Source organism: Marivita sp. S6314 (genome assembly GCF_023015985.1).
In the GTDB taxonomy this organism is placed as follows: domain Bacteria; phylum Pseudomonadota; class Alphaproteobacteria; order Rhodobacterales; family Rhodobacteraceae; genus Marivita.
Map to the genome: position 1 here is coordinate 397,664 of NZ_JALKAO010000001.1, position 453,292 is coordinate 850,955.

Annotated in this window: 447 protein-coding genes, 8 tRNA genes, 2 other RNA genes and 2 riboswitches (2 of these 459 cut by a window edge); of the genes, 189 read left to right on the forward strand and 268 right to left on the reverse strand. The window is 61.4% G+C overall.

Going from position 1 to position 453,292, the window contains the following annotated elements; all coding sequences use genetic code 11:
* The 5 genes in view from MWU54_RS01980 to MWU54_RS02000 are tightly spaced (at most 4 nt apart) and all read right to left on the reverse strand, a layout consistent with a single transcriptional unit that may run on beyond the window.
* Positions 1-1,300: the 5' portion of a carboxyl transferase domain-containing protein gene (locus MWU54_RS01980; protein ID WP_247080411.1), read on the reverse strand. 305 nt of this gene lie to the left of the window's left edge; 1,300 of the gene's 1,605 nt are visible here — the first part of the coding sequence; the start codon lies at positions 1,298-1,300; the stop codon falls past the left edge of the window.
* Between the two features lies 1 nt (position 1,301).
* Positions 1,302-1,790: a lysozyme inhibitor LprI family protein gene (locus tag MWU54_RS01985; RefSeq protein WP_247080413.1), complete on the reverse strand. Its 489-nt coding sequence runs from the start codon at positions 1,788-1,790 to the stop codon at positions 1,302-1,304.
* A complete protein-coding gene (locus MWU54_RS01990; protein ID WP_247080415.1) occupies positions 1,787-3,349 on the reverse strand; it encodes an AMP-binding protein in 1,563 nt (520 codons plus the stop codon). The genes MWU54_RS01985 and MWU54_RS01990 overlap by 4 nt, the downstream gene beginning before the upstream one ends.
* Complete coding sequence (locus tag MWU54_RS01995) at positions 3,346-3,645, reverse strand: hypothetical protein (RefSeq protein ID WP_247080417.1); 300 nt, start codon at positions 3,643-3,645, stop codon at positions 3,346-3,348. The genes MWU54_RS01990 and MWU54_RS01995 overlap by 4 nt, the downstream gene beginning before the upstream one ends.
* Positions 3,646-3,649: 4 nt before the next feature.
* Complete coding sequence (locus tag MWU54_RS02000) at positions 3,650-4,813, reverse strand: isovaleryl-CoA dehydrogenase (RefSeq protein WP_247080419.1); 1,164 nt, start codon at positions 4,811-4,813, stop codon at positions 3,650-3,652.
* A 126-nt stretch (positions 4,814-4,939) separates the two neighbouring features.
* On the opposite strand from MWU54_RS02000, the gene MWU54_RS02005 reads away from it, so the two are divergent.
* A complete protein-coding gene (locus tag MWU54_RS02005) occupies positions 4,940-5,395 on the forward strand; it encodes a CreA family protein (RefSeq protein WP_247080421.1) in 456 nt (151 codons plus the stop codon).
* Here MWU54_RS02005 and MWU54_RS02010 read toward each other — a convergent pair.
* The gene (locus MWU54_RS02010; protein WP_247080423.1) at positions 5,383-6,054 is read right to left on the reverse strand and encodes an HAD-IA family hydrolase; all 672 of its coding nucleotides are present in this window, start codon (positions 6,052-6,054) and stop codon (positions 5,383-5,385) included. The genes MWU54_RS02005 and MWU54_RS02010 overlap by 13 nt on opposite strands.
* A 105-nt stretch (positions 6,055-6,159) precedes the next feature.
* Between MWU54_RS02010 and glmU the strand changes: the two genes are divergently transcribed.
* Genes glmU through MWU54_RS02025 form a run of 3 tightly spaced genes read left to right on the forward strand, consistent with a single transcriptional unit; the run spans position 6,160 to position 10,036 of the window.
* Entirely contained in the window at positions 6,160-7,509 is a 1,350-nt protein-coding gene (gene glmU / locus MWU54_RS02015; RefSeq protein WP_247080425.1) for a bifunctional UDP-N-acetylglucosamine diphosphorylase/glucosamine-1-phosphate N-acetyltransferase GlmU, read from the forward strand.
* A 3-nt stretch (positions 7,510-7,512) separates the two neighbouring features.
* Complete coding sequence (gene glmS / locus MWU54_RS02020) at positions 7,513-9,330, forward strand: glutamine--fructose-6-phosphate transaminase (isomerizing) (RefSeq protein ID WP_247080427.1); 1,818 nt, start codon at positions 7,513-7,515, stop codon at positions 9,328-9,330.
* Between the two features lie 22 nt (positions 9,331-9,352).
* Entirely contained in the window at positions 9,353-10,036 is a 684-nt protein-coding gene (locus tag MWU54_RS02025; protein WP_247080429.1) for a DNA alkylation repair protein, read from the forward strand.
* Here MWU54_RS02025 and MWU54_RS02030 read toward each other — a convergent pair.
* Positions 10,025-10,495: a hypothetical protein gene (locus MWU54_RS02030; protein ID WP_348647589.1), complete on the reverse strand. Its 471-nt coding sequence runs from the start codon at positions 10,493-10,495 to the stop codon at positions 10,025-10,027. The two genes, MWU54_RS02025 and MWU54_RS02030, sit on opposite strands and share 12 nt — an antisense overlap.
* 101 nt (positions 10,496-10,596) lie before the next feature.
* Between MWU54_RS02030 and moaA the strand changes: the two genes are divergently transcribed.
* Positions 10,597-11,601, forward strand: coding sequence for a GTP 3',8-cyclase MoaA (moaA, locus tag MWU54_RS02035; protein ID WP_247080430.1), 1,005 nt, complete (start codon positions 10,597-10,599; stop codon positions 11,599-11,601).
* A gap of 185 nt (positions 11,602-11,786) precedes the next feature.
* Here moaA and MWU54_RS02040 read toward each other — a convergent pair whose 3' ends face one another.
* Positions 11,787-12,842, reverse strand: coding sequence for an anhydro-N-acetylmuramic acid kinase (locus tag MWU54_RS02040; protein ID WP_247081022.1), 1,056 nt, complete (start codon positions 12,840-12,842; stop codon positions 11,787-11,789).
* Between the two features lie 95 nt (positions 12,843-12,937).
* Here MWU54_RS02040 and tyrS point away from each other — a divergent pair, with 95 nt between their 5' ends.
* Positions 12,938-14,227 (forward strand): tyrosine--tRNA ligase, encoded by a 1,290-nt coding sequence (gene tyrS / locus MWU54_RS02045; protein WP_247080431.1) that lies wholly within the window; start codon positions 12,938-12,940, stop codon positions 14,225-14,227.
* 77 nt (positions 14,228-14,304) lie between these two features.
* Positions 14,305-15,177 (forward strand): GNAT family N-acetyltransferase, encoded by an 873-nt coding sequence (locus MWU54_RS02050; RefSeq protein WP_247080432.1) that lies wholly within the window; start codon positions 14,305-14,307, stop codon positions 15,175-15,177.
* Here MWU54_RS02050 and MWU54_RS02055 read toward each other — a convergent pair.
* The 3 genes from MWU54_RS02055 to MWU54_RS02065 all read right to left on the reverse strand — a co-directional run bounded on the left by MWU54_RS02055 (position 15,135) and on the right by MWU54_RS02065 (position 17,382).
* Positions 15,135-16,100 (reverse strand): DUF3179 domain-containing protein, encoded by a 966-nt coding sequence (locus MWU54_RS02055; RefSeq protein ID WP_247080433.1) that lies wholly within the window; start codon positions 16,098-16,100, stop codon positions 15,135-15,137. The genes MWU54_RS02050 and MWU54_RS02055 overlap by 43 nt on opposite strands.
* 234 nt (positions 16,101-16,334) lie before the next feature.
* On the reverse strand, positions 16,335-16,883 hold the full coding sequence (locus MWU54_RS02060) for a peptidylprolyl isomerase (RefSeq protein ID WP_247080434.1): 549 nt from the start codon (positions 16,881-16,883) through the stop codon (positions 16,335-16,337).
* Positions 16,876-17,382: a peptidylprolyl isomerase gene (locus MWU54_RS02065; protein ID WP_247080435.1), complete on the reverse strand. Its 507-nt coding sequence runs from the start codon at positions 17,380-17,382 to the stop codon at positions 16,876-16,878. The genes MWU54_RS02060 and MWU54_RS02065 overlap by 8 nt, the downstream gene beginning before the upstream one ends.
* A 127-nt stretch (positions 17,383-17,509) precedes the next feature.
* Between MWU54_RS02065 and MWU54_RS02070 the strand changes: the two genes are divergently transcribed.
* Together MWU54_RS02070 and MWU54_RS02075 are read left to right on the forward strand one after the other, a co-directional pair.
* Positions 17,510-18,685, forward strand: coding sequence for a phosphoglycerate kinase (locus MWU54_RS02070; RefSeq protein ID WP_247080436.1), 1,176 nt, complete (start codon positions 17,510-17,512; stop codon positions 18,683-18,685).
* Between the two features lie 150 nt (positions 18,686-18,835).
* Positions 18,836-19,138, forward strand: a complete 303-nt coding sequence (locus tag MWU54_RS02075; protein ID WP_247080437.1) for a septum formation initiator family protein — start codon at positions 18,836-18,838, stop codon at positions 19,136-19,138.
* Between the two features lie 235 nt (positions 19,139-19,373).
* Here MWU54_RS02075 and MWU54_RS02080 read toward each other — a convergent pair whose 3' ends face one another.
* Positions 19,374-21,140, reverse strand: a complete 1,767-nt coding sequence (locus tag MWU54_RS02080; RefSeq protein WP_247080438.1) for a type I secretion protein — start codon at positions 21,138-21,140, stop codon at positions 19,374-19,376.
* A 284-nt stretch (positions 21,141-21,424) separates the two neighbouring features.
* On the opposite strand from MWU54_RS02080, the gene pdhA reads away from it, so the two are divergent.
* The 5 genes from pdhA to MWU54_RS02105 are packed head-to-tail and all read left to right on the forward strand — an operon-like array spanning position 21,425 to position 25,748.
* Positions 21,425-22,438 carry a pyruvate dehydrogenase (acetyl-transferring) E1 component subunit alpha gene (gene pdhA, locus MWU54_RS02085; protein ID WP_247080439.1) on the forward strand — a complete coding sequence of 338 codons (1,014 nt, stop codon included), beginning with the start codon at positions 21,425-21,427 and terminating at the stop codon, positions 22,436-22,438.
* Positions 22,438-22,827 carry a VOC family protein gene (locus tag MWU54_RS02090; RefSeq protein ID WP_247080440.1) on the forward strand — a complete coding sequence of 130 codons (390 nt, stop codon included), beginning with the start codon at positions 22,438-22,440 and terminating at the stop codon, positions 22,825-22,827. The genes pdhA and MWU54_RS02090 overlap by 1 nt, the downstream gene beginning before the upstream one ends.
* A 2-nt stretch (positions 22,828-22,829) precedes the next feature.
* Positions 22,830-24,212, forward strand: coding sequence for a pyruvate dehydrogenase complex E1 component subunit beta (locus MWU54_RS02095; protein WP_247080441.1), 1,383 nt, complete (start codon positions 22,830-22,832; stop codon positions 24,210-24,212).
* Positions 24,209-24,466 (forward strand): hypothetical protein, encoded by a 258-nt coding sequence (locus MWU54_RS02100; protein ID WP_247080442.1) that lies wholly within the window; start codon positions 24,209-24,211, stop codon positions 24,464-24,466. The genes MWU54_RS02095 and MWU54_RS02100 overlap by 4 nt, the downstream gene beginning before the upstream one ends.
* Position 24,467: 1 nt before the next feature.
* Positions 24,468-25,748, forward strand: coding sequence for a pyruvate dehydrogenase complex dihydrolipoamide acetyltransferase (locus tag MWU54_RS02105; protein WP_247080444.1), 1,281 nt, complete (start codon positions 24,468-24,470; stop codon positions 25,746-25,748).
* 121 nt (positions 25,749-25,869) lie between these two features.
* On the opposite strand, the gene cysE is transcribed toward MWU54_RS02105, so the two are convergent.
* Positions 25,870-26,679 (reverse strand): serine O-acetyltransferase, encoded by an 810-nt coding sequence (gene cysE, locus MWU54_RS02110; RefSeq protein ID WP_247080446.1) that lies wholly within the window; start codon positions 26,677-26,679, stop codon positions 25,870-25,872.
* 83 nt (positions 26,680-26,762) lie between these two features.
* On the opposite strand from cysE, the gene MWU54_RS02115 reads away from it, so the two are divergent.
* Positions 26,763-27,101, forward strand: a complete 339-nt coding sequence (locus tag MWU54_RS02115) for a TraR/DksA family transcriptional regulator (protein ID WP_247080447.1) — start codon at positions 26,763-26,765, stop codon at positions 27,099-27,101.
* Between the two features lie 274 nt (positions 27,102-27,375).
* On the opposite strand, the gene MWU54_RS02120 is transcribed toward MWU54_RS02115, so the two are convergent.
* The 21 genes from MWU54_RS02120 to MWU54_RS02220 all read right to left on the reverse strand — a co-directional run bounded on the left by MWU54_RS02120 (position 27,376) and on the right by MWU54_RS02220 (position 45,840).
* Entirely contained in the window at positions 27,376-31,284 is a 3,909-nt protein-coding gene (locus MWU54_RS02120) for a glycoside hydrolase/phage tail family protein (protein WP_247080448.1), read from the reverse strand.
* Positions 31,285-31,289: 5 nt separating this feature from the next.
* Positions 31,290-31,733: a peptidase gene (locus MWU54_RS02125; RefSeq protein ID WP_247080449.1), complete on the reverse strand. Its 444-nt coding sequence runs from the start codon at positions 31,731-31,733 to the stop codon at positions 31,290-31,292.
* Positions 31,730-32,617, reverse strand: a complete 888-nt coding sequence (locus tag MWU54_RS02130; protein WP_247080450.1) for a DUF2163 domain-containing protein — start codon at positions 32,615-32,617, stop codon at positions 31,730-31,732. Before MWU54_RS02130 ends, MWU54_RS02125 begins: the two co-directional genes overlap by 4 nt.
* Complete coding sequence (locus MWU54_RS02135) at positions 32,617-33,237, reverse strand: DUF2460 domain-containing protein (RefSeq protein WP_247080451.1); 621 nt, start codon at positions 33,235-33,237, stop codon at positions 32,617-32,619. The genes MWU54_RS02130 and MWU54_RS02135 overlap by 1 nt, the downstream gene beginning before the upstream one ends.
* A 12-nt stretch (positions 33,238-33,249) precedes the next feature.
* A complete protein-coding gene (locus MWU54_RS02140; RefSeq protein ID WP_247080452.1) occupies positions 33,250-33,900 on the reverse strand; it encodes a phage tail tape measure protein in 651 nt (216 codons plus the stop codon).
* Positions 33,887-34,096, reverse strand: a complete 210-nt coding sequence (locus tag MWU54_RS02145) for a rcc01693 family protein (protein WP_247080453.1) — start codon at positions 34,094-34,096, stop codon at positions 33,887-33,889. Before MWU54_RS02145 ends, MWU54_RS02140 begins: the two co-directional genes overlap by 14 nt.
* A complete protein-coding gene (locus tag MWU54_RS02150; protein ID WP_247080454.1) occupies positions 34,093-34,413 on the reverse strand; it encodes a gene transfer agent family protein in 321 nt (106 codons plus the stop codon). The genes MWU54_RS02145 and MWU54_RS02150 overlap by 4 nt, the downstream gene beginning before the upstream one ends.
* 3 nt (positions 34,414-34,416) lie before the next feature.
* Positions 34,417-34,833 carry a phage major tail protein, TP901-1 family gene (locus tag MWU54_RS02155; RefSeq protein ID WP_247080455.1) on the reverse strand — a complete coding sequence of 139 codons (417 nt, stop codon included), beginning with the start codon at positions 34,831-34,833 and terminating at the stop codon, positions 34,417-34,419.
* Positions 34,834-34,869: 36 nt separating this feature from the next.
* Positions 34,870-35,280: a DUF3168 domain-containing protein gene (locus MWU54_RS02160; RefSeq protein WP_247080457.1), complete on the reverse strand. Its 411-nt coding sequence runs from the start codon at positions 35,278-35,280 to the stop codon at positions 34,870-34,872.
* Positions 35,277-35,612 carry a head-tail adaptor protein gene (locus MWU54_RS02165; RefSeq protein ID WP_247080458.1) on the reverse strand — a complete coding sequence of 112 codons (336 nt, stop codon included), beginning with the start codon at positions 35,610-35,612 and terminating at the stop codon, positions 35,277-35,279. The genes MWU54_RS02160 and MWU54_RS02165 overlap by 4 nt, the downstream gene beginning before the upstream one ends.
* A complete protein-coding gene (locus MWU54_RS02170) occupies positions 35,609-36,202 on the reverse strand; it encodes a hypothetical protein (protein WP_247080459.1) in 594 nt (197 codons plus the stop codon). The genes MWU54_RS02165 and MWU54_RS02170 overlap by 4 nt, the downstream gene beginning before the upstream one ends.
* 168 nt (positions 36,203-36,370) lie before the next feature.
* Positions 36,371-37,552 carry a phage major capsid protein gene (locus MWU54_RS02175; protein WP_247080460.1) on the reverse strand — a complete coding sequence of 394 codons (1,182 nt, stop codon included), beginning with the start codon at positions 37,550-37,552 and terminating at the stop codon, positions 36,371-36,373.
* 28 nt (positions 37,553-37,580) lie between these two features.
* Positions 37,581-38,123: an HK97 family phage prohead protease gene (locus MWU54_RS02180; RefSeq protein WP_247080461.1), complete on the reverse strand. Its 543-nt coding sequence runs from the start codon at positions 38,121-38,123 to the stop codon at positions 37,581-37,583.
* 14 nt (positions 38,124-38,137) lie between these two features.
* On the reverse strand, positions 38,138-38,365 hold the full coding sequence (locus tag MWU54_RS02185) for a hypothetical protein (RefSeq protein WP_247080462.1): 228 nt from the start codon (positions 38,363-38,365) through the stop codon (positions 38,138-38,140).
* Complete coding sequence (locus MWU54_RS02190; RefSeq protein ID WP_247080463.1) at positions 38,358-39,530, reverse strand: phage portal protein; 1,173 nt, start codon at positions 39,528-39,530, stop codon at positions 38,358-38,360. Before MWU54_RS02190 ends, MWU54_RS02185 begins: the two co-directional genes overlap by 8 nt.
* 270 nt (positions 39,531-39,800) lie before the next feature.
* On the reverse strand, positions 39,801-41,156 hold the full coding sequence (locus MWU54_RS02195) for a terminase family protein (protein WP_247081023.1): 1,356 nt from the start codon (positions 41,154-41,156) through the stop codon (positions 39,801-39,803).
* Complete coding sequence (locus MWU54_RS02200; protein WP_247081039.1) at positions 41,092-41,433, reverse strand: hypothetical protein; 342 nt, start codon at positions 41,431-41,433, stop codon at positions 41,092-41,094. The genes MWU54_RS02195 and MWU54_RS02200 overlap by 65 nt, the downstream gene beginning before the upstream one ends.
* A gap of 246 nt (positions 41,434-41,679) precedes the next feature.
* Complete coding sequence (locus MWU54_RS02205) at positions 41,680-42,423, reverse strand: sulfite exporter TauE/SafE family protein (RefSeq protein WP_247080465.1); 744 nt, start codon at positions 42,421-42,423, stop codon at positions 41,680-41,682.
* A gap of 27 nt (positions 42,424-42,450) precedes the next feature.
* Positions 42,451-43,611: an endolytic transglycosylase MltG gene (gene mltG, locus MWU54_RS02210; protein ID WP_247080466.1), complete on the reverse strand. Its 1,161-nt coding sequence runs from the start codon at positions 43,609-43,611 to the stop codon at positions 42,451-42,453.
* A 3-nt stretch (positions 43,612-43,614) separates the two neighbouring features.
* Positions 43,615-44,877, reverse strand: a complete 1,263-nt coding sequence (gene fabF / locus MWU54_RS02215; RefSeq protein ID WP_247080467.1) for a beta-ketoacyl-ACP synthase II — start codon at positions 44,875-44,877, stop codon at positions 43,615-43,617.
* Positions 44,878-45,033: 156 nt separating this feature from the next.
* Complete coding sequence (locus MWU54_RS02220) at positions 45,034-45,840, reverse strand: glycosyl transferase (RefSeq protein WP_247080468.1); 807 nt, start codon at positions 45,838-45,840, stop codon at positions 45,034-45,036.
* Positions 45,841-46,051: 211 nt separating this feature from the next.
* Between MWU54_RS02220 and rsgA the strand changes: the two genes are divergently transcribed.
* Complete coding sequence (gene rsgA, locus MWU54_RS02225) at positions 46,052-47,074, forward strand: ribosome small subunit-dependent GTPase A (RefSeq protein WP_247080469.1); 1,023 nt, start codon at positions 46,052-46,054, stop codon at positions 47,072-47,074.
* Between the two features lie 50 nt (positions 47,075-47,124).
* Here the strand turns inward: rsgA and MWU54_RS02230 are convergent, their stop codons facing one another.
* From MWU54_RS02230 to MWU54_RS02250, 5 genes are all read right to left on the reverse strand, one after another.
* Positions 47,125-48,288 (reverse strand): M20 aminoacylase family protein, encoded by a 1,164-nt coding sequence (locus MWU54_RS02230; RefSeq protein WP_247080470.1) that lies wholly within the window; start codon positions 48,286-48,288, stop codon positions 47,125-47,127.
* Between the two features lie 26 nt (positions 48,289-48,314).
* A complete protein-coding gene (locus MWU54_RS02235) occupies positions 48,315-49,484 on the reverse strand; it encodes a M20 aminoacylase family protein (RefSeq protein ID WP_247080471.1) in 1,170 nt (389 codons plus the stop codon).
* Between the two features lie 66 nt (positions 49,485-49,550).
* Positions 49,551-50,900: an FAD-binding oxidoreductase gene (locus tag MWU54_RS02240; protein ID WP_247080473.1), complete on the reverse strand. Its 1,350-nt coding sequence runs from the start codon at positions 50,898-50,900 to the stop codon at positions 49,551-49,553.
* Positions 50,897-52,063 (reverse strand): acetylornithine deacetylase, encoded by a 1,167-nt coding sequence (argE, locus tag MWU54_RS02245; protein ID WP_247080475.1) that lies wholly within the window; start codon positions 52,061-52,063, stop codon positions 50,897-50,899. Before argE ends, MWU54_RS02240 begins: the two co-directional genes overlap by 4 nt.
* A gap of 122 nt (positions 52,064-52,185) precedes the next feature.
* Positions 52,186-54,006 (reverse strand): ABC transporter ATP-binding protein, encoded by a 1,821-nt coding sequence (locus MWU54_RS02250; protein WP_247080477.1) that lies wholly within the window; start codon positions 54,004-54,006, stop codon positions 52,186-52,188.
* Positions 54,007-54,273: 267 nt separating this feature from the next.
* Between MWU54_RS02250 and MWU54_RS02255 the strand changes: the two genes are divergently transcribed.
* From MWU54_RS02255 to MWU54_RS02270, 4 genes are all read left to right on the forward strand, one after another.
* A complete protein-coding gene (locus tag MWU54_RS02255) occupies positions 54,274-55,980 on the forward strand; it encodes a peptide ABC transporter substrate-binding protein (protein WP_247080479.1) in 1,707 nt (568 codons plus the stop codon).
* Positions 55,981-56,087: 107 nt separating this feature from the next.
* The gene (locus tag MWU54_RS02260; RefSeq protein WP_247080481.1) at positions 56,088-57,125 is read left to right on the forward strand and encodes an ABC transporter permease; all 1,038 of its coding nucleotides are present in this window, start codon (positions 56,088-56,090) and stop codon (positions 57,123-57,125) included.
* Complete coding sequence (locus MWU54_RS02265) at positions 57,118-58,098, forward strand: ABC transporter permease (protein ID WP_247080483.1); 981 nt, start codon at positions 57,118-57,120, stop codon at positions 58,096-58,098. The genes MWU54_RS02260 and MWU54_RS02265 overlap by 8 nt, the downstream gene beginning before the upstream one ends.
* 241 nt (positions 58,099-58,339) lie before the next feature.
* Positions 58,340-59,398, forward strand: coding sequence for a YeeE/YedE family protein (locus tag MWU54_RS02270; RefSeq protein WP_247080484.1), 1,059 nt, complete (start codon positions 58,340-58,342; stop codon positions 59,396-59,398).
* 2 nt (positions 59,399-59,400) lie between these two features.
* Here MWU54_RS02270 and MWU54_RS02275 read toward each other — a convergent pair whose 3' ends face one another.
* The 7 genes from MWU54_RS02275 to MWU54_RS02305 form a co-directional block, all read right to left on the reverse strand.
* Positions 59,401-59,730: a hypothetical protein gene (locus tag MWU54_RS02275; RefSeq protein ID WP_247080485.1), complete on the reverse strand. Its 330-nt coding sequence runs from the start codon at positions 59,728-59,730 to the stop codon at positions 59,401-59,403.
* A gap of 61 nt (positions 59,731-59,791) precedes the next feature.
* Positions 59,792-60,826, reverse strand: coding sequence for an endonuclease/exonuclease/phosphatase family protein (locus MWU54_RS02280; RefSeq protein WP_247081024.1), 1,035 nt, complete (start codon positions 60,824-60,826; stop codon positions 59,792-59,794).
* The gene (locus tag MWU54_RS02285) at positions 60,826-61,509 is read right to left on the reverse strand and encodes a molecular chaperone DjiA (protein WP_247080486.1); all 684 of its coding nucleotides are present in this window, start codon (positions 61,507-61,509) and stop codon (positions 60,826-60,828) included. Before MWU54_RS02285 ends, MWU54_RS02280 begins: the two co-directional genes overlap by 1 nt.
* Before the next feature lie 43 nt (positions 61,510-61,552).
* A complete protein-coding gene (locus MWU54_RS02290; protein ID WP_247080487.1) occupies positions 61,553-62,032 on the reverse strand; it encodes a GNAT family N-acetyltransferase in 480 nt (159 codons plus the stop codon).
* Positions 62,029-62,643 (reverse strand): VOC family protein, encoded by a 615-nt coding sequence (locus MWU54_RS02295; protein ID WP_247080488.1) that lies wholly within the window; start codon positions 62,641-62,643, stop codon positions 62,029-62,031. Before MWU54_RS02295 ends, MWU54_RS02290 begins: the two co-directional genes overlap by 4 nt.
* A gap of 81 nt (positions 62,644-62,724) precedes the next feature.
* Positions 62,725-64,854, reverse strand: coding sequence for a methylmalonyl-CoA mutase (gene scpA / locus MWU54_RS02300; RefSeq protein ID WP_247080489.1), 2,130 nt, complete (start codon positions 64,852-64,854; stop codon positions 62,725-62,727).
* Positions 64,817-65,746 (reverse strand): hypothetical protein, encoded by a 930-nt coding sequence (locus MWU54_RS02305; RefSeq protein WP_247080490.1) that lies wholly within the window; start codon positions 65,744-65,746, stop codon positions 64,817-64,819. Before MWU54_RS02305 ends, scpA begins: the two co-directional genes overlap by 38 nt.
* A 166-nt stretch (positions 65,747-65,912) precedes the next feature.
* Here MWU54_RS02305 and MWU54_RS02310 point away from each other — a divergent pair, with 166 nt between their 5' ends.
* On the forward strand, positions 65,913-66,380 hold the full coding sequence (locus MWU54_RS02310; RefSeq protein ID WP_247080491.1) for a DUF4174 domain-containing protein: 468 nt from the start codon (positions 65,913-65,915) through the stop codon (positions 66,378-66,380).
* Positions 66,381-66,495: 115 nt separating this feature from the next.
* Here MWU54_RS02310 and MWU54_RS02315 read toward each other — a convergent pair whose 3' ends face one another.
* The 8 genes from MWU54_RS02315 to MWU54_RS02350 all read right to left on the reverse strand — a co-directional run bounded on the left by MWU54_RS02315 (position 66,496) and on the right by MWU54_RS02350 (position 72,850).
* The gene (locus MWU54_RS02315; protein ID WP_247080493.1) at positions 66,496-67,080 is read right to left on the reverse strand and encodes a hypothetical protein; all 585 of its coding nucleotides are present in this window, start codon (positions 67,078-67,080) and stop codon (positions 66,496-66,498) included.
* A gap of 5 nt (positions 67,081-67,085) precedes the next feature.
* Positions 67,086-69,086: an acetyl/propionyl/methylcrotonyl-CoA carboxylase subunit alpha gene (locus MWU54_RS02320; protein ID WP_247080495.1), complete on the reverse strand. Its 2,001-nt coding sequence runs from the start codon at positions 69,084-69,086 to the stop codon at positions 67,086-67,088.
* A gap of 123 nt (positions 69,087-69,209) precedes the next feature.
* Entirely contained in the window at positions 69,210-69,425 is a 216-nt protein-coding gene (locus MWU54_RS02325; protein ID WP_247080497.1) for a hypothetical protein, read from the reverse strand.
* Positions 69,426-69,762: 337 nt separating this feature from the next.
* The gene (locus MWU54_RS02330; protein WP_247080499.1) at positions 69,763-70,122 is read right to left on the reverse strand and encodes a hypothetical protein; all 360 of its coding nucleotides are present in this window, start codon (positions 70,120-70,122) and stop codon (positions 69,763-69,765) included.
* Between the two features lie 60 nt (positions 70,123-70,182).
* The gene (locus tag MWU54_RS02335; protein ID WP_247080501.1) at positions 70,183-70,329 is read right to left on the reverse strand and encodes a hypothetical protein; all 147 of its coding nucleotides are present in this window, start codon (positions 70,327-70,329) and stop codon (positions 70,183-70,185) included.
* 214 nt (positions 70,330-70,543) lie between these two features.
* The gene (locus MWU54_RS02340) at positions 70,544-70,927 is read right to left on the reverse strand and encodes a DUF6497 family protein (protein ID WP_247080502.1); all 384 of its coding nucleotides are present in this window, start codon (positions 70,925-70,927) and stop codon (positions 70,544-70,546) included.
* Entirely contained in the window at positions 70,927-71,277 is a 351-nt protein-coding gene (locus MWU54_RS02345; protein WP_247080503.1) for a hypothetical protein, read from the reverse strand. Before MWU54_RS02345 ends, MWU54_RS02340 begins: the two co-directional genes overlap by 1 nt.
* Before the next feature lie 40 nt (positions 71,278-71,317).
* On the reverse strand, positions 71,318-72,850 hold the full coding sequence (locus MWU54_RS02350; RefSeq protein ID WP_247080504.1) for an acyl-CoA carboxylase subunit beta: 1,533 nt from the start codon (positions 72,848-72,850) through the stop codon (positions 71,318-71,320).
* A 176-nt stretch (positions 72,851-73,026) separates the two neighbouring features.
* Between MWU54_RS02350 and MWU54_RS02355 the strand changes: the two genes are divergently transcribed.
* Together MWU54_RS02355 and MWU54_RS02360 are read left to right on the forward strand one after the other, a co-directional pair.
* Positions 73,027-74,256 (forward strand): multidrug effflux MFS transporter, encoded by a 1,230-nt coding sequence (locus MWU54_RS02355; protein WP_247080505.1) that lies wholly within the window; start codon positions 73,027-73,029, stop codon positions 74,254-74,256.
* Positions 74,257-74,302: 46 nt separating this feature from the next.
* Complete coding sequence (locus tag MWU54_RS02360) at positions 74,303-75,700, forward strand: helix-turn-helix transcriptional regulator (protein WP_247080506.1); 1,398 nt, start codon at positions 74,303-74,305, stop codon at positions 75,698-75,700.
* Between the two features lie 95 nt (positions 75,701-75,795).
* Here MWU54_RS02360 and MWU54_RS02365 read toward each other — a convergent pair whose 3' ends face one another.
* The 4 genes from MWU54_RS02365 to gatC are packed head-to-tail and all read right to left on the reverse strand — an operon-like array spanning position 75,796 to position 78,962.
* Positions 75,796-76,491 carry an N-acetylmuramoyl-L-alanine amidase gene (locus tag MWU54_RS02365; RefSeq protein WP_247081025.1) on the reverse strand — a complete coding sequence of 232 codons (696 nt, stop codon included), beginning with the start codon at positions 76,489-76,491 and terminating at the stop codon, positions 75,796-75,798.
* Positions 76,455-77,168 carry a hypothetical protein gene (locus MWU54_RS02370; protein WP_247080507.1) on the reverse strand — a complete coding sequence of 238 codons (714 nt, stop codon included), beginning with the start codon at positions 77,166-77,168 and terminating at the stop codon, positions 76,455-76,457. Before MWU54_RS02370 ends, MWU54_RS02365 begins: the two co-directional genes overlap by 37 nt.
* Before the next feature lie 22 nt (positions 77,169-77,190).
* Positions 77,191-78,675 (reverse strand): Asp-tRNA(Asn)/Glu-tRNA(Gln) amidotransferase subunit GatA, encoded by a 1,485-nt coding sequence (gene gatA / locus MWU54_RS02375; RefSeq protein WP_247080509.1) that lies wholly within the window; start codon positions 78,673-78,675, stop codon positions 77,191-77,193.
* Positions 78,675-78,962 carry an Asp-tRNA(Asn)/Glu-tRNA(Gln) amidotransferase subunit GatC gene (gatC, locus tag MWU54_RS02380; protein WP_247080511.1) on the reverse strand — a complete coding sequence of 96 codons (288 nt, stop codon included), beginning with the start codon at positions 78,960-78,962 and terminating at the stop codon, positions 78,675-78,677. Before gatC ends, gatA begins: the two co-directional genes overlap by 1 nt.
* A gap of 184 nt (positions 78,963-79,146) precedes the next feature.
* Here gatC and MWU54_RS02385 point away from each other — a divergent pair, with 184 nt between their 5' ends.
* Positions 79,147-80,445, forward strand: coding sequence for a Hint domain-containing protein (locus tag MWU54_RS02385; protein ID WP_247080513.1), 1,299 nt, complete (start codon positions 79,147-79,149; stop codon positions 80,443-80,445).
* On the opposite strand, the gene bchJ is transcribed toward MWU54_RS02385, so the two are convergent.
* A complete protein-coding gene (gene bchJ, locus MWU54_RS02390; protein WP_247080515.1) occupies positions 80,340-80,927 on the reverse strand; it encodes a bacteriochlorophyll 4-vinyl reductase in 588 nt (195 codons plus the stop codon). The genes MWU54_RS02385 and bchJ overlap by 106 nt on opposite strands.
* A 4-nt stretch (positions 80,928-80,931) precedes the next feature.
* Positions 80,932-82,596, reverse strand: coding sequence for a magnesium-protoporphyrin IX monomethyl ester anaerobic oxidative cyclase (gene bchE / locus MWU54_RS02395; RefSeq protein ID WP_247080516.1), 1,665 nt, complete (start codon positions 82,594-82,596; stop codon positions 80,932-80,934).
* A 144-nt stretch (positions 82,597-82,740) separates the two neighbouring features.
* On the opposite strand from bchE, the gene MWU54_RS02400 reads away from it, so the two are divergent.
* Positions 82,741-83,433: a metal-dependent hydrolase gene (locus MWU54_RS02400; protein ID WP_247080517.1), complete on the forward strand. Its 693-nt coding sequence runs from the start codon at positions 82,741-82,743 to the stop codon at positions 83,431-83,433.
* A 122-nt stretch (positions 83,434-83,555) separates the two neighbouring features.
* On the opposite strand, the gene MWU54_RS02405 is transcribed toward MWU54_RS02400, so the two are convergent.
* Positions 83,556-84,842 (reverse strand): O-acetylhomoserine aminocarboxypropyltransferase/cysteine synthase family protein, encoded by a 1,287-nt coding sequence (locus MWU54_RS02405; RefSeq protein ID WP_247080518.1) that lies wholly within the window; start codon positions 84,840-84,842, stop codon positions 83,556-83,558.
* Between the two features lie 230 nt (positions 84,843-85,072).
* On the opposite strand from MWU54_RS02405, the gene MWU54_RS02410 reads away from it, so the two are divergent.
* On the forward strand, positions 85,073-86,065 hold the full coding sequence (locus MWU54_RS02410) for an NAD(P)H-quinone oxidoreductase (RefSeq protein WP_247080519.1): 993 nt from the start codon (positions 85,073-85,075) through the stop codon (positions 86,063-86,065).
* A gap of 72 nt (positions 86,066-86,137) precedes the next feature.
* On the opposite strand, the gene MWU54_RS02415 is transcribed toward MWU54_RS02410, so the two are convergent.
* Positions 86,138-87,586, reverse strand: a complete 1,449-nt coding sequence (locus MWU54_RS02415; RefSeq protein ID WP_247081026.1) for a cobyric acid synthase — start codon at positions 87,584-87,586, stop codon at positions 86,138-86,140.
* Positions 87,587-87,690: 104 nt separating this feature from the next.
* Entirely contained in the window at positions 87,691-88,713 is a 1,023-nt protein-coding gene (locus MWU54_RS02420; RefSeq protein ID WP_247080520.1) for a LacI family DNA-binding transcriptional regulator, read from the reverse strand.
* Between the two features lie 146 nt (positions 88,714-88,859).
* Here MWU54_RS02420 and MWU54_RS02425 point away from each other — a divergent pair, with 146 nt between their 5' ends.
* The 10 genes from MWU54_RS02425 to MWU54_RS02470 all read left to right on the forward strand — a co-directional run bounded on the left by MWU54_RS02425 (position 88,860) and on the right by MWU54_RS02470 (position 97,451).
* Positions 88,860-89,045, forward strand: a complete 186-nt coding sequence (locus MWU54_RS02425; RefSeq protein ID WP_247080521.1) for a hypothetical protein — start codon at positions 88,860-88,862, stop codon at positions 89,043-89,045.
* A 22-nt stretch (positions 89,046-89,067) separates the two neighbouring features.
* A complete protein-coding gene (locus MWU54_RS02430; protein WP_247080522.1) occupies positions 89,068-90,216 on the forward strand; it encodes a TRAP transporter substrate-binding protein in 1,149 nt (382 codons plus the stop codon).
* A gap of 116 nt (positions 90,217-90,332) precedes the next feature.
* A complete protein-coding gene (locus MWU54_RS02435; protein ID WP_247080524.1) occupies positions 90,333-90,845 on the forward strand; it encodes a TRAP transporter small permease in 513 nt (170 codons plus the stop codon).
* Positions 90,846-90,857: 12 nt separating this feature from the next.
* Entirely contained in the window at positions 90,858-92,186 is a 1,329-nt protein-coding gene (locus tag MWU54_RS02440) for a TRAP transporter large permease (protein ID WP_247080526.1), read from the forward strand.
* Positions 92,187-92,198: 12 nt separating this feature from the next.
* The gene (gene hisD / locus MWU54_RS02445; RefSeq protein WP_247080528.1) at positions 92,199-93,506 is read left to right on the forward strand and encodes a histidinol dehydrogenase; all 1,308 of its coding nucleotides are present in this window, start codon (positions 92,199-92,201) and stop codon (positions 93,504-93,506) included.
* Positions 93,499-94,260, forward strand: coding sequence for an SDR family oxidoreductase (locus MWU54_RS02450; protein ID WP_247080529.1), 762 nt, complete (start codon positions 93,499-93,501; stop codon positions 94,258-94,260). Before hisD (MWU54_RS02445) ends, MWU54_RS02450 begins: the two co-directional genes overlap by 8 nt.
* A complete protein-coding gene (locus tag MWU54_RS02455) occupies positions 94,257-95,237 on the forward strand; it encodes an alcohol dehydrogenase catalytic domain-containing protein (RefSeq protein ID WP_247080530.1) in 981 nt (326 codons plus the stop codon). The genes MWU54_RS02450 and MWU54_RS02455 overlap by 4 nt, the downstream gene beginning before the upstream one ends.
* A gap of 30 nt (positions 95,238-95,267) precedes the next feature.
* Positions 95,268-95,681: a universal stress protein gene (locus MWU54_RS02460; protein ID WP_247080531.1), complete on the forward strand. Its 414-nt coding sequence runs from the start codon at positions 95,268-95,270 to the stop codon at positions 95,679-95,681.
* Between the two features lie 42 nt (positions 95,682-95,723).
* The gene (locus MWU54_RS02465; RefSeq protein ID WP_247080532.1) at positions 95,724-96,827 is read left to right on the forward strand and encodes an alpha-hydroxy acid oxidase; all 1,104 of its coding nucleotides are present in this window, start codon (positions 95,724-95,726) and stop codon (positions 96,825-96,827) included.
* Positions 96,828-96,875: 48 nt separating this feature from the next.
* The gene (locus MWU54_RS02470) at positions 96,876-97,451 is read left to right on the forward strand and encodes a peroxidase-related enzyme (RefSeq protein WP_247080533.1); all 576 of its coding nucleotides are present in this window, start codon (positions 96,876-96,878) and stop codon (positions 97,449-97,451) included.
* On the opposite strand, the gene MWU54_RS02475 is transcribed toward MWU54_RS02470, so the two are convergent.
* Positions 97,439-98,503, reverse strand: coding sequence for a succinylglutamate desuccinylase/aspartoacylase family protein (locus tag MWU54_RS02475; RefSeq protein ID WP_247080534.1), 1,065 nt, complete (start codon positions 98,501-98,503; stop codon positions 97,439-97,441). The two genes, MWU54_RS02470 and MWU54_RS02475, sit on opposite strands and share 13 nt — an antisense overlap.
* A gap of 158 nt (positions 98,504-98,661) precedes the next feature.
* Between MWU54_RS02475 and MWU54_RS02480 the strand changes: the two genes are divergently transcribed.
* From MWU54_RS02480 to MWU54_RS02495, 4 genes are read left to right on the forward strand one after another with little or no spacing between them, the layout of a single operon-like run.
* Positions 98,662-99,408 carry an amino acid ABC transporter ATP-binding protein gene (locus MWU54_RS02480; protein WP_247080536.1) on the forward strand — a complete coding sequence of 249 codons (747 nt, stop codon included), beginning with the start codon at positions 98,662-98,664 and terminating at the stop codon, positions 99,406-99,408.
* Positions 99,409-100,254 carry an amino acid ABC transporter permease gene (locus MWU54_RS02485; RefSeq protein ID WP_247080538.1) on the forward strand — a complete coding sequence of 282 codons (846 nt, stop codon included), beginning with the start codon at positions 99,409-99,411 and terminating at the stop codon, positions 100,252-100,254.
* A gap of 46 nt (positions 100,255-100,300) precedes the next feature.
* Entirely contained in the window at positions 100,301-101,134 is an 834-nt protein-coding gene (locus MWU54_RS02490; protein ID WP_247080540.1) for a transporter substrate-binding domain-containing protein, read from the forward strand.
* Positions 101,135-101,188: 54 nt separating this feature from the next.
* Entirely contained in the window at positions 101,189-102,064 is an 876-nt protein-coding gene (locus MWU54_RS02495; RefSeq protein ID WP_247080541.1) for an amino acid ABC transporter permease, read from the forward strand.
* Here MWU54_RS02495 and MWU54_RS02500 read toward each other — a convergent pair.
* A complete protein-coding gene (locus tag MWU54_RS02500) occupies positions 102,061-103,176 on the reverse strand; it encodes a hypothetical protein (protein WP_247080542.1) in 1,116 nt (371 codons plus the stop codon). The genes MWU54_RS02495 and MWU54_RS02500 overlap by 4 nt on opposite strands.
* A gap of 90 nt (positions 103,177-103,266) precedes the next feature.
* On the opposite strand from MWU54_RS02500, the gene MWU54_RS02505 reads away from it, so the two are divergent.
* The gene (locus tag MWU54_RS02505; RefSeq protein ID WP_247080543.1) at positions 103,267-104,181 is read left to right on the forward strand and encodes a LysR substrate-binding domain-containing protein; all 915 of its coding nucleotides are present in this window, start codon (positions 103,267-103,269) and stop codon (positions 104,179-104,181) included.
* A 122-nt stretch (positions 104,182-104,303) separates the two neighbouring features.
* Complete coding sequence (locus tag MWU54_RS02510) at positions 104,304-105,341, forward strand: aromatic ring-hydroxylating dioxygenase subunit alpha (protein WP_247080544.1); 1,038 nt, start codon at positions 104,304-104,306, stop codon at positions 105,339-105,341.
* 6 nt (positions 105,342-105,347) lie between these two features.
* On the opposite strand, the gene MWU54_RS02515 is transcribed toward MWU54_RS02510, so the two are convergent.
* The 18 genes from MWU54_RS02515 to MWU54_RS02600 form a co-directional block, all read right to left on the reverse strand.
* The gene (locus MWU54_RS02515) at positions 105,348-105,668 is read right to left on the reverse strand and encodes a non-heme iron oxygenase ferredoxin subunit (RefSeq protein ID WP_247080545.1); all 321 of its coding nucleotides are present in this window, start codon (positions 105,666-105,668) and stop codon (positions 105,348-105,350) included.
* Positions 105,665-106,630, reverse strand: a complete 966-nt coding sequence (locus MWU54_RS02520) for a fatty acid desaturase family protein (protein WP_247080546.1) — start codon at positions 106,628-106,630, stop codon at positions 105,665-105,667. Before MWU54_RS02520 ends, MWU54_RS02515 begins: the two co-directional genes overlap by 4 nt.
* Positions 106,631-106,855: 225 nt before the next feature.
* Positions 106,856-106,945: transfer RNA gene (locus tag MWU54_RS02525), tRNA-Ser, on the reverse strand.
* 68 nt (positions 106,946-107,013) lie between these two features.
* Positions 107,014-107,388 (reverse strand): hypothetical protein, encoded by a 375-nt coding sequence (locus MWU54_RS02530; RefSeq protein ID WP_247080547.1) that lies wholly within the window; start codon positions 107,386-107,388, stop codon positions 107,014-107,016.
* On the reverse strand, positions 107,388-108,125 hold the full coding sequence (locus tag MWU54_RS02535; RefSeq protein WP_247080548.1) for an alanyl-tRNA editing protein: 738 nt from the start codon (positions 108,123-108,125) through the stop codon (positions 107,388-107,390). The genes MWU54_RS02530 and MWU54_RS02535 overlap by 1 nt, the downstream gene beginning before the upstream one ends.
* Positions 108,122-110,491 carry a DUF3772 domain-containing protein gene (locus MWU54_RS02540; RefSeq protein ID WP_247080550.1) on the reverse strand — a complete coding sequence of 790 codons (2,370 nt, stop codon included), beginning with the start codon at positions 110,489-110,491 and terminating at the stop codon, positions 108,122-108,124. Before MWU54_RS02540 ends, MWU54_RS02535 begins: the two co-directional genes overlap by 4 nt.
* Positions 110,488-111,522, reverse strand: a complete 1,035-nt coding sequence (locus MWU54_RS02545; protein ID WP_247081027.1) for a cysteine synthase A — start codon at positions 111,520-111,522, stop codon at positions 110,488-110,490. The genes MWU54_RS02540 and MWU54_RS02545 overlap by 4 nt, the downstream gene beginning before the upstream one ends.
* Before the next feature lie 53 nt (positions 111,523-111,575).
* Positions 111,576-112,712 (reverse strand): NUDIX domain-containing protein, encoded by a 1,137-nt coding sequence (locus MWU54_RS02550; RefSeq protein WP_247080552.1) that lies wholly within the window; start codon positions 112,710-112,712, stop codon positions 111,576-111,578.
* A 6-nt stretch (positions 112,713-112,718) separates the two neighbouring features.
* Positions 112,719-113,159 (reverse strand): TrgA family protein, encoded by a 441-nt coding sequence (locus MWU54_RS02555; protein WP_247080554.1) that lies wholly within the window; start codon positions 113,157-113,159, stop codon positions 112,719-112,721.
* Position 113,160: 1 nt separating this feature from the next.
* Positions 113,161-114,369 carry a cyclopropane-fatty-acyl-phospholipid synthase family protein gene (locus MWU54_RS02560; RefSeq protein WP_247080556.1) on the reverse strand — a complete coding sequence of 403 codons (1,209 nt, stop codon included), beginning with the start codon at positions 114,367-114,369 and terminating at the stop codon, positions 113,161-113,163.
* A gap of 174 nt (positions 114,370-114,543) precedes the next feature.
* Positions 114,544-115,959, reverse strand: a complete 1,416-nt coding sequence (locus tag MWU54_RS02565) for a deoxyribodipyrimidine photo-lyase (RefSeq protein ID WP_247080558.1) — start codon at positions 115,957-115,959, stop codon at positions 114,544-114,546.
* A 123-nt stretch (positions 115,960-116,082) separates the two neighbouring features.
* Positions 116,083-117,282: an aminotransferase class V-fold PLP-dependent enzyme gene (locus MWU54_RS02570; protein ID WP_247080560.1), complete on the reverse strand. Its 1,200-nt coding sequence runs from the start codon at positions 117,280-117,282 to the stop codon at positions 116,083-116,085.
* Positions 117,283-117,409: 127 nt separating this feature from the next.
* On the reverse strand, positions 117,410-119,266 hold the full coding sequence (locus MWU54_RS02575) for a BCCT family transporter (protein WP_247080562.1): 1,857 nt from the start codon (positions 119,264-119,266) through the stop codon (positions 117,410-117,412).
* A gap of 183 nt (positions 119,267-119,449) precedes the next feature.
* Entirely contained in the window at positions 119,450-120,439 is a 990-nt protein-coding gene (acuI, locus tag MWU54_RS02580) for an acryloyl-CoA reductase (protein ID WP_247080564.1), read from the reverse strand.
* A 69-nt stretch (positions 120,440-120,508) separates the two neighbouring features.
* A complete protein-coding gene (locus MWU54_RS02585) occupies positions 120,509-121,612 on the reverse strand; it encodes a dimethylsulfoniopropionate demethylase (RefSeq protein WP_247080566.1) in 1,104 nt (367 codons plus the stop codon).
* An 82-nt stretch (positions 121,613-121,694) separates the two neighbouring features.
* Positions 121,695-122,204, reverse strand: a complete 510-nt coding sequence (locus tag MWU54_RS02590; RefSeq protein WP_247080568.1) for a DinB family protein — start codon at positions 122,202-122,204, stop codon at positions 121,695-121,697.
* 1 nt (position 122,205) lies between these two features.
* Complete coding sequence (locus MWU54_RS02595) at positions 122,206-122,910, reverse strand: DUF1326 domain-containing protein (RefSeq protein WP_247080569.1); 705 nt, start codon at positions 122,908-122,910, stop codon at positions 122,206-122,208.
* Position 122,911: 1 nt separating this feature from the next.
* A complete protein-coding gene (locus tag MWU54_RS02600; RefSeq protein WP_247080571.1) occupies positions 122,912-123,700 on the reverse strand; it encodes a DUF2182 domain-containing protein in 789 nt (262 codons plus the stop codon).
* Positions 123,701-123,761: 61 nt separating this feature from the next.
* On the opposite strand from MWU54_RS02600, the gene MWU54_RS02605 reads away from it, so the two are divergent.
* On the forward strand, positions 123,762-124,514 hold the full coding sequence (locus tag MWU54_RS02605) for a GntR family transcriptional regulator (protein WP_247080573.1): 753 nt from the start codon (positions 123,762-123,764) through the stop codon (positions 124,512-124,514).
* Positions 124,515-124,621: 107 nt separating this feature from the next.
* On the opposite strand, the gene MWU54_RS02610 is transcribed toward MWU54_RS02605, so the two are convergent.
* Positions 124,622-125,374, reverse strand: a complete 753-nt coding sequence (locus MWU54_RS02610) for a cytochrome c biogenesis protein CcdA (protein WP_247080575.1) — start codon at positions 125,372-125,374, stop codon at positions 124,622-124,624.
* A 104-nt stretch (positions 125,375-125,478) separates the two neighbouring features.
* Between MWU54_RS02610 and MWU54_RS02615 the strand changes: the two genes are divergently transcribed.
* Complete coding sequence (locus MWU54_RS02615) at positions 125,479-125,700, forward strand: sulfurtransferase TusA family protein (RefSeq protein ID WP_247080576.1); 222 nt, start codon at positions 125,479-125,481, stop codon at positions 125,698-125,700.
* A 53-nt stretch (positions 125,701-125,753) separates the two neighbouring features.
* Here the strand turns inward: MWU54_RS02615 and MWU54_RS02620 are convergent, their stop codons facing one another.
* The gene (locus MWU54_RS02620; protein WP_247080577.1) at positions 125,754-128,687 is read right to left on the reverse strand and encodes a ribonuclease E/G; all 2,934 of its coding nucleotides are present in this window, start codon (positions 128,685-128,687) and stop codon (positions 125,754-125,756) included.
* A 455-nt stretch (positions 128,688-129,142) separates the two neighbouring features.
* On the opposite strand from MWU54_RS02620, the gene MWU54_RS02625 reads away from it, so the two are divergent.
* The 3 genes from MWU54_RS02625 (at position 129,143) to MWU54_RS02635 (ending at position 130,661) form a co-directional block, all read left to right on the forward strand.
* Positions 129,143-129,613 (forward strand): YbaK/EbsC family protein, encoded by a 471-nt coding sequence (locus MWU54_RS02625; protein ID WP_247080578.1) that lies wholly within the window; start codon positions 129,143-129,145, stop codon positions 129,611-129,613.
* 105 nt (positions 129,614-129,718) lie between these two features.
* Positions 129,719-130,138 (forward strand): DUF2852 domain-containing protein, encoded by a 420-nt coding sequence (locus MWU54_RS02630; protein WP_247080579.1) that lies wholly within the window; start codon positions 129,719-129,721, stop codon positions 130,136-130,138.
* Between the two features lie 73 nt (positions 130,139-130,211).
* Positions 130,212-130,661, forward strand: a complete 450-nt coding sequence (locus MWU54_RS02635; RefSeq protein WP_247080580.1) for an RDD family protein — start codon at positions 130,212-130,214, stop codon at positions 130,659-130,661.
* An 82-nt stretch (positions 130,662-130,743) separates the two neighbouring features.
* On the opposite strand, the gene MWU54_RS02640 is transcribed toward MWU54_RS02635, so the two are convergent.
* The 6 genes from MWU54_RS02640 to MWU54_RS02665 form a co-directional block, all read right to left on the reverse strand.
* Entirely contained in the window at positions 130,744-130,980 is a 237-nt protein-coding gene (locus MWU54_RS02640) for a ribbon-helix-helix domain-containing protein (protein WP_247080581.1), read from the reverse strand.
* Positions 130,977-131,150, reverse strand: coding sequence for a DUF4169 family protein (locus tag MWU54_RS02645; RefSeq protein ID WP_247080582.1), 174 nt, complete (start codon positions 131,148-131,150; stop codon positions 130,977-130,979). Before MWU54_RS02645 ends, MWU54_RS02640 begins: the two co-directional genes overlap by 4 nt.
* Before the next feature lie 58 nt (positions 131,151-131,208).
* Positions 131,209-131,976, reverse strand: a complete 768-nt coding sequence (locus MWU54_RS02650) for a class I SAM-dependent methyltransferase (RefSeq protein ID WP_247080583.1) — start codon at positions 131,974-131,976, stop codon at positions 131,209-131,211.
* Between the two features lie 108 nt (positions 131,977-132,084).
* Entirely contained in the window at positions 132,085-133,479 is a 1,395-nt protein-coding gene (gene fumC / locus MWU54_RS02655; protein WP_247080585.1) for a class II fumarate hydratase, read from the reverse strand.
* Between the two features lie 77 nt (positions 133,480-133,556).
* The gene (locus tag MWU54_RS02660) at positions 133,557-134,051 is read right to left on the reverse strand and encodes a ClpXP protease specificity-enhancing factor SspB (protein ID WP_247080587.1); all 495 of its coding nucleotides are present in this window, start codon (positions 134,049-134,051) and stop codon (positions 133,557-133,559) included.
* Between the two features lie 94 nt (positions 134,052-134,145).
* Positions 134,146-134,799, reverse strand: a complete 654-nt coding sequence (locus tag MWU54_RS02665; RefSeq protein WP_348647592.1) for a DUF1194 domain-containing protein — start codon at positions 134,797-134,799, stop codon at positions 134,146-134,148.
* Positions 134,800-134,940: 141 nt separating this feature from the next.
* Between MWU54_RS02665 and MWU54_RS02670 the strand changes: the two genes are divergently transcribed.
* On the forward strand, positions 134,941-136,455 hold the full coding sequence (locus MWU54_RS02670) for a winged helix-turn-helix domain-containing protein (protein ID WP_247080588.1): 1,515 nt from the start codon (positions 134,941-134,943) through the stop codon (positions 136,453-136,455).
* Between the two features lie 45 nt (positions 136,456-136,500).
* Here MWU54_RS02670 and ssrA read toward each other — a convergent pair.
* Positions 136,501-136,854: a transfer-messenger RNA gene (ssrA, locus tag MWU54_RS02675) on the reverse strand.
* Positions 136,855-136,932: 78 nt separating this feature from the next.
* On the opposite strand from ssrA, the gene MWU54_RS02680 reads away from it, so the two are divergent.
* Both MWU54_RS02680 and MWU54_RS02685 read left to right on the forward strand, forming a co-directional pair.
* On the forward strand, positions 136,933-137,535 hold the full coding sequence (locus tag MWU54_RS02680) for an HD domain-containing protein (protein ID WP_247080589.1): 603 nt from the start codon (positions 136,933-136,935) through the stop codon (positions 137,533-137,535).
* A gap of 172 nt (positions 137,536-137,707) precedes the next feature.
* A complete protein-coding gene (locus tag MWU54_RS02685) occupies positions 137,708-138,124 on the forward strand; it encodes a universal stress protein (RefSeq protein WP_247080590.1) in 417 nt (138 codons plus the stop codon).
* Positions 138,125-138,128: 4 nt separating this feature from the next.
* Here MWU54_RS02685 and MWU54_RS02690 read toward each other — a convergent pair whose 3' ends face one another.
* Positions 138,129-138,479, reverse strand: coding sequence for a DUF4345 family protein (locus MWU54_RS02690; protein WP_247080591.1), 351 nt, complete (start codon positions 138,477-138,479; stop codon positions 138,129-138,131).
* A gap of 121 nt (positions 138,480-138,600) precedes the next feature.
* Between MWU54_RS02690 and MWU54_RS02695 the strand changes: the two genes are divergently transcribed.
* From MWU54_RS02695 to MWU54_RS02705, 3 genes are all read left to right on the forward strand, one after another.
* A complete protein-coding gene (locus MWU54_RS02695; RefSeq protein WP_247080592.1) occupies positions 138,601-139,857 on the forward strand; it encodes a hypothetical protein in 1,257 nt (418 codons plus the stop codon).
* Entirely contained in the window at positions 139,854-141,203 is a 1,350-nt protein-coding gene (locus MWU54_RS02700) for a cytochrome P450 (RefSeq protein WP_247080593.1), read from the forward strand. Before MWU54_RS02695 ends, MWU54_RS02700 begins: the two co-directional genes overlap by 4 nt.
* 86 nt (positions 141,204-141,289) lie before the next feature.
* Positions 141,290-142,177 (forward strand): fructose bisphosphate aldolase, encoded by an 888-nt coding sequence (locus MWU54_RS02705; RefSeq protein ID WP_247080594.1) that lies wholly within the window; start codon positions 141,290-141,292, stop codon positions 142,175-142,177.
* Positions 142,178-142,185: 8 nt separating this feature from the next.
* Here MWU54_RS02705 and MWU54_RS02710 read toward each other — a convergent pair whose 3' ends face one another.
* From MWU54_RS02710 to MWU54_RS02730, 5 genes are all read right to left on the reverse strand, one after another.
* Positions 142,186-143,313 (reverse strand): DUF418 domain-containing protein, encoded by a 1,128-nt coding sequence (locus MWU54_RS02710; RefSeq protein ID WP_247080596.1) that lies wholly within the window; start codon positions 143,311-143,313, stop codon positions 142,186-142,188.
* 29 nt (positions 143,314-143,342) lie between these two features.
* Positions 143,343-143,921 (reverse strand): DUF924 family protein, encoded by a 579-nt coding sequence (locus tag MWU54_RS02715; RefSeq protein ID WP_247080598.1) that lies wholly within the window; start codon positions 143,919-143,921, stop codon positions 143,343-143,345.
* A 129-nt stretch (positions 143,922-144,050) separates the two neighbouring features.
* A complete protein-coding gene (locus tag MWU54_RS02720; protein WP_247080599.1) occupies positions 144,051-145,343 on the reverse strand; it encodes an MFS transporter in 1,293 nt (430 codons plus the stop codon).
* A gap of 132 nt (positions 145,344-145,475) precedes the next feature.
* A complete protein-coding gene (gene queA / locus MWU54_RS02725) occupies positions 145,476-146,522 on the reverse strand; it encodes a tRNA preQ1(34) S-adenosylmethionine ribosyltransferase-isomerase QueA (RefSeq protein WP_247080600.1) in 1,047 nt (348 codons plus the stop codon).
* A 96-nt stretch (positions 146,523-146,618) separates the two neighbouring features.
* Positions 146,619-149,912 carry a DUF3971 domain-containing protein gene (locus tag MWU54_RS02730; RefSeq protein ID WP_247080602.1) on the reverse strand — a complete coding sequence of 1,098 codons (3,294 nt, stop codon included), beginning with the start codon at positions 149,910-149,912 and terminating at the stop codon, positions 146,619-146,621.
* Between the two features lie 82 nt (positions 149,913-149,994).
* Between MWU54_RS02730 and MWU54_RS02735 the strand changes: the two genes are divergently transcribed.
* The 4 genes from MWU54_RS02735 (at position 149,995) to MWU54_RS02750 (ending at position 153,384) form a co-directional block, all read left to right on the forward strand.
* On the forward strand, positions 149,995-150,462 hold the full coding sequence (locus tag MWU54_RS02735; RefSeq protein ID WP_247080603.1) for a peroxiredoxin: 468 nt from the start codon (positions 149,995-149,997) through the stop codon (positions 150,460-150,462).
* Positions 150,463-150,554: 92 nt separating this feature from the next.
* On the forward strand, positions 150,555-151,364 hold the full coding sequence (locus tag MWU54_RS02740; protein WP_247080604.1) for a ferritin-like domain-containing protein: 810 nt from the start codon (positions 150,555-150,557) through the stop codon (positions 151,362-151,364).
* Positions 151,365-151,577: 213 nt separating this feature from the next.
* Positions 151,578-152,891 carry a M23 family metallopeptidase gene (locus MWU54_RS02745; protein WP_247080605.1) on the forward strand — a complete coding sequence of 438 codons (1,314 nt, stop codon included), beginning with the start codon at positions 151,578-151,580 and terminating at the stop codon, positions 152,889-152,891.
* The gene (locus tag MWU54_RS02750; protein WP_247080606.1) at positions 152,881-153,384 is read left to right on the forward strand and encodes a polymer-forming cytoskeletal protein; all 504 of its coding nucleotides are present in this window, start codon (positions 152,881-152,883) and stop codon (positions 153,382-153,384) included. Before MWU54_RS02745 ends, MWU54_RS02750 begins: the two co-directional genes overlap by 11 nt.
* Positions 153,385-153,483: 99 nt before the next feature.
* On the opposite strand, the gene MWU54_RS02755 is transcribed toward MWU54_RS02750, so the two are convergent.
* Both MWU54_RS02755 and MWU54_RS02760 read right to left on the reverse strand, forming a co-directional pair.
* The gene (locus MWU54_RS02755) at positions 153,484-153,747 is read right to left on the reverse strand and encodes a hypothetical protein (protein WP_247080607.1); all 264 of its coding nucleotides are present in this window, start codon (positions 153,745-153,747) and stop codon (positions 153,484-153,486) included.
* Between the two features lie 3 nt (positions 153,748-153,750).
* Entirely contained in the window at positions 153,751-156,543 is a 2,793-nt protein-coding gene (locus MWU54_RS02760) for a bifunctional [glutamine synthetase] adenylyltransferase/[glutamine synthetase]-adenylyl-L-tyrosine phosphorylase (RefSeq protein WP_247080609.1), read from the reverse strand.
* A 469-nt stretch (positions 156,544-157,012) separates the two neighbouring features.
* Here MWU54_RS02760 and MWU54_RS02765 point away from each other — a divergent pair, with 469 nt between their 5' ends.
* A complete protein-coding gene (locus MWU54_RS02765) occupies positions 157,013-157,429 on the forward strand; it encodes a VOC family protein (protein ID WP_247080611.1) in 417 nt (138 codons plus the stop codon).
* A 50-nt stretch (positions 157,430-157,479) separates the two neighbouring features.
* On the opposite strand, the gene MWU54_RS02770 is transcribed toward MWU54_RS02765, so the two are convergent.
* The 4 genes from MWU54_RS02770 to MWU54_RS02785 are packed head-to-tail and all read right to left on the reverse strand — an operon-like array spanning position 157,480 to position 161,724.
* Entirely contained in the window at positions 157,480-158,688 is a 1,209-nt protein-coding gene (locus MWU54_RS02770; protein ID WP_247080613.1) for a beta-ketoacyl-[acyl-carrier-protein] synthase family protein, read from the reverse strand.
* 4 nt (positions 158,689-158,692) lie between these two features.
* Positions 158,693-158,953 carry a phosphopantetheine-binding protein gene (locus tag MWU54_RS02775; RefSeq protein ID WP_247080615.1) on the reverse strand — a complete coding sequence of 87 codons (261 nt, stop codon included), beginning with the start codon at positions 158,951-158,953 and terminating at the stop codon, positions 158,693-158,695.
* Between the two features lie 39 nt (positions 158,954-158,992).
* Positions 158,993-160,084 (reverse strand): UDP-3-O-(3-hydroxymyristoyl)glucosamine N-acyltransferase, encoded by a 1,092-nt coding sequence (gene lpxD, locus MWU54_RS02780; protein ID WP_247080616.1) that lies wholly within the window; start codon positions 160,082-160,084, stop codon positions 158,993-158,995.
* 29 nt (positions 160,085-160,113) lie between these two features.
* A complete protein-coding gene (locus tag MWU54_RS02785; RefSeq protein ID WP_247080617.1) occupies positions 160,114-161,724 on the reverse strand; it encodes a L,D-transpeptidase family protein in 1,611 nt (536 codons plus the stop codon).
* A 345-nt stretch (positions 161,725-162,069) separates the two neighbouring features.
* On the opposite strand from MWU54_RS02785, the gene MWU54_RS02790 reads away from it, so the two are divergent.
* A complete protein-coding gene (locus MWU54_RS02790; RefSeq protein ID WP_247080618.1) occupies positions 162,070-162,639 on the forward strand; it encodes a DUF882 domain-containing protein in 570 nt (189 codons plus the stop codon).
* A 97-nt stretch (positions 162,640-162,736) separates the two neighbouring features.
* On the opposite strand, the gene MWU54_RS02795 is transcribed toward MWU54_RS02790, so the two are convergent.
* The 5 genes from MWU54_RS02795 to MWU54_RS02815 all read right to left on the reverse strand — a co-directional run bounded on the left by MWU54_RS02795 (position 162,737) and on the right by MWU54_RS02815 (position 169,033).
* A complete protein-coding gene (locus tag MWU54_RS02795; RefSeq protein WP_247080619.1) occupies positions 162,737-164,692 on the reverse strand; it encodes an autotransporter domain-containing protein in 1,956 nt (651 codons plus the stop codon).
* A 175-nt stretch (positions 164,693-164,867) separates the two neighbouring features.
* Positions 164,868-164,944 (reverse strand) — tRNA-Arg (locus MWU54_RS02800).
* Between the two features lie 121 nt (positions 164,945-165,065).
* Positions 165,066-167,213 carry a malate synthase G gene (locus MWU54_RS02805; protein ID WP_247080620.1) on the reverse strand — a complete coding sequence of 716 codons (2,148 nt, stop codon included), beginning with the start codon at positions 167,211-167,213 and terminating at the stop codon, positions 165,066-165,068.
* Between the two features lie 108 nt (positions 167,214-167,321).
* Positions 167,322-167,516 carry a DUF2256 domain-containing protein gene (locus MWU54_RS02810; RefSeq protein ID WP_247080621.1) on the reverse strand — a complete coding sequence of 65 codons (195 nt, stop codon included), beginning with the start codon at positions 167,514-167,516 and terminating at the stop codon, positions 167,322-167,324.
* Complete coding sequence (locus MWU54_RS02815; RefSeq protein WP_247080622.1) at positions 167,516-169,033, reverse strand: FAD-binding domain-containing protein; 1,518 nt, start codon at positions 169,031-169,033, stop codon at positions 167,516-167,518. Before MWU54_RS02815 ends, MWU54_RS02810 begins: the two co-directional genes overlap by 1 nt.
* A gap of 143 nt (positions 169,034-169,176) precedes the next feature.
* On the opposite strand from MWU54_RS02815, the gene pepN reads away from it, so the two are divergent.
* The 4 genes from pepN to MWU54_RS02835 all read left to right on the forward strand — a co-directional run bounded on the left by pepN (position 169,177) and on the right by MWU54_RS02835 (position 173,901).
* Positions 169,177-171,726, forward strand: a complete 2,550-nt coding sequence (gene pepN, locus MWU54_RS02820) for an aminopeptidase N (protein WP_247080624.1) — start codon at positions 169,177-169,179, stop codon at positions 171,724-171,726.
* A gap of 4 nt (positions 171,727-171,730) precedes the next feature.
* Positions 171,731-172,468, forward strand: coding sequence for an SDR family oxidoreductase (locus MWU54_RS02825; protein ID WP_247080626.1), 738 nt, complete (start codon positions 171,731-171,733; stop codon positions 172,466-172,468).
* The gene (locus MWU54_RS02830; protein WP_247080628.1) at positions 172,465-172,890 is read left to right on the forward strand and encodes a hypothetical protein; all 426 of its coding nucleotides are present in this window, start codon (positions 172,465-172,467) and stop codon (positions 172,888-172,890) included. Before MWU54_RS02825 ends, MWU54_RS02830 begins: the two co-directional genes overlap by 4 nt.
* Before the next feature lie 141 nt (positions 172,891-173,031).
* Positions 173,032-173,901 (forward strand): lysophospholipid acyltransferase family protein, encoded by an 870-nt coding sequence (locus MWU54_RS02835; protein WP_247080630.1) that lies wholly within the window; start codon positions 173,032-173,034, stop codon positions 173,899-173,901.
* 3 nt (positions 173,902-173,904) lie between these two features.
* Here MWU54_RS02835 and MWU54_RS02840 read toward each other — a convergent pair whose 3' ends face one another.
* Together MWU54_RS02840 and MWU54_RS02845 are read right to left on the reverse strand one after the other, a co-directional pair.
* Positions 173,905-175,488, reverse strand: coding sequence for an asparagine synthase-related protein (locus tag MWU54_RS02840; protein WP_247080631.1), 1,584 nt, complete (start codon positions 175,486-175,488; stop codon positions 173,905-173,907).
* 141 nt (positions 175,489-175,629) lie between these two features.
* A complete protein-coding gene (locus MWU54_RS02845; RefSeq protein WP_247080632.1) occupies positions 175,630-176,334 on the reverse strand; it encodes a transglycosylase SLT domain-containing protein in 705 nt (234 codons plus the stop codon).
* A 266-nt stretch (positions 176,335-176,600) separates the two neighbouring features.
* Between MWU54_RS02845 and MWU54_RS02850 the strand changes: the two genes are divergently transcribed.
* The 3 genes from MWU54_RS02850 (at position 176,601) to MWU54_RS02860 (ending at position 180,382) form a co-directional block, all read left to right on the forward strand.
* A complete protein-coding gene (locus MWU54_RS02850; protein ID WP_247080633.1) occupies positions 176,601-177,812 on the forward strand; it encodes a hypothetical protein in 1,212 nt (403 codons plus the stop codon).
* A 72-nt stretch (positions 177,813-177,884) separates the two neighbouring features.
* Positions 177,885-179,399: an Asp-tRNA(Asn)/Glu-tRNA(Gln) amidotransferase subunit GatB gene (gene gatB / locus MWU54_RS02855; RefSeq protein WP_247080634.1), complete on the forward strand. Its 1,515-nt coding sequence runs from the start codon at positions 177,885-177,887 to the stop codon at positions 179,397-179,399.
* Positions 179,400-179,965: 566 nt separating this feature from the next.
* Positions 179,966-180,382: a DUF4177 domain-containing protein gene (locus tag MWU54_RS02860; protein ID WP_247080635.1), complete on the forward strand. Its 417-nt coding sequence runs from the start codon at positions 179,966-179,968 to the stop codon at positions 180,380-180,382.
* 169 nt (positions 180,383-180,551) lie between these two features.
* Here the strand turns inward: MWU54_RS02860 and MWU54_RS02865 are convergent, their stop codons facing one another.
* Positions 180,552-180,809: a BolA family protein gene (locus MWU54_RS02865; RefSeq protein WP_247080636.1), complete on the reverse strand. Its 258-nt coding sequence runs from the start codon at positions 180,807-180,809 to the stop codon at positions 180,552-180,554.
* 74 nt (positions 180,810-180,883) lie between these two features.
* Here MWU54_RS02865 and MWU54_RS02870 point away from each other — a divergent pair, with 74 nt between their 5' ends.
* Complete coding sequence (locus MWU54_RS02870; RefSeq protein ID WP_247080637.1) at positions 180,884-181,516, forward strand: J domain-containing protein; 633 nt, start codon at positions 180,884-180,886, stop codon at positions 181,514-181,516.
* Between the two features lie 116 nt (positions 181,517-181,632).
* Here the strand turns inward: MWU54_RS02870 and MWU54_RS02875 are convergent, their stop codons facing one another.
* Positions 181,633-182,757, reverse strand: a complete 1,125-nt coding sequence (locus tag MWU54_RS02875; protein WP_247080638.1) for an aminotransferase class V-fold PLP-dependent enzyme — start codon at positions 182,755-182,757, stop codon at positions 181,633-181,635.
* Positions 182,758-182,997: 240 nt separating this feature from the next.
* Here MWU54_RS02875 and MWU54_RS02880 point away from each other — a divergent pair, with 240 nt between their 5' ends.
* On the forward strand, positions 182,998-184,095 hold the full coding sequence (locus MWU54_RS02880) for a Hint domain-containing protein (RefSeq protein ID WP_247080639.1): 1,098 nt from the start codon (positions 182,998-183,000) through the stop codon (positions 184,093-184,095).
* Positions 184,096-184,123: 28 nt separating this feature from the next.
* Here MWU54_RS02880 and MWU54_RS02885 read toward each other — a convergent pair whose 3' ends face one another.
* Positions 184,124-184,582 carry an Lrp/AsnC family transcriptional regulator gene (locus MWU54_RS02885; protein ID WP_247080641.1) on the reverse strand — a complete coding sequence of 153 codons (459 nt, stop codon included), beginning with the start codon at positions 184,580-184,582 and terminating at the stop codon, positions 184,124-184,126.
* 7 nt (positions 184,583-184,589) lie between these two features.
* Positions 184,590-185,045, reverse strand: coding sequence for an Lrp/AsnC family transcriptional regulator (locus MWU54_RS02890; protein ID WP_247080643.1), 456 nt, complete (start codon positions 185,043-185,045; stop codon positions 184,590-184,592).
* 133 nt (positions 185,046-185,178) lie between these two features.
* Here MWU54_RS02890 and ilvC point away from each other — a divergent pair, with 133 nt between their 5' ends.
* A complete protein-coding gene (gene ilvC / locus MWU54_RS02895) occupies positions 185,179-186,201 on the forward strand; it encodes a ketol-acid reductoisomerase (RefSeq protein WP_247080644.1) in 1,023 nt (340 codons plus the stop codon).
* Between the two features lie 430 nt (positions 186,202-186,631).
* Positions 186,632-187,561, forward strand: coding sequence for a DMT family transporter (locus MWU54_RS02900; protein ID WP_247080645.1), 930 nt, complete (start codon positions 186,632-186,634; stop codon positions 187,559-187,561).
* Here the strand turns inward: MWU54_RS02900 and MWU54_RS02905 are convergent.
* Positions 187,545-189,242: a serine protease gene (locus tag MWU54_RS02905; RefSeq protein ID WP_247080646.1), complete on the reverse strand. Its 1,698-nt coding sequence runs from the start codon at positions 189,240-189,242 to the stop codon at positions 187,545-187,547. The two genes, MWU54_RS02900 and MWU54_RS02905, sit on opposite strands and share 17 nt — an antisense overlap.
* Positions 189,243-189,427: 185 nt before the next feature.
* Here MWU54_RS02905 and MWU54_RS02910 point away from each other — a divergent pair, with 185 nt between their 5' ends.
* From MWU54_RS02910 to glmM, 9 genes are all read left to right on the forward strand, one after another.
* Positions 189,428-190,357 (forward strand): glycine--tRNA ligase subunit alpha, encoded by a 930-nt coding sequence (locus tag MWU54_RS02910; protein ID WP_247080647.1) that lies wholly within the window; start codon positions 189,428-189,430, stop codon positions 190,355-190,357.
* On the forward strand, positions 190,357-191,058 hold the full coding sequence (locus tag MWU54_RS02915) for an FkbM family methyltransferase (protein WP_247080648.1): 702 nt from the start codon (positions 190,357-190,359) through the stop codon (positions 191,056-191,058). The genes MWU54_RS02910 and MWU54_RS02915 overlap by 1 nt, the downstream gene beginning before the upstream one ends.
* Positions 191,059-191,060: 2 nt before the next feature.
* Positions 191,061-191,588 (forward strand): DUF6446 family protein, encoded by a 528-nt coding sequence (locus tag MWU54_RS02920; RefSeq protein WP_247080650.1) that lies wholly within the window; start codon positions 191,061-191,063, stop codon positions 191,586-191,588.
* The gene (gene glyS, locus MWU54_RS02925) at positions 191,588-193,810 is read left to right on the forward strand and encodes a glycine--tRNA ligase subunit beta (protein ID WP_247080652.1); all 2,223 of its coding nucleotides are present in this window, start codon (positions 191,588-191,590) and stop codon (positions 193,808-193,810) included. Before MWU54_RS02920 ends, glyS begins: the two co-directional genes overlap by 1 nt.
* Positions 193,811-193,854: 44 nt before the next feature.
* On the forward strand, positions 193,855-196,446 hold the full coding sequence (gene ppdK, locus MWU54_RS02930; protein WP_247080654.1) for a pyruvate, phosphate dikinase: 2,592 nt from the start codon (positions 193,855-193,857) through the stop codon (positions 196,444-196,446).
* Positions 196,447-196,619: 173 nt separating this feature from the next.
* Positions 196,620-197,255, forward strand: a complete 636-nt coding sequence (locus MWU54_RS02935; RefSeq protein ID WP_247080656.1) for a cell wall hydrolase — start codon at positions 196,620-196,622, stop codon at positions 197,253-197,255.
* A 119-nt stretch (positions 197,256-197,374) separates the two neighbouring features.
* Positions 197,375-198,301, forward strand: a complete 927-nt coding sequence (locus MWU54_RS02940; protein WP_247080657.1) for a dihydroneopterin aldolase — start codon at positions 197,375-197,377, stop codon at positions 198,299-198,301.
* Between the two features lie 39 nt (positions 198,302-198,340).
* A complete protein-coding gene (folP, locus tag MWU54_RS02945) occupies positions 198,341-199,351 on the forward strand; it encodes a dihydropteroate synthase (protein WP_247080658.1) in 1,011 nt (336 codons plus the stop codon).
* The gene (gene glmM / locus MWU54_RS02950; protein WP_247080659.1) at positions 199,351-200,694 is read left to right on the forward strand and encodes a phosphoglucosamine mutase; all 1,344 of its coding nucleotides are present in this window, start codon (positions 199,351-199,353) and stop codon (positions 200,692-200,694) included. Before folP ends, glmM begins: the two co-directional genes overlap by 1 nt.
* 53 nt (positions 200,695-200,747) lie before the next feature.
* On the opposite strand, the gene MWU54_RS02955 is transcribed toward glmM, so the two are convergent.
* The 3 genes from MWU54_RS02955 to MWU54_RS02965 form a co-directional block, all read right to left on the reverse strand.
* Complete coding sequence (locus MWU54_RS02955) at positions 200,748-201,683, reverse strand: serine hydrolase domain-containing protein (RefSeq protein ID WP_247080660.1); 936 nt, start codon at positions 201,681-201,683, stop codon at positions 200,748-200,750.
* Positions 201,680-203,023 (reverse strand): proline--tRNA ligase, encoded by a 1,344-nt coding sequence (gene proS / locus MWU54_RS02960; protein WP_247080661.1) that lies wholly within the window; start codon positions 203,021-203,023, stop codon positions 201,680-201,682. The genes MWU54_RS02955 and proS overlap by 4 nt, the downstream gene beginning before the upstream one ends.
* Before the next feature lie 68 nt (positions 203,024-203,091).
* On the reverse strand, positions 203,092-203,604 hold the full coding sequence (locus MWU54_RS02965) for a hypothetical protein (protein WP_247080662.1): 513 nt from the start codon (positions 203,602-203,604) through the stop codon (positions 203,092-203,094).
* Between the two features lie 174 nt (positions 203,605-203,778).
* Between MWU54_RS02965 and MWU54_RS02970 the strand changes: the two genes are divergently transcribed.
* The 5 genes from MWU54_RS02970 (at position 203,779) to MWU54_RS02990 (ending at position 211,069) form a co-directional block, all read left to right on the forward strand.
* Entirely contained in the window at positions 203,779-205,281 is a 1,503-nt protein-coding gene (locus tag MWU54_RS02970; protein ID WP_247080669.1) for a histidine kinase dimerization/phosphoacceptor domain -containing protein, read from the forward strand.
* Between the two features lie 121 nt (positions 205,282-205,402).
* Positions 205,403-206,470 carry an AI-2E family transporter gene (locus MWU54_RS02975; protein WP_247080670.1) on the forward strand — a complete coding sequence of 356 codons (1,068 nt, stop codon included), beginning with the start codon at positions 205,403-205,405 and terminating at the stop codon, positions 206,468-206,470.
* A gap of 12 nt (positions 206,471-206,482) precedes the next feature.
* Complete coding sequence (locus MWU54_RS02980; RefSeq protein ID WP_348647594.1) at positions 206,483-207,166, forward strand: chromosomal replication initiator DnaA; 684 nt, start codon at positions 206,483-206,485, stop codon at positions 207,164-207,166.
* A gap of 54 nt (positions 207,167-207,220) precedes the next feature.
* Positions 207,221-209,395, forward strand: a complete 2,175-nt coding sequence (locus MWU54_RS02985; protein WP_247080673.1) for an RNA degradosome polyphosphate kinase — start codon at positions 207,221-207,223, stop codon at positions 209,393-209,395.
* Between the two features lie 114 nt (positions 209,396-209,509).
* The gene (locus MWU54_RS02990) at positions 209,510-211,069 is read left to right on the forward strand and encodes a Ppx/GppA family phosphatase (RefSeq protein WP_247080675.1); all 1,560 of its coding nucleotides are present in this window, start codon (positions 209,510-209,512) and stop codon (positions 211,067-211,069) included.
* Positions 211,070-211,104: 35 nt separating this feature from the next.
* Here MWU54_RS02990 and MWU54_RS02995 read toward each other — a convergent pair whose 3' ends face one another.
* Entirely contained in the window at positions 211,105-212,403 is a 1,299-nt protein-coding gene (locus tag MWU54_RS02995) for a DUF3422 domain-containing protein (RefSeq protein WP_247080677.1), read from the reverse strand.
* A 290-nt stretch (positions 212,404-212,693) separates the two neighbouring features.
* Between MWU54_RS02995 and MWU54_RS03000 the strand changes: the two genes are divergently transcribed.
* Both MWU54_RS03000 and MWU54_RS03005 read left to right on the forward strand, forming a co-directional pair.
* A complete protein-coding gene (locus tag MWU54_RS03000; protein ID WP_247080678.1) occupies positions 212,694-213,230 on the forward strand; it encodes a flavodoxin domain-containing protein in 537 nt (178 codons plus the stop codon).
* Between the two features lie 22 nt (positions 213,231-213,252).
* Entirely contained in the window at positions 213,253-213,513 is a 261-nt protein-coding gene (locus tag MWU54_RS03005; protein ID WP_247080679.1) for a YdeI/OmpD-associated family protein, read from the forward strand.
* Positions 213,514-213,620: 107 nt separating this feature from the next.
* On the opposite strand, the gene MWU54_RS03010 is transcribed toward MWU54_RS03005, so the two are convergent.
* The 7 genes from MWU54_RS03010 to purD all read right to left on the reverse strand — a co-directional run bounded on the left by MWU54_RS03010 (position 213,621) and on the right by purD (position 220,582).
* The gene (locus MWU54_RS03010; RefSeq protein WP_247080680.1) at positions 213,621-215,141 is read right to left on the reverse strand and encodes an NAD(P)(+) transhydrogenase (Re/Si-specific) subunit beta; all 1,521 of its coding nucleotides are present in this window, start codon (positions 215,139-215,141) and stop codon (positions 213,621-213,623) included.
* Positions 215,142-215,153: 12 nt separating this feature from the next.
* Positions 215,154-216,755, reverse strand: coding sequence for a Re/Si-specific NAD(P)(+) transhydrogenase subunit alpha (locus tag MWU54_RS03015; RefSeq protein ID WP_247080681.1), 1,602 nt, complete (start codon positions 216,753-216,755; stop codon positions 215,154-215,156).
* A gap of 139 nt (positions 216,756-216,894) precedes the next feature.
* Positions 216,895-217,347, reverse strand: a complete 453-nt coding sequence (locus MWU54_RS03020) for an isoprenylcysteine carboxylmethyltransferase family protein (RefSeq protein WP_247081031.1) — start codon at positions 217,345-217,347, stop codon at positions 216,895-216,897.
* 82 nt (positions 217,348-217,429) lie between these two features.
* Complete coding sequence (locus MWU54_RS03025) at positions 217,430-217,627, reverse strand: hypothetical protein (protein ID WP_247080682.1); 198 nt, start codon at positions 217,625-217,627, stop codon at positions 217,430-217,432.
* Positions 217,628-217,774: 147 nt separating this feature from the next.
* Complete coding sequence (locus tag MWU54_RS03030; RefSeq protein ID WP_247080683.1) at positions 217,775-218,677, reverse strand: DMT family transporter; 903 nt, start codon at positions 218,675-218,677, stop codon at positions 217,775-217,777.
* A 49-nt stretch (positions 218,678-218,726) separates the two neighbouring features.
* Entirely contained in the window at positions 218,727-219,320 is a 594-nt protein-coding gene (locus MWU54_RS03035) for a LysE/ArgO family amino acid transporter (RefSeq protein WP_247081032.1), read from the reverse strand.
* Positions 219,320-220,582, reverse strand: a complete 1,263-nt coding sequence (purD, locus tag MWU54_RS03040; RefSeq protein ID WP_247080684.1) for a phosphoribosylamine--glycine ligase — start codon at positions 220,580-220,582, stop codon at positions 219,320-219,322. Before purD ends, MWU54_RS03035 begins: the two co-directional genes overlap by 1 nt.
* 76 nt (positions 220,583-220,658) lie before the next feature.
* Between purD and xseA the strand changes: the two genes are divergently transcribed.
* From xseA to MWU54_RS03060, 4 genes are all read left to right on the forward strand, one after another.
* On the forward strand, positions 220,659-222,209 hold the full coding sequence (xseA, locus tag MWU54_RS03045) for an exodeoxyribonuclease VII large subunit (protein ID WP_247080686.1): 1,551 nt from the start codon (positions 220,659-220,661) through the stop codon (positions 222,207-222,209).
* Positions 222,210-222,350: 141 nt separating this feature from the next.
* Entirely contained in the window at positions 222,351-223,163 is an 813-nt protein-coding gene (locus MWU54_RS03050; protein WP_247080688.1) for a TIGR00282 family metallophosphoesterase, read from the forward strand.
* Positions 223,163-224,113 carry a DMT family transporter gene (locus MWU54_RS03055; RefSeq protein WP_247080690.1) on the forward strand — a complete coding sequence of 317 codons (951 nt, stop codon included), beginning with the start codon at positions 223,163-223,165 and terminating at the stop codon, positions 224,111-224,113. Before MWU54_RS03050 ends, MWU54_RS03055 begins: the two co-directional genes overlap by 1 nt.
* Before the next feature lie 38 nt (positions 224,114-224,151).
* Positions 224,152-225,891: an SLC13 family permease gene (locus MWU54_RS03060; RefSeq protein ID WP_247081033.1), complete on the forward strand. Its 1,740-nt coding sequence runs from the start codon at positions 224,152-224,154 to the stop codon at positions 225,889-225,891.
* Between the two features lie 53 nt (positions 225,892-225,944).
* Here the strand turns inward: MWU54_RS03060 and MWU54_RS03065 are convergent, their stop codons facing one another.
* The gene (locus MWU54_RS03065) at positions 225,945-226,670 is read right to left on the reverse strand and encodes a glutamine amidotransferase (RefSeq protein ID WP_247080691.1); all 726 of its coding nucleotides are present in this window, start codon (positions 226,668-226,670) and stop codon (positions 225,945-225,947) included.
* 126 nt (positions 226,671-226,796) lie between these two features.
* Between MWU54_RS03065 and MWU54_RS03070 the strand changes: the two genes are divergently transcribed.
* Together MWU54_RS03070 and MWU54_RS03075 are read left to right on the forward strand one after the other, a co-directional pair.
* On the forward strand, positions 226,797-227,537 hold the full coding sequence (locus tag MWU54_RS03070; protein ID WP_247080693.1) for a YebC/PmpR family DNA-binding transcriptional regulator: 741 nt from the start codon (positions 226,797-226,799) through the stop codon (positions 227,535-227,537).
* A 177-nt stretch (positions 227,538-227,714) separates the two neighbouring features.
* Positions 227,715-228,746: a fatty acid desaturase gene (locus MWU54_RS03075; RefSeq protein WP_247080695.1), complete on the forward strand. Its 1,032-nt coding sequence runs from the start codon at positions 227,715-227,717 to the stop codon at positions 228,744-228,746.
* 8 nt (positions 228,747-228,754) lie between these two features.
* Here MWU54_RS03075 and MWU54_RS03080 read toward each other — a convergent pair whose 3' ends face one another.
* The 4 genes from MWU54_RS03080 to MWU54_RS03095 form a co-directional block, all read right to left on the reverse strand.
* On the reverse strand, positions 228,755-229,477 hold the full coding sequence (locus tag MWU54_RS03080; RefSeq protein WP_247080697.1) for a VCBS repeat-containing protein: 723 nt from the start codon (positions 229,475-229,477) through the stop codon (positions 228,755-228,757).
* Between the two features lie 36 nt (positions 229,478-229,513).
* Positions 229,514-229,837, reverse strand: a complete 324-nt coding sequence (locus MWU54_RS03085; RefSeq protein ID WP_247080698.1) for a 2Fe-2S iron-sulfur cluster-binding protein — start codon at positions 229,835-229,837, stop codon at positions 229,514-229,516.
* Positions 229,838-229,924: 87 nt separating this feature from the next.
* A complete protein-coding gene (locus MWU54_RS18815; protein ID WP_247080699.1) occupies positions 229,925-230,653 on the reverse strand; it encodes a helix-turn-helix transcriptional regulator in 729 nt (242 codons plus the stop codon).
* Positions 230,590-230,958: a hypothetical protein gene (locus MWU54_RS03095; protein WP_247080700.1), complete on the reverse strand. Its 369-nt coding sequence runs from the start codon at positions 230,956-230,958 to the stop codon at positions 230,590-230,592. The genes MWU54_RS18815 and MWU54_RS03095 overlap by 64 nt, the downstream gene beginning before the upstream one ends.
* A 136-nt stretch (positions 230,959-231,094) precedes the next feature.
* On the opposite strand from MWU54_RS03095, the gene MWU54_RS03100 reads away from it, so the two are divergent.
* Together MWU54_RS03100 and MWU54_RS03105 are read left to right on the forward strand one after the other, a co-directional pair.
* The gene (locus MWU54_RS03100) at positions 231,095-232,129 is read left to right on the forward strand and encodes an alpha/beta fold hydrolase (protein ID WP_247080701.1); all 1,035 of its coding nucleotides are present in this window, start codon (positions 231,095-231,097) and stop codon (positions 232,127-232,129) included.
* 86 nt (positions 232,130-232,215) lie between these two features.
* Positions 232,216-233,727 (forward strand): winged helix-turn-helix domain-containing protein, encoded by a 1,512-nt coding sequence (locus MWU54_RS03105; protein ID WP_247080702.1) that lies wholly within the window; start codon positions 232,216-232,218, stop codon positions 233,725-233,727.
* On the opposite strand, the gene MWU54_RS03110 is transcribed toward MWU54_RS03105, so the two are convergent.
* On the reverse strand, positions 233,724-233,930 hold the full coding sequence (locus MWU54_RS03110; RefSeq protein WP_247080703.1) for a hypothetical protein: 207 nt from the start codon (positions 233,928-233,930) through the stop codon (positions 233,724-233,726). The genes MWU54_RS03105 and MWU54_RS03110 overlap by 4 nt on opposite strands.
* 170 nt (positions 233,931-234,100) lie before the next feature.
* On the opposite strand from MWU54_RS03110, the gene MWU54_RS03115 reads away from it, so the two are divergent.
* The 4 genes from MWU54_RS03115 (at position 234,101) to prpE (ending at position 238,221) form a co-directional block, all read left to right on the forward strand.
* Positions 234,101-235,054: a serine hydrolase domain-containing protein gene (locus MWU54_RS03115; protein WP_247080705.1), complete on the forward strand. Its 954-nt coding sequence runs from the start codon at positions 234,101-234,103 to the stop codon at positions 235,052-235,054.
* Between the two features lie 49 nt (positions 235,055-235,103).
* Complete coding sequence (locus tag MWU54_RS03120) at positions 235,104-235,499, forward strand: OB-fold nucleic acid binding domain-containing protein (protein ID WP_247080707.1); 396 nt, start codon at positions 235,104-235,106, stop codon at positions 235,497-235,499.
* Between the two features lie 54 nt (positions 235,500-235,553).
* Complete coding sequence (locus MWU54_RS03125) at positions 235,554-236,093, forward strand: peptidoglycan-binding domain-containing protein (RefSeq protein ID WP_247080709.1); 540 nt, start codon at positions 235,554-235,556, stop codon at positions 236,091-236,093.
* Positions 236,094-236,328: 235 nt separating this feature from the next.
* Entirely contained in the window at positions 236,329-238,221 is a 1,893-nt protein-coding gene (prpE, locus tag MWU54_RS03130; protein WP_247080711.1) for a propionate-CoA ligase PrpE, read from the forward strand.
* A 200-nt stretch (positions 238,222-238,421) separates the two neighbouring features.
* On the opposite strand, the gene MWU54_RS03135 is transcribed toward prpE, so the two are convergent.
* From MWU54_RS03135 to MWU54_RS03155, 5 genes are all read right to left on the reverse strand, one after another.
* On the reverse strand, positions 238,422-239,885 hold the full coding sequence (locus tag MWU54_RS03135) for a DegQ family serine endoprotease (RefSeq protein ID WP_247080712.1): 1,464 nt from the start codon (positions 239,883-239,885) through the stop codon (positions 238,422-238,424).
* 155 nt (positions 239,886-240,040) lie between these two features.
* Positions 240,041-240,232, reverse strand: a complete 192-nt coding sequence (locus MWU54_RS03140) for a DUF2065 family protein (protein WP_247080713.1) — start codon at positions 240,230-240,232, stop codon at positions 240,041-240,043.
* Positions 240,229-241,218, reverse strand: coding sequence for a protease modulator HflC (locus MWU54_RS03145; RefSeq protein ID WP_247080714.1), 990 nt, complete (start codon positions 241,216-241,218; stop codon positions 240,229-240,231). Before MWU54_RS03145 ends, MWU54_RS03140 begins: the two co-directional genes overlap by 4 nt.
* Positions 241,218-242,381 carry an FtsH protease activity modulator HflK gene (hflK, locus tag MWU54_RS03150; RefSeq protein WP_247080715.1) on the reverse strand — a complete coding sequence of 388 codons (1,164 nt, stop codon included), beginning with the start codon at positions 242,379-242,381 and terminating at the stop codon, positions 241,218-241,220. Before hflK ends, MWU54_RS03145 begins: the two co-directional genes overlap by 1 nt.
* Before the next feature lie 70 nt (positions 242,382-242,451).
* Positions 242,452-243,897 carry an FAD-dependent oxidoreductase gene (locus MWU54_RS03155; RefSeq protein ID WP_247080716.1) on the reverse strand — a complete coding sequence of 482 codons (1,446 nt, stop codon included), beginning with the start codon at positions 243,895-243,897 and terminating at the stop codon, positions 242,452-242,454.
* 143 nt (positions 243,898-244,040) lie between these two features.
* Between MWU54_RS03155 and MWU54_RS03160 the strand changes: the two genes are divergently transcribed.
* Positions 244,041-245,324, forward strand: coding sequence for a tetratricopeptide repeat protein (locus tag MWU54_RS03160; protein ID WP_247080717.1), 1,284 nt, complete (start codon positions 244,041-244,043; stop codon positions 245,322-245,324).
* A 10-nt stretch (positions 245,325-245,334) separates the two neighbouring features.
* Positions 245,335-245,790, forward strand: coding sequence for a GNAT family N-acetyltransferase (locus MWU54_RS03165; RefSeq protein ID WP_247080719.1), 456 nt, complete (start codon positions 245,335-245,337; stop codon positions 245,788-245,790).
* 13 nt (positions 245,791-245,803) lie between these two features.
* Here MWU54_RS03165 and rpiA read toward each other — a convergent pair whose 3' ends face one another.
* Together rpiA and MWU54_RS03175 are read right to left on the reverse strand one after the other, a co-directional pair.
* Positions 245,804-246,586 carry a ribose-5-phosphate isomerase RpiA gene (gene rpiA, locus MWU54_RS03170; protein WP_247080720.1) on the reverse strand — a complete coding sequence of 261 codons (783 nt, stop codon included), beginning with the start codon at positions 246,584-246,586 and terminating at the stop codon, positions 245,804-245,806.
* Between the two features lie 131 nt (positions 246,587-246,717).
* Positions 246,718-246,903, reverse strand: coding sequence for a hypothetical protein (locus MWU54_RS03175; RefSeq protein WP_247080721.1), 186 nt, complete (start codon positions 246,901-246,903; stop codon positions 246,718-246,720).
* Between the two features lie 136 nt (positions 246,904-247,039).
* Here MWU54_RS03175 and MWU54_RS03180 point away from each other — a divergent pair, with 136 nt between their 5' ends.
* The 3 genes from MWU54_RS03180 (at position 247,040) to MWU54_RS03190 (ending at position 250,161) form a co-directional block, all read left to right on the forward strand.
* A complete protein-coding gene (locus tag MWU54_RS03180) occupies positions 247,040-247,750 on the forward strand; it encodes a glutathione S-transferase family protein (protein ID WP_247080722.1) in 711 nt (236 codons plus the stop codon).
* A 2-nt stretch (positions 247,751-247,752) separates the two neighbouring features.
* The gene (locus MWU54_RS03185) at positions 247,753-249,126 is read left to right on the forward strand and encodes an L-serine ammonia-lyase (RefSeq protein ID WP_247080723.1); all 1,374 of its coding nucleotides are present in this window, start codon (positions 247,753-247,755) and stop codon (positions 249,124-249,126) included.
* A 90-nt stretch (positions 249,127-249,216) separates the two neighbouring features.
* A complete protein-coding gene (locus MWU54_RS03190; protein ID WP_247080724.1) occupies positions 249,217-250,161 on the forward strand; it encodes a DMT family transporter in 945 nt (314 codons plus the stop codon).
* Here MWU54_RS03190 and MWU54_RS03195 read toward each other — a convergent pair.
* Positions 250,085-250,768, reverse strand: a complete 684-nt coding sequence (locus MWU54_RS03195) for a thiamine diphosphokinase (protein WP_247080726.1) — start codon at positions 250,766-250,768, stop codon at positions 250,085-250,087. The genes MWU54_RS03190 and MWU54_RS03195 overlap by 77 nt on opposite strands.
* 222 nt (positions 250,769-250,990) lie before the next feature.
* Here MWU54_RS03195 and MWU54_RS03200 point away from each other — a divergent pair, with 222 nt between their 5' ends.
* Both MWU54_RS03200 and MWU54_RS03205 read left to right on the forward strand, forming a co-directional pair.
* Complete coding sequence (locus tag MWU54_RS03200) at positions 250,991-253,279, forward strand: hypothetical protein (RefSeq protein WP_247080727.1); 2,289 nt, start codon at positions 250,991-250,993, stop codon at positions 253,277-253,279.
* A 118-nt stretch (positions 253,280-253,397) separates the two neighbouring features.
* Positions 253,398-254,066, forward strand: a complete 669-nt coding sequence (locus tag MWU54_RS03205; protein ID WP_247080728.1) for a cupin domain-containing protein — start codon at positions 253,398-253,400, stop codon at positions 254,064-254,066.
* Positions 254,067-254,103: 37 nt separating this feature from the next.
* Here the strand turns inward: MWU54_RS03205 and MWU54_RS03210 are convergent, their stop codons facing one another.
* Together MWU54_RS03210 and MWU54_RS03215 are read right to left on the reverse strand one after the other, a co-directional pair.
* The gene (locus tag MWU54_RS03210; protein ID WP_247080729.1) at positions 254,104-254,325 is read right to left on the reverse strand and encodes a DUF2842 domain-containing protein; all 222 of its coding nucleotides are present in this window, start codon (positions 254,323-254,325) and stop codon (positions 254,104-254,106) included.
* A gap of 19 nt (positions 254,326-254,344) precedes the next feature.
* A complete protein-coding gene (locus MWU54_RS03215; protein WP_247080730.1) occupies positions 254,345-255,640 on the reverse strand; it encodes an adenylosuccinate synthase in 1,296 nt (431 codons plus the stop codon).
* Positions 255,641-255,795: 155 nt separating this feature from the next.
* Here MWU54_RS03215 and MWU54_RS03220 point away from each other — a divergent pair, with 155 nt between their 5' ends.
* From MWU54_RS03220 to MWU54_RS03280, 13 genes are all read left to right on the forward strand, one after another.
* On the forward strand, positions 255,796-256,191 hold the full coding sequence (locus MWU54_RS03220) for a DUF6524 family protein (protein ID WP_247080731.1): 396 nt from the start codon (positions 255,796-255,798) through the stop codon (positions 256,189-256,191).
* A 227-nt stretch (positions 256,192-256,418) separates the two neighbouring features.
* Positions 256,419-256,799 carry a preprotein translocase subunit SecG gene (secG, locus tag MWU54_RS03225; RefSeq protein WP_247080732.1) on the forward strand — a complete coding sequence of 127 codons (381 nt, stop codon included), beginning with the start codon at positions 256,419-256,421 and terminating at the stop codon, positions 256,797-256,799.
* 226 nt (positions 256,800-257,025) lie between these two features.
* Positions 257,026-258,669 carry a CTP synthase gene (locus MWU54_RS03230; RefSeq protein ID WP_247080733.1) on the forward strand — a complete coding sequence of 548 codons (1,644 nt, stop codon included), beginning with the start codon at positions 257,026-257,028 and terminating at the stop codon, positions 258,667-258,669.
* Positions 258,670-258,711: 42 nt separating this feature from the next.
* Positions 258,712-259,338 carry a DUF433 domain-containing protein gene (locus tag MWU54_RS03235; RefSeq protein WP_247080734.1) on the forward strand — a complete coding sequence of 209 codons (627 nt, stop codon included), beginning with the start codon at positions 258,712-258,714 and terminating at the stop codon, positions 259,336-259,338.
* A 14-nt stretch (positions 259,339-259,352) separates the two neighbouring features.
* The gene (locus tag MWU54_RS03240; protein ID WP_247080736.1) at positions 259,353-259,739 is read left to right on the forward strand and encodes a DUF5615 family PIN-like protein; all 387 of its coding nucleotides are present in this window, start codon (positions 259,353-259,355) and stop codon (positions 259,737-259,739) included.
* Positions 259,740-260,090: 351 nt separating this feature from the next.
* The gene (gene rlmJ, locus MWU54_RS03245; RefSeq protein ID WP_247080738.1) at positions 260,091-260,855 is read left to right on the forward strand and encodes a 23S rRNA (adenine(2030)-N(6))-methyltransferase RlmJ; all 765 of its coding nucleotides are present in this window, start codon (positions 260,091-260,093) and stop codon (positions 260,853-260,855) included.
* On the forward strand, positions 260,852-261,538 hold the full coding sequence (locus MWU54_RS03250) for a hypothetical protein (protein ID WP_247080740.1): 687 nt from the start codon (positions 260,852-260,854) through the stop codon (positions 261,536-261,538). Before rlmJ ends, MWU54_RS03250 begins: the two co-directional genes overlap by 4 nt.
* Before the next feature lie 41 nt (positions 261,539-261,579).
* The gene (locus MWU54_RS03255) at positions 261,580-262,020 is read left to right on the forward strand and encodes a TerB family tellurite resistance protein (protein WP_247080742.1); all 441 of its coding nucleotides are present in this window, start codon (positions 261,580-261,582) and stop codon (positions 262,018-262,020) included.
* 14 nt (positions 262,021-262,034) lie between these two features.
* A complete protein-coding gene (locus tag MWU54_RS03260) occupies positions 262,035-262,742 on the forward strand; it encodes a PhnD/SsuA/transferrin family substrate-binding protein (protein WP_247080744.1) in 708 nt (235 codons plus the stop codon).
* Positions 262,743-262,895: 153 nt separating this feature from the next.
* Complete coding sequence (locus tag MWU54_RS03265) at positions 262,896-264,242, forward strand: glutamine synthetase family protein (RefSeq protein ID WP_247080746.1); 1,347 nt, start codon at positions 262,896-262,898, stop codon at positions 264,240-264,242.
* 33 nt (positions 264,243-264,275) lie between these two features.
* Complete coding sequence (locus MWU54_RS03270; RefSeq protein WP_247080748.1) at positions 264,276-264,959, forward strand: type 1 glutamine amidotransferase; 684 nt, start codon at positions 264,276-264,278, stop codon at positions 264,957-264,959.
* Entirely contained in the window at positions 264,956-266,320 is a 1,365-nt protein-coding gene (locus MWU54_RS03275) for a glutamine synthetase family protein (RefSeq protein WP_247080749.1), read from the forward strand. Before MWU54_RS03270 ends, MWU54_RS03275 begins: the two co-directional genes overlap by 4 nt.
* Positions 266,321-266,362: 42 nt before the next feature.
* Positions 266,363-267,667 carry an FAD-binding oxidoreductase gene (locus MWU54_RS03280; RefSeq protein ID WP_247080750.1) on the forward strand — a complete coding sequence of 435 codons (1,305 nt, stop codon included), beginning with the start codon at positions 266,363-266,365 and terminating at the stop codon, positions 267,665-267,667.
* A 1-nt stretch (position 267,668) separates the two neighbouring features.
* On the opposite strand, the gene phaR is transcribed toward MWU54_RS03280, so the two are convergent.
* From phaR to phaC, 3 genes are all read right to left on the reverse strand, one after another.
* Positions 267,669-268,244, reverse strand: a complete 576-nt coding sequence (phaR, locus tag MWU54_RS03285) for a polyhydroxyalkanoate synthesis repressor PhaR (RefSeq protein ID WP_247080751.1) — start codon at positions 268,242-268,244, stop codon at positions 267,669-267,671.
* Positions 268,245-268,441: 197 nt separating this feature from the next.
* A complete protein-coding gene (locus MWU54_RS03290) occupies positions 268,442-268,891 on the reverse strand; it encodes a phasin family protein (RefSeq protein ID WP_247080752.1) in 450 nt (149 codons plus the stop codon).
* A gap of 123 nt (positions 268,892-269,014) precedes the next feature.
* Positions 269,015-270,808 (reverse strand): class I poly(R)-hydroxyalkanoic acid synthase, encoded by a 1,794-nt coding sequence (gene phaC / locus MWU54_RS03295; protein ID WP_247080753.1) that lies wholly within the window; start codon positions 270,806-270,808, stop codon positions 269,015-269,017.
* Positions 270,809-270,919: 111 nt separating this feature from the next.
* Between phaC and phaZ the strand changes: the two genes are divergently transcribed.
* Both phaZ and MWU54_RS03305 read left to right on the forward strand, forming a co-directional pair.
* Positions 270,920-272,203, forward strand: coding sequence for a polyhydroxyalkanoate depolymerase (gene phaZ, locus MWU54_RS03300; RefSeq protein WP_247080754.1), 1,284 nt, complete (start codon positions 270,920-270,922; stop codon positions 272,201-272,203).
* Positions 272,204-272,461: 258 nt separating this feature from the next.
* Positions 272,462-272,974 carry a hypothetical protein gene (locus MWU54_RS03305; RefSeq protein WP_247080756.1) on the forward strand — a complete coding sequence of 171 codons (513 nt, stop codon included), beginning with the start codon at positions 272,462-272,464 and terminating at the stop codon, positions 272,972-272,974.
* A 276-nt stretch (positions 272,975-273,250) separates the two neighbouring features.
* Here MWU54_RS03305 and MWU54_RS03310 read toward each other — a convergent pair whose 3' ends face one another.
* The 3 genes from MWU54_RS03310 to MWU54_RS03320 all read right to left on the reverse strand — a co-directional run bounded on the left by MWU54_RS03310 (position 273,251) and on the right by MWU54_RS03320 (position 276,389).
* A complete protein-coding gene (locus MWU54_RS03310; protein ID WP_247080758.1) occupies positions 273,251-274,219 on the reverse strand; it encodes a Gfo/Idh/MocA family oxidoreductase in 969 nt (322 codons plus the stop codon).
* Positions 274,220-274,308: 89 nt separating this feature from the next.
* Entirely contained in the window at positions 274,309-275,205 is an 897-nt protein-coding gene (rpoH, locus tag MWU54_RS03315; RefSeq protein ID WP_247080760.1) for an RNA polymerase sigma factor RpoH, read from the reverse strand.
* Between the two features lie 158 nt (positions 275,206-275,363).
* Positions 275,364-276,389, reverse strand: a complete 1,026-nt coding sequence (locus tag MWU54_RS03320; protein WP_247080761.1) for an RluA family pseudouridine synthase — start codon at positions 276,387-276,389, stop codon at positions 275,364-275,366.
* Here MWU54_RS03320 and MWU54_RS03325 point away from each other — a divergent pair.
* Complete coding sequence (locus tag MWU54_RS03325) at positions 276,388-276,693, forward strand: DUF6476 family protein (RefSeq protein ID WP_247080762.1); 306 nt, start codon at positions 276,388-276,390, stop codon at positions 276,691-276,693. The two genes, MWU54_RS03320 and MWU54_RS03325, sit on opposite strands and share 2 nt — an antisense overlap.
* A 3-nt stretch (positions 276,694-276,696) precedes the next feature.
* On the opposite strand, the gene MWU54_RS03330 is transcribed toward MWU54_RS03325, so the two are convergent.
* Positions 276,697-276,773 (reverse strand) — tRNA-His (locus MWU54_RS03330).
* 52 nt (positions 276,774-276,825) lie between these two features.
* Positions 276,826-277,311 carry a GNAT family N-acetyltransferase gene (locus MWU54_RS03335; RefSeq protein WP_247080763.1) on the reverse strand — a complete coding sequence of 162 codons (486 nt, stop codon included), beginning with the start codon at positions 277,309-277,311 and terminating at the stop codon, positions 276,826-276,828.
* A gap of 87 nt (positions 277,312-277,398) precedes the next feature.
* Between MWU54_RS03335 and MWU54_RS03340 the strand changes: the two genes are divergently transcribed.
* Positions 277,399-277,593: a DUF6324 family protein gene (locus tag MWU54_RS03340; RefSeq protein ID WP_247080764.1), complete on the forward strand. Its 195-nt coding sequence runs from the start codon at positions 277,399-277,401 to the stop codon at positions 277,591-277,593.
* On the opposite strand, the gene MWU54_RS03345 is transcribed toward MWU54_RS03340, so the two are convergent.
* From MWU54_RS03345 to rlmB, 7 genes are all read right to left on the reverse strand, one after another.
* Positions 277,577-278,026 carry an MmcB family DNA repair protein gene (locus MWU54_RS03345; RefSeq protein ID WP_247080765.1) on the reverse strand — a complete coding sequence of 150 codons (450 nt, stop codon included), beginning with the start codon at positions 278,024-278,026 and terminating at the stop codon, positions 277,577-277,579. The genes MWU54_RS03340 and MWU54_RS03345 overlap by 17 nt on opposite strands.
* Positions 278,027-278,289: 263 nt before the next feature.
* Positions 278,290-278,622, reverse strand: coding sequence for a hypothetical protein (locus MWU54_RS03350; RefSeq protein ID WP_247080766.1), 333 nt, complete (start codon positions 278,620-278,622; stop codon positions 278,290-278,292).
* Between the two features lie 76 nt (positions 278,623-278,698).
* On the reverse strand, positions 278,699-279,184 hold the full coding sequence (gene nusB / locus MWU54_RS03355; RefSeq protein WP_247080767.1) for a transcription antitermination factor NusB: 486 nt from the start codon (positions 279,182-279,184) through the stop codon (positions 278,699-278,701).
* The gene (locus tag MWU54_RS03360; RefSeq protein ID WP_247080768.1) at positions 279,181-279,732 is read right to left on the reverse strand and encodes a 6,7-dimethyl-8-ribityllumazine synthase; all 552 of its coding nucleotides are present in this window, start codon (positions 279,730-279,732) and stop codon (positions 279,181-279,183) included. The genes nusB and MWU54_RS03360 overlap by 4 nt, the downstream gene beginning before the upstream one ends.
* The gene (gene ribB / locus MWU54_RS03365; protein ID WP_247080769.1) at positions 279,732-280,859 is read right to left on the reverse strand and encodes a 3,4-dihydroxy-2-butanone-4-phosphate synthase; all 1,128 of its coding nucleotides are present in this window, start codon (positions 280,857-280,859) and stop codon (positions 279,732-279,734) included. The genes MWU54_RS03360 and ribB overlap by 1 nt, the downstream gene beginning before the upstream one ends.
* Before the next feature lie 102 nt (positions 280,860-280,961).
* Positions 280,962-281,294 (reverse strand): hypothetical protein, encoded by a 333-nt coding sequence (locus tag MWU54_RS03370; RefSeq protein ID WP_247080770.1) that lies wholly within the window; start codon positions 281,292-281,294, stop codon positions 280,962-280,964.
* A gap of 49 nt (positions 281,295-281,343) precedes the next feature.
* The gene (rlmB, locus tag MWU54_RS03375) at positions 281,344-282,123 is read right to left on the reverse strand and encodes a 23S rRNA (guanosine(2251)-2'-O)-methyltransferase RlmB (protein WP_247080772.1); all 780 of its coding nucleotides are present in this window, start codon (positions 282,121-282,123) and stop codon (positions 281,344-281,346) included.
* A 121-nt stretch (positions 282,124-282,244) separates the two neighbouring features.
* Between rlmB and MWU54_RS03380 the strand changes: the two genes are divergently transcribed.
* Positions 282,245-282,328 (forward strand) — tRNA-Tyr (locus tag MWU54_RS03380).
* Positions 282,329-282,390: 62 nt separating this feature from the next.
* Positions 282,391-283,656 carry a DUF4147 domain-containing protein gene (locus MWU54_RS03385; protein ID WP_247080773.1) on the forward strand — a complete coding sequence of 422 codons (1,266 nt, stop codon included), beginning with the start codon at positions 282,391-282,393 and terminating at the stop codon, positions 283,654-283,656.
* On the opposite strand, the gene MWU54_RS03390 is transcribed toward MWU54_RS03385, so the two are convergent.
* From MWU54_RS03390 to mraZ, 20 genes are all read right to left on the reverse strand, one after another.
* Positions 283,632-284,414 carry a 5-oxoprolinase subunit PxpA gene (locus MWU54_RS03390; protein WP_247080774.1) on the reverse strand — a complete coding sequence of 261 codons (783 nt, stop codon included), beginning with the start codon at positions 284,412-284,414 and terminating at the stop codon, positions 283,632-283,634. The genes MWU54_RS03385 and MWU54_RS03390 overlap by 25 nt on opposite strands.
* Before the next feature lie 2 nt (positions 284,415-284,416).
* Positions 284,417-285,439 carry an urea amidolyase gene (locus MWU54_RS03395; protein WP_247080775.1) on the reverse strand — a complete coding sequence of 341 codons (1,023 nt, stop codon included), beginning with the start codon at positions 285,437-285,439 and terminating at the stop codon, positions 284,417-284,419.
* Positions 285,436-286,182 carry an allophanate hydrolase subunit 1 gene (locus MWU54_RS03400; RefSeq protein WP_247080776.1) on the reverse strand — a complete coding sequence of 249 codons (747 nt, stop codon included), beginning with the start codon at positions 286,180-286,182 and terminating at the stop codon, positions 285,436-285,438. The genes MWU54_RS03395 and MWU54_RS03400 overlap by 4 nt, the downstream gene beginning before the upstream one ends.
* Positions 286,183-286,221: 39 nt before the next feature.
* The gene (gene yacG / locus MWU54_RS03405) at positions 286,222-286,413 is read right to left on the reverse strand and encodes a DNA gyrase inhibitor YacG (RefSeq protein WP_247080777.1); all 192 of its coding nucleotides are present in this window, start codon (positions 286,411-286,413) and stop codon (positions 286,222-286,224) included.
* Complete coding sequence (locus MWU54_RS03410) at positions 286,410-287,432, reverse strand: ribonuclease E/G (protein WP_247080778.1); 1,023 nt, start codon at positions 287,430-287,432, stop codon at positions 286,410-286,412. The genes yacG and MWU54_RS03410 overlap by 4 nt, the downstream gene beginning before the upstream one ends.
* A complete protein-coding gene (locus MWU54_RS03415; RefSeq protein WP_247080780.1) occupies positions 287,429-288,007 on the reverse strand; it encodes a Maf family protein in 579 nt (192 codons plus the stop codon). The genes MWU54_RS03410 and MWU54_RS03415 overlap by 4 nt, the downstream gene beginning before the upstream one ends.
* 7 nt (positions 288,008-288,014) lie before the next feature.
* Complete coding sequence (infA, locus tag MWU54_RS03420; protein ID WP_005978431.1) at positions 288,015-288,233, reverse strand: translation initiation factor IF-1; 219 nt, start codon at positions 288,231-288,233, stop codon at positions 288,015-288,017.
* Between the two features lie 82 nt (positions 288,234-288,315).
* Positions 288,316-289,200 carry a carbon-nitrogen hydrolase family protein gene (locus tag MWU54_RS03425; RefSeq protein ID WP_247080782.1) on the reverse strand — a complete coding sequence of 295 codons (885 nt, stop codon included), beginning with the start codon at positions 289,198-289,200 and terminating at the stop codon, positions 288,316-288,318.
* Positions 289,197-289,793 (reverse strand): GNAT family N-acetyltransferase, encoded by a 597-nt coding sequence (locus MWU54_RS03430; RefSeq protein ID WP_247080784.1) that lies wholly within the window; start codon positions 289,791-289,793, stop codon positions 289,197-289,199. The genes MWU54_RS03425 and MWU54_RS03430 overlap by 4 nt, the downstream gene beginning before the upstream one ends.
* Positions 289,793-290,188 carry a ketosteroid isomerase-related protein gene (locus MWU54_RS03435; protein WP_247080786.1) on the reverse strand — a complete coding sequence of 132 codons (396 nt, stop codon included), beginning with the start codon at positions 290,186-290,188 and terminating at the stop codon, positions 289,793-289,795. Before MWU54_RS03435 ends, MWU54_RS03430 begins: the two co-directional genes overlap by 1 nt.
* Positions 290,185-290,634 (reverse strand): low molecular weight phosphatase family protein, encoded by a 450-nt coding sequence (locus MWU54_RS03440; protein ID WP_247080788.1) that lies wholly within the window; start codon positions 290,632-290,634, stop codon positions 290,185-290,187. Before MWU54_RS03440 ends, MWU54_RS03435 begins: the two co-directional genes overlap by 4 nt.
* A gap of 2 nt (positions 290,635-290,636) precedes the next feature.
* A complete protein-coding gene (locus MWU54_RS03445) occupies positions 290,637-291,116 on the reverse strand; it encodes a UPF0262 family protein (protein WP_247080790.1) in 480 nt (159 codons plus the stop codon).
* Positions 291,117-291,178: 62 nt separating this feature from the next.
* Positions 291,179-292,405 carry a Coenzyme F420 hydrogenase/dehydrogenase, beta subunit C-terminal domain gene (locus MWU54_RS03450; RefSeq protein ID WP_247080791.1) on the reverse strand — a complete coding sequence of 409 codons (1,227 nt, stop codon included), beginning with the start codon at positions 292,403-292,405 and terminating at the stop codon, positions 291,179-291,181.
* 165 nt (positions 292,406-292,570) lie between these two features.
* Positions 292,571-293,653 carry a phospho-N-acetylmuramoyl-pentapeptide-transferase gene (mraY, locus tag MWU54_RS03455; protein ID WP_247080792.1) on the reverse strand — a complete coding sequence of 361 codons (1,083 nt, stop codon included), beginning with the start codon at positions 293,651-293,653 and terminating at the stop codon, positions 292,571-292,573.
* Positions 293,654-293,657: 4 nt separating this feature from the next.
* Positions 293,658-295,103: a UDP-N-acetylmuramoyl-tripeptide--D-alanyl-D-alanine ligase gene (murF, locus tag MWU54_RS03460; protein ID WP_247080793.1), complete on the reverse strand. Its 1,446-nt coding sequence runs from the start codon at positions 295,101-295,103 to the stop codon at positions 293,658-293,660.
* Positions 295,100-296,584, reverse strand: a complete 1,485-nt coding sequence (locus tag MWU54_RS03465; protein WP_247080794.1) for a UDP-N-acetylmuramoyl-L-alanyl-D-glutamate--2,6-diaminopimelate ligase — start codon at positions 296,582-296,584, stop codon at positions 295,100-295,102. Before MWU54_RS03465 ends, murF begins: the two co-directional genes overlap by 4 nt.
* A gap of 43 nt (positions 296,585-296,627) precedes the next feature.
* Positions 296,628-298,415: a penicillin-binding protein 2 gene (locus tag MWU54_RS03470; protein WP_247080795.1), complete on the reverse strand. Its 1,788-nt coding sequence runs from the start codon at positions 298,413-298,415 to the stop codon at positions 296,628-296,630.
* Entirely contained in the window at positions 298,412-298,756 is a 345-nt protein-coding gene (locus MWU54_RS03475; protein ID WP_247080796.1) for a cell division protein FtsL, read from the reverse strand. Before MWU54_RS03475 ends, MWU54_RS03470 begins: the two co-directional genes overlap by 4 nt.
* Complete coding sequence (gene rsmH / locus MWU54_RS03480) at positions 298,756-299,748, reverse strand: 16S rRNA (cytosine(1402)-N(4))-methyltransferase RsmH (protein WP_247080797.1); 993 nt, start codon at positions 299,746-299,748, stop codon at positions 298,756-298,758. Before rsmH ends, MWU54_RS03475 begins: the two co-directional genes overlap by 1 nt.
* Positions 299,749-299,751: 3 nt before the next feature.
* The gene (gene mraZ / locus MWU54_RS03485) at positions 299,752-300,261 is read right to left on the reverse strand and encodes a division/cell wall cluster transcriptional repressor MraZ (protein WP_247080799.1); all 510 of its coding nucleotides are present in this window, start codon (positions 300,259-300,261) and stop codon (positions 299,752-299,754) included.
* A 680-nt stretch (positions 300,262-300,941) separates the two neighbouring features.
* Positions 300,942-301,124: riboswitch (cobalamin riboswitch) on the forward strand.
* Positions 301,125-301,227: 103 nt separating this feature from the next.
* On the opposite strand from mraZ, the gene MWU54_RS03490 reads away from it, so the two are divergent.
* The 6 genes from MWU54_RS03490 (at position 301,228) to MWU54_RS03515 (ending at position 305,408) form a co-directional block, all read left to right on the forward strand.
* Complete coding sequence (locus MWU54_RS03490; protein ID WP_247080800.1) at positions 301,228-302,208, forward strand: iron ABC transporter permease; 981 nt, start codon at positions 301,228-301,230, stop codon at positions 302,206-302,208.
* On the forward strand, positions 302,205-302,963 hold the full coding sequence (locus tag MWU54_RS03495; RefSeq protein ID WP_247080801.1) for an ABC transporter ATP-binding protein: 759 nt from the start codon (positions 302,205-302,207) through the stop codon (positions 302,961-302,963). The genes MWU54_RS03490 and MWU54_RS03495 overlap by 4 nt, the downstream gene beginning before the upstream one ends.
* Positions 302,964-303,033: 70 nt before the next feature.
* Positions 303,034-303,663 (forward strand): MotA/TolQ/ExbB proton channel family protein, encoded by a 630-nt coding sequence (locus tag MWU54_RS03500; RefSeq protein WP_247080802.1) that lies wholly within the window; start codon positions 303,034-303,036, stop codon positions 303,661-303,663.
* Entirely contained in the window at positions 303,656-304,030 is a 375-nt protein-coding gene (locus tag MWU54_RS03505; RefSeq protein ID WP_247080803.1) for a biopolymer transporter ExbD, read from the forward strand. The genes MWU54_RS03500 and MWU54_RS03505 overlap by 8 nt, the downstream gene beginning before the upstream one ends.
* Positions 304,027-304,416, forward strand: coding sequence for a biopolymer transporter ExbD (locus MWU54_RS03510; protein ID WP_247080804.1), 390 nt, complete (start codon positions 304,027-304,029; stop codon positions 304,414-304,416). The genes MWU54_RS03505 and MWU54_RS03510 overlap by 4 nt, the downstream gene beginning before the upstream one ends.
* Positions 304,416-305,408 carry a TonB family protein gene (locus MWU54_RS03515; protein WP_247080805.1) on the forward strand — a complete coding sequence of 331 codons (993 nt, stop codon included), beginning with the start codon at positions 304,416-304,418 and terminating at the stop codon, positions 305,406-305,408. Before MWU54_RS03510 ends, MWU54_RS03515 begins: the two co-directional genes overlap by 1 nt.
* A gap of 8 nt (positions 305,409-305,416) precedes the next feature.
* Here MWU54_RS03515 and MWU54_RS03520 read toward each other — a convergent pair whose 3' ends face one another.
* Positions 305,417-306,484 (reverse strand): Mrp/NBP35 family ATP-binding protein, encoded by a 1,068-nt coding sequence (locus MWU54_RS03520; protein WP_247080806.1) that lies wholly within the window; start codon positions 306,482-306,484, stop codon positions 305,417-305,419.
* A 223-nt stretch (positions 306,485-306,707) separates the two neighbouring features.
* Here MWU54_RS03520 and MWU54_RS03525 point away from each other — a divergent pair, with 223 nt between their 5' ends.
* On the forward strand, positions 306,708-306,926 hold the full coding sequence (locus MWU54_RS03525) for a DUF1127 domain-containing protein (RefSeq protein ID WP_247080807.1): 219 nt from the start codon (positions 306,708-306,710) through the stop codon (positions 306,924-306,926).
* 412 nt (positions 306,927-307,338) lie between these two features.
* Complete coding sequence (locus MWU54_RS03530; RefSeq protein ID WP_247080810.1) at positions 307,339-310,527, forward strand: valine--tRNA ligase; 3,189 nt, start codon at positions 307,339-307,341, stop codon at positions 310,525-310,527.
* A 349-nt stretch (positions 310,528-310,876) separates the two neighbouring features.
* On the opposite strand, the gene MWU54_RS03535 is transcribed toward MWU54_RS03530, so the two are convergent.
* From MWU54_RS03535 to MWU54_RS03560, 6 genes are all read right to left on the reverse strand, one after another.
* Positions 310,877-312,472, reverse strand: coding sequence for a 5-guanidino-2-oxopentanoate decarboxylase (locus MWU54_RS03535; RefSeq protein WP_247080811.1), 1,596 nt, complete (start codon positions 312,470-312,472; stop codon positions 310,877-310,879).
* Positions 312,472-313,923 (reverse strand): TrkH family potassium uptake protein, encoded by a 1,452-nt coding sequence (locus MWU54_RS03540; RefSeq protein ID WP_247080812.1) that lies wholly within the window; start codon positions 313,921-313,923, stop codon positions 312,472-312,474. The genes MWU54_RS03535 and MWU54_RS03540 overlap by 1 nt, the downstream gene beginning before the upstream one ends.
* Before the next feature lie 58 nt (positions 313,924-313,981).
* Positions 313,982-315,151: a benzoate/H(+) symporter BenE family transporter gene (locus tag MWU54_RS03545; protein WP_348647596.1), complete on the reverse strand. Its 1,170-nt coding sequence runs from the start codon at positions 315,149-315,151 to the stop codon at positions 313,982-313,984.
* Between the two features lie 94 nt (positions 315,152-315,245).
* On the reverse strand, positions 315,246-316,343 hold the full coding sequence (gene folE2, locus MWU54_RS03550; RefSeq protein ID WP_247080814.1) for a GTP cyclohydrolase FolE2: 1,098 nt from the start codon (positions 316,341-316,343) through the stop codon (positions 315,246-315,248).
* A 117-nt stretch (positions 316,344-316,460) separates the two neighbouring features.
* Positions 316,461-317,642, reverse strand: a complete 1,182-nt coding sequence (gene metZ, locus MWU54_RS03555) for an O-succinylhomoserine sulfhydrylase (protein WP_247080815.1) — start codon at positions 317,640-317,642, stop codon at positions 316,461-316,463.
* A 56-nt stretch (positions 317,643-317,698) separates the two neighbouring features.
* A riboswitch (SAM riboswitch) is annotated at positions 317,699-317,775 on the reverse strand.
* 82 nt (positions 317,776-317,857) lie between these two features.
* Positions 317,858-320,227 (reverse strand): UvrD-helicase domain-containing protein, encoded by a 2,370-nt coding sequence (locus tag MWU54_RS03560; RefSeq protein WP_247080816.1) that lies wholly within the window; start codon positions 320,225-320,227, stop codon positions 317,858-317,860.
* Positions 320,228-320,369: 142 nt separating this feature from the next.
* On the opposite strand from MWU54_RS03560, the gene MWU54_RS03565 reads away from it, so the two are divergent.
* The gene (locus tag MWU54_RS03565; protein WP_247080818.1) at positions 320,370-321,551 is read left to right on the forward strand and encodes an alpha-hydroxy acid oxidase; all 1,182 of its coding nucleotides are present in this window, start codon (positions 320,370-320,372) and stop codon (positions 321,549-321,551) included.
* A 57-nt stretch (positions 321,552-321,608) separates the two neighbouring features.
* Positions 321,609-325,052, forward strand: a complete 3,444-nt coding sequence (locus MWU54_RS03570) for a pyruvate carboxylase (protein WP_247080819.1) — start codon at positions 321,609-321,611, stop codon at positions 325,050-325,052.
* Between the two features lie 178 nt (positions 325,053-325,230).
* Here the strand turns inward: MWU54_RS03570 and MWU54_RS03575 are convergent, their stop codons facing one another.
* Positions 325,231-326,127 (reverse strand): sulfotransferase domain-containing protein, encoded by an 897-nt coding sequence (locus tag MWU54_RS03575; RefSeq protein WP_247080820.1) that lies wholly within the window; start codon positions 326,125-326,127, stop codon positions 325,231-325,233.
* A gap of 330 nt (positions 326,128-326,457) precedes the next feature.
* Between MWU54_RS03575 and MWU54_RS03580 the strand changes: the two genes are divergently transcribed.
* Together MWU54_RS03580 and MWU54_RS03585 are read left to right on the forward strand one after the other, a co-directional pair.
* A tRNA-Gly gene (locus tag MWU54_RS03580) sits at positions 326,458-326,532 on the forward strand.
* 23 nt (positions 326,533-326,555) lie between these two features.
* Positions 326,556-326,630, forward strand: a tRNA-Gly gene (locus MWU54_RS03585).
* Here the strand turns inward: MWU54_RS03585 and MWU54_RS03590 are convergent.
* A complete protein-coding gene (locus MWU54_RS03590; protein WP_247080821.1) occupies positions 326,631-327,101 on the reverse strand; it encodes a GNAT family N-acetyltransferase in 471 nt (156 codons plus the stop codon).
* Between the two features lie 108 nt (positions 327,102-327,209).
* Here MWU54_RS03590 and hisB point away from each other — a divergent pair, with 108 nt between their 5' ends.
* Positions 327,210-327,797, forward strand: a complete 588-nt coding sequence (hisB, locus tag MWU54_RS03595) for an imidazoleglycerol-phosphate dehydratase HisB (RefSeq protein WP_247081034.1) — start codon at positions 327,210-327,212, stop codon at positions 327,795-327,797.
* Entirely contained in the window at positions 327,798-328,433 is a 636-nt protein-coding gene (gene hisH / locus MWU54_RS03600) for an imidazole glycerol phosphate synthase subunit HisH (protein WP_247080822.1), read from the forward strand.
* A gap of 100 nt (positions 328,434-328,533) precedes the next feature.
* Here hisH and MWU54_RS03605 read toward each other — a convergent pair whose 3' ends face one another.
* On the reverse strand, positions 328,534-328,920 hold the full coding sequence (locus MWU54_RS03605) for a DUF2147 domain-containing protein (protein ID WP_247080823.1): 387 nt from the start codon (positions 328,918-328,920) through the stop codon (positions 328,534-328,536).
* A 136-nt stretch (positions 328,921-329,056) separates the two neighbouring features.
* On the opposite strand from MWU54_RS03605, the gene hisA reads away from it, so the two are divergent.
* The gene (gene hisA, locus MWU54_RS03610) at positions 329,057-329,785 is read left to right on the forward strand and encodes a 1-(5-phosphoribosyl)-5-[(5-phosphoribosylamino)methylideneamino]imidazole-4-carboxamide isomerase (RefSeq protein WP_247080824.1); all 729 of its coding nucleotides are present in this window, start codon (positions 329,057-329,059) and stop codon (positions 329,783-329,785) included.
* Here the strand turns inward: hisA and MWU54_RS03615 are convergent.
* On the reverse strand, positions 329,782-330,246 hold the full coding sequence (locus MWU54_RS03615) for a papain-like cysteine protease family protein (protein WP_247080825.1): 465 nt from the start codon (positions 330,244-330,246) through the stop codon (positions 329,782-329,784). The genes hisA and MWU54_RS03615 overlap by 4 nt on opposite strands.
* A gap of 299 nt (positions 330,247-330,545) precedes the next feature.
* Between MWU54_RS03615 and hisF the strand changes: the two genes are divergently transcribed.
* The 4 genes from hisF to MWU54_RS03635 all read left to right on the forward strand — a co-directional run bounded on the left by hisF (position 330,546) and on the right by MWU54_RS03635 (position 333,646).
* A complete protein-coding gene (gene hisF, locus MWU54_RS03620; RefSeq protein ID WP_247080827.1) occupies positions 330,546-331,304 on the forward strand; it encodes an imidazole glycerol phosphate synthase subunit HisF in 759 nt (252 codons plus the stop codon).
* Positions 331,301-331,609, forward strand: coding sequence for a phosphoribosyl-ATP diphosphatase (locus MWU54_RS03625; protein WP_247080828.1), 309 nt, complete (start codon positions 331,301-331,303; stop codon positions 331,607-331,609). The genes hisF and MWU54_RS03625 overlap by 4 nt, the downstream gene beginning before the upstream one ends.
* A 177-nt stretch (positions 331,610-331,786) precedes the next feature.
* Entirely contained in the window at positions 331,787-332,209 is a 423-nt protein-coding gene (locus MWU54_RS03630; protein ID WP_247080830.1) for a hypothetical protein, read from the forward strand.
* Complete coding sequence (locus MWU54_RS03635) at positions 332,210-333,646, forward strand: DUF692 family multinuclear iron-containing protein (protein WP_247080832.1); 1,437 nt, start codon at positions 332,210-332,212, stop codon at positions 333,644-333,646. It abuts the gene before it with no gap.
* Between the two features lies 1 nt (position 333,647).
* Here the strand turns inward: MWU54_RS03635 and MWU54_RS03640 are convergent, their stop codons facing one another.
* The 4 genes from MWU54_RS03640 to MWU54_RS03655 form a co-directional block, all read right to left on the reverse strand.
* A complete protein-coding gene (locus MWU54_RS03640; protein ID WP_247080833.1) occupies positions 333,648-334,115 on the reverse strand; it encodes a CoA-binding protein in 468 nt (155 codons plus the stop codon).
* Between the two features lie 187 nt (positions 334,116-334,302).
* Complete coding sequence (locus MWU54_RS03645) at positions 334,303-335,361, reverse strand: DUF2235 domain-containing protein (RefSeq protein WP_247080835.1); 1,059 nt, start codon at positions 335,359-335,361, stop codon at positions 334,303-334,305.
* Positions 335,339-337,636, reverse strand: coding sequence for a xanthine dehydrogenase family protein molybdopterin-binding subunit (locus MWU54_RS03650; RefSeq protein ID WP_247081035.1), 2,298 nt, complete (start codon positions 337,634-337,636; stop codon positions 335,339-335,341). Before MWU54_RS03650 ends, MWU54_RS03645 begins: the two co-directional genes overlap by 23 nt.
* A gap of 40 nt (positions 337,637-337,676) precedes the next feature.
* Complete coding sequence (locus MWU54_RS03655; protein WP_247080837.1) at positions 337,677-338,870, reverse strand: type III PLP-dependent enzyme; 1,194 nt, start codon at positions 338,868-338,870, stop codon at positions 337,677-337,679.
* 106 nt (positions 338,871-338,976) lie between these two features.
* On the opposite strand from MWU54_RS03655, the gene MWU54_RS03660 reads away from it, so the two are divergent.
* Positions 338,977-339,417, forward strand: coding sequence for an Lrp/AsnC family transcriptional regulator (locus tag MWU54_RS03660; protein WP_247080839.1), 441 nt, complete (start codon positions 338,977-338,979; stop codon positions 339,415-339,417).
* On the opposite strand, the gene MWU54_RS03665 is transcribed toward MWU54_RS03660, so the two are convergent.
* The 3 genes from MWU54_RS03665 to ftsY all read right to left on the reverse strand — a co-directional run bounded on the left by MWU54_RS03665 (position 339,414) and on the right by ftsY (position 342,394).
* Entirely contained in the window at positions 339,414-340,013 is a 600-nt protein-coding gene (locus MWU54_RS03665) for an inner membrane-spanning protein YciB (RefSeq protein WP_247080840.1), read from the reverse strand. The genes MWU54_RS03660 and MWU54_RS03665 overlap by 4 nt on opposite strands.
* A 1-nt stretch (position 340,014) precedes the next feature.
* Positions 340,015-340,917, reverse strand: coding sequence for an EamA family transporter (locus MWU54_RS03670; RefSeq protein WP_247081037.1), 903 nt, complete (start codon positions 340,915-340,917; stop codon positions 340,015-340,017).
* A gap of 97 nt (positions 340,918-341,014) precedes the next feature.
* Entirely contained in the window at positions 341,015-342,394 is a 1,380-nt protein-coding gene (gene ftsY, locus MWU54_RS03675) for a signal recognition particle-docking protein FtsY (protein WP_247080841.1), read from the reverse strand.
* A 196-nt stretch (positions 342,395-342,590) separates the two neighbouring features.
* Between ftsY and MWU54_RS03680 the strand changes: the two genes are divergently transcribed.
* Entirely contained in the window at positions 342,591-342,992 is a 402-nt protein-coding gene (locus MWU54_RS03680; protein ID WP_247080842.1) for a hypothetical protein, read from the forward strand.
* A gap of 193 nt (positions 342,993-343,185) precedes the next feature.
* Here the strand turns inward: MWU54_RS03680 and MWU54_RS03685 are convergent, their stop codons facing one another.
* Together MWU54_RS03685 and MWU54_RS03690 are read right to left on the reverse strand one after the other, a co-directional pair.
* Positions 343,186-343,929 carry a Bax inhibitor-1/YccA family protein gene (locus MWU54_RS03685; RefSeq protein WP_247080843.1) on the reverse strand — a complete coding sequence of 248 codons (744 nt, stop codon included), beginning with the start codon at positions 343,927-343,929 and terminating at the stop codon, positions 343,186-343,188.
* Positions 343,930-344,095: 166 nt separating this feature from the next.
* Positions 344,096-344,317: a DUF1127 domain-containing protein gene (locus MWU54_RS03690; RefSeq protein ID WP_247080844.1), complete on the reverse strand. Its 222-nt coding sequence runs from the start codon at positions 344,315-344,317 to the stop codon at positions 344,096-344,098.
* A 125-nt stretch (positions 344,318-344,442) separates the two neighbouring features.
* Between MWU54_RS03690 and MWU54_RS03695 the strand changes: the two genes are divergently transcribed.
* Positions 344,443-345,321, forward strand: coding sequence for a LysR family transcriptional regulator (locus MWU54_RS03695; protein WP_247080845.1), 879 nt, complete (start codon positions 344,443-344,445; stop codon positions 345,319-345,321).
* A gap of 3 nt (positions 345,322-345,324) precedes the next feature.
* Here the strand turns inward: MWU54_RS03695 and MWU54_RS03700 are convergent, their stop codons facing one another.
* Positions 345,325-346,290: an NADPH:quinone oxidoreductase family protein gene (locus tag MWU54_RS03700; protein WP_247080846.1), complete on the reverse strand. Its 966-nt coding sequence runs from the start codon at positions 346,288-346,290 to the stop codon at positions 345,325-345,327.
* 293 nt (positions 346,291-346,583) lie between these two features.
* Between MWU54_RS03700 and MWU54_RS03705 the strand changes: the two genes are divergently transcribed.
* From MWU54_RS03705 to MWU54_RS03745, 9 genes are all read left to right on the forward strand, one after another.
* Positions 346,584-346,967 (forward strand): helix-turn-helix transcriptional regulator, encoded by a 384-nt coding sequence (locus MWU54_RS03705; protein ID WP_247080848.1) that lies wholly within the window; start codon positions 346,584-346,586, stop codon positions 346,965-346,967.
* A 56-nt stretch (positions 346,968-347,023) separates the two neighbouring features.
* Positions 347,024-347,833, forward strand: coding sequence for a histidinol-phosphatase (gene hisN, locus MWU54_RS03710; RefSeq protein WP_247080850.1), 810 nt, complete (start codon positions 347,024-347,026; stop codon positions 347,831-347,833).
* Positions 347,830-349,161: an 8-oxoguanine deaminase gene (locus MWU54_RS03715; RefSeq protein WP_247080851.1), complete on the forward strand. Its 1,332-nt coding sequence runs from the start codon at positions 347,830-347,832 to the stop codon at positions 349,159-349,161. Before hisN ends, MWU54_RS03715 begins: the two co-directional genes overlap by 4 nt.
* A 110-nt stretch (positions 349,162-349,271) precedes the next feature.
* A complete protein-coding gene (locus MWU54_RS03720; protein ID WP_247080852.1) occupies positions 349,272-350,405 on the forward strand; it encodes a cobalamin-independent methionine synthase II family protein in 1,134 nt (377 codons plus the stop codon).
* 3 nt (positions 350,406-350,408) lie between these two features.
* Positions 350,409-351,119: an alpha/beta hydrolase gene (locus MWU54_RS03725; protein WP_247080853.1), complete on the forward strand. Its 711-nt coding sequence runs from the start codon at positions 350,409-350,411 to the stop codon at positions 351,117-351,119.
* A gap of 83 nt (positions 351,120-351,202) precedes the next feature.
* Positions 351,203-351,502: an SCP2 sterol-binding domain-containing protein gene (locus MWU54_RS03730; protein WP_247080854.1), complete on the forward strand. Its 300-nt coding sequence runs from the start codon at positions 351,203-351,205 to the stop codon at positions 351,500-351,502.
* Positions 351,503-351,560: 58 nt separating this feature from the next.
* Positions 351,561-351,925, forward strand: an RNA gene (rnpB, locus tag MWU54_RS03735) — RNase P RNA component class A.
* A 132-nt stretch (positions 351,926-352,057) separates the two neighbouring features.
* Entirely contained in the window at positions 352,058-352,225 is a 168-nt protein-coding gene (gene rpmG, locus MWU54_RS03740) for a 50S ribosomal protein L33 (protein WP_008885060.1), read from the forward strand.
* Between the two features lie 171 nt (positions 352,226-352,396).
* The gene (locus MWU54_RS03745; protein WP_247080855.1) at positions 352,397-353,212 is read left to right on the forward strand and encodes a hypothetical protein; all 816 of its coding nucleotides are present in this window, start codon (positions 352,397-352,399) and stop codon (positions 353,210-353,212) included.
* A 49-nt stretch (positions 353,213-353,261) separates the two neighbouring features.
* On the opposite strand, the gene guaD is transcribed toward MWU54_RS03745, so the two are convergent.
* Complete coding sequence (gene guaD, locus MWU54_RS03750; protein WP_247080856.1) at positions 353,262-354,551, reverse strand: guanine deaminase; 1,290 nt, start codon at positions 354,549-354,551, stop codon at positions 353,262-353,264.
* Positions 354,552-354,681: 130 nt separating this feature from the next.
* Here guaD and mgtE point away from each other — a divergent pair, with 130 nt between their 5' ends.
* Positions 354,682-356,076: a magnesium transporter gene (mgtE, locus tag MWU54_RS03755; RefSeq protein ID WP_247080857.1), complete on the forward strand. Its 1,395-nt coding sequence runs from the start codon at positions 354,682-354,684 to the stop codon at positions 356,074-356,076.
* A complete protein-coding gene (locus MWU54_RS03760; protein ID WP_247080859.1) occupies positions 356,073-356,633 on the forward strand; it encodes a 5-formyltetrahydrofolate cyclo-ligase in 561 nt (186 codons plus the stop codon). The genes mgtE and MWU54_RS03760 overlap by 4 nt, the downstream gene beginning before the upstream one ends.
* Positions 356,634-356,650: 17 nt before the next feature.
* Here MWU54_RS03760 and MWU54_RS03765 read toward each other — a convergent pair whose 3' ends face one another.
* The 13 genes from MWU54_RS03765 to MWU54_RS03825 all read right to left on the reverse strand — a co-directional run bounded on the left by MWU54_RS03765 (position 356,651) and on the right by MWU54_RS03825 (position 367,625).
* Complete coding sequence (locus tag MWU54_RS03765) at positions 356,651-356,965, reverse strand: DUF1272 domain-containing protein (protein WP_247080861.1); 315 nt, start codon at positions 356,963-356,965, stop codon at positions 356,651-356,653.
* Positions 356,966-357,040: 75 nt separating this feature from the next.
* Complete coding sequence (locus MWU54_RS03770; RefSeq protein ID WP_247080863.1) at positions 357,041-357,406, reverse strand: STAS/SEC14 domain-containing protein; 366 nt, start codon at positions 357,404-357,406, stop codon at positions 357,041-357,043.
* Positions 357,407-357,482: 76 nt separating this feature from the next.
* Positions 357,483-357,989 (reverse strand): GNAT family N-acetyltransferase, encoded by a 507-nt coding sequence (locus tag MWU54_RS03775; RefSeq protein WP_247080865.1) that lies wholly within the window; start codon positions 357,987-357,989, stop codon positions 357,483-357,485.
* Between the two features lie 59 nt (positions 357,990-358,048).
* Positions 358,049-359,011, reverse strand: a complete 963-nt coding sequence (locus tag MWU54_RS03780) for a cupin domain-containing protein (protein ID WP_247080867.1) — start codon at positions 359,009-359,011, stop codon at positions 358,049-358,051.
* Positions 359,012-359,238: 227 nt separating this feature from the next.
* Positions 359,239-360,201, reverse strand: a complete 963-nt coding sequence (locus tag MWU54_RS03785) for an ester cyclase (RefSeq protein WP_247080868.1) — start codon at positions 360,199-360,201, stop codon at positions 359,239-359,241.
* Positions 360,198-361,211 carry a LacI family DNA-binding transcriptional regulator gene (locus MWU54_RS03790; RefSeq protein WP_247080869.1) on the reverse strand — a complete coding sequence of 338 codons (1,014 nt, stop codon included), beginning with the start codon at positions 361,209-361,211 and terminating at the stop codon, positions 360,198-360,200. Before MWU54_RS03790 ends, MWU54_RS03785 begins: the two co-directional genes overlap by 4 nt.
* Positions 361,208-361,966 (reverse strand): glucose 1-dehydrogenase, encoded by a 759-nt coding sequence (locus tag MWU54_RS03795; protein WP_247080870.1) that lies wholly within the window; start codon positions 361,964-361,966, stop codon positions 361,208-361,210. Before MWU54_RS03795 ends, MWU54_RS03790 begins: the two co-directional genes overlap by 4 nt.
* 74 nt (positions 361,967-362,040) lie before the next feature.
* On the reverse strand, positions 362,041-362,652 hold the full coding sequence (locus tag MWU54_RS03800) for a hypothetical protein (RefSeq protein ID WP_247080871.1): 612 nt from the start codon (positions 362,650-362,652) through the stop codon (positions 362,041-362,043).
* Between the two features lie 14 nt (positions 362,653-362,666).
* Positions 362,667-363,095: a VOC family protein gene (locus MWU54_RS03805; RefSeq protein ID WP_247080872.1), complete on the reverse strand. Its 429-nt coding sequence runs from the start codon at positions 363,093-363,095 to the stop codon at positions 362,667-362,669.
* Positions 363,074-364,075, reverse strand: a complete 1,002-nt coding sequence (locus MWU54_RS03810) for an ester cyclase (protein WP_247080873.1) — start codon at positions 364,073-364,075, stop codon at positions 363,074-363,076. The genes MWU54_RS03805 and MWU54_RS03810 overlap by 22 nt, the downstream gene beginning before the upstream one ends.
* A 74-nt stretch (positions 364,076-364,149) precedes the next feature.
* Complete coding sequence (gene hisD / locus MWU54_RS03815; protein WP_247080874.1) at positions 364,150-365,475, reverse strand: histidinol dehydrogenase; 1,326 nt, start codon at positions 365,473-365,475, stop codon at positions 364,150-364,152.
* Between the two features lie 92 nt (positions 365,476-365,567).
* Entirely contained in the window at positions 365,568-366,308 is a 741-nt protein-coding gene (locus tag MWU54_RS03820; protein WP_247080876.1) for an alpha/beta hydrolase, read from the reverse strand.
* Between the two features lie 66 nt (positions 366,309-366,374).
* On the reverse strand, positions 366,375-367,625 hold the full coding sequence (locus MWU54_RS03825; RefSeq protein ID WP_247080878.1) for an MFS transporter: 1,251 nt from the start codon (positions 367,623-367,625) through the stop codon (positions 366,375-366,377).
* A 166-nt stretch (positions 367,626-367,791) separates the two neighbouring features.
* Between MWU54_RS03825 and MWU54_RS03830 the strand changes: the two genes are divergently transcribed.
* Positions 367,792-368,535 carry a metalloregulator ArsR/SmtB family transcription factor gene (locus MWU54_RS03830; RefSeq protein WP_247080880.1) on the forward strand — a complete coding sequence of 248 codons (744 nt, stop codon included), beginning with the start codon at positions 367,792-367,794 and terminating at the stop codon, positions 368,533-368,535.
* Positions 368,535-368,954: an MAPEG family protein gene (locus MWU54_RS03835; RefSeq protein ID WP_247080881.1), complete on the forward strand. Its 420-nt coding sequence runs from the start codon at positions 368,535-368,537 to the stop codon at positions 368,952-368,954. Before MWU54_RS03830 ends, MWU54_RS03835 begins: the two co-directional genes overlap by 1 nt.
* A 51-nt stretch (positions 368,955-369,005) precedes the next feature.
* On the opposite strand, the gene MWU54_RS03840 is transcribed toward MWU54_RS03835, so the two are convergent.
* On the reverse strand, positions 369,006-369,251 hold the full coding sequence (locus tag MWU54_RS03840) for a hypothetical protein (protein ID WP_247080882.1): 246 nt from the start codon (positions 369,249-369,251) through the stop codon (positions 369,006-369,008).
* Between the two features lie 306 nt (positions 369,252-369,557).
* On the opposite strand from MWU54_RS03840, the gene thrS reads away from it, so the two are divergent.
* From thrS to MWU54_RS03870, 6 genes are all read left to right on the forward strand, one after another.
* Positions 369,558-371,504: a threonine--tRNA ligase gene (gene thrS / locus MWU54_RS03845; protein ID WP_247080883.1), complete on the forward strand. Its 1,947-nt coding sequence runs from the start codon at positions 369,558-369,560 to the stop codon at positions 371,502-371,504.
* Between the two features lie 231 nt (positions 371,505-371,735).
* Entirely contained in the window at positions 371,736-372,038 is a 303-nt protein-coding gene (locus MWU54_RS03850; RefSeq protein WP_247080884.1) for a DUF2282 domain-containing protein, read from the forward strand.
* A gap of 82 nt (positions 372,039-372,120) precedes the next feature.
* On the forward strand, positions 372,121-372,978 hold the full coding sequence (locus MWU54_RS03855; protein ID WP_247080885.1) for a DUF692 domain-containing protein: 858 nt from the start codon (positions 372,121-372,123) through the stop codon (positions 372,976-372,978).
* Positions 372,975-373,706, forward strand: coding sequence for a DNA-binding domain-containing protein (locus MWU54_RS03860; protein WP_247080886.1), 732 nt, complete (start codon positions 372,975-372,977; stop codon positions 373,704-373,706). Before MWU54_RS03855 ends, MWU54_RS03860 begins: the two co-directional genes overlap by 4 nt.
* 12 nt (positions 373,707-373,718) lie before the next feature.
* Entirely contained in the window at positions 373,719-374,291 is a 573-nt protein-coding gene (locus MWU54_RS03865) for a DoxX family protein (protein WP_247080888.1), read from the forward strand.
* A gap of 60 nt (positions 374,292-374,351) precedes the next feature.
* Positions 374,352-375,098: a folate-binding protein gene (locus MWU54_RS03870; RefSeq protein WP_247080890.1), complete on the forward strand. Its 747-nt coding sequence runs from the start codon at positions 374,352-374,354 to the stop codon at positions 375,096-375,098.
* 426 nt (positions 375,099-375,524) lie between these two features.
* On the opposite strand, the gene efp is transcribed toward MWU54_RS03870, so the two are convergent.
* Entirely contained in the window at positions 375,525-376,088 is a 564-nt protein-coding gene (gene efp, locus MWU54_RS03875; RefSeq protein WP_247080891.1) for an elongation factor P, read from the reverse strand.
* 214 nt (positions 376,089-376,302) lie between these two features.
* Here efp and MWU54_RS03880 point away from each other — a divergent pair, with 214 nt between their 5' ends.
* Positions 376,303-376,626 carry a DUF6280 family protein gene (locus MWU54_RS03880; protein ID WP_247080892.1) on the forward strand — a complete coding sequence of 108 codons (324 nt, stop codon included), beginning with the start codon at positions 376,303-376,305 and terminating at the stop codon, positions 376,624-376,626.
* Positions 376,627-376,720: 94 nt separating this feature from the next.
* Here the strand turns inward: MWU54_RS03880 and MWU54_RS03885 are convergent, their stop codons facing one another.
* From MWU54_RS03885 to MWU54_RS03895, 3 genes are all read right to left on the reverse strand, one after another.
* Positions 376,721-377,887, reverse strand: a complete 1,167-nt coding sequence (locus tag MWU54_RS03885) for a hypothetical protein (protein WP_247080893.1) — start codon at positions 377,885-377,887, stop codon at positions 376,721-376,723.
* A 69-nt stretch (positions 377,888-377,956) separates the two neighbouring features.
* On the reverse strand, positions 377,957-379,366 hold the full coding sequence (locus MWU54_RS03890) for a TolC family outer membrane protein (RefSeq protein WP_247080894.1): 1,410 nt from the start codon (positions 379,364-379,366) through the stop codon (positions 377,957-377,959).
* Positions 379,367-379,418: 52 nt separating this feature from the next.
* Complete coding sequence (locus MWU54_RS03895; protein WP_247080895.1) at positions 379,419-380,072, reverse strand: rRNA adenine N-6-methyltransferase family protein; 654 nt, start codon at positions 380,070-380,072, stop codon at positions 379,419-379,421.
* 162 nt (positions 380,073-380,234) lie between these two features.
* Here MWU54_RS03895 and MWU54_RS03900 point away from each other — a divergent pair.
* A tRNA-Cys gene (locus MWU54_RS03900) sits at positions 380,235-380,308 on the forward strand.
* 86 nt (positions 380,309-380,394) lie between these two features.
* On the opposite strand, the gene MWU54_RS03905 is transcribed toward MWU54_RS03900, so the two are convergent.
* Together MWU54_RS03905 and MWU54_RS03910 are read right to left on the reverse strand one after the other, a co-directional pair.
* Positions 380,395-381,429, reverse strand: coding sequence for a tyrosine-type recombinase/integrase (locus tag MWU54_RS03905; RefSeq protein WP_247080896.1), 1,035 nt, complete (start codon positions 381,427-381,429; stop codon positions 380,395-380,397).
* 184 nt (positions 381,430-381,613) lie between these two features.
* Positions 381,614-381,847, reverse strand: coding sequence for a hypothetical protein (locus MWU54_RS03910; RefSeq protein ID WP_247080897.1), 234 nt, complete (start codon positions 381,845-381,847; stop codon positions 381,614-381,616).
* A 110-nt stretch (positions 381,848-381,957) separates the two neighbouring features.
* Between MWU54_RS03910 and MWU54_RS03915 the strand changes: the two genes are divergently transcribed.
* Together MWU54_RS03915 and MWU54_RS03920 are read left to right on the forward strand one after the other, a co-directional pair.
* Positions 381,958-382,362, forward strand: a complete 405-nt coding sequence (locus MWU54_RS03915; protein WP_281495940.1) for a helix-turn-helix transcriptional regulator — start codon at positions 381,958-381,960, stop codon at positions 382,360-382,362.
* A 14-nt stretch (positions 382,363-382,376) separates the two neighbouring features.
* Complete coding sequence (locus tag MWU54_RS03920; RefSeq protein WP_247080901.1) at positions 382,377-382,661, forward strand: hypothetical protein; 285 nt, start codon at positions 382,377-382,379, stop codon at positions 382,659-382,661.
* Positions 382,662-382,730: 69 nt separating this feature from the next.
* On the opposite strand, the gene MWU54_RS03925 is transcribed toward MWU54_RS03920, so the two are convergent.
* From MWU54_RS03925 to MWU54_RS04010, 18 genes are all read right to left on the reverse strand, one after another.
* A complete protein-coding gene (locus MWU54_RS03925) occupies positions 382,731-383,375 on the reverse strand; it encodes a non-canonical purine NTP pyrophosphatase (protein WP_247080902.1) in 645 nt (214 codons plus the stop codon).
* Positions 383,375-384,133 (reverse strand): SIR2 family protein, encoded by a 759-nt coding sequence (locus MWU54_RS03930; protein ID WP_247080904.1) that lies wholly within the window; start codon positions 384,131-384,133, stop codon positions 383,375-383,377. Before MWU54_RS03930 ends, MWU54_RS03925 begins: the two co-directional genes overlap by 1 nt.
* A 74-nt stretch (positions 384,134-384,207) precedes the next feature.
* Complete coding sequence (locus MWU54_RS03935) at positions 384,208-384,747, reverse strand: class I SAM-dependent methyltransferase (protein WP_247080905.1); 540 nt, start codon at positions 384,745-384,747, stop codon at positions 384,208-384,210.
* An 85-nt stretch (positions 384,748-384,832) separates the two neighbouring features.
* Complete coding sequence (locus tag MWU54_RS03940; RefSeq protein ID WP_281495942.1) at positions 384,833-386,434, reverse strand: HTH domain-containing protein; 1,602 nt, start codon at positions 386,432-386,434, stop codon at positions 384,833-384,835.
* 60 nt (positions 386,435-386,494) lie between these two features.
* Positions 386,495-386,824, reverse strand: coding sequence for a transcriptional regulator (locus MWU54_RS03945; protein ID WP_247080907.1), 330 nt, complete (start codon positions 386,822-386,824; stop codon positions 386,495-386,497).
* A gap of 1 nt (position 386,825) precedes the next feature.
* Complete coding sequence (locus tag MWU54_RS03950; protein WP_247080908.1) at positions 386,826-387,155, reverse strand: type II toxin-antitoxin system RelE/ParE family toxin; 330 nt, start codon at positions 387,153-387,155, stop codon at positions 386,826-386,828.
* A gap of 212 nt (positions 387,156-387,367) precedes the next feature.
* Positions 387,368-387,937, reverse strand: coding sequence for a hypothetical protein (locus tag MWU54_RS03955; protein WP_247080909.1), 570 nt, complete (start codon positions 387,935-387,937; stop codon positions 387,368-387,370).
* A 169-nt stretch (positions 387,938-388,106) separates the two neighbouring features.
* Positions 388,107-389,630 carry a relaxase/mobilization nuclease domain-containing protein gene (locus MWU54_RS03960; protein ID WP_247080910.1) on the reverse strand — a complete coding sequence of 508 codons (1,524 nt, stop codon included), beginning with the start codon at positions 389,628-389,630 and terminating at the stop codon, positions 388,107-388,109.
* Positions 389,624-390,052, reverse strand: coding sequence for a plasmid mobilization relaxosome protein MobC (mobC, locus tag MWU54_RS03965; protein ID WP_247080911.1), 429 nt, complete (start codon positions 390,050-390,052; stop codon positions 389,624-389,626). The genes MWU54_RS03960 and mobC overlap by 7 nt, the downstream gene beginning before the upstream one ends.
* A gap of 41 nt (positions 390,053-390,093) precedes the next feature.
* Positions 390,094-390,966 carry a helix-turn-helix domain-containing protein gene (locus tag MWU54_RS03970; protein WP_247080912.1) on the reverse strand — a complete coding sequence of 291 codons (873 nt, stop codon included), beginning with the start codon at positions 390,964-390,966 and terminating at the stop codon, positions 390,094-390,096.
* 196 nt (positions 390,967-391,162) lie between these two features.
* Positions 391,163-392,020: a YihY/virulence factor BrkB family protein gene (locus tag MWU54_RS03975; protein ID WP_247080913.1), complete on the reverse strand. Its 858-nt coding sequence runs from the start codon at positions 392,018-392,020 to the stop codon at positions 391,163-391,165.
* 108 nt (positions 392,021-392,128) lie between these two features.
* The gene (locus MWU54_RS03980; protein ID WP_247080914.1) at positions 392,129-395,206 is read right to left on the reverse strand and encodes a glycoside hydrolase family 38 C-terminal domain-containing protein; all 3,078 of its coding nucleotides are present in this window, start codon (positions 395,204-395,206) and stop codon (positions 392,129-392,131) included.
* A gap of 5 nt (positions 395,207-395,211) precedes the next feature.
* Positions 395,212-396,942: an ABC transporter ATP-binding protein gene (locus MWU54_RS03985; protein ID WP_247080915.1), complete on the reverse strand. Its 1,731-nt coding sequence runs from the start codon at positions 396,940-396,942 to the stop codon at positions 395,212-395,214.
* Positions 396,943-397,093: 151 nt separating this feature from the next.
* Positions 397,094-398,026: an ABC transporter permease gene (locus MWU54_RS03990; RefSeq protein WP_247080916.1), complete on the reverse strand. Its 933-nt coding sequence runs from the start codon at positions 398,024-398,026 to the stop codon at positions 397,094-397,096.
* Between the two features lie 96 nt (positions 398,027-398,122).
* Complete coding sequence (locus MWU54_RS03995) at positions 398,123-399,133, reverse strand: ABC transporter permease (RefSeq protein ID WP_247080917.1); 1,011 nt, start codon at positions 399,131-399,133, stop codon at positions 398,123-398,125.
* 91 nt (positions 399,134-399,224) lie between these two features.
* Positions 399,225-400,955: an ABC transporter substrate-binding protein gene (locus tag MWU54_RS04000; RefSeq protein ID WP_247080918.1), complete on the reverse strand. Its 1,731-nt coding sequence runs from the start codon at positions 400,953-400,955 to the stop codon at positions 399,225-399,227.
* A 60-nt stretch (positions 400,956-401,015) separates the two neighbouring features.
* On the reverse strand, positions 401,016-401,696 hold the full coding sequence (locus MWU54_RS04005) for an MBL fold metallo-hydrolase (RefSeq protein ID WP_247080920.1): 681 nt from the start codon (positions 401,694-401,696) through the stop codon (positions 401,016-401,018).
* Positions 401,696-402,520: a phytanoyl-CoA dioxygenase family protein gene (locus tag MWU54_RS04010; protein ID WP_247080921.1), complete on the reverse strand. Its 825-nt coding sequence runs from the start codon at positions 402,518-402,520 to the stop codon at positions 401,696-401,698. The genes MWU54_RS04005 and MWU54_RS04010 overlap by 1 nt, the downstream gene beginning before the upstream one ends.
* A gap of 141 nt (positions 402,521-402,661) precedes the next feature.
* Between MWU54_RS04010 and MWU54_RS04015 the strand changes: the two genes are divergently transcribed.
* The gene (locus tag MWU54_RS04015) at positions 402,662-403,522 is read left to right on the forward strand and encodes an AraC family transcriptional regulator (protein ID WP_247080922.1); all 861 of its coding nucleotides are present in this window, start codon (positions 402,662-402,664) and stop codon (positions 403,520-403,522) included.
* Positions 403,523-403,603: 81 nt separating this feature from the next.
* Here MWU54_RS04015 and MWU54_RS04020 read toward each other — a convergent pair whose 3' ends face one another.
* From MWU54_RS04020 to MWU54_RS04040, 5 genes are all read right to left on the reverse strand, one after another.
* Positions 403,604-404,026, reverse strand: a complete 423-nt coding sequence (locus MWU54_RS04020; protein WP_247080923.1) for a c-type cytochrome — start codon at positions 404,024-404,026, stop codon at positions 403,604-403,606.
* 96 nt (positions 404,027-404,122) lie between these two features.
* Positions 404,123-404,764 carry a DUF3047 domain-containing protein gene (locus MWU54_RS04025; protein WP_247080924.1) on the reverse strand — a complete coding sequence of 214 codons (642 nt, stop codon included), beginning with the start codon at positions 404,762-404,764 and terminating at the stop codon, positions 404,123-404,125.
* Positions 404,765-404,842: 78 nt separating this feature from the next.
* Positions 404,843-405,823, reverse strand: coding sequence for an Ldh family oxidoreductase (locus MWU54_RS04030; RefSeq protein ID WP_247080925.1), 981 nt, complete (start codon positions 405,821-405,823; stop codon positions 404,843-404,845).
* Positions 405,824-405,871: 48 nt separating this feature from the next.
* The gene (locus tag MWU54_RS04035) at positions 405,872-406,555 is read right to left on the reverse strand and encodes an ABC transporter ATP-binding protein (protein WP_247080926.1); all 684 of its coding nucleotides are present in this window, start codon (positions 406,553-406,555) and stop codon (positions 405,872-405,874) included.
* Positions 406,548-407,834: a lipoprotein-releasing ABC transporter permease subunit gene (locus MWU54_RS04040; protein ID WP_247080927.1), complete on the reverse strand. Its 1,287-nt coding sequence runs from the start codon at positions 407,832-407,834 to the stop codon at positions 406,548-406,550. Before MWU54_RS04040 ends, MWU54_RS04035 begins: the two co-directional genes overlap by 8 nt.
* A gap of 331 nt (positions 407,835-408,165) precedes the next feature.
* Between MWU54_RS04040 and MWU54_RS04045 the strand changes: the two genes are divergently transcribed.
* Together MWU54_RS04045 and MWU54_RS04050 are read left to right on the forward strand one after the other, a co-directional pair.
* Positions 408,166-409,272, forward strand: a complete 1,107-nt coding sequence (locus MWU54_RS04045) for a pyridoxal phosphate-dependent aminotransferase (protein WP_247080929.1) — start codon at positions 408,166-408,168, stop codon at positions 409,270-409,272.
* A gap of 112 nt (positions 409,273-409,384) precedes the next feature.
* Positions 409,385-409,597, forward strand: a complete 213-nt coding sequence (locus tag MWU54_RS04050; RefSeq protein WP_247080930.1) for a histidinol phosphate aminotransferase — start codon at positions 409,385-409,387, stop codon at positions 409,595-409,597.
* On the opposite strand, the gene MWU54_RS04055 is transcribed toward MWU54_RS04050, so the two are convergent.
* A complete protein-coding gene (locus MWU54_RS04055; RefSeq protein WP_247080931.1) occupies positions 409,586-410,782 on the reverse strand; it encodes an aminotransferase class V-fold PLP-dependent enzyme in 1,197 nt (398 codons plus the stop codon). The two genes, MWU54_RS04050 and MWU54_RS04055, sit on opposite strands and share 12 nt — an antisense overlap.
* 146 nt (positions 410,783-410,928) lie before the next feature.
* On the opposite strand from MWU54_RS04055, the gene MWU54_RS04060 reads away from it, so the two are divergent.
* Positions 410,929-411,645: a tyrosine-protein phosphatase gene (locus tag MWU54_RS04060; protein WP_247080932.1), complete on the forward strand. Its 717-nt coding sequence runs from the start codon at positions 410,929-410,931 to the stop codon at positions 411,643-411,645.
* The gene (locus MWU54_RS04065) at positions 411,642-413,387 is read left to right on the forward strand and encodes an ABC transporter ATP-binding protein (RefSeq protein ID WP_247080933.1); all 1,746 of its coding nucleotides are present in this window, start codon (positions 411,642-411,644) and stop codon (positions 413,385-413,387) included. The genes MWU54_RS04060 and MWU54_RS04065 overlap by 4 nt, the downstream gene beginning before the upstream one ends.
* Here the strand turns inward: MWU54_RS04065 and MWU54_RS04070 are convergent.
* A complete protein-coding gene (locus tag MWU54_RS04070; RefSeq protein ID WP_247080934.1) occupies positions 413,384-413,698 on the reverse strand; it encodes an ArsC/Spx/MgsR family protein in 315 nt (104 codons plus the stop codon). The two genes, MWU54_RS04065 and MWU54_RS04070, sit on opposite strands and share 4 nt — an antisense overlap.
* 186 nt (positions 413,699-413,884) lie before the next feature.
* On the opposite strand from MWU54_RS04070, the gene MWU54_RS04075 reads away from it, so the two are divergent.
* Positions 413,885-414,091, forward strand: coding sequence for a cold-shock protein (locus MWU54_RS04075; protein ID WP_247080935.1), 207 nt, complete (start codon positions 413,885-413,887; stop codon positions 414,089-414,091).
* Positions 414,092-414,093: 2 nt separating this feature from the next.
* Here the strand turns inward: MWU54_RS04075 and MWU54_RS04080 are convergent, their stop codons facing one another.
* A complete protein-coding gene (locus MWU54_RS04080) occupies positions 414,094-414,999 on the reverse strand; it encodes a LysR family transcriptional regulator (protein ID WP_247080937.1) in 906 nt (301 codons plus the stop codon).
* Between the two features lie 93 nt (positions 415,000-415,092).
* On the opposite strand from MWU54_RS04080, the gene metF reads away from it, so the two are divergent.
* Complete coding sequence (gene metF, locus MWU54_RS04085; RefSeq protein ID WP_247080938.1) at positions 415,093-415,959, forward strand: methylenetetrahydrofolate reductase [NAD(P)H]; 867 nt, start codon at positions 415,093-415,095, stop codon at positions 415,957-415,959.
* Here the strand turns inward: metF and bhcR are convergent.
* Positions 415,956-416,783 carry an HTH-type transcriptional regulator BhcR gene (bhcR, locus tag MWU54_RS04090; protein ID WP_247080939.1) on the reverse strand — a complete coding sequence of 276 codons (828 nt, stop codon included), beginning with the start codon at positions 416,781-416,783 and terminating at the stop codon, positions 415,956-415,958. The genes metF and bhcR overlap by 4 nt on opposite strands.
* 100 nt (positions 416,784-416,883) lie before the next feature.
* On the opposite strand from bhcR, the gene MWU54_RS04095 reads away from it, so the two are divergent.
* Both MWU54_RS04095 and MWU54_RS04100 read left to right on the forward strand, forming a co-directional pair.
* Complete coding sequence (locus MWU54_RS04095) at positions 416,884-417,870, forward strand: glyceraldehyde 3-phosphate dehydrogenase NAD-binding domain-containing protein (RefSeq protein WP_247080940.1); 987 nt, start codon at positions 416,884-416,886, stop codon at positions 417,868-417,870.
* Positions 417,871-417,960: 90 nt separating this feature from the next.
* A complete protein-coding gene (locus tag MWU54_RS04100) occupies positions 417,961-419,937 on the forward strand; it encodes an enoyl-CoA hydratase/isomerase family protein (RefSeq protein ID WP_247080941.1) in 1,977 nt (658 codons plus the stop codon).
* A gap of 3 nt (positions 419,938-419,940) precedes the next feature.
* Here MWU54_RS04100 and MWU54_RS04105 read toward each other — a convergent pair whose 3' ends face one another.
* Complete coding sequence (locus MWU54_RS04105) at positions 419,941-420,156, reverse strand: hypothetical protein (RefSeq protein WP_247080942.1); 216 nt, start codon at positions 420,154-420,156, stop codon at positions 419,941-419,943.
* Between the two features lie 123 nt (positions 420,157-420,279).
* Between MWU54_RS04105 and MWU54_RS04110 the strand changes: the two genes are divergently transcribed.
* On the forward strand, positions 420,280-420,540 hold the full coding sequence (locus MWU54_RS04110; RefSeq protein WP_247080943.1) for a DUF2312 domain-containing protein: 261 nt from the start codon (positions 420,280-420,282) through the stop codon (positions 420,538-420,540).
* A 3-nt stretch (positions 420,541-420,543) separates the two neighbouring features.
* Here MWU54_RS04110 and MWU54_RS04115 read toward each other — a convergent pair whose 3' ends face one another.
* Positions 420,544-421,425, reverse strand: a complete 882-nt coding sequence (locus MWU54_RS04115; RefSeq protein ID WP_247080945.1) for a hypothetical protein — start codon at positions 421,423-421,425, stop codon at positions 420,544-420,546.
* On the opposite strand from MWU54_RS04115, the gene MWU54_RS18695 reads away from it, so the two are divergent.
* Positions 421,424-421,555 carry a hypothetical protein gene (locus MWU54_RS18695; RefSeq protein ID WP_281495945.1) on the forward strand — a complete coding sequence of 44 codons (132 nt, stop codon included), beginning with the start codon at positions 421,424-421,426 and terminating at the stop codon, positions 421,553-421,555. The two genes, MWU54_RS04115 and MWU54_RS18695, sit on opposite strands and share 2 nt — an antisense overlap.
* 19 nt (positions 421,556-421,574) lie before the next feature.
* A tRNA-Thr gene (locus MWU54_RS04120) sits at positions 421,575-421,650 on the forward strand.
* 68 nt (positions 421,651-421,718) lie between these two features.
* Here the strand turns inward: MWU54_RS04120 and MWU54_RS04125 are convergent.
* Positions 421,719-422,135 carry a hypothetical protein gene (locus MWU54_RS04125; protein ID WP_247080946.1) on the reverse strand — a complete coding sequence of 139 codons (417 nt, stop codon included), beginning with the start codon at positions 422,133-422,135 and terminating at the stop codon, positions 421,719-421,721.
* A 189-nt stretch (positions 422,136-422,324) separates the two neighbouring features.
* On the opposite strand from MWU54_RS04125, the gene ggt reads away from it, so the two are divergent.
* Positions 422,325-424,118 carry a gamma-glutamyltransferase gene (gene ggt, locus MWU54_RS04130; protein ID WP_247080947.1) on the forward strand — a complete coding sequence of 598 codons (1,794 nt, stop codon included), beginning with the start codon at positions 422,325-422,327 and terminating at the stop codon, positions 424,116-424,118.
* 50 nt (positions 424,119-424,168) lie between these two features.
* Here ggt and MWU54_RS04135 read toward each other — a convergent pair whose 3' ends face one another.
* The 8 genes from MWU54_RS04135 to ugpC form a co-directional block, all read right to left on the reverse strand.
* Positions 424,169-425,335: a M20 aminoacylase family protein gene (locus MWU54_RS04135; RefSeq protein ID WP_247080948.1), complete on the reverse strand. Its 1,167-nt coding sequence runs from the start codon at positions 425,333-425,335 to the stop codon at positions 424,169-424,171.
* 84 nt (positions 425,336-425,419) lie between these two features.
* Positions 425,420-427,201 (reverse strand): gamma-glutamyltransferase family protein, encoded by a 1,782-nt coding sequence (locus tag MWU54_RS04140; RefSeq protein WP_247080949.1) that lies wholly within the window; start codon positions 427,199-427,201, stop codon positions 425,420-425,422.
* 95 nt (positions 427,202-427,296) lie between these two features.
* Complete coding sequence (locus MWU54_RS04145) at positions 427,297-427,962, reverse strand: class II aldolase/adducin family protein (RefSeq protein ID WP_247080950.1); 666 nt, start codon at positions 427,960-427,962, stop codon at positions 427,297-427,299.
* Position 427,963: 1 nt separating this feature from the next.
* Positions 427,964-429,091, reverse strand: coding sequence for a Tm-1-like ATP-binding domain-containing protein (locus tag MWU54_RS04150; protein ID WP_247080951.1), 1,128 nt, complete (start codon positions 429,089-429,091; stop codon positions 427,964-427,966).
* Positions 429,091-429,972 carry a carbohydrate ABC transporter permease gene (locus tag MWU54_RS04155; RefSeq protein ID WP_247080952.1) on the reverse strand — a complete coding sequence of 294 codons (882 nt, stop codon included), beginning with the start codon at positions 429,970-429,972 and terminating at the stop codon, positions 429,091-429,093. The genes MWU54_RS04150 and MWU54_RS04155 overlap by 1 nt, the downstream gene beginning before the upstream one ends.
* Complete coding sequence (locus tag MWU54_RS04160; protein ID WP_247080953.1) at positions 429,969-430,883, reverse strand: sugar ABC transporter permease; 915 nt, start codon at positions 430,881-430,883, stop codon at positions 429,969-429,971. Before MWU54_RS04160 ends, MWU54_RS04155 begins: the two co-directional genes overlap by 4 nt.
* A 60-nt stretch (positions 430,884-430,943) precedes the next feature.
* Positions 430,944-432,278 (reverse strand): extracellular solute-binding protein, encoded by a 1,335-nt coding sequence (locus tag MWU54_RS04165; protein WP_247080954.1) that lies wholly within the window; start codon positions 432,276-432,278, stop codon positions 430,944-430,946.
* 54 nt (positions 432,279-432,332) lie between these two features.
* The gene (gene ugpC / locus MWU54_RS04170) at positions 432,333-433,406 is read right to left on the reverse strand and encodes a sn-glycerol-3-phosphate ABC transporter ATP-binding protein UgpC (protein WP_247080955.1); all 1,074 of its coding nucleotides are present in this window, start codon (positions 433,404-433,406) and stop codon (positions 432,333-432,335) included.
* A 147-nt stretch (positions 433,407-433,553) separates the two neighbouring features.
* Here ugpC and MWU54_RS04175 point away from each other — a divergent pair, with 147 nt between their 5' ends.
* The 5 genes from MWU54_RS04175 (at position 433,554) to MWU54_RS04195 (ending at position 438,269) form a co-directional block, all read left to right on the forward strand.
* Complete coding sequence (locus tag MWU54_RS04175) at positions 433,554-434,210, forward strand: GntR family transcriptional regulator (protein ID WP_247080956.1); 657 nt, start codon at positions 433,554-433,556, stop codon at positions 434,208-434,210.
* Positions 434,211-434,300: 90 nt separating this feature from the next.
* Positions 434,301-435,233, forward strand: a complete 933-nt coding sequence (locus tag MWU54_RS04180; protein ID WP_247080957.1) for an N-acyl homoserine lactonase family protein — start codon at positions 434,301-434,303, stop codon at positions 435,231-435,233.
* A gap of 2 nt (positions 435,234-435,235) precedes the next feature.
* Complete coding sequence (locus MWU54_RS04185) at positions 435,236-436,045, forward strand: TIGR01459 family HAD-type hydrolase (RefSeq protein WP_247080958.1); 810 nt, start codon at positions 435,236-435,238, stop codon at positions 436,043-436,045.
* A complete protein-coding gene (locus tag MWU54_RS04190) occupies positions 436,042-437,004 on the forward strand; it encodes a class II aldolase/adducin family protein (protein WP_247080959.1) in 963 nt (320 codons plus the stop codon). The genes MWU54_RS04185 and MWU54_RS04190 overlap by 4 nt, the downstream gene beginning before the upstream one ends.
* On the forward strand, positions 437,001-438,269 hold the full coding sequence (locus MWU54_RS04195) for an FGGY-family carbohydrate kinase (protein ID WP_247080960.1): 1,269 nt from the start codon (positions 437,001-437,003) through the stop codon (positions 438,267-438,269). The genes MWU54_RS04190 and MWU54_RS04195 overlap by 4 nt, the downstream gene beginning before the upstream one ends.
* Here MWU54_RS04195 and MWU54_RS04200 read toward each other — a convergent pair.
* Complete coding sequence (locus MWU54_RS04200) at positions 438,266-441,301, reverse strand: efflux RND transporter permease subunit (protein WP_247080961.1); 3,036 nt, start codon at positions 441,299-441,301, stop codon at positions 438,266-438,268. The two genes, MWU54_RS04195 and MWU54_RS04200, sit on opposite strands and share 4 nt — an antisense overlap.
* A gap of 8 nt (positions 441,302-441,309) precedes the next feature.
* Positions 441,310-442,341, reverse strand: coding sequence for an efflux RND transporter periplasmic adaptor subunit (locus MWU54_RS04205; RefSeq protein WP_247080962.1), 1,032 nt, complete (start codon positions 442,339-442,341; stop codon positions 441,310-441,312).
* Positions 442,342-442,548: 207 nt separating this feature from the next.
* On the opposite strand from MWU54_RS04205, the gene MWU54_RS04210 reads away from it, so the two are divergent.
* The gene (locus MWU54_RS04210) at positions 442,549-443,382 is read left to right on the forward strand and encodes a MaoC family dehydratase N-terminal domain-containing protein (protein WP_247080963.1); all 834 of its coding nucleotides are present in this window, start codon (positions 442,549-442,551) and stop codon (positions 443,380-443,382) included.
* On the opposite strand, the gene MWU54_RS04215 is transcribed toward MWU54_RS04210, so the two are convergent.
* The 5 genes from MWU54_RS04215 to MWU54_RS04235 form a co-directional block, all read right to left on the reverse strand.
* The gene (locus MWU54_RS04215; RefSeq protein ID WP_247080964.1) at positions 443,379-444,875 is read right to left on the reverse strand and encodes a TRAP transporter large permease; all 1,497 of its coding nucleotides are present in this window, start codon (positions 444,873-444,875) and stop codon (positions 443,379-443,381) included. The genes MWU54_RS04210 and MWU54_RS04215 overlap by 4 nt on opposite strands.
* Positions 444,875-445,423 (reverse strand): TRAP transporter small permease subunit, encoded by a 549-nt coding sequence (locus MWU54_RS04220; RefSeq protein ID WP_247080965.1) that lies wholly within the window; start codon positions 445,421-445,423, stop codon positions 444,875-444,877. The genes MWU54_RS04215 and MWU54_RS04220 overlap by 1 nt, the downstream gene beginning before the upstream one ends.
* 97 nt (positions 445,424-445,520) lie before the next feature.
* Positions 445,521-446,555 carry a TRAP transporter substrate-binding protein gene (locus MWU54_RS04225; RefSeq protein WP_247080966.1) on the reverse strand — a complete coding sequence of 345 codons (1,035 nt, stop codon included), beginning with the start codon at positions 446,553-446,555 and terminating at the stop codon, positions 445,521-445,523.
* Positions 446,556-446,622: 67 nt separating this feature from the next.
* Entirely contained in the window at positions 446,623-447,354 is a 732-nt protein-coding gene (locus tag MWU54_RS04230; protein ID WP_247080967.1) for an SDR family NAD(P)-dependent oxidoreductase, read from the reverse strand.
* Positions 447,355-447,437: 83 nt separating this feature from the next.
* Positions 447,438-449,219 carry an IlvD/Edd family dehydratase gene (locus tag MWU54_RS04235; protein WP_247080968.1) on the reverse strand — a complete coding sequence of 594 codons (1,782 nt, stop codon included), beginning with the start codon at positions 449,217-449,219 and terminating at the stop codon, positions 447,438-447,440.
* 90 nt (positions 449,220-449,309) lie between these two features.
* On the opposite strand from MWU54_RS04235, the gene MWU54_RS04240 reads away from it, so the two are divergent.
* Entirely contained in the window at positions 449,310-449,651 is a 342-nt protein-coding gene (locus tag MWU54_RS04240; protein WP_247080969.1) for a RidA family protein, read from the forward strand.
* On the opposite strand, the gene MWU54_RS04245 is transcribed toward MWU54_RS04240, so the two are convergent.
* From MWU54_RS04245 to MWU54_RS04255, 3 genes are all read right to left on the reverse strand, one after another.
* Positions 449,642-450,622 carry a 2-dehydropantoate 2-reductase gene (locus tag MWU54_RS04245; RefSeq protein ID WP_247080970.1) on the reverse strand — a complete coding sequence of 327 codons (981 nt, stop codon included), beginning with the start codon at positions 450,620-450,622 and terminating at the stop codon, positions 449,642-449,644. The genes MWU54_RS04240 and MWU54_RS04245 overlap by 10 nt on opposite strands.
* A 112-nt stretch (positions 450,623-450,734) precedes the next feature.
* The gene (locus tag MWU54_RS04250) at positions 450,735-452,264 is read right to left on the reverse strand and encodes an acyl--CoA ligase (RefSeq protein ID WP_247080971.1); all 1,530 of its coding nucleotides are present in this window, start codon (positions 452,262-452,264) and stop codon (positions 450,735-450,737) included.
* A gap of 31 nt (positions 452,265-452,295) precedes the next feature.
* Positions 452,296-453,292 carry the 3' portion of a tripartite tricarboxylate transporter permease gene (locus tag MWU54_RS04255; protein WP_247080972.1) on the reverse strand. The gene runs 521 nt beyond the window's last position, so the window shows 997 of its 1,518 coding nt (coding positions 522-1,518); its start codon lies off the right edge, out of view; it ends in the stop codon at positions 452,296-452,298.

The following is a 453,292-nucleotide window of genomic DNA, read 5'->3' on the forward strand; positions in this document are numbered from 1 at the left end:
ACAGGAACCGGGGCTGGTAGGCCCGCCCGGCCATGCCGTAATTGCCCGCGCCGAAGGACCCGCCCACCAGCATGGTGATCTTGGGCACGGACGTGCAGGCCACAGCGGTGACCATCTTCGCCCCGTGCCGCGCGATGCCTTCGTTTTCGTATTTCCGACCCACCATGAACCCGGTGATGTTCTGCAGGAACACCAGCGGGATCTTGCGTTGCGAACACAGCTCGACGAAATGCGCGCCCTTCTGGGCCGCCTCGGAAAACAACACGCCATTGTTGGCGACAATCCCGACGGGCCAGCCATCGACATGGGCAAACCCGGTGACCAGCGTTTCCCCGAAACGCGGTTTGAATTCGTCAAAGCGCGATCCGTCCACCACCCGCGCGATCACCTCGCGGATGTCATAGGGCGTGCGCAGATCCCCCGGCACCACGCCGAATATCTCGTCCGGATCATAAGCCGGATCTTCCGAGGTCTGCCGTAGGCCGGGCTTCAGCCCGGCACCCCCCAACGATCCCACCGCGCGCCGCGCCAAAGCCAGCGCATGGGCGTCATCTTCGGCCAGATAATCCGCCACACCCGAAAGCCGTGTGTGCACATCGCCACCGCCCAGATCTTCGGCGGTCACAACTTCGCCCGTTGCCGCCTTGACCAAAGGCGGACCGGCCAGAAAGATCGTGCCTTGCTCTTTCACGATGATCGCCACGTCCGACATGGCCGGCACATAGGCCCCACCGGCGGTACACGACCCCATGACGACAGCGATCTGCGCGATCCCCTTCGCGCTCATCCGGGCCTGATTGTAGAAAATCCGGCCAAAGTGATCGCGGTCGGGGAAGACCTCGTCCTGATTGGGCAGGTTCGCGCCGCCGCTGTCGACCAGATACACGCAGGGCAGATGGTTTTCCTCGGCGATCTCCTGCGCGCGCAAGTGCTTTTTGACCGTCATCGGATAATAGGTGCCGCCCTTCACCGTGGCGTCGTTACACACCACCATGACCTGCCGCCCATGGACCAGCCCGATCCCGGCAATTGCCCCGGCACAGGGCGCGGCCCCGTCATACATGCCGTGTGCCGCAACGGCGCCGACCTCCAGAAACGGACTGCCCGGATCCAGCAGGTTGGCCACCCGGTCCCGTGGCAACATCTTGCCACGCGACACGTGTCGGTCGCGCGACCGTTCACCGCCGCCCGCCGCAGCCAAAGCCGCCGCGTCCTGCACCACCTTCAACGCCTCCAGATGCGCCGCTTGGTTGGTTTTGAACTGGTCCGACGATGGGATCGCCTGAGAGTGCAATTTCATCTTAAAATCCCCGCATATCCCGCAGTTGAACGGCGCGTGACGCCGTCATGGTCAAATGGCAATTGGCCCCGACAATGGTGCGGATGGTTCCGTCCTGCCAGATCGCGTAGCGCGCCGCACAATCGGCATCCCGAAACGCGATCCATGCCCGCTGCGCGTCCCGCAGGGCCTCGGTCCGGTCAAGGATCGACGACCGCCCCTCGGCATCCTGCGCCGCGTTCATCGCCTGGGTTGCCTTGTATTCTTCGTTCAGAATGGCATCCCATTCTGCTGTTTCCGCCGCAATGCAATCGGCCATGCCCACCGTCGTCGATCCTCCGGGCTGGTCCTGACACTGCCCGGCGGCCTGCCCCAGACAGGGTGGGTACAAAGCGCCGACCTCTGTGGCCTCGAAACACGCCCGCACGCGATCCGGATCAACGGTCAGGGTTTGCGCTCCGGCCATCACCGGACCACAGGCGAAGATCATTGCAAGAAGACCCTGTTTCACGACGTCCCATCCTGCGGCGACCGCGCCTTCAACTCCTTGCGGATCACCTTGCCCGTCACGGTCATCGGCAGCGTATCAAGAAATTCGATTTCCCTTGGATAGGAATAGCTTGCAAGCCGCTCTTTCACCCAGTTCTGAAGGTCCTCTTCGGTGACCTCAGCACCGTCCTTGCGCACCACATAGGCTTTCACGATCTCGGTCCGCAGCGGGTCGGGCTTGCCCACCACGCCGCAGGTAGCGACGCCCGGATGCGTCAGAAGGCAATCCTCGATCTCGGCCGGGCCGATGCGATAACCCGAAGACGTGATGACATCATCCTCGCGCCCGACAAAGCGGATCGTGTCGCCGTCCATGACCCCACGATCCCCGGTCAGCATCCAATCGCCCCGGAACTTCTCGGCGGTCTGGGCGGGCCTGCGCCAATACTCCAGAAACATCGACGCCGACCCGCGCCGCACGGCGATGTCGCCTTCGCCGTCGCGGGGCTGTCCGTCATCGCCGATCACCGCCACCTGATGGCCCGGCACCGCGCGCCCCATCGCGCCGGGCAACGGGTCAAACGACGCGGCACAGGACGACACGATCATGTTGCATTCGGTCTGGCCGTAAAATTCGTTGATGGTGCAGCCAAACGCGTCCCGCCCCCAGGCCAGCATCTCGGCCCCCAAAGGCTCTCCTCCGCTGGCGACGGACCGCAATCCGGGGATATGCGCGTCCTCAGCCTTGAGCATGCGCAGCGCGGTGGGCGGGAAAAACACGTTGCGCACCCCGGCGCGGTCGATCAGCGTCCGGCATTCGGCCACGTTGAACTTTGGCATCCGCGCCGCAACAACCGGCACCCCAAGCGCGAGCCCCGGCATCAGCACATCGAACAAGCCGCCGATCCAGGCCCAATCCGCAGGCGTCCAGATCACGTCGCCGTCCTGGCCCAGGAAATCATGGCTCATCTCGACACCCGGCAAATGCCCGGTCAAAACGCGATGCCCGTGCAGCGCGCCTTTCGGTTTGCCGGTGGTGCCAGAGGTATAGATCAGCGTCGCCGCGTCCTCTGGCCCGGTTTCGACCATCGCGCGCGTGCCGCCAGAGGCCCCCAGATCGCTGCGAGTGATCGTTGCCACCCCCAGCCCGGCCAGTTGCACGACGCCTTCCAGATCGGTCACAACCACACCCAGATCCGCATCTTCGATCCGGGTCTTCAGCGCCTCTTCCCGAAACAATTTGAACAGCGGAACCGAGATCGCACCCAGCCGCCACGCCGCGATATGCGCCGCCGCGCAGAGGGGCGATTGCGACAGCAGCACGCCAACCCGGTCGCCCTTCATCACGCCGCGTTCGATCAGGGCGGTTTCAACCTGCCGCGACCGGTACCACAGATCGCCATAGGAAATTCGCCGGATGTGATCCGGTGTCACCTCGATGATTGCCAGCCGGTCCGGTTCGGTCACTGCCCAGCCGTCACAGACCTGTTGCGCCATGTTCAGAACCGGCGGCAGATCCCAGTCAAACCGTTTCCGCAGGGCCTCGTACGCGGCCGGGCGCAGCATGGGACGGCCCGTCATATCGACGGCCTCACAACCACCGGGTCGGTCGAGATCACGCTGCCAAACTGGTTCACGTGATACAGCAGCGCCCCGCATTGCACGGTGATCCACGCCCCCGCGATCTGCCCCGGCACCCCCACGCAATCACTGGCGCGCGCATCCGCACCCCCGTCTTGCGTGATGTATCGTTGGGCAACAGCGTTGATCACATCCGTCTCCGTTAGTGTTACGGCGATCCATCCGTAGCGAAAGGCCATTAACGCACCAACAAGGGTGACAAGGCCCAGCGGAACGAACCACCCCCAGCGTGGCACGCCTTTATCCCATCGCCGCCATCATTTCGCGGCCCACCAGCATGCGTCGGATCTCGGACGTGCCCGCGCCGATTTCCATCAGCTTGGCATCGCGGAAGATACGCGCCACCGGCGCGTCCGACAGGAACCCGGCCCCGCCCATCGCCTGAACCGCCTGATGCGCCTGCACCATCGCCTGTTCGCTGGCATACAGACAGCACGCCGCCGCATCCTGACGGGTCACGTCGCCCCGGTCACAGGCCTTGGCGACCTCGTACACATAGGCCCGCGCCGAATTCATCGCGGTATACATATCGGCCATCTTGCCTTGCATCAGCTGGAAGCTGCCAATCGGTTGACCGAACTGCTTGCGCTCGGCCATATACGGCATGATTTCGTCCAGACAGGCGGCCATGATGCCCAATCCGATCCCGGCCAGCACCACGCGTTCGAAGTCGAGGCCCGACATCAGCACACGCACGCCCTTGCCCTCTTCGCCCAGCACGTTTTCGAACGGCACTTCCACATCGTCAAAGATCAGTTCTGCCGTGTTCGATCCGCGCATTCCCAGCTTGTCGAAATGCGGGCTGGTCGAGAACCCGGTCATGGATTTTTCAATCAGGAACGCCGTGATCCCTTTTGACCCGGCATCCGGATCAGTCTTGGCATAAACGACCAACGTGTCCGCATCCGGCCCGTTGGTGATCCAGTACTTGTTCCCGTTCAGGCGGTAATGGTCGTTCCGCTTTTCCGCACGCAGCTTCATGGACACCACGTCCGACCCAGCACCGGGCTCCGACATGGCCAGCGCGCCGACATGTTCACCGGTGATCAGTTTCGGCAGGTACTTGGCTTTCTGCTCGGCGGTCCCGTTCAGCTTGATCTGGTTCACACATAGGTTCGAATGCGCGCCATAGGACAGCGACACAGACGCAGACGCCCGCGCCACCTCTTCCACCGCCACGGTATGCGCCAAGTAGGACATGCCCGCCCCACCGTATTCTTCATCGACCGTGATGCCGTGCAGGCCCAGTTCACCCATCTCGGTCCAAAGCTGTGGCGGGAAATTGTTTGAGCTGTCGATCTCAGCCGCCATCGGCTTCACGCGCTCCTGCGCCCAGCGATGCACCATCTCGCGCAGGCTGTTGACGTCTTCCCCAAGATCAAACTGCATGGTGGCGTTGAACATGCGCCTCTCCCCCAAAGCGAATTTATTGAACACTCGTTCAAATCTTAATGGCAACCTATCGCTTCGGTCAAGCGTTGCGATACAGTTGCCCTGTGCAGCCCCGTGTTCACCGATCAGGAGATTCCCATGCGATCCACACTTTCCGCACTCGCCGCCCTTGTCACGTTTTCGTCTGTTGCTATTGCCGAACAGGTTGGCGAAGTGGGCGTCGATTGGGTTGGCAATGACATCATCATCGAAGCCATCGCAGACCCGGATGTCGACGGGGTGACCTGCCACATTGCCTATTTCGAACGCGGGCTGATTGATCGGCTCAGCAAGGGCAACTGGTTCGAAGACCCGTCAAACGCGTCGATTTCGTGCCGCCAGACCGGCCCCATCACAATCGGTGACATTGACCGCGACGAAAACGGCGAAGACGTGTTCCGCGCCTCGCGGTCGATTATCCTCAAATCGCTGCGCGTGAAACGCATCTTTGACGAGGCCAACCAGACATTGATCTACATCGCGCACGCGGCAGAACTGACGGATGGGTCCGCCAAGGTCTCCATGTCGACCGTGCCGTTGTATCAGGCCGACTGAGGCAGGATCCGGTTCGCAACGCCCGGCAATTCGTCAAAGTGATGGATGATCGCGTCCGGCTCCAGCGCCGCCATGTCGCCGCCGGCCGGACCGAATCCCACCAGCACGCACGCCACACCCGCCGCACGGGCCGTATCGCGGTCGGTGACGGTGTCACCGATCAGGCAACTTTGCGCCACAGCCCCACCTGCCCGCTCAACCGCCGCCACATAGGGCGCGGCATCCGGTTTGCGCGTGGTCAGGGTATCGGCCCCGATCAACGATCCAAACGCGTCCCGCACGCCCAGACGCGTCATCAGGGATTGCGCCAGACCTTCGGGCTTATTGGTGCAGATGCCAACGCGAATCCCGTCCAGTTTCAGCGTCTCAACCGCGTCCATCGCGCCGGGATACATCACCGTGTGGACATCCAGCGCGTCGCCATAGGCCGACAAAAGTTCGGGATACCAGCGCTCCACCAGATCGGCGGAATACTGCTCAGCCCGCTCCAGCCCAAGCGTCAGCATCGCCTTTCCGCCGCGTAACGCCGTGCCCGCATCGGTCGCCGGGTCAAGGCGCGTGGCGATCCCCATGCGATCAAAACAATGGTTGGCCGCCGCGATCAGGTCGCCGCTTGTGTCGGCCAGCGTGCCGTCCAGATCGAAAATCACCGTTCGCACTGCATCTCTCCTGTCACAACCCGCAACCTTGTGTGAAATCACGCGGCTTGCGGCACTGGGTCAGACGGATAAAAGGAGCACAAGAAAAACACAAAGAGAAACCTGATGAGCATAGCACTGGTCCTACTGGCAGCGGGCAAAGGCACTCGCATGGAGTCCGACCGTCCCAAGGTCCTGCACAAGATCGGCGGCGCGCCGCTGCTGCACCATGCGATGCTTTCGGCCTCGGCGCTGGAGCCCGAGCGTACGGTCGTCGTGACCGGTCACGGCACGGATCTGGTCGAGGCCGCCGCCAAGGCGTTTGACGCCGACGCAACCACCGTCTTGCAAGCCGAACAATTGGGCACCGCCCATGCCGTGGCCCAGGCCAAAGACGCGTTGGACGGGTTCGACGGAGACGTCATCGTGCTCTATGGCGACACCCCCTTTATTTCGACCGAAACGCTGGACGACATGATCAAGGCGCGTGCCGACCACGATGTTGTGGTTTTGGGCTTTGACGCGGCCGACCCCGGCCGGTACGGGCGCCTGATCATGGACGATACCGCGCTGTCGAAAATCGTGGAATACAAGGATGCCTCACCTGAAGAACGGGCGGTAACACTCTGTAACTCTGGCGTTGTCTGTGCAAAGAGAACCGTGCTGTTTGACCTGATTGATGCGGTCGACAACAACAACGCATCCGGCGAATACTACCTGACCGACATCGTCGAAATCGCCAACACGCGCGGGCTGAAAGCCACCGCCGTAACGTGTGACGAGGCCGAAACACTGGGCATCAATTCCCGCGCGGAACTCGCCGCTGCGGAAGCCGCGTTCCAGCGCACCACCCGCGCCGCGATGATGAAGAGCGGCGTTCAGATGCAAGCCCCCGACACCGTCTTTTTCTCGTATGACACCGTCATCGGACGTGACGCCGAAATCGAACCCAACGTGGTCTTCGCCCCCGGCGTCACCGTCGAATCCAACGCCCGCATCCGCGCCTTCAGCCATCTGGAAGGCGCCCATGTCAGCCAGGGCGCCACCGTCGGTCCCTTCGCCCGTCTGCGCCCCGGTGCGGAACTGGCGGAGAACGTGCATATCGGCAACTTTGTCGAGATCAAGAACGCCACAGTCGATGAGGGCGCAAAGGTGAATCACCTAACCTATATCGGCGACGCAGAGATCGGCGCGCGCAGCAATATCGGCGCGGGCACCATCACCTGCAATTATGACGGGGTGATGAAGCACAAAACGACCATCGGTCAGGATGTCTTTATCGGCTCCAACACCATGCTGGTGGCCCCGGTCACCGTGGGCGATGAGGCCATGACTGCAACCTCCACCACCGTCACCAAAAACGTGCCGCACGGCGCGATGGCAATTGGCCGTGTGGACCAGACGAACAAAAATGGCATGGCGCGCAAGCTCTTTTCAATGCTGCGCGCGAAAAAAGCCAAACAGGCAAAGGATTGATTTATGTGCGGAATTGTCGGCGTTCTGGGACAACACGAAGCCGCCCCGCTTTTGGTCGAAGCGCTCAAGCGGCTTGAATATCGCGGATACGACAGCGCCGGGATTGCCACAATCAACAAAGGAACACTCGACCGCCGCCGCGCCGTGGGCAAGCTGGTCAACCTGTCGGATATGCTGGTGCACAACCCATTGCCCGGCAAATCCGGCATCGGCCACACCCGTTGGGCCACCCATGGCGCACCAAACGCCACCAACGCCCACCCGCATCAATCCGGGCCGGTCGCCGTGGTGCACAACGGGATCATCGAAAACTTCAAGGAATTGCGCGTTGAACTGGCCGATCACCAGATCACCCCGGAAACCGACACCGACACCGAAACCATCGCCCTGCTGACGCATCACTTCATGCAGCAGGGCCTCAGCCATGTCGAAGCCGCCCGCAAATGCCTGTCCCGTCTGGAAGGCGCGTTTGCTCTGGCCTTCCTGTTTGACGGCGAAGACGACCTGATCGTCGCCGCGCGCAAGGGCAGCCCGCTGGCCATCGGCCATGGCGACGAGGAAATGTTTGTCGGCTCCGACGCCATTGCGCTGGCCCCGCTGACCGACCGGATCACCTATCTCGAAGAAGGCGATTGCGCGATCCTCACACGGCATACCCTTGATATCTTTGATGAAAGCGGCGCAAATGTGATCCGCGAATTGCGTCAGATCAGCATGGATGCCGCCCGCGTCGACAAGGGCGGGTACAAGCATTTCATGGCCAAGGAAATCGCCGAGCAACCCACTGTTCTGGCCGACGCATTGCGCGCCTATCTGGATGGCGACACGATCGTTCTGCCCGACACCCTTCCGGATTTCTCCAAGATCGACCGCCTGACCATGGTGGCCTGCGGCACTGCGTTCTACGCCTGTCTGACGGCGAAATACTGGTTCGAACAACTGGCGCAGCTTCCCGTCGAAGTCGATATCGCTTCTGAGTTCCGCTATCGCGAACCGCCCATCACCAGCGGCACCGTGGCGCTGTTCGTCTCGCAATCCGGCGAAACAGCCGACACGCTGGCCGCCCTGCGCTATTGCAAAGGCAAGGCTGAAAAAATCCTGTCCGTGGTCAATGTCGACGAAAGCTCCATCGCCCGCGAAAGCGATGTTGCCCTGCCGATCCATGCCGGTGTCGAAGTTGGCGTGGCCTCCACCAAAGCCTTCACCTGCCAGTTGAACGCCCTGCTCCTGCTGGCACTCAAGGCCGCCCACCAGCGCGGCAAGATGAGTGATGAAAAGCTCTCTGAAACACTGACCAACCTGCGCGCATTGCCGGGCCTGTTCAACGCAACGCTCGACCGCGACCCCACATTGGCCAAAGCCGCGCAAAAGATCGCCGAAGCCCGGGACGTTCTGTTTCTGGGGCGTGGGCTGATGTATCCACTTGCACTAGAAGGCGCATTGAAGCTGAAAGAAATCAGCTATATACATGCCGAGGCTTATGCTTCAGGTGAACTTAAGCACGGCCCAATCGCCCTGATCGACAAAGCCGTGCCAGTGGTCGTCATGGCGCCGCGCGACACGCTCTTCGACAAGACCGTCTCGAACATGCACGAGGTGATGGCCCGGGGCGGCAAGGTCTGCCTCATCACCGACGCCTCCGGGGCAGAAGCCGCCGGGTCAGACGTCTGGCGCACCATTGTTCTGCCCGAAGTGGACCCGATCCTGTCGCCGCTGCTTTACGCCCTGCCCGCGCAATTGCTGGCCTACCATGCCGCCATCGCCAAAGGCACCGATGTCGACCAGCCCCGCAACTTGGCGAAATCGGTGACCGTGGAATGACGCAGCACGCAGCAGCACCAACATGACCCTGGACGACGCCCTTGCTGCGCTGAAAGCCAAGGCTCAACCCGGTCGCGCGGAGCAAATGGCGGCCTATCACAAGGCCCCGCGCACCTATCTGGGCGTCGCCAATCCGGACACCGACATTCTGGTCCGGGCCTGGCGCAAAGACCTCGACCTTCCGACGCGCCTGACGCTGGCAGGCGATTTGTGGCAAACGGATATCTTCGAAGCCCGTGTTGCGGCGGCAAAATTGCTGACCCAAGCCCGGATCAAACCAACGGACGACGCGGCGTGGACCTTGATCCAATCCTGGGTGCCGGAGTTTGACAGTTGGGCCATCGCCGATCACGCCTGCATGGCCGGACAACGCCGACTTACCGCCGACCCCACCCGCCTTGAAACGATCGAAACCTGGACCAACAGCGATCACATATGGACGCGCCGCGCCGCTTTGGTGATCACCCTGCCCTGGACCAAGCAAAACCACCCGTCAGAGGCGGAACAGGCCGCCCGCGACCGGATTCTGGGATGGGCCGCAGGCTATGTCTCCGACCCGGAGTGGTTCATTCAGAAAGCCGTCGCCTGGTGGCTCCGCGATCTGTCCCGCCACGATCCGGACCGCACCCGCGCCTTTCTTGCCGCGCATGGTGACCGGATGAAACCTTTTGCCCGCAAAGAGGCCGCGCGCCTGTTACCCGCCTGAAAACACCTGCACCTCGACCAACCCGGTCAGTGGCACACCAACAAGACGCATGGCGGGCAAGGACATGCGGCTCCCGGCGGTGGCGGGTCCGTCAATCGGAATCAACTCGACCTGCGAGGACTGCCCGGTTGCCGGGTAGAGCACGCGGCCCTGTCCCGGCGCCGAAACCAACGGCGTTTCGATCCAGAACCCCGGACGCGCCGGATCCCCCAGCGACACGATGGTTGTGCCCAAAGACCGCTCCCCGCCCACATCCACCGATGCCGCTGCCGCACGCTCTTCTTCCGTCGTCGTGTCGAACTCTTCCACGGTCCGTGCCGTGGGCGGCGGTGTGCGCACCGTCACATCCAGCGCATCGGGCCGCGCCTGCGGGCGCATCTGGCCGTCTGACAGGCCCTCCGGCGACGGGCGCTCCAGCGAAAACTGGCCGCACCCGGCCAACAGCGCGAAAACACTCAAAATTCCTGCTTTTCTAATCACTTGCGCCTCCGACCTTTGTCCTGCCGTGGATTGCTGTCACATACTTGCCCACCTCTTGCTGAAAGGCTAGGGTCATCAGCATGACACCGCTTATTGACCCGTTCCAGCGCGCGATCAATTACCTTCGCGTCTCCGTCACGGACCGCTGCGATTTTCGCTGCGTGTACTGCATGTCCGAGAACATGACCTTCCTGCCCAAGAAGGAATTGCTGACGCTCGAAGAACTGGATCGCATGTGCTCCACCTTCATTGGCATGGGGGTCGAAAAGCTGCGCATCACCGGCGGCGAACCCCTTGTGCGGCGCGACATCATGACCTTCTTCCGCGCCATGACGCGCCATCTTGAGGCCGGCACGCTCAAGGAACTGACCCTGACGACAAACGGCTCACAACTGGAACGCTTTGCCGACGCGCTTTATGACGCCGGTGTGCGCCGGGTGAATATCTCGCTCGACACGCTGGACGAACAGAAATTCGCCGACATCACCCGCTGGGGCCGCCTGCCACAGGTGCTCAAGGGGATCGACGCCGCCCAGAACGCCGGGCTGCGGGTCAAGATCAACGCGGTTGCGCTCAAGGGCTTTAACGAAGATGAACTGTTCACCATGACAGACTGGTGCGCCAGCCGCGATATGGACCTGACCTTCATCGAAGTGATGCCCATGGGCGATATCGGCAACGAAGACCGTCTGGGCCAATACTGGAAACTCAGCGAATTGCGCGACGAGTTGCGCAAGCAATTCACCCTGACCGATCTGCCCGAACGCACCGGCGGTCCCGCGCGCTACGTCCGGATCGAGGAAACCGGCCAGAAAATCGGCTTCATCACGCCGCTGACCCACAATTTCTGCGAAAGCTGCAACCGCGTGCGCCTGACCTGCACCGGAGAACTGTTCATGTGCCTTGGACAGGAAGACAACGCCGATTTACGCAGCGCCTTGCGCAACCACCCCGACAGCAATGCGCCGCTTGAACAGGCCATTCGGGATGCGATCCTGCGCAAACCCAAAGGGCACGACTTTGACTATTCCCGACAAACCGTCGATGGCCGCGTATCGCGCCACATGAGCCATACCGGCGGCTGAACCGTCCGCACAGCGAGGGGCCAGCCCCTCGCGCTCCCCGAGGTATTTCCAAACCGAAGAAGCAGCAGGACACGCCCTGATCTTCTCTGTTTCACAAATACCTTGGGGTTTGGGGCAACGCCCCAACTCGCGGGATGACCCGCAGGGTCAGCGCGCCAGAGCAGCGCGCCGCAGGCGCACATTCTTCAGACCCGTGTGATCTGTCCACCGCCCACCGGGGCACGCACCCCGGTTGTGCCGGGGGCCGAGGTCGGCAGGCCGCGCATCACGCGCACCGCCAGATAGGCAAACGCCTGCGCCTCCAGCATATCGCCATCCAGCCCCACCTCTTCCACCGGCGCAACCGGGCAATCCAGCGCGGTTTGCAGCATCGCCATCATCACCGGGTTGCGCCGCCCGCCGCCGGTCACCAGCACGCGCTCCGGCGGGCTGGGACAATGCTCCATCCCCTGCATCACCGCCGCCGCCGCCATTGCGGTCATGGTGGCTGCGGCATCGGCATCGTCCAATTCGCGCACCAGGTCCAGCATCAGTGAAAAATCGTTCCGATCCAGAGACTTCGGTGGCATCTTTCGGAAATACCCTTCCTCTAGAAACAGCTCCAGCGCCCCGTCAACCACCTGCCCCTGACCGGCCAGCGCGCCATCGGCATCAAAATCGAGACCGCGCCGCTGCATCATCAGATCATTGATCGGCGCATTCGCCGGCCCGGTGTCAAAGGCCAGCAAAGCCCCCGGTGCATCAGGCGCGTCGGAGGTCGGATCAACCCAGGTCAGATTGCCCACCCCGCCAAGGTTCAGAAACGCAACCGACCGCTGCGCGCCGATCCACTTGGCACAGGCCCAATGGAAAAACGGTGCAAGCGGCGCGCCCTCGCCCCCAAGCTCCACATCCGACGACCGGAAATCCCACACCACAGAACAGTTCAAAGCTGCGGCCAAAGCCATGCCGTCGCCAACCTGTAGCGTGCCACGCCCGCGCGGCTCATGCGCCAGCGTCTGGCCGTGAAACCCGATCAGCGCCGCGTCGTCAAATCCCTGCAAAGCGGCGATATGGGCGTCGGTCACGACCTGCGCCGCCGCTTCTACGGCGTCGCCAGACCACTGGCCCAAACCCGCGCGCAAACACGCCTGCTCTGCGGTGCTGTAGGCCCGGTACGCCGTGGGTCCAAAGCCGGAAATCGTCACCCCGTCGGTCCGCAACATGGCCGCGTCCACCCCGTCCAAAGACGTGCCCGACATCGCCCCCAATGCCCAGATTGGTTCTGCCAACTTGCCCTTCACCTTTTGCCCCGCCCTGCGTATAGCTGCCGGACCAAACTTTAAGAGGCATTCCCATGACCTACCATCCCAAATCGGATTTCATGCGCGTCATGATCGAGCGCGGCTTTCTGGCTGATTGCACCGATTATCAGGGCCTTGACGAGGCGCTGACCAAAGGGGTGGTCCCGGGCTATATCGGCTTTGATGCGACGGCCAAGTCGTTGCATGTGGGCAGCCTGATCCAGATCATGATGCTGCGCTGGTTGCAGAAAACCGGGCACAAACCGATCACCCTGATGGGTGGCGGCACCACCAAGGTGGGCGACCCAAGCTTTCGCGCAGACGAACGCCCGTTGCTGACGCCGGAACAGATCGACGACAACATCAGCGGCATCCAGCAGGTCTTTGCCAAGTACATCTCCTATGATGCTGGTTCGCCTGTGCCCTCAAGCAGCGAAGCGGTCGGGCAAGACAATGTCGCGTTGATGCTGAACAACGCCGAATGGCTCGACGGTCTGAACTATCTCGACTTCCTGCGCGATATCGGGCGGCACTTCAGCGTCAACCGCATGCTGTCGTTTGAATCCGTGAAATCCCGGCTGGACCGCGAACAAAGCCTGAGCTTTCTTGAATTCAACTACATGATCCTGCAAGCCTATGATTTCCTTGAATTGAACCGCCGCTACGGCTGCCTTGTTCAGTTCGGCGGCTCGGACCAATGGGGCAATATCGTCAACGGGATCGACCTGACCCGCCGCGTGCTGGATCACGAGATCTACGGCCTGACCTCGCCGTTGCTGACCACCAGCGACGGCAAGAAAATGGGCAAGACCGCCGATGGCGCGATCTGGCTCAATGCCGATATGCGCAGCCCCTATGAATTCTGGCAATTCTGGCGCAACACCACCGACGCGGATGTGGGCCGGTTCCTCAAGCTCTACACCGAGCTGCCGCTGGACGAATGCGACCGCCTTGGCGCGCTGGCCGGGTCCGAGATCAACGACGCCAAGATCGTTCTGGCCAACGCCGTCACCACGCTGTGCCACGGAGCCGAGGCCGCAAAAACCGCCGAAGCAACCGCACGCGAAGTGTTCGAAAAAGGCGGGGTTGGCGATGATCTGCCCACGGTCTCGCTCAGCGCTCAGGATATCGGAGACGGCATTTCCGTGGTTCAGCTGATTGTCAAAACCGGCCTTGCGAAATCGGGCAAGGAGGCCAAGCGCCTGATCGCGGAAAACGGTGCGAAACTGGACGACGCGCCCTTGACCGATGCGGGGTTGATCATCGACAGCGCAACACTTGCCACGCCGATCAAGCTCAGCGCTGGCAAAAAACGCCACGCGCTGGTCAAACTGGCGGGATAACGCCGCGCATCCGGTCTTTTGCGAGATCGGATGCGGCTCTTTACCCGGTGGTAAGGCCCATCTGACACGGTGCGGCAATGCTGCCCTGCCCGCTCCAGCAATCCGACGCCTTCGCGCGCACCCTGACCGCCCTTGGGACACAGGTGTCGTGGCTGACGACTACACCTGACACGCGGTGTCTTGTGCAAACCCGGCACATCCGCTGGATCGGCCCTGTCCACCTGATCTCGCGCGGGCCGGTGGCCAGGCCGGGTTTTGACACGGCGGCGGCGCTTGACCGTTTCGACATGCCCGGGCCTCTGGTGGTCAATGCCGACCAACCTGCAGACCACCTGCCGGGCTTCCTGCGCCTGGCCAAATCCAAAAGGGTCGCACTTCTGCCCCTTGGAACACCTGCAAAAATGCGGTCCGCCCTGCATGGAAAATGGCGCAATGCCCTGCGGCGCGCGGAACGGGCCGGCGTGACCACGGACATCCACACATTCGACCCGCAACAACATATGTGGATCATCACCGCCGATCTGGAACAGCAGGCCCAACGCGGGTATCGCGGCTGGCCGACGCAGTTTCTCAGCACATTTGCGGATCAAAACCCCGGCGCGGCGCAGGTGGTCACCGCCCGCTTGGAGGGTCAACCAATCGCGGCAATGATCCTGCTCTGCCACGCGCCCTGGGCCACCTACCATATCGGCACCACCACAACGGCGGGCCGCGCCACCTCGGCACATGCGCTCACGCTCTGGCGCGCGATGACCTGGCTATCGGCCCAAGGCTACAACACGCTCGATCTTGGCACCTTGAACGGCCCGCCAGGTCTGACCCGGTTCAAACTGCGCAGCGGGGCACAGCCACAGGCCTTAGGCGGCACATGGCTGCGTCTGCCCGGACCCATGCGAACCCTGTCGCGCTACTGGCCCAGCATCCAATCCCCGTCCGGCCAGAACGCGTGATAGGCAAAGGCAAACATCACGTCATGCGGCACATCCCGGCCCTGCGCGTCACGCACCCGGATCGACCCCACATCGCGCCCCGCACCAATCCGCGCCGTATCCAGCGCAGAGGCCTGACCGGCCCGCCAGGAAATGACCACCCCGGCCTCCGCAATCTCTCCGGCTGTGCGCAAGCGCTCCATCGGCCACGCCCGGTCACCGACCCGCACCACCCGCGCCAGCGCATCAATCCCATGCGGCGGCATTTCGCCAGAGTACAGGAACGGCTTGGTTGACGTGTCATAGCCGCGATACGGGTTGCGGCCATAGTCCCGCTTGTACCCCGGTTCGGCCATCACAACGCCCTCCGGATTGCGCGTCGAAAACTCCGCCCAGCTTTCCATCCAGCTTGGCACACTTACCAATTCCGTGCCCGTATAGGTGCCGACAATGCCGGTCCCCACCGCCTGTTGCCACCAGCTTTCGGTCTGCCGGTCATACATGACCATATCCGAATGGCGCAGCTTGCCCGACACGCCAAAGCTCAACACCTGCCCCGCTACGCGCCGATCAAAGGTCAGCGCCGAATTGCACAATGGACAAAAGGTCACCGCAACCGGAACCCCCGCCACCGTATCGTTCACAATTTCATGCCAGGTCAGATACCGGATCGGATAGGCCCGCGCCTCATCCCCCAATTCCAGCGTGATCACAGGTTCGGTTGGCGCGATCCGGGTCTCGTCCACAACCGGAATAAAATCCGGGCCGTCAATGGCCGGGATCCCGTCCTTCGGCGGACCACCCGACAGAATCTCGACCCAGTTCTCCACCGACGTGGTCTCGAAATCCGTGTTGGGCCACTCGTGCTGCCAGAACTCCGGGCTGGCCACAGCCGCGCCCCCCAGAAACGACGACACCACCGCCGCCCATATCACCTGTCGCATCAGACCCTCCCGGCATTGCGCCAAGACAGTCTGCGTCAAAGCGCCCACGGCTGCATAGCCCCGCACACGCAGCTGTGACCGCGTGACAGGGATTTCTTCTTTTTGAAAATATGCCAATCGACCGTGGAAAACCGGGACTCGCCGGGGTGACTGCGGACCCGTGCCAGGCTGTGCCAATCGCTGGCATCGCCAGCTAAAACAGGGCGTGGCCTGCACAGGCCACGCTCAATTTCGTTATTCGATGACGGTCACATCCGCCATGACATCGGGCTGGCCGATCACCGCGCCATTGCGGCCTTCACCGCGTTTGATCGCATCCACGACGTCCATGCCTTCGGTCACCTGCCCCACAACGGTATATTGACCGTTCAGGAAATACCCCTTCTGGAACATGATGAAGAACTGCGAATTGGCCGAATTCGGGTCTTGCGACCGCGCCATGCCAACCACACCGCGGTCAAACGGCAGGTCCGAAAACTCCGCAGGCAGATCCGGGCGATCCGACGCGCCGCGTCCGGCCATACCCATGTCACCGCCGTCAAGCTTGCCGAACTCCACATCGCCGGTTTGCGCCATGAAACCGTCAATCACGCGATGAAACACCACACCGTCATAGGCCCCATCTTCGGCCAGCGCGGTGATCTGGGCCACGTGCTGGGGGGCCACGTCTTCGAACAGGTCGATGGTGACAACACCCGACGCTTCACCGGCAATATCGATCTGCAGCCCGGTCGCCCAGACCGGCGACGCAAGCAGTGCAAAAGCGGCGGCAAGCTTATGCATCGGCGGCCACCTTGACCGAAATCATCCGGTCCGGCGCCGCAGGCGGCTCGCCCCGTGTGATCGCATCGACATGTTCCATGCCCGACACAACGCGGCCATAGACCGTGTACTGACCATTCAGGAAATGGTTGTCGGTGAAGTTGATAAAGAACTGCGAATTGGCCGAATTGGGGTTCTGCGACCGCGCCGCGCCCAGGGTGCCCCGGTCATGCGGCAGCTTTGAAAACTCTGCAGGCAGATCCGGAAGCGCGGATCCCCCCGTGCCCGCACGGCGCAGATCGAAGCCGTCTTCCATATCGCCATGCTCGACATCGCCGGTTTGCGCCATAAAGCCGTCAATCACCCGGTGGAAACACACATTGTCATAGGCCCCGGCCCGCGCCAGTTCCTTCATGCGCTCGGCGTGCTTGGGTGCCACATCCGGCAGCAATTCGATTGTGACGGTCCCGTCTTTCAACTCGACGAGGATGGTGTTTTCGGGGTCTTTGATGTCGGCCATGCCGCGCTCCTTTACATGTCTGGTTGCGCCATGACTTAAGGCGACACACGCGGAAAGCCAAGGACCGCATTGACCTCTGCGCTTTGGCCCGCCATCACAGCGTCACATGCAAGGATTGGAGGGACCGATGGCCTGGAAAACACTCGATGACATGGATCTGGCGGGCAAGCGCGTGTTGACGCGGGTCGATATCAACGTGCCGGTCAAGGATGGACAGGTGACCGACGCCACCCGGATCACCCGGATCGTGCCCACCATCACCGACATTCTGGCCAAGGGCGGCACGCCAATCCTGCTTGCGCATTTTGGCCGTCCGAAAGGACAACCCAACCCGGAGATGAGCCTGCGCATCACCCTGCCTGCGCTGGAAGACGCGTTGGGCCGCGCCGTGACCTTTGTGGAACGCCCCTCGCGCGAAGACATCGACGCGCTGCCGATGGATGCGGTCGTGCTGGTGGAAAACACCCGGTTTTCCCCGATGGAAGAGGCCAACGACCCCAAGATGGCGCAGTTTCTGGCGACCCTCGGTGATGTCTTTTGCAATGACGCGTTCTCTGCCGCGCACCGCGCGCATGCCTCGACAACGGGCGTGGCGCACCTGCTGCCGTCCTGTGCCGGACGTCTGATGGAAGCGGAACTGCGCGCCCTGGAAAGCGCCTTGGGTCAGCCGAAACGCCCCGTGGTCGCGGTTGTGGGCGGGGCCAAGGTGTCCACCAAGCTGGACCTGCTGTCCAACCTGATCGAAAAGGTCGACATGCTTGTGATCGGCGGCGGCATGGCCAACACCTTTCTCGCAGCCCAGGGCGTCAACGTCGGCACGTCGCTGTGCGAACACGATCTGGCCGACACGGCGCGCGAGATCGCGGCCAAGGCCGCAGACGCCGGATGCGATATCCTGCTTCCCCGCGATGTGGTTGTCGCAAACGAGTTCAAGGCAGGAGCGGCATCGCAAACCGTGATGACGGAAAACTGTCCCGACGACGCGATGATCCTGGATGCCGGACCTGAAAGCGTTGCACATATCTGTGCCGCCTTTGACCGGGCCGAAACGCTGATCTGGAACGGACCTTTGGGGGCGTTCGAAATCCCGCCCTTTGATGCAGCGACAAATGCGGCGGCGGCCCACGCGGCCAAGCTGAGCCGCGCCGGATCTCTGATTTCGGTGGCGGGCGGTGGCGACACCGTGGCGGCACTGAACAAGGCCGGGGCTGCGGACAGCTTCACCTATATCTCGACCGCTGGCGGCGCGTTTCTGGAATGGATGGAAGGCAAGGATTTGCCGGGCGTGGCCGCGTTGGGCTGATCCGCGCCTGAGCGACAGAGTCCGGAAAGCCACACCTGGCAACGAACCGGCAAGAAATGACCGGAATCGGCAAAAGGGGAATTCCATCGCGGATTTCCCTGTGCCACCTTCGCACCATGCGTTCGCAAAGAAACGCGACCGAGGCAATTGATGACACAAAACCGCACCCGCCCGGCCCTTGGGGGCCTTGTTTTCTTCGCAGGCTCGTTCTGCGTCGGGGCGTATTTTGTGTTTGCCGCGGTGCAGGGCGATTACGGCGTGTTCCGCCGCGCCGAGATCGTGGTGGAAACCCGCGCGCTTGAGGCGGAACTCAAGGACCTGCAGATCGAAGTCGCGCGGATGGAAAACCTCACCCGGCGGTTGTCTGACACCTATCTTGATCTTGACCTGCTCGACGAACGCACGCGGGACATGCTGGGCATGGTGCGCACCGACGAAATCGTCGTGCGTTAATTCTTAACAAGAATTAACGGTTACCCATGGGTAACCCCGCTTTTGACCAACCTTCAGCTGATCCCAATCGTCCGTCCGGCGCGGCGCGACCAGCCCACGGCCGCACCCGACCCTCACAGGGCGCATGGCAAAGCGACAAAATGACAAACTATTTCAATGATTTGCGCCATAAAGCACCCCTCGGCGCGTTACCTGTTCGTCAGGAAAAACAGCATTCGTAGCCCGCAGACCGAGTCTACATGAACAACGCCATCAGCCCCAGCAGCGGAATCGCAGCCATCAGATCCGCAAGCCCGCCCATGCCGTCATCGTCGCTGTCCTCTCCACCCTCCTCCGCCGCCGCGGCCTCTTCTGCCGCCAGATAGGTCGCGTCGGCCTCGCTAAACGGCACGGTTGGGAACAGCTGATCAAGATCGGTTGACGCGTCGCTGTCTGCGCCGTCTTCGACAAAGGGATCAATCATCGGCTCTGGCAGCGCGTCTGGCGCTTCTTCGGAAATCACCGCCTGAAAGTCGCGGGACGGCACGAAATCAAACATCCGCACCTGCATGATTTCGCCTTCGTTCATGTCGACCGATAGGTTCGTGCCGGCCATCACCGACGCAGGGTCGATTTCATCGACCATCGCGTCCGAGCTGCTGGACCCTGCCGCATCGCCTTCGGCCACGCCCAGCACCGAGATTTCAACCCGGCCCGCATCCGACACGAGCCCAGAGAAATCCACCGTGGTTGTGGCCCCCGTGTCACCGGTGGCGGCGACGTAGAACAGCAATTCGTTTGGTTCCCAGAACCCGTGGACCGAGACGCCATCTTCCTCCACCTCGGTGTCGGCGCCGCGTTCCGGTGTCAGATCAATCGCCGTTTTGCCGGGCAACGCGTCCTGCATCATTGCAAACATCGCGCCGCCGGGGGACAGATCGGCTTGGCCGTCATCGACGCTCAGCGTGTTGGGGGTGTTCTGGATCAGCGGCCAGACATGGGCCTGTTCCACGTCGAAGCGCAGAAACTCTTCCATGACGTTGATCATTTCCTGCGACTGGTGCAGGCCGTAATCACTGTCACGGTCCAGCGACCCGGTGTTGCCCGCGGTGTTCCATTCGGTGACCGCGATCCGCGCGTCCGGGATGTCTTCACCCCAGGTTTCATCGGTGCTGTTGAGGAAAAAACTGCGCTGGCCTTCGTTCACCTGACCGCGGGAATAGACATGCACCGCCACCTGATCGACCGCGAGTTGTTCGGCCTGCGTGTCAAACTCGGACAGGATCATTTCATTGGCGACATGGGTCCAGTTGACCTGGCCGGAGCTGAACAGGCTGTCTTCGCCCAGATTGAGGCCATAGCTGTCGTTCAGATCGGCAAGGATCGCAGCGCTCGACATGTCGTCACTGTACTCTTCGGACATCCGCGCAAAGTTGAAGTTGGTTCCCGACTGGACAACGATATCGGCATCGGCGTTCTGCAGGTCGAGTTCGTCATTTATGATCACGGCCATTTCGCTGGCCAGACGACCATATTCGATCGAGGACATCTGGCCGCTGCCCCAGTATTCATTGCCCAGTTCGAACGCCTCAACCTCGGCCGACCCGTATACGCCATTGACCGTGTCACGCACGAACCCGCGCAGCGCGTCTTCGTCGATGTTGGCGAAGCGGTCGCCATTGGCGTCGACCGAGTCTGTCAGAAGGTTGTGCGTCGGGATTACGATGGTGACGGACAGGCCCTCCTCTGCCGCGTAGGCCATCGCTTCGTTCAGCGGGATGAAATCCCGCATGTCGCCGGTGTCGCGATCCGACACCACGGTTGCATTGGGATTGGTGATGTCAAAGTAGCGTTCGGTCAGCGATCCACCGGGATAGCGGAACGACCCGACACCCAGATCTTCGATCACGCGGTCGTAATCGCCGCCCTGCGCAAGCGTTGACCGCGTGGCCAGCACATTGGCCCCGAACAGCCCCTGAGTGGCTTGTGATCCCATAAATCCATAGGCGGCGATTTCTGGCATAAATGTGGTCCCGTGCAGCGAACGAGCCTTAATCTCTCCTTATTTGCGCCATGAAGTCTGTAGATTTGCTTAATTACGCCCAAATTAGGCCATAATTGTCCGCGGGCGAAAAACAGTCCCGGTACGGGGGCTGCCATTGTTTTGCCACAACTGCCCCGGCGTCATTCGACCGGCGCGAATCAGCCGATGGCCAAGTGCGATCCGGTCTTGCTTTTCGTCGGAGGATGATCGTAGGCTTTGAAAAAAGGTTTAACACTAAACCAGTTTCCAGGGGGGAGGCACGCATGGCGGCACGCAAAACGACGTCCAAGGCGGCAAAGCAACCAAACGTATCTGCCGAAGAGCTGACGGCCTATTACAAGGACATGTTGTTGATCCGCCGGTTCGAGGAAAAGGCAGGGCAGCTTTACGGAATGGGCCTCATTGGCGGGTTTTGCCACCTCTATATAGGACAAGAGGCCGTTGTTGTCGGATTGGAGGCGGCCGCCCGCGACGGTGACAAGCGCATCACCTCGTATCGCGATCACGGGCATATGCTGGCCTGTGGCATGGACCCGAATGGCGTCATGGCCGAACTGACGGGCCGCGAAGGCGGGTATTCCAAGGGCAAGGGCGGCTCCATGCACATGTTCTCGAAAGAGAAGGACTTTTATGGCGGGCACGGCATCGTGGCCGCGCAGGTGCCGCTGGGGGCCGGGCTGGCCTTTGCCGACAAGTACAGGGGCAACGACAACGTCACCTTTACCTATTTTGGCGATGGCGCGGCCAACCAGGGTCAGGTCTACGAGACCTTCAACATGGCCGCCCTGTGGCAATTGCCGGTGATATTTGTCATTGAAAACAACCAGTACGCCATGGGCACCGCGATGCAGCGGTCCACATCGACGCCGGATCTGCACACCCGCGGGGCGGCCTTTGGCATTCCCGGTGAGGCCGTGGACGGCATGGATGTGCTTGCGGTCAAGGCCGCAGGCGACAAGGCGGTAGCGCATTGCCGCTCTGGCAAGGGGCCGTACATCCTTGAGGTCAAGACCTACCGCTACCGGGGCCATTCCATGTCGGACCCGGCCAAGTACCGCACCCGCGAAGAGGTCCAGAAGATGCGCGAAGAACGCGATGCCATCGACCACGTGCGCGACATGCTTTTGCAGGGCAATCATGCCAGCGAAGACGACCTCAAGGCGATCGACAAGGAGATCAAGTCGGTGGTGAACGCGAGCGCCGATTTCGCCCGCGAAAGCCCGGAACCCGCGCTGGACGAATTGTGGACGGATATCTACGCAGAGGAGGCCGTGTGATGCCGCATTTCGAAATTCATGCCAGCGACGTGTCCGCTGCCAAAGCCTTCTATAACGGCCTGTTCGGATGGGGTTTCATACCGATGGAAGGCGCGGAGGACGTGGAGTATCATCTGATCGAGGGCGATCAGATCGGGACAGACAAACCGCTGAGCGGTGGGATTATGGCGCGCATCGGGGACGCACCCCAGCCCGGATCCCCCATCCGGGGCGGAACCATGACATTCGATGTTGCCGATTGCGACGAACTCTACGCCTGGGCGCTTGCCAATGGCGGCAGTGAAGCGTTGCCGCCCATGGATTACGATGGGGTGGGCCGCAGTGCCTGTGTGGAAGACGGACAAGGCAACGTGGTGTGCTTCCTGACACCTGCCGTAGGAGGGATCTGACCATGGCGACAGAAGTTCTCATGCCCGCGCTTTCGCCCACGATGGAAGAAGGCACACTGTCCAAGTGGCTGGTCAAGGAAGGCGACACCGTCACTGCCGGTGACATCATGGCCGAGATCGAAACCGACAAGGCGACGATGGAGTTCGAGGCAGTGGATGAAGGGATTGTCGGCAAGATCCTTGTGGCCGAAGGCACCGAGGGTGTCCGGGTGAACACGCCCATCGCGGTTCTGGTCGAAGACGGCGAAAGCGTGGAGGATGCCGCCCCCACCGCCCCGGCGCAACAGCTGGCCCCGGCGGACAAGGCGCAAAGTTCCGAAGATCAGCCCGCCGCTGGTATGGCGCATCCCGACCCGGTCGAGATCGTGTCCAAGGCCGAAGCGCCGTGGCCCGAGGGCACCAAGACAAAACAGCAAACCGTGCGCGAAGCGCTGCGCGATGCCATGGCCGAGGAAATGCGCCGCGATGAGGACGTGTTCCTGATGGGCGAGGAGGTCGGCGAATACCAGGGCGCCTACAAGATCAGCCAGGGATTGCTGGACGAATTCGGCGCGCGCCGGGTGATGGACACACCGATCACCGAACACGGGTTCACGGGTATCGCGGTTGGTGCGGCCTTTGGTGGATTGCGCCCCATTGTGGAGTTCATGACGTTCAACTTCGCCATGCAAGCCATTGATCAGATTATCAACTCTGCCGCCAAGACGCTTTATATGTCGGGCGGACAGATGGGTGCACCGATGGTATTCCGAGGCCCGAACGGCGCGGCCGCGCGGGTTGCCGCGCAGCACTCTCAGGATTACGCAGCGTGGTATGCGCATATTCCCGGCCTCAAGGTGGTGATGCCTTATTCCGCGTCAGATGCCAAAGGCCTGCTGAAAACCGCGATCCGGGATCCCAACCCGATCATCTTTCTTGAGAACGAGATCCTCTACGGCAAAACCTTCGAGGTGCCCGAGATCGAGGATTATACTGTGCCGTTCGGCAAGGCGCGCATCTGGCGCGAAGGGTCGGATGTCACAATCGTCAGCTTTGGCATCGGCATGACCTATGCGCTGGACGCCGCCGAAAAGCTGGCCGCAGAGGGGATCGAGGCCGAGGTGATTGACCTGCGCACCCTGCGCCCGCTGGATTATGACACGGTTCTGGCCTCTGTGCAGAAAACCAACCGCTGCATCACGGTCGAGGAAGGCTGGCCCGTGGGGGCCATTGGCAACCACCTGTCTTCGGTCATCATGGAGCGTGCGTTCGACTATCTGGATGCGCCGGTGCTGAACCTGACGGGCAAGGATGTACCGATGCCCTATGCCGCGAACCTTGAGAAACACGCGCTGGTCACCACGGCCGAGGTTGTCGAGGCGGCAAAGAAGGTTTGCTACCGATGACCGAGAAACTGATCGTGAAATCCCGCAACGTCGCGCTTGAGGCCTACCGGGTCGAGAGCGCCAAAGGGGCAGCCTACGTGCCGGAATGCCTGATGGACCGTCTGCGCACAGAGGCGCGCCCGTCCCATCAAAGCGCCTATGAATGGATCGGTGCGCATCAGCGCGATATTTCCAGGGCCATCGCGGCGCTGGCGGACGGACGCACCCCGCGCGCGCCCTATGATCTCGTCACATTGATTGAAGAGGCGACCTGACATGCCCATCAACATTCTGATGCCCGCCCTGAGCCCGACCATGGAAGACGGCACATTGGCGAAATGGATGGTCAATGAGGGCGACACCGTGTCCTCGGGCGACATCCTGGCCGAGATCGAAACCGACAAGGCGACGATGGAGTTCGAAGCGGTCGACGAAGGTGTGATCGGCAAGATCCTCGTGGCCGAAGGCACCGAAGCTGTGAAGGTCAACGATCCCATTGCGATTTTGCTGGAAGACGGCGAAAGCACCGATGATATCGGCAGCGCCCCTGAGGCCACCCCGGAGGCGGTGGCCGAACCCGAAGCCGCATCCCCTGCCCCGGAACCTGCCGCCCCTGCCCCGGTCGCCAAATCCGGGGATCGTATCTTTGCCTCCCCTCTGGCCCGACGGATCGCAGCGGAGAAAGGGCTTGACCTGTCACAGATCACCGGCTCGGGCCCGCGTGGCCGCATTGTCAAAGCCGATGTGGAAAATGCCTCGCCACAGGCCGCCGCCCCGACCGAGGCAGCCCGCCCGGCGGTTCCTGCGGCAGCCCCCGCCCCGGCGCAGACCGATCCGAATGTGATCGCCCGTATGTACGAGGGCCGCGCCTATACCGAGGTGCCGCTGGACGGCATGCGCAAGACGATTGCCGCGCGGCTGACAGAGGCCAAACAGACCATCCCGCATTTCTACCTGCGCCGATCCGTGCAGATCGACGATCTGCTCGCCTTCCGGTCGCAGCTTAACAAACAGCTTGAAGCGCGCGGTGTGAAGCTCAGCGTCAATGATTTCATCATCAAGGCCTGTGCCAACGCGCTGCAACAGGTGCCCACCGCAAACGCCGTCTGGGCCGGCGACCGCATCCTGCAACTCGAACCCTCGGATGTGGCGGTGGCCGTGGCCATCGAAGGCGGGCTCTTTACGCCGGTTCTGAAGGATGCCCACCAGAAGTCGCTGTCAACGCTGTCCGCCGAAATGAAAGACCTTGCGGCGCGCGCGCGTGACCGCAAACTCGCCCCGCATGAATACCAGGGCGGCAGCTTTGCGATCTCCAATCTTGGCATGTTCGGGATCGAAAACTTCGACGCGGTGATCAACCCACCCCATGGCGCAATCCTGGCCGTCGGCGCAGGCGCGAAAAAACCGGTGGTCGGACCGGACGGAGACATCACCGTGGCCACGATGATGTCGATGACCTTGTCCGTGGACCACCGCGTCATAGACGGAGCGCTGGGGGCCGAGGTGTTGCAGGCCATCGTCGACGGGTTGGAAAACCCGATGGCCTTACTGGCCTGAGCATCTTCTTTTTCCAAATATGCAAAAAGGGCGGTGCATCGCATCGCCCCAACCGCATCGCCGCCAAAGGCGGCGACTGCTTTTAGAGCGCGGCACATCTGTGCCGCACCTTTTAAAAACCTCAGTCGCCAGAATGCAGAATCTGGTCCATGCTGATCGACGGCTGCTCACAGCCTGCCTCTCCGACAATGCGCGCAGGCACACCTGCCACGGTCTTGCAGGGCGGCACCTCTGACAGAACCACCGACCCCGCCGCGACGCGCGAACAGTTGCCAACCCGGATATTGCCCAGCACCTTGGCGCCTGCCCCGATCAGAACACCATCGCCGATCTTGGGATGCCGGTCCTCTTCTTCCTTGCCGGTCCCACCCAGCGTCACCGAATGCAGCATCGACACGTTGTCACCGACAACCGCGGTTTCCCCGATCACGATGGAATGCGCATGGTCGATCATGATGCCTTTGCCAATCTTCGCCGCCGGGTGAATATCGACCCCAAACGCTTCCGAACAGCGCATCTGCACGAAATAGGACAGGTCGTGCCGCCCCTGTCGCCACAGCCAGTTGCCCAACCGGTAACACTGGATGGCCTGAAATCCCTTGAAGAACAGCAAGGGTTGCAGGAACCGGTGACAGGCCGGATCGCGTTCATAGACGGCCATGATGTCAGCCCGCGCGGCCATCGCAAGGTTGGGATCGGCGTCAAACGCCTCGTCGCAAATCTCGCGCAGGATCTGCTCTGTCATTTCGCCATTCGCCAGCTTGAGCGAAATGCGATAGCTCAGCGCGCGTTCAAGACTGGCGTGATGCAGGATTGAATAATGCACCATGCCGCCCAGAAGCGGCTCTTTGGCCACCGCCTCGTCGGCTTCTTTCACAATCCGCGCCCAAACCGGGTCTACCGACGCAAGCTTTGCTCGGGTTTCTGCCATGCCGTCTCTCCTTTGACGCATTGGTTATACCAAATAGGGTACAAAGGGAAAAACGCAAAGATGTGATGCCGGGGATCAACACCATGGATGAAACGCAACGGGCGCTGTTTCTTGACGTGATTGGGCGGAAACTTGCAGAGCTGGATCAAGACGACATGCTGGGCAAAGACAGTCAGGCGGTTGTGTCACTGGATCAGCAGGCGGTCGGGCGTTTGTCCCGGCAAGATGCCTTGCTCAGTCAATCCATGGCCAAGGCGACGCAGGCCAGTCGCGACGCGATGCGCGTGTCACTCAAGCGCGCATTGCAGCGCCTTGACGACGGCGAGTTTGGCTATTGTGACGATTGCGGAGACGAGATCGCCCAAAAGCGGCTTGAGCTGGATCCCACCGCGTCCCGCTGTATCAGCTGTGCGTCGGGCTGACACATCCACCCTTTCAGCGCCTTCAACATTGTAAGCCACGCATCGAGTTCTTCGACCGACTGAAACCCGGCAGCGCTGCGCCGGTCGCGCTGCAATGCGACCGCCAAGAGGCTCCCGTCACCCAGTGTTGGATGCGCGTGACCATGGGTGGTCTGGTACCGCGCCGCGCAGGTCGCCGCGCGCAACAGGTCGCGCGCGACACGCGGTTGATCCGCCACTGGCGTTGCCGCCACAACAGCCACGGACGCCAACATATCGTTGTAAATCACCGGCTTCACGGCACAACACTCACCGCCGCAAACGGTCCCGGACCAAACCGGGCAGAGCGTTGTGCAACCTCGCACGTCCCACCCCCGGAAAACCCGTCTTCGACCTGCATCGCGGCGGTGTAGGTCCAGCCGGATGTGCCCACGTCCAGCGTGCGCAAAAGGGTTCCGCCGCTGTCCCTGACCCGAATGACATAGGCCTCGCTGTCCTCTGCCAACGGGATATCGGCCAGGTCCCACGCATCCGCGTCCCGCCGCGACCGCCGGATCCATGTCAGGTTCAGATCAGGCCCGCTCCATACAGCGCGCAGATGCACCGGGCTGTAGGGGCGCAGGCCATTGCCCGCGAACGCATGCACTTGATGCACATAGGACGCGTGATCGTAAGCCTTGCTTGCAGGACCAATCCGGTAATGGCGGTTTTGCCCGCGCAGCGCCGACGCAAGGGTCAATTGCTGAGGCCCGGCATCAAGCAAGACAAAATACGCCCCGGCCGGCAAAACCATTGGTGCAATCGCATCCGTGCCGAGTTGCCCACGCAGCAGATACGACAACCGCCACGTATCGGGATCAATAAGTGTAGCATCCCGAAACTGGATCACCTCCCAACCATCAACCGACCCGCCCCCGATTGCCGCAAGGTTGCCACCGGCAAGAAACGCAACGTCTCCAATCGATGACAGCGCGCCGCTTGTCAGCTTGACATCCAGCACCGATCCACGATCCGGCACCCCCGAAGGCGCACTTCGGATATCAGACACAGTGACACCAATGGTCGACGCGGTCGGCACGAGCCCGTTCAACCCGTATCCCGCATCTTCTGCCGCGTCATAAACGGCGACTTCTCCGGGCCACGGGTCCGCCGTGAGTGCCAGATACGGCGCATGTGGCACCTCATCCCCGGTGATCAACGGCAGGTCGAGAAACAGGGGAAGCACAGGGCCAGTGGCCTGAAACCGGCTGGACGGCGTTGGATCGTCAGGAAAATCCGACGGACGATAGACATCAGGCTCAATGCGCACAGCCTCCACCAGTTGATGCGTCGTCAACTCGACCCGATCAATGCGCGCGGTTACTGCCCCCTGCGGATCGGGCAGCTTCACCACATCCCCGGCCCCCAGCGTATCCTTCGACAAAGGCAGTGCAAAGCGCACCGCATCCCGCGACACACGCGCTTCGGCCAGCCACCGTTCGACCGATTGTCGCCCCTCCGGACGCGTCAGCAACAACGGCACTTCGCTTTCGGCCACGGCATGGGTTTGCTCGTCCGGCAAAACGGCTTCTTCGGCAATGTTCCGGTAATCACCGTCGGCCTCGACAAAGTTCAGACGCACCCGGCCCGACATCTCGGCTTCGGAACTCCGGGACTGAACCGCCTCGGACCCAAGGTCGTCATGCAAGGCCAGGTCTTCCGGTATCAGCGTCGTCACCTGCGCCGCGGTTCTGTTTCGAAACAGCAGCACGCCGTCGCGTTCGATCGCGTCAAACCCGTAGGCCATCATCAAGGGCTGCAACGCACGCCGCGCATCCGAAACATCGGGCGCAAGGTAGCCCCGCACAAACCCGTAAAGCGCACTGACATCGAAGGCTGACAGGCCAGAGCGTTCGCAAATCTCGGTCACAACCGACGCTAGTGTGCGCCCCGACACGCGCCCGTTGATCCAGTGACCGCGCCTGAAATTCGGCCCGTCCGACCACATCTCGTCTACATTCGGAAACCACGGATACGGCCGCGCGTCCCAGGCCCAGACAAACACCCGCCCCATGTCGATCATCGGGGCATTGTACACCGTCGACACCGGGTTGTGCGCGGGATTGCTCCAGTACCGCGTCAGGGCACGGAGGTATTGCCGTTGGATCAGCTCATCGCGCATGCCGTTCGAATGCACAGGCAACGTGCTTTCCGAGCTCTTGGGATCAATGAACTTGTTGGGCTCATTCGTGCCTTTATCGACGGCGGCACACCCGATTTCGGTAAACCAGATCGGTTTGGATTGCGGCACCCAGTCCGTCGCCACGGCGTCGCGTTGACCGTTGATACGATTGTGGTGCGGCTGGGACCACCAGTTCAGGATATCCTTGTAGCGATAGACCCACGGCTCATTGTGCGCCCCATCGGTGATCGCAACGCGGTTCTGCGCGTCCCGGTCTTCGCGCGACGGATAATACCAATCATACCCCTCGCCGCCCGCAACATTGGCTTCCAGATAATCCAGGTTATAGATCGACCCCCAATCGGCATCCGCGTGATCATCCCCGTCGCGCCAATCCGACAATCGCATGTAATTGTCGATCCCGATGAAATCGATATTCGGGTCGGCCCAGAGCGGATCAAGATGGAAATACACATCCCCGCTGCCATCAGTTGGCTGATAGCCGAAATATTCCGACCAATCGGCAGCATACCCAATCTGAACATCCGAGCCGAGGATCGCCCGGCACTCCGCCGCCAGCGTCCGCAACGCGTCGACTGCCGGGAACCCCGCGGCGCCGCGCAACTGCGTCAGGCTGCGCATTTCCGACCCGATGCAAAACGCCGTCACCCCGCCGGCCAGCGCGCACAGATGGGCCTGATGCAGAATGAACCGGCGATAGCTCCATTCAGTCGGGCCGGAATAGACAATCTCGTCCTCTTCGATGGCGAAGTCCTCCACCGACACCGATCCGAAAAACGCGGCAACCTGATCATCTATGTCGGAGGTTCCAGTCACGTCGCCCGGTTGCCCCGGCGCGACCGACGCCGTAATCCGTCCCCGCCACGGCAGTTTCGGTTGATCGCTGTTCCCTGACCACGGATCCGGCAATCCGTTATCCGGCATCTGCTCCATCAGGATGAACGGATAGTAAACCACGTCCAGCCCCTTGGCCTGCATGTCGCGGATCGATTGGACCACCGACGCGTCACAAGGCGTGCCACCATAGACCGGACGTCCCTCTTCAACCGGAACCAGACCGGCATCCGACCGCACCAGACCGTTGACCACCCACGGCATGTCCGTGCTGTCGACTTCGGTCTGCTCGACCTTGGGCTGGATCTCACAGGAGCCACACCGCAGATCAGAGCCAAACCAGCTCACAACCAAAGACACTGCACCGCAATCGGGCACTTCATCCTGCAAATGCTTGAGCGATGTGACAAAATCCGGCCGATCAGACGGGCTGTTCACGTTCACAACCTGCGACCGCCCCGCCCCGGCATCAAGGCTCACGGGCTCCGTGGCCAGCGAATACTCCCCGGTTCCCGGGATCAGGGCCACCGCTCGAAGATTGAACGGCACATCTTCGGGGTCCTCCTGAACCGGTCGGGTGACTTCGAAACTGAATTGCGGCACGCGGTTTCCGAACCGCGCCAGATCCAGATCTTCAAAGACAACATAGGCCGTTCCGCGATAGGCCGGGACCAATCCGATCCCTTCAACCGCTTCCATCTTTGGATCCGGTAATTGATCGCGCGAGCCCGGATAGACCCGCATATTCAGATCAAAGATCGAAATCTCGGCACCGTCAGCCCAAAGACGATTCACCGATGTGATTTCGCCCTCGCACAACGCAACCGCCAAGCTGACCGAATAGGTATATTCCTTGATCGTCGGCTGCCGTGACGCGCCTTTGCCGCCACCACCAGACTTGGACACGTTCTCTTTGAACTGCGTCGCCCAGATAATGTGCCCGCCAACCCGCATCCGACCATAGGCCTGCGGCACGGGCTGTCCTTCGCCGGCCGTGCTCAACCGCAACCGATCCAACCGCCCGGTCTCAATCGTCTGCGCGCCGGCACCAAGAATGCGCTGATCAATCGCCCGACCAAGCGTTGCACCCGCAAACCGCCCAACCGCACTCATCGACAGCCCAAGCACCGACCCGCCAATGCTGCTGCCCAGCGCAGCTCCGGCGGCTGAAAGAACCAAAGTCGCCATATGCGCTATTCCTTATGTTCAACTGGAAAGGCAAACCGCGCCACACAGCGCCGTTGCCAGGGAAGGCTCATGGAGGTTTCCACAACCCCATGTCCCGAATACGCATGAACAAATCTGGCCTGCGGACCGATCACGGTCTGGATGCCCAGATGCTTGGCCACCGACGCGTCCCGCATGCGAAACAGCACAACGTCTCCAACGGCCTCGTCGTAAAGATCCTTGCCCGGCATGTGCCGCGACACCGCCGTTAACAGGATTTCCTGTCCCTGCGGTTCCGCCCAATCCTCGGTATAGACCGGCACATCCGACGGCTCACAGCCGAACAGATCGCGCCACACGCCCCGCAAAACCCCAAGACAATCCGCACCGGCCCCCTTCACGCTGGCCTGGTGCACATACGGCGTCCCAACCCAGCTGCGCGCGCAGTCCGCGACATCCACTCCGGTCATCTCAGGCTGCCTCCGGTCCGGGATCGCGCCATGGTCGGGTGAATAAGGATCCATTCTTCCTGCGGGATGTCAGGAAACCCTTGAAAATTCAGCGCATTGTCGAACTTTTCCCGGCAGGTCTGAAACCGCTTGTCGCACCCGGCGATCAACGTCACTGCGTCTCCGGCAGCGATGGCCGCGCGCAACGGCTCCCACAGATCAATTTGCCGCGTTCCGTTCTCAAACAGAATGTCGCGCTTGATCGTCCCCCAAAGCCCTGCCGCCTGCCCGGTCGTGACCGACACCCGCCCGCGTTGAAACCATCCGGCGTCAAACCCATCCGTGCCAGACAGGATCAGCGATCCGCCGTCGGTGACATCATCAACACGCACATCAACGGAATAGCGCGGGTCACTGGTGTCAACGCCACAGGCCGCATCCCCAAGCACGGACAGACACGGCGCTTGAAACACACGGCCCACGGGCCGGTTCAGCCACTCCGTCAAACCGCGCAATTCTGCGGTAAATGCCCCACCCGTTCGGGTGATCTCTCCCAAGGTTCCACGAAACAGGATCTTGCGCGCGTCCTCATCAGCCCAGTTGACCAACCACGCCGTGACCTCCGCCCCGTCGAACCGACCGGCCGCGATATCCGCGTCCGATACCGCGCTGTCGCGCAACGCACCAATGGCTTCCGAATTGTCGACCGCCAACCCGGTGCCCTGCTGCAACGCAGCTGCGGACAGCCCCGTATCAGCCCGAAACACCAGATCGTCGAAACTCAGGTCCAGATCGTGATCCGTGAATCCAAAGCGCCGCCCATCCTTGCGCCGCACCTCCCAGCACCGCGCAACCGTGGTCAAACCCGTCGCCAAATGCGCGCCCAGCGCCTCCGCGCCCGGCATCAGACCCGCACCTCGATCACAGGCACATCCGGGACGTCCCCCGCCTGGAACGTCGCCGCAGAGGTGTGAATGTGATCCGTGTCGAACCGCACAGGCACATCAAATTCGAACCCGGCAGTCACCGACACACCCGCAAAGGGTTCGGCAAAAAACGTCACCTCACCCGTCGCAGCATCCACAACAAAGTCATCCCCCGCGACCTGCTCAACCCCATCCAGCGCAATCCGCACCGTTCCCTCGACCGGCTTTGCAACAGGCCGCGCATAATCGGCATAGGCTTTCACCAACGCAAACGTCGCCTGCACCCCATCCCCCGTGCCGATCACCTGATCCGTAGCCGAAACCGCTTCGGACGGCTTGCAAGACTTGAAATCTGACCAGTCCTTCCACCGAAACCCGTACATCTGCCCTCGCCGCGCCTCGAAAAACGCGATGAGCGCGTCGATGTCGTCCATCGACCGCAACCCGATCCCCGCATCATACCGCCTGCGCGAATGCGCCCACGGCGTATTCCGCTCTTCAAAGCCGCTCGCCAGCGTCACCACGTCCGTGCGCCGCTCTGGCCCGCCAATGGACCCAAAGCTCAACGCCGTCGGAAACCTCACTTCATGGAACTGCATGATAAAAACTCCTCAAAGGTTCCGCTGACCCGATCCCAGAACACGCCCCATGTGCGCCGCGATCTGGCTTTGCGACCGCCGGAAACTCTGCGCATCCGGGGTCGAGATGTTCATCACCACGTTCACCGGACGCCCCCCGCCACCAGAGCGCACACCCAGCTTGCCATCCGGCCCGCGTGCCAGCGGCATGATCGCCTCTGGACCAGCCTCTCCCATCAACCCCATACCGCCACGCATCGGGAACGTCGTCGGCCCGTTCACCACGCCGCCATCCGCAAACGGCATCACCCGGCCCTGGCTAAAGCTTCCCCCGTTCGCAAACGGCAACAGATTCCCGATCCCCTGCATCACCATCCCGCTCAGATGCTCTTTCACCGGATTGACCGCCGCCTTGTAGGACGCCCCGATCATTGACTTCGCGATCCCGCCCAGCGCATCCGACAGCTTCATCCCGTCGAACACCACACCATCAATCGCCCGGCTCAACCCCCGGTTCAAAGCGCCTTCCAGCTTGGCCGCCCCCTTGCCCGTGTCCGACAAGGAGTCCCTGACCTTCGCCATCTCGGTCTGAAATCCGCCCGCCATGCTGGTCGCGCCGACCAATGCGTCGCTCAAGGCATCCACCTGCGCCTCGAACCCGTCCAATGCGTCAATCTCGATCATCACCCGTCCCTTTCGTCCTGTCCGGATACGCCGCCATCAGCGCGTCCAACCCGTCCCGCCGCAGCGGGGATGCGCCGCTTTCCGTGCCGATCAGCAACAAAAGCTCCGCCGGGGTCAGCGCCCAAAATTCATCGGGCTTCAACCCAACCCCACGCATCCCCGCGCGCATAAGCGAGGGCCAGTCAAACCGGCTCATGTCTCTGCAATCGGCGTGAACGCCCGCGCCAGCAACTCCGCCGCCACCCGCGCCGCCATCAAAGGCCCGCCTTCGATCTCGACCGCCAGCAAATCCCGCGCCGAACCCTGCCAGCCACCGCCGCGCAAACCCGCCACGATCAACGCCAGCACATCCCGGCTGGAACACGCGCTGCTCTCGAACCGCGCCACCAGATCGACAAGCGACCCCTCACCAAGCCCCGCCTCAAGCTCCGCCAGCGCCCCCAGCGTCAGCCGAAGCACCCGTGGCTCCCCGTCCAACACCAACGTCACCTCTCCACGCCAGGGGTTCGTCATCGCCTACACCGCCGCCGTAAAGGTCACGGCCCCGGCCGACGCCAGCGACAACTCATACGTCGCCTCGCCATTATGCGACCCGGCATATTCCAGCCCCGTCACCTGAAACGGCGCTTCCACGACCCCAAAGTCGGGAATAATCACCTGAAACCCCGGCGTTTCACTGTCGAAGAAAATCTGCCGCGCCCGCGCATCGGTGCCTGCGTCCTTGAACACGCCCGCCCCCGAAATCCCGACACTGCGCACCCCCGCGCCCGCCAGCAATTCACGCCACCCGCCTTCGCTTTCCAACGATGTCACATCCACCGTTTCCGCGTTGAAACTCACCCGCGTCGCCCGCAACCCCGCAAGGGTTTCAAACGTACCGCTGCCATCCACATCGACCTTGATCAAAAGGTCTTTCCCGTTCTGAGCACCCATCGCCCACACTCCTGTCTAAGAAACCCGCGACGCGCCTCAGCCGTCGTCTTCCACCCGCGCCCGAAAGATCAGATCGACCCGCCGCCGCCCGGCCTTTTCCCGTTGCGCCTGCGCCCGCTTGAAGTTCAGCGCCACAAGCCGCCCCCGCTCCAAAACCATGTCCGCATCGATCAACGCATCACACACCGCCGCCGACACCTCTTTCGCGCCCTGAAACCCCGCATCGTCCGAGATCACGGACACCGCGAATTCATGCCACGCTCCACGCCCGGTCTTGTCACTCGCGTCCAAAGCCTTCTCCGGCCCCAGCGCGATATACAAATCCGGCAACCGCCCCTTGGGCACCGCGTCGTAAATCTTGTTGCCCACCAGATCACCGACACCCGGATCATCGCGCAAAACCTGGTACACCCCGGCCTGCAGCGCCGCCGCCACCGCGTAACTCATGTCGCCACCTCCTCGTCACACAGACACATCAGAAACCGCGCCTCCGGGTCCGCCTCCGTGACCGAATTGATCCGGAACACCCGTGTGCCATCCCGAAACCTCTGCTCCGGCAAAGGCCGCGCCGAATGGCCCTGCGCCGCGGCCCGCACCATGATCCGAAACCCCGTGACAGACACCTGACCCGCCTCGCCAAGGCTCTCTCGCCCGGACCGGGGCTTCACCTCACCCCAAACAGTCCCAAGCGCCTCCCAGCTTTCATGCTGGCCGCCCGCCCCATCCGGCACAGCGACCAACCGCTCCAGCACCAGCTGCGATGTCAAACGACGGCTCATGCGCCAAACCCCAGCCGCATGGGACGATACCGCGCAATCAGACTGGTCACGCCAAATGGCATGCAGCCCGCGCTCAACGCCGTTTCATCCCGGTATTCATGGTAATGCGCCGCCAGCAGCATCACCGCCTGCGCCAGATCAGCCGGCAAATCCCCAAACGCTGCCGCCATCCCGGCCTGAAACCGCACCTCGACGCTCCCATATTCCGGCACCGGCGGCAGAACTGTGCCAACCGGGCGCAAGCAGGGCGCATCCGCGTCCGCCGCCAAAACATAGCGATCCGCGTCCACAACCGTCCCTGCGCCGACCCGGTCCACCAGCGTCACCTGCGTGACCGCACCCACCGGCGCAATCGGCAGCACCTGCCCGGTCACATCCCGCCACCGCTGCAAACTGCACAGAAAGTCCCGCACGATCAGCGCCTTGCCCGTCCGCGCCTCAACCGCCGCAATCGCCGCCCGCAGAAATCCCAGCAGCAGATCGTCCTGCAAACTGTCCTCTGCAAACCCGCTCCCCAGCCGCAAATGCTCCCGCAACCGCGCCACCGGCAATGCCGCATCAGGTATCTGGCTTTCTTCAATCAAATACATCTTCTTCTCCGCAAACCTGTCCCTGCATCCTCGGCCCGAGGAAGGGTCGGACGCGCACCACCGCCGTTGCTCGGACGGAGGAGAGCGGCTAGACAACGCCAGTCACCGGCGCGCGCCCCATGGGAAGGACAGCCCGCAAACTGCCCCGCCCATGTCCACCAATGGCCCTTAGGCCGTGGCGAAGCGCAGCAGCTTGATCGCCGCAAAATCGCTCACATCACCGCCCACACGCTTGGTCGCGTAGAACAGGACATGCGGCTTGGCGCTGAACGGATCGCGCAGCACGCGCAGGTCCGGGCGTTCGGCAATGGTGTAGCCCGCGCCGAAGTCGCCGAACGCAATCGCGTCCTCGGCCGTCCCGATGTCCGGCATGTCCTCGGCAATCAGCACCGGATAGCCCAGCAGTCGCGCAGGCTCACCGCTGGTAAACCCGTCCGACCACAGATGACGCCCATCCGCGTCCTTCAGCTTGCGCAGCGCACCAGCGGTCTTGGAGTTCATCACAAACGTCGCATTGGCCCGGTATTCAGCCCCCAGCGCATAGACCAGTTCGATCAGCGCATCACCGTTGCCGATGTCCCCGTCCACACCTGTGGGCACGTAACCAAGGTTGCCCCAGACCCAGACGTCATTGTCCACCGCCGGATGGTTCAGAATACCGCGCGGCTTGTCCGCACCGTCGCCCGTGATGAACGCACCCGCCTCGGCCCGTGCAAACGTGTCCGCAATACGCCCCGCCAGCCAGGTCTCGATGTCAAACGCGGTGTCATCCAGAAGACGCTGTGACGCCTTCGGCATCGCGCTCAACTCGTGCAGCTTGATGGAGATACGATCAATCGTCGGCGTGCCCGTCTCGGTCCGCGCCGAAACCTCGTCCGCCCAACCGGCGCCGCCATTGCCCTGGTCGATCAGCACGTCATAACTCGACGCCTCGACATTCACGACAGATGCCACGGCCCGCAAGGACGCACTCGACGAGAGCACACCCTGAATGGTCTCCGATGTCACCGGATCCACCAAGAACCCACCATCGCCATTCACCGTGGTCGACATGGATTTCACATCCAGTTCCAGCCCACGCAGGCCATCATCATCCCCGGTGCGCAGATAGGCATCAAACGCCTCAAAATGCACATCCGTCTGGGCCACACCGCCCGCCAATACGGGGCGCGCCGCCCCAGCCGTTTTTCGATCAAGCATGCTCATCCGCTCTTCCTGTTCCTGTAGCTTTCGATTGAAGTCGTCCCGCTGGCGGCGCACATCGCCCACCAACCCTGCCAGCGCGGCCCCCACTTGGGTGAACGGAGACACATCTTCCCCGATCCGCGACTCTGTCCCGGTCTCACTCATCCCGATTTTCCCGTCTTGAAAGTGGCCCTTAGCCGTCCACCATTGCCTGTCGCGCATCCTCAATGAGACGCGCCACCTCTCGCAGCCCAGCCACCTCGGGGTCGTCCCCCTTGGCCGCCACCCGCGCACTGGGCAGCATCGGGAACGTCACCAAAGACACCTCCCAAAGCTCCAGTTCCGTCAGAACCCTGCGGCCCTGCTTGTCCTTTGTCGCGGCCTTCGTGCGATAGCCGATCGACAACCCGTCAATCGCGCCCGCCGCCACCAGCGCCGCCGCCTCGCGGCCCTTCTCGACACTCTCCAGAATGCGACCCTTCACATAAAGCCCGGTCGCATCCTCGCGCACCTCGTCCCAGACCCCGATAGGCTGCGCCGGATCATGCTGCCACAGCATCTTCACCGCGCGCCCGCTGTCAAACAATCGCTTCAACGACGCCGCGTAAGCCCCTGATGCTACGACGTCATTACCTTGATCACACTGTCCGAACCGCGATGCATAACCTTCGATCACACAGCCATCCGCAACCGTCACATCCGCCTCGAACGAACAAAACTTTCGTTCCAAATCCATCCCCAAACTCCCCTTCACGGCGTCACCTGAACAAACTTCAGAAAGACATCCGCCAGCACCGCAGCCGCGACGCCATAGACCGCCAGCCACACCCGCTTCTCCAACCGCTCGATCAATCCCTCGATCCGGTCCAGCCGCGCCGAGATCCCCTCGAACCGCAACTGCGTCATCCGCTCATGCGCCTCCAGCCGCAACGCTGGCGCACAATCAAACGGCTCATACCCTGTGCGCTGCTCACTCATCGGCCAGCACCGGCAGACCCAACAGGCTGCGCTTCTCCGCATCCGTCAAAAACGACGCGCCAGACACCCGCGCCCATTGCGCATCCCGCTCTGTCGCCAGCGCAGGCACCTGATCCAGGTCCGGCTTCAACACAAGCTCCTGCCCCACATGCCCCGACAACCACACCGACACCGCCGCCGACACCCGCGAAACCAGCGGCAACACCGTCAGCCGATAGAACGCCCGATGCGCCTCGGCATAATTGGCAAAGGTCGCCTCACCGGGAATCCCCAGCAACATCGGCGGCACCCCGAACGCCACCGCAATCTCGCGCGCCGCCGCTTCCTTGGTCTTCTGGAACTCCATGTCCGAGGGCGAAAACCCCATCGGCTTCCAGTCCAACCCACCTTCCAGCAGCATCGGACGCCCCGCATTCCGCGCGCCCATATGGTGCGACTCGATCTCGTCGACCAGACGGTCATACTGATCCGTCGCCATCCCAGACGCCCCATCCGTCCCGCGATACACAATCGCCCCGGACGGCCGCGCCGCATTGTCCAAAAGACCCTTCGACCACCGCGACGCCGCGTTATGCACATCCAAAGCCTGCGCCGCCGCCACCATCGGGCTCAGCCCATAGTGATCGTCCTGCGGATGAAACGCCTTCACATGACAGACAGGCCGCGCCCCATCGCCAATCAAAAACCGATGCGACTTGCCACCAACCCCGTACTCATAGGCCACAGGCCACCCATCCGGCCCCGGCACCAGCTTCATCCGATCCGACCGCAACACATGCAGCTCAGCGGGCACGCCCTCGCCAACAGCCTCAAAATACCCGTCCCCAGACAGCAAGAGCTGGCCATAGAAGGCCTCGAACAACTCCGCATGCCCCTGCGCCGGGTTCGGACGCCTGAGCAGGTCCAGCACCGGATGCACCTCATAGCGCTGCACCGCGTCCTGCAACACCAAAGGCACCGCCGCCGACGCCTCCGCAATCAGCTTCACCGCCCGAAACCCCACCGGGTTCCCGGTGAACCCCGTGCGCGTCAAAGACACGGTGTCCCGCGCCGACCACGCCACGCGCCCCATGTTCTGCCAGGACACAAGCGGCCCGGTCGCACTCGCCTTGGCCTCGGCCACACCTTCGTCCTTACGTTCCCGTCGAAAGACATTCCAAACCATGCCAAGCGCTCCTCGCATCTCTCTATTTTCCAGCGCGGTTGAACAGGTCTCTCGAACCCACCCAACCGCGCCGCGCCAAAGACCCAAGCCCCTAAAGGCCCCCGGCTTCCCCAGACACAGCATCCCCACGCACAGCCCGCGCCATCGCGGCTCTGCTCCCAAATGCTGATCTGTTTTCAATCCCTTGCGCGTCCCCGTCCCGCGCTTGCGTTCCGTCGATGAAACCAACCTACCCATCAAAGGTTAACGTGGGTTAAGTACACCGCACGGTCATCGCCCCAACGTGCGCACACGCGGCCTGCGCCACTCGGCAGCCCGCGCAATCACCAGATCCGTCAACGCCCAGACAAGCGCATCCACCCGGTCCGGGCTGCCCGTTGCCTGAAAGCCCGCACGCGTCATCTGGCTCATTTCATCCTCAAGCTCCGAAAACACGCCGTAATGCGCCACACGTCCCTGCTCGTACAACGCCGCCACAGGCTCCGCCCGCGCGCCCTTGGATTTCGACGCATGCACCCGGATCACAGGCACCATCGGATCAACCTGCCGCAACACGGTCTCCACCATGTCGCCACCCTGGTTGACCTCGGCCACCACAGCCTGCGCGCCCCAGCGTTCCGCCGCCGTGATCGCCCGCCGCGCCCAGACAAGGGGCGACACCCCCTGCACGCTGGCATCCTCCAACACAACCGCCCGCCAATCCTGCGGCGGCCCATCCGTCACCACACCGGCAACAACAATTCCACAAGCATCCGACCGCTTTGACGATCCCGCAGGCGGGTCCACCGCCACGACAATCCGGTCAAACTCCGGCAACCCCTCACAGCGCGCCGCCTCCAAGGTCTCCAAAGGCCAAAGCGCCCCGTCCACCTCGTCCAGCAAATCACCGTCCAATTCCTGCCGCGCCAACCGCGACCCGGCAAACCGCGCCCGCACCTCGTCCAGAAACGACGACGCCAGATAGGCCGCATTCGCCTCTGTCGGCGCGCGCGTCACAACCGTGGACGGTGACGCCAGAAGATCCTTCAAAACGCCCACATTGCGCGGCGTCGTCGTCACACACACCCGCGGATCATCACCCAGCCGCAGCGTAAACTGCAACATATCCCACGCCTCTTGCGCACGCGGCCACTTCGCCAATTCATCCACCCAAGCCCCGTCAAACTGCGGCCCGCGCAGCGATTCCGGGTTATGCGCCGAACACACAACCGCAACCGCCCCGTTGGGCCATTCCAGCATCTTGCGCGTCGCATGCCATTCCGGCATCCGATCCGGGGGCGAACAGGCCATGATCCCGCTATCGCCAAAAATCATCACTTCGCGCACCTGATCAACGGTCTCACCAACCAGCGCAATCCGCGAGCAACGTCCTGCATCCATCGGGCGCGCGCCTTCCACTTGCGCGCGCACCCATTCGGCACCGGCGCGGGTTTTCCCCGCGCCGCGCCCACCAAGGCAGACCCAATTGCGCCAATCGCCGTCAGGCGGCAACTGATGCGGATGGGCCCAGAACTCGAACAGGTACGGCAACGCCAAAAGCGCCCCCGGAACCTGTTCCAGATCACTCAGAAATGCGTCCCTCACGGCAGCATCTTCGGAGGCGATCCAATCGGCACCCGACAACATCGCGTGCCGCGTCGAGATCGAGTCCGTAGCTGCCACTGATCTTGGCAGTTTCCCGACGATGTCGAACAATGTGCACCTCCGTTTCCTTGGCGTGTTTCAACCAGGTGCGCAAATCGGTCAAAGCCTTGCCAGCCTCCCCCGAATGGCCCAAATCCCCGGCCTCAACCATCTCGCGCAGGCGCGTCACCATCTCTCGAATGGCCCGCAATTCCTGCGCTATGGCAACGCGCTCCGCTTCCAGCGCGTCACCCTCTTCATCTGCAGTTATGAGTACCAACTCAGTCCCCGCCTCCTGTGCTAAATGGATCTCCGTCCATCGATGCACCAGCAGGCCACGAAACGCTCCGCAGTCTGTAGATGCCTAGCAGGCACCAACCAATTGATCTGAAAACTGGAAACACCGCGCTAACGCGGCGCACGCCGCTTTAAGCACCGCGCAAGGGTTCGGCGCGCACGCCACAAAACCCATGAGTGCACCACAAAATAAAGGGATTCATCTTCCTGAAACCACACCGCGGAGCTCTCAGAAGACGCCCTTGCGCAACAGGTTCAATCCCAACAGCAGGAACACATACAGCAACACGCGTCGGAACCTGTCATTCGACATACGCGCCCTGATCCGCGCGCCCATTGCAAACCCCAGCAATGTCGGAACAATCAGCAACACAGACACCGTGGCAAGCTCGGCGGTCAACAATCCCTCGATCACGTATCCCGCCACAAGCGGCAGCGATCCGATGAAAATCAGCAACCCGGTGGCGCGCACGAATTCGTCCTTGGGCACCCGCCGCGCCGCTAGGTAAATCACTTGCGGTGGACCCCAAACCCCGGACAAGCCGCCCAAAACACCCGAAATCGTGCCAAACACAACCTGCCCGATCCGATCAAACCGATCCGGCAAGGCCGGCGCATCGAACCGGAGATTGACAATCGAAAACGCAACAATCGACACGCCAAGTGCCAGAAAGATCACCCGATCCGACACCTCGGCCGCCATCGACACCGTCACAAAAATGCTGACACCCAGCACTGCGGCAAACACCCAATAGCGCCGCAACGCTGGACCGATCTCGCCCACCTGCCAGACCTGCCAGGCGTTCGAGACAACCATCGGCGCAAGCGTCAGGGCAATGGCAACACGCGGATCAACGGTCAGCGTCAGAAAACTGATCGCCGCAGTCGGCAACCCGATCCCGACCAACCCCTTGATCGTACCTGCCACCACAAAAATCACCGCGCCCAAGGCGAATAGCTCGATCAGGCTCATGCCACCTCGCCCCCAGGATTCCGTGCATCAGTTGTCCCGCTGCGCCTCCAGCGCCCGGTACGCCGCCACATTCTCGTTATGCTCGGCCAAGGTCACCGCAAAGTTGTGCCCGTCCGCCGGGTTCAGCGTCTTGGCCACAAAGAAGATATACGGCGTCTCATCCGGGTTCAGCGCAGCCTCGATGCTCGCCCGCCCCGGGTTCGCAATCGGCGTCGGCGGCAGACCCGGAATGACATAGGTGTTCCACGGCGTCTCGGCCCGCAATTCGCTCTGCCGGATGCCGCGCCCCAGCACGCCCTGTCCCCGCGTAATGCCATAAATCACCGTCGGGTCGGTTTGCAGCCGCATACCCTGCCGCAACCGGTTCACGAACACGCTCGACACAAGGAACCGTTCGTCCTGGGTTCCGGTCTCTTTCTCGATGATCGACGCCATGATCAGCGCCTCTTCCGGGCTGTCATAGGGCAAGTCGTCCTGCCGGTTCGCCCAGGCCTCGGCCAGGATGCGCGCCTGCGCCTGCGCCATCCGGTCGATCAAGGCTGTCCGACTTTCGCCGGGGCTGATCTCGTAGCTGTCCGGCGCAAGCGACCCTTCCGGTGGGATCTCAGCCACCTCGCCTTCAAGGATATCAATCTGGCCCAATTCGTTGACGATCTGCCAGCTTGTCACACCTTCCGCCAAGGCGACGCGATATCGTGTGTCGGCTTCGGATTTAACCTGCGTGTACGCGTCCGGCGTGGCCTCTTCCTCGGGGTTGAACCCAACCACCTCGTCAAAGCGCCCCGTTGCCGGGTCCAGTTCGCGCACCTGCACCGTCATACGGTTGATGCCCACCCGGTACACCACTTCGGTCCCGCAGGTGCTGGCCCCGCCACGCGTGACAATCTCCACGATCTCGGACATCGACGCGCCTTCGGGCACCAGAAACGATCCCGCTTTCAACTGATCGGTTTTGCCCGCGTAATCCGCACCGATCCGCAACAAGGCGGCACTCGAAACCGCGCCACTGTCGGCAAGATCTTCAGACACGCGCCGAAAATTCGATCCGCGATCAACCTGAACGCAAATCGGCTGCTCCAGCGGACCTTCCGACACGTAGCTGTTTTGCCCCCAAATCAGCACACCGCCAAACAGGAAAACCAGAACAACCAGAAATGTCAGCGCATTAGAGGCAATATGCCGCCACATGGATCACCCGTCCAATCGACCGAAAACGACACTGGCATTTGTGCCGCCAAAGCCAAACGAATTCGACAGCGCATATTTGATCTCACGCTCGCGCTTTGCATTCGGGGCCAGATCAACGGCCGTCTCAACCGCCACATTGTCCAGGTTGATCGTTGGCGGCGCCACCTGATCTCGGATTGCGAGGATCGAGAAGATCGCCTCGATCGCGCCTGCCGCCCCCAGCAAATGCCCGGTGGCCGATTTGGTCGACGACATCGTCACCGATCCAGCCGCATCCCCCATCATCCGCTCAACCGCGCCCAGTTCGATCACGTCCGCCATGGTCGATGTGCCATGCGCATTGATATAATCAACATCCGCCGGAGCAATCCCTGCGTGGGTCAAAGCTGCCCGCATTGACCGCTCACCGCCCTCGCCATCCTCCGATGGGGCGGTGATGTGATAGGCATCACCCGACAGGCCATAGCCACACACTTCGGCATAGATCTTGGCACCCCGCGCCTTGGCGTGTTCATACTCTTCCAAAACAACAACGCCCGCGCCTTCGCCCATGACGAAGCCGTCCCGGTCTGCATCATAGGGACGGCTGGCCGTTTTGGGGTCATCCCCACGTTTGGTCGACAGCGCTTTGCACGCGTTGAACCCGGCAATCCCGATCTCGGAAATCGCCGCTTCGGCACCACCGGCGACCATCACGTCGGCATCGCCAAACATGATCAGCCGCGCCGCATCCCCAATGGCATGCGCTCCGGTGGAGCAGGCCGTGACGACCGCGTGGTTCGGCCCCTTGAAGCCGTATTTGATCGACACATTGCCCGAAATCAGGTTGATCAGCGCCCCGGGGATAAAAAACGGCGACACCCGGCGCGGACCTTTGTCACGGATCAGCAGCGCGGTTTCGGCAATGGAATTCAGACCGCCGATTCCGGAACCGATCATCACGCCGGTGCGCAGACGGCTCTCCTCGTCCTCTGGCATCCAATCCGCGTCCCGCACCGCCTGATGGGCGGCGGCCAGACCAAACTGGATGAACTCATCCACCTTTCGCTGTTCTTTCTTGTCGAGATAGGTATCGGGATTGAACGTGCCGTCCGACCCGTCGCCATACGGCACTTCGCAGGCATAGGTGGTGGCCAGGTGACTTGCGTCAAATTTCGTGATTGATCCCGCCCCGGACTGACCATCCAGAATGCGACTCCAGGATGCCTCAACACCGTCCGCCAATGGCGTCACAAGACCCAAGCCAGTTACCACAACTCGACGCATGCCTATGCCCTTCCCTCGAATGCTCTTGCCCGCTCATACCGCGTTCGCGCGCGCAGGGGCAAGAGCGCCCGGCACCACAATCCCGGCAAGTCCAACAGATTTTTCGGAGAAAAATCTGGCCGCTCTCTATTAAATTCTGGTGAAGCCCAGGATGATTTATGCCCAGTCTTCCCCAAGATCCTGCCGCGCCATGTCAACCCAATGCGCCTGAAGCCACGGTGTCGGCTTGGCATAGCGGATCAAGGACGCCCGATACCCGGCAATCGCTTCGGGCATCTTCGGCCGGCCGTGAAAACAAACAACCTTGGCCGCCGCAGGCAATTTTGCCGGATGCAGGTAATTGCCCGGGAACGGGTTGCAATCATACTTGAAACTCACCACCCAATCCTCTGGAATATAGGTGAAAATGCCGTTTTCCATTGCCTTGTGCGACGTATAGCGTTGCTCTGATCCACGCGCCGTCTCCACCTCCTGATACGGGTGCGCCGCCAGATCCTCGTACAAGAACCCATGCGCCGCCGGATCATACCGAAACACCGATCCGTGCCCGGTCGGCCGGCCCTTGCGCTTCTCGGTCCAGTCATGCCGCATGACGACATGCCCCGGTGCCAGCTCCAGCAGTTCATCCAGCGCCCCGGTGATCACCACGTCCAGATCAAATCCCAGAACGGGACCGGTCAAATCAGGAATAAGACCCGGCTTGAAAAGCGAAACCTTGCGCATCGCCCCCTGTCGGTTCGCAACTTTCAACGCATCGTTCATCGGCCCGGCAAATGGCTCGACCGGAAGATCCAGAATTTCGATATCAGGATGCAGGCCCGCCGCCTCTTCCGTCATACACAGGAACCGCACCGGCATGGACAGGTTGCGGCGCACGCCGGAATACAATCGGTTCACGTATTCCGGCCCGAACAACGTGCCCCATTTGATGCAGGCAACCGTGGCATGTGATGGCAAAGTCATGCGCTCCGCTTAGCAACGCGGCAGCAAAATGACCAGATGGCGCTTGTCGCACACAGCGCGACGCGATAGCTTTGCCCCATCGCAATCCCAGCGCAGGAGGGCATTATGGAGAATATGCGTACCCTGCGGGCGTCCGCTTGACCGGGCAGCCCGTTCGCAAATCTGCGCCCACCGTGGGCCAGACGCTGAACTCTGCGACAGGACACACCCATTGAAACGCTTTTCTCTTTCCGATCTTGGATGGTCGGACCATTTCGCGCGACAACTGACCGAAGACGACACGGCCCTTTCCCCGGCCCGCATCTCAGAGGTGCATCGCACCCAGGTTGCCGCCATAATGCCAGCCGGGGAAACCCGGCTGCACCCCACGGAACTCACCAGCGCCTATGCCGTTGGCGATTGGGTGCTAACGGATGGCACATCAGCCCTGCGGCGCCTGACCCCACAGACCGATCTGCACCGCAAATCCGCGGGGCACACCGCCTCAGAACAACGCATCGCGGCCAATGTCGACACGGTTGGCCTGGTGACAAGCTGCAACGATGAATTCAACGTGGCGCGTCTGGAACGGTATCTGGCCATCGCTTTGGCCTCGGGTGCATTGCCGCTTGTGATCCTAACCAAGGCAGATCTGACAGACGACCCCACCACGTTCAAAACCCGGGCCGAACGTCTGTCCCCCCTCGTGACCGCAATCACGGTGAACGCCAAGGACGCGGAGGATGTCGCGCGCCTGTCCCCGTGGTGCAGCAACGCGCAAACCCTTGCCCTGCTTGGATCATCCGGCGTCGGCAAAACAACCTTGCGCAACGCGTTAACCGGTGAATCCGCGTCCACGCAAACGATCCGCGACGACGACAGCAAGGGACGGCACACCACAACCCATCGCGCCCTGCGCCCAACCCTGACGGGCGGATGGTTGATCGACACGCCGGGCATGCGGGAATTGCAACTGTCGGGCACCGGGGACGGCATTGACGAGCTGTTCGAAGACATCGACACCCTTGCCGCGCAATGCAAGTTTTCGGATTGCGCGCATGCCACGGAACCGGGATGCGCCGTTAAGGCGGCTTTGCAGAGCGGTGATCTGGATCAGACCCGGTTTGACCGGTGGCAAAAGCTGAAACGGGAAGACCGCTACAATTCGGAAACGCTGGCGGACTCCCGGGCGCGTGACAAATCCTTCGGCAAGATGGTCAAAACCGCGATGGCAGACAAATCAAAACGGCGATAACGAAAACGGCGGGCAATTCTGCCCGCCGCTCTTCACAGGTTACGTTAAGATCACGCCGCAGGCATGCGTTTTTCCACAATTTCCGCCCACCATGAACACCCTGCCGGGATCGCATCGTCGTTGAAGTTATACTCCGGATGATGCACCGATGCAGAATCCCCGTTGCCAACTAGGATATACGCACCCGGTCGTTCTTCGAGCATGAACGCAAAATCTTCGCCGCCCATCGTGATCGGCTCTTCTTGACACACCCCTGACACCGACCGCGCCACTTCTGAAGCAAATTCGGTCTGTTCCGGATGATTGACCATCGCGGGATAATTCCGGGTATAGGTCACGTCCGCGGTGCCGCCAAAGGTGGCGCAGATGCCGTTGCAAATCTCGGTCATGCGTGTCTCGGCCAGATCGCGCGTCTCGGGCGTCATGGTGCGCACGGTGCCCTTCAACGTCACCCGCTGCGGGATCACGTTGAACGCGTTAGACGATGTCTCGAAAGACGTGACCGACACCACGATCGGGTCCGCCGGAACCGCGTTGCGGCTGGCAATTGTCTGCAACGCCAGAACCGCATGCGCCGCCAAAACCGTCGTATCGACCGTTTCATTCGGTTTCGCCGCATGCCCGCCGCGCCCTTCAAGCACGATCTCGAAAAGGTCGGTTGCGGCAAAAAACACGCCGGGGCGGATGGCAAAATCTCCGACCGGCAGACCCGGCCAATTGTGCATCCCGTACACTTCCTGAATGCCCCAACGGTCCATCATGCCATCGTCGCACATCTCTTTCCCGCCGCCGCCGCCTTCTTCTGCGGGCTGGAAAATCACCACGGCGGTGCCGTCGAAATTGCGCGTTTCAGCCAGGTACTTTGCCGCGCCCAAAAGCATCGCCGTGTGGCCATCATGCCCGCAGGCATGCATCGCGCCGTCGGTTTTCGATGCATAGTCCAGACCGGTTTGTTCGTGGATCGGCAGCGCATCCATATCGGCCCGCAACCCGATGACTTTGCCTGATGTATCCGATTTGCCTTTGATCACGCCGACAACGCCGGTCCGGCCAATGCCGGTCACCACCTCGTCACAGCCAAAGGCCTGCAGCTTTTCCGCCACCATCGCGCTGGTGCGGTGGGTGTCGAACAGGATCTCAGGATGTTCGTGCAAATCACGCCGCCAGGTGGCGATTTCATCCTGTAGCTCAGCGAGTCGGTTCTTTACGGGCATTCTTTCTGCGTCCTTCTGATTGCGGTTCAGGATGCGCTTGGCATCCGTTGTTCGACAAGTTCGGCAAACCAGCTGCACCCGGCCGGGATTGCGTCGTCCGAAAAATTATAAGCCGGGTGGTGGCACATCGCCGTGTCCCCGTTGCCAAGGAAGATATAGGCCCCCGGTCGGGCTTCAAGCATGTATGAAAAGTCCTCGGCAGGCATGATCGGATCGACATTGTCGTCCACATCGCCTGCCACCGCGCGCGCTGCGTCAGCTGCATACGCCGTCTCTGCCGGGTGATTCACCGTGACCGGATAGCCCTCCTGCCAGTCCACCTCAGCGCGCGCCCCGAACCCGGATGCTATATCCTCGGCCAAACGCCGGATGCGCTGTTCCGCCTGCTTGCGGCAGTCCGCGTCCAGCGTCCGCACCGTCCCGCGCATCGTGACCTTGTCTGCAATCACATTCGACGCGTTGCTGTCGGTCTCGAACGTGCCCACCGTAACGACAACGCGCCGCACCGGATTGACGTTACGCGCCACAACCGATTGCAAAGCCACAACAATATGGGCTGCGACCAGCGTTGTATCCACCGCTTCATGCGGCGCACCGGCATGGCCTCCGTGCCCTTTCACGTGAATCTGAAATTCATCTGCCGAGGCAAGCAACGCCCCGGGCCGGATCGCAAACTGCCCCACCGGAAGACCCGGCGTGTTGTGCAGGCCGTACACCTCTTGGATGTTCCAGCGGTCCATCATCCCGTCATTGACCATCTCGCGCCCGCCGCCGCCGCCTTCTTCGGCAGGTTGGAAAATGAGCACAACAGTCCCGTCAAAGTTCCGCGTCTCGGCCAGATACTGCGCCGCACCAAGCAGCATCGCGGTATGCCCGTCATGCCCGCACGCATGCATCTTGCCGGGCACCGTGCTGGCATAGTCCAGCCCGGTCGTTTCCTCAATCGGCAATGCGTCCATGTCTGCCCGCAATCCTATCACGCGCCCGGACGTATCCGACTTGCCCTTGATCACGCCAACAACCCCGGTGCGACCGATCCCGGTGACCACCTCGTCCACACCAAAAGCCTTGAGTTTTTCCTCCACGAAAGACGCTGTTTCATGCACATCGAACATCAGTTCCGGATGCGCATGCAGATGACGCCGCCATTCGGTGATCTCGTCGGCCATATCCGCCAACCGGTTCTTGATAGGCATCCGCTTTACTCCACATTCCCAACTGTGCGCGGCACTGTCGCGCAGGCCAGCGCGAAGGACAAGGCATTACAGCGCCGGACCCAGCTCCATCGGGCTGCCATCGGTGAATCGGGACAGCCTGAAGCGGTTCAGATCATGCTTTGGGTCGTCTCCACAGACCAGGTCCGCCAGAACCCGGCCCATACCGGGTCCGATGCCGAACCCATGCCCGCACATGCCTGTGCCAATGGTCAAACCCGGCACAGAGGCCACCCGGTCTATCACCGGCACAACATCCGGCAGCACATCAATCATCCCCGCCCAGATCGACCGGTACCGGATCGGACCCACTTCGGGGAACACGCGCTCCACGTCCCGCGCCACACGTTGCAAGCGGCGGCTGTTCGGTTTCGGATTCAACACCCGGATCGCCTCAAACGGGCTGACCTCGTCACCGGCCCAGTGACGCTTTGTGCCCCACGCATCCGGATAGCCCTTGGGCGCCCCAGGCAACAGGCGCGTGCCAAACGGATTGTCCTTCAGATACGGCCCGTATTTCGGCAAGGCCCGCAAAGCGTCGGGCCCCACGAAGAACTCGTGATATCCGCCCGCGGCCAGGGACGCGCCCCCATCGGCCCGCGTTCGGAAGGCAAACCCTTTGCCCGCAGCGGCCCCGGCATGTGGCAAAGCCACCGGTTCGGTGGCCCCGACGCTGGCGCGCACCGACAATTGCGGAATCGAGACGCCATGTGCCCGCAGAAACAACGACGACCACGCACCACCGGCGACAACCACGTCCGAACAGGCAATGCGCCCGGCCTCGGTATACACACCGGCAACGCGGCCACCGACAAGATCAAGCGTGCGCACCGCACAATTCTCGACCAGCACCGCACCTTCGCGCACCGCGATCCCGGCCAGCGCCGGAACCGCCACCCAAGGCTCTGCGCGCATGTCCGACGGCGTTGTCAGCGCGCCGGCAAACCCGGCTTTGGCCAGTTCCGGAAACCGCCGCGCCAGATCGCGTTTGTCCAGCAAGACACTGTCCACACCCTGCGCCTGTGCATGTGGCAACCACGCGGCATAATCCGCCATGCCCGACGCATCCTGCGCAAGGTAGGTCACCCCCGACCGCACCAAGCCGATATCCACGTTGGTCTGGCTTGCCAGTTCGGTCCAAAGCGCGTTGGCCTCGACCATGATCGGCAGCTCAAACGGGTCCCGCCCCTGCTGGCGGATCCACCCCCAATTGCGCGAAGACTGCTCTCCAGCGATACGGCCCTTTTCACACAGCACCACCCGCCGTCCCTTGCGGGCCAGAAACAACGCGGTGCACACGCCAATTACGCCACCGCCAAGCACCACAACATCGGTCTCGCGGGGCGGTGGCCCGGCAAAGGCCACCGGTGATGCCTCGGAAATCGGGAACGGCGTCATGTCTGCAGGTGATCCAGCAATCGCTCCATAAACGCCTGACCTTGGCTGAACTGGTCCACCGTGATGTATTCATCCGGCTGGTGCGCAACCGCGATATCGCCGGGACCACATACCACAACCGAATACCCAACCGCCTGAAAATGGCTGGCCTCGGTGCCGTAGGACACGTGCTGCGTGCCGTTGTCCCCGGTCAGCTGTCGCACAAGCGTCTCGGCCTTCCCGTCCTGTTCCGGTTTGAACGGCGGCAGTGTGGACGTCCGGGTGATATCTATCCGCGTTTCGGGGCGCACGGCTTTCATGCTTGCTTCGATCTCACCCGCAGCGGCACGCAACCGGTCCTCCCACTCGTCCAGGGAGTCTCCGGGCACGACGCGAAACCCGATGCCAAATTCGCAGTCCTTTGCCGTGATATTATGCGCGGTGCCGCCGGAAATCTGCCCAACATGGGTGTTGCTGTATGGCGGGTCAAACAACGCCGCGACCGGTCCCGGCGTTTTAGCCGCTTCCTCCGCGTTCATCCGGTTCGCCCAGTCGATCAGCTTTGCGCCATACATGATCGCATTGACGCCGGTATGCATGATGGACGAATGCACCTCGAACCCGTGGACATGGACCCAGAACATTTTGCTGCCCTTATGGCCTGTCACCGCCTTGAGCATTGTTGGTTCTCCAACGATGACCGTGTCGGCGCGCGGGACCGTGCCCTGCATCGCCTCAATCAGGGGCGGCGCGCCGGTACATCCGATCTCCTCGTCAAAGCTCAGCGCAATCTGCAAAGGACGTTTGACACCCCTGCGATGCGCCTCGACCAACGCCCAAATCGCCAGCGCATCGAACCCTTTCATGTCCGTGGTTCCCCGGCCAAACAGCTTGCCGTCGCGTTCGGTCACCGTGAACGGATCGGTCGACCAGGGTTGACCGTCCACCGGAACCACATCGGTGTGCCCGGACAGCACCACACCGCCCTCTTGCTCGGGGCCGACATGGGCAAACAGCGCCGCCTTGGACGGGTCATCCGCCTTGATATGCCGATGGCACCGGATCCCATGTCCGGTCAGATACGCGTCGACCCAATCTATCAGGGGCAGGTTTGTATCGCGGCTGACAGTGGGAAACCCGACAAGGGCGTCAAGAATTTCACGTGCGTTCAGGGATTTTGGCATCTGGGGTCACTTTGCGAGTTCAGACAATGGATCATCCGCCAGCCCCGATGGCCACGCGGCACCCTGCGGTCACTCCGGTTGGCCATCGGCCCCGCGCGGCGGGCGCACGCGGGGGACCGGCGTCAGTAGCCGCTATCGGTCACCAGAACGCGATGTCCGGGGGCGACTTCTTTGTATTCGGACGGCGCAGGATCGTAATCCAACCCGTGGATCGGCGACGGGATCGGCTTGAAGTTCAGATCCTTCTCGGATTTCCGCCGCTTCGGATCGGCAATCGGCACCGCCTTCATCAACGCCTGCGTATACGGGTGCTGCGGGTTTTCGAACACCGCGCGGCGTGGGCCAATTTCGACAATCCGGCCCAGATACATTACACCCACATGATGGCTGACCCGTTCCACCACCGCCATGTCATGGCTGATGAACAGGTAGGACACGCCCAATTCGGCCTGAAGCTCCAGCATCAGGTTCAAAACCTGCGCCTGCACGGACACATCCAGCGCCGACACCGCTTCGTCCGACACGATCAGCTTGGGGTTCAGAGCCAGCGCCCGCGCAATCGCGATCCGCTGCCGCTGACCACCAGAAAGTTCATGCGGATAGCGCTGCATGAAACTGCGCGGCAGCTCCACCCGGTCGAACAGCATTTCGACCCGCTTCTGCATTTCCGAAGACGACCCCATGCCAAAATTCCGCATCGGTTCAGATACTTGGTCGGACAACTGCATCTGTGGGTTTAACGAAGCAAACGGATCCTGAAACACCATCTGCATGTCGCGCCGCGCGTCGCGCAGCCCTTGCTGATCCAGCGCCATGATGTCCTTGCCATCCAGCACAACGCTGCCTGACAACGGCTCCACCAACCGCAGGATAGACCGCCCCGCGCTTGACTTGCCGCAGCCGGATTCCCCCACAAGGCTTAGCGTCTGCCCCTTGTTGACGCTAAAGGACAAATCCTCGACCGCATGCACATTGGCAATCGTGCGCCGGAAGAACCCGCCCTTGACCGGGAAGCGCGTGGTCAGGTTCTTGACCTCCAGCAACACCTCGTCAGATCCGGTGATCGGCGGCACATCTGCCCCGTCCTTGCCCAAAAGCTGCATCGGGCGCGGCAGGTCCGTGCCTTCCATTTGCCCCAGCTTGGGAACCGCCGCCAGCAATGCCTGTGTATAGGGATGCTGCGGGTTCTCGAAAATCTCGTTGACGGTGCCCTCTTCCACCTTGTTGCCGCGAAACATGACCACGACCCGGTCGGCCATCTGCGCCACGACAGCCATGTCGTGGGTGATGAACATCACGGCCGTCCCGGTTTCACGCTTCAACCGGTCCATCAGTGCCAGGATTTCCGCCTGAATCGTCACATCCAAAGCCGTGGTCGGTTCGTCCGCGATCAACAGGCGCGGCTCACAGGCCAGCGCCATCGCAATCACAACCCGCTGCCGCATGCCGCCGGACAATTCATGCGGGTACTGCTTCAGCCGCCGCTCTGGTTCGGGGATGCGCACCTGCCGCAACAGCTCGATCGCGCGTTCATCGGCCTGCGCCTTTGACATGCCCTTGTGCAGCCGCAGCCCTTCGGTCAATTGCCGTCCAACCGTGAACACCGGGTTCAACGCGGTCATCGGTTCCTGAAAGATCATCCCGATCTCGTTGCCGCGGATCGTCCGCATCAGATCCTGATCGGTGTCAGCAAGGTTCACCTTGCCCGCATCCCTGCGGTCGAACAGCAACCGCCCCCCCGCGATATCGCCACCGCCAAATTCAATAAGACGCATCAGCGCCAGCGATGACACCGACTTGCCAGAGCCCGATTCTCCAACAACACAGACGGTTTCACCCGGGTTGATCTCGAACGAAACGTCCTCAACACCGACAACGGTTCCGGACTTGGTTTGAAATTCGACCCGGAGGTTTTCAATACTGGCGATGCTGCCGTCAGGCATGGGCGCGGTCCTTTCGCTGACACGTACGCAAACGCTAACCGCAGATTGGCCAGAGTCAAACGCTGTCTCGACGTCGCATTGCGAAACCGACGTCAGGGTCTTGCATTTTGCCGAAAAGCTGTTTCGATGCGCACACAGGGGGAAAATACCTGCGTCTTGTCACCGTGAACCTGCTCCATCAGCGCGCAGCGCCGCAATCGGCAACACCCAAACCTTTCCCACCAACGAGAACGACATAGCCAAACTATGTCCAACAAGGAGAGACGAATGAAACTCAAATCCCTTTTGATGGGTGCTGTTGCCGCTACGGCATTCGCGCCAGCCGCCTTTGCGGAGCGCGGCGCCGATGGTGAAGTCAAAATCATCTATTGGCAGGCGCCATCCATCCTGAACCCGTTCCTGTCCGGCGGCACGAAAGACGTCGAATCAGCGTCGATGATCATCGAACCGCTGGCGCGCTATAATGAAAAGGGCGAGCTGGTTCCCTGGCTTGTCGAAGAAGTCCCGACCGTTGCCAATGGCGGTGTCAGCGAAGACCTGACATCCATCACGTGGAAAATCACACCCGGCCTGACATGGTCGGATGGCACGCCTTTCACGTCTGCTGACGTGGCGTTCACCCATGAATACTGCACGCACCCCGAAGGCGGCTGCGCGCAGGTGACCAAGTTCGAAGGCGTGACCAGCGTGGAAACGCCGGACGATCTGACCGTTGTGGTCAACTTCGATGGCCCGACGCCGAACCCCTACGGCCCGTTTGTTGGTGGTGAAAGCCCGATCCTGCAGGCCGCACAATTTGCAGACTGTCTGGGGGCTGCGGCCTCCACCTGCACCGAAGCAAACTTCAACCCGATCGGCACCGGCCCGTTTGTTGTAAACGAATTCAAGCCGAACGACGTGATCACCATGTCGGCAAACCCGAACTACCGTGACCCGGCCAAGCCAGCGTTCGCCTCGGTGACGTTCAAAGGCGGTGGCGATGCCCGTGCGGCGGGTCGTGCGGTGATGGAAACCGGCGAATTTGACTACGCGTGGAACCTGCAGCTGGCACCTGACGTGATTGCCCAGATGGAAGCTGGCGGCAAAGGCGTGGCCGTGGCCGGTTTTGGTCCCTTGCTGGAACGCATCATGGTCAACCAGACCAACCCAAGCCCGGACCTGCCGGAAGGTGAACGCTCCACCGCGATGCACCCGCATCCGTTCCTGAAGGAACCCGCGGTCTACAAAGCCATGTCGATGGCCATCGACCGCCCGCTTCTGGTGGAAGTCGGCTATGGTCAGGCCGGTAAAGTCGGCTGCTCCTGGGTTCCGGCCCCCGAAGCCTTCGCATCGACCTTTGACGGATGCGAAACGCAGGATCTTGATGGCGCAAACGCGCTGCTTGACGAAGCAGGCTTCATGGACACCGATGGCGACGGCATCCGCGAAGTGAACGGCGTGCCGATGTCCATCGTCTACCAGACCTCCACCAACGCTGTGCGTCAGGACTTCCAGGCGCTGATCAAGGAATGGTGGGCCCAGATCGGCATCGAAACCGAACTGCGCAACATCGACGCGTCTGTCTTCTTTGGTGGTGATGCCGGATCTCCCGACACGTTCCAGAAGTTCTACGCGGACGTGCAGATGTACGCCAACACCTTCAACGGCACCGACCCGCAGGCCTATCTTGGCAACGGTCTGTGCGACAAGGCTCCGCGTCCGGACACGCAGTGGCAGGGTGAAAACATCTCGCGCTTCTGCATGGAAGAGTTCGACGCCCTTCACGCAGAGCTGAGCGGCACTGCAGACATGAGCGAGCGTCAGCGCATCGGTCGTGAACTCAGCGCGATGATCACGGACAATGGTGGGATGATCCCGCTGGTCCACCGTGGCCGTCTGTCGGCACACAGCTCCTCCTTGGGCGGTGTTGTGCTGAACGTTTGGGACAGCGAATTGTGGAATGTTGCGGACTGGCACCGCATCAAGTCCAACTAATCGCACAGTCGGGGCGTGCATCGCGCTGATCCAATGGATCGCAGCGCGGTGCGCGCCCCACCCATAGCTGACTCCGGAAAGAAACTCATGAACAAAGGCGCCGCCTGATGCTCACTTTTGCCATCCGACGACTTGTGTTGGCCATTCCGACGCTTCTGTTCATCAGTTTTGTCATCTTCATGCTCCTGCAACTCGCGCCCGGCGATCCGATGGCGCAGGTGCCGTTGACCGTCCCGCCCGAGGTCAAGGAAAAGATGCGTCAGGCCCTGGGTGTCGGGGAACCCGCGCTGGTCCAGTACTGGAAATGGCTGGTGCAGGTGTTCTGGCTGGAACCCAAGGTGTTCATCGACTACCTGACCAATTCCAGCACCTTGCTGGGTTGGCTGCCGGACACCAACCTCTACAACGATGAACTGCGCGTGATCTCCTGGCAGACCCGGTCGCCGGTGATGGACATCGTGATCCAGCGTATCCCGCAAACCCTGTGGGTCGTCGGCATGTCCTATATCGTCGGCATCCTGATTGCGCTGCCCATCGGGATCTATTCCGCCTATCGCCAGTATTCGATCTTTGACCAGTCCGGCACATTCATCACGATGATCGGCTTTTCCGTGCCGCCATTCTTCACCGGCCCGCTGCTGATCGTGATCTTCTCGGTCCAGTTGGGATGGTTCCCGTCGATCTATGACACCACGCATGTGGTCAACGACTGGGCCAGCCTCAAGGTTCAGTTCAACCAGATGATCCTGCCGGTCATGGTGCTGGCGCTGCAAACCACCGCCCAGATCAGCCGCTACATGCGCGCCTCGATGCTCGATAACCTCAACCAGGACTACGTGCGCACCGCCCGCGCCAAGGGGCTGAGCGAAGCAGTTGTGGTCGCGGTCCACGTTCTGCGCAATTCGATGATCCCGGTGATCACCGTGATTGCCCTTGGTGTGCCCGCCATCTTTGGCGGCGCGATCATCACCGAAAATGTGTTCAAGGTGAACGGGATCGGGCAGTTGCTGATCACGGCGCTGTTTGCGAATGACCTGCCCATGGTCATGACGCTGACCTTCATCTTCGCCGTGCTGATCGTTGTCTTCAACCTCATCGCCGATATCCTCTACGGCCTTCTTGATCCGAGGATCCGCTATGACTGAGCCCGTGCAATCCACCCCCGTCCCCATCGAAGCACTGGCCGACAAAGGCCCGCTGGAGCCGCCGCGCAGTCAGTGGAAAGACGTCTGGGACCAGTTCCGCAAACACAAAGGAGCGATGTTCGGCGGGGGATTCCTGCTCTTCATCACGCTGGCCGTTCTACTGGGCCCGTGGATCTGGCAGGTGGACCCGCAGAAACTGGATATCCGCGGCAAGGACATGCGCCCGATCTGGACGGCGCTGTGGGATTCCAACGCCAAGGTCGGCTGGCACCGGCCCTTCGGCACCGACCAGCTTGGCCGTGACCAGCTTGCCCAGATCCTGTCTGGCGGACGCGCGTCCATGGCGGTTGGCTGGGCGGCGATGATCCTCAGCCTGTTGATCGGGACGATGGTGGGTGTTCTGGCCGGGTTCACCCGCAAACTGGACGGGCCACTGATGCGCCTGACCGACCTGTTCCTGTCGCTGCCGATCCTGCCGCTTCTGCTGGTTGCCGTGACCCTGTTCCGCCAGCCCCTGCGCGAAGCCTTTGGGCCCGAAGGCGGCATGTTCTTCCTGATTGTCGGCATCATCGCCATCACAAGCTGGATGCCCACAGCCCGCATCGTGCGTGGCGACATTCTGGCCCTGAAAGAGCGCGAATTCATCCTTGCCGCACGCTCGATCGGCACCACCCCGTTCCGCATCGTCCAGCGCCATCTGCTGCCCAACGTCCTGTCACCGATCATGGTGTCGGCCACGCTGGGCCTGGCTACAGCCATCATCACCGAATCCGCGCTCAGCTTCCTTGGCGTCGGGTTCCCGTCGGATTTCCCGACATGGGGCAAGATGCTGGCGGATGCCGTTCAGCGGATGGAGCAATTCCCCGAACGTGTGATCCTGCCCGGGATCGCGATCTCGCTCACCGTGCTCAGCGTGAATTACCTGGGCGACGGCCTGCGCGACGCGCTCGACCCCCGCATTCGCGGCAGATAACGCAAACGCTCGTTCCATGCGCCATGTCGGGAACCCGGTCCAAATAAGGACCGGTTTCATCCGATACGGATCACCTGTGAACACAGCGCCTGCCGTGCAACAGGACTAAAGAACGACAGCCGTCGCTTTCGCCTGATTCCAGAACGTTGTTCCAGAAATAGCCACCCCTAACACCTGACCCGCACTTGCAGGCGCCGCTCCCCTGCGCCATGTGGAACGCTGTTCTGCATTGGAGTCCGCCATGTTCGAGACATTTGGATTTGAAACGCTCACCGCACCCCAGGTCGCCGTTGGTTTGGCACTGGTCCTTGGCCTTTTGTTCGGAGGCCTCGCAGAGCGCACGAAATTCTGTTTCCGCCGCAGCCTAGTGGGCGAAGATCGCCGTCAGGCACTTGGCGTTTGGATGACGGCCCTCGCGGTGGCCGTGCTTGGCACACAGGCTGGCGTGTTCACCGGACTTATCGGTTTTGAAGACCATCGCTTCATGGCGGCAGACCTGCCGTGGCTGGCCATCCTTGTCGGTGGCCTGCTGTTCGGGGCGGGGATGGTGCTGACGCGGGGCTGTGTCTCGCGGCTGACGGTTCTGTCCGCCAGCGGCAACCTGCGCGCGGTCTTTGTCCTTCTGATCTTTGCCATCACGGCGCATGCGACCCTCAAAGGGGTGCTGGCCCCTGTCCGCACAAGCCTCGGATCGGTGACGGTGTCTCTGGGAGAGTATGCCTCCTTGGCCGCCCTGCCCGCCGGAGCTGTGCTTTGGACCGCTGTGTTCGTGATCGCAGCGCTTGTTCTGGCGTTGACATCCCGCAACAAGGTCTCGACCTTGATCATGGCCGCATTGATCGGTCTGCTGGTGCCCGCTGGCTGGATCGGCACGGGCTTCGTGCTCTATGACGATTTTGACCCGGTCGCGCTGCAAAGCCTGTCGTTCACAGCGCCGTTTGCGGACACGCTGTTCTGGACCATCGCCTCAACCTCGATTCCGGCCAATTTCGGCGTCGGTCTGATTGGCGGCGTGATCCTTGGCGCGCTTGTCACATCCGTTGTTTTCGGCAGCTTCCACTGGCAGTCCTTTTCGGCACCCTCCGAAACCGGCCGCTACGCCAGCGGTGCGGCCCTGATGGGCGTGGGCGGCGTTCTCGCCGGAGGTTGCACAGTCGGCGCCGGTCTGGCCGGTGTGCCGACGCTTTCAATCGCAGCGCTGCTGGCCATCTCAGCCATCGCTGCGGGTGCGTTTCTCACCAACGCCGTATTGACCCGCACCCCGGCCCGCCCCGCGCCCATCGCGCACCCGGCCGAGTAAACTCAGATATCAATCTCTCCGTCACCCGGTGCTGGCAACGCATCGGGTGATGGCATGTCCGGTTTGCGCTTGAGCAGAATATCCCCGTTGGGCAACACCACGGGCGGTTCATAGGCCGACCAATCCTCGACCTCGTCCAGCAAGGCTTTCAGCGTCGGGCCGATCCCGTCAACGAACTCCTGCAAGGTCGGCTCGATCTCTTCGGCGAGGCCTTCAAGCTCTTTCAGCGCGGGTTCCATTTCTTCCATCAATCCCCGGAAAAAGAGCTTTGCGCCCTCTTCCATCAGGCTCGTGCCCTCCTCCGCCCAGCTTGGGCTGGCGACGAGGGACATTGATAAGGCGGCAGCGGCAACGTGTTTCATACCCTCAATATAAGGCATCCGTCGCCCGATTTCACGTCAGTTCCAGATCCAGCGTCACCGGGAAATGATCAGACGCCGTCAACAGCGCGTCCCTCAGTTCCTGCGTGCGCCAACACACCGGGTCATCAAACGGATGCCAAATCCGCCAGCGCCGCGCCTTGGGCCGTAGGTCTTTCGACACCATCACGTAATCCAGCAAGGCCTGCAGGTACCGATCTTCCTTCGAGATATAGAACCGCGCGCTGGTCGGTTGCGGTCCAATCCGGCGCGCCAAAGCTCGCGCAGCGTTGGGATCGTATAACGCGGTATCGTCCTCCCCCAGGATGATCTCGACCGAACTGCGGCCAAACAGGTTCTCGTATTCATCAAGCCCCGGACCGTCGTTCAGATCCCCCAGAACAATCAACGGATCGCCCGCCGCAAGATGCTCCTCAACCCGCGTCCGCACCCAGATGGCCTGCGCCAACTGCTTGCGCCGGTTGGCAATCGACAACCGCATCACCTCGTCCCGGGACGTCGCCCCATGCGGCGCTTTCGATTTGAGATGCGCCCCGATCAACCGCAGCGTCTGACCAGATGCTTTATGCGTCAGCGCCACCTCCAAAGGCGGTTTGGAAAAGACCACCTTGTCCTCGGTCGCATCTATGTCGAGGTCGATGCGAAACGTCCCGTCAAACCGCGGCGCCCCCTCGCTTGGCGGTGTTCCCACCAAGGGCGCAGGCCCGCGCGGATCATGCACGGCATCGCAAATGTCAGGATCATAAAGCAGCGCAATTTCCTGCTGCGTGTCATTGGAAAACCCCATCAGCGCGGTGCGGGCGCGCAGATCAAATGCCGCGGCAAACGCTTCCAGCGCGCGCACCGTGTCCCGTGACCGGCTGGTATCAGGGGCCTCGATCACCATCACCGCATCCGCATCCAGCGCCGTAAACACGATGCCCAATGCTTCAAGCTGCATGGCCTTGGTGATGTTGTACCGCGCGGACCACGCATCAGAGACCAGCACCTGCCCGGCATCGTCAAACAGCGCATCGAACCATTCGACATTGTAGGTTGCGATCCGCATCACGCGGGTTCTCGGGCCGAGATCTCTTCCCATGCGCGATTGATGGCAATCAGGCGTTTTTCCGACAGTTTTACCGCTTCCTCGGGCACCCCACGGGCGATCATCACGTCCGGATGACTGTCCCGCACCAGCTTGCGCCAAACCCCGCGAATGTCATCCAGCGACATATCCGCAGACACGCCCAGAACGTCAAACGGGTCCGGCTCTGCATCGGGTACAAAGCGCGATTTCAACCGCCGGAACGATCCTTCGGGCAACTCGAAAATCTCGGCCACCTCAAGCAGGAACGCGTCTTCGCCGGGATGATAGGTGCCGTCGGCCATGGCGATATGGAACAGCCCTTCCATCAGGTCACACAAGGTTCCATGATCCTCCCGGAACATCGCACGGATGCGCCGCGCATAATCTTCGAACCCCGCCACGTCCTGACGCGCCAGATTGAACACCCGGGCCGCGCCGGCCTCATCCTCGGGGGAGATATTGAAAACCTCACGAAACGCCATGACTTCGTCCCGGGTCACCCGCCCGTCCGCCTTGGCCATCTTTGCCGACAAGGCAATCACCGCAATGGTAAAGGCCACCGTCTTTTCAGGCGGCGTCCGCAGGCGGTCAAACACCTGCGACAGGCTTTCGCCATTGGCCAATGCGGCAACGGCGTCGGTGATACGGGTCCAGATCGACATGTCATGCAGTTTAAAGGACGCCGCCGGGTTTGTCAGTGCGGCATCACAGAAGCTTTTGCATCAAAACCAGATCCAACCACCGGCCAAACTTGTGACCAACCTCGGGCAGACGGCCCACCTCGCGGAACCCCAGGGCCGCGTGAAACGCAATCCCGTCGGCGTTCTCACCGCTCACACCTGCAATCAACGCATGAACGCCTTCGGCGCGTGCCACGTCTTCCAGATGCGCCATCAGGCGGCGCCCGAGCCCCCACCCACGCGCCGGTGGCGCAAGCACGATCGAGTGCTCTTTCACCTGCGCATATCCCGGGCCGGACCGGAACGCGAAATAGGTGGCAAAGCCCAACACGCGGTCCGCTTCCGCGGCCACCACGAACGCCGGTCCCCGGGCGTCAATGTCTGCCAGGATATCCTGCGCGGGCTTGCGACATGTCGTAAAGGTGATGGTGGTCGCATCGACGATCTCGTTGACGATGTCCGCAATTGCCCCGGCATCTTCGGGTTTTGCCTGCCGGATGATCATCGCAATCGCCGCAGCCCGCCCGATGTCTCGAACTCTGCCCGCAAACCCGGCGGCGTGCCGGGCTGGAACCGGACCCGCGCATCGGTGAAATACGGCGACAGGCGATCCGCTAAAAGCGCGGCCTCGCGATGGGTCACCACAAGCGACGTCAAGCGCAGGTCAGTCGGTGGCAGGCTCTTCCCCGGCGGGTTGGACGTATGCCATTGGATGATCGCCGGAAACAGCCCGTCAAAGGGCAAGCACCCGTCATCAGGCACAATCATCGTCCAGCGCACATCCCCACGCGACAGGTGAACCGGCTCTCCCAGATCCGGGAACGCCTTCAAGGCCGCGGATATGTCCTCACAGCGCAGGATCCACTTGTCGAGCCGCGCCGCCCCTTGGAACCGGTCAAGACCAAACCAGCGCGGATAGGCGGGTTTAGGCTGTGCCGGGTCCGTTGCGATGGCTTCGAAATAAAGCCCGTCCGCAAGGCCCAGCAACCGGTTATGCGTGGCATAATGCGTGTGCTGCCCCCCCGGACCCAGGTCAATCCCCAGCGCAGTTTCGCTATGCGTGACCGCGTCCGCCAGTGTTTCACCGGCAACCGCGATGTGATCCAAGGTGAACATCGGCACGCCCCTTCTGCCAAAGCTGCGTTTTCCGTCAACGGAAAACGACGAACGCGTCGACGCGTTCGCCGCGCTATCGTATCAGCCGCGTGCTTCGCGGATAAGGCGCAAGATGTCCTGCGCTGCATCCGGAATGTTGGTGCCCGGCCCAAAGATCGCCTTCACTCCCGCATCATAGAGGAACTGGTAATCCTGCTGCGGGATCACGCCGCCGCAGATGACCAGAATATCCCCCGCGCCCTGGGCTTTCAGCTCTTTCACCAGTTCAGGGGCCAGCGTTTTGTGACCCGCCGCCTGGCTGGAGATGCCAATCACATGCACATCATTGTCGATCGCGTCCTGGGCGGCCTCGGCCGGTGTCTGGAACAGCGGCCCCACATCCACGTCAAACCCGATATCGGCAAACGCCGTGGCAATCACCTTGGCGCCCCGGTCATGTCCGTCCTGCCCCATCTTGACGACCAGCATCCGGGGGCGGCGGCCCTCGTCTTCGGCAAACCCTTCGACCGCGCGTTGGATGGCAGCGAAGCCTTCATCTCCTTCGTAGGCGGCCCCATAGACACCGGCGAGCGTTTTGACTTCTGCCCGGTGACGCCCGAACACTTTTTCCATGGACATGCTGATCTCCCCGACCGATGCGCGGGCACGGGATGCGTCCACCGCGGCTTCCAATAGATTGCCACCTTCCGCGGCGCACCGTTCCAGTTTTGCCAACGCCGCATCGCAGGCCGCCTGGTCGCGCGTCGCGCGGATCTGCGTCAACCGCGCCACCTGCGACTCGCGGACTGCCACGTTGTCGACGTCCAGAATGTCGAGGTCGTCTTCCTTCTCAAGACGGTACTTATTCACCCCAACAATCACATCCTCCCCTCGATCAATCAGGGCCTGACGCGTCGCAGCCGCCTCTTCGATGCGCAGCTTGGGCATGCCCGAGGCCACCGCCTTGGTCATGCCGCCCATCTCGTCTACTTCCTCGATCAGCTTCCAGGCTTCCTCAGCCAGATCATGGGTCAGCTTTTCGACGTAGTAGGAACCCGCCAGCGGATCGACCACGTTGGTCACGCCGGTTTCTTCCTGCAAAATCAGCTGCGTATTCCGCGCAATGCGTGCAGAGAATTCAGTTGGCAGCGCAATCGCCTCGTCCAGCGCGTTGGTGTGCAGCGACTGCGTGCCACCCAGCACCGCGCTCATCGCTTCATAAGCGGTGCGGATCACGTTGTTATACGGGTCCTGCTCAGCGAGGCTGACACCCGAGGTCTGACAATGCGTCCGCAACATCTTGGAGCGGTCATTCTTCGCGCCCAGATCGTCCATGATCCGATACCAGAGCATCCGCGCCGCGCGCAGCTTGGCCGCTTCCATGAAGAAGTTTTTGCCGATTGCAAAGAAGAACGACAACCGCCCGGCGAACTTGTCCACGTCCATCCCACGATCCATCGCGGTTTTCACGTATTCCTTGCCGTCCGCCAGCGTGTAGGCCAGCTCCTGCACAAGGTTCGCGCCCGCCTCCTGCATGTGATAGCCCGAGATCGAGATCGAGTTGAACTTCGGCATCTCGTTCGACGTGTATTCAATGATATCTGCGATGATCCGCATCGACGGCTCTGGCGGGTACACGTAGGTGTTGCGGACCATGAACTCTTTCAGAATGTCGTTCTGAATGGTCCCCGACAGCAGCGCACGATCCACGCCCTGCTCTTCCCCGGCAACAATGAAATTCGCCAGGATCGGAATAACCGCGCCGTTCATCGTCATCGACACGGACACCTTGTCCAGCGGGATGCCGTCAAACAGGATCTTCATATCCTCAACGGAATCAATCGCCACACCGGCCTTGCCAACATCGCCCACCACCCGCTCGTGATCGCTGTCATAGCCCCGGTGCGTCGCCAGATCGAAGGCGACCGACACGCCCTGCTGTCCCGCCGCAAGGTTCTTGCGGTAAAACGCGTTCGACGCCTCGGCGGTGGAAAACCCGGCATATTGACGAATCGTCCAAGGCCGCCCGGCATACATCGTGGCCTTCACCCCCCGCGTGAACGGCGCTTCCCCCGGGATCGTGCCCAGATGCGGCAGGTCCGCAATATCTTCTGCGGTGTAGAGTGGCTTGACCGCGATCCCTTCCAGCGTGTTCCAAGTCAAATCGTCCAGCGGACGTCCGCGCAGTTCCTTCTCAGCAAGGGCGCGCCATGTGTCTGTTTTGGCTGTCATTGTCCTCTGATCCTCTGATGTGCGTCTGACGTTGCCCCGCTCTGATGGCGGGGTCGAACGCCTGATGGTCCTGAAAATGCGCCAGCCCTTCGGCCCCGGCGCGCAACCACGCCAGATCCGCGGCTGTTCGGGCGCGCAGGGTCTGGCGGTGTGTGGGTGAAAACGGCTGCCAATGCCCATCCGGGTCGAACAGGGCGTCGGCATTGGGGATGTCCAACATGTCCAGACAGGCGCGCACACGCCGCGCGTCCGGGTGACGGTTGGTCCAGATGCCCTGTGCCGGCATGGGCGCCATGCGGCACCCGGTCAGCAAATCCGCCAGTTGGTCGGGCCGTTGCACGTGATGTTCGAACGCCGTCACGATGATCGGCACATCGGGCACGGCGCAGGCCAGATCGGTGATGACATCCCGCCACCGCCGGTCGGACGCAACCAAGCGCGCCCGGGCCGCCGCATCGGGCTGCGCAATCCCGCGCATCAGCCCGAAGGCCAGAGCCGATGTCCAATAGCTGTCCAGCGTGCGTATCTGTATCGACACCCGGCTGATCCGCCCGCCAAACGCATCGCACAGCCGTGCCATACGCGTGCCGATTTCCGGATAGAGCGTGGCGCATCGCAGGTTGGTGCGCAGCGCCCCGATCATGTTTGCATCGCTGATCACCAGCGCCTTGGCCCCGGTGGCCGCAACGCGCGCAAGCTGCACGGCGATGCGCCCCTTGGCCCGGATCCGTGGCCGCGTGCCAACCGGGCAGCCATGCACCCCGTCGAACAGGCCACCGCGCGTCACGCGTGGCCCCCAGAACGCCACCTGATCCGATCCAAACCGCGTCATGTAGTCCTGAAACGAACTCGACCCGGTGCGATGCGCCCCAAGATGCAAAATCACGTCCATATAATGCCCTGCCTTGCCCTGGCCGGGCCCCGGCAAGACCCGGGATATGTCTCCGGATCGGCATCATGACGCCCCCTTTATGACAAAGGGATTAACGCTAAAATTTTCTTGGCCTGCGCCAGTGCGCCTCTTCGCTTTGGGGAACCGGCACACTATGTCTTTGCATATGAACAAAGTTTTAACAGTCCCTCTTGCCCTTGCCGCCTTGGCCCTGCCAATCGCGGTCTGGGCCACTGATGACACCGCCAACGCGCCCGACCCGTTGGCCGGGATGATCGTTGCGTCCTCGGACGTGTCCCTTGAAGACTTCCAATGGCTCAAACGCCCGGTGGTGGTGTTTGCCGACACCGCGGCAGACCCGCGATATGTCCAGCAAATGCAATTGCTGACCCGCGAACTTGACCAATTGGAAGAGCGCGACGTCATCGTGATCACCGACACCGATCCTGCCGCCGCCAACGCGTTGCGCACGAAGTTGCGGCCGCGTGGCTTCATGCTGGCGCTGATTGGCAAGGACGGGCAGGTGAAACTGCGAAAACCGCTGCCCTGGAGCGTGCGGGAACTCACCCGGACCATCGACAAAATGCCCACCCGGCAACAGGAAGTCCGCGACCGCCGCGCATCGGGCCTGTAGGCCGGAACGTTGCGCGGCCCCGCGCGATACCCTATATTAAGGCTGTGGTGCCAAACGGGGCCACGAACCGGAGGTTTCGATATGTCGAACAAGCCAGTCAAACACAAACCCCCGATCACTGGTCAGACCGGGCCGCGCCCGGGCTATTGATCGGACGGCGGTTCAAGCTGTCATCCAGCACCGCACACGCCTGACGCCCCAACTCCAACGCTTCTTTCTTCATCGAGATGTAATCCGTGTACATCCGGATGCGCTGTAACTGCGGCGTTGCCTCGGCGCGAAAATGCTCAGAACGCAGATCCTCGATCATCGCTTCGATGGCAAACACCTGATTGTAGTACCGCACCACGGGCCGGATCACCGGTTCCGGCAGGATCTGCACATCCGGCAGGATGGATTGGAACATCGTGTCATTCCGTTCGCTTGGAATCAGCGGCACATAGCTGTCATCCGCGTCCATCTGCGCAACCATGTCGCGCCAGGCTTCGTCCAGATCAAAGGCCGGATTGCCAAGGATATCCACGTAGTGCTGAATTTCCGCCGCCAGCGCTGTCTGCACGTCAATGCTGCGTTCGGCCCGCCTGCGACGATCCCGCCGCCGTTCCCGGTAGCCAGACACGAACCAGCCCAACGCCACCACAAGAGCCCCGACAAGCGCGGCTCCCAATCGTGGATCAGCAAGCGGGCTGGTCGTCTCCATGACGCTTATTCGAACTCCATGATCACGTCATCCACGGCCAGACTGTCGCCCGCCGCCGCGTTGATCTTGGACACGGTGCCTTTGCGTTCGGCGCGCAGGATGTTCTCCATCTTCATCGCCTCAACGGTACATAGCGCCTGCCCTTCCTGAACCTCGTCGCCGACCTCGACATCGACCTTCACGATCAGGCCGGGCATCGGACACAGCAACATCTTGGAGGTATCCGGCGGCAGCTTTTCGGGCATCAAACGGGCCAGTTCGGCCTGACGCGGGCTGCGCACATGCACCTTGATTTCCGCGCCACGTGTGCGGATCCGGAACCCGCCCGAGATCTTGCCCACTTTCATCACCAGCGGATCGCCATCCACGCTCATGTGGGCCAGTTGATCGCCCGGTGTCCAATCGCCCTGAACACGCAGCTCTGCGCCATCCGCAAATCGCACGGTCGAGCCTTCGTGATCGGCCGCAATCGTCACGTCGAAATCATGCCCCTGCAGCGCGACGTTCCAGTCTTCGCCAACATGACGTTCGTGGTTGTCGAGCGTGCCGGAAATGCGCGCGCGCCGGATTTCCGCCACCCGGTTCATCGCCGCACATGACGCCGCCACGCGGCGCAGGTTGGTATCGTCCAGCGTGACGCCAGCAAACCCGTCCGGGTATTCCTCTTCGATAAACGCGGTTGTCATGTCGCCCGAGATGAACTTCGGATGATCCATCACAGCCGCCACAAACGGCAGGTTGTGTCCGATGCCCTCGACCTCGAAACTGTCGAGCGCGTTGCGCATCGTCTCGATCGCCGCGTCGCGCGTCGGACCCCAGGTGCACAGTTTCGCGATCATCGGGTCGTAATACATGCTGATCTCGCCGCCCTCAAAGACGCCGGTATCATTGCGCACGATGCCGTCCCCCAATGGTCCCTCGGCGGGTGGGCGGTAGCGGGTCAGACGCCCGATGGACGGCAGGAAGTTGCGATACGGGTCTTCGGCATAGAGCCGGTTCTCAATCGCCCAGCCGTTGATCTTGACATCATCCTGCGTGATCGACAGCGGCTCGCCATTGGCGACACGGATCATCTGTTCGACCAGATCAACGCCAGTGATCAGTTCGGTGACAGGGTGTTCCACCTGCAGACGTGTGTTCATCTCAAGGAAATAGAAGTTCTTGTCGCCATCGACGATGAACTCCACCGTGCCCGCGCTGGCATAGCCCACCGCCTTGGCCAACGCGACCGACTGGTCGCCCATTGCCTTGCGTGTCGCTTCATCCAGGAACGGGCTGGGGGCTTCCTCGACCACCTTCTGGTTCCGGCGCTGGATCGAACATTCGCGTTCGTTCAAGTAAATCCCGTTGCCATGCGCATCGCACAGCACCTGGATTTCGATGTGCCGCGGCTGGGTCACGAATTTTTCGATAAAAATTCGGTCATCCCCAAAGGATGACGCCGCCTCGTTCTTGGACGACTGGAAGCCTTCCCGCGCCTCGTCATCGTTCCACGCGATCCGCATGCCCTTGCCACCGCCACCGGCAGAGGCCTTGATCATCACCGGATAGCCAACCTCGTTCGAGATCTTCACCGCCTCTTCGGCGTCCTCGATCAGGCCCATATAGCCGGGCACGGTGGACACGTTCGCCTCCTGCGCGATTTTCTTCGAGGTGATCTTGTCCCCCATCGCCTCGATCGCTTTCACAGGCGGTCCGATAAACGCCACGCCAGCGGCTTCAAGCGCTTCGGCGAATTTCGGGTTCTCCGACAGGAAACCATAGCCCGGATGCACCGCCTGTGCGCCGGTCTGCTTGATCGCGTCCATCACCTTGTCGATGACGATATAGGACTGGTTGGCAGGCGGCGGGCCGATATGCACCGCCTCGTCCGCCATTTCGACATGCAGCGCGTTCTTGTCTGCATCCGAATAGATCGCCACCGTCTTGATACCCATCTTGCGGGCCGTTTTGATCACCCGGCAGGCAATTTCGCCCCGGTTGGCAATCAGGATCTTGTCGAACATGTCAGTCCCTTTCCGTCAGTCTTTTCTTGGCTCGGGACAGCGCCCGCAGCGATGGCATAAAAAAGACCGCCAAGGCGCAGGGCCTCAGCGGTCAGAATCCGTGAGTGGGGTGTTATGTCAGTGTCAGCAGCGTTCCGGGTAGGTCTGGCAATAGGCGACATTCGCCGCCCCGCCAAGCGCCGCCCCGGTGAGCGGGTCGCCCCCGGTTGCAACGGCTGTCCCTGCGCCGGCTGCGCCACCCAGAAGCGCCTGTTCGCCCAACGTGTCGCCGCAGGCCGACAGGCCAAACAGCGCACATACCGACAGGACGCATCTCGTTCTGCTTGTTGATCGGCCCATGTCTCTGCTCCTTCGCTTTTCGTTGCCTGAGACATATCAACACCCCGGATCGGCTCCGGGTTCCAGTCACAGCCGCGCGAAGAGGCTTTTTGGGCAGATCCCCGCCCAATCTCGTAACATCTTGATCCGGAATAAAAAATGTCGGGCGCTTGGCATGGGGTGTGACCAAGGCGCCCGACAGGGGAAGGGTAACGGTGAACATACGGCGCAATCTGCCAACGCCGTGTCACTAGGAACATATCCACAGTGTCAGAACCGCGTGACGCGTCAATCGCAGACACGATACAACCCAAGGTATCGGCCTTTTCCCGCGCAAATTGACCCTGCGTAAGCGACATCATGCCCATTCCCCACCGTCAAAGGCGTCTGGGAAGGCCGCGCGCGCCGCGGTTTCGTCGATAATCAGCAGCGACTCGTAGCTTTCGGGATCAAACGGATCGTCATAGGGCAGCACCTCGCGTCCGAACAGCCAGCTCAGCCGCCCGGCATCCAGATTGCCCCGCTCGAACGGTTCGGTCCCGAAATGCCGCCACAGCGCCCCCATGAACGCCGCATCCGCGCGCTTGTCCGGGGGACGCCGGTCGCGGTAGCGTTCGCGGCGCACAATGGCCGTCACCCCCTTGGGGTTTGGCCTGCGAATGACAAACTGGAAATCCGTACCCGGAAGCCGCCCGGGGAACCCGCGATGTTTCAGCATGGGACCTCCATGCGCATCGCGCGGGGAAAGGGGGCGGACGGTGCCCGCCCCGTTAAAAGTTTACTTGTATTTGCCGGTGTGTTTGGGCTCGTAGCTGATCGGCTCCGGATCAATGACCACAAACTCTTCTTCGGCCTGTTTTTGTCCACATGCAGCAACCGCTGCAAGAAGACCGACCGCGGCAAGAAGCTTGATGCTCTTGGACATCTTGTTCTCCTGTCAGGTTCAAAGGACCCAACAAGACCTGATGGCCCTGCCTGTCCTCGGTTCGAGGTAATGACTGCTTGGGTGCAGTCGCGGGCAGAATACCGCGAAATTGCCGCGAAAAGATATCCACAGACAGACAGATGAGCGGGTTGTGTCTCAAAAGACTCAACCCCGCGCGACCCGCCGGTCCGATACGCAACATGTTGTAGAGCCATCAAAAAAACTCCAAGATGCAGGTTTCATCCTCGACGCGATACGCCTCGAAAAACTGGGTGACATCGGGGGTGGCTTCGCCGAATTCGGTCTCGGTCTGGCTCAGCGAAATCACGATCTGGCTTGGCTTGGGGCCGGTCTGCGCGATCCGATCAAGCGCGAATGTCTGGCACAAATGCTGCATGTCGATCTCCACATCCTCGTATTCCCGCCCCGCGTCCCCGATCTCGGGCGCGACAAAGCGAAAGCGATAAACCAGCCCTCCTCCGGGCCTGTCCCAGAGCATCTCCAGAAAGCGAACCGGCTGGCCTGACGGCACGGTCAGGTCGTCAGCACTGACGCTTTGCGCCACAAAAAGCGCCACCGCTGCAACCGACCACCGCATCACCCTTGCGGCCCCGCTTGCGCCCAGTTCACCCACCGGGCCCGCGCGCGCGGATCACTCAGCACATCCTCCACCCGGCGCACAATCGCCGCGGACCGCCCGGATGGCGGCACCCGGCCGCCGGCTGTCACGCGGAGCCCGTCCGCCAGACGATCCACCCGCACAACCGGGGAAAAGCCCCGCACCCGCTGCAACGCCCGCCACAGGTCCTGCCGCACCTGCTGGGCAAGCCGCCCCGCATGGCACATCGGAAACAGCGACACAGCCGACACATCGAACCGCGCAGGCAGGTGCCGGGCCAAGGTCAGACCGTCCCCGTCGCGCAAAATATGCCAGCCATTACGTGCCATGTGTGCCTAACTCGTAGGCCGGGCTTCAGCCCGGCATCCCTCAAAGCGGAATGTTGTCGTGCTTCTTCCACGGCATCTCTTGCTGCTTGGACCGCAGCGCCGCAAAGGCCCTGGCCACCCGTTTGCGCGTGCTGCGCGGCTGGATCACCTCGTCGATGAAGCCGCGTTCCGCCGCCACGAACGGGTTGGCAAACCGGTCTTCATACTCCGCCGTGTGCGCCGCGATCTTGTCGGCATCGCCAAGGTCGGCGCGGTGGATGATCTCGGTAGCGCCCTTCGCGCCCATGACAGCGATCTCGGACGTTGGCCAGGCATAGTTCACATCCGCGCGCAGATGCTTGGACGCCATCACCACATAGGCCCCGCCATAGGATTTGCGGGTGATCACCGTCACCTTCGGCACCGTCGCCTCGCCATAGGCAAAGAGCAGCTTCGCGCCGTGCTTGATTACGCCGTTATATTCCTGTGACGTCCCCGGCAGGAAGCCGGGCACATCGACCAGCGTCAGGATCGGAATGCCGAAGCAATCGCAGAACCGCACGAAGCGCGCCGCCTTGCGGGCAGAGTCGATGTCCAGAACGCCCGCCAGCACCATCGGCTGGTTGGCCACAACGCCAACGGTCTGGCCTTCCAGACGGATAAACCCGGTGATGATGTTCTTGGCGAAATCTTCCTGGATCTCGTAAAAATCCGCCTCATCGGCGATCTTCAGGATCAGTTCTTTCATGTCATAGGGGGTGTTCGGGTTTTCCGGCACCAGCGTATCAAGAGAGCTTTCCACCCGGTCCACATCGTCAAAGAAGGGCCGCGTTGGGGCTGCCTGACGGTTGTTGAGCGGCAGGTAATCCACCAGTCGCCGCACTTCCGCCAGCGCCTCAACGTCATTTTCAAACGCGCCATCCGCAACAGATGACTTGCGCGTGTGCGTTGACGCCCCGCCCAGTTCTTCTGCCGTCACCTGTTCATTGGTCACGGTCTTCACCACGTCCGGGCCGGTGACAAACATGTAGGACGAGTCCTTCACCATGAAGATGAAGTCCGTCATCGCCGGTGAATACACCGCCCCGCCCGCGCAGGGCCCCATGATCACGCTGATCTGCGGCACGACGCCGGACGCCATGATGTTGCGCTGGAACACCTCGCCATAGCCCGCAAGGCTGTCGACGCCTTCCTGAATGCGCGCGCCACCGGAATCGTTGATCCCGATCACCGGCGCGCCGTTCTGCATCGCCATGTCCATGATCTTGCAGATCTTCATCGCGTGGGTTGCCGATACCGATCCGCCCAGAACCGTGAAGTCCTGACTGAAGACATAGACCATCCGGCCATTGATCGTGCCCCAGCCGGTGACCACGCCGTCGCCTGCGGGACGGTTGTTCTCCATGCCGAAATCGGTGCAGCGATGGGTGACGAACATGTCATATTCTTCAAAGCTGCCCTCATCGAGAAGCAATTCGACCCGTTCGCGTGCGGTCAGCTTGCCGCGCCCGTGCTGCGCGTCGATGCGGTTTTGACCACCCCCCAGCCGGGCGGCATCGCGGCGGGTTTCCAGCTCTTGCAGAATATCTTTCATGGACCGTCCCTTTTTAGCTTTCGCGCGAACATACTGCAGCGCAGCGAGCGCTCAAGCGTTATTCAGCAAATTTGCAAACCATGAAAACGATAAGCGCTGCAATTTGCAAATTTGCAAATTGTATCGTTACGCCTGCAAAGATGGACATTCAGCAACCGCAGGCGTAGCGAAGGCATATGAGTTACGCCTCTAAGGTCACATTCCTGGACCGCCGCACACCACCGCATATTGTCACACTGATTCTGCTGGCAGGGCTGTCGGCGTTGGTGATGAACATCTTCCTGCCCTCGCTGCCGAACATGACCGCGCATTTCCAGACGGACTACCGCATCATGCAATTGTCGGTTGCGGTCTATCTTCTGGTCAACGCGGTGCTGCAACTGGTGATCGGCCCGATCTCGGACAAAATGGGCCGCCGCCCGGTGATCCTGTGGGGCATGGCCGGGTTCTGCGTGGCAACCATCGGCTGCATCTACGCGCCCAGCATCGGCTGGTTCCTGTTTTACCGCATGGCGCAGGCGGTGATCGTCACCGCCATGGTCCTCAGCCGCGCCGTGGTACGCGATTGCGTCCCGCAGGATCAGGCCGCCTCGATGATCGGCTACGTGACCATGGGCATGGCCGTCGTGCCCATGATCGGTCCGGCCTTTGGCGGCATTCTGGACCAGATCTTTGGCTGGCAGGCGAATTTCTGGCTGATGCTGGGACTGGGGCTTGGCATGCTGTGGCTCACTTGGGCGGATCTGGGCGAGACGGCACATACCAGCGGGCTCAGCCTGGCCGAGCAATTCAAGCAATATCCCGAACTGCTCACCAGCCCGCGCTTCTGGGGCTACGCGCTGGCCTCGGGCCTCGCATCCGGGGCGTTCTTTGCCTATCTCGGCGGCGCGCCGTTTGTCGGCACAGACGTGTTCGGCATGAGCCCTGCCGAACTGGGCATCTTCTTTGGCGCGCCCGCGATCGGGTATTTCCTCGGCAATTTCATCACCGGGCGCTATTCCGCGCGGATCGGCGTCAACCGCATGGTCTTTACGGGATCGCTGATCAACGCGTCCGGGATCTGTCTGTCGATCCTTGTCTTCTGGCTGGGCTACGGCACGGAATGGAGCTTTTTCGGCTTCATGACCTTTGTCGGCCTTGGCAACGGGATGATCATTCCCAACGCCACCGCCGGCATGCTGTCCGTGCGCCCGCATCTGGCGGGCACCGCATCGGGCTTGGGCGGCGCGATCATGCTGGGCGGCGGCGCGGGGCTGTCGGCGTTGGCGGGCGTCCTGCTGGTGCCGGGATCAGGACCGTGGCCGCTGCTCTGGATCATGCTGGCCACCGCCATCGGCGCGATCATCGCCATCCAGATGGTGATCTGGCGCGCGGCGCGACTGGCAGGGCTGGACAGCGCCGGGTGAATTTGCAAACTCCTGACACGGGACTGCAAATCTGCAAAGGGACGTCATGGCCACGCAAAAGCTTTATGCAGGCGCAAAGCTGCGCGAGATCCGCACGCGTCTTGGCATCACGCAGCGCGATTTTTCCACCAAGATGGGCGTATCCCTGCCCTATCTGAACCAGATGGAAAACAACAAGCGCCCGCTCTCCACTACCGTGGTGCTGGCGCTGGCGCAGGAATTTGGCGTCGATGTCACGGAACTGGGCCAGGGTGATGCGGAACGCATGATCTCGGACATGCGCGAAGCGCTGGCCGACCCGGTCTTTGCCGATGCCGCCCCGCCCATCGCGGACCTGCGCCTGACCGCGTCCAACGCACCGGGACTGGCCCGCGCGTTTCTCGAACTGCACCGCGCCTATCGCCAGACACACGAGCGCCTTGCGTCCCTTGACGAAGCGCTGGGGCGCGAAGGTGCGCAGCTGCAGCCTTCGCCCTGGGAAGAAGTGCGCGATTTCTTTCATTATTGCGACAATTACATCGACGCGGTGGACAAGGCGGCAGAACGCGTCGCCACGAAGCTGACCGGGTCAGACCGCGTGCGCGCCGCGATCCGGGGGCTGGAAACCGAAGGGCTGCACGTGCGCTTTGCCAATATGCCGGAACTGCGCCGGTTCGATGAACTGCGTCAGGAACTGACGCTATCCTCGCTGGCCGCGCCGGAAACCCAGACCTTCCAGATGATGCTGCAACTGGCCCTGACACGTCACGGCAAATTGCTGGATGCCACGCTGGACCTTGGCCGGTTCCAATCCGACGCCGCCCGCGACATCGCGCGGCTGGGGTTGGCCAATTACTTTGCCGGGGCCGCTGTGATGCCCTATGGCCAGTTTTTGCAGGCGGCCCATGACACCCGGCATGATCTGGAACTGATGGCGCGGCGGTTCGGGGCCTCTATCGAACAAGTGGCCCATCGTTTGTCGACGCTGCAACGCCCGGGGGCCAAGGGGATTCCGTTCTTCTTTGTGCGGGTGGATCAGGCCGGCACAATCACCAAGCGGCATTCGGCCACCCGGCTGCAATTTGCCCGCTTCGGCGGGGCCTGTCCGCTTTGGAACGTGCACCGGGCTTTCGAGACACCGGGGCGGTTCCTGCGGCAACTGGCGGAAACCCCCGATGGGGTGCGGTACATTTCGCTGGCGCGCGACGTGTCGAAAACCGGCGGCCGGTTTGGCGCGCCGGTCCGGCGCTATGCCATTGCGCTGGGATGTGAGGTCAAGCATGCCGGGGCGCTGGTCTATGCGGACGGGTTGGACCTTAACCGGGATTCCGCGTTTGAGCCGATCGGCATTTCCTGCCGGATTTGCGAACGCGCCAATTGTCACCAGCGGTCGGTCCCGCCACTGGAGCGCAAGCTGACCATCCAGCCGCATCGGCGCGGGATTTTGCCCTACGAGCTGTCTTAGGGCAGGCAAGATGCGGTGACGCATCTTGGCGTTTCCGTTGACGGAAACGCCGGGGCGCTGCCCCGGACCCCGAGGTATTTGGAAAACAGAGAAGATCAGGTTGCGGCAACGGGCCAGCGTTGGGCCAGATTGGCCATCAAGGCGCGATCGGTGCTGTCGAGCGGGCCTGTTGCGCCGGGGCGAAATCGCAGGCGCATGCTGTGCAGGATCACCTCGCAGGGCACGTCTGCCGTGTAGCCGAAGGTTCTGGCATTGTCCGTGAACGACCCGTCGCCTTCGGGCGTTGGCCAGATCGACAGACCTTGCCGTGCCAGCCGTTGCCAGTCGAACCTGCGGCCCGGATCGATCTTGCGTCCCGGTGCCATGTCGGAATGGCCAATCACCCGGTCTGGCGGAATGCGGTGGCGCGCCAGAATGCCGGACAGCAATGCCTCGACCGCGTCCATCTGGGCGGCGGCGAAGGGTGTGGTGCCGGTATTCGAGATTTCGATCCCTATGGAGCGCGAGTTGACATCGGTCACCGGCCCCCAGCGCCCGGCCCCGGCATGCCAGGCGCGATCGGCCTCGTCGACCAATTGCCAGACCGTGCCATCGGCTCCGACCACGTAATGCGCGGACACCTCTGCTTTGGGGGTGCACAACCAGTCACGCGCCCGTTCGGCGCAATCCATCGCGGTATAGTGCAAGACGACAAGGTCGGGCACGGCACCATCGCGCCGCGGCCCGCAATTGGGGGACGGATGCCAGAGCGGCGTCAGTTGCGCACCGCGCGGAACGGAGCCGGATCCCAGGAACAGGCAAACCCGTCGCCATCCGGGTCCAGGTTTTGACGATCCCGGTCCGGGCCACCGGCGGCCAGAAACGCCTCTTGCGCTAGATCAGAGGAGGCAAAGCCTGCGCAGGCGCGCTGGTGGCGGCTTTCCGAGGCAAAGGCCGACCGACGGTAGATCGGCGCGCCCTTGGGGTTGGTGGTCTGCAGCGCGTAGGCCACGATATTGGGTGTGTTGGTGCCGGGCCGCGACGGCAGCGCCTCGGGCGCGATGATCTGATAGCGGGCGCGGTTCTGGGCGATCAGTGCCGCGTCGCTTTCGATGGTCCGGGAATTCGACACCGCGTCGAAATCGTTTTCACCCGAGATCCCGGCGGCGTTTTCCACGATCCGGGGGGCCGGATTGCTGGGCGAGGCCTGCACCGGAGCGACACCGGAATTGGCGTTGCGGGCCTCGGCCTGAGCCTGCTGTTCGGGTGTCAGCGCGCTGAGCGGCGCACCGGTCACAGCCGGGGGCGCGCCGATGGTGGTTGGCGCGGCGCGGCCTTCCAGCACAGCATCCCGCTGGCGTTGATAAGTGTCGTAGCGGTCAAAGCCGACGCCCTGGCCGCTGTCGGGAATGGACGATGTACAGGCCGACACCACCAAGGCCACGGCACAGCCGGCGATGCTGCGAAAGGATAGGGTGAAATCTGTCATGTCCTGCCTCTTTTGGCGCTGCTTACCACCACCGTGCGGGCTTCGCCACAAAACCGGCCGCCTGTTCAAGCGCATAGGCGGTATTCAGCAAATCGCCCTCTTCCCACGGGCGGCCGATCAGCTGCAGCCCCAGCGGCAGACCCTGTGCATCAACACCGGCAGGCACCGAGATGCCGGGAAGCCCGGCCAGGTTCACGGTCACGGTGAAGACGTCGTTCAGGTACATCTCGACCGGGTCGGTCACTTCCTTACCCAGCTCGAACGCGGCGGATGGTGTCGCTGGTGTGAGGATCGCATCGACGCCCTGGGCGAACACGTCTTCGAAGTCTTTCTTGATGAGCGTCCGCACCTTGCGTGCACGGTTGTAATAGGCGTCGTAGAACCCGGCGCTGAGCACATAGGTGCCCACCATCACGCGGCGCTGGACTTCGGGGCCGAACCCTTCGGCGCGGGTTTTTTCGTACATCTCGGTGATGCCGTCGCCCTGCGCCAGCTTGGCCCGGTGGCCGTAGCGCACACCGTCATAGCGGGCGAGGTTCGAGGACGCCTCAGCCGGGGCAATCACGTAATAGGCGGGCAGCGCGTATTTGGTGTGCGGCAGGGAGATATCTTTCATCACCGCGCCCGCGTCTTCGAGCATCTTGCGCCCTTCGGTCCAGAGCGCTTCGATTTCGTCGGGCATGCCGTCCATGCGGTATTCACGGGGAATGCCGATGGTCTTGCCCTTGATGTCGCCGGTCAGCATCGCCTCGAAATTCGGCACCGCCAGATCGGCGCTTGTGCTGTCTTTCGGATCGTGCCCGCACATCGCTTCCAGCATGATCGCGGCATCACGCACGTCCTTGGTCATGGGCCCGGCCTGATCGAGGCTAGAGGCAAAGGCCACGATGCCCCAACGCGAACAGCGCCCGTAGGTTGGCTTGATCCCAGTGATCCCGGTAAAGGCCGCAGGCTGGCGGATCGACCCGCCGGTGTCGGTGCCGGTCGCGCCAAGGCAAAGGTCCGCCGCAACCGCGCTGGCCGAGCCACCCGAGGACCCGCCGGGGGTCAGGGCTGTGTCGTCATTGCCGCGCCGCCACGGGTTGACCGCGTTGCCATAGGTCGAGGTCTCGTTCGACGAACCCATGGCGAATTCGTCCATGTTGAGTTTGCCCAGCATCACCGCGCCCGCATCAAAAAGCTGGCTGGTGACGGTGCTTTCATATTCCGGCTTGAACCCGTTCAGGATCGCGCTGGCGGCCTGCGAGGGCACGCCCTTGGTGCAGAACAGATCCTTGATGCCCAGCGGAATGCCGCACAGGTCCGGCGCGTCGCCCGCTTTGATCCGGTCATCGGCAGACTTGGCCTGCCCCATCGCCACCTCGGGCGTTTTGTGCACAAACGCGCCCAGCGCGTCGGCGCCGTCAATGACGGTCAGACAGGCTTCGGTCAGCTCTGCCGAGGTCACGTCACCGGCACGCAGCGCGTCGCGGGCCTCGGAAATTTTCAGGCGTGTCAGATCGGTCATTATTCCACCACCTTCGGAACGGCAAAAAAGCCTTCGCGCGCGTCGGGCGCGTTGGACAGGACCGCGGCCTGCTGATTGCCGTCGGTGACACCATCTTCGCGGCGCTTCAGGCGCATCGGCGTGACAGACACCATGGGGTCAACCCCGTCGACATCGACCTCGTTCAGCTGTTCGATAAAGCCCAGAATGTTCGAAAACTCCTGCGCGAGCGCGGGCAACGCATCGTCTTCGACGCGGATCCGCGCCAGTTTGGCCACGCGCGCGGCGGTTTCTATGTCGATGGACATGGGTGGTGCCCCTTTAGCCTGACGTTGGTTTGGTTGGCTTGCGTTTAACTTTGCGCAGCAGCACACGCAAGTCATTGCCGCATCACGTGACCGCCAGTGGATTTGGAAACAATTTTCCAAAAATTCGCCACATTGTCCGCGTATCCTGTCCATCCCAGTCAAACCGGATGATCAGAGCAGTCTCATGCCCGACACATTGCTTGGCGGTATTGCGATCAACGAGTTTCTGGTCGACCCCAACAGCGCAACCAACAACTACGACACCGATGGCAACGGTGTGGCGCGTGGGCGGGACGAGTTTCTGGAACTGGTCAACACGTCGAATGCAGCGATCGACATTTCCGGGTTAGAGCTGTGGGATCAGGGCCGTGACAACTGGTTTACCTTCCCACCCGGCACCATCCTGCAGGCTGGCGCTGTTGCTGTTGTGGTCCGCGATGTGCAATCCGGTGGCAGCCTTCCGACAGTGACCGGCAATAACCTTGCCTTCGACGCCAATTTCGGCAGCAACGTCTTCAACAATGGCGGCGACAATATTGTTGTCTATGACCCGGCCAATGACGAATACATTCAGGCCACGTATAATGGCGATCCGCAGCTTGATCCGACGACAGCTTCCGGCTTTTCCGGATTTTCAAGCTCCGCAACCCGATCCGGGTCAGGCGAAGATTTCGGCAATGACATTGATGGCATTTCGCTGCAGCGTCTGGCCACCGGATTTACCAACAGTGACGTCCCGACGCCCGGATCGCTGATTTGTTTCGTAAACGGCACGTTTATCGAAACGGACGCGGGGTTTCGCCCTGTTGAAACCTTGCGCGCCCGGGATCTGGTGCGGACACTCGACGCCGGGCTGCAACCTGTTGCATGGGTTTTTGAAACGGTGGTGACACAGGCACAATTGGACAGCGATGACCGTCTGCGGCCGGTAACCCTGCCGGCCCTGCCCGGATTTCCACCGCTTCAGGTGTCCCGCCAACATCGGCTGATGGTGTCGGGGAAAATCGTGCAGCGCATGTTCGGCACTACGGACGTGCTGATACCAGCCAAGGATATCCTGACAGACGGTCCCGCCGCGCCCGAAGCTGGCACCGAGCTACGCTACATCCATGTGCTTTTGGACGGACATTACATTCTGAATGCCAATGGCTATGCCGCAGAAAGCCTGTTCCCCGGATCAGAGGCGCGGACCACCCTGTTCGTCTCTGCGGTGAGCGCCTTGCCGACCCACGCCAAAGCGCGTGTTGCGGGCCTTCTGAATACCTCCGTTCCCCCCGCCCGTCCGCTGGTGTCCGGGGCCAAGGCGCGACGGTTGAGTCATCGGCATCGGAAAAACGGCAAACCGCTGGTCACCCGGTTTCGCGATGCAATGACGCCTCAGCGCATAGTGGAGACAAAAACCTCAAACCGGCAGGCATGGGCGTGGTCCAACGCGCAGCAGGCCACCTCCCGGCAGATGCTTTTGGGATGCACCAGCACCTGATAAAGCCGCGCAAAGACGGCGGCATGCCAATGACAAAGCGGCGTATCGCTGTGTTCGCCCCGCACGATCGGGTTCTGCGCAATTTCAAAACACCATGGCGTCACAACGCGAAACGCGCCTGAGCCCGCAAAGGTCCAGGCATGTTTTTCGATGGCTTTCGACAAGGCACGCGCCGCCAGGGGCGCGGGCAACATCCTGAGCAGCAACTGCGCAATTTCGGGAATGCGATGCGCCAGAATGTAATCGGCGGTCGCGCGTCCTGCCTGCGTGGCCAATTGCGGAGCCATGTCGGGTTCGTCCCGGCGCAAGACCTGATGCAACCGTGCCGCGTCGCGTTCGGGGATCATCTGGGATCCGTCCGGGACATGGAAAATCCCCGCTTCGGCCAGCATCTGAACCACGCGCGCCTCTCCGCCGATCCGCTCGATCTGCGGCAGAAGCTGCAGAACCGCGTTCGGTCCGATCAGGGCACCGGAGGGCATGTCCCTAGACATCCTCCATTTGCTGCGTGCCACCACCACAGGCGCGCACTTCGGCCCCGTTGGGCATCTTGAAGTCCTGCGTCCGGCTTGCGGAGCGTTCCTTCATCTGCGCTTTCACGGCCTCCCGGCGTTCTGCCGCCTTGGCAGCCTTGTCAGCCGAGGCTTCCCAGTCTTCCATCTGCGCTTCGGCGATGGTGCGGGTTTCGTCAAAGTGGAAATCCAGCTTGTTCTTGGATTGCGGCCCGGTGTAGCCGACCTTGCCCAGATCATAAAACGTGCGTCCGACCCCGGCTTTCAGGAAGGCATACAGGCATCCCAGCAAGTACCGACGCCGGAACCCCGTGCCGCGCCATGGGTAATGGAAGAGCGCCTTTTTCATGTAAAAGCGCCGGTAGTTGTTCATCACCCCGTCAAGCAGTTCCCCCCGCTCCATCGCGGCGGGCTTCATGATGGGCGTCACAAAGTTATAGCGACTGAAATCAAAGACTTCGACCTGATCCTTCATCTCCTGAAACAAGGGCGTAAACGGCCACGGCGTGTACATCGACCAGTTCGCCAGATCAGGCTGCCAGTCCCACGCCATCTTGTAGGTCTCTTCCAGAGTCTCCGGCGTTTCGTTGTCGAGACCGACGATAAACTGCGCCTCCACCAGAATGTCGGCTTCGCGCAGCAGACGGATTGCTTCCTTGTTTTCCTCGACCTTGGTTTCCTTATTGAAGATGTCGAGTTTCATCTGCGCGGCGGCTTCGGTGCCCAAGGACACATGCACCAGCCCGGCCTTGCGGTAAAACTTGAGCAAATCGCGGTCGCGGTAGATGTCGGTGACGCGGGTGTTGATGCCCCATTTCACCCGGTCCGGCAGACCGCGGTCGATCAGTTCCTGACAGAAGGCGACGAATTTCTTCTTGTTGATCGACGGTTCTTCGTCCGCCAGAATAAAGAACCCGACCCCGTGATTGTCGACCAGATCCTCGATCTCATCGACAACGTCCTTGGGATCGCGCACGCGGTAGTCGCGCCAGAATTTCCACTGCGAACAGAACGAACAGGTGAACGGACAGCCGCGCGCAAGGTTCGGGATCGCAACGCGGGTGCCCAGCGGGATGTAGATATACTTGTCCCATTCCAGAACCGTCCAGTCCGGCTTGATCTTGGACAGGTCCTTGACCGTGCTTGCCGCTTGCGTCGCAACGATCTTGTCCCCGTCAAAAAAGGCCAATCCCTTGATCTTGTGCTTGTCCGCAGGCCAGCGTCCGTCTTCGATGGCCAGCATCAATTCGGTGCAGATCTCTTCGCCTTCGCCGCGCACGATCACGTCGATCCAGGGGGCTTCGGACAGAACCTGCTTGTACATGAAGGTGGCATGCACCCCGCCCATCACCCGCACCGCATCCGGAACCACGTCGCGCGCGATCTTGAGAACATCTTCGGCGCGGTAAATTGACGGTGTAATCGCGGTCACGCCGACCACGTCGGGTTTGACCTCTTCGATCCGCTGCGCCAACGTCGCGTCGTCGATATTGTCGGTCATCGCGTCGATGAAATGGATGTCGTCAAACCCGGCTTGGCCAAGATGACCGGACAGATACGCAACCCAGGCCGGGGGCCATGTCCCGGCAATCTCTGCCCCGCCCGAGCGGTAATTTGGGTGGACAAACAGAATACGCATCGGACGACTCCCCTATTGTGTCAACTTAATCTGACACTATAGCCGTCAACAAAACTTGACATGGATCAAATTCGGCCTGCGCTCTTCCAGAATTTGCGGTGCATGTTACGCTGACAGCAGATTTGACGCAGGGGAGATACGCGGATGAATATCATTTGGCTGGGACACGGATCGTTTCGTATCGAGATCGAGGATCAGGTTCTGCTCATTGACCCGTGGCTGAACGGAAACCCGATGCTGGAGGGCCATGATCCCGATGCCGCAATCGCGGGGGCGACGCATATCCTGGTGACCCACGGGCATTTCGACCACACCACCGATATCGTGGAGGTGTCGCAGAAAACCAAGGCGCCGGTCTCTGCGATGTACGAGCTTGGCCAGCATCTTGTCAGCCTGGGGGCGGTGGAAGGCAACGCCTTTAACAAGGGCGGCACGATCACCCTTGGGGCGGTCAGCGTCTCGATGGTGCCGGCCTCCCATTCGTCGTCCACCGGCACCGATGCGGGCACCGCCTATATGGGGACCGAGATCGGCTACATCATCAAAGGCGACGGCCACACGATCTATCTGTCCGGGGACACCGCGATCATGGCCGACATGGATTGGATCGGCGACTACTACAAACCCGATATCGGCATCCTGAGCGCGGGTGGTCACTTTACCATGGATATGGCCGGGGCAGCTTATGCGGCGAAACGGTATTTCAGCTTTAGGACCGTGATCCCATGCCATTACCGTACGTTCCCGCTGCTGGAACAAAACGCGGATGTGTTGAAGGACGGCCTGCGCGGCGTGGATGTGATCGAACCAGAGGTAATGGCACCCATCCGGTTCTAGGCACGCGCCAAGCCCGTTCGAACGGGCTTGCCGCATTTTCGAAAATGCGGACCGCACCCGAAAAAGGCCCGGCAGAAAAGCTCTGCCGGGCCTTTTTCGAGTATTTTGGTACCGGCGTCGGATCAGACCGCGTTCAACGCCTTGTTCAGATCTGCCTTCAGATCGGCGGGATCTTCGGTGCCAATCGAAATCCGCACCACGTTCGGCGCAGCCCCCGCCGCGACCTGCTGTTCCAGGGTCAGTTGGCGGTGGGTGGTCGAGGCCGAATGGATCACAAGACTGCGGGTATCCCCAAGGTTGGCGACATGGCTGAAGATTTCCAGCGAATCGACAAATTTGGTGCAGGCATCGTAGCCGCCCTTCAACGCAACGGTGAACAACGCGCCAGCGCCCTTCGGGCAGATCTTTTCAACCCGGTGGTTATAGGGCGACGACGGCAACCCGGCATAGGTGACCGCTTCGACCGCGTCATGGGTTTCCAGCCAGGCGGCAATCTCCATCGCGTTTTCAACGTGCTTCTGCATCCGCAGCGACAGCGTCTCGATCCCCATCAGCGTGTAGTGCGCCGCCTGCGGGTTGAGCGTCATGCCCAGATCGCGCAGACCAATCGCGATGCCGTGGAAGGTGAAGGCGAGCGGACCAAAGGTCTCTGCAAATTTCAGCCCATGATAGGCGGGTTCGGGTTCGCTCAGCGATGGGAACTTGTCGTTCGCAGTCCAGTCAAACTTGCCGCTGTCCACCACGCAGCCGCCCATGACGGTGCCATTGCCGGTCAGGTATTTGGTCAGGGAATGCACCACCAAAGTGGCGCCATGCTCGATCGGGCGGCACAGGTATGGCGTGGCGGATGTGTTGTCCACGATCAGTGGAATGCCCGCAGCGTCCGAGATCGCCGAAATCGCATCCAGATCAGTGATATAGCCACCGGGGTTGGCGATGGATTCGCAGAACACCGCACGCGTGTCGTCGTCAATCGCCGCCTTGACCGCATCCAGATCATCGAAATCGACAAAGGTCGCCGACCAGCCGAAGCGTTTGATCGTCTGGCTGAACTGGGTGACCGTGCCACCGTAAAGGCGCGTCGAAACAACGATGTTCTTGCCCGGTCCCATCAGCGGGAACAGTGCCATGATCTGCGCCGCGTGCCCCGAGGAACAGCACACCGCCCCCACACCGCCTTCCATGGTCGCAACGCGTTCCTGAAGCGCAGCGACGGTCGGGTTGGTCAGGCGGGAATAGATGTAGCCCACTTCCTGCAAGTTGAACAAAGCCGCCGCGTGGTCCGCATCGCGGAACACATAGGCCGTGGTCTGGTAGATCGGCACCTGCCGCGCCCCCGTTGCCGGGTCGGGCCGCGCGCCTGCGTGGATTTGAAGAGTGTCGAAGCCGTATTCGGGTCCGTCGGTCATAGTGCTGTCCCCCATTGGGTCGGTGTCAGTTGCGCCTAGGATTAGGGCATCACCGGAACGGTCACAACTGTTGCCAGAGCTGAAAGATCATCCATTCGCGGCCACCGCTCCGGACCGGAACGCGCGTTCGGCAAAAATGCGACGGCGCGAAACGCTGTTCCCGGCCCTTGCGATCCGGTGGCAATCTGCGAAACATGCAGGTCTCCGACAGCAGATGTGAAAGACCCGCCATGACCCTGCCCTCCACGATGACTGCCATTGAAATCTCGGACCCCGGCGGGCCGGAGGTGCTTAAACCCGTAACTGTGGATTTACCCACTCCGGGGCCGGACCAGATCCTGATCAAAGTGGCCTATTCCGGCGTGAACCGCCCGGACGCGCTGCAGCGCGCGGGCAGCTATGCGCCACCTCCCGATGCCTCCCCCCTGCCGGGGCTGGAGGCGTCGGGCCATGTGGCGGCCGTTGGCGCGGGTGTTTCGCGCTGGTCGGTGGGCGACACGGTGACAGCGCTGCTGCCGGGTGGCGGCTATGCGGAATACGCGGTGACCTTTGCCGATCTCGCCCTGCCGGTGCCGGAGGGGATGCCCATGGATCAGGCGGCCGCCCTGTGCGAGACATTTTTTACCGTTTGGTCAAATGTGTTCGAACGCGGTGGTTTGCAGGCGGGGGAACGCTTTCTGGTGCATGGGGGATCGTCGGGTATTGGCACGACCGCCATCCAACTGGCCGCGCTGCGCGGTGCGCGGGTGTTCACGACCGCCGGGTCGGACGACAAGTGTTCGGCCTGTCTGACGCTGGGCGCAGAGCAGGCGTGGAATTACCGCGACGTGGATTTTGTTGAAAAGATGCGGACCGAAGGTGGCGCGGACCTGATCCTGGACATGGTGGGCGGCAGCTACATCCCGCGCAACATCAAGACCTTGGCGGATGATGGCCGCCTTGTTCAGATCGCCTTTCTGCAAGGCCCCAAGGTCGAGATGAACTTCGTTCAGATGATGACCCGGCGGTTGACCCTGACCGGCTCAACCCTGCGCCCGCAATCCGTGGCGGCCAAGGCCCGCTATGCCCGCGCGCTGGAGGCCGAGGTCTGGCCGCATCTGGCCAGTGGTCGGATCGCGCCGGTGATGGACAGCGAATTCGCGTTGAGTGATGCCGCGTCCGCCCATGCGCGGATGGAAAGTTCGGCCCATATCGGAAAGATCGTTTTGAAGGTCGCAGCCTGATCACGGGTGCTATGGGCTTTCGAAAGCCCATGCACGCGGGTTGGAAACACTGAGTAGAAGGATATCCGCCCCTTACCGCGCGGCAATGGGCCGGGCCGCGTTCAGCAGACCGTCGATATCCAGATGCGCCTCCATATGCTCTGCCAAATCGTCCAGCGTGGATTCAACAGTCCGCGTGTAATCGGCGGCTCCGGAGGCCTGTCCGGCGGCCTGTAGAAAGGCCTGTCGGAACCCGCCGGACATGAACAGCCCGTGCAGGTAGGTTCCCATCACTTGCCCGGTCGGTGATATCGCCCCATCCGGCATGTCCTGGATGCGCGCGAAGGGGCGCGTGGTGTCCGGGCCATCGGTTGTCCCGATATGTATTTCGTAGCCCTCAAACGGCTGACCCGTTGGCACATGTGTCGCGGTCACGCGGGTCAGGGTTTTGGCCGGTTGCATGCGGGTGGTGACGTTCAGCAACCCCAACCCCGGCGTGACTCCGGCTGGTCCTTCCAACCCCTCGGGATCTTCTATGCAGGTCCCGAGCATCTGATACCCGCCGCAAATCCCCAGCACATGCCCCCCACGCCGGAGATGCGCCTGGATATCCACGTCCCAGCCCTGCGCGCGCAGAAACGCAAGGTCGGCCCGGGTCGACTTGGTTCCGGGCAGGACCACCAGATCAGCATCGCCGGGCAACGGTTTGCCAGGGGGAACCATGGTCACGCGCACCGATGGTTCGGCCTTGAGCGGATCAAGATCGTCGAAATTGGCAATCCGCGACAGCATCGGGCACACCACATGGTAGCCCTCACCGGTACTGACGTCCGACAGGTCAACCGCGTCTTCAGCTGGCAATAGATGCGCGGCGTCAAACCATGGCAGGACACCGAACCCCGGCCAGCCGGTATGCGCCTCGATCGCGGTGTAGCCATCTTCGAACAGGGACACATCGCCCCGGAACTTGTTGATCAGGAACCCCGCAATCCGGTCGTTGTCCTGCGCCGTCATCACCGCCTGTGTGCCCACGATCTGCGCGATAACACCGCCACGGTCGATATCCCCGGCCAGGATCACCGGGACGTTTGCGGCACAGGCGAAGCCCATATTCGCAATGTCGCCGCGCCGCAGGTTCACTTCGGCGGGGCTTCCCGCACCTTCGATCAGGATCAGGTCGGCCGTCCTGGCAAGCGTATGATAGCTGTCCAGAACCACATCCATCAACGCGCCCCGATCTTCGCGAAAGTTGCGCGCTTCCAGCCAGCCTTTGACCTTGCCCTGCACCACGACCTGCGATCCCCGGTCGCTTTCGGGCTTGAGCAGAACCGGGTTCATGTGCACCGACGGCGCGCGTCCGCAGGCCAGCGCCTGCAGCGCCTGCGCGCGGCCGATTTCGCCGCCATCGTCTGTGACGGCCGCATTGTTTGACATGTTCTGGGGCTTGAACGGGGCCACCGACAGCCCTCGGCGCAAGGCGGCGCGGCACAGTCCGGCCACGAGCATGGACTTGCCCACATTCGACCCTGTGCCCTGGATCATCAATGCGCGCGATTGATCAGAGATGTGTGCCACGGGTGGTGTCTTTCAAATCACGGAATGATCGCGGTGGTAACGCGAGATGGTCGACGTGTCGACGGCGGCCGTCAGCGCGGGATCGCTTTGAGCGACTCGCGCAGGCGCAGCGAGCTTTGCAATTCAATCGCACCGCCCGAACTGCGTTTTTCTACCATGTCGATCAACGCCGCCGCCGCGCGTTTGCCCATGTCACGATGCGGGACGTGAACGGTAGTCAAAGGCGGATTCACGATGCGCGCCAGCTCGATATCGTCAAACCCGGTGATCGACACATCGTCGGGGACAGACAGCCCAAGTTCGCGCACCTTGCGCATTGCCCCAACAGCCAGCACGTCATTGCCGCACATGATCGCGGTGGGCCGGTCGGCCCCTTTCATCAGCGTTTCGCAGGCCACAGCGCCGTTTTCGATCTCGTAGGGGGTTTCAATGACGGTCAGCGTCTCAAGCGGGATCGCCGCCTTGCGCAACCCGTCCCGAATGCCCTCAAGCCGTGCCCGCGCGCGATCATTGCCTTCGGTGATACCCGAAATCACCGCGATCTTGCGGTGGCCTAGTGATGTCACCGTTTCGGTCAGGGCACACATCGAGGCGCGATTGTCGAACCCAACGGTGGGCTGATCGCTATCCGGATCATAGACCCAGGCCGACAGCGACGGAACGCCCTGACGTTGCAGGTACCGATACAGCGCCGGGTCGCGGTCATGGCCGATCAAAAGCAGCCCGTCCGCCCCGCGCGCCACCAATGCGCGGATCTGTTCTTCCTCGATCTTGGGTTGATAGGCGGAACTGGACACCAGAAGCGTGTACCCCCGCGTGTGCAGTTCTTCCTGAAACGCCTGAAGCCCCCGCGCGAAGATCGCGTTTTCCATGGTCGGGATAATCGCACCGATGGTAAAGGTGCGCTTTGCCGCCATCACGCGTGCGCCGAAATTGGGTGTATACCCAAGCTGTTCCACGGCATTCATCACGCGGATGCGGGTGCCTTCGACCACCCGGTCCGGTGAATTCAGACACCGCGACACCGTCGCTGTCGACACACCTGCAGTGCGTGCAACATCGTCCAATGTCGGAACAGATCGCATGTCTGACATCAAGGGCCTTTTGTTCAAATCCGTCACTCGCAGGTTAGCATGAACATCAGTGTAAGGAAGTGCGACGAAAATGTAAGCGCTTGCAAGATTCAAATGTAAGCGCTTACACTGAGGTCAGAATCATTATCCGCTTTCGGGGGTTCGGGATGTTTTTGATCGCTTCACTTGTCGTCTTTGTCGTTTATTTCGCCAATGTTGCGCTTGGTGCGATGTCCAATTCAGCCTTCCTGGGAGACGTTGGCGAAATGCTGGTTCTGTTCGCTGCTTCGATCCTGTTCGTCGTGGCGATTCTTCGAAAAGAGGCTGACCGGAACAAAAAAAACGGTGGCTGAAGGTCCATTGGGAGGAGACCAAATGACTGATGATCGCAAAGAGCTCGAGTCCATCGAGCGCCGCAATTTTCTGAAAGTAATGAGCACGGGTGGCTTTACCGCAGCTGTGGTCGCTGGCGCGGGTGGTCTGCTCTGGTCGTCAGAAGCAGCAGCACAATCCGCAAACGAAGAGCGGGAGCGCGAACAGGCTGCCGAGCACACCATGGTGATCGCAACCGCCTACGTGCTTGGTGCGTCGCGCAGCTATCCGATCATGCAACTGGATCTCAAGGAAAACATCCAGAACGCAACCAACGGCAAGGTTTACGTGAAACTGGCCCCCGGTGGTCAGCTTGGCGCAGGGGGTGCGCTGGTTCAGGCGGTTCAGGGTGGCACAATTCAGGCCGCGCAGCATTCGCTGGCCAATTTCGCACCGTTTGCATCCACAGTTGACCTGATCAACATGCCGTATCTTTGCGGGTCCAATCAGCGCTTCACAAACCTTGTGAATTCCGACTTCTGGAACACCGAAGTGCACCCGAAGGTCGAGGCTGCGGGGTTCAAAGCCCTGTTCTATGTCAACATCGATCCGCGCGTTGTTGCGGTACGCAAGGGCGGCGCTGGCGCGGTTCTGAGCCCAAGCGATCTGAGCGGCGTGAAGTTCCGCGTACCCGGCTCCAAGATGCTGCAGCAATACTACCGCATGGTCGGCGCGAACCCGACACCGGTTGCCTGGGGTGAAACGCCATCCGCGATCAAGCAAGGCGTGGCGGATGCGCTCGATCCGTCCGTGGGCGCGCTGTATGTGTTCGGTTTCAAGGACATCCTCAGCCACGTGACCTTCACGCAGGCGGTCCCGGACAGCCAGGTCTATTCCTGTAACCTGGAGTGGTTCAATTCGATGCCTGCCGACGTTCAGGAAGGCATCATGTGGGGGTCAGAGATGACCGCGCACCAGAACCTGTCCAAGGTTCCGTCGGCCCGCGCCTATGCCATGGCCGAGCTGGCCAAGGCCGGCGTGGAGTTCCACTCGCTCAGTGATGATCAGCTTGGCGAATGGAAGGAAGCGGGCGGATATCAGCGTGCGGAATGGGACGAGTTCAAAACTGAACTGGCCGGTTCCATGGACGCGTTTGCCAAAATGGAAGAAGCCGCCGGGACGCAAGGCAAGTACTACGTCCACGACGCATGACGTCACGGGCGGGCGCGGGATACCGCGCTCGCCTGCTTTTTCATGTCTTCTCAGCATAGACACCCAACGCGCGGAGCCGCGTGACGCCTGATCTATGCGCACCGAAAGGACACGCTATGTCTGTCTGGCGCCGAATTGACCGGGATGCCGAGCGTTGGTTGCTTCTCGTGTTTTACGTGATGCTGGTCGCCACGATGGCCATCGAAGTGCTGCGGCGGGAGGTCTTTTCGTACTCCTCGATCTGGGGCGAAGAGATTGTCCGCTATTCCTTTATCTACCTGGCATGGGTCGGGGCCGCAGCGGCGGTCAAGGAACGTGCGCATATCCGGATAGATGTGGTGATGCATTACCTCGGGCCCCGGACCAAGGCGCTGCTCTACATCTTTGGCGATCTGGTCATGTTCGGCGTCGCGATCATCGCGCTCTTCTGGTCTTTGGAGACGGTACACGTCTCGTACAAATTCGGGTCCGTGACCCACGGGTTACGCATTTCCAACGTGTGGTTCCTGATGGCCGTGCCGTTGGGGTTTACCCTGATGATCTGGCGCTTGATCCAATCCCTGCTGCGCGATGTGCGGTCTCTTCGTGACGGAACCCCCGTCTACGAAGGCGACAAGCTGTTTGATTAAGGAGCCTGAGAGATGCTTTGGCAAACCATGAACCAAACAGTCGAGCTGGGCTGGGATTTCTACGCCCCGGTGATCCTGTTTGTTGTGCTGATCGCGCTGGCCGTCCCGGTCTGGGCCGCCATCGGCACATCGGCCATCACCATGCTGCTGATGTCCGGCGACCTGCCGTTGAGCCTTGTGGGCGAAAAGCTGTTCTCCGGGATCGACGCCTTTGCCCTGACCGCGGTGCCGCTGTTCATCCTGACGGGGGACGTTCTGGTCCGAACCGGGTTATCGCGCAAGTTTCTGGACGTGGCCGAAGCGCTGACCTGCTTTGCCAAGGGCGGCTTTGGATCCGCCACCGTTCTTGTCTGTGGCATGTTCGCGGCGATCTCGGGATCGGATGCGGCGGGGGCTGCGGCGGTGGGTCGGATGACCATCGCGCGGCTTGTGGAAAGCGGCTACCCCCGCCCCTATGCCTGTGCGCTGGTTGCGGCGGGTGCCTGTACCGGCATCCTGATCCCGCCGTCGATCGCCTATATCATCATCGGCCTTGTGCTGGGCATATCGGCATCCACGCTGTTTCTTGCCGCGCTGATCCCCGGATTGGCCATCCTTGTTTCGATCCTGATCACCAACCTGATCATGAACCGCATCTACAAGTATGAAGGCGGCGGCAACATGTCGATGGGCGAATGGGGCGGCAACCTTGTCCGCGCGCTCAAATCCGGCTGGTATGCGTTTATCGTGCCGGGCATCATCTTTTACGGCATCTTCTCGGGGCGTCTGACCCCAACCGAAGCCGGTGCGACGGCGGTTGTTGTGACAATCATCATGGGTTTCATTCTGCGCACCCTGTCCTTTGCCGATTTCCCGGCGATGCTGGTCAGCTCGGCCAAGGTGAACGGGGTGATCCTGCCCATCATCGCATTCTCGGCCCCGCTGGCCGAAGCGCTGGCGATCATGGGCGTTCCACAGGGGTTCGTGGCCTCCGTGACCAGCCTGACCGAAGAGCCATGGATCCTGATCCTTCTGATGATCGGCATCCTGATCGCCGCAGGCTGCGTGATGGAAACAACGCCCAACATCGTGATCCTTGCGCCGATCCTGCTGCCGCTCGCGGAGAACATCGGCATGAACGAGATCCAGTTCTGTATCATGATGATCACCGCCTTGGGGGTCGGCTTTATCACCCCGCCCCTTGGGCTGAACCTTTTCGTCGTTTCGGGAATAACCGGAGAATCGATCCTCAAGATCGCCGTCTACGCCGTTCCCTTTGTGCTTTGCATGTTTGTCGTGGTGCTTCTGATCGCATACATCCCGTCGATCTCGACCACGCTCTTGCCTGATATCTACAAGTAGGACCTTCCTCACATGACACGTGAATACCTGAAAAAAGCGACCCTGACGGCCAAATCGGATGCGTCCGAAGTGCATGAGACGGTCAAGTCAATCCTTGCGGATATCGAGGCGGGCGGCGACGCAACGGCGATGGACTATGCGGCCAAGTTCGACAAATACGAAGGCAACGTCCTGCTCACAGCCGAAGACATCGAAGCGGCCTGTGCTTTGGTGCCGGACAAGCTCAAGCGCGATATCGAATTTGCCCATGCCAATGTGAAACGGTTCGCCGAAGCGCAGAAAGCAACGGTATCGGATGTCGAGGTCGAGATCGTGCCGGGCATGATTGCCGGGCAAAAGGCGATCCCGGTGGATGCGGCGGGCTGTTACGTGCCCGGCGGGCGCTACAGCCACATCGCGTCTGCAATCATGACGGTGACCACCGCCAAGGTTGCGGGCTGTCATCACATCACCGCCTGTTCCCCACCCCGCCCCGGCGTGGGTGTGGCGCCGGCCATCGTCTTTGCCGCGCATATCTGCGGGGCCGACAAGATCATGGCGATGGGCGGTGTGCAGGGCGTGGCCGCGATGACCTTTGGCCTGTTCGGTTTGCCCAAAGCCAATATCCTTGTCGGCCCCGGCAACCAGTTCGTCGCCGAAGCCAAGCGCATCCTGTTCGGCCGCGTCGGCATCGACATGATCGCTGGACCGACCGACAGCCTGATCCTAGCCGACAAAACCGCCGATCCGCATATCGTGGCCACGGACCTCGTGAGCCAGGCCGAGCATGGCTACAATTCGCCTGTCTGGCTGGTCACTGATGATCGCGCGCTGGCCGAGACCGTGATGGACATGGTGCCCGGTCTGATCGACGACCTGCCCGAGCTGAACAGCCAGAACGCCGCCGCCGCGTGGCGCGACTATGCCGAGGTGATCGTTTGCAGCGACCGCGAGGAAATGGCCGCCTGTTCCGATGATTACGCGCCCGAGCATCTGACCGTTCAGGCCGAGGATCTGGATTGGTGGCTGGACCGGCTGACCTGTTACGGATCGCTGTTCCTTGGCGAAGAAACCACCGTGTCCTATGGCGACAAGGCAACCGGCACGAACCATGTTCTGCCCACGTCCGGCGCGGCCAGCTATACCGGCGGTCTGTCGGTGCACAAATACATGAAGATCGTTACCTGGCAGCGCGCCACCCGCGAAGGGTCGCGGGCGGTGGCCGAAGCAACGGCGCGGATTTCGCGGCTTGAAGGCATGGAAGGCCACGCGCGGGCGGCTGATGTTCGACTGGCCAAGTACTTCCCAGGCGTGAATTTCGACCTGACCGCCGATGGCTGACACGGCCCGATTGTTTGACCTGACCGGGCGCGTTGCCGTGGTCACCGGGGCCAGTTCCGGCCTTGGTCGCCGCGCGGCGGTGACACTGGCGGCGGCAGGGGCGAAGGTGGTTGGCGTCGCCCGGCGCAGAGATGCGCTGGCCGATCTGTGCACGGAAATTGGCGAGGCCGCAGCGTATGTCGTGGCCGATGTGGCGGATCGCGCGGCGATGGATGACCTCACGGCGGCTTTGACCGCGCCGTTCGGATCCCCCGATATCGTGGTCCACGCCGCCGGGATCAACACGCGCGAAGCCGCCGACGATGTGACGCCCGAAGGCTGGGACACAACGCTTGCCCTGAACCTGTCAGCGCCGTTTTTCCTGTCTCAGGCGCTGGTTCCGGCCATGAAAGCCAAAAGCTGGGGCCGGATCGTCAACTTTGCGTCCCTGCAGACCACCCGCGCGTTTCCCGGCGGAATTGCCTATGGCGCAACCAAGGCCGGGATCGGCCAACTGACCCGTGCCATGGCCGAAGCATGGTCGCGCGATGGCATCAACGCCAACGCCATTGGACCGGGGTTTTTCCCGACCGAACTGACCGAGGCCGTGTTTTCGGACCCGGATCGCGCGGCCCGCAATGCGGCGCAGACCTGCATTCAGCGCAACGGTCGGATGGACGACATGGACGGACCGTTGCTGTTTCTGTGTTCGGACGCGTCATCTTACGTCACCGGTCAGGTTCTGATGGTGGACGGGGGGTTTACCGCGAAATGAAGGCCTTGGTGTATGACGGGGTTGAGACCCTCACCTATCGCGACATGCCGGATCCGGAACCGCAGCCCGGTGAACACGTGATCCGCATTGATGCGGTGGGGATTTGCGGGTCAGACATGCACGCCTATCTGGGGCATGATGATCGCCGCCCTGCCCCGTTGATCCTTGGTCACGAAGCCGCTGGTGTGATCGAGGCCGGACCCCTTGCGGGCAAACGGGTCACTGTGAATCCGCTGGTCACATGTGGGGCCTGTCCCGCCTGTAGCAATCAGCGCGAAAACCTGTGCCCCGACCGGCAGATCATCTCGATGATGCCGCGCCAGGGCGCGTTTGCGCAGTTTGTCTCGATGCCAGAGACCAATCTGGTCGAGGTTCCGGAAACCGTGTCGCTGACACATGCCGCGCTGGCCGAACCTTTGGCGGTCAGCTGGCACGCCGCGCGGCTTGCGCTTGACGCGCTTCATCCCGGGATGGAGCGCAAGGCTCTGGTCATCGGCGGCGGGGCGATTGGATTGGCGGCGTCACTGGCGCTCAAGGCGATGGGTGTGCCGGACGTGACGCTTGTGGAACCCAATGACGCGCGGCGTGCGTTTCTGGCGGACACCTGTGGTGAGACGGTTGTGACCCGAACCGACGCGGCATTCCCGCTGGTGATCGACGCGGTGGGCTATGCCGCAACGCGGGCCATGGCCTCGGCACAGGCGCTGCCCGGCGGGGTGATTGCCCATGTCGGATTGGGGGACGACCTTGGCGGTCTGGATGTGCGGCGCATGACACTGCAAGAGATCACGTTTATCGGCACCTACACATATACCGCGCAAGATTTCCGTGACACCGCGCAGGCCATTTTCGACGGCACGCTTGGAACGCTGAACTGGATCGAAACCCGCCGCCTTGCAGAGGGTGCAAACGCGTTCCGCGACTTGCGCGCGGGACGGGTTGCAACACCCAAAATCGTTCTGGAGCCATGGACCTGAAACGGATCTGCGCAGATTAGGAGACACGACATGTATAAGAAAATCCTTGTTCCCATGGCGCTTGACCACGGGATTTCGCCGCAAACGCTTGAGATCGCACGGGTTCTGGCCAATGACGGCGCAGAGATCGTTGCACTGCACGTCTACGAAGCGCCGCAGGGATCGGTGAAGGCATACCTAGATGAAGAGGTGGTGAAAGCCGGATTTGACCACGCGAAAACCAGCATGGCGCAAAAGCTGGAGGGCATCGACGGCGTGACCCCGGTGATGGTCACAGGGCATTCCGCACGGACCATTATCGATTATGCCAAGGCGCATGATTTCGATTGTATCGTGATCGGATCGCACAAACCGGGCCTGAGCGATTTCTTTCTGGGATCGACCGCAGCGCGCGTTGTGCGTCACGCCCCCTGCGCCGTGCATATCCACCGCGACGCCGACTGACGCGCTGACACCAGCCCTGCAACAGCCCGGAGCGCCTGATCCATGTCCGCCGCCCAGATCCATTCCGCAGAGGACGCCCGTCGTCTTGCACAGCGGCGGCTGCCCTGGATGGTGTTCGATTACATAGATGGCGCCGCCGGCCGCGAAACCGGGGCTGCGCGCAATCGGGCGGCCCTTGATGCGCTGACCCTGCGGCCCCGCATCTTGCGCGATGTCAGCAATCGGTCGTTGGCGACAACCCTGTTTGGCGCACCAGTGGATCGGCCCTTTGGCATTGCCCCGATGGGCATGTGCAACCTGTCCTGCCCGGGCGCGGACCTGATGCTGGCGCGGCTGGCGGCAGAGTTCAAAATCCCCCACGGGGTGTCGACCGTGGCCTCTACCCCGTTGGAAACGATCATCGAGGTTGCGCAGGGCCATGCGTGGTTCCAGATCTATTTCAGCGGCGATGGCACCGGCACATTCAAACTGGTCGAACGCGCGCGACAGGCCGGGTATGACACGCTGGTGATGACGGTGGACGTGCCCGAGGTTGGCCGCCGTCCCCGGGAATTGCGACATGGGTTCAAAATGCCGTTCAGGATCGGGCCCCGGCAGTTCGTGGACTTTGCCCTGCATCCGCGATGGTCGCTTAACACGCTGTTCAAAGGCAAACCCCAGATGGCAAATTTCGAGATGCCGGGATACGCGTTTGACCGCACCGAAAGCCGCGCCAAGGCGGATTGGGACACCCTTGCCCGGATGCGCGACATGTGGCCGGGAAAGCTGGTGGTCAAAGGTGTTCTGGACGCCGAAGATGCGGTCGAGCTGAAAGCGCGAGGGGTCGATGCCATTCAGGTGTCAAGCCACGGGGCACGACAATTGGAAAGCGCACCCGCACCGATTGACGCCTTGCAGGACATCCGCGCCGCCGTTGGTGACGCCTATCCGTTGTTTTTCGACAGCGGATTGCGGTCCGGTGAAGACGCGTTGAAAACGCTGCTGAACGGGGCCGATTTCTGCTTTTTCGGACGCATCCTGCAATTTGCCATGGCCGCAGGTGGCGAAGCAGGCCTGCGGCAAATGTGGTCGGTGCTCGGCGACGAACTGAGCATCGCGATGGCGCAGACCGGGATGCGGTCATTTTCTGATGTTGACCCGTCCTGAACTGACCTAAGGTTCGGCCAACAGACACCGCACCCGAGGAGCCTTCGTATGACAGCCTGGATCGACATGATCGCGGATGAGGATGCCTCTCCGCGCTTGAAAGAGCTTCTGGATCAGGCTCGCACCCCACACGGCACCGTGGATACGGTAATGCGGGTTCATTCGCTGCGCCCGGAAACCATGCACGGGCATGTCGCGCTGTATCGGTCCGTTTTGCATTCAGAAGACAACAAACTGCCGTTCTGGTTTCTGGAAGTGGTCGCCAGCTACACGTCGATCCTGAACGACTGTACCTATTCGCTGACTCATCACTTCATGAATGTCCGCAACCTGTTGAAAGATCAGCCGCGGTCGGACCGGATCTTTATCGCGCTCAAGGCACACCGGCCCGAGGATGAGTTTGACGGCAAGGACCTGGCATTGCTGCGATACGTGGCAAAACTCACCGTGGATGTGGGCAAGATGGTCAAGTCGGATTTCGAGGCGCTGAAGATCGCCGGGTGTGATGACGGCGAGATATTAGAGGTCAATCAGGTTTGCGCATATTTCAATTATTCCAATCGGTTATTGAACGGTCTTGGTGCAACAACTGAAGGGGACGTGGTGGGCTATTACAAGGCCTGATCCACGTCTTGCACCACCAGCAACAGCATCTCGCCCCGCGTGACGAAGCCGCGATTGGTGTGCGCCAGGATGATTCCGTCCTGTGGGACATACAGCTTTTGCGACGGTCGTTCCGGTTCTGTCACGTGATGAAACCAGCCCGCGCTGTCGCCTGCAGACACGGTCTGCCCCTTCGACAAGGCGCGATCAAACACGCCCTCGGATGTGGCATATAGCGACGCGGCCGGGCTTTTGATCTCAACCACCCGCGGGGTCGGCGACAGTGAGACCTCCCCGTCGATCATGCCCAGATGTTTCAGGATGTTGTACAGACCGATTTCGGTCTGATCGGTGATCTGCGGATCAACGCCGCCCCCGCCCCCCAGTTCCGTGGCAATCATCGGCACCCCGGCGCGTTCGGCAGCGGAATTGACCGATCGGTTGTCGTTATGTTTCCCCAGCCGCCAGATCAGCGGCAGCCCGAACACCTTGGCCAGGGCCATGTTTCGCGCCGCCAAATCGGGATCGGTGGTATCTGTCGGCAAGGTGCAGGGCTGAAAGACCGACGCCTTGCCCCCGGAATGCAGGTCAACCGCAGCGTCGCACATTGGCAGGATGGCGGTTTCAAGGAACTGCGCAATCATCGCGGTCGGCCCGCCATTGGCATCCCCCGGAAACGCCCGGTTGAGGTTCATCCCGTCCAGCGGCGACACCCGCGCGGATACACGCAAAGCCGGCATATTAAGCGCTGGAATCGCGATCACCCGCCCCCGCAGCGCAGACGGGTCAATCGCCTGCACCAGCCGCATGATGGCGGACGGGCCTTCGAATTCATCGCCATGCGTGCCGCCCGTCAGCAACAGCGTGGGCCCGTCCCCGCCCTTGATCGAGATGATGGGAATGGGATGGTACCCCAATGGATTGGTGTTGTCCGACCACGGCACTCGTGCGTCGCCCACATGTTTGCCGGGCAGGTCCAGATCGAATGTCACGGTAATACGGCTGTTGGCACTCATCTCGACGCTCCGGTCGTTGGGGGATCGGGCCACAACACCGCAGACTGCGCGGAACATCAACTCTGCGATGCCCGTGAAAGTGGCACGACATGCAGCAGATCGTCAAACAAGGCCCAAAGCGCCGTCGAAAAACAAATATTTTCCTTGCGTTCACAAGGACTACATTGGTTTGTTAGGCGTAACCTCGGGGAAAGATCAACGCATGGCAGTATTGCATGTCGGGTGATGCGGCAATCATTACCTTTGACCATGTCGACAAGTTCTACGGCGATTTTCACGCGTTGAAGGACATCTCGATCAGCGTCCGCGAAGGCGAACGTATGGTGGTCTGTGGCCCGTCGGGATCGGGCAAGTCGACATTGATCCGCTGTATCAACGGGCTGGAGTTTCACAATTCGGGTGTTCTGACGGTCGACGGTGTCGAAGTGTACGAGGATTCCAAGGAGATTTATCGCTTGCGTCAGGAAGTCGGGATGGTCTTTCAGCAGTTCAATCTGTTCCCGCATCTGACGGTGCTGGAAAACCTGACCATTGGCCCCATCAAGGTGCGCAAGGTGTCCCCATCAGAGGCCGAAGCCACCGCGCGCAAGTATCTTGAGCGTGTGCGCATTCCCGAACAGGCCGACAAATACCCGGCCGCGCTGTCAGGCGGGCAGCAGCAGCGCGTGGCGATTGCCCGGTCGCTGTGCATGGAAAGCCGCATCATGCTGTTTGATGAGCCGACATCCGCGCTGGATCCCGAGATGATCAACGAAGTGCTTGATGTGATGGTCGAGCTTGCGGACACCGGCATGACGATGGTGGTTGTGACCCATGAAATGGGCTTTGCGCGCAAGGTTGCGGACACGATGGTGTTCATGGATGGCGGCGAAATTGTTGAAACTGCCCCGCCTGAGAGGTTCTTTACCAATCCGGCCAGCGCGCGGTGCCGCGCGTTCCTTGACCAGATCCTGGACCATTAGATGACCGCGTCGGACACCAGTTTTGTTCCCAAGGGGCGCCCGCTTCCCCAGCGCCAGCCTTTGGCGCGCGTGATCGACTCGCTTGTTTTTTCGATTGTGCTTTATTCGGTGATCGTCGGGGGGATTGTCTTTCTCGCCTACAGCGGTGCGCAGGCGATGGGGTACAACTGGCAATGGTATCGCATCCCGCAATACTTCTACACGGTCACCGATGACGGCTTTCAGTGGGGTGAGATCAGCACGGGCCTTGTCAAAACGCTGACTCTGTCGGCCACGGCCTTTGCGCTGGCTGTCCTTCTTGGTCTGCTCACCGCGTTGTTGCGGCTGTCGGGGCTGGTGGTGTGCACGGCGGTGGCCGTCGGGTTTCTGGAACTGGTGCGCAACATCCCCCTGCTGGTGTTGCTTTATGTCTTTTATTACGTGCTTGGCCCGATCTTTGGCTTTGACCGCTACTGGGCCAGTATCCTGTGCCTTGCGGTGTTTCACGCCGTTCTGATTTCCGAGATTTTCCGCGCCGGGATCAATGCGGTGCCAAAAGGCCAATGGGAAGCGGCGACCTCGATCGGCATGTCCAAGGCGCAGGCCTATCGCTACATCATCCTGCCGCAATCGGTGCGCTTCATGTTGCCCCCGATGACGGGCGAAGCGGTGCACATGGTGAAATCCTCTGCGATTGTCAGCGTGATCGCCGTGGCCGAGCTGACCACGATTGGCCGCAACATCATTTCGGACACGTATATGAGCTTTGAAATTTGGTTCACGATTGCAGCAGTCTACATGGTTGTGACGCTGATCCTTTCGATCGGTGTGTCGTTTGTCGAAAGACGGTACGCTGTTGACACATAACCCGCGCAACACATGTCGCGCATTCTTCAGAACAGGGAGTTCGAAAATGAACATCACAAGACGATTTATGGGCGCCGCTCTGGGCCTTGCGCTGGCCACCACCGCCGGCCTTCCCGCCTTCGCACAAAGCACCGCGCAGCAGGTTGCCAGCGAAAGCGTCATTGAAACGATCAAGGAACGGGGCGTCATCAAGATTGGCCTGTCGCTGTTCAAACCGTGGTCCATGCGCGACCTGAACGGTGAACTGATTGGCTTTGAACTGGATGTGGGCCGTCAGCTGGCCGAAGACATGGGCGTTGAGGTCGAGTTTGTGCCAACCTCGTGGGACGGGATCATCCCGGCGCTGGTTTCGGGCAATTTCGACACCATCATCAGCGGCATGACGATCACGCCTCAGCGCAATCTGACGGTCAACTTCACCGTTCCTTACGCGTATTCCGGCATGACCATTCTGGCCAATACGGCGATGACCGAAGGCTTCACGCTTGAGGATTACAACAGCCCCGACGTGACCTTCGCCGCCCGCCGTGGCGCAACCCCGGCGGCGGTGATTGCGGATATGTTCCCCGAAGCCGAATTGCTGCTGTTTGACGAAGATGGTGCGGCAACGCAGGAGGTGCTGAACGGCAATGCCCACGCCACCATGTCGTCCGAACCCACCCCGTCAACCGAAGCACGCCTGAACCCCGACGTGCTGAGCGTGCCGTTCAATCAGGCCTTCCAGGCCGGCGGTGAAGGCTTTGCCATCCGCAAGGGCGATCCCGATGCTCTGGCCTTCTTCAACAGCTGGATCACCGCCAAGACCAACACTGGCTGGCTGAAAGAACGTCACGACTACTGGTTCCGTGGCAACGAATGGGCGTCTGAAGTCGCTGAATAACAAAGCCCGGCTCCCCGGATGATCCGGGGAGCCGCCTTTCCGTCCGGATATCCCATGTTGAACAAACTCAAAAAACTTCACTGGCTCGACTGGCTTGTGCTGGCCGTTGTGCTTGGGTTTTTTGCGTATATCTGGTGGAAGATCGAAGGCACGCTGAATTACAATTGGCGCTGGCATCTGATCCCGAATTATATTTTCCGCTATCACACCGGCCGCGAAGAATGGTTCGCCAATGTGTTGATGCAGGGCCTGATCACCACCATCCGGATTTCCATCTACGCCAGTATTCTTGCGGTGATCCTGGGCACGATCCTTGGCATCGCGCGCTGCGCCAAGAACCTGACGGTGCGGATGCTGGCACGCACCTATCTTGAGTTTTTGCGGAATATCCCGCCCGTCGTCGTCATCTTTATCTTTTTCTTCTTTCTGTCCCAGCAGCTAATCACAGCGCTGAACATCGAAAGCTGGGCGCGCGAAATTGCGCGATCCGACAACAAGGCGGTCTGGGAATTCTTCTTTGGCGACATGCGGCGGTTCCCGTCGCTGATTTCCGGCGTGATTGTCCTGGCCCTGTTTGAAAGCGCCTTTGTCGGTGAAATCGTGCGCGCGGGGATTCAGTCGGTCGACAAGGGGCAACGCGAAGGCGCGCGGTCCATCGGGATGAACCGCTACCAGGAAATGCGCTACATCGTTCTGCCACAGGCGATGACCAAGGTCCTGCCCCCGATGGCGAACCAGTTCATCACGCTGATCAAGGACAGCGCGATCATCTCTCTGATCTCGGTACAGGAACTGACCTTCAAAACCGTCGAACTGGTGGCCTCAACACGCCTGATCTTTGAGGCGTGGATCACCACAGCGGCGTTCTACTTTGTCATATGTTTCGGGTTGTCGATGCTGTTCCGCAGGCTGGAAAACCGCAACCGTTAGGACACGGCCTCAAGCCCATGACCCGGCATGGGCAGACCCCAATCCTTTAGCCCCACATGGGCGTCCGGATGGGCAAAGATGCGGGCCACGTCTGGATACCGGTCCAGAACCGCCTGCCCGCCCCTGATGCGCGACGGGTGAAACACGCCGTTTTCCCAGACAGGGACGTCATCCAACCAGATCGTCGGATCCAGAACATTCCACGAAATTTCACCCGGCGCATAGGACCCGCAGGTGTGGAAATGCAGGATGCGCGGGTTGCCAAAGGCCGCCCCGCTCCAACGTTCGTAGTTTTCGCTGGCCTGTTTCAGGTATCCGCAACCGGGATGGATGCCCGCGTGCCAGGAATGCACGCAATCGCGGTCGATCCCGAAGGCCTGCGCGATCCGGTCATAATGGGCGTTCGCCAGCGCCACATCGCGATCCGAGCCTGTGAACCCCAGCAGGCGCCCCTGACGCATATGCGCCATCACGCGCCCGTCAAATTCAACGGTGTAGTCGTCGTAATATCTCGATCCGGTGCCGGTCAAAAACCCGCAAAGCGCCACCTGTCCGGTAAAGCTTTGTGCGGGCACCGGTTTGAACACCGACATCGGGAAACGCAGGACGGTCGTGTCCCCTGCCCCGATCCGTGGCATATCCGGCTGTCCTTCGAAATCCGTACCATGCGGGCAGGTCACGCGCACCATGCGCGAGGATTTCAGCGCCTTGGTCACAAGGTTCTTGAGGTCAACCATAGCCGCGTGCGGCGTCGTACCAAAGCACGACTCCAGCATCCCGTCGTCCAAGGCAAAGCTGACAACGATGCGGGTATCGGACGGCATGTCGCAAAACCGAAGCTGGTCGCCCAAGCGCGCCAGAAACACAACGATGTCCACCTTCTCCATCTGCGCGCGCAACCCGTCCGGCAGATCGGTGACATAGGGATCAAACCCGACATTGATCGTTTTGACCTTCAGGCCCAGATCCCGCGCCGCGCGCGACACCGCATTCAAGACCGACGCATCATAGTAGCCGTACTTGGCGGGTTCATACGCGATGAGGATACGCTCTCCCGGCTGCGCCTTTGCGCAGTTGAGTAGCATGTTGCCCGCTCCGGTCAGTTTGGTCATGGTCGGCCTTTCAAGTCATCTGAAACGTAAAAACAAACCGCCCGCGCAGGCCAATTGAATCCCGGCATAAAAGACATTAGTCATGCTAATATGATCTTGAATTTGCCTTTCGCCGCTCTACGCGCATTCGAGGCCGTGTCACGGCATGGCAGTTTTTCCGAGGCCGCCAATGAACTGGGCGTCGGGCAAAGCGCTGTCAGCCAACACGTGAAGTCACTGGAGGAATGGCTTGGTCAGGATCTGATCACCCGCGGGTCCCGCCGATCTTTCCCTACGCGGGACGGCGCGCGACTGGCGCTCAGCATCTCGGAAGGTCTCGGGCAAATCTCGGAAATCTGCGAAGACATCCGGGACAAGCACCGCGACGACAAGACCATCGTGATCAGTTGCCACCCCGGTTTCGCGTTTATCTGGTTGTTTCCAAGGCTTCTGAGCTTTGATCAGGCCCACCCGGAATTCGCCATTTCGATCACCACGGACACCGGTTTGCGCGGTTTTGCGCGGTCCGAAGCCGATATTGGCATCCGCTACGGCACCGGCGACTTTCCGGGCTACGAGGTGCTTCCGCTCATGCGCGAAGACCTGTCTCCGGTCTGCGCCCCCGGTCTGGTCACAGGCCCGAAACCCCTTCTCAGCCTCAAGGATCTTGCCTACCACACCCAGATCCGCGACGAATTTGCGCCCACCACCACCGAACTGCCGACGTGGGAATACTGGGCGCGCGAAAGCGGCCAGACGCTTCCCAAACCGGCCCGGACGCGAAGTTTTGGACAAACGAACATGGTGGTGCAGGCCGCCATTCAAGGGGATGGTGTGGCGTTGGGCCGCAGCCCATTGGTGATGGACGCCTTGCGGGATGGACGCCTGATCAAACCCTTTGCAGAAACGGTGCCATCCCCGTTGAAATATTGGCTGGTCTACCCGGAAGATCAAAGAAAAAGCCGGAAAATCGCGCTTTTCGTGAAGTGGATCACAGCAGAAGCAGCAACTCAGAAACTGCGGTGACCCGCCGCAAACCCTGTCCGAAAATTAGTTCTGTTAATCCAAGAAATCAGTTGTTGGCTCTGGCGTCATTTTTCGTTCCGAGTCAGTCTGACGTCACCCATCCCTGATCCAAGAGGCCGCACATGTTCATCAAAAACGCCTGGTATGTCGCGGGATGGTCAAAAGATTACGGACGATCCCTGACGCCCGAGACCTATCTTGGTGAGGCCGTGGTCATCTACCGCACCGAAGCGGGCGACCCGGTTGCGCTTGAGGACGCCTGCCCGCATCGCAAACTTCCCCTGTCGGATGGCAATCTCAAGGGTGACACGGTGGAATGCGGCTATCACGGGCTGACTTTTGATTGCTCTGGTGCCTGTGTCGATGCCCCTACGCAGCGCGGGCAAATCCCGCGTCGCGCCGTGGTCAAATCCTACCCGGTGGTCGATCGGTACCGGTTGCTGTGGATCTGGATGGGCGATCCGGACAAAGCGGACCCTGACCTCATTTTCCCGATCGAGAACTTCGACAGTGACGACTGGGGCTACACCGACGGCGGCGTGCTCGACATTGACTGCAACTACCTATGGGTATGCGACAACCTGCTGGACCCCAGCCATGTCGCCTGGGTGCATGTGACCTCGTTCGCCGGTGCCGGCACGGATGATGGCCCGCTGGATGTGCGCAAAACCGACAACGGCGTGATCGTGTCGCGGTGGATCTACGGGCAACCGCCTTCGCCCTACTATGCCAATCTCGTGAAATTCGACGGGATCTGCGACCGCCTTCAGCATTACGAAATGGTGCTGCCGGGGATTGGACTGAACAAATCCATCTACACCCCACCGGGCACCGGCGGACCGGACAGCACACCGGTGGAAAACACCCTGATCAACATCTCGTACAACTTCATGACGCCGATCACCGAAGACAAAACCCGCTATTTCTGGTTCCAGCACCGCAACACCGATCCGCATGACAAGACCGTGTCCGAGAAGATGAACGCAGGGGCGCGCATGGCCTTTGAGGAAGACCGCGCGGTACTGGAAAAGGTCCATACCGGCATGAAAAACCCGGCAACGCCCTATATCGATCTGGGGCTCGATGCAGGGGCGAAACTGTTCCGCCAGATGGTGTCCCGGACAATTGCCGCGGAACAGGCCGACCCCGCAGACGCCTGACGCCAGTCAGATCAGGATCTGCACGATCCCGTTCTCAACCCGCGTCTGAAACATCCGCAACGGCACCCGCGACGGGGCCGCCTTGGCCGCCCCTGTGCGCGCATCAAACAGCCCCTGATGCAACGGGCATTCAATATATGTGCCGTCAAAATGTCCGTCACACAGGCTCGCCGCGCCATGGGTGCAGCGCGCAAGACTGACAAACACCCCATCCCGCGCGTCATAAACCGCCAGATCCCGCGTGCCGAGCGTGACAGGTGTCACGTCTCCGGGTTCCAGATCCGCAACCGCCACCACATCCTGCCAGGTCTTGTCGCGCTGCGTCACGGCTTGGACGTGGGCGCATCGCTGCGCGGCTTGTGCCCGATCAACTGTTTGATGATGTCGACATGCGCGCCCAGATAGCCTCGCTTCTCCACATAGACATACCCACGCAGCTTTTCATGCAGCTTGGGCAAGGCGTGAAACGGCACCGAGGCCGCATAATGGTGTTCGGCGTGGTAGTTCATGTTCCAGCACAGGAACTGCATCGGCGCCCAGACCAGCGACGTCCGGGTGTTTTCCTTCATGTCGTCCACGTTGGGGCGCCCCACATGTTCGGTGAGCCGGATCGCCCGCATCACGGGCTCCCCCAGAAACAGCGGGATCATCCAGTACCACAGCACCCAGGACCAGCCAAACACCAGCGCGGCGGTGAAAACCACGCTGTAGAACGCAACCATCAGACGCGCTTCGCGAAAGATGATCGGGGCTTCGTGTTTGGTCAGAAAAGTCCGGTCTTCGTCGTTCAACCGACCGGCCGCATTGCGCGCGATCTGCGAGAACTTGTTGCGCCAATAAGGCACCGACGAAATGTACCACAGGTATTTCCAGACCGAGATGGGCAGCTCGATCAACTCGGGGTCCTGCCCCTTGAGTTGTGTATAGGTGTGGTGGTTGCAATGCTCATAGCGGAACTGCTGAAACGGCAGGATGATCGCATAGCCGCAAAGATTGCCAAACACATCATTCAGCTTGCGCGTCTTGAACGCCGTGTAGTGCACACATTCATGTTCGAGCGCGAAAAGATGCACGATCACAATGCCTTGTAAGAACATGGCTGGCCAAACCCACACCGTCCCCAACGCCAGCGTGATCAGCGTCGAGGTCAGCCCAAGCACCGCAACAAACCCAACAACCCGCACCAACGCAGGCGCATCGGATCGCGACATCAACGCCTTCAACTCCCGCCGCGTCAACGCGCCCTCCTGCATCGCCTGCGTGATCGGTGTGCGAACATCGGTTGTCATGTAATGCTCCTGCTACGACCCTGCGAAGACTATGCGCCACAAGCGCCCGGTGCAATCAGCACCCAGTGCCTTACGGGGCATAGCGCAGCTCATTTATCATCACGCCGTACGTAGTGCTGCGTCGAGCCAACACCAGCATCAGCCCACACCGGCACCGCAAATCGGCCCCCGACACACCAACGCGCTCGTCTGCGAAGAGCGTTATATTCGGAAAATGGAGGAATATGGCGGACAGGAAGGGATTCGAACCCTCGAGACGGTCTCCCGCCTACGCACTTTCCAGGCGCGCGCCTTCGACCACTCGGCCACCTGTCCGAGGCCGTGTTTATGAGAAAGCCTAAGGGGGATGCAAGAGCGATTGTTGAGGAATTTTGGATTTCGGCCTAGGCTCTTGCGCCCTTGGCCGCTGTCGCAAGAAAAAGCACTGCGATCACGCATTCGATGGCGGCGGCGACAAGGATCGTGTCTTTGGCCTGACCGCTGAGCCAGGCATGCCCCCCGGTCACGGCCACACCCAGAAACGCCAGGCCGCAGATTGCGCAGAGGCTGGTCAGAAACTGTCCGTCCGGCAGCGATCTGGCCAGGCACAAAAGCACGCCCAGACCCAGCACCGCCGGGGCAAACCGACGGGCGGCAAAGTCCATTCCCGGATCGTAGGCCACCACATACAGTGAAAGATACGTCTGCGGCGCGATCAGAAGCACCGCCCCGATGGCGATGACGAAGAGGCCTGTCAGCAAGAGCAACACGCGCCGCATCAGCTGTCCAGCGCGATGTTGACCCGGCGGTTTTGCTTGCCCTTGTTCTCTATCTTTCCAAAGACCACCCGGCCGATTTCTCCGGTCCGGGCAACATGGGTGCCACCGCAGGGCTGCAGATCAATCCGGTCCGCACCTTCGCCGATCTGGACAAGGCGAATACGCCCACCGCCGCGCGGTGGCTGTACGGACATGGTCTTGACCAGGGAAGGATTTGCGTCGAGCTCGGCTTCGGTGATCCAGGTGTCGCTGACGATCAGGTCCTGATCGATCAGGCGGTTCAGTTCGGCTTCCAGCGCGTCGCGGTCCTCGGGTGGTTCCGGCATCATGAAATCCAGACGTCCGCGCCCTGCCCCGATGGACCCGCCGGTCACGGGCAAAGGGATGACCACAGACAACAGGTGCAGCGCCGTGTGGATGCGCATGTGTTTGTGACGGCGTTCCCAATCCAGCCGCTGCACGACATGCGCGCCGACCGGGGGCAATGCAGCAGGCTCTGCCGGGACGAGGACAGACGCGGTGCCGTCGCCTTTGACGGTGGTGGCCACTGCGAGGGTCTGGCCGTCCCAATCGATCCAGCCGCTGTCGCCAGGTTGGCCGCCGCCAGTTGGATAAAACACCGATTGATCCAGGATCATTCCCCCTTCTGCGGTGTGTGCCACCACTTGCGCGGCCAGGTCACGGGCATACGGGTCTGTGCGATACGCGGGTTCCGGGGCGGGATTGCTGTCCGTCATTGCGGAGCCTCCTTCACGTCTGACACGGGTTCGGGCTGTTCGCCGGTCTCTTGTGCGCCGGTCAACGCCTCGGGGTTGCGCAGCCAGATGTCGCGCTGCGCAAACGGGATTTCGATGCCTTCCTTCATGAAGGTCTCGGCGATCTGGTGGTTGACCTCGGTGCGGACCACAAGAGTCTTGGTCACATCGCGCAGGATCATGCGCACGTCGAAATCCAGTGAATCCGCGCCGAAGCCTTTGAAATGCACGAACGGTGCGGGGTTCATCAGCACCATCTCGTGATTGCGCGCGATCTTGTAGAGGATGTCCTCGACCTTGCGGGTGTCGGTGCCGTAGGCCACGCCCACATCCACGATCAACCGGCCCAGCACATTGCCGCGCGTGTAGTTGGTGACCGAGTTGGACACCAGGTCCGCATTGGGAACGATCACATCCGTCCGGTCAAAGGTCTCGATCCGGGTCGAGCGCACAGAGATATCGCGCACTGTCCCGTGCTGCCCGTTGACCTCGATCCAGTCGCCTTCGGAAATCGGCCGTTCGATCAGCAGGATGATCCCGGACACAAAGTTCTGCACGATGTTCTGCAGGCCGAACCCGATACCCACCGACAGCGCACCTGCGACGAAGGCCAGCGCTGTGAGGTCAATGCCTGCTGCCGTGATCGCGATGACCGCCGACAGGAAAATCCCCAGATACCCGGTGCCAGACACGATAGCCGTGCGCCCACCCTGATCAATCCGGGTTTTTGGCAGAACCGATCCGCGCAACCCGCTTTGCAGCAACCGCGTCAGCAGATACCCCATCGCGAAAACCGCGATGAAGGTCAGGAAATCGGTCGGCGAAATGCGTGTGTCGCCAAAGGTAAACCCGGCCTGGAACCGTGCCCAAAGCTCGGTCAGGTCGGCCACGCGCGCGCCCCAGATAAGCGCCAAAAGCGGCAGCGCGACGATGGACAGGACAAGACCGGACAGAACCGGCAGCAGGCTTTGCGATTGGTCCAGTTCCCGACCGGTGATGAGGTGGAACAGGTCACCGATCAGGCGCTGCAGGATGAGCAGCAACGCGAACAACCCGAACGACGCAATGGTCGGAAAGATCATCGCCTGCGCGACGTTCAGATACCCGACGGCCGACAGGACCGGCCCCAGTAGGCCAAGCACAATCGCCGCCTGCCCCACCAATCGGGCCAGACGGGCCGGAAAGGTCACATGTGCGGACGTGTCCTCTGTGTCGGGCGAGTCATTGGGCTCCGGGCCGGCTTTGCGCAGGATGCGCCCGAAACGGAACAGCAAAAGTCCGCACACCAGATGCAGAGGAAAGCTCCAGACCGCCTGTGTTTCCGGTGACACCTGCACCGTTTGGATCAGGTACCCCAGAAATACGCTTATGGCCAAAAAGACGGCAAGGATGGTCCCGTAATACCGCCCCGTTCTGCGTTCCTGCTGCGGCAGGGGGATGGTCCGGACATTGTCATCGCTGGAGAATGTTTCGTTCGCCAACCACCGGGTCAGCAGGAACGTCAGAATGACAATCGGCAGGATATAGGACATCTCGGCCCCGACCGGCCCCAGCAATCCGCTGACGTCGCCTGCCTGCACCACCAGCGTGACACCGATCACCGGCAAGGCCAAGCGCGCCAGTGACAGCAAGGTGTTCCAGACACCGGTGCCGCGCCGCGTTCGTCTGCGCAGCCATTCGCCCAAGCGGTCAATCCACCGCGGCGCGCGGAACACCAGCAGGATGGCGATGGCCAGCGTCAAAAGAATGGCCGGAAGATCGTCGATAAACTCGGTCCGGCGGTTTTCGTTGTTCCAATTGGTCGATATCTCGGACGATATTGTCCGGATCGGCGCGACAAGCTCGTCGAATGATCCGGGCCACAAGCGCGGATCAAGCGGTTCGGGGCCACGTTCCAGAAGCGCATCGGTCTGGCGCGCGCGAATGATCTCGTCGATCTCCTTGATCAGACCGTCCGCGCGGTTATACGCCTCTTCGGCGCGCTTGATCGGTGCCTCAAGCTCGGCGATTTGTGCCTGCAATTCATCGCGCCGCTGCGCCAGTTCGGCTGGCTCTTCGCCAGTATCCGGGATCGGACCCAGCGCATCCAGTTGCGATTGCAACGTCGCCAGACGTGGATCGGCGGCGCTTTGCTGCTGCAACAGGCGGTCCCGGAACGATGCAATCGAACTGCGCAAGTCTTCCAGTGCCGTGGACGAAATGGAATTCGAATCCACCGCGGTTTCCGCGCGTTGGGCGACCTGTTCCCAGATATCAAAGTTGATGTCGTCGGACTGCGCCCAGACCGCAGAGGCCGCCATCAGCAGGACAAGCAGCGCGGCCCTGAAGGCTGATACGATCCGCGTCATGCGTCCTCGAATACGGTCGGAATTTCGGCAGGCTGCGCGTCAAGCCAAGCGGGCACGGGCAAGCCCTTTTCCTTCAGGAAGGCCGGGTTGAACAGTTTCGACTGGTAGCGCGTGCCGTAATCACACAGGATCGTCACGATCGTATGGCCCGGACCAAGGTCTTTTGCCATCCGGATCGCCCCCGCCAGGTTGATCCCCGATGATCCCCCAAGGCATAGACCTTCTTCGGCCAGCAGATCGAACACAATCGGCAACGCCTCTTCGTCCGGAACCTGATAGGTGAAATCCGGTGTGAACCCTTCAAGGTTCGCCGTGATCCGGCCCTGCCCGATACCTTCAGTGATGGACCCGCCGGTCGATGCAAATTCGCCGGTGGTGTAGAAGGAATAGAGCGCCGCACCCATTGGATCGGCGAGCCCGATCTTGACGCCTTTGGGCTGAAGAACCTCGGCAACACCCGCCAGAGTGCCACCAGAGCCGACAGCGCAGATAAAGCCATCCACCTTGCCCTCGGTCTGTTCCCAGATCTCGGGCGCGGTTGTTTCCACATGTGCCCGGCGATTGGCAACGTTGTCGAACTGGTTGGCCCAGATGGCCCCGTTCGGCGCGGTTTTGGCAATCTCCGCCGCCAGACGCCCGGAATAGCGCACGTAGTTGTTGGGGTTGCGATACGGGGCTGCGGGCACTTCGACCAGCTCTGCCCCGGCAAGCCGCAACATGTCTTTCTTTTCCTGGCTCTGGGTTTCCGGGATCACGATGATCGTCTTGAACCCCATCGACGCGCCCACAAGCGCAAGTCCAATGCCGGTATTGCCCGCCGTGCCTTCGACAATGGTGCCACCGGGTTTGAGTTTACCCGTCTCCAACGCGTCCTTGATGATATAAAGCGCCGCGCGGTCTTTGACGGACTGGCCCGGGTTCATGAACTCGGCCTTGCCCAAAATCGTGCAGCCGGTCAGCTCACTCGCCTTGCGCAATTTGATCAAAGGAGTGTTGCCGACAGCTTCGGCCAGTTCGCCTGCAAAACGCATGTTTTCCTCGTCCGGTTTGGTGATCATCGGTGTAGGCGTGCCACGCCCGAAACTCAAGCAGCCGCCCGCAACCGCGCCCGGTGCGCCGACAGCCAGTACAGCATCATCACCAACGGACCCGCGTTGATTTCGCCCGTCTGGATCAGGTCCAAAGCGCGCTCAAAATCAAGCACATGGCTCCGGATATCCTCGTGTTCGGACACCAGCCCATTGACCGAGCTTTCAAACCCGGACAAATCGGTAACCGCAAGGAAGCAATGAAAAAACTCGGTGGAATAGCCCGGCGACGCATAAACCCGCGTCATCAATTCAAGCGGTCCAAGATCCAGACCCGCCTCCTCGACCGCTTCGCGGCGCGCGGTATCCTCGGGGTTTTCGCCCGCGTCGACCAGACCCGCGATAGGTTCAAACATCCACGGGTTCGGGTCCTCGCGCCACAACGGGCCGTAGCGCAATTGTTCGATCAACAAAACTTGATCCGACTTTGGATCATAGGGCAGCACAAGGGACGCATCGAAGGCCAGAAACGCCTCGCGTGACACCTCCGGGCTGCGCGCGCCGTCAAACCGGGTATGGTCCAACCGGAACTCCGCCAGTTCAAAGAAACCCCGAAATCCCGGCAGCCGTTCGCGAACGGCAATGTCATCCGGCGCAGGCGACCGCCGCAGCGCCGCAGCGCCGGGTGTCTCGCGAGCCATCACGCGGGCCCAATGCCGCGCCATCAGGAACGGGCGCAATTGCGATGCGGCCTCCGCATCATAGCGGTCGCGCCGCGCCATCACATCGCGCGCCGTGCCCACCGCCATTTCGCCCCAGATCTGCACCCAGTCCTCAAGCACCCACGCCGCCCCGCGCGGCTGGTCCGACGACATCGGATAGAAACACACGGCCTGCCGTGGCGCTCCTTCTGCGATCACGGTGATATCGGACAAATTGTAGGAAAACGCGCCTTCATAATAGGATAACCGCGCTTCTTCATCTTCTGTGACATCTGAAAACACCACACCTTCGGCGCTCTTGCCGGGCCAGTGTTCGATCATCGGATAGGCTTCATCCTTGACCCAGGACACCAGATGATCCGGCAGGCGCGCTGCTTCAAGCCGGGATGCCAGCGCTTTCTCCTCAACCCCCAAGACCGCGGCCAGCAATGGCGCATGGCACAGCGTTCCATAGAAAAACAACGCTCCCACTGGATTCTATCTCCAGCGTCGCGCGGCAAATTCGGTGAAATACCCCGTCGCCAAGGCCCCGATCACAAAGGTGACCAGCATCATCGGGTTCAGCAGAACCTGTCCATATTCCAGACCGATCTCGAAAATCGCGGCAAACGCCTCGACCGGTCCGTCGTAGCGCCGTTTGAGCGACAGTTGGAACATCTCGTAACAGGCATGCAGGAACAGCGCCCATAAAATCAGGGCGGCCACCCCGGTCAGCCCGTTTGCGATGGCATCCTTGGTCCCGCGCCCAGCCCGTTTGCCAACCACGATCCACCCCACGACGCCGCCCAAGCCGGCATTGAACAGCGAAAAATTTCCCCAGGCCTGAATCTCGGGCAGCAGGGTCTTTACCAGTTCTGATGAGAAATATGCCAAGGCCGCCAAACACAACGCTGCGATCGTTTTGGCGGCGGTGGGCATGTCAGGTTGGTCTCGTAATGGTTATCTGCGTCACATCGCAGTTTCCGCTATGGAATGTCGACGCGCAAGAGGTCAGGTAAAAATTCCACATCCGCCGGAACCGGTCATCAAAGCCAAGGCTGGCCACCTGATCCCATTTTTCGTTGAACGTCTCGTGCCAGCGGCGCAGGGTCTGGCTGTAGCTTTCGCCGAACTCAATCGACTGCGCGACCTTCAGCCCGGCGCTTTCGACTTCCTGCCGCAGCACGGTCGGGCTGGGCAACATACCGCCGGGGAAGATGTATTTCTGAATGAAATCAACGCCCCGATTGTAAATCTCCCAGCGGGAATCTTCGACCGTGATGATCTGAAGCGTCGCGTTTTTGCCGGGCTTGAGGCATTTCTTTACCGAGTTGAAATAGGTCGGCCAGTATTTCTGCCCCACCGCTTCGAACATTTCGATGGATGCAATGCCGTCATATTGCCCGGTCTCGTCGCGGTAATCCTGCAGCTTGAAGGTCACACGATCCGACAATCCGGCTTTTTCGATCCGGTCAACCGCGTATTTGTACTGTTCCTCGCTGATGGTCAGCCCGGTCACGTGCAGGCCCCGTTCCTTGGCCGCATATTCCGCAAACCCGCCCCAGCCACAGCCGATCTCAAGCACATGATCGCCCGGCTGTGCGCCCATCTGGTCCACCATGCTGGCATATTTCGCGGTCTGCGCCTTTTCGGTGCTTTCCTGCCCGGTTTCGAAAATGGCCGAGGAATAGGTCATCGTATCGTCCAGCCACAACGCGTAGAACTCGTTGCCCAGATCATAGTGATAGCTGATGTTCTTCTTGGCCTGCCGCTTGGAATTTGATTGCAGCCAGAACCGCAATTGCTCGTACCAGCGCACAAGGTTCATGCCGGGAAACCCGTCATAGACCTCGTTATTGTCGCCATGCACAAAGTCCATGAACGCCTGAAGGTCCGGTGTGCTCCACCACCCGTCCAGATAGGCATCGCTGAACCCCAGATCACCATCCCGGATCAACCGCGCGAACAGGTCGGTGTTGTGCACATGCACTTCCGCCACGGGGCCCGGCTCTGTGCCCTCTGCCCGAAACTGGCGGCCGTCCGGCAAAACAAAATCGATGCGGCCTTTCCGAAGCTTGTCCGCCATGGCAAACATCTGCGCAAAATAACGCGGCAAATCTGATTGGCCTTCGGTCGAAGTCAGGATCATGCAGGGCTTCCACTGTCTAATTTGTGTGACACCTAACAAGACCACGATCGGTCAGGCAAGGTTTAACGCAAATTAGCCCCCGTTGGACAATGGCAAGACCTGATCACGGATAAGTGGCGGATTTTATTCACCTTGCGCTGCCCGACGCAACGTCAGGCAGCCCTGCAAAGCCCATCAAAAATCCCGGTTCTGATAGGCGTCCAAGGCCCGCTTGCGCCCCTCTTCGGGCGATACAATCGGGTCCGGGTACGCGTCATCCGCCGACATCGACCAGCTGCGCGGGATGGCGTCAAAATAATACACCGCGTCCTTGTGCGGTGTGCTGTATTCTTCGGCGATCCAGCGGCGGACATAGTCCCGGTCCTTGTCGAACTTGTCGAGCTGCGTGACCGGGTTGAACACCCGGAAATAGGGCGTCGCATCCGGCCCCGATCCCGCCGACCATTGCCAGCCCATCGCATTTGATGCGGGGTCCCAATCGATCAGACAGTCGTCAAACCAGCTTTGCCCGATTTTCCAGTGACACATCAGATGCTTGCACAGGTAGCTGGCCACGATCATCCGCCCCCGGTTGTGCATCCGCCCTGTGACATACATCTCGCGCATCGCAGCATCGACAAAGCGGATGCCGGTGCGCCCCTGCTTCCACGCCTTCACCTCGGCTTTGCGTTCGTCTTCGTTCCACGGAAACGCCGCCCATTCCTCGCGCCAATTGTCGTCCAGAATGCGCGGCGTGTGCCACATCAGGTGATAGGCAAATTCGCGCCAGACCAGCTCTTTCAGGAATGTCTCGGCCCCGGCCTTGCCCTCTTCTTTCGCGCGCTGGCCCGCGTGCCAGCACTGCGCCGGACTGATTTCCCCAAGTGCGAGGTTCTCGGACAGGCCAGACGTGCCATCCACCGCAGGCAGGTCGCGCGTTGTGTCATAATCGGCAATCTTGGAGGCAACAAACGCACCAAGTCGCGATTGCGCGGCCGCCTCCCCCAACCGCACGAAGGGACGCACGATCTCGGCCCCACGATTCATCGCGGCGCCCATCTCCCACGCATCCAGCGCTTCACTGTCCGGCCAGGTGTCGGGCGCAGGCAGGCGCGACGGCGCCGATAGCGGCGCCTCTACACCCCGGTCCCGCACCGATTTCCAGAACGGCGTATAGACCTTGTAAAACCCGCCGGTCTTGGTCTCGGTCGTCCAGGGTTCAAACATCAGATGCCCGGTAAAGCTTTCGGCGACGACATCCGCGTCCTTCAACGCCGCCTTCACATCCGTGTCGCGGGCAACCGAAGCCGGGTCATAGGCGCGTTGCCAGTACACCGCCGTCGCGCCGGTTTCTTTCACCAGCGCCGGGATCACATCACGCGCATCGCCGGACCGCAGGATCAGCCGACTGCCCTTGTCTTCCAGCGCCTTGGCATAGTGCTCCAACCCCAGACCAAACCGCCATTTCGGCGCGGCCCCCAGATCATCCACCGTGTCATCGCGCACGAAGACCGGAATCACGGGCCCGCCGCGTTTGACCGCCGCATCCAATGCCGCGTGATCGCTCAGCCGCAGATCGCGGCGTATCCAGACCAGAGTTGTCTCTGTCATCGTTCTGTCCCCATCGTCTTTGCACGCCACCTAAGCGCGGCCCTCGAAAGGTCAAACGCGCGCCTGTCTTCTCTGGTTCAAAAATACCTCGGGGGAGCGCCAAAGGCGCGGGGGCAGAGCCCCCTACAGCACCGCGTCCAAAGCCTCGATCAGCTTGGTCACTTCGTCCTCCGACGTGTAATGCACAAAGCTGAGCCGCAACACACCCTTGTCCATATCCACCCCCATCGCCTCCAGGGCGCGCACGGCATAGAAATCCCCACCGCCGCACATAATGCCATGGCCCGCTAGCTCCGCCGCCACCTCTTCGCCCGACCGGTTCAGCGCCAAGGCCACCGTCGGCGCGCGCACCGCTGCATCGGAGGGACCAATCAACCGCACCGAATTGCGGTCCTTGACCGCGTCCAGCAGCGGCTGCAACACCCGCACCTCGTGATCGCGCATCAGGTCATGCGCGCCGGACGCCCCGACCCCGTGATGCGCGCCCAGCGCCTCCATGTAATCCGCCATCCCGGCACAGGCCGCGACCTGCGCATGATCCGGCCCTGCGGGCGTGAACCGTTTATACAGGCTGTCTGCGTTGAAATAATGCCCCTGGTTCGGCAACAACATCCCAAGCGCGCGCCGGATCGCCATGATCCCCTGATGCGGGCCATAGGTTTTGTAGCTTGAAAACAGGTAGATATCCGGCCCCAACTGGCCGACATCGACAAACCCGTGTGGCGCATAGCTGACCCCGTCGACACAGACAAACGCCCCCGCCGCATGGCACAGTGCGGTGATCTCAAGCACCGGATTGATCTCGCCCACCACGTTTGAACAATGCGGGAAACACACCAGCCGCACCTTCTCGTCCAACAGGTCTTCCAGATCATCGGTGTCCAGATGCCCGGTCTCCGGGTCCACCTTCCATTCGCGCACTTCGAATCCCTCATCGGCCAATCGCCGCCACGGGCCGGTATTGGCCTCGTGGTCCTGATTGGTCACGATGATCGCATCGCCGGGCGACATGAACTGCCGGAACGTCTGCGCCAGCACATAAGTGTTCTGCGTCGTGGACGGGCCAAAACTCACCTCGTCCGTCTCGACCCCCAAAAGCGCGGCAAGCCGTGCGCGCGCCTCGTCCATCTCTTCACCACCCAAACGCGACGCTGTGTAGTGGGAATAGGGCTGCACCTTGCGTTCGCGGTAAAACCGCGTCAGCCGGTCGATCACCGGCGCACAGGTATAGGACCCACCGGCGTTTTCGAAAAACGCCTGTCCCTGCAAAGACGGCTCAGAGAATGCCGGGAATTGCGACCGGACAAAATCGATATCAAGCATGACACACCCACGTATTGTTTCGCGCAGATGACCTTGCTTGCGCCACAGGGTCAAGCAGATGACCCGTCAAAGCCAACGCCCCGACCAATCGCTTGGCCGGGGCGCTGTTCGCGTGATGCGGTGCGGGTTACTCTGCCGGGCTGTTGGCCGCGTCGACCTCGGCCGAGGTCGAGGCCACGCCCTGTTTCTGACGGTGGCTGTCACGCCAGATCGCCTTGAGCACCGAAATCCCCATCAGCACCATCACCGCCGAGAACGGCAGCGCGCCAATGACCATCGCGGTCTGGATCGCACTCAGGCCACCGGCCATGATCAGACCACCGACAACCAATGCCAGCGCCGCCCCCCAGAACAGGATATGCGGGCGTGCTTTCGGGCCTTCGTCGCCCGCCGCGTTGATCGTGTTGATGATCAGCACCGCCGAGTCAGCAGACGTCACCAGATAGGTCAGCAACAGGATCACAACAATCACCGACATAATCCAGGCCAGGTTTTCCGACAGCATGAACGCCAGCATGGCGAACAACTGATCCGACTGACCGGCCCCGACGATGGCCCCATCGGCGCCGCCGTTGAGTTCCAGATCAATCGCGGTGCCACCCACGATGGCGAACCAGACAAAGCACATCACCGCTGGAATGATGATCGCGCCCAGAACGTATTCCCGAACCGTCCGGCCCTTGGAAATCCGCGCAAGGAACACGCCGACAAACGGCGCAAACGCGATCCACCATGCCCAGTAGAAGATCGACCACGCGCCCTGCCAACCGGACAAACGGCTGTCAGTGGCCGCCGCATAGGCCGCCGCGATATCCGCTTCGGGCAACGCAGCCGCTGCGGCTGGCAACCCTTCGGCAAAGGACTGCAACGATCCCCACGGGCTTGTCGCAGACCCGTAAATCGCCGCGATATCCTCGGCAGGCAACGCCTGAACCGCCGGCGGAACCGACGCAGTGAAGGCCTCCATCGGGGTCGGTGACCAGACCGTCAAGATGTTTCCGGGAATGGACAGGATGTAATCCCAGATCCCCACAAACAGCGCCTGAAGGCCAAACATCGTCGACCCGAAGATCAGGAAGAAGGCCAGGATGAAAAAGCTCAGGCCCATATTGATATTGGACAGCCACTTGATGCCCTTGCCCACACCGGACAGGGCCGACAACGTGGACGCGCCCATGATCACAAGAAGCGCGGTCACAATCGCCATGGTCGACATGGTCTGCCCGCCATCTTCGGTCGCGGTATAAAGCCAGTCACCAAACCCGATCCGTGACAGGCCGGAAACAAACTGCTCCACACCGAATCCCAACGTCTGAGACACCCCAAGCACGGTGGCCACCACGGCGACAACGTCAACAATATGCCCCGTTGTGCCCGACAGCGATTTGCCAAAGATCGGCACCAGCGCCGACCGGATCGTCAAAGGCAGATCACGCCGATACGAGAAATAGGCCAGTGACAGCCCCACGATGGCATAGGCCGCCCATGCCGCCAGACCCCAATGCGTAAAGGACCAGACATAGGCCTGCCGCACATTCTCTGCGCTGCTGCCTTCGGTGATGCCCTGGATGGTGCTTGGGTTGCTGCCCCAGTGATAGAGCGGCTCTGCCGTGGCAAAGGTCAACATCCCGATCCCGATCCCGGCCCCGAACATCATGGAAAACCACGAAAAGTTCGAAAACTCCGGTGTGTCGTCATGGTGCCCCAGCTTCAGGCGTCCCGACGCCGGAAGGATCGCAAGGATCAGGCACACGGCGACAAAGAACGCCATGACGTAGACGTACCAGAAATTGAACGTCGCAAGGATCGCGCTGTTGATCCCCGCCAAGACCGCGCCGGATTGTTCAGGGAACGCAACCGCCCAGAGGATCAGCGCCCCCACGAGCAATTTGCCCGTGACGGTAACAAGCTTCGCAAAGCCCTTGTAAAACCCTTCATCTGCCGTCTTGATCGGCAGATCCATCAGGGGTGGTTTCAGTGCCATGATGAGTGTCCCTCCCAGTTTTCATCATTGTGAAGGGAAGCCTAGCACGAAAATCCACCATCGGTCACGTCATTGTCACGAAAACCTGAATATTTTTAAATATTTTCAAATATTTAGCTCAAGACACACAAACCGGGGCGATCAAGGCCGCCCCGGCTGGTCGTCTCTGTCTGGCGCGCGCAATCAGCCCGCGGCAACATCCACAACAACACGTCCCTTGACCTGACCCTTGAGGATATCCGACCCAAGTGTCGGCAAATCCGACAAACTGGCGGGCTGGATCATCGCATCCAGCTTGTCCATCGGCAGATCCCTGGCGATCCGGTCCCAGGCCCGCACCCGGTTGTCATAGGGCTGCATCACGCTGTCGATCCCCAACAGGTTCACACCGCGCAGCAGAAACGGAATGACGGTGGCCGGCAGGTTCGCGCCACCGGCCAGACCGACGGCGGCAACCGACGCGCCGTACTGCATCTGCCCCAGAAGCCGGGCCAGCATCGCGCCCCCGACCGCATCCACGCAACCGCCCCAGGTCTCCCCTTCCAGCGGCCGCTTGGTCGCCTCGTTGATCTCGTCCCGTGCAACGATCTGTGTCGCACCTAACGATGTGAGGTAGTCCGCCTGCTCCGGACGCCCGGTCACAGCAGCCACCTCGTGCCCAAGATTGGCAAGGATCGCCGTCGCAACCGACCCGACCCCCCCGGCGGCCCCGGTCACCAGAACCGGACCGCTCTTGATGCCGTGGTCTTCCAGCGCCATCACCGCCAGCATCGCGGTAAAGCCCGCCGTGCCCACCGCCATCGCATGCCGTGTATCCAGCCCGGCAGGCAGCGGCACCAGCCAATCGGCCTTGACCCGCGCCTTCTGCGCGTAGCCGCCCCAATGCGCCTCGCCGACACGCCAGCCGGTCAGAACAACCTTGTCGCCCGGCTTGTAGCGATCATCCTCCGACGCCTCGACGGTTCCGGCAAAGTCGATCCCCGGCACGTGCGGATAATTGCGCACAAGCCCGCCCCCCGGCCCGATGCACAAACCGTCCTTGTAGTTGACCGTCGAATATTCGACCGCCACCGTCACCTCGCCTGCGGGCAGATCCTTCAAACCGATCTCTTCCACAGCGGCAGAGGTCTTGCCACTCTCCTCGTCCTTCCGAACGACCAACGCATTGAACATCCCTGTTCTCCTTCCTCTTGCCAAAAATACCTCGGAGAGCGCGAGAGGCTGGCCTCTCGCTCCCGCCGTCTACAACCAGAACGTCTCCCAGACCGATGCGGGTCGCACCTCATTGGGCAACACCACGTCCAGATCCGTGCCTTCATCCCAATGCGTCATCCGCACCATGCCAATGGCCACGTTGGTGCCAAAATCCGGCGAATAGGCGGCACTTGTCACCCGGCCCACCTGAACATCTCCGGCCATGATCGGCCAGACACGATCGCATCCCGGCACAGGATCGCCGTAAATCTCGATCGCGCGCACCTGGCGCACAGGTCCTTCCTGCGCCACGCGCAACAGCGCGTCCCGGCCGACACAGCCAATCGCCGTCTGCGTGTTGCAGAACTTGCCCAGCCCACATTCATGCGGCGTGTTGTTGTCCGTCATGTCGTTGCCATAACTCAGCAACCCGCCCTCGATCCGTTCGATCAGGTTGGGGCAGCCCGCATGCACATCCAGATCCTTGCCCGCCTCCATCAGCGCATTCCAAAGCGGCATGCCAAGGTCGCTGCCCTCGACATAGATCTCGAACCCGCCCTGCCGCGAATAGCCCGACCGGGCCACCGCCAGATGACGCCCCTGGAACTCCAGCATCCGGAAGCGGAAGAACCGGATATCGCGCACCTCGTCGCCGAACACGCGGGCCATCAGATCATCGGCTTTTGGCCCCTGCACCGCCAGCGGCGACACATCGGGTTCACACACCAGCACATCAAGCCGGAACCCGTAGACCAGCCCCTTGACCCAATACAGCAAATCGCTGTCCGCAATCGAAATCCACCACCGATCCTCGGCCAGTTTGACCGCCACCGGATCGTTCAGCATCCCGCCCGTCTCATCCACGATGGGCACATAGTAACACTGTCCCGGCAACATCGACCGCAGATCGCGCGGCGTCAGCATCTGCATCAGACGCCCCGCATCCGGACCGCGCAGTTCCACCTGGCGTTCCGCCGCGACATCCCAAAGCTGCACCGCACTTTTCAGATGCCGGTAATCCTCTTCCACTGACCGGAACACCGTCGGCAACAACATGCGGTTATAGACCGTATAGGCCTTTACACCGGCCGCCTCCACGCCTTCGGAAAACGGGGTCCGCCGCAACCGGCGGGACCGAGAAATCAAAGCCATGCGCACTCCCCATGCACAAATGTCGGGATGGCGGGCGGGGCGTCGCGCCTGCGCGCGCGCCGCTCGACTTCCCGAACGGTGGTTACAACCAGGGCCCGTCTTCGGGCATAAACAAAAGATCGGTCACAGGCGCCGTGGCCCCGGCGGCTGTCAGCATTGCGTGGATTTGCCCGCGGTGGTGGGTCTGGTGATTGAACAGATGCATCACACACAGATCAATCGGGTGTTCGAAGTCCTGATCCATCATCACCGAGCGCCACGTCACACGGCCCTTCAGATCCACCGTTTTGAGGTTTTCGGCCCAGCGCAAAATCCGGGCATCGGTCTTGTAGCGCTCCCCGGCCCAGACCGCAGGCGTCGCCGTCAGGGTCAGGTGGTCCCCCTCGGGCGCAGGGCCAATCCCCAGCCGCCACATCCAGACGCGGTCGCCCCACAAAAGATGGTTCGCGGTCTTGAACAAGGATCCGAAAAACGCCTTGCGCTCCTTGCGCAGCGCCGCATCGCTGAGCGTCGCAAACGCCTCGCGCAGCTGGCGGTTCTGCCAGGCATTGTACCGCGCCAGTGTCACGCAATACTCCCGCGTCACATGCATTTTACTTCGGTCCCGACCAGTCGATCGGGCAAATCTCGGCCGACTTGCCGCCGAAATCCCAGATGCGACCGTAATCACGTACTTTCGATTTCACGCCGCGCGCCGCGATGATGTCTGGCCCCATCCAATACTTGGAATTGGTGATCATCACCGGATGATCCGGATCACCGCCGTCGATCATCTCGATCTCGCCCTGGATCTTCCGCCCGATGTAAAGCCCGCGCTTCTTACCATCGCGCACAATCTCGACCTTCTCACGCTCCGCTCCGACAATGTCACTCACCAGCATGGTGAACAGACCCGTGGTTCCACCGGCAGCCCCGCTAAAAATCTGCAGGATACCGTTATACGCCTTCCCGCTCGCGCGCTCATCCACATAGGCCGCGACTTTCCAGCCACCTTCGGCCATGCGGCCGGGGATTTCGACCATCAGACCGACATTCAGCCCAGACAGGTCCTCACCCTCGTAATGACCCTCATCAATGGCAATCGCCATCCAGGCATAACAGTGCCCTTCCGTCGGAGGATGCGCGCCAAGGCTGACCACACAGGGACAGAACACAGTACACGAACAGTTCAGGAACAGCTCGCCTTTAATCGCCCACTCCGTCGGCGTCATCCGCCGCCGCTTGGGGTTGTCCATCCGCTGGTCGATCCGCTGGCTGACCGGCAACCGGTCCGCATCAGGGCGTTTTTTCACAGCCATCTTATCCTCCCACAATCACGGGCCAGCCGATCACTGCGGCACCTGCCGCGATCAGAGCAACGCCCATTGGTTTTGTTGTATAATGCCCGATCTGGGGCAGCTTTTCGATCACCATGAACAGCGTCGCCAGCCCCATCCAGGCCAGGTTCATCACCCCGCCGACAAAGCCCAGCGCCATGAACCCCCAGCAACAGCCCACGCAGAACACGCCAAGGCCCAGACCCATGCGCACCCCACCCAGACCGCCGGTTCTCCAGCGCGTCAGGAAGTACGACATCGGGCTGTGGCAAACGCCGTGACAGACCTCTTTCACCTTTGTGAACTGGAACGCGCCGACAAGAACCAGCAGACCACCCTGCACCCAATTGCTGCGGGCGATGCCCAGCATGTCGACCACGCCACCAAAGAGAAGCGCCAGTTGCACGGCGGTGATCAGCGCCGCGAAGGCCACCCAGATTACGCCATACCCCAAAAGCACGCCCCACCACCCGATACGGGTGCCATTGGCACTGACCATCAGGTCTTCATAGGCCCGCAGGGTCGGCACCATGGTGGGCAACATCATCGCCGCCATCATGATCGCCCACATGGTAAACAGCGGTCCGAACTCGGCCATGGGCATATACATGTCCATCCGCGGGTCCATAGTCTGCATGGCCTGGCCCATCGGCCCCGGTCGCCCCAAAAGGTCGAGGTCCATGCCGATCGCCATCATGTACAGAAAGACCCACGACCCAAGGATCGCCCCAAAGAACGTCAGCCATCCAATTGTGCGAAATGTGCCCTGCACGCGGTCGCCTCCCCAGACTCACCTTGACCTGATCAATGTCAGACAATTAAATGTCTGACAAATGAAAAATGCAAAACAAGCCCCCAGCCTGTCCGTCCAGATCGCCGACGCCATCCGCGCCGCGATTGTCGAGGGCGCGCTTCTTGTCGGTGACCGCCTGCCGTCCGAGGCTGAACTGGCCGAGCAACACGGCGTGTCCCGGGCGACGGTGCGCGAAGCGCTCAAACGGCTTGCCGCGCAATCCCTGATCCGCACCGAACGCGGGGCGTTTGGCGGGGCCTTCATCAACCATCTGTCCTACGATGAGGCCCGACCGCAGCAAGTCACCACCTCAACGCTGTTGCTGGGCATGAATGCCGTCAGTTTTCAGGTCGCCTGCGAAGCACGCTATGCGCTGGAGCGCAGCTGCACGTCGCTGGCCGCGGAACGGCGCACGGACGCCCTGCTGGACACGATGCGCTCTGAAATCGCGCGCCAATCCGACCCGGACCTGACAGACGAGGCCTTCTGCGCCTCGGACGTGGCGTTCCACCGCGCGCTGGTCGACAGCGCGGCGAACGAAGTGCTGAGCTATCATCTGGCCGGCAGCGTTGAGGCCATGCAGCCTCTGATGAACATGATCACTTTTACAGCCCGGTCGCGGGCCGAGATCGTTCGATTGCACCACCAGATCGTTACAGCTTTGGTGGAGCGGCGATCAAATCAAATTGACGAGGCTCTGACGGCGCTTGAACACTACACGATTACCTTGGGCCAGACCGTGATGCAGCGACGCCGGACAGACGGCATGTCAAAGGATGGCCTGACATCCTGACGCGGCTTTCGAGTGCACTTCACCATTTCTTTGCATCTGCGTGAAAGAATCTTCGTACGAAGATTCTTGGGGCGCTCTAGTAAATTCTGGGGACTCTGACGGAGAGGCTACCCGAGCAGCGCAAGACCCGGAAAGGTTTCCAACAACCAGAATGCAAAGCTGGTGAACGCGCCCGTGACAAGGGCCACACCCACGACAACCAGCAACGCCCCCATCGCCAGTTCGATCTTGCGCATATGCTTCTTGATCCGGTTCATCAGACCCATCGCGCGGGTCATGAACATCGCAGCCAACAAAAACGGAATACCCAAACCCGCCGCATAAACGCCCAGCAGCACGGTTCCCCGCGCCACAGACGCCTCGGACGCGGCCAAGGACAGGATCGCCCCCAGTTGCGGACCAATGCACGGCGTCCAGCCAAAGGCAAAGGCCAGCCCCAGAACATAGGCCCCGAACGCCGATCCGCCTTGCTCCCCGGCCTCCAGCCGCTTTTCCTGATCCAGGAACGGGATCCGGAACACACCCAGAAAGTGCAGACCAAACAGGATCACCACAACCCCGGAGGCCTGCGCCAGCTGTGTCTGGTATTCGAGGAAAAACGCCCCGAAGGCCGACGCGGTAAAGCCCAGCAGGATAAAGATCGTCGACAGCCCAAGCACAAAGAACAGCGCCGCAAGCACCGCCCGTCTGCGTCCCGATCCGCCCTGCTCCATCTCGGACACGCTCACGCCGGACATATAGGCCAGGTAGGGCGGCACAATCGGCAGAACGCACGGGCTCAGGAACGACAGCGCGCCTGCCAGCAAGGCAATGCTCATGGCCGGGAACAGGGCGGCGTCGATGATCTGGAATTCCAACATATCTTGGACATATGCCAACGCGCCAACCCTGTCACGCGACGCACGGTCACATGATCGTGCCAGACCGGTGGACAGACCGCCGCACTGCGCCTAAGTCGGTGCGTATGACTGACGATCTTGATGCCACCGGACTGCTGTGTCCCCTGCCCGTTCTCAAAGCCCGCAAGCGCCTGATGGGTCTGCCCCCTGGTGCATCACTCACGCTGCGCACCGATGATCCCGCAGCCATCGTGGACGTCCCGCATTTTTGCAATGAGGCCGGTCACAAACTGGTCAGCAGCCAGGAAGACGGCCCTGACATGGTCTGGGTGATTCAGAAGGCCTGAACGCAAAACGCCCCGTGAAAATCACGAGGCGTTCTGTCAGGTTTCGATCAGGTTCAGCGCCCCAGAGACCACCATCCCCGCCGCTTCTTCTTTGGCGCGTCATCCGTGGCTGTCTCTGACTCTGCCGGTTCCGGCGCGGGGTTGGGCGCGGGGGCTGCAGGCTCCGGCGCATCTGCGACCACCGTGTCCGCTGCGACAGGCGCCGCAGGTGCCACCGCGTCATCAGCAACCGGCTGCGCAGGGGCTTCAGCTTCCGCAACGACGGTCTCCGCTGTTGCAACCGCCTCTGCCGCGACCACTGTTTCGGCCTCTGGTGTCGGAGCTTTCTTCGCCCGACTGCGGCGTGCGGGCTTCTTCTCAGCCGCGTCTGACGCGGGCTCCGCGCCCTCTACAGGCTCCGCTTTCTTTCGCGTGCGGGCCCGTGGCTTTTTCTTCGGTGCCGCGTCTTCTGCCGCATCATCGGGCGTGTCTGCCTGCGCCTCGGTGTCAGCCGGAGCCTCTGCGTCCGCCTTTTTCTTGCGCGCGGGTGTTTTGCGCGCGCGGGTTTTCTTGGGGGCCGGGGCCTCCTTTGCTGCATCCGCGGGGGCCTCTGACGACGTCACAGCGGCATCGGTAGCGGGTTCGGCCGCGCCCTCTGCCTCTGCCGCAGGGGCATCTGCCTTCGGCTTGCGAGTCCGGCTGCGTGTGCGTTTGGGCTTGGCCGGCGCATCCTCTTCCGAAGCATCGGTCCCGTCCGCACTGTCTGTCTTAGGCGTATCAGACGCGGCCTCTGCCGCCTCGTCCGGCGCATCACTCGACTCGTCCGGTGCAGAACCGTTCCCTTCGGACGCCGCCTCGGATCCGGTCTCGCCATCTTCCTGACGATCGCGGTTGCGATTGCGGCCCCGACCACCCCGACGCGACCGACGACGGCGCTTCTTGGGCTTCTGATCGTCATCTTCCGACGCCTCGACCACCTCGTCCGTCTGGTCATCGTCTTCCGATGCCGCATCCTCGTCGATCTGATCCATCAGGGACGTATCCACCGACACGACCGGCGCAGTTGCCTCAGCAACCGACCGGGTCGCGGTTTTGAACTTCTCCATCGTGAAGTCCGGGCTGACCATGTGCACATCGCCTTCGATGCGCACCGACAGGCCATAGCGGGCTTCGATCTGCGCCACATGTTCGCGCTTCTGGTTCATCAGGAAGTTCGCAATGGAAACCGGACACCGGACCAGCACTTCGCGCGACCGGCGGCGCACGCCCTCTTCCTCGATCTGGCGCAGCACCTGCAGCGCCATGTTGTCGTCAGACCGGATCAGCCCAGTGCCATGACAGGCCGGACACGGCTGTGTCGTCGCCTCGATCATGCCGGGACGCAGACGCTGTCGGCTCATCTCCATGAGGCCAAAGCCGGAGATCCTGCCCACCTGGATGCGAGCGCGGTCGTTCTTGAGCTTGTCCTTGATGCGCTTTTCCACGGCGGCGTTGTTCTTGCGCTCGTCCATGTCGATGAAGTCGATCACGATAAGGCCCGCAAGGTCACGCAGACGCAACTGACGCGCCACCTCTTCGGCGGCTTCCAGGTTGGTCTTCAGCGCGGTTTCCTCGATGGACCCCTCTTTCGTGGCCCGACCCGAGTTCACGTCGATGGCCACCAATGCTTCGGTGACACCGATCACGATATACCCGCCGGACTTGAGCTGCACCGTCGGGTTGAACATGCCCGACAGATACGATTCCACCTGATGGCGCGCAAAAAGCGGCATCGGGTCGATGTAGTTTTTAACGTTTTTGGCGTGGGACGGCATGATCATCTTCATGAAGTCCTTGGCGATGCGGTAGCCGCGTTCGCCTTCGACCAATACTTCGTCAATCTCGCGATTATAGAGGTCGCGGATCGACCGTTTGATCAGATCGCCCTCTTCGTAAATCTTGGCAGGCGCAATCGACTTGAGCGTCAATTCGCGGATCTGCTCCCACAGGCGCTGCAGATATTCGTAGTCGCGCTTGATCTCGGTCTTGGTGCGCTTGGCCCCCGCCGTCCGGATGATCAGACCCGCGCCCTGTGGCACGTCTATTTCGTTGGCAATCTCTTTCAGCTTCTTGCGGTCCGGTGCGTTGGTGATCTTGCGGGAAATCCCGCCCCCACGCGCCGTGTTCGGCATAAGCACACAGTAACGACCCGCCAGCGACAGATACGTGGTCAGGGCAGCACCCTTGTTGCCGCGCTCTTCTTTCACAACCTGCACCAGAAGGATCTGGCGCACTTTGATCACTTCCTGGATCTTGTAGCGCTTGGGACGTGGCTTGCGCTTCGGACGGATGTCGTCCTGGGTGTCGTCATCGGCAACCGATTCAATGCTCTCGTCGCGGTCCGACGGCTGCGCCTTGTCCTCGTCATCCTCATCGTCGTCATCGCTCGACGCGTCGTCAGATGATGTATCCGCCTCTGCCGTGTCCTGCGTCAAAGCCTCGTCTTCGTCGGGCTCGTCCACCGGTGTGTCGGCAACGGTTTCCATCGGCGACAGACCTTCGGCGCTGTCTGAATCTTCGGTCAGGTCAATGGTTTCCATGCCGGAAATCTCGTCCGACACGTCTTTGGTGGCGACGGCATCATCCGTTTCGGCCTTGGCCGCCTTGGACCGGCCCCGACCCCGCCCCCGGCGGGATTTCGGTTTCTCGTCTTCCTCGTCGCGCTTGGCCTGCGATTCCGCGTAGGCGCGCTCTTCTTCAAGCAGCGCTTCACGATCCGCGACAGGGATCTGATAATAATCCGGATGGATTTCCGAGAACGCAAGGAACCCGTGGCGATTGCCGCCGTAATCGACAAACGCCGCCTGAAGCGACGGTTCGACCCGTGTTACTTTTGCGAGATAGATGTTGCCAGCAAGCTGGCGCTTGTTTTCGGACTCAAAGTCAAATTCCTCGACCTTGTTTCCATCGACCACCACAACGCGGGTTTCTTCCGCGTGGGTGGCATCGATAAGCATTTTCTTAGGCATAAAGTCCGTTTGCACAGCTTTCGCCGCCTCCGATCCGGTAGATCGAGATGGGATAAACAGTGTCTTGTCATGGCGATTGGTGGCGCAGCGGCTGGCCGGGGCGACGTGCCCCGTTGCTCTAGCCTCGTGTCTTGCGCGCGTATCATCGCGTTTCTTCTCCGATACATGCCGGAACCCGGCTGCATCCGTTGCGAACCTGATGTATAAAGCGTCAGGCGTTTGTAAAAGGCCTTGCGGCCGTATCAGCCTATTCCGACTCCAGGGCACTTTGCCGAAATACGGAATAGCGAAACTCTTGGCCCGGACACCGCATCGCGGACAGGGCTGGTTCCCAACATAAGGCGAGACCCCGCCCCGATACAATGGGCAATCGTCGCTTTTCTGTTTTGTCGTGGCATCCTAAGCTCTGCCCCCTAATAAAGTCACAACATACGTTCCACCAAAGGCCCGTCCCCATGAGCAAAAGCCTGAAACGCGTGCGCGCCGCACTGGACGCCGCCGGACTGCCCGCCGACATCCGCGATGTCGGGCAGGCCCGCACGGCACAAGAGGCGGCAGATGCCGTTGGTTGCCACCTCGACCAGATCGCGAAATCAATTATCTTCCGCGCCGACAGCAGCGGCGAAGCGGTGCTGTTCCTGACCGCAGGGGGCAACACGGTCGATACCGCCAAGGCGTCTGCCTGCGCCCAAGAGCCGCTGGGCAAAGCGGATGCGACGCTGATCCGGGCGCAAACCGGCTTTGCCATCGGCGGCGTCGCCCCTATCGGGCATCTGACCCCGATCCGTGCCTGGCTGGATCCCAGATTGCTGGATTTCGACGTGGTTTGGGCCGCAGCGGGCACCCCACGGCATGTTTTTCCGCTTGATCCGGCGGTGCTTCCAAAAATTTCGAACGCACAAACATCTGATTTTGTTACGAAATAAAAGTAAATGTAAAAAACATTCACATTCTCTCTTGCAAACTCCGCCCAAAGTCCCGATTTATTCAATGTGAAAGACATTCACATCACACAAACAACGGAGTTAACCATGAGCACCATCGCCGCCCCCGCTTCCCTTCCGGCCCGTCAGGGTTGGTTTTCCCGCACCGAGGCTTGGCTGGATAACAAGGGCAAAGGTGCCTGGATCGCAGCAATGGTCCTTGGCTTTATCTTCTTCTGGCCCGTCGGCCTGGCCCTTCTGGCCTATATGATCTGGAGCAAACGCATGTTCAGCAAATCCTGCAGCACCCGCCGCATGTCACCCAAATTCACCACCATGCGGTCCTCTGGCAACACGGCTTTTGATGCCTACAAGAACGAAACCCTGCGTCGTCTCGAAGAAGAGCAGGAAAACTTTGAAGCGTTCCTGGAGCGTCTGCGCGAAGCCAAAGACAAGTCCGAGTTCGACCAGTTCATGGACGAACGCGCCAAGTCGGCCAAAGAAGCGCGTGAAAGCGAAGACGCCTGATCCGCGACACCACCTTGTGGTCCCGTACAGGGACCACTTTATACCCCTGGACAGCAAAAGACGGTTTTGAACGATGTACGCGACCCACCCCTACCCCAACCTGCCCGACCCGATGGTCCAGCCCGAGTTCTACGACTCCGTGGTCATCAAACGCGGCCTTGCGTGGGTCATTGACGCAGCGCTGATCCTGATGCTGGTGATCCCGGCCGTGGTCATGACGGCGTTCATCGGGCTGTTTTTCCTGCCGCTGATGTTTCTGGTGGTCGGCTTCGTCTACCGCGTGGCGACCATCACGGGCGGATCGGCCACCTGGGGCATGCGCCTCATGTCGATCGAATTCCGCGACCAGCGGGGCGAATACTTCGACTTCTCGCAGGCGCTGATGCACACCCTGGGATACACTGTGTCGATGTCGGTCTTCCCGCTGCAACTGATCTCGATTGCGATGATGTTCCTGACCGAGCGCGGTCAAGGTCTGACCGACTTGCTTCTGGGAACAGTCGCCATCAATCGCCGGGCGTGACGCTCTCCCCCCAAGCGTTACCCCAGGGCAAGCCCCGCCTGAAACGGCGGGGTTTTGTTTTTGTCACATCGCGTCGCGCGTCTCAGGGCACACGCCCCGCCGGGCCATCGCGGTAATACGCCAAGACAAAAACCCGAATGGCCGAGGCCAACCCCACATCCATCCCGCGCCCTTCGTCGATTTCGGCTGCCAAGGCGTTGATCGGCTGCCCCCGTTCTGCGGCAATATCGCGAAAGGCCCGCCAGAACGTGTCTTCCAAAGACACCGACGTGCGATGCCCCCGCAGGGTCAAAGACCGCTTGACCGGCCGCCCGCTCATGTCGTGGATTTGCCGTCCAGATCACGCTGGGCCTTCGCAGCCCGCGCAGTCTCAAGGTCTTTCTGAGCCTTCGTCCGCCCGAACTTCACCGCGTTCTCATCCGCCTTGGCGCGCTTGTCATCCCGCGCCTTGGCTTTGCGAAACTGGTTGAGATTGGTGACTTTGTTCATACCCCGAACTTACAAGGCTCAGCCCGGAATTCCAGTGCCCCGCGCCCCACTCCAACCCTTAAGCCGGTTTTTCCAACCACCACACTTGCTCGTTGGGGTAGTCATGCGCCCATTCCGCCGGCACCCAGCATCGCATCTCAGTCATGTCCTTTGGCGCACAGACTTCCTTGTAGTCCCGCACGACGAACCCAATCTCGCGAAACAGCGCCAGCCAGTCCGCAAAGGTGAGGTTAAAGCACACGCCGCTGGGGTCGATTTCAACCTCGGTCCAATCTGCCCCCCACATCCCGCGATAGGGTCTGTGCAGCGTCCTGTCACACGGCGCGCCATTCAGCGGCGTACAGATGATCGACAGCGGATGGTTGCCCAGAAAAACAAGCTGGCCACCGGGCCGCAACAACCGCCACGCTTCACGCAGCCAAACCTCGGGGCGGCACCAGATCGCGGCCCCGTATTCCGAGATGGCAAAATCAAAAGACGCATCGGGCAACCCGGTTGCTTCCGCATCGCCTTCGATGAACGTGATGTCGGCGCTGTGCTGGCCAGCCAGGGTGCGCGCTGTCTCTAACTGACCGCGCGATATGTCGATCCCGGTCGCGCGCGCCCCGCGCCGCGCCATCCACGCAGAGACGTAGCCCGTCCCGCACCCCAGCTCGATGGCGTCTTTCCCGTCCAGTGTTTCGGGCAACAGGGCGAGCGACGTGTTCGGCAGCCCCCAAATCCCCCATTGTGGATCGGACACCCAAAGACGCTCTCCCATCGCGACCCAGTTGCTTGCGTCGTCGTTCCAGACATCGCGATTTATGGAAACGTGGTCTTTGGTCATGGCGGTCACACAGGTCTTGGAAACAACAAAGGGCTCCCGCGATATTCCGCGAAAGCCCTCCGAAAACCAAACCAAATTATGCGGGCGCTCTAAAACGCCCCGGTTGTCTTAGCTCTTCGGCCCGATCATCTGCTCTGGCCGCACCACCTTGTCGAACGTCTCGGCGTCCACAAAGCCCAAGGCAATGGCCTCTTCCTTCAGCGTCGTGCCATTCTTGTGCGCCGTTTTCGCCACGGTGGTCGCGTTGTCATAGCCAATGGTCGGCGCGAGCGCCGTCACGAGCATCAGCGATTCCTTCATCAGCTTGTCGATGCGCGGCTCGTTGGCCTGAATGCCCAGCAGCATCCGCTCGGTAAAGCTGTCCGCCGCGTCGCCCAAAAGCTGGATGGATTGCAACAGGTTATAGCTCATCATCGGGTTGTAGACGTTCAGTTCAAAATGACCCTGAGAGCCTGCAAACTTGATCGCCGCATCATTGCCCATCACATGGGCCGCGACCTGCGTCAAAGCCTCGGCCTGCGTCGGGTTCACCTTGCCGGGCATGATCGACGATCCCGGCTCGTTTTCGGGCAGGATCAACTCGCCAAGGCCCGAGCGAGGCCCCGACCCCAGCAAGCGGATATCGTTGGCGATCTTGTAGCAAGACCCCGCCACCGTCGCCAACGCGCCCGACATGAACACCATCGCATCATGCGCCGCCAGTGCCTCGAACTTGTTGGGCGCGGTGACAAAGGGCAGACCCGTGATCTCGGCCATGTTCGCGGCAACAGTCTCACCCCAGCCCTGCTTGGTGTTCAGCCCCGTACCAACAGCGGTACCGCCCTGCGCCAGCTCGTAAATCCCCGGCAGACACGTCTCGACCCGCGCAATCCCTTGCCGGATCTGATGCGCGTAGCCGGAAAATTCCTGCCCCAAGGTCAGCGGCGTCGCGTCCTGCGTATGCGTGCGACCGATTTTGATGATGTCCTTGAATTCCTCGGATTTCTGCTCAAGCCCCGATGCCAGCTTCTCCAGCCCCGGCATCAGCACATCGCGCACCATCATCGCCGTCGCAATATGCATCGCGGTCGGGAACGTATCGTTCGACGACTGGCCCATGTTGCAGTGATCGTTCGGGTGCACAGGGTCCTTGGACCCGATCACACCACCCAGGATTTCAATCGCACGGTTCGCGATGACCTCGTTCGAGTTCATGTTCGACTGCGTGCCCGACCCGGTCTGCCACACGACCAGCGGGAAGTTGTCGTCGAACTTGCCGTCCACAACCTCGCCCGCCGCCTGAATGATCGCATCCGCCAAACGCGGGTCCAGATCACCAGACGCCTTGTTCGCCATCGCGCAGGCCTTCTTGATCACGCCCAGCGCGCGGACAATCGCCACCGGCTGCTTTTCCCAGCCGATCGGGAAGTTCATGATCGAGCGTTGCGTCTGCGCGCCCCAGTACTTGTCTGCGGGGACCTCCAAAGGGCCAAAGCTGTCGGATTCGGTGCGGGTCTGAGCCATGAGAGCCTCCTACGGTATACGGTTGCATGCCGTTTAGCGGCATCGGTCGCGCGGAGCAATCGCCAAACTGGCGCAGGTTACTTGCGGAACGTGTCCAGACTGACCACATCCGCCTCTTTCTTTGCCGGGGCGGGCTCTTCCGCAGCGGCCGGTGTTTCCACCACATCCGTCACCGCCCGCGGTGCGGGCACAAGCGCGGTGTCCTCAGCCGAGTCCTCGTCCGAACTTTCAAAACGAAGCCCAAATTCGACCGATGGATCAACAAAGGTGAGAATCGCATCATAGGGGATGTACAACCGCTCAGGCGCATCGCCGAAATTCAGCGTGACCGCGAAACCGTCGCCGGTCACCTCCAGATTGTCAAACCAGTGCTGCATCACAACGGTCATTTCACCGGGATACCGGTCCGACAACCAATCCGCGATCTCCACATCCGGATGACCGGTGTCGAACGTGATGAAAAAGTGATGCTCTCCGGGCAGCCCGTCCTTGTGCACATCCTCCAGCACATTGCGGATCAGCCCCCGCATCGCCTGATGCATTAGACGTCCATAGTTGATGCCAGTCGTCATGCCAAAAACCCCCGTGTCGCTTTCAATCATATTGCATAAAACGGAAAACAAAAGAGCAGGACACCCGCTAAATTCGGCAAGTGGCGAAAAACCGTTATCCGAAAACCGTGCTGATTTCGCGCAGGATTTTTCGACGGATCGCACGCGCGTAATCGCGGTGCCCGCGCGCGGTTTCGACGAACCCGTCCGCCGTGATGACATTGCGCGTGTAGTAGTTGGTGATGGCGCGGCCCAGCCCTTCGATGGCTAGCCCGTTGATCGTCACCCCTGCCCGTTCGGCGGCACGCCGGATCGGGCCCACTTTGCCGCCGGCATTGGGCGTGCCGTCACCGGACATGTCGATCACACGCCGCGTGCAGTCCGGACCCCGATCAAAATGGCGCAGGGCTTTGTTCATCGCCTCGGCGGGCGCGGTGTTCGACATCACGAACGCCCGTGGCAGACGCTGCACCGCATTTGCAAACAACTGCACATGGCTCGGGCTCAGCATCTGCGTCCAGTCTAGACTGACCTCCTGCGCGTCTACCCCGGACCATTGAATGACACTGAGCGCCACCTGATCCCGCACAAGGATTTCGGCAATTTCGGGATCGCGCAGGGCCGTCGCCAACCCGTCGATCTGGAGCCGGAACTCTCCGGGATCGACCGAATTGGACACATCCATGGCGAGGATCAGCGCCGTGCGACACGCCTGCGCCGGTTGGGCCAGACAAAGACATATGAGAAGCGCGCGCCACAGCATCGGCATTATAGATGACTGCCTCCCGGCTTAGGTCAAGCGAAACCGTCGTATCGTTGCCAGCGTCAACGCAAACGCCCAGGTCGATGGCCTGCCTTGGCAAAGCCACGTGATCCAGTAAGGTGACGCCATACTTTGCATCGAGTTTTCATGCCCCCATCTGCCCCGACGTTTTCAATAGACCCGTCCAGCCGTGTCGCACGCCTCAACGGCGCGGCACTGTCGCTTGGCGCGCGGGCGTTCGATGTATTGGCCTATCTGAACACCCACAGCGCGCGCGTCGTCACAAAGGGCGAACTTCTTGAAAGTGTTTGGGGCGGTCTGGCGGTTGAGGAAAGCAATCTGACGGTCCAGATCTCTGCGCTGCGCAAGGCCTTGGGGCCAAAGTCCATCGCAACAGTGCCGGGCGTCGGATACAAACTGGCCCTGAACGAAACGCCTGATCCGGTCGCTGAAGGTCCAGACCTCCCGGACACGCCATCCCTGGCGGTTTTGCCGTTTGCCAACCTGACCGGGCAAGCCTCGCAAGAGTATCTGGTCGATGGGATCGCAACCGAACTGATCGGGGCCCTGACCCGCATCGGCGGATTGTTTGTGATCGCCGCGTCGTCAAGCTTTGCCTACAAGGGCGAAGCGGTTCAATTGGCAGATGTCGGGCGCGCGCTGGGTGTGCGCTACGTGCTTGAGGGCTCGGTACAGCAGGCAGGCTCGGCACTGCGGATTTCGGTCCAACTGGTCGAGGCCGCAACGGGCCGCGCCATCTGGACGGATCGGTTCTCGGGCACGCTCGACGATATCTTTGACCTTCAGGACCGGCTTACCGAAAGTGTGGCCGCCGCAATCGAACCAACCTTGCGGTCCGCCGAAGCGCTGCGCAGCCGCGAAAAACCCCAAAACGACCTGCGCGCCTACGATATCTGTTTGCAGGTCGAACCCCTGATGCGATTCACAGCCAAGCCAGACGACTTTCAGCGCGCCTTTGCCATGCTGGACGAAGCCGTCGCCCTTGATCCCGACTACCTCTACGCCCGCGCACTGCGCTGCTGGGCCTACACCATTGCCTGCGGCGGGCGCTTTTTTTCCGTGGATGATGCCAAGCACATCCTGCCCGACGCCTACGCCATCCTTGATCGCGGCACAGACGATGCCACGTCCCTGACCTATGCCGCGCACAGCCTCGCTTACCTTGATAAAGGGGCCGAGATTGGGCTGGTTGGCATGCGCAAGGCCAAAGCGCTGAACCCGAACTCGGTCACCGTGCTGTGTTCATCCGGCTGGCTGCATGCCTATGTCGGCGATTTCGACATCGCCCTGAGGGATATCGAACGCGCCTTGCGTCTTAATCCGCTGGACCCGAACACCGGATTTGTCCGCAGCGCGCTTGGGCCGATCCTTCTGGGTCTCGGACGGGTAAGCGAAGCGGTCGAAATGCTTGAGCAATCCTACCACGAGGCGCCCACCTACGGGTCAACCGTGTTCACGCTGATGCACTCTTACTGGCGTGCGGATCGACTGGACGATGCAAAACGCATGGCGCATGAGTTGCTGAAGATAATTCCTGGGCTGACATTGAAACACCCATTGGCATCGACGCCCTTCAAATACCCCCCGCATCTGCAGCTCTTCAAAGACTGCCACAGGGCGGTCGGTATTCCCGAGGAATAAACGACGCCATTTCGGGCGATGCGAAACTGCTCTGCATTAGAGGAAAGTGCAGGCTTCTGTTGCCAGGTGCCTGCGAACCCCGCCTGACGCTGCTAGGCATCAGGGCTTAATTTTCGGTAACTCCGACTGCTTACGCAGCCATTGCGACCGGAGCATTGTTGTCATTTGCAACTATACTATGTGAACCGATAACGGTGGTATCTCACCGAGACAAAGCTAACGTGTTTAGACGTTCGTCGATCCTATTTCGACCCCATGTTCCTGCAAATGACAGGGATTTGGTGGAGTCGCCGGGTACCGCCCCCGGGTCCGAGCCGCTTATTGAACGCGCGTTTATGTCCATAGTCCTCTTGCGAAGACAGGTTAGATATCGGGTGTTTGCCCGGCGATTTCAAGGTCCAATCGCAGAATGCCGAACCTTGTTTTTGCGATCATTCGCGGCAATGCTGGCCCCCACCAGCCAGGGGACAGCCAGATATGACATCCGACCGCACGGTTTCCTTCACCCAGATGAAAGACGGCACCAAAGACGACTACCTGTTGCTTGAGGAACTTGAGAAACCCTATCTGGGCCTGACCGCGGACCGCGTGCTGGATGAACTACGCAGGCAAGGCGAAGCCACGCTGGAAGGCTACCGCATCACCCGCCTACAGCACGGCCTACAATCGGCCACCCGCGCTGAAACCGATGGCGCGGACATTGACTGGATCGTCGGCGCGCTGTTGCACGATGTGGGCGACGGTCTTGCCCCGCAGAACCACGACCGCTTCTCAGCCGAGGTGATCCGCCCGTTCGTACGCTGGGAAGTCGCATGGGTGGTCGAACACCACGGCATTTTCCAGATGCTCTATTACGGCCACCATTATGGCTGGGACCGCAACGCGCGGGACCGGTTCAAGGATCACCCCTGTTTCCAGTCCTGCGCCGATTTCTGCGAACGCTGGGATCAATCCTCGTTTGATCCCGACTACCCAATGAAACCGCTGGCGCATTTTGAACCGATGGTGCGCGATGTCTTCGCCCGCCAGGCTTACGATCCGGCGGTGATCCGCGAGGGTGAGGTTATCGGACTGCCCTGACAGACCAAGCGACTTTAAAGACTCACAGGCCAACACGAAAAACCGGATTATCCCAAGGCGATGCGCCGCCAGACGCGCCAAGTCGAGACGCCATGGTTCGTCAGAACTTTGATCGATATCAACACAGGACCGAGACTGCGTAGTACACTGTTCCCAGCCATGGGAGGGAAAGATGTATTCACGCATTCTCGTACCGGTCGATATGGACAATACCGACAAGCTGACCAAAGCCATCACGCTTGCCATAGACACAGCCAAGACCAATTCCGCAGCTCTGATCTTTGTCGACGTGGTGGACGCCGTCCCCACCACATCACGCACAACCGAAGGTGAGAAAATGGCGGATCGCCTGACCGCGTTTGCAGACGATCTTGGCAAAACGCACGGTGTCGACATCTCGGCACATGTTGCCCTGCGCAGCGATCTGCATCTGAATGTCGGAGCCGATATCATCACCGCGGCCAAGGACACGGGCTGCGATCTGATCGTCATGGCCAGCCACATGCCAGGCATGAAAGACTATTTCCTGTCTTCAAACGCAGGCCACGTTGCGTCCCATGCCCCGGTGTCAGTCTACGTGGTGCGCTAGGCCGTTACAGATTGGCAAACACCAGCCACGCGGCCAGCGCAGCCTCAATCGCAAAGTACAAAAACGCCTTGGCAAAGGGCGGCTTGTCCATAAGCAGCGACACCGCCCGGCCCGTCGCCGCCCCGGCATAGGCAAAGCCAAGCATCGCGTAAGCCAAGGGCGCGCCGATGATCAGGCACGCAAGTCCAGCCCCCACGAACAACCCGCCGACCGAGGCGCGCATTTCGGAATAGCCCATATTCGACCCATCCGGCGCGAGATCAAGCGCGCTTGCGGTGAATTTCGGGGCCAGAAATCCGAACGCGCCGAACCCGATGGTCAAAAGGGCGGCAAGGATATTGAGGATGTCGGTCATGGGCGTCCCATTCGTGGTGTCATGCAGAACACATAGCCCGCCACACGACAAAACCACCAAACAATTGGCGCATTTGCGTGCCAGTGGTACACTGCGCAAAACACAATTGAGCAGTTCGCCCATGCCCGCTTCGTCCCAACACGTGCGCCGACGCAAGGTGTTCTATATCCCCGGCTATGACCCGTTCCCGCCGCGCCGGTACCGCGAACTTTACCGCAAGGAAGGCGCAAAACAGGCCGAGATTTCGGGCTACGGGTTGCGCGTGTCGGCCCAACCGCAGGACGACGGGTATGGCTGGCAGGCCTCCGGGTCGTTTGACGACACACGGGTCGAGGCGGATTTCGAAGTTCTGATCTGGTCCGACATCGTGCGCTCCAGCATGTCGAACACGATCCCGGGCACCTATTGGCAACTTGTCCGCACCAGCTGGACCTATATCGCGTCCGGCACGTTGCGGCGTCTGGCGGTCCTGCCCAAAGGTCCTCTGATCGCGGCGCTCTACCCGATCGGGGTGCTGATCCTGCAATTGATTGCCGCCCTTCTGGTGGCGCATCTGGTGGGCTGGGGTCTTAGCACCCTGTTTCAGGCCGCCGCTCTTTGGCTGCTGGGCGATGGCGCGGTTACCCGCTGGGGGATGGCGCTGCTCTACTGGACGCCGTTCTTTGTAATCGTTGTCCTGATCCTACGCTGGTTCAAGGCGCAGGACCGTAAGATCTATGCCTATTACCTGATGCATGATTTTGCCTTTTCCGCCAGCCGCAAGGGCGCAACCCCAAAACCGTTGCAGGACCGGATGGACCTGTTTCGTGGCCAGATCGCATCGGCCCTGTTGCAGGACTATGACGAAGTGCTGGTGGTCGGCCATTCCTCGGGCGCGCATCTGGCGGTGTCCATCCTGGCCGATCTTTTGCGCGACATGCCCGACCCACCCACAGCGCTGTCCTTTCTCAGCCTCGGCCACGTGATCCCGATGGTGTCTTTCCTGCCCGACGCCCATCGCCTGCGCGCCGACCTGCAGTTCCTGTCGGAACGCGACGAGATCGTGTGGGTCGATGTCACCGCCCCCGGCGACGGATGCTCCTATGCGCTCTGCGATCCGGTCGGCACGTCCGGTGTGGCCACCCGCGACAAGCAATGGCCGCTGGTGTTCTCGGCGCAATTTTCGCGCAGCATGGGGGAGGTTGAATGGGAAAAGATGCGGCGCAAGTTCTTCAAGCTGCATTTCCAGTATCTCTGCGCCTTCCAGCAGCCCCTGGATTATGACTATTTCCAGATCACCGCAGGTCCGATGACGCTGGGTCGCCGCTATGCCGGACGCCCCCCGTCGAAAAGCCGGATTGATGTGCCCGTGTCGAAATACACCTCGACCACACCGTGATCGCCCCCAAACCACCATCCCGCCCCGACCGCGTGTCGCTGTGGCGCTATATGCGCCTGTTTCGCCGCGATATCCTGTCGGCGCAGCCCGAACGGCTTTACCGCGCGTGGATGGCCGAATTTCGCACGCCGTTTTTTCGGTCCTATCTTGCCAATGACCCGGCCCTGCTGCGCACCATTCTGAAAGACCGGCCTTCGGAGTTTCCCAAATCCAACCGCATCGGCGAAGGTCTGCGCCCGCTTCTGGGCAACGCGGTGTTTCTGACCAATGGCGCGACATGGGAAAAGCAACGCCGCATCATTGATCCGGCTTTTGAACGCGGACGTCTGGCCAATAGCCTGCCTGCCATGTGGGACGCGGGCAACGCGATGGTCGCGCGGGTGCTGGACCAGATCGGCAGCGGCGCAGAGGTCGAGATCGAAGAGATCACCAGCCATGCCGCCGCCGACGTGATCTTTCGCACGCTGTTCTCATTGCCCATCGAAGACGCCACCGCCAGCGCCGTGTTCCACGAATTTCGCCGCTACCAACGCGCGCAGCCGATCCTGAACCTGGCCGCCTTTGTGCCCCTGCCCCGGTGGATGCCACGGTTCCACAAGCCAGACACCAAAGCCGCCGCCACGCGCATCCGCGCGCTTATCACCGACCTCACCCACCGGCGGATGCAAGAGATCAGGAACGGCACCGCGCCGGACGATCTGGCCACCCGCATCATGACCACGCCGGACCCGGAAACGGGCGAAACCTTCACCGTGAAGGACATGGTTGATCAGGTCGCGATCTTCTTTCTTGCCGGACACGAAACCAGCGCCAGCGCGCTCGCCTGGGCGCTCTATCTCTGTGCCGCAGACCCGAAATGGCAGACCGCCATCGCGGACGAGGCGCAGCACCTGACAACCCCGAAAGACGTCAAACGCCTGACCACCAGCCGCGACGTGTTCCGCGAAACGCTGCGGCTTTATCCCCCGGTTCCGATGATGGTGCGCGAAACCACCCGGCCCGAGACATTCCGCAAACGCGCCATCCCCAAAGCCGCGCAACTGGTGCTTAGCCCGTGGCACCTGCACCGCCACACGCGCCTTTGGGACGACCCGGATGTGTTCGACCCCGCGCGCTGGCAGATGCCCGAAAGCAAGCAATCCATCCGCGACGCCTATATGCCGTTCAGCACCGGCCCCCGCGTCTGCCCCGGCGCGGGGTTTGCGATGGCCGAAGGGCCGCTCTTGCTGTCGATGCTGCTGCGCGCCGTAAGCCTGTCACCGGTGGCGGGCAAGGCACCGCAACCTGTGGCCCATCTGACCGTGCGCGCGAAAGACGGAATCTGGCTCCACGCCACGCTGCGTTAGCGCTAACCACCTGAATATCCACTATCTTTTTTCGGCCACCTGTTTTAGGACACGCGCAACACAGCACGCATATCTGGGGATTTCGAATGACCAACACCGCCATGGCAGAGCGTATCGCAACCGGCGCAGGCTTTATCGCAGCACTTGATCAAAGCGGCGGTTCGACCCCCAAGGCCTTGAAACTCTACGGGGTTTCCGAAGACGCCTACAGCACCGATGAAGAAATGTTCGTCCTGATCCACCAGATGCGCTGCCGCATCATGACCGCCCCCGACTTTACATCGGACAAGGTGCTGGGCGCGATCCTGTTCGAACGCACCATGCGCGACACGGTCGATGGCACACCGGTTCCAACCTATCTTTGGGAAAACCGGGGTGTTGTACCGTTCCTCAAGATCGACAAGGGGCTTGAGGACAAAGCCGATGGCGCGCAAGTAATGAAGCCGATGCCCGGCCTTGAGGCGCTTCTGGCTGACGCCAAATCCATGGGGGTCTTCGGCACCAAGGAACGGTCGGTGATCCACGAAGCGGATGCCACCGGGATCAAGGCGGTTGTCGCCCAGCAGTTCGAGGTCGCAAAGACCGTCTGCGCCGCGGGCCTTGTGCCGATCATCGAACCCGAAGTTGACATCAACAGCCCCACAAAGGCCGAAGCAGAAGACATTCTGCACGGAGAACTTCTGAACCATCTCAATGCGTTGAACGACGATCAGAATGTGATGCTCAAGCTCACGATCCCGTCCGAAGACTGCCTTTACGTCGATCTGGCCGACCACCCCCGCGTGTTGCGCGTGGTCGCGCTGTCGGGCGGCTACAGCACCGATGACGCCTGCGCGCGCCTGTCGCGCAACACCAATATGATCGCCAGCTTTTCGCGTGCGCTGGCCGAAGGTCTGACGCATCAGATGACCGATGCCGAGTTTAACACGGCGCTTGGCAGCAACATCACCCAGATCTTCGACGCGTCAAAATAAGCCGCGCCTCAGGTGGGCGGCGATGCCGCCTGCCCCGCATAGGTGATCCGCCGCAGCACCCATTCAAACGGCCCAAGCCGCGCCTGCGTCCGCCACAGCGTCAGCAGCAGGATCAACGCTCCGGTCACCCCAATCGCAACCAGCGTTGCCGTGCCGCGCCCCAGGTCTTCCCAAAGCCCGAACCCGTACTCGGAAAACAGGGTCGACAGGATGATGGATTGCCCAAGGTAAATGCTCAGGCTCGACCCGCCCGCCGCCAGCGCGCGGTCCATAACCGGCCCCCGTGGTCGTGACACAGCGGCAATCGCCCCCAGATACCCAAGCGTCGCCACGGGCGCGACGACAAGGGTCAGTGCCGCGCCGGGCAACGCGGGCCCCCATTGCCAAAGCGCAGAGCCGATCAGGCTCAGCGCAACACCGGGCAACAGGCACCAGCGCCGCGCGCGGTGCCACAACGGATGATCCGCCTGATCAATCATGCCCGATTTCACCGCCGCAAGGCCCAGGCAGAACCAGCCCAGCGCCGACACCCCTTGCGTGATCAACGCCGTGGGCATCACGACGGCAAACCCGATGGTGCGGAAAATCACCGCGTCGATGAAACCGCCCTCGCCCAAGGCCGCGCGTTCGAAGTCCAGAAACTCCGCAGGAATATCTGACGGCGCCAGAAACAGCGGCGTGCCAACCACCACCTGACAGATCACAAGCCCCGTGCCCACGCGGACAAGGCGGCGCACCTCCCAGTTGCGGAACAGATACAGGATCGACCCGGTCACCGCGTAGATGAACAGAATGTCACCGGGAAAGAACAGGCATCCGTGCAGCACCCCCAGCAGCACCAGCCCCAGCATCCGGTTGCGATAGAGCGTGCCGAACGCCAGACCTTGCCGCGCGGCAGAGCGCATGAGGAATCCCAGCCCCACCCCGAACATGAAGGAAAACAACCCGTAGGTCTTGAGAAGCGCCAGCCCGTTGACCAGCAAAAGCGTGATCGCATCTGCCGGGGTTTCTGCAATCGGATCGGTCAGGTTGACCAGCGCGGAAAACGCAATGAACTGAACATTCACCACCACGATGCCAAACAGCGCCACAAGACGCAGATAGTCCGGCATCAAGGCCCGTTCGCGCTGCGCCATAGGTCCTCCCAGACAGGCAGGTTAAGGCGTTACCCGGCTTTCCTGACCTCTTCCACGGTGGACCCGTAGCCCCCATTATCGACATAGCGTTTTTCGACCGGCGTGAATGCCCGTGACAGCGCCGTGTTGCGGTACGGAAAGCGGCCAAACTTGCGGATCACCTCGCGATGCGCGCGGGCATGCAGCAGGTTGCTGCCACCGTCCTCGGGCATCCGGTCCAGCAACAACCGCACACAGCGATCCTGATCACACAGGTTTTCCGAATGCATCAACGGCAGGTAAAAGAATTGCCGCGCCGGTTCGTCGATCTTGAGATCCCAGTTCTTGCCAATCGCCTGCTTGGCCGCCGCCAGCGCAAGGCGGTCAGACGCGAAGGCAGCGCTGCTGCCCCGGAACATGTTGCGCGGGAATTGATCCAGCAAAATGACATAGGCCAGCGTGCCGCTTGGATAGGTCAGCCATTGCGCGTAGCGCCCGTCCATCGCGTTGTGCCAGCTGGTTTCGAACCTGTCCCGGATCGACTGATCCAGCTCGTCCGATGCCTTGTACCATCCATCTGGCCCGACGTCGTCCAGCCAAAAACTCAATACTTCTTCAGGCGTGACCATCGTTCTCTCCTGATCCCTAACGCGCGGTCCCCCATCAATTTAGGAACGGTAGCCAAGAAAACCTAGGGGAAACAGTCACTTTTCATGTCAGCTTCGACACATGGCATAACCGTTGTGCCCCAGCGACAATCATGTGCCGTAGGTCGCCTGGCTCTCCTCTTCGGCCGCCTGCGCTTCGGCTTCCGCCTCGGCCGTCTCGATCGCCCATTCCGACGCAAGTTCAACCGTGACCGGCGACGCGGTAGGCATCATGGTCTGATAGGCGCTGGTGTCTTCGACGGATGGCGATGCACGCTGGGTCATCCGGTAGACCGCATAGCCCGCCATCACGACCAGCACCGCTGACAGCAGCAGGAAAAACCCCGGAGGTCCGAACACCTGCATCGCATAGCCGATAACCAGCGGTCCGGTGATCGCGCCCAACCCGTTCACGAACAACAACCCGGCAGAGGCCGACGCCATGTCTTCGTATTCCAGAAAGTCGTTGGTGTAGGCGATCAACAGCGAATAAAGCGGGTTCGACAGCCCTCCGATCAAGAACGCGGACCCCAAAAGCACGTAGAAGCTGCCCCCCAGGATCATGCCACAGATCGACGCCAACCCGGCAATTGCCGCCGACAGCGCAATCAAAACCCGCCGGTCGGTGCGATCAGACAGCCACCCGATGGGATACTGAAACAACAGCGCACCAATGTAGAACGCTGCTGTAAACATCGGGATCTGGTTGATGCTCAGCCCCGCTTCGGTGGCATAGACCGCCGCCATCCCGAACTGCGCGGCAAACACGCTGCCCATCAGGAACATGCCGACAAACCCCAAAGGCGACACATTGAACAGTTCGCGCAAGCTCATCGGCTTGGTGCTTTCGAATGCCGGGGTTGGCGAAATCGACAAAAGGATCGGCGCAAAGGCAATTGAAACCAGAACGGACGGGATCACGAACAACAGATAGCCGGACGGATCGGGCACAACCAAAAGCCCCTGCGCAATGATAATGCCCAGCATCTGCACGATCATGTACGCCGACAGCGCCTGACCGCGGGTTTCATTGGTCGAGGAATTGTTCAGCCAGCTTTCCGCCGTCACGTAGACGCCACAAAAGCAAAACCCGATCAGGACCCGGCCTAGCATCCACACGATGGGATCCTGGATCGTCGGAAACAGCAGCAACGCCGCCGACACAAGTGATCCAAGCGCCGCAAACACCCGCACGTGCCCCACGCGCCGGATCATGTTGGGCGTGACCTGCGAAGCCAGCAGGAAGCCCGCGAAATAGGCCGACATGACCACCGACATCTCGAAGGACGAAAACCCGAGATTCGAGCCACGCACCCCGAGAAGCGAGCCTTGCAACCCGTTGCCCAGCATCAAAAGCAGCATGCCCAAAAGCAGCGGCCACGACGTTTTGAAAACGCTCAACATAAGCCCATGCCTTTCTTGCTGGTCCTGCGCGCCAATTGGCACGATGCTGCCCTTGGCTAGACGTTCAAAGCGACCGCTTCAATCAAACCCGCGACTTTTTTCGCCCCATACAAGGTTTCCCGCTGATGGTGGTCACGGAATAAGCAGCGAACTGTCACCATAGGAAAAGAACCGGTACTTGTTTTCGATGGCATGGGCATAAATCTCCTTCACGCGATCCTGCCCCATCAGCGCCGAGACCAGCATCATCAGGGTGGATTTCGGCAGGTGGAAATTGGTCATCAACCCGTCGGTGACCTGAAACCTGAACCCCGGATAGATAAAGATATCCGTGTCGCCCTCCCACGGGGCGATGGTGCCGCCGTGCGCCGCGCTTTCGATCAGGCGCAGCGCGGTGGTGCCCACCGGGAGGACACGCCCGCCCGCCGCCTTGGTCGCGGCAATCTCGTCTGCGGCCGTTGCGCTGACCTTGCCCCATTCCGCGTGCATCTTGTGGGTGGTCACGTCCTCGACCTTGACCGGCAGGAACGTGCCCGCGCCCACATGCAGCGTGACAAAGCTCATCTGGACACCGCGCGCCTGAAGCGCGGCAACAAGCGCTTCGTCGAAATGCAGCGACGCCGTGGGCGCGGCAACCGCCCCGGAATTGCGCGCCCAGATGGTCTGGTAGTCTTCCTTGTCCTGCGCATCGGCAGGCCGTTTGGCCGCGATATAGGGCGGCAAGGGCATCGCCCCGGCTTCGGCCAGCGCGGCATCGAAATCATCGCCGCTCAGGTTGAACCGCAACCGCGCCTGCCCGTCAGAACGCGCTTCAAGCGTTGCCGAGAGATCGTCGGAAAAGGTAATGTCCTCACCGTCTTTGACCTTTTTCAACGGTTTGACCAAAGCCGACCAGGAGCCATCGGCGTTGGGTTCCAGCAACGTCACCTCGATCTTTGCCACAGACGGCCCTGCGGCCCCATCGCGTCTGCGCTGGCCAAACAACCGCGCCGGGATCACCTTGGTATCGTTCAGCACCAGCCGGTCGGTCGGACGCAGGATTTGCGGCAATTCGTTGACGATCCGATCCGCGATCCCGCCCGCCTCGGCATGCAGCAGGCGCGCGGAGGACCGGGGCGACGCGGGCCGCGTGGCAATCAGGGCTTCGGGCAGATGGAAATCGAAATCGCTGAGTTTCATGGTCTTGCATCCCTCTGGCACAGGTCGGGCCAGCCCATAGCGAACTCAGGCGCGCAACAAAAGCAGTCACTGCTTTTGAAAATCCTTGCAGGGATTTTATTCCCCCGGTGTTGGCGGTGGTCTGCGGAATATCTCGCGGAACATGCCCGGTGTGAAGGCCGATAACGGGTTCACCGACACCTGCGGATCAGACGCCGGTCCGGTCAGATTGAAATTGAACCCGATCAACCCTTCGCCCTTGCGGGTAAAAATACTGCCGATCCCGTTCAGAAAAAAGATCGGTGACAGCACGCCTTGCAGGTCCAAAGTGCTTGTCGTCAGGTTGTAGATGCCATCCATCGAGATGCCCATGGATGGCCCCGTGGCACTTGATCGGGTGAGCAACAACCGATCCGGCGTCAGCCGGAACCGCGCCTCGACCTCGCTGAACAGGATGCCGGGGCCTTCCAGCTGATCCAGAAGTCCAACAATGCTGATCGCGTCCAGCAGCGACGCAATCCCCGGCGCATCGCGCAGCCGTGTGTTGGTCACATCCAGCGCGCCGTCATAGCTGCCCGGTTGTCCCGCCACCGGGGCCAGCGCCAATGTCAGGTCCCCGCCCGCCACGGTTTTCAGGATACCCGCCTCGCGGAACACCCGACCGGCATTGTCGGACCGGATGCGAAACGCCGTGCCGCCCGCTTGCGGCAACGCCTCTCCGGTGATCGGGGCCTTGCCGTTCAGATTTGCCGTGAACGCCCCGGACAGCCCGCGGGCCGAGGTCAGGTCCGCGCGAAAATCCGTCAGCCGGATGCTGTTGGAGACCTGCAATTCGTTCAGGTTCAGCGCCAGTGGCACCGATCCCCCCGGCCCGCCGCCGCCCTGCCCCCGGCCAAACGGCGCGTTGCGCAAATCGACCCGCCCGCCGTTGATCCGCACCGCAGGCGGCACCCCGGCGCCGCGCCCGACCAAAGTGACCGGCGCGTCCAGCCAGCCGCCCACCTTGACCCGCTCCAGATCAATCGCGGCCAGTGATCCATTGGCGTTCAATCGCACGGCGCCACGGGCCTCCAGCCCGGGGCCGGTCAGGCTCAGCGTGTCGATGCGGGCCGGTCGGTCCAGCACACCCGCCACCCGCAGCGCACCTGTGGCCCCCCGCGACAGCGACCAGCCGATGGGCGGCAGGCTCAACCCGATGCCGGACAGGGTGGACGTCAGTTCAAAGGCCGGCGGTTGCCCGCGCCGCAGATCTACGCGCAATTGCCCCGATCCGCTGCCCGACACGGCCCCGTCGGGCAAGGCCACGCCAAAGGCACGGGCGGCGTCGGCCGACAGGGTCACGTGGCCTTCAACCACGCTGGTCGCCGCAGGCGCGCCCGGTTTCGGCAGCGGCAGCGTCCACGCGCCGACGAACGGCACACCGGAAAGCTGCGCCGCCCCGGACACACGCAGCGCATCGTTCGTCACCGAAATGTCCAGAGCCCGTGCCGTCAAAGACCGGTTGGGCACGATGGCGTCGCTGGACACCTGCGTGGCGCGCCCCTGGAACGCTAATACCATGTCCGGAAATTTCAATCCCCGCCGCAGCGGCAAGACAAGCGATCCATCAAACCGCACGCGCCCGGACAACAGGTCCACCGGGCGATTGGCCTTTTGCATCAGTTCGACACGCGGGCTGTCAAGATACGACAGCAGCGCCTCGATCTGGCCTTCCCCGGCGACAGTGACCTGCCCCTCAGCCGGGCGCTGCCGGGTATCAGGAATAACAAAACTCGACCCCGCGATCTTGATCGGCCCGCCCTGCGGGGGAGTGACCGTGCCGTCGCGGACCCGCACCGCGAACCGCGTGCCGTTCAGCGTCAGGGTTCCCGAGCCGTCTTTGACCACCGGCAAGGTGCGTGTGTACCGCACCTGCGCGTCGTCGAACGCCGCGTTCAGGTAGACGATGGGCCGCGCCCCATCCTGGGACCGCAGAGCAAATTGCCCGGTTTCGATCGTGCCACCCTGAATGTTCTCGACCACCCATGTCCGGGTCCGCGCGGCCAGGGACGTGGGCCAGATCCGCAACAGCGCCTCGGGTGTCAACTGGCCCACCGTGCCATCCAGCCTGTAGGCCCAGGCCTCGTCCGTGGCAGACACCGCGCCGGAGACCCGCACCGGAACCTGCGGATCGTCGATCCAGACACGGCCCAGATCAACCTTGAACGGATCAAGGCGCAGCCGGAAATCCACCTCGGCCCGGTCCAGTGCGATGGGGCGTTCCAGCACGGTGTCCTCGGCGGCCTCAAGCGTCGTGAACCGCACCTGCCCCAGCATTTCGGTGGGCACACCATCGCGCAGATCCCGCACCGTGGCGCGGCCTTCGGCCACCGCCCGGCCCAAAGCGCTGTCCACGGACAGTTCGGTGAACACGATCTGCGACCGGTCGGGATCAAAGGTGAAGTAACTGCGCGCCGCATTGAACGGAATTGGCGGCGTATCCGTGCCGGGCTGCACGACGCCCTTGTCGATCTGCAAGGTGGCGTTCAACAGGCCCAGCGATCCGTCTTCGCGCATCGTCGCCCGCAGCGAACCCGAGATCGGGGCCCGCAGCGCCCCCAGCCACGCCAGCGCGGGTCCTTGGGTGGCAATGTCCTGCGACGGCATATCGTCCAGCGACACGCCAAAGGTCACCGCCGTGTCGCCAATGGGCGAGGACGCATCCAGTTGCAGCCGTGTCGCCGTCGCACCACCGCCAAGCAGGGCAAAGTCACCCGACAGGCGCAGCAGGTCATTGTCGCGCGACAGCCGCAACCGCCCGCCATCCACCGTCCAGCCGCGCCGCGCGCGCGCATCCTCGAACCGCAGGGTCAGCGCGTCGGCCTCAACGCTTTGCAGTTTCGACAAACGCGCATCCGACAACAGCCGGTCAATCTCGGTCACCAGCGTGGGCACGTCCGGTGTGTTGCCGTCCAGCGCAAACGCATCGCCCAGCGCCAGGCCCAGTTGACCGGCGCGGTTGCGGGTCAGGGTCACGAAAGCCCCGCTGACATTCAGATCGCGTAACACGATCTGGCGGCGTAGCAGGTCATGCACCGCCAGTCCGATCTCCACGTCCGACAACACCGCCACCGGCGCGCCTTCGGAGGTGCGCACATCCACATCCAGCAGAATAATCCGGGTGCGCCCGTCCGGCTCCACCCGGACCTGCACATCACCAAAGAGCACCTCAAAGCCCGGCAGGGTTTCGGCCAGACGCAGCTCAACCGCGTCGCGCACCCAATCGGGTGCGGACAGGCTTTTGCCGACAATGGCCCAGCCGGTGCCGACCACCGCAAGCGACAAGGCAAGAACAAGGCCCAGAATCCACCGCCCCCGGCGGCGACGCCGTGGTGTTTCGGTGTTTTTTGTGTCCGTTTCCGGGTCTGTCACTGGAAGCGCAATCCTGTAGACTTATCCTCTTGGAAGGCAGATTACCTGTCTTCCTCACAAACGTCTTCTAAAGGATTGCGCCATGAGCGACACATTGGAAAAAGCGCCGGATTTCACCCTTCCCGTTCAGGGCGGTGCGCAAAGCGAGGTTTCGCTGTCCGACCTGCGCGGCACACCGGTTGTCTTGTTTTTCTACCCGCGTGATGACACGTCGGGCTGCACAAAGGAAAACGAGGCGTTCACCGCGCTGCAGGATGACTTTGCCCAGATCGGGGTTCAGGTGTTCGGCATCTCCAAGGACAGTCTGGCCAGCCATGAAAAGTTCATGGCCAAGAAAAACCTGACTGTCCCGCTTTTGTCCGATGAGCACGGGACCACCTCCGAGGACTTCGGCGTCTGGAAGGAAAAATCCATGTACGGCAAAAAGTTCATGGGGATCGAACGCTCGACCTTCCTGATTGATGGCGAAGGCCGCATTGCGCGGGAATGGCGCAAGGTGAAGGTGCCCGGTCACGCGGAAGAGGTGCTCGACGCCGCCAAGGCGCTGTAAAGCGGCGAGCGGATGCGTCGACGCATCCGGGATGCTCCGTTGACGGAGCATCCGCCCTTGGCTTTTGGTGCACGGCCTGACAGGACAGGCGCATGACAACACTTTGTGACATGGCGGTGGATGTTCTGACCACCGCAGACGGACGCGAGAAAACCGCGAAATCGCGCGCATATGCAGCCCAGTGGTTCGCCGCCCGCGCAGCAGGTGCGCCGATCGAGATTGGACGCGCCGACCCACCGCTGCGCCCGTCCCGCCCGACGGCACCTGAATTGCTGAACCCCCGCGACGTGCCAAAACGCAAACCCGGCAGCCCGCAGGGCCGCATCGCGCTGTTGCATGCGGTGGCGCATATCGAACTGAACGCAGTCGATCTGCATTGGGACATCATCCCACGCTTTGCGCATATCACCATGCCCATCGGGTTCTATGACGACTGGGTCAAGGCGGCTGACGAGGAGTCAAAGCACTTCAACCTGATGTGTGATTGTCTGGAAGAGCTGGACAGTCACTATGGGGCCCTGCCCGCCCATGCGGGCATGTGGCGGGCGGCAGAGGACACGGTTGATGATTTCATGGGACGGCTGGCCGTGGTCCCGATGGTGCTGGAAGCACGCGGGCTGGACGTGACCCCCGGCATGATCGAGATCTTTCGCAAGGCCGACGCCAACAGCGCGGTTTCCGCGCTCGAAGTGATCTACGGCGAAGAGGTTGGTCATGTGGCCTATGGCTCGAAATGGTTTCACTTCCTGTGCGGCCGGCACGAGATGGATCCGAAAGACGCCTTTCACGGGCTGGTGCGAAAATACTTCAAAGGCGCGCTAAAACCCCCCTTCAACGAAGAAAAACGAGCCGAAGCCGGGTTGCCGCCGGATTTCTACTGGCCGCTGACCGAACCGGTTTAGCCCAAGACCCCGCGTCAGCGCGATAAACCGCCGCAGCTAACCCTTGGACAGATAGGCGAAATCTTGCCACTTCGGCGGTTGACCGCGTGACGGATCGAATCGCTGGTCCAAAAATGTTGCCAATTTCTGAATGTGACGGTACAGCCGTAACGGATACGCGTCCGGGTTGGGGCTACGAGGCGCGAAAAAGGGACGGATTAGGGGAACATACAGGTGCGCACGCGAATTGCGATTAAACTGCATGGCATACTCGAAAGATTTTTTCCGGAACGCCGCCTATTCCTGCGATCCGACACCGATACACGATTCATCCGACTGAAATCCGGCACGCAAGCGCTGGCCTTCGGGGGCGCATCGCTTGTGTTGGCATGGAGCATTATCGCAACCGCGATCCTGCTGATGGATTCAATCGGGTCGGGCAACTTCCGCGAACAGGCACGTCGGGATCTGGAAACCTATCAGCTGCGGCTGAACATCCTGTCCGAAGAACGCGACGCCCGCGCCGCCGAAGCGGTGGCCGCACAGGAACGGTTCAACAGCGCGCTGGAACAGGTATCGGTCATGCAGTCGAAACTGCTCGATGCCGAAACCCGCAGCGTCGAGATGGAAACCGGCCTTGAAGCGGTTCAGCTGAAACTGCGCGACGCCATCCGGGCGCGTGAAGAGGTCCGCACCGAACTGGCCACATTGCGCACCGAGATCGAAGAAGGCGGCACGGCGCTGGCCTCTGCCGGGGCGGTGGATACCACGACGCTCGATTTCCTGTCCTCTGCGCTGGCCCGCACCGCCAAGGAACGCGATCAGGTTGTCGCCGATGCGCAGGACGCCTTGGTCCGCGCCGACGAGATGGCGACCGAGATCAAGCTGATGGCCGAAAAGAACGACACGATTTTCCGCCAGCTTGAAGAAGCCATGACCGTGTCGGTCAAACCGCTCGACAAGATGTTTTCCGCAGCGGGCATGAACCCCGACACCATTCTCAACCAGGTGCGCCGCGGCTATTCCGGACAGGGTGGCCCGCTGATGCCGCTGAGCTTCTCGACCCGCGGCGAAGAGCCGTCGGAAGATGTGCTGCGCGCCAACCGCATCCTGAACCAGATGGACCGGTTGAACCTCTACCGCATCGCGGCTGAAAAAGCGCCGTTTGCGATGCCGCTGAAAGATTCGTTTCGCTTCACATCCGGGTTTGGATATCGCTGGGGTCGCCTGCATGCCGGAACCGATTTTGCCGCAGCCCATGGCACACCGATCTATGCCACGGCGGACGGTGTTGTGACCTTCGCGGGCTGGCAGTCAGGATATGGTAGGCTCGTCAAGATCCAGCATGAATTTGGCATCGAAACGCGCTACGCGCATAACTCGAAAATCTATGTGAAGAAGGGCCAACGGGTCTCGCGCGGGGATCGCATCTCTGCTATGGGGAACACTGGACGCTCAACCGGCACCCACTTGCACTACGAGGTACGTGTCGGCGGCAAGCCCGTTAACCCCATGATCTATATCAAGGCTGCAAACGATGTTTTCTAAAAGCAAAATCAACGAGCCCGGTCCCAAGGCCGACGAGGGCAGCGCGCCGAAGCCGGCCATGCCAGAATCTTCGCGCCCCGCGGCGACCGAATTCAAGGCATCTGCCCCCAAGGCAAAGCCGGCCGCATCCACGCTGTCGAGCGACCTGCACATCACAGGGAACCTCAAGACAACGGGCGACATCAATGTTGAAGGCACAGTCGAGGGCGACATCCGCGCGCATCTCCTGACCGTCGGCGAAACCGCCACCGTCAAAGGTGAAGTGATTGCAGACGACGTTGTCGTGAATGGCCGCGTCGTGGGCCGAGTGCGTGGCTTGAAAGTCCGCCTGACCGCGACCGCGCGTGTCGAGGGTGACATCATCCACAAGACCATCGCGATCGAATCCGGTGCGCATTTCGAAGGCTCCGTGCAGCGCCAGGACGACCCGCTGAATGGCGGCAAGTCCAAGCCCGTTGCCGCCGCCGCGGCACCGGCTGCATCGAACGGCTAACCGATCCTGCACTGACTATTGAATGGGCCGCCTTCGGGTGGCCTTTCTTATTTCGGACACGCGGTGCTGGCCCTGCCAGCGCGCCGCATGCAGACGAACCTATTGCCGCCGCCCCTTCCAGCCGCCGCGCCGTTTCGGCGTCTTTGCCGCCGACAGACCTTCGGTCAGAACCTGCGTCATCGGATGATCCGCAACCGGGTGCCGCGCCAGCAGCGTGGTGATCAGCGCGGGGCTGTCCGCGTCCACCGGCACAGCCAGAGCCCAGTCCAGAAAGATCGACCGGCACTCTTCATAGGTGATGCCGTCGATCTTGTAGGATTCCGCGATCAGGCCCTTGGGGTCCGTTGCGTCGCCTTTTTTCATGGCTCACTCCTCTTCTTCGACATCCGGCAAAACCGCATTGATGATGTCGGCCGCCCGCCGGGTGTCCCGGTCCAGCCTGTCCTGCAGATCGGCCACATCCGTGGTGCCGGTGATCCGGCACAGGAACTCTGCCCCGCTGCCATTGTTTTTGTCCGGTTCCATCGTGGTTTCCGAAATCAAACGCGCGCCGATCTGAAGCGACCAGCACAGGCGATAGACGTCACACAGCGTGTCCGCATCGGCCTTGGTCAGGACACCGCACTCTGCCCCGGCCTGAAGCGCGTCCGGGATCGTGCCAAGCGTGCGCCCCGCCAGCAAGGCTGCGGCCTGCGCCATCAGTTCAATGTCCTGCATCCGCCCCTGCCCCAGCTTGGCATCCCAGGGGTTGCCGGTGCCCTTGGCCGACGCAATGCGCTGCCGCATGATCGCAACCTCGCGCAGGATCGTGTCGACATCGCGCGACGCGGTCATAACCTCGGTCTGGACCGCCTGCACGTCCGTCGCCAAAGCCTTGGGCCCCGCCACCACCCGCGCGCGTGTCAGCGCCAGATGTTCCCAGACCCAGGCATCGCTGATCTGGTAGTCGCGATAGGAGGTCAGGCTGGTCGCCACCGGTCCCTGATTGCCGGACGGGCGCAGCCGCATGTCGACCTCGTACAGACGCCCTTCGGCCATCGGCACCGTCATCGCGGTGATCAGCGCCTGCGTCAGCCGCGCGTAATACGGGCGCGATGCCAGCGGGCGGCGTCCGTCGGACATGTCCACATCCGCAGGATCGTAGATCACGATCAGGTCAAGGTCCGACCGCGCGTGCAGGCGACGCGACCCAAGGCTGCCCATGCCCAGAACCACCGCCCCCCGTCCGGGGGCCGGTCCATGTTTGCGCGCGAATTCTTCGTGTACGACAGGCGACAGTGCGCCCAGCGTGGCATCGGCAAGGTCGGCGTATTGACGCCCCGCCTCTTCCGCGTCGATCAGGCCGCGCAGCAGGTGCACGCCAATTCGGAAGTGCCATTCCTTGCCCCAGCGCCGCCCGGTGTTCAGCTTGTTTTCGTAATCCGCTTCCTGCGACAGCACATCCTGCAACGTGGCCAGCAACGCCTCCTGCCCCGGCCAGTCCGAGAAAAAGTCACCGCCGATCACGGCATCAAACACCGACGCGTTGCGCGACAGGTAGCGGGCCAGATCAGGCGACACGCCGACGATGTCGATCAACAGGTCAATCAGATGCGGGTTGGCTTCGAACAGCGAAAACACCTGCACCCCGGCGGGCAGACCACTTAGGAACCCATCGAAAGCGGCCAGCGCGTCCTGCGGATTGGACGTCTTGGCCAGTCGCCGCAGGATTTCGGGGCGCAGGCGTTGGAATATTCCGCTGCCCCGGGCCGAGCGCAGCGCCGGGTATGTGCGCCAGCGGCTGACCGTTTCCGAGGTGGCCAGATCTTCGGGGATGTCGCCCGGTGCCTCGGTCGATGTTTCACCCCCAAAGAACCCTTCGGTCAGGGTGTGCACCTCTTCGAGCCGCGCTTGCAGGTCCGATTGCAGGCTGGCCCGGTCGGTGCCCATGAACGCGGCAAGCCGGTCGAACCCTTCGTCGGATTGCGGCAGGTCATGGGTTTGCGCGTCGCGGATCATCTGCACCCGGTGCTCGACCTCGCGGTGCGACCGGTAATGCTGGGTCAACGTGTCAGCAACGTCTTCAGGCACCCAGCCCTTTTGCGCCAGAACGGACAGACCCGGCACCGTGCCCCGAACGCGCAGGTCCGGGTCGCGGCCACCGGCGATGATCTGGCGGGTCTGGGTGAAGAACTCGATTTCCCGAATGCCGCCACGGCCCAGCTTCATATTGTGACTGGGAAGCGTGATCGGCCCCCCCAGACCTTTGTGTTCGCGGATGCGTTCGACCATGTCATGGGCATCCTGAATGGCGGCGAAATCCAGATGCTTGCGCCAGACAAACGGCTTGAGCGTCTTCAGAAACGCCTCCCCTGCCGCAAGATCGCCAGCGGCAGGACGGGCCTTGATATAGGCCGCACGTTCCCATGTCCGGCCGACGCTTTCATAATACCGCTCTGCCGTTTCCATCGCGATGCAGACCGGCGTGACAGACGGGTCGGGACGCAGCCGCAGGTCGGTGCGAAAGACATAACCTTCGCCCGTCAGGTCGCTAAGCATCCCGCACATCTTGCGCGTCGCCCGCACAAAGCTGGCGCGCGCATCGTGGTAGTCGTCGGGTTCGAACCGGGTTTCGTCGAACAGGCAGATCAGATCGACGTCCGAGCTGTAGTTCAGTTCACCCGCGCCCATCTTGCCCATAGCAAGCGCCACCATGCCGCCCGCCTGTTCGGCGTCGTCGGGCGTCTGCCCCGGCAGCTTGCCGCGTTTGATCTCGGCCCCGACAGTAGCGCGCAGGGCCAGGTGCACGGCCAGATCGGCGAAATCCGACAGTGCCTGGGTGACGGTTTCTAGTGGCCACACCCCTGCCAGATCCGCCAGCCCCGTCATCAGCGCAACGCGGCGCTTGGCCCGCCGCAGTTCAGACGGCAGCACATCGGGCGCGGTATCGCGCAATGCGCTGTAGATATCCTGCAGCGCCTGTTCGGGCGCATCCAGCGCCGGGGCCAGCCACGCCTGTTCCTTTTCGATCAGGGATTTGAGATACGGGCTGCATCCGCCCGTCCCGGCAATCAGCTTTGCCACATCGCCCGTGGCCCAGGGTGTGGCGGACAAAGCGTCCTGCCCGTGATCGGGATCGAACGCGTGGGGAAGTCGGGTGATACGGCTGGCAAAATTCATGGCCGCAGATGGCCATGTGTTCAGGGAAAGTGCAATGGGGCACGGTTTTTACGCGCCTGAGCATCGTCCTTGGGCAAAGACCCAAGGACCTGTTTGGTCTGAAGTCCCCGGGTCAAGCCCGAGGATCACGGTCTGAAGATAAAGAAGCGGCGCCGCCCTTTGGGTCTGACACGTCTCTTGTTGTTTCGGGTTGCCCCGTGACCTGTGCCCGTTCGGGCCTACGTGAAACCGGTTTCTCATGGTCGGCCTTTCGGCCTATGAGAGACGTGTCGTTCTGTGGTGTCGCGGCATGGGAGTGACCCTTCCCGCTCGATGCGCATCGTGGGCACGGGTATGCGGCAAAGAAGGTTAACGGTCAGACAATCATGCGTTCGGCGAGCCAAGCCGCTGGCGTGACGGTTGATCCAGCCTCCGCGACTATGCCAAGACTGTGCGCGACGCGCCCTGACGGGCCAGAAAGGACCACACCATGATTGCCTATGTCACGGTCGGCGCAGACGACATCGCGCGCGCCAAGCGGTTTTACACGGCGTTCCTGCCCGCCCTTGGCTACACGTTGGAAGAAGGCGCCGAAGGGCTGAGCTTCACGTTACCGGTTGCCCCGGGCAAAACCCCGGTCCATCCGGATTTCTACGTCAAACCGCCCTTTGACGGGCATCCGGCCTCAGCCGGGAACGGGGCTATGGTGGCGTTTGAAGCGCGCAGCCAGGCGCAGGTGCACGACCTGCACGCGGCGGCATTGGCCGCAGGTGGCACGGACGAAGGCCAGCCCGGTTTTCGCGCGTCATATGGTGCTCATTTCTATGTCAGCTACCTGCGTGACCCGCAGGGCAACAAGATCGCGCTGTTTTCCAGCAATCCTGATGAACCGGGACGGGATGGTTAGCCAGCGCTGACCGGCGGGACCCGCCGCGCACAGCGCGACCTATGAAAAGCCTAGACCCGGCGCAGCGCCAGCACCGCGTTCAGGCCGCCGAAGGCAAAGGCGTTCGACAGGGCCACCTCGACATGCGCGTCGCGCGCCACGTTGGGGACCACGTCCAGCGCGCATTCGGGGTCGGGCTCGTCATATCCGATGGTGGGGGCGATGACACCGTCGCGGACGGCCATGATGCAGGCCAGCAATTCGATGGCTCCGGTGCCGCCGATGCAGTGGCCGTGCATGGATTTCGTCGAGGACATCATGACCTGATCCGCATGCGCGCCGAACACATCCGCGACAGCGGCGCATTCGGTTTTATCGTTGGCGGCGGTTCCGGTGCCGTGGGCGTTGATGTAGCCCACGTCCTCGGGGTTGAGTTTCGCATCCGCCAAGGCCCCGGCAATGGCGCGTGCGGCGCCGTTTTTCGACGGCATCACGATGTCGGACGCGTCCGAGGTCATGGCAAAGCCCACCACTTCGGCCAGGATATCCGCACCACGGGCTGTGGCGTGATCATAGTCTTCAAAGACAAACACACCTGCCCCTTCGCCCTGCACCATGCCGTTGCGATTGGCGCTGAACGGGCGGCAGGCGTCTTTGGACATGACGCGCAGCCCTTCCCATGCCTTCACCCCGCCAAAGCACAACATGGATTCCGATCCGCCGGTGATCATCACCGGGGCCATCCCGCCATGCACCATCTGGAACGCCTGGGACATGGCGTGGTTCGACGACGCGCAGGCGGTGGAGACGGTGAAGGACGGGCCCTTGAGGTTGAACTCCATCGACACGTGGCTGGCGGCGGCGTTGTTCATCAGTTTAGGCACCACGAACGGGTGCACCCGGTTCTTGCCATCCTCGTAAACCGACCGGTAATTTTCGTCGAGCGTCGTCATCCCGCCCCCCGAATTGCCAAGGATGACACCGGAGCGCGCTGCCAGATCACCCGAGAATTCCAGCCCCGACTGCGCCAGCGCTTCGCGCGCGGCGATCAGGGTGAACTGGGTGAAACGGTCATAGAGCGACAGTTGCTGGCGGTTGAAATAGGTCTCGCCATGAAAGTCATGCACCTGCGCGCCGATCTGGATGGCCAGCCGGTCGACATCCTGAAACGACAGCGCCCCGATCCCGCACCGGCCTTCGCGCATCGCGGCAAGTGTGTCGGGCACATTCAACCCCAGCGCATTGATCGTGCCCGCCCCGGTGATGACCACCCGTTTCATGGCATCAGCCCTTTTGCGCAGCGATCAGCCGTTCGATCCCCGCGATCACGCTGGAAACTGAGGTGATGTCAAAGTCGCTTTTTTCCGGTTCATTGGCGTTGAACGGCACGTCGATGTCGAATTCTTCTTCCAGCGCAAAGATGCATTCGACCAGCCCCATGCTGTCGATGCCAAGGTCGTCCATCGTATCCGTTTCGGCAACATCGGACGGTTCGATCATGGCCTGTTCTGCGATGATGCGGATGACCCGCTCTTGCACGCTCATGTCCCACACCCTGAATTTCGGTTCCAGTTGCCGCGTGATTTAGTCACTCGCGTCTGTCTTTGAAACTGATTTCTTGAGGGACGCCACGTCGGCGATCAGGCGCGGCAGGCGGCGCAACTGTTTGTAAAGCTCAAGCTGGGTGTCCATTTTCATCGCCGGATAGCCCAGCATCACGCGCCCCGCGGGCACGTTGGACAGCACTTTGGTGGCCCCGCCGGTGATGACATTGTCGCCGATAAACAGGTTGTCGCTGACCCCGGTTTGTCCGCCCAGCACCACGTTGTTGCCAATGCGGCTGGACCCGGCGATCCCCACTTGCGCGCAGATCAGGCAGTCATTGCCGATCACCACGTTGTGGCCCACCTGCGCGAGGTTATCAAACTTGCAGCCATTGCCGATGCGCGTGTCGCGCACCGTTCCGCGATCCACGCAGGCGTTCGCGCCCAGTTCCACATCGTCCCCGATGGTCACGCCGCCAAGCGAATGGATACGCGCATAGTTTTGTGCCTTGGCATCGCCCTGATCGCCCAGCGTTTCGCGCACGGCCTCTGCGGCTGATGGCTCGGGCGTGACAAAGGAAAACCCGTCGGCCCCTACAGTGGCGTTGAAATGCGCGATGAAGTTGGACCCGATCGTGACCTCATGCCCGATGCGCACGCCGGGATGGAGCAACGCGTCGCGCCCGATCCGCGTGCCATGTCCGACATAGACATGTGCGCCAAGGGTTGCGCCCTGCCCGATGACGGCCCCGGCCCCGATGACGCAGAACGGGCCGATGCTGACATCCGCTTCGATCACGGCAGACGGGTCGACACTGGCAGAGGGGTGAATGCCCGCCGGGTAGCGCGGGCCGGCATCCATCATCGCGGACAGACCCGACATGGCGTAGCGCGGGCGCGGCGCCAGAAGCGCGGCGGACAGGTTCAGCGCCTGCCAGTCTGCCCCGTCCCACAGCATCGCGGCGCGCGCGTCCCCGTGGGACAATTGCCCTGCAAATTCGGGCTTCATCGCCAGCGCAAGATCGGTCGCGCCCGCATCGGCCGGTTCTGACACACCGTGAACGGTCAGCGACACGTCGCCTTCCGCACGGATGCCAAGTGCGCGGGCGATCTCTGCGATGGTGTAGGACATGACGGTCTCCGGCCTGACTGGCCGAAGGTTTAGCTTTGAATACCACCGATCTCCACCCCTGCTGCGCTCAGGGCGTTCCAGATGCGTGCATCGCGGTTATAGATATCGCGGCGGTACTGAACCTGGCCTTTGGCGGTCGTGAAGGCGGTGCGGTAGATCAGATGGACCGGCACATGCTGATCCAGGTTGACCCGCGTTTCCTGACCGGACCGCAACCGCGACCGAAAGAACCCTTCGGGATCGTCGGTCTGCATCGCCAACAACGCATGGGCAAAATCATGCGGATCGTTCAGGCGTACGCAGCCGTGGCTGAAGGTGCGGACCTCGCGCGAGAACAGGGATTTTGCAGGCGTATCATGCAGATAGATGTTGTACTTGTTTGGGAACATGAATTTCACCGTCCCCAGCGCATTGCGCGGGCCGGGCTTTTGACGCATCGCAAACGGGAAGGTCCGGTTGGTGTATCCGGCAAAGCTGCGGTTGCGGCTGACGACACGGCCCCGGCTGTCGGTAATCTCAAGATGCCCCACCGCGCCGGGATTGGCGCGCAGTTTGGGCAGGTATTCGTTCACGATGATGGATCGCGGCACGTACCAGCTTGGGTTGATGACCATGTGGTCCATTTCGTCGGAAAATTCCGGTGTCTGGCGATCAATATCCTGATGGCCGATCACCGACCGGGTCTCAAAGGTCAGTTTGCCGTGATCAAAGATGCGCGCTTTGAAATCCGTGAGGTTCACAAGGATGTGGCGATCGCCAAGCCCGTCCGGCCGGTTGATCCAGCGTTCCCGCTCCATCGCGACGATCACGGATTTGAGCCGCTCCTGCGGCGTCTTGTTCAGTTCCGCGATTGTCCCGGCACCGGCAACGCCGTCTGCCGTCAGGCCGTGCATCTCTTGAAAGCTGCGGACGGCTTCGGTGATGGCCGTGTTGTAACGCGCGGTCACCGTGCGATCGAGATACCCCATGGCAATCAGCCGGTCGCGCAACGCGATCACGCCCGCGCCGGTGTTGCCCGGCTCAAGCTTGCGGGAGGGCACGGTCGGGCCCCATCCGCCATGGGCAATCGTGTGTTCCAGCCGCATCTTGGACTTCATCAGCCGCGCGTATTCATGCGATTGCGGTGCAAGCGAGGACAGGAATGCGCGTGGCGTGTCGGACATCAACCCGTCAAGATAGTAGGAAGCGTCGCGGCGCGGGATCTCGCGGACGATTTCGCCGACCACACGTTTGGGCGTGTCGATAACCCCGGTCTGCAAGTCGCGAGCAAAGCTCAGGTAAAGTTCGGTCAGCGACACTTCGAGCGCGCCGCGATCATATCCGGTGCCAACAGAGGCCATCTGCGTCAGCAGCGCCTGCGTGTTGTAGCGTTCGGCCGGAAGGCCGTGATGCGCGGCAGTGCTCAGCGCGTCCAGAAGAGCGGTGCGGCGTTCGAAATCGGCATCTGTGCCGCCGGTCCAGATCGGGGCGAATCCCCTCTCACGGTAAAACGCGGCGATTTGATCGTCCCGGGACACGTTCTCTGCAACAGCCTGCTGGAACGCCGTAACCTGCACGGCATTTGCATCATTCGGCGCAAAATACGAGGCCGCAACAATGGCCATGACCGCTGTACTTCGCAGAACCGTCCGGTGAAACATCAACCACTCTCCCTAAATCGTACAATTACAACGCCTTACACGCGTCTTGGTTTCATATCGTCTTGATGGATGAACGCAGTGTCCATTCACAAAAGGGTTTTTCAATCATTTTGGTGCCAATTTGCGGCAATGCTGCACCGGCAAATCAGGTGTAGCGTAACTTTAACACACCTGAGGCAATTAAGCAGGTTTTTGCCGAAAAACCTTGAAACAAAATATTTACCCCAAGTTTAGGTTTTTTTGGGATTCGTGTTGTGTCATAGTCACGCCACGATCAGGCATACGGCAGGTTCGCGGAACGGCGCGGACAGACGACCAAGTGAACACGGGACAGGCACTTAATCCATGACTGACATAGCATCTGGCGGCATCACGCGTCGCGGACTTCTCGCAGCATTTGCAGCGACGGCAGTCACCGCGGCACCCAGCTACTCAAACGCAGCAGGCTTTCTGCGCGGCGGGGGCGATATCCGACGGATCCGCATGTATTCTGGCCGCACCGGTGAACGGATCGACATGATCTACTGGATCGAAGGCAAGTATATCAAAGACGCCGTCCGCGAAGTGAACCACTTCATGCGGGACTGGCGGACCAATGACGTGAAATCGGTTGACCTGCGCACCGTGGATATCATGGCAGCGGCGCACAACCTGATGGATGCCACCGAACCCTATATGCTGCTCAGCGGCTATCGCAGCCCGAAAACCAACGCGATGCTGCGGCGTCGGGGGTCTGGTGTGGCGAAAAATTCGTTGCACCTCAAGGCACAAGCGGCAGACTTGCGGCTCAATTCCCGCTCTGTCAACCAGATGGCCCGCGCCGCGGCGGCCTGCAAGGCAGGCGGCGTCGGACGGTACAGCGGCTCCAACTTCGTCCATATGGATTGCGGTCCGGTTCGGTCCTGGGGCCGGTAAGATATTCCACATCGCTGGATAGAAAAAGGGCTGCCCCATCGGCAGCCCTTTTCTGTTGGATCGGAACCGCAGCGACCTGCGGCTCCGGATGCGATCCTCAAAACGTCATCTTGTAGGTCACCGCGCCGGTGAACCCACGTGCGCCATCCAGCCCGACAGAACTGGCCCCCGTCACGCTCAGAAACGCGCCAGAGCCGAATTCCTTGACCACAGAGCCCGAAATATAGCCCCAGGTCTGGTCCGGACGCGGCGCTGACACGCTGCCCAGGGTATCGGCATTGGGGCCAAGCGACACTTCCAGAGGATCGTCATTGAAGTCATGCTCGATCGATCCCCGCAGGTTGAACGCCCAGCCATCCATGTTGGAGGGCGTGAAGATCGCCGACAAGCCCGCGGTGATCCGGCTTGATTCGTACTCGGTGTCACCAAACGACAAGCTGGCCGCGCCATCGGATTCCGTAAACCCGTCCAGCGCCACCCGTTCCCAAGTGTAATGCGCAAACGGGTTCAGCCGCACCTGATTGCTCAAGGTAAACAGACCCCCGCCACCGACGCGGGCGAACCGGTAGTCGCCTTCGGTGTCTGCGGTGTAGCGCTCTGTTGCAGGGCCGAGCGTGAAGCTTCGGGTGATGTCATCGACATTGATCCGGCCGCCGCCAAGGGCGGCGTTCAGATAGAAATTCGGCGACAATGCGATCTGGCCAAACACCACGCCGACCACCAGGTCACTTTCAAACCCGCCCGCGTCATTGTCAAAATCCACATCGCCGTAATCGAGGCTGATGCCCGCACCGATGGTGGCGTTGGGGGCAACAACGATGTCGGCCCCGGCCTTCAGGACCCGTGTCGCGCCTTCGATGCCCGGGGTGACCTGCTGCGCGTCGGCTTCGAACCGGCCGATATCCAGGCTGGCATAGACATCCACGTCGCCCACGTCGCGGCGACGGGGCGCCCCGTTTTCGTCCGTGGTGCGCAGCACTGTGGGGTTCATCCGGTTCTCGATGGACAAGCCGTGCTGGCGCAGCGCCGTCATCGTTGCGGCGGAAATCGCACCGGTTTGGGTGGCTGCCTGTAGCCCGGCAAAGGCCGCCTGGCCAAACAATTCATGCGCCGAGGTGGTCGGATGGACCCCGTCGGCAAAGACGCGCTCTTCGCTGTCGGCGCTCGCGTTGATCCCCTGCACACAGCTGAGCGAGGTGTCGGCACAGGCCGGGACAACCGCCGCATTGGGCGCGGTGAAGCCGTATTTCACCGGATCAGCCTGAACAGCCCCCAGCAGTTTCTGCGAATCTACGATCACCGCGCTGTCGCCGATCGAGGCCAGCAAGGTCGCATTGAAAGCATCTGTCAGCGCGGTCTGCAGCCCGGCCCCCTGCGGACCCGACGAGATACCGAACGGCGTTGAGCCAATATCGGGAACGGTGACCACGATCACCGACTCGGCCCCGGCGTCCTTGACCCGGCCAACAAGACCCACGAGTTCGGTTGCCGCTTGCGACATGTTGGCCGCCGCATCCTGCACCGAAATCGCACCTGCGCCCACGGCTCCGGCCTGCGAAAAGACGTCATTGGCACCGCCCCACAGGATCACGAGGTCGTTTTCACCCAGCTTCGGCCGGTCGGCCAGCAAACGGTCCACCTGCTCGGCCAGGGACCGGGTGGTGATGCCTTGTGACAGGTTAAACCCGATGCCGGTCGGATCCGTCACCCGCGACCCGCCCTCTGCATAGATCGTTCCGCCCAGCGCCTGCTCCGGCAGACCGGCAAGCGGCACCGAAGAATACACGTTTGGCCCCAGCGTCAGGCCAAGCTCCTGCCCCAGCACCTCGCCATAGGTCAGCGACGACCCGTCCGGCGCGTTGGTCAGGAACTTGTAATTGATGACCGGCAACGCCCCCATCGCGCCCGCCTGCACCGATTGCGAATAGGCCCCGGCATCGCTGAGCGAGTCGCCGATGATGAAGACATCATCAAACCGCAACTCTTCCGCCATTGTTAACCCGGCAACACTGGACAAGACCGTGCTCGCCAAAGCGAGTTTCTTGAAAGACATGGATGTTCCTCCCCTAGGCCACAGGTGACCATCGCGTTTTTTCATTGTGGTACAGGAACGGAAATGACGCGGGGGGAGTCAACGTAAATGTGAATGTGCGAACGGAAATTCGCGCTATCGGGCAAATGACCTTGCGTCCCAAGTGCGCGCGGGGTGCGTGCGGCTTAAAAAAAGATGGCGCACCTGAGAGGATTCGAACCTCTGGCCTCTGCCTTCGGAGGGCAGCGCTCTATCCAGCTGAGCTACAGGTGCCTGACGCTTCTATACGCGCGGGTTTTAGACAGCGCAAACGCAAATATGCAGGTTGCGCCGCCTTTTCTTGGCGGGTCGATGCGTTGACGTATCGACACGTTTCCGTCACCGGAAACGCCGCCTAGCGGGCGGCTTTCAGTTCCAGCCGACGCTGGTGCAGAACCGGTTCGGTATAGCCCGATGGCTGAACCCGGCCGTTGAACACCAGATCACAGGCCGCCTTGAATGCGATGCCGTCGAACGTCGGGGCCATCGGCACGTAGGCCGGATCGCCTGCATTCTGTTCATCCACCACCTTGGCCATCCGCTGCATGATGTCCTGAACCGTCTCTTTCGAAACAATGTCGTGATGCAGCCAGTTCGCGATGTGCTGCGCCGAGATCCGACAGGTCGCGCGGTCCTCCATGAGGCCGACATTGTTGATGTCCGGCACTTTGGAGCAACCGACCCCCTGATCGATCCAGCGCACCACGTAACCGAGGATGCCCTGCGCGTTGTTTTCCACTTCGCGGGTGATCTGCTCTTCGTTCCACTTGCGGTAGCTGGCCAGCGGAATGTCGAGAATGATGTCCACATGCGCGCGGCGACCCCCTTTGCGCAGCTTGTCCTGCACGGCGAACACATCGACCTTGTGATAATGCAGCGCGTGCAGCGTGGCCGCCGTCGGCGACGGAACCCAGGCGCAATTGGCACCCGATTGCGGATGCGCGATCTTTTGTTCGATCATCGCCGCCATCATATCGGGCATCGCCCACATGCCTTTGCCAATCTGCGCCTTGCCGCTCAGGCCACACTCAAGCCCGATATCCACATTGCGGTCCTCGTAACCGCCAATCCACGCCTTGCGCTTGATGAAGTCCTTGCGGCTGAATGGTCCGGCCTCCATCGAGGTGTGGATCTCGTCCCCGGTGCGATCAAGAAAGCCCGTGTTGATGAAGGCGACGCGATGTCTGGCGGCGCGGATGCATTCCTTGAGATTGACAGAAGTGCGGCGCTCCTCGTCCATGATCCCGAGTTTGACGGTGTTTTGCGGCAGCCCCAACGCCTTTTCGACAAAGCTGAACGTGTCATTGGCAAAGGCCACTTCGTCTGGTCCGTGCATCTTGGGCTTGACCACGTACACCGACCCGTTGACCGAATTGCGGGGGCCATCGGTTTTCAGAAGGTCATGTTTCGCAATGAGCGCGGTGATCATCGCGTCCATCAGCCCTTCGTAAATCTCAGAGCCGTCCTTCAGCAGGATCGCCGGGTTCGTCATCAGGTGACCGACATTGCGCACCAGCATCAGCGCGCGGCCTTTCAGCTTGACCTCTCCACCGCCCGGCGCGGTGTAGACCCGGTCCGGGTTCAGCGCTCGCGTGACAGTTTTTCCCGCCTTTTCAAAGCGTTCCGTCAGATCGCCTTTCATCAGGCCCAGCCAGTTGGCATAGGCCAGCGTCTTGTCTTCGGCATCCACACAGGCCACCGAATCCTCGCAATCCATGATCGCCGATATCGCGCTTTCCAGCCGCACATCGGCAAGGCCCGCCTGATCGCGGCTGCCGATGGGATGGGTGCGGTCAAAGACAAGCTCGACATGCAGACCATTGTTGCGCAGCAGCACCGCGTCCGGGGCCTTGGGATGGCCTTTATACCCGATGAATTTCGCCGGATCGGCAAGTGGAACATCGTCCACCAGCAACGCGCCGTCATGCACATGATAGCGGCGCGCGTCGGCATGGCTGGTGCCGGTCAGCGGAAAGGCTTCATCGAGAAACACCCGCGCGCGTGCCACCACCCGCGCGCCGCGCCCCTTGTCATAGCCGCCTTTGGGCGCGGGCGTGCCCATCGCGTCGGTGCCGTACAGCCCGTCATACAGACTGCCCCACCGCGCATTCGCCGCGTTCAGCACGTAGCGCGCGTTGGTGATCGGAACCACAAGCTGTGGCCCGGGCACCGACGCAATTTCAGGGTCGGTGTTCTGGGTTTCGATCTCGAACGGATCGCCTTCGTGGATCAGGTAGCCGATCTCGTACAGAAAGGCCTTGTACGCATCGTGGTCATGCGGCTGGTTGCGGTGCCGAATGTGCCAGTCGTCGATCTGCGACTGGAACGACTCGCGGGTTTTCAGAAGGTCGGCGTTTTTGGGGCCAAACTCATGCGCCAGCGTCGACAACGCGGCCCAAAAGGCGTCGGGCTCAACCCCGGTGCCGGGCAGTGCTTTGTCTACGACAAAGTCATGCAGCACCTGATCAACCTGCAATCCGTGACGTTCTATCCGCGCGCCCATGCGTCTGCCCTTTCGACTGTATACAACGGTACTCCATTAGAAAGAAAGTTTCCGATCTGCAACATGTGACAATCGGATTTTACCGGTCATCCGCGTCAAAAGCCGGCCTTACCGGGGTGACGCACCGCCTGTCCCGCCCGCGCTTTGGGCACCCTGCGGTTTGGCGCGCGCGCCGCGGCAACGCTGTGAGCAGTACCGGACCTCGTCCCAGACCTTTTCCCATTTCTTGCGCCAGGTGAACGGCCTGCCGCAGGTGGCGCAGATCTTGCTCGGCAGGTCGGATGTCTTGCGGTGCTTGGGCATTACAGATCCAGCTTTAACTGTCGGCTGTCCTGCGCCTTGCGCGTAGAGATCCGGGGCGCGCGGTCATTGACGAAATGCCCGGCGGCGTCCTTGCGGCTGGCATGTTTGTCGATCACCCGCTGCGTTTCGGCGCGGTCGACACCCGCGCGCATCGCAAAGATCTTCTGGCGTGCCATGCGCGCGGCCTCCGCAATCTCAATCACCGGGCGGGGATAGGTCGCGCCCAAAAGCCGCCCGGCGCCGTCCCATGTCCATGGCGTCTGAAGATGTGCATCCGGAACCTCCGCCAGTTCCGGCACCCAGCGGCGGGTAAACGCGCCGGTGGGGTCCTGATCCGTGCCCTGCTTGACCGGGTTGTAAATGCGCGGCGTGTTGATCCCGGTGGTGCCGGCTTGCATTTGCATTTGCGACCAGTGAATGCCCGGTTCGTAATCGGTGAACATCCGCGCCAGCACGCGCCCCGTGCTGCGCCAATCCAGCCACAGATGATAACTGGCCACGCTCACCACCATCGCCCGCATCCTGAAATTCAGCCAACCGGTGGCGCGCAGGGACCTCATACAGGCGTCCAGAAACGGCAGCCCTGTTTCGCCATTTTTCCATGCTGTCAGGCGCGCTGCATCGGGTTCCAGCGGACGCATGCCTTCATAGGCGCGGTGCAAACAGCGGTGTTCCAGTTGCGGTTCATCTTCCAGCTTTTGCATGAAATGGTCCCGCCACGCGAGGCGCGACTGAAAGGACTTCAGGCTCCCCGTCCAGCCATCACGCGCGCCGCCCCTGAGCTCGCGTTGTCGTGCGGCGCAGGCCTGGCTGGTTTCCCGCCCCGAAATCGTGCCAAGCGCCAGATGCGGGCTGAGCCGCGAACAGGCCACCGCTCCGCCCAACGGCGAAGACATGTCTTTGCGGTAAGTCCGCCCACGTTCCGTCAGAAACCCGCCCAGCAGGGACAGCGCCTGCGGACGCCCGCCAATCTGGCGCGAAGGGCATCGGTCCGGCGCGGTCAGGTCGGGAATTGGTGCGGATGGCAGATCCACTGGGGGCAACGCGGCGGGAGGCGCGACCTGCGGGTGTCTCAAAAACCTGTTGCGACGACCGGCCCATCCGTCCCGGCCGTCCAGCCGCCGCACCACCCCCGATTGCGGCAGTTCCGTCCAGGGGATGCCCTGCGCCCTCGCCCAGGCCGCGACCTGTTTGTCGCGTTCAAAGGTCCAGGTGTTGCCGGTTTCCTCGTGGCTGACGATCTGCGTGATGTGGATGGTTTTGTGTAAGGTTTCCAACACGTCCACCGCGTCACCGACACGAATGATCAGATCACTGCCCAAGCTGCGCAGTTGGGATTGCAGGTCTGTCAGGCTTTCGCGCAGAAACGCAAACTGTCGTCCCGACGTGTCCGGCAGCGTCCAGTACGCGGGTTCGACAATATAGAGCGGCACCACGGCGCTAAGCTCGGCGGCACGCGCCAGCGCCGGGTGATCATCGACCCGCAGATCACGTTTGAACCAAAGCAGTGTTGCCATGACAAATAAATTAGGCGGCGCGCGGCGGTTGAACAGGGCATTCCGGCAGGGTCGATACCAAATGTCTGGCAAGGCGTTTCCCTTCTTCCCGAACGCGGCTTAGACATGTGGGCAAAGCGAACCCTGCAAATTTGGAGCCCCACATGAAAGACGCCGCGCCAAAAACGATCTACCTCAAGGATTACACCCCCTTTGGATTTGTTGTGGACAGCGTCCATCTGACCTTTCGTCTTGCGCCAACCTCGACGCGGGTGATCAGCAAAATTGCCTTTGCGCCAAACCCCGAGGCGACGGACCGATCCTTTTTCCTGCACGGCGAGCAGCTTGACCTGAAATGGGCCAGGATCGACGGACAGGACATCGTGCCCACCCTGACAGAGGATGGCCTGCGCTGCGACGTGCCGGACCGCCCATTTACGTGGGAGGCCGAAGTTGAGATCAGCCCGCAAACCAACACCGCGCTGGAAGGGCTTTACATGTCCAACGGCATGTATTGCACGCAATGCGAAGCCGAGGGCTTTCGCAAGATCACCTATTATCCCGACCGACCCGACGTGATGAGCACCTTCACCGTACGGATCGAAGGTGACGAAAAGGTTAAGCTGTCCAACGGAAATCCGGTTGATCACGGCGATGGCTGGGCGGAATGGCACGATCCTTGGCCAAAACCCGCCTATCTTTTTGCCCTGGTGGCGGGCGATCTGGTCAACCATCCCGACAGCTTTGTCACCATGTCCGGCAAGCCCGTTGAATTGAACATCTGGGTGCGCCCCGGCGACGAAGGGAAATGCGCGTTCGGGATGGAAGCGCTCAAGAAATCAATGGCTTGGGACGAAGAGGTCTACGGCCGCGAATACGATCTGGACATCTTCAACATCGTGGCGGTCGACGATTTCAACATGGGCGCGATGGAGAACAAAGGGCTGAACGTTTTCAACTCCTCCTGCGTTCTGGCGTCGCCTGAAACCTCGACCGACGGCAATTTCGAAAGAATTGAAGCGATTATTGCGCATGAGTATTTTCACAACTGGACCGGCAACCGGATCACCTGCCGCGATTGGTTTCAGTTGTGTCTGAAAGAGGGGCTGACGGTGTTCCGCGACGCGCAGTTTACCGCAGATATGCGGTCCGAACCGGTGAAACGGATCAATGATGTGATCGACCTGCGCGCGCGGCAGTTCCCCGAAGATCAGGGCCCGCTGAGCCATCCGGTGCGTCCGGAGAGTTTTCAGGAAATTAACAATTTCTACACCGCAACGGTCTACGAAAAGGGTGCCGAAGTGATCGGCATGCTGAAAACACTTGTGGGGGAGGATGCCTATTCGAAAGCTCTGGACCTGTATTTTGACCGCCATGACGGGCAGGCTTGCACAATCGAAGACTGGCTGACCGTGTTCGAGGACGCGACGGGACGCGACCTTGAACAGTTCAAACTGTGGTATTCGCAATCGGGCACGCCGCGTGTCAGCGTGGCGGAGACGTGGTCAGACGGCACCTATACGCTGACGTTCAAACAGCACACCCCCCCGACCCCCGGACAGGACGTGAAAGACCCCAAGGTGCTGCCGATTGCCGTTGGCCTGCTCAACCCGAATGGCGACGAGGTGGTCCCGACGCAGATACTGGAAATGACACAGGCGGAACAAAGCTTTGCCTTCGACGATCTCGCGTCCCGACCAGTGCCATCTATCCTGCGCGGGTTCTCGGCTCCGATCGTGCTGGAGCGCAACAGCAGCCGCGAGGAACGCGTGTTTCTGCTGGCGCATGACACGGACGCGTTTAATCGCTGGGAAGCGGGTCGCAACCTGTGCCGCGACAGCCTGATGGCAACCATCCGCGACGGGGCGGGGCATGACGATGCCTGGCTCGATGCGCTTGAACGGGTGGTGCGTGACGACACGCTTGATCCTGCATTCCGCGCGCTCATGCTTGCGGGGCCGACCCAGTCGGAGCTGGCGCAGGTGCTGTTCGAGCAGGGCGTGACGCCGGATCCCGACGCGATCTGGGCGGCGGCCGACAGCCTCAAACGGCACATGGCGCAGCGGTGGCAAGGCTGGATTGGTGATACGATGCGCCGGGTTGCTGTCGACGCACCATACCAGCCGGATGCCACGCAGTCGGGACAGCGCAGTCTTGGCGCGGCGCTCTTGTCGCTTCAGACCGTGCTGGATGATGGCGCAGAAGCCCAGTCCCTTTACGACCGGGCGGACAACATGACCCTGCAACTGACCGCATTTACACAGCTTTTGCGGTCGGGCCATGGGGCTGCTGCAACGCAGGCGTTTTACGATCAGTGGAAAGACGACCGGCTGGTCATGGACAAATGGTTCGGCATCCAGGTGGGTGCGGCAGACCCCGCAGATGCGGTGGATGTGGCTCAGGCCCTGTCCCGGCATGATGCGTTCGATTGGAAAAACCCCAACCGGTTCCGCGCCGTGCTGGGGGGGTTGGCCATGAACCACGCCGGGTTTCACCGCAAAGACGGGGGCGGTTACGCGTTCTTGGCGGACTGGCTGATCAGGCTGGACGACAAGAACCCGCAGACCACGGCGCGCATGTGTTCGGTGTTCCAGACCTGGAAACGCTATGATGCAGATCGGCAGGCGCTGATCCGTGCCCAGTTGGAGCGAATCAAGGCCAAACCCAACCTGAGCCGCGATACCGACGAAATGGTCACGCGGATCCTGGGGTGACAGCATGGCAACGCTTCTGATCACGGGAGGCAGCGCCGGGATTGGCGCGGCCACCGCACGGATGGCCGCAACACGCGGATATGACCGGATCCTGATCACTTACAGCCAGGACACGGCGGGGGCGGACAAGGTACTGCGCGACCTTGCCCCTACGGGCATATCCGCCCAGGCCATTCAGGCCGACGTGACCGACATGTCGGCCATCACGGATCTGTTTGATCAGGTCAGATCCCTGCCGGATGCGCCACTGCATCTGGTCAACAATGCCGGGATCGTGTCCCCCACAGGGTCATTGCAGGATCTGACGCCCGACCGGGTGGCGCGGGTCTTTGCGGTTAATGTGTTTGGCGCCATCGAAATCGCGCGGCAGGCCGTGCGCTATATGCAGGATCGGCGCGGTGGGCATGTTGTGAACATCTCCTCTGCGGCGGCGCGGCTTGGCAGCCCGCACCAATATATCGACTATGCCGCGACCAAGGGCGCGATCGAGACAGTGACCATCGGTATGGCGCATGAGCTGGCCGCGGACGGCATCCGCGTCAACGGGGTGCGGCCCGGGCTGATCGAAACGGGCATTCATGCCAAGGGCGGTGTGCCGGACAGGCTGGCACAGATCGGACACACGCCGCCGCTGGGCCGACCCGGCACACCAGACGAGGTTGCAGAGGGCATTTTGTGGCTCTTGTCGGACGCGGCACGGTATGTGACCGGCACGTTTCTGGATGTGACCGGCGGGCGATGATTTTGGATCACCACATCAGCGCGCGACGGCCCAAGGCCCTGCTGATCATCGGGGGGATTTGGCTGGTCCTGCTTGGACTGTGGGCCGGTCTTGAGGCCGCTTGGTGGATCCTTGCGCCCATCGCGCTTTTCACCGTTCCCGCCATGATCGAAGCCTGGCGCGGGGATGTCGCGCGCCTGACGCTGGACCACGACACGCTGAGCTGGACAAGCGCGCGGCAGTCCGGAACGCTGGCGCTGAGCGACATTGACCATGTCCGCTTTGACACGCGGCTCGATTTTGCGGTCAACGCGCGAGTGAAGCTGATCACCGGGTCAACGCTGCGCCTGCCCATCGAAGTCGTGCCGCCCTACCCGGTGTTCTGCGCCGCGCTGGACAAGGCAGGTCTGCGGCATGAACGCCATCACTTCGGCTTTTTCTGACGCAAGGCACCGACGGGCGCGGCCGGCACACCGGCAGGCCTTTGCGCAAAACCCGCCGGTTGCGCGCCGCCCCTTGCCACGTCTTGCAACTGGGACGAAGCTGTCACGCACCTGTGATGCAGCTCTGTCAGGAGAGCGCATATGAAAGACCGCCTCGATCCCTTGATCAAGGACCGCGCACCATGGTTGTTTGGCCCGCATGCGGCGGCGAAACTGGCGCGCCCGGTGCTGGACCGGGTCCTTAGATACAAGCAAACGGTAGATCTTGCCGAACGGTTTGCATCGCTGTGTAGCGATGACATCCTTGACACCATGGCCAACCGGCTGGCCCGGCATGTTTCGGTGACCGGTCTGGATCACCTGCCGCGACGGGGCGCGGCGCTGGTGGTGGCCAACCATCCGACCGGCATCGCTGACGGTGTGATCCTGCATTCCGTGCTGCGCCGGATCAGGCAGGATGCGTATTTCTTCGCCAATCACGACATCCTGAAAGTCCTGCCCCAACTTGCCGATCGCATTGCCCCGGTCGAATGGCGCAAGGATCGGCGCAGCCATGCCAAGACCCGCGAGACGATGATCTTTGCGCGGCGGGCGGCGCAAGACGGGCGGCTCGGGGTGATTTTTCCGTCCGGTCGGCTGGCAAAGCGACGCGGGATGCGGTTGCATGAACGGCCCTGGATGCCGTCTGCGGCGATGCTGGCGCGCAAATTCGATGTGCCGGTGATTCCGATCCACATTCAGGCGCGCAATTCGGGCATGTTTTACCTGTTTGACGCGCTTCACCCCACCTTGCGGGACATCACCCTGTTTCACGAGACGCTGAACAAGGACCGCCAGCCGTTTCAGATCAGGATCGGAGAGCCGATTTCCCCCAAAGCGCTGCCGGACCATGCAGAGCATGGCATCGCCTTGCTGCGCCGCGCCACGCTGGCCTTGGGGGAACCGCAGATGCGGGGCGTTTCCCTTTGGGATGCGTCGCGGTCGAACCCAAGCGGTGCCCGACAGATGTAACCGTCACTGCGCCGCAATCGGAACCGCATCTGGCCGATAGCCGTTTTCGAAGCGCTGCCGAACGGTCTCCATCCTGTCCTGCGTGAACGCGCTCCAATCACCGCCCGGCTCAAGAACCGACAGGTCGGGTCCCGCCTCTTTGTAGTAGGGGATCGCGCACAGATCCGGGTCCATCCGGTAAAGCAGGTCATTCACAGGGGCGATGGTGCGCCGGTAGTCCACATTCAACGCAAGAGACAATTCAATAATGCGACGGCTGTTGAAGGGCGACATGTAGAAATGCCGATGAAACCCGTTGAACAAGGCCCCGACGGTCGAATTGTAATACACCTCAAGGAACATGAAATCGAGCGGCGATTCCATCGCGACTGGTGGCAGGGTCCGGCGCCACGCCATGAAGTCGGGGCGCAGAGTGCGGAACACCTCGTCGTTGAATTCGTCGACCGGCACGGGAAACAGGCGTTGCATCTGCCAGTCCAGCACTTTCCAGCGGGTGCGTTTGCTGGTCAGCACATAGACGGCCCGCAACAGATCCGTCAGGTGCCCGCGCAGCACAACCTTGTCGTCGCCAATCAATTGCTGGACGTTCTTGGCCAATTCATCCGGAAACGCGAGCGGCGCGCCAACGGCGGTCTGGAAAATCCGTGTTTGCTGACGTTTTTCGAACTTGGACCGGGGCGGCGGCGGTGGCGACCGCCAGGCGTGGGTTTCGTGGTCCACACCCAAATGGCGGGCGATCACCTTCGCGACGGCATTGTCGTACCGGGTCGAATAATTGGTGATGTGCGTGAAGCACTGATCAACTTTCTTGATATGCTCTCCGGCAAGGCCTGCAATCAGGCGGCTGTCGGACCCGCCCGACAGCGGCATCGCGGTTGAGAAATGCGCGGTGATTTCGCCAATCGCGTGCCGCGCATGGCGGATGATGTCGTCGTAGATATCGCCATACGCGTCCACCGGTTGTTCCAAATGGTCGATCCGGGGCCAGAACCGGTAATCGGTGTAATTCACCAGATCAAGGTAGAAGCTGCCGTTCAGGCGGCGCACATGGCGATCCCGCGTGTGGAACAGGGTATATTTGCCCCCCCGATTCGTGACCGCATCATGATCGAAGAGCGGGTTCAGCTCGACCTCGCGATCCAGCACAAGGTTCAGCGACGAACCGACCAGCTCGGCGTCGCAATTCACCACACAGCCAATCATGGCGACCGGATCGGTGTAGACCCGTTCTTCGATTCCTGCTGTGACAACAAAGACATAGCGCCCGCAGACGTCATTGATGTAATCGTGAAAGCGGTCAAACACCTGCGGATCATTGACGTCAATCGTCGGCAGGGTGCGAACCCCCTTGATCAGGCCTTCGGGATCCACGGCGATGCCCAGCACAAACCCGAACATCTCTCCGTTCCGGTCCCGCAGTTCAGCGCGGTGCAGTTTGGGACCGGCATAAATAAACCGCCGCCGCCCAAGTTGCATCATATCCAGCCCGGGCAGATCGCGCGGCTTGCGGGAGATGACGTATTGATAGGCAAAAACGGTCGAAAGCTCTAGTTTCGACTGTTCTGCCAGCTCGACTGCCTTGATCATGCCTGCTTCGCTTTTGGTTTTGCGAGCAAGTGTAACCGCGTCGCGTTTCCAAACCCAAAAGGGATTCGCGAAATCTCAGAAAGTTTTTGGATATTGAGTCCTTCAGGTCTCAATTGCCGGTGGCGACCCCGGCCTATCTGCCTAGCGCGCGGATCCGGGACCCATGGTCGAGAGCACTTCGGATGTCGGCCTGTCCTTGCGCGCTACCGGGCGCAAAGATCGCGACAAGCCTGCGCAATAGGGTTGGGACCGCATCCAGGTCATCATGTCGTGACGTTTCTTGCGGCTGTGGAACGGCCCCCAATCCGCAGCGACCCCGCGCATGCCATAGGATACGACCCCGTCACGTGGAACGGTGGTCGACATGATGCGTAATGCGCATTGCAGGTTGGCTCCGCCGTTCTTGAGCGCGCTGCGCGATGTGGCGTTGCAGCGATACCCGCGTGCCGTTGCCGGCAGGATCTGCAACAGCCCGTACCATTTGCCGCCACCACCGACCGCGGTGGGCCGGAAGGTGCTTTCATGCTTGGCCAAGGCAGACAGAAGCCCGATCCAGAACGCCTCGCGCGCGGAGGTGTCATTGGTGGTGTAGGCCGGGCACCAGTTCGCGATATCGCGCGGTTCCGTTTTGGGCAGAACACTGGCGTGACTGCGCAGGGCTTTCAACGCGGCCCGTGACCAGTTTTCGGCTTCGGAGCGATGGCTCCAGCGCATTTCGGGAAGCGGCGTGAAACTGCGGGCGACAGGACGCAACGAGGACGACAGCGATATGGTCGCCTGTCCATCCACCACTGTGGCAGGTGTTGCCGACACGGCCCCACTCAGACCGACTGCAAGCACTGCCACGCCTATCATCCCCCAGCGCAACATCGCGCGTATGTGCCCGAAAACCTTCGCTGGATCAAGTAAAACCCAGCCTTAGGCGCGCAATCCGGTCATGATCCGCGGGTTTTCGCCAATGCCACAATACGCTCGGCAGACATCCGCGCGCGCCCCCAGATTACCGCTGCGAAAGCATGTTGGTGCCCGATTTGCGACACGATTTTCCGGCATACAGACTGCAACAAACACACACGTCCGGCACGACGCCGGAGCATCTGAAGGCGAGGCCCATGCCTGTTTTGGACAATTTGACCTCTTTGATCCGGAAAGCCCGGAATTCGGCGGAAACCCCGCTGTCAGATGGCGGCGTCATCAACATTGATGCGCTGCATACGGCCCCGAAGCTGACCCTGCCCGAGAAGAAAACAAGCGCCGAAGAAGACGCGCGGTCGGCCCTTTTCGAAGAAGGGCTTTTTCTGGCCCGTCAGGATGCCTGGACCACACTAGGTGACCGGATCTGTCGTTCTGACGCCGCGCGGAAGATGACGCCGGGTGGTGTGCCTGAGGCCGAGTTGCTGGCCGAAGGCGCACGCGCCGACGCGGTCACCGCCGCGACCCGTGCGGTCAAGGCAAGCGACGAAACAACAGCCGCCGCGATCCTCGATGACATGGCCCTGATCTTTGAAGAGACGCCGAACAATCATGCCGTGGCCTATGTGATTGCGATGGCGCATATCGATATTGGCTGGGCGTGGCGCGGCGAAGGGTGGCGGCAGGACATTCCTGCGGCCCATCGCGCCGCCTTTTTCCGCCACTTCAAGGCCGCAAGCGATCTGATCGACGCGTTTGATCCGTTTGAACTGGACTCGCCCATGCTGGCATCGGTGCGCTGTGCCCTGTTGTCAGCCGAAACGCGCCCCCGGACGCGGGCCAGCGACGACTACGAGGATCTGATTGATCTGGCACCCGGCGCTGGAAAATACATGCGGGCCTTGGGCAATCACATGCTGCCCCGTTGGTTCGGCAGTCACGAACGCCTCGAACACGAAGCCCAGCGGACCATGGCCCGCACCCAGGATATCTGGGGCGCAGGAGGGTACACATGGACCTATCTTGATGCCCTCAGCGTCGATGATGGCGCGTTCGGGCTGTTGGACGCTGCGCTGTTCTGCTCGGGAATGCGGGACATCCTTGATCGCCAGAGCGACCAGCACACAATCAACACCTTTGCCGCCTATACGGGCAGCGCACTGGATCCGGACGGGATCAACCAGGACGCCCGCGCCCAGATCGCCGATTGTTTTGACTGGATCGTGACCGACTATCTGCGCGAGGTTCACCCGCGCGTCTGGTATGCGGCCAAGGGCGTTTGGGCCTGTGGTCTGGACGATCAGGCACGCCTCGCCAAAGGGCGTCACCGCGCCTGGGCCGCCCTTGATCGCCATGCCTCCGGATTGCCGCCGGTGACGGCCCCAAACTCAGATCCACGCGCAACCGGCTAAACCCGCCGAACCCCTTGCCCCCTGCCCCCCTCTGGCGTATTCCACGCGGCGTTCACGCCGAGAGGAATTGCCATGTTGGACCTGAGCTTTGAGACCCCGAAACCCAAGGTGATTGCCGGGGCGAAGCATGACTGGGAACTTGTGATCGGGATGGAGGTCCACGCGCAGGTGGCCTCCAAGGCGAAACTGTTTTCCGGCGCGTCCACGCAGTTCGGGGCCGAACCCAATGCAAACGTTGCCTTCGTGGATGCGGCGATGCCGGGGATGTTGCCGGTCATCAACGAGTTCTGTGTTGAACAGGCGGTGCGCACGGGGCTGGGCCTCAAAGCACAAATCAACCTTGTAAGTGCCTTTGATCGCAAGAATTATTTCTATCCAGACCTGCCCCAAGGCTACCAGATCAGCCAGCTGTACCACCCGATTGTGGGCGAAGGCGAAGTGATCGTGGACATGGAGCCCGGTATCGCGCGGCGTGTGCGGATTGAACGCATTCATATTGAACAGGATGCGGGCAAATCGATTCACGACATGGATCCGGCAATGTCTTTCGTGGATCTGAATCGCACGGGCGTTGCGTTGATGGAAATTGTCAGCCGCCCGGACATCCGCGGACCCGAGGAAGCGGCGGCCTATGTTGTGAAGCTGCGCCAGATCCTGCGGTATCTGGGCACGTGCGACGGAAACATGCAGAACGGCAACCTGCGGGCGGATGTGAACGTGTCGGTCTGTCGTCCCGGTCAGTACGAGAAGTATCAGGAAACACAGAATTTTTCCCATCTTGGCACGCGCTGCGAGATCAAGAACATGAACTCCATGCGCTTCATCCAGATGGCGATTGATTATGAAGCGCGGCGTCAGATCGGGATTCTGGAAGCGGGCGGCAAGATTGATCAGGAAACGCGGCTGTACGATCCGGATAAAAATGAGACAAGATCAATGCGTTCCAAGGAAGAAGCGCATGATTATCGCTACTTCCCCTGCCCGGATTTGCTGCCTTTGGAGATCGAGCAAGCCTGGGTGGACGACATCGCGGCGTCTTTGCCAGAGCTTCCTGATGAGAAAAAAGCGCGGTTTGTCAAGGACTTCGGGCTGTCTGAATATGACGCGGACGTGCTGACGGCGGAGACAGACAACGCGGCGTATTTCGAAAAGGTTGTTGATGCGTGCGGTGATGGGAAACTGGCGGCGAACTGGGTGATCAACGAACTGTTCGGTCGTCTGAAAAAGGAAGATCACGACATCACCGATAGTCCGGTCTCTCCGGCGCAACTGGCGGGAATCATTGGACTTATCAAAAAGGGCGACATCTCGGGCAAGATCGCGAAGGACCTGTTTGAGATCGTTTATACCGAAGGCGGAGACCCGGCAGACATTGTCGAAGCGCGCGGCATGAAGCAGGTCACGGACACCGGTGCGATTGAAGCCGCCGTTGACGAGATCATCGCGGCGAACCCGGCGCAGGTTGAAAAAGCCAAGGAAAATCCGAAGCTTGCGGGCTGGTTTGTGGGTCAGGTGATGAAGGCCACAGGTGGCAAGGCGAACCCTAAGGCGGTGAATGAAATCGTCGCGAAGAAGCTGAACGGGTGAATTTGGCGCTTTTTTTCGCGTGGGTGTTGCCGGGCTGACGCCCGGCCTACGGGGAAAGCGCGGTTTGTACGGTTCAGGCGTACAAAACTGCGGAGTAATGCGAGAAAACGGGCCATTTCGGTCCGTTTTTTTGTTTTTGAGGGTGTTGGGTGCGCTGTTGTCCGGTTTGTACGAGTGCAGCGTACGGCTCAGCGGGATTGGGTTGTCGAGCAGACCGACGCCCGTTGACCCGGGGGGCACATGCGAATTCGGGATGAATATTGACGGCGGTGACCGGGAGTCCGCGCGGTTTTTCAGAAATTCGCAACCTTTTTGATGTTAGATGAAGGTCCCAGCGCGTGATGCTTCGCGGGGGAAATGTCTGCGGATAAGCCGGTATCCGTGACGAAGAACGTGAAATGAGACCTTGGGAAAATTGAAGGAGATGCGAAAGATCTTGGAACTGTCTGGGGCTCTGGTGATGCCGGGCTGACGCCCGGCCTACGGGTTGGGTGTCTGGATTGCAGGCTGGTCTCGGGGCGTGGCCTTGGGTATGAGAGCGTCGGGTCAGTTGTGAGGCGGCGTGGATGTTTGAATACAAGGTGGTTCCGGCCCCGACGAAGGGGGTCAAGGCCAAAGGCGTAAAGGGCGCGGAAGCGCGATTCGCGTTTACGGTGGAACAGGCAATCAACGATCTGGCGGCAGATGGTTGGGAATATGTCCGCACGGATGTCTTGCCGTCCGAAGAACGTGTCGGCCTGACCGGGTCGGTGACGAACTGGCGCAACCTGATGGTATTTCGGCGCGGGATTGCGGTGGCGGACGATGCGCCTGCAAGTGAGGCGGCCCCTGTACGGGTTGAGCCCGTGCTGACGGCGGCGGCGGTGTCCTCCGCAGTGCCGGAGGGCGGCGGGATTGCCGAGGCGGAGGCACAGGAGACGGACGCCGAGGCGCGCGAGGCCGAGGCCTACGAGGAAGGGTCCGAGGAAACGCGGCCTACTTGAGTGTTTATCTGCGCGTTGTGCGCTTTGGCGATACGTATGGTTTGCCGGGTGGCGGGCGTGGTTTGCCGGGTGGTAGGCGTGGTTTGCCGGTTTGCCGGGCTGAAGCCCGGCCTACGGTGGGGGGGCCGACGATCCGTGACGACTCAGTCGTTGCCCCGGCGACCGTTGACTAGTCGTCGAGGTCCATTGAGAGGGCGTGGATGGCCGACACCAGCTCGGGGCCGAGGGCTTTGTGCACCATGCGGTGGCGGTTGATGCGGGATTGTCCGGCGAAGGCGTCGGCGCGGATGATCACGTGGAAATGGCTTTCGCCGCCCTCCTGATAGCCGGCATGGCCGCGATGGCTTTCGCTGTCATCGCGCACGGTGAGTTCACGTGGCGACAGGGCGTCGCGCAATCGTGTCTCGATCTGTTCGGTCCGCGTCATTTTTTCTGCCTCATGTGGTTCACTCTGCTGCGCTTTGGTCTAAACTGTCGCCTCCGAGTCGAAAAGGGCAGGCAATGAGCAAATCAGATCCATTCGGTTTCGATATGTCGATCAAATCGGCAAAGAAGAAAAACCCACGCGGGCGTCGGGGGATGTCCGGCGCGTCCGAGACGTCGACCCGGGTGTGCGACCATGATGGCTGCCAGGAGGCCGGCAAGTTCCGTGCGCCGAAAGCGCCGGACGTTTTGGATGATTTTTTCTGGTTCTGCCAGGAGCATGTGCGCGAGTACAACACCAAGTGGAACTTCTTTGACGGCAAGACTGAAGCCGAGATGAATGCGCAGATGTCCGATGACAAGGTCTGGGAGCGCAAGACGAAGGATTACCGCGATCCCGAGGCTAAGGCCTGGGCCCGGTTGGGGATTGAGGACCCGCATCAAGTGTTGGGGGACAATGCGACGCGTAATCCCGGACGTGCGGGGGCAGCGAGCGGGCATACCAAGCGGCTGCCGCCAACCGAGCGCCGCGCCATCGAGATCCTGGAAGCGCGGGACACCTGGACCAAGGCCGAGGTGCGCAAATCCTACAAGGCGCTGATCAAGGTGCTGCACCCGGACATCAATGGCGGGGACCGGTCGCAGGAAGAGCAGCTGCAGGAGGTGGTTTGGGCCTGGGACCAGATCAAGGACAGCCGGAACTTCAAATAAACGCGGTGCCTGATGCTTCGGCCAGGCGCGCCTATCTCTGGAAAAGAAAGAAGCCGGTGGTGGATTTCTCCTCCCCGGCTTCTTCTTTTTCCAAATATGCAAATGCAACTGTCGGCTTACAGAACCTCGTCGAGGACCGAGGTGAGGCGTTTCACCGTGCCATCGACGTCATAGAGTTTGTCGAGGCCGAACAGCCCGAGGCGGAAGGTGCTGAATTCCGGCGGCTCATCGCATTGCAGCGGGACACCGGCGGCGATTTGCATGCCTTTGGCGGCAAACGCCCGGCCGGATTGGATTTCGGGGTCCGAGGTGTAGCTGACCACCACGCCCGGCGCGCCGTAGCCGTCGGCGGCCACCGAGGTGATGCCGCGGGCCTTGAGATCGGCGCGCACGGCGTTGCCCAGCGCCCATTGCTGGTCTTTGAGTTTTTCAAACCCGTAATCGCGGGTTTCCAGCATGGTGTCGCGGAAGGCTTTGAGACCATCCGTCGGCATGGTGGCGTGATAGGCGTGGCCGCCGTTTTCATAGGCCATCATGATCTGGTGCCATTTCTTCAGATCGGTCACGAAACTGTCCGAACTGGTGTCCTCCATCCGAGCCAGCGCGCGGTCGGAGAGCATGACGAGACCCGCGCAGGGCGTGGCGGACCAGCCTTTCTGCGGGGCCGAGATCAGAACATCTACACCGGTAGATTTCATATCGACCCAGGCGCAGCCGGACGCGATGCAGTCGAGCACCATCAGCGCGCCGACCTCGTGCGCGGCCTCTGCCAGGGCGGTGACATAGGCGTCGGGCAAGATGATGCCGGCGCTGGTTTCCACGTGGGGGGCGAAGACGATATCGGGTTTTTCTTCGCGGATGCGGGCGGTGACGTCCTCGATCGGGACCGGTGCGAAGGGGGCGGTGGGTTCATTGCCGGTCTGGCGGGCCTTCATCACGATGGTGTCGCCACCGAACTTGCCCGCGTCGAAAATCTGGGTCCAGCGGTAGGAGAACCAGCCGTTGCGCACGATCAGCGTTTTGGCCCCCTGCCCGAACTGACGCGCTACGGCTTCCATGCCGTAGCTGCCGCCACCGGGCACCAGGACGACGGCATCCGCGTTATAGACCTCTTTGAGCATGCCAGAGATGTCGGTCATGACCTTCTGGAACGTCTTGGACATGTGGTTCAGGGACCGGTCGGTGAAGACGACCGAGAATTCTTCGAGACCGGTGGGGTCAACTGTATCGAGCAAAGCCATGCGATTTCTCCTCTTCGTCCGAAGGGGTACCGAATGTGGGCGTGAGGCGCAAAGCCTACTTCGGTATACCAAGCCATTCTGGTGGCTGTTCCGGGACCGGCGGCGGCGCGGATCGGAAACCGTGTGCCCCGTTTGGCAACAGCCTGTCGGCCATTTTGCCGGATCGGTGGATTTGTCCTTAACCCTGCGTTAACATGCTAAAATAACAGGCAGGGCTGAAGCCCTGAAGGCAGAGCAGATATGGCAACGACAACGTTGTTGTTGAACGGGTTCAGCGTTGTTGGAGATCCCCAGACAACAAACGCGAACGCATCGAATGGCGGGGAGTACATGCTTCACAGCGCCACGGCGCTGTTCGAAGACAATGATATCATTGTCTATGTCGTCGACAATGTCACCGTTGACGGTGTCCTAACCGAAGAGTCGGTGGTCACATCGATCATCGTCTATGACAATGCCTCTGACTATTACAACGACGTTGCCAAATACACCTATACCGGCAGCGCTGATGTCGATTTCGGACGCCGGACCATGGGCGACCGGTATCTGGAGATTGATGCGTCAGGATTGACCTCGACCGATGCGGGGGCACCGGTACTTGGCGACGTGGCAGCGATTGCCGGTGTAAACATTCTTGAAACGCTGGCCACACAGAACGGGCCTTTGCGTGTCGATACAAACGAAGATATTGACCTGAACGATGATGGCCTCATCAGCGGTGGTGAGGTCGGGGACGGTGCGTTTTCGTCGGAAATTGCCAATGGGTTGGTGGTGATCTGTTTTGCGCGCGGCACGTTGATCGAGACGCCCGAGGGACCACGGTTTATCGAGACATTGCGCAAAGGCGATCTGGTCACGACGCTGGACGGGGGGCCGCAGGCGGTCACATGGATTGGCCATATCCGGGTGCCGGGTGAGGGACCAAACACGCCCATTCGCATCCGGCGCGGTGCGCTGGAGAATATACGGGATCTGTGGGTGTCGCCAAATCATCGGATGCTGTTGCGCGGCACGGCGGCAGAGTTGATGTTCGGGGAGACCGAAGTTCTTGTCGCGGCCAAGCATCTGGTAAACGGGACCACCATTGTCGAAGCGCCCTGCCCGGTTGTTGAGTATTGGCATATCCTGTGTGAAGGGCATCATCTGGTCTTCGCCGAAGGCTGTGCGGCCGAGACGCTTTATCCCGGCCAGATGGCGTTGCAGAGCGTGGATGACGCAGACCGGGACGAGATTTTGGGGGTGCTGCCGGAGCGATGTTTGGACGGTTTCACCGGGCCAATGGCGCGCTACACGTTAAAGCGGCATGAGGCAGAACTATTGCGCGTGCAGGTCGCTTGACGGTCGTGTGCGCAGCGTACCGCTTGTTCTATCCGATAGGGCCGGAGAGGCGTTCTTCGGACAGCAGCACATTGGCGTCGATATTGCCGACACCGGGCAACATCATGATCCTGCGGCGCAGCACGCGTTCGAAATCGGTGATATCGCGGGCGACGACGCGCAGGCGGTAGTCATAGGACCCCAGCACGTGTTCGACGGTCTGCACTTCGGGGATGGCGGTGACAGCGCGTTCGAAATCTTCCAGACTGACCCGGCCTTTGGTGGCGAGCTTGATGCCGAGGAAGACGGTGACGCCGAATCCCAGCGACTGCGCGTCAAGATCGAGGCGCTGGCCGCGGAAGATGCCCGCATCGCGCAGGCGTTTGAGGCGGCGCCAGGCGGCGGGTTGGCTGAGGCCGAGTTGACGACCCAGAGCGCCTGCGGAAATCAGGGCGTCCAAGGCCACGGCGCGGATCATTGCGCGGTCTGTTTCGTCGAGGTCGATCACAGGGTCCTCACAGGGGAAGTGTTTCGTCGAACTTGACGCGGGCGACGTGCATCAGGGCCTCGATATCGGCGATATGCGGGAGGGTCAGGAGCTTGTCGCGGTAGACCTCCTGGTAGTGGGGCATGTCGCGGGCGATGACGGACAGGCGGGCGTCGACCTGGCCAAGGAAGGTTTGCGCCTCGATCACCTCGGGCACCTTGCGAGCGGCGGCGAGGAATTCGTCAAAGGCGCGGGGTTGGGTTTTGTCGAGCTGGACGCGCAGGGACACTTCGACGGTGTAGCCCAACGCGGGCCAGTTGATCACCGAACGCACGGCGCGGATCACGCCGGAGGCGCGCATCTTGTCGATGCGGCGGGCCAGCGTGGAGGCGGTGACCCCTGCCCTGTCGGCCAGTTCGGCCGTGGGCAGATCGGGGGCGGCCTGAAACTGGCGCAGGATTCGGAGGTCGGTGGCATCAAGCATGAATTTTTCGTATCATGGCAGGATTGAGAATGAAATCCCCGGAAAAAGCGAAAACCCTTGCTGCTTCGACATCTGTGGCTGTGGAAAATCCCTATTGTGCAGATCAATCGAAACGCAGTTCAAGGGGAACACCATGCGCGTATATTATGACCGCGATTGCGACATTAACCTGATCAAAGACATGAACGTGGCCATTCTGGGCTACGGATCACAGGGCCACGCCCATGCGCTGAACCTGCGCGACAGCGGTGCCAAGAACGTCGTTGTGGCCCTGCGCGAAGGATCGCCATCGGCCAAGAAAGCCGAAGCCGAAGGCCTGAAGGTCATGGGTATTGCCGAAGCGGCGGCCTGGTGTGACCTGATCATGTTCACCATGCCCGATGAATTGCAGGCGGAAACCTACAAGAAATACGTGCATGACAACCTCAAAGACGGCGCGGCGATGGCGTTTGCGCATGGTCTGAACGTGCATTTCGGTCTGATCGAGCCCAAGCCCGGTGTGGACGTGATCATGATGGCCCCCAAAGGCCCGGGCCACACCGTACGCGGCGAATACACCAAGGGCGGCGGCGTGCCCTGCCTTGTGGCGGTGAACAACGACGCGTCCGGCCGCGCGCTGGAAATCGGTCTGTCCTATTGTTCCGCCATCGGTGGCGGCCGGTCCGGCATCATCGAAACCAACTTCCGCGAGGAATGCGAAACCGACCTGTTTGGTGAACAGGCGGTTCTGTGTGGCGGTCTGGTTGAGCTGATCCGTTGCGGGTTCGAAACACTGGTGGAAGCCGGGTATGCCCCCGAGATGGCATATTTCGAGTGTCTGCACGAAGTGAAGCTGATCGTGGACCTGATCTATGAAGGCGGCATCGCCAACATGGATTACTCGATTTCCAACACAGCCGAGTACGGCCAGTACGTGACCGGCCCGCGCATCCTGAACTACGATGAAACCAAGGCGCGGATGAAAGACGTTCTGACCGACATCCAGCAGGGCAAGTTCGTGCGCGACTTCATGCTTGAAAACGCGGTTGGTCAGCCCACGATCAAAGCGGCGCGTCGTGCCAATGACGAGCACATGATCGAGGAAACCGGTGCCAAGCTGCGCGGCATGATGCCATGGATTTCCGCGGGCAAGATGGTCGACAAAGAGAAGAACTGATCGCCGGATTTTGGCGACAGGATCGGAAGGGCGGCTGTCAGGGCCGCCCTTTTTGCGTGATCGTGCCTGTGTGGGGGGACGATGCGCGGACGCATCGTGACGTTTCCGTCACCGGAAACGCTTGAGGGGCCAGCCCCTCAAACTCCCCGCGGTATTTTCAGCAAGAGGAAAGAGGCAACCGGGGTGCGTGGCGGCGGCGCGTTGCGGTCACATATCGTCCTTGAGCTGCAGCACGCAAAAGGCAAGCAGCGCAACGAGGATCAGGATCGGCAGGATGAAGAAGATGTCCATGTGGGTCTTTCCCTTGAGTCTGAGATGCGAGAATGGGAGTTGAAGCCCCCGGTGCTTGTCCCTAGACAGCTACAGGGTTTTCGTGCCGGAGCAATATCTGTTGGCCGGAAATCCCCGCCATTTCAGAAAGTAGATCCTCATGCATGCGCCGCCCGACATCAAACCTGCGGATTGGGGCATGGTGGCGACGCTTGGCCTTGTCTGGGGGGCCACGTTTCTGTTCATCGAACTGGCGCTGGCGGGCACCACGCCGTTCTGGCTGGCGGCGGGGCGGATTTCCTTTGCCTGTCTGCTGACCTGTGCGGTGTGGCTGTGGCGGGGCGGTAAGGTGTTTCTGACCCAAGAGACCGCCTGGGGCGCGCTGATCGTCTCTGGTGTGTTCAATACGGCGATCCCGTTCATGTTGCTGAGCTGGGGCCAGCAGACGGTCACGTCGAGCTTTGCCGGGGTGTCGATGGCCTCCGTGGCGCTGATCGTGTTGCCGCTGGCGCATTTTCTGGTGCCGGGAGAGCGGATGACGCTGCGGCGGGTGATCGGGTTCGGGATCGGGTTTGTCGGGGTGGTTCTTTTGCTGGGCGGGCAGGTGTTTGAATCAACCGGTGATCCGATGGAGCCGTTTGGACGTGCGGCCTGTATCGGCGCGGCGGCCTGTTACGCGGTGACGTCGATCATCGTGCGGCGGTTGCCGCCGACCGATTCCTTTGGCCTGGCGGCGTTGTCGCTGTTGTTCGGGGCGCTGGTGGTGGTGCCGCCGGCGGTTGTTGTGGAAGGCCCGCCGGTGATGCCGCCGGTGGAGACGCTGGTGATCATTGCGATCCTCGGGCTGATCCCGACTGCCGGGGCGAACCTGTTGCGCATTCTGGTGATCCGCAGCGCCGGGCCTGTTTTCCTGACGCTGGTGAACTACCAGGTGCCGATGTGGTCGGTGATCCTGGGTGTTCTGTTTCTGGGCGAGCCGTTCAAACTGGCGCTGCTTTACGCGATGGCGCTGATCCTTGTGGGGGTCTTTATCAGCCAATGGGGTGCATTGAACCGGCTGTTTCGCCGACCCCCTACTCCCAACAGCTGACAAGCACGGTCATCGCGGTGCCTTTTTCCGTCAGGTCCACCGGATCAAGGCGGGGCAGCGTATCGCTGGATTGCGCGGTGACGCCGGCGCGGGACAGGACATCGCGCACGGCATCCCCTTTGGCGGCAAAGCTGACATCCTTGGGCAACTGACGGCCCCCGGCATCGCGGGGCAGCAGCATGCCAAGCACCGCGCCGCTGTCGTCGAAGACCGGGCCTCCCGCGTCGCCGTCGAGCGTGGCGATGGCGAGCCGGGTCAGCGTGTCTTCGCCGTTCAGGCCGCGCAGGTCGGCCAGGCGGCCGAATGTCATGGTGGCCGAGGGCAGGACGCCGCCGAAGGAGTAGCCCGAGACCGCGATTTCGGATTGCAGACGCGGGCTGCTGTTGCGGAATTCGGCAATCGTGGTGGGGGCAAGCGGGGTTGTGGCCTGCAGCACGGCGATGCCGGAAGTGGCGTCGGTGGCGACCACTTCGGCGTCGTAGGTGTCATTGAGGGTGATGCGGCCACAGCTGCCTACGGCGCTGTCGGTGGTGACCACCCGGCCCTGCGCGTCCACGAAGAAGCCCGACGCGGTCAGTTTGGGTTTGCGGATCTGCAAGCCTGATACGAGGTCGACGCTTTGGGTGTCTTCCGCCACGGTTGCGGGATCGAGCACGCCGTCGATGGGTGTGAAGCTTGACTTTATCAGGTTCAGAATGCGGGTGCGGCGGTCGTCGTCGCCGGTGGGCCAGACGAGGGTGAAGCCCTTGATCTGACCATCGGTCAGGCGCGCCTCGGTGTAGGAGATGATGCGCGCGTTCTGACCGGTGAGGGTGAAGCTGTCGCGATTGCGCTCTCGGGGGCCTTCGAGGGGCACGATTTCGAGCGTTTGCAGGATCTCGTAGAGCCCGGCCAGACGGTCGCGGTCGCCCGGTTGGCTGATCAGCAGGACCTGTGCGCCGTCCACGGCACCGGTGGCGGTGAACTTGGCGAAGGGGCTGTCATAGCCGTCGAACTGGACTGCGCCCAGCGGCAGGTCGATCGAGATGCCCGCGCGGGTGTCGCGGACGGTCTGGATGTCCATGCCTTCGAGCACGGCATTGTATTGGCGGAACAGTTCGGCGCGCTGCGCGGTGGTCAGGATGCCGGTCTCTTCGTAGCCGTTGTCCCGCTGCCAGCCGCGCATGGAGGCGCGGGTGCCACGGCCGAAAGCGCCGTCGATGGCGGAATTGTAATAGCCCGCCCATTGCAAGGCGATTTGCAGGTCCTTGCGTTCGTCGCGGTCGAGCAGCGCCTCGGAGGCGCGGGCTTCGCGTGGGGTTTCGTCGGTGATCTGCGGCGCGGGCTCTGGCGCGGGGTCTGCCACCTCTTGCGGCGCTGGCGCTGTCTGTCCGCCTGTGGCGGGCCCTGCCCCGATGGGCCAGATGCGCTGGCCGTAGCGTCCGGGGCTTTCCAGGTAGCTGTCCCGCGGGATCAGGCGTTGGGCGCGCAGGTTGCGCAGAATGGCGTTGGCGTTGCTGCGCTCGTAGGGGCCAAGGGCGATGCCGTACCAGCCACGGCCAAGGTCAAAGCCGTTTACATCGGGCAGGACAGCGGCGTAGTCGCGCAGACGGTCTTCTGCGACCGACAGGCTGGGTTGGGCTTCGATCTGGACGTACACTGTGTCCTGTGCGGCAGCGGGCAACGCCCAGAGAACCAACATTGCCAGCATTGAAAACAAAACATTGCGCATCATTCGTGTGCCACCTGCCTCGAAAACCTGTTTACCGCCATGCTCTAGCAAGATTGTCCCGCAACGGGAACGCGAAAATAGGGCTTCTGGTGCAATTGACCCCCGTGCCCCATGCGCCTAATCAGGCGCCAACAGGAAACCGGGGTGCCATCGCCATGGAACAGACCGTCACGAAGCCAAAAAGTTTTCAGGAGATCATCCTGCGACTGCAGTCCTACTGGGCCGGCAAGGGCTGTGCCGTGCTGCAGCCCTATGACATGGAAGTGGGGGCTGGCACGTTCCACCCGGCGACCACGTTGCGGTCTTTGGGATCGACGCCGTGGTCTGCGGCTTACGTGCAGCCGTCGCGCCGTCCGACCGATGGGCGCTATGGCGACAGCCCGAACCGGTGGCAGCATTACTACCAGTACCAGGTGATCATCAAACCGTCGCCGCCCGATCTGCAGGAGCTGTATCTGGGATCGCTGCGCGCCATCGGGATCGACATGGAGCTGCACGATATCCGCTTTGTCGAGGATGACTGGGAAAGCCCGACGCTGGGGGCCTGGGGTCTTGGCTGGGAAGTGTGGTGCGACGGGATGGAAGTGTCGCAATTCACGTATTTTCAACAGGTTGGTGGCCATGATTGCCATCCCGTGTCGGGCGAGCTGACCTACGGGCTTGAGCGGTTGGCGATGTATGTTCTGGGCTATGATGATGGCAACGCGATGCCGTTCAACGACCCGGACGCGCCGATCCCCCTGACCTATGGCGATGTGTTCCAAGAGGCCGAGGCGCAATATGCGCGCTGGAATTTCGACGTGGCGGACACGGACGTGTTGTTGCAGCACTTCATTGATGCCGAAGCCGAATGCGCGCGCATTCTGGAGCAGCCTGCGGACGACCCCAAGACGGGCCGTCGCATCGTGATGGCGCAACCGGCCTATGACCAGTGCATCAAGGCCAGCCATATCTTTAACCTGCTGGATGCGCGCGGCGTGATTTCTGTCACGGAGCGGCAGGCCTATATCGGGCGGGTGCGGACATTGGCCAAGATGTGTGCCGATGCGTTTGTGCAGACCAAGGCGGGCGGGTTCGCGGCCTGATGGCACAAACAAACCGAAATACGCCGCTGCGCCGGGCCAAATATGGCCTGATGCAGCACCTGCCGGGAGCGCTCGGGCTGAAATATCGCCGCAAGCTGCGCAAGCTTTTTGCGCCCGCGGCAGAGGCGGCGTTTCGGGAGGCGTTGAACGGGGCGGCGGACACGGTCTGCATTGATCTGGGGGCCAATCTGGGCCAGCACACGCGCACGATGGCGGCGTCTGCGCGCAAGGTCTATGCGTTCGAGCCGGACCCGTGGACGGCCGCCAAGCTGCGCGCGGCGGTTGCGGATCTGGACAATGTCGAGGTGATCGAAGCGGCGGCGGGGACCGAGGACGGGACGTTTCCGTTGTATCGCACCGCCAGTTTTGAAGCGGATCCGGTGGAGCAATCGCAGTCTTCGTCGCTGATGTCGGAAAAGCGCAATGTTGACACGTCTTCCGCCGTTGATGTGCACGTGGTGGATTTCCCGGCCTTTCTCGACGGTCTTGAGGCCGAAATCGGGGTGATCAAGATGGACATCGAAGGCGCAGAGGTGCCGTTGCTGGAGGCGCTGTTTGACCACCCGGTCGCAGGCCGGATCGGGCATCTGTTCGTTGAGACCCATGAGAGCCGCATTCCCGAGCTTTTGCCCCGCACGGATGCGCTGCGCGCGCGGGCTGCACAGATGACGCATCCCAACGTCAACATGGATTGGAAATAGAGATGACGGGCAAGATACTGGGCATCATCCTTCTGGTCAGCGCGCTGATTGCGGGCATTGCGATGTACTATCTGCAGGTCTACGCGTTTTACCGCGAGGTCACGCCGACGGGTGTGGATGACGTGCAGATCATGACGCTTCAGGGTGAACGGGAAGTCATTCTTTATGAGGACTTTCAGGCAATTGACGCGGAAAGTTCACCTATCAGATACAGAGCGTGCTTTACGACGCAGACGCCGTTGTCGTCGATGCTCGACATCTACGAGGCCTATTCCGGCGCGTCGCCGCGCAAGGCGCCGGGGTGGTTCGCGTGCTTTGACGCCGAAGAGATCGGCGACGCGATCCGCAGCGGGCGCGCGCATGTGTTTACCAGCATTCGCAATCTGGAGTTCGGGATCGACCGCGTGGTCGCCATCACCGACGATGGGCGCGGGTTTATCTGGCATGAAGTCAATGAATGCGGCGACAAGGCCTATGATGGCAGCCCGCTGGGCGACGATTGCCCTGAACGCGATAACGGAGGCAGCTGATGCCCGACCTATTGATCGAGCTTTTTTCCGAAGAGATCCCCGCCCGCATGCAGGCCAAGGCGGCGGATGACCTGAAATCGCGGGTCACGAACGGATTGGTTGAGGCGGGCCTCACCTATTCCGGGGCCGCCGCGTTTGCGACGCCGCGCCGCTTGGTGTTGCGGGTGGACGGGCTGACCGACCGGTCGCCGGACGTCAAGGAAGAGCGCAAGGGCCCCCGTGTCGATGCGCCCGAGAAGGCGATTGACGGGTTCCTGCGAGGTGCCGGTGTGGCGCGCGCGGATCTGATCGAACGGGACGAAAAGAAAGGCCGCGTGTTCTTTGCGATCATCGAGAAGCCGGGCCGTCCGGCCGCCGAGATTGTCGCCGACGTGCTGGACGACACGGTGCGCAATTTCCCGTGGCCGAAATCCATGCGCTGGGGCGCGGGCAGCCTGCGTTGGGTGCGGCCTTTGCACCGTATCCTGTGCCTACTGACGCGGGAAGACGGGTCGGAGGTGGTGCCGCTTGAGATTGACGGGATCGTGTCGGGGCGCAGCACCGAGGGTCATCGGTTCATGGCACCGGGCGCGTTCGAGGTGACGGGGTTTGACGATTACGAGGCCAAGCTGAAGCGGGCCTTTGTGGTGCTGGACGCCACGGAACGGGCCGACGCGATCTGGCAGGATGCCACCAACCAGGCCTTTGCCAGCGGGCTTGAGGTGGTCGAGGACAAGGGGCTTCTGGCCGAGGTTGCCGGGCTGGTGGAATGGCCCGTGGTGCTGATGGGAGAGATCGGGGAAGATTTCCTCGATCTGCCGCCGGAGGTGCTGCAGAGTTCGATGAAAGAGCACCAGAAGTTCTTTTCCGTGCGCAATCCGAAAACCGGCCGGATCGAGCGGTTTATCACCGTGGCGAACCGGGACACGGCGGATCAGGGCGCGACGATCCTTGCGGGGAACCAGAAGGTGCTGTCGGCGCGGTTGGCGGATGCGAAGTTCTTCTGGGAGAACGATCTGCGCGTGGCCAAGGGCGAGAAGATGGCGCCGTGGCTGACATCTCTTGAGGCGGTGACGTTCCACAACAAGCTGGGCAGCGTGAAGGACAAGGTTGATCGTGTCATGGAACTGGCGCGGGAGCTTGCGCCCGTGGTGGGGGCAGACGTCGATTTGTCTGCTGAGGCAGCGCGCGTGGCGAAGGCCGACCTGGCGTCCGAGATGGTTTACGAATTCCCGGAACTTCAGGGGCTTATGGGGCGGTATTACAGCACTGCCGCAGGGTTGCCCGACGCGGTGGCGGCGGCGTGCGAAGAGCATTATTCCCCCTTGGGGCCGTCGGACGACGTTCCGACAGCGCCTGTGTCCGTGGCCGTGGCGCTGGCGGAAAAGATTGATGTGCTGACCGGGTTCTGGGCGATTGATGAAAAGCCGACCGGGTCGAAAGACCCCTTTGCCCTGCGCCGTGCGGCGTTGGGGGTGATCCGGTTGGTTTTGGAGAACAACCTGCACCTGTCGCTGGATCGGTTCATCGACGCGCAATTGGTGCGCCACAAGGGCGAGTTGATTGACGCGGTGAGCAACGATGAGGTCACCGCGCTGGTCGAAGCGATTGCCAAGCATGGCGTGTTCGGCGCGGCGTATCGGGCGTTGAAAGACGCGCGGAACGGCGAAGACACCACGGGTCTGGAAGCGATGAACGACGCCCTGCCCGATGTGTCGGTGGACCTGTTGTCGTTCTTCCATGACCGGTTGAAGAATTACCTGCGTGATCAGGGCATTCGCCATGATGTGATCGACGCCTGCATCGCGATGGAAGGTAATGACGATCTGGCCCTGCTGGTGGCGCGCGCCAAGGCGTTGCAGGAAGTGCTGTCGACCGAGGATGGCGAGAACCTTGTGCAAGGGTTCAAGCGGGCCAACAACATCCTGACGCAGGCCGAGGAAAAGGACGGCGTGGAATATTCGTTTGGCGCAGATCCCAAGTTTGCCGAAGACCCGACCGAAACCGCCTTGTTCACCGCACTGGCCGAGGCAGAGGCCAGGATCAACCCGGCCATGGAAGCGCAGGATTTCGCGACCGCGATGGCGGCCATGGCGGCGTTGCGTGGGCCTGTGGATGCGTTCTTCGAGGCGGTTCAGGTCAATGCAGAGAGCGAGGTGCTGCGGCGCAACCGGTTGAACCTGTTGAGCAGCATTCGCGGCGTCTGCCTTAAGGTGGCCGATCTGACACGGATCGAAGGCTGAACGCTGCGCTGTAAACGCCTCTTGTCAGGGCGCGCGGCACTCGTATGCTGCGCGCAATCTCAAGAGGTGCGGCAGTGCAGAAACCGGGGCCAGACAATCCAGATGTCACGCTGATCACGTCGACATCGCCGATGACAACGCCGACCCATGGCGGGCGGGCGAAGTGCCTGCAGCGGCTTGTGCGGCTGGATCTTCCGGTGCCGCGCACGGTTGCGCTGTCGTTCGACACGGTCCACACGCTGGCCGGGGGATACCTGCCCGATGTCCGGGACGTTTTAAGCGAATTTGACGAAAACGCGCTGCTCTGTGTGCGCCCGTCGTCGGAAGACCCGGATTGGGGTGGGCCCGGGGCGGTTTTGAACATCGGCATGAATGCCGAGAAACATGCAGATCTGTGCACGCGGATCGGGGAAACCGCCGCGACCGATATCTATTTGCGGTTCATCCAGACCTACGCCGTGGATGTGGCGAGGCTGGATGCCGAGATGTTCGATGACATTGACGGCACCGGCCCGGCGGCGCTGAAGGCGGCGCTGGCGGTTTACGAGGACGAGGCCGAAGAGCCGTTCCCGCAAGACCCGGCGGTGCAACTGGCGGAAATCCTGCGGTCCATGGCGCGGGCCTGGGAAGGCACGACGGCGCGGTTGTTGCGTCAGGCCAAGGGTGCCCCGGTGGACGCGGGGCTGGGCCTTGTGGTGCAGCAGATGGCACTTGGGCTGGGCAGTGGCGAATGCGGGTCTGGCGTGCTGCAGCTGGTCAATCCGTCGACCGGCCTGCCGCAGATCACCGGGCGTTACCTGAGCCAGAGCCAGGGGCGCGAAGCGCTGGATGGCGACACGGCGTCGATCTTTCTTGAGAAAGACCCGCGCGGGCCATCACTAGAGGAACTGGCACCCGAGGCGTTTGCCGCGCTGAAGGAGCACGCGGCCCTGATGCGCGCGCGGTTGCGCGAGGAAATGCAGATCGAGTTTACGATCGAAGACGGCGCGTTGCACATTCTGGACGGGGTCCGGGTTGAACGCAGCGCACGGGCCGCTTTGAAGATCGTGGTGCGGCTGGCCGAGGACGGAATCATCTCGAAGCAGGAAGCAGTGATGCGGATTGAGCCGCGGGCGCTGTCGGAGTTGTTGCACCGGCAGGTCGCGGCAAACAGCCCGCGCGATATCCTTGGGTTCGGGATCGCCGCAAGCCCCGGCGCGGCGACGGGCAAGATCGTGTTCACCTCGGAAGCGGCGCAGGCGATGGCGGCGCGCGGCGAGGCCTGTGTTCTGATCCGGCGCGAAACCAGCCCGGAGGACATTCGCGGCATGCACGCCGCTGCGGCGGTTCTGACCGAACGCGGTGGCATGACCAGCCACGCGGCGGTGATCGGGCGCGGGCTTGGCCTGCCCTGTGTTGTCGGGGCGGCGAATATGCGGTTTCAGGCTAAACGACGGTCCATCGTGTCTGTGGACGGGCGGACCTTCCGGGAAGGCGACGAAATCACCATCGACGGCACCAGTGGGCAGGTTCTGGCCGGGTCGGTCGAGATGATCGAGGCCACGCTGGACGACACCTTCCGCACCTTCATGTCCTGGGCCGATGCCGAGCGCGATATCGGTGTGCGGGCCAATGCGGACACGCCGGCAGATGCGAAGACTGCGCTGCATTTCCGCGCGCAGGGCATCGGGCTGTGCCGGACCGAACATATGTTCTTTGAGGCCGAACGGCTGACGCCGATGCGGGAAATGATCTTTGCCCGCGATGTCAAAGACCGTCAGGCGGCGTTGGAGCTGGTGCTGCCGATGCAGCGGGCCGATTTCCTTGAATTGTTCCGCATCATGCAGGGCCAGCCGGTCTGTATCCGGCTGTTTGACCCGCCGTTGCACGAATTTCTGCCCACCACCCGTGCCGGGCAGCGCGAACTGGCAGAGGCGCTCGACCTGCCGGTCAGCGATGTGACGCGCCGCATCGAAAGCCTGTCGGAGTATAACCCGATGCTGGGCATGCGGGGTGTTCGGCTGGGGATCACGGTGCCCGAGATCTACGACATGCAGGCGCGCGCGATCTTTGAAGCGACGGTCGAGGCCGCCAAGGAAGGCGTGACGATCGTGCCCGAGATCATGGTGCCCTTGGTGTCGGCCAAGCGCGAGGTGGAACTGGTGCGCGCGCGGGTCGAGGCCGTGGCCGCCGCCGTGCGGGCCGAAAAGGGGGCTGCGTTTTCGTACCGGCTGGGCGTGATGGTCGAGACCCCCCGCGCCTGCCTGCGGGCGGGCGACATTGCCGAGCATGCCCAGTTCCTGAGTTTCGGCACCAATGACCTGACACAGATGACCTATGGCCTGTCGCGCGACGATGCCGGGCGGTTCATGTCGGAATACGTCCGTCAGGGCGTGTTTACGGAAGATCCGTTTCACATGCTCGATACCGAAGGGGTCGGAGAATTATTGCGATTGGGTGTTGTTCGGGGTCGCACAGCCAGACCGAACGTGGTTTTATCAATCTGTGGCGAACATGCGGCGGACGCTGATTCGATTGCCTTCTGTCGGGAGGCCGGATTCGACTATGTCAGCTGCTCTCCGTTCCGTGTTCCGGTGGCGCGACTGGCTGCCGCACAATTAGCGTTGACCGACAAGATGCAGTATCCGTCGGCATAATATGGCCCAGATTTCGCCGCATTTGCGGGATGGGCAACGGCCTTGCGCGTCACGCATGGCCCGTAACCTTGTGGAAAACTTAAATATTCGCTAACAGGCCCGTCGATTGTGCGGTGCTGCCGAATTTCTGACAACCAGCCGCCTCCCCTAACGTTGCGAGATCAACACTCGGAATGATGAGACTGTTTGCACTAATTCTGGCCGCAGCGGCCCTGGCGACGCCGGGCTTTGCGGACCGGTCGAAGGAAGCGGCACAAACGCTTCTTCAACAGGAACAAAAGGGATTGGCCGCTGCTGGCCAGTCGCATCTGACATCGCTTGTCACACCCGTGTCGCGGGGATCGGCGATCTATAATACGTCATGGCTGAACGCCCAGAAGACCGCCTCGGGCGGCGCGCAGTGGAACTGCCTGGCCGAAGCGCTGTATTTCGAGGCGCGGGGCGAAACCGTCAAGGGACAGTTCGCCGTGGCCGAAGTGATCATGAACCGCGTCAAAAGCGGGCGCTTTCCGGACAGCGTGTGCGCAGTGATCAACCAGGGCACCGGGCGCAAGTACCAGTGCCAGTTTACCTATACCTGTGATGGCATCCCCGAGCGCATCCACGAACCGCGCGCCTGGAAGCGCGTCGGCAAGGTGGCGCGGGCCATTCTTGACGGTGTTGCGCCGATGAACCTGACCAATGGCGCCACCCATTACCACACAACCGCCGTGCGCCCGCGCTGGTCGCGGACCTATACCAAGACGGCGTCCATCGGTGTGCACCTGTTTTATCGCCACACCTGGCGCGTCAGCAGCAACAACAGCTGACCCGCCGTCGGAATTCGACCACAGATGCCGCGCGTGACTGCGAAAAGTCACGGCGCGGCATTTTCGTTTTGATCGGCCTCTGATAGCCCGGTGGCACCATTGCACCAACGGGGGCGACCATGAGCTCTGACATCCAGCACGCGTTTGCCCATCCCGAAGAGCGGGCCGCGGCCACAGCCGGAGATGATCCTCTGGATCGCATTTCCCTGCGCGACCATATCGTCGAGGTCGAGATCGGCGCGTTTCAGCTGGAACGGGACATGACGCAGCGGCTGAGCTTTAATGTCGTCGTTGAAGTGCTTCCGATCAATGACACTATCGACGACGATGTGGATCGCATCCTGTCGTATGACCGGGTCACCGAAGCCATTGCAACCGAGCTTGCCGCCGAACGTCTGAACCTGCTGGAGACGCTGGCCGAGCGGATCGCGGACCGCATCCTGCAGGAGCCGCAGGCGGTGCGCTGCTTTGTGCGGATCGAGAAGCTGGATCGCGGCAACGGGGCGCTTGGCGTGGAGATTGTGCGGTCGGTGGCGGATGTGGCCCGGCGCGGCATAGATGCTCCCGAGAGCGGGCCACAGCCGCGCGTTGTGTACCTGTCCAACGCCGCCATCGCGTCTGAGCATCTGCAAGGCTGGCTGGACCAGTTGTCGGCAGAGCCCGCGCCGCTTGTTCTGTGCGTGGGGTTGCCCGAGGGGGCACGCCCGACTGTCGATCACCCGATGGCGCAGCGCCGCATTGATCTGCTGGCGATAGAGCAGAACGGTTGGACGTTGGCGGCACGGGATGCGCGGCTCAAGGTTGTGGCGACCCGCACGGAACTGGATTGGGCGATGAAAAACGGCCAGATCTGTATCTGGGCCCCGGCGAAAATCGTGCTGGATGCCGTGGACGGACCGGATATCGCGCCGACCGACAGCGTGGATCTGGCGGCGTGGTTTGCCGCCGAGATGGACGCGCAGGATATGGTGATTCTCGGGGCCGAAGCCCCAAAGGTTTCAAATGTGTCGCTTCGTGTCCGCGAGATCGGCGAAAGCGTGCTCTAGACGCTTGTCAAACGACCGCATGCGCTGCATGCACGGCGCATGACACAGTACTACCGCCCCCTGCCCGTTCCGGCCACGCTGGCCCCGAAAGACGCGCTGCCGCTGGCCGGCGGCGGTTTGCGGTTTGCCGAAGCTTTGGTGCTGCAGCGCGACTGCGCGCCCGAGCGGATTGCGGCGTCGGAGATACCAGCGGACGTGCTTGACCGGCTGACCGCTGCGCGCGCGCCGATTCTGGGCTGCGATATGGCGCGCCCACATCTGATGGGGATCCTGAACGTCACGCCGGACAGCTTTTCCGATGGTGGGCGATACCTGGACCCCACGGCTGCCGTTGCGCAAGCCCGCGCCCTTACGGAAGCCGGAGCGTCGATCCTTGATGTTGGCGGGGAAAGCACACGTCCGGGTGCGGCACCCGTGGAAAGTGACGAGGAAATCCGCCGCGTCGAAGCCCCGATCCGCGAGATCGTGTCCCAACTGGGCCAGCCGGTGTCGATTGATACGCGCAAAGCGGCGGTTGCGGCACGGGCGTTGGACGCGGGTGCGGGGCTGATCAATGACGTGTCGGGCTTTACCTTTGACCCGGAGTTGGTCCCGTTGGCTGCGGCGCACGGGGTACCGGTCTGCGTGATGCACGCGCAGGGTGATCCGCAAACCATGCAGGATGCGCCGCGCTATGAGGACGTGCGGTTGGACGTGTATGATTTCCTGAAAGCGCGGGTTGACGCGTTGATCGCGGCGGGTGTGCCGCGCGCGCGAATTGTTGTCGATCCGGGCATCGGATTTGGCAAAACACTTGACCATAACCTTGCGCTGCTGCGCGACATCGCGGTGTTTCATGCCCTGGGGTGCCCGGTGCTGCTGGGCGCGTCGCGCAAGCGGTTTATCGGGACGCTGTCGGGGGCTGGCAGCGCGGACACACGTGTGCCGGGATCGGTTGCGGTTGCCTTGCATGCGGCAAGCCAAGGCGTCCAAGTTCTTCGTGTGCATGACGTTTCGGAAACACGCCAAGCGTTCGCGCTGTGGCGTGCGATTGAGTTTGGAGAGACCTGATGGTGCGAAAGCTGTTTGGAACTGACGGGGTTCGTGGCACCGCGAACATCTACCCGATGACGGCCGAGATGGCGCTGCGGATCGGCGCTGCGGTCGGTCGGCATTTCAGACGGGATTCCAAGGGGGTACATCGCGTTGTTATCGGAAAGGATACACGCCTTTCCGGCTACATGTTTGAAAACGCGCTGACCGCCGGGCTGACCGAAACCGGGATGAACGTGCTGCTGCTTGGCCCGGTGCCGACCCCGGCGGTTGGGCTGCTGACGCCGTCGATGCGGGCGGATCTGGGAATCATGATTTCCGCCAGCCACAACCCGGCGCAGGACAATGGGATCAAGTTTTTCGGACCCGACGGGTTCAAGCTGTCGGACGCGGATGAGGCCGAGATCGAAGCGCTGATCGAAACCGGCGTGCCTCCGGCGCAGGCCGACAATATCGGGCGCGCCAAGCGGATCGATGACGGGCGGTTCCGCTATCAGGAGCGGGTCAAATCCACCTTTCCATCCGGAGTGCGGCTGGACGGGCTGAAGGTTGTGGTCGATTGTGCAAACGGGGCCGCATACAAGGCGGCACCCGAAGTGCTTTGGGAACTGGGGGCTGACGTGATCCCGTTGGGCACGTCACCGGACGGGCGCAACATCAACGAAGGCTGTGGGTCCACCCATCCGCAACTGGCGGCGGCGGCGGTTGTGGCGCATGGCGCGGATGTGGGCATTTGTCTGGATGGCGATGCGGATCGGGTGATCCTGATCGACGAAACCGGTCAGGTGGCGGATGGCGATCAGATCATGGCGCTGATGGCGGCACGCTGGGCCGAAGAAGACCGATTGCGGGACGGTGTGTTGGTGGCCACGGTGATGTCCAACCTTGGGCTGGAGCGGTTTCTGGACGGGCGCGGATTGCGGCTGGAGCGCACCGGCGTCGGCGATCGCTACGTGGTCGAGGCGATGCGCCGGGGGGGATGGAACCTGGGCGGTGAGCAGTCCGGGCATATCGTGATGACCGATTACGCCACAACGGGCGACGGGTTGATGGCCGGGTTGCAGTTCCTGGCCGAGATGTGCCGCACCGGCCAACCGGCCAGCGCGTTGACCCGGAGTTTCGAGCCGGTGCCGCAGCTGCTGAAGAATGTCCGCTACGAGACCGGGGCCACGCCACTGGACGCGGGATCAGTCAAGGCGGCGATTGCAGATGCGGAATCGCGGTTGAGCGGTTCGGGTCGGTTGCTGATCCGCAAGTCGGGGACAGAGCCTTTGATCCGCGTGATGGCGGAATGCGAGGATGAGAGCCTGCTGACTGACGTGGTCGACACGATCGTGGCGGAAGTGATTGCGGCGGCCTGACGTGGGGAGGATGCGGTGACGCATCCTTGCGTTTGCAGGGATGCAAACGGCCCTTATCGTGAGAAGATCGCGGTGGCGATGGCGTTGTCGAGCGCGGCCATGGCGGGCCATTCCACGCAGGCATCATATGCCACCACAACGCGCCAATCATTAAAGAAAGCAACGGCGTAGCTGCCGACATTCAGGTGTTTCGGAAAGCACAGCGCGCCGAAATGCCAGTGGTTGATCCCGCCCTGCATCGGACGCGCCAGCATGCCAAGCCCGTAATAGGCCCCGCCTCCGAAGGGCCCGGCCGGTCCGGTGAGGGTGTCGGTTTGGGTGTCGAACCAATGCGCGTGGAAGGTCAGGTAATCTGCCACGGTCATGGACCAGCCCCCCCAAGACAGGAACGCGCCGCTGACCGGGGACGGTGTTGCGGTGACCCCTGCCGGGTCGAGCACGAGGCGGCGGCAGGTCTGTTCGTAGGGCGCGTCGGAGACGGCCTCGATCACGCGGGCGACCAGCGCGTAATTGTCGTTGGAATAGGCGTATTGACCGGGCTGTCCCGTGGGCGCGCCGCGGTCGCGCATCTTGTCCACAATTTCGGCGGCGCGGTGCGTGGGTTCATCCAGCCAGGCGCTCATGTAGATCTGGGTTGCGTCCTGCGTGATGCCGCTTTGATGGGTGATGAGATCGGCAAGCGTGATGCTGTCAAAGCCGGGCACATGGCGCGACACCGGATCGCCCCTGGACACGGTGGTTCCGTCCACCAGTTGCGCCATACAGGTGGCGGTGATCGCCTTGGAGAGGCTGGCAAGTTCAACCGGGGCGTCCGCAGGCAGGCCAAGGTCGATCACGGTCAGATCGGTGTCGGGCGGTTGGATCGCAACAACGCCGCGTGCGTTCTGATCCGTCAGCCAGCCCTCAACCGCCTGCGCCACATCCCCTGCGGTTTGCGCCGCGCCTCCGGTTGCGATGCAACACGAGAGAGCCGCGGCGCGCCAGGTCATGCGATGGCTTTACCGTAGATGGCGGCCACCTTGGCGATGGCCTGTTCGGGGGGCAATTCCTCGCTTTCCCCGGTGCGGCGGGAGGTCAGTTCGACCACGCCGTTCTTGAGCCCGCGCGGGCCCACGGTGATGCGCCATGGCAGGCCGATCAGGTCCATCGTGGCGAATTTGCCCCCTGCCCGTTCGTTGCGGTCGTCATAGAGCGGGTCGAGTCCAAGTGCCGTCAGACTGGCGTAGAGCGCGTCACAGGCGGCGTCGGCGGCGTCATCGCCCTGCTTGAGGTTCACGATCCCGCAATGGAACGGGGTGACACCTTCGGGCCAGATGATGCCGTTGTCGTCATGGCTGGCCTCGATGATCGCGCCCAAGAGGCGGCTGACGCCGATGCCGTGGGACCCCATGTGAACCGGCACGCGGTTGCCGTCGGCATCGGCGACCTTTGCGCCCATCGCGTCGGAGTACTTGGTCCCGAAGTAGAAGATCTGCCCCACTTCGATCCCGCGCGCGGTGCGGCGGCGGGCCTCTGGCACCTTGGCGAATTCGGCCTCGTCATGGGTTTCGTCCGTGCGGGCATAGCGCGAGGTGAATTCTTCGAGCACCGCCTGACATTGGGCCACGTCGTCATAGTCGATGGCGCGGTCGCCGAATTTGAGATCGGTGATCTCGGCATCGTAGAACACTTCGCTTTCGCCGGTGTCGGCCAGCACGAGGAATTCATGCGTGTCGTCGCCGCCAATGGGGCCTGAATCGGCACGCATCGGGATTGCCTGCAGGCCCATGCGTTCATAGGTGCGCAGGTAGCTGACCAGATGGCGGTTATAGGCGTGCAGCGCGTCCTCTTTGGTCAGGTCGAAGTTGTAGCCGTCCTTCATCAGGAACTCCCGGCCGCGCATCACGCCGAAACGCGGGCGGATTTCGTCGCGGAATTTCCACTGGATGTGGTACAGCGTCAGCGGCAGGTCCTTGTAGCTGCCGACATGAGAGCGGAAGATGTCGGTGATCAGCTCTTCGTTGGTGGGGCCGTAAAGCATATCGCGCCCGTGGCGGTCCTCGATGCGGAGCATTTCGGGACCGTAGGCATCGTAGCGGCCGGATTCCTTCCAGAGGTCGGCGGATTGCAGCGTCGGCATCAGCATCGGGATGTGGCCTGCGCGGACCTGTTCCTCGTGCACGATGTTTTCGATGTTTTTCAGAACCTTGTAGCCCATCGGCAGCCAGGAATAGATACCGGCGCTGGCCTGCTTGATCATGCCGGCGCGCAGCATCAGCCGGTGGCTGACGATCTGGGCTTCTGCGGGCGTTTCTTTGAGGACGGGCAGGAAATAGCGGGACAGGCGCATGGCGAACCTCTTGCGGTGTTTTCGCCTGTCCTAGCGGGTTGCACCGGGACCAGCAAGGCCGTGCGGGCTTAGTCGTCCCAGTCGAAGAATTTGGGCATCCCCGGCGGGCATCCCTTGTATTCGTACATCAGGCGCAGCGCCTGACGGTATTGCGCGCCGTTGGACGCCTGCGTCGGCATGACAACATAGCGATCTGTCTCGTACCCTTTCTGGGACACCTCAACCGCGACGGCATCGGGTGTATTGAACCCTGTGGGATCGAATTCGTCGACGGTGGCCGCATCAATTGCGTAGGCCGCCTGATGGCTGCACAACCCGTTCCAGACATACCAGGCATCGTCCTGAACCGATCCACTGACATAGGCTTTCATCTTGTCGCCATCGACCTTGTCTCCGTTCAGGTGTTGGACCAGAACCGGACGCCAGTTGTTTTCGGTGATGTATTCCTGGGCGGGCACAACGTACCATCCAAGATTGTCGCCAAAGGAATAGACTTTTGTGCCGATCACCAGCGCGGAATGGCCGGGACCCGCGAGTATTCCGGGATTTCCAATTGGGGTGAGAAGAGCTGTTTTGGGCATAAAATAACCTGAATACGCGTGATCTAATGCGCAAACGCTAGTCACTTGCCGGGCATGTGGCAAGTTTCGCAGGGATGCTGGTTGCGCTAAAGCTGCCTTTTGACGGCATGTTTCGATGGACAAGGCCGCGAAAATACACCAGCGTTGGATGTCCTAACGGTTTTGGAGCGGGCTGTGGAGACGACCAAAGACGCGCGCGTCTCGCTGGAAGGCGATGCGCTGAATGATATGCTTGCGCTTGGCTTTGACGCCGCGCCGTTTGCTGCATTGTTTTACCTGCCGGATGAGAGGCTGACCCTGGTGTGGCGCAACAGGGCGCATGCGGTCATGTCGGGGTCCGTCGGGGCTGACGTTGAAGGCAAGGGCCTGTTCGAGGCCTTTCCCCCCAGCGCGGACGCCAAAGGGTCTGACGCGGTGGGGTTCATCCGAGCCGCGACCGACGCCGTGATGCGCACAGGAGAGCCGCAAGAGGTTGGAACCGCCCGGTTTGATCTGCTGAATGACCACGGCGTGTATGTTGAGCATCACTGGCAGATGCATTTTGCGCCGGTGCGCAAGGACGGCCGGATCATTGCGATCCTGCAAACCGCCAGCGACGTCACCGAGTCGACACTGTCGGCGCGGCTGGCGCAGAGCCACAGGCGGGCAGCCACATCGACCGCGTCGGTCGCCTATTTCAGCTATGATCCGGAAACGGACCTGTTCGAGCGGCACAAGTTCATTGACGAGATGTTTGGATTTGCTCCGGACGAGGCCGGTGCCTATGCGGCCCCGTTTTTCGAGCGGGTCCATGAGGAGGATATCGACGCGGTGCATGCCGAAGTGGCGCGCGTTCTGGCGGCACCGCAGGGCGAGATCGCGTCTTTTGATTACCGGGTGATGCTGCCTGACGGGGGCGAGCGGTTCGTGCGCATTCGGGGTGAGATGGCGACCGATCCGGTTGATCGCAAACCCAAGCTGGTGGGCACCTTTGTTGACCTGACCGATATCGAGGTATCGCGGCGCGCGCTGCAACAGGCGGTGCGGGCGCGTGAGGCGCTGGTGGTCGAGGCCAATCACCGCATCAAGAACAGCCTTCAGATCGCGCTGTCCCTGCTGCGGCTGCAGGCAAGCAAGCTTTCTGCCGTGGAAGGAGCGGAGGCGATTGCCGCGCGCGATGCGCTGCGGGCGGTGGAATCCCGCGTGCGGGCGGTGGCGGATGTGCATGCGGCGATCCAGATTGATGACTCGGTTGCCAAGATTGATCTTGTCGAGATGTTCGAACGTCTTGTGCAATCGACGCGCAAAAGCGCGGAACTGTCGGACGCGGCGATGATTTTTTCGCGCCCCTCCGGCGCGGTTCCGCTGAACAGCGACAGTGCCATCGCGTTGAGCCTGATGATGAACGAATTGCTGACGAATGCGATCAAATACGGCGCGCCGCGCGACGACGCCCCGGTGACGCTGGCGATGGAGATCGCGGAGGGCGGCGACTTGCACGTGCGGGTGACCAACACGGACTGCCGCGATGCGGAGGCGACGCTTGATATCGATTCCTCGGGCCTTGGCCAACGGCTGGTCCAGCAATTCGCGGCCCAGATCGGGGCCGAGGTCACGCGGACACAGGACGGATCGCAGGTGGTGGCGCTTGTCACGATGCCGCTTGCGGAGGACGCCAGCGCGCCATCAACGCCGTAAAACCGATTGCACGGAGCGGGATCGGCGTGCCCTGCCCCGATCTTTGCGCATCGCGTGCGGGCGGGCTTGAAAGATTGGGCGCAAAACGCGATGTAGGACCAAAGGCAACGAGGCAGAGCGTATGGCACTTCCCGCGCGGGAACAGCTGAAATACTGGGGGATCGCGGCGGTCGTGTTTGCGGTCTTGCTGTGGTTTCTGGGCGACGTGCTGTTGCCCTTCGTTCTGGGCGGGGCGATTGCGTATTTCCTGGACCCGGTTGCGGACCGGTTGGAACGGATGGGCTTCAGCCGGGTGGCCGCGACGGCGGTGATCACCGTTGTGGGCATACTGGCGTTCGTGGTCATGTTGCTGCTGGTGATCCCGACCCTGATCCGACAGGCGGTCGAGCTGTTTGAATTCGCGCCAACCTTGTTTGTCAATCTGCGCGATTTTCTGGTCGAGCGGTTCCCGGAGGTCATGGATACCGAAAGCCCGCTGCGCCAGTCGCTGATTTCGGTGGGTGAAACCATTCAGGCGCGCGGCGGTGAGTTGTTGAACACCGTGCTGAGTTCGGCGGCGGGCATCATCAATATCGTCATGCTGTTTGTGATTGTCCCGGTGGTGGCGGTGTATCTGCTGCTGGACTGGGACCGGATGGTGGCGCGGATTGATGAGCTACTACCGCGCGATCATGCGCCGACCATCCGGAAACTGGCGGCGGATATCGACAAAACGCTGGCAAGCTTCATTCGCGGGATGGGCACGGTCTGCATCATTCTGGGCACCTATTACGCGGTGACGCTGATGGCGATCGGGCTGCAGTTCGGGCTGGTTGTCGGGTTCGTTGCGGGGCTGGTGACGTTTATTCCCTATCTGGGTGCGTTGATCGGTGGCGCGTTGGCGATTGGTCTGGCGCTGTTCCAGTTCTGGGGCGATTGGGTGTCGATCGGTCTTGTCGCCGGTGTGTTCGTGTTGGGACAGGTGATCGAAGGCAACGTATTGACGCCGAAACTGGTGGGATCGTCGGTGGGGCTGCACCCGGTGTGGCTGATCCTTGCGCTGTCGATTTTCGGCACGCTGTTCGGCTTTGTCGGGATGCTGGTCGCGGTGCCAGTGGCCGCAGCCATTGGCGTGATCGCACGCTTTGCAACACAGCAATACATCTCCAGCCGCCTGTATCGCGGATTGAGTGATCAGGACCCGGAATAAATGCCCCAACAGATGAAGTTTGACATACCGGCGCGTCCCGCGCTGGGGCGGGGCGATTTCTACGTCACGGAAAGCAATGCCGTGGCGCTGGGGCTGGTGGACACGTGGCCGGACTGGCCGAATGGCAAGCTGGTTCTGGTGGGTCCCAACGGGTCGGGCAAGACGCATCTGTCGCATGTGTGGTGCGCGGAAAGCGGCGGGACGATGATCGCGTCGCGCGATGTTGCGCTGGCGGATGTGCCGGCCTTGTGCGACGGCCCTGTCTGCATCGAGGATGTGGAGCGTGTGGCCGGCGATGCGGCCGCCGAAAACGCGTTGTTTCATATTCACAATCTGGTGCTTGCAAACGGGCACAGCCTGCTATTGACGGCAACGACCCCGCCCAGCGTCTGGAACCTTGACCTGCCCGATCTGGCCAGCCGGATGGTGGGCACCACCGTTGCCAAGATGAGCCCGCCGGATGACCTGTTGTTGTCGGCGGTGATCGCCAAGCTGTTTTCGGATCGCCAGATCGTGCCGATGGCTGATGTCATCCCCTATCTGGTGCGCTGGATGCCCCGGTCGTTTGAGGCGGCGGGACAGGTTGTGGCGCATCTGGACCGGGCCGCTTTGGGCACCCCGAAGGGTGTGACACGCAACCTTGCGCGCATAGCCCTGGCCGAGCTTGAATTCCGGGAAGAAACTGCGCCAGAATAGCCCCTGACCGCGCCGTGTCATCCGCCCGTCACGCGCCATCACCAAGGGACACCCATGAACAGCGCTGACTTTCTGAATGCCCCCCGCCCCGACCCGACCGCCCTGCCCGATCTGGATCTGACCGGACCGGGCCGCTTCGTGAACCGGGAACTGTCCTGGCTGGGGTTCAACTGGCGGGTGCTGGAAGAGGCCGAGAACCCCCGTGTGCCGTTGCTGGAGCGTCTGCGCTTCCTGTCGATTTCGGCCACCAATCTGGACGAATTTTACACCGTCCGCGTGGCGGGTTTGCGCGAACTGGCTCAGGCGGGCAACACGACACCGGCCGCAGACGGGCTGACGCCCGCCGAGCAGCTTGTCCTGATCAACGAGGACGCGCGCAAGCTGATGGCATCGCAGCAGGAGGTTCTGGCGACCCTGCGTGAACAGATGGAGGCCGAGAATATCTCGGTTCTGGGGCGCGATGGTCTGTCAGAGGACGACCAGACCTACCTTGCAGAGGCGTTTCTGGAACGCGTGTTCCCGGTACTGTCGCCGCTGGCCATCGACCCCGCGCACCCGTTCCCGTTCATTGCCAACAACGGCTATTGCCTTGCACTGCAACTGGAGCGGCGCAAGGACAAGTCGTCGTTGCAGGCCTTGCTGCCCATTCCGGGTCAGGTCGAACGGTTCATGGCCCTGCCCTCGGCCCCCGGCGAACATCGGTTCATCATGCTGGAAGATGTGCTGCTGCTGCATTTCGACCGGCTGTTTCCGGGCTACAAGCTGCGTGACCATTTCGGGTTCCGGGTGCTGCGCGACAGCGATATCGAGGTCGAGGAAGAGGCCGAAGACCTTGTGCGCGAGTTCGAGGTGGCGCTGAAGCGTCGGCGTCGCGGTGAAGTTGTGCGGCTGACCATTTCCACCGGCGCGCCGAAGACGCTGCGGGAAACCGTGATGCGGGAATTGCGGGTGCGCGACGATGATGTGATTGAGCTGACCGGGATGCTGGGGGCGGCGGATCTTCGGGAACTTGTGCTGGAAGAACGGCCCGATTTGCTGTGGCCCAATTTCGCGCCACGCGTGCCCGAACGGGTGCAGGATTTCGACGGCGACATGTTTGCCGCGATCAAGCAGAAGGACATGCTGCTGCATCACCCCTACGAGACCTTTGACATGGTGGTCCGGTTCCTGGCGCAGGCGGCGCGGGATCCCAACGTGGTTGCGATCAAGCAGACACTGTACCGGACATCGAAACAGTCGCCCATCGTGGCGGCGCTGTGTGAAGCGGCGGAAGACGGCAAGTCGGTGACGGCGTTGGTCGAATTGAAGGCGCGGTTCGACGAGGCCGCCAATATCCGCCAGTCGCGCCGGTTGGAGCGCGCGGGCGCGCATGTGGTCTACGGGTTCCTGGACTGGAAAACCCACGCCAAGATTTCCATCGTGGTGCGGCGCGAGGGGGACAAGCTGGTGACTTACACGCATTTCGGCACCGGCAATTACCACCCGATCACCGCCACCATTTACACCGATCTGAGTTTCTTTACCTGCGATGCAACGCTGGGGCGGGATGCCACCAAGGTGTTCAATTACCTGTCGGGCTATGCCCAGCCGGACGGGTTGGAGAACCTATCGATCTCTCCGCATTCGCTGAAGCCCAAGATGCTGGAACTGATTGAAGCCGAAGCCGAGCACGCGCGGGCGGGCAAGCCGGCGCAGATCTGGCTGAAGATGAATTCGCTGATTGATCCCGATATGATCGACGCGCTTTACGCGGCGTCCGAGGCCGGGGTGCAGATTGATTGCGTTGTGCGCGGGATTTGCGGCTTGCGCCCCGGTGTGACCGGGCTGAGCGAGAACATCCGCGTAAAGTCGATTGTCGGGCGGTTTTTAGAACATTCCCGGATCGTCTGCTTTGGCAACGGGTACGGGTTGCCCCACAAGAAGGCGCGGGTGTTCATGTCGTCCGCCGACTGGATGGGGCGCAACCTGAACCGGCGGGTGGAGACGCTGGTGGAGATCGAAAACGCCACCGTCAAGGCGCAGATCGTCAGTCAGATCATGGCGGCGAATCTGGCCGATGTGGCGCAAAGCTGGATCATGCAGCCCGGCGGTGCCTTTGAGCGCGCGACATGGGAGGATGGCGAGTTTGCATTCAACTGCCACCGGTTCTTTATGGAAAACCCGTCGTTGTCCGGGCGCGGGTCTGCCGGGGCGTCGGACGTGCCGAAACTGACCCATACCGACGACTGACGCCCGAAGACGCAGGCACGGCAAGCGACGCTTCACCACAGCCAGACGGGCCAAGCTTTCTTGACCTGACGCGTTGGCTTTGCGACGGTGCGCGCGACCTGAGCCGGAGGCCCCATGGACGGAAACCAGACATCCGAACAGGACGGATCGAGCCCCTTTGGTCGGGCCCTGTTCAACGATCCGAAGGCGCGGGCGTTAAGCCGTGTCGGGGTTGTTGATATCGGGTCAAACTCGGTGCGACTGGTGGTCTTTGACGGGGCTGCACGGTCACCTGCTTATTTTTACAACGAAAAACTGATGTGTGCGCTTGGCGCAGGAATGTCCGAAACGGGCCGGTTGAACCCGGATGGCCGGGCGCGCGCGCTGCAGGCGCTCAAGCGGTTTCAGGCGCTGGCGGACGGAATGAAGCTGCCACCGCTGACAGTGGTCGCCACGGCGGCGGTGCGCGAAGCGGTGGACGGGCCCGAGTTCCGCGAGGACGTGCTGCGCGAAACCGGGTTGCGCATCTGGGTGATCGGAGGCGAGGAAGAGGCGCGGCTGTCGGCGCAGGGGGTTCTGCTGGGCTGGCCGGGCAGTTACGGTCTGGTTTGTGACATTGGCGGGTCGTCGATGGAACTGGCCGAGATTTCCGACGGGCGTGTCGGGCGGCGGATCAGTTCGAACCTTGGTCCCCTGAAGCTGCGCGATCTGCCCGGCGGGCAGAAGGGGCGCGACGCACATATCAAGGAGGTCATGCAGCGCCTGGCCGGGCATATGGGCGCACAGCGCGACCGGCTGTTTCTGGTGGGTGGCTCATGGCGCGCGATTGCCCGGGTGGACATGTACCGGCGCGGCTATCCGCTGCACGTGTTGCACGAATACCGGATGGACAAGAAGTCGGTTTCTGAGACGGTCAAGTTTATCAAGTCCGCAGACATCGAGGAATTGCGACAGGCCTGCGGGATTTCCAACGCGCGGATGATCCTTGTGCCTTATGCGGTGGATGTTCTGAAACGCCTCGTGCAGACGTTCAAGCCCAAGGACATCGCGGTGTCGAGCTATGGCATCCGCGAGGGGCTTTTGTACGAACAGATGCCGCAGGAGCTGCGCGACCGGGATCCGCTGATCGAGGCCTGCCGCTTTGCCGAGGCCAAGGATGCGCGTTTGCCGGGATTTGGCAAGAAGCTGTACCGCTTTGTGTCACCGTTGTTTTCGCGCAATGATGATGCGCGGATCCGGCTGATCAAGGCGGCGTGCCTGCTGCATGACGTGAGCTGGCGTGCGCATCCCGATTACCGGGCCGAGACCTGTTTCGACAATGCGACGCGGGCCAATCTGGGGGGGTTGAAGCACTCTGAACGGGTGTTCCTGGGTCTGGCGCTGTTGCACCGTTACAAGAACAAGCGCGAAGGCACGCGGTTCGAGGATCTGGAAGGGTTGCTGTCCGAAAAGGCCACGCAAGAGGCCGAGGTTCTGGGCAAGGCGCTGCGGTTTGGCGCGATGTTGTGGATGTCGGATGCCAGTGCTGATGGGACCGCGCTGGAATGGAAACCGCGCAAGAAACTGCTGCGGCTCAAGCTGACAAAGGCGTCTGTTCCGCTTTATGGCGAAGTGGCCGAAGCGCGGTTTGCGTCGCTTGCGGCGTCGCTGCAGGCCGAGACCGAGGTTGTTGTGAAGCGGTCGCCGGACGCGTGACGCGTCCGGTGGTTTCCGGTGACGGAAACCCGCCCCTACAGGTCCGGGCCACCCTGTTCGACGATCTTGCGAATGCGGCGGATGGCGAGCCACACCAAGAGCACCACCGGCACCGTGACCAACCCGGTCAGCGCCCCCTTGGACAGTCCCAGCATGCCGGCCACCGGATACAGCAGGTATCCCGCCAGCGACACCGCGTAATAGCTGATCGCCACAACCGACAGGCCCTCGACCGTCTTTTGCAGGCGCAGCTGCATGTCCGCGCGTTTGTTCATGCTTTCCAGCAATTGCTGGTTCTGTGCCGATCTGGCGACCTCGACCCGCGTGCGCAGCAGGTCCCCTGCCCGCACAGCCCGCGCCGCCATCGACGACAGACGGTTTTCCGCCGATTTCACCGTGCGCATCGCCGGATCGTAGCGGCGGGTCATGAATTCGGCAAAGGTCTGGCGGCCTTCGAAGCGTTCTTCGCGCAGCACCGAGATGCGCTGTCCGACAATCGCTTCGTAGGCACCAGTTGCCCCAAACCGGAACGACATTTGCGCCGACAGGCTTTCGAGTTCCGCAGACACCGACAACAGCGCTTTGAGCCGGTCTTCCTCTAGCCCGTCGCCCCGGGTCATGGCCGCCATCAGCTGGGTCAGTTCGTTGTCAATCTCGCCCATGCGGGGACCGAGTTCGCGCACACGCGTAAAGCCAAGCATCGACATGGTCTTGTAGGTTTCGATCTCGCACAGGCGCTGCACGATCCGCCCGACCCGGCGGCGGCCGATGCCCGGCGTCACGAACAGGCCGAACCGCAGATGCCCGGCCGGGTCGATGCGGAAATCGCCGCAGACGATGGCCTCGTCATCGATCACCCGGCTGACGGCCAGGCTTTCGGGCACAAACCAGTCAGACAACAGGGTGCAGATTTTGGAATCGTCGGGGCGTTCCTCGACCCGGATCAAGGCAGAGGTGATCCGCACACCGGGGGCGGTTTCAAGCCAGTCTTCGGGAAACACCGACATGTCGGCGGCATCAAAGGGACGTTCGGACACGCCGTTCATGAAAACGGTGTAGGTGACAAACTCCGTGTGCTGTTCCCACTTGAGCATATTCTGCCCGATCTGCCCGGAGTAATGCGTCGCACCGGGTTGCGGATGCGGGGTGCCGTAGCGGTCGAGCAGTGCGATCAGGTGGTTGAGATCTTCCGACTTGTCCCGCGCGGCGGCATCGCGGGGTTTCTTGATCGCCAGATAGATCGCCCGGCACGGTGCTTCGAGCGACGGAAAGGGACGCGCGTGCAATTCGTTGGACAAGGTATAACGGAGAGGATGATCTTCGATCGGCGTCATGGGGTTCCCTACACTGCTTGGAGTGTCAGCTATGTGTTCACCCAGATCAAGTAAAGAGAGAAAGCCGTTTATATTCAGTTATTTACCGGTATTCAACCGTATGCATTGGCGGTCTTTCAGTTCTTTGGGCGGCATGCCGCGAAAATGAGCTGCCGGAAAACGCCGCGCAACAGGATGATCGCAAACGGTTTTTGCGCTGGCGCAACGCGGTGTCGGGCGCAAGCGTGTATCCTGTGTCTGCGGGGCGTGGCCACCGGTTTGGGCCCGCGCGCGCAGAGACGGAGGACGTTATGAAACTGTTCATTGGTTATGCCAGCACCGAAGGCCAGACCCGCAAGATCGCGCGTCATATCGCGGATCGCTGCGTCGACAAGGGCCATTCGGTGGAACTGATGGCGCTGGATGATGCGGCGCAGGTTGATCTGTCACGGTTTGATGCGGTGATGCTGGGCGGGTCCTTGCACGCGGGGCATTACCAAACCGTGCTGTCAGAGTTTGCCACCGATCACGCGCTGGCGCTTGAGCATTGCCCGAGCATGTTGCTGTCGGTTTCCTTGGCGGCGGCGGGCCATGATGCGGAGGATTGGCGCGGGTTGGAGGCGATCCTGAGCGATTTTCAGGAGGCCACACGGTGGACACCGGGACAGGTCGTGCAGGTGGCAGGCGCGTATAAACCATCGGATTACGACGTGTTCCGGCGCTTTATCATGCGGCGGATCATTGCCGCGAAAGACCCGGAGGCCGATCTGGACTGGGACAAGGAATATACCGACTGGGAGGCTTTGGACCGCACCGTGGACGTCTGGCTGGAGGCCGCGCCCGGATGATCCGGTTGCCGGAGCAGATCGTATGAAACGACCGCCCCACCCGATGCCGGATTTCGTGCGCGACGCGTTGGAGGACCACGGGCTTGCAGCGCAGTACGATGCGCGTCCCTGGTACCAGCGGAACGACTACCTTGGCTGGATCATGCGTGCCAAACGGGCCGACACCCGCCAGAAGCGACTGGCCCAGATGCTGGATGAACTGCGGGCGGGTGATGTGTATATGAAGATGGCGTGGCGGCCAAGGCGCGGGGGTCATCAGGACGACGGGTCGGGCGACTGCTGACACCGGGTAAAGCGGTGCTGGCAGGCCTTGGCGCGCGGATGTTTCCTTGAACGAAAAAGGCCCCGCGCGCGGTGCGTGGGGCCTTTTCTTGTCTGACAGTTGACAGCTTAGGTGATCTTCCCCAGCAGCGTGTCGAGGCTGGCTTTTGCGTCGCCGTAGAACATCCGCGTGTTTTCCTTGAAGAAGAGCGGGTTTTCGATGCCGGAATAACCGGTGCCCTGCCCGCGTTTGGACACGAAGACCTGCTTGGCCTTCCAGCATTCCAGAACCGGCATGCCGGCGATGGGGCTGTTGGGATCGTCCTGTGCGGCCGGGTTCACGATGTCGTTCGAGCCGATGACGATGGCGACGTCCGTATCGGGGAAGTCGTCGTTGATCTCGTCCATTTCCAGCACGATGTCATACGGCACCTTGGCCTCGGCCAGAAGCACGTTCATGTGGCCCGGCAGACGCCCCGCGACCGGGTGGATCGCAAAGCGCACCGTCTTGCCCTTGGCGCGCAGGCGGCGGGTGAGTTCGGCCACGTTCTGCTGTGCCTGTGCAACGGCCATGCCGTAGCCGGGGATGATCACGATGCTGTCAGCCTCTTCCAGCGCTGCGGCGACACCTTCGGCGTCAATCGCCACCTGTTCGCCTTCGACCGCCATCTGTTCGCCACCGGATGCACCGCCAAAGCCACCCAGGATGACGCTGACAAACGACCGGTTCATCGCCTTACACATGATGTAGGACAGGATCGCACCCGAAGAGCCAACCAGCGCGCCGACCACGATCAGAAGGTCATTGCCAAGGCTGAAGCCAATCGCCGCTGCCGCCCAGCCAGAATAGCTGTTGAGCATGGAGACCACGACCGGCATGTCCGCGCCGCCGATGCCCATGATCAGGTGGTACCCGATAAAGAGCGCCAGAAGCGTCAGCAGGATCAGCGTCCAGCTGCCCGATCCGCCAAGGTACATGATCGCAAAAATAATCGACAGACCCGCTGCCGCGGCGTTGAGCATGTGACCGCCGGGCAGTTGCTTGGCCGAGGTGTCGATCTCAACCGGCAGTTTGCTGTCGCGGCCTGCCAGCTTGGCATAGGCGATGACGGAACCCGTAAAGGTCACCGCGCCGATCCAGATGCCCAGCACCAGTTCGACGCGCAGGATGCCGATCTCGACCGAGGATTTCTTGGCGATCAGCTGGCCAAAGGACGACAGGCCGTCATAGAGTTCTTTCGGCAGGCCAATCGCGGTGATGCCATCCGCCTGTACCGCGCCCATCACGAGGCCTTCGGCGTCATACATGTTGCCGATGTAGTTGATCATGATGTCCGCGTTGAAGCCCACGAACACGGCGGCCAAGCCGACAAGCGAGTGCATGATGGCGACAAGTTCGGGCATCTGGGTCATCTCGACCTTGGTGGCGAGTTGGTAGCCGACAGCCGCGCCCAGGGCGATCAGGATGATCGACACGACGCCAAGGCCGGAGCCCGGGCCAACCAGCGTGGCCACAACCGCGATGGCCATGCCCACAATGCCGTACCAGACGGCGCGTTTCGCGCTTTCCTGACCCGACAGGCCGCCCAGCGACAGGATGAAGAGAATGCCTGCGACCACATAGGCCGCGATGGTGAATGCGTTTTCCATGTGCCCGCCCTCTTAGGATTTCTGGAACATGGCGAGCATGCGCCGTGTCACGAGGAAGCCGCCGAAGATGTTGACGGAGGCCATGAAGATGCCGAGCGCGGCCAGAAGCGTGATCAGCAGACTGGACGATCCGATCTGGATCAATGCCCCCAGAATGATGATCGACGAGATCGCGTTGGTCACGGCCATCAGCGGCGTGTGCAGCGAATGCGCGACGTTCCAGATCACCTGGAAGCCGATGAACACCGACAGCACGAACACGATGAAGTGCTGCATGAAGCTGGCAGGCATGCCCGGGATCAGGCCAACGCCCAACACCAGCGCGGCCCCCACGGCCAGCAGGGTCACCTGGCTTTTGGTCTGCGCCTTGAACGCCGCCGCTTCCTGCGCGCGTTTTTCTTCCGGTGTCAGTTCTGGCACCTTTTCCTTGGGTTTGGCGGCAATCGCCTGAACCTTTGGTGGGGGTGGCGGGAACGTGATTTCGTTCTTGTAGGTGACGGTCGCGCCGCGAATGACGTCGTCTTCCATGTTGTGGAAGAATTCCTGAGTCTCTTCGCCGGTTTCCTCGTTTTTCACCTTGGGCGTCAGGTCCGTCATCATGTGGCGGATGTTTGTCGCATACAGTGTCGAGGCTTGCGCGGCCATGCGGCTTGGGAAATCGGTGTAGCCAATGATGGTCACGCCGTTGTCGGTGACGATCTTTTCGTCCTTGACGGTCAGCTTGCAGTTGCCGCCCTTTTCCGCCGCGAGGTCCACGATCACGGAACCGGGTTTCATGCTTTCGACCATGTCCTTGGTCCAAAGCTCGGGCGCTTCGCGGTTCGGGATCAGCGCGGTGGTGATCACGATGTCCATCTCGGGCGCCAGTTCGCGGAACTTGGCCAACTGGGCCGCGGCAAATTCCGGTGAGGACACAGAGGCATAGCCGCCTGTCGCCGCGCCGTCCTGCTGTTCTTCCTCAAAATCGAGGAAGACAAATTCAGCGCCCATGGATTCGACCTGTTCGGCCACTTCGGGACGCACGTCAAAGGCGTAGGTGATCGCACCCAGCGATGTCGATGTGCCGATGGCGGCAAGGCCAGCCACACCCGCACCGACAACCAGAACCTTGGCGGGGGGCACTTTACCGGCGGCGGTGACCTGACCGGTGAAGAAGCGGCCAAAGTTGTTGCCTGCTTCAATGACGGCGCGGTAACCGGCGATGTTGGCCATGGAGGACAGCGCGTCCATCTTCTGCGCGCGGCTGATGCGGGGCACCATTTCCATCGCGATGACATTGGCCCCCTTCGCCTTGGCGGCTTCCATGCCCTCTTCGTTGGCAGCGGGGTTGAAGAAGGAGATCAGCGTCTGACCTTCGCGCAGACGCTTCAGCTCTGCCGGTTCCGGCTGGCGGACCTTGGCGACGATGTCGGCCTCTTTCCACAAAGCCGCTGCCGTCTTGACGACCGTCACACCTGCGTCTTCGTAAAGCGCGTCGGAAAAGCCAGCCCTGGCCCCCGCGCCGCTTTCGATCAGGCAGTCATATCCAAGCTTCTGGAGCTGTCGGGCGCTGTCGGGCGTCATCGCCACGCGGTTTTCGCCCCCGAACACTTCTTTGGGTGTTCCGATTTTCACCTGAGCTGTCCCCCTTTTTGCGTCATTTCAAGTTACCGTTGCGGCATGTGTATCTGCGATGGGTCTACAAGGCTGACCTAAAACCCACAATGCGGGCACCGCCGCGAACCGCTCATCTAGTACGGTTGGTCGCAGGCGGCTAGAGCCAACGTCGCGTTTGTTTCTCATATCGGGCAAAATCCGCACGAAAATTTCGTCGCAGGCGCTTTTCTTCTACGATTATGAAACGTTTTTCGATCCACCAGACGAATATCGGGATCAGTGGGAGCGATAACACCGCGTCCCAGTAGAGGATCATTCCGGCAAGAATGAGCGAATCAGCAAGGTAAATGGGGTTGCGGCTACGTTTGAACACGCCGGACGTGATCAGATGCGTCGCCTCTTGATGTGGGATGATTGTCGTGCGGTGGCGTCGGAATTCATACGCGGCCAGCGCGATCAGAACACAACCGCCTCCGACAAGGAGGCCACCGAGCAGATCCGCCCAGACAGGGCCGAATGACAGGCCAAAGGCATAGTGGGTCTTTTGCAGCCACGCGAGCAGAAGCGCGGTGCAAAGCCAGACAGGGGGGATGTCTAGGTACTTGAGCATAAGGCGGATATAGCAAGCGCCTGAGAGAGACGCGACCCGCACAGTCAGGACATATGGACGCCGTCGGACCGGCGACCAGAGATCACATCTTTACGCAGCCCAGGATTTCATTATTGGGAATACGGGCCACCATGACGCCGCCGCTGACACGTTTGACATGAAAGCCATATCCCCGCATGCGGAATTTCCATTCAGTATCAGACAGGGTTTTCTGACGTTCTGCCACAAGGAAGTGGCGCAACTCGCCCAGATCGGACGCGGCAGTTGTTTCAGCAAACATGGGTGTCTCCTCGTACGTTTACATCCTAATGTGTGATGCTGAAATGTGGCCAGACTTGGAAAAAGACCCGGTTTTTTTCGGAAATCGAAACAATGATTTTGAAATGTCTGTTTTGGGGCCCGCAGGCCCTTCGTGCCGCCAAGGCGGTCAGCCCTTGGTTTCGTTCACCACGGGTGTGATCTTGGTTTTGCGCAACACCGCTTCGCGCCAGGTGATAAAGGCCACGGCCGCCATGATCACCGTGCCGCCCATAACCACCCAGGGGTCCAATGGTTCGGCAAAGAAGATCACGCCCAGCAGCACCGACCACACCAGTTGCAGAAACGTCACCGGCTGGGTGACCGTGACCGGCGCTGCCGCAAAGGCCAGCGTCATCGAATAATGCCCGGCGGTTGCGAAACAGGCGACCAGCGCGATGATCCCCAGATCAGCCATGCTGGGCGTCACCCAGACCGCCAGCGCAAAGGGGGCCAGCCCGATGGTGACCGTGATCGACAAAAGCGCCACCACCATGCTTGCGCGCACCTCGCCTGACATGATTTTGGCGATCAGGTAGCTGACCGCAAACAAAAGCGCCGTGCCCAGCATGGCAAAATGCCCCAGATCAAGTTCCCGGAACCCCGGACGCAGGATGAGCAGCGCCCCAAGCAGCGCCGCCACAACCGCCATGACCCGGCGCAGCGCGAGCTTTTCGCCCAGCAGAAACACCGCAAGGATCGTCACGTAAACCGGGCTGAGATAGTTCATCGCGGTGACTTCGGCGATGGGCAGGCGAGCCATGGAAAAGAACCACAAGATCACGCCCAGCGCGTGCACCAGTCCGCGGATCGCAAAAAGCCCCTTCTGGCGTTTGGTCAGCCGGATCGCCAGCAATTCGCGCCAGACCGGGATCAGGAACACCAGACCGATCACGTAGCGCAGGAACGCGGATTCGGCAGGTGGCACGCGCCCATCCAGCAGTTTGACCAGCGCGGTGACCGCGACAAAGCACAGACCGGTCACGATCATCCAGAGGATGCCGGTCACGGGTTTGTCGGGGGATGTCGTCATGGCTGTACAGGACCGGAATGCTACGGCAAAGGCAAGTGGGGGCGACGGGTCACAGCAACAGCAGCTTGAGCGCGATCGCCCACATGACCGCGCCGATCAGCACGTCCAGCACCTGCCATGCGCGCGGCCGGGCAAAAAGCGGGGCCAGCAACCGGGCACCGTATCCCAGCGAAAAGAAAAACACGAAACTGGCCGTCATCGCGCCCAGGGCAAAGGCCAGTTGGCTGGGGTATTGCGCCGAAATCGCCCCCAGCAGCACCACCGTGTCCAGATAGACATGTGGATTGAGCCAGGTCAGCGCGAGGCAGGTCAGCAAGGCGGCGCGCAGCGATCCGGCTTCCTGACCAGCGGTCAGCGCCTGCCCCCCTTTGCGCGCTGACATGAAGGATCGCCAGCCATACCAAAACAGAAACGCCGCCCCCAGCACGCGCATCGTCCATTCCAGCCCGGGCAACGCTTCGGTCAACGCGCCGAACCCGGCGACACCGGCGGCGATCAGAATGGCGTCCGAGACCGCGCAGGTCAGGCAAACCGCGAACACATGCGCGCGGCGCAGCCCCTGGCGCAGGACAAAGGCGTTCTGTGCGCCGATGGCCAGGATCAGGGACAGGCCAAGGAAAAACCCCGGAACCGCTGACGCGATCACAAGGCCCGCCAACCGATGTCGCGGCGGTAAAAGCCCTGCGGCCAATCAACCGCCTGCGCTTGTGCATAGGCGCGGTCACGCGCCTCTTGCAGGGTTGCGCCTCGGGCGGTGGCGTTCAGAACGCGGCCTCCGGTGGCGGTGATCTGGCCGTCCTTTTCCGACGTACCCGCGTGGAACATCATCTGGAAACTGTCTTCGGTCAGGGCGTCCAGCCCGCCGATCACGCTGCCTTTGTCGTACGCGCCGGGATAGCCCTGCGCCGCAAGAACCACAGTCATGGCGTGATCGTCGGCCCAATTGACACGCGCCTCGGGCAGACGGTCATCGGCGCAGGCATGCATCAGATCAAAGGCCTGTGCGCCCAGCCGCATCATCAGCACCTGACATTCCGGATCGCCAAAGCGCACATTGTATTCCACCAGACGCGGCTGACCGTTTTCGATCATCAGACCAGCATACAGGATGCCCTGATACGGCGTTCCGCGTTTGGCCATTTCGGCCATGGTCGGTTTGATGATCTCGTCCAGCGCCTTTTGCGCGATGGCGTCGGTCAGAACAGGCGCCGGGGAATAGGCGCCCATCCCGCCGGTGTTCAAACCGGTGTCGCCTTCGCCCACCCGCTTGTGATCCTGCGCGGTGCCCATGGGCAAAACGTCGGTGCCGTTGACCAGCACAAAGAAGGACGCCTCTTCGCCCTGCATGAATTCCTCGATCACCACCTCGGCCCCGGCCCCGCCGAAAGCCCCGCTGAACATGTCGTCGATGGCGGTTTCCGCCTCGGCGACGGTTTCGGCGATGATCACGCCCTTGCCTGCGGCCAATCCATCCGCTTTGACCACGATGGGCGCGCCTTGGGATTGCACGTAGGCCTTGGCGCTTTCGGCGTCGGTGAAATGTCCGTAGGCCGCTGTTGGCGCATTGGCGGCGTCGCAGATTTCCTTGGTAAAGCTTTTGGAGGCTTCCAGCTTGGCCGCCGCCGCAGAGGGGCCGAACACCAGCAAACCGGCATCGCGCAGACGGTCCGCAACACCGGCGGCCAAGGGTGCTTCGGGGCCAACGATCACGAAGTCGATGCTATTTTCTTCGGCAAAGGTCACAACCGACCCGCCGTCTTCGATATCGAGCGTGGCGCAATCGGCGATCATCGCAATCCCGGCATTGCCCGGGGCCACGATCAGCTTGTCGCATTTCGGGTTTTGCATCACCGCCCAGGCCAGCGCGTGTTCGCGCCCGCCGCTTCCGAGGATCAGGATGTTCATGCGCGCGCCCTTCCGTGCTTTTCCTTGCCGTTGCGGCGTTCTAGGGTTGGGCGCAACGAAGCGCAAGCGAGGCACCATGTCCGATCTGATCGACGACCCGCGTCCGGGGCAGAACATGCCCGAATACACTGTGTCCGAAGTGTCCGGCGCAGTGAAGAAAACGCTGGAAAGCACCTTTGGCCGGATCAAGGTGCGCGGCGAGGTCGGCCGTGTGTTCACTGCGCGGTCCGGGCATCTGTATTATGACGTCAAGGACGACAAGAACGTGCTGGCCTGCACCACCTGGAAAGGCCAGGTGTCGCAACTGTCTGTCGTGCCGGAGGAAGGGCTGGAGGTGGTGGTCACCGGGCGGATGACGTCTTTTGGCGGGCAGTCCAAGTACAACCTGAATGTCGACGAGGTCACCGTTGCGGGCGAAGGCGCGCTGATGGCGATGCTGGAAAAGCGCAAGAAGGCGCTGGCCGCCGAAGGCTTGTTCGATCCCGCGCGCAAGAAGACGCTGCCTTACCTGCCGGATGTGATCGGGGTGATCACCTCGCCTTCGGGTGCGGTGATTCGGGATATCCTGCACCGGTTGCGTGACCGCTTTCCGCGCAAGGTGCTGGTGTGGCCGGTTGCCGTGCAGGGCGCGAATTGCGCACCCGAGGTGGCCCGCGCGATTGCCGGGTTCAACGCCTTGACGCCCGGTGGAGCCCTGCCCCGGCCCGATCTGCTGATCGTGGCGCGCGGTGGCGGCAGTATCGAGGACCTCTGGGGGTTCAACGAAGAGATCGTGGCCCGCGCGGTATCCGCGTCGGACATTCCGCTGATCTCTGCGGTCGGACACGAGACAGACACCACGCTGATCGACTTTGTGTCGGACCAGCGCGCGCCCACGCCAACGGCGGCTGCCGAAATCGCAGTGCCGGTGCGGCTGGAACTGCTGGCATGGGTGAATGACCAAGAGGCCCGCATGTCGCGGGCTATGTTACAGCGCATGCAGACCCGCGATCAGCGCCTGCGCGATCTGTCACGCGCCCTGCCCCGGCCCGAGACCTTGCTGGCAGGACCAACGCAGCGGCTGGACCTGATGGTGGATCGCCTGCCCCGCGCCTTGACGCGGTCGGTGGACCTGCGTCGCGGGCGGCTGATCGAGGCGGCGGCCTCATTGCGCCCGTCGCTGCTGTCGCGCAGTCTGGCCGAACAACGCCGCCGGTTCGACGGATCGGCAGAGCGGCTGGCCCCGGGACTGGTGCGCGTGGTCGACACCAAACGCGAAGCGCTGGCACGTCGCGCGGACCGGTTGAGCGTGACCCCGATCCTACGCGATCTGGCGGTCAAGGAAGACCGGTTGAACGCGCTGACGCGCCGATTGTCTGCGGCGGGTCAGACGCAGGTCCGGGACTGGCGCAACCGTCTGGATGCGCTGGACCGACTGCGCGAAACGCTGGGGTACAAGGAAACGCTCAAACGCGGCTACGCGGTGGTGCGTGGCGACGGTGAGGTTGTCACCACGCGCAAGGGTGCCAAGGCCGCGAAAGCGTTGGAGATCGAATTTGCCGATGGCAGCATGGCCGTTGGTGCGAGTGCTGCGAAACCTGCGCCCAAAGCCAAGGCAAAGCCACCGGAACAGGGGTCGTTGTTCTGAGGCCTGAGAACCGGGGGAAGCGGCTTTAAAGCCGCTTGCAAGCCAATTCGAATTGGCTTGGTCCACGCCGGTTACACGGTGTTGTCCGTCCGGGCGCTTTGCCCCTTTGCTTTCGCCCGACGCCGCTTTAATCCTCGGGATATGAGAACACTTTTCCTTGGCGATGTCATGGGCCGTGCAGGCCGCGCAGCGATCACGAACCGGCTGGCCGATCTGCGCGCCCGGCTCAAGGTGGATTTCTGCGTGGTCAATGGCGAGAACGCGTCAAGCGGGGTGGGCCTGTCGGGGGCGCATGCCAAGGCCTTGCTGGATGCGGGCGTCGATTGCCTGACGCTGGGCGATCATGCGTTTGACCAGAAAGACATGCTGTCCTTTATCGACAGCGAACCGCGCATCCTGCGCCCGTTGAACTTTGCCAAGGTGGCCCCGGGTCGGGGGCACCGGCTGTTCACCGACGGGCGCGGACGCAAGATCCTTGTGCTGCAGGTGCTGGGTCAGGTCTTCATGAAGCGCGCGTTTGACGATCCGTTTTCTGCCGTGGACGCGGTGCTGCGGGCGCATCCGTTGGGCGGACAGGCGCAGATGATCCTTGTCGATGTGCATTGCGAAGCGACGTCGGAAAAAATGGGGATGGGGCATTTCTGCGATGGGCGGGCCAGCCTTGTGGTGGGCACCCATACCCATGTGCCCACCGGCGACGCGCAAATCCTGCCAGCGGGCACGGGATACCTGACCGATGCGGGCATGTGTGGCGATTACAATTCGGTCATCGGGATGGAGAAAACCGAACCAATGCGCCGGTTTGTCACCGGGATGAGCAAGGGCCGCTTTCAGCCCGCCTTGGACGAGGCCACCTTGTCCGGTGTTCTGGTCGAAACCGATGATCGCACCGGCAAGGCAACCGCCATCCACATGATCCGCGATGGCGGGCGTCTGCAACCCAGCGCGCCGTGATGATGCGGTTTTACCCGCTGCTTGTTCTGATCCTTGCAGGGGCTGCGTGGGGGGTCACACAGCCGCTGGCAAAAATCGCCGTCAGTGAGGGCTACAAACCGATTGGCATTCTGTTCTGGCAGCTGTTGATCGGCGCGGCTGTGCTGTTCGGTGTGTGTCTGCTGCGGGGAACACCGATGCGGTTTTCCAAACCCGATCTGCGCCTGTTTGTGATGATCGCGCTGATCGGGTCGGTCTTTCCCGGGATCACCTCGTATTCGGCCGCGGTTCATCTGCCCTCGGGGGTCCTGTCGATCCTGCTCAGCAGCATTCCCATGATCGCCTTCCCGATTGCGCTGGCCTTCGGGCATGAAACGTTTCGCTGGCGGCGTCTGGCCGGGTTGAGCCTTGGGTTCTGCGGCATCAGCCTGTTGATCCTGCCCGAGGCCAGCCTGCCCGACAGTGTCAAAACCATCTGGGTGTTCGTCGCGCTGTTTTCGTCGCTCTGCTATGCGCTGGAGGGCAATCTGGTGGCCCGCATGGGCACCAATGGGCTCGATCCCGTGCAGGTGCTGTGCGGCGCGTCGCTGGTCGGGGTGTGTGTTACCCTGCCGCTGGCCGTGGCCACGGACCAGTTCATCGCACCGTTTCGCGGCTGGGGCGCGCCGGATTGGGCCATCCTCGCGTCATCGCTGCTGCATGCCGCCGCCTATACCAGCTATGTCTGGCTGGTCGGGCGCGCGGGGCCGGTCTTTGCGGTGCAGATCAGCTATCTGGTGACGCTGTTCGGTGTCACATGGGCCATGCTGTTTCTGGCCGAAAGCTATTCGCCGTATTTTTGGGCGGCCTTGGCGGTGATGCTGGCCGGGCTTGCGCTGGTGCAGCCCCGACCCAAGGCCGCGCTTGTGCCGCCCGGGCAACCCGGCCACACTGATCCCACCTCACGATCGGAGACCCCCGAACGGTGCTGACCACAGTGTTAGATCTCAGCCAGACCACACAGGCCATGATGGCGCTTGGCACGGTTGTTGTCATGTTTGCCCTGTTCCTGCGGGAAACCTATCCAACCGAAGTGGTTGCGATCGGCGGGGTTGGCTTTCTGCTGGCCACCGGCGTGCTGCCCTATGCCGATGCGCTGGCGGTTCTGTCGAACCCGGCCCCTTGGACGATTGCGGCGATGTTTCTGGTGATGGGCGCTTTGGTGCGCACCGGCGCGTTGGAAGCCTTCACCACAGCGGCGCAGTCAGCGGCCGAGAAAAGCCCGAAACGGGCGATGGCGGGGATCCTCGCGGTGGTGATCGTGGCCTCGGCCTTTATGAACAACACGCCCGTGGTGGTGGTGATGCTGCCGCTTTTTGTGCAACTGGCCAAGACGATGGGGCTGGCCCCCTCCAAACTGCTGATCCCGCTAAGCTACGCCGCCATTCTGGGCGGCACCCTGACGCTGATCGGCACATCGACCAACCTGCTGGTGGATGGCGTGGCGCGCGCGCAGGGGCTGGAGCCGTTCACGATTTTCGAGGTCACGCCTTTGGCCGTGGTCCTGATCGCGTGGGGCATGGTGTATCTGTGGCTTTTCGGGAACCTGCTGCTGCCGGACCGGGCAAGCATGGCCGCGATGCTCTCGGACCGGTCCAAGATGAAGTTCTTTACCGAAGCGGTGATCCCCCCCGACAGCAACCTGATCGGGCGCGAGGTGCTGGGCGTGCAGCTGTTCAAACGCGAAGGCGTGCGGTTGATCGACGTGATCCGGGGCGATGCGTCCTTGCGGCGCGATCTGCAAGGGGTGACGTTGCAAGTGGGCGACCGGGTGGTGCTGCGCACCCAGATCACCGAGCTTTTGAGCCTGCAGAACAACAAGGAACTGCGCCGGGTCGATCAGGTTTCGGCGGTGGAAACCACAACCGTTGAAGTGCTGATCACACCGGTCTGCAAGATGGTGGGCCGCCGGTTGGGGGCGATGCGCCTGCGCCGGCGTTATGGCGTCTATCCGTTGGCGGTGCATCGGCGGAACCAGAATATCGGGCGGCAACTGGACGATCTGGTGGTGCGGGTCGGCGACACGCTGCTGCTGGAAGGCGCGCCGGAAGATATCCAGCGTCTGGCCGACGACATGAACCTTGTGGATGTGGCCAAACCCACCGCCCGCGCCTATCGGCGCAGCCATGCGCCCGTCGCCATTCTGGCGCTGGCGGGGCTGGTTCTGCTGGCCGCGCTGGGGGTGGCGCCCATTCTTGCGCTGGCGATCATCGCGGTCGCGGTGGTGTTGCTGACGAAATGCGTTGATTCGGACGAGGCGTTTTCCTTTATCGAAGGACAGTTGCTGGCCCTGATCTTTGCCATGCTGGCAATCGGGGCCGCGCTTGAGGCCTCGGGGGCCGTGGCGTTGATTGTCGAGGCCCTCGCCCCCCACCTGATGAACCTGCCGCCCTGGGCGATTGTCTGGGCGATTTACCTGCTCACCAGCGTGCTGACGGAACTGGTCAGCAACAACGCGGTTGCGGTGGTGGTCACGCCGATTGCAATTGGGCTGGCGCAGGCGATGGGGTTCGATCCGCGCCCGCTGGTGGTGGCGGTGATGGTGGCGGCGTCCTGTGCGTTTGCGACGCCGATTGGCTACCAGACCAATACGCTGGTCTACGGGCCCGGCGGCTACGCGTTTTCCGATTTCCTGAAGGTCGGCGTGCCGCTGAACCTGACGGTGGGCATGCTCGCCTCGGCGCTTATTCCGCTGATCTGGCCGTTGTAATCAAGCGCGGGCAAGAGGCTTGCAAGCCTCTTGAGACGCGGTTTCGAAACCGCTTAGCGATAGCGCGCCACGAACCGGCGCAGGATTTCGACCGGCACGGTCACATCCGCAGCCTGACAGGTTTCAATCAGGTCGTCGGCGGCTTCGGGGGCAAAGTACCCACGATGTTTGTAGATATTGATCCGCGCCTTGAACACGTCGCCATCGGCCTCGGGGTGGAATTGCGTCGCATAGACGTTTTCGCCGTAGCGGATCATCTGGTACGGGCACGGGTCAGAGGCCAGCAGATGCACGCAGCCCTCGGGCAGGTCCTGCACCGCCTCTTTGTGGCCGACAAAGGCATCAAACGTGCCGGGCAGACCTTCCAGCAGCGGGTCGGGCGCAACAACGCGGCATGTCACCGGCCCCACCGGTTCGCCATACCGGCGCTTGGACACTTCGGCCCCCAAATGATGCCCCAGGATGCCAATCCCGTAGCAGCAGCCCATGAAGGGCACATCCCGCGCCGTGATTTCGGGCATCAGGGACAGGATTTCGGCTTCGATCTTGGCCTCGACCGGATCCTTGCCCTCGGGGTCATCTGACACGCAGCCGGGGCCACCGCCAACGATCACACCGGCATAGTCCTCAAGGCGCAAATCGGCTGGCAGGGTTTCCCGATCCAGGCACAGACGGTGCACCTGCGCCTCTGTCAGGCCGCCCTTTTCGAGAAAAGCGGCATATTCGCCATCGCTGGCATCGGCCTCGGGGCGCAGTTGCAGGATCAAAAACGGTTTCATGCCCGCGTGCATAAACGCTCGGAAGAGCGGCGCAAACCGCAAAAACGCGCCACTTGTTCCCGGCCCGTTTTCTGCGGTACACAGCCGCAAAACCGATAATTCAAAGACACACAAGGGTAAGACACCATGGCCGGCCATTCCAAATGGGCAAATATCCAGCACCGCAAGGGTCGACAGGACAAACTGCGCGCCAAGCTGTTTTCGAAGCTGTCGAAAGAAATCACCATCGCGGCGAAAATGGGGGATCCGGATCCGGACAAGAACCCGCGTCTGCGTCTGGCAGTGAAAGAAGCGCGCGGTCAGTCCATGCCCAAGGACAATATCGAACGCGCGATCAAGAAAGCGGTTGGCGGCGAAGGCGAAGATTACGAAGAAATCCGCTATGAAGGGTACGGGCCCAATGGCGTGGCGGTGATCGTCGAGGCGATGACCGACAACCGCAATCGCACCGCGTCGACCGTGCGGTCGACCTTTACCAAGAACGGCGGAAATCTGGGCGAAACCGGGTCGGTCGGCTTCATGTTCGATCGCAAGGGCGAGATCACCTACCCGGCAGAGGCCGGGGATGCGGACACCATCATGATGGCCGCCATCGAAGCCGGTGCTGAAGACGTCGAAAGCAGCGAAGACGGCCACATCATCTGGTGTGCCGATACCGATCTGAACGAGGTGTCCAACGCGCTGGAAGCAGAGCTGGGCGAATCAGAGTCCACCAAGCTGGTCTGGCGGCCGACCACGACAACCGAGCTTGACCTTGATGGCATGCAGTCGCTGATGCGGCTGGTCGATGCGCTTGAGGATGATGACGATGTGCAGCGTGTGACGACGAATTTCGAAGCGTCAGACGAGGTGATGGCGCAGCTTTAAGCGCGTATCCCGATCAAGACAGACACCCGGCCAGCCCCCGCTGCGCCGGGTTTTTTCATGCCCGATCCCACCGCCTGACCATCCTGTGACCGTTTTGATGAAAATAAACGCCTTTGCCGCATATCCCCTTGGCCATTTTTCGCCTAAGAGCAGTGCAACAACGACAAGAGCAGGCATATGATCCACGACACAACCGACCCGCAACCGGGAACAGACACGCGTAGCGCAAAAGAATGGATGAAAATCCTGTCGCAATACCGCGAACCCAGTGCGGTGCGCAGTTGGTACGAGATGGCGGTCACCATCGGTCCGTTTGTCATTCTGTGGGCGCTGGCCTGGTGGTCGCTTGGCGTCAGCTACTGGCTGACCTTTGCCATTGCGCTGGTCAACGGCGCGTTTCTTTTGCGGCTCTTCATCATTCAGCATGATTGCGGCCACGGTGCGTTTTTCGCCAACCGCACACTCAGCGATTGGGTGGGCCGCGTGTTGGGGGTGCTGACCCTGACCCCCTATGACGTGTGGCGCCAGTCACATGCGATCCATCACGGATCGACCGGCAACCTGCACCGTCGGGGCATCGGTGATGTGCACACGATGACGGTCAAGGAATACAAGGCGCTGTCACCGCGTCGGCGGCTGATGTACCGGATGTACCGCAACCCGATCGTGCTTTTTGGTCTGGGGCCGGGATACCTGTTTTTGCTTGAGAACCGCGTGCCGGTCTGTTTCCCCGACAAGGCGAAATACTGGCTGAGCGCGATGGCCACCAATGCCGGGATCCTGATCGCGCTGGGGGTGATCCTCTATTTCGGGGGCGTCATGCCGATCCTGCTGATCTTCCTGCCGACCACCCTGTTGGCGGCGACGGCGGGCATGTGGCTGTTCTACGTGCAGCACCAGTTCGAGGACACCCATTGGGAAGGCGACGACGCGTGGCAGCTTCAGCACGCCGCGCTTGAGGGCAGTTCGCATTACGTGATGCCAAAAGTCCTGCAATGGGCCAGTGGCAATATCGGCATCCACCACGTGCACCATCTGCAAAGCCGGATTCCGTTCTATCGGCTGACCGAGGTGCTGCGCGATCACGGCGAATTGGCGATCAAGAACCGCATGACCATCCGCGAAAGCCTGCAAACCGCGCGATTGCATCTGTGGGACGAGGACAAAAAGCAGCTGCTGTCCTTCTCTCAGGCGCTGGCACGCGCCTGACACGCCACTCAACAGCGCAGCGCAGCGTCCAGAGAGGCTGCGCTGTAGGCACCGATCTCTGACGACGTCAGGGTGGTGCCGTCAAACTGCACCGACATGATCCGCGTCCAGTTGGCATCGGCCAGAACCATCTCAGGCCCCTGCCCGCACTCCCGCGTGCCACCCGCGATGAAATCCCAGCCGATCCGGTGATTGGTCAGCCCCGGCATCGTTGCCACTTGTGTCAACACCGCAGCGCCATCCGCCGCAGGGACATAGCGCCAGACGCGCAGGGTTTTGGCCAGATGCGGACGATCGACATAGGCCAGCTCGACCAATCCATCGCCGTCCAGATCTTCCCACGCGACCGGGGCAAGCCACCGGAACCGTGTGCCGATATGCGGTGTGGCCACGATCTGAACCAAGCGCCCGTCGCGCAGGCCCCAGACGGCTAGGCGGCCGCCTTGGGTGTCAGAGCTTTCGATGGTGATCACCTCGGGCGATCCGTCGCCGTCAAGGTCGGCGACACGCGGCGCGAGATCCTCGAACACCATGCCCTCGGGCCATGTGGCAGAGGTCTGTGTACCGTCGCTCAGCCGCACGACAAGGGTGCTGTATTCCACGTCATCCCCCAGAACTGCATGGGGGTACCGGGATGTTGGCCCGTCATACCGGGCCGACACGATGTCCTGTGCGCCAGCAACACTGGCCAGACACAGCCACGCCGTCAGCCCGCCGCGGGCGGAGGACATCCATCGGCGCACCGGACGACGCGGCGCTTTGGCCATTTAAATCTGTTTCTCGGGCATCTGGACAACCAGCCCGTCCAGAGCGTCCGACACCTTGATCTGGCAAGTCAGCCGCGACCGCTCGGGGTTCGGCTCATAGGCGAAATCAAGCATGTCTTCTTCCATGTCTTCTTTCGCGGGCAATTTACCAACCCAGTCAGGGTGCACGTAGACATGGCAGGTAGAACAGGCACACGCACCGCCGCAATCGGCCTCGATGCCGGGGATGCCATTGTCCCGTGCGCCTTCCATCACGGTCAACCCGTTTGCAACGTCAACGACATGTTCTTTGCCGCCATGCTCAATATACGTGATCTTTGCCATGCCACCGCACTCCGTCTATTCTGATCAGCGCCATAGGTAGTCTGGCATTGCATCCACTGCCAGCCCCTTTTTGGCCATTGAATTGGTCTATTTGCGCCGGTCTTGTCGATAGGCCGCCGGGGTGACACCAAATCGGCGCTGGAACTCGCGGTAAAAGTTGGATCGGGTGAGGAACCCCGACTGCTCCATCACCTGCGCGACAGAGGCGTTCGAGCCCAGCAACAGCTCTGCCGCGTGATCGAGGCGGAAATCGTTGACGTATTGCGACACGTTCATGCCCTTGGTCTGGTTGATCGCCAAAGACAGCGCCCGCGCCGGGACGGTCAGGCGCTTGGCCAAGCGGTCGACTGTCAGGTCTGTATCGAGGTAGAGTTGCGTTTCGGTCAACAGCGCTTTGGTGCGTGCCTCCAACGCCTCTGCATCCGGTTCGGCTGATGTGCGCACCACGGTCACGGGCGATGTCATACGTCCGCCGCCCTTGGACACAGTGACAATCACCGCGATCAGGCCCAGCGCCATGATAACCGCCCCGGCGGAGATCAGCGACATCGCATCGCCTGTCCGTTGTGCCGCGAAACTCAGCGCGATGGCGGTGTCGGCGAGCGCGAACACCAAAAGCAGCGCCGCCGCCCCCGCCATCCAGAGGCGCAGGCCAGACGCGCTTCCGATCCGGGCATGGGGCAATCCGTTCGATCCCCGCACCCACAGGCGCACCAGCAGTGCCGCGTAAACAAGATAGCTGAGCCCGACAATCAGATCGAGATCGAGCAGATCAGCCAGCACAAAGGGGGCGAGGGCCAGAATGAGCACCGCCACACCGGGTGGCGCGCGGCACGGCCCGCCACGTTTTCGTCGCCATGGGCAAAGCAGGAAAACCCGAGATAAACCAGCGGCCCGGCAAAGAGCGGCAAGGCCCGTTGCAGCGGGATGAACTGGTCAACCCCGTAGCCGAACCGCAGCCCGACCATCAGCGCGCCCAGCGCCAGCACCGCAAAGAACGCGGCAAAGAATCGCGTGGCCCAGACCTGCCCTAGATCGGCACGCCAGATCAGCCCGCTGGCCACCGTGGACAGCAGAAAGGTCAGGATCGGCAAAGGAAAAGAGGCCAGATCGCCCTGCATGGCTGTCCTATATCACGTCAAACCTGTCCTGCATCATGATCAAGGACAGGGGACACAGGCGCAACCCGTTGTTTGCATTGCGGCTTTGGCCAATCTCTGGGGCATCACCACACGCATTCAGGAAAGGCCCTGCCCCATGACCCATAACACACATATCACCGCATTGATCGCCGCCATGCTGGCCTCCACCGCATTGTCGGCGGAACCCTTTGGAACCGGCATGACCCCGCTGGAGATCCGTGACACCGAAGGCACCCGGCATCTGGACGGGTTCGTCTGGTATCCGACCGGCGCGCACGAGGCGACCGAACGCGCCCATGGCAATGCGGTGTGGGAGGCCATTCGCGTGGCCCCCTATGCCGAGCCGGTTGATGGCACGTACCCTTTGGTTGTGCTGTCCCACGGCATGTACGGCAATTCCCGCAATCAGGCGTGGTTGGCCGAACAGCTGGTCGCCGACGGGTTCATCGTGGCCGCCATTGACCACCCCGGAACATCGACCTTTCAGCGCGATCCCGATCATGCGCGGGAAATGTGGGAGCGCCCCCGCGACATCACGCGGACCATCGACCATCTGCTGGATGCCTCTGATCTGGCCCCTTTGATCGACGATGCCCGCATCTACATGGCCGGTCATTCGCTGGGCGGGTTCACCGCCGTGGCCTTGGCCGGGGGCCGCTTCGATGCAGATGGGTTCGATGCGTTCTGCGATAGCGCACCGGATGATCTGGCCTGCGGCATCCTCGACCGTTGGAACGTTGCCAAAACGCCCGAGGACCGGGTGACCATCGCACAGGACCTGTCTGACGACCGGATCAGCGCCATCGCGGTGTTCGATCTTGGCGGGGCGCAGACGTTCTCTGCCGACAGCCTTGGCGCGGTAAGGACGCCGATGCTGGTCTACGGTGCGCCGGTTGCGAATTCCGGCCTCGATCTGGACGTGGAATCCCGCGCCTTGGTTGCCGCCCTGCCCGCAGACCTGACCACTTATGTGGAACCGGCGACGCTGGCCCATTTCGACTTTCTGGGGCAATGCACCGAAAATGGCCTCGCCATCCTCAAGGACGAAGAACCGGACGATGCCTTTGTCTGCGACAACGGCCGCGCCGCCCGCGCGGCGCATCATGCAAAGATCGCTGAGCAGGTGTCGGCCTTCTTCAACGCCAACTAAGCCCACCGCGCCAACGGAGCAATTCCGTTGGCGCACCCACCACATGCGCGCTAGGCTCTGCAAACAGCCAAACAACCGAGCCGCGCATGACCTCTCTGATCATTGACCAAGACACCCGATCTGTCCGGCTTGACGGGCAAGAGGTTACGCTGGGTGCCCGCGCGTTTGATGTGCTGCATTACCTGAGCCAGAACGCCGACCGCGTTGTCACCAAGGAACAGCTTCTGGATCAGGTCTGGGCCGGAAGCCTTGTCGAGGACAGCAACCTGACCGTGCAGATCGCCGGCCTGCGCAAGGCGCTTGGCAAAGAGGCGATCAAGACCGTGCCGGGGGTTGGTTACAAGTTCACGCTGAACGCCATGCCAGATGCCCCTGCCCCAACATCCAAAGGCCTTGATGTTCCGACCATCCCGTCACTGGCCGTCTTGCCTTTTGCCAATCTCACCGGGGACGAAGCGAACGCCTATGTCGTGGATGGCATTGTAACTGAAATCACGTCTGCCCTGGCGCGGGTATCGGCGTTTTTTGTGGTCTCGACCACATCCACCTTCACCTATCGCGGCAAAGCCGTGGACCTGGCCCAGATTGGGCAAGAGCTTGGCGTGCGATACATATTGGAAGGCAGCATTCAGAAGGCTGGCAACCGGCTGCGCATCTTCACCCAATTGGTCGAAGCAAAAACCGCGCGTATGATATGGCAGGAACGGTTTGACGGAACAACCGAAGACATCTTTGATTTGCAGGACACCGTGGCCGAAAGCGTTGCTGGTGCGATTGAACCAAAGCTGATCTGGGCCGAAGCGGCCCGCGCGCAACACAAACCGACAGAAAGCCTTGCTGCTTATGATCTTTGCATGCGCGCGACGCCTCTGGTGATGCGACAGAATACGCTGTCCGACCTTGAGGAGGGAATGGCTTTGCTGGATCAGGCACTCGCCCTTGATCCAAGATTCGATCGTGCAAAAGGTTTGTATTGCTTTGCCCACACAGGGTCGTTCGCAACGCGGTGGTGGCCGTTTGAGAAGGCTCAGGCGGCACTGCCTGTCGCACAAAGCTTGTTGGACAGTGGCACCGAAGACGCGTTTGCACTTGCCGCAGCCGGTCACTACATCGCGTATATCGGGCAGGACCTTCACAAGGGGCTGATCGCTGTGAAGCGCGCCTATGCGCTGAACCCGAATTCCGCAACTGTCTGCCTGCTCCTCGGATGGGTCTACAACTACCTGAGTGAAGACGACGACGCCATTATGCATTTACAACGTGCGGCACGCATTAGCCCGGTTCATCCCAATATCGGAGTGACCACCTGTGGGATTGCAAATGCCTTTTTTCAGAAACAAGACCTCAAGCGCGCAATCTCCTATTACGAGGAAGCCATCACGCAATATCCGGAATTCGCCTCAATCCAGCTCGGTATGATCGGATGTTATTGGAAATTGGGCGATCTGGAGAAGTCTGCCCAAATGGCTGCGTGGTTTCGCAACAAGGTCCCGGATATGTCTGTCGCAACATTTCTGCAGACGCGCCCCCATGAAAACGCATTCTATCGCGATGCAGTCATCGGTGCCCTGCGCGCCAATGGCTTTCCCGAGGGTTAACGCAGCAGGGTGTCGACCTTGCGACGGGCCGCTTCGGCGCGGTGCTGGGCGGCAAGCAGGTCTTCGGGGGATTTCGACGTGTGGGTGGTGAGTCGGGACAGGGCCGCCGACACCGATTTGACCAAACGGTAAAAAGCTGTGCGCGCGTCGAAAGCTGCGTCGTTTGTGGTGCCTGCGGTTTTGTCTGTGTCGAAATATGCCATGATATCCTCGTTGGTGTGTGTTTCGGTGTCTGACTTCACACTCCCACGAAGGGGTGCATTCCGTCCTTAAGCCGGAATTAAAGCTTCCAAAGCGATCCGAAATTTGCGGAAACTGGGCCTAAGAGCGAAATGCGTGATGCCGTACTGGACGCATCCGGAAGGACCCCGACATGCGATCTGTTGCACTTCTTCTGACAGCCCTCTGGTTGCCCCAGCTTGTCGCAGCGCATGACACCCAGTCCGTGTTCTATGCGTCGGCCTCTGGTCACACCGAGATAGACATCTCGGGCGACACGACCACCAAAGATACGGCCTTCCCACTGGCGTCGATTGGCAAAACCATGACCGCCGTTGCGATCCTGCGTTTGGTGGACGGCGGCCTTTTGTCTTTGGACGATCCGGCGTCCGACTGGGTGTCTGGCGACATCGCCACCGGGTTTGGCGGTTTGGATGGCATCACCATCCGGCACCTGTTGACCATGACCAGCGGATTGCCGGAGTATTACACGCAGGAGTATCTGAACGACGCGCTTGAGACGCCCGATCAGGTCCAAACCGCGTCGGTCGCGCTTGGCTATGCCATGGACACACCGCCGCTGTTCCCGCCCGGCACGGCGTTTGACTATTCCAACACCAACTATGTGCTGCTTGGTCTGATCGCGGAACGGGCCACCGGGAAAAGCTATGCCGATCTGATGGCGCGCGAGGTGTTTGACCCGGCGGGCATGACATCGGCCTTCGTGTTCGGCTCTCGTCGCCTGCCAGCCACCGTGGCGACGGGGCATGAGGACGGCATCCACATCCGCGACTATTACGAGGGCCCCAGCTTTGGCGATGGCGGCGTGATTGCCACGGCGGGGGATCTGGCGCGGTTTTATTGGGCGCTGTTTGTGGAGAAGTCGCTTCTTGGTCCCGATATGCGCGACGCATTGCTGACCGACCCGGTTGGCGCGGGATACGGCATGGGGATCGACATTGACGGCGATATTGTGGGCCATTCGGGCGGTGATCTCGGCGTGTCGACCGATGTGCGCATGAACCTTGAAACAGGGGCCATCGCCATTCTTCTGGTGGGGGAAGCAGACGCGGAGACGGATCAAACCTGGGATGCTGTTCTGCCGTGATGGGCGGCCTGCCATTGCGTTCTGCGCAGGATGTTCTATTTTTGTTCCCATGCAGACGATCTATGCCTCACATGATCCCGACGACTGGCCCCGCCCGCCCTCTTGCCTGACAGCGGTGCAATTGCGCCGACCGCCGCAAAACGCGCGGATCGCCGTGGCCGGGCTGGTGATCCTGCGACAGCGGCCGGGCACCGCCAAGGGGGTGATCTTTCTGACGCTGGAGGATGAAACCGGCGTGGTGAATGTCATCGTCTGGCGCAAGCTGTATGAACGGTTCCGACGCGCGGTGATTGCCGGGCGCATGTTGCGTGTGACTGGACGGTTGCAGCGCGAAGGCGATGTGATCCACGTGATCGCCGAAGAGATCGAGGATATTTCGGCCCTTCTGGACCAGCTTCTGGCCCCCGCGCCCGAGGCGCTTTCGCCAGACACCCAAACAGGCTAGACTGCGCGCAATAAGAAACAGGCAAGCAGGCGCATCTCATCCGTGACCCGACCCATGTCAGCGACCCGGGCCTTTTGGGCTGCGGCTTTGGCCGCGCTGACGGGGTGTGCCACAACCGGGGCGCTGGACCCGGTGGATGCCGCCGTGTCTGTCCCCGATTTCGCCAGTGCGCAAGTGCCGCCGCCGCCGGGCGTGAACCCAGACGGGTGCTGGGTGCGCGACATCGCCCCGGCCGAGTTGGAAACCGTCACCCGGCAGGTCGAGGTGGCCCCCGCCGTGGTCACCCCGGAGGGCCGCGTTGCAACGCCCGCACGGTTTCGGACGGAAACCGTACAGGTGATGCTGCGCGAACGTCAGGAGCTGATCTTCGAGACCCCCTGCCCCGATGCTTTGACACCGCAGCTGATCGAAACGCTGCAACGCGCGCTGGAAGCCCGAGGGCTGTTCCGCGGTGAGATCACCGGCGTGATGGATGTGTCTACCCAGCTCGCCATCCGCCGCTATCAAAGCGGAAACGGGTTGCCCAGCGGGCTGTTGTCGATCCAGACGGCGCGACGATTGGGATTGCTGGCCACGCCCCGCGACCAGCTTTGATCTCAGAATCAAACGAGGCGCCTCAACTTGGCAAACCCGGGTTTGCAAATTTGCAAAATACTCTGGTGCGACTGAAACGTCTGCATAATCCCTGGCAGTTTGCAAAAATTTGCAAGCCGCTTCTGCAAAATCTGCAAATATTTTGCGGCCTTCTGCCGCGCGACTGCCCGAGAGACTTGCCGCATCGCGCGCCCCGCCGTACGCCACGGTCAACACGCACGAGGAGGACAGGACGATGGGGTACTCAGACACATATGCGCGCTGGCAGGCGGATCCGGACGGGTTCTGGATGGAGGCCGCACAAGGCATCGACTGGGACACAGCCCCGACAAAGGCGCTGCATGACCTTGGCGACAACATGTACGAGTGGTTTGCCGATGGCACCACGAACACCTGCTGGAACGCCGTTGACCGTCATGTCGAAGCGGGCCGTGGGGATCAGGTGGCGATCATCCATGACAGCCCGATCACCGGGACGATCCACAAGATCACCTATTCCGAACTGAAAGACCGCGTGGCCAGCCTTGCCGGGGCGCTGCGCGCCAAGGGCATCGAGAAAGGCGACCGCGTCATCATCTATATGCCGATGGTGCCCGAGGCGGTTGAGGCCATGCTGGCCTGTTCGCGGCTTGGGGCGGTGCATTCGGTGGTGTTTGGCGGCTTTGCGGCAAACGAACTGGCGGTGCGCATTGATGACGCGCAGCCCAAGGCGATCATCGCCGCGTCCTGCGGGTTGGAGCCGGGGCGCGTGGTGCATTACAAGCCGTTGTTGGACGGGGCGATTGACCTGGCCACGCACAAGCCGGATTTCTGCGTGATTTTTCAGCGTGAACAGGAAGTGGCGGCGCTGATCGAGGGGCGCGACTACGACTGGCACGGGTTCCAGGCCGGGGTTGCACCGGCGGAGTGCGTGATGGTTGAAGGCAACCATCCGTCCTACATCCTGTATACCTCCGGCACCACGGGCCAGCCCAAGGGTGTGATCCGTCACACGGGCGGACAGCTTGTGGCGCTGAACTGGACCATGAAGGCGATCTACAATGTGGACCCCGGAGACGTGTTCTGGGCGGCCTCGGACGTGGGCTGGGTCGTGGGACACAGCTATATCTGCTACGCGCCGCTGATCCATGGCAACACCACCATCGTCTTTGAAGGTAAGCCCGTGGGCACACCGGATGCGGGCACTTTCTGGCGGGTGATTTCCGAGCATAAGGTAAATAGTTTCTTCACCGCGCCGACCGCGTTCCGCGCTGTCAAACGCGAAGACCCGAAAGGAGAGTTCGTCCGGAAATACGATCTGTCCTGTCTGGAACAGGTCTACCTTGCGGGCGAGCGCGCCGATCCGGACACGATTGTCTGGGCGCAGGACCAGCTTGGCGTGCCGGTTGTCGACCATTGGTGGCAGACCGAAACCGGTTGGGCGATTGCGGCCAATCCGCTGGGCATCGAAGCCTTGCCGATCAAGCTGGGATCGCCGTCGGTGCCGATGCCCGGTTATGACGTGCAGATCCTGGATGAGGGCGGCACTCCGGTTGCCAATGGCGAATTGGGGGCGATCGCGATCAAGCTGCCATTGCCGCCGGGCACCCTGCCCACGCTTTGGAATGCCGAGGCGCGCTACAAGAAGAGCTACCTGACCACCTATCCCGGCTATTACGAAACCGGGGATGCGGGGATGATGGATGAAGATGGCTATCTTTACATCATGGCGCGCACCGATGACGTGATCAACGTGGCGGGACACCGGTTGTCGACCGGCGCGATGGAAGAGGTTCTGGCGGGCCACCCGGACGTCGCGGAATGCGCGGTGATCGGGGTGACGGATCAGCTCAAGGGTCAGATGCCGATGGGGTTTGTCTGCCTCAACTCGGGCACCGAAAAGGCCGAGGCCGATGTGACCGCGGAATGTGTGAAGCTGGTCCGCGAAAAGATCGGGCCGGTCGCAGCGTTCAAGCTGTGCTGCGTGGTGGATCGTCTGCCCAAGACGCGGTCCGGCAAGATCCTGCGGGCGACCATGGTCAAGATTGCCGACAATGAAGAGTACAAGATGCCGGCAACGATTGATGATCCCGCCATTCTGGACGAGATCAAAACGGCGTTGCAGGGCTTGGGCTACGCGAAGGGATAGTGGTCTCGGATCAGGCTGCGCCTGATCCGATCCGCTGGGGGCGTTGCCCCCAGACCCCCAAGGTATTTTGAAAACAGAGACATGCAGGCCTGCCCTTTCGTAGGGGATCAGCGTCATGTCCGGCGCGTCTTCTGGCAGACAAGGCCGCAAAAAAAGGGCGCCCGCTTGGGACGCCCTTGATCGATTTTATTGTGCTGCGCTTATTCGCTTTGCGCGATGGTCAGCGCCACGAAGCGGGGATCGCCACCACGGCGCACCAGGAGCAGGATCGACTTGCGACCGGCCTCGGACGCCTCTTCGATGCGCTCTTCCAGATCGGAGAGTGCAAGCACCTGAGCCTGACCGGCTTCGGTGATCACGTCCCCGGCACGCAGGCCTTTTTCGAACGCTTCCGAGGTTTCGTCCACGTCCACCACGGCCAGCCCCTTGGCGCTGTCTGGCACTTCCAGCTGTTCGCGGATTTCTGCGGTCAGCGGGCTGAGGGTCAGGCCCATAAGGTCCATGGATTGCGGTGCGTCGTCTTCCTCGACCGGCTGCGAGGCAGGGACGGCTTCGGCTTCTTCGCGGCGGCCCAGGGTGACCAGCAATGTCTGGGTTTCGCCGTTGCGGTTCACAACCACGCGCACGGCTTTGCCGACGGCGGTGTTGCCCACCTGGCGGACCAGACCACGGGTGTCTTCGACGTCCCGGCCATCGAAGCTGATGATCACGTCACCGGCCTGCATTCCGGCTTCCATGGCAGGTCCTTCGGGCACGTCAGAGACCAGCGCGCCCTTGGCTTCTTCGAGACCCAGCGCGTCTGCGACATCGTCGGTCACGTCCTGGATGCGGACACCGAGCCAGCCGCGACGGGTTTCGCCGAATTCCTGCAGCTGATCCACCACGCGGGTGACCACGTTGGAGGCCATCGAAAAGCCGATGCCGATGGAGCCGCCATTGGGCGACAGGATCGCCGTGTTCACGCCGATCACGTCGCCATCCATGTTGAACAACGGCCCCCCCGAGTTACCGCGGTTGATGGCGGCGTCGGTCTGGATGTAATCGTCATAGGTGCCCGACAGCGCCCGGTTGCGGGCCGAGACGATGCCTGCAGAGACCGAGAAGCCCTGCCCCAGCGGGTTGCCCATCGCCATCACCCAATCGCCCACGCGGGCGGTGTCGCTGTCGCCGAAGCTGACGAACTTCAGTGGCTCATCGCTTTCGACCTTGAGCAGGGCGATGTCGGTGTTCGGATCGGTGCCCACGATTTCGGCGGGCAGCTCGAACCCTTCGAAAAATTCGATCAGCACTTCGTCCGCGCCTTCGATCACGTGGTTGTTGGTGACAATGTAGCCATCTTCCGAGATCACGAAGCCCGAGCCCAGTGCAGACGACCGGCGTGGGCGGTCGCCGTTGCCCCCGCGATCCTGGAATTCACGGAAGAAATCTTCGAAGGGCGAGCCGTCAGGCACGATGCCCTGTGGGCCGGTGCGGCCTGCAACGGTTGTGGATGTGGTGATGTTGACCACCGCCGGGCTGATCTGCTCTGCCAGTTCAGCAAAGCTTTCCCGCGCGTGTCCCATCAGCGATTGTGCCACAATGAGAACCATCGAAAGGGATGTGAGCCAGAACAGACGCAATGGCGTCGCCTTGTCCTGATCGATTGAAATTGCCTGTGAGGTCAAGGGAAACTCCTTCGTCATTGGCGGCGGGTTCTACGCCCTCCACCTGCCTTACATGATGTGTATGTAGGTGTGGTTCTGCAACACGCAAATGCGAAATCGGCTGTTCAAGCGGATGTGAGTTGAATGTGACGTCACGCGATCTGTGCGTGCAGGGATCAAAAACTCTTTAATATCCATAACATCGCCACCCCTGCAGCGATGGCGGACACTCCGATCAGGCGGCGCATGTCCAACGGCATGGCGCGCATGGCCTCAAGCATACGCTCAATAAGCGAAGGGGCCAGCGCATAGGCCAGCCCCTCGATAATCAGCACAAGGGCAATGCCCAGGAGGATCGTTTCGATCAATTCCCGGCCCCTGTACCCGTGTCAGTGTCGGTGTCTGTGGCCGGTGCGGGTGCTGCCGGTGCCGTGCCAGCCGGAGGCAGGGCGATCCGGGCCGCGTCCGCTTCGGAGATGCCGCCACCGGCGCCGTCTGCGGATTTCAGGTAGTTGAAGAACTCGCTGTCCGGGGCCATCACGAAGGTGGAGTTTTCACCGCGCAACGACCGCTGGTAGGCTGTCAGAGAACGGTAGAATTCAAAGAATTCCGCGTCCTGGCTGAATGCCGTTGCGAAGATGTTGTTGCGGCGGGCGTCAGCCTCACCTCGGATAATCTCGGCTTCGCGGTTGGCGTCGGAAACAAGCTCCACCACCGTCCGGTCGGCCTGTGCACGCACACGCTGGGCGGCTTCGTTACCACGGGCGCGTTCGTCGGTCGCTTCACGTTCCCGTTCCGCCCGCATCCGTTCGAAGGTCGCATCGAGGTTTTCTGCCGGAAGGTCGGTGCGCTTGAGACGGACGTCGATGATTTCGACCCCAAGGCTGCGCGCCTCCTGAATGGCCCCGTTGCGGATGCGCAGCATCAGCGCGGCGCGGTCCGAGCTCAGGATGTCGTTGGACGACACCGAGCCGAGCACTTCGCGGGTTTCCGCACGCAGGATCGAGTCCAGACGGTTTTCAGCGGTTGCGATCCCGCCCACACCAACGGCCTGACGGAACTGGTTCACGTCGGCGATCCGGTAACGGGCAAAGGCGTCAACCACCAGGCGCCGGTCATCGAGCGGCGTGATTTCCAGCGGGTCGATATCGCGGCTCAGGATGCGGTCGTCATAGCGCACCACTTCCTGGATCAGCGGGATCTTGAAGGCCAGACCCGGATCTTCCTTGACCGCGACAACCCGGCCAAATTGCAGAACAAGCGCGTTTTCACGTTCGTCGACGATAAAGAGCGACGACAGGATCCCGGCAATTGCCAGTACGGCAACGGGCAACAGATACGTTGTTTTTCGCATTAGTTTGTCCCCCCGGTCGCGCCACGACGCAGTTCGTTCAACGGCAGGTATGGCACAACGCCATTGCCGCTGCCTTCGGCGCTTTCATCCAGAATGATCTTGTCCACGCGGCCAAGCACCTCTTCCATGGTTTCCAAATACAGACGCTTGCGCGTCACTTCCGGCGCGTTGCGGTATTCGCCAAGAACCGCGAGGAAACGGCTGGCTTCACCTTCGGCTTCGTTCACCACGCGGGCGCGGTACCCTTCGGCCTGTTCGAGAAGCTGTGCGGCTTCACCGCGCGCTTCGGCCAGAACCCGGTTGGCATAGGCATCGGCCACGTTCTGCAGCCGGTCGCGTTCCTGTTCAGCGGCCTGAACATCGCGGAAGGCGGCAATCACCGATTCCGGCGGGTCGGCCTTGTCAAAGTTCACACGAATGATGGTCACGCCGGAGTTGTAGCTGTCCAGCGTCGACTGGATCAGTTCCTGCAAGCGCGACGCAATCGAGCCACGGTCCCGGTTCAGGATCGGCGCAAGGTCGGACTGGGCGATGATTTCGCGCATGGCCGATTCACTCACAGCCCGGATTGTCGGGCGCGGATCACGCAGGTTGAACAGGTACTTGGCAGGATCGTTGATGTTCCAGACCACCTGGAAATCAATATCGACGATGTTTTCGTCCCCGGTCAGCATCAGGCCAGCGTCAGACCCGCGGGCCCCCACGCCGATGTCTTCGGTCTGTTCGCGCGTCACCGGCAGGATTTCTGCCGTCACAACGGGCCATGGGGCAAAGTTCAGACCCGGATTGCCGGTGGCGGAGTATTCGCCGAGGAACAGTTCAACGGACTGTTCTTCCGGTCGGACCGTGTAAAAGCTGGCCATGCCCCACAGGACAATGGCACCCACGATGCCCAGACCGATCATGCCGCGCGTGGGTTTGAACCCGTCGCCGCCATTGTTGCCACCGGACCCGTTTACACCGCCGCCACCACCGCGACCGCCCATCAGAACGCGCAGGCGTTCCTGACCTTTTTTCATCAGGTCGTCGATTTCGGGAATCTGCGGGCTGTTGTCATCATCAGGGCGTCGGCCTCCACCGTTGTTGCCGCCGCGTGGGCGATCGTCTTTGCCGCCGCCATTGTTACCGCCGCCGCCCCACGGGCCGCCACTGTTACCTGCCATCTGGTCTTTTCCCCTCTCGGAACATTCCGTCTTTAACTCTGTCTTTAACCTGTGCGTTAAGCTCAGGAATTCAAGCCGTGCGGTTCGGTTTGCGCATGGTCACAATCTCTTCGGACATGGTTGGGTGAACCGCAACCGTCCGGTCAAAATCTTCCTTGGTCGCCCCCATCTTTACGGCAATGCCCGCAAGCTGGATCATTTCGCCCGCCTGAGGCGCGACGATGTGGCAGCCCAGCACCTTGTCGCTTTCCTGGCTGACGATCAATTTCATCAACACGCGGCCCGGTTTGTCGGCAAAGGCCGACTGCATCGGGCGGAACGAGGTGCAGTAGACGTCAACCGGTTCCTTGTCGCGGGCCTGTTCCTCGGTCATGCCGACCGTGCCCAGTTCGGGCTGGGTGAACACGGCCGATGGAATCAGGTCGTGATCCACCGGGGTCGGGTTGCCATGGAACACGGTTTCGACAAACGCCATGCCTTCGCGGATCGCCACGGGCGTCAGGTTCACGCGGTCCGTGACATCGCCGATGGCGTAGATCGACGGCACCTTGGTCTGGCTGTATTCATCCACCTCGATCGCGCCGCCGCGCCCCAGAGTGACGCCCACATCCTCAAGCCCCATGTCATCGCTGTTCGGGCGACGACCGGTGGCGAACAGGACCTGATCGAACACCTTGATATGACCATTGGTCGATTTGACCTTCAGCGGACCTTCCTGCGGCGCGTCCTTGGCGGGCATGGCGTATTGCATCGCCTCGACCGGCGCGTCCATACCACCCTCTTCGTCATCGCCTTCGCGATACCGCTCCACTTCCACGATATTCGTGCCGGTGTGCAGATCGACGCCCTGCTCGCGCATGGATTCCGCGATCAGGCCGCGCGCTTCGTCATCAAAGCCGCGCAGGATCTGCGCGCCGCGGTAATACTGTGTGACCTCGACCCCGAGGCCGGACAGGATGCAGGCAAATTCGCAGGCAATGTATCCGCCGCCGATGATCAGGATGGATTTCGGCAGGGTTTCCAAGTTGAAGATATCATCCGACACGATGCCCAGATCCGCGTTGGGCAAGTCCGGACGCACCGGACGCCCGCCCGTGGCCACAAGGACATGCTTGGCGGTAAAGGTCTCTCCGGTGGACAATTCGACCGTATGCGCGTCTTTCAGGCGCGCGCGGGCGTCGTAGGTTGTCACGCCAGAGCCGTCGAGCAGCTTGCGATACACCCCTTCGAGCCGGTCCAGTTCGTTGTGCAGGCGGCCGGAAAAGGCGGACCAGTCGAAGCCGCCGTTCTTGATGTCCCATCCGTAATGGGTCGCTTCTTCGGTGATCCCGTCATAGCTGCTTGCAAAAACCATGAGCTTTTTCGGCACGCAGCCGCGGATGACACAGGTGCCGCCATAGCGGTCTTCCTCGGCAAGGGCGACCTTGGCACCGGCTTCGCTTGACGCGACCCGCGCTGCGCGGACTCCGCCAGAGCCGCCTCCGATCACAAAAAGATCATAGTCGAATTCGCTCATGGCCAGCTCCTGTTCCGTGCGCGCGAAGATATTTCATAAGGGGCGCGGGAAAGCCAGAGACCCGCACCACTGTTTTCAACGGCGCAACATTGCTTGGATGCCAATTGTTCCCTACCCTCGGCCTGACCCGGGAGGAAAGTTCCATGAAGCGCGACCGATATGACAACGCGTTGTCCACCGCATCGGATGCGGCCCGAGACCAGTATGTGACCGGCGTTGACCTGATCCTGTCGGGCAATGCCGGGATATCGCAGGCCTTCCAGGCCTCGATCGATGCGGACCCGGCGTTTGCGCTGGGGCATGTGGGGCTGGCCCGGGGGCTTCAGTTCGAAGGCGATATGCCCGCAGCACTGGCCGCAATGGCGGCGGCCAAGGCGTGCCCCGGCCCGTTCACCGCGCGCGAGGCCGGTCACATCACGGCGTTTGACCTGATGATTTCAGGCAAAACGGCGGAGGCATACACCGCGATCCGGGCGCATGTGGACGCCTACCCGCGCGACGCGCTTGTGGCGCAGACCTGCTCATCGGTGTTCGGCCTGATCGGGTTTTCCGGCAAACCCGGGCGCGAGGCCGAGATCCTGGCTTACACGGCGGCCCTGCTTCCGCATTACGGCGAGGATTGGTGGGCGCTGAGCCAATACGCGTTTGCGCTGTGCGAAAACGGCAATCCGGAGGCCGCATCGGCGCAGATCGACAGGTCACTGGCCCTAAATGACCGCAATGCCAATGCCGCGCATGTGCGCAGCCATATCTATTACGAGATGGGTGAGACGGAACTGGGCATCACGTACCTGACGGATTGGCTGGAGGCCTATGATCGCGCGGGATACCTCCATGGGCACCTGTCCTGGCACGCCGCACTTTGGTCGCTGGAGCAAGGCGACACGGACAGCATGTGGCAGCGCGTCGAACGCGATGTTCTGCCGGATGTGTCAGACGCGCTGCCGATCAACGTGCTGACCGACACCGCGTCGATCCTGTATCGTGCCGAATTGGCCGGAGTGCCGGTTCCCAGGGAAAAATGGCAGCAGATCAGCGCCTATGCGCGGCAGTTTTTTCCCAAGACCGGGTTGGGCTTTACCGATTTTCACGCGGCGATTGCGCATGCGATGGCCGGTGATGGCGATGCGCTGATGCAGATCATCACCACACCCAACCCGTCGACCGGCGATCTGGTGACGCCGGTGGCCGAAGCGTACCGCGCCTTAGCGGCCGAAAACTGGGCCGAGGGCACGCGGCTTCTGGTGTCGGCCATGGGCGATCACGCCCGGCTGGGGGGCAGCCGCGCGCAACGCGATGTGCTGGAGTTTTCGCTGCTCGGGGCGCTGTTGAAACAGGGCAAGGCGGACGAAGCGCAGCGGTTGCTGGCGCTGCGGCGTCCCGCGCTGGTGGGGATGCACGCGGTCCACGGCCTGACCGCGCATTGATGGGTGCGGCGTGACGAGCGTGGTCATCCGACCGGCCAGGGCGGCTGACGTGCCCGCCATCCGGGCCTGCGCCGAAGAGGCCTATGCGCCTTATGTTCCGCTGATCGGCCGCGCACCTGCACCGATGGTGGCGGATTTCGAGGCGCATGTGGCCAGGTCCGAGGTTTGGGTAGCCGAGATCGCCGGAGCGTTGGCCGGGTATGTGGTGTGTTTTCCCAAGGGGCCGGATATGTTTCTGGAAAATGTCGCCGTGCACACCGCGTTTTCGGGTGCCGGTATCGGGCGGGCTTTGATCGGGCAATGCGAAGCCTTGGCCCGCTCGTTGGGGCTGTCGCAGGTGACGTTGTACACCAATGTCAAAATGACGGCGAACCTGTCGCTTTATCCCTATCTGGGATATCGCGAAACGGATCGACGGAACGAAGACGGATTCGAGCGGGTGTATTTCCGCAAGACCCTGACGTAACGGTAAAAACCGGTCAGATGTCCGAAAAAAGATTGTCGCTTTCAACGAGGTTCACATGATCTTCGCTGACCGTGCCTTCGTTGATATCGCGGGTTTCCACTCGTCCGTCGGAATAGCCGATGATGACCTTGTCGCACAGGTCGATGAACAACCCGTTTTCAACGACGCCCGGCATCTGGTTCAGCGCCATGGCCAATTGCCGCGCATTGCCGATGCGGCTGAGATGCAGATCAAGGATGTGATTGCCTTCGTCCGTGACGAACGGTTTGTCGCCATTCATGCGCAGCGTGATCTTGCGGCCCATCACGTCGGTTGACACCAAAAGTTCCTCGACCAGCATCTGCGTGGTGGTCCAGCCAAAGGGGATCACCTCGATCGGGAGGGGGAAAGCCCCCAATGTGCCCACTTCCTTGGCGGCGTCGGCGATCACAACCACCTCTTCACTGGCGGCCGCAACGATCTTTTCGTGCAACAGCGCCCCGCCACCGCCCTTGATCAGGTTCAGATTGCCATCAAATTCATCCGCCCCGTCGATGGTGATGTTCAGGGTCTTCGCTTCGTCCAGCGTTATGACGTCGATCCCGGCATCGCGGGCCAGTTGCGCGGTGCGGGTGGAGGTCGGCACACCGGCGATGCGCAACCCTTCGTCGCGCACCCGGTCGCCAAGGTGACGCACCAGCCAAGCTGCGGTTGATCCGGTCCCAAGCCCGACGCGCATCCCGTCTTCAACCAGTTCGGCGGCGCGCTTGGCGGCAACGTATTTGGCCTTGTCGATTGGGGACAATTCTCCGGACATGAGCACGCTCCTTGGGGCAGACACCTGTGGGTTATAGGACGTCCGTGCAAAAGGCGCGAGACCGAATTGTCCGGGATGCCAATCGCCGGTGCCGGGCCTTGACCTGCGCCCGTGCGGGATGGGTCCGACCCCTACCCCGAGGACGCATCCGGCGTCGCGGTGTCCACAGGGCCAGCCGGAGGCAAGAGCGTGGTGTCGATCACCGGGATTTTCGGAAAGTAGATCGGTCGCGCCTCGACCAATCGGGGCACAAAGGCCCAGGCGATGATCGTCAGCGCCGCGGCAAACCACGCCAGCCTGTTGATGTTTTCTGTCATATGCGCCCCCGCAGCAATGGAGTTGCAGCGATCTTGCGCGCGAGAGGTAAAAGCGGCGTTAAACGCATCGTTTTTTCGCGCCCACCCGCCGCTTTCGCGGCTCAATCGGCGCGCGCGGCGCGATACACAGCGCTTTATGAGCGCTTACATCTTGTACTATGCCCCGGACAACGCATCGCTGATCATACGGTTGGCGCTGGAGGAGCTGCACGTGCCCTATACGCTGAGCCTTGTGGACCGACGGCAAGGCGCGCAGCACGGTGCGGCCTATAAATCCATCAACCCGGTGGGACGCATCCCGGCGCTAGAAACCGCGGACGGGCCGATGTTCGAAACCGCCGCCATCGGGTTGTGGCTGTCAGATCGGCATCGCGATCACGTGCGCCTGTCACCAGCGACCGACGCGCCGGAGCGGGGCCGCTTCCTGAGCTGGCTGTTCTTCCTGTCCAACACGGTGCATGCCGAATTGCGCAGCTTGTTCTATCCGCATCTGGTGGCTGGCCAAACGGCGTCGGCGCAGGCTGCGCTGTCGCAGCAGACGCGCATTAGTTTGAATCAACATTTCCAGGTCCTGAATGACCGCTATGCAGAGAACCGGCAGGAGGCCGACGCGCCGCTTTCGCTGTGCGATCTGTACCTCGCGGTCTTGCTGCGCTGGCCTGCGCTTTATCCGATGGATGCGGACAGAGGCTGGTTCGACCTGACACGCTGGCCCGCATTGCTTGACCTTGCGCGCCGCGTGGAAGCGCGGGACAGTGCGGCTTTGGTTGCGCAGGCGGAAGGGCTCGGTCCGACACCGTTTTCCAGCCCAAGCCTGCCAAATCCACCGGAAGGGAGCGCGGTTTAGCTATGTTTTTGTCTGTCTTCGACATGTTCAAGGTCGGCATTGGCCCGTCATCGTCCCACACGATGGGGCCGATGGTGGCAGCGGCCCGGTTTCTGGACCGCCTGCGCGCGGCCCCGTTTCAGGTTGCCGGTGTCAAAGCATCGCTCCACGGGTCGCTAGCCTTCACCGGTGTCGGGCATGCCACCGACCGCGCCACCATTCTGGGGCTCGCGGGGTTCCTGCCCGAACGCTACGACGCGACAAAAGCCGACGCCGCACTGGCGCAGATTCGGGAAACCCGGACCGTCCGGCCCGAGGGGTTGCCGGAATTGCGGTTCGATCCGGAGACCGACCTCCGCTTTGACTTTGGGCCAAACCTGCCCGGGCACGCCAACGGGATGATCCTGTCCGCCACCGACGCGCAGGGCGACGTGATCCTGCAGGACACGTATTATTCCATAGGCGGTGGGTTCGTCATGACCGCAGCAGAGCTTGCAGCGGGCAAGGATACCGATGACGGCGCGCCCGTGCCCTTCCCGTTCCATTCCGCCGCTGAAATGCTTGAAATGGCGTCGATTTCGCATTCCAGCATTGCAGATATGAAGCGCGCCAATGAGCTGACCCGCCGGTCGGCGGACGATTTGGACCGCGGCCTGCAGCGGCTCTGGGAGGTCATGACGGACTGCATCGACCGCGGGTTGGCCGCAGACGGTATCCTGCCCGGTGGATTGAACGTGAAACGCCGGGCCAAGGGCATTCATGAAAAGCTGTTGGCCGAGCGCGGGATGAACCTGACCGCGCCGCATACGATCAATGACTGGATGAGCGTCTACGCGATGGCGGTGAACGAGGAAAACGCGGCCGGCGGGCAGGTTGTGACCGCCCCGACCAATGGCGCGGCGGGGGTTTTGCCTGCCACCTTGCGCTACTACCTGGATCATGTGCCCGGCGCGACGCCGTCGCGTATTCCGGAATTTCTGCTGACCGCAGCGGCGATCGGCGGGCTGGTGAAATTCAACGCGTCGATCAGCGGGGCCGAAGCCGGGTGTCAGGCCGAGGTGGGCAGCGCCAGCGCCATGGCAGCAGCCGGGCTGTGCGCGGTTCTGGACGGCACCCCCGAGCAAATCGAGAACGCGGCGGAAATCGCGCTGGAGCATCATCTGGGCATGACCTGCGATCCGGTGAAAGGCCTTGTTCAGGTGCCGTGCATCGAACGCAACGGGCTTGGCGCGATCAAATCGGTGTCGGCTGCAAGCCTTGCGTTGCGGGGCGACGGCCAGCATCTGGTGCCGCTGGATGCGGCGATTGAAACCATGCGGCAAACCGGTTTGGACATGCACGAAAAGTACAAGGAAACGTCTCTGGGCGGGTTGGCGGTCAACATTCCCAACTGCTAGCGCCGCGTTCTGGCGCGGGAAATTGCTGTTTTGACCCTATCGAAAAGGAGAGCGTTGACACCCTTGCACAACCAAGGGTAGCGTCTGCCAATGACACAAGATCGCCCCACCCTTGGTATCCTGCTCATGCTGGGCTTTTGCGTGGTTGCCCCGATGGGCGACGCGCTTGCGAAACTCCTGTCCGACAAGGTGTCGCTGGGGCAACTTTTACTGGTGCGGTTCGGCGTTCAGGCGCTGGTCCTGATCCCGATTATCGCGATGACCGGACGTGTCTGGCGGATGTCCGGATCCGTGTTGTCGCTGACCGTGCTGCGGACTGTTCTGCATATCGTCGGGATCGGCATGATGGTGTCGGCGCTTTATTACCTGCCTTTGGCCGATGCGATCGCGATTGCCTTTGTCATGCCGTTCATCATGCTCCTGCTCGGGCATTATGTTCTGGGCGAAGAGGTTGGCATGCGGCGCATGATCGCCTGTGCGGTTGGCTTCGTGGGCACGTTGCTGGTGGTGCAGCCGTCGTTCCAGCAGGTCGGTTGGCCCGCGCTGCTGCCGTTGGGTGTGGCGATCAACTTCTCGTTGTTCATGCTGGTCACCCGCAAGATCGCCAAAGAAACCGATCCGATTGGATTGCAGGCGGTCTCGGGCGTTATGGCGGTGGCGATGATGGCCCCCGTGATCTTTTTGGTGCCGGGCGTATCGGCCCCGATTCTTGCCTGGGATGCCGGGGTCGGTCAGGTGACGTGGACGCTGCTTCTGGCCATTGGATTGGCCGGGACGCTGGCACATTTGCTGATGACCTGGTCGCTGCGCTATGCGCCGTCGGCCACGGTGGCCCCCATGCAATACCTGGAGATTCCGATTGCGACGATCATCGGCTTTATCGTGTTCGCCGATCTGCCGAACACCATGGCCTCCGTCGGGATCGCGATCACCATCGCATCGGGGCTTTATATCGTGCTCAGAGAGCAGGCCATAAGCCGTCAGCCTGCACCAGAGCCGTCGCAAGCTGCGCGCGTTCCTGCACCGGCAGAATAAGCAACATTCCCGCGCCATCCATACGAAGCGTGACCGGTCCGTCTGCCTTGTTCGAGGTGCCCACGCGGCGGTCCGGTGAAAAACGCAGCCCGTCAATTGGCCAGCGCAACCCTGTAGAGCGCCCGGTGACGGCGCGCATGGGGAACAGCGACACGCGGGTTTCGGGCGCGAGGTCCAGCTCTATCCGCGGCGGCAGGTGCAGCACGACATCGTCCTGTCCGACAAGCAGAATTGCCCGGTGCGGGAACCGCGCCAGCACGGTCATGGCAGCCAGCAGGTGATCCACCTGCCCGCCCAGAAAGCCGATCCCGACCACCAGTGGTGCCGAGATCGAACGCAGCGCCTTGTCAAAATCTGTGCTGTCCTGTTCCGCGATATGGTGAACGCGGTCTGCGGGTATGGCGGCGCGCGTGGCGTCAGACACCGAATCCAGATCACCGATCAGCGCATCGGGAACCCGTCCGACCTGCATCAGCCAGTCTGCCCCGCTGTCAGCGGCGACAACGGTTCGAAACTCATTCAATAATTCGGAAAGCTGCGCATTGTCGCCAATTGCGCCACCAACCAGCAAAACTGGTTCGTCAGAGAAAACAATCGCCGTGTTCATGGCCAATTAATGGCGAAAGGCGAAACAGATCACAATCAGGTCACGAAATGATACCGTCCGAGGCACAGATTCGATATGCTTTGGTCTTGGTAAACGGGCACCCAGATCATCGCAGAATTTTGGAAAGCGAGTGTTGGTATGGTCAGTTCCAATAAAATACTCACGGTATCCTACGGTACCTTCTCATGTACGCTGGAAGGGTTTGATAACTCTTTCGACACCATGAAGGCGATTGCGGAATACTTCCGTGACCTGGCGCAGGACGACCGGTATTTCGGGGCCGAACCTCCGACACCTGATGCGGAAATGCTGGCACGGATCGCGGAACGCGAGATCGAACGCCGCGTGGAAGCGCGGTTCGAACAAGGAAATCTGGTTCTGCGCCCGACAGATGAGGACAAGTCGCCGCGCGGGGATGTCGCGACGGACACATCGACGGGTGCAGCTCTTGTGGGCGCGGCAGCCGGTGCGGCTGCCACCGGTCTGGTTGCCGCGAACACGCTTGATGACACGTCAGAGGCTGCAGAGGATGATGTCTCCCTAGATGTCGCCCTCGACGACGATACAGATGTCGACGCCGACGCGATTTCGGCACTCATGCTCGAGGACGAGGCACCGCAAGAAATATCCCTGTCGACCGATGACGCTGTTGCCGATTTGGACGGCTCAGATGAGCTTTTGATTGAATCGGTCGAGGTTGAAGAGCCAGAGGCCGAAGCGGCACAGGCACCGGATGCCGGGGACGATTCCCAGAGCATTGAAGACTTCATCGCGGCGCAGTCCAATCCGGACGATATGCCTGCCGAAGTCGCCGCGGAAATCGACACACCTGATGTTGAGGTGATGGAAGACGTCGACGCAGCACAGCCCGTGACAGACAGCGTGGCCGAGAAGCTCCAGCGCATTCGCGCGGTGGTGGCGTCGAAACCAGCGGCAGAGCCGGATTACATCGAAGACGAACACGCGATGTCGGGTCCGGATGGCGACGGCGTTGATGAAAACGACGCGATTGATGTTGTGGCAGGCCTTGCCGCGCTGGACGACGCGCATGCGGACACCGCTGAGCCTGCGCCGCAGGAGGCCCCGGTGGCCGAGGCCGCGCTGGATGATGCGGATGACAACCTCTTCACCGATACGATTGCCGCCCTCGTCAACGACGAAATCGACAGCGATGACGAAGATGAAGCGATCCTTCCGGACGTGCCTTACGAGGATGACGCCACAGCCGAGGTTGATGCCCCAGAAACGCTGGACGAAATCGCGGCGCTGCGTGCCAAGATCGCAGAGCTGGAGGCTCAGGCCGCAGCGGCGCAGGACGCCGGTGACGATGCTGAAGACACGCCCGTTGTTTCGGATGGGCCACTCGTGCTTGCGGCGGAAGACGCTGTTCCCGTCGAAGACAGCGCAGAGGACGACGCAGTCGAGGCCCCGCGCCCCATCGTGGCGCGCGTCAACAAGGCCAAGCGCAGCGACGTTGAGGCCGCTTTGGCAGCTGGCGCGCTGGAAGAATACGACGATGAGGATGACGTCGAAGACACATCCGAAGCGCCGGACGCGACCCCGGTTCCGGGTGCAGATGACAGTTCTCTGACGGCAGAACAGGAAGCAGAGCTGGCACGCGAGCTGGCAGAGCTTCAGGCCGAAATCGAAGATGATGACGATTGGGATTTCGACGTCGCGGACGATAGCGCAGAGCTGTCCGAGGAGTCCGAAGACGATGACACCCCCGCATTGAGCGCGGACGCCGAGGCAGAGGCCGAAGCCAATATTCGCAAGGCTGTGAAACTCACCAGCCCGGCGCGTGCGATGCTGACGGATTCGCCGATTGAAGAAGACGCGTCCTCGGTGGACCGGTTGATCGACCAGACCGAAACCGAAATGGACGAGCCCGAAGGCAACCGCCGCCGCAGCGCGATTGCGCATCTGCGGGCGGCTGTTGCGGCCACCAAGGCGGATCGCCTGTTGGGGCTTGGCAAGAAAACCGATGACCAGGAAGAACCTTACCGCGAAGATCTGGCGGATGCGGTGCGCCCGCGTCGCCCGGTGGTGACCCAGTCCCGGTCGGAACGCCCGGCCCCTGTGCGCCCTGCCCCGCTCAAGTTGGTGGCCGAACAGCGCGTCGATGCCGAAGAGGACGCCGCCGCAACCACCCCGATCCGTCCACGCCGCGTCATGCGCAGCGCCGATGTGGCCGATGCGTCCGAAACACTGGACGGCGCAGATGGCGAAGGCTTTGCCGAGTTTGCCGAAAATGCCGGCGCGAACACCCTGCCAGAGCTTCTGGAGGCAGCCGCCGCTTATATGTCATTCGTTGAAGGCCGCGATCAGTTCTCGCGTCCGCAATTGATGACCAAGCTGCATCAGGCCGAAGGGGATGCAAGCTCTCGGGAAGAGCGGCTGCGCAGCTTTGGCCAGTTGTTGCGTGAAGGCAAAATCGAAAAGAAAGGCGGCGGACGGTTTACGGCGTCAGACAGCATCGGGTTCAAACCCTCTGCCCGCGCCGCCGGGTAAGACATCAAAGGGGCCTTCGGGCCCCTTTTTCTTTGAACCGGGACAAACGCCCAACCTTGTCGTCGCACGCGCAGGACTGCTAGGTACGGGTCAACCGTCGCTTGGAAAGGACCGCCTGATGGAGCTCAACGCAGATTTCTCGCAGCAGGTCGTGGTGCATTCCGCAAAGCTCGATTGGACCCCGTCGCCCATGCAAGGCGTGGATCGCCGGATGCTGGACCGCATCGGTGACGAGGTGGCGCGTGCGACGTCCATCGTGCGCTATGCGCCCGGCTCCATGTTCTCGGCGCACACCCATACCGGTGGCGAAGAGTTCATCGTGCTGGAGGGCGTGTTTCAGGACGAACATGGCGACTACCCGGCTGGCACCTATGTGCGCAACCCGCCAACCACGTCGCATACGCCCGGCTCGGATGCGGGATGCACCATCTTTGTGAAGCTCTGGCAGTTCGACTTGGATGACCGCACCCAGTTTCGCAAAGACATGGACGCGGCGTTACCGGCTCCCACGGATGGGGTTGCCACGGCTTGCCTTCACGCCGACAGCCGCGAAACGGTCACGTTTACGAAGCTTGATCCGGGTGCGGTGCTGTCAAACTCAGACGCGGGCGGGATTGAACTGCTGGTCCTGTCCGGCACGGTGGATGACGGGACAGATAAGCTGGAAACGGGCAGCTGGTTGCGCGTGCCGGACGGTCAGGCATTGACCGCCACCGCTGGCGATGCCGGTGCGTCGGTCTGGATGAAGACCGGGCATCTGCGCTACGCAAAAGCCCCGGACGTATAGCGCCGAAAGCCGCCCGCGTCCCTGTTTGGTCTTGCCGTTACTCCCCCGCGTCCGGATCGGCCTGACCGACGCCTTTGAACACGAATTTGAACGGCAACGCCCAAAGGATCCCCAGCACCACGTAGACCACAAACTCAACCCAGAATGGCGGGCGGTCGAGCCAGTTCATCACTGTCACACAGGCGACGATATAGATCGGCAATCCGATCAACAGGATCACCAGAGACCACCGCTTGCGCGCTTTGTAGCTGAGGGCCATGCGCCGCTCCTGTGTTGCGTCAGTCAGCGAACGGATCTGTCACGAGGATCGTGTCATCCCGCTCCGGTGAGGTTGAAAGTAGGGCAACCGGGCATTCGATCAATTCCTCGACCCGGCGCACATATTTGATCGCCTCGGCAGGCAGATCCGCCCAGGACCGCGCCCCTTCGGTGGATTGCGACCAGCCGGGCATTTCTTCGTAGATCGGGGTGCAGCGCGCCTGCTGATCCGCCGCGGTGGGCAGGTAATCCAGCCGCGTGCCGTCAAGATCATAGCCGACGCAGATCTTCAGCGTCTCGAACCCGTCCAACACATCCAGCTTGGTCAGAGAGATGCCATTGACCCCCGACGTTGCACAGGTCTGGCGCACAAGGCAGGCATCAAACCACCCGCAGCGCCGCTTGCGCCCGGTGGTGGTGCCAAATTCATGCCCCCGTTCGCCAAGACGCTGGCCATCCGCATCGTCCAGTTCGGTTGGGAACGGGCCTTCGCCGACACGTGTGGTGTAGGCTTTGACGATCCCAAGCACGTATTCGATGGAGCCCGGCCCAAGGCCAACCCCCGTCGCCGCCTGCCCGGCAATCACGTTGGACGAGGTCACAAAGGGATAGGTGCCGAAGTCGATATCCAACAGCGCACCTTGCGCCCCTTCGAACAGGATGCGCTTGCCCGCCTTGCGCTTTTCGTTGAGCACCTTCCAGACCGGGGCGGCGAAAGGCAGGATATGCGCTGCGATCTCGTTCAGCTGCGCCAGCAGGGCGTCGCGGTCGACCGGGTCAAAGCCAAGCCCTTTGCGCAGCGGGTCATGGTGCTGCAACGCGCGATCCACCCGCGCCTCAAGCGTCGCCGGATCGGCCAGATCCGCCACGCGCACGGACCGACGGCCCACCTTGTCCTCGTAGGCCGGACCAATGCCGCGCCCGGTTGTGCCGATCTTGGTGCCTTTTGAGGCCGCTTCTTCCCGCGCGCGGTCCAATTCGCCATGGATGGGCAGGATCAGCGGCGTGTTCTCGGCGATCATCAGCGTTTCGGGTGTGATCTCCACCCCCTGCGCGCGGATCGTCTCGATCTCTTTCATCAGGTGCCAGGGATCCAGAACCACCCCGTTGCCGATGACCGACAGCTTGCCGCCGCGCACAACACCAGACGGCAGCGCGTGCAGCTTGTAGACCTTGCCATCAATGACCAGCGTGTGGCCCGCATTGTGCCCGCCCTGAAAGCGGCAGATCACATCCGCCCGCTCCGAGAGCCAATCCACGATTTTGCCTTTGCCCTCGTCGCCCCACTGAGCGCCTACGACCACCACATTTGCCATGATAAAGACCTTTGCTGTCGACCCGTTCGTCAAACCGGCGTCCGTATAGCGCCCGTTTGCCACAGGCGAAACCGCGAAAGTGACGCGCCCTCTGGACAGCGGCCTCGCGCTTGGGCCATCTCGCTCCACCACATGTCGATGAAAGGCGTTCCACCATGGGTTTCCTGCTGCGCTGGCTGTTTGCGTTTGCCTTGATCTCCGCGACGTATAATCCCACGCAGTACAATTTCGTCCGCTGGGCCATGACCGACGGGCAGGATCGTCTGTCGATCACAGTGCTGGCCGGACTGGTGCTGCTGGTGGGCTACGTGATTTACCTGCGCGCCACGCTCCGATCCATCGGGGCGTTCGGAATGGGGTTGATCCTTGCCATCGTCGGGGCCTTGCTTTGGGTGGCCTATGATTTCGGTCTGCTGGATCTGCAGGACCAGACACTGACCGTCTGGATTGGCATCTTTGCGCTGTCATCGGTTTTGGGCATCGGCCTGAGCTGGTCCATCGTGCGCCGCAAACTTTCGGGTCAGGCGGATGTCGACGATGTCGATGAATAATCCCATCTTCTTTTTCCAAATATGCCCGGACGCACCGCCCCGAAAAGCGCAGCGTCACCTGACGCACACCGCCCCACACATGCCCCAGCCCGAGGCGGTCGGCCGAAGGCCGTGAGCCGAGACACACCAGCGCGCGCCAGCGCACCGATTATGACGTCGCAACGGGTTGCGCGACGTCCAACTTGGCCTTAGATACCCCCCATTCACGAAAGACATCCGGGACAGCCATGGAAAACGTCGTTCTTATCATCCATCTCCTTCTTGCGCTCGCGCTGATCGGCGTTGTTCTGCTGCAGCGCTCTGACGGCGGTGGGCTTGGCGCCATGGGTGGCGGCGGCGGTGGCGGCACTGTCAGCGCCCGCAGCGCGACCACCGGATTGGGCAAACTGACCTGGGTGTTGGCGATTGCCTTTATCTGCACCTCGCTGACCCTGACGATCATCGCGGCACAGAACGCGTCCGGCAGTTCGATCATGGATCGTCTCGGCCGCGGCGGCAGCAGCGCGCCGGCGGAAGACAGCAGCACCGATATCGACACGGACGGGCTTCTGCCTCCGCCCTCGTCATCGGCGGACCCGAACCTGCCATTGGTGCCAAGCGCCGACTAAGCCATCGTGAATGGCCTTTGGAACGCGTAACCACATCAGGTTGCGCGTTTTTCTTTGCCAAGGGACGCCACCATGTCTTGAGGCAAATTTATCTGACGTAACATCATCTTGGGGCACGGCTTGATTTTGTCAGTCGAATCCCTTATCGCTCAAATCCCGTGATGCTGCGTTGGTTTGCCCGCGCAGAGCGCATGATTTGCAGACGCGCCGCGGGAGGTTTCCAGACATGGCACGCTTTATTTTCATCACCGGCGGTGTGGTGTCTTCGCTTGGAAAAGGTCTCGCCTCGGCTGCGCTTGGTGCCTTGCTGCAGGCCCGCGGGTATTCGGTGCGGCTGCGCAAACTGGATCCTTACCTGAACGTCGATCCCGGCACGATGAGCCCGTTTGAACATGGCGAAGTGTTTGTCACCGATGATGGTGCGGAAACCGATCTGGATCTTGGCCATTACGAACGCTTCACCGGGGTCCCTGCCCGCAAGACCGACAGCATCTCGTCGGGCCGCATCTATACCAACGTGCTCGAAAAAGAACGGCGCGGTGATTACCTGGGCAAAACCATTCAGGTGATCCCGCATGTGACCAATGAAATCAAAGACTTCATCTCGATTGGCGAAGACGAGGTTGATTTCATGCTGTGCGAAATTGGCGGCACCGTGGGCGATATCGAAGGCCTGCCCTTCTTTGAAGCCATCCGCCAGTTCAGCCAAGACAAGCCGCGCGGGCAGTGTTTGTTCATGCACCTCACGTTGCTGCCCTATATCAAGGCCTCCGGCGAGCTGAAAACCAAACCGACGCAGCACAGCGTCAAGGAACTGCGCTCGATTGGTCTGGCCCCGGACATCCTTGTCTGCCGGTCGGAAGGACCGATCCCGACCAAAGAACGCGAGAAACTGGCGCTGTTTTGCAACGTGCGGCCCGACAGCGTGATTGCGGCGCAAGACCTCAATTCGATCTACGAAGCGCCGTTGGTCTATCACCGCGAAGGGCTGGATCAGGCGGTGCTCGACGCGTTCCAGATCGCACCTGCGCCGAAACCGAACCTTGCCAAGTGGGACGATGTGGCCGACCGCATCCACAACCCCGAGGGCGAGGTGAACATCGCCATCGTGGGCAAATACACCCAGCTTGAGGATGCCTATAAATCCATCGCCGAAGCGCTGACCCATGGTGGCATGGCGAACCGGGTCAAGGTCAATATCCGCTGGGTCGATGCCGAAATCTTTGACCGCGAAGACCCGGCCCCACATCTGGAAGGCTTCCACGCGATCCTTGTCCCCGGCGGCTTTGGCGAACGGGGCACCGAAGGCAAGATCAAGGCCGCGCAGTTCGCCCGCGAACACAAGGTGCCCTATCTGGGGATTTGCCTTGGCATGCAGATGGCCGTGATCGAAGCCGCGCGTAACGTCGCCAAACTGCCTGACGCCGGGTCCGAGGAATTTGACCACGAGGCCGGTAAGAAACGGTTTACGCCCGTGGTGTATCACCTCAAGGAATGGGTGCAGGGGAACGAAAAGGTCAATCGCTCGGTCGAGGATGACAAGGGCGGCACCATGCGCCTTGGCGCCTATGACGCGGTGCTGACCGAGGGGTCCAAAGTGGCCAAAGCCTATGGCACCACCACCATCGACGAACGCCACCGCCACCGCTACGAGGTGGACATCAAGTACAAGGACGATCTTGAAAAAGCCGGTCTGAAGTTCTCTGGCATGAGCCCGGACGGCCGCCTGCCCGAGATCGTGGAATGGCCCGACCACCCGTGGTTCATCGGTGTGCAGTTCCACCCGGAGCTGAAGTCAAAACCGTTTGATCCGCATCCACTGTTCAAGGATTTCGTACGGGCGGCGAAGGATGTGTCGAGGTTGGTGTAGTAAATTCTTTTCTAACGCGATCTTTGATACTATGTGTAAAGAATGAGCGACCCCGTAGTCTCAGCGTTTACAGATGATCAGGCCGAACGCCTGTCAGGCGTTTCGCGCTCCCAATTGCGATATTGGGATCGAAGTGGTTTTTTTGAACCTGAATTTGGAGCTAAAGACAAAAAGCTGAAGCATAGTCGTCTCTATAGTTTTCGAGATTTGGCCTGTCTTCGCGTCCTCAATACACTTAGAAATGATGCGAATGTTTCATTGCAGCATTTGCGAGATGTAAAAAATGAACTGCGTCATCTCGGTGATGATTTGTGGTCGAAGACGACACTCTACGTACTGAACAAAAAAGTCGTCATAGACAATCCCAGCACAAGCACCAAAGAAGAAGTTGTCTCCAAACAAGCTATTCTGCAAATTCCATTGAAGGTCGTTTCCGAGGGTATTCGCAACGCAATTGAATTGCTCAACGATAAGCCAAAGGAAGCCAGAATCGAGAGAAAAAACTTAGGCTCGGGATTTGATAACGTCATTTCTGGAACACGCATTCGTGTATCCGACATACATGACTTCTTTGAGGCGGGATACTCTATTGATCAAATAATTGAGCAGTATCCGACTTTGAGAAAGATTGATGTTGAAGCAGCTCTTCACTTCAAAAAGAGTGCTTAGTGCGCAGGTAAGTTTTGAAATTCTTCTTAGATGCACAAGTTCCCTTCTCGGTTGGCAGTTGGCTAACCAGCTCGGGCCATGAAACAATATTCCATAATGACGCATTGCCGGAAGGTACGGTCGATGATGTTGTGTGCGCAACGGCCATTTTAAACGAAGCCATTCTCGTTGCACTTGATAAAGACATGAAGCGTGCTGTGCGTCGATATGGAAGCAAGTTGCAACAAGACAGATTCAAGAGCTTAGACTTGCTCTTGTTCGTTTGTTCACCCGTTCAAGCGGAAAAACGCCTTCAAAGTTGTTTCTCCTTGGTCGAGCATGAATGGAAATTCGCAAACAAAAAGAAAGCTCGACGAATGTGGGTCGAAATTGGCACCAACCATTTGCGGACCTATCGCTGAGGTCTTTGTCGATCCGCAATACAAGCGTAGGGTGCATGCTCGAACGCACCGCTTCCGACACAAATCGCGCCATCGCCAGACCGCGGGATGGCGATCCGTCCACCGAACGACGGCGCTTTATCTCAACCAAATCCGTGCGCAGAATGAACGTCTCGCCCAGCCCTTCCAAATCGCCAGCCCGGGGGGCGGTCTGGCGATGGCGCTGCGGCTTCGCCGCTGTCCGCGCCAGGGCGTTTTGCTCCACGCCGGGTGCACGGATTGTATACCCCGTAGGGCGGGCATTTGCCCGCCACCCACCATGGGACATCGACGCCCCTACCGCCTGCCTATGATCTCGCTTAATCTTCGCCCATGCTCTCCTACCAACACCTCTACCATGCCGGAAACGCGGCGGATGTGCACAAGCACGCGGCGCTGGCCTCGGCGCTGGCGTATTTGACGCGCAAGCCCAAACCGCTGAGTTACATCGAAACCCATGCCGGGCGGGGGCTGTATGATCTGACCGCGCCAGAGGCGGTGAAGACCGGCGAGGCGGCGGCGGGCATCACCCGTCTGCGCGCGGCGTTCCCCGAGGCGCATCCCTACCTGCAGGCTTTGGCGCGTAACCCGGATCACTATCCCGGCTCGCCTGCCCTGGCGCATGCGCTGTTGCGGCCCACCGACACGCTGCATCTGGCGGAATTGCATCCGCAAGAGCACGCGCATCTGCGCCAGAACCTGCGCGCGCCGAACGTGCACGTGTATAAACAGAACGGGTTGGAGATGGCCCAGAGCCTGTGTCCGCCGACGCCCAGACGCGGGTTGATGCTGGTGGATCCGTCTTACGAGGTGAAAACCGAATACGAAGTTTTGCCGAAGTTCCTGTCCACCCTTGCGCGGAAGTGGAATGTGGGGGTGTTGATGCTCTGGTACCCGATCCTGACGTCGCAGCCGCACACACCGATGCTGGCCGACCTCAAGACGCGCTTTCCCGACGCGCTGACCCATGAAGTTGCGTTCCCGCCGGCCCGCGACGGGCACCGGATGGTTGGCTCCGGATTGTTTGTGGTGAACCCGCCCTACGGGTTGCAGACGGAACTGGCGGCGCTGAGCGCGCTGTTCAAAAAAGCGGCATGATCCGCGCGGCGTTGATCCTGACATTCCTTGCGGGCGCGGCCGGGGCCAATGAGCTGCGCAAGGTGCCCTATGACAGCCTGCGCAGTCAGCCGCACCGGATCGAGACCTTTGACAGCCTGCCCCGCGTCACCGAGCCGGGGATCAATTTCGATCACCATTGGCGCGCGCCGGGTCTGTCCATTGCCGAGAAACTGCTGGGCCAGGGGATCGAGGAGGTGACCACCGACTATGGCCGGTTTGACCATCTTGTCGGCCTGCCCGGTGCGCCGCCACGGGTGATCCCGGGCCAGTCGGGCCAGAACCTGACCATTGCGTATCACGACGGGTTCGGATCCAACGCGCTGTTTCCGCTGGGTCCGGTGGGGTTGGCCGGGGCGGATGGGCGGGGTGAAGGCAGCATCGCGTTCACCTTTGACGATCCGCAATTTGCGTTCGGGTTGCGGCTGCACGCCGAATACCCCGATCCGCTGGCCCAACGCCCGATGCCGCGCGCGGCGGAAGTGACGTTTTACGATGTCAACGCGCGCGTGCTCACCCGGTTTGTCCTGCCGTTGGGACGGGGCGTGATGTCACTGGCCTGGCGCAGCGGCTACGGCGTGGCGGCGGTGACGATTGAAAACACCGACCCCGGTGGGGTGGCGCTGGACGATATCCTGTACGAGGTCGAGGACCTTGCCGGTTAAAAGCGTTTGCGAATTGCAAAGCGGCGCTTATATCGACCGGTATGTTTGGCGAATTTCTGAAGCGGCTCACCGCACCCGACCCCGACCCTTTGCAGGATGATGATGCCCGATTGGCGCTGACCGCACTTCTGGTGCGCATCGCGCGGACCGATGGGGATTATGCAGAGGATGAAAAACACCGGATCGACCGCATCAGCGCGGCACGGTACGGGCTTTCAGACGCGGATGCGCTGCAATTGCGCAGTGATGCCGAAGCGATCGAGGCGGATGCGCCCGACACGGTCCGGTTCACGCGCGCGATCAAGGATGCGGTGCCCTATGAGGACCGCATCGGCGTGATCGAAGCCCTGTGGCAGGTGGCACTTGCGGATGGCGAACGCGACGCGGAAGAAGACGCGCTGATGCGCATGGTGGCGAATTTCCTGGGCATCAACGACCGCGACAGCGCGCTGGCCCGCCAGAAGGTGAGCCGCGCCGGGTGATTGCCACCCTGCCCATGTATGACCGTTCAGAAACCGCTGCCGCGAATGACGCGCTTTGGGCTGCGGTGGCTGGTTACTTGGGCGACGCCCCCTGCCATCTAAGCCGCGATGTGCCGCTGGAGGGGGCGTGGACCGACCCGGATCTGGTTCTGTCCCAGACTTGCGGCCTGCCATTTTCGCTGCGGCTTCATACGCAGGTGACGCTGGTTGGAGCGCCTGATTTCCGGCTGCCCTCTTGTCCACCCGGTTTTTACAACAGTGCGATCATTGCCCGTCGCGATGACAATCGCCCCGTCGAACAGCTGTTGCAGACCCCGGTGATCAATGACCACCAAAGCCAGTCCGGCCACAATGCCCTGCACCAGTTTGCGGCGCGGTCAGGCGCACCGCTCGGTACGGTGCAGATCAGCGGCAGCCATCGGGAGTCGACCCGTGCCGTGGCCGATGGGCACGCCGACATCGCCGCGATTGATGGCAATAGCTGGCGCATGATCGAGCGGTGGGATTCATGGGCCACCGGTCTGCGCGTCCTTGACCACACCGCGCCAACGCCAGCGATGCCGTTTATCTGCGGGCGCAACACCGATGCGGCCCGCGTCTTTGCCGCGTTGAAAGCCGCCATTTCGGACCTGTCGCCGGAACAACGCGACACGCTTGGGCTGTACGACCTCTGCCCGGCGACGAAAGACGCGTATCTGGCGGTGCCGAACCGGATCCCCTGACGGCCTCCGGTGACGCGGGGTTATTCCGGTTCCAACACCCGGCACGCACATGCCCCGAGACCTGAAAGTCAGCGGTATTCGCGGAATCCCTCTTGCCAAGAGGCCGATCCGCTGGGTATCCCTTAATTTGATCAAATTATTTCTTGAGGCTTCATGTCAGCCGATCCCGCCACTTGGCTCAGGTCCCATCCAGAGGTCCGTTCTGTACGTGTGGCCGCTTCAGATCTTAACGGCGTTGCCCGCGGAAAGCGCGTTCCCGCGCGGTTTGCGGACAAGGCTGTGGATGGCGGCACACGGTTTCCCTTGTCTGTTCTCAACCTCGACATCCGGGGCGAAGACATCGAAGGCAGCCCATTGGTTTACGCGCAGGGCGATGCCGATGGGGTTTTAAAGCCGACGGAACGGGGCTTTGTCCCCATGCCGTGGCTGGACACCCCGTCCGCGTTGTTGCCGCTGTGGATGTACCACGAAGACGGCACCGCGTTTGACGGTGATCCCCGCCATGCCCTTGCCGATGTGGTCAAACGGTATGCCGCCTTGGGCCTCACCCCTGTTGTCGCGATGGAGTTGGAGTTTTTCCTGATCGACGACAGCAAGAAAACCCTGCGCATTCCGGCCTCGCCGCGGTCGGGGAAACGGCACAAGGCCGGGGAAATCCTGTCGATCCGTGTGCTGGACCAGTTCGACGACTTCTTTTCCGACCTGTACGACGCCTGCGAAGCGATGGACATCCCGGCGGACACAACGATTTCCGAAGCCGGTCTGGGCCAGTTCGAAATCAACATGATGCATGTGGATGACCCACTGAAAGCGGCGGACGATGCGTGGCTCTTCAAGATGCTGGTCAAGGGACTGGCGCGCCGCAACGGGTTTGCGGCGTCGTTCATGGCAAAACCCTATGACGGCTATGCCGGGTCGGGTATGCATACACATTTTTCGGTGATTGATGCCAACGGCCAGAACGTTTTTGACAACGGCGGGCCCGATGGGTCGGACGTGCTGCGGCACGCCATCGCGGGCTGTCTGGACGCGATGCCTGACAGCACGCTGGTCTTTGCCCCGCATGCCAACAGCTATGACCGGCTGGTTCCCAATGCCCATGCGCCCACAGGTGTGGCCTGGGCCTATGAGAACCGCACGGCGGCCATTCGTGTGCCGTCTGGTGCCCCGGTCGCGCGTCGGATCGAACACCGGGTCGCGGGTGGGGACGTGAACCCCTACCTGTCACTTGCGGCCATTCTGGGGGCGGCGCTGAGCGGGATCGAAGAAAAGCGCACACCGCCCGCCCCGATCACCGGCAATGCCTATGCGCATGACCTTCCGCAAATCCCGACAAACTGGACCGACGCGATCGACCGGTTTGAAAACAGCGCCGAGATCGCAAAGATCTTTTCACCCGGATTGATCCGGAACATGACGCTGACAAAGCGTCAGGAGTTGGGCTTCGTCTCGGACCTCAGCGCAGAGGAGCAAGTCGCGCTTTATCTGGACGCGGTGTAACCCTGCGTCCACGGCACATAAACGAGGTGCACCATGAAAATTGGTATCCTGCAAACGGGTCTGGCCCCGAAAGAGCTGGTGGATGATTTCGGCGAATATCCGGGGTTCTTTGAACGTCTTCTGGCGGGCAACGGCTTTACCTTTGAAACGTGGTCGGTGGTGGAAAACCACTTTCCCCAAAGCGCAACGGACGCTGATGGCTGGTTGATCACCGGCTCGCGGCATGGCGCTTACGAAGATCACGACTGGATCCCTCCGCTTGAAGCGCTCATTCGGGACATCGTCGCGGCGGACCGCCCGTTGATCGGAGTGTGTTTCGGCCATCAGATCATCGCCCAAGCGCTTGGCGGCACGGTCGAGAAGTTCACCGGCGGCTGGGCCATCGGTCAGCAAAGCTATGATTTCGGCGGGGAGACGATGACCATCAACGCCTGGCATCAGGACCAGGTCACCAAGGCCCCCGAAGGAGCCGAGGTTGTGGCCAGCAATCCGTTTTGTGCCAATGCCGCCCTGCTGTATCCCGGCAAGGCCTATACCGTGCAGCCGCATCCCGAATATGCCGATGATTTCATTCAGGGATTGATCGACACGCGCGGCAAAGGCCTTGTGCCGGAAGACCTGATGCAGGACGCCACCGCGCGCATGGGTCAACCGCTGGACAGCGCGAAGATGGCGCAACAATTCACCCGGTTTTTCCACGAAGGACGCCTGACATGAGCGACTGGAAATCTGCCCTACCCGCCCCCGCAGCCCTTTACCTGGAGGGCAAGCGGCTGGACGAGGTTGAATGCGTGATCGCAGACCTGCCCGGCATCGCGCGCGGCAAGGCTGTTCCGGCCTCGAAATTCGCGCGGCAGGATTATTTCCATCTGCCGGATTCGATCTTCTTTCAAACCATCACCGGTGGCTGGGGCGAAGCGGCTGACGAAAAAGACGGCGGGTTCATCGAACGCGACATGATCCTGAAACCCGACATGACCACCGCCACGGCCGCGCCGTGGACCGGGGACTGGACGTTGCAGGTGATCCACGACGCCTATGACCGCAAGGACAAACCTGTCCCCTATGCGCCGCGCAATGTGCTCAAGCGCGTGGTCCAGCTGTACCGCGACAAGGGTTGGGAACCGGTGGTTGCCCCCGAGATGGAGTTCTTCCTCACCGCGCGCAATCTGGACCCGGCCAAGGCGATTGAGCCGATGATGGGTCGCTCCGGCCGCCCTGCCGCCGCGCGTCAGGCTTATTCAATGACGGCTGTGGATGAATTTGGCCCGGTGATTGACGACATCTACGATTTCGCCGAGGCGCAGGGGTTCGAGATTGACGGCATCACGCAGGAAGGCGGGGCCGGTCAGCTTGAGATCAACCTGCTGCATGGCGATCCGGTCAAGCTGGCAGACGAGGTGTTCTACTTCAAGCGCCTGATCCGCGAAGCCGCGTTGCGCCACGACTGCTTTGCGACTTTCATGGCAAAGCCGATCGAAAATGAACCGGGCAGTGCGATGCATATCCACCATTCGATCATGGAGATCGAGACCGGCCGCAATATCTTTTCCGGACCGCAAGGTGGCGAAACGGATGCGTTTTTCCACTTTATCGGCGGGCTTCAGACCCACATGCCCGCTGCCATCGCGGTGATTGCGCCATACGTGAACAGCTACCGGCGCTACGTCAAGGAACACGCCGCCCCCATCAATCTTGAATGGGGCCGGGACAATCGCACAACCGGCATTCGCGTGCCACTGTCCGGCCCGGAAAGCCGCCGGGTGGAAAACCGTCTCGCCGGGATGGATTGCAATCCGTATCTTGGCATCGCGGCCTCACTGGCCTGCGGATATCTTGGGCTTGTCAACGAATTGCGCCCGTCCAAGCAATTCAAGAGCGATGCCTACGAAGGCGAAGGCGACATCCCGCAGGTTCTGGGGCAGGCATTGGATCTTTTTGACGAAGCCGACGCCCTGCACGAGATTCTGGGACCGGATTTCTGCCGCGTCTATTCCATCGTCAAACGCGCGGAATACGAAGAGTTCCTGCAGGTCATCAGCCCGTGGGAGCGCGAGCATCTTTTGTTGAATGTGTAATGCGCGTGGTGCGATGCGCATCCTCGCAATAGGGATACCGGCGTGAACCTGCTGTTTTCAAACGATAAGCGCGGCACCTATCCCGAAAGCTGGTATGCCGCGACCGCAGAACCGCTAGCATCGTTTCCCCCTTTGCAGGGGCAGACCACAGCCGATGTGTGCATCATCGGCGGCGGCTACACCGGGCTGTCTGCGGCGTTGCATCTGGCCGAAATGGGGGCCGACGTGGTGCTGCTGGACGCCCATCGCGTCGGGTTCGGCGCGTCGGGGCGCAATGGCGGGCAATTGGGCACCGGTCAGCGCAAAGACCAGATCGGTCTGGAAAAGATGGTTGGAGCCGACGCCGCGCGCAAATTGTGGGATCTGGGCGAAGACGCCAAGGCGTTGGTCCGCGATCTGGTCCGCAAACACGACATTGACTGCTACCTGAAAGACGGCATCGCATGGGCGGCGTCGCACGAAACGGATGTGTCCGACCTGCATGCCTACGCGGACCATCTGTCCAAAGCCTATGATTACTCAAAAATCGAGGTTCTGGATCATGACGGGTTTCAGGCGGTGTGCCCGTCCCCGGATTACAAGGGCGGTATTCTCGATATGGGGGCGGCGCATCTGCACCCGTTGCGACTGGCGCTTGGATTGGCGCGCGCCGCGTCGGACGCGGGTGTCCGCATCCACGAGCGCAGCCACGTGCATGATATCAAACACGGATCCAAGGCCATCGTCCGGACCGATGCGGGGCACGTGGTGGCGGATCAGGTGATCCTTGCCGGCAACGGCTATCTGGGCGGATTGGACCGGTCGGTGACAGCCCGGGTGATGCCGATCAACAATTACGTGGTGGCCACCGAACCCCTGGGCGACGCCGCTCGGGATGTTCTGGCGCGGGACGTTGCGGTCGCGGATTCGCGCTTTGTCGTCAATTACTTCCGCCTGAGCCATGACAAACGGTTGCTGTTTGGTGGCGGCGAAACCTATGGCTATCGCTTTCCGTCGGACATCCGCGCGCTGGTGCGCAAGCCGATGACCACGGTCTTTCCGCATCTGAAGGATATCAAAATCGACTACGCCTGGGGCGGCACGCTGGCCATCACGATCAAGCGCATGCCCTATCTGGCGCAGGTCAAACCAAACGTGTTTTCTGCGTCGGGCTATTCCGGGCACGGCGTCGGCAATGCGGTTCAGGCCGGAAAACTGCTGGCCGAAGCAACGCGCGGACCATCCGAAGGCTTCGCCGCCTTCAATGCCATTCCCCACACCCCGTTTCCCGGCGGCGGCCTGTTCCGGACGCCGATCCTGTCGCTGGCGATGTCGTGGTACGCGATGCGGGATCGCCTGGGCGTTTAGGTCACTTGTCGAGCTTGGACAGTTTCTTCTGAAGCTCCGCCAGCTGGGATTTGATCTCGTCCAGATCATCCCCGTCTTGCGGCGCTGCAGCAGCCGATGGGGTCCCGTCGCTGTCGGGTGATGGGCCCGACCATGTGCCGGCCATGCCGCCCGTCATCGCCTTGAGGAACGCCTCTTGCTGCGCTTGGATTGCCTCGAACCCCGGCACGCCCGTCATCGGGTTGGCCTGGTTCATCTTCTCCATCCACTTGGACTGGCTGTCGCGGAACATCTCGAAACTGGCGGCCAGAAACTGCGGCACGGCACTGGTGGCCTGCGTCGTGTAGCTGCGCACCAGATCGTTCAAGACGTTGGTGGGCAACACGTTTTCCCCCCGGCTTTCATGTTCGGCGATGATCTGCAGAAGATACTGACGCGTCAGGTCATCGCCGGATTTCAGGTCAATGATCTGCACTTCGCGCCCGTCGCGAATGAAACTCGCGATATCTTCAAGCGTCACATAGTCAGAGGTTTCGGTGTTGTAGAGACGGCGGCTCGCATACCGTTTGATCAGCAGCGGCGTGTTCGATTCAGCCAAGGTCCCCTCCCCGAGTTGTCTTTGCTGCAATGCAGCCTAAGCACATGCAGCACAAAAAGAAAGCACTGGTCACATCAAACCGGACTTTGCAGGGCGGCAATTCAGCCAATCCACAAAAAAAGGCCGGATCCACAAGGGATCCGGCCAGAATATAGCGTTCCAGATTGGGAGGAGAGAACGCTAATTCTTTGGGCAGCTTACTTCGCAGCAGCAGATGCCTTCTTGGCAGCTGTTGTCACGTCGTTGGTCGCTTTCTTGACAGCGGCAGTTGCATCTTCGGAGATGTCTTTGCCAGCGGCCATCATCAGCTCAACTGTGTCCATCTGGACCTTCTTCGCGATCTCGGCGAATGCGGCCATGTTCTCGGCAGCAACTTCAGCCTGAGCAGATGCGAAATCTGTCATTGCTTTTGCGTAGTCAGCAGGCTCTGTCTTTGCTTTGGACATGTCGCTCAGCTTGGAGAGCGTGTCTTTTGTCCACTTTGCAGAGATTTCTGTCGACTTCTCGGCTGCTTCCAGAGCAACAGAGGACAGCTTCTCGTTCAGAGTTGCTGTTGTTTTGAAAGCGTCTTCCATTGCCTTCGTGTCAACCGGGAATGCACCCATCATTTCTTTCAGGGTCGCGGTCATGTCAGGTGTCTTAGCCATCGTTAAATCCTTTCCTGCGTTGCGGGCCCACCCCGCTGTTCTGCAGATGAACCCTATCTAGATGCTGCAGCGCAGCATTTCAAGATGTTTTTCTGCACTGCAGCATGAAAAAAGGTCGCAGGGTTACGCGACGGCCTTGATCCGCACATATGTGCCGGGTGCCGGGCCCAGAACCGGGTGGTTCTTGTCGCCCGGTATGCGCGCCTTGACCCATTTGCCTGACCGTTTGGCCAGCCAGCCTTCCCAGCGCGGCCACCACGAGCCTTCGGTAAACTCTGCCCCTTCAAGCCAGTCATCGGGCGACAGCGTCATGTCGTCATTCACGTAATGCCCGTATTTCTTTTTGCTGGGTGGATTGACGATCCCGGCGATATGGCCGGATTCGGACACGATGAACTGTTTCGATTTCGATCCCATCTGCTGCACGCCGCGATAACAATCCTTCCACGCCGCGATGTGGTCGGTTTCGCAGGCAATCGCGCAGAGCGGCACATCGACGTCTTTCAGGCTCAGCGTGTGGCCCATCAGCTCAAACGTGCCTTCGGCGAACTCATTGCGCTGGCACAGCCCGCGCAGATACTGCACCGCCATCTTGCCGGGCAGGTTCGCGCCGTCGCCATTCCAGTACAGAAGGTCAAACGCAGGGGGCGTTTCGCCCATCATGTAGCTTTTGATTGCGGGGCCATAGATCAGGTCGTTGGACCGCAGGTAACTGAACGTGCGCGCCATGATGAAGGATTTGAGGATCCCGGCATCGCCAATCTCGGCTTCGATCCCGTCGATAAAGTCGTTTTGCAGGAACGGGGTGAATTCGCCCTGATCCGAAAAATCCGTCAGCGTGGTAAAGAACGTCGCCGATTTGACAGATTTGTCGCCCCGCTGTTTCAACAAGGACAGCGTGAGGTTCAGCGTCGTGCCCGCAATACAATACCCAATCGCGTTGACCTTCTCGACGCCGCAGATCGATATCACTTCGTCAAAGGCGCGCAGATAGCCATCTTCGATATAGGTCTCCAGCCCCACATCCTTGTAGCTTTCATCCGGATTGATCCAGCTGACCACAAACAACGTGTACCCCTGATCGACCACCCAGCGAATGAAGGAGTTCTGCGGCTTGAGGTCGAGGATGTAATACTTGTTGATCCAGGGCGGGAACAGAACGACCGGCGTTTCGCGCACCTTTTCCGTGGTGGGCTTGTACTGGATCAGCTCCATCATGTGGTTGCGATACACAACCTCGCCTTCGGCGGTGGCGATGTTCTCGCCAATCTCAAACGCACCTTCATCGGCAAGGCGCACCACCAGTTCGCCATTGTTCGCCTCAAGATCAGCCACGAGGTTCTCAAGACCTTTGACAAGGCTTTCGCCATCCGTCTCAAGCGCCTTTTGCAAGGCGTCGGGATTGGTCGCCAGAAAGTTGGTCGGCGCAAACATATCGACGATCTGCTGCGCGAAATACTTCAGCCGCTGTTTTTCCAGGCCGTCCATGTCGTCGATCGAACTGACCGCCGTCTGAATCGCCTCGGCGTTGATCAGATACTGTTGCTTAATGAAATTGAAGTACGGGTGTTCATCCCAGAGCGGGTTCTGGAACCGCCGGTCCTTGGGACCGGGGTCTTCCGGGGCCTGCAGCTTTCCCTTGGCCAAGGCCTGCTGCGCTTCGACATAATGTGTAACCGACTTGCCCCAGTACGAAATCTGATGCTCCAGGATCTTGGCTGGGTTTTGCAGCCATTCCTGCCAGTAGCTTTGCATCGCTTCCCCGAACAGCGACGCGTCCGGCGCGTGCAGCGACGGGTTGATCTGGCGCTTGTTCGACAGTGCCGTCATCATCCGCTGCGTCAGCGTTTCGATCTTTTGCAAATTGGCCTCAAGTTCCGCGCTCATTTCTGGTGCGGCAACGTCTTTGGTTGTCATGGCCAATATTCCCCCGTATTTATGCTGCCATGCAGAATAACGTCGCACGCAGTGGGAGGCAAAGCGACTAAATGGCCCGATTTTTCGGGCCTGTCTTAAGGAGACGCCTCTATGCGCTACATGATGACTTACGATCTCATGGAAACGTTTCGCAATACAAATCAATGGCTTGGCGCAACAGCCCGAACGATGGCGTCCTATCCGGCCTGGGCGATGATGCCAAATCCCGCGATGCAGTGGATGGCCGCATGGGGTGAAGTGACCGAACGCACCTTCGAACGGATGGTTGTCAAACCAGACTGGGGGATTCGGACTTTCACCTGTAAAGACGGTCGCGATCACCTGGTCGAGATTAAGACTTTGGTCGAACGTCCTTTCGGTGATCTGATCCATTTCAACGTCGCCGGACGCGAGGAACAGCCCCGCAAGATCCTGCTTGTTGCGCCGATGTCCGGGCACTACGCCACACTGCTGCGGTCTACCGTGAAATCGCTGCTTGTGAACTGCGAAGTCTATGTGACCGACTGGCACAACGCACGCGACATCCCCGTCAGTGCAGGCAAGTTCGATGTTGAGGATTACACCCTCTACCTGATGGACTTCATGAAGGAACTGGGGCCGGACACCAACGTTGTTGCCGTGTGCCAACCGGTGCCGCTGACGCTTGCCGCGACCGCCTACCTGGCGGAACTCGATCCGGATGCCCAGCCACGCACGCTGACCCTGATCGGTGGTCCGGTCGACCCGGACGCGACGCCAACCGACGTCACCGATTTCGGCCGCCGGGTCACGATGGGCCAGCTCGAAGAAACCATGATCCAGCGCGTCGGGTTCAAGTACCCGGGCGTGGGCCGCATGGTGTATCCCGGCCTGTTGCAGCTTGCCTCTTTCATTTCGATGAACGGCGAGCGTCACGCCAATGCGTTCTCGGACCAGATCCAGAACGTGATGCGCGGAGAGTCGTCAGACCACGACCCACACAACCGGTTCTACGATGAATACCTTGCGGTGATGGACATGCCGGCAGAGTTCTACCTGTCGACGGTGGATCGCATCTTCAAACGCCGCGAGATTGCCAAGAACGAATTTGTCGTGGCGGGTCACAAGGTTGATTTCGGCGCGATCACACGGGTTGCCGTGAAAACCGTCGAAGGCGCGAATGATGACATCTCGGCCCCCGGCCAGTGTATCGCGGCGCTTGATCTGTGCACCGGTCTTCCGGACGAGAAGAAGGCCAGCCATGTCGAACCCGGCGCGGGCCATTACGGCATCTTCGCGGGCAAAAGCTGGCGCAACAACATCCGTCCGATGGTGCTTGATTTCATCGACAGCAACGCGGGCGATCCGCCCGCGGCCAAGAAAGCAAAGAAACCGGCCAACACCAACGCCGCGTAACATCAAAAGGGCTGATCTGCAGATCGGCCCTTTTTCTTTGCTACGACACCAAGCGCAATGAACCCACCCTGCTCACAATGTCAGTTTGGCGGACTTTGCTGCCATTGCGTCCGCCAGTTTGAATGGCTGCTTTTTTTTGGAAACTGGCTATACTGATTCCGTGAAACGCCAACGTTGCACTAAGTGTCAAACGACTAAGTTAGGTCCGACATGTCCCAGCGGTACTTTACGACCATACTGACAGCGTGCATCGCTGGCATGTTTTTGGTTGGCAATTCAACGGCTTATTCTGAAACTGAAGATCCCATAACGAAGCTCATTTGGTTGATCAACCATGAGGCTGAGAAACCAAAGGTGGATATCACAAAGGCCAGTGTCTCCAACTGCACTCTCACGGTCGAAACGCTTCGGCTTGCTCCGGATCGGTCTATCATTTCAACAAGCACAACAGTTTCTCTTCCGGCTCTTCATGGAAACAATTCGGTTTTCTTCCTTACCCCAGGGAAGGAAGATGACGGGGCAGGATTCAGCTATTTTGTGACAGAGGAAAAGGCGACGGCGATCTACCGGGTTGATAACCCATCAAGTTCCACGCGTCGGTGGTTTCGAAAGCGCTTTGGTCAACGATGCTGGGGAGGTGACATGTGCCAAATTGATTATGTGCCGAAATCACTGTATTTTCGCGTACCCTCAAGCTCTCCGGCGGAACGCACAGAGCTTACTGATACCTTCCGGGATGCTATTGACTATTGTAGACGTCAGGTCGGCTGAACATTGCTGGATGCACTTCTCATGGAAAGCAAGGCCCTTCTGAAAAGCTGACATTGAAACAAACTGCAGTAATCGACAAAATGGGCTCAACGCCGCCATTTGTTGCAACCCAGCCAATCACCTTTGCCCGGACAACACTTTCCCTTCGAAACAACTCTAAAGACAAAGCGCATCGTCAGACCGCGGGATGGCGATCCGACCTTCGGTCGGGGCGGTCTGGCGATGCACGGTGCCTTCGGCTTGAGTTCGCGCAGGAAAGGTCTCGGAAAACCCCGCTTACCGGTCAGCAGCCCAGATCATGTCGATAAACGCCTGCGTGCCACGGCTGAATTCCAGCGGACATGGGTATGGTGCCTCTCCGCGCACCGCGGCGCCAAAGGCTTCGACCTGGCGGATATAGTGATTCACGCCCGGATACCGGTGCACCACTGTTGGCGCACCCTTGCGCAGTACTCGCAATTCAGCGTCTCCGTATCCCAGCGGATTGAACGGCACCGGCAGTTCCATCACGCCCTCCGTGCCGTGGAACGTCACGCTCTGGTAAAGCGCCATCCGCATGGAGGTGAGCGATGTCAGCGTGAACCCGTCAAATTCTGCGATCACTTCGGCGCGCACCTCGACGCCGTTTTCGCGCGTAATATCCGCGTGCCGTACCGCGCGCGGCTCTTGCCCGGTGACGAACCGGGCGCAGCCCAGCGTATACACTCCGATATCCGGCAGGCTGCCGCCCCCGGTTGCGACCGTGTTGCGGATGTTGCCGGGATCGCCGCTGTTGTCATAGGTAAAGGTTGCATTCACGCGCAACAGATCACCAATAGCGCCCTCCGCCAACAGCCGTCGCGCATCCTGCCATTGCGGGTGATGCACGATCATATAGGCCTCGGCGGCCACAAGCCCGGTTGCGTCGCGCAGCGCGATCAGCGGGTCAATCTCGGATGCCTGCATCGCGATGGGCTTTTCCGTCAGCACGTGTTTCCCGGCCTCCAGCGCCTTGCGCGTCCATTCGACGTGCAGCGCGTTTGGCAGGGGGATGTAGACCGCGTCGATCTCCTTGGCGGCAAGGACATCCTCGTAGCCCGTTGTCACCTGCAACCCCGGCGCAATCGCCTGAAACGGGGCCGCCTTGGCCGGATCGGATGTCGCCAGCATCGACAGGTCCGCATGTTTTGCCGCGTTGATGGCCGGGGCCATCTGTTCCCGCGCAAATTTGGCGGCCCCCAAAATACCCCATCGGATCGGTTTCATCGCGCTCTCCCCCAGTTTTGCCACCCGCGTAGCAAAAAAAACGCGCCGGGCACAGGCCCGACGCGTCGCTGAAGAAACGCAGCTTTGTTTTAGGTTGCGGTCAGCAGGCCCTGCTCTTTCGCAAGATCGCGCATCCGCTTTTGCAGTTTCTCGAACGCCCGCACTTCAATCTGGCGAATGCGTTCGCGACTCACATCGTACTGACCGGACAGTTCTTCCAGCGTCACGGCCTTTTCGGCCAATCGACGCTGCGTGAGGATGTCTTTCTCGCGGTCGTTCAACACGTCCATCGCCTGCGCCAGCAATTCGCGCCGCGCCTCAAGCTCGTCGCGTTTTTCGTAATCGCCCGCCTGATCCGCGCTTTCGTCTTCAAGCCAGTCCTGCCACTGCATGGACCCTTCGCCGTCCGACCCCACCTGCGCGTTCAGGGACGCGTCCCCGCCCGACAACCGGCGGTTCATCGAAATCACTTCGGTTTCCGTCACGCCAAGGTCTGTTGCGATCTTGGCCACGTGTTCGGGCCGCAGATCCCCGTCTTCCAGCGCGCCGATCTTGGACTTCGCTTTGCGCAGGTTGAAGAACAGCTTCTTCTGCGCAGACGTCGTGCCCAGCTTCACCAAGGACCACGACCGCAGGATGTATTCCTGGATCGACGCCCGGATCCACCACATGGCGTAGGTCGCCAGACGGAAGCCCTTTTCCGGGTCGAACCGCTTGACCGCCTGCATCAGGCCCACATTCGCTTCCGAGATCACCTCGGCCTGCGGCAAGCCATAGCCGCGATAGCCCATGGCAATCTTGGCGGCCAATCGCAGGTGCGATGTCACCATCTTGTGCGCCGCTTCCGTGTCTTCCTGTTCAACCCAGCGTTTGGCCAGCATGTATTCTTCTTCCGGCTCCAAGAGCGGGAATTTCCGAATTTCCTGCAGATAGCGGCTCAGGCCAGCTTCCGGCGACGGGGCCGGGAGATTTGCATAGTTCGCCATACCCATGTCCCTCCAATGTTTATGCGCTTAACATTCAAGATGGTGTCGCGCAGGGTCAGTTTCAAGTGTGTCGCATGATTGCGTTAACACTTATGTAACGCGCACAGACCTTTATGTCAGGCAGATGTCAGTGCTTTCACGCACATGGGACGTTTGTTTCAAACGCGCAAAAGCGTGATCAGTTCCACCATGTCCGCAGGCAACTCTGCTTCGAAGCGCAGCGTTTCGCCGGTCACCGGATGTACGAACCCCAAGATGGCCGCGTGCAAGGCTTGCCGGTCAAACGCGGCCACAGCCGCGATCGCCTCGGCACTCAACACCTGTTTGGCCACTTTGCGCCGCCCGCCATAGACCGGATCGCCAATCAACCCATGCCCGGCATGCGCCATATGCACCCGGATCTGATGTGTCCGCCCGGTTTCCAGACGGCATTCAACCAGCGACACGGTGGGCGGTGTGCCAAAAGCCTCCACCACCTTGGCCCGCGTGATCGCATGTTTGCCGTGACCAAAGAACACCGCCTGCCTTTGCCGGTCCGTCTTGTGCCGGGCCAGATCGCTGGTGATGCGGATCACCGCGCCCGGCTCCATCGACACGCCGCGCACCCCGCGCAGTCGCGGATCGCCCACATCCGGGTACCCGTAGACCAAGGCAGAATACACACGTTCCACCGTATGCGCCGCAAATTGGTCCGCCAGCCCGTGATGCGCACGATCCGATTTGGCGATCACCAGCAACCCGCTGGTGTCCTTGTCGATCCGGTGCACGATCCCCGGACGGCCGACACCGCCCACACCAGACAACCGCCCATCAAAATGATGCAGCAGCGCATTCACCAAGGTCCCGGACGGCGTGCCCGGTGCCGGATGCACCACCATGCCGGCAGGTTTCATGACAACGATCAGGTCGTCATCCTCGTAGCGGATGTCCAGCGCGATCTCTTCGGCGGCAATGTGGCTCTCTGCGACCACCGGCACGGCCACGTCAATCACGTCGCCTTCCGCCACCTTGGCCTTGGGATCATCCAGAACCACGCCACGGCACGACACGGCACCCTCTGCAATCAACCGCGCCAGCCGCGTCCGCGACAGCGCCGCCGCCTCTGGCACGTCCCGCGCCAACGCCTTATCAAGACGCGCAGGCGGTGATGCGCCAATGGTGACGCTCAGAATGGGATCAGACATGGACAACGCCCCCGAAGAACAGACCGAAGAACCGGCCAACCTGCGCTTTCTGCGACGGCTGGTGACGGCCCTGACTGTGACTATGATCGCGGGGGTCATACTCATCACCGCGCTGATTGTCATCCGTTACAATCAATCCGCGACCCCCCTGCCCGATATGATCACCCTGCCCGACGGCACAACCGCCACGGCGTTCACCCAGGCGCGCAACTGGTACGCGGTGGTTACCGAAACGGACGAGATCCTGATCTTTGCACGTGACAGCGGGCGGCTGATGCAAACCATCCAGATCGAAACAGAGTGAAGATGGTACCGACACCCCGGCTCGAACGGGGGACCTCTTGATCCACAATCAAGCGCTCTAACCTACTGAGCTATGTCGGCACTGAGGGGCGAAATAACGGGACGGTTCCGCCATTGCAAGACCCATCTGCGTCTATAACGTGACTTCCCACGCCTGTTCGACCAGATCAACACCGAAGCTGTGCACCGGCTCGGAAGACGTGCAGGTCCATCCGTATTTCTGATACAGCGCGCAGGCTGCTTCGTGGCTTTCATGGGTCCACAGCCGCATCTGCTTGAACCCGCTCTGCCGCGCAAAATTCATGCAAGTCTCCAGCAATCGCTTGCCCAGACCCAACCCGCGCGCCTCGGGTGCAAGAAGAAACAGCCGCAGCTTGGCCGTCCGGTTGTCCAGCCGCACGCAAAACACGCTGCCCAGCGGCACGCCATCGCGTTCGGCTACCCAACCCCGTTCACAATCGGGATTATGCTGGCGTTCGAATTGGCTCAGGATGTCATCGACCAAATCACCGAAACTGTCATCAAACCCTTCGGCCGCGGCGTAATGCGACCGGTGTAGCGTCACGAGCCAATCGTGATCCGCGGGTGTATAAAGGCGCAGCATGGTTTTTTGCGTCATGTGTCCAGCATAGCTGGCGCAACTTGCAAAACAAGCGGGCCGGGTCTATGCCCTCGACGCTGAACGTCAATCCGTCGGAGACCGGTCATGGGCATCAACACTGAACGCGACATCGAAGCCAATCTTCAGATTGGTCCAACCGATCTGGGGATGGTGCGCCTGTTCGTGCTGGCGGACGGGATCGAGATCCCGATGGACTTCTCTCCCGAGGAGGCCGAGGAAATCGCCGAAGAGATCAAGCTTGCCGCGCAGGCCGCGCAGAAGGTCAAGCCCAAGCGCTAAGCTGCGCATCCGGATCGCGCAGCGCATGCAGGCGGCGCGCGGCATGGGTGGCAAATTTGCGAATCAGCTTGTTGCGCCGCGCCGCTGCCAGTTTGTCTTCCGGGGCCATCCGCACGATTTCGGCGTCATAGCCATCTGCAATGATCAATCCGGACTCCAGTGGCAACAATTCCGTCGGAAACTCCAGATCCACCGCCCAGAAGTAGCGGTCACACCAATCCAGGTAGCCTTCCCATTTCTGATCCGCCTGAAAATCGGCGCGGGAGGATTTGCACTCGACCACCCACACCTCGCCTTTCGGACCCAGCGCCATCACATCCACGCGCAAGCCCCGGTCTGGCACGAATTCCTCGATCACCGAAAAGCCGTGACTGGCCAGGTGGCGGCACACACCGCGCGCTAAAAACTGTCCGGGAAGAAGATCGTCTCGCATGGCAAAAGCATGAACAAAGTGTGAACAAAAATCAAGAAAGATCACACATGTTTCGTGTCACACCCCTTGTCGTGGGCTACCTCGCGGCTTAGGTGTGCGTCAGGCGGGTTCTGCCCTTCTCGTGACAGGTTGCATTCCGGTGGCCTTAAGCAATTCCGAGGGAGTTGGCTCTGTCCGGATCCTGGTCCGGTTACCCGACGCCCACCTGTATATACAGGTCCTCGGGAATGAGAGAACCGCACGGTTGGTGTGGTCCCGCCGCGTTATCCCTGGCGTACCCCGGTAAAGGTCCGGCGCGGCGCTGTTGCCTCGACCGGGATCGGGGTCAGGCCAACGGGATGGCCCCGGTGATCGTCGTCATCATCATCGTCGTCATCCGACCGCATCAACGTGACCGCGATGCCGAACTGAACCCCCGCAAAAACGATACCGTTAAACAGCCAAAGCAGGAAAACAGCCAGAAATCCGACATCCGAATGTGTGACCAGGTGCCAAAGGTTCACGACGTTGAAATACAACAGCATCGTGACGAAGACTGCGGACAGGATAAAACCAATAACGCTGTGTCGAATGTACATTTTGACCAGATCGGGCATGATGATGTCCCTCGCTTCCTGATCTGAAGATAGGACACCCGCAGGCAAATTCAAAGCGGCGCACCCGCTCTGAGCGTCAAAACGCCTCTGGCCGTGCCTCGCGCGCCATGTGATCCAGCACCGCATTCACAAAGCTGGGTTCTTTTCCCTCGGGAAAGAACGCGCGTGCCACGTCAACATATTCCGAAATAATCACCTTGGGTGGTGTTTCAGACGCCACCAGTTCCGATCCCGCCGCCCGGAACAGCGCGCGCAGGGTTGGGTCGATCCGCGCGATGGGCCATTTCGCCACCAATCCGCGGTCTGTCATCTGGTCGATCTTCGCCTGATAGTTCACCGCTTCGTTGGTGATCCGGCGAAACAGATCCACATCGCCTTCAACCAGTTCTTCACTGTCGCCCTGCGCCAGCCCGAAACGGTGGTCCAGAAACTCTACGGCGACCTTGTCAACAGATTGGCCCGACTGTTCCATCTGGAACAGCGCCTGCACGGCGTAAAGCCGCGACGCGGACCGCATCTGGCGTTTCTTGTCGATTTTGCTTTTCTTCGCAGAAGAGGTCATGCGATGTCCGGATCCTTCGAGGCGCTGGCGATCTGGTATTCGTCGCCATGCGGCACGAACCCAACACCTTTGCGTTGCGCGCCCCACTTACGGCTGAGCGCAATCAGGTGCAAGGCAGCAGCGGCCGCCCCACCGCCTTTGTTTTGCCCCGCAACCTCGGCCCGCGCCTGCGCCTGCGCCATGTTCTCGACCGTCAGGATACCGTTGCCGATGCACAGCCCCTGCAAGCCCAGCAGCGTGATCCCGCGCGAGCTGTCGTTGCAGACGGTTTCGTAATGCGTCGTCTCGCCCCGGATCACACAGCCCAGCGCGACATAGCCATCGAAACTCGACAGACGTTCCGCGATGCCGATGGCGGTGGGCACTTCCAACGCACCGGGCACTTCGATCAGGTCATGGGTGCCACCACAGGCTTCGATTTCGGCCCGCGCCCCGGCGATCATCTGGTCCGCGATATCCTTGTAATAGGGCGCCACCACGATCAGGATTTTGACCGGCTTGTCAAAGCTGGGCCGGTCAAGTGTGTAATGTTCAATCGCTGCCGCCATCAGCCCAGCTCCGAAATTTTCTGCGTGCCGACGATTTCCAACCCGTAGGCATCCAACCCAACAACCTTGGGCGTCGGTGAGTTTGTCAGCAATGTCAGCTTCGACAACCCAAGCGACGACAGGATCTGCGCCCCAAGCCCGTATTGCCGCAGCGTCTTGGGGGACACGTCATCGCCGGTGTCCAGCTTCATCGAGGTGTCCCGCAAAAGCACAACCACGCCGCGCCCGGCCTCACCCACCACCTGCATCGCATGCTGAAACTCATGTGCTCGCCCGTTCGGGCCGGTGCCCACTACGTCCAGCATCGGATCCAGCGCGTGCATCCGCACCAGCACAGGGTCGTCGCCGGACAAATCGCCCTTGGTCAGAACGATATGCTCATCGCCGTGGGTTTCGTCGGTGTAGATGCGCATGTCCCATTCGCCGCCGAACTCCGACCGGATGGTTTCCTGCTGGCGCACCCGCACAAGGTTGTCGTTGCGACGGCGATAGGCGATCAGATCGCTGATCGTGCCGATCTTCAGACCGTGCAATTGCGCAAAAGCCACAAGCTCGGGCAGCCGCGACATAGAGCCGTCTTCGTTCATGATCTCGCAAATCACACCCGCCGGGTTCAGACCCGCCAAGCGGCTCACATCCACAGCGGCTTCGGTGTGACCGGCCCGCACGAGAACACCGCCATTCTTGGCGCGCAGCGGAAAGACGTGGCCCGGCGTCGCAATGTCCTGCGCGCCCTTGGTGCCGTCAATCGCCACGGCAACGGTCCGCGCGCGATCTGCCGCAGAAATCCCCGTGGTCACCCCTTCGCGTGCTTCGATCGAAATGGTGAACGCGGTTTCATGCCGGGACGAATTGTTCGTCGACATCAGCTCCAGCCCCAGCTCCTCGATCCGCGACGACGTCATCGCAAGGCAGATCAACCCGCGCCCGTGCTTGGCCATGAAGTTGATCGCATCGGGTGTCGCCCATTGCGCCGGGATCACCAGATCGCCTTCGTTTTCACGATCTTCGTGGTCCACAAGGATGAACATCTTGCCGTTGCGCGCGTTTTCGATGATTTCTTCCACCGAAGAAATCGCATCGCGCCAGTTTTCCTCGACCGGACCGGGGTTTTCAAATGTCGTCACGCGGGGACCTCCGTCTTTTCAGGGTCGCACTTAAATCACCCAACGCAGCTTGACCAGCGCAACGTCGCGCGGATGCACGTCAATCGGGGGGACACGTCCCCGTCAGTCAAAGATGTCTTCAATCACGTCAAACGCTTCCTCGAAGAACCGTTTGGCCAGGGTTTTACGTTTCTTCTTTTTCCCAGCGCCGGGTTTGCGTTCCCATGCCGGCAAAGGCGTCACGCCCGCCTTGCGCTTTTTCGGCTTGGGCCGGTTCGGGGCGTAATCGCGGCTGGACACCGGCGTCTCCACCGCGTCGGACCGCAGCATCTTCATGTCGTGCAACGGCGCACCACAGGCCGCACAGGACAGTTCGTGCCGCTCTTTCCCGCGCAGAACCAGCGCCGCGCGCGTTCCGCAATAACAGCATGTCGCGATTTTCGTGCCTTGGGGCATAGCGTCTCCTTTGCTCAGGATATTGGCACGCACTGCCCGGATCGCAAGTTCACTGGCGTGTGGCGTAAAGCGCCACCGCTGCGGCATTGGACACGTTCAGCGACCCGAAGGCCCGTTCATACGGGATCTTCACCAAGGCATCGCAGGTATCCTTGGTCTTGGGCCGCAGCCCCGGCCCCTCTGCCCCCAGCACGAGCGCGATGGGCCGGTCCCGGACATCGGCAATCGCGTCTTCCAACGTCTGCTCGGCCTCTCCATCCAGGCCGTAGATCAGATAGCCCAGCGCCCGCAGACGCTCCATCGCGTCCGCCAGGTTGCGTTCGCGCAGGTAAGGCTGGCGTTCGAGTGCGCCCGATGCTGTCTTGGCCAAGGCCCCGGTCTCGGGCGCGGAATGGTGCAACGTGCCCACCACCGCCGACGCGCCGAACACCTCGGCCGAGCGCAGGATCGCGCCGACATTGTGCGGATCGGTCACCCGGTCCAGCAGAAGAATCCGTGGAACCCCCTCGCCTTCGCTGACGGCGATGTCTTCCAGCCGCCCCCAGTTCAGCGGCTTGACCTCAAGCGCGGCCCCCTGGTGGACCGATTGCGGATCAATCGGGGCGGCGAATTTGCGCGGATCGCTCATTTCGGGTTCGATCCCCGCTTCGGCAATCGCATCGGCCAGCTTGTCCATCGCGTTGCGTGTGACCACCAGACGCAACCGTTCGCGTTTCGGGTTCATCAGGGCATCGCGAACCGCGTGCAGGCCAAACAGCCACACGGTTTCCGCCGCAGCCGCTTTTCTGGACTGCTCCTTGGCCACCACCCATTTCGGTTTTTTGGCCATATCAGCCCCCTTAATTCCGCTGCGAAAATCGCTCTGCGCTTGATGGGATTTTCCTGTTGACGCCGCAAGGGGGCAATTGTAATCACCCGCTCACGCCAAGGGCCGGGCCTTTGACGTCAGTGGGCGACAGGCCGCAAGGTGTGGCAGGGGACTGTAACTCCCTCGCGGAGACGCACGCTAGGTTCGATTCCTAGGTCGCCCACCACTTTCACAAAATCACCGGACACCTGTTTGACTTCGTCACCCTGCTTGCCTCTTTATGTCGGCATGACTGATGTTGCTTCGCTTCGAACCCACGCCCGGCAGCTTTTTGACGCCGCCGTCACAGCGGCCGACCCGGCTGTTGCCGTAAACCGTGGGTTTCAGATTGCCCCACCGCCACCTGCGGCCCCCGACGGGCGGACCATCGTGATCGCCATCGGCAAGGCCGCGCCTGCCATGCTGCGCGCGGCGCTAAATGCGCTTCACGATGTTGGCGCGTCACTGGCGGTCACACATCACGAAAACGCCGAATCCCTTCCCGGTGTCGATGTCCTGCGTGCAGGCCACCCGGTGCCCGATGACGCAGGCGCACGGGCGGCGAAACGGGTCATGGCGCTGCTGTCGGACGCAAAAGAGGGCGACCGGGTGATTGCGCTGATCTCGGGCGGAGGGTCCGCGCTGTTGCCCGCCCCGCCAGGCGGGGTCAGCCTGTCGGACAAGGCGCGGCTGAATGACCTGCTGCTGTCTGCCGGGCTGGACATCGTGCAGATGAACCTGATTCGCCAGCAAGTCAGCCTTCTCAAAGGCGGCGGCTTCCTGCGCTTTGCCGCACCGGCCCGCGTTCACGCCTATCTGTTGTCCGACGTGATCGGTGACGACCTGCGCGCCATTGCCTCTGGCCCCACCGTCAGCCCGATTGGCACAGCCACCGAGGCGATTGACCTGCTGACCACATCGGGGCTTTGGTCCATGTGCCCCGCCTCGATTCAAACCCATCTTGAGCAGGCGGCAAAGCACCCTGCTGCTCCGCTCCCTGACGCGACAAATACGCTGGTTGGATCGAACCGCCTGTCGCTTGAGGCAATGACAGACAAGGCACAAGCGCTTGGTCTTGAAGCAGAAATCGTCAGTGACGCGCTGGTCGGAGATGTTGGCGATGCCGCGCAACAGGTGCTGCGGGCGTTCACATCCGTGACCGCACCGACGGCCCTTTTGTTTGGCGGCGAGACCACGGTGAAACTCACCGGTACCGGACGCGGCGGGCGCAATCAAGAACTGGCCCTGCGGGTGGCCCGCGCGGCAACGGATCAGCCGCAATCCTGGGTGTTCCTGTCAGGTGGCACCGACGGGCGCGATGGCCCGACAGATGCCGCCGGGGGGCTGGTGGACGCGGGAACCATACACCGCGCCAAGGCCAGCGGTGTCGATCTTGAGGCGTTGCTCGCCAACAATGACAGCTACGCAGCGCTTGCGGCGGCGGGCGATCTGTTGATCACCGAAGCCACGGGTACCAATGTGGCGGATGTTCAGGCGCTGCTGATCGCGCCCTGACGGCCTTTGAACTGTTTCAAAGACACACCCGCATCGGCCAGACTTGTCCGGACCGTACGGGCGATCTGTACGGCTGTGGCCCCGTCACCATGCAGACAGATCGTGTCCACCGCCGCCGGGATATGTTTGCCGCTTTCGGTGATGATCGCCCCGGCTTTGACCATGCCGACCATTCGACGCCCCGCCACATCCGCATCATGAATCACCGCACCCGGCAGGCTTCGGTCCACCAGCGTGGCATCGTCGTTATAGGCACGATCCGCAAAGATTTCGCCCGCCCAGGTGCAGCCCAGCGCCTCGACCGCCGATTGCTGCGCGGTGGCGGCCAGCACCATGATGATGATGTCGGGGTCCACCGACAACGCGCCTTCGTAACAGGCCGTCGCCATCGCCTGATCTTCAGACGCCATATTCGCCAACGCGCCGTGCAGTTTGAGATGCCGCACGGTGCCCCCCACCGACGCGGCCATCGCCTGTGCCGCGCCCAGTTGGTAGCGCACCAGATTGCGCAGACTGTCATGGCCCAGCTGCATGCGTCGCCGGCCAAAACCCTGCAGATCGGGAAATCCGGGATGCGCGCCGATCCCGACGTCATTCTTGACCGCAAGCGCCATCGTCTGGGCCATCACGTCCCAATCCCCGGCATGAAAACCACAGGCCACATTGGCCGAGGTGATGACCTGCAGCAAATCGGCATCGGACCCCATCGGCCACGGCCCAAAACTTTCGCCCATATCGGCGTTCAGATCGACATGCATGGTTAAGGCTCCTGTTCTTCGATGTGACCTGCGGTGGCCCCGCTGATCAATTGGTAGCTGAGCAAATCGCGAATCTGCGCCGGGTCGCGGATCAGCGGCGTCACCGCCTTGGGCAACTGCGCCAGATAGGCCTGCATGCGCTCTTGCGCGATCAGCGCATCGGCGCGCGACACCCAGTCAAAGGTGATGCTGCCCCCCGGCGGGGTTTGCACCGCGCGGGACAGATCGGCGGGAATCACCGTGCCGATGCGGGGATATCCCCCGGTGGTCTGGCTTTCGCTCAGCAGCAGGTACGGCGCGCCATCGCCGGTGACCTGAATATCGCCCGGCACGATGGTTTCGGACAGGATATTCAAGCCACCTTTGGCAAAAAACCCATCGCCGTCCGAATTTAACCGGATCCCCATCCGGTTGGCCCGCGCATCGCGGTGAAACGCGGTCTGGCCGAACCGCAGCCGCGTGTCGGCGTCAAACACGTCGGACTGGAAGCTTTCCATAACCCGCAGCACCCCGCCGCTGAAGCGCGGATCAACAGGCAGGGTCAGGCCCACCTCTGTCTTGGCATCCGGACCCACGGGCACATGATCGCCTGCGACAACCGGCTGTCCAACCCCGGCCGCCAGATGCGCCGACTGCGCGCCAAGGCGGGTTTGCGTGGCAAATCCCCCACCCACATGCAGGTATCCGTAACTGCCAGAGGTGACCGCGCCGATCTCAAGCATTGCTCCCTGCGGGAGCATATGAGACGCGTTCCAGGCAAGGGTTTCGCCGTCCAGCGTCACGCGCATCGGTGCCCCCGTCAGGGCAATACGCAGCGGCGCTGTGGCCTCGAACACGCCGCCTGATCCGGGCAATTCCAATGCCGCAGAGGACGGTAACTGGCCCAGCAGCGCCGCCCCTTCGGCCAGCGCCAACCGGTCCGCCGCGCCGCCGCGTGACAGGCCAAAGGCCAGAAACCCGGTGCGGCCCATATCCTGAACCGTGGCCCCCGGCACGATGCGATGCACAATCAGCGCGCGCGTCATCGGATCACCTGTATCTCGGCCCCGCCATCGGGGTCAGAGCGCGCGTTTTCCAGCACGTCACGGTCCACCGGCACAAACTGCACCTCGTCGCCAGGGCGCAGGAAAAACGGATCATCGCTGTCAGGCCGAAACAGCTTTAACGCGGTTTGCCCGACATGCCGCCACCCCGTGGGATTGGTGACCGAAAACAGCACCAATTGCCGGATCGCCAGCACCAACGCGCCTTCGGGCACCGCTTGGGTCAGGTTCGTCTGGCGCGGAATGTTCCACGCCTCGGGCAGCAGGCCCAGATAGGGCTGGCCCGGTGCAAAGCCGATGGTCTGCACCCGCACCCGCGCCTCGGACAGGTCCTTAAGCGCGTCGTCCCGGCTGCGCCCCGCCGCAGCAGCGGACTCGTCAAATTGCGGGGCCAGATCGCCGCCATAGACCGTCGGCACGCGAATGAATCGGCGCCCCTGGGGCAGCGGCGCGGCGTGCCAGTCCTGCTCTTGCAAAAGATCGGTGAGCGCGCGCGTGACCGCATCCAGCGACACGCCCAGCGGATCAAAGCGCACAAAGACCGACACAAGCGACGGCGCGCATTCCTCGATCCCGGCGATGCCTGCGCGGTCCACCGCTGCGGAAAAGGCCAGCGCCGCGCGATTGGCGGGTTCGCTCAGGCCATCACCAAACGTCACCAGAACCCCGCCCAGCCCGGCGGGTCGGATCAGGGGATCAAACGGTTTGGAAAGGGCGTCATCCATGCCCCAAGGCCTACCACGCGTATCGCCCGAGGCAAGATGCTAGTGCAGCTTGTCTTCGGGGGGTTGCGCGGCCTCTGCGGCCTCCAATGCCGCTTCGATGTCGTCCGGATCTTCGGACGGCACCGCGTAGTGGCCGGTCAGCCAGCGGCCCAGATCCACATCGGCGCAGCGTTTGGAACAAAACGGCCGCACCTCGGGGCGCGTGTCTTTTCCACAAATCGGGCAGCTCATGTCAGCACCATGCTCATAGGCAACCTGTCACGTTTGCGTTGCAGTTCAATATGCCCCAGCGGGGTCCATCCAACAAACACCGTTTCGACGCTGTCGCGCTTCAACGCCGCCCGCAGCGCGCTTTCGATCTGACGCCGGTCTTTCTTGGCCGACGGGGCCGGATCAATCACGATCTGGCCGCCCAACCCGCGCAACCGAAGCTGGCGCGGCAGGTCTTTGACCGAGGCCAGATTCGCCTTCAACCCAGCCGCCGGGCTGGTGTCCCCACCGGTGTTCACGTCCACCGCCACCAAGGCGCGGGTCGGTTCAATCGCCATCGACGCAGGCCCGCCAAGAGGCACATCGCGCGATGTCAGCTGGTCCACCGCGTCCAGAACGCCATGGCGCTCGAAACTGCCATCGATGTTGTCGATCTCGGCTTTGTCCGTCCATTCGCGCCACGCCAGCAGGTGCGGCCCATCACCTTCGATCAACAGCTCTGCATCGCCGTCTTTGTCGGCCATCACCTGCGTCGCAAGATCGGCCATCGCGGCAATGTCATCGGCGATTTCGTCCGCGTCCGACCCTTCGCAGGACGACCGCAGGATCAGGCCAAACTGGCCTGCATCCATGATCTCGTGTGCAACGGCCAAAAGCGCTTCGCGCGCGTCGTCATCCTTGATCCGGCGGGACACGTTGATGCCCGGCGCATCGGGCGTCACGATGGCGTAGCGGCTTTTGAACAGCACTTTCGCCGTGACCGGAATGGCCTTGCCCGGTTCCGCATATCCGGTGACCTGCACCAACAGCGGCTGCCCCGGGGACAGGCCCTTGACCTGCCGGACAAACGCGGTGCCATCAGGCGTGCGCAGGAACATGCCGCCCTGCCCTTTCATCGGGCGTTCGACAATCGCGCGATAGATTGTGCCCGGTGCCGGCAGGTCGGTCGCCACAAAGAAATCCTGCAGCAGCCCGTCCACCATCAGCGCCGCGGCTTCGCGGTTGCCGATATGGTCGAGTGCAATCGTCGTGCCCTTCATGTTCGACCCTCATAGAGCGGGTATCCCGCCGCCACCAAAAGCTGCGCGGTCTCGGCCAGTGGCAGGCCGACAACCGCGCTGAAACTGCCGCTGATCCATGGCACAAACGCGCCTGCCGGTCCCTGGATGGCATACCCGCCTGCTTTGCCCTGCCAGTCGTTGCTGGCCAGATAGGCGTTCACTTCGGCGTCGCTCAGGGATTTCATCTTTACCTGTGTGACCACGTCGCGTTCCCACAGGCGGTCGCCGCGCCGGACAGCAATCGCCGTCACCACGCGGTGTCGCCGCCCCGACAGGGCATACAGAAACTGCGCCGCTTGTGCCGCATCTTCGGGTTTGCCCAGAATCCTGCGCCCCAGCGCAACTGTCGTGTCGGCAGACAGGACAATTTCATCCGGCCCAGCCGGGATGGCCATGGCCTTTTCACGCGCCAGCCGCACGCAATAGGGGCGCGGCAATTCACGCGGCCGCGGGTCTTCGTTGATGTCGGGCGGGCGAATATCGTCCGCCTCGACCCCGATCTGCGCCAACAGCTCGCGCCGCCGGGGGCTGCCGGACCCAAGCACGAGCTTCATGGAACGCTTACTTGAAGCGATAGTTGATCCGACCCTTGGTCAGATCATACGGCGTCATTTCAACCTGAACCTTGTCGCCTGCCAGAACCCGGATGCGGTTCTTGCGCATTTTGCCTGCCGTGTGCGCGATGATCTCATGGCCGTTTTCCAGCTCGACCCGAAACGTCGCGTTAGGCAGGAGTTCCTTAACGACACCGGGAAATTCGAGCGTATCTTCCTTGGCCATGGTTTCTCCTTTGTTCATCGTCCCGTCAAACTTCGGGACGCGCCACTAAATGGGGGCAATCGTGCCAATTATCAAGGGCAATTCAGCCCAGATGCTGCGTTGCGACAATACCGTCACGTCCCTCTTGGTCGCTCCAATGGCGCCGGTTCAGCACGACACCGTCGGCGCGCACATGGGCAATGCTGGCCAGATCAACCTCGGCATAGGTCCATCCGGGTGCGTTGAGCGTGCCTTCGGCCAGAACCCCCGTGGCCGGGAATCCGGTGTCGGGCGGGCCAAAAACCCCGCCCATTCCGGTGTTTTCATCCACCGCCTGCGACCAATCACAAGCCCCAACCGTTGACGACATGACCGTCACACACTGGTTTTCCAACGCCCGCGCCATGGCTCCGATGCGCACCCGCGAATAGCCGGTCAGGGCTTCGGTGCAGGACGGCACCAGAATCAGGTCCGCCTCGGCCACCGCGCGGGCCAACAGCGGGAATTCGCTGTCATAACAGATCAGAATCGCGATCTTGCCCAGGGCCGTGTCGAAGATCTTGAGCGGCCCACCCGCCCGCACGCCCCACTCTTCACGCTCGAATCGGGTCATGATCTGCTTGTCCTGATGCCCCCGGCTACCATTGGGTGCAAAAAACCGCGCGCGGTTGACCGGTCGGTCCCCGAATTCGGGATCAAACACCGGGGCTGAAGCCGCAAGAATGTAGACCCCATACTGCGCCGCCAGCCGCGCATGCACATCATCCGCTGCGGGCACGTGTTCGGACACCGCGTGCAAAGACCGCTCCAGATCATACGCGACATCACGCCCGGCAAGCGTGGCCAGCTCCATCGCGCCGTATTCCGGAAACACCAACAATTGCGCGCCGGTCCCGGCCGCCTCCCGAACCCAGCGTTCCAGCGTGTCGGCATAAGCGTCAAAGGACGGCAAAAACGCCATCGGATAAGCGGCGGTTGCGATCTTCATGCGGGATCCTTTTCCAAATGGCGCATCCAGACCTGCAGCGGCTTGGCGGTCTCCTCGGTCTGGTCCACGTCTTTCCAACGGAACTGCGCGACCGCCCCGTCCAACGGTGTGTACCAGCGTTTGCGCCAGAACCCGTGCAGCGATTGGTACTGCTCCGGCTTCAGCGGATGATCGTCAGGCCGCACCACGCTGCAAAACGCCGAATAGCGCGCACCCAGATGCCGGGCATGCGCTTCGCGGGTGTCAAAGAACCGATGCCCAATGCCGTGCCCGCGATACTGGGGCAGCAACACGGATTCGGCACAGTAAAACACGTCGCTCAACGGGATATCTGCCTTGGCAAACGCAGCGCCAAAATCATCGGCGTGATCAGCCATCGGCGTCCCGGTTGACGCACCGACAAGACGCGCACCGTCAAAGGCGCCGACAAGGATCGCATCCTTGCTTTTGCGATAGGTGTCCAGATAGGCCCGCTCGTAGTCGAGATCGCCATCATAAAGATACGGCCAGTCCCGGAACACCGCGATGCGCAAGGCCGCGACATCCTCAAGCGCGACATCCAGCGCCGCCCCGGTCAGCACCTCGACCCGCATCACGAGACCTGTTTGATCCAGTCACTCAGGTTGTAATAGGTCACCACGCGGGTGATCTTGCCATCCCGCATCGAAAAGAACGACCCGGCGGGCAACCGGTACCCCTGCCCCGTCGCCGGCGGCAGGCCCGCGTCACTTTCCAGATAGGTGCCGTTGACCATGAATTCCGCCGCGCCGCGTGTCCCGTCCTCGGCGTCAAAGATCACCAATTCGGTCAATGTCTCGTCATAGCAGCGTGCCATATGCTGGCAAAACGCCTCAAAAGCCTCGCGCCCGATGCGCACGTCGCCTTCGTTTACGTGATGCGCAATATCGTCGGACAGGCAATCCACCATCCCGGCGATATCCTTGCGATTAAAGGCATCAAAATATCGTTCAATCGTTGCACGTGTCATGCGGCTGCTCCCCATTTGTTCCGAAGGCGATCCATCAGTTGGTCCCGTGTCTGCCGATAGGAATTCAGTTTCTGTTCGCGCGTCTCGCCCAGACCCGTCGGATCCATGATCGGCCAGTATTCCACCGACAGATGATAGAACCGCGTCAGATCCAGCGCACGGCGTTGCGATGCGGGCGACAGCGCGACGATCAGGTCAAACCCCGACAGCGCCTCGCCGTTTTCTTCCAACTCGTCAAAGCTGCGCGACCGGTGACGGCTGAGCGCCACATCAATCTCGTCGCAGACCGCAATCGCAAACCCGTCAATCTCAAGGTCGTTTACCACCCCAACCGATTGCACATAGGTTTCAAAGCCATAGAGCTTCTTCATGATGCCTTCGGCCATCGGAGACCGCACCGCGTTATGGTCGCAGCAAAACAGGATCGATTGCGGCAACGCCCCCACGCTTAACCCCCGAAGTGCAGCACGCAGATCAGCGTGAACAGGCGGCGCGCGGTATCATCATCCACCGCGACCTTGCCCTCCAACCGCTCTTGCAGAATGCGCGCGCCTTCGTTGTGAATGCCGCGCCGCGCCATGTCGATGGTTTCGATCTGGCTGGGCGGCAGGGTCTTCACCGCATCGAAATAGGATTTGCAGATCTGGAAATAGTCCTTCACCACCTGCTTGAACGGCGTCAGCGACAAATGAAATTCGGCCGCCTTATCGTGGCTTTGGGTTGTCACATCGAACACCAGCCGTTTGTCACGGATCGACAGGCCCACATTATAGGGGCCCCTTGGCACAGGCCGTCCGTCCCGGTCAGGCAGTTCAAAGGTGTTGTGCTCCATCAGGTCGAACATCGCCACGCGGCGTTCCTGTTCGATCTCGGGCGTTGGCGGCGGCAGGTTGCCGTCATCCAGTTCGATATGGGCAATACGCGTCATAGGCGGTGGTCCTCGTTCTGCGCCCCTCCCTAACGCGCGGTTTCAGATCACGCAATCAGAGCCTAGCTCTCATCGCGCTGTTCGTCGTCTTTGGGCACCAAACCATAGCGCGCGGCAAGTGCCCAGACATGACGCGGCACCATGTTCTTCATTTTGGCAGGATGGGCGCGACGCAGATGCAGGATCGTCTCGATCGCTTTCATCTCGACCCGCGCGCGGGCAAATTCCAACCCGCGCGGCCCGGTGCGCGGCTGCAGCCACGCCACGATGGGCCGCACCCAATCCGGCATCCGGCGCAACGGCAATCCCCCTGCCGCGCGTTCGGTATTGGCCAGAAACCCTGTGACCGCCGCCGCGCGCTTGCCTTTGTCGGTCAGGGCAGAGGTCACCACCCGGTCGCCCAACCGGTCCAACACCGCCGCCCCGCGCGCATTGCGCACGATCAACCATTGATCGCCATCACCACCCATGTAGCCGACGGTGATATCCGCCAACCGGTTGGTGTAATCCACGCAGGTCTTGCAGGTCATCGGAAAGAAATTCTGCGGCAGGTCCGACAGGGGCAGCTTCAGAAACGGCACAAAGCGCGGCGCGCGCCCGTCACTAAAGCGCAGCTCCACCCGGTAATCGGCGCGAAACTCCAGGTAGGACACCGTTTCGGGCTGGTCTTCCAGCAGCCCCAGAAAGGTATGAAAATTCTCGGTTGTGGTGTTGTCCGAACAGGGCGTGCCGATCACCGTGATCTCGTCAAACCCCAGTTCGGCCTCAAGCACCCGCAAGGCATAGATCTGACACGGCACCCCGATCACCGCGATACGCCGCAATCCCATCTCGCGCGCAGGCTCCAGCAGCGCCAGCAAGGGCCCGTAGCCCATGCGCATCCCCCGGCACTGCGCCATCTCGGCCGCGTCCGTGACGATCACCGGCATCGGTTTCCAACGATCCGAAGGGTCCGGCGCCGTGGCAATCACCCCGTCCACCGCCCCTGCCCGCAACAGCTCTGCCGCAAGGGCCGTGGTCAACCCGGTCCATTGCGCCCCCTCTGCTGCTGGCTCAAGCCGCGCACGGTACATGGCATGGGTGACACCAAAAAACGCCTCATCCGCCGCGCCCACCAGCCGCCCGTGGATCCGCTGTTCCAACGTCTCGTAATCCGGCTGAATAAACTGGCAGGCCCGCCCGCAGGCCCGGCCATCGCCTATCCGCGACACGCCACAATCGGTACACAGGCCGGACCGCGGCGCTCCTCCCAGTTCGGGCGCTCTCAGCCCAACGCGTCCGCCATCCATTGTCCGACTCTCCAATCAACCCAATGTGTCAACTTTACTTGACACATTGCCAATTGAACAGCCTGCGCTTCTTCTTTTTAAAAATATGCACACGCAAGGACGCCACAACAGCACGCCCTTGATGGTCCGCGTTGCGACCCCAACCGCGCCAGAAACCAGCGCGCGTCAGCGCACCTTGAGCGTGGCCAGCCCGATCAGCGCCAGGATGAGCGAGATGATCCAGAACCGGATCACGATCTGCGGCTCGGCCCAGCCCTTCTTTTCATAATGGTGATGAATCGGGGCCATCAGGAACACCCTTTTGCCCGTGCGCTTGAAATACAGCACCTGGATAATCACCGACAGCGCTTCGACCACAAACAACCCACCGACAATCGCCAGAACGATCTCGTGTTTGGTGGCCACCGCAATCGCCCCCAACGCGCCGCCCAAAGCCAGAGACCCGGTGTCGCCCATGAACACCGCCGCGGGCGGCGCATTATACCACAGGAACCCCAGCCCGCCGCCGAAGATCCCAGCGGTAAAGATCAGGATCTCGCCGGTTCCCGGCACGTAATGCACATCCAGGTATTCGGTGAAATCGACCCGACCAACGGCATAGGCAATGACGCCCAGCGTGCCCGCCGCGATCATCACCGGCATGATGGCCAACCCATCCAGACCGTCCGTCAGGTTCACCGCATTGGCGGCACCGACGATGACGATCACCGCAAAAGGCACAAAGAGATAGCCCAAGTTCAACAGCGTGTCCTTGAACACCGGGAAGGCCAGCTTGTTGGTCAGCCCTTCGGGATGATACTGCGCGGCCCAGTACCCGGCGAGGGCTGCAATCACAAAACCCAGCAAAAGCCGGACCTTACCGGACACACCTGCGGTGTTTTGCTTGGACACCTTGGCGTAATCATCGGCAAACCCGATCAGCGCAAAGCTCATGGTGACAAAAAGCACCATCCAGACAAACGGATTGTCCAATCGCGCCCAAAGCAGGGTCGAGGTCAGCAACGCGCCGACGATCAGCAATCCCCCCATCGTGGGCGTTCCGGCTTTGGAAAAATGGCCCTCAGGTCCGTCTTCGCGGATCGGCTGGCCCTTGCCCTGTCGCTTGCGCAACACGTTGATCAGCGGACGTCCGAACAGGAACCCGAACAACAGCGCTGTCAGAAACGCGCCCCCTGCCCGAAAGGTGATATAGCGAAAGAGGTTGAAAAAATCGCCCCCGTCCGACAGAGCGGTTAACCAATACAACATATACTCAAGATCCTTCCAGCGCGTCGCGCGGGCCGCCTTCGCCCATATTCCGAATGGCGTCAACCACGCGCGCCAGCCCCATCGACAGCGATCCCTTGACCATCACCACATCCCCGGCATCCAGAAGACGGGGCAATTGCGCCGCCATGTCCTGCGCCGTGTCGCACCACAAACCGCGTTGTGCTTCGGGCAGCGCATCATGCAAATGCCGCATCAGCGGGCCGACACAATGGACAAGGTCCAATTGCTTGGTGGCGTCCAGATCGGCCAACCCGGCATGCAGATCGGGTCCGGTTGGACCCAGCTCTTTCATATCACCCAGCACCGCGATGCGGCGTCCGCGACTGACCCGTCCGATGTCGTGTTGCACCGGTGCTGCCGCCAGAACTGCCAGCGATGCCGCGGTGGATGCCGGGTTGGCGTTATAGGCATCGTCAAACAGGGCCAGCGTCGCGTTCGGGTCCGACCCGTCCAGCGTCACGATGACATGCGCCCCGCGCCCTGCCCCCGGATGCCAGCGCCCGATGGCGGCCAATGACAGCGCGCGGTCCAGATCCAGCACCTCGCACACCGCGAGCACCGCCGCGCCGTTCAGGGCAAAGTGCCGTCCCGGCGCATCGATCTTGTAAAGCAGGCTGGCCGAGGACATCTCGGCTTCGGCCACGCAATGCCCGTCGCCTTCGCGAATCGACGTCACGCGCATGTCGCACGCGTCGGATTCGCCAAAGGAGATGCTGGTCCGCGCCGTCGCGGCGGCTTTGGCCCCAAGGATCGCGCTGGTCGGCAGATCGCCGTTCCAGATCGCGGTGCCGCCCGGTTCCAGCCCGTCAAAGATCGACGCTTTTTCATGCGCGATCCCCTCGATATTCTCGAACGCTTCCAGATGCGCGGGCGCAACGATTGTCACCACCGCCACATGAGGCCGCGCCAGTTTGCTCAGCGGCGCAATCTCGCCGGGATGGTTCATCCCGATCTCGATCACCGCGAAATCCGTCTCTGCAGGCATCCGCGCCAGGGTCAGCGGCACACCCCAATGGTTGTTATAGCTGGCCTCGGCGGCATGCACCGCCCCATGCGCGCCCAGTACGGTGCGCATCATCTCCTTGGTCGAGGTCTTGCCCACCGACCCGGTGATCCCGACCACCTTGGCCCCCGTCCGAGCCCGCGCCGCGCGCCCCAGCGCTTCCAACCCGGCTTGCACATCCTCCACAATCAGCAAGGGCGCGTCGTCCGGCACCCCCTCCGGCACGCGGCTGACGAGGGCCGCCGCCGCCCCGTTTGCCAAGGCCTGCGCCACGAAATCATGCCCGTCGCGTGCGGCTTTCAACGCCACAAACAAATCACCCGGCTGCAAGGTCCGGGTGTCAATCGAAACGCCATCGGCAGTCCAGTCCGTGGTGGATGTCCCACCTGTCGCCGCAACCGCGTCCGCATGTGTCCAAAGCGTCATGCCAGTTTCCCATCCAAGGCCGCGACCGCAACGCTGGCCTGCTCTGCATCATCAAACGGAAACACCGTGTCGCCGACAATCTGTCCGGTCTCGTGGCCCTTGCCGCAGATCAGCAACGCATCGCCCGGTCCCACCGCATCCACGCCGCGCAGGATCGCCTCGGCCCGATCCTCCACTTCGGTGGCCTCGGGCGCGCCTTCCAGCACGGCGGCACGGATCGCGGCCGGGTCCTCGCTGCGCGGATTGTCATCGGTGACAAACACCACATCCGCATGTTCCGCAGCCGCCGCCCCCATCAACGGGCGCTTGCCGGGATCCCGGTCTCCGCCAGCACCCACAATCGCCACAAGCCGTCCCATGACATGCGGGCGCAGCGCCTGACAGGCGGTCGCCACCGCATCCGGGGTATGGGCGTAATCGACGTAAACCGCGCCGCCATTGGTGCGCGTCGCGGCAAGCTGCATCCGCCCGCGCACCGTTTCCAGTTCCGGTAAAACACTGAACACCCGATCCGGTGTCGCGCCGCAGGCGATCACAAGCCCGGCGGCCACCATGACGTTTTCGGCCTGAAACCCGCCCACCAGATTGAGCCGCGTCTGAAAAGTCTCGCCGCCGCATTTGATACGCACGTCCTGCCCGGTGGCGTCGAAGCGCTGGGCCAGCAGCACCATATCGGCGCCTGTGTCGCGGCCCACGGTCATGACCTCTTGCCCACGCGCACGGGCAATCGCCAGCATATCCACGCCGCGCGCATCGTCGATATTGATCACAGCGATCCCGTCTTCCGGCAGAACCCGCGCGAAAAGTCCCGCCTTGGCATCGAAATAGGCCTCAAAACTGTCGTGGTAATCCAGGTGATCCTGCGTGAAATTCGTAAACCCGGCGGCACGCAGATTGACGCCGTCGAGTCGCCGCTGCGCCAGCCCGTGCGACGAAGCCTCCATCGCCGCGTGCTGGATACCCGCCTCTGCCGCGCCCGCAAGTGCCCGGTGCAGGGTGATCGGTTCCGGCGTGGTATGCGCCAAAGGCGCTTCCCAATCGCCTTCGACACCGGTTGTGCCCAGATTGACCGCAGGTTCGCCCAAAAGCTGCCAGATGCGGCGCACGAAGCTGGCGACGCTGGTTTTGCCATTGGTGCCGGTCACCGCGACCATCGTGTCAGGCTGCTGTTCGAACCAAAGTGCCGCCGTAAAGGCCAGCGTCTGGCGCGGGTCCGCCGCGATGACCACGGCCGCCGTGGACGCATCAAGCACATCCTGCGCGATCTGCACGCCCTCTGTGTCGGTCAGAACGGCTGCCGCCCCCATGCGCAGCGCGTATTGAATGAACTCGGCCCCGTGCATGTTGGTGCCCGGCAGGGCCGCAAACAGGTAGCCCTCTTTGACATCGCGGCTGTCGACCGCCAATCCGGTCACAAACGCATCCGCACCGCCCCGTGCGGTCAATCCCAGATCGGCCAGGCTTTTGGCGTCTGCCCCCATGACGCACCCCTTGTTTCGCGGCTCTTGTGACGGATCGGGTCCGTCAGTTCGAGGTGTTGACGATGCCTGTCAGATGCCTTGTTTCGACCTCCGGACGCAAGCCCAGAAGCGGCGCGACGCGGCGGATCATTTCGGCCGCCACTGGAACAGCGGTCCACCCGGCCGTCCGACGCGGTTTCTTGCCACTGGTTTCAACCGGTTCGTCCAGCGTCACGATCAGCACGTATTTCGGGTCGTTGGTGGGAAAGACCGACGCAAAGGTGTTGATGACCTTGTCTTTGTAGTACCCGCCCCCGCGCGCCCTGGGTTTGTCGGCTGTGCCGGTCTTGCCGCCGACATAGTAACCCGGCACCTCGCCAAAACTTGCGGTGCCCTTGGTCACAACTTTGCGCAGCATTTCAACGGATTGCGCGGCGGTGCGTTCGCTCATGACGCGCGGGCCAAGGCGGGGCCCGTCCTGTTTCAACAGCGTCGGCTGCACGTAATGCCCGCCATTGGCCAGCGCGGCATACCCGGCGGCCAGATGCAGCGGGCTCGTGCTGATCCCATGCCCGTAGGAAATCGTCACGGTGGAAATATCCGCCCAGCGCGGCGGCAAAAGCGGCTGTCCGCCCGGCGCTTCGACGATCTCAAGCGGGACCGGTTCAAAAAAGCCAAGGCTCTTGAGAAATTCCTGCTGCCGCGTCTTGCCGATCTGCAACGCCAGCTTGCCGGTGCCCCGGTTCGAACTTTTGACAATGATGTCCGACACCGACAGCGATCCGTAATTCTTGTTCCCAAACTCGCCGATGGAATGACCGTTCACGCGCATGGGCGGCGCTGTGTTGATGATCGTGTTCGGATTGACCAACCCAAGCTCAAGCGCCTGCGCAGACGCAAACACCTTGAAGGTCGAGCCCAGCTCATACACGCCCTGCACCGCGCGGTTGAACAACGGGCTGTCTGATGGTTCTCCTTCTGTCAACGGACGCGGGCGGTCGTTGGGGTCGAAATCCGGCAGCGACGCAATCGAGATCACCTCGCCGGTGTGCACATCCATCAACACGCTTGCCGCGCCCTTGGCGTTCAGCAGCTTCATCCCCCCCAGCAGCACACGCTCTGCCGCCGCCTGAATGGTCAGGTCAATGGACAGCTCCAACGGCGCGCCTTCACGGGCCGGGTCGCGCAGTTCCTTGTCAAAGTACTTTTCGATCCCCGCCGTGCCGATCACTTCGGCAGAATGCACACCCTCGCGGCCAAAGCTGGCCCCGCCCAGGATATGCGATGCAAGCGCACCATTGGGATAAAGACGCATCTCGCGCGGCCCGAAAAGCAGGCCGGGTTCGCCGATATCGTGCACCTGTTGCTTTTGCTCGGGACTGAGTTTCTTGCGCACCCACATGAACTTACGCTTGCCAGTGAAATCTTTGCGCAAACGCTCTTCGTTCAGTTCCGGGAAGATCTTGACCAGTTCCGCCGCCGCCCGAATGGGGTCGATCATCTGCTGCGGATGCGCATAAAGCGAAAACGTCTCCATGTTGGTCGCCATGATGCGACCTTGGCGATCCACGATATCCGCGCGGCTGGCGATGATCGACGCGCCTGTGGATTGCGCGCGTGGCTCTGCCGGTTCAGAGGCGGCCAGCGTGCCCATCCGCGCACCGACGACGCCAAAGGCGCAAAAGAACATGACCGCCATGACCAGCAGCCGCCCTTCGGCCCGCGACCGCGCCTTGTCGCGCATCTGTTCATGCCGGATGCGCAGGTTTTCCTTTTCAATCGCGTCGGGGTTTTCCCCCTTCTGACGCGCCTCAAGAATCCGGGCAAGCGGGCGCAGCGGCGTGCGGATCATGGGTTCGCTCCTGCGCTGGAAATCTCAACCGGCTCGGTGATCGGCAATTCCGGAGGTGTCGGGTAAGCGATCTGGTCCACCCGGCCAAACTGATCGGGCTGCAGCGGCATCAGACCCAACCGTTCGAAATTGATCTCGGCCAGATCGCGCAGCCGGTCGGGACGGTTCAGATAGGCCCATTCGGCCCGGAGCACCGCCAATCGTGCGCGGGCATCGCGGATGTCGGCCCGGATGGCCTGTGCCTCACCCAGCGCCGCCTGTGTCTTGTAATTCTCGTGATAGGCCCAAAACGCCGCGGCGATCACGGCCAGGAAGGTCACAACATACATCAGCGAACGCATCAACGATCCTCCTTCAGTTGGGGCAAAGCGATCTGGCCCGCATCAATCTCACCGGCAGGCGCATCGGTGCGGCGCGCCACGCGCAATTTGGCCGACCGCGCCCGCGGATTGACCGCGACTTCATCGGGGTCCGGGCCAATCGCTTTGCGGCTGACAATGTCAAACGCAGGTGTTTCTGCTTCGATTTCAGGCGCATAGCGGTTCGCACGCCCGGTTTGGCCCGCCCGCGTCTGGATGAAACGCTTGACCATCCGGTCCTCGACCGAATGAAAGCTGACCACCGCCAGCAGACCACCGGGTTTCAATGCCCGCTCCGCCGCCATCAGCCCTTGCATCAGCGCGCCGTATTCGTCGTTCACGGCAATCCGCAACGCCTGAAAGCTGCGCGTCGCGGGGTGGGACTGGTTCGGCTTGGGGCGCGGCAGGCAGGTTTCGATGATGCCCGCCAGCTCCAGCGTCCGCGTGATCGGGCTAACCTTGCGCGCCGCGACAATGGCCTTGGCGATGCGGCGCGAAGCGCGCTCTTCACCGTATGTATACAGAATATCGGCAATATCGAACTCGTCAGCCTCGTTCACGATATCCGCCGCCGACGGCCCGTCCTGCCCCATGCGCATGTCCAGGGGACCATCGCGCATAAAGGAAAAGCCCCGTTCGGCCAGATCCAGCTGCATCGACGACACGCCAAGATCCAGAACCACCCCGTCAACACCCGAGGCGATCTCGTCCATCTCGGCAAAATTGGCCTGATGCAGCTCGATGCGCCCGTCATAATCGGGCAGCCATTTCGCCGCCATCTCATGCGCCAGCGGGTCCCGGTCAATGCCAATGACTTTGTCCGCGCCGGCCTCAATCAGCCCGCGCGCATAACCCCCTGCGCCGAACGTGCCGTCGATCCAGACACCCGATACGGGCGCAACGGCTCTGAGCAAGGGCGCGAGCAGGACAGGAATGTGCGGGTCATGTGAGGGCGAGGCAGCGGCAGCAGACATCGTTTAGCCCCCTGACGGCCCATCAAGGAAGATGAGCGGATCAACATCGTCTGGCAAGTCGTCCAGCCACTCATCCGTGGCGGCCTGCTCTTCGGCCTCAAAGGTCTCGGGTTCCCAGATCTGGAAGGTGTCCCCGGCCCCGATAAAGAACGCCTCGGCCGACAGGCCGATTTTCTGACGCAGCTTGGCGGGCAACACGAGCCGCCCCGTGTCGTCCACGCTGGTCGCGTGTGACTGACCATTGAACAGGCGTTGCAGCATCTTGCGCTCAACCGATCCCCGTGGGAGCGCCTCGATCTTTTCGTCCACCTCTTCGATGGCCTGCATTGTATAACATTCAAGATATTTGCGGCGCTTGTCGCCGTAGACAATGACCAGTTCGGGGTTCAGCCCCTCGGTGTAGTTCGGATCCCCCGCTTCCAGCACACGGCGAAACGAGGCCGGGATGGACACCCGACCTTTGCCATCAACCTTGTGATGGCTTTCACCTCTGAACCTTAGCTTGCGGGTCACTGCCCTACGGGTCCTCTCGTTATCGGATCCGGAAACGGAAACGGCGGGTTGATCTGCTGCCACTGATCAACCCGCCGTCCGAGTCCCGTCTCCGGGAAGTCCAGCTGCGCGCGCCACCTGGGGGGATGTCTGCTCGCCCGCGCGCCGGATCTCTGTGTTTGATGAAAGCGGGTGCCTGTATGAAACCTGCTATTTTTTTATTGTTTGGATACCGCGTTGAGGTCTTGGTGCCTCGCTTGCTGTTCCTGCTCTCATCTCGTGCATTAGGGATGCCATGGGAAAGCATGGGTCGCAACAGTTTTTTATGGGAAAAAGTCACTAAACCTTGTTTCAGAGAAGGCCTTAACACAGCATCTTGTGGGTAAAATGGCGCTTTTTACGGCAGATGATCCACCCCGCTTGCAAATAGCCACAATATCTTGTGCTCCGCGATCAACCTCAGAACGGCCCATAATTTCCCGAAAGCACAAGAAACAAAAGCAGAACATTGTTATGCAGCATCATCCAGACACGCAAAAAACGCTCCGAGTCACCCCGAAACACCCCCGAATCTCCACTTGATTCGACTCGATGCCCCAGCCTTCCCGAAGTCTGTCCCATCATTTCCCATGACCGCGTGATCCCGCCGGTCGCGTCCCATGATGTCCCATCGCGGTCCTTGCATTGTGACCGATGCGCTTGTACGCCAATTTTGTCATGGTCCGGGCAACACCCGGTGAAAAGGGAACGTGGTGCAAACCCACGACTGCCCCCGCAACTGTAAGCGGCGAACGTGTTCGGCATATGCCACTGGGAAACCGGGAAGGCCCGAGCCACGTGAAGACCCGCAAGTCAGGAGACCTGCCGTGACAGATCACCCTACATCCGCGCGGGGCGCGCGGGGTGTAACGGTTCTCCGGCGTGGTGGCGTTCACCGTCCCTGGCATGGCCCGGGACAGACAGGCACACACGCGGGAGACAGGAGCGATGCGGCTCTTTGGTGCTCTGATGGTTTTGACGGGGGGGATGTTCCTGACATCGCTCTTTGTCGGCTATGCCGCGATCCCGCTTGGGGACGGCATGGCCGCGCTGTTCGGCGCGGGCGATCCCCTGTTTGTCACAGTGATGCAGGACATCCGCCTGCCCCGCACCCTGCTGGCGGCGATGGTTGGCGCGTCATTGGGTCTGGCCGGGGCGGCGATGCAGGGCTTTCTGCGCAACCCGCTGGCCGAACCGGGGCTGATCGGCGTGTCCGGGTCGGCGGCGCTTGGTGCGGTCATTGCGCTGCAAACCGGGTTTGCCGCGACCTTTCTGCTGGCGCTTCCCCTCACCGCCCTTGTATTTGCCGGGGCGGCCGTGGGCCTGATCCTGCTTTTGGCCGGGCCGCGCGGGTCGTCGCTGACGCTGATCCTTGCGGGGATCGCGGTGTCGGCCTTTGCCGCAGCACTCACCTCGCTGACGCTCAACCTGTCGCCCAACCCCTATGCCGCGTCCGAAATCGTATTCTGGATGATGGGCAGCGTCGCGGACCGGGCAATGACCCATGTCTGGCTGGCGCTTCCGATCATGGCGCTGGGGTGGCTGGCGCTGGCCACATTGGGCCGGGGCCTTGATGCGCTGACGCTGGGCGAAGACGCGGCCGAGGCGATGGGCATCTCGCTCAGCACCCTGCGTCTGCAACTACTGTTCGGCACCGCTGCCGCTGTGGGGGCCGCCACGGCGGTTGCCGGTGCGGTTGGCTTTGTGGGGCTTGTTGTGCCCCACATCCTGCGCCGCTTTGCCCATGGTCAGCCCTCGACCCTGCTCTGGGCCTCTGCCCTTGGCGGGGCGGCGATGGTTCTTGCCGCCGACCTTGCCACACGCCTGATCCTGCCGGACCGCGATCTGAAACTTGGCGTTGTCATGGCCCTGATCGGGGCACCCTTGTTCCTCCACCTGATTTACAAAACCCGGAGGGAAATCGCGTGACCCTCCTGTCGCTCAAAAACCTGACCGTCCGGCGCGGTGAATGCCCTGTCGTCGATAACGCCACCCTGACAATCAAAGACGGCGAATGCGTTGGCCTGATCGGCCCCAACGGCGCTGGCAAAACCTCGCTCCTGCGCGGTGCGCTTGGCCTACTGCCGCATGAAGGACAGAGCAACCTTGCCCAACTGCCCGCCAAAGACCGGGCCGCCGAGGCCGCGTGGCTGCCGCAAAAACGCGAAATCGCGTGGCCTATGTCTGTTGAACGTGTCGTCGCATTGGGTCGCCTTCCCTATCTTGCCCGTGGCGCATCTTTAGCGCGCGAAGATGAAGACGCGGTAAACGCCGCCCTGTCGCGCATGGGGCTGACCAATTTCCGCGACCGCATCGCAACGCAGCTGTCCGGCGGCGAACAGGCGCGCGTGCTGATCGCGCGTTCTTTGGCACAGGACACGCCGCTGCTTCTGGCGGATGAACCGATTGCCGGGCTTGATCCCGCCGCCCAGATCGCCACGCTCGACGTATTCCAGGGCCTCGCCCGCGAAGGCCGGGCGATCTTTACGTCGCTGCATGATCTGTCGCTCGCTGCACGCTACTGCACACGCCTTGTCGTGATCAGCCAGGGCCGCATCGCGGCGGACGGCCCAACCGACCAAGTCCTGACAAAAGACATGCTGGCCGAGGTCTTTCACCTGCGCGCCGATATCGTGCTCACCTCGTCCGGACCGCTTGTTGAACCGCTGGGTGTGCTCAGATGACGCGCCTGTCCGATAGATTGCCATCGCGGCCCACCGCGCCTCGCGCCACCGCTGACAAGGACATCCCCCTATGATGACCAACACAGTCGACTTTCTGAACCGTGGCGGCCCGGCGCTTTGGGTCATTGCCGGATTAAGCATCGTCACCCTGGGCCTGATCCTGTGGAAACTCTGGAGCCTGTCCCGCCTTGGCGCGTGGCGGCGCGAGGCCACGGAAACCGCCGTGACCCTATGGCAAAGCGGCCATCGCGACACTGCACAGCAAGGTCTGCAGAGCAGAACCGGCCTGCGCGCGCGGGTGGTCAAATCCGCAATGGCGGCACAGCAGGCCATGTCACCGGACGATGCCCGCGAAGAAACCTCCCGCGTGGCGCGTGGCGCGTTGCTGGAGGCCGGCACCGGATTGCGCGCGCTTGACCTGATCGCCACCATCGCACCGCTTGTCGGCCTGCTGGGCACCGTTCTGGGGATGATCGAGGCGTTTCAGGCCCTGCAGGACAGCGGCGCGCGCGCCGATCCGGCGGCACTTGCGGGAGGCATCTGGCAGGCATTGCTGACCACGGCGGCGGGCATGGCCGTGGCGATTCCCGCCTCCATGGCGCTTAGCTGGTTTGACAGCGTGAATGACCGCCTTGCGCATGACTTCGATGATCTGGCCACGCGCGTGTTTTCAAAACCCGGAGCAAGGACCGATGCTTGATCTGCGCCGCAGCGTAAAACGCCGTCGCATCGGGCTGACCCCGATGATCGACGTGGTGTTCCTGTTGCTGGTCTTTTTCATGCTGGCCGCCCGATTCGGGGCAACCGACGCCATTCCGATCACGCTGTCGGCTGGCGGACCCTCCGGTTACGAAGGCCCGCCGCGCCTGCTGACGGTGTCGCCCGACGCGTTGCGCGTAAACGGGATCGACACGCCGGACGCCGTCGCCGCATTGGCGGAATTGATGCCTTCCGACGATGCGGTGATCGTGCTCAGACCCGCCGACAGCGCGTCGGTGCAACGTCTGCTTGACGTGATGAGCCAATTGCGCGCGGCCGGATGGACCAATCTGGTGGTGCTGGAATGAAGGCAGGGCTGACACGGATGCGCCGCCCGCGCCGGACCAGCCGCGAACCGGTTGTGCCGATGATCAATGTTGTCTTTCTGCTGCTGATCTTCTTCCTGATGACCGCCCAGATCGTGCCGCCCGCGCCGTTTGACATCACCCTGCCCACCGCCGGTGGCGAAGACGATGCCGCCCGCGACACGCTCTATCTGGGTGCTGACGGCACGATGGCCTTTGCCGATGCGCGCGGCGATGCCGCCCTGGCGGCGGCTGTCGCTGCCTCAGAGCAATCCCCCCTGCGCGTTCTGGCCGATGCGCAGCTCGACGCCGCAACGCTGGCCCGCACGCTTGCCAGTCTGACGGCGCTCGGGGCAACCGCGATTGACCTTGTGACAGAGGGCGGCTGATGCGGGTTGTCGAAGTCGCCCTGTTTCTGACCCTGTCCGGTGCCCTGCATGTCGCAGCGCTGACGCTGGCCCCCCCGCAGACCGGCGGCAGTGGCGGTGGTGAAGGCGGGACCGCCGATTTGTCCCTGACAGCGGCATCCCCCACCCTTGCGGCGATGGTCGACGCGTGGGATCGCCCGCCCGAGACCAGCACCGCCCCGGTGATGCAGCCGCCGCAACCGGCACCAGAGGCACCAAGGCCCACAGCCGAAAGGGCGGTCCTCACACCACCCGCGCCAGAAACACTGGCCCACGCGGCCCTTGCCCCGATGCCCCCCGATCTGGATACCCGGCTCCCGGCCCCGCCTGTTCCGTTGGCGCAAACCGACCTGGGCCAGTTCGAAGCCCCGGCTCTGCCGTTACCGGCAGCCCTGCCGCGCACAACGCAGACCGAACGCCCCATGAGACACCGGCCGGACGCCGCAGTGCCCAATGCGGCAAGCGATGCCCTGCCAACAGTGGACACCGCCCCGCCGCGCGGCGCGTATGCCCCCACGGCGTCGCTTCGGCCCGAAGCCCGGACCGTTCGCAGGGCGGCCCCCGCAAAAGCCAAACCTGCACCGTCTGCTGCACGCCCGGCGCAAACCGCGCGCGGATCAGGCCAGTCGTCCAGCTCGGCAGTAGCACCCAAGACAAAAGCCCCGGCCGCAGCCGGTCCGTCAAAAGCGCAACTGGCGCAGGCTCAGGCCAGCTGGGGCGCAAAAATCCGGTCCTCCGTCGCCCGCGCGCAGCGCTATCCCAACGGCACACGCGCCCGTGGCACCGTCAAACTTCAGATCAGTGTCAGCCCGGCGGGACGGGTTGTGGGGGTGTCGGTTGTGCAATCGTCGGGGGACCGCCGGTTGGACAAGGCGGCCCTCGCGGCGGTCAAGCGCGCACGTCTGCCGCGCGCGCCCAAGGGACTGACCGCCGCCAGCTACCGGTTCAACCTGCCGCTCTCGTTCAAGCGATAGGCCAGGCGTTACGCCATGCCGCCGCCGATCAGGCGGTCGGCCAGCGCGGCATAAGCGTCTGACATCTTGCCCGAACTGCTGGCGATTGGCGCACCGCCATCTCCGGCAAGCCGCGTGTCCAGATCAAGCGGCAACTGCGCCAGCAACGGAATGCCGCGTTTTTCGGCCTCTTCCGCCACGCCGCCGGCCCCGAACACATGGCTTTCGCCGCCACAATGGGGACAGGTGAACACGGCCATGTTCTCGATCAGCCCAAGAACCGGTGTTTTCAGTGTGTCGAACATATCAAGCGCCTTGCGCGCATCCAGCAGCGCCACATCCTGCGGGGTGGAAACCACGATGGCACCCGACACCTGTGCCTTCTGACACAATGTCATGGCCACGTCGCCGGTGCCCGGTGGCAGATCCACGATCAGAACATCCAGCGTGCCCCAGGCCACTTGCGACAACATCTGTTGCAGCGCCCCCATGAGCATCGGACCGCGCCAGACCACGGCCTTGTCCTCGGGCAGCATCAGGCCGATGGACATCACCGTCACCCCATGCGCGGTCAGGGGTTCAATGGTCTTGCCATCCGGGCTGGCCGGTTTTTGCGACACCCCCATCATGCGCGGCTGGCTGGGGCCATAGATATCTGCATCCAGCAACCCCACGCGCCGCCCGGCCCGTGCCAGTGCCACCGCGAGATTGGACGAGACAGTCGATTTCCCGACCCCGCCCTTGCCAGAGCCAATCGCCAGAATGCGGTCAACACCGGACGGTTTCATGGATCCCGCCTGCGGTTTCGGGTGTCCGCCGATCTTCAGCCCTTTCGGAGGGGCCTTGCCGTCGCTATGGGCGGTCAGCGCAACAGTGACCTGCGCGACACCGGGCAATTCGGACACCACCGCTTCGGCGGCCTTGCGCACCGGCTCCATCAGGCGGGCGATCTCGGGCGACGGCGCTTCGATCACGAAACGCACCTGCCCGCCTTCGACCTGTACCGCCCGCACAAGATCTGCCGATATCAGGTTTTCACCGTCCGGAAGCGCCACACGCGCCAATGCCGAGCGGATGTCCTCAACTGTTATACGCATGCGCGTTCTCCTTGGCTGTCGTCTGCAAGTGGCACTCGACACGCGGTCCTGCAACCGTCCGCCCGCAAATTACCCACCTCTTAGAAGGATTGCTGAAATTTCCACCATTTAGCCTATGCAATTGCTGCATAGCGGCATTGAAGCAAATGGATATTGTGCAGTTGCAGCATTTGCCTATCTTTGGCTCAACGAAACGCAGACGATATTCGAGACAGAGACACACATGGCATACCAGAGCAACATCACATCGATCGCACCGCAAAGCCTGTCTGAACAGCTTTCGGCTTATATCACAGACTTCCGCGCCGCGCTGGCGCGTCGGAAGGTCTACCGCAACACGCTTAACGAACTGCGCACGCTTGGCCCGCGCGAGCTGGATGACCTGGGTCTGAACCGCTCCATGCTCAAGCGCATCGCCTACCAGGCGGCGTACAAAGCCTAAGGCTTACGCAGGTCTGCTGCCACACGCGCAGCCTGCTCTACGGATCGGACGCCCTCTCCTCCTCCCTGGGCGCTCCGTATATGACGGTGACATCTCTCCTCCTCCCTGGTGTCACCGTCACCTTTTTCCGGGTCATTGACCCAATCGAGATCGACACCTTCTCCTCCTCCCTGGGTGTCGTGAACTGGAACGGTGATGCCTCTCCTCCCTTGGCATCACCGTTTTTTGTTTTCTGGGACCCGCTTTGAACGGCACAGGCGGACGGGATTTCGAAATCCCGTGCCCAAGGCCATTCGAATGGCCTTGCACTTTCCCCGCCCCTTTGGGTTTTCCTTTGCCCGCCCATTCGCTAGATGAGGCGCAACAGAACACCTGTGGCCGCCTGTTGCGGCACAAAAGCGGAACCTGACCCATGGCGATGGACAAAAAATTCGACGCGGCAGAGGCCGAAGCCCGGCTTTACAAGGCCTGGGAGGACAGCGGCACGTTCAAGGCGGGCGCAAACGCGTCGCGCGACGACACGTTCTGCGTGATGATCCCGCCGCCGAACGTGACCGGGTCGCTGCACATGGGCCATGCGTTCAACAACACGTTGCAGGATATTCTGGTGCGCTGGCACCGGATGCGCGGGTTCGACACGCTCTGGCAGCCGGGCACCGACCACGCCGGGATCGCCACCCAAATGGTGACCGAACGCGAAATGGCCGCCAATGGTGAGCCGTCGCGGGCAGAAATGGGCCGCGAGGCGTTTCTGGATCGCGTCTGGCAGCAAAAGGTCAAATCGCGCGGGACAATTATTGGTCAGTTGAAGCGTCTGGGCGCGTCTTGCGACTGGTCGCGCGAGGCGTTCACCATGGGGGGTGCTGCGGGAGATCCGGACGCGGGCAAAGGCGCACCGAATTTTCACGACGCGGTGATCAAGGTCTTTGTTGAGATGTACAACAAGGGTCTGATCTATCGCGGCAAACGGCTCGTGAACTGGGACCCGCATTTCGAAACCGCGATTTCCGATCTTGAGGTCGAGAATGTCGAGGTTGCGGGCCATATGTGGCACTTCAAATACCCGCTCGCGGGGGGAGCCACCTATACCTATGTCGAGAAAGACCAGGACGGCAATGTCACGCTTGAGGAAGAGCGCGACTATATCTCTATCGCCACAACCCGCCCTGAAACGATGCTGGGCGACGGTGCGGTGGCCGTGCATCCGTCGGATGAACGCTATGCGCCGATCGTCGGTCAGCTGTGTGAGATCCCGGTGGGCCCGAAAGAGCACCGCCGCCTGATCCCGATCATCACGGATGAGTACCCCGACCCTGATTTCGGCTCGGGCGCCGTAAAGATCACCGGCGCGCATGACTTCAACGACTACCAGGTCGCCAAGCGCGGCGGCATTCCCATGTACCGCCTGATGGCCACAAAGGGCCAAATGCGCGACGACGGTGCGCCCTATACCGAAGCGGCCGAGGTTGCCGGTGCCGTGGCGCGCGGTGAACGGACGTTGGGTGAGGCGGAGACCGATATGCTCAACCTCGTGCCCGATCACCTGCGCGGGCTGGACCGGTTCGAGGCCCGCAAGGCTGTGGTGGACGAGATCACGGCCGATGGTCTGGCGGTGATGACCTCCGCCGATGATCCGCGGTTGGGCAAGAGCCGGGCAGAAGCCCGGCCTACGCAGGACGACGAAGACGAAAGTAGGCCGGGCGTCAGCCCGGCACCCGACATGGTGCCGCTGGTCGAGGCCAAGCCGATCATGCAGCCCTTTGGCGACCGCTCCAAGGTGGTCATCGAACCGATGCTGACCGACCAATGGTTCGTGGACGCGGAAAAGATCGTTGGCCCGGCCCTTGATGCGGTGCGCAATGGCGACGTGACCATTGTGCCGGAATCGGGGGAGAAGGTGTATTACCACTGGCTTGAGAACATCGAGCCGTGGTGCATCTCGCGTCAGCTGTGGTGGGGGCATCAGATCCCGGTGTGGTACGGGTTCGATCTGGCCCGCGAAGGATTCCGCGATGACGAGGGCGACGGCGCGCTTGATCTGGTCGAAATGGCCCGGTTGCTGGACTCGCAAAGCCTGCTGAAAGGCAATGAACGGCATCACGCGGCGGCGGCGTTTGAGGACGTTCAGGCGCAGTTTGCAGACGTGTTGTCAGGGCTGCCAACGCCACTGAACCATGCCCGCGTAATTGAGGTCGAAGACCGCGCGGCGGCGGCGCATGCGCTTGCGGCAAGTCTTGCGCAGTATGAAGCGCATAATCAGGATCCGACGAAACTGGTCTATCCCGTCTGGCGCGATCCCGACGTGCTGGACACGTGGTTCTCGTCCGGTCTCTGGCCCATCGGCACGCTGGGCTGGCCCGAGCAGACGCCGGAACTGGGCAGGTACTTTCCGACCTCGGTTCTTGTCACCGGGCAGGACATCTTGTTCTTCTGGGTTGCCCGCATGATGATGATGCAACTGGCCGTGGTTGATGAGATCCCGTTCAAGGACGTCTATCTGCATGGCCTCGTGCGCGACGCCAAGGGCAAGAAGATGTCCAAGTCGCTCGGCAACGTGGTCGATCCGCTTGAGATCATCGACGAATACGGCGCAGATGCGCTGCGGTTCACCAATGCGGCGATGGCCTCATTAGGCGGCGTGCTGAAACTCGATATGCAGCGGATCGCGGGGTATCGGAACTTTGGCACCAAGCTGTGGAATGCCACGCGCTTTGCGGAAATGAACGGCGTGTTCGAAAACCGCACGCCAAGCGCCGACATTCCGCGTGCCACCGCCACCGTGAACACCTGGATCATCGGGGAGACCGCCCGCGTGCGGGCCGAGGTGGATGCGGCGCTTGACGCCTACCGGTTCGATGATGCGGCGGCGGCGCTCTACCGCTTTGTCTGGGGCAAGGTTTGCGACTGGTATGTCGAATTCGCCAAGCCCCTGCTGGATGAGAAAGCGCCAGAACGGGCGGAAACGCAGGCCGTCATGGGCTGGGTCATCGACCAGTGCCTGATCCTACTGCACCCGATTATGCCGTTTATCACCGAAGAACTCTGGGGGGTGACGGGCGACCGGTCCAAGATGTTGATCCATGCGGATTGGCCCAGCTATGGCGACGATCTGATCGACGCCGAGGCCGACCGCGAGATGAACTGGGTGATCAGCCTGATCGAAGGCATCCGATCGGCGCGGCAGCAGATGCACGTGCCGGTGGGGCTGTACCTGCCGCTGGTTGTCAAGGACATGGACGCCGCCGCCCGTTCCGCGTGGGAGCGCAACGAGGTGTTGATCAAACGCCTTGCCCGGATCGAAGCCTTGACCGAGGTCGAGAGCTTCCCGAAAGGCTGCGCCACGGTTCCGGCGGTTGGGGCAACCTTTGGCATGCCCCTGGCCGACATCATCGATGTCAGCGCGGAAAAGGACCGGTTGGAGAAATCGTTGCAAAAGCTGGCCAAGGAAATCGGCGGGTTGAAGGGGCGTTTGGGCAACCCGAAATTCGTCGACAGCGCCCCGGACGAGGTGGTCGCCGAAACCCGCGCCAATCTGGCCGCCCGCGAAGCCGAAGAAGCCAAGCTGAAAGACGCGGTGGCGCGTCTGGCAGAACTGGCCTGAACCACGCACCAACGCCCCGCGCGGGGCGTTGCCCGGCGGGGTGTGTCGGTGTTGGGGTCGTGCCCCAACGCTTTTGGAAAGAAGCGGCGCCGCCCCGAGGGTCGACCGCCTTTGCATATGTGCCGGGGTTGCCCCCGTGACTGCACTACTGGCCTTTGTCAGTCAGCGTGATCGCCTCACGCCACGGGCAAAGTCTGGTCTGTCGCGGCATGGGAGTGACCCTTCCCGCTCGATGCGCATCGTGGGGGCACTCTGCGCGGCACAAGGTTAACACTCTCTCAGTCGCCCGAGCGTTGCGTGTAAGGGGTTTCGAAACCCCTTGGCCAAGGCCTTTCGAAAGGTCTTGCGATCAGCCCGTGATGTCGGGTGTGACCCGGATGACCGTTGGGACCGGGGCGTCAAACGCCTGCAGAACCGCGTCCTGCATCGCCTCCAGCGTGTCTGGCTGCACGGCCAATGCGCCATAGGCGTTCGCCAGAGCCAGGAAATCGGGGTTGCGCGCGACAACCGCGTTGGGCGCGATCTGGCTGCGGACCATGCTGTCCTCGATCTCGCCCAGCTTGCCGTTGTCCCAGACAAGGATCGGCAGGGACAGGCCCAGTTCGACCGCCGTACCCAGTTCCTGAAGCGTGTATTGCAGCCCGTAATCCCCGGCGATGGCCAGCGTCGGCAAACCCGGTCGGGCCACCGCGCCGCCGATGGCCGCGGGCATCGCGTATCCCAGCGTGCCAAACCCGAACGGATGATGCCAGTGCCCCGGTCTGGGCATGTCCCACACCTCCTTGGCGGCATAGGCAAACTGCGTCATGTCGGAATAGATCATCGTGTCATCCGGCAGGACCGCTTTCAGCGCGTCGCAGACCGGCAGGAGACCGGGCCGTTCGGCGTCGATCTCTGCCCGCCACGCGGCGCGTTGCCGGGCGACCTGTGCCGCGTCCCATTTCGCGGGCTGGTCTTCGGTCCGGGCCGGGATGGCGATGGTCATCGCGCGCAGAAATTCGCCCGCGTCCGCAAGGATCGCCGTATCCTGCGGCGACAATCTGTCAAAGCAGGCGGGGTCGATATCCACCCGGATCATCGGCGCGGTGTGCCCCAGCGTGGGCCGCCACAGATCGACATCCGACAAGGCGGATCCAACGACAATCACAAGATCCGCTTCGGCGGCGATCTTGGCGCAGTCCGGGCGGGCCAGCGCGCTTCCGAAGTAGAGCGGCGCGTCGCCCGGCACCAGACCCCGTCCGGCATAGGTGACCATCGACGCCGCCCCGGTTTGCCGCAACAGATCCGGGATCACATCCGCCGCCCCCCGCGCCCCGCCACCAAACACGATGAGCGGTTTGCGCGCTGCAAGCACGGCGGCAACCGCCGCATAGACATCATCGTGGCGTGCGGCCGGATAGGTGGGGCGCCGTTTGAGTGGCTGTGGTGCCGGATCCGCCAATGCGCCCAGCGTCTGGATGGGCACCTGCATGTGAACCGGACGGGCGCGGGTGCTTGCAAATTCGTTCAGCGCACGGTCGATCAGCGCATAGGCCGAGGCCGCGTCGCGGGCCTCTTCCGACCAGGCACAGACCGCGTCCGCCGCCGCGCGCTGATCGCGCATCTGGTGCAATTGTCCCCGCAGGGCCGAGGTTTCGTCCAGACAGGACGAGATCGCCAGCACCGGCACGCTGTCGGAATAGGCCTGCCCCAGCGGCGTCAGGATATTGGTCAGACCCGGCCCGCTGATCACATAGGCCACGCCCGGCTTGCCCGATGCGCGGGCATAGCCATCGGCCATGAACCCCGCCCCCTGTTCGTGGCGCGCCAGAACATGGGTGATCCCGGCCTGTTCGATCCCGCGATACAGCTCGACATTGTGCACACCGGGAATGCCGAAGATCGTGTCGACGCCCCGGTCCTTCAACATGTGCGAAATTTGCGCCCCAAGCGGTTGTTTGGTCATCAGGCTCTCCAGAAAGTCACGGTGAAGATGGCGTAAACCGCCAGAAGTTCGAGCCGGCCCAGCAGCATCCCGATGGACAGCATCCATTTGGCGGTGTCGTTCAGGCCCGCGAAATTGCCCGCCGGGCCAATTTCATCCCCCAGACCGGGGCCGATATTGGCCAGCGCAGCCGCCGCCCCCGAAACCGAGGTTGTCAGGTCCAGCCCGGTCATGCCCAAGGCCACGGACAAGGCGCCAAGGGTCACGACGAAGAACACGAAGAACGAAATCACCGAGTTGAGGACTTCGTCACTCACCGGGCGGCCTTCGTAGCGCGGCATGAACACGCCATGCGGCGACCGCACCTTGCGCAGCTGCACCCAGATCGACGCGAACAGAAGCTGATAGCGGAAGATCTTGATCGAACAGGCGGTCGAGCCCGCACAGCCGCCGATCAGGCCGATAAAGAAGAACGTCGCCACCGCCATTGGCCCCCAAAGCCCGTAATCCTGCGAGGCGTAGCCGGTGCCGGTGATGATCGACACGACGTTGAACAGGGTCTTGCGGACGGCCTCTTCGTCATTTGCGCCCATCACAAGCATTCGCCAGAGCAGCAACAGCAGCACCAGCACAAACACCGTGGCCAGGAACACCCGGATCTGGCTGTCGCGCAGCAGCGGTTTGATACTGTGGCCCGTGGTCAGCTGCACGTAGCGCACAAAGGGCAGCGCGGCGAGCAGCATGAACACGGTAGCGACATATTCGGTGGCCGGGCCAAACGCGCCGAACGACGCGTCGTAATTGGCGAACCCACCGGTGGCGACGGTGGTCATGGCATGCACGGTGGCGTCAAAGACCCCCATTCCGGCAATCAGGTAAGAGGTGGCACAGGCCAGCGTCAGCCCGACATAGATGCTGGAGATCGAGGCCGAAATCTCGGTCGCGCGGGGCAGGATTTTGCCCATGGTGTCAAAGCTTTCGGTGCGAAAGATCTGCATACCCCCGACCCGTAGTTCGGGCAGGAACACCATCGCCACAACGATGATACCGATGCCGCCCAGCCATTGTAGCAATCCGCGCCACAGCAGCAGGCCTTTGGGCAGCTCTTCCAACCCGGAAAACACCGTTGATCCGGTGGTGGTCAGCCCCGACATGGCTTCGAAAAACGCGTCGACGAACCGGGCCTCTGTCGCGCCCAGCACAAACGGGATGGCCCCGAAGATCGGCAAAGCCACCCACACCCCGGTGGTGAGCAAAAAGGTCTGCTGGATCGACAGACCCTCGCGCACCCCGTTGGCGCAGGCCAACGCGATGAGACCACCGGAAAACATCGTCAAAACAGCGCTTTGCAGGAAGACCGGCCATTCGCCGCGCCCCTCGGCCAGATCCACGAGCAACGGCAGCAACATCGTTGCCCCGAGCACGGTCACCAGCAGGCCAATCACATATGCAACGGGACGGATGTCGAACATAAGCGCTAGCGTTGGCCTTGGATCTGCGGGGTGTCAAGCACATGCGCGGCGTGGTGTGTCACGCGCGGCGCAGTCTGGATTTCAGAAGATGCACGATGCCGCCCAGCACCAATCCCCAGACCGCCGCGCTCAGTCCGAAAACGGCCATGCCGGAGGCGGTGGTCAAAAAGGTCACGGCGGCGGCTTCGCGATAGGTTTCATCGGCGAGCGCCGACGTGGCCGAACTGGTGAACACGCCGATCAGGGCCACCCCTGCCAATGTGCCCAAGAGCAATGGCGGCGCGGCGGCGGCGACCGCGGTGATCACCGCGGCAAACAGGCCGAACAGGCAGTAGAATACCCCGGTGGTGACCGCGGACCAGTACCGTTGTCTAGGGTCGGGATGCGAGTCCGGGTTGGCGCACAAGGCCGCTGTGATGGCTGCAAGGCAGATCGCGGCAGAGCCGAACACCGCACTGACGCCGCTTGCCACGCCCACCGTTGTGAGCAGCGGTCCGGGGGGCGGCGTGTAGCCAAAGCTGCGCAAGACGGCAATGCCGGGGATGTTCTGGGTCGCCATCGTCACAATGAACAACGGAATGCCGATGGTCAGCACACCGGCAACACCCGCCTCTGGCATGACAAGCACCGGGCGGGTCAGGATGTGGTCAGGCATCGGTATGGCAAACCCGGTTGACCAACCCACAAGCGCCAGCGCCACCACCACAGCAGCCGGGACGGCGTAGAGGCGGTTGACCAGCCCCACGACAAACCATGTCAGGACAACCGGAACCGCCACCATTGGGGCCGCTGCCAGCGCCTGAAACGGCACCAGACAAAGCGGGATCAGAACACCGGCCAGCATCGCCTGCGCCAACGGGCCGGGAATGCGTGTGATCAGCCGATTAAGGGGCCGCCACAGACCCGCCAGGATGGTCAGCGCCGCAGCCACGAGGAACCCGAACACCGCTTCGTTGAAACCGCCTGCCGTGGCGGGCGTCACCGCCAGCAGCGCCACACCCGGCGTCGACCAGGCCACGCTGATCGGGTCTTTCTTCCACAAAGACAAAAGTATCCCGGCCAAGCCCATGGCAAGCGCGGCAAACAGCAATCCGGATGCCGCCTGACCCGCAGACGCCCCAACCGAGGTCAGCCCCTGCAAGACAATCGGAAACGAGCTGAAAAACCCCACGATGGCCGCGACAAAGCCGGTGGACACGGTTTGCAAGGGAGGAATGGAATACGCCACGATGGACCGGCACGGCTTTCACGTCAGAACAACCGGGCCTTGGTAGGCCGACGCATCGCCAAGGGCAAGTGCAGCAGCCTCTGTCCTGGTGGGCTTATCCGACGTGGAACAGCGTCGAAAACAGTTTCGGATCAATGCTTTCGGACGCAAACAGATCGCCTTCGGTCAGCACCGACACGGCATCGTGGCTGTGCAGGCTTTCCTGATGGCTGGCCAGAACCCGGTAATCCCCGATCAACGGGTCTGCCTGAAGCTGTTCGGCAAACAGCCGCGCGGCATCTTCGACAAAAATCGGATTGGCCGCGTTCAGTTCTGCAAAGGCCTGTTCGTCTTCGCGCTTGACCATCACCTGCGTTTCGGTGGGCACGGCACGGCGGCACATGTCGATCAGGTCTTCGAACCACAGGCATTTGCCGTCCTTGACCTCGACCGAGATCCGCGCGACCGAGCGCTGCGAATGCGGTGTCGCCAACTGGCCACGTTCGCGGCGGGCATGTTCGGACAATTCCAGCGAACAGGGGCAGGTCGAGCTGTAGACATAGTCCAGATGCATGATGCTGCGGCGCACACCGTCCGTGTCCACCAGTTCCAACGCGATGTCGTAATACTGGTAGCCGGACAGCCCCGACCGCAGGCTGTTCACCTTCATCGGGAAAGACAGCCGCATGTTGATGCGCGCGTCAAAGGACTCCAGATCGCTTTTGTAATCATCCAGCGCCGCTTCGATCACGCCAAAGCTGAAGGTTTTGCCGGCGTGAAGATAGAATGACCGCATGATGCGGCTCATGTTGATGCCTTTTTTGTCGGCCTCGAGGCTGACGGTGCCGGTCACGCTGGTCTCCAGCGTCAGATCGCCATTGTCGCGCGTGTGATAGTTGATCGGCAGGCGGAAATTGGAGATGCCAACATGCTGGATGCCGCGATTTGCGCCCCGGATCAGCGCCGATGGACCGTTCTGCAGGTCCGGCAACGTGTCTTTATAGGCGGGGCTGACGGCGAAATCCTCTGGATAGTCGCGCGCCAGAACCGGGTAAGCCGTGTCCGTTCCCGTCACCAGACGCCGCAGCGCGGGGTCCACCGCGTCGATCTCGGCGTCTTTCGACGTGCCGACCCACTGACGCAGCAGCGCAAGCGCGTTTTCCGCCTCTTCGCGGCTCGGCGTTTGGTCGATCTTGGGTGTATGAACGTTCATGTGCAGGGCCCCCCGCCCGTTGGTCACCTCTCTAACATAGAGAACAGGCACAGGTTTTTCTACCTTAGACATAGACGATAGCGATCGCCCGCTATTCGCCGAAACGGAGCATCGCGTCTAGTTTGCGTCATCCAGCGCCGACAGGAGATCCTCGATCAGGTCTTCGCAATCTTCGATCCCGACCGACAACCGCACCAGACCATCGGTGATTCCCAGCGTCGCACGCTGCTCTTCGCTCAGCCGTTGATGGGTGGTGGTTGCAGGATGGGTGACGATGCTTTTCGCGTCCCCGAGATTGTTGGAAATCACGATGATCTCAAGCGCATTCAGGAACCGGAACGCCGCTTCCTTGCCGCCTGCCAGTTCAATTGCCAGCATGGTGCCGCCCGACCCCAGCTGCCGCTCTGCCAGCGCTGCCTGCGGATGCGACGCAAGTCCGGGATAAATCACCTGCTTCAGCGCCGCGTGCCCGTCCAGCGCCTCGGCGATGGCCTGAGCGGAATGCGCCTGTGCCCGCACCCGCAGATCAAGCGTTTCCAGCCCCTTGACCTGAACCCAGGCCGTGAAGGGCGACATGGAACCGCCGGTGTGCTTCATATAGGGTTCGACCGTCTTGCGGATGTGATCGGTCGTGCCAAGGATCACGCCCCCCAACGTGCGGCCCTGCCCGTCAATGTGCTTGGTCGAAGAGTAGATCACGACATCCGCCCCCTGCCCAAGCGCGTCTGAAAACACCGGGGTGGAAAACACGTTGTCCACGATCACCAGCGCGCCCTGCGCATGGGCGATTTCAGAAACCGATTCGATATCAACGAGTTCCAGCGTCGGGTTCGACATCGATTCAAAAAACACCGCCTTGGTGTCGGGCCGGATCGCGGCGCGCCATTGGTCCAGATCCGCGCCATCCACCAGCGTCACTTCGACGCCAAAGCGCGGCAGGATGTCTTCAACAATGTAAAGACAAGACCCGAACAGCGCGCGCGCAGAGACAAGATGATCCCCCGCCTTGAGCACGGACATCAGCGCGCCGTTGACCGCCGCCATACCGCTGGCGGTGGCAAAAGCATCCTCGGCCCCTTCCAAAAGCGCGATCCGCTCTTCGAACATCGCCACGGTCGGGTTGCCGTAACGCGCGTAGATATATTCGTCCGGACCCGATTTGATGAACCGCTGTTCGGCCTGTTCGGCGCTGTCATAGACAAAGCCCTGCGTCAGGAAAATCGCCTCTGACACTTCGTTCCACTGGCTGCGTTTGGTGCCGCCATGCACCAGCCGGGTGCGCGGTTTTCTATGTTTCATATCGTCATCTTTCCGGGCCACAGCCCAACAAAAAAACCCCGTTCGGCCAAGGCGAAAGGGGCTTTCGTCGGGCCTTTTAGCAGCATGTTTAACGTGGCCCGCAATCCGGTAACAAATCGCCACATGGGTGCCTTAAGACGATTTTAGAGATCGGTCAACTCGCGCGTTGTTTCCGTTAACGGAAACATCCGGACGCGTCGACGCGTCCGGCCCCGTCAGAAGGGCACATCATCTGCAGCGCAGATAAACCGCGCGACGACCTTTTTCAGACCGGCTTTTTCAAATTCGATCTCCAGCTTGTCGCCCTCGATCCCGGTCACCGCGCCATAGCCGAATTTCTGGTGAAACACCCGTTCGCCCAGCGCATAGGCCGAAATGGCGGTGGCGTCGATCACGGTGTTGCGCGCCTCGGAGGGCTGGCTGATCGGGCGTTCGGCTGACCGGGCCTGCAGGCGTTTCCAGCCCGGCGAATTGTAGACATTGGCGCTTGCCGCTTTTTCGTGCAGGTCCGACCCCGCCATCGTCTGCACCGCCGGAGACGCCATGCCAGCCGCACCGTACCCGCCGCCATACAGCCCGGGGGGTGTCAGCACCTCGACATGGGTTTCGTCCAGTTCGTCGATAAACCGCGATGGCAGGGCCGATTGCCACTGGCCAAACACACGGCGGTTGGCGGCAAAGGAAATCGTGCAGATTTCCTCGGCGCGGGTGATGCCGACATAGGCCAGCCGCCGCTCCTCTTCGAGCCCTTTGACACCGGATTCGTCCATGCTGCGCTGCGACGGGAACAACCCGTCTTCCCAGCCCGGCAGAAACACGGCGGGAAATTCCAAACCCTTGGCGGCGTGCAGCGTCATGATCGACACTTTCTCTCCGTCGCCGCCCTTGTCATTGTCCATGATCAGGCTGACATGTTCGAGGAACCCCTGAAGGTTTTCGAACTCTTCCAACGCCTTGACCAGTTCCTTGAGGTTTTCAAGTCGCCCCGGCGCTTCGGGCGTTTTGTCGTTCTGCCACATGCCCGTGTAGCCGCTTTCGTCCAGCACGATGCCCGCCAGTTCGGGATGCGTCACGTCCGTATCCCCCGCCATCCGGCCCCATCGCGCCAGATCCGCCACCAGCTGCGCCAGCTGTGTGCCGCCTTTGCCCTTGATCAGCCCCTGTTCAACCGCAAGCCGCGCGCCTTCGACCAAAGGCACGCCATTGGCGCGCGCCACCGTCTGGATGGTTTGCTGTGCCTTGTCGCCCAGACCGCGTTTGGGCGTGTTGACGATGCGTTCAAACGCAAGGTCATCGTCGGGGGACACAACCACCCGGAAATAGGCCATGGCATCGCGGATCTCCATCCGTTCGTAAAACCGCGGACCACCGATGACGCGGTAGGGCAGACCAATGGTCAGGAACCGGTCCTCGAACGCGCGCATCTGGTGCGACGCCCGCACGAGGATCGCCATATCATCCAGCGACACCGGTGCCATTCCCCGCGTGCCGCGCTGCATGGCTTCGACCTCTTCCCCGATCCAGCGAGCCTCTTCCTCGCCATCCCAATGGCCGATCAGCCGGACCTTTTCGCCGTCGTTCTTGTCAGTCCACAATTCCTTGCCCAGACGGGAAGAATTGCCCCGGATCACCGAACTGGCCGCCGCAAGGATATGCGGCGTGGACCGGTAATTCTGTTCCAGCCGCACCACGTGCGCGCCTTCGAAATCCTGTTCGAACCGCAGGATGTTGCCCACTTCGGCGCCGCGCCAGCCATAGATCGACTGGTCATCATCACCAACGCAGCAGATGTTCTTGTGCCCGCCCGCCAGCAGCCGCAGCCACAGGTACTGGGCCACGTTCGTATCCTGGTATTCATCCACCAGAATGTAGCGGAACCAACGCTGATATTGGTCCAGCACGTCCGGATGGGTCTGGAAAATCTCGACCACGTGCAGCAGCAGATCGCCGAAATCCACCGCGTTCAGTTCTTTCAGGCGCGCCTGATACTGCGCATAGAGTTTCGGACCCTGATGATTATACGCCCCGGCATCCGCCGCAGGCACTCTGCCGGGGGTGATCGCGCGGTTTTTCCATCCGTCAATGATCCCGGCCAGTTGCCGCGCGGGCCAGCGTTTGTCGTCAATGCCCGCCGCCTGCACCAGTTGCTTCAAAAGCCGCAGCTGATCGTCTGTGTCGAGAATCGTGAAATTGGATTTCAACCCCACCAATTCGGCATGACGGCGCAGAAGCTTGACACAGATCGAATGAAAGGTGCCGAGCCAGGGCATGCCTTCGACGGTCTGACCCAACAGCCGCGCGACGCGCTCTTTCATCTCGCGCGCGGCCTTGTTGGTAAAGGTCACCGCCAGAATCTCGTTCGGGCGTGCCCGTCCGGTGTTCAGCAAATGCACAATCCGGGTGGTCAGCGCCTTTGTCTTTCCGGTGCCCGCACCGGCAAGCATCAGCACGGGTCCATCCAGCGTCTCGACCGCCTGACGCTGGGCCGGGTTGAGATCATCCAGATAGGGCTGCGGCCGCGCGGACATCGCGCGGGCCGAGAGTGAGGCGTGCTCGAACGCCTCCATTTCATCAAAACTGCTCATGCCGGGCAAGATAGCGTTGCCGCGCCAAGAGATAAAGATGTTCTGATAATGTTCACATATCCACAGGGGCCTTTCCGTTGACGGAAAGGGTCGGAGTTTTCGAAAACTCCGACGCTGGACAATCCCCGCGGCCTGGCCCCAAATGCGCGGCATGGATCTGCATGCCCGATACCCTGCCCTGAGCGATCTCAAAGCCCGCGCAAAGCGGCGTATTCCAAAATTTGTCTGGGAATACCTTGATTCTGCCACCGGCACCGAAGCCACATTGCGGCGCAATCGGACAGCGCTCGACCAGGTGTTGTTTGCGCCGTCGATCCTGCATGGTGAACTGGAGGTGGACCTGACCACAGCCCTGTGCGGCCAGAGCTATGATCTGCCGGTCGGGATCAGCCCCGTGGGCATGTCCGGCCTGATCTGGCCGGATGCAGAGCGCAAGCTGGCGCGCGCGGCAACGGCGGCCAACATGCCGTACTGCATCTCAACCGTGGCAACCCGCACCCCGGAAGAGGTCGCGCCGCATCTGGACGGCAATGGCTGGTTCCAGATGTACCCGCCGCGCGACGAAGGCATCCGGACGGACATGCTCAAGCGGGCCAAGGACGCCGGGTTTTCAACGCTCGTGCTGACGGTTGATGTGCCGGTGCCGTCGCGCCGCGAACGGCAGGTGCGTTCGGGTCTGACGACACCGCCCAAACTGACCCCGCGCTTGGCAGCGCAGGTGGCGATGCGACCCACCTGGGCGATGGGCACGGCGCGGCTTGGCATGCCGCGGATGCGCCTGATTGATGATTACGCTGGCAAAGTGACCGGGCTGAGTTCCACGCAACACGCCGGGTACCTGCTGCGCACCTCGCCGGATTGGGCCTATGTCGATTGGCTGCGCGATGCCTGGGACGGCGCGTTTTTTGTCAAAGGTGTGCTGAACCCGAACGATGCGCCACGGCTGGAACGGGCCGGTGTTGATGCGATCTGGATGTCCAACCACGCGGGACGCCAGTTTGATGCCGCGCCCGCGCCGATCGAAACCCTATCCGAGATGCGCGCCGCCACGACACTGCCGCTGATTCTGGACAGCGGGATCGAAGGTGGGCTGGACGTGTTGCGCGCCATCGCGCTGGGGGCGGATTTCGTCATGTTGGGACGGGCGTGGCATTATGCGCTGGGGGCGTTGGACACCGACGGACCGGCGCATCTGGTCGATATATTACGCAAGGATATGGCCGCGAATCTGGGGCAACTGGGCGCGGTGCGCCCTGTCGATCTGAGGGGTCGGGCGCTGCAGTCCGGCGCGACACAGGTCGCCATACCCAGTACTACCCATTGAGAATGTAACGAAACCTTACTATCCAGCCGTCACTATCCCTAAGGTCAGGACAGCCACATGCCCGAATTCAAAAAGATCCTTGTCGCCAACCGCGGTGAAATCGCCATCCGCATCATGCGCGCCGCCAATGAAATGGGGAAAGCAACGGTTGCGGTCTATGCCGAAGAGGACAAACTGGGCCTGCACAGGTTCAAGGCGGACGAGGCGTATCGGATCGGCGAAGGCCTTGGGCCGGTGGCCGCCTATCTGAGCATCGACGAGATCATCCGTGTGGCCAAGGAATCGGGCGCGGACGCGGTGCATCCGGGATACGGGCTTTTGTCAGAGAATCCGGAACTGGTGGATGCCTGCGCGGAAAACGGGATCACCTTTATCGGGCCCAAGGCCGAAACCATGCGCGCCCTGGGTGACAAGGCCAGCGCGCGGCGCGTCGCGATTGAAGCCGGTGTCCCGGTGATCCCGGCGACCGAGGTTCTGGGGGACGATTTCAAGGCCATCGCCAAAGAGGCCGAAGAGATCGGCTATCCGTTGATGCTCAAGGCGTCCTGGGGCGGTGGCGGACGTGGGATGCGTCCGATCAATGGCCCCGATGAGCTTAAGGAAAAGGTGCTTGAAGGCCGTCGCGAAGCGGAAGCCGCGTTTGGCAATGGCGAGGGTTATCTGGAAAAGATGATCATCCGCGCGCGCCATGTCGAAGTGCAAATCCTGGGCGACAGCCATGGCACCATCTATCACCTGTACGAACGGGACTGCTCGGTCCAGCGCCGCAACCAGAAGGTGGTGGAGCGCGCCCCTGCCCCGTACCTGTCCGAGGCGCAGCGTGAAGAGATCTGCGAATTGGGTCGCAAGATCTGTGCCCATGTGAATTACGAATGCGCGGGCACGGTTGAATTCCTGATGGATATGGAAACCGGCAATTTTTACTTCATCGAAGTGAACCCCCGCGTGCAGGTTGAACACACCGTCACCGAGGAAGTGACCGGGATCGACATCGTGCAGGCGCAAATCATGATCGCCGAGGGTAAATCGCTGGCCGAGGCCACAGGCAAGGCGTCGCAATACGACATCCGCCTGAACGGTCATGCGTTGCAAACGCGGATCACCACCGAAGACCCGCAGAACAACTTCATCCCCGATTATGGCCGCATCACGGCCTACCGGGTGGCGACCGGCAATGGCGTGCGTCTGGACGGGGGCACGGCCTATTCAGGTGCGGTAATCACGCGGTACTACGATTCGCTGCTGGAAAAGGTGACCACCTGGGCGCAGACGCCGGAAAAGGCGATTTCGCGGATGGACCGCGCCCTGCGCGAATTTCGCATCCGGGGTGTGTCCACCAACATCGCCTTTGTGGAAAACCTGCTCAAGCACCCGACCTTCCTGAACAACCAGTACCACACCAAGTTCATCGACCAGACGCCCGAGCTGTTCCAGTTCCGCAAGCGCCGCGACCGGGCGACCAAGGTGCTGACCTACATCGCGGATATCACCGTGAACGGGCATCCCGAGGTTGCCGGACGGCCCAAGCCTGCCGAGGATTTGAAACCCGCGCGCCCCCCGAAAGCCAGGGCCGATGTGCCCGCCGCGGGCACCAAGACCTTGCTGGACGAAAAAGGCCCGCAGGCCGTCGCCGACTGGATGCTGGCGCAAAAGGGCGTGCTGATCACCGACACCACCATGCGCGACGGGCATCAGTCCCTGCTCGCCACACGCATGCGGTCGATTGACATGATCCATGTCGCGCCTGCCTATGCCGCCAACCTGCCGCAGCTCTTCAGCGTCGAATGCTGGGGCGGTGCGACCTTTGATGTGGCCTACCGGTTCCTGCAGGAATGCCCGTGGCAACGCCTCCGCGACTTGCGCGCGCGGATGCCGAACATCATGACCCAGATGCTGCTGCGCGGCGCGAACGGCGTTGGCTACACCAACTACCCGGACAACGTGGTGCAGTTCTTTGTGCGTCAGGCGGCGGAAACCGGTGTGGACGTGTTCCGCGTGTTCGACAGCCTGAACTGGGTCGAAAACATGCGTGTCGCGATGGATGCGGTGCTGGACACGGGACGCGTGTTGGAAGGCACGATTTGCTATACGGGCGATCTGAATGACCCGGATCGGTCCAAGTACAACCTGAAATACTATGTCCAGATGGGTCAGGACCTGAAAGCGGCCGGGTCGCACGTCCTGGGCCTCAAGGACATGGCCGGTTTGATGAAACCCGCCGCCGCCACGGCGCTGGTCAAAGCGCTGAAAGAAGAGGTCGGCCTGCCCGTCCACTTCCACACACATGACACATCGGGTGCTGCGATTGCGTCGATCATGGCCGCTGCCGAGGCGGGTGTGGATGCGGTGGATGCCGCGATGGACGCGCTGTCTGGCAACACATCGCAGCCCACGTTGGGATCGGTGGTCGAGGCCCTGCGCCACACCGACCGCGCCACCGGTCTGGACATGTCCGCCATCCGCGAGATTTCAAATTACTGGGAAGCGGTGCGCGGGCAGTACGCGGCGTTTGAAACCGGTCAGCAAGCCCCCGCATCAGAGGTCTACCTGCACGAAATGCCCGGCGGCCAGTTCACCAACCTCAAGGCGCAGGCCCGCAGTCTGGGGCTTGAGGAACGCTGGCACGAGGTTGCGCAGACCTATGCCGATGTGAACCAGATGTTCGGTGACATTGTAAAGGTCACGCCCTCCTCCAAGGTGGTGGGCGACATGGCGCTGATGATGGTGTCACAGGGCCTGACCCGCGCGGATGTCGAAAACCCGGATGTCGAGGTGTCCTTCCCCGACTCGGTGGTCGACATGATGAAGGGCAGCCTCGGACAGCCCTCCGGCGGCTGGCCGAAAGCGATCCAGAAAAAGATCCTCAAAGGTGAAAAAGCCTTCACCGACCGCCCCGGCAAACACGCCGCGCCGGTTGATATCGAAGAGACGCGCAGCACGCTGGTCAAAGAGCTTGAGGGCAAAGCGGTCGATGACGAGGATCTGAACGGGTACCTGATGTATCCCAAGGTGTTCCTGGATTACATGGGCCGCCACCGCACCTACGGCCCCGTGCGCACCTTGCCGACCAAGACGTTCTTCTATGGCATGCAGCCGGGCGAAGAGATCAGCCCAGAGATCGACCCCGGCAAGACATTGGAAATCCGTCTGCAGGCGGTGGGCGAAACCAACGATGACGGCGAAGTCCGCGTGTTTTTTGAGCTCAACGGCCAGCCACGCACGATCCGCGTGCCCAACCGCAAGATCAAGGCGACGACCATGGCACGTCCCAAGGCCGAAGCGGGCAACGCCAACCATATCGGCGCGCCGATGCCCGGCGTGGTCGCATCCATCGCGGTCCAGCCCGGCCAGAAGATCAAGGAAGGCGATCTGCTGCTGACCATCGAGGCGATGAAGATGGAAACCGGCCTGCATGCCGAGCGCGATGCAGTTGTGAAGGCAGTGCATGTGACCCCCGCCGCGCAGATCGACGCGAAGGATCTGTTGGTCGAGTTGGAATAAGCGACAAACGCGGGTGACGGCTTCTTGTCCGTCACTCGCCGACTCGTTCAGGCGACCATGTCCGCCGGTGACTAAACCGGTCAGAAATCCGGGGTTCCGACACCGCAGGCATTCGGTCAGTGGCTAGGTGTCTGGACACGCCCCTTGCTCTGGACATGACGACACACCCGACACCGGCTCAGCCGTCTTCCTGCCCCGTCGATCCGTATTCCAGCCATGCCCGATCCTCTGGCGTCAGGCAGGACTGCATCACCGCGTCATAGGCCGCCAGTTCACTATCGCTCAGCTTGCCAATCCACTTTCCGCAGGTTCCGCTGTGGAAAAAATCAGTGTCGGATTTCATGAATCCCGTACCACCTGCCGGGGCATACCGATCGGCATGGGTGCGCATGTGATCAAAGCTGGCTGACTGGATCAGCTGCTCCATAACCGCATCAGAATGCGTGATGTTCAGAAGGCGGGCCACCCGGGCAAAGGTTCCGGGCAAATCACGGATCATATCTGCGTAGTGAAACATCGACACGTTGGATCGGCCGGCACGCGACAGCGCGCATTTGTAATGCCGCAGGATATGCGCAAGCGGCAGGGCATCGCCGTCGAAACCCTCGGGACCGCCATCCAGAAACCGCCGGAAGGTGACGCCGTCCGCATCATCCTCCGGATACCACAGTCCAAACCACGGCATCGGGATGTTCTGCATATGTGTGCGGCATGAAAAATGCGCATCCAGCGGATGGCGGAACACGCAGATATACTGTGCCTGATCGTCAAGCGGCAGCCCGTCCAGCGGTGTGTGGCTTTTCAGGCAGCGCCGATGGGTCATCGCGTCAAGACGTTCGGCCACCTCGGACATTTCGCGCACGCGGATATCGACCCAGGGCATCTTGACCGACAGGTTCGTTTCAACATCCGGATCGCCGGAAAACAGCAACGCGACGATGGTTTGCATCCATGTCGTGCCGCTTTTTGGCGGGGTCACCGCGATCACATCATCGGGACGGATGCTGACCCTGTCCCACCGCCTGCTGTCGGTCAGCGGCCCAAGATAGAGCTTGCGGTCGGGTGTCTCTGTCATACCGGGCCTCCTGCGCCTGTGTCAGGAAAGGCGAAGGATCTTCCAAAATCAAGGGGCGCAGCGCAGACCTACTGTCTGGATCAACCGCTATTGACAGCCCCCGGTTGGCGTTCATCAGCATTTTTCGGATGCACACGGGCCGTATGTCGGAGAAGCGCTCCGCGTTAGGTGTTCGCCACGTGAACAGTCGCGATGCACCAAACCCGCCGTGGCGCCCAAAGCCTCGCGCAACCCTTTTTCCGCGCGTTTGAGCACCCTGTACGTTTCGCGCAATTTTCCCCTTGCACCCGCGCACAACACCCACTAAATCCGCCTCACCAGATTGGCAGCGCGGGCGTAGCTCAGGGGTAGAGCATAACCTTGCCAAGGTTAGGGTCGGGCGTTCGAATCGCCTCGCCCGCTCCAATCCGGTCAAAACTGATGGCAGCGCGGGCGTAGCTCAGGGGTAGAGCATAACCTTGCCAAGGTTAGGGTCGGGCGTTCGAATCGCCTCGCCCGCTCCATCAGGCCTCTTTCTTCAAAGATTTATACATCTCGGCCCGGCGCAGGGTTTCCCCGGACCGGATGACGGTTTCCTGTCGGACAACGCGAAACCCGTGCCGCGCAAAGGCCGGCTGCGCCATCAGACTGGCATGGGTGCAGAGCCCGGCACAGGTCCGCGCGCGCGCGTGCTCTGTCACGGCGTCCAGAAGCTGCGCAAACCGCCCCTGCCCGCGCGCGTCGGGCAGGATATAGGCCAGATCAATATAGCCAGCCGGATCAACGGTCATAAACCCAACGATGTCCGGCCCCTCTGCAGACAGAACCACGTGATGCTGCGCCAACCGCGCGGCCCAGCCTGGCCCGGCATTGACCCGGGGCATCCAGGCCCTGCGCTGCGCGTCCGTGTAGGGGCTGGGCCCTTCGCGGATGGCGCGGAACATGATCTGTCCCAGACAGTCATAATCGGTGCGGGTCGCAACGCGGCAGGTCATGCCCTCTGCTTGGCACGTCCGACACGACGCCGCAATGATGTGCCACAGTGGCTTGGCGCGGCGCGGGCACAGGCCTATAAGGCCGCTGATCTGAAAGGGATATCACATATGCGCAGCGCAACCGTGACGCGGAATACGGCAGAAACCAGGATCACCGTCGAGATCACTCTCGACGGCACAGGCCAGTACGACAACCAGACCGGCGTGGGGTTCTTTGACCACATGCTGGACCAGCTGGCCCGCCATTCGCTGATCGACATGAAAGTGCGCTGCGACGGCGATCTGCATATCGACGATCACCACTCGGTCGAGGATGTGGGCATCGCGCTGGGACAGGCGCTGACCCAGGCGGTCGGCGACAAGCGCGGGATTGTCCGCTATGGCGCGTGCCTCCTGCCGATGGATGACGCACTAGTGCGCGCGGCGTTGGATCTGTCGGCGCGGCCGTTCCTCGTCTGGAACGTCGATCTGCCCGCTTCCAAGATCGGCACATTCGACACCGAACTGGTGCGCGAGTTCTTCCAGGCGTTCAGCACCCATGGCGGCATCACACTGCATGTGGATCAACTGCACGGGATCAACAGCCACCACATCGCCGAAGCCGCCTTCAAGGCCGTCGCCCGCGCCCTGCGCGACGCGCTTGAGGTCGATCCCCGCAAATCAGACGCGATCCCGTCCACCAAGGGTGCCTTGTAAGTGCTGACAGCCATCATCGATTACGAAAGCGGCAACCTGCATTCGGCCGAAAAAGCCTTTCAGCGGATGGCCATTGAAACCGATGCCGGGTCCGTCACCGTCACGTCTGATCCTGACGTGATCGCCAAGGCCGACCGGATCGTCCTGCCCGGCGATGGTGCGTTTCCGGCCTGTGCTGCGGCATTGCGCGCCTCAGGCGCTTTTGACGCGATGGTCGAAGCCGTTGACGTCAAGGCCCGCCCCTTCCTTGGCATCTGCGTCGGCATGCAACTGATGGCGCGACAAGGGCTGGAATATGAACCAACAGACGGGCTGGGCTGGATCGACGGCGTTGTGGACCGGATCACACCCAAGGACACGGCGCTGAAAGTGCCGCATATGGGCTGGAATGACCTGGTGATCGACGCACCCCACCCGGTTCTCGACGGCATCACATCCGGAGAGCACGCCTACTTCGTGCACTCCTACCAGATGCGCGTCGACACCCCGGATCAACGGATAGCCCATGTCGATTACGGCGGCGATGTCACCGCGATTGTGGCCCGCGACACCATGGTCGGGTTCCAGTTCCACCCCGAGAAAAGCGCCGCCACAGGTCTTCGGATGATCGCCAACTTCCTCAGATGGCGCCCCTGAGCGTCTCTGTTTGTCAAATACCTCGGAGTTTGAGGCAGCGCCTCAAAACCGCCTGCCCCACCGGGGCAGGCAAAAACGGCGCGCGCAGCGCACATCTTGATCAGTTGACGCGGGTCCAGGTCTGGCCACGGCAAATGCCCAAAACGCATCCTTCAACCTTCAACCGGTTGCCATTCAGCGTCATCTTCGAATTGTAGGTCTTGTCGCGGTCCGGGGCCCAGATCTTGCCGCCCATATACGCGCCACCGCCTTGCGGTTTCATCGCCCAGATCATCTTGCGCCCGATATTCGGCGACGCGATCTTCTTGCCGTTTGCATCATAGCCCTGCCCCAGCGTGCCGCAGATCTCGGCCCCGCAGGTGGTGATCGTGACAAAGCCGAAATTGCCGTCGTCACCCGGTTGGGTTTTCCACGTGCCGACCACCGGGTCCGCCAGTGCCATTGTCCCGGCCAGTGCAAAACCGGCGGCGAGTGCCATCATCTTCATCGTTCCGTCCTCCCTCAGAGTGGTGCGGCAATCCTGACCGACCCGGTGCAAACGGATCAAGATTGACGCTGGGTCGCGTTGCAAGTGCCGTTCCGTCATGTCAAAGCGCGGGGGGAATTCTGACCGGAGACCAGCCATGATCCTTTACCCAGCGATTGACCTCAAAGATGGCCAGGCCGTGCGCCTGCTGCGCGGGGACATGGAAAAATCGACGGTGTTCAACGATGATCCCGCCAGCCAGGCGATGGAGTTCGTCGAGGCCGGGTGCACCTGGTTGCACCTTGTCGATCTGAACGGTGCGTTTGCGGGCGAGCCGGTGAATGCGGCGGCGGTTGAGGCCATTCTGGCCCGCACCAAGGTCCCGGCGCAACTGGGCGGGGGCATCCGGGATATGGCAACGATTGAACGCTGGCTCGACAAGGGTCTGCAGCGGGTGATCCTTGGCACCGTGGCGGTTGAGAACCCCGATCTGGTGCGCGAGGCCGCAAAGGCGTTTCCGGGCCACGTCGCCGTGGGCATCGACGCGCGCGACGGCCGTGTGGCCACCAAGGGCTGGGCCGAGGAGACCGATGTCATGGTCACCGATCTGGCCCGGTCGTTCGAGGACGCAGGTGTGGCGGCGATCATCTATACCGACATCAACCGCGACGGCGCGATGCAGGGGCCGAATGTAGAGGCCACCGCCGATCTGGCCCGCGCCGTGTCGATCCCGGTGATCGCGTCGGGTGGGGTGTCGTCGCTGGACGACCTGATCGCACTGCGCGACTGCGGGGCTAACCTGAACGGCGCAATCTCGGGCCGCGCGCTTTATGACGGGGCGATTGATCTGAAAGAGGCGTTGTCGGTGATGTCCGCAGCCACTTAGATCGTTGCCGGGTCCCGGACCAGAAGATAGCCGCGACACCTTTGGGTGTTGAAGGTCTTGATCGACACCGTCGCCGTGCCTCCGACATCGACAGGTTCCGGATCGTTGTAGAACACGGTCCCGCCATCGTCGCCTTCAGTACTGCAACCGGTGATGACAACGGCATGGCCGTAGCCTTTCCAAAGCGTTCCCGCCCAGATCGGTCCATAGTTTGACAGCGTGTCGATCAGCGACGCAGCGGTGAAATCATGTGTGGCAGACTGAAGAAAGACCATGTCTTCGTTACGGGCCAATGTGGCGACCTCTTCGAACAAAATGATCCGGCCTTCCTGCCATACGTTGGGCATCCCGTATCGCGGGCCTGCCTCGTAATAATACCCGATCATACAGGCGCTGGCATACCAGCAACTCAACGCGAGGCGTTGCGGGATCAGCGGCACGTTTAGCTTTACTTCAGCCATGGTAATCGGTCTCCGGAAATAAAATGTTTTTGGAAGTTATGTAAAAAGAATGCCCCCGAATCGCGTTTCGATCAACTCTTACGCCGGACTGGAGAGGCCACGCCGCCTGTTATGACCTCGTACGCCCGTCCATTTTGCGTCGTCTGCCAGGCGTCATGGGTGCGGTAATCCAAGGCGATCAAGGGCGCTGGCCGGCCTTGCGATCTCATCCTGCGTCACGACATCAAATTGCGTTTCTCCAAAGGGATAGACACCATCGGCCTCTTTCCTCGCAGGCGGATTGCGACTATCACGCGGGCATGTTGAAAACCCGGATCATTCCCTGTCTCGATGTTGCCGATGGCCGTGTGGTCAAAGGTGTGAACTTTGTCGATCTGCGCGACGCCGGTGACCCGGTGGATGCGGCTCGCGCCTATGATGCGGCAGGGGCGGACGAGATTTGTTTCCTCGACATCCACGCCACCCACGAGAATCGCGGCACGATGTTCGACGTGGTCACCCGCACGGCAGAGCAGTGCTTTATCCCGCTGACCGTGGGCGGTGGCGTGCGGACCGTCGCGGATGTGCGGGCGTTGTTGCTGGCGGGGGCCGACAAGGTGTCCTTCAATTCCGCCGCCGTCGCCAACCCCGACGTGGTGGCCGAAGCCGCAGATCAATTCGGCAGCCAGTGCATCGTGGTGGCGATTGACGCCAAGACCGTATCCCCCGGCAAATGGGAAATCTTCACCCATGGCGGACGCAAACCCACGGGCATCGACGCTGTGGAGTTTGCCAAAACCGTGGTCGCCAAGGGTGCGGGGGAAATCCTGCTGACCTCAATGGACCGCGACGGCACCAAGGCCGGGTTCAACCTGCCCCTGACGAAAGCCATTTCGGACGCGGTGGACGTGCCGGTGATCGCCTCGGGCGGCGTTGGCACATTGGATCATCTGGTCGAAGGCGTGACCAAAGGTGGCGCCAGCGCTGTGCTGGCAGCCTCCATCTTTCACTTTGGCGAATACACAATTGGCGAGGCCAAGGCCCATATGGCAGAGGCGGGTATCCCGGTGCGGCTATGACGTTGGAAGAACTGGAAACCATCATCGCGACCCGCGCAGCGGCCAGCCCCGACGACAGCTGGACCGCCAAGCTGTTGGCCAAAGGCCCGGAAAAATGCGCCGAAAAATTTGGCGAAGAAGCGGTGGAAGCGATCATCGAGGCGGTCAGGAATGACCGGGACAAATTGACGTCCGAAGCCGCCGATGTCCTGTTTCACCTGCTCGTGATGCTGAAATCGCGGAACGTGGCCCTGGCGGATGTGATGGCCGAACTGGACCGCCGTCAGGCGCAATCCGGGCTTCAGGAAAAGGCGTCACGGTCCTGATAGCCGAAAATCAAATCTGTATTCTGAACGCCTGACACCAACTTAGACACCGTTCACACCGTACTCACACGGATGGAACACCCGTTTTCCACAGCCTTTGGTACCTTGGCGATGCGCACCGTTTTTTTGCGCATCGACTGCTGCATTTTCAATTCCTCTTAACCCAAAGGTGTTTCCATGAAAGACGTAGACATTGCATCCCCCGTTCGTGTGACCATGCCTGCCTCGGTTGCCGCTGACATCGGCGTATTCAAAAAGGCGGTTGGCACGATCCTTGATAAACTGGGCTGTCCGGCCTGTTGTTCCGGCCATGACATCCGGTTCGACATCCACCGCGATCTTGTGTTCCGCGATCTGGAATCGCGCGGCATGCCTCGGGCGATGGCAGAGGTAAAACCCCGCCCTGCGGCAAACACCGTTGCGCTGGCCCCCGAAACCGGTGCCCAGATCGACAACGTGTTTCGCGCCATCGACAAGATCGCTGAATTCACCGGCTGCGGCGCGTGTTGCTCGGGCCATGATCTGCGGCTGCAATTCGAGCAGAACTTCCTGCTGGATGAACAGCTGAATGTCGACGCCGCAGCCGTGCGGTTCGGGTAAATGTCCGCGATGTTCCAGCCGCCAAAGCTGGGCATCGGGATGATCTTTTCGGCGGCGCTCACACCATTTCTGCGCCGCCGTCCCGACGCTTTGGACGTGCTTGAAATTGAACCGCAAACGCTTTGGCTCGCCGATGACCCGATCGACGGCCCGTTTGCCGAATTCCGCCCGGCGCTTGAGGCCTTTTCCGAATTGCCACAGGCGAAACTCGTGCATTCCGTCGGCGTGCCCCTTGGCGGCACACGCAGGCCTGATCCGGGGCAGATGGCGTTGCTCAAGGCGACGGCGGATCGTTTGAACAGCCCGTGGGTATCGGAACATTTGTCCGTCGCCGGCACACCGCATCAATCCGCCGGGTTCCTGTTGCCACCGCTGCAAACCGAAGACGGCGTCGCAACGGCCGTGGCCAATATTCAGGCCTTCAAAGCCGGTCTTGGACGACCCGTCGCCGTGGAAACGGGTGTGGCGTATCTCAAGCGTAAAGCGTTCGAAATGCCGGATGGCGTGTTCCTGCGCCGGGTAGCGGAAGAGGCCGATTGCGGACTGCTGCTCGACCTGCACAACCTGTGGTGCAACCATATCAACGACCGGATCGACATTGATGAAACCCTGTCGCAAATCCCCTTCGACCGGGTGTGGGAGGTGCATCTGGCGGGCGGTGAAGAGATGGGAGGCGTCTGGCTTGACAGCCATTCCGGGGCCATGCCCGACGCGCTGGCCGCCCGCGCGCGCGAGGTGATCGCCGAGCTTCCGAACCTGGGCGCGGTGAATTTCGAGATTTACGACACGTTCCTTGAACGGGTGGATGACGCCGAATTCGATCAGATCGTCGAGGATTTGCGCAGCATCTGGGCGCATGCCGGTCAAAGCCGCAGTGACCTGCGCCCGTTTGATATCGTCACACCTGTGGACAGCCACGACACCTCGCCCGCGCAATGGGAGGACAGCCTGACCCGCGCGGTCTGGAAATCCGATCCGTCCGGCCACCTCTGGCCCGAGGATCACCCGCTTTTGACGCTTTATGCGTTTCTTGCGCGGTCGTTCCGGGGCTCCCTGCTCACACGGGCGTTGCCGCGTGCGGTGCGCTACGGACTGCTGCGTGACGGGGACCGGTTTGAACAGACACTGTCGGCTTATTTCGATGCCCAATCGCCGCAGATGTTCGCCCCATTGGAGGCCGCCGCATTCCGGAACTGGCTGATCGCGCAGGGCGAACATGATCCGCTGATGCTGGGGCTTCTGGACTATGACATGGCGTTTATCGAAATGCTGACATCAGACACCCCGAAGATCGTGCGCTTTCCCGGTGATCCGGCCCCGGTGTTCGAGGCCTTGGTCGAAGGCCGTTTGCCTGCGCAACCAAAGCCACCGGAGTGGGAACTGGAGATATTACCCGACGCAACGTCCGACGGGTTTTCTGCTCAATCGGCGGGATAACCTAGAGCTTGGACGAGATCACCCCGGTGTTGAACCCGCCCATGCGCAACTCGCCGAAGAGCCGCTGGTATTCGATCTTGGGACAGCGGTTCATCACCACGTCCACACCGCGCGCTTCGGCTTTTGCCGCCGCCTCCGCGTGTTCGACGCCGATCTGCATCCAGATGGTTTGCAGGTCGGGGAACGCCTCCAGCGCCGCGTCGACGATCGGCGGCACGGCATCGGACCGGCGGAAGATGTCGACCATATCCACCGGCGCAGAGATATCGGACAAGCTGGCGACGATCTCCGCGCCGAAAAGCCGTTTGCCCGCATGGCCCGGATTGACCGGGATCACCGTGTATCCCTTGAGCGCCAGATAACGCGCGACGTAGTAGGACGGGCGGACCGGATTGGTAGACACACCAACGACCGCGACGGTTTTCGTCCGTTTGAGAATGTCGCGCAGGAAGGTGTCTGAGTAGGTCATGGGCTGACCCTAAACAGGTCCTTGAAAAAGAAAAAGCGCCCAAGACTAGCTTGGGCGCAAGTGTTGGAACGAGGGACAGTGAAGGATGCGCGGATGTTCCACTCCCGCGCCTCTGGATATTAGGTAGGGTCTCCCCATGGGGTTTAAAGGGCGCGCCCAATAAATTTGATAACGTTTTTGTCAGGAATTAGGTGGACACAGCCCCCCTAGCCGTTGCCTCCTGTGCCAGCGTGACCGTTTCGTGTATCCGTTCGGACGGATCAGCGCCCACCTTGCGCCGCCGACGGTGCAGGAACAACGATCCCCATCCGCGCCAATTGCCCGAAGACGGGGCGGTGGGATCCTGCTCGAACCGCGTGCGCCAGTCTGCGGGCAGATCAAGCCCAACCGCGTTGGCCCGGTCCAGCATCCAGACCAGCGGGATGTTCGCCAGAGGTCGCGCCTGCTCTCGGCCACGCAACTGGCCCCCAATGTCGCCATGCACACCCTTGAACCACACCTGTTCGACATGCCCGCTCCATCCCGGTGGGCAGGTCCAGAGCACAGGCGCATAGGCCATGCGGGTTTCATCATAGGCCAGCGCATGAAACCCGTGTTCGATGGACGGGCCAAGCTGGTCGTTGTGAAAGGCGTGATGGGCATCTGTCAGACGCCACAGCAGCGGCAGCCGCAATCCAAGCGCCTTGACCGTGTCCCACACCCCGACCACGGCAATCGGCGCGGCGTCGTGGCAGAAGAGTCGGGAAAAATCCCGCGCCGCGTCGCTGTCGGGCGATGACCGGTACAGGCGATAGGCCTGCCGGATATTGCGTTCGATGGCATGTTCCGCGCGCAACAGGCCGATTTGGTCAAGCACCCCGGCCAGCGACCGCACCGCGAAGGCCCCGCGCGAATAGCCGAAGAAATAGATGTGATCGCCGGGGCGATAGCGCGAGGCCAGAAACCCGTAGGCGCGGCAGATCTGGCGGTTGATACCACGTCCGGTCATCACGTGGGGAAGACTGCGCCAATCCGCCATTTGCAGACCGGATTCGTAGTAAAGTGACAGATCGCCACCGACCTCCTGCAACAGGCGGTACAAGCGCCCGGCATTGGTTTCCTCTCCGGGCAGCAGGGACGACAGGGTGCCGTCCAGGATGATGACATGGATCCTACGGCCCCGGCGCACGGAAACCGGGGACTGGCCCGCAGCAAACCGCCTGCGGAACCAGCCGAGGACACGGTTACTCAGCCGCGACGCGCGCATCCTGCAACATGCCCCAGACCCGGTGTGGCGTGAACGGCATATCCGCCTGGCGGACACCTTCGGACCACAAGGCATCCTGTACCGCGTTGGCAATGGCGGCCAGCGCCCCGACGGTGCCCGCTTCGCCGCAGCCCTTCATCCCCATGGGGTTGGTGGTCGACGGCACCGGTTCGGTTTCAAATCCAATCATGGGCAGATCATCGGCCCGTGGCATCGCGTAGTCCATGAACGTTGCTGTGAGCAACTGCCCGTCTTCGCTGAACACCACATGTTCCGTCAGCGCCTGACCAATGCCCTGGGCCACGCCACCATGCACCTGACCTTCGGCCAGCATCGGATTGATCAGATTGCCAAAATCATCCACCACGGTGTAGCGGTCCACGACCACAACCCCGGTCTCGGGGTCGATTTCAACTTCGCTCACATGCGCGCCATTCGGGAAGGACCGCGCCTCAAGCGTTGCGGTGGCGGTGTAGGTCAAAAGGTCATCCCGCCCCGCATCCCGCGCCATTTGCGCAACATCAAGCATGGTTGGCGTGACATTCGACGTGCCGATGCGGAAACGTTCATCATCAAAGCTGACCTCGCCTGGATCAACGCCCTGTGTGTCGGCCAGGAAGGTCGAAAACGCCGTGACGATGTCACTGACCGCCTGCAGGGTCACGTTGGTCTGAACGGTCACCGACCGGGACCCGCCAGTGCCACCGCCGCGCGGGATCAGGTCACTGTCGCCCTGGATGCACCGAATCCGGTCGGCGGGGATGCCGGTTTGGTCGGACAGGAACTGCACAAACACCGTTTCGTGCCCCTGCCCGTTCGATTGCGTGCCGACATAGATGCTGGCCCCGCCATCGTCATCGAACGTCACCTTCACGTCTTCCGACGGAGCGCCCAGAATGCTTTCGATATAGTAGCACAGCCCTTGCCCCCGCAGTTTGCCCGCCTTGGCCGACGCTGCACGACGCGCGGCGAACCCGTCACGATCGGCGACCCGCGCGGCATGGTCGAGAACACGCTCGAAATCGCCAACGTCATAGGTCTCGCCGGTCGTCGAGACGTATGGAAACTGGTGCGGCTTGATAAAGTTCAGGCGGCGCAAGTCCCATGGATCGACACCCAGTTCTCGCGCCGCCCGGTCCATCAGGCGTTCGATCAGGTAAATCGCTTCGGGTCGCCCTGCCCCGCGATAGGCATCGACCTGCGTGGTGTTGGTGTAAATCCCCTCGACCCGCAGCCAGCTTGTCTGCACGTCATAGACCCCCATCAGCACTTTGGCGAAAAGATCGGTCTGGATCGCCTGCGCGAAATGCGAATTATACGCGCCCATATTGGCCACCGTGTGCACCCGGTAGGCGGTGATCCGGTTGTTTTCGTCAAAGGCCAGTTCGGCCCGATGGCCCAGATCGCGTCCGGCATTGTCCGACAGCATCGCCTCGGTCCGGTCAGACATCCAGCGCACCGGGCGGTTCAGCGTGCGGGCGGCAAAGGCCGTCAGGAAGTTTTCCGGATAGGGCATGCCCTTCATCCCGAACCCCCCACCGGTGTCCGGGTTGGTGACGCGGATGTCGTCCTCTGACAGGTTCAGAACGCGGGCAAGCTGGCTTTTGTGCACCCAGACCCCTTGCGCGTTCAGGGCCAGATGCAGCCGACCGTCGCGCATTTCGGCGTAACAGCCGCGCGGCTCCATCGCATTGACGATGATGCGGTTGTCTTCAACCTCAAGCGACACGGTCCGGTGGGCCGCCGCAAACGCCTTGGCGGTCGCGTCTTCATCGCCCTTGCCCCAATCAAAGGCCCGATTGTCCGGTGCTTCGGGGTGGATCGGTGACCCGCCCGCGGCGCGCTCCAGATGCACGGGCAGATCGTCGTATTCGAACTCAATCAACTCGGCCGCATCCTTGGCCTGTTGCAGCGTCTCGGCCACGATATAGGCCAAGGCTTCGCCCACAAACCGCACCCGTGACTTGGCCAGAAGCGGGCGAAACGGGTCCGCACCCTTGGAGCCATCGCGGTTGGGAACGGTTGTGCCCCACAATCCCTTGGTGATGCCCGCCGCTTCAAGGTCTTCTTGCGTCAGGACAAGATGCACCCCTTCGGCGTCACGCGCCGCGCTGACATCCAGTGTTGTGATCTCGGCATGGGCCACCTGAGACCGCAGCACGTAGCCAAACAGCGCGCCGTCGGGCGCAATGTCATCCACATAGCGCCCCTGCCCGGTCAGGAATCGCACGTCTTCCGTGCGCACAACCGATTGGGATTTGCCGAATTTTTCCATGTCGTGCCCGCGCCCCAAAGCCTCATCTCTGAGCGCGACACTAGCCTGCGAGGCGGTCCTGTCCACCATGTTCGTGCAGATCGGTCAGGTCGATGACCTCTGACGCGCCATACCCGTTGAACCCTGTGACCAGGGCCGACGTATACGCGCCCGCCCCTTCGACAAGAATATAGTCTTCCTCGGCGATGCCGACCGGAAGCTGCCATGTGCTGGGCAAGACATCCAGACTGTCACAGGTTGGGCCGAAGATCGAAAACGCCTCAGCCGGGCCCTCTACCGGCTGGCCGATTGTGCCAAGCACGGTTTTCGCACCCGGCACGGCCATGTCCCGCCATTCCCCCAACGCGCCGTAGACGCCGTCATTCATGTAAAGCGCGTGACCGCTGCGTGTCTTGACCCGCAGCAACAGCCACATCGCGTCCGACACCATGGCGCGCCCCGGTTCGCACCAAAGCTGGGGGGCGGTGTCGGGGAAATACCGGGCATGTGCCGCGCGCACCGCGTCAAAGATCGCCGCAAGCGATGGATCACTGCGCGACGCCAGCGCCGGAAATCCGCCACCCACGTTCAGCGATGCCAGGCGCACCCCCGCCCGCTGCGCGGCGTCGGCACAGGCCGCGATATAGCGTGTCCAGGCCGTCGGATCGGTGCATTGCGTTCCGGGATGAAACGTCATGGAGGTGACATGGCCCATCTGCCGCGCCTGTCGGAGAAGCGCCACGGCCTCGTCAAATCGAGCCCCGAATTTCGTGCCGAAATCATACGCCGCCCCGGACATCGGCAAGGTCAGCCGGACCGCAATGTCGCTGCCGGAGGGCAGATCTGCCAATTTGTCCAGCTCTGACGCGCGATCCACCGACCACGACGCCACCCCCATCGCCTTTGCTGCCGCGATTTCACCCCGCGACCGGACGGGGTTGTGGTAATGCAACCGCGCCTTCGGGTGCGCGGCACGGACGGCGTGCATCTCGGCAACCGAGGCGACGTCGAATGTGGTGATGCCGTCTTGCGCCAGAGCCTGCAAGACCTGAGGATGCGGATTGGCTTTGACCGCATAGCTGACCGCGCCGGGAAACCCCTTGAGGAACCGTGCTGCCGTGTGGCGCAATTGGTCGGGCCGAAACAGGAAAACCGGAATGTCCGGTTGCCTGGACTGCACGAACTCGGAAACCACGTTGCGATCCCGCGCGGTTTCGAACCGCGCATGTTTGATATCTTCTGCCCCGGCGACCATGTCTGCCTCCTGAAATGCTGCCTTACCTTTCAGTTTTCCGCGAATTCGTGACAGTGTGGAGTGTCATTTCTTGCCAAAGGGAGTCAATTTGCAGCAGTATGACGACATGACTGAGCATATCGACGAAAAAGATGCACGATTGATCGCCTTGTTGCGCGCAGATGCGCGTGCGCCGGTGGCGGAACTGGCCCGTCAGTTGGGGCTGGCCCGCACCACGGTGCAGGCGCGGATTGACCGGTTGCTGGCGAAAGGTGTGATTGCTGGGTTTACCGTGCGCACCGGGGATGCGGTGGCGGCCCCGATCCGGGCGACGGTGCTTGTGGCCATCGCCCCACGCACCGGCCCTGCGGTGGTTGCGCGGCTGCGCGCCCTGCCCAATGTCGAAGCGGTTGTCACGGTGTCGGGCCGCGCCGATCTGATTGTCGACCTCAGCGCGCGCACGACGCGGGATCTGGATACAACCCTGGACGATATCGCCGAAGCCAAGGGAGTCCAAAGCTCAGAAAGCTTTATTCATCTTTCGACCAAGATCGACCGCCGGGGTTAATCGTCTTCCGCGGTGCTGTATTTCTGGATCAACCCGGCCTGCGCGATAAAGAAGAAAAACAGCGCACCGGTCAGGACAAACGTTTCGAAATAGACCCAGAATTCGGTGGTTTGCGTGCGCCAGACCAACTCGTTCGAAGCCGCCAGCAAAAAGAAAAACGCCGTCATGCGTTTGGTCAGGATCATCCAGCCCTCATGCTCCATCGGAAGCAGTTCGCCCATGACCACCCGCAGGTAGCTTTGCCCACGCAGCAACCCGATAGCCAGAACCCCGCCAAGAAGCAGGTACACCATCGTGGGTTTCATCTTGATAAACCGATCATCATTCAGCCAGACCGTCAGCCCGCCAAACACCACCACCAGCACAGCCGTCACGATCTGCATGCGGCTGATATGCCCGGTGAGCCACCACAACAGGCCCATGGACGCCAGGATCACCGGGATAAATCCGGCCGTGACGATGACAAACCCGTCGTAATCGGTGCTGCCGATCGTGAAGACCTCGTCCTTGAGATAGATATACGCCACGAAGAACCCGATCACCGGGCCCAGTTCCAGCGCCGATTTCACCCATTGAGGAACGTTCCGGTGTGCCACTCTAGCCTCCTACTTCCACGATAACCGCCCCTAGCGCGATCAGGGCCATCAGCGCAATCCTGCGCGGCCCCACGGTTTCTTTCAAAAACACCCAGCCGATGACAGCTGCAAACACGGTCGAGGTTTCCCGCAGCACCGCCGCTTCACCCACCTGGTCCAGCCGCGTGGCCACCATGATGGAGCCAAAACTGAGAAAGGCCACCAGCCCGCCGATCACACCTCGGAGAGCCAATGGCGGCAAGGCGGGTTTGTAGGTCATCGTGCGGTACCGCAACGCGGCCAGAATGGGCATCGCCACACCATCAATCATGAAAAACCACGCCAGAAAGGTGAACGGGTCCGCCGTGGCCCGGATGCCATAGGCGTCAAACGTGGTGTAAAGCGCCACGAAGAGCCCCGTCGCCAAGGCAAAGGCCAAAGCCGCAGGCAGCGTGGCGCGGTCGGCTTCCAGGAAAATCAGGTTGTAGACGGCCAGCCCGAAGATCCCCATCAGCAGAACCCCCAGCCCTGTCCATTGGATCAGGGTAAAGCTTTCGCCGAAGATCAGGTACGCGCCGATGACCGTGAACAAGGGTCCGGTGCCCCGGACAACCGGGTAGACCACCGTGTAGGCGCCCTTGGTGTAGGCCTGCGCCTGCAGCAGTTTATACGCGAGGTGAATGACAAACGCCCCGGCAAAGATCGGCCACATATGCGGTTCCGGCCACGGCACCACGAACAGCGCAAAAGGTGCCGCCATCAGGCAATAGCTGGCATCAATCGCCCCACGCGACAGCCACGGATCGTGACGGCCCTTCTGCAGCGCGCCGAAGATCGCATGCAACACGGCCGCCATCAGTGCGAGGCTCAATGCAACCTGATGTCCCTGCGGCGTGCCTTCGAGCGAGATCAGCCAGTCGCTGATCATGGGTGGGGGACGGATTTTCGAAAATCCGTGTCAGGGGCGCTGCCCCTCGGCGCTTCGCGCCTCACCCCGAGGTATTTTTCAAACAGAGATGCCTTCATTCAGCAGCAAGTCCGGTCAGGGCGGCGGCAAATTCTTCGGGATCGAATGGCGACAGGTCGTCGATCTGTTCGCCGACCCCGATGGCGTGAATCGGCAAGCCGAACTTGTCTGCCAACGCCACCAGAACGCCACCCTTGGCGGTGCCGTCCAGCTTGGTCATCACAAGGCCCGACACATCGGCAAGGTCCTGAAAGGTTTTGACCTGGCTGACCGCGTTCTGGCCTGTGGTGGCGTCCAGCACCAGCAGCGTATTGTGCGGCGCGTCCGGGTCTTTCTTGCGGATCACCCGAACGATCTTGGCCAGTTCCTCCATCAGGTCCTGCCGGTTCTGCAGGCGGCCTGCGGTGTCGATCATCAAGAGGTCCGCGCCTTCGGCCTGGGCTTTGGTCATGGCGTCAAACGCGAGGCTGGCCGGGTCCGAACCTTCGGGGGCTGTCAAAACCGGCACCCCGGCGCGGTCGCCCCAGACCTGCAATTGCTCTACGGCGGCGGCGCGGAACGTATCGCCTGCCGCGATCACCACGTTTTTGCCAGCGGCGCGAAACTGGCTGGCCAGTTTGCCAATGGTTGTGGTTTTGCCCGATCCGTTCACTCCCACCACCAGCACCACCTGCGGTTTGGTGGGATAGAGCGGCAAGGGTCGCGCGACCGGCTCCATGATGCGGGCGATCTCCTGGGCCAGCAGTTCCTTGATCTCCCGCACGCTGAGTTTCTTGCCAAATCGCCCTTCGGCGATGTTGGCGGTCACGCGCAACGCCGTGTCCACGCCCATGTCAGCCTGGATCAGCAGCTCTTCAAGCTGCTCCAGCATGTCATCATCCAGTTCGCGGCGCACCTCGGTCTGCGCGGCCGAACGACCCAGCAGACGGCCGAGAAGACCGGGCTTGGCTGGCTCTGCGGCTGGCACGGTGTCCTGCAGCCGGGGCGCAATGTCCTGGGTGCGGAACGGTGTGGGGGTGGGCACCGGGTTTTCGACCGGAGGCGCGACAGGCGTCTCTTCGACCGGGTCTGGAATAGGATCCGTTTCCTGCGGAATTTCGACCGGCGGCTCGGGTACGTCCGGTTCCGCTGGCAGATCCGGGGCTGGCGGATCGGTGGGCACAGACGGCGGAAGGTCCGGCGCGGGTGTGGGGTCCTGCGGCGGCGGCGCTTCGACGGGCGGCGGCGCGACGGGCGCGGGGTCTTGTGGCGGCAGGTCCGGCGCGGGCGGGGTCGGTGGAATGTCAACCGGTTTGACCGGGGGCGTTTGCTGCGGCGTCTCCACCTCGGGCGTCGGGGTTTCTTCGCCCCCATCCGAGACAATCGCGTCGAGCCCTTCGTCCAGCTTGGACGAGGATTTGAAGAGCTTGTTCTTGAGCTTGCCAAAAAAGGACATGCGCGGCCTATATGTTCCGGAACGTTTCCCTTCAGTTAGTGGGTTGTTGTCCGAGATGGAAGGCTGTCGCGCGCAGAGCGCGGATCCGACGGGTTTTGGAGGCGGGCTCAACAAGGTGGTGCGGATCGGACAGGTCGCGGGTTTCTGCCGTCGATGTCATTTGTGCTGACGGCTTTTATTGGCTACGATTCCGAGCATGAAACAGCTTATGACCCGCGCCGCTTTGATCGGCTTGATGGCCTTTCCCGTTGGGGCGGCGGAACCGTTGTCCGGTGCCGAGTTTGAATCCTATGTCACCGGAAAAACGCTGTATTTCGGTCAGAATGGCGATGCTTACGGGGTTGAGGAATACCTGGATGATCGCCGGGTGCGATGGTCGTTTCTGGACGGCCAATGCAAAGACGGGATCTGGTATGAAGAAGGTGAGCTGATCTGCTTTGTCTATGAGGACAACCCGAACCCGCAATGCTGGTCCTTTTTTCGCGACCGCGACGGGTTGCGGGCGATCTTTCAGAACAATCCAGAGGCAACGACGCTGTACGAAGCCCGGCAGAGTGATGAGCCGATGATGTGTCTTGGTCCGGAGATCGGCGTTTGATCCGTGGCAGGATTATTTCGATCCGCAAAAAGAATTTATTAAACCCGGTGACAGAAACTTCGTACGAAGTTTCTGGGAACGCGCCAGTAAAAATTAAGAGCACCCGTGGCCGACATGGCCGCGCCTTTTGGCGGGAGCACACAAAAAAGGCTGGCCCCGAGGCCAGCCTTTTATCGTCAAACAATGTCTGACGTTATTCGCGATTGCCGAACAGCTGCAACAGGAACATGAACATGTTGATGAAGTTCAGGTACAGGCTCAACGCGCCCATGATCCCGGATTTCGCCATCCATTCGCTGTCGCCATGCGCGGCGTGCTGAAGATAGGTGTTCTTGATATTCTGCGTGTCATACGCGGTCAGACCCGCGAAAATCAGCACACCCAGGATCGACACCGCGAAGGCAATCGCGGGAGACCCGAGGAAGATGTTGACGATCGATGCCACGATCAGACCGATCACGCCCATGATCAGGAACGCGCCCCAACCCGAGATGTCTTTCTTCGTGGTGTAGCCCCAAAGCGACAGGCCAGCAAAGGCGATCGATGTCACCAGGAACACCTGCGCAATCGACATGCCGGTGAAGGCCACGAAGATCCAGCTCAGGCTCAGGCCCATGACGGACGCGAAGACATAGAAGAACGTCTGCGCCCCGGCTGCGGACAGTTTATTGATCGCCGCGCCGAACAGGAACACCATTGCCAGCGGCGCGAACATTACGATCCAGCCAAGGATGTTCGGCTGAAGCGTCGCCGGGTCGCGGAAAACCGCAAGCAGTTGTGGGCTTGTGCCAACCGCCCAAGCGACCGCGAAGGTCAGCAACATGCCAATCGACATGGTCGCATAGACCTTGTTCATATGCGCGCGCAGACCCTCATCAATCTGGGCGGCACGGGCGCCGGCGGCACCGGTCGTCCGGATTGTGTTATACTCAGCCATTTATCCCTCCGAATGAAACTCAGGCGTTTCCCGCACCTGCGAGAAACAGATGCATCAAATATCGGTTGTCCTTCCCCGCATTTCAAGCGTCGAGATGCGGGGGATCGGGTAAAAAATACATTTGATTTGCATTTTTCAGAGGGAAAACGTCAGAATTGGCTGAAATTCAGCGTTTCCAAGGGGCTGTTGTGTCCCAGATCGGCCGCGCGGCTTCTGCCGCTGCGACATCTTGCGCAATCCCGATATCCGCCAGCAGATGCGCGTCAAGCGCCGCCAGTTGCGCGCGGCTGCGCCGCAGGGCCAGAGCGGCATTCACGCGCTCCAGAACGGTTGCTTGCGACGTCCGGGCGTAAGACCGGCCAAATACGTTTTCCATCATGCTCATCATGTCACTACCCTTTCACATCCGTGATGAATTTCACTCAACCCATCGTCTTGCCTGATGCATATGGGCTTGTTATGCTCATTTGTGAAACGAATGTTTTTGAACTCAATCATCAAGGAATGTGATGTATGCGCAATCTGGACATCACGACGCTTCGATCCTTCATCGCCGTTTCAGATTCCGGCGGTGTGACGCGCGCGGCGGCTTTCCTGAACCTCACGCAATCGGCGGTGTCGATGCAGATCAAACGGCTGGAAGAAAGTCTTGATCTGACGCTGCTCGATCGGCAGGGGCGCGGGGTTGCGCTGACCTCTGCGGGGGAACAACTGCTCACATATGCCCGGCGCATCGTTGAACTGAACGACGAGGTTTACGGCAAGCTGACCAATACGGTCTGGGAGGGCGAGGTGGTCCTCGGCGTGCCGCATGACATCATCTATCCCGCGATCCCCAATGTCATGAAAGCCATGCAGCGGGATTTCCCAAGGGTCAAAGTGCAGTTGCTCAGCTCGTACACCAGTGACCTCAAGGATCAGTTCGCGCGCGGTACGGTGGATGTCATCCTCACAACAGAAACCAAACCCGACAGCACGGCCGAAATTCTGATGAAAGTCCCGTTGCGCTGGTACGGCGCGCCCGGTGGGCAGGCGTGGAAAAACTCACCGATCCCGGTGGCGTTTGGCAATCACTGCTCGTTCCGACCGGTGGCCTTGCGCAGTCTGGAAGACAAGGGCGCAACCTGGGATCTGGTTCTCACCTCCGACAGTGACCGCGCCATTGACGTGGCGGTCAGCGCCGATCTGGCGATCACGTCGGTGCTCGAAGGACACGAACCCCCACAATTCGAAGCGATTCCCAGCAGCGCGGATTTGCCCGATCTGGGGCATCAATCGGTTGCGCTTTACCGTGGAACTGCGCGGTCGCAGATCATCGAGCCGCTCTGCACCTTGCTGCGCCGCGAATTTGCGTCGATCTCGGGTGTCGATCTGCGGGCCGCTGCCGAATAACCGTCAGTCCCTGATGCGGATCACCACTTTGCCCGTGGATTTCCGCGATCGCAGCAACTCAAGCCCCTCTGCAACCTGGTCAAATGGCAGGGCGTGGCTGACATGCGGTTTCAGCTTTCCGTCGGCATACCACTCCAGAAGCGTGGCAAGGCTCTTGGTGACGATGTCGGGCCGGAATTGCAGGTATCCGCCCCAATACACCCCCAGCACGGACAGGTTCTTGACCAGCAGATGGTTCGATTTGATCTGCGGAACCGTGCCACTGGCAAACCCGATGGGCAGCAACCGCGCTTCCGGATTGCAGGATCGGAAGGCAGCGTCAAACTGTTCGCCACCAACCGGATCATAGACCACATCCGCCCCGCCCAGGGATTTCATCTCGGCGCGGATATCGGCGGAGTGCGCATCAATCAGATGATCGGCACCGGCGGCCTGTGCCGCCTTGAGCTTGTCTGCCCCGCGCGCGCAGGCCACGACAGTCGCGCCCATCAGCTTGCCGATTTCAACCGCCGTCAGCCCGACACCCCCGGCGGCCCCCAATACCAGAAGGGTTTCTCCCGGTTGCAGGCGGGCCCGGTGGTCAAGCGCCAGATGACTGGTGCCATAGGCGATCTGGAACGCCGCCGCATCGACCATCGGCATGTCATCCGGCAGGCGCACAGCGCGCGCGGCGTCAAAACAGCCAAACTCCGCAAGCCCCCCCTGCCCGCCAAACACCGCGACACGATCCCCGACAGCAAGACCGCTCACCGAGTCGCCGACCGCATCAACACGCCCCGCGACTTCCATCCCCAGGGTAAATGGCAGGTCCGGGGTGTCCTGATATGTGCCTTTGACCATCAGAAGATCGGCGAAATTCAGTCCACAGGCGTGAATCTCGACGCGAATCTCTCCAGAAGCAGGCTCTGGCATTAGGGTTTCCTTAAAGCCTGGCGTGGCATCATGGCTCTGAACTTGAAACGCCTTCATAGGATTGTCCTGTCTGGAATTATCATTTACCTGCGCAGCGTTACGCGCTTGCCGTCGCCGCCGCAAGCGCCCCACACAGCGTCAAATCACAATCGCTGAAAGGACGTCGTTAACGTTTTTTTATCATTTTTGTCGGTTCCCAAGCAAAATTCTTGCTCCAACTCATGTCATGCTATAGCGTCGACGCACCAACAATCGGATAGGTTGTTTCTTGGGGTTACTCTTAGCCAGGATATCCGCAATGCCAACCGACAGTAAAAAAAGTTCCGATTGATCTGACGAAAGGGAGCACGATGGCACATCCTGTTGACATACATGTTGGAAAACGGGTCCGGCATCGTCGGTGGTTGGTGGGCATGACCCAACAACAACTCGCCGAAAAAGTGGGAATCAAGTTTCAGCAAATCCAGAAATACGAAACCGGCGCAAATCGCGTCAGCGCATCCCGGCTTTGGGATATCGCTGATGCGCTCGACGTGCCGGTGGCGTTTTTCTTTGAAGGCATCGAAGAGGCACAACAAGAAGGCGCGGCTCCAGCCACGGCGTCTGATGCGGTCCCCTCTGACCTGTTGGGCGATAAAGAAGCGCTGGATCTGGTCCGGTCGTACTATGCGATTCCGGAAAATCAGCGGCGTCGCCTGTTCGAACTGGCACGCGTTCTGTCGGACGTTGCATGAATTGAACCGTCGCCTAAGGTGGCCCGATCTAACGGGCGACGCTTAGGGGGCGATTCATGACCAGGTTTTCCAGCACCGAAGCCACCGACCTCTGGGCGGTGGCTGAACGTATGGCGGACGCCGCGCGGGATGCGATCCTGCCGCATTTCCGGTCACGCAACCTCAGCACCGACAACAAACTGGCATCCGGCTTCGACCCCGTCACCATTGCAGACCGCGCCGCCGAAACGGCCATGCGCGCGGTGCTGGCCGAACACCGTCCCGATGACGGCATCCTTGGCGAAGAACATGGCAGCGTTGAGGGCACAACCGGCCTGACCTGGGTGCTTGATCCGATCGACGGCACGCGGTCGTTTATCAGCGGCACACCCACCTGGGGCGTCCTGATCGCGCTTTCCGATGACACCGGGCCGTTCATGGGCCTGATCGACCAGCCCTATGTCGGTGAACGCTTCATGGGCGGATTGGGACAGGCCCGCTGGACCGGCCCCGGCCGCGATGATGTGCTGCAGACAACAACCACCGCGACGCTCGCAGACGCCACATTGTTTTCCACCTTCCCCGAGATCGGAACAGAGGACGAACGGCGCGCGTTCCAGCGCGTGTCCGAGGCGGTCAAACTGACACGCTACGGGTGCGACTGTTACGCCTACGCACTGCTCGCCGCCGGGCAAATCGACCTCGTAATCGAAGCCGGATTGAACGCCTATGACATCCAAGGGCCCATCGCGGTGATCGAGGCCGCAGGCGGCATCGTGACGGATTGGACCGGCGCCCCGGCACATCACGGCGGCACCGCGCTCGCCGCGGCAACGCCGGAATTGCACGCTCAGGCATTGAATAAACTTTGCGGTGCATCACAATGAAAACGCTTCTGAAAAACTGTCAACACATTCTGACGATGGATGACGATCTGCAAGAAATGACAGGTGTCGACATCCTGATTGAAAACGGGGGCATTCAGTCCATTGGAGCAGAGACCGAAACTGCCGATGTTCACATCGACGCGTCCCATTGCGTTGTCACCCCCGGCCTGGTGAACACGCATCACCACCTGTACCAAACCCTGACACGGGCCGTGCCCGGCGGGCAGGACGCGTTGTTGTTCGGCTGGCTGCAAACGCTCTATCCGATCTGGTCCCGATTCGGGCCGGAAGAGATGTTTGTCTCGGCACAGATCGGACTGGCGGAACTGGCCTTGTCCGGCTGTTCGCTGACCTCTGACCACCTTTATCTCTATCCCAACGGCGCGCGTCTTGATGACACCATCGCGGCCGCGTCCGAGATCGGGATGCGCTTCCACCCGACGCGCGGCGCAATGAGCATCGGCGAAAGCGATGGCGGACTGCCGCCAGACAGCCTCGTCGAAGCGGAACACGCCATTCTGGAAGACAGCATCCGGGTCATCGACGCGCATCACGACTCATCCGAAGGCGCGATGGTGCGGGTCGGCGTCGCCCCCTGTTCCCCCTTCTCGGTCAGCCGTGACCTGATGCGCGACGCAGCGCTGCTGGCGCGGGACAAAGGGGTGATGTTGCACACGCATCTGGCGGAAAACGACGAAGACATCGCCTACAGCCTGGAAAAATTCGGTTGCCGCCCCGGGCAATACGCCGAAGATCTCGGTTGGACCGGGCCGGATGTCTGGCACGCGCATTGCGTGAAGCTGGACGGAGAAGAGATTGATCTCTTTGCAAGAACCCGGACCGGGGTTGCACATTGCCCCTGTTCGAATTGTCGCCTTGGATCCGGTATCGCGCCGGTGCGCCAGATGCGCGATGCCGGGGTCCACGTCGGTCTGGGTGTCGATGGATCGGCCAGCAATGACGCGGGCAACCTGATTGCAGAGGCGCGGCAAAGCATGCTTCTGCAGCGCGTGCAGAACGGCGCAGATGCCATGAGCGCGCGCGAAGCCCTCTTTATCGCCACGCGCGGCGGCGCAGAGGTGCTTGGCCGCAATGATTGTGGCCAAATCGCGGTGGGCAAACGCGCGGACATCGCCCTGTGGGACGTCTCGGGTGTGGAAAGCGCAGGCAGCTGGGATCCGGCGGCGCTGCTCCTGGCCGGTCCGACGCGGGTCAGACATCTGTTTGTCGAGGGCCGGCATATCGTGAAGGACAGCCAGATCACCACGCTGGACCTGCCGCGTGTGATCGAACGGCAGACGCAGCTTGCGCGCAACCTGATGACCTGAGCGGGGCACGCTTTGCGAAAAGCGTAGCCAGATGCGTCGAAGCATCTGGCACCCGGATGAGGATTTGTTAGTGTCGCTGCAAACCTATGCAGAATTCAGGGGCAGAGCATATGGCGCAGATCAAAACCACCCATGTCGGATCGCTGCCGCGCACGCAGAAAGTCGTCGATTTCATCTTTGCACGCGAGAACAAGCAGGCCTACGACCAAGCCGCGTTTGACGCGGCGATGACGGAAGGGGCCAGCGAAACGGTGCGCCGTCAGGTGGCTGCGGGCATCACCACGGTGTCGGACGGCGAGACGTCCAAGATCAGCTATGCCACCTATGTCAAAGACCGCTACACCGGGTTTGACGGTGACAGCCCGCGCAACGCACCAGCGGATCTCAAGCTCTATCCCAGCTTTCTGGAACGGCTCAAGGATGATGGCGGCACCCCGACCTATGCGCGCCCGATGTGCGTCGGCGAGGTCAAATCCAAGGGTCAGGGGGAATTGGAAACCGATATTGCCAACCTCAAGGCCGCGATGGCGGAACACGGCGCGCAAGAGGGGTTCATGAACGCCGCCTCCCCCGGCGTGATTTCGCTGTTTCTTCAGAACGACTATTACCCGACCCGCGACGCCTATCTGGCTGCATTGGCCGACGCGATGCGCGACGAATACCGCACCATTGTGGACAGTGGCCTGATGCTGCAACTCGACTGCCCCGATCTAGCGCTGTCGCGGCACATGCTGTTCACCGATCTGACCGACGCCGAGTTTGTCAAAATCGCGGACAGTCACGTCGAAGCGATGAACCACGCGCTGGACGGGATCGACCCGTCCCGCGTGCGGGTGCATATCTGCTGGGGCAATTACGAAGGCCCGCATGTCTGCGACATCGACATGGACACGGTGTTTCCGACCTTGATGAAGGTCGGGGCCAATCAGGTTCTGTTTGAAACATCCAATCCGCGTCATGCCCACGAATGGACCGTGTTCCGCGACCGCCAGTCAGAGATCCCGGATGACAAGGTGCTTGTGCCCGGTGTCATCGATTCGACCACCAATTTCGTCGAACATCCCGAGGTCGTGGCCCAGCGGATCGAGCGGTTCGCAAGCATTGTCGGCGCAGACCGGGTGATCGCGGGCAGCGATTGCGGGTTCGGCACCTTTGCCGGGTTCGGCGCGGTCGATCCCGAAATTGCCTATGCCAAGCTGGGGGCGCTGGCCGAAGGTGCCGCCCGTGCATCAGAGCGTCTGTAATCCATGATCGAACCAGTGGTCTTTTTGCCGGGCATGATGTGCGATGCGCGGCTTTTTGAACCTCAGATCCGGGCGTTTTCCGCCACCCATCCGGTGACCGTGGCCCCCATCACGCATGGCCAGAGAATCGAGGAGATCGCGTCGAACCTGTTATCCGTCCTGCCGCCGAAATTTGCGCTGGCGGGGTTGAGCATGGGCGGCATCGTCGCGATGGAGCTGTTGCGGCGCGCGCCGGAACGGATCTTGCGCGTGGCGCTGATGGACACCAATTGCCTGGCGGAAACGCCCCAGATGGCCGCCAACCGCGAACCCCAGATCATCAAGGTGAAGTCCGGCAAGCTGACAGAGGTAATGCGGGAGGAACTGAAGCCCAATTACCTGGCCCCGGGGCCGCGTCGGCCGCAGGTTCTGCAAACGGTGATGGACATGGCCCATACGCTGGGCCCCGACGTCTTCGTGAACCAGTCCCGCGCGCTGCAACGCCGCCGCGACCAACAATCGACCCTGCGCAAGATCCGTCAGCCCGCACTGGTCATGTGCGGCGCGCATGATGCGCTCTGCCCGGTCAAACGGCATAGCTTTATGGCCGAACTGATCCCCCACGCCCGTCTGGTTGTGCTGGAGGATGCCGGCCACCTGCCGACGCTGGAGACACCGGACGACACCAACGACGCTCTCTGGGAATGGCTGCACCAGCCCTACGTGCTTCGGTAAGGCCGCGACCCTTTGCAACCCAACGTCAGTCTGGACACAGGTTTTACGTCGTGACCTACCGGGGCTGGCAAAAGAGGCTTGGCATGACACAGATCACACGCACCGACATCCTGAACATCGTGACCCAGCGGGCCAAGGACCGCATCAAAGGCAGCGTTCGGCTGGAAATGCCGGATCTGTTTACGCTCTATGTGGATGAAACCGGCGCGGTTGAAAGCGACCGCGAGGCGGACATCACGCTGACCGCAAATTCAAACGTCTTCTACGAGATCGCGACCGGGGTTCAAAACCCGGCATCCGCCTTTATGACCCGCAAGCTCAAGGTCGACGGCAATCCGATGCGGGCCCTGAAAATCGGCGAGATTTTAAGCACAGAAGCCTAGCCCCCCGTCACATCCGCGCGCTTGACCGGCACGGGCGTATCGCATACGCCCCGACTGCGCGGAGGGCCGGACGGCCGCCCTGTCACAGGGGAGGAAAGTCCGGACTCCATGAAGCAAGGGTGCCGGGTAACGCCCGGGCAGAGCAATCTGACGGAAAGCGCCACAGAGAACAGACCGCCCTGCATGCAGGGCAAGGGTGAAACGGTGGGGTAAGAGCCCACCGGGGGCCTGGCAACAGGCCCCGCATGGCAAGCCCCACCCGGAGCAATGCCGAATAGGGGGATCGCGCCGCGCGTCGGCAGGGTCGCTTCAGCCCAGATCCCCGGGTTGGCAGCACGAGGCCACTGGCAACAGCGGTCCCAGATGAATGGTCGTCCCTCCGTTCGCGGAGGACAGAATCCGGCTTACAGGCCCTCCGCGCGTTTTTCCTGCCGAATTTGCGACGATCCGCCGGGATCGGGGTTGACTCGTGCGCGCGCGTGGTTAGAAGGCGCGTTCATACCGGAATTCACGAGGCCCCGCCAAAAGGCTGGTCTCGATGCAGGAGACGATCCCATGGCGAAGCCGACCACAATCAAAATCCGCCTGAACTCGTCTGCGGGCACAGGTCATTTCTACGTGACCAAGAAGAACGCGCGGACGATGACGGAAAAGATGACAGTGCGCAAATACGACCCCGTCGCGCGCAAACATGTTGAGTACAAAGAAGGCAAAATCAAGTAAGCCTTCCTCCTTCACGGACAGTGAAGATTTGCCGCGCCGGGCCCCGCCCAGCGCGGTTTTTTTGTGGCAGGCGCTCCTGTCTAGAATGGAGGAGTCGGCTCAAAACGGGCTGTTGGGTTGCCGGATTTATACGACCACTGTTCGCGGCTATTCCGTGTCCCAATGGTCCACTTGAGCGAGTTCCTGTCCTTTCTCGCAATCAGCAATTACGGGAGATTCACGTTGGCCTCCAAATCAATCACCTTAGGCGAAGCGCTCTCCGGAAAACTTGGTCGAAAACCGGGCCGCACCACTGTCGCAAGGTTCTGGTTCTCTCTGATGAAGCTTTTAGGCTTCGGCCTGCTGGCTTGCACACTCGCGTTGTTCGTTGTGGTGTTCTTGAGGCAACCAGCATTGGAGATGGTCCCGGTTTTGATCCTTTTCACGGCACTGATCATTTACTGGTGGCGTGTGAACCGCAGAGTTCGGGAAAGCAAACAGCACTTCCTGTTGAGCAATGATCGTCAAGGTTTCATGCATGATCTGCGACTGGATGAAAAAACGGTCGTCCTTGATGGAAGTAACATTTACCATCTTGGGCATGACAACGGGCTAGACGCCCAACCGCTTGGCGAGATCGCGCACCGTCTTCGTTCCCAAGGATATCGTGTCGTTTGCTTTTTTGACGCCAACATTTTTTACACACTTGGCGAGCACGGGGCATTCCCAAATGGCGAACGACATTCGCCGGCAATGCTTGAAGATATCTTCGGGCTCAACGAAGACGAAATCTATGTCGTGCCCAGCGGAGTTCAGGCAGACAAGTACATTCTGGAGTGCCTCAAACACATGCCAATATCTTTTGCCGTGACCAACGATAAATTCCGTGACTACGCGGACCAATACCCGACGGTGATGAAGGATAGTCTGTGGCGCAAGGGCTTGGTGATTTCAGGCGATGAAATCAAATTGCTTCAGCATCGATTTTCAGACCGAAACGAAGACTGATGGGACGACGGCTCGGTCCGATCTACAGACAATGATCGACGGACAACCCTCACACCCGCCGCTCTCCCATGACCCAGACGCCTGCAATCGCCCGATCATCGCCCATCATGATCGTCGGGAACACCGCCTCCCAGATGTCACTGGCCCGCGCGCTGCGTTGGGCGATGGCCGGAGTGGACGCCAGATCGAGCGCGATGAAATCGGCCTCTGTCCCCGGTGCCAAGGTCCCCACGCGGTCCGCAATCCGCAAGGCGTGGGCCGATCCTTCGGTGGCCAGCCACAGCAAGGTAGCCGGATGCAACGCCATACCACGCAATTGCGCCACCTCATAGGCTGCCGCCATCGTGCGGAGCATGGAAAACGACGACCCGCCGCCGGTGTCCGTGGCCAATCCGACGCGCTGGCCCGCGGTGATCAGACCCGCCATGTCGAACAGACCCGACCCGATGAAGGTATTCGACGTCGGGCAATGCACCAAAGCGCCGCCCACCTCGCGCAGCCGGTCGCGTTCGCGTGGCTCAAGATGGATGGCGTGACCATAAAGCCCGTTTGCCCCCAACAGCCCATGCGCCTCATACGTGTCCAAATAATCCCGCGCTTGCGGGAACAGGTCACGCACCCAAGCGATCTCATCCGTCTGTTCGCTCAGATGGGTTTGCATCGGGCAGTCCGGATGCTCGGCCCACAGCGCGCCCAACGCCGACAATTGCTCCGGCGTCGAGGTTGGCGAAAACCGGGGCGTGATCACGTAAGAGGCCCTGCCCTGCCCGTGCCACGCCTGCAACAAGGCCTTGCTGTCGTCATAGGCCGATTGCGCCGTGTCCCGCAGTCCATCGGGCGCGTTGCGGTCCATGCAGGTCTTGCCCCCCAGCACCCGCATCCCGCGCCGAGCGGCGGCCTCGAAATAGGCGGTCACGCTTTCGGGATGGATCGTGCAATAGCTGCACATCGTTGTCGTCCCATGGGAAAGCGCCAGATCGACATAGCGCGCCGCCACCTCGGACGCGTAACCGGGATCACCAAACCGCATCTCTTCGGGAAACGTGTAGGTGTTCAGCCAGTCGATCAGCCGTTTTCCCCAGCTCGCGATGATCGCCGTTTGTGGAAAATGCACATGGGCGTCCACAAATCCGGGCAAGAGCAGCCGGGCCCCATGATCCTCGACATCCGCCGCCGGATAGCTGCGCCGCAGCTCATCGGCGCTCCCCCGCGCCAGCACATGCCCGTCCTGCACGGCAATCGCGCCGCGGCTGTCATGGCGGACAGTATCCGGGCCTTCGATCATCGGGTTGTCCGAAAATGCCAGCGTCTGACCAAGGTGCAGGGTGATCTTTGACATGGTGTCTTCTTTTTTGTTTTGAGCCGGAGCAACCTATCTTGTCCTTATTCGTTGGTAAATCGAGGATCGGCCTTGTTGCGCCGCCTCAGTCCGACGTAGAAGTGGCGCAAACCGTCAGTTGAGGGGTAAGATGAGCGACGACCACACCATCGAAACACCCGAGGCCGAAGACGGCGATCAGGCCTATACGCTTGACCGCAAAGCCGTGGCCCAGATCCTTTATGCTGTGGATCTGGCGGACCGCGAAAAGCTGATCGCATTGATGGATCCGCTGCACCCGGCGGACATTGCGGACCTTCTGGAACAGATCAACGCGTTTGACCGGATGCGGTTGATCAAGCTGTATGACAAGGAATTCGACGGCGACATCCTGTCGGAACTCGATGAATCGATCCGCGAGGAAGTGATCGGCATCCTTGCGCCGGACGTGCTCGCCGACGCGGTCCGCGAGCTGGACAGCGATGATGTGGTCGACCTGCTTGAGGATCTCGACGAGCCTCAGCAAGAGGCGATCCTGGACGTTCTGGAAGACAGCGACCGGGTTGCCGTCGAGCAATCGCTGACCTTCCCGGAATACTCTGCCGGCCGACTGATGCAGCGCGAGGTGGTGATGGCCCCCGAGCACTGGAACGTCGGGGAAGCTATTGATTATATAAGGAATATCGAAAACCTGCCGGACCAGTTCTACCATGTCACGCTTGTGGACCCGAAACTGCACCCGGTCGGGAATGTCACCCTTGGCAAGCTCATGTCATCGCGCCGCGAGGTGCTGCTCAAGTCGATTGTCGAAGACGTGTTCCACGTCATACCCGTCGATCAGTACGAAGGCGACGTCGCGTATGCCTTCAACCAGTATCACCTGATTTCCGCCCCGGTGGTCGATGAAAACGACCGCTTGATCGGCATGATCACCATCGACGACGCGATGGCGGTCTTGGATGAAGAGCACGAAGAAGACATCCTGCGTCTCGCCGGTGTGGATGGCGAAAGCTCGCTGTCGGACCGGGTCAGGGAAACCACCAAGCGGCGCTTTCCGTGGTTGTTGGTCAACCTGATCACCTCGATCCTGGCAAGCCTTGTGATCGCGCAATTCGATGCGGCCATTGCCCAGATCGTCGCCTTGGCGGTGCTGATGCCGATTGTGGCGTCGATGGGGGGCAATGCGGGGACGCAATCGCTCACGGTTGCGGTGCGCGCTTTGGCGACCAAGGACCTGACAGGCTCGAACGTGTGGCGCGTGATCCGACGCGAAGTACTGGTTGGTCTGATCAACGGGATCGCTTTTGCCATCATCATGGGGATTGTCGGCGTGATCTGGTTTGGCATGCCGCTGCTTGGGCTTGTCATCGCTGCTGCGATGGTGATCAACCTTGTGGTGGCCGGTCTGGCCGGAACGGTGATCCCCGTTATCCTTGAGAAATTCGGAATCGATCCGGCGTTGGCGTCCGGCGCGTTCGTAACAACGGTCACGGATATTGTCGGGTTCTTTGCCTTCCTCGGACTGGCCGTGGTGGTGCTGCTATGACGTTGGACGAACACAAGAAACAGGCGCGCAAGGCCGCGTTCGCCCGCCGCGCCGCCGCCCATGCGCAGGCCCTTCCCGGAGCGGCAGGGCATCTGAGCGAGGTGCTCGCGGGCCATCGCGGCGTGCCGGTGTCAGGCTATGTCCCCATCCGGACCGAGATCGACCCCCTGCCCGCGATGGCCGAAGCGGCTGCGTATGGCCCGGTGGCCGTGCCGGTGATCCGCGCCGCCGGACAGCCCTTGGTGTTTTCGCAATGGGAGCCGGACTGCGCCATGGTGGAAGGCCCGTTCGGAGCCTTTGTTCCAGCCGAAGAACGGCTGATCACACCGGAAGTCCTGATTGTGCCACTGGTGGCGTTCTCTCGCTCCGGGGGGCGGTTGGGCTATGGTGGCGGGTTCTATGATCGCACGCTGGAAGGATTGCGCGCGCAACGCCCGACGCTGGCCATCGGCTTTGCCTTTGCGGCACAGGAAGCCGACGATCTGCCGCTTGAACCGACAGATCAACCGCTGGACATGATCGTGACCGAACGCGGCGTGATCGACATCCCGCGTTAACGCGCCGCTCGGTGCCGCTACCGATCCTTTGGATGAATGTCCTGCAGTCTCGACCGTATCTCGTCGACCTCGGACTGGGACCACCGAGAGGTCTTGCGCTCCTCGCGTGCCGGATGATGCGCAAGGCCAAGCTGAGGACTGTCGCGATAGGCGTGTCTGGGACGGATCGGACGTGGGGTTAATCCGCCGCCACATGTGGCGCAGACATTCCCCAACACGGTCTCGACGCAATGTGCACAATAGGTGCATTCATACGAACAGATGCGCGCATCCTCGGCGTCCGGCGGCAAATCCTTGCCGCACCATTCGCAGTTTGGCCTGAGTTCAAGCATCTCGCACCTCCTGGCGGCGGGACACGCACATCCCGCCCCCTATCCTGAAGCCCGACCGAGACGCCGTCAAAAAGATCAGGCGGCAAGCCACGCTTCGGCGGCCTCCTCGTCATCCAGCTCGAACGCCTTGATATCAATGCCCGGAAACAGCGCGCCTTCAACCTCGGCAGCGGTGCGAATCCAGGCCGCGTCACTCAGCACGGCGCAGCGATCGAACCGGCCCAGCAACCCGAACAACTTGGGCAGCCGCGACATCTCGACCGCGATGGCCCCCAGATCGGGAAAAGCAAAGGACGTGATCCGGTAGAGCATCACCCCGTTGTTGACGTCTTGGGACAAATGCAACAGTTCATCAAGGCCCGACGCCATCGTATCGGCATCCAGCCGTCCGGACAGATCAACATCAACCCGATTCGGGGCAGGTTTGGTGATTTTCAACATTTGGGGGGTCCTCCTTTGGCGGAAGACAATTACACCCTGTTTCGCGGAGTCGCGCCATGACCCACATCAAGCCCGATCACAACATGCGCACCATGAACTCGGCGGGAAAGGTGATCCCGGGCCGCAATTCTATGTCCACCTCGCCGCGCGCAACGAACCCCATGGATTGATAAAACGGCACCGCGGTGCGCGTGCTTTGGCAATGCAGTTGCGACATGCCCGACGCCTGTGCGTGCAGGATCAGATGATCCAGCAAGCGCCGCCCGATCCCTTCGCGCGTGCGCCTGTGATCTGTGACCACATGCCGGATGTGACCGATCCCGCGCATGCCGGGTTTCCCACCCGGCGCCTGCATCGTCCAGCCCCCTGCACCGACGATCTCATCGGCGTCGCACACCACGAAAAACGTACCGGACGCAATCAACGTCGGCTGTGCCTTGGAAATGAGCGGCACAGCGGTGACCAGCACCGACGGCGGGTAATCTGGTTTGAGCAGCACCGGGTAGCTGCGCCCGAACAAGGCGTCGAGCGCGTCAATATCCGCGCTGTCCGCGGGGCGCAGGGTCAGGGCGTCATTGGTCATAAGGCAGGCCTGTTTCTATGTGCACCAGCACTTAGCGCCCTGACTGCGCCGCGCCAGTGTCAGCCCTGCCAGGTTGCCCCCGCCGGATCGTCGGTTGACCGCACCCGGTACATCGACGCTTCGCCCGTCATCGCGGGCACAAGGCTGTGCGCCACATTCGGCGGCATCGCGGCCGTATCCCCGGGGTTGAGCACGGTTGATCCCCCATCCCACGACAACCGCCAATGCCCGCGCACCGGCATCAGCACTTCATGCGACGCCACGCTGTAGCGGTCTTCGGAAATGGACCCGCGCGTGATGAAATCGACCTCGAACCCGGGGCGGTCTTTCAGCTTGCCCTGCGCGCCGATGACATCCGCCGGAGCCGTGTCTGCCAACGCCATCAGATCCCAGTAGCGGGCTACGTAACCGGGAACCACATCGCGGGTGGTCGGTTCGGGAAACGCCTTCAATTCGTCATCCGTCAAAAGCGGCATCGGCTTGATGCCATCCGGCAGGGCCTGACCTTTCTTGGTGTCATAGAGCTTGCCGTTCTCCCCCAGAACCAATCCGTGATCCTTGGCGTCCTCGATCACCTGCGGAGCCCAGATCACACCACCCCCGGCATCGTCGCCGCCGAGGATCGCCATGATCATCCCGTAATCTGTGCCGATGTTCTCGAACCCCCGGAAAATGCCGGTCGGGATATTGAAGATGTCGCCTTCTTCCAGAACAACTTCACCGGCTGTGCCCCACCGGCCCCAGAAGAACCGCCACCGGCCCTTGAGCACGAAAAACACTTCCGCCGTGCGATGGCTGTGCAGCGAGTTGCGGCATTTCGGCGGCTGGCCTGCCGCGCCGATGTTGAACCCCGGCGTGTCGGTGATGTGCACATGCTGGTCAGCACTTTCCGAGACGCCGCCCCCGATGATGGTAAAGTTCTCTTTCTGGTCACTGCCGGGCGTGTGCGCGTCGATAAAGGCCGTGCGGCAGGGTTGCAGATCGCCGTAGCGCACGATGCGGGATTGGATGTCGAATGTCATGGAAATCGTCTTTCTCTGGTCCGGGAATAGGGTTGGCGAAAATCGCCACAGCCCGGCGGTCTGTTGTTCAACCGGCGCGCCCTCAGGCCTTGCCTGTGAACGTGAAATCGTCGCTGCGTTTCAGATTGGCGCAGGTGCGGAGCCCTCTGGCAATCGGGGCATTCAGGGCTGTTGCACACGGCCCCCTGCCCCTGCCCGATCCTTCGCCCCGCCAATCCCATGTGCTGTCACCCTGTCTTTTGCAGGATCTGCGTCCAGATCGCGGCTTCGTCAAACAGCGTCCATTCCCGCCGCAGACCACGTGGCCCAAACTCGGCATGGCTGATCCCCATGACATGAACGTCCGCGCCCGTCGGCGCACCAAACGTGCCCCACCCGTCATGTTTCCCGGTCAGCGACCAACGCACCGCAGCGCGCGGCGGCATCTTCGGGTCTTCCAGGCCAATCTGGTGGTGAATCTCGAAATCGGCAGACGGAAACGACGCCCGCAATCCCAGCCAGAACGCATCCACATCCGCCGTGCCATGCTCCGTCACCCCACCGGGATAATCCGCCTGAACCGCACGATCATACTGATCCGGGATCACCGAAAACTCGGCCTGCATCACACGGGTCAGCAACATGCCAAACGCCTGCCCCCACTGGTTGTCGTTGCCCCGGCCGGTATAGGGCCCTTGTGTGTCAATCTCGGGCCGGAACGGTTGCGTGTCCGGGTCCAGCCCGGCCAGCCGCTCTGCCGCCCAGTCCTTCACGTCAAAGCCCAGCTGACGGATCACCGCGCCATTGTCCCGGATCAGCCACTCATCGCTGATCATGTTGTTCTTGGCATAACAATCGGCAATCGCCCGGTACTTGACCTTGCGCCCGGTGGCCGGTCCGAACATCCCGTCACGGGTATGCGTCGCCGTCGACAGGATGCGGTGCGACGACAGCATCCCAACCTCGGGCGTGCCCGACCAGATCACGTCTTCGCCGAGCAACACCCGATCCGGAAACTCCACCAGCGTCGACATCGTCGCCGCGGTGGACCCCGGCTCTCCGAACGAGATGCCAGAGGGCATGCGCACGATCACCTCGGGATGATAGTAATCCCTCATCCGCGCGCCCAAGCCGCGATTTTCCCAGATCTCTTGCGTGATCCCAAGGATATAGTCCGGGAAATCCGTGAACCGGTTGTCAAAGCCTCTCATCGCAGTCCTTCCGGTATGCGCGCGGACCCCCGCAAAATCAGCGGTCCGTCAATTTCGATAATCCCCGCCTGTGCGGTCTTGTCCTCGATCTGTTCGATCAACGCGGCAACGGTGGTCTTGACCATCCGGCCCACAGGCTGGCGCACGGTGGTCAGGTCATAGCCCGCGAAACTGGCCATCGGCACATCATCATACCCGACAACCGACACATCGCCGGGCACCGAAAGCCCCAGTTCGGACCGCAGATGATCCAGCACCGCAAAGGCCATGTGATCATTGCCCACAAACAGCGCATCCACCCCCGCGTCGACAAGCCGCTGCGTTGCGTCGATGGCCGCCGCGTGATCGTAGCGCCCGTCCTCGACCCCCACCACCGCATGGCCCAGCGCCTCCAACTCGTCCAGAAATCCCCGCGTCCGGTCGCGGCCCGTCGATGACCCCTGCCACCCGCTGACATGGCCGATCCGTTCGTGCCCCCCCGCCACGAGGAACTCCGCCACTTTGCGCCCGCCCTCGCGGTTGGCCGACGTGACCTGCGCCAAACCGCTGCCCTCTTGGCCCCGGTTGAACAGGACAACCGGAATCCCTGCAGTATCGCACCGCCGGGCCAGCGCATCGCCCAACCCGACACTGGCCAGAACAATCCCGTCGACCTGATGATCCAGCATCTGTTGAATGACCCGGTCCGCATCCGCGTCCGTCGCCCCTTCGGCCAGCGTAAAGACAAGCGTATGGTACCCCTCGGCCTGCAACATGCGGCTGAACCGCTCAAGCGCATCCGGATAAAACGGGTTGCCCAGATAGGCGACCACTAGTCCGATAATCCGGCTGCGCCCGGTGATCAGGGACCGCGCCAGCACATTGGGGCGATAGCCCAGCTTGGTTGCCGCGCGCCGCACCTTGTCCGCAGTGTCCTTGCTTGCCGACGCGCCGGAAAACACCCGGCTCACCGCCGATTGGCTGACCCCGGCCAGCGCTGCCACATCAAATGAGGTGACGCGCTTGCTCATCCCGCCGTCCACCCGCCATCCACAAGGATCGAGGTCCCCGTCACCAGCCCGCTCGCGTCGGAGGCCAGAAACAGGCACGCCCCCATAATGTCTTCGACCTGCCCGACACGGGGCAGCTTGATCTTGCTGTCAATCCAGGCGCGCTTGTCCGGGTCGTCAAACGTGGGTTTGCTCAATTCGGTGAGGATAAAGGTCGGACAGATCGTGTTGACCCGAATACGCTCAGGCCCCCATTCAATCGCCATCGACTTGGTCATCCCCTCAACCGCATGTTTCGTGGCGCAGTAGACCGCCCGATCTACGCCACCGACATGGCCCATCTGGCTGCTGATCTGGATGATGGACCCACCGCGCCCCACCATCTGTCGCGCCGCCTTCTGCGCGAGGAAAAACGCCGCCTTGATATTGATCTGTGAAACCACATCAAAATCATCCGGTGTCGTATCGAGGGATGGCGAATGCCGGGCCAGCCCCGCAGAATTCACAAGGATATCAATGGGTCCATGCGCGGCATACACCGCATCCACAGCATCGTGATCCGTCACATCAAGGGATACACCATCCGCGCTGAACCCCGCCGCAACGATATCCTCGGCGGCCTGGCGCACCTGCTCGGCTCCACGGGCCGCAACAATCACATGCGCCCCTGCCTCGGCCAATGCCACGGCACAGCCCAAGCCAATTCCGCGCGATCCACCGGTGACCAACGCCCGTTTTCCATCAAGCCGGAATGACGGCGTTCTGGGTAGGGTCATGGCTGCGGCCTCCGAGTCTTGCATAGGTGTGCAACGAACGCTACTCCCGGCATCCCACCCTGTCCAGCCCTAGATCACGCCGGATAGGCAATCCCCCGAAACGCCGGGAAATCCGCATAGCGCGCCTGCCGCACATCCCGCGCCTCGGGCGGCGCGGTCCCGGCGCGGATCAACGTCCCCCGCGGCGTGATATAGCTGTCGATCCGCCTATCGGGATCGGGCCGCCACGCGATATTAAACGCACAGAGCTTTGGAAAAAACCACAGTTCTGCAAAGGGCAGATGATCATACAGCCACCACGCCAGATCGCGCCAGTCCCGCCCCAGCGCGTACTGATCCGCAAACCACGGGATCACGATGCTGGCCCCGGCCACAGGCGTGTCGGGCAAATCCCAGATGTGGCATTCCAGCGGATAGTCATTGCGCGCGCAGTTCAGCCCGTTTTCATTGCCGAACCGATTAAGCGCCGCCGACCGGAACCCGGACCGCACTGCGATCCGGCCAAAGGTCTCTTGCAGCGGGTCCAGCAGCGTCTCGCAAAACGCCTGTCCCCGCGCAATCGCAAGGTCAGGATCATCGGGGATGTTCTGCATCTGGTGAAAGTTGCCGATCTCCGAATACAGGAACTCCCGCATGAAAAAATGCTTCGACAAACGCACCCGGCCCAGCGTCTCCAGGCTCCACATGCTTTGCGGACGTCTCAATACCCGGTCCAGCGGAAGGCATGGTCACCGTCGCGCAGCGGTGAGAACGGATTATGCGCAACCTCCCAGATATGCCCTTCAGGATCGCTGAAATACCCGTGATAGCCGCCCCAGAACACCTCCTGCGCCGGTTTCAGGAGCGTCCCACCGGCTTCCGCCACCCGGGCCATCACCGCATCCACGTCGTCACGCGTCCGCGTGTTGTAGCCCAGCGTCATGCCACCATGCCCAAGCTGCGCAACGTCCACGCCGATATCGGCCGCCAACTTCTCCAACGGATACAGGCCAAGGGTCTGCCCGATCAGGTCAAACGCGATGACGCCATCCTGCGTCTCCACCCGGGCCCAGCCCAGCGCCTCGTAAAAGGCCGCCACCGCGCCCATGTCGCGCACGCCCAGCGTGATCAGCGATACCCTTTGCTCCATTTCAGCTCCTCCATCCGGTCAAACACATCCACACCGATCTGGGCATACATGTCCAGCAGATCGACAAGGACCCAGTTTTCGCGGATCAGACCGTCCTCCAGCCGCCAGAAATCAAGGCTGCGCAGGGTGATCTCCCGGTCGAGCGGCGGAAGGCCCAACCATCCGGCACCGCTCAGGATCTGGCACATGTTGGGCCAACCCGTCACCCCCACATACGGGCCTTCAGCCATGAAATGATGCGTGGTCTTGTCGGGCCTCTGCCCGCGATCCGGCATCGCATTCAAAAACGGGATCTGGTGAAAGCGGCGAAATTCATCGACACCGCGCGCGGTCCCAATCCCGCAAGGCCCATACCACATGAACTTCGGGTGCCAGAACCGCTCAAGCTCCATCACCTCCGGCCCGCCCTGCATGGGATGCCGGATCATCGCCCCCAACATATCAACCACATGCCTGCCGCTTGCCTCGGACAGCACCGGATCATGGGGCCCAAGGCCGTCTTGCGTCATTGGCGCGGGCGCGTGCAAAAACCGCCCCAGCTGCGGTGCCATCGGCCACACATCCGCCTGCATCATCATTTCAGGAATATCCCAAAGCGCCTGCATCTCGACGCAAACACCGTCCTCAATCCGGTAAAACTCGTGAAAGCGCAGACACGCCGAACGCCCGGTGGCCGGAATACCCAACCAATCGCCCACCCAGGTCCCGGCATATTGCCCGCCAGAGCCAACCCACATCGCGCCATCCGCATCCTGTCCGGCGATCCGAATGAACTCTTGTCGCTCCAGATCCGGCAGGGCGGCGCGCAACGGCTCGAACGCCTGCGCCCAAAGGGCCGCATACCCAACCATATCTCCCAACGGATGGGCCAACCGGCACACCGCATCCGGCGCAAACACCTGCTCTGCATGGCCCGAAAAATCGCGCCACGCGTCAAACACGGGCGTCATCACATCCCGGGCGGACGACACATCAGACATGGGTTCCCCCTGCTTCTCTGGTTTTCAAATACCCTCGGGGGTCCGGGGGCCGAGCCCCCGGTCCTGCGCCCGGATCACTCCGCCGCCTCCCGGTACGGCGCACCTTCCCCGTACGGCACGTTGATCCCGCCATAGCGCCGCACGCGCACGTTGCATTGTTCGGCATGGCCCACAAAGCCTTCCAGCATACACAGCCGCGATCCGTATTCGCCAATCAGCGTCGCCGCCTCATCGGTCGTGATCTTCTGATAGCTGTGGGTTTTCAGGAACTTGCCCACCCAAAGCCCACCGGTGTAGCGCCCCGCCTTCTTGGTCGGCAGCGTGTGGTTCGTGCCAATCACCTTGTCGCCGTTCGACACATTGGTCCGCGCCCCAAGGAACAGCGCGCCGTAACAGGTCATGTTGTCCAGATACCAGTCATCGCGGTCCGTCATCACCTGCACGTGCTCGGACGCGATGTCATTGGCCACCGCCAGCATCTCGTCATGGTCCGCGCACAGGATGACCTCACCGTAATCCGCCCAGGACACCGATGCGGTATCGCGCGTCGGCAGGATTTTCAAAATCCTGTCGATCTCGCTCAGCGTCTCTTCCGCAAGCTTGCGCGAATTGGTCACCAGAACCGCGGGCGAGTTATACCCATGCTCCGCCTGCCCCAGCAGATCAGTGGCGCAAATCTCGGCATCCACCGTGTCGTCTGCAATCACCATCGTCTCGGTTGGTCCGGCAAAAAGGTCGATGCCAACACGCCCGAACAATTGCCGCTTGGCCTCGGCCACAAAGGCGTTGCCCGGACCGACCAGCATATGCACCGGATCAATCGTCTCGGTGCCGATCGCCATCGCGCCCACCGCCTGAATGCCGCCCAGCACGTAAATCTCGTGTGCGCCGCCCAGATGCATGGCGGCAATCACCGCCGCGTTCGGGCGCCCCTGGAACGGCGGCGTGCAGGCCACGATGCGCGGCACACCGGCCACGCTCGCGGTGGCCACCGACATATGCGCCGACGCCACCATCGGGAACTTGCCGCCCGGCACGTAACAACCCACCGATTGCACCGGGATGTTCTTGTGGCCCAGGATCACCCCCGGCATCGTTTCCACTTCGATATCCAGCATCGAGTCGCGCTGCGCCTGCGCAAAGTTGCGCACCTGTTCCTGCGCGAACTTGATATCCGCCAGTTCGCGCGGCGTCAGTTCTGCGATCAGCGCGTCGATCTCGTCCTGAGTCAGGCGAAAGCTCTCCGGCGTGTAATTGTCGAATTTCGCGGCAAGATCGCGCACGGCGGCATCGCCGCGGGTTTCAATGTCGGCCAAGGTCGCTTCAACCACCGCGCGCGTCTTGGCGTCATCCTCGGCGCGTTCGGTCTCGGGTTTTCCGCGTTTCAGATACTCTGCCATGGGTCCCTCCAGATCTGGTGTCGCGCCACAGCATAGCGCCGCCCGGGACCCGCTCAAGCGAATTTTGCATACGTATGCAGATTGCCGCGCCTTTACCCGCCCACGGCAAGGATCGCATCTTCGATCATTTTCAGACAATGCGGGTCGGAAAACCGGTGATCGACATCCCGGACAAGGGTGAGTTGCACATCCGGCCCGTCGATATGATCCAGCAACCGCAACGCCGTCTCGCGCGTCACGGCGGTGTCTTCGGTGCCTTGCAACAGGCGCACCGGAAACGGCATCGGCAACGGGTCCCGCAACACCAGATGATTGCGCCCGTCTTCGATCAGGCGTCGTGTCACGATATAGGGATCGTCGTAATCGGACGGCAACGCGACCGATCCATCACGCATGATCTCGTCCCGCTGCGCATCCGTAAAGCCCGCCCAGAACCCGTCCTCGGTAAAATCAGGTGCTGCGGCGATGCCCACGAACCCGGCCACATCGGACAGCCGCTTGGTCATCAACGCCGCAATCCATCCCCCCATAGAGGACCCGACAAGAACCACCGGCCCGTCCACAACCGCTTCGATCACCGCCTGCGCGTCATCCGCCCAATCGCCGATACACCCATCCTCGAACGCGCCGCCCGATATCCCGTGGCCCGAATAGTCAAACCGCAGAAATGCGCGGCCTGTCTGCTTGGCCCAGGCCTCCAGATGCACCGCTTTCGTGCCTTCCATGTCCGACTTGTAGCCTGACAGGAACACGGTGGTCGGCCCCGTGCCTTTGGTCTTGGCATAGGCCAGCCGGGTTCCGTTGGGTCCATCAATGTATGAAATCTCGGTCACAGGTGTCTCCCTCGGGTTTTGACGCGACTTTACGCAGCGCGCCGAGAAACCCAAGGGCGAAACGTGTCACGCGTCGGTCTGCACCTCATCCAGCCGCAACGCCAGAACCCCGCCCGCCAGCGACAGCGCAGCAAACGCGATCAGCGACGCCATCGGACCGGCAAGCGCCAGAAGCCCGCCCAGCGCCCCGGTCACCAAGAGCAATGTCCCGATCGCCGTATTCGCCAACGCGGCATAGGTGGACCGCGCGTCCTTGGGCGACATGTCGACCAGATACACAGACCGCGCGGACCGCACCCCCTGATAGGACAGCATGAAAAAGAACAGCAGCGCCGGAATAACCCATGCGGTTTGCGCCCAGCCCGTCACTTCCGCCACCACCGCCAATACGGCAAAGAGCGCAGCAAGCAGCCCCGAGACAAACAACACCTTGCGGGACGACCGATCCGAAAAGCGGCCCCAGACATATGAGCCAAGGAATGCCGCAGCGGCAGAGGCCAGCAGTAACGCCCCAAGACCCTCCAACGCGGATTGTCCGTTGCCCAGCAACACGAAATACGGAGGCGCCAAAGCCGTCACCGTCAAAAGCCCCCTGACCGCGATGAACAGGCGAAACTGGCGGTCCTTTTTAAGCGGCGTGAAATCAATGGATGTGTTTTCGGTATCCTCGGACGCCTGCTCTTCGATCCGGGAAAACAGCCCGGCTGCGACAATCCAGAGCACGGAGGCAATCCCGATGGCAATCACCACCGGGGTCACGTCCCGCAACAGTCCCGACAACAGCAACCCGGCAAACACAATCACGGCGATGGACGCCGCTGACCCCGCGACCCCGGTCACAGCCCCCCGGCGCGTCTTTCCAACGGTTTTGCCCAGAATGTCCTTGTAGCTGACCGAACACGCCGCGCGCGACAGCGCCAGCACCGCCAGCGCGCCGCAAAGCGCCAAACCGGCGGTCAGACCCTCCAGCGTCAGCGCGATCAGGACGACGGCCGCCGCGGCGATCCCCTGCCCCAGCGATCCAAACACCCAGGCCCATTTGCGATGCGACATGGATTGCACCCAGCCCGCCAGCGCAAGTTGCGGCAAAAGTGCCCCCGCTTCGCGGATCGGCACCAGCAGACCCGTGACCGCCGCTGGTGCCCCCAACGCGCCGGCCAGCCAACTCAGCACCAGTTTCGGATCAATCAATCCGTCCGCCACCTTGGTCATCGACAGGCTGACCATGTGCCGCACACCGTTGCGCGCCTCGCGGTCGCGGACGTCCTCCTCCGCGCCGGTGATGTCCTCATAGGCGGTGGTAACGGGGCTGCTCATGTCGGGTGATTCCATGTGTCGACGTCAGAAGATTGATCAACGCGGCAAGCGGCGTTTGGTTCCCTTATCAAAAATTTGCGTTTTGAATCAGTGGCTTCCCCCAAAGATCACCGGATTTACGTTACCATATTGTCACGTGACTATATAATCACCTATGGTAAGTCCCATGGACGCGATTTTCAAAGCCCTCAACGACCCTGCCCGACGCGCGCTGCTGGACAGTCTCCGCAGGAAGGACGGGCAAACGCTGACCGAACTGGAAGAGCAGCTCGATATGAGCCGGTTTGGTGTCATGAAGCACCTCAAGGTTCTGGAAGACGCCCATCTCATCATCCCGCGCAAGCAGGGGCGGTTCAAATACCATTACCTGAACGCCCTGCCCCTGCAGGAAATGCTCGACCGTTGGGTCGCGCCCTTCCTGCGCCCCCAGACACAGATGATGAGCGATCTCAAAGCCAAACTCGAAAGAGAGACGATTATGGGAAAACCCGATTTCATGATGCAGACCTTCATCCGCTGCTCGCAGGATGCCCTGTGGGACGCCTTGACCAAGGCCGAACACATGGCCGCCTACCATTTCATGTGCAATGACGTCCGCGGCGACGCCACACCGGGCAACGTGACAGAGTTCATCTTGCCCGACGGCAATCCGATGTTGCGGCAGGTGACCAAAGACCTGGATCCCAAAACGCGGATTGCGATGACCTTTGAACCTTTGTTCATGGGCCCCGACGCGCCTGCATCCCACATGGTTTACCTGATCGAACCGCAGGGCGACACCTGCAAGCTGACCATCGAACATTACGACATGGCCCCCGGCCAGGACGGCTTTGCCGAAGGCTGGGCGCGACTGGCCTCGTCGCTCAAATCCTATCTTGAAACGGGCGTCGCCCTGAAAGGGGCCGCGTGATGGAAAGCTTCCCGACCGAACTGGGCATTCTCACATGCCTGATGATCTTCGCCGCGACCCTGTGGATCCCGTACATCGTCGGCGTCAACAAATACGCGGTTGCGGGGGCCGAGGACCCGTTTGTGCGCCCCACACCGCTGGACCAGTTTCCCGCATGGGTGCACCGCGCGCACCGGGCGCATCTCAACCTGTTGGAACAGGCGCTGCCGTTTTCGGTGCTGGTTCTGATCCTGAATGCGATGGATGGCTTTACGGCCCTGACCTACTGGACCGCCATCGTCTTTTTCTGGGTGCGCGTCCTTCATGCCGTCGGCATGATCGCGGGATTTGCGAAAATGCCGCTGCGGCCCGGTCTGTTCCTGGTCGGCTGGCTGTGCTGCCTGATCATGGCCTACGCCGTGTTCGCAGCACGTTTTTAATTCCACGGTTGCCGAAGGTGCGTTCCGAAACGCACCTTCCACCCATGTGCTTCAGCCAGACACGTATGCGCCAACGCGCGGCCGGTAGAACTGTTTCTGATTGTGCAAACGCCCAAGAAGCTCGGTGATTTTCTTCACGGACGCGTCGATCTCCCGCGCCTCTTCGCCGGGCAGCGACGGGTTTTCGGCCTGGTTCATCAATTCGGTGCTCAGCGATTGCTTCGTATGCCGAAGCGCCGTTTCAATCAGATCCATATCGTCGACCGTCAATTCGAACTGCTTGTTGTATCCGGGCATGGGTTTTCCCCCGTTAAGGTTGCGGCGGTGTGAAGACGTTTCGCCTATGTCGTAATAATTAGACGGAATGCCGCATTCGTCCACTGCTAGCTGACCGCTCAACGCGTTGATTTCAAATCCTTTTCGAAAATACAGTTGTATACCAGCCGCAAATGACGTGGGCACAGGGCCAACAGGTCCGATCTAACCGCGCTGCATGCTCCGGCACATCTTGACGCCCCGCACCGCGCCTGCCAAAAGCCGCGCACACAACATAACCCGCAACCGGGCGTTCCGTGGGCGCCAAACTGACGAGGAGCATCGGCCATGAGCCAGATTTCCCTGACCTTTCCTGACGGCAACAAACGCGACTACGATGCAGGTGTGACCCCTGCAGAGGTTGCCGAAAGCATTTCCAAGTCGCTCTCCAAGAAAGCCATCTCTGCCACCGTCAACGACCAGCACTGGGACCTGCAATGGCCGATCCCGGCGGACGCGTCGATTGCGATCAACACGCTGCAAGACGATGAACCCGCGCTCGAACTGATCCGCCATGACCTCGCGCACATCATGGCGCGCGCCGTGCAGGAAATCTGGCCGGACGTCAAAGTCACCATCGGCCCGGTGCGCGACAATGGCTGGTTCTACGATTTTGACCGCAAGGAACCCTTCACCCCCGAAGACCTCGGCGCGATCGAAAAGCGGATGAAAGAGATCATCAACGCCCGCGACGCCGTGCGCACCGAACTGTGGTCGCGCGACAAGGTGCGCCAGTATTACACCGACAACAACGAGCCCTATAAGGTCGAAATCCTCGACAAGATCCCCGAAGGCGAAGACATCCGCATGTACTGGCATGGCGACTGGATGGATCTGTGCCGGGGTCCGCACCTGCAGCACACCGGACAAGTCCCCGCCGATGCGTTCAAGCTGATGAACGTCTCTGCCGCATATTTCCTTGGCGACAACACCCGCCCGATGCTGCAACGCATCTACGGCGTGGCGTTCAAGAGCCGCAATGATCTGAAACAGTACCTGACCTTCCTCGAAGAGGCCGACAAGCGCGATCACCGGCGTCTGGGGAAGGAAATGGACCTCTTTCACATGCAGGAAGAGGCCCCCGGTCAGGTGTTCTGGCACCCGAACGGCTGGCGCATCTACACCATGCTACAAGACTACATGCGCCGCCAGCAGACCAAGGGCGGCTATGTTGAGGTGAACACCCCGCAGGTGGTGGACCGCAAATTGTGGGAAGCCTCGGGGCATTGGGAGAAGTACCAGGAGCACATGTTCATCGTCGAAGTGGACGAGGAACACGCGCGGGAAAAAGCGGTCAATGCGCTCAAACCGATGAATTGTCCCTGTCACGTCCAGATTTTTAACCAGGGATTAAAATCTTACCGCGATCTTCCCTTGCGTATGGCCGAATTCGGGTCGTGCAATAGATATGAACCCTCTGGGGCCCTGCACGGCATCATGCGCGTGCGCGGGTTTACCCAGGATGACGCTCATATTTTCTGTAGAGAGGACCAGATCGAAGATGAAACAAAACGCTTTATCGACTTCCTATCAGAAATCTACCGCGACCTCGGCTTTGAAGACTTCAAGGTCAAGTTCTCCGACCGTCCGGACACCCGCGCCGGATCGGATGAGGTCTGGGACAAATCCGAAGACGCCCTCAAGGCGGCCACGACTGCCGCAGGTTGCGAGTTCGAGCTGAACCCGGGCGAAGGGGCGTTTTACGGACCGAAACTGGAGTTTGTGCTGACGGACGCGATTGGCCGCGACTGGCAGTGCGGCACGTTGCAGGTGGATTTCGTGCTGCCCGAACGGCTGGATGCCACCTATGTGGGCCAAGACGGCGCAAAACACCGCCCTGTGATGTTGCACCGCGCAACCCTCGGGTCGTTCGAGCGCTTCATCGGCATCCTGATCGAAGAGCATGCAGGCAAACTGCCCTTCTGGCTGGCCCCGCGTCAGGTGGTCGTCGCCTCTATCGTATCCGAGGCGGATGACTATGTGCACGAGGTGGTGGCAGAGCTGACCAAGGCCGGCGTGCGGGCCGAGGCCGACATCCGCAACGAAAAGATCAACTACAAGGTCCGCGAGCATTCGCTTGGCAAAGTCCCTGTGATCCTTGCCATCGGGCACCGAGAAGTTGAAGAAAAAACCGTCACGGTGCGGCGGCTGGGTGAAAAGCAGACGCATGTTACATCCATGACAGAGATCGTGAGCGCCCTTGGAAAAGAGGCGACACCGCCTGACTTGCTGTAACAAAGCGACATGAAACACACGACACGGGGCCTCGTATTGTTACGAGGCCCTTTGTTTTTCTGCGACTATCCCCGGGCAAAGCCGCAATTCCCTCACCCCGTCTCACGCCCGCGTGATGCACATCGCCGTGAGTAGCGCGACGCCGCGTCGCAGGGCATGCTAGGGTCATCGACGTCGCAACCGCGTCGTTCAGACGAATTTACGTTAGCAAAACCAAAAGGATCACATCCCATGTCCAAAACTCTCAAATCCGTCGCAATTGTTGGTGCTGTCGCCGCAAGCCTTGCCGCACACACAACAACAGCCACCGCGCAGTCCAAGGAAAAGTGCTTTGGCATTTCGCTTGCCGGTCAGAACGACTGCGCCGCAGGCCCCGGTACAACCTGCGCCGGCACGTCCACCGTGGATTATCAGGGCAACGCCTGGACATTGGTCGACGCGGGCACCTGCACCGAAATCGAACTGCCCGCAATGGCTGACGGAACAGAGCGGGTCGGATCGCTGGAAGAACTGAACCGCGACCTGCCCAGCTAAGACGGGATGCCGGGCAAATGCCCGGCCTACCCCACCCTCGTAGGCCGGGCTTCAGCCCGGCACACGCTCAAGGATCAGACCGATGCCCGATGCAACTCAGAGCTTCCCCCATCTGCCCAGCGCACCGGGCGTCGGCTACAAGGCGCAGCATTTTATCGACATTTTGAACGATCCCGGCCCGGTGGGCTGGTTAGAAATCCACGCCGAAAACTACATGGGCGATGGTGGTCGGCCCCTCGCGCAGCTGCGCGTTCTGGCAGACCGGTTCCCCATTTCGGTGCACGGCGTTGGCCTGTCGATCGGCGGGGAAACCCGCCTTGATCCGGACCATCTTGCGCGATTGAAACATCTGGTCGGCTGGCTCAACCCCGCCAGCTTTTCCGAACATCTGGCCTGGTCCACCCATGACAGCCACTTCCTGAACGATCTGCTGCCCCTGCCCTATACCGACGCCACGCTCACCCGCGTCGCGGATCACATCGACGAGGTGCAAGAGGTGCTGGGCCGCAAGATGCTGCTTGAGAACCCGTCCTCCTATCTGGCTTTTGACGAAAGCACCTATTCCGAGACCGATTTCCTGCGTGAACTGGTCCGCCGCACCGGCTGTGGCCTGCTTCTGGATGTGAACAACGTGTTCGTGTCGGCCACCAATCTCGACTACTCTCCGCACGGCTATATCGATGCCTATCCGCTTGAAGCTGTTGGCGAAATCCACCTTGGCGGCCATGATGAGGACCAAGATGATCATGGCGCACCGTTGCTGATCGACAGCCACGGGCGCGAAGTGGTGGACCCGGTCTGGGCGCTGCTGGACGACACACTTGCCAAATCCGGCCCCAAGCCCGTGCTGGTCGAATGGGACACGGATGTGCCCGACTGGCCCGTGCTGGCCCAAGAAGCCCGTCGCGCCGATACCGCGCTGACCCGTGTGTTGGCATGATCTCGCAAGACAGATTTCACGCGGGGCTTTTGAACCCGGAGGTTGCGATCCCAGAGGGTCTGAGTGACGGACAAAACCGCCCGGCCGGTCGCCGCTACGGCGTGTACCGCAACAACGTCACCGTGTCCCTGCGCGACGCTTTGGCCGAAGGGTTCCCGTCAATCGTCAGCCTGATCGGCCGCGAAAACTTTGATCACGTGGCCCGCGCCTATCTGCGGCAATCTCCCCCCACATCGCCGCTGATGATGCATTACGGCGCTGAATTGCCTGCCTTTATCGGCGGTTTGGAGCAGCTGAAACACCTGCCCTATCTTGCCGATGTGGCCCGCATCGACGTCGCCATGCGCCAGAGCTATCACGCGGCTGACAGCACGGGCATTGACCCCACCGCATTGCAGGCGCTGGACGAAGAGACCTTGCTGCAGACCCGGTTCACCTTTGCCCCGTCGATGATCCTGCTTAGGTCACAATGGCCCGCCGGGTCCATCTGGCACTACACGCTGCGCGGCGGTGACAAGCCCCAGGGTACTGCCGAAGACACGCTGATCCTGCGTGCGGAATTTGACCCCGAGCCCGTTGTTCTTGGCGCCGGGGCTGCGGAGGTCCTGATGGCCCTTCAGAACGGGACACCGTTCGGCACCGCATTGGACGCGGCACCTGAAACCTTCGATCTGGGCACCCTGCTCAGCACGCTTCTTACGCATCATGCGATCATTGACCTTACCTAGAAAGCCACACCCATGGACCGCCTGACCTCCCTGCACACCGCCATCTTCTCTGCCATCGAACGGTCGCTGGACGGGGTTGTCCCGCTACTGGCCCGGTTTGTTTTCGCCGCGACGCTGCTGGGCTATTTCTGGGCCTCGGCCATGACCAAGCTGGGTGACGGGATCCTTGGGATCTTCGTCCCCTCCACAGGGGCCTATGCGCAGATTTTCCCCAAGCAGATGGAGGCCGTTGTTTATGATGTGTCCCAGCTTGGCATCTTTCACTGGCTGGTGGTTGTCGCAGGCACGTGGGCGGAATTCATCCTTCCCCTGCTGATTGTAATCGGTCTGTTCACGCGGCTGGCCGCGCTTGGCATGATCGGGTTTGTGGTCGTGCAAAGCCTGACCGACCTTTACGGCCATGGCGGCATCGCTCATGCGGAAACGCTGGGGGCGTGGTTTGATCGCGTGCCGGACAGCGTAATCCTGGATCAGCGTGCGTTCTGGATGCTGATCTTCGTGACGCTGGTGATCAAGGGCGCCGGGGCGCTGTCGCTGGACCGCATCCTGTCGCGGCAGATCCTGGGTGACACCGCAAACGCCTGACCCCTTGCACCCTGCGCCGGGACGGTTATCTCCAAGCGCAGGGCAACAGGGGAACCGGCCATGTCAGATCGCACCATCCTCAAGATCAGCGGACCAGATGCGCGGGATTTCCTGCAAGGGCTGGTGACAAACGATGTCGTAAAACTCGACCAAGGGTTGGTTTACGCGGCGATGCTGACCCCACAGGGAAAATACCGGGCTGATTTTTTCATGGTGCCCGACGGCGACGCGGTTCTTCTGGATATCGCCAGCGCGCTGGCCCCCGGCATCAAACAGGCGCTGACGATGTATAAACTGCGCTCTGCAGTGGAGATTGAAGAGACCGACCGGCATGTCACACGCGGTCTGGGCACGCCCCCTGCTGGCGCGTTCGCCGATCCCCGTGATCCGGCGATGGGCTGGCGCGGTTATGATGGTCAGCCGGGGGATGCAGATGTCGATTGGAGCGCGGTGCGCGTGGCCGCTGGTGTGCCGGAAAGCGGTGTGGAACTGACGCCGGAGTCCTACATTCTTGAAATGGGGTTCGAACGTCTGAACGGGGTCGATTTCAAGAAGGGCTGCTTTGTCGGCCAAGAGGTTGTCGCGCGGATGAAGCACAAGACTGTGCTGCGCAAAGGTCTGGCACAGGTCGATGTCGAGGGCACCGCCCCCGTGGGGACAGAGATCACGGTCGGCGACAAACCGGCCGGGACGCTGTTCACCCAAGCCGATGGCAAGGGTCTGGCCTATCTGCGGTTCGATCGGGCCGGGGATGAGATGCAGGCCGGCACAGCGCGTGTCACATGGGACGCGCCCACAGCCGAGTGAGGCGCTGCCGGGACAGGGCCGGTACGCCGTTTTGGTGATCCTGTGCCGCGGTTCTGGCCGAAGCGTTTATGTTCCAGAGAAGAAGCGGCGCCGCCCCGTTTCGGTGACTGTTCTCTCATATATCCCCGGTTCAACGGGCGACCTGTACCTGGGGGTGACCCAAGCCTGTACGGAGACCGGTCTCTCATGGTCAGCCTTCCGGCAGATGAGAGAAGCATCATCATAAGTCGCGGCATGGGAGTGACCCTTCCCGCTCAAAGCGCTTTGTGGGCGGGGGTATGCCGCGTGTCGTGTTAACAAGGCGCAAATGCAGCGCGCGGTGCCAAGACCTTTCGAAAGGTCTTGGCCGAGCCTTTGAAGGCTCGGGGGATGCGCTTTCGAAAGCGCATTAAGCCCGTTCGAACGGGCTTGGCCCGGACTTTGACGTCAGGCGCGTTCGGAATATTCCATGGTTTCGGTGTTCACCACGATCATCTCGTCCTGGCCCACGAAGGGCGGCACCATGACCTTGACGCCATTGTCGAGGATCGCGGGTTTGAAGCTGTTGGCGGCTGTCTGGCCTTTGACGACCGGCTCGGTCTCGGTCACCTGGCACGTCACCTTTTGCGGCAACGTCGCGTTCAGGGCTTCGCTTTCATAAAATTCGACAACGATGGTCATACCGTCCTGCAGGAACGGGCGGCGTTCGCCAAGGATGTCGGCGGGCAGTTCGACCTGATCGTAGGTTTCCGTGTCCATGAACACCAACATGCCGTCGGATTCGTAAAGGAATTGCATGTCCTTTTGCTCAAGGCGCACACGTTCGACCTTGTCGGCTGAGCGGAAGCGTTCGTTGAGCTTGGACCCGTTGCGCAGGTTCTTCATTTCGACCTGTGCAAACGCCCCGCCCTTCCCGGGTTTGACGTGGTCAACTTTCACTGCGGCCCAAAGGCCGTCATTGTGTTCCAGCACGTTGCCGGGGCGAATCTCGTTTCCGTTGATTTTGGGCATGGCAAAACTTTGACAAAAGGTTGATCGAACTTTGGAGGCCCCTATATCTGGGTGACGTGAGGCTGTCCAGCCGACCAGATATCGTATGCACCTGCAGCAAGCTATGCAGAATTCGCATAAAAGGTATGCAAATCTAGGGTATCCGAATCGTCTGGAATGCGTCATAACGGGCCTCACGCCGAAAAAGACAAGACCAATAATCACAGGACGGATCATGAAGGATTTCGTTGACGGTACCGCTTTCAACGCGGAGCAAGGTAATCGCGCACGCAAGCTTTTTGCTGCTGTGGTCCTGGCCGCATTGGACGATGCGATTGCAGACGACAAGAAATACGGAAACGGGCCAGAGCAGATTGCACGCTGGGCGCGCTCGCGTGATGGACGCGAAGTGCTGAGCTGTGCCGGTATCGACCCCAATGAGCGGGTTGTGTCGGGCTTGATGGAATTCGTGGGTAAAGGTGTTCGCACCTCCGTTGCGCTGTCGCGCGAGGAAAGCGAGCGCCGCAATGCAGCTGCCCAACAGGCAGAAGCCGCGTAACATCCTGTTCTTCAAACAAAAAAGCGCGCCCATTCAAGGCGCGCTTTTTTGTGTCTACCGGTTGAGATCCGCCAGATTGGCGGGGATCGGACCGCTATTCCAATTCTTGCGAAATCAACATGCGATGGATTTCGCGGCGCACCAGCTTGCGCACGTTGCGCGTGATGCGTTCCCCCAACGCACCCTGCAATTCCTGTCGCACAATATCGCCGACCAACGCGCGCAGCTCGTCTTCATCAATCTGAAACGCCGCGCTTTGGGATGGGTCCGTCAGCGCGTCGGGTTGGTTTTCGGACATGTCGTCCTGTGGGTCATCGGCCAGAAATGGCGCATCGCCCTGATCTGCGGGCTGCGCCGGGTCTGACGACATATCTGCGTCAGAAGCTGACGCCACGTCACGCGGATCCATATGTGCTGCAGGTGCAGCATGATCCGCCTCGGGAAGCCACGCGACCGGATCAGGAGTGACCGTTTCTGCGGCCTCAATCGGGGCATCGCGTTCTTCCTCGAACTCCCCGGTATCCCGCGCAACCAGCCGTCCAAGTGCGGCAACCTTGTCTTCGAGCGTTTGTGGAGGCTGTTCAGGTTCGGCACTGGCAAAGACCTCTGCGCTGTCTTCTTCTGCGAGGGCCTCATCAGTGGCGGTCATGTCCGTGTCTTCGCCCGCTATCTCAGGATCTGGCTCAGGCTCGGACGGATCCTCCGGAAGTTCCAGCGCGTCCCAATCAATGTCGTCATCGGAATCGTGGAACGACGCGATCTCCTCATCCGCGTCCCCCTCAGCATCCTCATCGGACTCCGGTTGCCCCACTGCCAAGGCCGCCGCCACTTCCTGTTCAATCATGCGGCCCAGTTCAACGCGGTCATGCATCTCTGATACCGGCTCTTCAGCCGTGTCCAATGATGTGTCTTCCGGCGTTTCCTCTGCATGCTGCGCCTCGAATACGTCGATATCCGGAAACGCGCCCTCGACGTCGCCATATTCGGCCAGCCGTGCATCTCCGGGAATGTCGTCAATGGGCCGTTCCGCAACCGGCTTGGGCGCTGGCGCAGCCTCATCAATGCGGTTGGAGAGAACAACAGGTTCGGCTGGTTCGGCTGGTTTGGGTGGTTCCTTCACACGCTGTGCCGGCGTCAGCACAAGACGCTCAGGCTCTGCCGGTTTGCGCACAGCAGGCGCTGTCCGCGATTCCTCGGCCACGAGTTTGCGGATTGACGACAGAACGTCCTCAATTTCCACGTTTGTCACGGGATCAGACATGGTTCACCACTGCTACCTCTGCGCAAAGGTAACGCGACAAACCGAGTCACACAACAGATGCGGAAAAACTTAGTTTTTTCCTAGTGACTTCAGAACACGATCAAGCTGCTGGCCTTGCTTGCTTTTCTGCGCGGGCGAGTCCTTGACCAGGTTGTAATAGCTCACCGGGTCATATTGCTGAACGTTAAGCCGCAGATCGGTCGCTGTCAGACGCCCCAAGGTAGACAAAACGCGGTACGCGGCGATGTTCTCGTCGACCTGCGCGGAAATCCGGGCAGATCGCGCATTCAGCAATTCCTGCTCGGCGTTCAGAACGTCAAGCGTGGTGCGCGCGCCAAGGGCGGCCTCTTCGCGCACGCCGCGGAACGCAACCGTGGCCGCACGAACCTGACGCTCGCTTGATTCGAGGCTGGCGCGCGCGATGCGCAATTGTGCGTAGGCGTTGCCCACGGCCTGCGCGGTCTGGTCGATCACCTGGTGCAACTGGCCCCGCGACGCATCCCGGTTGGCCATCGACTGGCGCACGATCGAACTGAGCCGCCCGCCCTGGTAGATCGGCCCGCCCGCTTCGACCCCGATGGAGCCACCCCGCGTGAAGCTGTCGCTGTTGGTGCTTTCCGTCACCGTCAAGCGCCCGGCCAGACGCACGGTCGGTTTCATGGCCGCCTGCGCCCGCAGAATGCTCAGTTCGGCCGCAGCCACCTGATGTTGCACCGACAAGACCTGAGGATGTTCGCGCACGGCAATCGCCTTGCCCGCGTCCACCGATCCCGGCAGGTTCGGCAGGCTGCGCGGGGGCTGCAAATTGCCGGGCAGACGCCCCACAATGGCAAGATACTGTTCGCGGGCGACAGTCAGCGCGCCTTCGGCCGCGGCAAGCTGGCTGCGGGCGGCGGCAAGACGGGCTTCGGCCAGGGACGTATCCGTCCGGGTCACTTCACCGACTTCGAACCGTTCCCGCGCGGCGCGCAGTTCCTGCGTGATCAGGCGCACGTTGTTCTGGCGCAAGGCGACATTCTCGGTTGCGCGACGCACTTCCATGAACGCTTCGACCGCGGATAACAGCACCTGCTGCTCAATGCTGATCAATTGCTGCCGTGTGCCAAGCACGGCCTCTTTCGTGGTTTCGATCGCAAGCTGGTTCTGACCGTTGTCAAAAAGCGTCAGCTCGGCAATCAGGCTGGCCGACACCGTGTTGGACACCGTGTCCACGATGGTGCCGCTGGTGGATCCACTGCGGGTGGTTCCGAACTGACGCGTCGCGTCGGCAGACCACGAAATCACGGGCCGCAGCGTCGACACCGCCTGCGCCACGTCTTCGTCTGCAGCCCGCAGGACCGCACGGTTCTGCTCAAGCAACCCGCTGGAGTTGTAGGCACCGATCATCGCATCCGCCAGCGTCTCGGCCTTGGCGACACCTGCTGCCAGTCCGACGCCAATCGCAAGCGCCAATGCGGTCGCTCTCATCCGTTTTGCCATGTCTGCGTCCCCCAAGACCCGTGACGTAAATACCGTTGTGTGGCGCCGCAGATTACAGAGCAAATGCCGCCTGTTTCGCGAAGCCCGGCACAACCGGCGCAGACGCGTTGAACGCATACCGCCAGGAAATGTCACCATCGATTTTATAGCCGATTCGCACAACACCTAGTGCGTCTTCCATAAAGACACACCCGATACGCCCCCCTTCTTTGAGTTGGGCCAGAATATTTGCAGGCACTTCGGCAACGCCGCCCTGCACCAGGATGACGTCATAGGGGCCATGATCCGGCGCGCCCTCGGTCAGGGGTCCGGCATGCACAACCACGTTGTCGGCATTCTGTTCCATCAGGATGGTCTGCGCCTCAGCGGCCAGCGCCGCGTCTTCCTCGACCGCGATCACCGCTTCCGCCATCCGCGCCACAACCGCTGACGAATAGCCATAGCCCGCGCCGATATCCAGCACCAGCTCATCGCCTTCGATGTTCAGCGCATCAAGAAGCTTTGCAAATGTCCGCGGTTCGAGAATCACGCGGTTCTCCGCAATCTCGATATTGTCGCTGACATAGGCCGCTTCGATCTGTTCGGTCGGGACAAACAGTTCACGCGGAACCGTCAGCATGGCCTCAATGATCGGAAACTTGGTCACATCAGACGGACGCACCTGGGTGTCGACCATCATCGTCCGGCGGGCAGCAAAGTCGCTCATGTCCTAAACTCATTCGTTCAGTTGTCTGCTGGACTTCTGCCATAGCTGGCCGCGTACAGCAATGCGCAGAACGCGCGAAATACTGCCACATGACGCGCGCAGGCAAGTTCATGATAACCGCTTGACGCGCCGCCCGCGACATCCTAAGCAGCACGCCACTCTGGCGAGTTGGCGGAGTGGTGACGCAGCGGATTGCAAATCCGTGTACACCGGTTCGATTCCGGTACTCGCCTCCAATAAAATCAATGGGTTATGAATATTTCTGCTCATTGGGTATCACCTCTGGTATCAGTTTCACGTTCTGTGCCTGTTCTGTTCGGGTTCATTTGCGCTTTGCCGCTGCCTGCCGCGCCCGCATGATTTGCCGCGCCTCCCCCGCATATTTGATGATCATCGCTTTGGATGTGTGGCCGCTGTAGCTGGCGATTTCATCGTCTGTGCAGCCCGCCCATGCCAATTCCATGACGCCGCGATAACGCAGCGCGTGCTGATCATAGGCCATTAGGTCTAAACGCTTACGCTCGCGCACCATGACGCGGGCCATCGCATGATAGTCCATCTTCGACCCATCAGCGCGGGTCAGAATGTGGCGCGATGGATGCGGCGCGAACCCCAGATCAGCTTTCGCGCCATCCAGCGCAGCCTTGAGCGCAATTGTGCAGGGCAACGAAAGCGCTGTGTCAGTCTTATTCTGGCGCAGCTTGAGGGTGTCGCCGTCATAGTCGCCCCATTGGAAGTCCACCCAGTCACCAGGGCGTTGCACACTGCCCACGCCGATCTCAAAAATCAAACGGGGCAAGTGTTCGCCCTCTTTCCGCATCTTTTCCACCGCCCGATCTGTCCAAGGCAAATGCGGCTTCTGGCGGTCCTTGGGAACTCTGAGCGGCTCGATATCAATCGCAGGATTGTCTTTGCGCCAGCGCCTGCGGATCGCCAGCTTGGATAGCATGCTGATCGCAGTCGGGATGTAGTTGGCAAACCGGACGCGATGCCGGTTCTTCTCCATCGCATCGTATATGTCGGCTTGGGTGAGGCGTGCCACATCCGCCCGCCCTATCTTTTCAATCAAATATTCAAAGACTTGCTCAAGGTCGTTGCGGTAACGGGGGGAATAGCCCGCCCATTTGTCTGTCTCGCGCAGCGCATCAATTAAAGCTCCCCATGATGTCTTTGCGACCGCTTTCTTCCCGCTGACAATCTCCCAATACTGCTGATCGAACTCAGCCGTGCCTTCCTCCGCCGTAATCCGCCCCAGATAGAACATCTTGCCGTTGACGCTCTTGCGCACATACCAACGGCCGGACGGATGCTGCCAAAGGTACTTCTTGCGTCGGCCTACCACTGAATTTGATCCCATAATCCTGTCACATCCCCACCTGAAATTCGCTTAAGCGTCTCAGTATCCCAACGAACAACGCCGGGCGCAATTTCATGCCCCGGCGGTAGGTGGCCTTTATCGACCAAAGCTTTGAATTCGTTCGTGCGCAAATCGAGCAACCGCGCGGCGGTCGTCTCGCTGGCCATAATGGGGGTGTGGCGCGTCATTTGTCCGCCCCCACTTCTTCACCCGCTTTGCGCAACGCACCCTTTTGCGCTTTGACCGTGAACTGAGACACATACTTCTCCCAAGCGCCGCTCGGAATCTTGGGGTTACGCTGTCCAGGCGCGGTAAAGATATGGTCCAACATGTCCTCGCGGATCAGATATCGGATATTGGTCACAGGCAGACCTACTCGCTCGGCCAGCTCCTTTGGTGTTTCGAGAAGTTTGGTCACGTTTCACCTTTCCGTTGGATTTCAGTTGAAAACACTGCAAGAGTGAACAGAATTGCTCACAACTCACCATAAGTGCAGCTTTATACACTTTTAGTAACTCAAGGTGCATCTTGTCAACGGACTTATCTGGAATAGGCCTTCGCCTCCGAGAAATTCGCAAGAATAACGATCTGACCCAACCGGTCATGGCTGCGGCCATCGATGTGTCAGATCGGACATACAAGTATTACGAGCAAGAAAAGCGCGAACTACCGGCCCTAGCGGCCGTCAAGATAAGCGAGGCATTCAGCGTCACTCTTGAATGGCTGCTCACAGGGCGCGGCAAGGTCCATAAGAGCGACGATCCCGAACTGGCTGAGGCTTGCGCGATAGCTGTTTTGTCCGAGGCTGACGGGCGAGGAACGCATCTGCCCATCGCCAAGATTGGAAAGATAATCGGCTTTGTCGCCGCGCAATCTGCGCAGACCGGCGAAACACCCGCACAGGTGGCCAGCCACTACTTTGACACGCTTTAACCGGGAGAACCCCTATGACCGACACATATCAGCCGCTGAAATCCACCAAGTCCGACTTGGACCCTTGCGACCAGGAGGTCTTCACCTTCGCCCGCCAGATCGGCGTAGCAGGCGCGATTTCGCTCTTGGTCGGCGGCACTGGAATGATTGCGACATCAAGTCAGCCCGATTGGGACATCGCGCGGTCCCTTTACCTCGCGCTGGTCGTACTCGGCCCGATGGCCATCCTAACCGCACAGAAATTCCTGCGGATTTTGATGAAGCATAGGCGGAAACACTTGTCAATTTTTGAAGGTTAGAAGTCGGTTAATCGCAGCTTAGCAGTCCCGGGCGAGGATGGTACTGTCTCCTAGTAAATTGAACTGGAACTACCGCGGGAACATAATTGGGTCCTGTCGCAGCATAAATTCAAGACACTTTACCATGGCCTTCCTAGACTGAGACAGCTCAACTTTATTTATAAGACCGCCTTCTCCAGCAGAAATTTCAGCGTAGGTTCGTCCGTCGCCAGTATCGGGAATGAACACGGTGTCCCAATAAAATTCGCGCGAGCCTTGTGGTGTGTGGGAAAACTTTCCGCTGGTTTCACCGACAAACGTGTTAACGTTCATACCATCACAGTAGCCGACCACTGCCCTCGCTGTCACCTTTTCCCCAGCCCAAGTTACACTGCTAAGAAATCCCTCGGCTCCTAGAGCATCCCACATCGGTTGCGTAAGGCCGCCGGGATAACTCTTTTTGCTGTAGCTCTCGAGGATCAAGCCAGCATGTTCAACAATACAAGGTTCCAGTATACGCTGATACGCCGAAATGGCCTTGTGGCGCACCATTGCTTCAAGGTCGCGTTCTAACGGCTCATTTGTGGAGACCTTGGGGAACATCACCTCGAAATGATCATTGGCATTCACTTCGGCTCCGAAACGGTTACTGAGCTTCGTGGATAGAATGATCTGTTTCACTTCTTGTTGCTTGAAGCTGCTCTGGGTCGCATATTTGACACAAGTCTTTTTCATCAGCTTGCCATCCCCTCCAAAAGGCCCGCAATGTCCTCTTCTCGTTGATTTCCATCGATTGAGATGACCTCAATGTCTCTTGCGTGAAACAAGCGCCGTTCAAAATCTGATGGATTAGAATACGCTATGTATGCCCTCTTGCCGACGAAAGACTGTGGAAGTTTACCGAAAACATCGTTCAATCGTCTAAACAAGTAAGCAACATTTGCATCATTAAAGCTGTATCCAATGAAAAGGATCACTTTTCCCAGAACGTCCGAACGCATTTTGAGGTCCAGCGCATCTTCGAACATCATTCTTCGATCATAATCTGACTCGGTAAGCACCATAGCTTCAGGTCGATTGAAATCGCCGTGGAACTTCACAACTTGCGTCTTTTGGTGCAGCGACTGGCTTAGTTCGTGTTCTGAGGAGACTGTCACAACCTCTCGATTGGACAAATGAAGGGCCCGCTCGAGAAAATCGTCGTAGTTTGTAGTATAAAAAAGATTGCAGTTTTCGAGACCTGCCAATGCGCCATGAATCCTTGATGACAATAAGGCCGTATCAGGCGGCTCCATATTCTTGTTGAGCCAGTTGATGAGAGGCTGCATGCCGTCTTTTTTGGACTTCACATATTCAAGAATTTGAAGGTCAGAACCGCGCATCCTTAGTAAAGACGGCTCATTTGCACCAACAAGCCTAGCTGCTTGATCAACAAGTTGTCCCCACGACGGGCCCCGCTTTGTGACGCCGCCATCTTCCCAACTCACAGCCATCGATGTTCCGGCTCCAAGAAAAGGGATGACACGCCCCTCTTGATACAATCTTCGAAGGTCTTCCGGGCATTGCGTCATCTTTTGACCTTTCTTGCGATAAGCCTCGTCATCGAATGCACATGCGGGATATTGTTGTGCGGATGGGTTTCATGCAGATCTTCGTCACTACTGAAAGTGACCTCCCAACCTTGATAGTGCCTCAGGTACGCCGAATGTGGTATCAGACATGGATCGAAACCGGGATGCGCAGACAGGTCATGTTGTCGATCATTAAATGCGCAGATGATGTTCCAACCATCTACTTCTGTTAATTCCTGCAGACGGTGCACTAATGATGCTATCTCATCTGCGGACGGCATGCAGTGCAACAACCCATAAGCAACCACTACATCGAACGGCTTCACTCCTGCCTCAAGGTTTCGAACATCAGAGCACTGCCAATGCACGCTATTGCCGCCAAACGCGTTTTGTGCATTATGGAGGGCAACTTCAGAGCAATCTATTGCGGTGACGTCGGCCCCCAACTTTGCAAGGGCAACAGCGTTTTTCCCCTCACCGCAACCAGCATCCAAAATCCTGCTGCCTTCCACCTTATTTTCTTCAAGAAATTTCATAACTAAACTGCTAGGCTCTTTCCCCCAAAAACAAGGGCAAGCACGATATCCATCGTCATATCCACCATCGTAAATGTTCAAATACTTAGTCCTTTTCTATCGGCTTCAAACCCAGAATGTTGGCCATTGAGGAAATAGCCCTTTCATAATTAGCCTCTCCCGACCAATTATAAATCACCGCGTCAGCATCATTCATCATGACACTCACATCAGATTCCACCTCAGCCCCAATGGCGTCAAAGAAAATGGCCTCATGTTCAGTTTCATCCAAATGCTCTCTTTGACAGTAGAGCCGCAGAGCCAAGTCTGGCGTTGCGTAGACATACAATAGCGCCAGTGCTCCGTCCGCCTTTGTTCGTAAGGCCTCTAACGTGGACTGCTGTCGGATTCCGTCAACAATCACACGCTTTTCACCAAGCGAAACGGCTGCCGTAAAGAGCGCATTGGCTAATTTTTCTGGCCCAGTTTCTTGATTGATAAAATCCCAGGCACTCTCCTGAAACTCCTTCCGAGGTGTTGTGGGTACTGCGGGAATCCCCATGAGTTTGGCGAGGACTCGACCGCTGTTGACTTTGCTGTATCCAAACTTCTCTTCGAGAATGTCAGTGGCGGAGGATTTTCCGGACCCAATTCCCCCAACTACCACCAAAATGTGCGGTGCCTGGAAAGGCTTTTTTCGAAAAATACGGAACTCAGCTTGAGCTTCTACCATTTCAGGCGACAGAGTTCGCCAACAAAGCTGTGACCAGTATTCAAACTCAACAAGGTTAACGGAATCGGTTTCCGTATTGATCCATCGAAGTTCATTAATCGATAGCTCATGTTTCGAGACTTCCAACCACTTGTCCCAGTCACTACTAGGGACTTCGTATTGATAAACTACGGCAAGATGCTTGCGCCCCAATGAAGTGGAATTGTCATTTATCAGGCCCAGAAAACGCAGCTGTTCCGCTTGAATGGCCGAGTCTAGCCCATCAACCTTGATTTCCTCCGTCAGCTCTCTGACTGCGTTTGCGCGAATCCCGAAGTCCTCACCGGTAAAAAGTGAATAATCTTCATCTGTTACGTGGCCTCCAAAACCAATGCACAAACTTCCCCGAAGGAACTGCGCAGCCCTGTTAAATCGACCACGCCTGAAAGACAAAACGTGCTTTTTATGAGTTATGAGTACGTAAGTAATTACCTGTTTAAACTCTTCCGTTTCCTCAGCGGTCGTTCTCGCGATGTGCTTGACATTACTGTGAATCAGTTTTTCGAGATGGGGCTCAGTTTCTTGCCTAAGACCCTGAAAATTCATAATTTCTCGACAGGCCGCACTAGGTATGACGAGAACGTTTTCCTTTGTTTGTCGCGGTCGCCTAGGCTTCGCTCGATATGGTTTAAGCTCCCCTGTCGGCTTCAGCGTAAGTGATCCATCTTCGAGCTGGCTTCCGCTACCCTCAGTCAACAGAGCTCGCAAAAAGAATACGCCCTTTCCTGTGCGTACAAAAATGGACTCGTCACCATTGTTGACGATCTCCATACTGAGGCGAGCCTGCATTGATTTTTGCGGTGTTCGACTGAACATTTCATCGGAAAACAACCCAGCCTCTTGTGCTTGCGCAATAATATCTTGCACTCGCATTGGCCTATTTTGTGATCGAATTATCTGCTCAGCAGCCCAAAGGTATGTCGGTTTTCCAGTCAAATTTATTCCAAAGAAATGGTTGCTTTGTATGCTCAGGCGTTAGCTGCTTGAAGGCCGCGTTCATGCGTTAAGTCCGTTATCCTGTGTCAGTGTAAAAGCCATGCCTTCGCGCTGCTTCAACCTCGAGACCATCGCCAACAAATTATCAGCGCGCGGGTTTCCTTTAGCGCTGAGCATCCGCATCAAGCTTTTGGGGTCTTTGTCCATGTCTTGAGCCAGAGCCTCGAACCCCACCGTGGCGTTGACGTAATCGCGCAAAAGCACCTTGCCGGTCTCCAGATCGTCGCTGAGCATCGCCTCGATGGCTTCGCGGAACAACCCTGCCCGAAACTCGGGATCGCGCTCAGCGCGGGCTTTGATCGTGTCTTTGAAGTCTTTCGTCAGTGGCATGTCAGTCGCCTTTCTCTTTGCGGGCCTTGTAGTCGTCCCAATATGCTTTTGCCTGCTCGATGTCTTTCGATTGGCGCTTTTTGGTCCCTCCACAGAGCAGGATCACAAGCGTATCGCCGTCTTTACCAAAGTAGACGCGGTAGCCGGGGCCGAAGGTGATGCGCCGCTCTGACACGCCTTGGCCCACTGGCTTCACGTCGCCAAGGTTTCCGGTCTCGATCCGTGCAAGCGCCGTTCGCACCTTCAGTGCCGCCGCCGTATCCAGACCATCGAACCAATCGTCGAACGGTGTTTTCCCCGCCTCAGTGACATAGACAACAAGCTTATTCATTGCAGCCATTGGTGACATATACGTTACCAATTGTCAATCGCCTTCCATCCCATAAAGCGTCATAAATTGCACCGTTCGACCCTCCATAGCCAAAAAAGGAGAATACGCGCAGAAAGAAGCACAGAAAAGTTAGTCAAAGCGTTGTTCCACATCGGTTTTTTCCGATAACGCATTAAAGGTGGCAGAACAGAACAACTGTTTTCGGCGAGGGCTTACGTTTGGTTAGAAGGTTTAGCAGCGCTTTCTCGCGCTCGGGCAAAAGCGGCCTTCGCACCTTCCAAAGTTAGCCGCTTTTTGTCACCGTAAACGCTAACGGTCTCTATTGTACATTCTGTCTTGAAGCACATGGTGTCTTGAAACTGAAAAGTGCGACGGCCAGTACCGTCAAACGACACTCCAAAGAGAATCCTTCCTTCGCCGGCGGCGATTACCTCATCATGTTTCAAAACCGATAGAAAAGTGGGTAGGTTGTTTTGTGGCTCGCCCAAGAAAGATTGGGTGTCTTCTCGTAGAAGTTCGATGGCTCTGGGATCGCCTATGTCAAAGCCGCCATATGTTAGGTTAAAATCCTTAATGATCGCTGGGCCAGTACCATTGTTCTTTAGGTAAACCCCATAGTAAGTTACATCCTCCTGATTTGACCGTATTTTACGCATATCAAGATCAAGCAACGGCATGACTGACTGTTTATTGTGTTGCCGCATGTAAAAGGTATTCATTACTGAAACAGCCAGAGCGCATAGCGCTACTGCAGCTGCTGCACCGCCAATGACTAGCTCCATTTACTTCCTCCAATGTGTTTAAAATATATGGGCGTTGTTCAAGAGTTTTTCAAATGGACAGAGTTCTGTATTGGTTGATGTAGCAGATGAAGACCACTGATTTTGACAGCCTACGGCAAGTAGCTATTTTCAAACCTGACGTTAACAACACTAGTGATCTTAACTGCCCCTAATGCGTCAGCCCTCGATCCATCTCGACCTCCCGCTCTTCTAGCTCAGTTTCAACCTCTCTTCGGCGGCTTTCACTAATTTCAAGCTGGTCTCGAGTTGCCTCCGCAGATTCCCGTAATTCGAGCCCTCGCTCAGCAAGCCGTGCAACGCAGCCACGGACGCCACTTGCGATTGAATGAGCACCGACACGCAGGCGGCTAATCCATCGATCTGGCTCTGCATCCCCTTCGTCGAGCGTGCCTCTAACCCGCTCAATTCCTTTGCTGAGACTTCGCAGGCCGTCACCAACCGCTCGACGCAGGCGAGCAAGTCGCGTTCCAAGGCTGTCGGGGGTGTCGTCATCTAGTTCTCCTCGATCTTGATGCAGGTCACTGATCTGCCGCCCAGTGTACAGGTCCTCAGGCGCGTCTTGGTCGGGTCCAGCACCAGCCAGGTCCCGTCCTCCCTGTCGATCCGCGTCAGGCCCAAGTCCGTCATCTCTGAGCTGGCCAACATCAGCGTCCAAAGCAAGCTCGCGGCCATCATCGAGACGATCCCCGCCAAGAACGTCCCCGTGATCAGCCAGGGCGAGATCGTCAGCCAGCTCTTGTTCTGTCGCAGAAAGGTGCGGGTATCGATCTCGATTGTACGCTGCGCGCCCATTGCAATGCTGTTCAAATCGGTCCTGAAGCTCTCCAGCTGGGATGTCATCGAGGCGGCGTAGTCCTGCCGGATCGTGTCCAGTTCCGCGTTCAGTTTCTCGCTCAGCCGTGTCGGCTTGCCAGTCTTCATGGAAAATCTCTCCTTTCAAACGCCAGCGCTCGCCGGTGTCGGGGTCTTGTGCGGTCAGGTAGGCCTTGCCCGCGCGCGGGATATCAAAACCCGCGTTGGTAAGGGCGTCGAACATGCTGGCGCGGTCGGTGATCAGGCCTACGCTGACCTGATCCAGAATCCACGCGTGCAGCTCATCACGGCCTTGCGCGCGGGTTGGGGTCTCGATGGTGTCGCGAACCTCTTGGGTGCGCTCCAGCTCCATCGGATCGGCCCACTTGTGGCGCTGGTTCATCACGTTGCGCAGACTATCGAAGGCCTTCTCGTAACCGGGCGGCGCGATGTTCAGGCTGCGGCCCGAGGTCAGTTCCAAGCGCGGTGTGCAGAAGTGGAGCTCGACGCGGTCTTCGTGGGTATGTCGGACCCAGAGCACGTCATATTGCGTCGGGTCCAGCCCCGCGAAGGCCAGACGCTCGAAGCTGTCCATGACCTCGGCCTGCTGTTCCTCGGTCGGTGCATCCTCGGCGGCAAAGCTGATCACGCCCGCGCGGTAAGTCCACTGGTGGCGGCTGGCGTCGATGAGCGCTTCGGTGCGGTCGGGATTACCGCGCAGGACCTCGGGCAGTGGTTCGCGTGTGACCGTCATCGGCTGGCTGTCGGCATCGCGGATCAGGTCGCGGTTGTCGTCGTAGGCCAGCACCTTGTCCGCGACGAGGTAACCGACCGGACCAGCGCCCGCGCCTTTGCCGTTGCGGAAGAACTTGATCAGCATCGGCGCGCGGCCTCGATGATCTGTGCAAGCTGGCGCTCGATGGTCAGCAGGCGGCGGGCAACGGTGAGCGCGTCGAGGTCAACGCGGCCCACCTGCATCGCGCGGTTCAGCCAGCGAGCGATCTGGTTGAGATTGCCGCCGATGCGCCCGACGGCCAGCACCAGCGCGGGATCGACGCGGGGGATGGGTTTGCGACGGCGGGCCTCGGTCAGGCCAAGCGCCTCGCGCAGCAGGGTCGCAGCGGGCAGACCAGCGGCCTCGGCCTTGGCGCGCAATTGGGCCTTCTCTGCGGCGGTGCACCGAAAAACGAACGTTTCGGTCAGCGGCTCTTTGGTGCGGGCTTTTCCCGCGCCAGTGGGGTTCGAAGGGGAGGCTTGCCGCCCCTCGCAAGGTCCCGTGTCAACAGCGCCAGCGTATGACATGGGTCGCCTTGCTGTTTGCTCTTCGGTGGGATCGGTTGCGGTCATGATCTGAGGCCTGCGGCTTGGATTTGGGCCTGCGTCACCATCTTTGAGGCGAGCAACGCCGTCACTTGGGTGCCCGTTATGTGTTTGCACATCGGGCTGCGATCACTGATCCAGCAGGCTAGCCGAGCGTGGTGATCGGCTTGCAGCGTTGCTGTCTTTTCGCGGTCTGCCGCTTGCTTCTCGACATAGGCCTGCCACCGCCGCGACTGGAACCAGTTGTCGGAAAAGCAGACCTTGGAGCGGGTGAAGCCAGCGCTGTCGGTGGCGTAGGCTTGGACGGCTTGCAGTAAGTCCTCCGGCCTGATCCCTTCCTTCATGGTCCCTTCGATCTGGGCAAGGCAGACTGCTTTGCCCCGCAGCCGGTCGGGCGGATACGCCTTCAAAATCATCTCAGCCTCCACCGCCTCGCGCTCGCGCGAAGGAGGTTCTTTAACAGGTTCAATGGTAAGGTTCCTGTCCCGATTTGAGACTACCCCCGTCTCACCGTTGAGACTTTTCCCCCGTTTTTTTGAGACGTTTCCCCCCGTCTCGTTTTGGGACTCAACCCCATTGGGCCCCCTGCCCCCACCCTTCGGATGCGAACTAGGGCCAAGGCTGATATCGAGGTGCAGCTCATACTGATTAGACCCGCGTCCGCCATCGCCGTCACCACGAGCATGACGCGTGACAAGGCCGCATTGCTCTAAGGTGGTCATGTGCCGAAACAGCGTTGCGCGGCCCATCTCGCATTCGTCCGCCAAGCGCTGTGCGCTTGGGTTGCACTGGCCCGTCTCTTTATTGTGGAAGTCCGCCAGTTGGATCAGCACGATCTTGGCGGCTGGCTTGAGGCCTTTGACGTTCGCAGCCCAGATCAACGCCATTCCGCTCATAGCTTTGAGCCTGCCAAAACACGGGTATCAGGTTCACAAGATGTTCGACAAAAGTCCTGATACTTTTCTGGCCCTAAGGGATTGTTTTTGTGGCGTAATACACTGGATTGCAAATCCGTGTACACCGGTTCGATTCCGGTACTCGCCTCCATCACCCAAATTGATGAAATTGCCCGCGCGGGATTGCGTTTGGGCGTTATGGGGTGTGCGCATCAATGGGGCCGCGTTCGGCGTCGATCAGGGCGCCGAAGAGGACTGCGAAGGCCGAGAGCCACAGCCAGGTCAGCAACACGATCACTCCGCCGAGCGCGCCGAAGGTTTCGTTGTAGGACGCAAACGACTGGACATAGACGCTGAATCCGTAGCTGACCGCGACCCATGAGCCGCAGGCGATCAAGGCGCCGGGTGTCAGCCAGGGGCCGCTGACCTGTTTGCGGTCCGGCCCGTACCGGTACAGGATCGCGATTCCGGTGGCGGCCATGAGGAACAGGATCGGCCAGCGCAGGTAGAGCACCAGGTCCCCGAGCCAGCCGATGCTTCCGAAAACGGACGCGATCACGGGCAAGGCCGCGACGATGCTGATGGCCAGCAACAATCCAACGATGATCACAAGTGTCAGCAGAATGGTCAGCGCCTTGACGACGAAGAAACCACGGGTCTCTTCCCGCGCGTAGATCACGTTGAGACCGACGATAAAGTTCGCAACCGCTCTTGAAGCCGAATAGACCGCCACGATCAGGGCAAGAATCGCGGCAAAGCTGAGCGCGGAATTGTCTGTCTCGGCCACCGCGCGCAACTGTCCGATCACGATCTCGGCCGCGGCGTCCGGCAGCATCCCGGCGATGTCTTCGCTGTTGTTGACCAGCATTTCGGGCTGCAGAAAGAACCCGGCCAGAGCAACCGCAGAGGTGATTGCCGGAAACAGCGACAGCAGCGCGTAAAACGCGATGCCTGCCGCGATCAGGGCAAGGTTCAGCGACGCTTGCTTTGAGATGACACGCCACGCCAACCCCACCGGCCCCGTTTGCAGCCGCCTTGTGATATGTTCAAACACGCGCCCTTGCCGCCTTTTCATTCCCGGTCACCAGACGATCAGAAGACGAAGCCGCTGTGGCGAAGTCAAGCTGTTGTCCGGCACGGATTTGCGGACGGGGCCGCGTGATCAGCGGGTGATCCTGAGTGTCACGATCTCGAACGGTGCGATGTCGAGTGTGACGTGGTTTCCGGCATGGTGCACCCGGCCCGGTGTGTTCTGTCCAAAGAAATCCTGTTTTTGCACGGCGGAGGGAGGGTCCTGGAACACGAGCGCGACGCGGCGCGCTTCGCCCTGGGCTTCGAACAGGCGCAGGTCGAACGAGGCGCCTGCGTTGGATGGGACCAGCGTTTCGATCAGCACCCCCGGTGTGTCACAAATCACGAATGGCGCGGCCTGCCCGGCATCGCCATTGGCGCGGGGGCGGGTCACCCGGACCGGCAGGTTCAGATCATAGGCGGCGTGATCCAGCACCGCGCGGTCGGCCCCGTCATAGGGGAGCAGCGCATAGGTGAAGCGGTGATGCCCCTGATCGGCCTGCGGATCCGGAGAGGTGGCGCTTTTGATCAGCGTCACGCGGATGGTGTTGCGGTGGATGTCATAGCCGTATTTGCAATCGTTCAACACCGCGACCGCCCCGCCCGGATCGGCCAGCTGCGCCCATTTCTGCGCCGGCACTTCGAACCGCGCGGCGTCAAATGCCGTATCGCGCGAGGTTGCCCGTTCGATCGTGCCCCATTGAATGTCGAACTGCGCCTTGGGCGCCGAGATTGCCACCGGGAACGCGGCTTTCAGCAAGGTGTGGGTTTCGTGCCAGTCCACCTCTGTGTCGAAGTCGATGCGCCGCGACCCGGCGGTCATCCGGATTGTCTGGGTGACGGTGCTGCGCCGCCACTGATGCACCACGCGCAACGCGGCGCGAATGGGGCCGCTTTCGATCAGCTCGATGTTCGGGGATGTCGCAATCACCTCTTGCCGGTCTTCGATATGCGGATCGATATCCCATGCGTCCCAGCAGATCGGGCGATCTTCAAAGACCTGAAGCTCGTTGCCCAACGCACCCGGCGCAAGGATTTCGCGCCCGGTCGCCTTGTCCATCACGCTCGACAGCGCCCCGGTCGGCAAGACGTCAACGCGCAGGAATTCGTTTTCCAGCACCGCGAACCCGTCCCGCATCTGCGCAACCGCTGGCGCGTCTGGCAGGCTGGCTGAGGACAAGGGTGTTTGCGAATAGCTGGGCACGTCGCGCAACAGGTAAAGCGCGCCCTCTTCCGTGACCTGGTGCGGCAGGTCGGCGTGGATGTCGGCCTCGACCACCCGGTCACCACATGTGGGCAGCGTGCTCAGGACCGTTGGGTCCGGTCCGGACAGGCGGCGTGCCGCGCTTTCTGCAGCATCCTCGACGGCGCTGAAGATGGCGTGGAAATCCTGTTGGGCATCGGCATAGACCGCGCCGATGGAGGTGCCGGTGACAATGTCGTGGAACTGGTTCAGGCACAGCAGTTTCCACGCATCCGTCAGGTTCGGAACGATACCCGCCATGACGGCGAGCGCCTCGGCCTCGTGCAGCGCCGCCTCGGCTTTGCGGTTGGCGCGTTTGATCCAGGCCTGAGAGGTAAAGACGCCGCGATGGCCTTCCATGTAGTGTTCGCCGCGCCAGATCGGCATCGTGTCGCGCGTGCGGGCGATCTCGGTCATGGCGGCGCGCACCGTGCTCATTTTCAGCTTGGGCATGCCGGGCATCGCCGCATAGGCGTGGGCCTTGGCCAACAGGTCTTCGGTTGGACCGCCCCCGCCATCGCCGTAACCATAGCAGATCGGCAGATTGTCTTTCAGATCGCCGGTTGCGTGGGTCAGCGTGCCCATCACCTCTGCCGCGCTGAGATCGCTTTTGTAATTCGTCGGGAAGGGCAGATACTGCACCTCGCGCGGGGTGGTCAGGATATGCGCTATGACCTGGCTGCCGTCGATGCCTTCCCAGATGTGGCTGGACCACGGGACGCGGTTGATCTGGTTCCAGTTCAGCTTGTTGGTGACAAACCAGTCCAGCCCCGCAAGTTTCATCAATTGCGGGATCTGCCCGGGAAACCCGAACGTATCGGGCAACCACAATACCGGCGTTTCCACGTCGCCGAAGACTTGTTTGAAGTAATCGCGCCCTAGGGTGAGCTGCCGCACCAGCGCCTCGCCGCCCGGAATGTTCAGGTCCGGCTCGACCCACATGCCGCCCATCACCTCCCATCGCCCTTCGGCGACGCGGGCTTTGATGCGTTCGAACATGTCGGGGTAATCCTGCGCCATCATGTCATAAAGCGCCGGTTGCGAATGGCTGAACCGGAACTCCGGGTCGCGGTCCATCAGACGCAGGACGTTGGAATAGGTACGTGCGTTTTTCAGGCGGATCTGGTCAATCGTCCACAGATACGCGATGTCCATATGGGCATGGCCAATGCCGTGCAGCGTTATGTCGAGCGGCGCGCCCGCGTCGGCAATGCCCGCTTTCAGCAATTGCAGCGCCTCGGGCACAGAGGCATAAAACCCCTCGGCCATCGGGTCGCGGGTGTCCAACGCCTGAAACGCGTCGTTCAGCGCGTCCAGAAGCCCCGCGCCTTCGGGTGTGTGCACCCCCAACACCCCCAGCGTGTCAAAGGCGGCGGTGGCGGTGCGCAGAAAGGCCACGGTCTCGGGACAGCGTTCGACCAGCGCCGGTTTGCCCATGAAGAGCTTGGCCTTGTGGTCGGGATCGGGGGGCCAGCCGGCCAGACCGGTCCAGCCATGCAGGGACACAAGATGCTCGGCCCCATCCGCCAGCGCGGGGTCCAGCGGGATCGTGTGGTGATAGCGATCCGCCGACGCCACGGGCAGACGGTCGATATACACAAGCGCTTCGGGATGGTTGAAGATATCCCCCAGCACGCCAAGCGGCAGATGCAGCGCGAGATGGGACGCATCCCAATCCGGCGGCACAGCGAAATTGCTGGTCATGACAAAGTTGAGGTCCGCATGCCCCCAGTAGCTGTCATGCGGGATCGCCTCGATCCCGTCGGGATCATGGCAACGCGCGGCATCGACGCGGGCCGACGGCAGCGACACCAGCTTGAACGGCGGCACCCGTTCGGTCCGCCGATGCACCATCGGGGCAATCAGTTTCAACCGCGCGCCGATCTTGTCTTTGGTCAGGCGCCATTGGTGATGAGTTGCGGCCACTAAGGTCATCCCTGCGTCAGCGCGAAACCTGAAATGTCACCGCGCAGCACCGTCCGGGTTTGCGCCGCCGCCGCTTCCTGCGCTGCGGGATCCCAACCAGATCCGCCCTGCCCCCAACTGCGGTTCAGGTCGGGCCAGGGGATCGAGTCGATCAGAAGCTGGGTGTAGGGGTGCTGCGGCGCGCCGATCACCTCTTTCGGCGGCCCGGCTTCGACCACATGGCCCTTGTAGAGGACCATCACGTAGTCGCTGACGTGATAGGCGGTGGCCAGATCGTGGGTGATGTAGAGGATCGAAATCCCGTATTTGTCTTTCAGATCATAGATATTGGACAGGATTGTCGCGCGCAGGGACGCATCCACCATCGACACCGGTTCATCCGCGATCAGCAGCTTGGGCGACAGCATCAGCGCGCGCGCCACGATCAGGCGCTGGCGTTGGCCGCCGGACAATTGGTGCGGATAGCGCGACAGCACAAGATCGGGGTCGAGCCCCACGGCCGCACAGGCCTCTTCCATCGCCTGTTGAGTATGCGCGTCGGATTTGGCCAGACCGAACTGCTTGAACGGGAATTTCAGCGCATGGTTCACCCGGTAAAACGGATTGAAACAGGCATAGGGGTCCTGAAACACCGCCTGCACGTTCTTGCGGAACTCCAACGATTGCGCGGCAGTCATCCCGTAGATATCGCGCCCCTCATACAGCACCCGGCCCTGCGATGGCGGGTTGAAGCCCAGCATGATCGACCCCATCGTCGACTTGCCCGACCCGGACTGCCCCACGATCGAAATGATCTGCGGTGTGTCGCCTTCTAGGGTGAACGACAGCGGATGCAACGCCGTGACATCGCCGTAGTCCTTGCGCACGTTTTCAAACCGCAACAGCGGTTCGGAACTGTCCCGCCGGGGCGCATCGGCGTTGCGTTCGGGGTTCAGGAAGCTGTCGCCGCCCACAAGTGGCACCGAGGAGATCAGATCCTGCGTGTAGGGGTGCTGCGGGTTTTCGATAATCTGCTGCACCGTGCCATGCTCGACCAGTTCGCCGTCTTTCAACACGGCCAGTTCATCCACCGATTGCGCCATCAATCCCATGTCATGCCCGATCAGGATCAAGCCCGATCCGATCTTGGCCTGAATGTCCTTGAGGGTCTGCATCACCTGTCGCTGGGTCACGACATCCAAGGCCGAGGTTGGTTCATCCGCGATGATCAGATCCGGGTTCAGGATGATGCCCAGCGCGATGCACACCCGTTGCTTCATACCGCCGGACAATTCGTGCGGGTAAAGTTGCGCGGTGTGGGTCGGCAGGCCAACGCTGGCCAGCGCCTCGTCTGACCGGCGCTTCAACTCGGCCCGGTCAAGAGTGCCTTCATGCGCGATGATCCCGTCCCAGAGTTGCGGCTCGATCCGCATCACCGGGTTCAACGAGTTCATCGCGCCCTGCGGGATGTAGGCAATGCGCGACAGGCGGGTCAGGCGCATCTCTTCCTCGGACAGCGCCAGCACATCGACCCCGGCCAGATCAATCGTGCCCGACGCCACGCGCCCCGGCTCGGCCAGCATCTGCATCACCGCCAACGCGGTTGTCGTCTTGCCAGACCCGCTTTCACCGATAAAGCCAACCCGTCGGCCTTTTTCGATGGTCAGGTTCAGGTGTTTGACCGCCTGCACGATGCCCTTGGTGGTGGGAAACTCGATAGACAGGTCCCTGAGCGTGAGAACAGGTTTGTCGGTCATGCGACACCTCCAATCCGGGCGCGAAGGCTTTTCGAAAAGCCTTTGGAAGCGATTTCGAAATCGCTTTCCAGCGCGCCATGGTACCGAGCGCGACCGCGCATTGCTGCGCAATGCGCTGCCTCACGCGCGGCGCGCTCTGCGAACACGCCGATCATGACAGCTTCCTCAGACGCGGGTTTGACACTTCGTCCAGCCCCAGATTGATCAGCAGCAGTCCGATGAAAATCACCGCCAGCAGCAAGGTCGGAATGCCCCACCACCACCACAGGTTCTGGATCAGCGCGCCTGCATTGATCGCCTCATAGATCGTGCGCCCAAGGGTCGGAATCCGCTGAGGACCAAGGCCCAGAACCTCCAACCCGACAGCCGTGACAATCGACGTGGTCACCGAGGCGATAAACGATCCAAACAGATACGGCACAAGGTTCGGCAACATCTCGCGGAACATGATGTGTCCGGTTGAAGCACCCGACAGCTGCGCCATCTGCACATAGCCCGATTGCTTCATCGACAGCACCTGCGCGCGGATCAGGCGCGTGGGCGATTGCCAGACGAACCCCGCGATGAGCAGCGCCATCATGGTCAGTGTCACATCGCCAAAGGCCGACTGGAACACCACGAGGATCAAAAGCGGCGGAATGGTGATCATCACGTCCGCCAGAACGCGGATGGTGTCGTCGATGCGACCGCCCAGAAACCCGGCAGAAAAGCCCAGAAAGATGCCAATCGACATGCCGATCAGCGACGCCAGAAGCCCGACAAACAGCGTGTTCGGCGCGCCCACGATGATCATGGCCAGCATGTCGCGCCCACCGCCATCGGTGCCCAGGGGATAGTCCCAGATGCCTTCCTGCCGCCGCAGGTTTTCAAACCCGACAGGGGGCAGCTTCAACGGGGCGGACCCGGTGAACACCAGGTCAGGATCCCAGAAAATCCGCCCCAATAGCCCCAGCGCAACAATCGCCAGCAGCAATCCCAAACCCCAGAGCAGCTTTGGATTCATCCACGGATTGTCGAACCGTTTCAGACGCTTGGCCTGCTGTTTTTCCGCACGTGTCATCGGGACATTGTCTTGAGAGGTCATGTGAACGGCCCTCCTAGGATTTCGAGGGGGTGTCGCTGCCACATCGACAGGCGATGAGGCCTTGCACACGGCATGATCTGTTGTCTGTGCGTCATATCACGCGGCCTCGTGCCGAATGCGGGGGTCGATAAAGGGATAGAGCAGATCCACCAGGAATACGCTGAGCGCCGTCATCAGGATGATCACGTAGCTGACGCCCTGAATGACCGGGAAATCCTGATTGAGGATCGCGTCATAGAGCAGCTTGCCCATGCCGTTATAGGCAAAGATGCGTTCAACCAGCACCTGCCCGGCAATAAGCAGTCCGATCTTCAGCGCAAAGGCGGTGATCTGCGGCAGGATCGCGTTGCGGATCATGTAGCGGTAGAGAATGTACCGGGGCCGCAGCCCCTTGGCCTCGGCCAATTTGACGTAATCTTCGCCCTGCACCGAGATCATCAACCCGCGCATGCCCAGCGCCCAGAACCCGAAGGTTACGATCACGATCGAGAGGGCCGGCAGGAAGCCGTGATGCAGGACCGACAGGACAAAATCCCAGGACCAGCCCGGCTCTACCATGATCCCGTAGGCACCGGTGAGCGGGAACCACTGCAGCTTGGCCGCAAAGATCCACATCAGCAAAAGGCCTGACAGGATTGGCGGGATCGAGGTAAACACCATCGCCGCCGGAATCGCCACGCGCACCAGCTTGGGCGACCGGTCCCAGACCATCAACGCGCCCAGCAGGTTACCGATGAAGAACGTGATGACCAGCGACAGGATCATCAGCCCCAGCGTCCAGGGCAGCGCGTTCAGGATCAGGGTTGACACAGGCGTCGGAAAGGCCGCTGTCGACAGGCCAAAGTCAAACACCAACGCGCCGGTCAGGTATTTGATGTATTGAACGATCAGGGGCTGGTCGATCCCCATATTGGCCCGCAATTGCGCCAGGATTTCTTCGGAATTGGCCACCGACCCTGCCCCGGCTGCCATCCGGCCCAGCGCAATTTCAGCCGGGTCCACCGGTGACAATCGCGGGATGATCCAGATGATCGTTGCGGCGATCAGGATGGTCAGAAACAGCGTTACAACACGGTTGATCAAATAGGCGCGCGGTATGCGTCCCATGGGGCAAACCTCCGGGGCAATCGGTGCGTGCGGGCACACACCCTACGGCACAGGTGGGGTGCAGGATAACCCGCACCCCGGGAGCGTTACATCATTCAGCCTTTTCGAGGTTGTGAATGATCTGGTGCGTGTGGTTCCACCAGAAGAACGGATGGTTGTAATAGTTGTCCGCCGTGGGCCAACCCGTCCAGTAGGTGGTGTTCATCGGCAGCAGCTTGGCGGCCTGCACCAGCGGGATAAACGGCATTTCGGCGTCCAGATACTGGTAGGCTTCGGCCACCAGTCCCGGCACTGCCTCATCCCCCAGGGGACGCGCCGCGATATCGGCCATGATCGCGGTATAGGCCTCTGCCGCTTCGCCATCCCAACGGGCGGTGTTGTTGAAGCCGGGGCTGCGTTCGCCAACCGGTACGACATCTGCCGTGGTGTAGCGGCCCATGGACGCCCACGGTTCGTTCACAGACCCGCAGGACAGCCAGCTATAGGACATCTCGAAGGATCCAAAGGGCAGAACCTCGCCCCAGAACACGCCATTTTCCACCGGCACCGCGCGGGCATCAATCCCGGCGCGCTGCAACTGTTCGACGATCATGTCGATGGTGCGCGTGTATTCGGTCGAGGCCGAATTGACGTGGATGTTCACCGACAGGGTTTCCCCGTCTTTGGTGTAGTAATCCCCGTCTTTCGCCCAGCCTTCGCCTTCAATCAGCGCCTGGGCCGCCGCAGGGTCGGCATTCGGTGACAATCCATAGCCCGCATCCACAACCGCGTTGATAAACGGATCCATCGACCCGTATTGCGCAAACATCGTCTGGCTGGCTTCGGTTGTGCCTTCGTAAGCGATGTTCACGATCTGAGTTCGGTCGATCAGATGCGCCACCGCTTTGCGCATATTGGCGTTGTCCCAGGGTGCGACGGTGGTGTTGATCTCAAGCTGGCGTGCACAGGGATCGGCAGCAGCATAGGGGTAGTCGTCGTGCCACGCGATCACGTTGGGGTTCTGCGCCTGTATCGCTTCGAACGTGCCGATGGTCACGTTCTGCGCCGCGTCCAGCTGGTTGGACAGCATCAACTGCGCGCGGCTTTCCTCCCCACCCGATCCCAGGAAGATCACCCGTTTCGGCGCAGGCAGGTCCTGGAAGCCGGTTTTGGCGCCCCACCAATTGTCGTTGCGATCCCAGATCGCCCGGTTCGAACTGGCCGAGGCAAAGGTGTACGGCCCGGTGCCAATCGGTGGATTAAACGCAAAGGTCGCCGCGTTCTCGCCGCTCCAGATGTGTTCCGGCATGATCAGGAAGGACCCAAAGATCCGCACCCCAAAGTTCTCGACAAGGAACCGCGGGTTCGGGTTCTGCAGGGTGAATGTCACCGTCAGGTCATCGACCTTTTCCACGCTGGCCACCTGGCTGCGGATGGTCGACGCTTCACGGGATGAAATCTCTTCATTGGTCATCGCCAGATTGACCGTGAACACCACGTCATCGGCGTTGAATGCCTCACCATCCGACCATTCGACGCCGTCGCGCAGGGTGATGGTGAATTCGGTGCTGTCGGCATTGGCTTCGAACCCGGTGGCCAGCCACGGGTCCAGATCGCCAGTGCCGTAATTCAGGATGAACAGCGGCTCCCACATGGTTTGATGCGCCCCGTGCATCCGCTTGGTGCCGGGGGTCATCCAGTTGAAATTCTCGGGATCCTGAATGGTGCGATCCAGGTCAAAGATGACCGTGTCCTCGCGCGCCACATCCTGAGCGAGCGCCATCCCCCCAAAGGCAGCAATCGCCAGGGCAGAGGCGGCCATCCGCAAAACAGGTGTTGTCATGTTCTTCCTCCGTGTTGTGGGGTCGTTGCCCCTTTGATCGCGCCCTTCAGAGGCCGCGTGTTATCGAACGTAATCCATCACCAGAACGCGGGTGCGGTCTGGCAGCGTGTCCTTGGTGATCTGGGCCGTCGGTCCAAAGCTGAAATCCACGTCTTCATCTTTGAAATGGCTCAGGAAACTTCCGATCCACATCGTGTTGCGGGGCCTGTAGGTAAGCGTGCGAAAGTGCATCGGGATCACCAGTTTCGGTTTGGCGCGATGGATCATCTCCATCAGGTCCGGCAGCTCAATTGTCAGATACCCACCCGCCAAGGCAAAAAGCACATCCACATCCTCAAAGAACGCCTGCTGCGCCTCGGTCAGCGGATTGCCCACATCGCCCATATGCGCACATTTTATGCCATCGACGGTAAAGCGATACATCCCGTTCTGTCCGGGCACTTCGTGCTCCGGGTGGTGATCCCACTCCGCCGCCTCAATCGCGGTGATCTCGATGCCCTTGGCCGTCTGCGCCCCGCCGTTCTGCGCCACGGTCAGCGCATTCACGATCTCGGGCGCGCCGCTGATCAAGTCGCCCCGGCAATGCGCAGAATCGTCATCGGACGAGATGATCACCAGATCGGCGGGGTCGGTGATCGGCGCATAGCCCACACCTTCGGGTGTGTAGGGATCGGTGATGATCCGGGGGCCCGTTTCCGGGTCAATCCCGAATGCCGCATGTCCGTACCAGGTGACTTTCATCAGTTGTTCCCAACCACATGCGGGCTTTGCGTTTTCGTAATGTCGTTATTCTCGGGCCGTGGATGCGTGGTCCACGCGCCAGCCTCGCCCCGACACAGGATCGCCTCCACCCCGTTGGCCCAGACCGGATCGGTGATCTGCACTTCTGGCGGGCAATAGCGCAGCGTCAGACCACAGCGGCGGCAGTCGCTGGCATTGGCCAATGACCCATGCACCAGCATATCCGCATGCATCGAAAACTGCCCGGCTTTCAACGCGTTGGTAAACGGCGCGCCCATGTCCTCGGCCCCGGCGGTTTCCTTGTGAAAGACGTTGCCTTCCCCCGTCGCCTGCATCGCCAAAGCGCCCTTGTCATGGGTGCCGGGGATAAACCGCATCGCCGAATTGTCCGCATCGGCATCATCAATCGCCAGCCAGACCGTGACCGTGCGCGCCGGGCTTAACGACCAGAAGCCCGCATCCTGATGCCACGGCACGGCCTTCGGATCATGCGGCTTTTTCGACAGGATCGCCGACGCCCAACACAGGATGTTCGGCCCCACCAAATCTTCAACGTAGTCCAGAATACGAGGATCGGTTGCGATGTCATACAGCCCCGACAACCGCGCCTGATAGCAGTTGATCCCGTAAGACCCCTGCTCGCCCATCGCGTCCATCAGCCCGTCCACATAGGCCCGGATCTCCGACATCTCGCTGGCGGAAAAGGCGTCAAACGGCTGCACATACCCAAGCGCATTATACTGCGCCACCTGATCCACGCTCAGCCGCCCCGGCGTCGCGTTTTCAACCGGCTGGAACCGCAGGTCCACATCCGAATCAAGCATGATGGTCGTCCTCCCTGCCTCAAACGCTAGGCGGCGCTGCACGCGTATGCAGCGTTGCGCTTTGATATTTTATTGTACTATTTTGATATTTCGGGTCAGATGCGCGCCATTCCTTTGCGAGAATTGGCTCAGAGGCGCGCAATGCAATCCGAAACCTTCCATCTCAGCAGCTATATCTCGGCACATGAGGCGTTCCACTACGCGCGCAAGAACCTCGCCCGTCGCTATCCGCGAAATGCGCATGATCACGATTTCTTCGAGGTCTTTCTGATTGTCGAAGGCCGCACCGCGCATTGGATCAATGGCGTCACACAGGTCCTTGAACCCGGCCAGCTGGTGTTCATGCGCCCCACCGACACCCACGCGTTTCGCGCCGATCAGGCGCAGGGCTGCGAGATCATCAACATCATGTTCCGCGTCGAATCCGCCGAACACCTGATCAAACGCTATGCGGATTCGCTGGCAGGCCGGTTCTTTGCGTCAAAATCCGACATTCCCGAATTGCACACGCTGGGCCCCACCCGGTTCAAACGCGCGCTCAACGTGGCCACGCAATTGCAGACCGCCGACCGTTCTCTGGCCCGGATCGAGGAATTTCTGCTGGCGCTCATAAACCGCGTCGCCGTGCCGGAAACCCGCGCCATCCGCACCGCGCCGCGCTGGTTCTCGGCCGCGTGCAACGCCGCACAGCACCCCGAGGTGTTCCGCGACGGTGCAGCGGGCTTTATCGCCGCCGCCGGGCGCAGCCATGAGCATGTGTGCCGCACCTGCAAGGACGTTCTGGGCGTGACGCCCACCGACTACATCAACCGCATCCGCATCGACCACGCCGCCCAATTGCTGCGCACCGAAGACAGCTCCATCGAAACGATTGCTGCGGCCTGCGGATTTCAGAACACCAGCTATTTCTACCGCCTGTTCGACCGCGCCTTCCAGACCACCCCGCGCCGCTACCGGTTCGACCACCAGCGCGATCCGTTTGATGCAACGCACCGTTCCTGATCTTCCTCTTGCTAAAAATACCGCGGGGGGTTTGGGGGGCTGGCCCCCCAACCGGTCGGACCGCGCAGCGGTTCGACCAGATCAGCGCTCTTGCTGGATGCTCTCGATATATTCCAGAAGCGCCACCAGCTTGCGCGGCGTCGGCGTCATGACGCCATCGCCTGTATCCAAGGGCACAAGATCGCCCTGCAACAACGCGCCGAATTCCGGCATGTCCGGACCGCTCATATCCGACCGTGCATAGCCGTCGATGGTCGACAGGACCTCAACCTCGGGGAACACACCGCCATTGCGCACCGCGATCAGCGTCAGATCCGCAGGTGCAGGTTGCGTCGCCCGCGCCATCGGGCCGTTGCCCTTGCCATCGGCCCCGTGGCAAACCGCGCAATTCTCGATAAAGAGCGCCCGGCCATCGGTGGGTTGTGGCATTTCGTCCGGCGTACAGGCCGCCCCCGCGAGTGCTGCGGCGCAAGCCATCATCAGGCGTGTGGGGAATGCGGGCATGTTTTGGCCTCCTTGCTCGATTGCGCGCAGAGTGCCTGTCTTTTGAGGCCCGCGCAACCACGCGACGCCGGATCGGCCCGTGTCTGCTGACGCCGGTCAGTTCACCTGCAATCCGCTGATTGACGCGCGGATGCGGCTGTCGGTGTCATCGCTGTCACCGGACAAGGCAACACCGACAAGTGCTGCACCACCTCCGCCAAAGGCATTGGCATAATCACGCGCAAGATTGACGTTCTCCCGGGCCGCCCCGGTGCCCGCCCCGCGCAGGACGACGGTCTTGCCACGGTTCCCAAGATACGGGCTGCTGAGCACCGCGCCGCGGTTATGCGCACCGCCCCAGACATAGACCAGCACGCGGGCCGCATCATTGGTCAGCAGTTTGCGCACGCTGGCCCCCTGCAACGCCTTGGCCTGACCTTCGGGCAGGAACACGAAATACAGGGCCAGGTTGCGATCATCGCCACCTTTCTTGCGCAGATCGGTCGCCGGGACCCCTTCGTCCACGCGCCACGACCATTGCGCAGATGTTGCGCCCCAATAGGAGGTATCCAGCGGTCGGTAGGCCAGCGACACCGACCCGTTCGAGGCCACAGTCACCGAATTGCCGTTAAACCCGTATGTGTTCGACGAAAACAGCGAAAACTTCTGTGTCTTCCAGGACCCGTCAAAGGCCACAGGTGCGGCAAGCGCCGGAAGGGTGATCAGGGACAGTGCAAGAGTGGCAAGACAACGAAACATGGAGCGACCTTTCATTCAACGCCCTGTCCTAGCAAGAACCGCCCGTTTGCCGCATCAAACGTTCGCGTGAGCCGGATGTCATCGCGCCGCCAGCTGGCGTGTGGCCTGCCACAGCGCGTCCGGCACGTCGACCGCTTCGCGCGGGGTTTTGCCCTGCCCCGGCATCCGCGCGCCCGCGTCCTGCGCCACCGCCTCTGCCAGCCCGGCAACCATGGCGTGAAAGTCGGGCCGCAGACCGGGATCAATCAGCACGAAACAATGTCCCAGATCATGCGGCGGTCCTTCGGGTGCCTTCAGGGGCTTCACGTCGCGGCTGGCGGTTCCCCCGGCCAGCCCAGCGGCAAGGATTTCGACCATCAGGCCCAATCCCCAACCCTTGTAGCCTCCGACGCTGCACAGCGATCCGGACAACGCCGCTTCGGGGTCGGTGGTGGGGTGGCCGTCCGTATCCACCGCCCAGCCTTCGGGGATCTGCTCTCCGGCGGCCTTGGCCATGGTGATCCGGCCCAGTGCCACGGTTGTGGTGGATTGATCGAACATCATCGCCACACCGCCGGACCCGTCGGGCACCGAAAAGGACATCGGGTTCGTGCCAATCATGCGCGTCTTGCCGCCCGGCGGTGCCACGATGGGGGACGCGTTGGTAAAGCCCAGGCCGATCAGCCCGGCCCGCGCGATGGCTTCTGTGAACCAGCCCAGCGCGGTACAGGTGTGCGCATGACGCACAAAAATGCTGGCCAGCCCGTTTTCGCGCGCCGCATCGATCCCTGTCTGCACTGCGGCGGAAAACGCCGGTTGCGCAAAGCCGTACCCGGCATCCACCTCGACCGCGCCCGACCTTGGCTTCGACACCTCCGGCACCGCCTGACCGGCGACCCGTCCGGTGCGCAATTGCTGGCAATAGCTTTCGAGATAATACAGCCCGCAAATCCGGTTGTCGCGCGCCTCGGCCCAGGCAACGGCGTCGGCCATGATCGCGGCGGTAGTTTCGCTGGCACCATGCGCCATCAGCGCCTGCCGCGTGATCTCCTCGATCTCTGATATCCTGATTTCTGCCATGTCCTGCCCTCCCTCAGCCGGGCCACTTTGCCCACAGCACGCAGCGGGTCAAGCAGAAGACAGCTGGCCGTCCTCCAGTCGCAGCTGCCGATCCATCCGCGCTGCCAGCTCCATATTATGGGTGGCAATCAGCGCCGACAGGCCGGTTTCGCGCACCAGCCGCATCAACGCCGCGAACACCGTGTCAGAGGTCGCAGGGTCCAGATTGCCCGTCGGTTCATCCGCCAGAAGCAGCGCGGGCGCATTGGCCAAGGCCCGGCAGAACGCCACGCGCTGTTGTTCGCCGCCAGACAAGGCGGCGGGTCGGTGATGCCCGCGTGCAGCGATGCCAACGATTTCCAGCAAGTCCTCGGCGCGGCGGCGGGCCGCGGCTTTGTCAACACCTGCGGCAAGCTGCGGCAGGATGATGTTTTCCGTCGCCGTGAACTCTGGCAGCAGGTGATGGAATTGGTAGACAAACCCCACCTGATCGCGGCGCATGATCGTGCGTTTGCGATCCGACTGTCCGGTGACATCCTGCCCCGCGATCTCGACACGCCCGTCGTCCGGCGTGTCAAGCAGTCCGGCAATGTGCAACAGGGTTGACTTGCCCGCACCGGAGGGGGCGACCAACGCGACCACCTCGCCCTTGGCAACGCAGGCATCCACCCCGCGCAGCACGGTGACGGCCCCGGGCGACCCGGCATTGTAGGCCTTGGTGATCCCCGTCAGGCGCAGCGACACGTCATTCATAGCGCAGCGCCTCAACCGGGTTCATGCGTGCCGCACGCCGGGCCGGAAAGATCGTCACGATAAAGCTCAACCCCAGCGACAACGCCACCGCGCTCAGCACGTCTGGCAGGTTCAGTTGCGCAGGCAGCTGGTAGATGCCTCGCACCGCCGGATCCCACACGCCGCCGCCTGCAACGTAGTTCACGAAAGAGAAAATCGGATCGATATAAAGCGCAAACAGGCACCCCAGCACGACCCCCGCCACAGTACCCAGAATACCGGTAAACGCGCCGCAGATGAAAAACACCCGCAGGACAGAGCCTTCGGTCAGCCCCATGGTGCGCAGGATGCCGATATCGCGGCCCTTGTTCTTGACCAGCATGATCAGCCCCGACACGATGTTCATGGCCGCGATCAGGACAAGGATCGACAGGATGATGAACATCACGTTGTCTTCGATCTCAAGCGCGCGCAAAAAGCCGCCGCTGGCGTCCTGCCATGTCCAGACCAGCGCCCTGTCGCCCCCGGCCCGCACGATGGGCAGGACCATGCCCTCGACGCGGTCGGGCGTGTCGACCATCACTTCGATCTCATCCGCCACATCTTCGCGGTTGAAATACAGCTGCGCCTCGGCAAAGGGCATGTAGACACGGGTGCGATCAATGTCATAGCGGCCCGCTGTAAAGACGTAGACCACCTCGTAGGCCTTCACCCGTGGGCTGGTGCCAAAGGCGGTGCGCACCCCATCCGGGGAAATCAGCTTGACCTTGTCCCCCAGCGCAACCCCCAGTTCGCGCGCCACGCCAGAGCCTATGGCGATGCCCTCGGAAAACCGCTCCAGATCGCCCTGCGCCGTCGCGGGATCGGCGATGCGCGGAAGGGTGGCAAGATCGGGCGCGGCGATGCCGAACACCTCGACCCCGGCGTTGCGGCTGTTGGCGGTGGCCATCACCTGCCCTTTGACCAACGGCGCGGCACGGGTCACGCCGGGCACGGCGGCCACGGACTCGGCCAGACTGTCGTAATTGGCAATGGCGCGCGTCACACGGCCGGACTCGCCGCGCTCTGCGGAGTAGTAGACCGTGACATGTGCGTTCGATCCAAGGATCGTGTCGACAAACTCTGCGCGGAATCCTGACCGCACCGCCAATGTGGCAATCAACGCAAAGACGGCCAGCGTGATGCCGATGAGACTGATCCAGGTCATGACACTCACGCCGCCTTCGGCCCGCCGCGCGCGCAGGTAGCGCCACGCGATCATCCATTCGAACGGGGCAAAAGGGGGCGGGGTGTGGGCCATATCGGTCTCGTTTCTGCTCTCAGCGATAAGTGGCGGCTTGCGAACTGCGGGTCAAGCGCAGGTCTGCGTATCAGCGTCAGGGCGCGCGTCAATCAATCGGACGGGGGTGTGGGGCGTTGGCGGTGTGCGGGAAATGGTGCGCCCCATCGTTGCGCGGCGACACAGGACAAAAAAAGAAACGCATCTTTAACGGTATTCTCAGAAATTACTGGCGGGGCTCAAGATTCTTCGTACGAAGAATCTTTTGCAGAACCCGCGCGCCAAGCGCAAAATCCGCGGCAGGCCCGTGCGACGGCTTGTGAAACAAATCCACGCAGGCCATAGACAGGTCATGACCGGACCTCGCTACCCCAAGCTTATCGCCCAGCTGCCCTCTACCGTGCCCTTTGTCGGGCCTGAATTGCAGGAACGCCACCGCGGTGCCCCGTTCCGCGCGCGTCTGGGGGCCAATGAAAGCGTGTTTGGCCCGTCTCCTGACGCCATTGCCGCCATGCAGGATGCGGTGGCTCAATGTTGGCAATATGCCGATCCGTCAAACCATGACCTGATCCAGGCGCTGTCCTCGCGCCATGGCACACGACTCGACAATATCATCGTCGGAGAGGGCATTGACGGGTTGCTTGGATACCTGGTGCGCCTGCTTGTCGCCCCCGGTGATCCGGTTGTGACGTCTGATGGGGCCTATCCCACCTTCAACTACCATGTCGCGGGCTATGGCGGAGTGCTGCACAAGGTGCCGTACCGCGACGACGCGGAAGATCTGGGCGCGCTGATCGAACAGGCGCGGGAGGTCGACGCGAAACTGATCTATTTCGCCAATCCCGACAATCCGATGGGCAGCTGGCACAGCGGAGCCGCCATCGAGGCCGCGCTGGACACCCTGCCCGACGGCACGGTGCTGTTGCTGGACGAGGCTTACATCGAATTTGCCCCGGCCGGCACCGCCCCCCGGATCGATCCCGACGATCCCCGGGTGATCCGGTTCCGCACGTTCTCCAAGGCGTATGGCATGGCCGGGGCGCGTGTCGGATATGGCATCGGAGCCCCGGAGCTGATCAAGAGCTTCGACAAGGTGCGCAATCACTTCGGCATGTCGCGCATCTCTCAGGCAGGGGCGCTGGCCGCCCTGATGGATGACGCCTGGCTTGAAAGCGTTGTTGCGCAAGTGGTGGACGCCCGCGCACGGATCGCGAATATCGCCACGGCACAGGGTCTCCATCCCCTGCCCTCTGCCACCAATTTCGTGACAATCGACTGCGGCCGCGACGGTGCGTTCGCGCGCGCCGTACTGGCTCACCTGGTCGAGGACGGCGTGTTTGTCCGCATGCCATTCGTCGCCCCCGGAGACCGCGCCATCCGGGTCAGCGCAGGTCGGGGTGCCGATCTGGACATCTTTAAAGCCGCGCTTCCCCGCGCGTTGGACAAGGCGCGCGGCTAAGACCGGCCCGACCTTCACGAAAAATTTTGATCTTTGTGGCAAATTCCATCTGACAAACCCGCACTCTGCGCTATTCTGTCGCAGACAACCGCAATGCGTGTCGGAGAAACTGATGGATCAGCGCCATCCAAAACGGGTCGAGGATTACACCACGGCCAATCTGATTTTGATTTTCGTGAACCTGCTTTGGATCTTTGGTGTCATCTGGGCCACGTTGGGCCTCGCCGCCGTGATCCTGACCGGGTGGGGTCTCAATCACCTGATCACGCGGCTGGAACAGTATCGCGCAAGCCGCGAAATCCAATGGTCCAGGTCAGACGCCTGAAATCACCCGCGCCGCCGCAGCCACCCCGCCGGGGCGATGCGCAATATCGAGCGCGCCGAACCCCGCCTCGACCACGCCCAGCACACCCAGGACCATATGCGCATTCACATGCCCCATATGGCCCAAGCGGAAATAGCCATCACTGTTCGGGTCGGCCTCGCTCTCCATCCCCAACCCAATGCCCAAGGTGACCCCAGCGGTTTCAGAACACCACTGACGCAGCTGTGTGCCCAAGGGTTTGCCAATCGACAGGGCCGTCACGGCATTGCTCCGCAAGGCCGGGTCAGGCACCGTCAGCCGCAACGGCCCGTCCTGCCCCCAATGCTCGCACGCCGCCCAGACCGCGCGCGCCAGCGTGGCATGCCGCGCCCAGATCGCGTCCAGACCCTCATCATGGATCATGTCCAACGCGGTGCGCAGACCGTACAAATGATGCGTCGGAGCGGTGCCGCAGAAATACTGGTAGAACATCTCGGGCGCGGCGCGGCGGGTCCAGTCCCAATAGGCGCTGACGATCTTCAGCCGCCGTCGCTGCTCTGCGGCGCGGTCGTTGAAGTACACAAAGCCAAGCCCCGGCGGACACATCAGCCCTTTCTGAGACGCGGTCATCGCCACATCGACACCCCAGGCATCCATCTCGAACCGGTCTACGGCGAGTGCGGCAATGCAATCCGCCATCAACAGCGCCGGATGCCCCAGATCATCCAGGATCGCACGCAGGGGCGCAAATTCGTTGCGGTTCGAACTGGACGTATCCACATGCACCGCCAGCACCGCCTTGTAGCTGTGCGCCCCATCCGCCGCGAGCGCATCGCGGACCCGTTGCAGATCAAACGTGCCGCCCACGTCAAAGCGCAGCACATCCACCTCGATCCCCCGTGATTTCGCCATATCGGCCCAGCGTTCGGCGAAAAACCCGGTCGACAGCACCAGCACTTTTTCGCCCGCCGCCACCGTGTTGGCAAACGCGGCCTCCCACGTGCCGTGACCGTTGCAGATATAGATCGCCACATGACCGTCTGTCCGCGCCACCCGTTTCAGGTCGCGCACAAGGTCCGGCATCATGTCGGGCAGTTCCCCGTCATAGATATTCGGCGACGCACGGTGCATGGACCGCAGCACCGCGTCCGGCACCACGGAGGGTCCGGGAATGGCAAGGTAAGTGCGACCATTGGCAAGCGACATGTGAGACCTCAAGAAACGGAGAAAACCCGGCGGAATACGCAGAGTTCGGGCAACCTAGCCAATTGTGCCGCATCGTCAACAACCCCACAGCGCTTGCCAGCGCGGGCCGCAATCTCTACATCCGCGCCTGACGTGAAAGGGACCGCATGCTGGGACGGCTTTGGACAAAGATCGAAGATGCGGAACGCAAGCTGCGTCGGTCGTTCGGGAAAGACATCACCGACCCCCGTGCGCGGCGCTGGTCGACCTTTCACTACCACGTCTTTGATCATGCGTTCCTGCGCACCTTCTGGACCAATTTCTTTGAAATCGCGCCGGGGGTTTATCGGTCAAATCAACCAACCCACGCGCGGTTTGAAAAATACGCGGCCATGGGGATCAAGACCGTCGTGAACCTGCGCGGCGAAGACAAATACGCCCATTACCTGTTTGAAAAGGAAACCTGCGACGCGCTTGGCCTGACCCTGTTGAATGCCAAGCTGCAGGCGCGCAGCGCGGTCAGCCGCAAGAAGATCGTTCATGTGATCGACACGTTAAGACAGGCAGAAAAGCCCTTTGTTTTCCACTGTAAATCCGGGGCCGACCGCGCCGGGTTCGTGGCCGCGCTGTACCTGATGATCTTTGAAGGTCAGCCCGTCACCGAGGCGCGCAAGATGTTGTCGCTCAAATACATCCACCTCGATTTTACCGCGACCGGGGTGCAGGACTACATCCTTGATGTCTACGAGGCCCGCATCACTCGGTCCCCGATCGGGTTCGAAGACTGGATCCGCACCGAATATGACGGCAAAGCCATTCAGGCCGGGTTCGACGCCAAAATCCCGGCGGACAAGCTGACGCTGACGCCTGCGCTGGTGTCATGACCGACGCCGCGATCAATCCAAGGGGCCTGCTCCTCTGGGTCTGGCGCGGCTATCTGGCCAAGCATTGGCGGCTTTTGATGGTGGCCATGGTCTTCATGGCGCTCGAAGGCGGCATGTTCGGCGCGCTCAGCTACATGATGAAACCGATGTTCGACCGGGTGTTTGTGGGTGGAGACGCCGATGCAATTGTCTGGGTCGGTCTGATCTTCTTTGGCATCTTCATCGTGCGGGCGCTGGCTAGCATCGTGCAAAAGGTGATGCTGACGCATATTTCGCAGCTATCGGTGGCCGATATCCGGCAGGATTTGCTGGCCCATCTCATGGTGCTCGACACCCAGTATCACCAATCCCATTCGCCCGGATACCTGATGCAGCGGGTTGAAGGGGACGTGGATGCCATCAGCAAGGTGTGGCGCACGATCATCACCGGGGCGGGGCGCGATGTGATTGCGCTGATCTCGCTCTTTGCGGTTGCCATTTCGGTCGACTGGCGCTGGACGCTGGTGGCGCTGATCGGTGCGCCGCTGCTGGTGGCCCCGTCGATGATCCTGCAGCGCTACGTGCGCAAGAAGGCCCGCCGCGCCCGCGATGTGGCGGCCAAGCTGTCGGTGCGGTTGAACGAGGCCTTTCACGGCATCATCCCGGTTAAGCTGAATGCGCTGGAAACCTACCAGTCCGAACGCTACCGCGTGCTGACCGAAGAGCGCGTCAAGGTGGAAACCCGCACCGCGCTGGGTCAGGCGACCATCCCCGGCATGATCGACATCATGGCCGGCCTGGGCTTCATGGGGGTGCTGTTTTACGGTGGCAATGAAATCCTGTCGGGCGACAAGACCGTTGGCGATTTCATGGCGTTTTTCACCGCCATCGGGTTGGCCTTTGAGCCGTTGCGGCGGCTTGGCAATGTTTTCGGTGTCTGGCAGGTCGCCGCCGCCGGGATCGAACGCATCCGCCAGATCCTCGACACCACACCCGAGATGCGCAGCCCGGCGCAGCCGGTCTCGCCGCCCTCGGGCGTGCCTGATATCGCATTTGAAGACATTGCGCTAAGCTACGGTGACACAAGCGTTTTGCACGGATGCAGCTTTTCAGCAGAGGCCGGTCAGACAACCGCGCTTGTCGGGCCATCCGGCGCTGGAAAATCAACTATTTTCAACGTCCTGACGCGCCTTGTTGATCCATCCTCCGGGTCGGTCCGGATCGGCGGCGTGCCGGTGGCCGACATGGACCTTGGTGCGTTGCGAGGGCTGTTTTCCGTGGTGTCCCAAGAGGCGCTGCTGTTCGACGACACGGTGCGCGAAAACATCCTTTTGGGCCAACGCGATGTGCCCGAGGCCGATCTGAAGAACGCGCTGGAAGCTGCGCATGTAACTGACTTTTTGCCACAACTCTCTGACGGTCTTGATACGCCCGTGGGTCCCCGGGGATCAGCCCTGTCAGGAGGCCAACGGCAACGCGTGGCCATCGCCCGTGCCCTGCTGCGCAACCGTCCGATCCTGCTGCTGGACGAAGCGACATCGGCGCTCGACACCGGGTCCGAGGCCAAGGTTCAGGCCGCACTTGACGAGCTGTCCAAGGGACGGACAACGCTGGTTATTGCGCATCGCCTGTCAACGATCCGCGATGCACACAAGATCGTCGTGATGGATCAGGGCCGCGTCATCGAACAGGGGTCACATGATGCGCTGATCGAAAACGCGGGCACGTACGCTGCGCTGCACCAGATGCAGGTGCGCAGCTAAACCCCCAACGCGGCTTGCGTGGCCTTGTCCCACCCCAGATAGAGCGTGCCGTCGTGATCAATCAGCGGTCGCTTCATCAGCTTCGGGTGCGTCACCAGCAAATCCCGTGGGTCTTTGGCACGTTCGGCGTCGTCCAGCCCCCGCCATGTTGTCGACCGGGTGTTCAGCAGTTTCTCACCGAATTGCGCCAGCGCCGCATCCAGTGTCTGAGCCGGCACCGGCGTGACCGACACATCCACCAGCGTGACATTTGGCAACGCCTTCAACGCCTTGCGGCAGGTGTCACAGGTTTTAAGCCCATAGAGGATCATGAGGCGGTTCCTTGCTCTTGCCGGTGCAGCCCGCCGGGACGTTGGAATTTCCTGTCCCAGCCCTTGTCTTCGCCGCTTTCCGGCCAATGTCTTTACTGTGACAGCACGTTGCACAGCACGGCGCCTGTCGCAAGTGAACTGGACCCGCAAGGGTCAAGACGTGACGATAAGAGGAGACACGGACCCATGCCCAACGGCACCGTGAAATGGTTCAACACCACAAAAGGCTATGGCTTCATTTCGCCCGACGACGGCGGCAAGGATGTGTTTGTCCACATCTCGGCCGTGCAGCAGTCCGGTCTGGAAGGTCTGACCGACAACCAGAAAGTCAGCTTCGAAATGACCGAAGGCCGCGATGGCCGCATGATGGCCTCCAACATCGAAATGGCCTAGGCTCACTGGCTTTGCAGCTTGGTTGCCTCCTTGCGCGCAAGTTTGATCAGGTCCGACACAAACGGTTTGTCCGTATCCACCGTTCGCGTGGCCGCATAAAGGCGGCGCGTGATGCCGGTTTCGGTCAGCGGTCGCGTGACATAGTCCGAGCTGTACTTGACCTCGCGCACCACCCAGTCGGGCAACACGGCCACGCCCCGGTTTGATGCAACCAAGAGCAGGATGACGGCCGTCAATTCGACCTGCCGTACCGAGGCCGGTTCCACCTTGGCCGGTGTCAGAAGCTGGCTGAACACATCCAGCCGCGACCGTTCCACCGGGTAGGTGATCAATGTCTGCCCGCGAAAATCCTCGGCCTCGACATAGGGCTTTTCCGCCAACGGATGGGACGCGGACGCGACGAATACCGCCTTGTAATCAAAGAGTTCCGTGAAGGTGACCCCCGGTATCTCTTCGGGATCGGACGACACGACCAGATCAACCTCTTCTTTCTGCAACGCCGGCAAGGCGTCGAATGCCAGCCCCGGACGGATATCCACATCCACATCCGGCCAGCTCTTACGAAACGCCTCCAGCACCGGAAACAGCCATTCGAAACAGGCATGGCATTCAATGGCGATATGCATCCGCCCTGATGACCCGTCGCGCAGCCCCTCGAATTCCTCGACCAGCGCCTCGACCTGCGGCAAGACCTGATTGGCCAACCGCAGCAACCGCATCCCGGCCGCCGACAGTTTCATCGGCTTGGAGCGCCGCACGAACAGTTCCACCCCGGCCTGATCCTCCAGCGCCTTGATCTGGTGGCTGAGCGCCGATTGCGTAATGTTCAACTGATCTGCAGCCCGGGCCACCCCGCCACATTCATAGATGGCCTTGACCGTGCGCAGGTGACGAAACTCGATGTGCATTATCAACCATCTTCATGTTAGTGATTAGATTTATGAGTTAGTCTCACATTGGAGGCTGTGCGACAAGTCCCCGAACTTAGTTGGGACAGCATCATGACCACACCGGCCATTTCGTTCGAATTCTTTCCTCCACAAAACCTCGAAGCTTCTTTCCGGCTTTGGGACACGGTGCAGGTTCTGGCACCGTTGAGCCCCCGGTTCGTGTCCGTCACCTACGGTGCAGGCGGAACGACCCGCGATCTGACACGCGAGGCCGTGGCGACGCTGCACAAATCCTCCGGCCTCAAAGTGGCCACGCATCTGACCTGCGTGAACGCAACCCGTGACGAAACCCTGGGCATCGCCAAGGGTTTTGCCGAAGCGGGCGTGACCGACATTGTCGCCCTGCGCGGCGATCCCCCCAAAGGCTCTGACGGGTTTCAGCCGCATCCCGACGGCTTTGGCTCAAGCGTCGACCTGATCGCGGCGCTGAACGACACCAGCGATTTCACCATTCGCGTCGGTGCCTACCCCGACACCCACCCCGAAGCCTCGGACCCGGCGGCGGATGTTGCCTATCTCAAGCGCAAGTTCGATGCGGGCGCGTCCGAAGCACTGACGCAGTTCTTTTTCGAGGCCGACACCTTCTTCCGCTTCCGCGATGCCTGCGAAAAGGCCGGGATCGACAAACCAATCACCCCCGGAATCCTGCCCATCGAGAACTGGAAAGGCGCGGTTCGCTTTGCCAAGCGTTGCGGCACCCATATTCCGTCCTGGGTTGTGGATGCGTTTGAAAAGGCCGAACGGGACGGGCGCGAAGATCTGCTGGCCACCGCGATCTGCACCGAACTGTGCTCGGACCTTCTGGATGGCGGCGTGGACGCCCTGCACTTCTACACCCTGAATCGGCCGGAACTGACCCGCGAAGTCTGCCATGCGCTTGGCGTAGATCCAAAGGTCGATCTGAAAAACGTCGCCTAAGGCGTGACACCGCCCAGCGCTGTGGTCAATTGCGCGGCTGTCGATTTCACAACATCGGCAAGGTCTTCGACACGATCATCCGGAATCCGCGCTGAGGGTCCCGAGATCGACACACCGGCAACCGGTTCGCCGTGCATGTCGAACACAGGCGCCGCGATGCAACGCATTCCGTCGTTCTTTTCCTCCGCATCCAGCGCATAGCCGCGCACCCGCGTTGCGTGCAGATCAGCGGCCAGCGCCTCAAGCGTGGCAAGCGTCTGGTCGGTAAAGGCGGGCAGCTTGTGCTGACGCACGATCGCCGCCACGTCCTTGTCCGACATCTGCGCCAGCAAAGCCTTGCCAATCCCGGACGCATGCATCGGCGACATCGCCCCCGGAGGGAAAAACGCCCGGATATTGTGGTGCGTCTCGACCTGGCTGAGAAACAGAACCTGACCGTCCCTCGTGATGCCCAGATTGGCGGTTTCCTCTGTTTGCTGCATCAGCGTGCGCAAGAACGGACGCGCCCGTTCGACAAGCGAGGTCCGCCGCAGGAACTGGGATCCGACGTGAAACGCCCCTGCCCCGATGTGCCAGGTCTGGGTGGCAGGATCGAAATCCACCATCCCGCGCGCCTCGAACGTATACAGCACCCGGTAGACCGTCGCAGGCGATTGTTTCAGGTCTTCTGCCAGTTCCGTCAGCGTCGCGCCGCCATGGGTGCTGAGCCGTTCCAGGATCACCAGCGCCCGATCCAGCGACTTGATCTTGTTCTGTTCGCTGGTGTCGCCCCAGGCGCGGGGGCGTCCCCGCGCGCGGCGTTCCGGTGTGGCATCTGCGGTCATAATTGTCTCGATACAAAAAACACTTTTACTATTTGAAAAATTCCGAGTTGATATGCAACCCGGAACGCACCATTCGTGAATTTCGGTAAGGACGGGTCCGATGCGCATACTCATTAACGGATTTGGACGAATTGGCCGGGTGATCCTGCGCCAGATCCTCACCAATCCGGCCCATGCCGATATCGAGGTTGTGGCCATCAATGACCTCGCCGCCCCCGAAACCTGCGCCTACCTGTTCAAATATGACAGCGTCTTTGGCCCCCTGCCCGGCGGTGCTGACTATCGTGACGGAGCGCTTGTTGCCGCGGGGCGCAGCATCCCGCTGCTGACCGGTGTGGCCCTGGCTGACCTGCCACTTGATGGTGTGGACCTTGTTCTGGATTGCACAGGCGCGCTCAAACAGCGCGCAACAGCCGAGGCCGCCCTGACCGCCGGGGCCCGTGCCGTGCTGATCTCTGGCCCGTCCGACATCGCCGATGTGACGGTTGTGCTTGGCGCAAACGAGGATCAGATCGGCGCGTCGACCATCGTCTCGAACGCCTCCTGCACAACAAACGCCGTCGCGCCGTTGCTGCGCGCGCTTGATGATCGCTTTGGGCTGGTGCAGGGCCATATGACCACCGTGCATTGCTACACCGGCAGCCAGCCCATGGTGGACGCCCCGCGCGGACCGGATCTTGCGCGCAACCGCGCCGGGGCGGTCAGCATGGTGCCCACCACCACAAGTGCGGCCCGTCTGGTGGACCGCGTGCTGCCGCATCTGGCCGGCCGCGTCACCGGTGCCGCGATCCGGGTGCCCGCGATCAGCGTCTCTGCCGTTGACCTGATCGTCCGGCTGGACCAGCCGCCAAGCGACGCCGCCGACGCGCTGCGCAACATCGCCGACGCCAACCCGGTGATCGGGCTGGTCGAAGACCCCTGCGTGTCCGTCGACCTGCGCGCCCGGACCGAGTCATTGGTGATCGCGCCTGCCGAAACGCTCGTCACCGGGGACCAGATCCGCATCTTTGGCTGGTATGACAACGAATGGGGGTTCTCTGCACGGATGCTCGATGTCGCCCGAATGATGCACAAACGCGCCGATTGATCCGCGATTTCTTGCCAGATTGCCCGAATTGACCTCTAATGTGCGGGAAACAACAGGCGAAAACGCCGCCAGAGGCCATCGGAGCAGAAGATGGGCGCACAAACAGAGACCCGCATCCGCGACGGCGTTGCACATGTCGTGCTCGACGCAGGCCCGACGGCACGCCTGACCGCATCTGTCCTGTCCGCCCTGCAAGACGCGCTTTCCAAGCTCGAAACAGACGAAACGATCGACCTTGTTGTGCTCAGCGGCACCGCAAGCGGGTTTCCATCCGGCATCACCACGCCCAGCGGTGGGGGCGATGACCGCAGCAACCTGCTGGCCGATGTTTGCCTGACAATCGAAACCCATCCCAAACCCGTTATGGCTGTTCTGACCGGCGCAGTCGTGGGCGGCGGGGCCGAACTTGCGCTGGCCGCACATTACCGGCTGGCCCACAACGCGGCCCGCATCGGGTTCCCGAACGCCCGCTTGGGTCAGGTGCCAAACGCCGGTGCAACACAGCGACTGCCCCGCCTCGCCGGCGCGGGTGTCGCGCTTGATCTGCTGCTTGGCGGGCAATTGCTGCCGCTTACCTCGGACAGACTCAGCCCGCTGGTGGATCAGATCTTCGACGGCACAATCGACCACGCCATCCGCCAGTTCGTCGCGCCACTCGACGGGCACCCCGCCAAACTGCGCCCGACGGCCAACCTGCGCAGCGGGTTTTCTGACACCGCGGCGTTCCAGGCGGCCATCGCCAAGGCGCGCAAGGATCCGGCCACATCCTCGGAAGTGGCGCATCAGAAAATCATCGCGGCGGTCGAAGCCTCCATCGTTCTGCCAATGGCGGCAGGCCTCGCATTCGAAGAGGCCGCCGCCGAAGATTGTGCCGAAACCGATCAGGCCCGCGCACTGGCTCACCTGTTTCATGCCGAACAAGCCGTCGCAGCCACAACCCGGCGCGCCGACCTTCCCCCGCTCGACACGGTAGGTGTGCTGGGCGGCGGTCCCCACGCAACCCAGATCGTCATGACCGCCCTGACAAGCGGGCTCAGGGTCAACTGGCTGATCCGCAACCCGGACCAGCAGCGCGACAGCGTCGGATATCTGCAAGCGCTCTTGCAGGACGCCGTGGTCCATGGCCGCTTCAGCCCCGACCGCGCCAAAACCTATCAATCCGCGCTGCGCTACGGGGCGGCACCGGACACATTGGCCGGATCAGACATCATCCTGCGCGCCGCGCGGGGTCAGCGTGGCCTCGACCTGCCTGCAGAGGTTCCCGTGGCGCATTGCCTGCCCGGCACCGACCCGCGCGTGCTGCTGAACTTCGCGTTCCCGGTGATCACGGCGCCCTTGGCCGAAATCGGCTTTGGCCCCGACAGCACCGACACCGACCAACGCACAACACTGGCGTTAATGCAGCGCATGTCCAAACTGGCGTCTGTCCAGAAAACGGATGGCCCGGTTCTGTCAGAGCGTTTGAAATCCGTCTTGTGGCGCGCAGCGGACGCGTTGGTTGACCTTGGCCAATCCCCCTATTTCATCGACGCCGCACTGCGCGACTGGGGCATGGCCCATCCGCCCTTCGAACTGGCCGATCTGTCAGGACTGGCCGTCGTCGCCCGTCAGGATCGCGCGCCCGGCTGTAAGAACTGGTCAGCGCGCCTGGTCGAGGCTGGCCGCGACGGCAAACCCTCTCATCTGGGGGTCTACCAGTATGACGACGCGGGCCTCGCCAGCCCGGACCCCGATGTCACCCAGATTCTCAACACCGCACGCGCGCCGCAGTCGGATATGCCGCCTGCGGTGATCATTCGTCTGATCATCGGGGCGCTGGCCAATGAAGGTGCCAAGATGCTGCGCGATCAGATGGTGACCCGCGCGGGCGATATCGATACAGTGTCTGTCTTCACACGGCTTGTTCCGCGCAGCTGTGGCGGCGTCATGCATGCGGCGGGGATCGACGGGTTGTTGCAAACCGTACAGGCGATGGACGCGCTTGATCATCCCGACACACCGCTCTGGACGCCCGACCCGGTGTTCCGCGAGCTCATCAAATACGGTCGGCGCTTTGATGACCTGTGACCCTCAGCCCAGAAAGATCCCAAGGATCACCATCATCAGCCCCAGCACCGACACGAACAGAGAGCCAAGGTTGATCGGCATCACCGCCTGAACAGCCGCGCGCAGCTCATCATCGCTCAGCCCGGCTTTGCGCACCCGTGCCACGCGCACGATGGAATAGACGAGGCCACACAGACCCAGCAGCGACACCGCTGCACCGGACCAGATCAGAATGTCCATGTCGGGCTCCTTTACGCCATTTTCCCTGCGGCGGCGGTAATTCATCGCCCGTGGCATGACAAGCCCTTGAAGGCCCGCGCGCCCATCGCTACGACATCGCGGACAGACAACAGGAGCCCCGATATGGACGACAGCGCAATCGAAGCCAACTACCGCGTGACCGCAGACGAACTGCGCCAGTTCATCGAACGCATCGAACGTCTTGACGCCGAAAAGAAAGACATCGCCGAGCAGCAGAAAGAGGTGATGGCCGAGGCCAAGGGTCGGGGCTATGACACCAAGGTCATGCGCAAGGTGATCGCGCTGCGCAAGCGCGAACCCGATGACATCGCAGAAGAAGAAGCGGTGCTTGACATGTACAAGGAAGCGCTTGGCATGCAGTAACCGTCAGGGGGTGATCAGCGTCACCCCCGGCATCCGGCCAATGTCAAAGACGTCGTCTTCGTATTCGTCGGTCAGGTCCTGCACCATGGTGTCATCCCATCCCGGCACATCCAGTTCGTGTTCGACCTTGGCCGCGTCCGCATATTTATCAAGAAACGCCACCATGACCCGGCGGATCTGCACCTCGGTCAGGTCCGGCCGGTCCGCCAGATAGGCGCGGAACCGGGTCATGCCTTCCTTGGTCATGATATCCGCCAGCCGCGAATACGCCCCGATCAACGGATGCGTCGGCGTCACTCCGACAATCTCGCGCACCACTTCGCCCCAGATCAGCGGGCTGTCCTCGTCACACCAGACCGTCACCGGCACATCCGGCACCGCGTCCTTGATCCGGGCAATCAGACCCGACCAGCGAAGATCCAGCGGATCCATCCCGTTCAGCAGATGCGCCATATCCTCATGCGGCGTCGCGTTTAACAAGGCAGGCAAAAGCGTTGCCGGGTTGCGAATGGCAATAAAAACCTCAACCGCATCGCCCGAAAACAGCGCCCGGCAGGTCTGCAACCGCTGCTCGGCCTTGCGATACACCACCCCACCCTGAAACGCGATCTTCGGCACGGAGAACAGGTTCTCATGGGACAGGATCAAACGATCCACGTTTCCGCTGTCCTCGTCCAGAATGCTGTCGAGCAGCACATCCCGCGCCCCCGGCGACGGCGCACCGCCCCCCAACGCGTTCAGCATCTCGGAGATCAGCCGGCGATACTTCCCCGGCCCGGGAATCGCTGTCCCCAACGGGCGCACCCCATCACGGTTGCGCAGCAACGTCTTGAACAGCCGATCACTGTCGGTCGCATGAACACCTGTGTGAAGGACAACCTGCATGGGTTTTCGTTTTTCTTGCTGTCTGCGCGCCACTATACGCGCGCAGGCGGCGAAGAAAACCGCGATTGCGGGCGCTGCAAAATTTCCCGAAAAAATCGCAAGATTGCCTCTTGCACAGACGATCAAGTGAAAGTAATCACCCGCGCAGTGCCCCTATAGCTCAGCTGGTAGAGCAACTGATTTGTAATCAGTAGGTCCGCGGTTCGAGTCCGTGTGGGGGCACCACTTCACTCACAGCTCCGAACCACGCCACCACTTGCGGCGACGTTCCTCTCCACGCCGTGCTGACACGACTACTCAGAGGCGCACCGGCCTGATGCCATGATGTCCTGAACGCGCGAACCGGCATTGATCCGGGCGGTTCCTTTGCCATCCGTGTAGACGCGAAAGCTCATTGAGACGTAGTAGCTTTGGCCACGGCTGTCCCTTTCTTGGCTTCTGGTCACATATGTCAGGAAATTGTGGGATTTGGTGATGCTGGTGATCGGTTGCGCTTTGTACCAGCCGTTCGAAAAACCGCGCTGGATGAGGTTGCGTCGCGGGTCGATCAGCACTTTTTCGCCGGTCCACGATTTGCCGATTTTGCTCGACGCGCCGCGCCAGCTGCTGAAGTCACAGATCATTTGTTGGGCCCCCGCTTGCGAGGCAAGGCTTGCAATAAGGGCGGCAGCAAAGAGTTTTTTCATAAGACGATTTCCTTTGCCGGTCAAAAACTTCTGGTCCGCCCTAGAAGCACAAATCCGATGGGCGCGATTGCGGCAGGTCTTTGTCAAATTCAGGAAAAGACCCTCAAAACGTGCAGTGGCTGGCCGAAATTCTCCTTTCGCATGCAAAGGTCTTTGCGATAGATCGTTTCGCGTCCATGATCACGGTATGCCCGATCCAAAGGAGTGACTGCCATGTTCCGATCCATTTCCATTGCTCTTGTCCTGTCCACAACCGCGTTTCCGGGGCTGTCCCAGCAAACCGCCGACACGGTTGCCCCCGAAGCAGAGGCCGACGCGGTGTCCGCCTTCGATGGGATCTCGCCCGAGCTGCAAGCCTCGCTGGCGGCCAAGCAGGACGGCGTTCCCGCCGAAGCGCAGACCTGGATGATTGCTGCGGCCAATCCGTGGGCGGTTCAGGCCGGGGCCCGCGTGTTGCAAAACGGCGGCACGGCAGCGGATGCGATGGTGGCGGTTCAGGCGACGCTTGGGTTGGTTGAGCCGCAATCCTCGGGTCTGGGCGGCGGGGCCTTTCTTGTCTGGTACGACGCCGCAACCGGTGCGGTCACAACGCTGGACGGGCGCGAAACCGCGCCGCTGGCCGCGACACCGACACTGTTCCAGGACGCGGCGGGTGAACCGCTCAAGTTCTTCGATGCGGTTGTCGGCGGGCGGTCTGTCGGCACACCGGGCACACCGCGCCTGATGGAAACTGCGCACCGCATGTGGGGCCGGGCCAACTGGGGCAGCCTGTTTGACGACGCGATTGCCCTGGCCGAAGACGGGTTTCCCGTCTCCCCCCGACTGGCCGCGCTGGTTGAAGGAGATGCAGACCGCCTGAAACGGTTCCCTGACACAGCGGGCTATTTCTTTCCCAACGATGTCCCTGTGCAAGTTGGCGACCTGCTGATCAACGAGGCCTATGCCGACACGCTGCGCCAGATCGCGGCGGACGGAAGCGCTGCGTTTTACACCGGGGCCATTGCCGAAGACATCGTGTCTGCGGTGCGGACCGCATCGGGCAATCCCGGCGTTTTGTCCACCACCGACCTTGCGCTTTACCGGGTGATTGAACGCCCGGCGGTCTGTGTGCCCTACCGCAACCATGACGTCTGCGGGATGGGTCCGCCCTCCTCGGGGGCGCTGACCATCGGGCAGATCCTTGGCACGCTGGAGCCCTTCGCGCTGGCCGACCGGGACCCGATGGATCCGGACACGCGACGCCTGATCGGCGATGCCTCGCGCCTCGCCTTTGCGGATCGCGGTCGCTACATGGCCGACAGCGATTACGTCCCCGTTCCAACCAAGGGTCTGGTGGCCCCGGATTACCTCAAGACACGGTCGGACCTGCTCAACGGTGACACCGCCCTGGAAGAGGTCGCCCCCGGTGAGCCGGAGTTCGATCACGCGCTGATCTGGGCCGATGACGACAGCATCGAACTGCCCTCCACCTCTCACATCTCGATAGTCGATGCAGAGGGCAACGCGCTCTCGATGACCACCACCATCGAAAACGGGTTTGGCTCCCGCCTGTTTGTCCGGGGATTCCTGCTGAACAACGAATTGACGGATTTCTCATTCAGAACGCATCGCAACGGTGTGCCGATTGCCAACCGTCTTGAGCCGGGCAAGCGTCCGCGTTCCTCGATGGCCCCCACCATTGTGCTCAAGGATGACGCGCCGGTTCTGGTGATCGGAAGTCCCGGCGGCAGCCGGATCATCGGCTATGTCGCACAATCCATCATCGCGCATCTGGATTGGGGGATGGACATCCAACAGGCGGTCTCGGCCCCGCATCTGCTGAACCGGTTCGGCACCTACGATCTGGAAGAAGGCACCGACGCGGAAACACTGGCTGAACCGCTCGAAGCGCTGGGGTTCAAGGTCAACACCCGCGCGCTGACATCGGGTCTGCATGCCATCGCGGTAGGCGACACGCTGCGCGGTGGGGCCGATCCCCGGCGTGAAGGTATTGCTTTCGGGAAATGACGTCTCTGGCGGGGCACCCCGCCAAAGACACCCCCACCTTCAGCAGAAGCTCACACGGCGAGCCGCTGTTCGGCCAGGCTCACCCAGTAAGAGCACCCGGTCGGGATCACGTCGTCGTTGAAATCGTATTCTGGGTGATGCAGCCCCGGGCGTTTGCCGATGCCAAGCTGGATATACGCGCCCGGACAGGCCTGCAGCATATAGGCAAAATCCTCGCCCCCCGTGGTGCGCGGCGCGTCTGTTGTGCAATCCCCGGCCACTTCTAGGGCGGCCTTGATGCAATGCTCGGTCTCTGCCTCGTGGTTCGACATCACGGGATAGGGTTCTTCGTCGAACCCGAACACGGCTGTCGCGCCATAGCTTTCCGGGGTCAGACGGGCGATGGTGTTGATCCGCTCCAGCACCGCCGCGCGCACCTCCATGTCAAAGCTGCGCACCGTGCCGCGCAGGGTGGCATGTTCGGGGATCACGTTGAACGCGTCTGACTCCGTGCGGAACGACGTCACCGACACCACCACCGCCTGCTGCGGGTCGGTGTTGCGCGACACCACCGATTGCAACGCCATGACAATCGCAGAGGCCGCAAGCGTGGTGTCCACCGTATTGTTTGGGCGCGCCGCATGCCCGCCCTTTCCGGTGACGTTGATGTGGAAACTGTCGACGGCGGCATAAAACGCACCGGGCCGAATGGCGAAATGCCCTTCGGGAAGAAGCGGCGAATTGTGCAGACCGTAGATCTCGGAAATGCCGAAGGTCTCGATCAGCCCGTCCTGCACCATCGCCTCGGCCCCTGCCCCGCCTTCCTCGGCGGGCTGAAACACCACCGCCACGGTCCCATCGAAATTGCGCGTTTCGGCCAGGTATTGCGCCGCCCCCAGCAGCATCGCGGTGTGCCCGTCATGCCCACACGCGTGCATCTTGCCCGGTGTTTTCGACGCATGCGGCACGCCAGAGGCTTCAAAAATCGGCAGCGCGTCCATATCGGCGCGAAACGCAATCGTCTTGCCAGACCTGTTGGTCTTGCCTTCGATCAACGCAACCACACCGGTCCGGCCAATGCCTTCGACCACCCGATCACAGCCAAACGCCCGCAGCTTGTCCGCCACCAACCCGGCGGTGCGCGGCAGGTCATACTGAAGCTCCGGGTTTTCGTGCAGGTCACGACGCCACGCCGTGATCTCGGGGTGCAGTTCGGCAAATCGGTTGCGAATGGGCATGGGACGTCCTCTTTTTGGCTGAAGTCTCGGGTGTGTTACAGTCCGGAGCGGCCGCAGGAAAGACGGCAGTCTTCCGGGGTCGGATCACCGCCCAACGGCATAGGCCTGCATCAATCGCGGCGTCGCGGCGGCGCGCAGCATGCCATCCGGGGCGCGCATCGCGGCGGTCAGGCGGCCCACGGTCCAGGGCTCTGCCACAACCACCTTGTGCCCCCGCGCGCGCAGATCGTCGATGACGGCCGCGCCGACATTGGGCTCGATCATCATTTCCCCGGCCCGCACGTCGCGCGGGAAAAACGACCCCTGGAAATGCATCGAATGAAACAGCGGCTGATCCATACATTCCTGCAATCCCATCCCGAAATGCACAAACCGCAGGAACCAGATCAATTGCCACTGGTCCTGCTGGTCGCCACCCGGCGTTCCGAACACCAGTTGCGTGCCGTCCTTTTCGGCAAGGCTGGGTGTCAGCGTGGTGCGCGGGCGGCGTTTCGGGGCCAGCGAGGTGGGCAGGTCCGGCTCCAGCCAGAACATCTGCGCGCGGGAGTTCAGCGGAAATCCAAGCCCCGGGATCACCGGGTTGCTTTGCAGCCAGCCACCGGACGGCGTGGCCGCCACCATGTTGCCCCAGCGGTCGATGACATCCAGATGCACCGTGTCCCCGCGCTTTTCGGTCAGATGCGACATGGTCGGCTCTTGCGCGGCCACGTTCCCGACCTGAAAATCCCGCGCCGCGCGCGCCACATAGGCGTCCGCCAGATGCTCAAACCCCGGCACACGCCCCGGTCTTTGCTCAAATGACGCCGTCTCTCCGATCAGCGCCCGGCGCTCTGCGTTGTAGGCATCGCTTAACAGCACATCCATCGGGATCTCGCTGAAATCCGGATCGCCGTAATAGGCCTCCCGATCCGCATAGGCGAGCTTCATCGCCTCGATCACCGTGTGCACGAATTCGGCCCCGTTCGGGTCCATCGCGCCAATGTCGATCCCCTTCAACAGCGCAAGCGTCTGCAAAAACACCGGCCCCTGCGACCAGGCCTGCGTCTTGTGAACGGTCCAGCCGTGATATGCGTAGGACAAAGGGCGTTCATAGGTCGCGCGCCAGTCGGCCATGTCCGACCGCGCCAGCACAGCGGCGTGTTTTGCATCCGACACATCCATGACCTTGGCGTCCCTGAGATAGTCAAAGATCGCATTCGCCACGAACCCTTCACGCCACGCGCGCCGCGCCGCATCAATCTGCGCAACCCGCGTGTCCCCGTCCGAAGCTGCAAGCCGGTCATACGTTTCGGCCAGATCGGGGTTCTTGAACAATTCATGTGGTTCGGGCGCTTGGCCACCCGGCGTCCAGACCGCGGCAGAGCTGGGCCATTCACGGGCAAAGAAATCCGCCAGCCCCGCAATCGTATGCGCCACGCGCGGCAGCACCGGATGGCCGTGGCGCGCATAATCTATGGCCGGCTGCATCACGTCGCGCAGCGTCATGGTGCCATGATCGCGCAAAAGCCGCATCCAGCCGTCAAACGCACCGGGCACCACCGTCGCCAGCAACCCGGAGCCCGGCACTAATGTCAGACTCTGTGCGGTGTAATGCTCAATCGTTGCCGCTTCGGGCGCCACACCTTGCGCACAAAGCACCTCGACCTGCCCGGTCTCAACCGAATAGAAAATCGCAGGCATATCACCTGCAGGCCCGTTCAGATGCGGCTCCACCACTTGCAGCACCAAGGCTGTCGCAACCGCCGCATCAAAGGCATTGCCGCCCTTTTCAAGGATCCCCATCCCCACCGCCGAGGCGATCCAATGGGTGGATGTACACACACCAAATGTCCCGCGGATTTCAGGACGGGTTGTGAACTCTGACATAAGCGCTCCGGATTAACAGGGTGCAAACGGGATGAGGCTGTTTCTCCCCCGCCACACCTTCCATCATCCCGGCCCCGTTCGAAAGTCAGAAAACCCTATCCTGCCGCAGCCGCCCTGGCGTCTTTGGCCGTGCCATAGCTGGGAAGGTCCGCCGCCGTCTTGCCATGTGCGGCCATCAACGTGTCGCGGACAAAGGCGATATGCGCGGTTTCTTCAATGATTTCCGCCAGATATTGCGCCGCCGTCAGCGTCTTGCCCACACCAATCGTACCATGGTTGGCCAGCACAGCCGCTCGCACCGAGACATCCCGGAACACCGGGCTGATCTCCACTTCGGTCTGCGGTCCGCCATTCGACGACAACGGAATCAACGGCATCCGCCCGATCTTTTCAATCGTCTGCACGGTCAGGCACGGGATCTCGATCCCGGCGCTGGCATAGCCCGTCGCCCACGGGCTGTGGCAATGCACAATCGCGTTGATATCCGGGCGGATCAGGTACAGGTCGCGGTGAAAATCCAGATCCTTGGACGGCTTGAACGCCGATGGTTCTATCGTTCCGTCCAGATGCACCACCTGCAGATTGTCCCGCGTGCATTCGGCAAATCCAACGCCGGACGGCTTGATCACAATCGCATCGCCGGATGACAGCCGCACCGACAGGTTGCCCCCCGCGTTGGTCTGCAACCCAAGGTCAAAGCACCGCCGCGCCGACCAGATCAGCGCGTCTTTCTTGGCTTCGATATCGGAAGGGTCAAGCATGTCAGATGTCCTTTGTAATCTCGGCCAGCGCGTCTACCGCAGCATGCGCAACCGAAGTGTCGTTGATATGTCCGTCAAGCCGGGTCACCGGCACATGGTGTTCCAGGGTGTCGGCAAACGCCGAACGCAGTCCGGGATGCTCAATCGCCCCGCCGGGGCGATCCTCGGAGGAAAACCCACCCATCGGGATCAGAACGCGCGTTGGAGCCGTCGCAGCGGCCAGCGCCTCGCCAAGGATATTGGCGCAAAGACCGATTTCGTCTTCCGTGCACTGCACATGGGTGAAGAGCGGCGAATGCGCGTAATGCGGGCGTGTGTGATAGTCATCGGGCATCAGGGGCGCTTCGCCCACGCCGATGAAATTCACGCCCCCCGGCACCACGACACGCGGCAGATGCCCCATCGCGGTAAAGCGCCCGGGCATTTCGGCATGCACCCCGGCCACGTAACAGCGCGTCAATTCGTGTGGGGTATAATCGATCACCGACTGGAACGCGCCGATCTTGGCCCAGCGGGCAAAGGCCGCGCCGCCGAACCCGTTGGCGTGAAACACCGTCACCTCATGCCCCTGCGCCTGCAACCGGTCGCGCAACGCGTCCGTCCCCGGCCCGGTCACGCCCAGCGCCGTCACACCAATTGACGGCGTCAACGGCCTGTCACCATCGGGCGGCAGTGAATGGCGCAAGCCCGCTGCAATGGCCGCAGCACGGTCCAAGGCGTCGCGCGTCGTGGCATTCAGCCCGCACAGATCGGCAATGGTCGGCACCAGCACAATCGAATTGTCGGCAATCACGTAGCGCGGATCAAACGGCAGCGTTGTGACCAGCAGTTTCGGCATCATCGCCGGCAAGGATTGCAGCACCCGCAGCGCGATCTGCCCGCCGGTTCCGCCGCCCATCGCCACCACCAGCCGTGGCCCGTCCAGCGCGGATTTCGCAATCTCGGCAATCGCCCGATCGGCGGCGCGTTGCATGCCCGACACCTTGTCCTTGGGCGACCATTGCGCGCCCTCGGCGTGCAGCGAGATATCGCATTTGCGCACCCTCAGCCCGGCCTGCTCCATCGCCGCAATCAGGTACTCGGTCTCGTCCCGTTTGGTGTCGAAGGTGGCCAGCAGCAGAACAGACATCAGCCTTTGACAGCTCCTGCGGTCATGCCGGTGATGATCTGACGGCTGGCGACAAAGGTGAAGATGATCGGCGGAATGGCCAACAGCATCCCCGTCGCCATGATCACCCCCCAATCGATATCAAACTCGGTCAGCGAGTTCACAATCGTCACCGGCACCGTTCGGCTGTTGCGATCCGACAAAGCATTCGCCAGCAGAAATTCGTTCCACGCCACGCGGAAGGTAAAGATCGACGCGGCGGCAATCCCCGGTTTGATCAGCGGCAACACCACGAGGAAGAACACCTGAAACGGCCCGGCCCCATCCATGCGCGCGGCCTCTTCCAGCTGGATCGGCACCTGCACGATAAACGACTGCAAGATCCAGATCACAAACGGCAGGTTCAGCGCGACATAGACAAGGATGATCCCGCCCCGCGACCCGTCGATGCCGAACTGGAACGTCCAGATACCGAACACCGGCACCAGCAAAACCGCAGGCGGCACCATCCGCATCATCAGCGTCCAGATCGACACCACATCGCGCCCCATGAACCGGAACCGCACCAGCGCATAGGCCGCCATCGTGCCAATCACCAAGGTGATCGCGGTCGAGATCAGACCGATGATCAGCGAATTGGTCAGCGCCCGCCCAAAGGTCGGATCACACCGCCGGATATGTTCCGGCTCGTACCACAGGAAATCGCACAACGCGGTCTCGTAATTCCGCAGCGTCGGCATGAAAAACAGCCGCGATGTGTCGGACATGATGTCCACGTTCAGCTTCAGCGATGTGACCAACATCAGGTAAATCGGGCCAACGGCCATCAGCACCAACGCCACGAGCAGCGCGTAAAATGCAGGGTTCTGCTTGTCGTAGGTCTTGTTCGACGGACCGCTCATGCCTCTTCCTCCACCGCGCGCAACCGGGCGGCGCGGGCGTCTTGGGCCTTGTTGTAGATGAACATCGCAAACGTCAGGATCAGCAACACGATCAGCAAAAGGTTCGACATCGCCGCCGCCTCGCCCAGTTCCCGAAACTCCGACGCGGTGCGGTTGATCCTGAGCGACAGGATTTCGGTCGACAGCCCCGGCCCGCCATTGGTCATCACAAGGATCACCTCAAGCACCTTGAAACTGTCGATCAGCCGCAGAAGCAACGTCACGATCAGAACCGGCAGCATCAGCGGCAGCTTGATATAGATGATCTGCTGCCAGCCGGTCGCGCCGTCGATCTTGCTCGCCTCGATGGCCGAGGATGGCAAAGACTGCAACGCCGCCAGCGACAGGATGAAAATGAACGGCGTCCACTGCCACACATCCGCGATGATCACAGACGCAAAGGCCCAATTGCCGTCCGACAGCCACGGGATCGTGTCGAACCCCAGATTGGTCAGTGTCTTGTTAAAAATCCCAACCGTCGGATGGTACATGTAGCGCCACATCAAACCCACAACGATGGGCGCGATCATCATCGGCAGAATGAACAGCGTCCGCAACACCGACATGCCGCGAATGTTGCGATCCAGCAAAAGCGCCAGTCCCACACCGATAAACATCTCCAGCGTCACAACGATGCCCGCGAATTTCAGCGTCACCCAAAGGCTTTCGCGAAAATTCGGATCGCCAAACAGTTTGATGTAATTCCGCAGGCCGACAAACTCGGCCTCCCCAATCCGCTGGCTGGGGTTCCAGTCCAGGAAACTGGCGTAAATCATATAACAAATCGGATAAAACAGCGCGACGGCCAGCACCAAAGCAGCGGGTGCAAGGAACATGTACGGTGTCAAACGGGCGGCGCGCGCTACAGACATGACTTAGGCCTTTCAGGGAATGCCCCCGACCGGGATGGGATCCGGTCGGGGAGAGAGAGGTTACTGCCAGGTGTAGTAACCCGCCTCGTCCATGGTCGCGCGCGCCCGCTCTGCCACACCGTCCAGCGCTTCCTGAATGTCCAGACCTTCGGTCAGAACCTGGCTCAGCGTTGTACCGATATCGGCGTTGATCTTACCCCATGTCGGGATGATCGGACGCCAGTCCGGATCAGCATATTTCAGCGCTTCACCAAAGGTGGCCGAATAAGGGTATTTCGCATTCAGTTCGGCGTTCTCATAGGTCGAGAACCGGCTTGGGTTGCCCCCTGCCATTGCGACCGCCAGATCACCCTCTTTCGACGTCAGCCACTGCATCAACAAGAACGCCGCTTCCTTGTTCTGCGCGTTCTTCGGAATGGCGATCCCGAAACCACCAGTTTGGCTGCCGCGACGCACACCTTCGGGGTGCAACGCATATCCCACCTTACCGGCCACGGTGGACTGGCTTGGGTCTTCAAACCCGGCGGCAAAGGCAATCGAGTCCATGAACATCGCCGCTTGACCCTGCTTGAACGCCGCCGCCGCTTCGGCTGGGCCAAAGGTCGTGCTGCCTTCCGGGCCGCAATCGACAATGGTCTTCAACGCTTCAGCGGCTGCAACACCGGCTTCGTTGTTGATGATCGGCTCCCAATTGTCGTCGAACACGCGTCCGCCCAACGGGGCCAGGTGCAACAGGAACGCGTGGCTCGCCTGATGGCCAGACGCCGCGCGCGAGGCCATCCCACCCATGCCCGGTTCAACTTCGGGGATCTTGCAGGCCGCATCCAGCAACTGGTCATAGTTCATCGGCACATCAATGCCGTGCTTTTCAAAGATGTCCTTGCGATACGCGAGCACCGATGTCTCGGACCCGAACGGGATACCAAAGGCCGACCCAAGCTGACCCGGCAGATAGCCCTTCTGACCACCGGCAACGCCGATGTTCTGGACATAGCCGTCAATCAAATCCGCCTGATCGTAGTTCGGATCCGCCAGTTTCGGGTTCATGAAGTACTTGGCAAGGTTCTCCAACTGGTCGGCATAAACGTAATCCGCCTTGGAAAAGACCACGTAAGCGATCAGATCATAATCGCCCTCATCCTTGGTCAATTCCAGCGTCTGACGCTCGCGCATTTTCAGGTACTGAAGCTGGTCCACCTCAACCTCGATCCCGGTCTGCTCCGTGAACTGGTCCAGAACCTCGATCGCCGCGTTGTAATGCGGGTGCGCCGGGAAGTTCACGACAAGCGTCGTGCCTTCATACTCCGCATAGGGGTTGGCCAAGGCCGCACCCGCCGTGAATGTCAGGGCAACCGCCGCAGCAGCAGACCAGACCTTTGTGGTGTGTGATGTCATGTCATCCTCCCAGATGTTTGTGGGCTTGTGGTGCCGCCCGTGTTCAAACCGCCGTTACAGCGCGGCTTCGGTCTTTGGATCAAAGAGATGCACTTCATCCCCCTGAACAGTGAATTCCCGTGTTTCCCCGGATTTGATCGGGACCACGGTATTCACCTCAATCGCCACGCGCTGGCGGCCGATTTCGGAAATCAGAACCGACTGCGCGCCGATATATTCGGACAGGATAATCGGCATCGCGATCCCCCCCGACCCTTCGCTAAAGCTCGACGGGCGAATGCCCAGATGCACCTGTCGGTCCCTATGCGCCTGCAACTGCGCCTTGCGCGCCTCCGGCAAGGGGATCGAAAACCCGTCGCCGGTTGCAGACAACACGCCGCCCTCTTCGCGCAATTCCGCGTCCAGAAAATTCATCGTGGGGGACCCGATAAAGCCCGCCACGAACTTGTTCGCCGGGCTGCGATACAGCTCTTCGGGCGTGCCCGCCTGCATGATTTCGCCGAACTTCATCACCACGATCTTGTCGCCCAGCGTCATCGCCTCGACCTGATCATGGGTCACGTAGATCATGTTCTTCTTGATCCGCTGCGACATCAGTGCAAGCTCTGCCCGCATCTGGCCGCGCAGCTTGGCATCCAGATTGGACAGCGGTTCGTCAAACAAAAACGTGCCCGCATCGCGCACCAACGCCCGTCCCATTGCAACGCGCTGACGCTGCCCGCCAGACAGTTCCGCAGGTTTGCGATCCAGATAGGCGGTCAGGTCCAGCGTCGCCGCCACGTCCTTCACGCGCTTTTCGATGTCCGCCTTGTTCATCCGCGCCAGCCGCAGCGCAAACGACATGTTCTTGGCCACGTTCATATGCGGGTAGAGCGCGTAATCCTGAAACACCATCGCAAGGTCACGTTCCTTGGGCTCCAGCCGCGACACATCCCGATCCCCGATCAGGATTTCCCCACCGGTCACGCTTTCCAGCCCCGCGATCATCCGCAGCGTCGTTGACTTGCCACAACCCGACGGCCCGACAAGAACCGTAAACTCTCCCTCCGCCATCTCGAGATTCAGGTTCTCGATCACCGTCACCGCGCCGTAATCCTTGCGCAGGTTTTGCAGACGTATTTCAGGCATGGACGGTTCACTCCCCTACTTCCGAAGCAAGGAACAGCACTTTGTATACAAACGCAACAAAAAATATCCATAATCTGGCTTTTGATGGATTTCATCGAATTTCCATGATAGAGACAGGCTCAGAATAGGAATGTCAGGACTGCCCATATGGATCGCCCCACCGGTACACCCCGCGAATCGTCGAGCCATAGAATCGAAAGCGAATTGCTGGATGATATCGCGGCAGGACAACTCGAACCGGGCGAACGTCTTGACGAGGTCAAACTCGCCGACCGCTTCGGTGTCTCGCGCACGCCCGTCCGCGAAGCGCTCAATCGCCTGACCGCGCAAGGCGTGTTGGTTGCAGGCGAAAAACGCGGTGTGCGCGTGGCCACGTATTCGCGCGAAAAACTCGCGCAAATGTTTGAAGCCATGCAAGAAATTGAAAGCATCTGTGCCCGGCTCGCCAACCAGCGCCTGACCCTTCTTGCCCGCTCCGAGATCGAGGCCGCCCAGGCCGAATGCGCCGCGGCTGCGGCGGAAAACAACCGCCTGCGCTACATCAAGGCCAACGAAGCGCTGCATATGGCCATCTACCGCGCGACCGAAAATCCGTTCATCTACGAACTCGCCTCCGACTTCCGCCGCAAGACCGGCCCGTTCCGCGCGAAAAAGCTTCAGACTCAGCAGGATCTGGTCAATTCCGTGGACAACCATGTCGATCTGCTGGCCAAGATTTTTTCCGGAGACTCGCAAACCGCGGTGGACGGCATGCGCAAGCACATGACCGAAAGCTTCATGCAAGTCTTGGCTGTAAACGGCTAATTCGCTGGCGCCTCCGGAAAAATCATCCCATTATGTAGACATGTCGCAATTTATGTATACAAAAGTTGCGACTCGCATGTGGAGGACCCGATGGGCGTTGCAGAAACCAAGATCTATCCAATCAACACCGGCTGGCTCGAAGCCGACCTCGGCACGTATATCTTCTGGAAAGGCCCCGCCGGACAGAAGATCTGGAACCCGGTGTATTGCCATTATGTCGACACCGGTGAGCACAAGATCCTGATCGACACCGGCCTGTGTGACGAAGAGCGCGCCACCAAGTACCACCACAAATGCGACAAGCGCGGCTGCCTGCAGGTGCACGAGCATCTTGAACAGAAACTCGGCGTGCACCCCGATGAAATCGACGCCATCGTGTTCACCCACCTGCACTGGGACCACGTGCAGAACATGAAGGAATTCAAGAACGCCCGCTACATCGCGCCCAAGGCCGAAATCGAAATGGCGTTCAATCCGCTGCCGCTCTACTACCGCACCTATGAAAGCGGCTATCTGGGCATTGATCCGGCCTATTCCGGATGCGTGTTCGAAGCGGTGGACGACGAATGCGAGGTTCTGCCCGGCATCACCATGTTCCACACGCCGGGCCATTCGGTCGGCCACATGGCGGTGTCCGTCGCCACCAGCGCAGGTGACATCGTGGTTGCGGGCGACGCGATCTTTCAGGAACGCAACATGGAGCCCAACCCCGACGAAGGCTGGCGCTACTGGGTGCCCGCCCGTTTCGTGAACAGCTACGACGGCTGGAAATCCGTCGAAGAGCTCGACAAACGCGCCGACTACATCCTGGCCTGCCATGACAAGGTGGCCAATGCCCGCTCTGACGTCTTCCCCTATGACGGCATGCCCCTGCGCAAACGCCGTCAGGTGATCCCCGGCTACCAGTTCTACTTTGGCGACATGCCCGCTGGCAGCGTTGGCAAATCCGCCCCCGCCCTCACCAAGGACGAGGCCGAAGCCTACATCGCAAGCCTCGTGCCGCCCACGCCGGACCCCACCTGACAATGCAGGTGATCGACAGCATCCTCACGGTCGCGGACCAGTTTGATGCCATCGTCTTTGACCAGTTTGGCGTGCTGCACAACGGCACGTCACCCTATCCGCACGCGATCCAAGCGCTTGATCGCCTGCGCCAGACCAGGTGTCAGCTGGCCGTCCTGTCCAATTCCGGCAAGCGCGCCGATCTAAACCTCCAACGGATCACCGCCATGGGGTTCGAACCGGGCACCTTTGTGCAGGTCATGACCTCTGGCGAGGCGGCCTGGCAAGACCTGCACGCGCGCCAGACTGGCCTGACGCTGTTCCCGATCACCGCCTCGCAAGAGGATGCGCACATCTGGGCCGGAGACCTGACGGTCACGTTTAGCCCCGATATCGCCAAGGCCGACGCCATCCTGCTCATGGGCCTGCCCGATCATGGCGACCACACCGCCGCCCATGCCGCCCTTGATCACGCATTGGCGCACGACCTGCCCGTTCTGTGTAGCAATCCCGACCGCGCCGCGCCACGCGCAGACGGAAAAACCGTGATATCGCCCGGAACACCCGCCCATGCGTTCCGCGACAAAGGCGGCACCGTCACGTTCTATGGCAAGCCGCATTTGCCCGTGTTCGATGCCCTTCAACGCACACTCAACATCAAAAACCCTAAAAAAATTCTAATGGTTGGCGACAGCCCGGAACACGACATCGCGGGCGCGCACACCGCTGGCTGGTCCAGCCTGTTTATCAGCGGCGGTCTGCATGCCGGATCATCGGGCAACCTGTTCTGCGACATCGCACCGCCGACCTATACGCTGGACACTCTGAAATGACACATGCCCCACCCCCGGATTTCCGCGCCCTCAGCGCCCGCTTGGGCAGCGACCCGCTTCAGGTTCAGGGCCCCGGCGGCAACACGTCGATCAAGCGCGACGGCGTCATGTGGATCAAGGCCTCCGGCACCGAACTGGCCGACGCGACGCGCAAGGACATTTTCGTCGCCGTTAGCCGCGAAAAAGCAAGGGCCGAAGCCCACGGCGCAGGCGATGGCACTTGTAAAGCCACCGTGCTTGACCCCGCCATTACCCTGCGCCCGTCGATCGAAACCACCTTTCATGCGTTGCTCGATTGGCCTGTGGTGGCGCACACCCATTCCGTCGCCACATTGGTCCACGCGATCTCGCCCCAGGGCCGCACATTGGCGGCGCAAAAGCTGAAAGACCTGCCGGTCATCTTCGTCCCCTACCGCAAACCCGGCCTGCCCCTGACAAGCGCCATCATCGAGCGCCTGACGGCGGACGTTCAGGTGATCATCCTCGAAAACCACGGGCTGGTCTGCGCGGGCCCCTCGGTACAGGCCGTGTCCGACCTGATCGCCGTGGTCGAAGACCGGCTCGCCCTGCCCGCGCAGGTGCCGCCAAACCCCGCCCCGCGGGCCGACCCGCCCGACGGCTACGCGTGGGATGCAGCTGCGACGGTTCTGGCCACCACCCCCCGGCTGACCACGCTCGCGCAAGCCGGATCGTACTATCCCGATCATGTCGTCTTCCTTGGGCCCGCCCTGCCGACAACGCCCACCGCCCCCGCCTGTCTGGTGCAAGGCATCGGCGCAGCGCTTCGCACCGATGCCACGTCCTCGCAAACGGCCATGTTGCGTTGCCTTGCCGACGTACTGACGCGCTTGCCCGCAGATTGGGACGCCACGCCCATTGGCCCCGGCGCAGAGGCCGAATTGCTTGACTGGGACGCCGAAAAATACCGTCAGGCTTTGGCGGCCAAAGGCACGCCATGACGGCCTTGTTTCTTGGCGTTGATCTTGGAACCTCCGGCATCCGGTGCGCCGCCACGGACGCGCAGGGCAAAGTGATCGGCATGGCGCGCGCGCCCTACCCCGACGCCTCCGCACAGGGGTGGTGGCAGGCCGTATCGGACGGGTTGCACGCCCTGCGCACCGACATCGGCCCCGACGCCATGCGCGCCATCCGGAGCGCGGCAGTGGGCGGCACCTCCGGCACCATGGTCTTGGTGGATGCCGCGCTGAATCCCGTGACCGCGCCGCTGATGTACAATTCCAATGGCTTTGATGCCGAGGCACAGGTGATCGCGGACTGCGCCCCCCCGGATCACATCACCCGAGGAAGCGCCTCTGCCCTGGGCCGGGCCTTGCGCCTGCAATCGCAAGACAGCGCACACACGGCCACGCACCTGTGCCATCAGGCCGATTTCATCCTCGCCAAACTCGCGGGCCGCGCCGGGCATTCGGATGAAAACAACTGCCTGAAAACGGGCTATGATGTGGTCAACACATGCTGGCCCGACTGGTTCGCCAGAACCGGCCTCAGAACAGAGCTGCTGCCAGACGTACACCCGGTTGGGACCGCCATTGGCCAGGTCGACCCCGCCATCGCGCAAGAGTTCGGCTTTGCCCCCGAACTGATCCTCCGGGTCGGCACCACCGACAGCATCGCGGCGTTTCTGGCCGCCGGGGCCGACACTATCGGCGATGTGGTCACGTCCTTTGGCACGACGCTGGCGATCAAGATGCTCAGCGACCGACGCATCGACGATCCCGCACGCGGCATCTACAGCCATAAACTGGGCGCCATGTGGCTGGTGGGCGGCGCCTCCAACACCGGGGGCGGCGCGTTGCTGGCGCATTTCACCCCGGACGAGATGACCACCCTCAGCGCCAGGATGGATCCCACCACCGACACCGGGCTGACCTATTACCCCCTGCCGCGAAAGGGTGAGCGCTTTCCCATAGCTGACCCGGATCTCGAACCAAGCCTCACACCGCGCCCGCAGGACGACGTTCTGTTCCTGCAGGGCCTGTTCGAAGGGATCACCCGGATCGAAGCCCAATGCTATGACGCCCTGCGCGACCTTGGCGCGCCGCCGATCACGCGGATCCTGTCAGCGGGGGGCGGTGCACGCAACGATGCGTGGCGGGCAATCCGGCAAAGGCATATCCCTTACCCGATCACGGTGTCGCACAACACCGAAGCCTCGGTCGGGCTGGCTCTGCTCTGTGCCAGCCACGCAAACGCATCCGCCTAGGCCGCTGCCACGCGCGCGCTGCGCATGAAGAACGCATAGTAGAATACCGGCGCGGCCACCAAGGTCAGGATGGACGCAAACGCCAAGCCCCCCATGATGGTGATCGCCATCGACTGAAAGAACGCGTCCCAGATCAGGGGCAACATCCCCAGAATGGTCGTCGCCGCCGCCAGGACCACCGGCCGCAAGCGCGATGTTGACGCCTCAACGATTGAATCCACCAGCGATTGCTTCGGTTTCTCGGCGCGCACGATGTCGATCTCTTCCACCAGCACGATCCCGTTCTTGATCAGCATCCCCGAAAGCGACAACAGCCCCAGCAGCGCTGTAAAGGTAAACGGTGCGCCAACACCCAACAGTGCAAGACTGACCCCGTTCACCGACATCGGCACCAACAGCCAGATGATCAACGGCTGCCGCAACGCGTTGAACAGAAGCACAGAGATCAGGATCATGATGATCAGGCTCAACGGCAATTGCTGCGCAAGGCTGGCCTGTGCATCGGACGAGCTTTCCAGCTCTCCGCCCCATTCCATCTTGTACCCCGGCGGCAACGGCATGTTTTCAATCGCCTCCAGCACCTCGGCCTGCACCTGTGCGGCGGTCATCCCTTTGACGATATCTGCACCCACGGTGATGGTCAGCAACCGGTCCCGGCGCATCAGCAACGTGTTCTGCGGATCAAAGGTCAACCCGTCCGTCACCTGGTCAAAGGGCAGGAAACTCTGCGCGTTCTGCGAATACACAACGTGATCCGTCAGCGCCAAACCCGCATCCGGTGCGGTGCGCAGCACAATCGGGATCTGCCGCTCGCCTTCGCGGTACACGCCCGCATCAATCCCTTCCGTCGCAAAGCGCAGCGTCATGGTGATGTCGTCGCGCGTGATGCCGGCCTCCTGTGCGCGGTCGGTCGCATAAACCGGGCGCAGCACCTGTTCCTGTTCGCGCCAGTCGATGCGCGGGGCCACGATATTGTCGGACGCCGCCAACAACCGCGCCATCGCCTCATCCGCCAGATCGCGCAGCACCTCCGGGTCGGGCCCCGAGAACCGCGCCTGAATCGGATCCCCGCCGCCCGGCCCGAACGCCAGCCGCTTGGCGCGGAATTCCCCCTGCGGTAGGGTGCTGGCGGCAAATGTCTCAAGGTCGGCAATCAGCGGCGCAATCTCGTTGATCGTTTCGGTGCGCACGATGATGTGGCCATAGCTCGGATTGGGGTCTTCCGCCTGATAGGTCAGCATGAACCGGTCCGCGCCCTGCCCGACAAACGCGGTCGAAGACACGACATCCTCCCGCGCCAGCAACCAGTCTTCCAGCACCGCCAGATCGCGCGAGGTCTGCTGGATCGACGCGCCCTGCTCCAGCTTGTAATGAACAAAGAACAGCGGCGTGTTGCTGTCTGGAAAGAACTGCTGCTTGATCTGACCAAACAGCATGAAACACACCACGGTCACGCCCACCAATCCCAGGATCACAAGCCACCACGCCTTCAGCGCCGCGCGCAAGCTCTGGGCATACAGACGGAACATCAGCCCGCCATAGGCATCATCCGCGCCCCCGGCCCCCTGCTTGAAAAAGTAATGCCCCAGAAGCGGCGTCACCGTCAGCGCCAGAACCCAGGACAACAGCAGCGAAATCGCGATCACCGCGAACAGCGAAAACAGGAATTCGCCCGTGGCATCCGGGCTCAGCCCGATCCCGGCAAAGGCCATGATCCCGATGACCGTCGCACCCAGCAATGGCACCTGCGTCTTGCTGGCCGCTTCATCCGCCGCCTCGCGCGAAGCCTTCCCGCGCCGCATCGAAATCTGCATGCCCTCGGCCACCACAATGGCATTGTCGACCAGCATCCCCATCGCAATGATCAGCGCGCCAAGGGAAATCCGCTCCATCTCGATCGAAAAGATCGCCATGAAAAACAGCGTGCCCACAACCGTCAACAAGAGCGTCGTGCCCACAACCAACGCCGCGCGCCAGCCCATGAACACCGCCAGAACGATCACCACGATGGACACCGAAATCGCGAGGTTCACAAGGAAATCGTTGGACGCCTGCTCGACCACCACATGCTGCTGGTAGATCGGATGCAAACCGACACCCAACGGGATCTGCGGCGCAAGAGCATCCAGCTTTGCATCCGCCCGTTTGCCCACGTCGACAATGTTCTCCGACCCGATCCCGGCCACCCCAAGAGTAAAGGCTTCCACGCCGTTATACCGGATCATCAGGTCCGGCGTCGCATCCCGCGCCCGTGTCACAGACGCAAAATCAAACAGGTTGAGGATCTCGCCCCCGACGCCCACCGTCAGACCCGCGATCTCCTGCACCGTGTCGTTGCCCTCCGGCCCCTGGATCAGCGTGCGTCCCTCAACGCTCTGCAACGACCCGCCATCAACAACCGAATTGGCATTGGCCAGCGCGCTTTGCACCGCCAGCGGCGGCACGTTCAGGTTGGTGCTCAGAACAAGGTTCGGCTCCACATAGATGACCTCGTTGGGCACCCCCGACAGGCTCACATCCGCAACCCCCGGCACCGTCAGCAATTCGCGCCTCAGAAACGTCGCCAGACTGTTGATTTCGGCATCGGTGTAGCCCGGCGCGGTGACCGCATAGTAAATGCCGAACACATCCCCGAACCCGTCATTCACAAAGGGCGGCTTTGCCCCCGCGGGCAATCGCGCCGCCGTCACCCGGTTGCGCAGCTTGGTCCAGATCTCGGGAAGCTCTGAGCCGTCATACTGGTCCTTCATGTCCACCGTGATCCGGGACAATCCGGGTTGGTTCACAGACCGGACTTCCTTGACCTCCGACATCTTCTGGATCTCGGATTCCAGCGGCTCCGACACCTCCCGCGCCACCTGCTGTGCGCTTGCGCCGGGATATTCGGTGACAACAACCGCAGACTTGATGGTAAAGGCCGGGTCTTCCAGGCGACCCAGCGAAAAGAACCCCCAGATCCCGCCCAGCAAGGCCCCCAGTATGATCAGCCATGTCAGGATCGGCTTGTCGATCGACGCGCGTGCAATATTCATGGTCGAGCTCAATTCGCAAAGCCCGAGAACCGCGTCACACGGTCCCGGTCACTCAGTTGCGTCGCGCCGCTCGCCACGATTTCCTGCCCCGGCTCCAACCCGGCCAAAACGCGAATCTCGCCATGGATACCGGGTTCAATTTCAACCGGCTGACGGCGCACAGTGCCAAGTTCAGCCCCGTCAGGCGTAAATACCATCACATGCGCGGACCCGTCATTGGCCGTAATCACAGCCGAGGCCGGGATCGTGATATCACGCTCCGGCGCACCCAGCTTTGCATAGACCGTGACCGACGATCCCGGCAAAATCACAAGGCTGTCGGGCGGGGTCATGCCCAGCGTGATCCGGAACGTCTGACCGACCTGCGACGTCTCTGCGTTGAATTCGCGCGGCGTCACCGTGAACCGCGTGTCCGAGGTGGGAAACTCTGCCCAAAGCTCGATCTCCGGGTCACGCCCGGCGGTTTGAAACAGGATCTCGGGCACGTCGATCTCGATCCGCAGATCCGACATGTCATGCAACCGCGCAATCGGTGTGCCCGCCGCAATCGTTGAAAAATTCGCCACGTTCCGCGTTGCCACCAAGGCGTCAAACGGCGCGAGAAGCGTCGCGTTCTCCAGCGACCGCTCGGCATTGCGCACCGCGATATCCGCCAGTTTGAGCGCCGTATCGGCGTCATCCACCGTCACCTGGCTGACCGTATTGCCCTGCAGCTTCTGCAACCGCTCCAGCGTCCTTTGTGCCTGTTCACGCTGCACCCGCGCCTGATCCAGCGCCAGTTCGAACGGCTCAAGGTCAAGCTGGGCCACCACCGTGCCCTTGGCGATCCGGTTGCCTTCAATCAGCGGCAATTCGACAATCTGCCCGCCCACCTGAAATGCTAGATCCACCGTTTCCTTGGCCACGACATGCCCAAAGAACTGCCGTGTCAGGTCCCCGTTGACCTGCTGCACCTCGATAATTTTCGCCAATCGCGCCTCTTGCGCGGTGGCCAGAACCGGCACCAAAAGCACACAGAGAACAGCAAGAATACGAACCATGATCCCACTCCAATCGGACATCGCACCTGTCGGCAGATCGCGCACGACTGGCGCGGTGACTACCACATTCCGTGCCAATTTAAACCGATCAGTTCAGTTTTCGAGGGCAAAACCTGTTCACCCCCTGCAACCGGCTGTGCAAACGGGCGCTGTCCTGCGTAAAAAGCGCATGAATGACATCCTTCAGCACGCCAAAGGAGCCCTCACATGACCACCGACATGCGGGACTGGATCGGCAAAACCGAAACCACCACCGGCACGATCAGCCCGTTGCAGGCTGACATGCTGCAGGCCACGCTCGGCGCAGCGGATCACCCCGCCCCCGCCCTCGGCGATCCGGCCCCGTATCTGTGGCACTGGACCGCCTTCGCACCGACCGTGCCGATGTCCGACCTGGCCCCGGATGGCCACCAGCACCGGGGCGGTTTCCTGCCGCCGGTGCCACATCCACGGCGCATGTGGGCCGGCGGCACGCTGACCTTCCACGCCCCCATCCGCATCGGCGACCCGCTGCGTCAGGTCTCAACCATCCAAAGCATCGACCGGAAATCCGACAGCATGGTCTTTGTCGCCGTCGCGCACGAGGTCTATCACGCCGACACCCATCTGCTGTCCGAGGTGCACAACATCGTCTACCTCGACATCCCGCCGTCCTACTCACCGCCAAACCCGAAACCGGTCCCGGACAGCCCGGTTTTCTCCATCGACGAACCGATGCCGATCACCCGGCTGTTCCGCTACTCCGCCGCAACCTTCAACGCGCACCGCATTCACTATGACCTGTCGTACGCCCGCGACGTTGAGAACTATCCCGGCCTGCTGGTGCACGGACCATTGCAGGCCACGCTGATGCTGGCCCACGCGGCCCGTCACACCGGTCGCACCCCCCGCAGCTTCGCCTATCGCGGCGTTCACCCGATGTTTCACGATGACCCGATGCAGATCATGGGATTCGACGCAACCCACGATAGCCTGTCGGTCTGCACCGTCAAACCGGGTCGCCATCAGGGCATGCACGGCACGATCCGCTGGGCGGATTAGTACAGCCAGAACAGCGTGATCGCCGGGAACAGCATCAGCAGGATCACCCGGATAATATCCGAGGTCACAAACCAGATCACCGCCTTGTAGGTCGCCATCATCGGCGTGTCCTTGTCCATCGAGTTGATGATGAACAGGTTCATCCCCACCGGCGGCGTGATCAGGCCCACCTCGACCACGATCAGCACAAGGATCCCGAACCAGATTGCGACCCATTCCGCCTCAATCCGGTTCGCCATACCCTGCGTCACCCGGATATCCAGCGCGCGCATCTGCTCGCGCGTCAGTTCCGCACCCGACGCAATCGCCGCCTCGATCGACGACAGCATCTCCTGCGTCATGCCCTCGGGGATACCCGCCGCCAACGCTTCGCGCGCCGCATCCGCCTGCATCAGCGCCAGATCGACAAAGCCGAAATCCATGACCGAGATCACCGGGAAAAAGATCGGGATCGTCAGCAGGATCATCGACAGGCTGTCCATCAGGCAGCCAAACACCAGGTAAAACAGCAGGATCAGCGTCAGCACCATGAACGGGCTCAACCCCATTTCCAGCACCCAGTTCGACAATTCCTGCGGCACCTGCGTCAGCGCCAGAAACCCGTTATAGAACGACGCGCCCAGCACGATGAAAAAGATCATCGCGGTGCTCACCGCCGTCTGGATGATGCTTTGTTTGAACACCTCCCAGCTAAGATTGCCCGACGCCAGCGCGATCAACCCGGTTCCTGCCGCACCCACAGCGGCCCCTTCCGTGGGTGTGAACCAACCGGCGTAAATCCCGCCGACAACAAGACCAAACACCAACAAGACCGGCCACACGTCAAACAACGCGCGCCAGCGCTCCGCATACGGCACCGGCTCCCGATGCCCGGCCGCCTCCGGATGCCGTCGGACATAAAGTGAAATCGTTAACATATAGCCAAGGGCCGCCAGAATACCGGGGATAAAGGCCGCCAGGAACAGCTTGGCGATGTTCTGTTCGGTCAGGATCGCATAGATCACAAGGATCACGGAGGGCGGGATCAGAATGCCCAACGTGCCACCCGCAGCCAGCGTCGCCGTCGAAAACCCGCCGGAATATCCGTTACGCTTCAATTCCGGCAAGGCCACCCGGCTCATTGTGGCCGCCGTCGCCAGGGAAGATCCACAAATCGCGCCAAACCCCGCGCAGGCCCCAACCGATGCCATCGCAACCCCGCCCTTACGGTGCCCCAACCACGATTCCGCCGCCTTGAACAAGGCCGAGGACATGCCCGACAGCGTCGCAAACTGCCCCATCAGCAGGAAAATCGGAATGATCGACAGCGAATAGCTGGAAAAGGTCGAGTACGTCTCGGATTTCAGCTTCGCCAGTACGATATCCGGGCTGCCCAGCGCCAACCAGAACCCGCCAATTCCGCAGAGCATCATCGCCAGCCCAATCGGCGCCCGCAGGAAAATCACAATCAGCAAAATCGGGAAGGACCAGATGCCCAGTTCCAGCATACTCATCAGGCGTCCGCTCCGGATGCAGGCAGGATGGACCGCCCTGTGGCCGCAAATGTCACGCGCCCCACCGCGCAATACAGCGCCGTGATCGACGCCACCACCGCAGCGGCAAGGCTCGCCGCATAGGCCCACCAGATCGGGAATTGCAGCAAGAAGGTGGTCTCTCCATTGCCGATCTTGTCCAGCATCCCGGCAGTCAGCCGCCAGGTGATCAGCAAGATCACCAAGGTCAGCACCACATCCCAGAACGCCGCAAGCCAGGCGTTGGTTTTGGCCGACAGCGCCGAGGTAAACACATCCACCGTCGCATGCCCGCCATAAAGCTGGCAAATCGGCAGAAACGCAAAAATCGCAAAGGCAATCCCGGCTTCCACGATCTCGAAATCTCCGGTCACCGGCCCGACACCAGCGGCGATCAGCCAGCCCGCAAAGCTCTCGGACAACCCGACAAGCCAGTCAGAATGCCCCATCGTGTTCAACCCGCGCCCCAAAACCGACACACATGTCAGGATCACCAGAAACGTCAGCACGACGCCTCCCATCACTGCCATGGTGCGCGCAAGGCGCTCAATTGCCATCTGCATGTTGCCCGTGCCCCCGCACATTGGCGACGGTGCCGGGCACAGGCCCGGCACCCTCTGTCACGCCTTACTGCGTGTTGTTTTTCTCAAGCAGCTCCGCCGCCCGCGCGATCAGGGCCTCCCCGTCGATGCCCTTTTCCGACATCTCGGCAATCCACTCGGCCGTGGTAGCCGCCGCCGCATCGCGCCAGGGTCCGGCATCCGCGTCGCTGATGGTGATGACGTTGTTGCCCGCATCCAGCGCCGCTTCGCGCGCCGGGCCGTCATCCATCTGCATCTGCGCCCCCGCCATGCGGCTGAACTCGGCGCCCGACTGGCTGTCAATCGCCGCCTTCAGATCATCCGGCAGCGCCTCGTAGGCCTCTTTGTTCATCGCAAAGATAAAGGTGGTGGTGTAGATCGCGTTGCCTTCGAATTCGGTATGGTTTTCAACCAGTTCCGCGACCTTCAACGCGCCCGTGACCTCCCACGGGATCACCGCGCCATCGACCACCCCCTTGGACAGCGATTCCGGGATCGCCGGAACCGGCATGCCCACCGTGGTCGCCCCCAGATTGGTAAAGAGCTTGTTGGTCACCCGCGTCGGCGCGCGCAGCTTCAACCCGTTCAGATCCTCCGGGCTTTCCACAGGCTCGGAGGTGTGAATCACACCGGGGCCATGCACCCAGACACCCAGAACTTTGAAATCGGCAAAGTCCTGATCCAGCATCTGCTCTTCCACCAGCTCCCAATATGCCGCCGACATGTCGCCCGCATCGGTCATCAGGAACGGCAGTTCGAACACCTCGGCGCGCGGGAACCGGCCCGGCGTGTACCCGGCAACGGTCCAGACAATGTCCGCCACGCCATCAATGGCCTGGTCAATCAACTGCGGAGGTGTCCCCCCCAACTGCATGGACGGAAAATGCTGGATCTCGATCCGCCCGCCCGACGCTTCCATCACCCGGTCCGCCCAGGGGATCAGTACGTTCTTGGGCACATTGGCCTGCGCTGGCAGAAACTGGTGCATCCGCAATGTGACGTCCTGCGCCAACGCCCCTGTCGCCAGGACAGCGGCAACCGCCGTGGTTCCGGCGAGTTTGAGAAACGCGCGTTTGATCATGAGTTATGTCCTCCCTATTCGACTTGCGCCATAAACGCACAAAGCTTGCGCCGAATCCAAGCGGAATCTACCCGCGCCCGATATAGGGCATCTTCGTCGCCATCACGGTCATGAACTGCACATTCGCCTCCAACGGCAATGACGCCATGTGCAACACCGACGACGCCACATGCGCCACATCCATCACCGGATCAAACTTTTCACCCGCCGCTTCGGCCTGCTGGCGCAGATTGGCGACGATCTCGGTCTCTGCATTGCCGATGTCGATCTGGCCACAGGCGATGTCAAAGGGCCGTCCATCCAAAGACAGCGACCGCGTCAATCCGGTGATCGCATGTTTCGACGCGGTGTAGGGGATCGACCCCCAGCGCGGCACATGCGCCGAAATTGACCCGTTATTGATGATCCGCCCGCCCTGCGGCACCTGCGCCCGCATCCGCGCAAAGGCCGCCCGCGCACAGATAAAACTCCCCGTCACGTTCACATCCAGACAGCGCCGCCAATCCTCCACCGCGATCTCGTCAATCGTGGCCCCGACAACCGCCATGCCCGCATTGTTGAAGAGCGCGTCAATGCGCCCCCACTGCGCCACCCCCGCGTCAAAGGCCGCGTCAACCGCCGCCGCGTCGGTCACATCGCAGGGCAGAACCAGCGCCCCATCGAACCGCGCCGCAATCGCCTCCAGCGGCTCCGCCCGCCGCCCGATTAGACCAACCTGCCAACCCGCCTCCAGAAAGGCCTCGGCACAAGCCTTGCCAATACCGCTTCCGGCCCCGGTGATGATGATAGACTGCCCCATGCGCGCGATCCTGTCGTCTCTGTTTTCCAAATACCTCGGGGGAGCGCCAAAGGCGCGGGGGCAGCGCCCCCCACTCCCTCGGCCTAGTGATTGTCCCGCGGCAAGAATTGCGCGACCCGCTGATACGCCGTCGCCAGTTCCAGACAGCCGCCCTGCGCCAACTGCCCCACATGCTGACGATACATCTCCTGCCAGGGCGTCTGGTTGACAATCTCCGGCGGTGTCCACGCCGCCTTGCGCGCGTCCCATTCGGCCTCGGGCACAAGCGCGTTCAGCGTCGACGCATTCAGATCCAACCGCACCGTGTCGCCGGTTTGCAGATAGGCCAATCCGCCCCCCACAACCGCCTCGGGCGACGCGTTGAGGATCGACGGGCTTTCCGACGTCCCCGATTGCCGCCCGTCGCCCACCGTGGGCAAGTGATTGACCCCCGCCTGCACCAACGCATCGGGCGGCTGCATGTTCACCACTTCGGCCGATCCGGGATAGCCCACACAGCCGACGTTCCGAATGAACAGAATGCAATGATCGTCAATCGCCAAGTCCGGATCATTGATCCGGTCATGGTAATCCTCGGGCCCCTCGAACACGATGGCGCGCGCCTCGAACACGCCTTCCTCACCGGGTTTCGACAGGAACCGCGCCCGGAAATCCTCGGAAATCACCGAGGTCTTCATCAACGCGCTCTCAAACAGGTTCCCCGACAAAACCTTGAACCCCGCGTTCTGGCGCAGCGGCGCGTCATAGGTCGTGATCACATCATGATCCAAGCTTTCCCACGTCGCCAGCACGTCCCCCATTGTCCGCCCCGAGGCGGTCCTCACCCCCTCGTGCAACCGCCCCGCCTTGCGCAACTCGCCCATCACCGCAGGCACACCGCCCGCACGATAGAAACTCTCGCCCAGATATTCCCCCGCAGGCTGCATGTTCACCATCAGCGGCACGTCAAACCCGATCGCCTCCCAATCGGTCACATCGAGGTCCACCCCCGCATGCCGCGCAATCGCCTGCAAATGCGGCGGCGCATTGGTCGACCCGCCAATCGCCCCGTTGACGACGATTGCGTTCTCGAACGCCTCGCGGGTCAGGATGTCCGACGGTTTCAAATCCTCCAGCACCATCTCGACACAGCGCTTGCCCGTCTCATAGGCCATCGCCATCCGCTCCCGGAACGGCGCCGGGATCGCCGATGACCCGGGCAACGTCATTCCCAACGCCTCAGCCATCGCGTTCATCGTGCTGGCCGTGCCCATCGTGTTGCAATGCCCCAGTGACGGCGACGACGCACAGGCCAATTCCATGAATTCTTCGTAGCCAATCTCGCCGCGCGCCATCATCCGACGCCCTTCCCAGATTGTCGTGCCCGATCCGGCCCGTTTGCCCTTATACCAACCATCGAGCATCGGCCCGCCATTCAGCGCAATCGCCGGAATATCCACCGTCGCCGCGCCCATCAGCTGCGCCGGCGTGGTCTTGTCGCACCCCGTGGTCAGCACCACCCCGTCGATGGGATAGCCATGCAGCACCTCGACCAAACTCAGATAGGCCAGGTTCCGGTCCAACGCCGCCGTTGGCCGCTTGCCGGTCTCCTGAATGGGATGCACCGGAAACTCCATCGGAATACCACCACCATCGCGGATACCCGCCTTGATCCGGTCCATCAGGAACACGTGGATCTTGTTACACGGCGCAAGATCCGACCCGGTATTGGCAATCCCGATGATCGGCTTGTCGGCCTGCAACTCGCCTTGCGTAAACGACTGGTTCTGATAGCGCTCAAGATAAAGCGCGGTCATGCCCGGATTGTTCGGATTGTCGAACCATTCCTGCGACCGGAACCGTTTATTGGCGCGCGTATCAGACATGTCTGTCCTCCCCCAAACCTGCCCCAGCGTTCTGGACAATCCGGAACCAAACAGCAAGTGTCAGCGCAAACATCACAAGAGGAGCCCCCCATGATCACGCGTATGGAAACCGGCCAACGGATGAGCAAGATCGTCAAGCACAACGGCGTCGCCTACCTCTGCGGTCAGGTCGGCGCAGGTGAGACGATCACCGAACAGACCGAAGACTGCCTCGCCCGCGTCGATGCCTTGCTCAAACAGGCCGGATCGTCGCGTGAACAGATCCTTCAAGCGATCATCTGGGTGTCGGACATGAAATACTTCGCCGAAATGAACGCCGTCTGGGACGCCTGGGTCCCCGAAGGCCACGCCCCCGCCCGCGCCTGCGGCGAAGCCAAACTCGCCCGCGATGTGCTCAAGGTCGAAGTGATCGTAACGGCGGCCTACGAATAAAGCCCCGCCGTCCGCGCCCGCAATTGCACCAAAGCCAGCACCGTATCAATCGTCGGTGTCGGCACCCCCACGATGCGGCCCAGTTCCTGCACGGACCCAACCAAAGCATCGATCTCCATCGGTCGCCCCTGATCCAGGTCCTGCAACATCGACGTCCGGTGCGCCCCAACAGCCGCCCCGCCATCAATGCGCCGCTCCACATCAATCGGAAACTTCACGCCCAGCGCCTCGGCAATCTCCTGCGCCTCGACCATCATGCCCTTGGCCACCCCCCGCGTGCCGGGATCGGTACACAGAACATCCAACGTCGCATGGGTCAGCGCTGAAATCGGGTTGAACGACAGGTTCCCCCACAGCTTCACCCAGATCTCGTCCCGCAATCGCGGCCGCACCGGCGCTTTCAAGCCCGCCGAGGACAACGCCTTCGACAACGCCATCGCGCGGTCCGATTTCGATCCGTCGGGTTCCCCCAGCGAAAACCGGTTGCCCTCGATGTGCTTCACCACACCCGGCTCAATGACTTCCGCCGCCGGGTAGACCACACAGCCCAACACCCGGTCCGGCCCGAACCCGCCCCATTGCGCATTGCCCGGGTCCACGCTTTCCAGGCGCGTGCCTTCCAGATCGCCGCCTAGCTTGTGAAAATACCACCACGGCACCCCGTTCACGCCGGACACAATCGTGGTGTTCGGCCCAATCAACGGCTGCATTTTCTCAACCACCGGCGGCACCGAATGCGCCTTGAGCGTGACAATCACGTAATCCTGCACACCCAGATCCGCCGGATTGTCCGAAGCGGTGACGTCAACAACCGTCTCGACCCCACCCTCTTCGATCAACTTCAACCCATTGGCCTGCATCGCCGCCAGATGCGGCCCGCGCGCCACAAGGCTCAGATCCGCCCCGGCCTGCGCCAGCTTGACCCCCATATAGCCGCCAATGGCGCCTGCTCCGAACACGCAAATCTTCATCGTTCACATTCGCACCCCGGCCTCCCGCCAAAGCACGTCCCCTGTTTCTTCTTTTTAAAAATATGCAATCACCCGCCTGGACGCGTCGGCCGGGCTTCAGCCCGGCACACCGTCACGCAGGCTCCCCCAACCCCAGCTTCTCGGCCAGCCCGATCCGCTGCATCTTGCCGGTCGCCCCTTTCGGGATGTCGTCCAGGATGACCACCTTGCGCGGCACCTTGAAATCCGCCATGCGGCTGGCGGCGAACTCGCGGATGTCGCGCTCCGAGGCCTCCGACCCTTCGGCCAATACCACCGCCGCGGCCACCTCTTCGCCCAGCTTGGGATGCGGCACCGCAAAGGTCACAACCTGCGCAATCGCCGGATGGTCCAGCAACACGCCATCCACCTCCAGCGGCGAGACTTTCTCGCCGCCGCGATTGATAATTTCTTTCAATCGCCCTGTCAGATGCAGGAACCCGTCTGCGTCAAACGCCCCCTGATCCCCCGTCCGGAACCATCGCTGGCCCCCGGCTTCAAAAAAGTTCTTGGCATTGGCCTCCGGGTTGCTCTCATATCCCGGCGTCACATTGGGCCCCGAGATTACAACCTCGCCGGTCCCGTCGATTAACTGGTTTTCCGCCTCATGGGCAATGCGCACCTCTGGCCCGGCGGCCACGCCGACGGCACCCGGCTTTTGACGATCAAACGGGTTGCAACACATCTGGTGCGCGGCTTCGGTCATACCATAGGCCTCGATCACCGGGGCCTTGAACGTCTCCTGCAACGCCTCCATCACCTGCGCGGGCAGCGATGCCGAGGACGACCGCAGGAACCGCAGTGGCACCGCGTCGATCACATCCTGATTGCGCTTGGCGCGTGTCAGGATCGCCTGGTGCATCGTCGGCACCGCCGTGTACCACGTCGGCTGCGCATCCTTCATCCAGCCAAAGAACCGCAACGCATCAAACCCCGGCGCACACCAGATCGACGCGCCCACCGACAGGGACGCCGACACCGCGGCAACCAACCCGTGAATATGAAACAGCGGCATCACGTTCAGACAGCGATCCGCCGCTGTCAGGTTCAACGACGCCGCGATGTTATGCGCAGAGGCCGCCACGTTGGACTGCAACAAAGGCACGATCTTCGGACGCGATGTTGTCCCCGACGTATGCAGGATCAGCGCCACATCGTCATCCGTCGGATCACTGGCAGGCACGGCCGACCCCGCCGCGCCATCTGCGACCAGCTTGAATGTCCCGGCGGGCTGATCCGGGTCCACCACCGTCCGCAGCACCATCAACCCAAGCGACTGCGCCGCCGCCAAGGCAGGCCCGTCATAGCCGCCCGCCAGCACAACCGCCTTCGCCCCCAGATCCTCGATGTAAAACCTGTACTCGTCCTCACGGTAAGACGGGTTCAACGGCGCGGTGGTCGCCGCCTGCGCGATGGTCACAAAGGCTGAGGCCATCTCCGGCCCGTTGGCCAGAACAATTGCCACCCGGTCACTCGGACCGATCCCGACATCCCGCAGGCTTGCACGCACCTCCGCCGACAAATCGCGCAACCCGCCATAGGTCAGCCACCCGCGCCCCGGCGCGCCAATCGCCAGACTGTCCGCATCATGTCCCTCAAGCAAAGCTTTGACATTCGTCGCCATGCGCTCCGTCCCTTTCTTCAAAGTCTTAGTCTTATTCCGCCGGAGCCACGCTCTGACGTCCACCCTTGCGCAGATACTTAACCAGCGGCAGCACAAAGAACAGGGCCGCAATGGCAATAAATGCCCCCGACAGCGGCCGCTCTACAAAGGCCAGCACATTGCCCTGCTCGGAAATCAGCGTCTGGCGGAAGCTGCGCTCCATCAACGGCCCCAGCACCAGCGCCAACACCAACGGTGCCAACGGATAATCCGCCTTGCGCAACAGATAGCCCGCAACACCAAACCCGGCGATCAGCCAGACATCATGCATCTTCTGGCTCGGCGCAAAGCCCCCCACGATGCACAGCACCATGACCAGCGCACAAAGCACGGTAAACGGCATCCGCAACGCCCAGACAAACAGCGGGATCAGCGCGATGTTGATCAGCACCGCCGCAAAATTCGCGGTATAAAGCGACGAAATCAGCCCCCACACGAAATCCGGCTGCTCGATAAACAGCATCGGCCCCGGCATCAGCCCCCACATCACCATACCACCCAACAGCAGCGCCGTGGTGGGGGATCCCGGAATGCCCAGCGTCAGCATCGGCAAAAGTGACCCGGTCGAGGCCGCGTTGTTCGCGGTTTCAGGCGCCGCCACCCCTTCGATATTGCCCTTGCCAAAGCTCTCAGGCACTTTCGACGTGGACCGCGCGATCCCGTACGCCATGAGCGAGGCAGGCGTCGCCCCCGCCGCGGGCAACATGCCCACGAAAAACCCAAGGAAGGACCCAAGGCTCATCGTCTTCCACATCCGGTTCATCGCGCGGAACCCCGCGCCCAACTCGCGCAGCGTGATCTTCGCCGGTGTCACCGTCGGTGCCGTGCGCGACGTCTCGATCGTGTAAAGGATCTCCCCAATCCCGTAGACCCCGATCGCCAGCACCAAGAAACTGATCCCGGCATAAAAGCCCGGCAAATCGCCAAACACCAGACGCGGTGATCCGGATATCAGGTCCAGCCCCACCGTGCTCAGCACCAGACCCAGA

Excerpts from the sequence above, each read along its gene's own strand:
- MWU54_RS01990 (WP_247080415.1), bottom strand. The coding sequence starts at position 3,349 with ATGACGGGCCGTCCCATGCTGCGCCCGGCCGCGTACGAGGCCCTGCGG.
- MWU54_RS02000 (WP_247080419.1), bottom strand. The coding sequence starts at position 4,813 with ATGTTCAACGCCACCATGCAGTTTGATCTTGGGGAAGACGTCAACAGC.
- MWU54_RS02005 (WP_247080421.1), top strand. The coding sequence starts at position 4,940 with ATGCGATCCACACTTTCCGCACTCGCCGCCCTTGTCACGTTTTCGTCT.
- glmU (WP_247080425.1), top strand. The coding sequence starts at position 6,160 with ATGAGCATAGCACTGGTCCTACTGGCAGCGGGCAAAGGCACTCGCATG.
- glmS (WP_247080427.1), top strand. The coding sequence starts at position 7,513 with ATGTGCGGAATTGTCGGCGTTCTGGGACAACACGAAGCCGCCCCGCTT.
- MWU54_RS02025 (WP_247080429.1), top strand. The coding sequence starts at position 9,353 with ATGACCCTGGACGACGCCCTTGCTGCGCTGAAAGCCAAGGCTCAACCC.
- moaA (WP_247080430.1), top strand. The coding sequence starts at position 10,597 with ATGACACCGCTTATTGACCCGTTCCAGCGCGCGATCAATTACCTTCGC.
- MWU54_RS02040 (WP_247081022.1), bottom strand. The coding sequence starts at position 12,842 with ATGTCGGGCACGTCTTTGGACGGGGTGGACGCGGCCATGTTGCGGACC.
- tyrS (WP_247080431.1), top strand. The coding sequence starts at position 12,938 with ATGACCTACCATCCCAAATCGGATTTCATGCGCGTCATGATCGAGCGC.
- MWU54_RS02050 (WP_247080432.1), top strand. The coding sequence starts at position 14,305 with ATGCTGCCCTGCCCGCTCCAGCAATCCGACGCCTTCGCGCGCACCCTG.
- MWU54_RS02055 (WP_247080433.1), bottom strand. The coding sequence starts at position 16,100 with ATGCGACAGGTGATATGGGCGGCGGTGGTGTCGTCGTTTCTGGGGGGC.
- MWU54_RS02060 (WP_247080434.1), bottom strand. The coding sequence starts at position 16,883 with ATGCATAAGCTTGCCGCCGCTTTTGCACTGCTTGCGTCGCCGGTCTGG.
- MWU54_RS02065 (WP_247080435.1), bottom strand. The coding sequence starts at position 17,382 with ATGGCCGACATCAAAGACCCCGAAAACACCATCCTCGTCGAGTTGAAA.
- MWU54_RS02070 (WP_247080436.1), top strand. The coding sequence starts at position 17,510 with ATGGCCTGGAAAACACTCGATGACATGGATCTGGCGGGCAAGCGCGTG.
- MWU54_RS02075 (WP_247080437.1), top strand. The coding sequence starts at position 18,836 with ATGACACAAAACCGCACCCGCCCGGCCCTTGGGGGCCTTGTTTTCTTC.
- MWU54_RS02080 (WP_247080438.1), bottom strand. The coding sequence starts at position 21,140 with ATGCCAGAAATCGCCGCCTATGGATTTATGGGATCACAAGCCACTCAG.
- pdhA (WP_247080439.1), top strand. The coding sequence starts at position 21,425 with ATGGCGGCACGCAAAACGACGTCCAAGGCGGCAAAGCAACCAAACGTA.
- MWU54_RS02090 (WP_247080440.1), top strand. The coding sequence starts at position 22,438 with ATGCCGCATTTCGAAATTCATGCCAGCGACGTGTCCGCTGCCAAAGCC.
- MWU54_RS02095 (WP_247080441.1), top strand. The coding sequence starts at position 22,830 with ATGGCGACAGAAGTTCTCATGCCCGCGCTTTCGCCCACGATGGAAGAA.
- MWU54_RS02100 (WP_247080442.1), top strand. The coding sequence starts at position 24,209 with ATGACCGAGAAACTGATCGTGAAATCCCGCAACGTCGCGCTTGAGGCC.
- MWU54_RS02105 (WP_247080444.1), top strand. The coding sequence starts at position 24,468 with ATGCCCATCAACATTCTGATGCCCGCCCTGAGCCCGACCATGGAAGAC.
- cysE (WP_247080446.1), bottom strand. The coding sequence starts at position 26,679 with ATGGCAGAAACCCGAGCAAAGCTTGCGTCGGTAGACCCGGTTTGGGCG.
- MWU54_RS02115 (WP_247080447.1), top strand. The coding sequence starts at position 26,763 with ATGGATGAAACGCAACGGGCGCTGTTTCTTGACGTGATTGGGCGGAAA.
- MWU54_RS02120 (WP_247080448.1), bottom strand. The coding sequence starts at position 31,284 with ATGGCGACTTTGGTTCTTTCAGCCGCCGGAGCTGCGCTGGGCAGCAGC.
- MWU54_RS02125 (WP_247080449.1), bottom strand. The coding sequence starts at position 31,733 with ATGACCGGAGTGGATGTCGCGGACTGCGCGCGCAGCTGGGTTGGGACG.
- MWU54_RS02130 (WP_247080450.1), bottom strand. The coding sequence starts at position 32,617 with ATGCCGGGCGCGGAGGCGCTGGGCGCGCATTTGGCGACGGGTTTGACC.
- MWU54_RS02135 (WP_247080451.1), bottom strand. The coding sequence starts at position 33,237 with ATGCAGTTCCATGAAGTGAGGTTTCCGACGGCGTTGAGCTTTGGGTCC.
- MWU54_RS02140 (WP_247080452.1), bottom strand. The coding sequence starts at position 33,900 with ATGATCGAGATTGACGCATTGGACGGGTTCGAGGCGCAGGTGGATGCC.
- MWU54_RS02145 (WP_247080453.1), bottom strand. The coding sequence starts at position 34,096 with ATGAGCCGGTTTGACTGGCCCTCGCTTATGCGCGCGGGGATGCGTGGG.
- MWU54_RS02150 (WP_247080454.1), bottom strand. The coding sequence starts at position 34,413 with ATGACGAACCCCTGGCGTGGAGAGGTGACGTTGGTGTTGGACGGGGAG.
- MWU54_RS02155 (WP_247080455.1), bottom strand. The coding sequence starts at position 34,833 with ATGGGTGCTCAGAACGGGAAAGACCTTTTGATCAAGGTCGATGTGGAT.
- MWU54_RS02160 (WP_247080457.1), bottom strand. The coding sequence starts at position 35,280 with ATGAGTTACGCGGTGGCGGCGGCGCTGCAGGCCGGGGTGTACCAGGTT.
- MWU54_RS02165 (WP_247080458.1), bottom strand. The coding sequence starts at position 35,612 with ATGAGCCGTCGTTTGACATCGCAGCTGGTGCTGGAGCGGTTGGTCGCT.
- MWU54_RS02170 (WP_247080459.1), bottom strand. The coding sequence starts at position 36,202 with ATGTATTTGATTGAAGAAAGCCAGATACCTGATGCGGCATTGCCGGTG.
- MWU54_RS02175 (WP_247080460.1), bottom strand. The coding sequence starts at position 37,552 with ATGAGTGAGACCGGGACAGAGTCGCGGATCGGGGAAGATGTGTCTCCG.
- MWU54_RS02180 (WP_247080461.1), bottom strand. The coding sequence starts at position 38,123 with ATGGATTTGGAACGAAAGTTTTGTTCGTTCGAGGCGGATGTGACGGTT.
- MWU54_RS02185 (WP_247080462.1), bottom strand. The coding sequence starts at position 38,365 with ATGAGTGAGCAGCGCACAGGGTATGAGCCGTTTGATTGTGCGCCAGCG.
- MWU54_RS02190 (WP_247080463.1), bottom strand. The coding sequence starts at position 39,530 with ATGGTTTGGAATGTCTTTCGACGGGAACGTAAGGACGAAGGTGTGGCC.
- MWU54_RS02195 (WP_247081023.1), bottom strand. The coding sequence starts at position 41,156 with ATGTTGTCGGGTGCCGATTGGATCGCCTCCGAAGATGCTGCCGTGAGG.
- MWU54_RS02205 (WP_247080465.1), bottom strand. The coding sequence starts at position 42,423 with ATGAGCCTGATCGAGCTATTCGCCTTGGGCGCGGTGATTTTTGTGGTG.
- mltG (WP_247080466.1), bottom strand. The coding sequence starts at position 43,611 with ATGTGGCGGCATATTGCCTCTAATGCGCTGACATTTCTGGTTGTTCTG.
- fabF (WP_247080467.1), bottom strand. The coding sequence starts at position 44,877 with ATGCGTCGAGTTGTGGTAACTGGCTTGGGTCTTGTGACGCCATTGGCG.
- MWU54_RS02220 (WP_247080468.1), bottom strand. The coding sequence starts at position 45,840 with ATGACTTTGCCATCACATGCCACGGTTGCCTGCATCAAATGGGGCACG.
- MWU54_RS02230 (WP_247080470.1), bottom strand. The coding sequence starts at position 48,288 with ATGCCCGTAAAGAACCGACTCGCTGAGCTACAGGATGAAATCGCCACC.
- MWU54_RS02235 (WP_247080471.1), bottom strand. The coding sequence starts at position 49,484 with ATGCCTATCAAGAACCGGTTGGCGGATATGGCCGACGAGATCACCGAA.
- MWU54_RS02240 (WP_247080473.1), bottom strand. The coding sequence starts at position 50,900 with ATGACGCCGTTCCCGATTTCCGAGGCATCACCGGTGGCCTTTGCCGGG.
- argE (WP_247080475.1), bottom strand. The coding sequence starts at position 52,063 with ATGCCAAAATCCCTGAACGCACGTGAAATTCTTGACGCCCTTGTCGGG.
- MWU54_RS02250 (WP_247080477.1), bottom strand. The coding sequence starts at position 54,006 with ATGCCTGACGGCAGCATCGCCAGTATTGAAAACCTCCGGGTCGAATTT.
- MWU54_RS02255 (WP_247080479.1), top strand. The coding sequence starts at position 54,274 with ATGAAACTCAAATCCCTTTTGATGGGTGCTGTTGCCGCTACGGCATTC.
- MWU54_RS02260 (WP_247080481.1), top strand. The coding sequence starts at position 56,088 with ATGCTCACTTTTGCCATCCGACGACTTGTGTTGGCCATTCCGACGCTT.
- MWU54_RS02265 (WP_247080483.1), top strand. The coding sequence starts at position 57,118 with ATGACTGAGCCCGTGCAATCCACCCCCGTCCCCATCGAAGCACTGGCC.
- MWU54_RS02270 (WP_247080484.1), top strand. The coding sequence starts at position 58,340 with ATGTTCGAGACATTTGGATTTGAAACGCTCACCGCACCCCAGGTCGCC.
- MWU54_RS02275 (WP_247080485.1), bottom strand. The coding sequence starts at position 59,730 with ATGTCCCTCGTCGCCAGCCCAAGCTGGGCGGAGGAGGGCACGAGCCTG.
- MWU54_RS02280 (WP_247081024.1), bottom strand. The coding sequence starts at position 60,826 with ATGCGGATCGCAACCTACAATGTCGAATGGTTCGATGCGCTGTTTGAC.
- MWU54_RS02285 (WP_247080486.1), bottom strand. The coding sequence starts at position 61,509 with ATGTCGATCTGGACCCGTATCACCGACGCCGTTGCCGCATTGGCCAAT.
- MWU54_RS02290 (WP_247080487.1), bottom strand. The coding sequence starts at position 62,032 with ATGATCATCCGGCAGGCAAAACCCGAAGATGCCGGGGCAATTGCGGAC.
- MWU54_RS02295 (WP_247080488.1), bottom strand. The coding sequence starts at position 62,643 with ATGTTCACCTTGGATCACATCGCGGTTGCCGGTGAAACACTGGCGGAC.
- scpA (WP_247080489.1), bottom strand. The coding sequence starts at position 64,854 with ATGACAGCCAAAACAGACACATGGCGCGCCCTTGCTGAGAAGGAACTG.
- MWU54_RS02305 (WP_247080490.1), bottom strand. The coding sequence starts at position 65,746 with ATGGACGTGATTTTGCATCTTGGGGCGCATCGCACCGGGTCGAGTTCG.
- MWU54_RS02310 (WP_247080491.1), top strand. The coding sequence starts at position 65,913 with ATGAACAAAGTTTTAACAGTCCCTCTTGCCCTTGCCGCCTTGGCCCTG.
- MWU54_RS02315 (WP_247080493.1), bottom strand. The coding sequence starts at position 67,080 with ATGGAGACGACCAGCCCGCTTGCTGATCCACGATTGGGAGCCGCGCTT.
- MWU54_RS02320 (WP_247080495.1), bottom strand. The coding sequence starts at position 69,086 with ATGTTCGACAAGATCCTGATTGCCAACCGGGGCGAAATTGCCTGCCGG.
- MWU54_RS02325 (WP_247080497.1), bottom strand. The coding sequence starts at position 69,425 with ATGGGCCGATCAACAAGCAGAACGAGATGCGTCCTGTCGGTATGTGCG.
- MWU54_RS02330 (WP_247080499.1), bottom strand. The coding sequence starts at position 70,122 with ATGCTGAAACATCGCGGGTTCCCCGGGCGGCTTCCGGGTACGGATTTC.
- MWU54_RS02335 (WP_247080501.1), bottom strand. The coding sequence starts at position 70,329 with ATGTCCAAGAGCATCAAGCTTCTTGCCGCGGTCGGTCTTCTTGCAGCG.
- MWU54_RS02340 (WP_247080502.1), bottom strand. The coding sequence starts at position 70,927 with ATGCGGTGGTCGGTTGCAGCGGTGGCGCTTTTTGTGGCGCAAAGCGTC.
- MWU54_RS02345 (WP_247080503.1), bottom strand. The coding sequence starts at position 71,277 with ATGGCACGTAATGGCTGGCATATTTTGCGCGACGGGGACGGTCTGACC.
- MWU54_RS02350 (WP_247080504.1), bottom strand. The coding sequence starts at position 72,850 with ATGAAAGATATTCTGCAAGAGCTGGAAACCCGCCGCGATGCCGCCCGG.
- MWU54_RS02355 (WP_247080505.1), top strand. The coding sequence starts at position 73,027 with ATGAGTTACGCCTCTAAGGTCACATTCCTGGACCGCCGCACACCACCG.
- MWU54_RS02360 (WP_247080506.1), top strand. The coding sequence starts at position 74,303 with ATGGCCACGCAAAAGCTTTATGCAGGCGCAAAGCTGCGCGAGATCCGC.
- MWU54_RS02370 (WP_247080507.1), bottom strand. The coding sequence starts at position 77,168 with ATGACAGATTTCACCCTATCCTTTCGCAGCATCGCCGGCTGTGCCGTG.
- gatA (WP_247080509.1), bottom strand. The coding sequence starts at position 78,675 with ATGACCGATCTGACACGCCTGAAAATTTCCGAGGCCCGCGACGCGCTG.
- gatC (WP_247080511.1), bottom strand. The coding sequence starts at position 78,962 with ATGTCCATCGACATAGAAACCGCCGCGCGCGTGGCCAAACTGGCGCGG.
- MWU54_RS02385 (WP_247080513.1), top strand. The coding sequence starts at position 79,147 with ATGCCCGACACATTGCTTGGCGGTATTGCGATCAACGAGTTTCTGGTC.
- bchJ (WP_247080515.1), bottom strand. The coding sequence starts at position 80,927 with ATGCCCTCCGGTGCCCTGATCGGACCGAACGCGGTTCTGCAGCTTCTG.
- bchE (WP_247080516.1), bottom strand. The coding sequence starts at position 82,596 with ATGCGTATTCTGTTTGTCCACCCAAATTACCGCTCGGGCGGGGCAGAG.
- MWU54_RS02400 (WP_247080517.1), top strand. The coding sequence starts at position 82,741 with ATGAATATCATTTGGCTGGGACACGGATCGTTTCGTATCGAGATCGAG.
- MWU54_RS02405 (WP_247080518.1), bottom strand. The coding sequence starts at position 84,842 with ATGACCGACGGACCCGAATACGGCTTCGACACTCTTCAAATCCACGCA.
- MWU54_RS02410 (WP_247080519.1), top strand. The coding sequence starts at position 85,073 with ATGACCCTGCCCTCCACGATGACTGCCATTGAAATCTCGGACCCCGGC.
- MWU54_RS02415 (WP_247081026.1), bottom strand. The coding sequence starts at position 87,586 with ATGATCCAGGGCACAGGGTCGAATGTGGGCAAGTCCATGCTCGTGGCC.
- MWU54_RS02420 (WP_247080520.1), bottom strand. The coding sequence starts at position 88,713 with ATGTCAGACATGCGATCTGTTCCGACATTGGACGATGTTGCACGCACT.
- MWU54_RS02425 (WP_247080521.1), top strand. The coding sequence starts at position 88,860 with ATGTTTTTGATCGCTTCACTTGTCGTCTTTGTCGTTTATTTCGCCAAT.
- MWU54_RS02430 (WP_247080522.1), top strand. The coding sequence starts at position 89,068 with ATGACTGATGATCGCAAAGAGCTCGAGTCCATCGAGCGCCGCAATTTT.
- MWU54_RS02435 (WP_247080524.1), top strand. The coding sequence starts at position 90,333 with ATGTCTGTCTGGCGCCGAATTGACCGGGATGCCGAGCGTTGGTTGCTT.
- MWU54_RS02440 (WP_247080526.1), top strand. The coding sequence starts at position 90,858 with ATGCTTTGGCAAACCATGAACCAAACAGTCGAGCTGGGCTGGGATTTC.
- hisD (WP_247080528.1), top strand. The coding sequence starts at position 92,199 with ATGACACGTGAATACCTGAAAAAAGCGACCCTGACGGCCAAATCGGAT.
- MWU54_RS02450 (WP_247080529.1), top strand. The coding sequence starts at position 93,499 with ATGGCTGACACGGCCCGATTGTTTGACCTGACCGGGCGCGTTGCCGTG.
- MWU54_RS02455 (WP_247080530.1), top strand. The coding sequence starts at position 94,257 with ATGAAGGCCTTGGTGTATGACGGGGTTGAGACCCTCACCTATCGCGAC.
- MWU54_RS02460 (WP_247080531.1), top strand. The coding sequence starts at position 95,268 with ATGTATAAGAAAATCCTTGTTCCCATGGCGCTTGACCACGGGATTTCG.
- MWU54_RS02465 (WP_247080532.1), top strand. The coding sequence starts at position 95,724 with ATGTCCGCCGCCCAGATCCATTCCGCAGAGGACGCCCGTCGTCTTGCA.
- MWU54_RS02470 (WP_247080533.1), top strand. The coding sequence starts at position 96,876 with ATGACAGCCTGGATCGACATGATCGCGGATGAGGATGCCTCTCCGCGC.
- MWU54_RS02475 (WP_247080534.1), bottom strand. The coding sequence starts at position 98,503 with ATGTTCCGCGCAGTCTGCGGTGTTGTGGCCCGATCCCCCAACGACCGG.
- MWU54_RS02480 (WP_247080536.1), top strand. The coding sequence starts at position 98,662 with ATGTCGGGTGATGCGGCAATCATTACCTTTGACCATGTCGACAAGTTC.
- MWU54_RS02485 (WP_247080538.1), top strand. The coding sequence starts at position 99,409 with ATGACCGCGTCGGACACCAGTTTTGTTCCCAAGGGGCGCCCGCTTCCC.
- MWU54_RS02490 (WP_247080540.1), top strand. The coding sequence starts at position 100,301 with ATGAACATCACAAGACGATTTATGGGCGCCGCTCTGGGCCTTGCGCTG.
- MWU54_RS02495 (WP_247080541.1), top strand. The coding sequence starts at position 101,189 with ATGTTGAACAAACTCAAAAAACTTCACTGGCTCGACTGGCTTGTGCTG.
- MWU54_RS02500 (WP_247080542.1), bottom strand. The coding sequence starts at position 103,176 with ATGACCAAACTGACCGGAGCGGGCAACATGCTACTCAACTGCGCAAAG.
- MWU54_RS02505 (WP_247080543.1), top strand. The coding sequence starts at position 103,267 with ATGATCTTGAATTTGCCTTTCGCCGCTCTACGCGCATTCGAGGCCGTG.
- MWU54_RS02510 (WP_247080544.1), top strand. The coding sequence starts at position 104,304 with ATGTTCATCAAAAACGCCTGGTATGTCGCGGGATGGTCAAAAGATTAC.
- MWU54_RS02520 (WP_247080546.1), bottom strand. The coding sequence starts at position 106,630 with ATGACAACCGATGTTCGCACACCGATCACGCAGGCGATGCAGGAGGGC.
- MWU54_RS02530 (WP_247080547.1), bottom strand. The coding sequence starts at position 107,388 with ATGCGGCGCGTGTTGCTCTTGCTGACAGGCCTCTTCGTCATCGCCATC.
- MWU54_RS02535 (WP_247080548.1), bottom strand. The coding sequence starts at position 108,125 with ATGACGGACAGCAATCCCGCCCCGGAACCCGCGTATCGCACAGACCCG.
- MWU54_RS02540 (WP_247080550.1), bottom strand. The coding sequence starts at position 110,491 with ATGACGCGGATCGTATCAGCCTTCAGGGCCGCGCTGCTTGTCCTGCTG.
- MWU54_RS02545 (WP_247081027.1), bottom strand. The coding sequence starts at position 111,522 with ATGCGTTTTGCAGGCGAACTGGCCGAAGCTGTCGGCAACACTCCTTTG.
- MWU54_RS02555 (WP_247080554.1), bottom strand. The coding sequence starts at position 113,159 with ATGCCCACCGCCGCCAAAACGATCGCAGCGTTGTGTTTGGCGGCCTTG.
- MWU54_RS02560 (WP_247080556.1), bottom strand. The coding sequence starts at position 114,369 with ATGATCCTGACTTCGACCGAAGGCCAATCAGATTTGCCGCGTTATTTT.
- MWU54_RS02565 (WP_247080558.1), bottom strand. The coding sequence starts at position 115,959 with ATGACAGAGACAACTCTGGTCTGGATACGCCGCGATCTGCGGCTGAGC.
- MWU54_RS02570 (WP_247080560.1), bottom strand. The coding sequence starts at position 117,282 with ATGCTTGATATCGATTTTGTCCGGTCGCAATTCCCGGCATTCTCTGAG.
- MWU54_RS02575 (WP_247080562.1), bottom strand. The coding sequence starts at position 119,266 with ATGGCACTGAAACCACCCCTGATGGATCTGCCGATCAAGACGGCAGAT.
- acuI (WP_247080564.1), bottom strand. The coding sequence starts at position 120,439 with ATGTTCAATGCGTTGGTCGTTCGGAAGGACGAGGAGAGTGGCAAGACC.
- MWU54_RS02585 (WP_247080566.1), bottom strand. The coding sequence starts at position 121,612 with ATGGCTTTGATTTCTCGGTCCCGCCGGTTGCGGCGGACCCCGTTTTCC.
- MWU54_RS02590 (WP_247080568.1), bottom strand. The coding sequence starts at position 122,204 with ATGCATGTGACGCGGGAGTATTGCGTGACACTGGCGCGGTACAATGCC.
- MWU54_RS02595 (WP_247080569.1), bottom strand. The coding sequence starts at position 122,910 with ATGGCTGTGAAAAAACGCCCTGATGCGGACCGGTTGCCGGTCAGCCAG.
- MWU54_RS02605 (WP_247080573.1), top strand. The coding sequence starts at position 123,762 with ATGAAAAATGCAAAACAAGCCCCCAGCCTGTCCGTCCAGATCGCCGAC.
- MWU54_RS02610 (WP_247080575.1), bottom strand. The coding sequence starts at position 125,374 with ATGTTGGAATTCCAGATCATCGACGCCGCCCTGTTCCCGGCCATGAGC.
- MWU54_RS02615 (WP_247080576.1), top strand. The coding sequence starts at position 125,479 with ATGACTGACGATCTTGATGCCACCGGACTGCTGTGTCCCCTGCCCGTT.
- MWU54_RS02620 (WP_247080577.1), bottom strand. The coding sequence starts at position 128,687 with ATGCCTAAGAAAATGCTTATCGATGCCACCCACGCGGAAGAAACCCGC.
- MWU54_RS02625 (WP_247080578.1), top strand. The coding sequence starts at position 129,143 with ATGAGCAAAAGCCTGAAACGCGTGCGCGCCGCACTGGACGCCGCCGGA.
- MWU54_RS02630 (WP_247080579.1), top strand. The coding sequence starts at position 129,719 with ATGAGCACCATCGCCGCCCCCGCTTCCCTTCCGGCCCGTCAGGGTTGG.
- MWU54_RS02635 (WP_247080580.1), top strand. The coding sequence starts at position 130,212 with ATGTACGCGACCCACCCCTACCCCAACCTGCCCGACCCGATGGTCCAG.
- MWU54_RS02640 (WP_247080581.1), bottom strand. The coding sequence starts at position 130,980 with ATGAGCGGGCGGCCGGTCAAGCGGTCTTTGACCCTGCGGGGGCATCGC.
- MWU54_RS02645 (WP_247080582.1), bottom strand. The coding sequence starts at position 131,150 with ATGAACAAAGTCACCAATCTCAACCAGTTTCGCAAAGCCAAGGCGCGG.
- MWU54_RS02650 (WP_247080583.1), bottom strand. The coding sequence starts at position 131,976 with ATGACCAAAGACCACGTTTCCATAAATCGCGATGTCTGGAACGACGAC.
- fumC (WP_247080585.1), bottom strand. The coding sequence starts at position 133,479 with ATGGCTCAGACCCGCACCGAATCCGACAGCTTTGGCCCTTTGGAGGTC.
- MWU54_RS02660 (WP_247080587.1), bottom strand. The coding sequence starts at position 134,051 with ATGACGACTGGCATCAACTATGGACGTCTAATGCATCAGGCGATGCGG.
- MWU54_RS02665 (WP_348647592.1), bottom strand. The coding sequence starts at position 134,799 with ATGCCGATGCTGTGGCGCGCGCTTCTCATATGTCTTTGTCTGGCCCAA.
- MWU54_RS02670 (WP_247080588.1), top strand. The coding sequence starts at position 134,941 with ATGCCCCCATCTGCCCCGACGTTTTCAATAGACCCGTCCAGCCGTGTC.
- MWU54_RS02680 (WP_247080589.1), top strand. The coding sequence starts at position 136,933 with ATGACATCCGACCGCACGGTTTCCTTCACCCAGATGAAAGACGGCACC.
- MWU54_RS02685 (WP_247080590.1), top strand. The coding sequence starts at position 137,708 with ATGTATTCACGCATTCTCGTACCGGTCGATATGGACAATACCGACAAG.
- MWU54_RS02690 (WP_247080591.1), bottom strand. The coding sequence starts at position 138,479 with ATGACCGACATCCTCAATATCCTTGCCGCCCTTTTGACCATCGGGTTC.
- MWU54_RS02695 (WP_247080592.1), top strand. The coding sequence starts at position 138,601 with ATGCCCGCTTCGTCCCAACACGTGCGCCGACGCAAGGTGTTCTATATC.
- MWU54_RS02705 (WP_247080594.1), top strand. The coding sequence starts at position 141,290 with ATGACCAACACCGCCATGGCAGAGCGTATCGCAACCGGCGCAGGCTTT.
- MWU54_RS02710 (WP_247080596.1), bottom strand. The coding sequence starts at position 143,313 with ATGGCGCAGCGCGAACGGGCCTTGATGCCGGACTATCTGCGTCTTGTG.
- MWU54_RS02715 (WP_247080598.1), bottom strand. The coding sequence starts at position 143,921 with ATGGTCACGCCTGAAGAAGTATTGAGTTTTTGGCTGGACGACGTCGGG.
- MWU54_RS02720 (WP_247080599.1), bottom strand. The coding sequence starts at position 145,343 with ATGTTGAGCGTTTTCAAAACGTCGTGGCCGCTGCTTTTGGGCATGCTG.
- queA (WP_247080600.1), bottom strand. The coding sequence starts at position 146,522 with ATGAAACTCAGCGATTTCGATTTCCATCTGCCCGAAGCCCTGATTGCC.
- MWU54_RS02735 (WP_247080603.1), top strand. The coding sequence starts at position 149,995 with ATGAGCGACACATTGGAAAAAGCGCCGGATTTCACCCTTCCCGTTCAG.
- MWU54_RS02740 (WP_247080604.1), top strand. The coding sequence starts at position 150,555 with ATGACAACACTTTGTGACATGGCGGTGGATGTTCTGACCACCGCAGAC.
- MWU54_RS02750 (WP_247080606.1), top strand. The coding sequence starts at position 152,881 with ATGTTTTCTAAAAGCAAAATCAACGAGCCCGGTCCCAAGGCCGACGAG.
- MWU54_RS02755 (WP_247080607.1), bottom strand. The coding sequence starts at position 153,747 with ATGAAAAAAGGCGACGCAACGGACCCCAAGGGCCTGATCGCGGAATCC.
- MWU54_RS02760 (WP_247080609.1), bottom strand. The coding sequence starts at position 156,543 with ATGAATTTTGCCAGCCGTATCACCCGACTTCCCCACGCGTTCGATCCC.
- MWU54_RS02765 (WP_247080611.1), top strand. The coding sequence starts at position 157,013 with ATGATTGCCTATGTCACGGTCGGCGCAGACGACATCGCGCGCGCCAAG.
- MWU54_RS02770 (WP_247080613.1), bottom strand. The coding sequence starts at position 158,688 with ATGAAACGGGTGGTCATCACCGGGGCGGGCACGATCAATGCGCTGGGG.
- MWU54_RS02775 (WP_247080615.1), bottom strand. The coding sequence starts at position 158,953 with ATGAGCGTGCAAGAGCGGGTCATCCGCATCATCGCAGAACAGGCCATG.
- lpxD (WP_247080616.1), bottom strand. The coding sequence starts at position 160,084 with ATGTCCTACACCATCGCAGAGATCGCCCGCGCACTTGGCATCCGTGCG.
- MWU54_RS02785 (WP_247080617.1), bottom strand. The coding sequence starts at position 161,724 with ATGTTTCACCGGACGGTTCTGCGAAGTACAGCGGTCATGGCCATTGTT.
- MWU54_RS02790 (WP_247080618.1), top strand. The coding sequence starts at position 162,070 with ATGACTGACATAGCATCTGGCGGCATCACGCGTCGCGGACTTCTCGCA.
- MWU54_RS02795 (WP_247080619.1), bottom strand. The coding sequence starts at position 164,692 with ATGTCTTTCAAGAAACTCGCTTTGGCGAGCACGGTCTTGTCCAGTGTT.
- MWU54_RS02805 (WP_247080620.1), bottom strand. The coding sequence starts at position 167,213 with ATGGGCGCGCGGATAGAACGTCACGGATTGCAGGTTGATCAGGTGCTG.
- MWU54_RS02810 (WP_247080621.1), bottom strand. The coding sequence starts at position 167,516 with ATGCCCAAGCACCGCAAGACATCCGACCTGCCGAGCAAGATCTGCGCC.
- MWU54_RS02815 (WP_247080622.1), bottom strand. The coding sequence starts at position 169,033 with ATGGCAACACTGCTTTGGTTCAAACGTGATCTGCGGGTCGATGATCAC.
- pepN (WP_247080624.1), top strand. The coding sequence starts at position 169,177 with ATGAAAGACGCCGCGCCAAAAACGATCTACCTCAAGGATTACACCCCC.
- MWU54_RS02825 (WP_247080626.1), top strand. The coding sequence starts at position 171,731 with ATGGCAACGCTTCTGATCACGGGAGGCAGCGCCGGGATTGGCGCGGCC.
- MWU54_RS02830 (WP_247080628.1), top strand. The coding sequence starts at position 172,465 with ATGATTTTGGATCACCACATCAGCGCGCGACGGCCCAAGGCCCTGCTG.
- MWU54_RS02835 (WP_247080630.1), top strand. The coding sequence starts at position 173,032 with ATGAAAGACCGCCTCGATCCCTTGATCAAGGACCGCGCACCATGGTTG.
- MWU54_RS02840 (WP_247080631.1), bottom strand. The coding sequence starts at position 175,488 with ATGATCAAGGCAGTCGAGCTGGCAGAACAGTCGAAACTAGAGCTTTCG.
- MWU54_RS02850 (WP_247080633.1), top strand. The coding sequence starts at position 176,601 with ATGCCTGTTTTGGACAATTTGACCTCTTTGATCCGGAAAGCCCGGAAT.
- gatB (WP_247080634.1), top strand. The coding sequence starts at position 177,885 with ATGTTGGACCTGAGCTTTGAGACCCCGAAACCCAAGGTGATTGCCGGG.
- MWU54_RS02860 (WP_247080635.1), top strand. The coding sequence starts at position 179,966 with ATGTTTGAATACAAGGTGGTTCCGGCCCCGACGAAGGGGGTCAAGGCC.
- MWU54_RS02865 (WP_247080636.1), bottom strand. The coding sequence starts at position 180,809 with ATGACGCGGACCGAACAGATCGAGACACGATTGCGCGACGCCCTGTCG.
- MWU54_RS02870 (WP_247080637.1), top strand. The coding sequence starts at position 180,884 with ATGAGCAAATCAGATCCATTCGGTTTCGATATGTCGATCAAATCGGCA.
- MWU54_RS02875 (WP_247080638.1), bottom strand. The coding sequence starts at position 182,757 with ATGGCTTTGCTCGATACAGTTGACCCCACCGGTCTCGAAGAATTCTCG.
- MWU54_RS02880 (WP_247080639.1), top strand. The coding sequence starts at position 182,998 with ATGGCAACGACAACGTTGTTGTTGAACGGGTTCAGCGTTGTTGGAGAT.
- MWU54_RS02890 (WP_247080643.1), bottom strand. The coding sequence starts at position 185,045 with ATGCTTGATGCCACCGACCTCCGAATCCTGCGCCAGTTTCAGGCCGCC.
- ilvC (WP_247080644.1), top strand. The coding sequence starts at position 185,179 with ATGCGCGTATATTATGACCGCGATTGCGACATTAACCTGATCAAAGAC.
- MWU54_RS02900 (WP_247080645.1), top strand. The coding sequence starts at position 186,632 with ATGCATGCGCCGCCCGACATCAAACCTGCGGATTGGGGCATGGTGGCG.
- MWU54_RS02905 (WP_247080646.1), bottom strand. The coding sequence starts at position 189,242 with ATGTTGGTTCTCTGGGCGTTGCCCGCTGCCGCACAGGACACAGTGTAC.
- MWU54_RS02910 (WP_247080647.1), top strand. The coding sequence starts at position 189,428 with ATGGAACAGACCGTCACGAAGCCAAAAAGTTTTCAGGAGATCATCCTG.
- MWU54_RS02915 (WP_247080648.1), top strand. The coding sequence starts at position 190,357 with ATGGCACAAACAAACCGAAATACGCCGCTGCGCCGGGCCAAATATGGC.
- MWU54_RS02920 (WP_247080650.1), top strand. The coding sequence starts at position 191,061 with ATGACGGGCAAGATACTGGGCATCATCCTTCTGGTCAGCGCGCTGATT.
- glyS (WP_247080652.1), top strand. The coding sequence starts at position 191,588 with ATGCCCGACCTATTGATCGAGCTTTTTTCCGAAGAGATCCCCGCCCGC.
- ppdK (WP_247080654.1), top strand. The coding sequence starts at position 193,855 with ATGCTGCGCGCAATCTCAAGAGGTGCGGCAGTGCAGAAACCGGGGCCA.
- MWU54_RS02935 (WP_247080656.1), top strand. The coding sequence starts at position 196,620 with ATGATGAGACTGTTTGCACTAATTCTGGCCGCAGCGGCCCTGGCGACG.
- MWU54_RS02940 (WP_247080657.1), top strand. The coding sequence starts at position 197,375 with ATGAGCTCTGACATCCAGCACGCGTTTGCCCATCCCGAAGAGCGGGCC.
- folP (WP_247080658.1), top strand. The coding sequence starts at position 198,341 with ATGACACAGTACTACCGCCCCCTGCCCGTTCCGGCCACGCTGGCCCCG.
- glmM (WP_247080659.1), top strand. The coding sequence starts at position 199,351 with ATGGTGCGAAAGCTGTTTGGAACTGACGGGGTTCGTGGCACCGCGAAC.
- MWU54_RS02955 (WP_247080660.1), bottom strand. The coding sequence starts at position 201,683 with ATGACCTGGCGCGCCGCGGCTCTCTCGTGTTGCATCGCAACCGGAGGC.
- proS (WP_247080661.1), bottom strand. The coding sequence starts at position 203,023 with ATGCGCCTGTCCCGCTATTTCCTGCCCGTCCTCAAAGAAACGCCCGCA.
- MWU54_RS02965 (WP_247080662.1), bottom strand. The coding sequence starts at position 203,604 with ATGCCCAAAACAGCTCTTCTCACCCCAATTGGAAATCCCGGAATACTC.
- MWU54_RS02975 (WP_247080670.1), top strand. The coding sequence starts at position 205,403 with ATGGCACTTCCCGCGCGGGAACAGCTGAAATACTGGGGGATCGCGGCG.
- MWU54_RS02980 (WP_348647594.1), top strand. The coding sequence starts at position 206,483 with ATGAAGTTTGACATACCGGCGCGTCCCGCGCTGGGGCGGGGCGATTTC.
- MWU54_RS02985 (WP_247080673.1), top strand. The coding sequence starts at position 207,221 with ATGAACAGCGCTGACTTTCTGAATGCCCCCCGCCCCGACCCGACCGCC.
- MWU54_RS02990 (WP_247080675.1), top strand. The coding sequence starts at position 209,510 with ATGGACGGAAACCAGACATCCGAACAGGACGGATCGAGCCCCTTTGGT.
- MWU54_RS02995 (WP_247080677.1), bottom strand. The coding sequence starts at position 212,403 with ATGACGCCGATCGAAGATCATCCTCTCCGTTATACCTTGTCCAACGAA.
- MWU54_RS03000 (WP_247080678.1), top strand. The coding sequence starts at position 212,694 with ATGAAACTGTTCATTGGTTATGCCAGCACCGAAGGCCAGACCCGCAAG.
- MWU54_RS03005 (WP_247080679.1), top strand. The coding sequence starts at position 213,253 with ATGAAACGACCGCCCCACCCGATGCCGGATTTCGTGCGCGACGCGTTG.
- MWU54_RS03010 (WP_247080680.1), bottom strand. The coding sequence starts at position 215,141 with ATGGAAAACGCATTCACCATCGCGGCCTATGTGGTCGCAGGCATTCTC.
- MWU54_RS03020 (WP_247081031.1), bottom strand. The coding sequence starts at position 217,347 with ATGCTCAAGTACCTAGACATCCCCCCTGTCTGGCTTTGCACCGCGCTT.
- MWU54_RS03025 (WP_247080682.1), bottom strand. The coding sequence starts at position 217,627 with ATGTTTGCTGAAACAACTGCCGCGTCCGATCTGGGCGAGTTGCGCCAC.
- MWU54_RS03030 (WP_247080683.1), bottom strand. The coding sequence starts at position 218,677 with ATGACGACATCCCCCGACAAACCCGTGACCGGCATCCTCTGGATGATC.
- purD (WP_247080684.1), bottom strand. The coding sequence starts at position 220,582 with ATGAACATCCTGATCCTCGGAAGCGGCGGGCGCGAACACGCGCTGGCC.
- xseA (WP_247080686.1), top strand. The coding sequence starts at position 220,659 with ATGTCCGATCTGATCGACGACCCGCGTCCGGGGCAGAACATGCCCGAA.
- MWU54_RS03050 (WP_247080688.1), top strand. The coding sequence starts at position 222,351 with ATGAGAACACTTTTCCTTGGCGATGTCATGGGCCGTGCAGGCCGCGCA.
- MWU54_RS03055 (WP_247080690.1), top strand. The coding sequence starts at position 223,163 with ATGATGCGGTTTTACCCGCTGCTTGTTCTGATCCTTGCAGGGGCTGCG.
- MWU54_RS03060 (WP_247081033.1), top strand. The coding sequence starts at position 224,152 with ATGGCGCTTGGCACGGTTGTTGTCATGTTTGCCCTGTTCCTGCGGGAA.
- MWU54_RS03065 (WP_247080691.1), bottom strand. The coding sequence starts at position 226,670 with ATGAAACCGTTTTTGATCCTGCAACTGCGCCCCGAGGCCGATGCCAGC.
- MWU54_RS03070 (WP_247080693.1), top strand. The coding sequence starts at position 226,797 with ATGGCCGGCCATTCCAAATGGGCAAATATCCAGCACCGCAAGGGTCGA.
- MWU54_RS03075 (WP_247080695.1), top strand. The coding sequence starts at position 227,715 with ATGATCCACGACACAACCGACCCGCAACCGGGAACAGACACGCGTAGC.
- MWU54_RS03080 (WP_247080697.1), bottom strand. The coding sequence starts at position 229,477 with ATGTCCTCCGCCCGCGGCGGGCTGACGGCGTGGCTGTGTCTGGCCAGT.
- MWU54_RS03085 (WP_247080698.1), bottom strand. The coding sequence starts at position 229,837 with ATGGCAAAGATCACGTATATTGAGCATGGCGGCAAAGAACATGTCGTT.
- MWU54_RS03095 (WP_247080700.1), bottom strand. The coding sequence starts at position 230,958 with ATGCAGGGCGATCTGGCCTCTTTTCCTTTGCCGATCCTGACCTTTCTG.
- MWU54_RS03100 (WP_247080701.1), top strand. The coding sequence starts at position 231,095 with ATGACCCATAACACACATATCACCGCATTGATCGCCGCCATGCTGGCC.
- MWU54_RS03105 (WP_247080702.1), top strand. The coding sequence starts at position 232,216 with ATGACCTCTCTGATCATTGACCAAGACACCCGATCTGTCCGGCTTGAC.
- MWU54_RS03110 (WP_247080703.1), bottom strand. The coding sequence starts at position 233,930 with ATGGCATATTTCGACACAGACAAAACCGCAGGCACCACAAACGACGCA.
- MWU54_RS03115 (WP_247080705.1), top strand. The coding sequence starts at position 234,101 with ATGCGATCTGTTGCACTTCTTCTGACAGCCCTCTGGTTGCCCCAGCTT.
- MWU54_RS03120 (WP_247080707.1), top strand. The coding sequence starts at position 235,104 with ATGCAGACGATCTATGCCTCACATGATCCCGACGACTGGCCCCGCCCG.
- MWU54_RS03125 (WP_247080709.1), top strand. The coding sequence starts at position 235,554 with ATGTCAGCGACCCGGGCCTTTTGGGCTGCGGCTTTGGCCGCGCTGACG.
- prpE (WP_247080711.1), top strand. The coding sequence starts at position 236,329 with ATGGGGTACTCAGACACATATGCGCGCTGGCAGGCGGATCCGGACGGG.
- MWU54_RS03145 (WP_247080714.1), bottom strand. The coding sequence starts at position 241,218 with ATGCGAAAAACAACGTATCTGTTGCCCGTTGCCGTACTGGCAATTGCC.
- hflK (WP_247080715.1), bottom strand. The coding sequence starts at position 242,381 with ATGGCAGGTAACAGTGGCGGCCCGTGGGGCGGCGGCGGTAACAATGGC.
- MWU54_RS03155 (WP_247080716.1), bottom strand. The coding sequence starts at position 243,897 with ATGAGCGAATTCGACTATGATCTTTTTGTGATCGGAGGCGGCTCTGGC.
- MWU54_RS03160 (WP_247080717.1), top strand. The coding sequence starts at position 244,041 with ATGAAGCGCGACCGATATGACAACGCGTTGTCCACCGCATCGGATGCG.
- rpiA (WP_247080720.1), bottom strand. The coding sequence starts at position 246,586 with ATGTCCGGAGAATTGTCCCCAATCGACAAGGCCAAATACGTTGCCGCC.
- MWU54_RS03175 (WP_247080721.1), bottom strand. The coding sequence starts at position 246,903 with ATGACAGAAAACATCAACAGGCTGGCGTGGTTTGCCGCGGCGCTGACG.
- MWU54_RS03180 (WP_247080722.1), top strand. The coding sequence starts at position 247,040 with ATGAGCGCTTACATCTTGTACTATGCCCCGGACAACGCATCGCTGATC.
- MWU54_RS03185 (WP_247080723.1), top strand. The coding sequence starts at position 247,753 with ATGTTTTTGTCTGTCTTCGACATGTTCAAGGTCGGCATTGGCCCGTCA.
- MWU54_RS03190 (WP_247080724.1), top strand. The coding sequence starts at position 249,217 with ATGACACAAGATCGCCCCACCCTTGGTATCCTGCTCATGCTGGGCTTT.
- MWU54_RS03195 (WP_247080726.1), bottom strand. The coding sequence starts at position 250,768 with ATGAACACGGCGATTGTTTTCTCTGACGAACCAGTTTTGCTGGTTGGT.
- MWU54_RS03200 (WP_247080727.1), top strand. The coding sequence starts at position 250,991 with ATGAAGGCGATTGCGGAATACTTCCGTGACCTGGCGCAGGACGACCGG.
- MWU54_RS03205 (WP_247080728.1), top strand. The coding sequence starts at position 253,398 with ATGGAGCTCAACGCAGATTTCTCGCAGCAGGTCGTGGTGCATTCCGCA.
- MWU54_RS03210 (WP_247080729.1), bottom strand. The coding sequence starts at position 254,325 with ATGGCCCTCAGCTACAAAGCGCGCAAGCGGTGGTCTCTGGTGATCCTG.
- MWU54_RS03215 (WP_247080730.1), bottom strand. The coding sequence starts at position 255,640 with ATGGCAAATGTGGTGGTCGTAGGCGCTCAGTGGGGCGACGAGGGCAAA.
- MWU54_RS03220 (WP_247080731.1), top strand. The coding sequence starts at position 255,796 with ATGGGTTTCCTGCTGCGCTGGCTGTTTGCGTTTGCCTTGATCTCCGCG.
- secG (WP_247080732.1), top strand. The coding sequence starts at position 256,419 with ATGGAAAACGTCGTTCTTATCATCCATCTCCTTCTTGCGCTCGCGCTG.
- MWU54_RS03230 (WP_247080733.1), top strand. The coding sequence starts at position 257,026 with ATGGCACGCTTTATTTTCATCACCGGCGGTGTGGTGTCTTCGCTTGGA.
- MWU54_RS03235 (WP_247080734.1), top strand. The coding sequence starts at position 258,712 with ATGAGCGACCCCGTAGTCTCAGCGTTTACAGATGATCAGGCCGAACGC.
- rlmJ (WP_247080738.1), top strand. The coding sequence starts at position 260,091 with ATGCTCTCCTACCAACACCTCTACCATGCCGGAAACGCGGCGGATGTG.
- MWU54_RS03250 (WP_247080740.1), top strand. The coding sequence starts at position 260,852 with ATGATCCGCGCGGCGTTGATCCTGACATTCCTTGCGGGCGCGGCCGGG.
- MWU54_RS03255 (WP_247080742.1), top strand. The coding sequence starts at position 261,580 with ATGTTTGGCGAATTTCTGAAGCGGCTCACCGCACCCGACCCCGACCCT.
- MWU54_RS03260 (WP_247080744.1), top strand. The coding sequence starts at position 262,035 with ATGTATGACCGTTCAGAAACCGCTGCCGCGAATGACGCGCTTTGGGCT.
- MWU54_RS03265 (WP_247080746.1), top strand. The coding sequence starts at position 262,896 with ATGTCAGCCGATCCCGCCACTTGGCTCAGGTCCCATCCAGAGGTCCGT.
- MWU54_RS03270 (WP_247080748.1), top strand. The coding sequence starts at position 264,276 with ATGAAAATTGGTATCCTGCAAACGGGTCTGGCCCCGAAAGAGCTGGTG.
- MWU54_RS03275 (WP_247080749.1), top strand. The coding sequence starts at position 264,956 with ATGAGCGACTGGAAATCTGCCCTACCCGCCCCCGCAGCCCTTTACCTG.
- MWU54_RS03290 (WP_247080752.1), bottom strand. The coding sequence starts at position 268,891 with ATGGCTAAGACACCTGACATGACCGCGACCCTGAAAGAAATGATGGGT.
- phaC (WP_247080753.1), bottom strand. The coding sequence starts at position 270,808 with ATGACAACCAAAGACGTTGCCGCACCAGAAATGAGCGCGGAACTTGAG.
- phaZ (WP_247080754.1), top strand. The coding sequence starts at position 270,920 with ATGCGCTACATGATGACTTACGATCTCATGGAAACGTTTCGCAATACA.
- MWU54_RS03305 (WP_247080756.1), top strand. The coding sequence starts at position 272,462 with ATGTTTTTGGTTGGCAATTCAACGGCTTATTCTGAAACTGAAGATCCC.
- MWU54_RS03310 (WP_247080758.1), bottom strand. The coding sequence starts at position 274,219 with ATGAAACCGATCCGATGGGGTATTTTGGGGGCCGCCAAATTTGCGCGG.
- rpoH (WP_247080760.1), bottom strand. The coding sequence starts at position 275,205 with ATGGCGAACTATGCAAATCTCCCGGCCCCGTCGCCGGAAGCTGGCCTG.
- MWU54_RS03325 (WP_247080762.1), top strand. The coding sequence starts at position 276,388 with ATGGACAACGCCCCCGAAGAACAGACCGAAGAACCGGCCAACCTGCGC.
- MWU54_RS03320 (WP_247080761.1), bottom strand. The coding sequence starts at position 276,389 with ATGTCTGATCCCATTCTGAGCGTCACCATTGGCGCATCACCGCCTGCG.
- MWU54_RS03335 (WP_247080763.1), bottom strand. The coding sequence starts at position 277,311 with ATGACGCAAAAAACCATGCTGCGCCTTTATACACCCGCGGATCACGAT.
- MWU54_RS03340 (WP_247080764.1), top strand. The coding sequence starts at position 277,399 with ATGGGCATCAACACTGAACGCGACATCGAAGCCAATCTTCAGATTGGT.
- MWU54_RS03345 (WP_247080765.1), bottom strand. The coding sequence starts at position 278,026 with ATGCGAGACGATCTTCTTCCCGGACAGTTTTTAGCGCGCGGTGTGTGC.
- MWU54_RS03350 (WP_247080766.1), bottom strand. The coding sequence starts at position 278,622 with ATGCCCGATCTGGTCAAAATGTACATTCGACACAGCGTTATTGGTTTT.
- nusB (WP_247080767.1), bottom strand. The coding sequence starts at position 279,184 with ATGACCTCTTCTGCGAAGAAAAGCAAAATCGACAAGAAACGCCAGATG.
- MWU54_RS03360 (WP_247080768.1), bottom strand. The coding sequence starts at position 279,732 with ATGGCGGCAGCGATTGAACATTACACACTTGACCGGCCCAGCTTTGAC.
- MWU54_RS03370 (WP_247080770.1), bottom strand. The coding sequence starts at position 281,294 with ATGCCCCAAGGCACGAAAATCGCGACATGCTGTTATTGCGGAACGCGC.
- rlmB (WP_247080772.1), bottom strand. The coding sequence starts at position 282,123 with ATGGCCAAAAAACCGAAATGGGTGGTGGCCAAGGAGCAGTCCAGAAAA.
- MWU54_RS03385 (WP_247080773.1), top strand. The coding sequence starts at position 282,391 with ATGACTGATGTTGCTTCGCTTCGAACCCACGCCCGGCAGCTTTTTGAC.
- MWU54_RS03390 (WP_247080774.1), bottom strand. The coding sequence starts at position 284,414 with ATGCATGTCGATCTGAACGCCGATATGGGCGAAAGTTTTGGGCCGTGG.
- MWU54_RS03395 (WP_247080775.1), bottom strand. The coding sequence starts at position 285,439 with ATGACGCGCGCGCTGATTGTGCATCGCATCGTGCCGGGGGCCACGGTT.
- MWU54_RS03400 (WP_247080776.1), bottom strand. The coding sequence starts at position 286,182 with ATGGATGACGCCCTTTCCAAACCGTTTGATCCCCTGATCCGACCCGCC.
- yacG (WP_247080777.1), bottom strand. The coding sequence starts at position 286,413 with ATGAGCTGCCCGATTTGTGGAAAAGACACGCGCCCCGAGGTGCGGCCG.
- MWU54_RS03410 (WP_247080778.1), bottom strand. The coding sequence starts at position 287,432 with ATGAAGGGCACGACGATTGCACTCGACCATATCGGCAACCGCGAAGCC.
- MWU54_RS03415 (WP_247080780.1), bottom strand. The coding sequence starts at position 288,007 with ATGAAGCTCGTGCTTGGGTCCGGCAGCCCCCGGCGGCGCGAGCTGTTG.
- infA (WP_005978431.1), bottom strand. The coding sequence starts at position 288,233 with ATGGCCAAGGAAGATACGCTCGAATTTCCCGGTGTCGTTAAGGAACTC.
- MWU54_RS03425 (WP_247080782.1), bottom strand. The coding sequence starts at position 289,200 with ATGAAGATCGCAACCGCCGCTTATCCGATGGCGTTTTTGCCGTCCTTT.
- MWU54_RS03430 (WP_247080784.1), bottom strand. The coding sequence starts at position 289,793 with ATGCGGGTCGAGGTGCTGACCGGGGCGGCGCTGGATGTCGCGCTTGAG.
- MWU54_RS03435 (WP_247080786.1), bottom strand. The coding sequence starts at position 290,188 with ATGACACGTGCAACGATTGAACGATATTTTGATGCCTTTAATCGCAAG.
- MWU54_RS03445 (WP_247080790.1), bottom strand. The coding sequence starts at position 291,116 with ATGACGCGTATTGCCCATATCGAACTGGATGACGGCAACCTGCCGCCG.
- MWU54_RS03450 (WP_247080791.1), bottom strand. The coding sequence starts at position 292,405 with ATGGATGGCGGACGCGTTGGGCTGAGAGCGCCCGAACTGGGAGGAGCG.
- mraY (WP_247080792.1), bottom strand. The coding sequence starts at position 293,653 with ATGTTGTATTGGTTAACCGCTCTGTCGGACGGGGGCGATTTTTTCAAC.
- murF (WP_247080793.1), bottom strand. The coding sequence starts at position 295,103 with ATGACGCTTTGGACACATGCGGACGCGGTTGCGGCGACAGGTGGGACA.
- MWU54_RS03465 (WP_247080794.1), bottom strand. The coding sequence starts at position 296,584 with ATGGGGGCAGACGCCAAAAGCCTGGCCGATCTGGGATTGACCGCACGG.
- MWU54_RS03470 (WP_247080795.1), bottom strand. The coding sequence starts at position 298,415 with ATGATCCGCACGCCGCTGCGCCCGCTTGCCCGGATTCTTGAGGCGCGT.
- MWU54_RS03475 (WP_247080796.1), bottom strand. The coding sequence starts at position 298,756 with ATGCGTTCGCTGATGTATGTTGTGACCTTCCTGGCCGTGATCGCCGCG.
- rsmH (WP_247080797.1), bottom strand. The coding sequence starts at position 299,748 with ATGTCTGCTGCCGCTGCCTCGCCCTCACATGACCCGCACATTCCTGTC.
- MWU54_RS03490 (WP_247080800.1), top strand. The coding sequence starts at position 301,228 with ATGCGGCTCTTTGGTGCTCTGATGGTTTTGACGGGGGGGATGTTCCTG.
- MWU54_RS03500 (WP_247080802.1), top strand. The coding sequence starts at position 303,034 with ATGATGACCAACACAGTCGACTTTCTGAACCGTGGCGGCCCGGCGCTT.
- MWU54_RS03505 (WP_247080803.1), top strand. The coding sequence starts at position 303,656 with ATGCTTGATCTGCGCCGCAGCGTAAAACGCCGTCGCATCGGGCTGACC.
- MWU54_RS03510 (WP_247080804.1), top strand. The coding sequence starts at position 304,027 with ATGAAGGCAGGGCTGACACGGATGCGCCGCCCGCGCCGGACCAGCCGC.
- MWU54_RS03515 (WP_247080805.1), top strand. The coding sequence starts at position 304,416 with ATGCGGGTTGTCGAAGTCGCCCTGTTTCTGACCCTGTCCGGTGCCCTG.
- MWU54_RS03520 (WP_247080806.1), bottom strand. The coding sequence starts at position 306,484 with ATGCGTATAACAGTTGAGGACATCCGCTCGGCATTGGCGCGTGTGGCG.
- MWU54_RS03525 (WP_247080807.1), top strand. The coding sequence starts at position 306,708 with ATGGCATACCAGAGCAACATCACATCGATCGCACCGCAAAGCCTGTCT.
- MWU54_RS03530 (WP_247080810.1), top strand. The coding sequence starts at position 307,339 with ATGGCGATGGACAAAAAATTCGACGCGGCAGAGGCCGAAGCCCGGCTT.
- MWU54_RS03535 (WP_247080811.1), bottom strand. The coding sequence starts at position 312,472 with ATGACCAAACAACCGCTTGGGGCGCAAATTTCGCACATGTTGAAGGAC.
- MWU54_RS03540 (WP_247080812.1), bottom strand. The coding sequence starts at position 313,923 with ATGTTCGACATCCGTCCCGTTGCATATGTGATTGGCCTGCTGGTGACC.
- folE2 (WP_247080814.1), bottom strand. The coding sequence starts at position 316,343 with ATGAACGTTCATACACCCAAGATCGACCAAACGCCGAGCCGCGAAGAG.
- metZ (WP_247080815.1), bottom strand. The coding sequence starts at position 317,642 with ATGAAACATAGAAAACCGCGCACCCGGCTGGTGCATGGCGGCACCAAA.
- MWU54_RS03560 (WP_247080816.1), bottom strand. The coding sequence starts at position 320,227 with ATGAGCAGTTTTGATGAAATGGAGGCGTTCGAGCACGCCTCACTCTCG.
- MWU54_RS03565 (WP_247080818.1), top strand. The coding sequence starts at position 320,370 with ATGCGCGGCATGGATCTGCATGCCCGATACCCTGCCCTGAGCGATCTC.
- MWU54_RS03570 (WP_247080819.1), top strand. The coding sequence starts at position 321,609 with ATGCCCGAATTCAAAAAGATCCTTGTCGCCAACCGCGGTGAAATCGCC.
- MWU54_RS03575 (WP_247080820.1), bottom strand. The coding sequence starts at position 326,127 with ATGACAGAGACACCCGACCGCAAGCTCTATCTTGGGCCGCTGACCGAC.
- MWU54_RS03590 (WP_247080821.1), bottom strand. The coding sequence starts at position 327,101 with ATGACCTGCCGCGTTGCGACCCGCACCGATTATGACTGTCTGGGACAG.
- hisB (WP_247081034.1), top strand. The coding sequence starts at position 327,210 with ATGCGCAGCGCAACCGTGACGCGGAATACGGCAGAAACCAGGATCACC.
- MWU54_RS03605 (WP_247080823.1), bottom strand. The coding sequence starts at position 328,920 with ATGAAGATGATGGCACTCGCCGCCGGTTTTGCACTGGCCGGGACAATG.
- hisA (WP_247080824.1), top strand. The coding sequence starts at position 329,057 with ATGATCCTTTACCCAGCGATTGACCTCAAAGATGGCCAGGCCGTGCGC.
- MWU54_RS03615 (WP_247080825.1), bottom strand. The coding sequence starts at position 330,246 with ATGGCTGAAGTAAAGCTAAACGTGCCGCTGATCCCGCAACGCCTCGCG.
- hisF (WP_247080827.1), top strand. The coding sequence starts at position 330,546 with ATGTTGAAAACCCGGATCATTCCCTGTCTCGATGTTGCCGATGGCCGT.
- MWU54_RS03625 (WP_247080828.1), top strand. The coding sequence starts at position 331,301 with ATGACGTTGGAAGAACTGGAAACCATCATCGCGACCCGCGCAGCGGCC.
- MWU54_RS03630 (WP_247080830.1), top strand. The coding sequence starts at position 331,787 with ATGAAAGACGTAGACATTGCATCCCCCGTTCGTGTGACCATGCCTGCC.
- MWU54_RS03635 (WP_247080832.1), top strand. The coding sequence starts at position 332,210 with ATGTCCGCGATGTTCCAGCCGCCAAAGCTGGGCATCGGGATGATCTTT.
- MWU54_RS03640 (WP_247080833.1), bottom strand. The coding sequence starts at position 334,115 with ATGACCTACTCAGACACCTTCCTGCGCGACATTCTCAAACGGACGAAA.
- MWU54_RS03645 (WP_247080835.1), bottom strand. The coding sequence starts at position 335,361 with ATGCGCGCGTCGCGGCTGAGTAACCGTGTCCTCGGCTGGTTCCGCAGG.
- MWU54_RS03650 (WP_247081035.1), bottom strand. The coding sequence starts at position 337,636 with ATGGAAAAATTCGGCAAATCCCAATCGGTTGTGCGCACGGAAGACGTG.
- MWU54_RS03655 (WP_247080837.1), bottom strand. The coding sequence starts at position 338,870 with ATGGTCGCCGGGGCAGAAGATATCAAACATGCGCGGTTCGAAACCGCG.
- MWU54_RS03660 (WP_247080839.1), top strand. The coding sequence starts at position 338,977 with ATGACTGAGCATATCGACGAAAAAGATGCACGATTGATCGCCTTGTTG.
- ftsY (WP_247080841.1), bottom strand. The coding sequence starts at position 342,394 with ATGTCCTTTTTTGGCAAGCTCAAGAACAAGCTCTTCAAATCCTCGTCC.
- MWU54_RS03680 (WP_247080842.1), top strand. The coding sequence starts at position 342,591 with ATGAAACAGCTTATGACCCGCGCCGCTTTGATCGGCTTGATGGCCTTT.
- MWU54_RS03685 (WP_247080843.1), bottom strand. The coding sequence starts at position 343,929 with ATGGCTGAGTATAACACAATCCGGACGACCGGTGCCGCCGGCGCCCGT.
- MWU54_RS03690 (WP_247080844.1), bottom strand. The coding sequence starts at position 344,317 with ATGATGAGCATGATGGAAAACGTATTTGGCCGGTCTTACGCCCGGACG.
- MWU54_RS03695 (WP_247080845.1), top strand. The coding sequence starts at position 344,443 with ATGCGCAATCTGGACATCACGACGCTTCGATCCTTCATCGCCGTTTCA.
- MWU54_RS03700 (WP_247080846.1), bottom strand. The coding sequence starts at position 346,290 with ATGAAGGCGTTTCAAGTTCAGAGCCATGATGCCACGCCAGGCTTTAAG.
- MWU54_RS03705 (WP_247080848.1), top strand. The coding sequence starts at position 346,584 with ATGGCACATCCTGTTGACATACATGTTGGAAAACGGGTCCGGCATCGT.
- hisN (WP_247080850.1), top strand. The coding sequence starts at position 347,024 with ATGACCAGGTTTTCCAGCACCGAAGCCACCGACCTCTGGGCGGTGGCT.
- MWU54_RS03715 (WP_247080851.1), top strand. The coding sequence starts at position 347,830 with ATGAAAACGCTTCTGAAAAACTGTCAACACATTCTGACGATGGATGAC.
- MWU54_RS03720 (WP_247080852.1), top strand. The coding sequence starts at position 349,272 with ATGGCGCAGATCAAAACCACCCATGTCGGATCGCTGCCGCGCACGCAG.
- MWU54_RS03725 (WP_247080853.1), top strand. The coding sequence starts at position 350,409 with ATGATCGAACCAGTGGTCTTTTTGCCGGGCATGATGTGCGATGCGCGG.
- MWU54_RS03730 (WP_247080854.1), top strand. The coding sequence starts at position 351,203 with ATGACACAGATCACACGCACCGACATCCTGAACATCGTGACCCAGCGG.
- rpmG (WP_008885060.1), top strand. The coding sequence starts at position 352,058 with ATGGCGAAGCCGACCACAATCAAAATCCGCCTGAACTCGTCTGCGGGC.
- guaD (WP_247080856.1), bottom strand. The coding sequence starts at position 354,551 with ATGTCAAAGATCACCCTGCACCTTGGTCAGACGCTGGCATTTTCGGAC.
- mgtE (WP_247080857.1), top strand. The coding sequence starts at position 354,682 with ATGAGCGACGACCACACCATCGAAACACCCGAGGCCGAAGACGGCGAT.
- MWU54_RS03760 (WP_247080859.1), top strand. The coding sequence starts at position 356,073 with ATGACGTTGGACGAACACAAGAAACAGGCGCGCAAGGCCGCGTTCGCC.
- MWU54_RS03765 (WP_247080861.1), bottom strand. The coding sequence starts at position 356,965 with ATGCTTGAACTCAGGCCAAACTGCGAATGGTGCGGCAAGGATTTGCCG.
- MWU54_RS03770 (WP_247080863.1), bottom strand. The coding sequence starts at position 357,406 with ATGTTGAAAATCACCAAACCTGCCCCGAATCGGGTTGATGTTGATCTG.
- MWU54_RS03775 (WP_247080865.1), bottom strand. The coding sequence starts at position 357,989 with ATGACCAATGACGCCCTGACCCTGCGCCCCGCGGACAGCGCGGATATT.
- MWU54_RS03780 (WP_247080867.1), bottom strand. The coding sequence starts at position 359,011 with ATGACATTCGACATCCAATCCCGCATCGTGCGCTACGGCGATCTGCAA.
- MWU54_RS03785 (WP_247080868.1), bottom strand. The coding sequence starts at position 360,201 with ATGAGAGGCTTTGACAACCGGTTCACGGATTTCCCGGACTATATCCTT.
- MWU54_RS03790 (WP_247080869.1), bottom strand. The coding sequence starts at position 361,211 with ATGAGCAAGCGCGTCACCTCATTTGATGTGGCAGCGCTGGCCGGGGTC.
- MWU54_RS03795 (WP_247080870.1), bottom strand. The coding sequence starts at position 361,966 with ATGACCCTACCCAGAACGCCGTCATTCCGGCTTGATGGAAAACGGGCG.
- MWU54_RS03800 (WP_247080871.1), bottom strand. The coding sequence starts at position 362,652 with ATGTGGAGCCTGGAGACGCTGGGCCGGGTGCGTTTGTCGAAGCATTTT.
- MWU54_RS03805 (WP_247080872.1), bottom strand. The coding sequence starts at position 363,095 with ATGGAGCAAAGGGTATCGCTGATCACGCTGGGCGTGCGCGACATGGGC.
- MWU54_RS03810 (WP_247080873.1), bottom strand. The coding sequence starts at position 364,075 with ATGTCTGATGTGTCGTCCGCCCGGGATGTGATGACGCCCGTGTTTGAC.
- hisD (WP_247080874.1), bottom strand. The coding sequence starts at position 365,475 with ATGGCAGAGTATCTGAAACGCGGAAAACCCGAGACCGAACGCGCCGAG.
- MWU54_RS03825 (WP_247080878.1), bottom strand. The coding sequence starts at position 367,625 with ATGAGCAGCCCCGTTACCACCGCCTATGAGGACATCACCGGCGCGGAG.
- MWU54_RS03830 (WP_247080880.1), top strand. The coding sequence starts at position 367,792 with ATGGACGCGATTTTCAAAGCCCTCAACGACCCTGCCCGACGCGCGCTG.
- MWU54_RS03835 (WP_247080881.1), top strand. The coding sequence starts at position 368,535 with ATGGAAAGCTTCCCGACCGAACTGGGCATTCTCACATGCCTGATGATC.
- MWU54_RS03840 (WP_247080882.1), bottom strand. The coding sequence starts at position 369,251 with ATGCCCGGATACAACAAGCAGTTCGAATTGACGGTCGACGATATGGAT.
- thrS (WP_247080883.1), top strand. The coding sequence starts at position 369,558 with ATGAGCCAGATTTCCCTGACCTTTCCTGACGGCAACAAACGCGACTAC.
- MWU54_RS03850 (WP_247080884.1), top strand. The coding sequence starts at position 371,736 with ATGTCCAAAACTCTCAAATCCGTCGCAATTGTTGGTGCTGTCGCCGCA.
- MWU54_RS03855 (WP_247080885.1), top strand. The coding sequence starts at position 372,121 with ATGCCCGATGCAACTCAGAGCTTCCCCCATCTGCCCAGCGCACCGGGC.
- MWU54_RS03860 (WP_247080886.1), top strand. The coding sequence starts at position 372,975 with ATGATCTCGCAAGACAGATTTCACGCGGGGCTTTTGAACCCGGAGGTT.
- MWU54_RS03865 (WP_247080888.1), top strand. The coding sequence starts at position 373,719 with ATGGACCGCCTGACCTCCCTGCACACCGCCATCTTCTCTGCCATCGAA.
- MWU54_RS03870 (WP_247080890.1), top strand. The coding sequence starts at position 374,352 with ATGTCAGATCGCACCATCCTCAAGATCAGCGGACCAGATGCGCGGGAT.
- efp (WP_247080891.1), bottom strand. The coding sequence starts at position 376,088 with ATGCCCAAAATCAACGGAAACGAGATTCGCCCCGGCAACGTGCTGGAA.
- MWU54_RS03880 (WP_247080892.1), top strand. The coding sequence starts at position 376,303 with ATGAAGGATTTCGTTGACGGTACCGCTTTCAACGCGGAGCAAGGTAAT.
- MWU54_RS03885 (WP_247080893.1), bottom strand. The coding sequence starts at position 377,887 with ATGTCTGATCCCGTGACAAACGTGGAAATTGAGGACGTTCTGTCGTCA.
- MWU54_RS03890 (WP_247080894.1), bottom strand. The coding sequence starts at position 379,366 with ATGGCAAAACGGATGAGAGCGACCGCATTGGCGCTTGCGATTGGCGTC.
- MWU54_RS03895 (WP_247080895.1), bottom strand. The coding sequence starts at position 380,072 with ATGAGCGACTTTGCTGCCCGCCGGACGATGATGGTCGACACCCAGGTG.
- MWU54_RS03905 (WP_247080896.1), bottom strand. The coding sequence starts at position 381,429 with ATGGGATCAAATTCAGTGGTAGGCCGACGCAAGAAGTACCTTTGGCAG.
- MWU54_RS03920 (WP_247080901.1), top strand. The coding sequence starts at position 382,377 with ATGACCGACACATATCAGCCGCTGAAATCCACCAAGTCCGACTTGGAC.
- MWU54_RS03925 (WP_247080902.1), bottom strand. The coding sequence starts at position 383,375 with ATGAAAAAGACTTGTGTCAAATATGCGACCCAGAGCAGCTTCAAGCAA.
- MWU54_RS03930 (WP_247080904.1), bottom strand. The coding sequence starts at position 384,133 with ATGGCTGTGAGTTGGGAAGATGGCGGCGTCACAAAGCGGGGCCCGTCG.
- MWU54_RS03935 (WP_247080905.1), bottom strand. The coding sequence starts at position 384,747 with ATGAAATTTCTTGAAGAAAATAAGGTGGAAGGCAGCAGGATTTTGGAT.
- MWU54_RS03945 (WP_247080907.1), bottom strand. The coding sequence starts at position 386,824 with ATGCCACTGACGAAAGACTTCAAAGACACGATCAAAGCCCGCGCTGAG.
- MWU54_RS03950 (WP_247080908.1), bottom strand. The coding sequence starts at position 387,155 with ATGAATAAGCTTGTTGTCTATGTCACTGAGGCGGGGAAAACACCGTTC.
- MWU54_RS03955 (WP_247080909.1), bottom strand. The coding sequence starts at position 387,937 with ATGGAGCTAGTCATTGGCGGTGCAGCAGCTGCAGTAGCGCTATGCGCT.
- MWU54_RS03960 (WP_247080910.1), bottom strand. The coding sequence starts at position 389,630 with ATGCTGATCAAGTTCTTCCGCAACGGCAAAGGCGCGGGCGCTGGTCCG.
- mobC (WP_247080911.1), bottom strand. The coding sequence starts at position 390,052 with ATGTCATACGCTGGCGCTGTTGACACGGGACCTTGCGAGGGGCGGCAA.
- MWU54_RS03970 (WP_247080912.1), bottom strand. The coding sequence starts at position 390,966 with ATGAGCGGAATGGCGTTGATCTGGGCTGCGAACGTCAAAGGCCTCAAG.
- MWU54_RS03985 (WP_247080915.1), bottom strand. The coding sequence starts at position 396,942 with ATGACCGACAAACCTGTTCTCACGCTCAGGGACCTGTCTATCGAGTTT.
- MWU54_RS03990 (WP_247080916.1), bottom strand. The coding sequence starts at position 398,026 with ATGACCTCTCAAGACAATGTCCCGATGACACGTGCGGAAAAACAGCAG.
- MWU54_RS03995 (WP_247080917.1), bottom strand. The coding sequence starts at position 399,133 with ATGGGACGCATACCGCGCGCCTATTTGATCAACCGTGTTGTAACGCTG.
- MWU54_RS04000 (WP_247080918.1), bottom strand. The coding sequence starts at position 400,955 with ATGACAACACCTGTTTTGCGGATGGCCGCCTCTGCCCTGGCGATTGCT.
- MWU54_RS04005 (WP_247080920.1), bottom strand. The coding sequence starts at position 401,696 with ATGAAAGTCACCTGGTACGGACATGCGGCATTCGGGATTGACCCGGAA.
- MWU54_RS04010 (WP_247080921.1), bottom strand. The coding sequence starts at position 402,520 with ATGCTTGATTCGGATGTGGACCTGCGGTTCCAGCCGGTTGAAAACGCG.
- MWU54_RS04015 (WP_247080922.1), top strand. The coding sequence starts at position 402,662 with ATGCAATCCGAAACCTTCCATCTCAGCAGCTATATCTCGGCACATGAG.
- MWU54_RS04020 (WP_247080923.1), bottom strand. The coding sequence starts at position 404,026 with ATGCCCGCATTCCCCACACGCCTGATGATGGCTTGCGCCGCAGCACTC.
- MWU54_RS04025 (WP_247080924.1), bottom strand. The coding sequence starts at position 404,764 with ATGTTTCGTTGTCTTGCCACTCTTGCACTGTCCCTGATCACCCTTCCG.
- MWU54_RS04030 (WP_247080925.1), bottom strand. The coding sequence starts at position 405,823 with ATGGCAGAAATCAGGATATCAGAGATCGAGGAGATCACGCGGCAGGCG.
- MWU54_RS04035 (WP_247080926.1), bottom strand. The coding sequence starts at position 406,555 with ATGAATGACGTGTCGCTGCGCCTGACGGGGATCACCAAGGCCTACAAT.
- MWU54_RS04040 (WP_247080927.1), bottom strand. The coding sequence starts at position 407,834 with ATGGCCCACACCCCGCCCCCTTTTGCCCCGTTCGAATGGATGATCGCG.
- MWU54_RS04045 (WP_247080929.1), top strand. The coding sequence starts at position 408,166 with ATGACCGGACCTCGCTACCCCAAGCTTATCGCCCAGCTGCCCTCTACC.
- MWU54_RS04050 (WP_247080930.1), top strand. The coding sequence starts at position 409,385 with ATGGATCAGCGCCATCCAAAACGGGTCGAGGATTACACCACGGCCAAT.
- MWU54_RS04055 (WP_247080931.1), bottom strand. The coding sequence starts at position 410,782 with ATGTCGCTTGCCAATGGTCGCACTTACCTTGCCATTCCCGGACCCTCC.
- MWU54_RS04060 (WP_247080932.1), top strand. The coding sequence starts at position 410,929 with ATGCTGGGACGGCTTTGGACAAAGATCGAAGATGCGGAACGCAAGCTG.
- MWU54_RS04065 (WP_247080933.1), top strand. The coding sequence starts at position 411,642 with ATGACCGACGCCGCGATCAATCCAAGGGGCCTGCTCCTCTGGGTCTGG.
- MWU54_RS04070 (WP_247080934.1), bottom strand. The coding sequence starts at position 413,698 with ATGATCCTCTATGGGCTTAAAACCTGTGACACCTGCCGCAAGGCGTTG.
- MWU54_RS04075 (WP_247080935.1), top strand. The coding sequence starts at position 413,885 with ATGCCCAACGGCACCGTGAAATGGTTCAACACCACAAAAGGCTATGGC.
- MWU54_RS04080 (WP_247080937.1), bottom strand. The coding sequence starts at position 414,999 with ATGCACATCGAGTTTCGTCACCTGCGCACGGTCAAGGCCATCTATGAA.
- metF (WP_247080938.1), top strand. The coding sequence starts at position 415,093 with ATGACCACACCGGCCATTTCGTTCGAATTCTTTCCTCCACAAAACCTC.
- bhcR (WP_247080939.1), bottom strand. The coding sequence starts at position 416,783 with ATGACCGCAGATGCCACACCGGAACGCCGCGCGCGGGGACGCCCCCGC.
- MWU54_RS04095 (WP_247080940.1), top strand. The coding sequence starts at position 416,884 with ATGCGCATACTCATTAACGGATTTGGACGAATTGGCCGGGTGATCCTG.
- MWU54_RS04100 (WP_247080941.1), top strand. The coding sequence starts at position 417,961 with ATGGGCGCACAAACAGAGACCCGCATCCGCGACGGCGTTGCACATGTC.
- MWU54_RS04105 (WP_247080942.1), bottom strand. The coding sequence starts at position 420,156 with ATGGACATTCTGATCTGGTCCGGTGCAGCGGTGTCGCTGCTGGGTCTG.
- MWU54_RS04110 (WP_247080943.1), top strand. The coding sequence starts at position 420,280 with ATGGACGACAGCGCAATCGAAGCCAACTACCGCGTGACCGCAGACGAA.
- MWU54_RS18695 (WP_281495945.1), top strand. The coding sequence starts at position 421,424 with ATGGGTTTTCGTTTTTCTTGCTGTCTGCGCGCCACTATACGCGCGCAG.
- MWU54_RS04115 (WP_247080945.1), bottom strand. The coding sequence starts at position 421,425 with ATGCAGGTTGTCCTTCACACAGGTGTTCATGCGACCGACAGTGATCGG.
- ggt (WP_247080947.1), top strand. The coding sequence starts at position 422,325 with ATGTTCCGATCCATTTCCATTGCTCTTGTCCTGTCCACAACCGCGTTT.
- MWU54_RS04135 (WP_247080948.1), bottom strand. The coding sequence starts at position 425,335 with ATGCCCATTCGCAACCGATTTGCCGAACTGCACCCCGAGATCACGGCG.
- MWU54_RS04140 (WP_247080949.1), bottom strand. The coding sequence starts at position 427,201 with ATGTCAGAGTTCACAACCCGTCCTGAAATCCGCGGGACATTTGGTGTG.
- MWU54_RS04145 (WP_247080950.1), bottom strand. The coding sequence starts at position 427,962 with ATGCTTGACCCTTCCGATATCGAAGCCAAGAAAGACGCGCTGATCTGG.
- MWU54_RS04150 (WP_247080951.1), bottom strand. The coding sequence starts at position 429,091 with ATGTCTGTTCTGCTGCTGGCCACCTTCGACACCAAACGGGACGAGACC.
- MWU54_RS04155 (WP_247080952.1), bottom strand. The coding sequence starts at position 429,972 with ATGAGCGGTCCGTCGAACAAGACCTACGACAAGCAGAACCCTGCATTT.
- MWU54_RS04160 (WP_247080953.1), bottom strand. The coding sequence starts at position 430,883 with ATGTCTGTAGCGCGCGCCGCCCGTTTGACACCGTACATGTTCCTTGCA.
- MWU54_RS04165 (WP_247080954.1), bottom strand. The coding sequence starts at position 432,278 with ATGACATCACACACCACAAAGGTCTGGTCTGCTGCTGCGGCGGTTGCC.
- ugpC (WP_247080955.1), bottom strand. The coding sequence starts at position 433,406 with ATGCCTGAAATACGTCTGCAAAACCTGCGCAAGGATTACGGCGCGGTG.
- MWU54_RS04175 (WP_247080956.1), top strand. The coding sequence starts at position 433,554 with ATGGATCGCCCCACCGGTACACCCCGCGAATCGTCGAGCCATAGAATC.
- MWU54_RS04180 (WP_247080957.1), top strand. The coding sequence starts at position 434,301 with ATGGGCGTTGCAGAAACCAAGATCTATCCAATCAACACCGGCTGGCTC.
- MWU54_RS04185 (WP_247080958.1), top strand. The coding sequence starts at position 435,236 with ATGCAGGTGATCGACAGCATCCTCACGGTCGCGGACCAGTTTGATGCC.
- MWU54_RS04190 (WP_247080959.1), top strand. The coding sequence starts at position 436,042 with ATGACACATGCCCCACCCCCGGATTTCCGCGCCCTCAGCGCCCGCTTG.
- MWU54_RS04195 (WP_247080960.1), top strand. The coding sequence starts at position 437,001 with ATGACGGCCTTGTTTCTTGGCGTTGATCTTGGAACCTCCGGCATCCGG.
- MWU54_RS04200 (WP_247080961.1), bottom strand. The coding sequence starts at position 441,301 with ATGAATATTGCACGCGCGTCGATCGACAAGCCGATCCTGACATGGCTG.
- MWU54_RS04205 (WP_247080962.1), bottom strand. The coding sequence starts at position 442,341 with ATGGTTCGTATTCTTGCTGTTCTCTGTGTGCTTTTGGTGCCGGTTCTG.
- MWU54_RS04210 (WP_247080963.1), top strand. The coding sequence starts at position 442,549 with ATGACCACCGACATGCGGGACTGGATCGGCAAAACCGAAACCACCACC.
- MWU54_RS04215 (WP_247080964.1), bottom strand. The coding sequence starts at position 444,875 with ATGAGTATGCTGGAACTGGGCATCTGGTCCTTCCCGATTTTGCTGATT.
- MWU54_RS04220 (WP_247080965.1), bottom strand. The coding sequence starts at position 445,423 with ATGGCAGTGATGGGAGGCGTCGTGCTGACGTTTCTGGTGATCCTGACA.
- MWU54_RS04225 (WP_247080966.1), bottom strand. The coding sequence starts at position 446,555 with ATGATCAAACGCGCGTTTCTCAAACTCGCCGGAACCACGGCGGTTGCC.
- MWU54_RS04230 (WP_247080967.1), bottom strand. The coding sequence starts at position 447,354 with ATGGGGCAGTCTATCATCATCACCGGGGCCGGAAGCGGTATTGGCAAG.
- MWU54_RS04235 (WP_247080968.1), bottom strand. The coding sequence starts at position 449,219 with ATGTCTGATACGCGCGCCAATAAACGGTTCCGGTCGCAGGAATGGTTC.
- MWU54_RS04240 (WP_247080969.1), top strand. The coding sequence starts at position 449,310 with ATGATCACGCGTATGGAAACCGGCCAACGGATGAGCAAGATCGTCAAG.
- MWU54_RS04245 (WP_247080970.1), bottom strand. The coding sequence starts at position 450,622 with ATGAAGATTTGCGTGTTCGGAGCAGGCGCCATTGGCGGCTATATGGGG.
- MWU54_RS04250 (WP_247080971.1), bottom strand. The coding sequence starts at position 452,264 with ATGGCGACGAATGTCAAAGCTTTGCTTGAGGGACATGATGCGGACAGT.